Raw genomic sequence first — 461,373 nt, 5'->3', positions numbered from 1 at the left:
CGCAACGCAGGGCCTCGGCGAAGCTCGGGCTGCTCACCGGCTGCACCATGAATTCCTGGATATCGACGTTGTTGTCGGCGTGCTCGCCACCGTTGAGGATGTTCATCATCGGCAGGGGCATGGAGTACTGGCCGGCGGTGCCGTTGAGTTCAGCGATATGGGCGTAGAGCGGGATACCCTTGACCAGAGCCGCCGCCTTGGCCGCGGCCAGGGACACGGCCAGGATGGCGTTGGCGCCAAACTTGGACTTGTTCTCGGTGCCATCCAGCGCCAGCATGATGTTGTCCAGCGCGCGCTGATCGGTGACATCCTGGCCCAGCAGGGCTTCACGGATAGGGCCATTGATGGCAGCCACGGCCTTGAGCACACCCTTGCCCAGGTAGCGGGCCTTGTCGCCGTCACGCAGTTCCAGCGCTTCGCGTGACCCGGTGGAGGCGCCGGACGGTGCACAGGCGCTGCCCATCACGCCGCACGCCAGAATGACGTCAGCTTCAACCGTCGGGTTACCGCGTGAATCCAGTACTTCGCGCGCCTTGATCTGGGAAATGCTGCTCATGTCTGCCTCTGTGAGTATCGTCATGTGTTGTTGGGGCAATTCTGTCCGAGTGCATCTGCACCCGGCTCGAACGCATCTTTGCGGCGTGCGACCCCGCGCAGCCGCCTGCGTGCTGGTTCGAATCTAACCGCAATAGGGCGTCTGGTCGAGAAATTTTGGTTTGTTTACCAATATATTTGCCAAATTATATTTTTATGACAGCTATTTTTGGTTAATTAATCTTTGTTTCGTGTTCGGCCTCGTCTTGCGGTCGGGTCTTGCTGACGTTGTTTTTTGGTGCTGGTGCTGGGGCTTACTGCTTGCGGCTCTGAACCAGGCGCTTAAAAATCGTATTCGGAGCAGGTCAGGGCTGGGGTCTGGCGCGGGTGCCAGGTTTTGGCGGCTCGCACCACTTCCTGCTGTTCCGCGGCTTCTGCCCGCAGGTTGAAATCGTTGGGCCACGCCTGTGTGCGGTTTTGGGGCTCGGCATCCTGCTGTGCTGTGCTTTTCGCGGCTGTGTTATGCATGGGAGTGACCTCTGTTAGCCTGTGGGCTGCCCGACATGAACGACCTTCAGGGCTTGCTGGCGCTGCGGATCCGAACATCGTGCATTGTTCGACAAGGAATGTACGTTCTATATAATACACAATAAGAATGAATATTCTATTTGTTTCGGTGTTTCGGTGTTTCGGTGTTGCGGCACCCGAGGCCTGCCCGGTACGGTGGGGGGCAGGTGCCGGAAAGGTCGGTGCCTAGGGGTATTGTCAGGGGGAAATGAAAAATCGGCTCAGATGAGCCGATTTTGGGTGTTTCACCGCGCGACTTGGGCCGGCAGCGCCAGCCCAGGTGCTCAGCCAATCAGACGATACCGGAGCCGCTGCTGTTCTTGCTCGCCGGGCGATCCTTGCCGCACTGCGCCCGGTAGCCGCTGGCGCGGTAGGCGCTGATCGGATCTATGGCGCCGTTGCTGCGCAGGCGTGCCATCTGCAGAATGGGTTCAATATCCAGGTTATAGGCCGCCTTCAGGGTGGCCTGGGCCATAAGGGCATCGTTGCCGTCCTGGTAGCCTTCCAGGGTGCTGCGATCAATCAGCAGCGCCTTGACGTAGGCCCGCTGCACTTCAGCCGCGCTGTAGATCAGGCTTTCGATCGGGTCTGTGACATTATGTGACTGATCCAGCATGTAGAAGGGCGCAAAGTTTGGCTGGCGCTGTGTGATATCCACCAGTTCATTGAACACCAGGAACAGCTGGTAGGGGTTGATCGAACCGCTGTCCAGATCGTCGTCGCCGTACTTGCTGTCGTTGAAGTGGAAGCCGCCGAGCTTGCCGAACTGGGCCAGGCGGGACACGATCATTTCGATATTGACGTTGGGTGCGTGGTGGCCAAGATCCACCAGGCACTTGCAGCGCTCGCCGATCTGGGTGGCGGCCAGGTAGCTGCTGCCCCAGTCCTGAATCACGGTGGAGTAGAACGCCGGCTCGAACATCTTGTGTTCCAGCTGCATGCTCCAGTCATCCGGCAGCGCGTTGTAAATGGCGCTGGTGCTGTCGAGATAGCGCGAGAAGGCACGGTTGAAATTCTGCTGACCCGGGAAGTTGGAGCCATCGCCCACCCAGACGGTGAGGGCGTTGGAGCCAAGTTTGCGGCCCAGTTCGATAACCTCGATATTGTGCTCTACCGCCTGGTCCCGCACGGCTTTGGAGCTGTGGCTCAGGCTGCCGTACTTGTAGGATTCTGGCTGAGCTTTCTGATCCTGGAAGGTGTTGGAGTTCATCGCATCGAAATGCAGGCCGCGATCGTTGGCAATTTGCAGCAGCTCAGACGGATCCGAGGGGGTATCCCAGGGGATATGCAGCGATACGGCGGGTGTGGCCTGGCCGAGCTGATGCACCACGGCACAGTCATCTATTTTCTCAAAGATGTTGCGCGGCTCACCCATGCCGGGGAAGCGTGCAAAGCGGGTGCCGCCGGTGCCAAGGCCCCAGGAGGGCAGGGCGACGGCGAACTGGCGTGCCTGTTCGGTCAGGGTCTCGATATCGCCGCCGGCACGGGCCAGGCGTTCACCGAGTGCGGCGTAATCGCTGTCCAGGGCGCTCTGCTGGCGGGCATTCTGTTCGGCAATGAGCTGGGTGTCGATCATGAATTTTGTGGTCATTGTTTTTGTTGTCATGGTGTAAACCTCGGGCAGTTCGGGCCCCGCAGGGCCCCATGGCTTAGCGGGTAAAGGAGGGTGCGTGGCCGGCATCAACATTGAGCACGTTGCCGGTCGACTTGGACGACAGGTCGGCCACGAAGAAGTACACGCCTTCGGCAATATCTTCCGGGAAGACGTTGCGCTTGAGCAGGCTGCGCTGGCGGTAGTGCTCCTCCAGCTCATCGGTGTTCATCTGGTAGGCGCTGGCACGTTCTTCCTTCCATTTTCCGGTCCAGATCTTGGAGCCGCGCAGTACCGCATCCGGGTTGACCACATTGGCACGGATGCCGTGGGGGGCGCCTTCGAGGGCAACGCAGCGCGCCAGCTGAATTTCAGCCGCCTTGGCGGTGCAGTAGGCCGCGGCGTTGGCCGAGGCTACCAGACCATTCTTGCTGGCGACAAATACAATGGAGCCGCCCATTTTCTGTCGCTTCATCAGTGCAAAGGCTTCGCGGGAGACCAGGAAGTAACCGGTAGAAAGAATATTCTGATTGAAGTTCCAGTTCTCCAGGGTGGTTTCATCCAGCGGCGACGACGAGGCGATACCGGCGTTGGACACCAGGATATCAACGCCGCCAAAGCGCAGACAGCTGCTGCTGAAGGCCTGCTGTACCTGCTGCTCGTCGGTGACATCCATGCGCACGGCGTCAACCTGGTCGGCGCCGTATTGCTGCTGAAAGGCTTCCAGGGTTTCGTTCAGGCTGTTCTGATCAATATCGGTCAGCATCACGCAGGCGCCTTCATTCAGCATGCGCTGTGCCGTGGCCCGGCCTATGCCACCGGCGCCGCCGGTGATCAGGGCAACGCGCCCGGCCAGAGCCTTGGGCTTGGGCATGCGCTGCAGCTTGGCTTCTTCGAGCAGCCAGTATTCTATATCGAAGGCGTCCTGTTCCGGCAGCCCCATGTACTGGCTGACGCCGGATGCGCCGCGCATCACATTGATGGCATTGACGTAAAACTCGCCGGCGATGCGGGCGGTGGCCTTGTCCTTGGCGAAGGTCAGCATGCCGACACCGGGAATCAGGTAGACCACCGGGTTGGCGTCGCGCAGCGCCGGGCTGTTGTCGTGCTTGCAGCGCTCATAATAGGCGGCATAGTCGGCACGGTAATCGGCGAGCTGGTTATCCAGGCCTTCGATGACGGCGTCCAGATTGTCCTGTGCCGGATTATAGGCCAGTACCAGCGGCTTGATCTTGGTGCGCAGAAAGTGATCCGGGCAGGAGGTTCCCAGCTCTGCCAGGGGTTCAAGCTGGGCGCTGTTGACGAACTCCAGCACCTCGGCACTGTCGTTGAAGTGGCCGATCTGGCGCTGCTTTTCGCTGCTTTTGCCGCGAATGATCGGCATCAGCTGGCTGGCGATACGCTGGCGCTCAATCTCGCTCAGAGACGGGTGGCTGGCACCGCCGAAGGAGGCGCGACCCTGCAGGCGGTCATCCAGCCAGGACTGGGCGCGGTTGATCATCTCCAGTGATACTTCATAGCATTCCCTGGCGCTGTCGGCCCAGGTAAAGAGGCCGTGGGCTTCCAGTACCACGCCCTTGAGGTGCGGGTTTTCACGGGCGATCTTTTCCAGTTCCAGTCCCAGCTGAAAGCCGGGCCGGCGCCAGCTGAGCCAGCCGATATCGGCGCCATAAATGGTTTCGGTCAGTTCGCGGCTGTTCTTGCTGGCGGCGATGGCAATCACGGCATCGGGGTGCAGGTGATCGACGTGCTTGTAAGGTACATAGGCATGCAGCGGCGTGTCGATGCTGGCGGCACGGCTGTTGAGGTTGAAGGTGCAGTGTGCCAGATAGGCCACCATGTCATCTTCGTGCTGCTCGCCCTGGTAGAGATTCTTCAGGGCCTGCAGTTTGTCCATATAAAGGGTCGCAAAGCCCGCCAGATCCATGCTGCCGATATCGCCGCCCGAGCCTTTGACCCAGAGAACCTCAGTGGCCTGGCCGCTGAGTGGGTCGGTGCACGCTATCTTGGCCGAGGTATTGCCCCCGCCGTAATTGGTCACGCGCATGTCGGACCCCAGCAGATTGGAGCGGTATTGCAGCAGCTCCGGTTCCGTCAGGCTGGCGGCTTTCTGATCATCCCACTGATTGGGGATCTGGCGAAGGGGGCTTTCAAGTGCGGGCATGGCGGACAACCTCTTTTCTATTAATTATTAGCTGAAGCAAGCAAAACTTGTCACAATCGTGACGGGTTTTGCGTTATTGGAGTTATTTGATTGATATTGACGGTTTTGAATTTATACCAGTACACATTTCTAGTCAATAGCGATCATTATCAATCATAATTTGCTTGCAATAGCCTTTTTGATACGCCATATTGATCGACAAGGACTGATTATGCACGAACGTGAACGACATAGAATCATCCTGGCCGAGGTTGCAGAGAAGCCGGTGGCAACGGTCAGCCACCTGGTGGAGCTGCTCGGTGCTTCGGAGGCGACCATCCGGCGGGATATAAGCTTTTTGCACAAGGTCGGCAAGTTGAAGAAGGTGCGCGGCGGGGCTGAGTCTTTGCACCCGCCCACCACCACCAGCCTGGCGGGAAGGCCCTTCGCCATCAGCCAGACGATCAACGCCAAGGCCAAGCGCCTGGTGGCCAGGGAGGCCGCGGCACTCTGTGAAGAGGGGGAGTCGATCATTATCGGTGGTGGTTCCACCGCGTACATGATGGCCGAGTACCTCAAGAACCGGCAGCTGCATGTGATGACCAATTCGTTTGTCATCGCCGACTACCTGCTCAAGCACAGCAAGTGCAGCGTGACCTTGCCGGGCGGCAAGGTGTATCGGGAGCAGAATCTGATTCTGAGTCCGTTTCCGGAAGATGGCTCGGCCAGTTTTTATGCCGCCAAGATGTTTTTCGGTGCCCAGGGCGTGGGTGCCCTGGGGGTAATGGAAACAGACCCGCAGATAGTGCAGGGCACCACACGTCTGCTGCGCCAGGCCGAACAACGGGTTCTGCTGGTAGATAGCAGCAAGTTTGCCCAGCGCAGCAGTCTGATTGTATGCCCGCTGACACAGCTGGATATCGTCATTACGGATGCAGGAGTGGATGCCAAAACACAGAAGCTGATTGAGGATACCGGTTGCCGGCTCGTGATAGCCCGGGCCGATGCAGCCAGCGGATAAGAATCGCCCCACGGGCGACTGTCGTGATAACAACAACAAGCGAGACGGAGACCTGATATGCCTTTTAAAAAATTAGTGGCCAGCGCCCTGGTGGCAGCAGCAATGGCAAGCAGTGGCCTGGTACAGGCTGATTCGGTGCGCATTGGCCTGGTGGTCAAAGCGCTGGGGATCGGCTTTTTCGAGGCCGCCAACGAGGGGGCTCAGGAGGCCGCCAAGGAATTGGGCGATGTGGAAGTCATCTATACAGGCCCCACCTCCACCACCGCGGAAGGCCAGATCGAGGTGATCAATTCCTTGATCGCGCAGAAGGTGGATGCCATTGCCGTATCCGCCAATGATACCGATGCCCTGGTACCTATTCTGAAAAAGGCGCAGCAGCGGGGTATCAAGGTGGTGTCCTGGGATTCGGGTGTCGCGCCAGACGGTCGTCAGGTGCATCTTAATCCTTCCAGCAATGCACTCATCGGCGAAATGAACGTCAAACTGGCGGCTGAAGCTGTGCTCGCCTCGGGTGCCGAGCAGGGCGATATCGCCATCCTCAGTGCCACGCCGACCTCGACCAATCAGAATATCTGGATCGACGAAATGAAGAAGGTGCTGCCGCAGTACCCGAACCTGAATCTGGTCACCACCGTCTATGGCGATGACCTGGCGGACAAGAGTTACCGCGAAACCGTGGGTTTGCTCAAATCCTACCCCAACCTGAAAGCCATAGTATCACCGACGTCGGTGGGCATCGTGGCCGCTGCGCAGGCAGTGCATGACCAGGGCCGGGCCGGAGAGGTCTTTGTTACCGGTCTGGGTCTGCCCTCTGAGCTGGCCGGGCATGTGGATTCCGGTGTAGTGAAAAGCTTTGCCATCTGGAACCCCATCGATCTGGGCTACGCCGCCACCATGATTTCCTACAATCTGGTCAAGGGTTCCGCGACCGATTCCAGCGTTGGCATGGGCCGAATTGGTACTGCGAGCCTTGATGCAGACGGCAGTGCCGCCATGGCCGAGCCCTTCATTTACAACGCCTCCAACGTGCATGCGTTCGCGGATATTTTTTAAGTCCTGGCGTGCAGCAGGGCCCTCAGGGGGCCTGCTGCACCCTGCACGTTTCTTGTCCCGTGTTACCTATAAGAAGAAATCACCATGTCTGATTCCAACCCCTTGTTTTCCTTGCGGGGCGTCAGCAAGTCCTTTCCGGGTGTCAAGGCGCTCGATCAGGTACAGCTGGACCTCTATCCCGGCCAGGTAACGGCGCTTATCGGCGAGAACGGTGCCGGCAAGTCCACCCTGGTCAAGACCATGACCGGTATCTATCAGCCCGACGCCGGCGAGTTGCGCTTTCGCGGCGAAGCCATATGCCTGGATACGCCGGACGCGGCGCGCCAGCTCGGCATTACCGCCATTCATCAGGAAACGGTGCTGTTTGACGAGCTCAGCGTCACCGAAAATATCTTCGCCGGCCACTACCTCACCAAGGGGCGCTTCAAGCAGCTCGACTGGGACGCCATGCATGCACGTGCGGGCCAGATACTGCAGGATATTGAAGCTCCTGTAGACCCTCAAACCCGCCTCAAATACCTCAGTATTGGTCAGCGCCACATGGTGGCCATTGCCCGGGCGCTGTCCTTTGATGCTCAGGTTGTGATTCTGGACGAGCCCACCGCGGCCCTGTCCCATCATGAAATCGAAGAGCTTTACGCCATTGTGCGGCGGCTGAAGCAGGCCGGTTGCGCCATCATGTTTATCAGCCACAAGTTTGACGAAATTTTTGCCATCGCCGATCGCTACACCGTCTTTCGCGATGGCTGCTACGTGGGGGATGGCCGCATTGACGAGATCGATGAAGCAGGTCTGGTAACCCTGATGGTGGGGCGCACCGTGGAGCAGGTCTATCCCAAGGCCAGCGCCGAGATCGGTGACACAGTGCTGCAGGTCAAGCAGCTGAGTCACCCGACCGAATTTGACGATATCAGCTTCGAACTCAGGCAGGGCGAAATTCTGGGCTTCTATGGCCTGGTGGGGGCCGGGCGCACCGAGCTGATGCAGGCGCTCTTTGGGGTTTCCAAGGGGGTGCAGGGCAGGGTTGAAGTCGGCCAGCAGAGGGTGGATATTCGCTCGCCGGCGGATGCCATCAAGGCCGGTATTGTCTATGTGCCCGAAGAGCGCCAGGCCCAGGGTACGGTGCAGGAAATGTCTATTTTCCAGAACATCAGTTTGCCGCAGCTGAGCCAGATCAACCGCTCGGGCTGGCTAAACGAGGAGGCTGAATACGCTCTGGCCGACACCTACGCCAGCCGCCTGCAGGTGAAAGCGCCGGACTGGCGCGAGAAGGTCGGCAACCTGTCCGGCGGCAATCAGCAAAAGGTGGTGATCGGCAAGTGGCTGGCGACCCAGCCCCGGGTGATCATTCTGGACGAGCCGACCAAGGGGATCGATATCGGCTCCAAGGCGGCGGTGCACGCCTTTATGTCCGAGCTGGTACAGGAGGGGCTGGCGGTGATCATGGTGTCGAGCGAATTGCCCGAGGTGATGGGCATGGCCGACCGGATTATCATCATGCACGAAGGTCAGGCGGTGAGCGAAGTGGCGCGCCATGAATTCAGTGCCGAGCGCATCGTTAGCGCGGCGAGCGGCGGCTGAGGGGAATACAGATGAAAAAAATGCTGCAAAATCGAGAGATCCTGCTGGCCGTACTGATCCTGGCCATGATCCTGCTGGTGGGCATGATTACACCGGACTTCCTGCTGCCATCCAATCTGCTGGCGGTTTACAACGACACCTCCATTCTGATTATCCTGGCGCTGGGCCAGATGCTGGTGATCCTGACCCGCTGTATCGATCTGTCGGTGGCGGCCAATCTGGCCCTGACCGGCATGGTGGTGGCGATGCTCAACAGTGCCTATCCGGCACTGCCGGTGCCGCTGCTGATGGCTGCTGGCGCATTGCTGGGACTGCTGCTGGGCATAGTGAACGGTGCCCTGGTGTGGAAGCTGGGAATCCCCGCCATAGTGGTGACGCTGGGGACCATGAGCATCTATCGCGGCCTGGTGTTTCTGCTCAGTGATGGCGCCTGGGTGAATGCCCATGAAATGAGTGCCAGCTTTGTCAGTATTCCCCGCGCCACTGTGCTGGGTCTGCCGGTGCTGGCCTGGGTTTCGGTGCTGGTGATCGTGATCATGGTGCATTTCACGCGCCAGCGCAGGCTGGGGCGCGAGATCTATGCCGCGGGCAATAATCCCACGGCGGCCTTTTATACCGGTATTCAGGTGGGGCGGTTGCAGTTTGTTGCCTTCAGCATATCCGGGCTGCTGGCGGGCCTGTGCGGTTACCTTTGGGTGTCGCGCTATGCCGTGGCCTATGTCGATGTTGCGGCGGGCTTTGAGCTGCAGGTGATCGCGGCCTGCGTGATCGGCGGTGTCAGCATCATGGGCGGTATAGGTACGGTGCAGGGATGCGTACTCGGGGCTCTGTTCCTGGGTGTTATCAACAATGCGCTGCCGGTGCTGGGTGTGTCGCCGTTCTGGCAAATGGCTATTTCCGGTGCGGTAATCGTTATCGCCGTTATTGCCAACTCCCGCGCCGAGCGCAAGGTCGGACGTATCATCCTGAAAAAAGCGGCGCTGCACGCCGGCTAATCTGACAATGACAGGTGCGCCCCATGGAAAAAATAATGCATAAACCTATGGCTACCACAGGCTTGCCCGCGATTGGCTGGTCGCGTCGGCTGCTGTCCTGGGAATTCTTTCTGCTGCTGATGACGGCGGTGGTTTTTGGCCTTAACAGTCTGGCATCGCCGTACTTTCTGGATCCCTGGAACTTGTCGGATGCCACCTTCAACTTTGTCGAGAAAGCGGTGGTGGCCCTGCCGCTGGCGATGCTGATTATCTGCCGCGAAATCGACCTGTCGGTGGCCTCGATTATCGCCCTGGCCTCGGCCGCCATGGGGTTTGCGGCCCAGGCGGGCGCCGGTACCGAGCTGATCGTGCTGGCGGGCCTCGGCGTGGGGCTGCTGTGCGGGCTGGTGAACGGCCTGCTGGTAACGCGTTTTGAGATTCCATCCATCGTCGTCACCATCGGCACCATGAGCCTGTTCCGCGGGCTGACCTATATTCTGCTGGGCGATACGGTGCTCAAAGACTATCCAGAGAGCTTTGCCTACCTGGGCCAGGGCTACGTGTACTGGGTGTTCAGCTTCGAGTTTGTGCTCTTTGGCGTGCTGGCGCTGCTGTTCTATGGCCTGCTGCACCGAACCAATTTCGGCCGGCGCACCTATGCCATTGGCAACAATCCCACCGCGGCCTTCTATTCGGGCATTAACGTGGCGCGCCACCGGCTGATTCTGTTTGTGCTGGTCGGGCTGGTATCGGGTCTGGCCTCGGTGCTGCTGACCTCCCGCCTGGGCAGTACCAGACCCACCATTGCGCTGGGCTGGGAGCTGAGCATTATCACCATGGTGGTGCTGGGCGGCGTCAGCATCATGGGGGGCGCAGGCACCATCCTGGGGGTGGTGATCGCGGTCTTCCTGATGGGGCTGGTGACCTTCGGTCTGGGACTGCTCAATGTGCCGGGCATAGTGATGTCCATTATTATCGGCGCCATGCTGATTGGCGTGATTGCCACACCGGTGTTGCTGAAAAAATTCAAAGGCAGGAAATCCGCCCCATGAAACAGGCCTTTGTCATGCAACTCAAGCCCGGCTGCGAGGCGCAGTATCGCCAGCGCCACGATGAAATCTGGCCCGACCTGGTGGTGCTGCTCAAAGACTACGGCATCGCCGATTACCATATCTACCTGCAGCCGCAGACGCTGCAGCTGTTCGCCCATTGCTCTGTGCCAGATAACTTTGATGGCGCCGCGCTTAAGCAGGAAGCGGTGATGCAGCGCTGGTGGCACAGCATGAGCCCGCTGATGGCCACCCTGCCGGGCAGCCATGAGCCTCTGTCCATCCCGCTACAGCCTATGTTCTGCCTGGAGTGAAGATGCAGTCGATTATTCTGGTACTGGATATTGGCAAGACCAATGTCAAACTTTGCGCCCTGGATGCCGTGAGCGGAGCTCTGCTTGAGTCGCTCAAGCGCAGCAATGAGGTGATCCTGGCCGAGCCCTATCCGCAGGCGGATATCGAGGGCATCTGGCACTGGTATTGCCAGGGTGTTGCCACCCTGGCTCGGCGTTACGCGATTCGCTTTCTGAGCTTTACCACCCACGGTGCCACGGCGGTTTGCCTGGCCGGCGATACAGCGGCGCTGCCGGTACTGGATTATGAATCGGATCTGTGTGAACAGACGAATAACGAGTATGACCAGGTGCGCCCGGACTACGCACAGACCCTGAGCCCGGCACTGGGCTGCGGGCTCAATCTGGGTCGACAGCTGTTCTGGCTGGCGCATGCCAGGCCCGATGATTTTGCCCGCGTCGACTGTATTCTGATGTACCCGCAGTACTGGGGCTGGCGCCTGAGCGGTGTTGCGGCCAGCGAGCTGACATCCCTGGGGTGTCATACCGATTTGTGGCAGCCGCAACAGCAGTGCTACTCGTCGCTGGTCGAACGCATGGGCTGGCAGGGGCTGTTTCCCGCGCTGCGAAAGGCCGGTGCCGTGCTGGGCCCGGTTTTGCCGCAGCTGGCCGGCGAACTCGGATTGCCAGCGGATTGTCAGGTGATCAACGGCATCCACGACAGTAATGCATCCCTGGTGCCCTATCTGCGCCAGCTCGACCTGCCCTTTACGGTCATTTCCACCGGCACCTGGACCCTTATGGCGGGGATTGGCGCGCCCCTGACCGGCATTAGTGAGCAGGACGATATGCTCGCCAATGTCAGTGCCTTTGGTGATCCGGTGCCCTGTATCCGCTTTATGGGCGGGCGGGAGTGGGAGCTGCTGCGCGATGCCGACGACTGTGAGCTGACGGATCTGCAGCGGGTACTGGAGGCGGGGGTCTTTGCGCTGCCGTCCTTTTCCAGTCAGGGTGGCCCGTTCCGGCATCGCCAGGGCGGGGTGATCGGCCCGAGCGACAGTCTCAGTGCCCGGCAGCGCACGGCACTGGCCGCGCTCTACTGCGCCCTGATGACGGATTACTGCCTGAGCCGGCTGCAAAGCGGCGGTGATATTTTTGTCGAGGGCAGCTTTGCCCGCAATGCCGTCTACCTGAGTGTGCTGCAGGCGCTGCGCCCAGAGCAGAGGGTGCGTGCCAGTAACGACAGTACCGGCACTACTCAGGGTGCCGCCCAGTTGATAGCGGGCTCTGACTGGCCGTGCGCTGCAGTGCCTGCCGCTGTAGAGCGTCCAGTGAACCTGGCTGGGCTGGCTGAATATCGCGCTCGCTGGCTGGAGTTCATTGAAGGGGAAAGTTCTGTCCCCCCGGAGCGAGCAGAAGAATGAAACAGAGGATAAAAAAGAGGCGATAGCTTTAGGTTATACCGTTGTAATCTGGGGCTCTGGTGTGGTGCAGAAGGAGAGCATGGTTTTTATCCTGTGGCTGAATCCGTATCGCGAACATCCCTGATCATAAAATTTATAAATTCGTTCACCGCGGGCAGGCTGCGCGCAGCCGGTGCATACCAGATACCGCTGGAGAATCCCCATATTTTCTGCACGAAGGCTATTTGTACCAGGTCGTTATCCGTTGCCTGATGCAAAAGCTGCTTTGGCATACTCATGAGGTAGTCACCCTGGTGCAGCATTGCCTGGGCTGTGGTCCAGTAATCGGACTGCAGGCAGACGTCCAGTGACGGCAACCCATGCTGACGCAAAAAGTGATTGTACTGGCCGATTTGATCCTGCGACTGCATAAAGAGTACCCAGCGATATCGGCACAGCTCTTCTGCGCTAACCGTTGCTTGGTGTGCCAGCGGGTGGTTACTCCTGGCAACCACAATCAAATCCACATCAAGCATGTGGATGTATTCGAGCTCGTCGGTCAGTCGTTCGTCGATATCCTGTGTTCCCAGTGCCAGATCCAGTTCCCCGGCAATCAATTTGGGCATCAATACCGACATGGAGCCGGATTCCAGCCTGACCGAGAGGCTGGGAAAGCGCTGGTACATCTGCGTCAAAATATCTGGCAGGTAGTTCAGTGCCCATACCGGGCCTGATCCGATATTCAGACTTGCGGTGGCACCGCTCTGCAGCGCTGAAAGCTCCTCATGAGCGTAGCGATACTCCATTTCCATCCGTTTGACCCGGTGCAGCAGCGCCTCGCCAAAAGGTGTCAGAAGCATGCCTCTGGGGAGTCGCTCGAACAGGGGTACACCGAACTCTTCCTCCACTTTCTTGATGTTCTTGGTCAAAGCCGGCTGGCTCAGGTGCAGCAGCTGGCTGGCTGCGGTCAGGTTCTTTTGCTCCGCGACGACCCGGAATTGATGCAGAAATTTGTTCACGGCATAACCTGATGGAATCGATTCTGGCTAAATAGATATTATATTCTATGTCTCATTGCGTCTAGCATCAGTCTCAAGGCTACGTTGAACCATCTATTCGACATGAGTAAATCCTATGAAAGTCGTATTTGTTCTATTTGATTCGCTGGTGCGCAAGGCGCTTGGATGTTATGGCAGTCACGGCATTAAGACGCCGAATTTTGACCGCTTTTCTAAAAAGGGTGTGACCTTTGATACGCATTATGTCGGCAGTCTCCCCTGTATGCCTGCACGGCGAGATATCCACTCAGGGCGCCTCAACTTCATGCATCGCAGCTGGGGGCCGCTGGAACCTTTCGATAACTCTTTTGTACAGATGTTGAAAGACAAGGGTATTTACAGCCACCTGGTTACCGACCATCAGCATTACTTTGAAGAAGGCGGCTGGCGTTATCCGCAGGCTTTCGACACCTGGGACTTTATTCGTGGGCAGGAAAACGACCCCTGGAAAGCAATGGTGCAACCGCCGCTGGAGCGCTTCAAGGAAACCTACGATACCCGCCATTACCCACCGACATCAAAGAAACGTATGCAGCATGCCATTAACCGCGAATGGATGAAAGAGGAGAGCGATTTTCCAACGGCCCGCTGCTTTGCCTCCGCGTTTGAGTTCCTCGATACCAACCGCGAAGCAGATGACTGGCTGCTCTGGCTCGAGTGCTTCGACCCCCACGAACCCTTCCATGCGCCGGAGCGTTTTCGCCAGCAATACAGCACGGGCTATCAGGGCAAGGTGTTGAACTGGCCGATTTACGAAAAGGTAAACAACACACCGCAAGAAATCGCTGAAATTCAGTCAAACTATGCCGCACTGGTGAGTATGTGCGACGAGTATTTCGGCCGTTTGCTGGATTACTTCGATGAGCACAACCTGTGGGAAGACACCATGCTGGTGATGTCGACCGACCACGGATTCCTGCTGTCTGAGCATGACTGGTGGGGCAAGAACAGGCAGCCTTACTACGAGGAAATCGCTCATATTCCAATGATTATCGCCCATCCGCAGTTTCGTGAGCAGGCAGGCACGAGGCGCCAAGGCTTGACCCAGACGCCGGATCTGATGCCGACCCTGCTGGATGCATTCGGTATTGAGCCGCCGCCGGAAACGCGGGCCAAATCTGTTCTACCGCTACTGAAAAAAGACCAGCAGCTGCGGGATGCCATTATCCTGGGCATGTTCGGTGGCCCTATTTGTGTCACGGATGGTCGCTACACCTATTATCGCTATCCGGACAATATCGCCACCAGCGAGAACCTGTTCGAATACACGCTGATGCCGACCCATATGAACAGCCCCTTCACACTGGAAGAGCTAGACGACATGGAGCTGGTGGCGCCCTTTGATTTCACCAAGGATGTACGCTTGCTCAAGATTCGCGCCCGCAGCAACGCCGCGCGTCCACCGGATCCGGACGTCACAGCCTTTGGCGACTTGGGTACGCGCCTCTACGACGTACGGGAGGACCCTCAGCAATTGAATCCCGATTACGGCGACAACGCCATTACCCAGCGGCTGACACGCAGCCTGGTGAAAATTCTTGCCGAACATGATGCTCCGGCTGAACTTTACCGCCGCTTTGATCTGACAGCCCCCGGGGGCGCCAAAATAACCTAACAAGACGGGGCCGGGCATTGCACCGAGGCTGCTCTGGCCCAGATCGACCGAAGTGACGGCATTGAGCTCAGCCTCGACAGAAACAGGAACCAAGGCTCAGTGCTCGCAAGATCACGGAGCTGGCGGGGTCGCTGGACCCTACAGCTAGGTAAATCCACCGATTCACCCGTAAAGCAAAATCGATAAAAACAACAGGAGTAGACCCGATGTTCACATCACTGAAAAAAGCGACGGCCGTGGCACTCATCACGCTTTGTCCGCTGGTGGCCAAAGCCGAGTACCCAGAGCGGACGATCGAACTGGTATATCCCTGGAGTTCAGGGGCTGCCATGTCCATCAGCCAGATACTGGCAGAGGCCATGTCCGACGAACTGGGTGTCGCGATGCCGGTCATCTCAACCCCGGGTGCCGCCGGCACCAAGGCATTCCTGACCGCGATGAACCGCCCGGCCGACGGCTACACAATGATTGATGGTTATGTGGCGCCACTGGTGCTGCAGCCGCTGCTGGGCAACGCGGACTGGACCTTCAAGGATTTCACGCCTTTGCACTCGGCATTTTCAAACGCCTTTTCCATCGCCATCCGCAAGGACAACGACCGCTGGGCCAACTTCGAGGAGATGATGGCCTATGCCAAGGAGCATCCCGGCGATCTGCGTTACTCATCCGGTTCGCGCAACAATTTGCCCCATATGGTAATTGCCAAGACACTGCAGGGCTTTGGCGCTGTCGCGCAGAATATTCCGTATAACACCGACACCGACGCCCTGTCTGATTTGCGCGCAGGCGTGCTGGATTTCGCATTCCTCGGTGTCGGCGAATACCATAAGATGCCGGACGCCTACAAGGTTATTCTCGTCCTGTCAGACCTCGAAGGGGCCAAGCAAAGCTTTGATGGTGCGCCGAGCATAGCGGATCTGGGCATCGACCTGGGCTTGAGCGGCTTGGCGCCCATGGGCTGGAACTGGTGGCTGGTGCATTCGGATACGCCGCCGGAGCGGGTGGAAGTGTTGCGCAAGGCCATGGCCACGGCAATGGCACGTGACGACGTGCAGCAGGGGATCAAGCGGCTGGGCTTTGTGCCGCTGCAGTGGGACTGGGATCAGTACGACGAAATCGTTTCTAAGGTGCATGACCAGCTCGGCGAGATGGGCAATGCCCTGAAGTGGGAAGAGGAACAGCTTTCCAAACTTAAGTAATCCGATGGTTAGCGAAGGACAATAAAGATGGCCATTCGACCGACTGCAAGACTTGCACAGTGGTGCAACGTCGCTCTGTTCGTGGGTTTGATTCTGCTGGTATTCCAGCAGATCGCGACAAACATGACCGCCCAGGGGATCGCCTCGGGCGGCCCTTATAATAATGGAGCTGCCTATCCGCAAGGGGTCGCTATCGTACTGGGCGTTCTGGTGTTGATACAGATGGCACTTCTTGTTGCCGGCCGCAAGGCTGCAAGTGAGGCGACAAGCTGGGCAGCGCTAGTTCGCCCCGCAGCTCTTATCGCACTCTTTGCGCTCTATCTCGGACTGCTTGGCTGGCTTGGCTATCACATTGCGACACCCTTGATGCTGGCGGGGGTGATGTTGCTCTGTGGTCTGCGGCGGCCGGTCGCGATCATTCTGCCGACCCTGGGCGTTTCTTTTGGCCTGGCCTGGATCTTCGAGGCCTGGCTCAAAATCGTGCTGCCGGGCGGCATCTTTCATCTGAATATTGCGTGGTAATACCATGATTCAAGCTCTGATGTCTGGCCTCGACCTCATGTTGACGCCGCTTACGCTAGGCCTGACGGTGTTGGGCGTTGTATTTGGTCTCATCGTCGGCGCCTTGCCGGGCCTGGGCCCCCTGATGGGGATAGTGCTGATGTTACCGGTTGCCATTACCTTGCCGCCGGTGGCGGCCATGGGTTTTCTGATTGCCATCGCTGTCGGTGGCTCCTGTGGCGGTTCGATCTCGGCTATCCTGCTGCGTATTCCCGGCACACCGCTAGCCGCGGCAACCCTGCTGGACGGCTACCCGATGGCGCAAAATGGCCGTGCTGCCGATGCAACCGGAATAGCGATATCGGCATCAGCCCTGGGTGGGCTCTTTGGCGGCGTAGTGCTGATTTTTTTCTCACCACTGCTGGCGTCTTTCGCCTCGCGATTTGCGCCGCCGGAGTACACGATGCTCGCGCTGACCGGGCTGATAGCCATAGCGGTGGTGTCTGAAGGCTCACTGCTCAAGGGGCTGATTGTCGGCGCCATGGGGCTGCTGATCGCGACCATTGGTACCGATGAATTCTCGACGGGCTACCGCTTCACCTTCGGTTCCTACGATATGCTCAATGGCTTTCATATAGTGGCGATTGTCGTGGGTGTCTTTGCAATATCGGAAATGGCCTTTCAGGTGGCAGCCGGGGGACTCAATGATCGTCCGACTGTGGGGGCGGTGCGCCCGAGCTTTCGCACCTTTTTCCTCACACTAAAACACTGGGTTAACCTGATCCGCTCGTCGGCGATTGGTGGCTTCTTCGGCGCCTTGCCGGGGGCCGGTGGTACCATCTCGTCCTTCGCAGCCTATGCCGCCGCATCGGCGATGGCCAAACCTGAAGAGGGCTATGGCAAGGGAGCCGAGGGCGGGGTGGTGGCGACCGAGAGTGCCAATAACGCCACTGTGGGGGGCTCGCTGGTGCCCTCGCTCGCGCTGGGTGTGCCAGGCGACGCCTGCTCAGCGGTGCTGATCGGCGCCCTGTTGATTCTCGGCTTTTATCCGGGGCCGCAAATGTTTGAGCAACAGCCCGAAATAGTCGGCGGTGTTTTCCTGGTTTATCTGTTCTCAAATGTCGCCTTGCTGTTCGTCGGGATTCTGGCGACCCCTGTTTTCGTCTGGGTGCTGCGGCTGAAGAAAAGCTACCTTATCCCGGTCGTGTTGTTGCTCTGCGCCATAGGTACCTTTGCGCTGCAGGCGTCGGTGTTTGACCTGTGGGTCATGCTTGGATTCGGCATGCTTGGCATCCTGCTGCGCCTGGGCAACTATCCGCTGGCGCCACTGGTAATCGGTGCCATCCTCGGGCCGCTGCTGGAGAATAGCCTGCGCCGGTCGCTGCTTATATCGCGCGAAGGGTTCTGGATATTCCTTGACCGTCCGGTGGCAGCGACCCTGGTGGTCGTCAATGTCCTGCTGATCCTGGGTGCTATCTGGATGGGATATCGCCGGCGCCAGCTCAAGAAAAGAATGCAGGAACTCGATAATACAGTAGCCCGAGGGGCCTGAGCGTCGCGCTCTTGATTGCTGCGACCCGGGGCCCCGGCTGGAGCGGCGGTATACCAGAGGCAGGTCGTTTTCGGGGGGGCATCGCGTCCAGGTTTAAGGAGGTGCAGGTGATTGCGCCTCCCATGTATTGCCTCGTACAATGGCACGCTGTTCCGATTTAATTAAAACAGCGTGAGGTTGTTGATGGCTACTCTGGACAAAACTCCGGATTCGGTTTCGTCGGTGCTTAAGGTGTTCGGCATTTTGCAGGTGCTGGGCGAGGAGCAGGCGATCGGTGTGACCGAGCTGTCGCAACGGGTGCTGATGTCCAAAAGTACCGTCTACCGCTTTTTGCAAACAATGAAGACCCTTGGCTACGTCAAGCAGGAGGGTGAGAACGACAAGTATGCACTCACCATGAAGCTGTTTGAGCTGGGGTCCAAGGCGTTGCAGCATGTCGACCTGATCCGTATTGCTGACGTGCAGATGCGGGAGTTGTCGACGCTGACGCGTGAGACGCTGCACCTGGGCGCCTTCGAAGAAGACAGCATCATTTATATCCACAAGATCGATTCGCCCTATAGCCTGCGAATGCATTCGCGTATAGGGCGCCGCAATCCCTTGTACAGCACCGCCATTGGCAAGGTGTTGCTGGCCTGGCTGGACGAGCGCGAGGTGCGGGATATTCTGGCCGCTGTCGACTTCAGGAAATTCACCGCCAATACGCTGGAGTCCGTCGATCAGCTGATACCGGTGCTGGCGCAGGTGCGCGAACGGGGCTATGCCGAGGACGGCCAGGAAATGGAAGAGGGGCTGCTTTGCATCGCGGTGCCTGTGTTCGATCATTTTGGCACTGTGGTCGCGGGGCTGAGTATTTCGTGGCCGATGATGCGTTATGACGAATCGAAGCAGGCTGAATATGTTGCCATGTTGCACAGTGCTGCCCGGGTTATTTCGCAGCAGCTGGGATACGCCGATTATCCCTTTTGAGAGCAATTGCGGGGCAAGGAATAGAATAGCGGAAGACAGTGGCACTTCCGCATATCTGTAAAAGGTGGCGCGCTCTTTAGCGCGCCAGCCAGCCACCGTCCACGGCAAGGGTATGGCCGTTAACATAATTGGACGCGTTTGAGGCCAGAAATACCACAGGCCCCATCATGTCCTCGGGCTGTCCCCAGCGCGCTGCCGGTATGCGCTCGAGTATTTCCTGATTGCGCTGATCATCGGCGCGCAGCGCTTCGGTGTTATTGGTCTCCATGTAGCCAGGGGCTATGGCATTCACGTTAATTCCTTCCTGCGCCCACTCATTGGCCATCAACCGGGTGATGCCCAGTACGCCGCTCTTTGAGGCGGTATAGGAGGGCACCCGGATTCCGCCCTGGTAGGACAGCATGGAGGCGATATTGATAATCTTGCCGCCGCTGCTTTGGGCAATAAACTGGCGCGCGACCGCCTGTGACATAAAGAAGGTGGTGCGCAGATTCACATTCATGACGTCATCCCAGTCCTTGGGGGAAAAGTCGATGGCGTCGTTGCGTCGGATAATGCCGGCGTTATTCACCAGTACATCGATTTTTCCAAACGCCTTGAGCGTCTGTTCGATGAGTCTGGGGATCTCGTCTATGTTGTCAAGATCCGCCTGCAGGCTCAGAAAGCGTCGGTCCAGGGATTCCACCTTGCTGCAGGTTTCACTTGCGTCGCTGCGATTGATACCGACTATATGGCAGCCCGCCTGGGCCAGGCCGACGGCCATGCCCTGGCCGAGGCCGGTATTACAACCGGTGACAATGGCAACCTTATCCTGCAGGTCGAAAGCATATAGCATCATCTTGAAGTCTCCGGTTGGCGGCAAGGGTGTTTGTTAGCGGGTGACCTGGCCCATATCGTTGCAAGCCTGGTGTTCGCCGACCGACCCGCTGGGCGAGATAATCGCCTGCTCGAAGTGCACCAGCAGATGACGGTTTTGCTGGGGTCTATTTTCGGTCGCAGTGCCTACATAGTATCTTTAGATGGAACGATAAATCAATAAAATCAAAACTATGTTTCATAAAATTTAATGTTTGTTGGTATTACCGCGCTAACGCATGTCGGCATATCGCCAGCGAGTCAGCTGAATGCCGTTGCTGCGCGGCCCACTTTTGTGCTGATGGCCGGGAGTATTGCAATGCGTATGGCGTCTTGCCGCGGATTATGTGGGTGTTACTCAGGAGGCGGCAGCTTTTGGTTTTCCGCCATCGATTTATTCATGGGATTTTTCTGGCGGGAGGATGTTAAAAGACAAAAATTAACATGATATTTTTGTTATCAGTCCCCTGTTGTCTCTTTATAATGGAGTGACTATTTTTCGATAAGATTATTAGGGATTATTATGAATAACGATAATAAACGGATATTCAATGTCGGTGTGCTGGGTATCGGTGATATCAGCGATGTTTATATTAATAATCTGAAAAAGTATGGCGATATTCTGCATGTGCTGGGCTGTGCCGGGCGCAGCCTGGAAAAGGCGCAGGCCAAGGCGGCGCAGCATGGTATTCCCAGAGCCTATGCCGACAGCGATGCGCTGCTGGCGGATGCGGATATCGACATAGTGCTGAATCTCACAGTGCCAGGCGTCCATGCGCCGCTGAATCTGGCGGCGCTGCACGCCGGCAAGCATGTCTATACCGAAAAGCCGCTGGCGGGCACCTTTGCCGACAGTCAGTTGATCATGGATCTGGCCAAACAAAAGGGGCTCTATGTCGGCAGTGCACCCGATACCTTTATGGGTGGCCGGCTGCAAAGCTGCCGCCGGGTCATGGATGAAGGTCTGATCGGCGATATCGTTGGCGCCAGTGCCTTTGTGGTGAGTCATGGTCAGGAGTGGTTTCACCCCAATCCGGACTTTATTTACAAGGACGGTGCCGGGCCGCTGCTGGATATAGGCCCTTACTACATGGTGGCGCTGCTGGCGTTGCTCGGCCCGGTGCAGCATTGCAGCGCCATGTCGAGCCGTGCCTTCGAGACCCGAGCGGTGGAGGGCGGGCCGCTGCGCGGGGATACGATTGAGGTGGATGTAGACACCCATATTACCGGAACTATGGAGTTTGCCAGCGGCGCCATCGGCACCTTCATTACCAGCTTCGATGTGTGGGATTCGGAGCTGCCACGCATGGAAATTTACGGCACCAAAGGCACCCTCTGCATGAGCGATATAGACCCGCTGGATGGGCCTAATCTGTTTGGTGGCAAGCTGTTGTTTAGAACGCGGGATAACTATCGCTGGAAGGGCATGCCCCGTGACCCGGCGGCCAGGGCGAGCGAGTGGATCGAGCTGCCCTGCGAGCATCCGTTCAACTCCACCAGTCATGCCGAAAACAGCCGGGGCATCGGGCTGGTGGACATGGCCCATGCGATTCGTCAGCAGCGGCAAGAGCGGGCCAGCGGTGCCATGGCGCTGCATTCGCTGGAGCTGATGGAAGGGCTGCTCTGGTCGGCCAGGGCGCGTCAGTTCTGTGAACTGAAAACGACGTTCGAGCGCCCGGCGCCATTGCCGGTGGACTTTCCGGCCAGCGAGTAGCGGCTGAGGGTCGGCGCGGCCTGTATTATGTAAAAAGGCCAGCGCCAAACCATGAAATTGAACCCCATGGGCTTTATAATGGCGACTGATGTTAATTAGGGCAGGGTAGGCTTTATGAGAGAAACGGATCTGGTTTTTTTTCAGCCGCTGTGGCGCCGTATCGCTGTAACGGTATTCTGTGTTTTGTGGTCCGTTTTTGAATGGGTGACCGGGAGCCCTTTCTGGGGCATGGTGTCACTGGGTTTTATTTTTTATTGCTACTGGATGTTCTTTCATACCTTTGAAGAAACAAAGCCAGACGATAAGGCACAGGATCAGAACAAGAGCTAACGATTTATCATTATATGTTGTTATGAAAAAGCCGGTTTTTTGACCGGCTTTTTTGTGTCCGAAAACTGTACTCAACTTATTTCACGGGAAGTTTGTCATAAAAAAAGAGGCCCTGGTTAAGGGGCCCCTTGTTGTTACTGCCTGGGTCTCAGCGCATCAGAGCGTCAGGTTTTCTTGCTGCGCTTGTTCTGGCGGTGCATGTCCACCACTACGGCGACGATAATAATCGCGCCCTTGATGATGTCCTGGTAGTAGGCATCGACCCGCAGGAAGGTGAAGCCCGACAGCATTACGCCAAGGATCAGGGCGCCAATGACGGTGCCGGTGATGCGGCCGCGACCACCGGACAGGGATACACCACCGATAACGGCCGCGGCAATGGCATCCAGCTCGTACATCATGCCCATGCCCGCCTGGGCGGTCTTGATGCGGGCGATGGCGACCATGGCGGCCAGGCCTGCCAGCAGGCCTGCAATCATGTAGACCTTGATCAGGTGGGATTCGATGTTGATACCCGACACGCGCGCCGCCTGGGGGTTGGCACCTATGGCGTAGGTGAATTTGCCAAAGCGGGTGTAGCGCATAACGATATGGAAGACGGCGGCCACGACCAGGAAGATCACCACCGGGGCCCAGCGGCCCATGCCGTTACCCAGCATGGCGAAGCTTTCGGTGAAACCGGACACCGGGCTGCCATCGGTGTACCAGCGGGCGATACCGCGGGCCGAGACCATCATGCCCAGGGTGGCAATAAAGGGCGGGATTTTGGTTTTGGTGATCAGCCAGCCGTTGACAAAACCGGCGGCAGCACCGACGGCCAGGCCGACGGTCAGCGGGATGAACCAGGGCAGATCCACCAGTGCCGGGTGAATGATTTTCGGCCAGTTGGCGTCCTGGGCGAAGGTTGCCGCCACCATGGCGCTCATGGCGACGACGGAGCCGGACGACAGATCGATACCGCCGGTGATGATAACCTGGGTCACGCCCACGGCGATGATACCGATCACGGAGACCTGCAGAATGATAATCTGCAGACGGCTCATGTTGCCCAGAAAGCTCTGGCCGACGAGGAACCAGCCGAGGACTTCAAAGAAGGCGGCGATGCCAAACAGCACCAGCAGAATGCTGACTTCCTGGGGCAGACGTTTCTTGGAGGGCGCTGCCAGAGTGGCATTAGGCGCTGTTGCAGTTCGGGTTGTCATAATCGACCTCTCATATTCCTGATGCGGTAATTCGTTCTTATTGTGAAGCCAGATCCATGACGGCGACCTGGTCAGCATCTGCGCGATCCAGAATGCCGGTGCAGTGGCCTTCGTGCATGACCACAACGCGGTCACTCATGCCCAGTACCTCGGGCATCTCGGATGAAATCATGATCACTGCCACACCGTTATGGGCCAGCTGGGTGATCAGACTGTGAATCTCAGCCTTGGCGCCGACATCGATGCCGCGGGTGGGTTCATCCAGGATCAGAATCTTGGGGTTGGTCAGCAGCCAGCGCCCAATCAGCACTTTCTGCTGGTTACCGCCGGACAGGTTTTCGATGCATTCATGCATGTTCGGTGTTTTTACACGCAATTTCTGGCTGATTTCCAGGCAGACCTTTTCGAGTTTGGCTTCCTGCACGAAACCATATTTCACAAAGTCATCGTGGATAACGGCCATCTGGGCGTTTTCCTGGATATCCAGCGGCAGGAAGCAGCCGGTTTCCTTGCGGTCCTCGGTGAGGAAGGCCATGCCCAGCTTGATGGCATCATGGGAGGTCTTGATCGACACTGCCTTGCCATTGATCTCGATGCTGCCGGAGGTGGCCGGTGTCACCCCGAAGAGGGTTTCCGCCACGTTGGAACGGCCCGAGCCCACCAGGCCTGCAAAGCCGAGGATTTCGCCGGCGCGCACATCGAAGGAGACATCGTGGAACACCCCTTCGAGGGTCAGGTTCTTCACCGACAGCACCACATCGCCCAGTTCCACTTCTTCCTTGGGGAACATCTGGGTGATCTCGCGGCCGACCATCATCTGGATGATGTCGTCGCGGGTCACATCAGCGGAGGGGTGGGTGGCGATGTAATGGCCGTCGCGAAACACCGAAAACTCGTCGGCAATCTCAAACAGCTCATTCATCTTGTGGGTGATATAAACGATGCCGATGCCCTGTTCGCGCAGGCCACGGATGATCTCGAACAGGTGCGCCACTTCCTTCTCGGTAATGGCCGAGGTGGGCTCGTCCATGATCAGCACGTCTGAGTTGAAGGATACCGCCTTGGCAATTTCCACCATCTGGCGGTTGGCCACCGAGAGTTCGCTCACCTCGGCGTCCGGATCCAGGGTAATGTTGAGCCGGTCAAACAGCTCGGTCGTCATCTGGCGCATCTGGGCGTGATTCACCAGCCCGAAGGCATTGCGCGGTTCGCGGCGAATCCAGATGTTCTCCGCCACCGTCATGGAATTCATCAGCAACAGCTCCTGATGAATCATGGCGATACCGGCTTCCTGGGCCGCCAGCGGCGTGGCCAGGTGTACGGCTTCACCGCGCAGCCGGATTTCGCCGGCGTCGGGGTGGTAGATACCGGCAATGATCTTCATCAGTGTCGATTTGCCGGCACCGTTTTCGCCCATCAGAGCGTGTACAGTGCCCGGACGTACGCGCAGAGAGACGTTATCCAGCGCGACTACACCCGGGAATTCCTTGCGCGCGTTAACGACTTCAAGCACGTACTCATAGGGTTTTGCGTGCGGTATTACGCTCTTGGGTGATACCGCGTCCAGCTGTGATGGGCTAACCATAACCTAACCTCTCCCTTGTGCCAGATATGTGAAACGATTGTTGTTATTTAAGGTAGTTGCTCAGGTTTTCCGGCGTAACCAGTTCAAAGGGTACCCATATTTTCTTCTCGATTTTTTCGCCCTTGGCCAGACTGATGGCGGTGCTCACAGCGCCGGCACCCTGGCCGGTGGCGCTCTGGTAAACAGTCACATCCAGGTCGCCGGCTTTCATGGCGGCCAGTGCATCGGCGGTGGCGTCTATGCCGGCGACGATGACGGTATCCATGGCGCGGCCCGAGGCTTTGAGTGCCTGAATGGCACCAATGGCCATTTCATCGTTGTTGGCGATGACGGCGTCAAACTCGGTGCCGGCAGCGATCCAGTTGGTCATCAGGTTGTTGCCTTTGGTGCGATCCCATTCGGCGGTCTGTTCAGCGACCACTTCCAGGCCTGAGCATTCCGGCGTGGCGATCACATCGTGAATGTCCTTGGTGCGCTGAATCGCGGCCTGGTTGGACAGTTCACCCATCATGACCAGTACCTTGCCCTTGCCGTTCATCAGGCGGCAGACTTCCTGGGTCTGGTAGGTGCCGGATTCCACTTCGTTGGATGCTACAAAGGCCTGGTTCTCGGGCAGCATGTCGATATTGATGGGCTGGCGGTTGACGTAAATCAGCGGAATGCCGGCGGCAACGGCGTCGTCACTCATGGACACGGTGGCATCGGTATCCACCGGGTTGACGATGATGGCGTCTACGCCTGAGGCGATGAAGTTCTGAATCTGGTTGAGCTGGGTACCGACTTCGTTCTTGGCATCTTCGATCTGAACATCGACACCTTCTTCGGCTGATTTTTTCTCGATGCCGTTACGCAGCGTGGTGAGGAAGTTGTCGTCAAACAGTGCCATGGATACGCCGATCTTAAGGCTGTCTGCCATGGCTGTTGGGGCGGCGATGATGGCGGTGAGGGCGGCGCAGAGCAGAGCTTTTTTGGTACTGATCATGACTTTCTCCTGATTGGACTTCAGTCTGGATCGAATTGGAACATTCGTTCCAGCCAGCTATTTATATTTTTTATCGGTCAAAGCCGTATCACCCTGTCTGCGTTGCCGGCCAAGCCTGGGTCACGAGCCTGCGGTGTGCTCATGCCCGGTGCTTTACTGATGCAGCAGCGCAGTGTCCTTGGGTGTACATCGCTTCAAACACACCCTGATTCTATGAAATTTATATTCCGAATGGTAGTGATAATAGAATAAATATTCTGTATTTGTTGATTTAAGTGTTCCATTTATGTGCCCTGTGCCGCTGCAGGCCCCGTAATACGGGCATTCTGACGCCTCTTCGGGGGTTGCAGGCATCAGCAATTTTCTGCGTGGTACAGAATAAAGGGCAAGGCCGGCGTTGTGATGGGCGCGGGCAGGGCGCTTTCATCCCTGTGCTCCAAGGTCGCCAGCATCTGGCTGAGGGTGTCGCCGGCGAGCTGGCGCAGCGGGGTGGCCAGTACCAGGGTGATAACGCCATCTATCAGGGCCTGGCGTGATTCTGCGGTGAGCTCCTGCACTATAACGCACAGGGGTTGTGCGGGCGGGCTGTCACGCAGTGCCCGTATAACCCCCTCCATGCCTCCGCCGGCTATATAGAGAGCACAGAGGTCGCTGTGGTCGTCCAGCAGCTGGCGGGTATTGCGGTAGGCCACCTCAGGATCATCCAGGCTGATCATGGGTTCCAGCACCGTCAGTTGCGGCGCCTGCTCGCGGCAGTAGGAACGAAAGCCCATGTCGCGCAGCTCGTGGCCGACAAAGCGATGATGGCCGATCATGATGCCCACCTTGCCGCTGTTGTGGCCCAGTTGTGCGACGGCCCAGCCGACGCTGCGGCCGACGCGGCGGTTATCCAGCCCTATATAGGGACGCCTGGGCTCGGTGCCCAGCGGTGACAGCAGGGCAATGATCAGTACGCCGCGGGCTTCGGCGTTCTCGATGGCCTGGATAATGCCGGGGTGCTCGTAGCAGGCCAGCGCCAGGGCGTCGCACTGGCTTGCCAGGCGGTCGATCTGGCGGGTGATAACGCTGGCGCTGGTGTCATCGATGAAAGCGAACACCGGGCTCTCGAGCCTGCCGGGGGTGAGCCGGCTGCGGCTGCGCACTGTCTGTTCGAGTTCCTGCTGCAGCTCTTTATAGAATGGCTGTTCTGCGCTTTGCAGCAGAAAGCCGAGCCGGTATGCCGCTGTGGCCTGGGTCTCTGTGGGGGCACTGTCGCTGTCGATGGGGTAGCCCGTGGCCCTGGCGGCTTGCAGCACGCGCTCGGCGGTTTGGCTTTTGACCGGCGCGCGATTGTTCAGCACACGGTCTACAGTAGAGACACTTAAGCCCGCAGCCCGGGCCACTGCGGTGATGGTGATGCGGTTGGGCATGGCGGTTTGACCGTGTTTATTTTAATTTGACAGGCCATGATGAAACAAATGAAAGATTATGTCAAAGCGACTAATGCCGCATAATACGGCAGTTTTTCGATATTGTTGCTGTCCTGATGTGGTTTTTTGGCGAGATGAAACTGTCATTAAATGAAAGCCTTTCATTGCGCTGGGTCAAATGAGGACATTTTTTCACTCCACCATGATTGAAATATTTATTCTAAATAGTATAGTCGTCGGTATGTTTGTTCTGTTTGGCGCGATCCAGGTTACCCAGGCGCAGGATGTTCGGGTTTCAGGTCGGGTCATAAAGCTGAAGGTAAAATAATATGAAAATCGCCCTTGATCCTTACATGCACCGTCACCTGTCGTTGCCCGACATCTGCCGCCTTACGGCAGAGCTGGGTTACGAGCACATCGAACTGTCGCCGCGGGCGGATTTTCTGCAATGGTGGACACGCCCGCGTGTGTACCCAGAGCGCATCCAGGCTTTCAAGAAGGCCATGAAGGATCACAGTGTGGGCCTGGCGACCCTGCAGCCCATGTATCGCTGGTCCAGCCCCTACCAGGACGAGTGGGAAATGGCGATGGACAACTGGAAGCGCACCATCGAAATCGCCGTCGAGATGGACGCTCCCTTGCTGATTTCCGAGTTCGGCCGTGGCGCCTCGCCGGAGCGTTCAGCCGCTGACCGGGAAGGGCGGCATAGCGCTGAAGCCTGCGAGAATGCCTTCTGGCGCTCCATGGATGTACTGGTGCCGATCCTGGAGCGTGAAGGGCTTACGCTCAGCGTTGAACCGCACCCGGAAGACTGGATCGAGACCATGGATCCCGCCGTGGAGATCGTCAAGACCATCAATTCCAAGGCGCTGAAGTGCTCCTATATAGCGCCGCACTCTTTTTATTACGGTGATGACCTGGCCGAAACGATCCGCGCCACCCAGGGCAATCTGGTGCATGCCCGCGTCGCCGATACCTTCAATCACAAGGCCTCGTCGAATCTGCGCTACATCGTCAATCCGCCGGGCTCCCAGGCACGGGTGCATCAGCATCTGGACATGGGAGAGGGCGAGATCGACTGGGATGTCTTCTTCAGCACCCTGAGCGAGATCGGCTTCGATGGCGTGCTGTCGAGCTGCGTGTTCGCCTGGGAAGAACGGGCCGAAGCCTCATCGCGCTACATGCGTGATGAAATGCAGCGCTACGTCGACAAGTATTTCAAGTAACAGATCCACCATGCATCCGTTCCATATGGGCGCCCTAAAGGGTGCCCGCACGCTTAAAAAAATACCAATAATCCAACAGTGACGAGTCCGCTATGACAATTAACATCGGTGTAATAGGTACAGGCGCAATTGGCGAGGATCATGCTCGTCGTATTACCGAGACGCTGGCAGGTGGCCAGATCGTAGCGGTGACGGATGTAAACATGGAACAGGCGCGCAGCGTGGTCGAGCGCCTGGGCCTGCAGGCTGAAGTCTATGCCAACGGCCTTGAGCTGATCGCGGCGCCGAACGTGGATGCCGTGCTGGTGTGCTCCTGGGGCCCGACCCACGAAGAGTTCGTGCTGGCGGCCATTGCCGCCGGCAAGTACGTTTTCTGTGAAAAGCCGCTGGCGGTGACCGCCGAGGGCTGCCTGAATATCGTCAAGGCGGAAGTGGCCGCCGGCAAGCGCCTGGTGCAGGTCGGCTTTATGCGCCGCTACGACAAGGGTTATCAGCAGCTTAAACAGAGCATCGACAACAACGACATAGGCGCGCCGCTGATGCTGCACTGCGCGCACCGCAACCCCACAGTGCCGGATCGCTACGTCACCAGCATGGCGATTGTCGATACCGCCATCCATGAACTGGATGCGCTGCGCTGGTTGCTGGATGACGACTACAAAACCATGCAGGTGGTCTACCCAAGGCGCACCAAGAATGCCTTCGAGCACCTGGCCGACCCGCAGATTCTGCTGATCGAAACCCTCAAGGGTGTGCGTATCGATCTGGAAATCTTCGTTAACTGCCAGTACGGCTACGATATCCAGTGCTCGGTGGTGGGCGAGGAGGGCATTGCCAACCTGCCGGAACCCCAGAGCCTGCTGATGCGCAAGGGTGCCAAGCTTTACAACGACGTGCTGATGGACTGGAAAGACCGCTTTATCGAGTCCTACGACATCGAACTGCAGGACTTCATCCGTGGCTGCGAGAAAGACGCCATTGGCGGCCCAAGCTCCTGGGACGGTTATGCCGCCGCCGTTGCCGCCGATGCTGCCGTAACGGCGCAGGAAAGCGGCCAGGTAGAGCCGGTGGTCATGGTCGATCGCCCGGCCTTTTATAACTGAGCCGCGGGCTTTCCCTTACATTCATCTGTGTTATCCGGCGCTGAGCCTCGCACTTAAGAGGGCGCCGGATACATTTGCCCAGGATAAAATCCATGCAGCCACTGAAATTCTCCCTTAACCATATGGTCGCACCGTCCATGACGGCGTTCGAGTTGCTCGACGCCGCCAAGGCGCTGGGTCTCAAGGCGGTTGAACTGCGCAACGATGTGCAGCACAACAGCGTCACTGAGCTGGAAAACGCCCGCGCCATCGGTGCCAGGGCAGAAGAACTCGATATCGAGATTCTCAGCATCAATGCGCTCTATCCGTTCAATATCTGGAACGAGGAACGGGCAGAAGCGGCCGAAAACCTGGCTCAGCTGGCCAGCGCCTGCGGCGCCAAGGGTCTGGTAATGTGCCCGTTGAACGATGGCGCCTATAAGGCCACAGACGCGCAGAAAGCGGCCGGTCTGCTGGAAGCACTGACAGCGATCAAACCGATCCTGGAAAAATACAACCTCAAGGGCTTTGTTGAGCCGCTGGGCTTTCCAATCTCCTCACTGCGCCTGAAACAGGATGCCGTGGCGGCGATCAAGGCACTGGATGCCGAAGACCGCTTTGGTCTGGTGCATGATACCTTCCACCACCAGGGCGCGGCTGAAACCGAATTCTTCCCGCAGCATACCGGGCTGGTACATATCTCCGGTGTGGAGGATGTCGCCATTTCCTTCAATGACATGCTGGATGGCCACCGTGTTCTGGTGGGGCCCAAAGATCGCCTGGGCAATGTTGGCCAGATCCGGGCGCTGCTCGCGGGCGGCTACAGCGGTTATATTTCGTTTGAGCCCTTCTCAAGCGAAGTCACCGGTCTGGCGGAGCCTTTGGTCGCGCTGGAGCAGAGCATTCGTTATATCAGCCAGCGGCTGGATGCGGCCTGATTTAATAGTGAGGCTGTGATGCGCTTGCCGTTAAGGGGGTGAGAGCGGGCTAGGCCGGTAAATAATATTCCGGTAAATAGAAAGGGCGATGAGTACACTCATCGCCCTTTTTTTGGTGGGGTTTTATGGTTTTTATTGACTGCGTTGGTGGCTGTGGTTTGTTGTCGGCACGGAGCGGACATAGATGAACTGGTAAATAGGTATGCTGCCCCCGTTATTCTTCGGGCGCTGCCCGAACCGTAGGAGCCCGGCCCCCGGGCGAACGCTGTTCCTTGCGACGATTCATTGCGCGCCTTATGAAGCGATGGCGCTGTCAAACGCTTGCATCAGGCTAGAATCGCAGCCGGGTAGGTTGCGTGAAGCTCCGAAGGAGCGTAACCCAACAGAGGGGTTGCACTGGGCTATTCTAAAAATGCCAGATTCATGAAGTGTTATTGTTGTCGGATAATCCTTATTTCGCCTTTCGGCGACTCACTTTTCTTTGCTCGTGCAAATAAAAGTAAGCAAAAGAAAGCACGCCCGAAGAAGCCGTGACACTGCGCGCTGGAATTATTTTCCGGGCACCGCTGACGGCACTTCCCTGTGCCGCATCGGCGGCTCGGCATCCATGCCTCGCCCCTGCCGGGCCTGATCGGAAAATACTCCCAGTGCTCGTCGGCTTCTAACGGGAGAGGGGTGGTAGCGTAAACGCTCTGGAAGTGATTGGCGATATTTTCTGTAACTCTTTCCTTGCGAGTTACGGCTGAAAAATAGGAATTTTAATAGTGGCTTAAGCCAAAAAAAACTGTAGGTTGGGATGAGGAACGAATCCCAACATGCTTGACGCCCTTGACAATTTTGTCACTAGAAAAATCGATAAATTGGATTAATAATGTCATCTATATTAAACGGATGTCGCTGCTTATCAATGCGTAACGCCGAACAGAGACTTCGATATGTGTATCCTACAGGTCCTGCTTTCGTTCAGCGATATTGACGGTGAAAAATAAGTTCCCCAGCATGCAGTGAGCGCCGATAGTTCGTACTACCTCCATATGATACGCGGTCACCTCGGCTTTTTATTTAATGTTGGGATTCGTTCCTCATCCCAACCTACGTGCTGCACTGCGAGTTAATAGGGTCAAATCGTGCTTTTGCCCCTTCGGTATGATACCAGCCCTTACCCCAGGTACCGCTGCGTAGAGGATAGCAACATGCGTTTGTTAGGTATTGTTTGGTCCAAACATATCTCCTTGACCATCTGACATTTTTTTGGCTTGGCTATATTTTTTTCCTTGAGCAGTTTTACCAGATACGCCTGAGTGTATATTTTCCAAAACAACCTCTACAGAATATCCAGATGTTACAATTTCACCGAGCTCATCTACCTTTTTATGTACCAGCAATACACAAATGATTCCATCACCGTTTTTAAAAGACAATAGCTTTGAAACTACAGCGCGCTTAAATTCATGGTCATTCATAGAAAAATTTATAGACTGGTCATCATATATGCCTTTCCATTTTGCCTTTCCATCGGTTAGGACGGGAGCCACTATTTCAATATAGGCTGAGCTGTCTTTACGCGGTTTTAAATCTTGTGATGTAAGTATAAACTTTTGGAAATCAACTCTATTAACAACCCTTTCATCTGAAAGACGCCTTCCATCTGAGCTCAATTCACTATAACCTACTTGGGTTACCTTCTCATAGTTGGAGAGTATTTTGTAAAAATTGGATTTCCTAGTAACCACCTTATAGCTTCTAGATGCAACTCTTACAGCAGTTTCAATGGTCTCCGATGTGATTTTTTTGTTTTCTATGTCTTCTTTTATTTTTCCTAATGCTTGTTTTCGTTGTTCGATGGAAAGTCGTAAATCTTCCTTTTGCAAATCAATCAATTCTTGATCTGTGTGTGGAATAACTGACAAAATTAAAGCTAGCGCAGATATTAATAACGCTATTTGAACGCTATTATCTCCAAGGGCCTTCCATACTTCACGAATGCCACCTTCTTGAAGAGCTTCACAGTCTAACTCTAAATTAATTCCAAGAATTTCTGCTACTTCAATAGCAACAGCGATGAATTCGGCTTCGCACTTATTTCTAACTAAAGCATTCATTGAATGACTCATGTCAGAAAAATAATAATGAAGCTCAATTTTTCTTGGAGATTCCATCTTCTATGTGATCCTTTTTTATGCATATCGTCCGCTTAAACGATCTGTTGGGCGCCTAGGCTCCCAAGCCTTTCAGCGTTTGCCCTTGTGCGTTTTTCCATGCAATAAGGCCATTGGCACCGCCACCGTGAACCACAGCGGCGGCGGAGCTTGGGCTTGTAAATTCGGTGTCTTTGGTAAATAAGTAGCTGCTGCCATCTTCGACTAGCACGCCTTCCGCAACCAACTTTTGACGAAGTGTTACAACAAAAGGGTGCTGAATTGCAGCCGATGGGCGATCCGCCAGCACTGCCCGAGAGCCTTTGAAGATGACGAAACCACTAGATGTCTGTTCCCCGTGCGCTTCGATACCCTTGATGGCGCAGACAAGTTGTTCGTGATTTTCAGACGGTTCAGCTGTGCGATTTACAACCGGCGTTAATAATTCCGACCCCAGCACTGGCAGAAGCTGCTGAATCTTGCTGAGAAAAATCTCCATATCTTCACGATCCGACTCTGGCAACCGAGAACCACTGGCCTGGCCGTTGTCTAGGTCGTAACGCGCGGCTGACTTCGCCTCTTCAATAAGCCGCCCCTCGAGGTAGCGGATGTGAGATTTGGTGAGGTTTTCATCTTTGCTGATAAATACGGTGGCCTGCACCCAAAATTCTTTGCTCTTGTGGGCCTTTAACCGATCCTTCAAAACCTCAGCTTCACCGATATATGCAAGTGGAGCGCCGGATGCGGGGTTATAGCCAGTAAGGATATAGACGCCTGATTGGAGCAGTTCTTCGCGGGCCAACAATTCGTCCAATTCTGTGCGCGGGGCACCAACCGCTTTTCCACTCCAGTTCGATAATTCAGCGGTACGCAGCCGCTTTGAATCGCCGTAGATTAAGAACAGTTTTATCGTAGCTGACGGCATTTATATACGTTCCGTTTTTGGTGCCCAATATTTTAATACTGCGCATGCGCGTTTACGCGCAGATCAGGGTAGTGCGAAGAAAGGCTAAGTAACTGAATATAATATATATTTTAGAATTCACAGCCATCTTCCTCCGTTGAAAATGATCTTGCGCTTTTTCGAGTTTTGCAGCGGTAGTATCCGCCAGCCTGTAATCCCTAGTGAGCTGATATTGCCCCATTTGAGTCAGTCGTGCCAGCAGGAATTGACTTGTGGGCACCTCGATTAACCGATGATTTTCGGTAAATTTAGTAACGACCCTACGGTGACGACAAAAGCAGGGTCAATTTCTCGACGAGGTGAAAGTTTAGTTACTCAGTTTGATGCCTACTCTTAGGTCGAATCAGGCCTACTGGGCGCGATTCGACCTACGGTGGCCATCAGAAGGCTTCGATTCCGGCTCTGCGTAAATACACCAACCGCTTCAGGTTGTAGCAGGTCGCCATCAGCGTCATCTTAACGTTCGCCCGGGCCTGGCCGATGGTTCGAATCAGCATACCTCCCATCTGGTCGATTGCCCCGAACACATGTTCTACCCGGGCGCGGATCTTGGCGATGCGATGGTTGCGTCGTTTCTGGCAGTCGGACAGTGGGCGGTTACGCGCCCCTTTGCGTTGAATTTCAGGGCGATTGCCACGCTGCCTGAGATCCGCTTCCCGCGCCTGGCTGGCATAGCCACGATCGGCGTAGACATTCTGGCTGGTGTTATAGGGGTCAAGTACCTGCTCGAAGTGGCGGCTGTCATGCACCGAGGCGGTGCTGGTCTCAATAGCGCGGATCACCTTATAGCGCTTGTCGACATTGATCGACAGCTTGTAACCGAAGTGACTCTTGCCATGCTTCTTGGTCCAGGTGGCATCCACATCCTTCTGGCGGCGCTGGGCCGGCTTCCAGTCGGCGGGCGTAGCCTGTTGCTCAATGATGTCTTTTTCATGACTGCGAATACGCTGTTTGGGCGCAGGGACCAGGGTCGCATCGATAATTTGACCGCCGCGCGCAATATAGCCCCGGCGCATCAGTTGATCCGCTACACCGTCAAACAGGGCTCTGGCGCCGGCTTCACCGATCCGGTTCTCAAATGTCCAGATCGTGGTGCGGTCCGGAATATTACTGATCTGCGTGAGTCCGCAAAAGCGCTGGTAACTCATGCGGTCCAGCAGTTGGTATTCCATCTGCTCGTCGGACAGGTTGTATAGCCGTTTGAGTACCAGAATTCGCACCATCGTCTCCGTCGGGAAGGGAGGCCTGCCACCCTGCGAGCTGACCGGACGCGGCGCAACTTGATCAACGGCCGCCGCCAGGGCAGAAAAGTCGATGTGCAGATTGATCTCCGCCAGCGGATCGCCCAGGCGGTCGATCTTCTCCCGGTGCTGATCGGCGGCAAACAAATCGGTCTTGAGGGCGCTGCGTGGCTTCTTCATCGGTATCAGTCCATGGCTGTATCAGACGCTGTGAATTTTACCCAAGGGTACCGCTGGTCGGCGAGGTTTTTCGAGGTGCCCTTGTATGCAGGGCATTAGCTTCTACCCTAATCACGGCTTACGGCTTACGGCTTACGGCTTACGGCTTACGGCTTACGGCTTACGGCTTACGGCTTACGGCTTACGGCTTACGGCTTACGGCTTACGGCTTACGGCTTACGGCTTACGGCTTACGGCTCCAAATCCCCAACCGATGCGCGCTATACTCAAGGCAGGCTGAATTTCGGGCTGCGCAGTGCGCGCCCGCAGACATCTGGCGACGCCACAATACGGACGTACAGGTCGCGCTAACCCGGCTACCGGGCCCCAGGGCCAGGAGACTTCATGGTTGCCAAGGCCGTGCATACGGCAGGTTCCACTATTCCCAAGATCGAACTGACACCGGCTGCGCTGCGGCTGCAGAACGAGGTTTTTCGCGGCAGCGGCGGGGTCAGCGATGAAAACCGCAGTCTGGGGTTCAGTCCGGCGTTTTACGATATGGAAACCGGCGCGGTACACCCGTCCTGTTTCGCCAACGGGCAGCCCGCTCCCATGCATTTGCTGGATGGACTGCCGCCTGAGCTGGTGCTGGCGAGGCTCGACAGTGGTCGAGTCACGGCGGTCAAATCCGGCATAGTGGCGGGCTTTATGCGCCAGGGACAGTTTTTTACCCGTGCCCAGGCCGCCCAGGCCAGCAAGGATCTGCGCTGCGCCTCCCGTAAACTGAGTAACCCGCTGCATCATCATCGCCTGCTGGATCTGTGGGAGCGCTTCATGCTGGGCCAGGATTATGCCGATGAAGCCATTCGGCCGGTGGTGGAGGACTCCTGGCTCCGTTGCCATGCATCCTGCATTGATCCGCAGCTGGGCCATGCCCCCCTTGGTGCCGACCCTGATCAGATGGAGTACCGCCGTTATCGCCAGGCGGATCTGCGCGATGCCGCCTACCCAGTGTTGCAGCGGGCGCAGGAGCTTCTTAACAGCACAAAGAGTGTGATTCTGCTGACGGATGAAAATGGCCTGATCCTGGATGTAGCCGGTGAACAGCGTAGCCGGCATGTAGCCCAGGATGTGAATCTGGTGCCCGGCGGGCTCTGGAGCGAGGAGGCCGTGGGCACCAATGCCATAGGCACGGCGCTGGCGGCAGGGGAGGCGGTTCAGCTCTATGGCGCAGAGCATTTCTGTAGCGGGATCAAGCGCTTCACCTGTTCTGCTGATGTGATTCATGATCCTCATGACGGCCGTATTATAGGCGCGGTAGACCTGTCGGGTCTGACGGAAACCTATCAGCGTAATGCGCTGGAGTTTGCCATGAATGCCGCAAGGCTGATTGAGGCAAACCTTGCCGCGGCCTATTTCAGCTCCCGGGAGCAGGTGCTGCAGAGCAGCCGGACACTCTTTGGGCGCTGGAGGGAACAGGGTCTGCTGGCGTTCGACAGGCGCGGGCGTCTGGTGCGGGCCAATGGCCTGGCGCACCCGCTGCTCAAGGCGCTGGATAGCGCGTTCGAGCTCAGCCCCCAGACGCGCCTTGGGGCGCTGGATCTGGATGACGACAGCCAAAGTGCTGGCGTCCCTCCACCCTGGCTGGCATCCCAGTTGAGGCAAGCCATAGTGCAGCGGGGTCGTCGCATCGGCACGCTGCTGGTGCTGGATGGGGCCTGTAGTTAATCCCCCGATATTTGCCTGTCATCGGCAGCTGGCATGATCTGCATCAGTACGCCGGCTTGGGTTCTGCGGCATCCTGCCTGTATTTAACCTTCTGACATTCCTTCAGGCTGCATTCCTCAAATCCTCTATCGAGCTGAGGCGCGCGGGTGATGGCAGGGTATAACGGCAAAGCACCAAGGGACAAAGCATGAGTCTTTCGATCGATCTGAGTGGCAAGAAGGGCGTTGTTCTGGGGGTGGCGAACGCTCAGAGCATCGCATTTGGCTGTGCCATGGCGCTGGGCCAGGCGGGCGCGCAGCTGTGTATCAGTTATCAGAATGAAAAAGCGCGGCCCCATGTTGCGCCCCTGGCAGAGAAGCTGGAGGCCAAAATATTTCAGGCCTGTGATGTTGCCAAAGCCGACGAGCTGGAGGCGCTGTTCAGGGCCGCCGGGGAGCGCTGGGGCAGCATCGATTTTGTAGTGCACTCCATTGCCTGGTCGCCGCTGGATGAGCTGCACGGCAGGCTGCTGGATTCATCCGCCGGCGGCTTTGCCCGGGCCATGGATATTTCCTGTCATTCGTTTATTCGTGCCGCCCGCCTGGCCGAAGCGCTGATGCCGGCGGGTGGCACCCTGCTGAGCATGAGTTATTACGGCGCTGAAAAGGTGGTCGATCACTACAACATGATGGGGCCTATCAAGGCCGCACTGGAAAGCTCGGTGCGTTACCTGGCGGCGGAGCTTGGCGGCAAAAATATCCGCGTGCATGCGCTCTCGCCGGGCCCCATGCCCACCCGGGCGGGGTCTGGTATTGCGCACTTCGACCAGCTGATGGACAGCAGTATCGCCCGTGCGCCGCTGCACCGGCTCGGCACACCGGCGGATGTCGGCGCCATGGCGGCGTTTCTGGCCAGCGATCTGGCGGCGAATATCACCGGCGGCACGCACTATGTGGATGCCGGTGATCACATCATGCTGTAGCGCCGCTAAAGGTTGTACGCTGTGACGATGTTAATGCGCGAGTGGGTCTCGCGACTGCCCACCGGTACCACGCCATGCTGTTGCAGCAGATACACAAAGGCGCGGTGGGCGTCCTGCGCAAGATCATGATCGATGATGGCATCGATGCGCCGTTCCAGCAGCAGGGCACGGTTGTCCCTATCCAGGTCGTGGCCGATAAACAGGCGGATGTCCCGTTGCTCGGCGGCGAAGGCATCAATAATGGCACGATTGGCGCCGCCGGCACTGTACACGGCACTGATGCTGGCGTCCTGTTGCAGGCACTGGCGGGTGCGGGCATAGGTGGTGCCATGAATGCCGAGGCCGCCAACAATGTCAGCAATCCGCATGTTCGGCGCCTGCTCGCGCAGTAGCTGCCGAAATCCCATCTCGCGTTCTTCCTCACCGCGAAAGCGCTGATTGCTGACATTCACGGCGATGGTGCTGTGCTGATCCTGCAGCCACTGCTGCATCAGATGGGCGGCGGTGCGCCCGGCGGCGCGGTCGTCCATGCCGATATAGGCGCAGCGTCCGCTGTGGGGCAGGTCCGACACCAGGGTGACGACCGGGATGTCGGCCTCGGTCAATTGTTGTACTGCCTGGTTGACCGCAGGCTCATCCGGACCTTTCAGGATCAGCCCCTGGGAGCCGCGCCGGGCACAGCCCTGGATCATGCTGACCAGAGGCTGCACGTCCAGGTCTTCGTGCAGATGAAAGCGTGGCCGGATGCGCAGCGGTTGCAGCAGCGGCAGGGCACGGTGGATAGCCTGCTGCACGGCACTGGTGAAGCGCTCGGGTGCCTGAATAATCACGTCTATATAGAAACTTCTGCCCCTGAAGCCCAGCAGCCCCGCCTGCTGCTCCAGTTCCTGCAATGCCTGCTGCACCCGCTGCGTGGTTTGCAGACGCACGCCGGGGCGCTGGTTGATCACCCGGTCAACGGTGGCCAGGCTGACCCCGGCCTGGGCGGCGATCTGCTTGAGGGCAAAGGCGGGTTTCATCGGCGTATCGGATTCCCCTGTTTCGTTGCTTGAGGTGTTTTTGAGGTGTTTATGAGCTATTTGGCCCAAGCCTCAATGCTAGCATTCCGGTCAGTAAGCAACACCCATCCAATGATAAAAACAGGAGCAGGCTATGTTCAATGAAGAGATGCGTTTTGAGTCACCCATTCGCTGGGCCATGGTCGGTGGCGGGCGTGGCAGCGAGATCGGTCATGCCCATCGGGCCGGTGCGCAGCGTGATGGCCTGTTTCAGCTGGTGGCAGGGGCCTTCGACATAGATCCCGCACGGTGCCGCGATTTTGGTACAAAACTGGGGCTGGATCCGACGCGCGCTTATGCCGATTATCTGTCCATGTTTCGCCTTGAGGCGGCCCGCCTCGATGGCATTCAGGCGGTGTCCATCGCCACGCCCAACGCCACGCACTACGCCATCAGCAAGGCGGCACTGGAGGCCGGGCTGCATGTGATCTGTGAAAAACCGGTGACCTTTAGCGCCGACGAGGCGCGGGATCTGCAGCGACGGGCGCAGGCGGCAAAAAGGGTCTTTGGCGTGATGTATGGCTATGCGGGTTTTCCGATGCTGCACCAGGCCAGGGAAATGATCAGGCGTGGCGACCTGGGGGACATTCGCGTGATCAACATGCAGTTCGCCCACGGGTTTCACAGTGACGAGATTGAAAAGCACAGCCCCGGAGCCCAGTGGCGCATGAACCCGGCGGTGTCTGGCCCCAGCTTCGTACTGGGGGATCTGGGCACCCACACCTGGTTTCTGGCCGGCATGCTGACCGGCTGTGAAGTGGAGCGGCTGTGCTGCATGCGCCAGAGCTTCGTGCACAGTCGCGCGCCACTGGAAGATAACGCCCATGTCATGCTGCAGTTCAAAAACGGCGCTGTCGGCACACTCTGGGCCAGCGCCGTTAATGCCGGGTCCATGCATCAGCAGAAGATCCGCGTGGTGGGTGAAAAAGCCAGTATCGAATGGTGGGATGAACACCCCAACCAGCTGCGCTACGAGGTTCAGGGGCAGCCCGCGCAACTGCTGGATCGGGGTATGGGCTATCTGTACAACGAGGTGCCGGGCATCGCCACCAACCGTATCGGTGGTGGTCATGCCGAGGGCTTCTTCGAGTCCTGGGCCAACCTGTACCATCGCTTCGGGCTGGCCATGGCGGCGGCGGATTGCGACGATCAGGCGACGCTGGAATCCCTCTGGTATCCCGATATCGCGGCCGGCGTTGAGGGTGTTCGGCTGCTGGAGTGTTGCGTGGAGTCGGCCGATAACGGCGCCCGCTGGGTGAATTTCTGAGCCAGCCTGGCTGCGTGCTGCCAGGCTGCCGATGATCCTTTAGCGCAGCAAAAATACCAGCGTCATCACCAGGCCCACGCCTATGACGATGCCCCGTACCACCCGCACCGGCAGGGCGCGGGCTATACCGGCACCGCTGTACCCGCCCAGGGTCGCCGCCAGCATCATGATCAGCGCTTGCGGCCATTCCACGATGCCGGCAACGGCGAAGGCGACCACCGAGATGGACGACAGTACGAAGGACAGCAGGTTCTTCAGGCCGTTCATCAGGTTGAGCTCCTGCATGCCGGCGGCGGCGAACTGTGCCAGCAGCATGATGCCAAGACCGCCGTTAAAGTAGCCGCCATAAATGGCCACCACCAGCAGTCCCGGTGCCATGGGCAGCGGCCTGCCTGAACGGCGCAGCAGGGACATCAGACGATTACCGAAGGCAAACAGCAAGGTGGCACCGAGCAGCAAAAAGGGTACGGCTATATCAAACACCGCCGCCGGGGTGATCAGCAGCAGCAGGGCGCCGCTGATGCCGCCTGCCAGGCCGATCAGGCTGAGACGTATCAGCAGGGCCCGATCCAGGGTTTTGAGTTCGCGCCTGAAACCCAGGGTGCCGCCCAGATAGCCCGGCAATACGGCCACAGCGCTGGTGGCATTGGCGGCAATGGGCGGGATGCCGGCGTACACCAGGGCCGGAAAGGTGAGAAAACTGCCGCCACCGGCGATGGTGTTGAGCACGCCGGCAAAGTAGCCGGCCAGAATCAGCAGCAGATAATCGAGGGGCGTCATGACCAGGGCATCCTGTGCGGCAGCAGTGGGGCGGTCGATAGCCTAACCGTCGCGCCATGGCAGCGCAATTGTGCTGCCGCTTAAAAATGGAAATGATTTCCATAAATAAAGCTGCAGGCATAAAAAAGCCAGAGTCCCTTTCGGGCTCTGGCTCTGGCTCTGGCTCTGGTTGAAGCATACTCTAATCCAGGGGCGCCGCTATCAGGCGCTCTGGGCTTCGTTCTTCATGACCTCGAACAGGATGCGGGCGCCGCTGGCGATCTGCTCCGGGGTCGAGTATTCGCTCTCGTTGTGGCTGATGCCGCCCACTGAGGGGACGAAAATCATCGAGGTGGGTGCCACTGTGCTGATATTGACGGCATCGTGGCCGGCGCCGCTGGTCATGCGGCGGTAGCGGCAGCCACTGTCGGCGACCGCGTGCTCCACCGCATTGATGCAGTCGGCATCAAACACCGTAGGCGGCGAGTCCCAGATGCACTCAAGGGTGACTTCCACCTGAGCCTGGGTGGCGATGCTGTCAATCAGGCGGCGGGCCTGCTGCTCCATGGCCTCCAGGCCCTCGAGGCTGGCATTACGCAGATCCAGAGTAAAGTTCAGGTCCCCTGGGATCACGTTGCGTGAGCCTTTGGGAATGCTGAGCTCGCCGATGGTGCAGCGGCCGTCTTCCTCGACCCGCTCGGCCGCCATATCGATCAGTGCACTGATCATTTTCGCCGTCGCACCCAGGGCATCGCGGCGGTAGCTCATGGGGGTGGGGCCGGCGTGGGCCGAAACACCCTTGACGCTGACATCGTACCAGCGCATGCCGAGCACGCCTGTGACCACGCCGATTTGATCGTTTTCCCGTTCCAGCACAGGCCCCTGTTCGATGTGCAGCTCGAAGAATTTGGCGAACCTGCGTGCGCCCACCTCCAGCTCGCCGTCGTAGCCGATGGCCTTGAGGGCATCCCCCAGGCGAATGCCCTGGGCGTCGGTCTGGTTGAGGGCGTAGTCGAGGCTGAACTTTCCGCTGTAGACGCCCGAGGCCACCATGGCCGGGGCGAAGCGCGAGCCTTCCTCGTTGGTCCAGATCACCACTTCCACCGGGCGGCGGGTCTGAATGTTGTGATCGTTCAGGCTGCGGATGACCTCGAGCCCGGCCAGGCAACCGTAGATGCCATCGAACTTGCCGCCGGTGGGCTGGGTGTCCAGGTGGCTGCCGGTGCTGATGGGCAGGGCTTCGGGGTCGGTACCGGGACGCCGTGCATAGATGTTGCCGATGCGATCGACATGAATGTCGCAGCCGGCTTCCCTGCACCAGTGCACGAACAGATCGCGGCCCTGGCGGTCGAGTTCAGTGAGGGCAAGGCGGCAGCAGCCGCCGGCGTCGGTGGCACCGATCTCGCCCATTTGCATCAGGCTTTCCCAGAGTCGCTGGGCATTAATTGTAGGTTCGGGCATCGACGGCCTCCTGAGTTGTTGTTGCGGGATGGATGCATGACGCTAACGCCTGGTTGCTGGTCTGCAATGTAATGAACAAGGGGGCGGCGTCGATATACCCACTGGGGGATAGCCGCGACCGCAGGCCGACATCCTGGCCCAATCACCAATCACCAATCACCAATCACCAATCACCAATCACGAAGCACCGCGCGCCGAACTCAGAGTCAATACGGCATAAAAAAATGACCGCCAAATGGCGGCCAGAAGCTTACAAGGAATGCTACAAACAGGGTAATGAGCACAGCTGACACGCGGATGAGCCAAGGGTCCGTCAGTCTCAGGCGTGCAGCCAGAATCTGTCGAGCCCTGTCGTTGTCAGATGTGGACACAGTATCTCCGTCGTGCAGGAAGGGCGCCATACCCCTGTGGGGGTAGGGCGCTCCAGGGCCTGGGTCAGTGCAGCGGGATATACCCCCCATGGGATATTCAGCCGTGGCGGTGTCCCGCGTAGACTGGACGCAATACTAGCCAGAACAGCGACGGATAAGACAATGGCGAACAAGAGCTATGACGACTGGAAGGCGCAGGCCGCGGATCTCGCGTTCTGCAATCAGGCCTGGATCGACGGACGTTTTGTCCCGGCCATCAGCGGTGAGACTTTCGCCACTGTTAATCCTGCCACTGAGCAGATTCTGGCCGAGGTTGCCGCCTGTGACAGCGCCGATGTCGATGTGGCGGTGCACAGTGCCCGTGCCGCCTTTGCCCGCGGCGACTGGTCCGAGCGCTCGCCGGAGCAGCGCAAGCAGGTGCTGCTCAAGCTCGCCGATCTGATTGAGCAGCATCAGGATGAACTGGCGTTGCTCGATACCCTGGATATGGGCAAGTCGATCGCTGAATCCACGGGTCTGGATCTGCCCTCCAGCATCGGTTGCTGGCGCTGGACCGCAGAGGCCGTCGACAAGATTTATGGCGAAATTGCGCCCACCGGCAATGATGCCCTGGCGCTGATGAGCCGCGAGCCCATCGGTGTCGTCGGTGCCATAGTGCCCTGGAACTATCCGCTGATGATGGCGACCTGGAAGCTGGCGCCGGCACTGGCGGCGGGCAATTCGGTGGTACTCAAGCCGTCGGAGAAATCCCCCCTGAGCGTACTGCGTCTGGCCCAGCTGGCCCAGGACGCGGGCCTGCCCGATGGCGTGCTTAACGTACTGCCGGGCTACGGCCATACCGCTGGCAAGGCGCTGGCGTTGCATATGGATGTGGATGTGCTGGTGTTCACCGGTTCCACCCGGGTGGCGGGCATGCTGATGGAGTACGCCGGTCAGTCCAACCTCAAGCGCGTCTGGCTGGAGGCCGGTGGCAAGTCGCCCAATATCATCTTCGATGACTGCGACGACATAGCAGAAGCCGCCGCCAATGCCGCGGCGGCCATTTATTCCAACCAGGGCGAGGTCTGTATCGCAGCATCACGTCTTTATGTTCAAAAAGGCATCCGGGACGAATTCCTGGCAGCCCTGCAGGGGGCCGCCAAGGCCTACCGGCCGGGTGACCCGCTGGACCCGGCAACCACCATGGGACCGCTGGTGGATGCCGCCCAGCTGGAGAGCGTAAACCGTTATATCGCCTCGGGGCTGGACGAGGGTGGCACCCTGGTGCTGGGCGGCGTACGCGAGCACCGCGCCGGCGAGGGCTTTTATGCCCAGCCCACGCTGATCAGCGATGCGCACAATGGCATGACCTTTGTGCGCGAGGAGATCTTTGGCCCGGTACTGGCACTGTGCGAGTTTGACACCGAGGAGGAGGCCGTGCGCCTGGCCAACGACAGCGTTTATGGTCTGGGTGCCTGTGTCTGGACCTCGAACCTGAAGCGCGCCCACCGCGTCAGCCGCAAAATTCAGAGCGGCATGGTGTGGGTCAATGGCTGGGGCGATGGTGATCAGAGCGTGGCCTTTGGCGGCGTCAAGGGCTCGGGTAATGGCCGCGACAAGTCGCTGCATGCGCTGGAGAAATACACCGAGCTTAAAACCATCTGGATCCGGCTTTAGTCGTCAGGGAGAAAGGGGCGAAGAGCAGGGCAGGGGGCAAGTGGAAAGGAGAAAGGGCAAGATAAAGACGATCCGGGACGCTGTTTGTCCGTCAGATTAATAATGCTTCAAACCCCTTATGCGAAAGGGCGTTTCCATCCGGAGGCGCCCTTTTTTGTGCTCTGGCGGCGAAAAGATATCGCCGTTAGCAGGCTTTGTCGCCGCCCGGCAGCAGGCGTTTTCGCAGCAATAATGATGTATTTCTACATATTACAGGTTGTTTTTCCTATTATAGGAAATATTGTTAAAAATCGAAAAAATGCCTTTGACGCTGCTCTGCGTCAGAGGGAAGATCCCGTTCAGAGGACGACAACCATGAACAGTAAAGACACCTATCAGCTCAAGACACTGGGCCGCGGACTGGAAGTTCTGGCCTTGCTCAAGGCCGCGGCTGCCCCTGTGACCTTGTCGGCCTTGTCGCGCCAGCTCGGCGAGCCGACCACGGTGATTTTCCGCATACTGAAAACCCTGGAAGCCTGCGGTCAGATCCGCCAGGACGGCGCCGGCAAGGCCTATGGGGCTGTTATGCAGTCACAGGATGAAGGGGCGACTGTGCTTAGGGCCATCACCACAGTACGTGCCCTGGGGGATGTCTATCCGGCGAATCTGTCGGTCACTGAGCTGGCAAGGCTGCTTGCCTGCGAGGCCGCGGATCTGGCCGGTCAGCTGCGGGCGTTACGCAGCGAGGGGGTCATAGAGGAAGTGCGCGAGGGGTACTGGCGCCTGGCCCATGGCTGTCTGGCGTTGGCATCACCGCTGATCGGGCAGGATGATCTGGTCGCGGACCTGCAACCGATGATGGAAACCCTGAGGCGCGAGACCCGCGAGACGGTGCTGCTTTATCGCATCAGTGGCGAGCGTCAGACGGTAGTGGTGTCTCTGCCCAGCCCGCAGCCGATTCGTTACGTGTTGGGCGTTGGCAGTTCTTTCCCGTTATACCTGGGTGCCGGCGGCAAGGTTGCGCTGGCCTATATGCCGGCGACCGATGCCCGCCGTTATCTGGATCAGGCCGAGCTGGTGCCCAATACCGACTATGTGCCTGAGGCGGACGATATCCAGCGGAGGCTCAGTCGAATTCGTCACGATGGTTACGCCATCAGTCTGGGAGAGCGCGTCGAGGGCGCGGCGGGTATAGCCGTACCCGTTTGTGGCGCCCAGGGGCAGTTGCGGGCCGTTATGAGTATCGTACTGCCGGCGTTTCGTACCAGCCGTGCACAGCTTGAAACCATGGCAACGCAGTTGCGTGGCAGCCTGGCCGAGGCCGGCTACCGGATTGATGCCGGCAGTTAGCAATACAACAAGAGCAAGAGGAGAAGAGCATGATTCGTGATGAGCAGCGTCAGCAGCAGTTGCTGGCAGAAGTCCGCGACTGGGTGCGCACTGTGGCGATTCCCAATGAGGATCGGGTGGCCCGCACGGCGGAGGTGCCTGGGGCGCTGGTGGATGATATGCGCCGGCGCGGCTTTTTTGGCTGGAGCATTCCGACGGCCTATGGCGGTCGCGGGCTGACCACCGAAGAGCTGATTCAGGCGGCGCTGGAGCTGTCACAGTGTTCAGTTGCCTTTCGGGCACGGGTCGGCACCAATACCGGCATCGGCTCCGAGGCGCTGGTGGCCGATGGTACCGAAGAACAGAAGCGTGCCTATCTGCCGAAACTGGCATCGGGCGAATGGACCGGCTGTTTTGCGCTGACCGAAAAGGAAGCCGGGTCCGATGCCACGGCACTGCAGACCTCTGCTGTGCGCGATGGCGACAGTTATGTGCTCAACGGCGCCAAGTGCTTTATTACCAATGCCCCCATAGCGGATCTGTTTACGGTGCTGGTGCGTACCGATCCGGATGACCTGAGCTACCGAGGCATCAGTGCCTTCCTGGTAGAGCGCGGCACTCCCGGGCTGAGTGCGGGCGAGCCCTACCAGATGATGGGGCAGGCCGGTTCGCCGGTCTCAGAGGTCTATTTTGAAAACTGCCGGGTGCCGGCGGCCAACCTGATCGGCGGCGTCGAAGGCCAGGGCTTTCGTACCGCCATGAAGGTGCTTAACAAGCAGCGATTGCACCTGGCGGCACTGTGCACAGGGCCTGCCATCCGCATGCTGGATGAGGCGATCACGCACGCCACGCAAAGGCGCCAGTTCGGTGAGCGCCTGGCAGACTTTCAGCTGGTGCAGGCCATGATCGCCGACAGCGAAACGGAAATTCAGGCGGCGCGGGCGCTGATCCTGGAAACGGCGCGCAAGCGTGACTGCGGCGAGGATGTAACCAAGGAAGCATCGATCTGCAAATATTTTGCCTCGGAAATGTGCGGGCGCGTGGCGGATAGGGCGGTGCAGGTGTTTGGCGGCTCCGGTTATGTCGCCAACTACAGTTGCATTGAGCGGCTGTACCGTGATGTGCGGCTGTTTCGTCTCTACGAGGGCACCAGCCAGATGCATCAGATCAATATTGCCAAGCAAGTCTTGCGCAGCGCCGAGGCGAGCAAGGTTGGCTGAGTATCCTGGACCCCGGCGCTTGCAGGGGTCCTGCAATACCGCTAGCCGTCAGGCTATCGGTTGTGACAAGCAATCCTATAACAACAATATCGGAGTGATCCCATGATCAATACAACCTTCAAACGGACCCTAGGCACGCTGATCGCCGGATGGGTGCTGGGTGCCACCGCGACCCTGGTGCAGGCCGAGACCTATCCTTCCAGACCGATGACCATGGTCATCCCCTTTCCGGCGGGCGGTGTGACCGACACCCTGGGCCGGGCCACCGCCTTGCAGCTGGGCGAGGCGCTGGGGACCAATGTAGTGGTGACCAACAAGCAGGGCGGTGCCGGCACCATAGGGATGGCGCAGATTGCCAAGTCCAGGCCCGATGGCTACACCGTTGCGGTGGTACCGGCGGCGCCGCTGGTGAATCAGCCGAACCTGCGCCGGTTACCCTATGATGCGGATTCGTTTGACTACATCTGCCAGTTGTTCAGCAGCCCTATGGTGCTGGCAACCAAGCCGGATTCACCGTTCAAAACCTTGGGCGAAGTGGTCGATTATGCCCGTGAGAATCCAGGTGCGCTGTCCTATGGTTCACCCGGACCTGGCACTTTGCCGCATCTGGCGATGGAGCAGTTACTGGATGTGCTCGATCTGCAGCTGCGCCATGTGCCCTTTACCGGCGACGGTCCGGGCGTGACGGCGCTGATGGGCGGGCATGTCGATCTCTACATGGCGACCGGCACCGTGGTGTCGGACAAGGAGCTGCCCGCGGTGGCCGCCTTTGCCGATAGCCGTATCGATCGGCTGCCGGCACTTGCGACCGCCACCGAGCAGGGCTATGCGCTCAATGCCGCTCTCTGGGGTGGCCTGATTGCACCCAAGGGGCTGGCGGACGAACACAAGGCGCGTCTGGCAGAGGCCTGTCATACAGTGGCCGGCAGCGACGCCTACCGGGTGCAGCTCAAATCGCTGGGAACCGATGTCGCCTACCGTGACGCTGAGGCCTTTCAAGCCTACGTGAGCAAAGTGTCGGCAACCAACGCCAAGCTGATCGATAAGCTGGGTCTGGCTCAGTAGGGGCGGGTCCATGAAGAAATTAACGGATCTCTGGATAGGCGCAGGGGTGCTTCCAATAGCGGCACTGCTCTACGTCACGGGCTTGCCGAAAACGGATGCCATGGAGACCTCCATCGCCATGAATCCGGCCTGGTACCCCTGGTTACTGCTGGTGCTGGCGATGCTCTGCGGGTTGGGGCTGATGCTTTCGGCCCTGTTGCGGCGCGCAGGCCCGTCTGAGGGCGCGGCCGGCATATCAGCTGGAGTCCGGCCGGGGCGCATGGTCGCAGGCCTGCTGGCGATCTGTCTCTATGTGGCCGGTTTCTGGTTCGTCGGCTACTGGGTGGCAACGCTGCTGTTTATCCCGGCGCTGAGTTGGGGCCTGGGCCATCGCAAGCCCGCTGAAGTGGCCCTGGTGACGCTGATTGTCACATCGCTGGTCTGGCTGGTGTTCACCCAGCTGCTGCTCATTCCGCTGCGGGACTGGCCTTTTTAAGGCTGGCACCTATCAGCTTGATTACCTGTGGGAGTACCTATGGATAGCTTAATGACCGCGCTTATGATGCTGGCAGCGCCGGCGGCGCTGATGGCGGTTATGGGGGGCACCCTGTTCGGAATCCTGGTCGGGGCCTTGCCTGGTCTGGGTTCGGTACTGGGCATCACCGTCATCCTGCCCTTTACTTACATGCTGGATCAGACCACCAGTATCGCCCTGCTGCTGGGCACTTATTGCGGTTCTGTTTACGGTGGCAGCATTTCCGCCATCCTGATCAATACACCGGGAACACCGCAGTCCGCGGCAACGGTGCTGGATGGCTATCCCATGGCCCGTAGCGGCCGCCCAGCCCTGGCGTTGGGCTGGGCGACGGTGTCCTCGACCTTCGGTGGCCTGCTGGCCTGTGGTGTCCTGATTGTTGCGGCGCCTGCGCTGGCGCGTTTTGGCCTGCGGTTTGGCCCGATCGAGTATTTTGCCCTGGGCCTCTTTGCGCTGAGCTGTATCGTTTCGGTGGCGCGGGAAAGCCTGCTCAAAGGCGTGCTGGCCGGCTTGTTCGGACTTTTTCTGGCGACCGTGGGGCAGGATCCCGTGACAGGCGCCATGCGCTTTGATTACGGATTTTTCGAGCTGAGTGCAGGTGTATCCCTGGTGCCCTTGCTGGTGGGACTCTTCGCAGTGTCGGAGGTGCTCTGGCGCATTGCCGGGCCTGCTGAGCCGGGTGGCGCCAGCATCATGAAGGCCGGTTTTGAGTTGCCGAGCCTTGCAGAACTGCGGCTGCGATTCTGGCTCATGGTCAAGTCCGCCCTGATCGGCACCGGCATCGGCACCCTGCCGGGTATTGGTGCCACGGCGGCCTCTCTGGTCAGCTATGCCGATGCCAAGCGTACCTCGCCGCGGCGCGACAACTTTGGTCGCGGCGAGCCCGACGGCATAGTGGCGTCAGAATCGGCCAACAATGCGGTCACGGCCGGCGCTCTGGTGCCAACGCTGTCCCTGGGCGTGCCTGGCGACCCGGTGACGGCGGTGATGCTGGGGGCCCTGACGATCCAGAACATTACCCCGGGTCCACGCCTGTTCAGTGAGAATGGCGACCTGGTGACCTACCTGTTCCTGGCACTGATTGCCGTCAACCTGGCGATGTTCGTGCTGGGGGCCTTGCTGGCACCGGCCTTTAGTCGCCTGCTCAAGCTGCCCGAACCGCTACTGATGGCATCGGTGGTGGTGCTGGTGACCGTGGGCACCTATTCGGTTAACAGCAGTGCCTTTGATCTGGGCATAGTGCTGCTGGCAGGGCTGGTTGGATTCGTGCTGCGCTGGCTGGCCTTCCCGCTGGCACCGGTCGTTATCGGCTTCGTGCTGAGCCCGATGATAGAGGGCAGCCTGCGCCAGGGCATGATCCTGACCGGAGATAACATCTGGGCCTTTGGCGCCAGTCCTATTGCGGCTGTGCTGTTTGTGCTTACGGGTCTGTTTCTGCTCTGGCCTTTGTATGGCTGGTGGCGTGGTCGCCAGCGCAGTGGCACCGGTGTCCACCCGGTCTCGGGCGACTAACGACGGTCACAAGCACTGGCCGACAAGGCCAGTGACCGAAAAATCCTGAATTAACCCTGTACGAGGCGGCCTGCGATGGCGGCTGCCTGCGTGCCTGGGGTATAGCAACGTTGCAAGAGGTGAGTCATGCAGACAACAGACGATAACAGGCCGCTGGCCGGTGTTAAGGTGGTGGAGTTCGGCCAGTTTATCGCCGGCCCCGGGGCGACCCAGATCCTTGCTGACCTGGGTGCCGATGTCATCAAGATCGAAAGCCCCAATGGCGACAACGGTCGTCGTTTCGGGGTGAATGCCGCCAGCAAGGGACGCAGCGGCATGTTTATCGCCTATAACCGTGGCAAGCGCTCTATCGCGCTGGATCTGCGGTGCGCCCAGGGTGTTGCGGTTGCGCGCAAACTCGCGCTGGGGGCGGACGTGGTGGTGCAGAATACCCGTGTCGGTGTGATGGCATCCATCGGGCTGGATGCTGCAACCCTGCGACAGGAAAAGCCGGCACTGATCTACGCCTCCATCTCGGGTTTTGGCACTGCCGGGCCTTCGCGCCAGCGGCCGGGGCTGGATATTGCCGCCCAGGCGGAAAGCGGCATGATGTCACTCACTGGCGAGGCCGGCGGCGCGCCCCTCAAGACCGGTTTTGCCGTGGTGGATGCCGCGACTGCGACGGCAACGGCCAATGCGATTCTGGCGGCGCTCTTTCGCCATGCGCGTACGGGGCAGGGGGAGACGATTGAAACCTCGCTGCTGACGGTTGCCATCGCGCTGCAGGCGCAAATCTGGGCGGAATATGGTTGCTCCAATCAGCTGCCGCAGCGGGCGGGCAACGCCCAGCCACTGGTGGCGCCCGCCGCCGACCTGATCGAAGTCAAAGACGGTTATATTGTGCTGTCCGCCTATATGGAGGATCACTGGAAACGCCTCTGTGAGGCCATTGGTCAGCCAGAACTGGCGACCGATGCGCGCTTTGCCAGCAGCAACCAGCGGGTACAGCACCGTCCGGCGCTGATGACCATCCTGCATGACGCCTTCGGGAGCCTTGCCGGTGAAGCGGTGCGGGCAAAGCTGGAAGCCTTCGGTGTGGTGGTCGGCGTGGTGCGCGACTATGCCCAGGTGCAGGCCAGCGAGGATGTTCGTGCCTGCGGTATCTTCCAGTCGGTTGCTGATGGTCTGGGCGGCGAGGTGCAGGTGCCCGGGCTTCCGTTCAGTCTCGCCGATACGATACCGGGCGCGCAAATGGCACGGGTGCCGGGGCTGGGTGAACAGGGTGACGAGATACTGCGCCAGGCCGGCTATGATGATGCGCAGCTGCAGGTACTGATCGATGCCGGTGTGGTTGTGCGGCCGGCGTCACCTCGGCAAACGAGTGCTGCTCGCGAGCCTGCCAAGCCCACTGCGGCCCAGGTGTGAAGGTATTCGCTGTCGATGCCGCGAACCTCTGTTAACACGGGCAGCCTTGGCGCCAAGGCTGTGGATTCTGCTGGTTTTTGTCTGCGGCGCCCCGGGAGCCGATACAGGGGCAAAGGGTAGCAAGGGGGCTGTCGTCGGGCAGCCCCCTTTTTCATCGTACGGCCAGACGTTTTGCTGATATTCAGTTCGACGCCAGGCTGGACAGATGGCCAAGAAACATGGAGAAGAGTTCGGACTGGGTGCCGGTATTGAGCCTGGCGTGGATGTTCTTGCGGTGCACTTTCACGGTGCCGGCGCTGATCTCCAGCAGCTCGGCGATGGCCTTGGATGAATGGCCCTTGAGTATCAGTCCGGTGATTTCCTGCTCGCGCCGGGTCAGCACGCCGCTGCCGAAGGTCGAGAGGGCGTATTCCATCGCATCGCGGGACTCCTCGTTGTGCACATAGTCCGATGACTGGGCCAGCCAGAACTGGTGCACCAGGGCGCTGATGACCGGGAAAATCTGACTCAGGGTGTTGCGTTCGGCCCGGGTAATGGAGCCCAGGCTGGACTTGCGCCCGAGTGAGAGCGTAAAGCTGACGTCATTTTCCAGTGGTATCACCAGAATAATTTCATCCACCAGATCGAACTCGTGATAGCAGTTGCGGTAGTAGTCGCTGCTCTCGAAGCAATCAGGCGCGATTTCCTGCAACCGGTAGACCCCCCCCGCAAGGCCCTGCTGCATGGCGTTGAACAGCGGGTCCAGCAGGTAGAGCTGATCGACGTATCGATGCAGTGCAGGCCCCATGCGCTGCGGGTGATTGCTCAGCACCACTATGGGCTTGAAGGTGTGCTTGTAGGTGGCGATCAGCAGGGTATCGAAGCTGACCAGGCTCTGCAGGCAGTCGTTCAGCACCTCGGGAAAATTGCGCATGCGAATATGATCGATCAGCCGTGCCAGGTCTTTGTGCCAGCTTTGTGAGGGTGGAACGCCAAGGCCGATTTTATTCATAGCGCTGTGCATATCTCTTCGGGGGTATAGATGGAGTTTTTACTCCGGTAGTACCTTAGGGTCTGTTGGTTAACTTTATAACGCAGAACACCGCGAGGCAATTCGCATGGCACATGATATTAACAAATTGTGGGAACAGGATAAGGCGCACTTTATCCATCCCTTTACTGATTTCTCGGTTTTCGAAAAAGAAGGCTGCGATATTATTACCGAAAGCCGCGGCGAATATGTTTTCGATGGCAAGGGTAATAAATACCTCGACGGCATCGCCGGGCTCTGGTGCGTCAATATTGGCCATGGACGCCGGGAAATGGGCCAGGCCATGGCCGAGCAGGCCGAGCGCATGGCGTATTATTCGCCGTTTAATAATCTGTCCAACGTGCCGGCGATTGAATTGTCCGCCAAACTGGCGGAGCTGGCGCCATCCAATCTGAATCATGTGTTTTACAGCTGCGGCGGTTCGGTGGCCAATGATACAACCGTCCGTATCGTGCATTACTATTTCAATCAGCTGGGTCAGAAAGACAAGAAAATCATTATTTCGCGCAAAAACGGATACCACGGTACTACTTATGTGTCTTCGAGCCTGACCGGTATCGAAAGCAATAACTGGGGCTTTGATACCGCCGATCAGTTCGTGCACCACGTGGCCGAGGCCAACTGCTATCGCCGCCCCGACGGCATGACAGAGGCGCAGTACTGCGATTATCTGGTGGAGGATTTCGAGAGCAGCATCCGTCAGCTTGGCGGTGCCGACAAGGTGGCGGCCTTTATCGCCGAGCCGATTATGGGGGCCGGTGGCGTGCTGGTGGCGCCTGAGGGGTATCACAGGCGCATGTATGACGTCTGCAAGAAGCACGGCATGCTCTACATCGCCGATGAGGTGGTAACGGCCTTTGGGCGTCTGGGCCACTTCTTCGCCTCTGAAGCCGTGTTTGGCATTCAGCCGGACGTTATCAACTGCGCCAAGGGTCTGACCTCCGGCTATATTCCCCTGGGGGCGACCCTGCTGAGCGATGAAATCTACGCTGTGATCAGCAAGCCGCAGCGTGAAGGCGCGGTGTTCAGCACCGGCTTTACCTATTCCGGGCACCCGGTGGCCTGCGCTGCGGCGCTGAAAAACATCGAGATCATGGAGCGCGAGAATATCTGCGGCAATGTGCGCGATGTCGGCCCCTACCTGGAGCAGCAGCTGAAAACCCTGCTGGACCTGCCTATCGTCGGCGATGTGCGTGGCAGTCATTTCATGATGTGCATTGAAAGTGTGGCCGACAAGGCGACCAAGGCGCTGTTGCCGATGGAAGCCAATGTTGGCAAGCGCATCGCCGAGCAATGTCAGAAGCGCGGCCTGATCGTAAGGCCCATCGCGCACTTGAACGTGCTGTCGCCGCCGCTGATCTGGAGCCGCGAGACGGTAGACCTGGTGGTGGGCATTTTGCGTCAGAGCATTCTGGCCACGGTCGAGTCCCTGATCGAAGACGGCCACTACCAGGCCTGAGAGCCTGGTCCTTTGCCGGCTGGGCGCGTGTTCGCCCGGCTTGCCGGAGCCTGTCGGGCTTAGCCGATCGTAGATCAGTGTTAAGTCCGAAAGGCTCCTACATCTATAGTTAAAGAAAACAGGTTGCCTTCCATGAGTGACGCTAATAATAACCCCAGCCCCAAAGCCCTGGGTTTCCGGATGCCGGGCGAGTTTGAACCCCATGATGCCTGCTGGATGCTCTGGCCCCAGCGCGGTGATGTCTGGCGTCTGGGCGCCAAGCCCGCCCAGCGCGCTTTTGCTGCCGTGGCCGAGGCCATTTCCCGCAGCGAAACGGTGTTTGTGGGCGTAAACGATGGCCAGTACGAAAATGCCCGTGCCATGCTGGCGCCGCACATCCGTGTGGTCGAGATCAGCTCCAACGATGCCTGGATGCGGGACATGGGCCCGAGCTTTGTGATCAACGCTGCCGGCGAGCGCGCCGGTGTCGACTGGCATTTTAATGCCTGGGGCGGCCTCAATGGCGGCCTTTACTTTCCCTGGGATCTGGATGATCGCGTCGCCCGCAAGGTATGCGAGATCAACGGCGACCGACGTTTTCGGGCGCCCTTTGTGCTGGAAGGCGGCGCCATCCATGTGGATGGCGAGGGCACGCTGCTGACCACCGAAGAATGCCTGCTCAATGCCAACCGCAATCCGCATCTGAGCCGTGGCCAGATCGAAGCGCAGCTGGATGAATACCTGAATATCTCAAAGGTCATCTGGCTGGATAGTGGCACCTTCAATGACGAGACCAACGGTCATGTCGACAACATCGCCTGCTTCGTGCGCCCGGGTGTGGTGGCGCTGCACTGGTGCGATGATCCGGCCGATCCGCAGTACGCCATCTCCCGTGCGGCTCTGGACGTATTGAGCCAGGCCACCGATGCCAGGGGGCGCAAGCTTGAAGTACACAAGTTGCCCCAGCCTGGCCCCCTGTACATGAGCGCCGACGAAGCCGTGGGCGTGGATCTGTGCGAGGGCAGTCACCCGCGTACTGAAGGTGAGCGCATGGCCGGCTCCTACATCAATTTCTATATCGGCAATTCAGTGGTGGTGTTTCCGCTGCTGGACAAGGCCCTGGATGGCCAGGCCCGTGAAATCCTGCAGGGGCTTTTCCCCGAACGCGAGATCATTGGCGTCGACGCGCGGGAAATTCTGCTCGGCGGCGGCAATATTCACTGCATTACCCAGCAGCAGCCCAGCACCTAACGCTTCTGATCAACGTTGCAATAAGTCGACGCCAGTCTCCCGGGGAGGCTGATGTCGCGTTCCCGTTGCGGCGAAATACAAGTATAACGAGGGATACCCATGAGTACTTCCACTGACACGAGCATGAATCTTGAACCTGCGCGACCCAGTCAGACCATAGCCGTTGGTGCCATCGCGCTGGCCGTGATCGCCTTTGCGCTCTACTGCTATCACACCTATGGTGCCGACGGCGGCTTTGGCATGCTCAGTCTGTTGCCGACGGTCGTGGTGGTTGTCACGGCGCTCTATACCAAACGCACCATCGAATCGCTGTTCATTGGTGTGCTGGTGGGCCTGGTGATGACCAATTCGGTGGCGGACTTCATTCCGGCGCTGGGGACCACCTTTCTTGATGTCTTCATGAACGAGACGGTGGCCTGGATCTTTATCGCCTGTGGCCTGATGGGCAGCATGATTGCCCTGGTGACCATGGGGGGCGGCGCCGAAGCCTTCGGCCGCTGGCTGATCACCAAGGTGCATACCAAAAAGGGCACGCTGTTTTCTACCATGGCACTGGGCCTGGTGATCTTTATCGATGATTACCTCAATGCGCTCACTATTGGCGCCTCCATGCGCAAGGCCACGGATAGGGTCAAAACCTCGCGCGAGTTCCTCGCCTATGTGGTCGACTCCACGGCAGCGCCGGTGTGCATTATCCTGCCGTTCTCGACCTGGGCGGTGTTCTTTTCCGGCCTGCTGGAAGAAAACAATGTCGCAGCCGAAGGTCAGGGTATTGATCTGTTCATCAACTCCATTCCCTACATGCTCTATGCCTGGGTTTGTCTTGCGGTGGTGATACTGGCCATCAGCGGCAAGCTGCCGTTGCTGGGTCGGATGAAGGCTGCAGAGCTGCGTGCCGAAAGCAGCGGTGAAGTGCTGAGCGAGGAGGATAAGCCCCATAACGTTGAGCTGGTCGGCGGTGTGGAAAAATCCAATACGCTGAATTTCTTCGTCCCCATCGCCTCGCTGATTTTCTTCACCTGGTACTTTGATATCGACATCATGTCCGGTGCCATGGCATCGATCTTTGTTACCCTGGCCTTTTTTGGCGTGCAGCGCCTGCTGAGCATGGGGCAGATGTTTGATGGCATTCTGAAGGGCTTTGTCGGCATGATCATGCCGCTGGGAACCCTGTTCTGCGGCTTTATGCTGGCCGAGATCAACGATACCCTGGGCACCACTGAATACGTGATCAATGCCACCACGGCCTTCATGACGTCGCAGATGCTGCCCATGGTGGCCTTCGTGGTCATGGCGGCGCTGGCCTTTGCCACGGCGTCCTTCTGGGGCATCTTCGTGGTCGGCATGCCAATCATCCTGCCGCTGGCACTGGCGGTGAATGCTGATATTCCGCTGGTGGTGGGCGCCATGATTTCGGCCTCGGCCTTTGGCTCCCATGCCTGCTTTTATGGCGACTCAACGGTACTCTCGGCCAAGGCCTGTGGCATCAGTCCCATGAGTCACGCCATTACCCAGCTGCCCTATGCGATGCTCGGCGGTGTGATTTCAGCGTTCGGTTTCCTGGTGCTGGGCTTTATGCTCTGAGCCGAGGCTGAATGGGGTTAGAAGAACAACGCCCGGGCAGCAATGCCCGGGCGTTTTGCGTCCTGCTGGCGCAATTAGTGCGCTATTAGTCGTTTGTCACGCTGGCGCCCCACAGCTTAACGGGCCAAGATACCGGTGCACCAAAGGGGTGCCGTATCTTTTAATGCAGACCAGGGATGATTGATTAATGGGGCCTATTCGTCAGCTGACCGCACTGCTGGCCAGCTATGGGTTGCTGTTGCTGGCCAACGGTATGTTTACCACTCTGCTCAGCCTGCGTACCCGGCTGGAGGGTTTCCCCACCGAGCTGATCGGCCTTGTCATGGGCAGTTATTTTATCGGCCTGTTTCTGGGTGCCCGCTATGCGGCCGGCGTGGTCAACAAAGTGGGTCATATCCGCGCCTTTGGGGTCTTTGCGTCGCTGATCTCCATTACGCCGCTGCTGCACATGCTGGTGGTGTCGCCCACGCTCTGGTTTGTACTGCGTCTGATCGCGGGCTTCAGCATGGCAGGACTTATAGTGGTGACCGAGAGCTGGCTCAATGCCAGGGCCGAGGATCACAACCGCGGCGCCGTACTGTCGATCTACATGATTATCAACTATCTGGGGGCGGGCTCGGCGCAGCTGCTGCTGATGCTGGATGACCCGGGGGGCTACCGGCTCTTTTTGCTGGCGTCCATTACCTTCTCGGTATCGCTGATTCCGGTGCTGCTGACCCGCACCACGGCGCCCTTGCCGGAACCGCCCGGGCCACTGCGTATTTCACCGGTGCTCAAGGCATCCCCGGTGGGGTTTTTCGGCGCCATGGCCGCCGGCCTGATCAATGCGTCCTTCTATACCATGGGGCCACTGTCGGCCCAGGATGCGGGGCTCTCGGCCGATGAAATCGCACTCTTTCTGGCCTGTGGCATTCTGGGTGGCCTGGTGCTGCAGATACCGCTGGGGCGCCTGTCGGATCGTATCGAGCGGCGCAAGGTGATTGCCCTGGCATCCGTGGGCACTACGCTGTGCTGTGGGGCACTGGCCTGGCTGGTGATGCAGCAAGTGGAGGTCAAGTGGCTGTTGCTCGGCAGTTTCAGCTACGGCTGTCTGGCCTTTACGCTCTACTCCCTGGCCGGCGCCCATGCCAATGACTGGGGTGACCCTGGGCGGCGCATGCAAACCGCCGGGGCCTTGCTGGCAGGCTTTGGTATTGGCGCTATCGTTGGACCTTTTCTCAGTGGTACCGCCATGTCGGCCCTGGGGCCTTCGGGGCTCTTTGTGTTTAACGGCGCGGTGGCCTTGATGCTGGCACTGTTCAGTCTGTACCAGAGTGCGCGGCGCGGTATGGCGCTGAGCAAACCTCGCTTTGTGCCACAGCCAGGCTCGCAGTACAGCTCGGATGAGTTGTATCGGGCGGTGCAGGAGGAAGGAGGGCAGGGCAAGGAGGAAAGCCGACAGCCCTGAGGGCTACCGGCTTTTCAGGCGGTGAGCAGTGAACTTGAGCGTTAGCCTATGCGTTGCTTGATGTACGCATCGTAGTCCGGCACCCGGTATTCGTGGCTCTGGTTCATCAGTGCTGAGCCGATCACAAAGTCCGCGGTGCTGCGGTTGCAGGCCACAGGCACATTCCAGACAGCGGCAATGCGCAGCAGCGCCTTGACGTCCGGGTCATGGGGCATGGGCTCGAACGGGTCCCAGAAGAAGATCACCATGTCGATCTGCTGGTCAACCAGCATGGCGCCGATCTGCTGATCACCGCCCAGGGGGCCACTGATCAGTTTGTTGATCTGCAGCTGCAATTCCTGTTCCAGCATATGGCCGGTGGTGCCGGTGGCAAACAGCTGGTGCTGGCTCAGTTGCTGCAGATTCTGGCGTGACCAGTCAATCAACTCGTGTTTCATATTGTCGTGGGCAATCAGCGCAATGCGCTTGCGGGCCGGCATCTGAATCACTTTCTGCTGCATCGGATCTCCTTCGGGGTTGAGGGCTGCCTTAGCGTCCTGCTGCTTCGGCCGTCTTGCGACGCTGTTCGTTGAAGTACTCGATCAGGTGCCGGGTCGAACTGTCATGTTTGTCCGATACGGAACCGCCGGTCAGCTCCGGCAGTATCTGCTTGGCCAGGGTCTTGCCAAGCTCGACGCCCCACTGGTCAAAGGAACAGATATCCCAGATCACGCCCTGCACAAAAATCTTGTGTTCGTACAGCGCAATAAGCGCGCCCAGGGTGCGCGGATCAAGGCGTTCCAGCAGCAGGGTGTTGGTCGGACGATCGCCGGCGTGCACCTTGTGGGGAATCAGCGCATTGATGGCGTCGGGCTTCATGCCCTTGGCTTCCAGGTCGCGGCGCACTTCGCCTTCGTCGATGCCGTTCATCAGGGCTTCGGTCTGGGCGAAAAAATTGGCCATGAGGTTTTCATGGTGGCCTCGCACTGGCGTGCTGCTTTCAATCGAGCCGATGAAGTCGGCCGGCACCACGGTCTTGCTCTGGTGCAGATACTGATAGAAGGCGTGCTGACCGTCGATGCCCAGGGAGCCCCAGATGATGGAACCGGTGCTGTAGGGAACCTGGTTGCCTTCATGGTCGACCGATTTGCCGTTACTTTCCATATCGGCCTGCTGCAGGTAGGCGGCGAAGCGCGCCAGAGGCCAGTCGTAGGGCAGAATCGCCTGGGACTGACGGCCCAGGAAGGTGCTGTTCCACAGGCCAACCAGTGCCAGCAGGACCGGTGCGTTTTTCTCCATGGGCGCATCCCGGAAATGGATGTCCATTTCGTGCGCGCCGGTCAACAGTTGTTCGAACTGTTTGAAGCCCAGACACAGGGCGATGGGCAGGCCGATCACGGACCACAGTGAATAACGACCGCCGACCCAGTCCCACATCTGGAAGGTGTTCTCACGCTTGATACCAAAGGCTTTCACCGCCTCGTGGTTAGTGGATACGGCCACGAAGTGGCTGCCCACCGCACGCTCGTCAAAGGCGGAGGACATCAGCCAGTTACGTGCGGTCTGGGCGTTGGTCATGGTTTCGCTGGTGGTGAAGGTCTTGGAGGCCACCACAAACATGACGCGCTCGGGGTTGAGCGGGCGCAGCACGTTGGCAATTTCAACGCCGTCGACGTTGGAGACGAAATGTACCTTGATGCGGTCATCGGCATAGCGCCGCAGCGCCTGGGTCACCATGCGCGGACCCAGATCCGAACCGCCGACACCGATGTTGACCACGTCGGTGATGCGCTTGCCGGAATAGCCACGCCACTCGCCCTTGCGAACCGAATCGACAAAGACTTTCATGCGGCCGAGTTCGTGGTTGACCACCTCCATGACATTTTCGCCATCGAGGTATACCGGTGTATTGGTGCGGTTGCGCAGGGCTGTATGCAGTACGGCGCGGTTTTCGGTGGAGTTGATACGGTCGCCGTGGAACATGCGCTCGCGCCAGTTTTCAACGCCGGCGGCTTTGGCCAGATCCAGCAGGCCTTTCATGGTTTCGTCCGTGACCGGATTTTTGGAGTAATCCAGCAGGATATTCTGCACTCGAATCGAATATTTTTCGTAACGGTTCGGATCCTGTTCGAACAGATCGCGCAGGTGAACGTCGCCAATGTCGCCGGCGTGCTGTTGCAGAAATTTCCAGGCGTCAGAATCTGAGATGTTGGCCATCTCGGGCTCCTCTTATTAGGGTTACCGATCAACGGTCGTAGACCAGGATGAATCTTAGTTGTGTTAATTTACGTAAATTTAATTAAATAACAAGTATCTGGTGGGTGTTTGTTACGTTTTTTTGTTAATTTTTATGTTTTGTTCGTAAATTATTGCCCGGATCTGTCGGTTTCACATCCGGGCAGGGATTCGCCGGGGCAAGGATGCTACTGCATCAGTATGGCCGCGATACCAAGGCCTGCAAATAGCACGCAGGCGCCGCGCCGGGCCCAGACCAGCGGCAGGCGCTGCATCAGCCAGGCGCCGGCGTACACCACAGGTACATTGGCCAGCATCATGCCCAGGGTCGTGCCGATGATGACCCAGAGGGTGGCATCGTCAAAACGTGCCGCCAGTATGACGGTGGCTATCTGGGTCTTGTCGCCAATTTCGGCAATAAAGAACAGCACGCAGGTGGCGATAAAGGCGCCGAAGCGCAGCACGCCGGCATTTTCGTCGTCTTCCTTGTCAGGGATCAGTACCCAGAGGCCGACGGCGATAAAACTCAGCCCAATGATCCAGGGCAGCCAGGTGGCGGGAATCCAGTGGGCAACCCAGACGCCGAGCCAGGCGGAGAGGGCGTGATTGAGCAGGGTCGCGAGCAAAATACCGGCAATGATGGCGTTGCGCTGAACAAAGCGCGAGGCGAGAAAAAGCGACAGGAGCTGGGTTTTGTCACCGATCTCGGCGATGGCAACGGCAGAGGCAGAGGCTAGCAGGGCTTCCATGGGCATGTTCCTGGGCGGGCTTGAATTGAAAATACCAAGACACAGCAAGCCGGCCCGCCAGGAGCAGCTTGTCGTGTCTCAGGTCTCATCAATCCCGCAGGACGTGACTGCCATGGGCATGGGGCCCAAGTATGTTGACAGCCACTCTGGTCGGCGCGGCCGACCGGAAGATTACTCCCCCAAGAGCGGGGTGGATATTAAGGCAAGCGCTTGAGCGGTGCAACGCCGGATGTCATTTTGTTGCCAATTCCCTGGCCGTTGTCGCTTGAATGGCCGCGTCTGTGTCCTGCACTGGCTACACTAGGTATATCGGCAGGCAAGGGGATGGCAATGGCGAAGATTACCTACATCGAACCGGGTGGACAGCGTCAGGAGCTGGTTGTACCCGATGGCTGGAGCGTGATGGAGGGTGCGATAGACAAGGGCATCGAAGGCATAGTTGCCCAGTGCGGCGGAGGATGCAGCTGCGCAACCTGCCATGTCTATGTGGTGTCCGGTGCGGTGGATGAGCCTGACGAGGCGGAACTCGAAATGCTCGAACTCGTGGCCGCGGAGCGCAAGCCCAACAGCCGCCTAAGTTGTCAACTCGAAGTAGGGCCGCGGCTGGATGGGCTGGTGGTGCAGATACCGGATACGCAGTATTGATCCTGGGGATTGAAATGAGTTGGTGGTTGAAGTGAAAGGCGCCGTGGTTCTTAGTTGTCGCTGCGGCTCTTATAACTGAAGGACGAAAGGAGACATGAATCATGCTGCCTGATATCAAGCAAATTCTGTATGCGTCGGACCTGGGCGAAAACTCGGTGCCGGCACTGCGCATGGCGGTGAAGCTGGCCATTGAGCATGGTGCCACTATCACTTTTTTACATGTGGTGGAGGTGCTGAGCCCGTCAACCGAGGCGCTGATCGACACCCACTTTGAGCCCGAGGTGCTGGCGCAGTTGCGCAAAACCGGCATTGAAGATCTCAGAAACAAGATGACCGAGCGGGTGGAGCGCTTCTGGGTTGATGAGTTGCCCGCGGGTAAGGCCGAGGTGCTCAGCAAACCCCTGGTGCTGATCGAAAAGGGCAATGTCGAAGAGAAAATTCTCGCAACGGCCCGGCAGATGGATGTCGACATGATTGTCATGGGCACGCGCACCCATTCGGCGCTGGCGAAGATGTTTATGGGGTCCAGCGCCCAGCGCGTGATGCAGCACAGTGATCGCCCGGTACTGATTGTGCCCCTGCCGGCAGACTAGGCCGTTTTACAGTGGAATCCCCCGGGGGGACGGCGTATGCTGGCGCCCCCCGTCTTTTAACGCCTCCGGAACGCCGATGCTCAGCTATCGTCACGCTTATCATGCCGGCAATTATGCCGATGTCCTGAAACACCTGGTGCTTGCCCGCACACTTGAATACATGACCTCCAAGGACACGCCGCTGCTGTATCTGGATACCCACGCCGGTGCCGGTAGTTATCACCTGGGCGCTGCCATGGCCAAAAAGACCGCGGAGTTTAAAGAGGGTATAGGGCGTCTTTGGGGGCAGCCTTTGCCCGATGCCCTGACGCCGCTGATGGCGGTGCTGCGCCAGATCAACCCCAAGGGAGATCTGGAGCATTATCCCGGCTCGCCTCAGGTGGCGGCGAAGTTGCTGCGCAAGCAGGACGCGTTACGTCTGTTTGAACTGCACCCCAGCGACTATCGCCTGCTGAGCGAGCGTTTTGCAACGGATCGCCGGGTACGGGTCGAGCGCAGCGATGGCTTTGTCAGCCTCAAGGCGCTGTTGCCACCGCCCTCCAAGCGCGCGCTGGTATTGATAGATCCGCCCTACGAGAACAAGGGGGATTACCGGCAGGTGCTTAAGGTCGTGCTCGAAGGCTACAAGCGCTTCCCGATCGGCACTTACCTGATCTGGTATCCGGTGGTGGTGCGGGCGCGCATCGACGACATGGTACGGGGCTTCAAAAGCGCCGGTGTGCGTAATTTGTGGCAGGCGGAGCTGGGTCTGGGGCCTGATACCGAGGATTTCGGCATGACATCCAGCGGCCTCTTTATGATCAACCCGCCCTGGACATTGCCGGGCGAGCTCAAGGATGCGCTGCCGCTGTTGCAGAGCCTGATTGCGCCCGAACAGGGTCGCTGGGAGTTGAAGCAGCTGGTGGGCGAATAGCCCACCGTGCTGCGGTGTTGCTTCAGCTGTTGGTTTTGGTGACGAACGGCTGGGGCAGTTGGAATTCGGTGGGCTGGCGGCGCATCGGGCAGATAAAGTTGAGCCGGTGCGCGACCAGTAGCAGACCCTCGCGGTTCTTGTTGCCCTCGCCGTAACGCGGATCCCCCATCACCGGGTGGCCGATATGGGCCAGGTGGCGGCGAATCTGGTGGGTACGGCCATGTTCGATGCGAATCTCCAGTACGCTGGTGTTGCGCTCGGCGTCATATTCCAGCCGGGTGAAGTGGGTGATGGCGGCCTTGTCGTCCAGCGCCAGATCCACAGTTCCCTCCAGCGGTGCTTCTCCCAGCACAACGGCCTGGTAACCCTTCTCTACAGCGCCATCCTGAAACAGTTTCGACAGTATGGCCGCCATCTTTTTATTGTGGGCCAGCAATATCAGGCCGCGGGTTTCGCGATCCAGCCGGTGTACCGTGTAAATCTCCCGCTTGTAGCCATAGGCCAGCTCCGCCATGCGCGGCAGCGCCATATGATCGCCATAGCGCGTACCCTGTGACATCACGCCGGCGGTCTTGTACCAGAGGGTATAGCCCATGCGGTCTTCGATGGGGCTAAGCTGGGGGGGCTTGAGATCCAGCAGGGCTTCGTCGTAATAGAGTTCGATCCGGTCGCCGGCCTTGAGTGGGTTATTGGCGCGGCGCAGGCGACGCTCGTGGGTGCCGCGTATCAGCCAGACGGCGCCCTTGTTCATGGCATCCTTTAAGCGCTTCTTCGGCAGGCCGGTAGCCTCTGTCAGGTATTCCAGTGCGTTGTCGACGGCCGTCGGCAGGGTGCGTTTCAGTTCCATGGGATCTGTCTCTGTAATGATTGGGGCAAGTATACAGATCTTGCGCCACCGGTGCCTGACTCAGAGCCTTCCGGTCTGTACTGCGATCAGCAGGAACTCGTGATTACCGTCGCCACCGGTAATGGGGCTGGGCATATAGTGCTGCACGCCAAGGCCCAGGGCTTCGCACAGTGCTCGAATGTCCGCTTCGACCTTGGCGTAAAGGCGTTGATCACGCACTATGCCGCCCTTGCCTATGCCGCCGGGACCCACTTCAAACTGCGGCTTTACCAAACTGATCAGACGGCCAGCGTCGCGGATCAGCGGTGCCAGGGCCGGCAGTATCTTGGTCTGGGAAATAAAGGACACATCCATCACCGCCAGATCAAAGCCTGCGCCATCACGGCTCAGCGGCAGCAGTTGTTCTGCGTTCAGCGCTCTGGCGTTAATGCCCTCCAGGCAGGTGACGCGGGGGTCGGCCCGCAGGCGTGCATCAAGCTGATCGTGCCCGACTTCGATACCCACCACGGCTGCGGCGCCATGCTGCAGCAGGCAGTCGGTAAAGCCGCCGGTCGACTGGCCGACATCGATGGCGACCAGTCCGGTCGGGTCCAGCTGCAGTTGCTCCAGCGCGCCCAGCAGCTTGAGAGCGCCACGGGAGACGAAGCGATCCTGCGGGTCGGGGCTGACGCGCAGCTCTATGTCGGCGCCGAGCTTCAGGCCCGGCTTGGTCACCGCTTGCCACTCATGGTTGAGCTGAACCTGCACCCGGCCGTCCCTGATCAGGCGCTGGGCGTGGGTGCGAGAACTGGCCTGCGCCCGTGCCACCAGAATCATGTCGATACGCTGCATGGATGTGGGGTGCTCCGCCATTTTTAAGAAGGGCGCCATTATAGGCAGTGGGCGGGATTGCGAAAAGCCAGCAGGTGCTGGCGGCGGCGGTTTTTTACCTGTCGGGCGCGCAATGTGGGGCGGTGGCGATGCCTTGAAGCCCGATTGCGGCTGAAAATTCCCGGGCTCTTAGGCTACACTGCTGAAAACCTTCAGGAATATGATCGATGAAAGGATTGCTACCGTTTCTGTTGCTGGCGGGTGCCTGGGGGCTGTCGTCACAGACGTTGGCGGCCAGTGAGCAGGCCATCCGCGATTGTCAGGCCAGCAGCATGAATCCGCTGGTCGTCAGTGCCTGCATCAAGAAGCTGACGTCCAAGGCGGGACGACTTAAGGATATTCAGTGCCGCAAGGATCTTGAGTGCTGGGGCAAGCAAAACGAAGCCCGTGCCCAGCGCAACTGTGCGCCGGGTTTCAGTCGTGCCGCGCAGTGGGATGCCAACTGGTGGAAGCTGTGGGATGAGCAGGAGATGACCCATGTACGCTGGCGTTCGCGCGGTGAAGGCACGCTGGAGTATTACGTCGACAGCGGTGGCATGCGGCTTATTTGTGGCTTCGATCCCGAGTTGCCGCAACGGGTTCAGGTGCAATATGGCCCTGCGGTGGGTAATCAGGGGTTGAAGCTTTAGCAGCCAATAGGGCTTAACGCTGATCTACTGCGGAAAAGCCGATTGTGGTCATTTTTCGCGCTCTTTTTCGTTAAATAGAACCACTATTCGCCTCAAAAGAGCTCAAAAACTGCCTCAAAACGGACATTCCCTCGCTACGATCGGTCAAGTCCGACAGGCTGCTGGGCAGTCTGTTAGCCTGAGCAGGCAGCGGATCTGGACGCGGATATAACAGTGTATAACTAAAAAAGGACCGGCAATTGCCGGTCCTTTTTTGTGTCTTGCTGCTTCAGTCGCGTGTTTTTACGCCGGATCAGAGATCCTTGTTTTCGGCGAAAAACTCGCGAGTCACCTGGAATACCACCGGGCTCAACAGCAGCAGGGCAATCAGGTTGGGGATCGCCATAAAGGCGTTGAGGGTATCGGCCAGCAGCCAGATGAAATCCAGGTGCAGTACCGCACCGGCAGGCACCGCCAGAATCCACAGCACCCGGTAGGGGGCGATGGACTTGACGCCAAAGATATATTCAACGCAGCGCTCGCCGTAGAAAGACCAGCCAATGATGGTGGTAAAGGCAAAGATCGCCAGTGCAACCGCCACCAGGTAGTTGCCAAGCCCCGGCAGTGCCTGGGCAAAGGCCATGGAGGTGAGGGCAGCACCGGACTCGCCGCTGGTCCATACCCCGGAGGTAATGATAACCAGGCCTGTGATCGAGCAGATCAGGATGGTATCAATAAAGGTACCCAGCATGGCGACCAGACCCTGGCGTACCGGGCTCTTGTTCTGCGCAGCGGCGTGGGCGATAGGGGCTGAACCCAGGCCCGCTTCGTTGGAGAAGATACCGCGAGCAACACCAAAGCGGATAGCCGCCCAGACAGCCGCGCCGGCAAAGCCACCTTCAGCGGCAACCGGTGAGAAGGCATGGGTGAAGATCAGATCAAACGCGTGGGGGATCTGCTCGGCATTGATAAACAGTACCACCAGGCCCGCCACTATGTAGGACACCGCCATCACGGGTACCAGGGCGCCTGCGACATGGCCGATACGACGAATACCGCCGATCAGCACCGCACCGACCAGTACCATCACGATCAGGCCGGTCACCCAGGTGGGGGTGCCGAAGTTGGATTCCATAACACTGGCAATCGAGTTGGACTGCACGGTGTTGCCGATACCAAAGCCTGCGATAGCACCGAAGATGGCGAAGGCCATGCCCAGCCAGGCCCATTTGCTGCCAAGACCGTTCTTGATGTAGTACATGGGGCCACCGACGTGGTTGCCTTCTTCGTCTACTTCACGGTATTTGACGGCCAGTACGGCTTCTGCGTACTTGGTGGCCATGCCGACCAGGGCGGTGATCCACATCCAGAACAGGGCGCCTGGGCCGCCGAGAAAGACGGCGGTGGCGACACCGGCGATATTACCGGTACCCACGGTTGCCGACAGTGCGGTCATCAGGGCCTGGAAGGGAGAAATTTCGCCGGAATTTTCGTCGCCGCTGGCAGCCTTGCGGCCCCGCCACAACAGTTTGAAGCCGGTTCCCAGCTTCAGTATCGGCATCAGACGCAGTCCCAGGGACAGGAACAGACCGACACCCAGTATCAGAACCAGCATCAGCGGGCCCCATACAATACTGTTAATCTCTCCGATGATGGACGTGAGCATTTCCATTAGAGGTAAGCCTCCTCGTTGTTATTGTTATCACCCGCCCCCGGATAGAGGTGCGGCATGATGTGAAGTCACCCGGCGATCAGCGTGAGGGTGACTGCAGTACGGTTCGACGCGACGCGTGCGGAGCACTGTGTGTTGCCGGCTGTTTGTTTCGTGTAGGAAACAGATTCTATTTTAATCAGTTAATGTTTCATTAGAAGCTATTTTTCCTCTTTCGAGGAATTTTTTATATTCTTCGTCGGGCACCAGGCGCCCACCGGTGGTCCAGATCAGCTGTGTTGCTTGCGCAAGGCGAGATTCCAGACCGCGGGCGCCAAGGTAGTCGGCGCCTTGGCTCAGCAGTCTGGCGGGCCCCTGAATGCCGGCGGCGGCAGAGGGCTCTATGGCAATCTGCTCGGTGCTCTGCAGTCGGTACAGGTCTTGATAGAGGCTCTCGTCCGTCACGGTGTAGACGCCGGCCAGCAAAGTGCGAATGCGCGTACAGACCCATTCGGAGGCAAGGCCCACCGCCAGGCCATCGGCGTCGGTCTGGCAGCTCAGGCCTATATCATAGACCGATGGAATGCTTGGGTCCTGCACGCCCAGCAACACGCAGGGTGCCTCGGCGGGTTCGGCAAAGAAGCAATGTACCGCGTTACCGAAGACCTGTTTCAGACCAAAGCAGATGCCGCCGGGTGCGCCACCCACGCCGCAGGGAATATAGGCCATGAGCGGGTGCTCTGCATCGACGGGGATGCCGGCTCTGGCCAGCTGGTCCCGCAGGCGCAGTGCCGCCACGGCATAGCCGTAGAAGAGCCTGGGTGAGTTTTCATCATCGACAAAGTAGCCACGGGGGTTGGCTTCGGTGTCGGCGCGCCCTGCGGCCACGGCTGCGCTGTAGTCGCTGCTGTGCTCGATGACGCGCACGCCAAAGTTGCGCAGGCGCTGTTTCTTCCACTCCTTGGCATCGCTGGACATGTGCACACAGGTATCAAAACCCAGGGCTGCGCCTATGACGCCGATACTGAGCCCCAGGTTGCCGGTACTGGCCACGCCCAGCAGATGCTGCGCAAAGAGCGCCCGGGCTTCGGGGCTTGCCAGTTTGAGGTAGTCATCGTCGATGCTGTGCAGAATACCGGCGTCAAGCGCCAGGGACTCGGCATGGCAGAGTACTTCATGGAAGCCGCCTCTGGCCTTTACGGAGCCTGCCACCGGCAGATCATGGTCGGCCTTGAGCAGCAGCCTGCCCGGTAGCGCAAGCGCCTGTTGCAGCGCGGGTACCGCCAGCAGGGGGGATTCGATCAGGCCATTATCCGCCGCAAGTTCCGGGAACAGCTGCGCCAGCAGCGGGGCGCAGCGTTGCAGGCGCGCAGCGGCGGCTTCTATTTCCTCCAGCTCAGGGTGTGGGGCGTCGTGCGCACAGGCCGGGTTTAGCCAGAATAATGGTTTGCCAAGGGAGAGCCTGTGGGCGATGGAGCTAGCGTCTTGTATTGGCACCATTATTCCTTTGTCACTGGCTGTATCGAGGCGCGCATTCTGGCGTCAGCCTATAGCAACCGCAAGCAATGAATATTCAATGCGCTTATAGGCAAACTAAAGCAAGTTTAGCGTCAATCTGCCGTTTTGGGGCTACGCAAAGCCGCCGGGCTCTGCTTTACTGTTGTCCTGACTGACGCTGGTGCCGGAGACAACGATGATTAATGCCCAGATACTCGCTGCGCTTCGAACCTTCGAGGTGGCGTCCCGCACCCTCAGTTTTACCCGTGCCGCCGAGCAGCTGCATGTCACCACCGGGGCCGTCAGTCAGCAGATCAAGCATCTTGAGGCGCAGCTTGGGTTCAAGCTGTTCGAGCGTTTGCCGCGGGGGCTGAATCTTACCGGCGAAGGCAAGCAGCTGTTTGTGGTGGTGCATAAAAGTCTGCAGGATCTGGATGGCTGTGTGCAGCGTTTGCAACGCCAGATGCTGGAAGGGCAGATACGCTTTCGGTCAACACCCTCCTTGCTGTTCAAGTGGCTGGTGCCGCGGCTGCACCTGTTTCAGGCCGGCTATCCCGATATTCGGGTTGAAACCTTCGCTGAGGAATCCCTGCTGCGCACCGAGCCGAGGGATTTCGATCTGGCTATTGACTACAGCTTCGGCGAGTATCGAGAGCTGGTGGCGACACCGCTGCTGGCGGAAACCCTGTTTCCGGTGGCCAGCCCTGACTATGTCGCCGCGCGTGACTGGAAGGACCCTGCCAGCTGGCGGGATCTGACCCTGCTGCACGATTCCATGGCCTGGCATGAGGCGCGCCGTGACGCGGAGTGGCGTTATTATCTCGACAAGGCGGGACTGGAGGCGGTCGACAGTGACCGTGGGCATTACTTTAACCGCGCGGATCTCGCCATGGAGGCCGCCGCCGCAGGTCTTGGGGTGGCACTGGCTCGCGGCCGGCTGATTGATCAGGATCTGAATCGCGGCCGGCTGGTATCGCTGTTGCCGGCGTTGCCGTCCTGTTGTTCCTATTACCTGATTCACAGACCCGGGGCGCTGGACAATGCCCGCATCCGGGTGTTCTTTGACTGGTTGCGCCAGTTGCCGGACGTGAGTATCTGATAGCTAACCTAAGGTAGCTATTCTCCACAGCTTCGCTGCGGAAGTCGGAATTCGCTACGCTCATTACTAATCTACGGGGTGTTGTTTGTAGCCTTAAGTGAGCGAAGCGAATGCCGGGAGATGAGCCCTGGACGAATTTCGAGGTGGCTTCTGTCTTGTGTTTTCTTGTCCCTTGTCCCTTGCCCCCAGGCCCGAACCCTTGGGGTCGCTGCGGTGCTGATGCGTCTGAGCCTGTCGATGAATAGACCCTTTCTCATTAATAGGTGCGGGGCTTGTTGATATCTATGGGCAGCGCCAGGGATTCCTTGACCTCTTCCATCACTATATAGCTCTTCGAGTTCTTCACCCCCGGCAGTGTCAGCAGCATCTCGCCGAGCAGTTCGCGGTATTCGGTCATGTCGCGGATGCGCGCCTTGAGCAGATAATCCGAGTCGCCGGAGACCAGATGGCATTCCATGATATAGGGCAGCTGGGCCACGGCCTTGTTGAAGCTGTCGAATGCATCCGGAGACTGGTAGGACAGGGCGATCTCGACGAATACGAGCATGCTGTAGCCCAGTGCCGCCGGATTGACCCGCGCGTAGTACCCCTCGATATAGCCGTCTTTCTCCAGCCGCTTTACCCGCTCCATGCAGGGGGTGGTGGAGAGTCCGACCCGGTCCGCCAGCTCGGTATAGGAAATGCGACCTTCGAACTGCAGGGTGCGCAGAATATTCATGTCTATGCGGTCAAGTTTGCGCTTTTTTTGACCACCGCTGAAGGTTTCCATAATTATTTCCGGTGTTTGTATTTATAGGCAGATTATTATCCGTAAAAATCGCAAAAACGCAAAAAAATTCTGAGAGTGATCCCCTATACTGCAATACATATTCTTGCAGTAGATCAAAAAATAACCAGAGGGTAGCCAAATGCACGTAGTCGTTCTCGGTAGTGGTGTTGTCGGCGTTACCAGCGCCTGGTATCTCGCCAATGCAGGTCATGAAGTGACGGTGATTGACCGCCAGTCCGCGGCGGCCATGGAAACCAGCTTTGGCAACGCAGGCCAGGTATCACCGGGTTATTCGTCACCCTGGGCGGCCCCTGGCGTACCCTTCAAGGCCGTCAAGTGGCTGATGCAGGATCTGTCGCCCTTGATGATCAAGCCGACGCTGGACTACCAGTTTTACGAGTGGATGAGCAAGATGCTCGCCAACTGCACCGAAGGCAAATATCAGGTCAACAAGGGGCGCATGGTGCGCATCGCCGAGTATAGCCGCGACTGCCTCAAGACCCTGCGCGAGACTATCGATATCGACTACGAACACCGTACCGGCGGTACGCTGCAGGTCTTCCGTACCCAGAAACAGGTGGACGGTGCCAGCAAGGACATAGACGTGCTGCGCGAGCTGGGTGTGCCCTTCGCTGTGCTGGACCGTCAGGGGTGCGTCAGCAAGGAGCCCGCGCTGCAGTACGTGCAGGACAAAATTGTTGGCGGCCTGCAGCTGCCCGGCGATGAAACCGGTGACTGCTTCAAGTTCACCCAGGCGCTGGCGGCACGCTGCGAAGCCATGGGCGTGAAGTTCCTGTACAACACCCAGATCGATGGCCTGATCATGGAGAAGGGCGACGTTGCGGGTGTGAAAACCGGTGCTGGCGTGATCAAGGCTGATCGCTATCTGGTCTGCATGGGCAGCTACAGCCCCATGCTGCTCAAGCAAATCGATATGCGCGCGCCTATCTATCCGGTGAAGGGCTACTCCCTGACGCTGCCGATCATTGATGAAAGCCGCGCACCTGTGTCCACGGTAATGGATGAAACCTACAAGGTGGCGGTAACGCGCTTCAACGACCGTATCCGTGTTGGTGGCAGTGCCGAGCTGGCCGGTTACGACCTGACGATGCCGGAGAAACGCCGCGCCAACGTCAACTTCGTGGTGTCCGATCTGTTCGGCGGTGGCGGCGATATGGAGCGGGCTGAATTCTGGACCGGCCTGCGGCCGATGACGCCGGATGGCACGCCGATTCTGGGTGCGACCCGCTACCCGAGCCTGTACCTCAATACCGGTCACGGCACCCTGGGCTGGACCATGTCGCTCGGCTCGGCCAAGTTTGTTTCTGACCTGATGAGCGGTAACAAGACCGATATCGATCCTGTGGGCCTGGGTATCGATCGTTACCCCTTCGCCTACGCCGGCTGATCCTGCTGTGCGACGTTGCAGCCCTGGCTGCAACGTCGCCGCAGTTCCTTTTGACGTGCACGGCAGCGCTGACTTTTGCTGTCGAATGAAGGACACTTAGGCCTGCAGTTTCGGACTCCTCCGCCACGACTGCAATCCTAAGTGGCCCGCTGATGCTCTGCGTATCAGTGCCACTGAGTAATAGCGTTTACACATCAGTACCTCTAATCAGTACCTAAGGAAGCGACATGGCTAACCGTAGCATTATCAACACCGAGAAAGCCCCTGCAGCAATCGGCACTTACTCCCAGGCTGTCAAGGTGGGTAACACCGTGTACATCTCCGGCCAGATTCCGCTGGACCCTGCCACCATGGAAGTGGTGAACGACTCTTTTGAAGCCCAGGCCGTACGCGTATTTGAAAACCTGAAGGCTATCGCCGAAGAAGCCGGTGGATCCCTGGATCATTGCGTCAAGCTCACCATCCTGCTGTCTGATCTGGCCAACTTTGCCCAGGTGAACGAAGTGATGTCCCGCTATTTCTCCGAGCCGTACCCAGCCCGCGCTGCTTATGCAGTCAAGCAGCTGCCCAAGGCTGTGGATATTGAAGTTGAAGCCATCATGGTAACCGGCGAGTAAATCCCGCTCCCCGTCCGGGCTCGGCTGCTGGCTGGCCCGGATTGTTCGCAGCTTAATCGGCATTCGGAGGAATGAGTATGAGTCGTGCAGCCAAGGCCAGTATCGATCTGGCCGCCATCCGTCACAATTATCGCCTGGCCCGTTCACTGGCTCCCAATGCCCGTGCGGCGGCTATCATCAAGGCCAATGCCTATGGTCATGGCGCTGTAAGGGTAGCCAGGGCGCTGGCCGCCGAGGCGGATGCTTTCGGTGTGGCCTGTATTGAAGAGGCGGTGGAGCTGCGTGACGCCGGTATCGAACAGCCGATCATACTGCTTGAGGGTTTCTTCGAAGCCAGTGAACTGGATTATATTGCGCGCAACGGTCTCTGGATTGCAGTGCACAGTGAACATCAGATCGATGCGCTGGAAGCCGCCGAGCTGCCAGCGCCGGTGAATGTCTGGCTGAAGATGGATTCGGGCATGCATCGTCTGGGTATCCCGCCGCGTGACTTTCACGCCGCCTACACCCGCTTGCGTGCCTTGCCGCAGGTGGCGGAAATCACCCTGATGAGTCATTTCGCCTGCGCCGATGATCTGACCCAGGACACTACTGAGCGTCAGATTGCGGTTTTTGATCAGGCAGTGGAGGGCATTGATGCGCCCCACAGTCTGGCCAACTCGCCGGCCACCCTGGCCTGGCCCCAGGCGCGCCGCGACTGGCTGCGCCCGGGGCTGATGCTCTGGGGGGCGACGCCCTTTGAGGTGGCGCAGGAAGAGGCCGCCAAGCTGCAACCGGCCATGACCCTGAGCACCGAGATTATCGCCATTCATGATCTGGAAGTGGGTGATGCGGTGGGATATGGTGCCAGCTTTATCTGTCAGCGGCCGAGCCGTATTGCCACTATTGCCATGGGGTACGGTGATGGTTATCCGCGTCATGCCATCAGTGGTACGCCAGTGGTGGTTAAGGGGCAGCGCACCGTGACCGCCGGGCGAGTGTCCATGGATATGATGACCATCGATATTACCGACATTGCCGATGCCAAAATTGGCGATAGGGTGGAACTCTGGGGGCCGCAGCTGCCGGTATCGGAAGTGGCGCAGTTCTGCAACACCATCCCTTATACCTTGCTGACCTGTCTGACCCGCCGAGTGACGCTGGAATATCACAACGCCTGACAGGCGGTGGGTGTCGGGCAGGGCCTTAAGCGCTGCCCATGAAAAAGCCCGCGACCGGGTTGCCGGTCGCGGGCTTTTTTGTGTGGCTTTGGCATTTGCTTTAGAAGTTGTTGCCTCTGACGCTAACGCTGCTGCCTGAGCTCGCGTGATGCGCGCTGTCTCTTGGAGCTTGGATCTCGTCAGCCGCTTATCTGCACCCCGGCAACCGCTACAGTGCTGAGCGGCTGCCGGGGCCCAGGAGTGTTACTTCTGCGGCGGACGGCGGTTCGGAGCAGCGCCTTCGCGAGGCTTGCTGCTACGGCTGCGGTTGGGAGCACCCTTGTTAGGGCCGCCTGGGCGACGTGCGCCGCGTGAGGGAGCGCCACGATCAGCAGCGTCTGGCGTTTCGCCGGCCGCATGAATGTTCAGGCGCTGTCCACACACGAAGGCTTTCTTCAGAACCTGCATAACCTTGGCGGGCATGCCGGCCGGAAGGTCAACGGTGCTGTAGTCGTCGAACAGATCGATCTGGCCGATCAGGTTGGCAGCCATGTTGGCTTCGTTGGCGATGGCGCCAACGATGTTTTTCGGCATAACGCCGTGGCTGCGGCCAACCATGACCACAAAGCGCTGCATTTCGATCTCGGGATGATCCTTCAGCGGGCGGGCTGTCGGATTAACATTGATCGGTCCACGGCGCTCGCGCGGCTGCTCGTCCTTGTATTCACGTGGCTGCGGGATTTCACGCTCGTCCAGCAGCAGGGGTGTTTCACCCTGGGCCATCAGGGCGAGGGCAGCGGCGATCTGCAGCGGATCGGTGTCGTGCTCTTTCTGGTAGTCGGTCAGCAGGTCCAGATAAGTGGACATTTCACCGTTATCCAGGGTGTCACTGATGCGCTGCATGAAACGCTCAACACGTTTTTCGTTGATCACGCCAACGCTCGGCAGTTCGATACGTTCCAGCGGCTGGCGGGTGGCCTTTTCGATGGCGTAGAGCATGCGAGTTTCACGCGGTGCCACGAACAGGATCGCTTCGCCCTTGCGTCCGGCACGGCCGGTGCGGCCGATACGGTGCACATAGGATTCGGTATCGTAGGGGATGTCGTAGTTCAGCACGTGGCTGATACGTTCAACGTCCAAGCCGCGGGCAACAACGTCGGTACCCACGAGGATATCGATCTTGCCGCCTTTGAGGCGTTCGACAATGCGCTCGCGCTGCTGCTGTGAAATATCGCCATTAAGGGCTTCAGCAGCATGGCCGCGGGCGGACAGTTTGCTGGCCAGCTCTTCGGTGGCCGACTTGGTGCGCACAAAGATCAGCATGGCCTCGAAAGATTCGATTTCGAGGATGCGGGTCAGGGCTTCCATCTTGTGATGGCTGCTGACGCGCAGGTATTTCTGCGTGATGGTCGGTGCGGTCGACGTCTTGCTGACAATCCGGACTTCTTCAGGATTGTTCAGGTATTTCTGTGCAACGCGCTTGATCTGCGGCGGCATGGTAGCCGAGAACAGAGCAATCTGGCGGGTCTTGGGCGTGTGCTCAAGGATCCATTCGACATCGTCGATGAAACCCATGCGCAGCATTTCGTCGGCCTCATCCAGCACCATGGCGCTGAGTGTGTCGAGTTTGAGTGAGCCGCGACGCAAATGGTCCATAACACGGCCCGGTGTGCCAACGATCACCTGAGCGCCACGCTTGAGCTGGCGCAGCTGGGTATCATAGGCCTGGCCGCCGTAGATCGGCAGGACATGGAAATCCGGGATGTGCTTGGCGTACGTCTGGCAAGCTTCAGCAACCTGGATTGCGAGCTCGCGCGTAGGCGCCAGCACCAGCATTTGGGGTTCGCGACGTGTAGTGTCCAAACGGGACAGAAGCGGCAGTGCGAAGGCAGCGGTTTTACCAGTGCCAGTCTGTGCCATGCCCAGCAGATCTCTGCCGGCGAGCAAGAACGGAATACTAGCCGCCTGAATCGGAGATGGAGTTTCGTAACCGACATCGGTCAGTGCTTTGAGCACCGGTTCGGACAGACCGAGAGAGGTAAAGGAGAGCTGTTCACCAGCATCTGACATGGATTGAAGTACCTGTGAAACTGAGACCCGGTGCGCGGGGCACAGAATCTGGATGGGGGAAAAGGTCGCGTATTATACAAAAAATCGTATTACAAGTCTATCGTTGTGCTCGCGGCGCCCGCAAATACAGGACGCTGCGGTTGTGGGTGCGTATAATACCGCGCTGGGTTGCACCGTCGGGCCGGTTTCAGGTCCGATAACAGGAGAAACAGATGGCCAATAGTACCAAGCAGAACCCGCAGCAGGGTACAGGCGAGAGCACAGGGTCCGGCTTGTCGGAGTCCATCAGCCCCGGGGAGCCCGGTGGCGATCTGTTGCTGCGTACCCTGGCCATGCCCGCCGACACCAACACCAATGGCGATATCTTTGGCGGCTGGATCATGTCCCAGATGGATATTGCCGGCGGTATTCTGGCACAGCAGATTGCAGCGGGCCCCGTTGTCACAGTAGCGGTGGATTCGATGAAGTTTATCCGTCCGGTGCAGGTGGGGGATGTGGTCTGTTGTTACGGTGCCGTGAAGCAGCAGGGCAACACCTCGGTTGCACTGCATCTGGAGGTCTGGGTGCGCCCGCGTCTGAGTCGCGAGAAGGGCAGTCGACCACACTTCAGGGTAACGGAAGCTGTCTTTACCTATGTGGCGATCGACGAGGGCGGTGTCAAACGCCCTATCCCCCGCGACTGATCGTGCGGGTACTGCTGTTATCGGCCTACGATGCGGCCAGTCATCAGCACTGGTATCGCCAGTTGATAGGCGGTATGCCGCACTGGGACTGGACCTTGCTGACGCTTGCGCCACGCTACTTTTCCTGGCGCATTCGTGGCAACAGTCTGAGCTGGGCCTTTAACGAGCGTGAAACGCTGCAGCGCCCCTATGATCTGGTGCTGGCCACCTCCATGACCGATCTGTCGGCACTGCGCGGCCTGGTGCCGGCCCTGAGCCGGGTGCCGACCCTGGTGTATTTTCACGAAAACCAGTTTGCCTATCCCGAGTCCGAGCGCGCCTTCAAGGCGGTTGAGCCCAAGATTCTCAATATCTACACGGCGCTGGCGGCTGAGCGGGTGCTGTTCAATTCCGCCTATAACCGTGACACCTTTCTGGCCGGCGCAGCTGCCTTGCTGAAAAAACTGCCGGATCAGGTGCCGCCCGGCATAGTGTCGTTGCTGCGTGAGCGCTCGGCGGTGCTGCCGGTTCCACTGGCGGACAGCTGTTTTGAGCCCAGAGGCGCGGGTGAGGGTTTCGATGTGCGCTGGAGCGCGTCTGTTGCAGGTGGTGGTCCTGATGCAGGGGGCGCTTTGCCGCGGCCGGTGCGTCTGCTGTGGTCGGCACGCTGGGAATACGACAAGGGGCCGCGCCGTCTGCTGGCCATTTTGCAGGCACTGGAAGCGCGACAGCTCGACTACCGGCTCTGTCTGCTGGGGCAGAGCTTTCGCCATACGCCGGCGGAATTTGCCGAGATCGGTGCCCGCTTTGGGCATCGGCTGGTGCAGTTCGGCTTTGCCGAGACGCGGGCCGAGTATCAGGCCTGGTTGCGCTCGGCGGATCTGGTGCTGTCCACGGCCGAGCACGAGTTCCAGGGGCTGGCGGTGCTTGAGGCTCTGGCGGCGGGTTGCCTGCCGGTATTGCCAGATCGGCTGGTGTATCCCGAACTCGTGCCCCCGTCCGGTCTTTATGCCAGTGTTGCTGATGATCTGGCCGCTGAGGCGGGCCATGCGGTCGACCTGATCGAACGTCAGGCCCGCATAGCTGCGAGTGCTGCTGGGAGTGCAGCCGCCAGTATGCGGATGAGTCCAGTGGTTGCTCCATTGCAGTTGTCGCTGCAACGCTTTGGCTGGCGTCAGCTGCAGCCGGCCTATGAAGCCGAAATGCTCGCACTGGCGCATACTGGCGTCTGAGCCGCCTCCCGGCGGCTTTTGTCATTCTTGCGCGCAGAGCGCAGAGCGCAGAGAGAGGAGAGAGCTTTCTCTGTGATCCTTGTTGTCGGAGTCTGGTGCGGCCCCGCCCATGGCCTATGCTGATAGGCATCCTTCAATCACTGCGGTTTTGGTTCCGAGGGTCTTTTGGCCTGGCGTCGAAGGGAAGCTGAACTATCATGCCCAACGGTTATTTACTGTCGTTCTTTCCTGCTCTTGTCTGCGTGCGCGCTTGTGTCCGTTCAGCGCAGTCTTTTCCTGTCCTGCTTAAAGCGTTGCTGCATCTGTTGCTGCTGCTGTTGGTATTCTGCGCGACGATGCCGTCGGCGCGGGCTGGCAATCCGGTGCTGCTGCTGGATGCCGCCAGCGGTGAAATTCTGCGCCAGGAGGGGCTCGATCAGCAGTGGTATCCGGCATCGCTGGCCAAACTCATGACACTCTATCTGACATTCGAGGCACTCGATGCGGGTCGGCTGACGCTGGATGCTGCCTTGCCGGTGTCCCGGCAGGCGGCGGCGCAGCCCGCCGTGCGGCTCGGGCTGCGTGCGGGAGCCACAATCACAGTGGCGCAGGCGATAGAAGCGCTGGCTACAGTGTCGTCCAATGATGTCGCTGTGGTGCTGGCCGAGGCGCTGGGCGGGAGCGAAGCGCGCTTTGCCGAGCAGATGACGGCGCGTGCGCAGACGCTTGGCATGGCGGATACCCACTATCGCAATGCCAGCGGCCTGCCCGATGCGCAGCAGGTAACCACGGCGCGGGACCAGGCCATTCTGGCCTGGCGTCTGTTGCAGGACTTTCCCCAGCGCTACGGGCTTTTTGCTACTCGCTCGACCCGCTACAAGGGTCGCACCCTGCACACCCATAACGGCATGCTCGGGCGCTATCCGGGTGTGGATGGTCTGAAGACCGGTTTCACCTGCGCGGCGGGCTACAACATTGCGGTCTCGGCACGGCGTGATAACCGGCGCCTGCTTGCGGTGGTGCTGGGGGCGAATAGCCGGGCGGCGCGGGACAAGCAGGTGAAGCTGTTGCTGGATGAAGGCTTTGCCGCCTCGGTTACAGCATCCGACTCTATGGCTGAGAGTCCGCCGTTTATGCAGCGGCCCGAGCTGCAGTCCGTGGCGATGCAAGGCCCGATCGGGCGCAGCGGCTGTGAGCGGGGCCCCGCGAGGGGAGAGCAGCAGGCGATCTGGCCGATTGAAAGCTGGGGTCTGCTGCTGGGGATCTATCCTGACCGGGCTCAGGCGCGGCGCGCCATCGCAACGGTTAAGGCGCAGCTGGGTGGGGCTTTGGAAGGCGGGCGTCCGTTGCTGCTGGAGCGGGATATGGAAAACGGCACGTCCTGGAAGGCGTTGCTGATCGGTTACAAGCGCGACAATGTCGGTGTCGTTTGCCTGCGGATGCGGGCCAAAAATCTAGACTGTGTCGCCCAGCCGCCTTTCATGCTTAATTTGCCGGGCTACGCCAAGCGCTGAGACTCTGGGTGGGAACTGAAAAGTGGCAAGTCGACAGTTGAAAGTAAAAGGTCGAAAGTCGAAAGCGGAAACGGAGCACGGCAAGTCCGGGTCGGTTTATTGCGGGAGAATCTGGTTGAAGGTGCGAATGCTAAAAGGATATCTGAGAGTGTTGCTGCAGTGTGCGGTGACGCTGTTGCTATTCTGTGCGCCGCCGCTCTGGGCGCAAAGTCCGGTGTGGCGTATTGCAGATGGTTCCAGTGTGCTCTATCTGGGGGCGACGGTGCATATGCTCAGGCCCGGGGACTTGCCGTTGCCAGGCGTGTTCGATGAGGTCTATGCGCAGTCTGATGTGTTGCTGTTTGAGGCGGATCTCGGCGCTTTGGCGCAACCGGATGTACAGGGTCTGATCGCACAGGGAATGGTCTATGCCGATGGTGGCAGTTTGTCGGAGCATGTGTCGGAGTCAACCTGGCAGCGGCTGGAGCGCTACGCCGTCAGTCACGGACTGGCGCCGCAGATGCTGCAGCCGCTGCGGCCATCCGGTGTATTTCTGACGTTGCTGGGCATTGAAATGATGCGCCTTGGGGCAACAGAGGAAGGTGTCGACATGCGCCTGTATCGCCAGGCGCTGGATGATGGCAAGCCGGTGATTGGGCTCGAGACCATTGAGCAGCATCTGGAATATCTGTTTTCGATGGGGGAGGAGGATCCCGACCTCTTCATGACCCAGGTGCTCGATGAGCTGGAAGTCGACAGCGCCATGCTCGATACCCTGATTGATGCCTGGCGCCGGGGTGATGAGGCGGTGCTGTACGATGAGCTGGTGCTGCAGTTGAAGCTCGAGTACGAACCGCTTTATCGCACCCTGGTGCTGGAGCGTAACCGACTCTGGTGGTCGCAGATAGAGGCCTTGCTGCATAGCCCGCAAACCGAGCTGGTACTGGTGGGCGCGGCCCATCTGGTGGGGCCGGATGGGTTGCTGTCCCGCGCGCGCGGGCTTGGCTTTACGGTCGAGGCAATGCAGTAGCCGCTGTGGAATAACAACGGCACTGCGGTGACTGTGGCTCAGTGACCGCGGTGCATCTGCAGCCAAAGGCGGGTACGCTCGCTATCAATGCCTGGCAGCTCTGTCTGGAGTGCCAGTTCGAAGAGCGCGTCCAGGCTGCAGTGGGTCTGGGCGCGTTCCAGTTTTTGCCAGATCCGCGCGCCCTTGTCGGTGCAGTATTCGATATACAGAAACCAGTGCTCGCGAACCTTGCCGCTGGCGTCCTTGCGCTTGCCGGGGGCGGCCCAGGCGTGCAGTGGGCATGCGTGACGCAGGCTTTGGAGGCGCCGGGTGAGGCCCTGTTCTGTACTTTTTTGTGTATGTGGCAATGTATTTATCTGTGTATCGGCGTGCTGCTGCGCCTGCAAATCGTGCCTGGGCTGGGCCCGGCAGGGCGCTGCCGCTTCAGATACTGTGTGGAAATGTGCTTCGAACATGCCGTGCTCCCATGTTTTAACGAAAGACTTGGCCGCTGTGGCATGTCTTTCAAGACTCATTCATGAGAGCTGACGTATAAAGTGCGGATACCTGATTGGTTGTCGGTATAGACCGCATCGCCGCTTGGCGGCAACCACCTTGCCCAGGTTGGCAGGTTGGCGAGGACGTCAGCCCTTCTCGTGATGCAAAACTGTGTAACGCCGAGCAAATTTAACTGCTCAAAAGAAATAACGCAAGGGTGAAATTGTGCCCGTTTGCCTTTGGGGCTAGCAGGTCTTCGCGCCCCGCTGCAGCGGCTGCCCCAGGTACTCGGCCAGACAGCGGGCATTGGCCTGGCGCATCAGTAGCTGGCAGCGCTCGCCGGGCTCTAGCCAGAATGCCATGCCCTGGTTTCCGTGGCTGTCGTGCGCCTGGGCAGAGCCCGGCTGCGCGCCGGGGATCACTGTATGGAAGTGCAGTTTGAGCAGGCCCAGCATCGGCAAGGGGTTGTCCTTGCCGGTGACGACCAGCCAGTTGCCGCTGTCCAGCGTCAGTACGCTGAAGCGACTGCCATCGGGCAGTGCACACAACTGCAGATCGGTCACGGCCAGGGGACGCTCCAGCCCCAGCAGATTACCAAGGGCCACCACCAGAGCGCCGTCGGCATCGCACTCCAGCGCCAGTTCATCAACCAGGGGTGGCTGTGCCAGCGCCAGAGACAGGTCCCTGGCATCGAGCGCACAGTGCAGCTCAAGCTGAGTAAGCGGGTTGGGTATTTCGACGGCGGCATTCATGCGGGCGATCTCGACTGGATGCGGATTGGTCACGGACTTTAAGCAGAGGGGTTAACCGCGGATCATTTATCCGCGGCCTTTAGCCTCAGCTCTATTAGCCTCTAAAGTAACGCTGCTCGACAAAGGGCATCTTGCTGATGCGCATTGGCAGTTTTTTGCCGCGGACTTCGGCGTAGATGGTGCTGTCCATCACGGCGGCGGCGCTGCTGACGTAGCCCATGGCGATGGAGGCGCCGGCGCTGGGGCCGAAGGTGCCGGAGGTCACAACGCCGATACGGTTGTCGTCGGCATCAAACAGTTCGGTGCCTTCGCGTACCGGAGCGCGGCCTTCGCCAATCATGCCCACGCGCTTGCGGCTGTTGTCCTTGCTGGCGATCTGACCAAGGATGATGTCGGCACCGGGGAAGCCGCCGGCACGCTCGCCATCGGCGCGGCGGCACTTGGAAATGGCCCACAGCAGGCTGGCTTCCACCGGCGTGGTGTGGGTGTCCAGGTCGTGACCGTACAGGCACAGGCCGGATTCCAGGCGCAGTGAGTCGCGGGCACCCAGGCCAATGAAATCGACTTCAGGCTGAGCCAGCAGCAAGCGGCTCAGGCGGTCGGCGTCGCCGGCGGGGATGGAGATTTCATAGCCATCCTCGCCGGTGTAGCCTGAGCGGCTGATAAAGCAGTCGGCGCCATCAATGCTGATACGGCCGCTGTCCATGAACACCATCTCGGCCACCTGGGGTGCCAGCCGGCTCAGTGCTGTCACTGCGGCTGGGCCCTGCAGCGCGATCAGGGCGCGATCATCCAGCTCTTCCAGGGTTACGCCTTCAGGCAGGTGCGCGCGCATGTGGGCGATATCCTGTTCCTTGCAGGCTGCGTTGACCACGACATAGAGGCTGTCACCCCAGTTGGCGACCATCAGGTCGTCCAGAATGCCGCCCTGATCGTTGGTGAAGATGGCATAGCGCTGCTTGCCCACCGGCAGGTCGATGATGTCCACCGGCACCAGGGCTTCCAGCATGGCGGCAGCCCCTGCGCCTGTCAGCATGACCTGGCCCATGTGGGATACGTCGAACAGGCCTGCCTGCTCGCGGGTCTGCAGGTGCTCCTTCTTTACACCCAGCGGATACTGCACCGGCATCTCGTAGCCTGCAAAGGGCACCATTTTGGCGCCAAGCTCCAGGTGCAGGTCGTACAGTGGGGTCTTTTTCAGGGCGCTGTTGGTTTGTTCTGCCATGATGTGCTCCGTATCAAGGATGTGTTGGTTGTCCGGGTGCCGGGCGGAATAGTCTCGCCCATGCAACTTCGGATAAACTAAGTTTCCAATAGGAAACGAAATTAGCGGATCATTAGGACGATTGCAATAGATAAATAGCCTTGGGCTGTCGCAATGGCGCAGCAAGGTGTCGTCTCTGTGTGCCTGCAATTGATGTAAAACGTCGGTGTAAAAAAAAAGGCCGCCATTCCAGGGGAGAGGAAGGACGGCCCTATCAGGACGAGGGGAGCAGTATAGCAGTGCCGCCGGAGATGTGGTGGCACGCCTCGGCGGCGGCTGTACTCAGGCCGTAACCCAGAGGATCACGGCGTCTGCTTCGCTGGTGGATATCAGGGTATGGCCCATCTCGCAGTCATAGTAGGCGCTGTCACCTTCGGCCAGATCAATGGGTTCGTAGAATTCGGTATAGAAGCGGATGCTGCCGCTGAGTACGTACAGCAGTTCTTCGCCATCGTGGCGTACCCAGTCGGCGTATTCATCAAAGCTGCGAGCTCGCACTGTGGTCTTGTACGGGATCATTTTCTTGTTGGTCAGCTGGGATGCCAGCATCTCGTGTTCGTAGGTCGGGGTGGCGCGCGGCTTGCCTTCACCGCAGCGCGTAATATCGCGCCGGCCACCGCTGCTGCGGGTCTTGCTGGGCTGGGAGAACAGTTGCGGGATATCGATGCCCAGGCCCTTTACCAGTTTGTTGACGGCGGTAAAGGTCGGGGAGATTTGCTCGTTTTCGATCTTGGACAGGGTGGAGCGGGCCAGTCCCGTGCGCTTGCTGGCTTCTTCCAGGGTGAGGTTCTGGCTGAGGCGGATTTCGCGCACGCGCTTGCCCAGCTGCAGAGGTTCGACGATGGCTTCGTGGCTGGCGGCGCTGACCTGGAGTTCGGGTGGCGACTGGGGCTGGTCGGACATGAGCATTCACTCCTGAGTGCCGGGTCTGCGCACCGGCGGCGTGCCTGGGCGCGCATGCTAGGCGGCGTGGGGCGAGCGACAGGGCGGCAGAAGGATTGAGAACCGGCATCTAATTTTATATTTCCCTGATATTACACAAGCTGCCAGATGTTGGAAAGAAAGCCCGTTGTTGGTGATTGATTCCGACTAAAGGGAATTAAGTTTCCAATAGGAAATATTTCTTTGATTTTTGGAAACTCTGTTGCTAGTCTAACTGTTCTCTGGGGTTAAGCCTGTACCGGGCACAGAGATTGACGGGTTTCGCCTTCTGGCTGTTTGCCAATCATACTGTTAGCTGTGCTACGGCATTAACGTAATGGTTTAACCCCCAAGAGCAGCAGGAAAAGTATTGATGAACATAGACGCGTTCATGGACAGGTTTGAACAGATGTTGTCAGCGTCGCTGGCGTGGCTGAGCAGCCCGACCTTTTACTCCCAGATCGGCCTGATTTCGATCGCGCTATTGGTGGGTTATTCCATCGCGGCCTACCTGAAGAGTCATTCGCCGCTGCTGAGAAAGCGGCCGCTGGAAGGGCCTCTGCTGCGTCTGCGACTGCAGATCTATGCATCGCGCAACCTGCTGTTGCCGTTGATGCTGATTTTGATGCTGTCGATTGCCGCCGACCTGAGTCAGACACTGCTGGGCCAGAACTGGCTGGTGCGTCTGGGTTTGAGCTTCGCTGTAGTGTTCATGCTCTACTCGCTCATCAAGCGCTTTGTGGAGAAGAAGTTTTTTCGCACCCTGGCATCCTGGGTCTTTCTGCCCATCGCCCTGTTGCATATTTTTGGCTGGCTCGACGGCCTGATCGCCTACCTCGAAAGTATTTCGGTGGAGGTCGGCAATATTCAGGTGTCTGCCTATGGTGTGGTGCGGGTACTGATTTTCGGATCGGTGCTGTTCTGGCTCGGACGGCTGTCGAATACCGCCGGTCAGCAGATCATCCGTAGCCAGCAGGATCTGGATGCGGGCACGCGGGAAGTCTTTGCCAAGCTGTTTCAGATTGCGCTCTTCTTTGTTGTCTTCATTCTGCTGCTGCAGATCATGGGCATCAATCTGACAGCACTGGCGGTCTTCGGGGGCGCCCTGGGTGTGGGGCTTGGTTTTGGCCTGCAGTCCATCGCCTCGAACTTTATCTCCGGCATTATCCTGCTGCTGGAGCGCTCGCTCAGCGTGGGTGACTACGTCGAGATGGAGGATGGCCGCAAGGGCATGATTCGCGAGCTGAACATGAGATCCACCACGCTGGAAACCTTTGATGGCAAAGACATCATGGTGCCTAACGAGCAGTTTATCAGCGGCAGTTTTACCAACTGGACGCACAAAAACGTCAAGCAGCGTTACGCACTGGAATTTCAGGTGTCCTACAAGACAGACCTGCATTTCCTGTTCGATCTGCTGCGTACCGTAGTGGCGAGTCACCCGCGGGTGATCAGCGGCGAGCAGGTGCCCATTGAAGAACGGCCGGATGCCGAGATCAGCGGTTTTGGTGATTCGGGTGTGGATATCCTGGTGGAGTTCTGGATGGAAGGGGTCGATGACGGCGAGAACCGCGTAGGCGGGGATCTGCTGCTGATGATCTGGGATGCATTCAAGGAACACGATATCGAGATTCCGTTCCCGCAGCGCGAAGTCAGGGTACTGAATCCGGCGGGGTCCGGGGTGTCCTGAACAGGGCACTCGGGACTTAGTTTTACTCACATTAGATGTAGCAGGCGACGCGATGGCACTGAGCATATTTGATCTGTTCAAAATTGGGGTTGGACCCTCGTCGTCCCATACGGTGGGGCCCATGGTTGCGGCCAACCGCTTTGTGGCGGAACTCACCGAGGGCAAGCTGATGCCCAGGGTCGCGGCGGTGAAGGTGAGCCTGTACGGCTCACTGGCCATGACCGGCAAGGGGCATGCCACCGATACCGCTGTGATGCTGGGCCTTTTGGGCGAGCAACCCGATTTGGTGGATCCGGCCGCTATCGACGATCTCATTGCGCAGATCCGCAGCAGCGGCAACCTGTTGCTGGGCGGAACCCTGCCGGTGGCGTTTCGCGAAGCCGATCATCTGCGCTTTCATTTTGGCGAGTCCCTGCCCAAGCACCCCAACGGCATGCGCATCGAAGTGCTGGATGCCGCCGGGCTGATTTTCTACAGCAATGTGTATTACTCGGTGGGTGGCGGTTTCGTGCTCAGTGATATAGAGGCCAATGATCAGGGTCGCGGCGTTGAGGATGAATCCATCGAAGTGCCGTACCCGTTCAACAATGCCGTTGAATTGCTGGCCTACGGCGATGAAGCCGGCCTGAGCATTGCCGAGCTGGTGATGGAGAACGAGCGCACTCGTTACGGGGATGCGGAAATCAGCCAGCGTCTGCTGAAAATCTGGCAGGTGATGGATGACTGCATCCGTGAAGGCTGCAAGCACACCGGCGAGCTGCCGGGCGGGCTGCACATCAAGCGCCGTGCCCACGACATGTGGCAGGAACTGGTGAATCATCCGGAACGCAGCATCAAGGATCACCTTACGGTGCTCGACTGGGTCAATCTCTATGCCATCGCCGTGAACGAGGAAAATGCCGCCAGTGGGCGTGTTGTGACCGCGCCCACCAATGGCGCCGCGGGCGTGATTCCGGCGGTACTGGCCTATTACGATCGCTTCGTGCCGGGCAGCAGCGTTGAGGGTATCAAGACCTTTCTGGTGACCGCCGCCGCCATCGGCATGCTGTACAAGAAAAACGCTTCTATCTCTGCCGCGGAAGTCGGCTGTCAGGGCGAGATAGGCGTGGCCTGTTCCATGGCCGCCGGTGCTTTGTGCGCCGTGCTCGGGGGCAGTAATCGCCAGATCGAAAACGCCGCCGAGATCGGCATGGAACACAATCTGGGTCTGACCTGTGATCCCATCGGTGGTCTGGTGCAGGTACCCTGCATCGAGCGCAACACCATGGGAGCGGTCAAGGCCATCAATGCGGCGCGTCTGGCGCTGCGCGGTACCGGTGAGCACCATGTATCGCTGGATAGCGTGATCGAGACCATGCGCCAGACCGGTCTCGACATGCAGGACAAGTACAAGGAAACGTCCACCGGCGGCCTGGCCGTCAACGTGGTGGCCTGTTAATCAACCTTCAGTCAGCTGGGAACAATAAGACCATGAGCACACAGGATCTCTACGCCAACGCTGAACGCGCCGCGTTTTTCACCCAGGACCTCGGCGCCGCCGACCCTGTATTGCAGCGTGCGGTGGATGCGGAATTCCGCCGCCAGGACAGCCAGATTGAGCTGATCGCCTCGGAAAACATTGTCTCCAAGGCGGTAATGCAGGCCCAGGGCACGGTGTTGACCAACAAGTACGCCGAAGGCTATCCGGGTCGCCGTTACTACGGTGGCTGCGAGTTTGTTGACGAAGCCGAAGCCCTGGCGATTTCCCGCGCCAAAGAGCTGTTCAACTGCGAATTCGTCAATGTGCAGCCCCATTCCGGTGCCCAGGCCAACGGCGCTGTGATGCTGGCGCTGCTGCAGCCAGGTGATACTGTGCTGGGCATGTCGCTGGATGCCGGTGGCCACCTGACCCACGGTGCGCGTCCTGCGCTGTCGGGCAAATGGTTCAATGCTGTGCAGTACGGCGTCTCCCCGGAGACTCAGCGTATCGACTACGATGCCGTGGAAGCCCTGGCGGTTGAATGCCAGCCCAAGCTGATTATCGCCGGCGGTTCGGCCATTCCCCGTGAAATCGACTTTGCGCGTTTTCGTGCCATTGCCGACAAGGTGGGCGCACTGCTGATGGTCGACATGGCCCATATCGCAGGTCTGGTTGCCACAGGTGCGCACCCGAGCCCGCTGCCCCACGCCCATGTGGTGACCACCACCACCCACAAGACCCTGCGTGGCCCCCGTGGCGGCATGATACTGTGCAACGACCTGGATCTGGGCAAAAAGATCAATTCCGCGGTGTTCCCGGGTCTGCAGGGTGGCCCGCTGATGCATGTCATCGCCGCCAAGGCCGTGGCCTTCGGTGAAGCGCTGCAGCCGGGCTTCAAGACCTATATCGATCAGGTGCGCGAAAACGCCCGCATTCTGGCGGCCGTCATGGTCGAGCGCGGTTGTGATGTCGTTACCGGTGGCACCGATACGCACCTGATGCTGGTGGACCTGCGGCCCAAGGGCCTGAAGGGCAACCAGGTGGAAGAGGCGCTGGAGCGTGCCGGCATCACCTGCAACAAGAATGGCATCCCGTTTGACCCGGAAAAGCCCATGGTCACCTCCGGTATCCGTCTGGGTACCCCGGCCGGCACCACCCGTGGTTTTGGCGCCGCCGAATTTAGCCAGATCGGGCATCTGATCAACGATGTGCTGGATGGTCTGGTGGCAAGCCCTGAAGGCAACGCGGCAGTGGAAGCCAAGGTACTGGCCGAGGTCGAAGCCCTCTGCGCCCGTTTCCCGCTGTATCGCTAACTGTATCGTTAAAAGCGGCTCTGGCGGGCACAAGCCCGTCGGGCCAAAGACTACGAATTGAACTGAAAATAGTGCTTTAGAAGGATTTCTCGATGAACAATGTGCCCAATACTCTGAAATATACTGCATCTCACGAGTGGATTCTCGATAATGGCGACGGCACCGTAACCGTCGGTATTACTGACCACGCCCAGGAGCTGCTCGGCGATGTGGTTTTCGTTGAACTGCCTGAAGTCGGCCGTGATGTCGCCAAGGGTGAAGACTTCTCCCTGGTGGAGTCCGTCAAGGCGGCATCCGATATCTACGCACCCCTGTCTGGCGAAGTAATTGAAGTGAACGAGGCTCTGGTCGATGCCCCCGAGACCCTGAACGAAGATGCCTATCAGGCAGGCTGGATCGCGAAACTGAAACTGAGCGACGCCACCGAGCTGGAAGCACTGCTCGATGCCAGCGCCTATCAGGCGACGGTTGCGGAATAAGTTGGGCCCATAGCCGAACCTGCGCCAGCAGGGCGGTTACCGATGCAAAACGCGAAGAGCCGTGCGCTCTTCGCTTTTTTAGAACCCGTTGCCGGTTTCGGTAGATCCGAAGCCGGCACAGAGCACGCAGGTAGTGTTATGGCTGTTAAACCCCGTACCTTGATTGAACTTGAGCAGCGCACGGATTTCACCCGTCGCCATATTGGCCCCGATGCGGCCGAACAGCAGTCCATGCTGCAGACCCTGAATGCCGAGTCGCTAGACGACCTGATGCGCCAGACAGTGCCGTCCAGCATTCTGCTCGACGATGCCCTGGCCATGAACGACGGCGAGACCGAAGTCCAGGCGCTGAACTATCTGCAGGGCCTGGCGCGGCAGAACAAGGTCAACAAGTCTTATATCGGTATGGGTTACCACAACACCCGCGTGCCCAACATCATCCTGCGCAACGTGCTGGAAAATCCGGGCTGGTACACCGCCTACACGCCCTACCAGCCAGAAATTGCCCAGGGCCGCCTGGAATCCCTGCTCAACTATCAGCAGCTGGTAATGGATCTCACCGGCATGGATCTGGCCAACGCCTCCCTGCTGGACGAAGCCACGGCTGCGGCCGAGGCCATGACGCTGTGCAAGCGCTCCAACCGCAAGAAGAGCAACACCTATTTTGTCGCCGATGATGTGCATCCGCAGACCATCGACGTTATCCGTACCCGCGCCGAGTACTTCGGTTACGAGGTTGTAGTAGCGCCGGCGTCAGAGCTGGATCAGCACGATGTGTTCGGCGCGCAGCTGCAGTATCCCGGTACCTGCGGCAACATCACCGATATCAAGAGCCTGATCGCCAGTGCCAAGGGCCAGCAGGCCATGGTGGCGGTGGCGGCCGACCCAATGGCGCTGGTACTGCTGAAATCCCCGGGCGAGCTGGGGGCCGACGTAGTACTGGGGTCTATGCAGCGCTTTGGCGTGCCCATGGGCTTTGGTGGCCCCCATGCGGCCTTCTTTGCCGCCAGCGACAAGCTCAAGCGTTCGGTGCCGGGCCGCATTATCGGCGTCTCCGTCGATACCCGTGGCAACCCGGCGCTGCGCATGGCGATGCAGACCCGCGAGCAGCACATCCGTCGCGAGAAGGCGACCTCCAACATCTGTACTGCCCAGGCGCTGCTGGCCAACATGGCGAGCTTCTATGCCGTGTACCACGGCCCGGATGGTCTTAAAGCTATCGCCGAGCGTACGCACCGTCTTACCGCCATTCTGGCCATTGGCCTGAAAGACAAGGGCTTTGCGGTTAACGACAGCTACTTCGATACCCTGACCCTGACCCTGGGTGACCAGCAGCAGGCGGTGTACCAGCGCGCCCTGGCCCAGGGTTGCAACCTGCGCCTCAACGGCACTGACCGTCTGGGTATCAGCCTGGATGAAACCACCAGTGCCGCCGATGTCGCCGAGCTGTTCGACGTCATTCTGGGTGCTGGTCACGGCCTGGATGTGGCCGCTATCGATGCGCGGATTATGGCAGGCGAGGCCACCGGCATTGCCGCTGAACACCGCCGTGAAGATGCCATCCTGACCCATCCTGTGTTCAACACCCACCACAGCGAAACCGAAATGCTGCGTTACATGAAGCAGCTCGAGAACAAGGATTACTCCCTGGTTCACGGCATGATTCCGCTGGGTTCCTGCACCATGAAGCTCAACGCCACCGCCGAAATGATTCCGGTGACCTGGCCCGAGTTCGCCAATATCCATCCCTTCGCACCGGTAGACCAGATTCAGGGTTACCACCGCATGCTTGAAGAGCTGGAAGCCATGCTGGTGGAAATTACCGGGTACGACAACGTCTCGCTGCAGCCCAACTCCGGTGCCCAGGGCGAGTACGCCGGCTTGCTGGCGATCCGCAAGTACCAGGAATCCATCGGCGAAGGTCACCGCGATATCTGCCTGATTCCGTCTTCCGCCCACGGTACCAACCCTGCGTCCGCGGCCATGATGGGCATGAAGGTCGTGATCGTTGAGTGCGACGCCAAAGGTAACGTCGATGTGGCAGACATGCGTGCCAAGGCCGAGCAGCACAGCGAAAATCTGAGCTGCCTGATGATTACCTACCCGTCCACCCACGGTGTGTTCGAGCAGGAAATTGTCGAGATCTGCGCTCTGGTGCACAAGCACGGCGGCCAGGTGTATATGGATGGCGCCAACATGAATGCTCAGGTCGGTATCTCCAAGCCCGGCCTGATTGGTTCCGACGTATCGCACCTTAACCTGCACAAGACCTTCGCCATTCCCCACGGCGGCGGCGGCCCGGGCATGGGTCCTATCGGTGTGAAGAGCCATCTGGCCCCTTTCCTGCCAGGCCATCAGGTGAGTGCTGTACCGGGTCTGGACAACCAGAACGGCGCAGTCTCTGCAGCGCCTTTCGGTTCAGGCGCCATCTTGCCGATCAGCTACATGTACATCCGCATGCTGGGCAAGTCCGGCCTCAAGGACTCCACCCGTGTGGCGATTCTGGGTGCCAACTACCTGGCCGAGAAGCTCGGCGAGCACTACCCGATTTTGTACCGTGGCGGCAACGGTCGTGTTGCCCACGAATGCATCGTCGATATACGCCCGCTGAAAGAAGCCTGCGGCGTGAGCGAGGAAGATATCGCCAAGCGCCTGATGGACTACGGTTTCCACGCGCCCACCATGTCTTTCCCGGTGGCCGGCACCCTGATGATCGAGCCGACCGAGTCTGAATCCAAGGCGGAGCTGGATCGCTTCATCGAAGCCATGGTGAAGATTCGCGGCGAAATCAGCCGCGTTGAGTCCGGTGAATGGACCGCGGAAAACAACCCGCTGCACCATGCACCGCACACCATGGCGGACCTGGTGGGTGACTGGGATCGTCCCTACGGGCGTGACGAAGCGGTCTTCCCGACCGAATCGACCCGTCGCAACAAGTTCTGGCCGGCGGCCAACCGTATCGACAACGTATTCGGCGATCGCAATTTCATTTGCTCCTGCCCGTCGATTGATAACTATCGGGAAGACTGAGGTTAGGAGGCTGTCCGACAGTATTTAACCTACTGCGAACTATCTGAGTTTGGCTGATTTTTTGTGGTGTTTTGCGTTAAATAGAACCAGTATTTGCCGTGAAACACCGCGAAAACCAGCTCAAATCAGCCGGCTCTCGCTACGGTCAGGATACTCGGACATGCTCCTGGCGATTAGGGCTCTCGAGTTCGGGAGCTGTAATCTGAAACTTTGAAAACGGTTGTTCGGTTTGAAACGCAAAAGGCCCTGCAGAAATGCAGGGCCTTTTGCGTTTTGTATTGGGTGTTGAGTTGAACAAGCGGGTCTGTGGGACGTTCGATACTTCTCTTGAAAACGCCCGGCATGGCCGCGCTCCTGCGCTTACCTGTATAGCTGAAGGAGCCGGGGCAGCGCGGTGTTATTCGCCAGTGCTGCGGGCTCCTGCACAGGTGTTTCATCGGCGAACGGGATGCAGTAGAGAGCAATGACATGGGTAACACTTTGCTGGGTATGTATACGTATGGACTCTTGAATCTTCAGTGCTGCTGGATTATTTGATGGTTTGTACTGCGTCTTGCTGGCGCGATATTTTTTTGCTCGTGCAAATAAGGTATCCAAGATTTTTAGCATTGAAGAATGCGTCATCCATCAGCCGGCCTTCGGCTGTACTGTTGGACGTGAGTACTCCCGACCGACCATTAACCGTGCACGAAGGTACGCAAGGCGAAGTCGCAGGCTGAGTGAGCCCGTGTCAACGTTGCCAGCGGCATCGCAGGGCACAGCGATGCCGCGTCCCCGGTTATATAGCGACGTAAAACGTAGCAGGTAGGAGTCTGTAGTTTTAGCTGTGCTGGGAGGTTGCAAGGTCATGATTTTTCTCTTCTCACGCTAACCTGTGACTGAGGGAGTCACATCCGCCTCGGCGTCTGTGCAACCCGGCCTGCAGGCGTCGGACGTTTCAATCGAACCCAGCGCAGGCGTCATTCGTTGGACGCCGCGCGAATATGCGATCCGTCAAACAATGGAACCAGTAAACACTATTTTCAGCGTCTGCACTGTGCGCTTGCGTACACATAATCAGAACCGGGAAAAAGCCAAGGATGATATGGGTAACAGTTTACTGGGCGTGGTGCTTCCCGTGCCTCGGATTTTGAGCGTTGCAAGAGTTCTAGCATGCTGCCGGCGGAGAATTGATACGGCTTCCGGGAGTCTGTATTTCGCCGCTTTGCCTTGAAGAATGCGCCACCCGTCAGCCGGCCTTCGGCGGCTCTGCGCACCGGAATAATGCCTCAATCTGCAGTTCGGCAGTCCCTGTATTCGCTCCGCGGCTCTGGTCGCTGGCAACAAGTGTTCAGGCGTCGAAATCGAGGCGGTACGCCAGTTTGATCTTGCCAGCATTATCGTCAACGGTACCCCCGGAAGCAGTGAGGGACTCATAGCCCAGGTAGAGGCTGATATTATGCATATGGGTTTCGATATCCATGACAAACCCGGTCTGCAGCCGGCGTTCTATATTAGTGTCGGTGACGGTTTGCAACGACACTTCAGGTCCGAATGACGCCCAGTGTGATCCCAGGCGAAGGTCTTGTTCGCCTGATACGCGATAGTGGCTCTTGGTCCGTTGCTCTTGCGTGAAGGGCAGGCTCTTTTGCGAGACCTCTGCAACCAGGTTGATGTCCCACCCCGTCCAGGCCTTCTCAGACAGGGTCAATGCCCAGCTGTCGATGTCACCGGTATAAGAGGCCGCAGCGCAATCGAGTGCGCGCTGCGCGGATGTTTCGAATTTGGCGCTCAGGTAAATGAAAACGATACTGGAGAACGACAGGCCGGTGCGGTATTCATCGCATGGCGTGTCGCCATTCCAATCGCGGAAAATATAATCCGTGCTGGCTGTGATTTTCGTGTCGGCCCAGGGTGTGAAACCCAGCTTGGCGGCGGCACGGCGTTCACCCGCACTCACGACACTGCCGTATGGGTGGAAGCCCTCGCTGAATTGGCTCAGGGCCAGGCCATAACTGAAGCCATTAACGGGCTTCCTGGCAAGTTGAAAGCGGATACCGGAGCCTCCTGCGGTGCGTTGCGAGGAGCCGCTTTGCGCTGCAAGGGCAAGCTCCCCCGTGAAGTCGAAATCTTTAGCCAGAGCGGCTGGGGTAAATTCTCCCTGCAGGCTGGCCAGCCACAGGCCGTCGAGTCCGTCGCCGACTGTCTGCTGTCGGAACAGGCTCAGTTTTACATCGTTGTGACCCTTCTTGCTGGCCCAGCCCATACCCGCCCGGTAGCGGTCATCACCTGAGCGGCCTATAACGATATCGGTGTGGAGTATGTCGCCTAGAGGCTGAAAGGGAAGTGTCTGTACGGTGTCCAGGTGTTGGTCGATGAAGCCGCTGCTTGGAATAACTACTGAAGGCGCTGTGCTGCTGCCAAAAGTCGCTAGCTTGGCGTCTACGCCGGGGAGCCCTGCACCGTCGGATTGGCCGGTCATATTAGCTCTAACAAAGGGACGAACATCATGCAGCGGTGCTGAAGAGCAGCCAGACATTACGGCTGCGAGGACCGCGAGGAGGGTGGCATATAGGGGCTGAAGTTTAAGGGCTTGCAGCTTCGACTCCCGGTTAGGTTTGTCACTGCAACAGGGGTGAATACCTGCACAGACTATGGCGGGATTCGGCCGGAATAACGCTTCAACAGCCATCTCTGCTGGCACTAAAGAGCCAGCGCCCATAGGCAAACCAATTTATTATTTTGGAAATAACCTACAGAATACAAGGGAAAGCTTCAAGGTTTTCTTAACAAAATCTGAATGGGTGCGGTTCAAGTACATAGGTAACAGTTCAGTTCAATAACACTTTGCTGGGCACTAATAGTTCCTGGTTCTCGAGACTGCCGTGGTTTCGGACGCTGCGAGGCGGTTGGATGGTTTGTATTGCGCCTTGCTGGCGCGTTACTTTCTTTGCACGCGCAAAGAAAGTAACCAAAGAAAGGCGCCCCCGCAGAAGCCTCTCTACTGCGCGCTGGGACGATTTTCCGGGCGCCGCTGACGTCACATCCCTGTGCCGCATCGGCGGCTCGGCATCCATGCCTCGCCCCTGTCGGGCCTGATCGAAAAACCGCCCCAGTGCTCGCCGGCATATGGCCATGGATGGCCGGTAGCCAGAAAATGCAGGAGCAATTTTCTGCTCAGAAGGGGGTATGTAAGCCGTTTTGATGTATTGGTGGTTATGGGGTGGCAGGGAACGGGCTTTTGTAGGGTGTCAATGAGCCTGCGAATTACACCATGTGGTGGTGCCATTGGGTATGACCGCGACTTATGTAGAAGAGAAGTCATTTCTGGGTGGCTCGTGCCGGCAGAACCTCTGCGGAGTTTTTTGAGTCTGTATTTCGCCTCTCGGCGACCCACTTTCCTTGTAGAAAGTCCTTGTTACGCGACAAGGACTTTTTACAAGGGGAGGTGGGTAAGGCTCTTTACCTTGAAGAATGCACCACCCATCAGCCGGCCTTCGGCTACACTGCGCGCCGGAATGATGCTCTGGGCGCCCTGCCTTCAAGGTGAAGAGCGGGACATTCATTTCCCCTATCGGCAGTCCCAGCCTCGCCCCTTTGGGTCTGATCGGAACATAATCCCGGTGCTCGTCGGCTGCTGAGGGGGATGGAAGCCGTTCTGTTAGCCCGCCGGTGCGAATTGCACCGTGCGGCGGTGTGCCGCCAAGGTTAATCACGAATCTCGAATCACGGTTACTGTGAAGTCCAACCACATCGGTAACAGTTCTGCTCAATGATATGGGTCACATTTCCATCCGAAGCTGATGGTTTCTGATTCTTGAAACCGCTGTGCTGGCGGGCGTTGCGAGGTAGTTTGATGGTTTGTATTGTGCCTTGCTGGCGCGTTACTTTCTTTGCACGCGCAAATAAAGTAACCAAAGAAAGGCGCCCCCGAAGAAGCCTTTGCGCTGCGCTCTGATGCCATTGTGCGGGCGCCGCTAACGCACATCCATGTGCTAATCGGCGTCGATACAGTCCCTGTATCGACCTTGCAGGCCTGATCGCACAATGACGTCAGTGCTCGCCGGCTTCAAATGGGGGAATGTAAGCCGTTTTGATGTATTGGTGGTTATGGGGTGGCAGGGAACGGGCTTGGGTAGGGTGTCAATGAGCCTGCGAATTGCACCATGTGGTGGTGCCATTGGGTATGGCCGCGACTTATGCAGAAGATTAGCCATTTCTGGATGGCCCCCTTGCTGGCAAAACCTCTGCGGAGTTTTTTGAGTCCGTATTTCGCCTCTCGGCGACCCAATTCCCTTGTAGACAGTCCTTGTTACGCGACAAGGACTTTTTACAAGGGGAGGTGGGCAAAGGCTCTTTACCTTGAAGAATGCACCGCCCATCAGCCGGCCTGCTGCTGCGCTGCGCGCCGGAATGATGCTCTGGGCGCCCCGCCTTCAAGGTGAAGAGCGGGACATTCATTTCCCCTATCGGCAGTCCCTGCCTCGCCCCTTTGGGTCTGATCGGAACATAATCCCGGTGCTCGTCGGCTGCTGAGGGGGATGTAAGCCGTTCTGATGTATTGGTGGTTTGCGATTTGGTATGCACTTGTAGGGTAAAGCGGAGCGTACCCATCGGAAACTGGCTTTGGTCGAGTGTTAATGAGCCTGCGAATTGCACAGTGCGGCGGTACGCCGCTATGCCGGTTGGCATAAGTAAAAAAAGCTGGAGTCCAGTTTGTTCTGGATCGCGCTTATAGGCGGAAGCTCTGCCGATTTTTTCGAATCCGCATTTCGCCTTTCGGTGACCCACCTCCCTTGTAGACAGTCCTTGTTACGCGACAAGGGCTTTCTACAAGGAGAGGTGGGCAAGGTTTTTACCTTGAAGAATGCGCCCCGATGAAGCCTTTTCGCTGCGCTCTGACGCCATTGTGCGGGTGCAGGCCTTCAAGGTTGAGAGTCGGAACATCCTGTTCCTAATCTGCAGCTCGACAGTTCCTGTCTCGCCCTGCGGGCCTGATCGCACAATAACGCCAGTGCTCGCCGGCATAGGGCCATGGATGGCCGGTAGCCAGAAAATGCAGGAGCAATTTTCTGCTCAGAAGGGGGAATGCATGCCGTTCTGATGTCCCGGTGGTCTGGTACGCCGCGATGATGAATCACGAATCACTGCTGTTGCTTTTTAACCTCGCACCTCGCACCTCGCACCTCGCGCCTCGTCCCTAGCCCCTGTTCCTACTCATTTTTCCTTCCATCTTGCCCCTGCTTTCGGCATCATGCCCTTCAGGCACTGAAGGATTACCGGTGCCAGATTTTTGATCGGTAATAGAACAAATCGTCAGCTGAGCATCGGAAGCCAGGCTGGGTGAATCCTATCTCCACTCGCAATTCCTTTGTTTTACTGGCTATGACTGCGTGCATCCTTGGCGGTATTCCGTCGCGAGGAGGGCGGTAGCGTGGTTTTCAGGCTTTTTCAGTTGATTATTCCGGATAAGAGGCCTTGCAGGCCAGTATCCTGGCGTGTGGCTAAAAATGTGCTGATACTTATTTGAAATCATGAAGTTACAAGGCGTAGTCGAAAAGTGGATATGAGGCTTGGTGATCGTTTTGTCGGATTCAATGCGATTGAGCAGATGACCTGAGCCGCTCATGCTACCTGGCTTTGCGCCCGTTTTTGACGAAAATTTATCAGGAGATACTGGCCTCAGGCAAATCGGCCTCCGAGGCTACGATACAAATGTTGGGCCACATAGGCAGCATACTGTGCATCTTGTAAGACCTTTTGAAGACATATCTCGCTACCGTAACGAATTGGCCTTTCGAATTCGGCTGTTCAATCCGCGAGGCCAATATCCCCGGGGCATCTGTGCGAATGGAAGTTCACTTTATGTTGCGGATGACGAGATTGCATTTTCGGCTGTTTTAGCAAAACCTTACGATCAGCTAACTTCGAATTTTCCGTATTCGGAGATGGACTGGGCCACCCCGCAGGAAGTTCGTTTTTGGGCCTCCATTCTGCTCTGTGAGGATGCTGATGGGCCAAAGATCCTGCTGTATCCCGAGCATACAACTTTCGCTTTGCTGGATTCGCAGTCTGTCGATCTCAGAGATGGTGACACTCAGCTTGAGCTGCGCCGTTTGGTCATTGATGGAGTTGCATCTAACGGGGAAGCATTAGCTCCCATTCATCTGTTCGAAAATGAAGTTAACCTAGATCGCCAAGCCGAGCTTTTAAGTCAAATCGGGGAGACTGATCATGTGCTCCTGAGGGGAGTCACGTGCTTGATCAAGTGTGACATGCTTTCTCGATATTACGAATTTACAGAGGAAGCGACTATTGTGGCCTTCATTGCGCTTGAGGCCTCTTTCTCACTGGTCGTGAATGCGTTAAAGGTGAACGGTATAGCAAATCCATCAGCCACAGATGCCGGAAGATGGTTGGATGACACGTTTAATCGGCCTTTGGGGATCGATCCCGGCGAGCGGAAATATTTCGAAGAATTGTACGAACAGCGAGTGATTACCATGCACCCTAGTAGTCGGTATGGTGACTGCCCTTATGCACCGCTTGCAGTTGACGACTTGTTTGACCTTCGTCGAGATTTGAGAGAAGTCTTCGCCTATTTAGTTTCGGGTGGGCACGGGCCAGAATTCGGCCGACGATTGAAAGAACGGGGAATGGCGTAGATGCGGCCCAACAAATCATTGCAGCGGACATTTGACCCGCCACCCATTTTTGCTGCCGCAAAAACAGGTGTCTCCTCAAATGCCGCTGAATTCAGGCGTTAGCTCTCAAGGATTTTCATAAAATATGATTTCAGTTTTTATTTTGGGCTTTATGTGTCCAACATTGTATTTGGCTACTTTTCTAAAGGAAGGCTCAAACAAAAATAAAGTTATTAGAAGCCTTAATTGGTTATACTTTGGGATATCAGTAGCCTCTTTTTTGATTCTATTGATATCTATGAACATCAGCGACGAGGAAGAAGTTAGAAAGGTAAGTTCTATGGATTCTTTCTTTATCTGGTTATGGATGGTTTTTCTGCTATCAAGGTGCTTCGAGATATTTTATGCCTTTTTAAGAGATGCTCTTGATAAAATTTCAGACAAAAAATCCAACGATCGAGTGAATTTTCCGATTACTGCCAAGGTTTATAGATTTTTGGTAAACAAAGTGTTGGATGAGGGGAAAGCAGAAAAGCTAGATTCTGCACTCCGATACCCATTAGAAGTAAAAGTGAAACTTTTGAGCTGCATGCCATTCAAAGAGAAAGTAAATGGGGGGGAGCTTCTGAATCATGACCGATTAATTCTTTCATTTCGAAGTTACTTTGAACTCATCTTGAATTTCTCCATTATTTACAGTTTGTTGCCAGCTGCACATTGGAGTACTGACAGCATTCTAAATATCATTCAAACCACATACTTTAGTGGGGTTACTATCACGACTTTAGGGTATGGTGACATATATCCAAAGTTATGGTTCTCACAATTTTTATCAGTTTTTGAGGTGCTTTGTGGGTTCACCTTGATAGTTGTATGTTTGGCGATATATCTGAAAGACGATTGAAAAAGAGCTAACAATCAGCTGAAGCGGGACTGGTTTTCCGCTACGCTCCAAACCTGCCCCTTAGCTGGGCGTTAAGGGGTTTCATTTGAGCCAATTACTAAACTCCGTCCTAGAATCATGGCTACCATCCAAGTGGCTAAGTATCCTATTAGCGGCGACAATATCGGCAGCAGCAATTGCATGTACCAACGATACGGCTCTAACATTTCTGCAAGGATTATTTGAGACTCAATCCAAGCTACTAACCCAAATAGCGGTGGCCACCTCAATACTCTGCCTCGGATTGCTAGTTGTGTTGCATTTAAGCCTTCGTCATTACAAGGCATTACTCACTCCCCCTAGCCCAATAAAGCTAGACGACTTTCTTTTTAGCGTAGTAGCCCTAATTGCCAAATACCACTCACAAGAAATTCCAGCTACAGCTAAAAAAATAGCCGAAAATCTCAACATAAACCCAGATACTCTTCTGGCACATATGTGGCAGTACCACAATGAGCAATATGTAACCTTCCGCTCCGGAGGCGCAAAACCTAACATAAATACACCCTTTTTTCTGTGTGATAAATCAGGTGAATGGGGTCAGGTCTTTCCTTTTGCTATAGTTTTATCTGAGGGCAATAGGCAAGACCCCGTGGCCCTTCGCTGGACGACGCGTTGTTGCTTTAAATTGAGGTCCTAAAGCAAAGATGAAGGAATGAAAAAGTATTTACTCTGACCCGAAAAAGCCTCCAAAAATAAGGACCCCAAAAATATTTAAGCCAGGCTGGTTGAATTAATGCTAGGATGTCTTGAGTTGGCAGCTGCCCGACAGTGCTCATCAGGAGTATTGGTAGATTAAGCTCTGATGTGAGGCGTTATATTCCTTTCGTTAGTCTTTATAAGAAAATTCAATGCAAAGGTTCCAGCACGCAGTTTCAGTCCTGACGACTATGGCAGCGATCTGAACTATCAGAGAATTGGAATTGATATGGAATCAGCATCTCCGCCCGCAAAACATCGCACGCCGGTTGGTCTCTCGGATCGATTGGCCCTCGGGTTCACTAAGTTTCTCCGCTTTTTTGCAGATATATTCTTCGCGAAGCGCTACGGACATCGCGCTGTCGTATTGGAAACGATTGCGGGAGTTCCAGGCATGGTGGCAGGAACCCTTCGACATTTGCGCGCCCTTCGCACCATGGAGAACGATGACGGATGGATCCAGACCTTACTGAATGAGGCGGAGAACGAGAGGATGCACCTAATGACGTTCGTTCACATTGCGAAACCGTCAAAATTCGAACGCTTTCTCATCCTAATGGCGCAAGGAATTTTCTATAATTTTTTCTTTATGGTCTACCTTTGCTCTCCGAGAATCGCGCACCGTATCGTCGGATACTTCGAGGAAGAAGCCGTATACAGTTATACTGAATACCTCGCAGATATTGATAATGGCGTTAGCGAGAACGTCGTTGCCCCGCAAATCGCGATTGACTACTGGAACTTGGCGCCTGATGCCCGTTTGAGAGACGTGGTTCTAGCGGTGCGGAATGATGAAGCACATCATCGAGACGTCAATCATCAATTCTCTGATGACCTATCTTGACCCGGAATATTAGGCGTATATCAAATATAACAAGGTAGCGCGCAGCCGCCACCTTATCCCAGTCTTGAACAAGCCCGCGCAGGTTGCATTAGATAGAGTCAATGGCGGATTATGGAATTGATCCGCTGCGGCGGGCGAAAGGACAGGGGTCTTGTCTTTTGCACTTTTGATCGAATTCTGGGGTAATAACAGCCGCGCCTTTGGTGCGGCACCGGCTTATGGCTAGATAAGTCTCTGTAATATCGTTTTCCACAAGAATGCTGAGCGCAAGGGCGCATTAACCCGCTAGGGTAATTGGGCTCGGGTAATTGGGGTCAGAGTAAAAATAGATCTACTGTATATCGATAAAGGATAAGTTCTTAAACTGCAAAAGTACCCGGTCATCAAGGATGATATATGGCACGATCACCTCGGTTATGTTTGTCCGGTATTCCTCTGCACATTATTCAGCGAGGCACTAACCGGTAGGCGTGTTTTGCTTCAGAGGAAGCTTATCGCGCCTTATTTGCGCAACACATTGATGCAGATGTCCAGACGGACATCAGAGCGACAGTGCAGAAAGGCTTGGCCTTGGGTAACGACAGATTCAAGCAACAAATCGAGGCGCTCGCTGGACGACGCGTGATTGCTTTAGAACGAGGTCCTAAGGCAAAGGTGAAGGAATGAAAAAGTATTTACTCTGACCCTAAAAATACTCTACCCCAAAAATTATAAGCCAAGACCTGAACCCGCTTTAGTGCTCTTGCGTAAATTCAGAGTACTCGCTCTCGATTAACATCCCGCACCCGTTGAGCCACTTGATGTGCAATTGCTTGCACCTGTCCAGCCTCAAGTATTCCTGCATGCAGCCGGGGTAGCTGTTTTGTTAGCTCAGCCCCATTCATGACATATGGGTCAACGGAGCGCTGCTTCCTTTCGATATACCAGCCCGGAAGCACGAGTACGCCGGCAACCGGCACTTCGAAGCCAGTAGAGTCACAGAGCCATTTGCGGACGGATTGCACGTTTCTTCGAGTTTGCTCCAATGGAGCACGTTCTACGTGGTTTGGAAAATGAAGAGCGCCCCCTTCAAGTCGGACTTTGAACTGCTTGTTTGTACCGTTGATCGGTTTGGAACGCCCCTTCGTCTCAATCACGAAGACACCGGATGGGGTAATGATCAGATGGTCTATGTTGAAGTTCTCGAACGGGATGTCATGAAAGACCCGGTAGGGCCGCTCTTCTGGCCGAATGATCTGCTCCAGTTCCTGCCCTACGGCCAATTCGCAAGCGAAACCGAGTCGTAAATGTCCCAGCCGCTTTACGATGCCCAGTGCTTTCCATACATAGTAACCGACCGCAATGGCGGCGAGACAAGACAGCGTGACCCACGTGGCCAAGTTTGCCTTCTTATCGAAGAACTCCCCCTGCATTAATAGCATTAACGGCGTGAGTGTGGTCATAACCGGTATCGTTATAAAACACAGCATCAGGTCAGCTTGCAGCGCGTCGATCTGCTTTTGCAGGGTAAAACCGGCGGGCCTGAGCAGGTCTGCCGTGAGCGGCGTTGTCCGACTGCGTGCCTGAAGCTTTTTCAGATATAGAGCAATGCCTAACAGTAGCATCAGCGGACCAAGGCATAGTGTGAGAACAATGCCGACAGCGTAGAACGATGACTGCCATTCCATATGACCTGCTCCATCCATGCCTAGTGAGCAAGCATCATAGGCTGTTCTAATGAAAGCGCCAAATAACGCCGCTGGAACCAGGTTTCAAGATCTCCAACGGGCTTGGCTATTGCAGTGATTCTAATGTGTTTCGACTCAATCCGATGGTAGGAAGGCGGCCAGTTCTTGCTTTTTCCGGCCTCTGCGGTTGATCGTTCAATACCTTCGTTTGACACAGGTCCCCGACGAAAGCTCTACAAGAAGCCAGACTCCCATGCCGGTGCTTCCGGCGTAGAGTTCGCAGGTAGCCACACCTCGCCCGAGCCCAAACCAGTCGCGACTTTGTTCCAGTCACTCGAGACGAGGGGGGGTAAAAGCTGGATAATGGCGGCAATCTAGGCCTATAGGCCGTCTAAATTCTGCAACCCTGGTACCCTCGGAATGGAAATCAAAGTCAATTTTCTCGACAATCTCAGACTTGAAGCCAAGTTTGATGATTTCACCGTCATCACAGACCAGCCCATACGCTACAAGGGTGATGGCTCGGCGCCGAGCCCGTTCGACTACTTTTTGGCGTCTTCGGCGCTCTGTGCGGCCTACTTCGTGCGGGTTTACTGCCTGGCGCGTGACATTCCGACCAACAATATCCGTCTGTCGCAGAACAATATTGTTGATCCTGAAGATCGCTATAACCAGATTTTCAAAATTCAGGTAGAGCTGCCGGAAGACCTGTCCGAGAAGGACCGTGCCGGTATCCTGCGCTCGATCGAGCGCTGTACCGTAAAGAAGGTAGTGCAGACGGGCCCCACGTTTGAGATTGAGACGGTTGAGAGTCTGGATCAGGATGCGCAAGCGCTGCTGATGGCCAAGCCCGAGGGCGATTCCAGTACCTTTATCCTGGGCAAGGACCTGCCGCTGGAGCAGACCATCGCCAATATGACGGCGATCCTGGCGGATCTGGGGATGAAGATCGAGATCGGCTCCTGGCGCAATATAGTGCCCCATGTGTGGTCGCTGCACATCCGTGATGCCGCCTCGCCAATGTGCTTTACCAATGGCAAGGGCGCGACCAAGGAAAGTGCGCTCTGTTCGGCGCTGGGCGAGTTTATCGAGCGCCTGAGCTGCAACTTCTTCTACAACGATCAGTTCTTTGGCAGTGAAATCGCCAATGGCGACTTCGTGCACTACCCGAACGAGAAGTGGTTCAAGCCGGGGCCGCAGGACGAGCTGCCCAAGGGTATTCTGGATGACTACTGCCTGCCTATTTACAACCCGGACGGGGAGCTCGGTGGCTCCAATCTGATCGATACCAACTCCGGCAACAGTGAGCGCGGCATTTGCTCGCTGCCCTTTGTGCGCCAGTCCGACGGCGAGGTAGTGTACTTTCCCTCGAACCTGATCGAGAACCTGTACCTGAGTAATGGCATGAGTGCGGGCAATACATTGTACGAAGCCCAGGTGCAGTGCCTGTCGGAGATCTTTGAACGGGCGGTAAAGAAGCAGATTATCGAAGGCGAAATTGCGTTGCCCGATGTGCCCGCCCAGGTGCTGGCAAAGTATCCCGATGTGCTTGAGGGCATCAAGGCGCTGGAAGAGCAGGGCTTTCCGGTGCTGGTCAAGGATGCCTCCCTCGGTGGTCAGTTCCCGGTGGCCTGTGTCACGCTGATGAATCCCAGAACAGGCGGTGTCTTTGCCTCCTTCGGCGCACACCCAAGCCTGGAAGTTGCACTGGAGCGCAGTCTTACCGAACTGCTGCAGGGGCGCAGCTTCGAAGGTCTGAACGATGTACCGCCGCCGACCTTTAACGGTATGGCCGTCTGCGAACCCAATAACTTCGTTGAGCACTTTATTGATTCGACCGGGGTTATTTCCTGGCACTTCTTCAGTGCCAAGCAGGATTTTGAATTCTGCGAATGGGATTTTTCCGGCACCAACGAGGAAGAAGCCGCCTGCCTGTTCGGCATCCTCAAGGAGATGGGCAAAGAGGTTTACATGGCGGTGCATGAAGACCTGGGTGCGCCAGCCTGCCGTATCCTGGTGCCCGGTTATTCCGAAGTCTACTCGGTGGAGGACCTGATCTGGGACAACACCAATGTGGCGCTGAACTACCGCGAAGACATCCTCAATCTTCATTCTCTGAATGATGAGCAGTTGGCCGAACTGGCGGAGCGCCTGGAAGAAAGCCAGCTCGATAACTACATGGATATCATCACCCTGATCGGCATCGTCTTTGACGAAAACACCGTCTGGGGACAGTTGACGATTCTTGAGCTGAAGCTGCTGATCTATCTGGCGCTGCAACAGCATGAAGAAGCGCTGGAGCTGGTCGAAAGTTTCCTGCAGTACAACAACAACACCGTCGAGCGCGGGCTCTTCTACCGTGCGGTCAATGCGGTGCTGGAAATCACCCTGGATGATGAGCTTGAGCTCGATGACTACCTCACCAACCTCAAGCGCATGTTTGGCGACGACGTCATGAGCGCTGTCGTCGGCTCGGTGAATGGCACTGTGCGTTTCTACGGCCTGACCCCCACCAACATGCAGCTGGAGGGCCTAGACAAGCATCTGCGCCTGATCGAAAGCTACAAAAAGCTACACGCACTGCGGGCTGGAAAATCAGCGAGCTAAACGATTACTGAGCAGTTATAACTGCACCGGGCGGCGTTCCGTCGCTCGGCGCAATTCGCTTGAGACCCCTTGGTACCCTACGGCTGGCTGATAGGCTGCAGGTAAATAACAGAGTCTGACCCCAAGTGCTTTACTTGGCCGGACGTTTGTATTTCTTGGGTCTTGGAATTTGGCTACCAGCGGATACTTAGCGGGCTTTTTGATAATCAGTATGTCGCCCTTTGGCGACATACTTTCTTTGCTCGTGCAAAGAAAGTATGCAAAGAAAGCACGCCCCGATGAAGCCTTCTTGCTGTGCTCTGAAGTCATTGTGCGGGCGGCGCTAACGGAACATCCTGTTCCTAATCGCCGGCTCGACAGTCCCTGTCTCGCCCCTGCGGGCCTGATCGCACACTGACCTCAGTGCTCGCCGGCTTCATAAGGGGTAACAAGATCCGCTCTGGCAGATTGGTGCGAATGAGTAGGCCGTGCATGAGCTTTCGCAGGATACCAATGAGCCTCCAAAGAATGGACCCCAAGTGCCGCCTGCGTCCGTTTTTATGTCCTGACGGATATATAGAGAGTAAACCTATTTGTCCGTCAGGTTAATCTGCAGTTTTATCTAAGCGGGTTTAAATACCGACTTACGCAGGATCACATACAGGGTTACGCTCACCACCAGGCTGGTAAAGAACTCGACCGGAATCAGGCTATTCAGCACATAGTGCGCCAGTATCGAGGCCACCAGGGTACTGATGATACCGGCCCAGTTTACGGCTTCGTCGTGTACCCGTTTGTCACGGCCGTTTTTGCGAATAATAAAGTAGTCGGCCAGCATGATACTGGCGAACGCCGTGGTCAGAACACCCAGGATATTCACCCAGGACTGCACCAGGCCAAGAATATTCATGGTGATCATCGCCAGCGCAATCAGGTTGGCGGCCACAACCAGCATCCAGCGGGGCATGCGCAGGTTGGCGGCATCAAACAGGTTGGATAACGACAGCGAACCGCTGTAGGTGTTGAGTACCTGGGCCTTGCCCTGGGCCATGATCATCAGGATAAAGCCGATAATGCCGCCAAAGACGATAAAGGCTGCGGCCACGCCATCGGGGGACAGCGCCATGCTCTGCGCGACATCGGCAGGAATACCCTTGGCCATGTAGGAGTCGATGAGCCTGCTGCTGCCAGCGAACATGACCACACCGCCAATCGCCACCATAACGATATCCAGGAAAATATTACCCAGGAGCGCGGCAATGCCGATGTCTTTTGAGCTTTTGGCATAGCGACCTATATCCGCATCCACCAGTGCCAGGGCGCCGGCCGAGCCGATAAAGAGGTTAACGCAGAAGATGAACTTGCCCATGTCGGTGCTGGCGCCCATGCCTGCGAGTACATCGGCTGGGAGTATGGAACCAAAGGAGGTGGCGGCGGCGAAGCTCTGGTTGGTGGTGACCAGCACCGAGTAGGTCATGTAGATCAGAATGACCAGGAACAGAACCAGGCTGATGGACGAGACCCTGGAGACCAGTTTAAAACCATAGAGGGTGAGGAATATCCAGGCGGCGGATAGGGCGCCATAAATAATGACCTGGTTCATAACAGTGTCAGGCATGTTAAAGAAGAACAGAAACCCCTGGTAGAGCAGGGCATTCTCCAGTGCCAGGAAGCCAATAATCATAAAGGCAAAGATGGCGGAACCCAGGATAGAGCCTTTTACGCCAAAGCCGTATTGGCGTGCCATGACAGTGCTGGATAATCCGGATTTAAAGGCGACATGGCCGCAAAGCCACCCCAGCAGTGAACCTATAATAGTCACGGTGATGCCCGCGATCATGGCTATCTTGAAGCCGGCAACAAAGGTCGCCAGGGCGCCGAAAAACAGCTGTATCAGGGTGGTTACGATGCCTGCGGTATTCCAGGAGAGTTTTAACCAGCCCTCCCGTGCATTGTCCGGCACACTTTCCAGTGCATGGTCTTCCATGACTGTTTGCAGAACCTCGGTGTTTTCCATTTGCCTTACCTGTAATGTGAATAAAAAATCCTGTGCCCGGGGCGGCCTGTTCCCTTTCTGCATTACAGGCGGCCGGCACCGGTTGTTTTGGGGCTTTTAGGAGTGCATATGAGGGAGCAGGGAGAGCCTCAGGGTTTATCCTGCACCAGTGCAAGCACTCTCAGCGGGCTGCCCGAGCCGTCCTTTATCTTCAAGGGGGCTGCCATAATGATGGCGCCCTGGGGTGGTAGCTGGTCCAGATTCATTAGGCATTGCAAACCGTACCTGTTTGCCCCGTGCATGAGCGTGTGGCAGGGATAGGCAACCGGCCAGGCATAGGATTGCCCGGCATCGGTATTGATGGTTTCTACGCCGAAACCGCGTACATCGCGCTCCGTGATCAGCCACTCAACGGCGGCCTGGCTGGGGCCTGGCGTGTGGGCGCCGTCTTCATGCATGTTCACAAAGGCGGCGGGGTCGCAGATGCGTTTGCTCCAGTCGGTACGCAGCAGCAGCCAGGCGCCCGTGGGGATAGGCCCATGCTGCGCTTCCCAGCTCATCAGATAGTCGACGTCGAGTATCCAGTCATCGTTACAGGCGACTTCCTGGCTGGCATCAATTACGCAGGCGGGGCCAATAAACTGGCGGGCATCAATGGTATCAACACTGTTGTTGGGGCAGTCTCTGCCGCTGATCCAGTGCACGGGGGCGTCAAAATGGGTGCCGGTGTGTTCACCGCAGGAGAAATTGTTCCAGTACCAGCCTGGGCCATTTTCATCGTACTTTGAAATGCGTTCCTGTTTGAAAGCCCATACCTGGGCGAATTGTGGCGGCAGCTCCAGGGCGGGGAATTCGGAAGACAGGGTTTGGGTTAAATCCACAATGCGGATGCTGTTGTCCGATAGACCCCGAGCCAGATTTTCAAGCGTTGATATCATGCGTGTCTCCTTTGTTATTTTATAGCGGGTAATGGAAAAACGTTCTGCAAAGGGATAGATTTATAGCCTGAATAAATAAAATTTTACCGCTTCCATATGTATATAACTTTATCTTTGGCTGAGATAAGTTGGCTATCCGAATATTATGCTTTTTATATCCGATTTTTGTTGTTGATCGGTTTTACAGTTTTTAATAGCTGATAAGCGGTTTTGGCGCGTCCTAAATAACCTGGCTTATACTGCCTGACCTGGTTACAGCTGGGGCGTTAAGGGCCTTGGTGAATGTGCCGATCCTTGACGGCCTGTCACGCTGCAGCCAACCCGGCGGGATAATATTTTGGAGGAAAGAGTCAGTGGTGTGACCGCATCCTGACATCCATGCGTGTGCGGCATGGCCGGCAGGGATGGGAGTATTGACGTTTTATGCAAGCATCATAAAACGTGTCTCCTGTATGTTAAGTAAAAATAGGCAGAGTGCCTATTTTTCAGATAGTTCGATACGTTTAAAATGACTCCTTTTCTGTGCGTTTTATGGTTTCAAGGATAGGGCTCATTATGGATATAAGCACACAAATAATACTATCACTCACCCTGTACAAGATTGTATCGCTGCTGGTGGGGACTGTCTTTGCCTACATGGGGTATCGCCTGTTCATGTCCGGTATCTGGGGGCATGCGGGTGAGCTTGAAACCGGGTTTGGGGATAATAAGCTGGCACTTAAAAAGGCCGCGCCTGGAACATTTTTCGTGCTCTTTGGTGCGATCGTTATCTCTATAACCCTGTATAAGGGGTTGGAGTTCAAGAATAATCAGAATGATTCTGTCACTGATTCCTACGTTGAAATTATTGAGGCGGACGATAATGAAATGCCAGAAAAACCTCCTTTCTAGTCTTGTGATGCTATCAATTTGGCTTTGTCTGTCCTCCGCTCCCGTACATGCGGGGCAGCGAGATGACTTGTATGCAAAGGGGATAGATGCGTATGGATCAAAAAACTATGTAGTGGCGTTAAAGAATCTGTATGCATTCTATGTGCTAAATGAGGCCGAAATAGATGCCCGGCCTGACTTCAAGAAACAGATCAATGAGAGAATCGTGAATTCAGAAGCCATTTTGAAACTGTCATTTGCCGCCAATCCGTCGATTCAGGCATCGAGTGGGGTGACGCGAATAATTACCCGCAACCTGGGTGGTTCTTTTATAGGCACCGGCATGGAGGTCGAAGACCTTCTCAAGAGCAAAACAATAGATCTAAAATCTATCCAGGACTTCAACCACAAGTCTCTGGCCCAGCCTGTGGGGCTGCGCTAGAGAGGCTCTGGGTGACAGAGTTTAGGATTCAGGGGGCCGGCGGTCAATGGGCTCTGGTGGGCTGATACGGCGGCGCTCAGCCTTGCGGGAGCATAGTTATTGGACACTACAATTCGTTATGAAATACCGGGGGATATCGCCGGCATTCACAGCCTCATTGAGCTGGCGTTTCGCAATGCGCCCCATACGGATCATACCGAGCAGTACATAGTGCAAGCGCTACGGGCGGCGGGTGTCCTGTGGGCTTCGCTGGTGGCCGAGTCGGGCGGGAAGCTTGTCGGTCATCTGGCGCTGTCGCCGGTACAGATATCTGATGGTAGCTCCGGCTGGTATGGGTTGGGGCCGATCGCGGTGCACCCGGACTATCAGGGGAAAGCGGTAGGCTCCAGGCTGATGCAGCGGGCTCTGGCCGAGCTGGAGGCCCGGGGCGCGGCAGGCTGCGTCGTACTGGGGGACCCGGGTTATTATGGCCGCTTTGGCTTTAAGGCGCAGAGCCGGCTGGTGTTGCCGGGCGTGCCTCCAGAGTACTTTCAGGCACGGTCATTTAGGGGGGCCTGCCCACGGGGCTCGGTGCAATACCAGCTGGCGTTCAATGCCCGGGGCTAGTACAGGGGCGGCCTGTTGCTATCTGTGTAGCTGTGATGGAATGCTCGACAGGAACGTTGTTGACAAAAGAGTCCGGCGCGTTCGCGTACCTGTGCCTCTTTATTACGGTAAATGGGCTCTAAAGTCGCTGCGACAGGCGTCTGCCCTTTACCTCTGAATGTCAGCATTGACTCCATTACCGCAGTGGCCACCCAAGCAGCAAAACCCCTATTGTCAGCGCGCCTGTGATCAGATTCATCGGTATACCCACGCGCAGAAAGTCGGCAAAGTGGTAGTTACCGGGCCCGTATACCATCAGGTTGGTCTGGTAGCCCAGGGGTGTCGCAAAGCTGGCGGAGGCCGCCATCATTATCGCGAACACAAAGGGCTCGCTGTTCAGGCCGCTCATCTGGGTGATCTGCAGCACAATCGGCAGCATCAGTATGGCGGCGGCATTGTTGGTGATGACCTCGGTAAGCAGGGACACTGTTACGTAGGTCAGTATCAGCAGCAGCCAGTCGCTATCCCGGCTCAAATGAATAATATGCTCGGCCAGAAAGGTCGCCACGCCGGTTTTTTCCAGCGCCGTGCCCAGGGCAAAAGACGCGGCTATGGTGATGATGACATTCAGATCCAGGCTCTTTTCCGCCTGACTCACGGAACAGCAGCCACTGGCAAGCATCAGGCCGGCGCCCAGCAGGGCCGCATTGAGCATGCTGATCAGGCCAACGCTGGCAGCACCAATCGCTGCGATCAGAATGACCCAGGCAATTGTGGCCTGGCCGTGGCGCGGTGTTTCGGCACCCATGTCGCTGATCAGCAGGAAATCCCGGTTGTAGCGCTGGCGGGTGACAAAGGCGGGCCTGGCCTCCAGCAGCAGGGTGTCGCCGGCTTGCAGCATAATGGTGCTGAGGTTGCCGCGAATACGCTCGCCGTGGCGGGCTACCGCCAGTACCACGGCGCCGTAGCGTTCACGAAAGCGGGCATCCCGAATGGCCAGGCCAATAGCAGCACAGTGCGGCGATACCACGGCTTCCACCAGGCAACGTTCGGGGCGCTGTTGCAGCAAAACTTGGGCGGCGGCGTTGTCCGCTGAGGGCACAATGCCCTTGATGCGCAGCAGATCGGTGATGGCCTCGGTATCGCCGGCGAAAACCAGTCGGTCGCCGCCCTGTAATGGCTCCTGGGAGGACACCGCCGTCACCACGGCGCCATCGCGTTCGATCTCCACCAGATAGACGCGCTTTAGATGGCGCAGGCCGGCCTGCTCCACGCTGCGACCCACCAGGGGACCGTGCGGGTCTATGGCGACCTCCAGGGTGAATTCCCGCAGATTGGCAAAGGCGCTGTCGGGCTCACGGCTCGGCAGCCAGTGGGGGAAAAACAGCCACATAAAGGCCAGCCCCCCCAGCGCCACCGGCAGGCCTACGGCGGTGATGGCGAACAGCGAAAAGCCGGGGTTCCCGGTCAGTGTCTGGTACTGGGCATTGACGATCAGGTTGGTACTGGTGCCGATCAGCGTCAGGGTGCCACCCAGAATGGCGCAGTAACTGAGTGGAATCATCAGTTTGGATGGTGCTATGCCGATGCGCCGTGACCAGCTGTGTACCGCCGGAATCAGAGTGGCAACCACAGGGGTGTTGTTCAAAAAGGCACTGAGCACCACCACCGGGGTGAACAGGCGCGCAAGCGCACCGCGCTCGGTGGCGGGGTTGCCCAGTACCCGGTCTATCAGCAGGTCGGCGGCCCCTGAGGCGTGCATGCCCGCCGCCACCACGAACATCGCCGCCACGGTAATGAGCCCGCTGTTAGCAAAGCCCGCCAGGGCATCGGCGGGGTTCAGTATGCCGGCAATGCTCAGCAGGCTGAGAGCGGCCATCATGACCAGGTGCGGCCGAATCCGGCTGCTAACAAGCGTTATCAAAACGCTGGCGGTGAGCGCCAGGGAAAACCAGCCTTGCCATTGCATCGTTGCAGCTTCCGGTGACCTTATGGATCAGAGTTATCGAGTGTTGATAGGCATTTATGGCGCTTTTATGGTGTGCTTGCGGTGCGCTTTCGCTGTGTTCGAGACGAGCCTTGATATCGCCGGGAGAGCGACTGGGCGGAGTATAAGGCGGCGCCTAAATAACAAATAAGAATATGTTTTGATATTGATAGATTAAAAGAGAATATAGACATTGCCGTACTGAGGCACCGCTGGCGACCAGGGGTGTTCCGATGAACACTCAGGGTGCAGAATGGTGGCTCACCACAGAGGTTTAGCAAACAGGGAAGGGGGAGCACTCCAGTGACACTGCAACAGCGACTGGGTATCGAATTGCCCATCATTCAGGCGCCCATGGCCGGAGCTCAGGGCCATGCACTTGCCGCCGCCGTGTGCAATGCCGGTGGCCTGGGTTCCTTGCCCTGCGCCATGCTGACAGCCGAAGGTCTGCAGGCCGAACTTGCCGCGCTCACGAGCGCCACGCAGCGGCCCTTTAACGTCAATTTTTTCTGCCATAAGTCACCAGAGCCTGATGCTGCGCGAGAGGCGGGCTGGCGCCAGGCGCTGGCGCCGTTTTACCGCGAGTTCGGTGTGGATGCGCAGGCCATTCCGCCGGGCGCCGGGCGGGCGCCCTTTAGTGATGCAATGGCGGATGTGCTGGAGCCCTTCAGGCCGGCGGTGGTCAGCTTTCATTTCGGCCTGCCATCGGATGCGCTGCTGGCGCGGGTGAAGAGCTGGGGGTCAAAGGTGATGTGCTCGGCCACGACTGTGGAGGAAGCACTCTGGCTCGAAGCGAGGGGCGTGGATATCCTGATTGCCCAGGGGCTTGAGGCCGGTGGTCACCGGGGCCATTTTCTGTCGATGGATCTGACGCGCCAGAGCGGCACCTTTGCGCTGCTGCCACAGATGGTGCAGGCGGTGTCGATCCCTGTGGTGGCGGCGGGCGGTATCGCCGATGCACAGGGAATCCGCGCAGCCATGACTCTGGGCGCCCTGGGGGCGCAGCTGGGTACCGCCTATCTTTTATGCCCGGAAAGCCTGATCAGCGACTTGCACCGGGCTGCTCTGCACCGCGCCGCATCGCAAGGCCCGGAGGCCAGCCACACCGCGTTAACCAACCTGTTTACCGGGCGGCCTGCGCGGGGCATTGTCAACCGTGTGATGCGGGAGCTGGGCCCATTGAACGATGCGGTGCCTGCATTTCCGCTGGCAACGACGGCCATTGGGCCGCTGCGTGCGGCAGTCGAAAAACAGGGCAGCGGCGATTTCACGCCACTTTGGTGTGGCCAGAACCCCAGCGGCTGCAGGGCGATACCCGCGGGTGAGCTGACGCACCAGCTCGGTGCTGATCTCAACGCCTGATCTTTGCCTTCGACGGTGCTAGGCGTTAGCAGGTCTTCGTTATGTGTGAGTCGTGGTGTCTGTAGCAACCACGACTCACTATTTACCAATCACCAATCACCAATCACCAACCACCAACCACCAACCACCAACCACCAACCACCAACCACCCACCACCCACCAACCAACCAACCAACCAACCAACCAACCAACCAACCAACCAACCAACCAACCAACCAACAATCACCAATCACGAATCACGAATCACGAATCACGAATCACGAATCACGAATCACCCCTCGTTCTTTTTCCGGTTCAGCCATTCGATATACCGCAACACCAATGCCTTATAGCCAAACGGTTGTTTTAATTGTTGGCCGGCAGCTCCAAAGCGACCTAGATTTTCCTTGGTAGCCTTGTCGATACAGAGGTTGTGTCTCAAGGGGAAAATTTCAAAAGGGAGTTTGGCATGAATTTTCAAAGCAAGGGCCGGCCGTTAAGCGATAGCGGTCTTGAGCAGATATGCGATACTCTGGGCGTTGGCGGCGCCGAGATCTGGGCCGTACTCAGCGTGGAAACCCGGGGCTTTGGCTTTCTGGATAATCGAAAACCCCGCATCCTGTTTGAACGCCACATCTTTCACCGTCGCACCGACGGCGCCTTCGATCAGCTGAATCCGAATATCAGCAGCAGCGCGCCCGGCGCCTATGCCGGCGGCCCCGCCGAGTACGCTCGGCTGGAGGCGGCCATGAAACTCAATGCCCAGGCTGCGCTTGAAAGTGCTTCCTGGGGTATCGGCCAGGTGATGGGTTTTAACTATGCAGTGGCGGGCTACGCCAGCGTCGATGAGATGATCAGCGCGATGGTGGCGGATGAAGACAGCCAGATTATGGCCATGGCGCACTTTATCAAGGGCAATAATCTGGCCGCTGCCATGCAGCGCAAAAACTGGGAGGCATTCGCCCGGGGCTACAATGGCCCGGCGTTTCGCAAAAACGATTACGATACCCGTCTGGCCGCCGCCCATGCGCGTTTTCGCGTGGCGCTGCCTAATCTGGGGCTGCGTACCGCCCAGGCGGCACTGTTGTTTCTGGGGTTTGATCCAGGCCCCGTCGATGGGGTGCGTGGGCGCCGAACCCGCTCCGGGCTGATTCAGTTCCAGGAGCGCCTGGGCTTGCCCCAAAGTGGCGAGCTGGATCAGGACACCGAGCGCGCCCTTGCCCAGGCGGCCTTTGGCGGCTAACGCCGATTCTTCCCCCCGGTGGCCTTGGGCGCGTCACTATCGCCCTTCACTGCCAAGCGTCCTGACAAGCGCGTCGAAGAGGCGCTCTTTCGGCGCGACTTTCTCTGGCCTACCTGAACAGCGGCTGCTTCGAAAACCTCATTTTCAGCCCTTATCTTCTAAGGATAGTGAGACTATTCCCGCTGTGGTAACGTCTATCCCAATAAGCCGGGAAGCTCAGGGCCGCCACGGCACGCCGGCGTCTCCGGCAAGCGCTCCAGCAGGATTGAGTTTTTTTGCTGTGATGGTCTAAGCTGTTATAAGTCATGACTTTTTTTGACGTGGAAGTTCGGCGTCCAGCTTACGGGTAGCGCGATCATAATCCTTTGGTTGAGCTGTTTTTCCTTGGCATTATGAAGTTACACTTCTGGTATATTGCAAGAGTCGACACTGACCTGTTTTTCATTCAATGACATGGATGTTGCGAACGATAATGGAACTGATTGACACGGATCTTGATGCCCTGCTGAGTGCCATTTATAGCCGTTATGGCTATGACTTTCGCGGCTACTCCAGAGCCCACATAAAGCGCAGGGTGCTGCAGAGACTTCGGCTTTCCGAACTCGATAATATAGCGTTGCTCCAGAAAAAGGTCTTGTCAGATACCCATTTTGCGGCCTGCCTGTTACGGGATCTGAGTATCAATGTTACCGAAATGTTTCGGGATCCTGGCTTTTACAGGGCCGTACGCGAAAAAGTGATACCTCTGCTCCGAACCTGGTCTCACATCAAGATTTGGCATGCCGGTTGCAGCACCGGTGAGGAAGTCTACTCGATGGCCATATTGCTTAAAGAAGAGGGGCTCTATGATCGGGTTCGGATTTACGCCACTGACTTTAATCAGGTTGTGCTTGAGCAGGCAAGGGCGGGAATTTATCCGGCGGAACGTATGAAGAACTATGCCTGGAATTATCAGCGTTCGGGTGCCAAAGCTGCGTTCTCCGATTATTATCATGCGCAGTATGATTCAGCCATTATGGATCCTTCGCTGAAGAAAAATATTGTCTGGGCAAATCACAATTTGGTGACCGACAGTGACTTTGCCGAGACTCATATGGTGGTTTGTAGAAACGTTCTTATCTATTTCAATACTGAGTTACAGAACAAGGTCTACGGGCTCTTTAATGGGTCCTTGGTCAAGGGCGGAGTGCTGTGTCTCGGACGAAAGGAATCATTACGCTTTTCGAACTATAGCGATCGTTACTCGGATATGGATAAAGATCAGAAAATCTACCGGAAGAATTATCGCTATGAATAGCACGCGAAAATTCGACATGGTAGTGATAGGTTCGTCCGCGGGCGGGATGCAGGCGCTTAAGCGGCTATTGGCGGAGCTGCCGTGGAATTTTTCGTTTCCGATACTCATTGTCCAGCATATATCGCCGCGATCTGATGGAAGCTGGGTCTCAATCCTGAATGGGCAGTGCGCACTCGAGGTAAAAGAAGCCGACGAAAAAGAGGCCATAGTGCCTGGAAGAGTGTATCTGGCACCGGCTAATTATCACTTGCTGGTTGAGGAGGATCGCAGCTGTACCCTGACGCTGGACGAACCCGTTAACTATGCCAGGCCCTCGATCGATGTGTTGTTCGAAACTGCGGCGCAAAGCTGCGGAGCAGGCCTGATCGGTATCGTTATGACAGGCGCCAATTCAGATGGCGCCAGAGGGCTGCAATTTATCAAAAACAACGCTGGCTTGACGATTGTACAGGAGCCGGAAACGGCGGAATCAAGCGCTATGCCCCTGGCCGCCATTCGACTGGCAGAGCCGGATCATGTGCTGTCAATCGATGGGATTCGTGAACTGCTCATCAGCTTGAATTCGATGCAACGGAGCCGAGGATTAGCATGAAAATAAGAACGCTGGCCCAGAAAATAGGTTTGGGCTATACGTTGATGGCAATGATACTGGCCGTCGCCGTTGTGCTCACCATTTGGCAGATCGGCGAACTGCGTCAGATCGCCAGTCGCCTCATCGAAGTGCGCGAGCCGACGACCAAAGCCGGTTTGGAAATCAAGCAGGGCACCAGTTCTTCGCTCTCTGCGTTACAGGGGTGGCTTATCGTAGGGGAGGATCATTTCAGGGAGGAGCGGCGACAGGCATGGGAAGATAAAATTCGAGCTCCGCTGCAGCGCTTTGATGCCCTTTCACGAGACTGGACAAATTCTGACAATATCACTCGGCTGGACAGACTTAACCCCCTGCTGAATGAGCTGGAAGTTTACGAACGTCAGGTGGATGCGCTCGCGCTTACCGACAGGCAGCAGGCACTTGATATTTTGAGTAGCAAAGTCATACCGATTGGAGCACAGGTTAGTAATATCCTGAGTGACATGGTCGATGATCAGCGGGTCTTGTTACAGACCGATTTCAACCTTATGTCCAGTCAAATTACCTTCCTGAGTAACTTTGAGCGAGCCCTGCTCGGGATTGGGTTATTAATCGGCGTTCTACTGTCCATCGTCATTATTCGTTCCATTACCCGCCCTGTGGCCCAGGCCGTCGCTGTGGCGGAGCATATCGGCAATGGCAAACTGGATGTTGAAGTGAACGTCAGTGGGTCGCGAGAGCTGGAAATACTCGGATCTGCGCTTGTCAATATGCGCGACTCACTCAAAGCCAAAACGCAGGAGTCTGAACGGTTTAACTGGTTGACCAGCGGGCAAAACGAGCTCAATAACGCGATGCGTGGTGACAAGAACGTTGAGCAGCTGGCGTCGAGTATTGTGGCATTTATGGCGACCTATACCGGCGCCAGCATTGGCTCCCTGTATTTGGCGGATGAAGCCCAGAATCAGTTATCGCTGTTCGGCAGTTATGCCTTTGGCGGCCGTGATATGGAAACGTGTTTCAGAATGGGCGAAGGCCTTATCGGGCAGGTCGCCGCAGGGAAAGAGCCAATGTCACTCTCTGAAATGCGCGAAGACAGCATTCGAGTAAGGTCGTCGTTAATTGATACCCCGCCGCCTAACCTGTTTCTGTGTCCGTTTTCCTTTGAGGACAGTACTCTGGGGGTTCTGGAGCTGGGCAAGTTCGAGGCTTTCAGCGAAGTGGAGCAGGCATTTATTCAATCCAGTATGAAAACGATTGGCATATCGCTCCACTCCGCCGCCGCACACCGGAAAATCAGACTGTTGCTCGAAGAAACCCAGCAGCAGAGCGAGGAGCTGCAGCAACAGCAGGAAGAACTTGAGCAAACCAATGAAGAGCTGGAAGAGCAAACCCAGCAACTTGGCGAGCAGCGCGAAGAGCTGCAGACGGCCAACGAAGAGCTTGAAGAACAAACTCAGCTCATCATGCAAAAGAACAGGGATCTGGAAACGGCCAGCGAAAACATACAGCTTAAGGCCAGGCAACTGGAGATCAGCAGTAAATACAAGAGCGAGTTCCTGGCAAACATGAGTCATGAGCTGCGAACTCCGCTGAACAGCCTGCTGATTTTGGCGAATGATCTTGCCGGCAACACCCAGGGCAACCTGGACGATGAACAGGTAGAAAGTGCACAGGTGATCAGCAAGAGTGGGCACGACCTGTTACACCTTATTAACGATATTCTTGACCTCTCCAAGGTCGAGGCGGGGCGACTTGAGGTCAACGTCACCAGTCTCGGCCTTGCGGGTTTTGCCGCTGACCTGAAACGCAATTTCCGCCGCCTGGCGCAGGAGAAGAAGCTAAAACTGGAGGTGTCGGTCGATCCATTGCTGCCGGAGTCCATTCGCACTGATCGGCACCGACTGGAACAGATTCTCAACAACCTCATCTCAAATGCCCTGAAATTTTCCGATGATGGCGGTGTTGATATCAGCTTTAAGCGTCATTCGAATGACCAGCTTTGCATTGCTGTGACTGATACCGGCATTGGTGTTGCCGAGGGCAAGCAGGATGCCATTTTTGAAGCCTTTGTTCAGGCAGAGGGAGGCACCGCGAGGAAATATGGGGGGACTGGGCTGGGGCTGTCCATCTGCCGTGAATTGGCCAAGTTGCTGGGTGGCAGTGTTACGATGAAAAGCGCACTGGGGGCAGGGTCAACCTTTGCGCTGGTCTTGCCGCTGGAAATTGCCGCTGCGCCGGCCGCTGAACCGCCGCTACAGCCCGAGCGCACTCGGCAGAAGCTTGTGTCTGATCCGGACCAAAACCGGTTTCTGAATTATCCCTGTATTACTGATCAGCGTGACGATATTCGGGACAAGGACCCGGTTGTATTAATCATCGAAGATGATGCTGATTTCGCTCGCATACTGGCCGCCCAGGCGATACAAAAGGGTTTCAAACACATCAATGCGGCAACCGGTGAAGACGGCCTTCGACTTGCGGCTGAATATCTGCCGCAGGCGATTATTCTGGATCTGGAGCTGCCAGGCATCAACGGACACGTGGTGCTCAAGGAATTGAAGGGCGATCCGGCTGTGCGGCATATCCCCGTTCATGTTGTGTCAGCGAATGAAAAAACGCTGGACCCGATAAGGTTCGGTGCTGTTGATTACCTCACCAAACCAGTCACCAAGGTACAACTCGACGGCGTATTCGAGCGCATCGAAGGCTTTATTAATCGAAAAATGAAGAGTTTGCTGATCGTTGAAGACAATGAAGCCATGCGCAAGGCCATCGTGAAGCTTATCGGTAATGGCGACGTGCAGTGTATTGGCGCCGGTACCGCCCAGGAAGCCTTGGCGGTGTATGACGAGCGCACCATTGATTGCATCGTGCTTGATGTTGGCCTGCCGGATATAAGCGGTTTTGAATTCATTCAGGCGCTGAAAAAGAAAAGCGGCGATAACATGCCCCCGATCATTGTGTATACCGGCAAGGAGCTGACGCAGCAGGAAAATGACGAGCTGCAACAATACACCGAGACCATTATTGTGAAAGGGGTAAAAAGCGAGGAACGGCTGCTCGATGAAACGGCGCTTTTCCTTCACCGAACCGTCAAGGATTTACCGGCGTCAAAAAAAGACATGATCACGCGCTTGTATGACAAGGAAGGGCTTCTGCAGGGTAAGCAGATTCTGCTTGTCGACGATGATATGCGTAATATTTTTGCGCTTGGCAAGGTTCTGAAGGAAAAAGGCATGGCAATACACAAGGCGGAGAATGGCTGTACAGCGCTGAAAATTCTGGATGCGTATCCGCAGATGGATTTTGTGCTGATGGACATCATGATGCCCGAGATGGATGGCTATGAGTGTATGCAGCGCATTCGACAGCGCAGGGAATTCCGGGATCTGCCCATTCTTGCCCTGACCGCCAAGGCGATGAAGGAAGACCGTCAGAAGTGTATCGAGGCGGGAGCGAATGACTATATATCGAAACCGGTCGATGTCGAACGCCTGATGTCTCTTATGCGAATATGGGTGAGAAAGTGATGCATGACACTAGGGTTCTGTTGACAAAGCCGAAGATTCTGATGGTGGATGACAAGCCCGAGAACCTTCTGGTGCTGGAACGTCTGTTGAGGCATTTGCCGGTCGAGTTGTATCGCGCGGCCAGTGGCAACGAAGCCTTGATGCTTACATTACATCACGATTTTGCGCTGGCGCTGCTGGACATACAGATGCCCGAAATGGACGGATACGAACTGGCTGAACTGCTGCGCCAGGAAGAAAAAACGGCCAAGATGCCCTTTATCTTTGTATCGGCCATTTATACCGAACACATCAATATTTTCCATGGTTACGAGAAGGGCGCTTTCAGTTATATCGTCAAGCCATTCAAGCCGGAAGTGCTGCTCAACAAGGTAAAACTTTTTATCGACATGTACGAGCATGAGCAGGAGCTGCACCGTCGTACCGAGGAGCTGGAGGCGGCCAACAAGGAGCTCGAAGCCTTCAGCTATTCGGTGTCACATGATCTTCGCGCACCGCTGCGCGCGATCGATGGATTCAGCCAGGCTCTGATGGAGGACTACAATGACAAGTTGGGCGAGGTGGGCTGTGACTACCTGACACGAGTGCGTGCAGCTGCCCAGCGAATGGGCACCCTTATCGATGCGCTGCTCAAGTTGTCGCGCATCAGTCGAGCGGGCCTAAACCGCAGTGCGTTCGATATCAGTGCTCTGGCGGAGTCTGTGCTGGCGGATATACGGGAGAGCGACCCCCGCCGGGAGATCGACGTCGAGATCGGTGCCAGTGCCATGGTGCAGGCAGACCCGCATTTAATACGTGCTGTGCTGGAAAACCTGCTGAACAATGCCTGGAAGTATTCCGGCAAGTGCGAGGTGACAAAGATCGAGTTCGGCCTGTGCGTGCATAATAACGAGACCTGCTATTTTGTACGGGATAAGGGTGCCGGATTCGATATGGCGTATGCGGACAAACTCTTTGGTGCTTTCCAGCGCCTGCACAAGGAACAGGAGTATCCGGGGACTGGTATTGGGCTGGCAACAGTGCAGCGCATTGTTCATCGTCACGGGGGGCGCATCTGGGCCCAGGCCGCCGTTGGCGAGGGGGCAACGTTTTACTTTACACTGCCGAATGGGGAGGGACAGGGGGCATGAATCAGAATCCGATACTGCTGGTTGAGGATAATCCTGACGATGAGGCACTGGCGCTGCGGGCGTTTAAAAAGAGTGATATTCGCAACGAGGTTGTTGTTGTGCGCGACGGTGTCGAGGCGCTTGAATACCTCTTCCCCTCCGACCAGCCGCAGGGGCGCACCGCGGACTCATTGCCCGCAGTCGTGCTGCTGGATCTGAAACTGCCCAGGATCGATGGCCTGGAGGTGCTGCGCAGAATTCGTCGCCATGATACGACCAAACTCATGCCGGTGGTGATTCTCACGTCGTCCAGAGAGGAGCAGGATATGATCAGTGCCTACCAGCTGGGGGCTAACAGTTACGTGCGCAAACCGGTGGATTTCAATGAGTTTGCCCAGGCGGTTAGTCATCTCGGTACCTATTGGTTGCGGCTGAATGAGCTACCCTAGAAGGGTATTTGATGTGGAAGAGGCGACTACACTCCTGGCCGGCGTCGTATAACATGGATGATAAGACGATGAGCATTGAAACGTTACGGGCGCTGATAGTCGAGGATGAGCTGAACGACACCCTCCTGCTGGTGAATGAACTCAAGCGCGGTGGCTACAATCCGAGTTTTGTCTGTGTCGATACCCGCGAGGCACTGGAAAGTGCGCTGCAGCAGGAGTCCTGGGATATCGTTTTCTCCGATTTCACCATGCCGGCCTTTAACGGCAGCGATGCTCTGGATATAGTGCGACGGCACAACCCGGATATACCCTTCATCTTCGTTTCCGGCACTATAGGTGAAGAAAGGGCTGTCGCCGCGATCAAGCAGGGGGCCCAGGACTACTTGATAAAAGGTCACCTTAAGCGCCTGGCTCCGGCGGTTGAGCGTGAATTGCGTGACGCTGTTACGCGCCGTGAAAACCGAGAAGCACAGAAGCGACTTCATTTTCTGGCTAACTATGATGCGCTCACAGGGTTGCCGAACCGGGTGCTGTTCATTGACCGCCTCAGCCACAGTCTGCGCATGGCGCAGCGGTCTTCAGGTCTGGTCGGGGTGCTCTATCTGGACTTGGACAACTTCAAGGATGTGAACGACAGTCTCGGACACAATGCCGGTGATACCCTGCTCAGGACGGTCGCGGATCGCCTGACCCAGGCCGTGCGCACCAGTGATACGGTGGCGCGCCTTGCTGGCGATGAGTTTACCCTGATTCTGACGAATCTGGAGCATCGTGACGACGCGGCTGTGGCGGCCAGAAAAATTCTCGAGCAGTTGTCGCAGCCGCTGGAAGTCGCGGAGCAGGCGCTGCAGATCCGGGCGAGCGTAGGTATTAGCGTCTTTCCGGTCGATGGTACCGACAGTGAAGAATTGCTGCGCAACGCCGATATGTCAATGTACCTCGCGAAACAGACCGGTGGCAGTCATTACGAGTTCTATCGCTCGGAAATAGGTGAGAAAAAGGCTGAACGGCTGGAGCTGTTGAAGGCGCTGCGCCGGGCACTCGAACAGCGGGAGTTCGTGCTGCACTATCAGCCACAGGTCGAGCTGGCGACGGGCCATATAGTGGGTGTTGAGGCATTGCTGCGCTGGCAGTGTCCTGAGCGGGGCTTGGTAAGCCCGGAACAGTTTATCCCGTTGGCGGAAGAATCCGGCCTGGTGGTGCCCTTGGGCGAGTGGGTGCTGCGCAAGGCCTGTGCTCAGGCAAGGATCTGGCGTGATACGGGTTATCCGCCACTGCGGGTCGCGGTGAACTTTTCCGCCTGCCAGTTCCGACAGAAAAACCTGGTGGATCTTGTCAAGACGGTGCTTGATGAAAACGAACTGCCGCCCGAGTGCCTGGAAGTGGAGATTACAGAGAGTACCCTGATGCAGGATACGACAGCGTCCCTGAAGACGCTGCAGGAGTTGCGGGCCTGTGGTATCTCAATCTCCCTCGATGACTTTGGTACCGGCTATTCCAGCCTGAGCTATCTCAAGCGCTTTCCGGTCGATGCACTCAAGATTGATCGTTCCTTTGTGCGTGATATACCGCAGGATACGGATGATGTCGCCATTAACAGTGCGATCATTGCGATGGCGGCAAAACTCAATATTCGTGTGATCGCTGAGGGCGTAGAAACGCTGGAACAGTTGAACTTCCTGCGCACTGAGGGCTGTGCAATGGTGCAGGGCTATTACCTGCAGCGCCCGGCATCGGCGCAGGACCTGGCCTTAATACTGAAAAATGGCCGCCGCGGTGACTCCTCTTATTAACCGGGCTGACAAATAGCTTCCTTCTGCAGTGGGGCAATAATCGAACTGTCCGGCTACTCACGCACACTCCCTGCTCCCTCCCGAATGGCTTTTGCTGCGGCACTTTCGCCCCGGCTGTCACCAAAAGCCGCTGGCAAGCAACTGGCAGATAAGGCACTATCTCGGCCCTGTATTTTGTGGCGTGCAGCAGGATACGCCATTTACGAATCCTTAAGGTCCTTATCTGTGGCAGTTAAACCTACCATCTACAAAGCGCGGATTTCACTGTCCGATCTGAACCGCGACTATTACGACACCCTTAACCTCACCATTGCGCAGCATCCGTCCGAGACCCTCGAGCGCATGATGGTGCGGGTGCTGGCGTACTGTCTGAATGCCCGGGAGCATCTGGTCTTTACCAAGGGCATCAGTGCGGCGGAAGAGCCTGACCTCTGGGCGCGCACCCTGGATGATCAGATTGCGCTCTGGGTTGATGTGGGCGAGCCTGCGATGGATAGGGTCAAGAAGGCCACACACCAGGCACGGGAAGTGCGGGTGTACAGCTTCAATACCAAGTCCGATGTCTGGTGGGAGCAGGGCCGCAACAAGTTTTCGGCGCTGAAGGCGTCTGTTTTTCGCTTTGAATGGGCGGAAATTGAAGCCCTGGCCGCGCTGGTGGAGCGCACCATGGATCTGTCCGTGACTATCACCGGGGATTCGGCCTATGTAGCCGCGGCCGGAGGGGAATGCGAAGTCTCCTGGACGGTGCTGCAGCAGGTCTGAGGGTACTGAAAAAAAGGGGCAGGCGCCCACCACCAGAGCGGGGTGGGCGTCGATCCTGTATCCAAACCTAGCTTTCGTGTTCGGCTTCGCGCAAACGTTCCTGGCGGGCCTGTTCCTCGGCAAACACCGATTTGATCTCGTCCAGAACCGCATCCACATCGGCACTTTCGGTGCTTTCGGCGAACTCGCCGGTCAGCTCGATGTCTTCGTGCAGCTTGCCGTCTTCGTACAGCGCCCAGATTTCCTTGGCATAACGGCTGCCCAGCAGTTGGGGGGCGAACTGGCTGTAGTAGTGGGTCATGTTGTCGACGTCCCGTGCCAGCATCGATTGGGCGTGGTTGTTAGCCGCCGCATCCACCGCCTGGGGCAGGTCGATGATCACCGGACCGTATTCATCCACCAGCACATTGAATTCCGACAGGTCGCCGTGCACGACGCCGGCGCAGAGCATGCGCATGACGTAGTTCATCAGCAGGGCGTGATCTTCCAGTGCCTGCTCGGCAGACATGGATACATCACTCAGGCGCGGCGCGACATCGCCGGCTTCGTCTGTGATCAGTTCCATCAGTAGCACGCCATCCGTGCAGCCATAGGGCTGCGGCACGCGCACACCGGCCGCTGCCAGCCGATAGAGAGCATCGACCTCGGCGTTCTGCCAGGTTTCTTCCTGCTGCTTGCGGCCGAATTTCGAACCCTTTTCCATGGCCCGGGCGCGGCGGCTGTTCTTGACCTTGCGGCCTTCCTGATAATTAACCGCCTGCTTGAAGCTGCGCTTGGTGGCTTCCTTGTAGACCTTGGCGCAGCGTATCTCGGTGCCGCAGCGCACCACATAGACGTCGGCTTCCTTGCCGCTCATCAGCCGGCTGATCACTTCATCCACCAGGCCATCTTCGACCAGGGGCAGTATGCGTTTGGGAGTTTTCATGGCGCCCTGTTACCTGAACCAGGGGCTGGATGGAACAGCACCGCCTGTACAGGCCAGCGGGGAGGGGTGGAACAGCGGCATCCAGTAGACTCCTTGACAAAATGGGACCTGACTGCAGGACGGGCCCGCAGCAGGGAGTCTGAGTTTAACACCGCAGTGCAGCAGGCTTCGACCGCCGGATGCCGAAACCGACGGTTTTTTCGGTATTTAATGTCCCCGCAGGTCAAACCGTCAGTCTGCGGCGGCGGCTGTGCCAAAGATGAAGGCCGATTGCACGCTGCCCATGACCCTGTCTTCAAACACTTTCTGGCCCGGATCTGCGCCCGCGGCACCGGCGATAACATGCAACGGCAGCAGGTGTTCCTCCGCCGGGTGGGATGCACGCCCACCCGGCGCCTGGGCCCAGTTGCCAAGACGCTGCTCGCGCTCGGCCCGGGGGAGAGCGACGGTTTCGGCCAGCCAGTGGTCAAAGCGTATCGAGTCCGGGTCGGTCTGGGCACCGCCCTGGCGCAGGCGCTGCATGTTGTGAAAGCTCATGCCGCTGCCAATAATCAGTACGCCTTCATCACGCAGCGGTGCCAGCGCCTTGCCGAGCGCAAGATGTTCGGCGGGATCGAGTCCTGCACGCAGCGACAGCTGCACCACAGGGATATCGGCGTCGGGGGTGGCGAGTTTGAGCGGAATGAATACGCCGTGGTCCAGCCCACGCTTGTGCTCCGGGGTACAGGGGATACCGGCGTCGGCGAGCAGTGTCTGAATGCGGCCCGCCAGTTCAGGGTTGCCGGGCGCGGGCCATTGGAGTTGGTAGGTGTGGGCCGGAAAGCCGTAATAGTCGTACAGCAGACTCGGTGCGGCCTGGGCATTAACGCTGAACTCAGGCGCCTCCCAGTGGGCGGAAATAACCAGCAGAGCCCTGGGGCGGCTGTCCAGCTGGCTTATGACGTTGCTCAGCCAGGCTTCCATGTGATCCCAGGTGCCGGCCGGAGGCCAGTCCATGAAAAAGCACGGGCCGGCGCCGTGAGGGATAAAGATACTGGGCAAGCGTGCTGGGCTCATGAAATTGTCCTCGAATGACGGCGGTGAAATGCCGCCGCCAGGCATTAGCTGGCGGCGGGGTAAACAGGCAAAGTGCAGTTTAGAACTTCAATCCCAAGCGGCTATCCAGAGAGAAACGCTCGCCGCCGCGCAGGAAAACCGCAAGGGCGATCAGGCCCCACATCAGCGGATATTCCACTCCGCCGTTGGTCCAGAAGAAACCGTTGGCTGCGTGTACCGTCAGGGCTACGCCCATCAGGGTCGCGATGGCCAGTGCCGCCGGGCGGGTCAGCAGGCCCAGTACCAGCGCCAGACCGCCGAAGAACTCCACCAGGCCCGCCAGCAGGGCGAACAGAAAACCGGGCTCCATGCCAAGGCTGGTGGCGAAGAACTGGCCGGTGGCATCCAGGCCATAGCCGCCAAACCAGCCAAAGAGTTTCTGGGCACCATGGGGCATCAGCAGCAGGCCCGCGGTGATGCGAATCAGTGGGTAGCCCAGCGGTGACAGGCGATCGAACAGGGTGCTGCTAAGGGTTTGAGTGGTCATGGCGTATCTCCAGAAGCGTATGAGTGGGGTGTCAGGCGGTGCGCTGAAACTGAAGACCATGGTATGTTGGTTTCCATTTTTTGAATAGAATGCAAAACAGTAACCTAAGGTTTCTATAATGGAAACTATATCTATTGTCCGGTAGTCATTATCAGAGAATCCCATGACCTCACATATTAGCGGCGGATCCAACAGCTTTGGCGGCATGCTTGGGGGCTCGCTGGAAGACATCAAGGCATTCTGTGCCGTGATCGAGTTTGGTTCCGTGTCGCGGGCGGCCATTGAAATGGGTGAGACCAAGGGCAGTATCAGCCGGCGGGTTTCACGGCTGGAGGCCCGGCTCGGCGCTGCGCTGCTGGCACGCACGCCCAGGGCCGTGAGCGCGACTGAGGAGGGAATCGCTTTCTACACCAAGGCGCGGGATGCGCTCTCCTTGCTGGCCGATGCCACCCAGGGCGCGCGCCAGTCCCGCACCGTGCCCCATGGCAATCTGCGGGTGACGGCACCGATGGATATCGGCCTCGATGTGTTACCGCCGCTGCTGGTGCGATTTCGCGTGCTGCATCCACAGATTACGGTGGAGCTGCTGCTGACGGACGCATCGCTGGATCTGGCGGCCAATCGAATCGATCTGGCACTGCGGGCGACCTCAGGTAATCTGCCGGACATGGGTTACCGTGCCTCAGTGCTGACGGCATTTCGCATGGGCCTTTACGCAGCACCCAGCTATCTGGCAGCGCGGGGGATACCCGAAACGCCGCAGGATCTGCAAACCCAGGATCTGGTGACCTTTCGTGAACTGGCGGGGGCTGCGAGTCTCCCACTGGTGAATGCCAGGGGGCGTCGGGTGGAGGTCACGGCAAGACCGGTGGCCCGCACCACGGACTACGCCAGCGTGCACCGCATTATCCAGGCCGGTGGCGGTATCGGTGTATTGCCGGACCTTATTGCAGGCGCGAGCCTTGCCGCCGGTCTGATTGTGCCGGTCTTGCCCGACTGGTTCCTGAGTGACGGCAAACTCTACGCCATTAGCCTCAGTGGCGACCAGGCACCAGCGCGGGTGAGCGTTTTTCGGGACTTTATTCGCGCCGAGCTGAACGCTGTACCGCCTGATGCCTGACTTACTGCCTGCCGCTTCTTGTAATTTGTAATTCGTAATTCGTTAATAGGCCCACCCATCACCCATCACCCATCACCCATCACTAATCACCAATCACCAATCACCAATCACGAGTCGCTCTGCTGAAGAGCCTGCGCTGCCGTTTGCATACGCAGGTAGCGCTCGGCGGTACTGGGGTGGGTGAGGCCGCGACTGTGGCGAATGGCGGTCGGAAAATCGGTGCCCAGACGGCGCCAGAACTCGACGCCCGGTTCTAGTGGCACGCCGGCCCGGTGCAGCACCACCAGTGCCTGCAGGTCGGCTTCCAGTTCCCAGTTCAGCGCCTGATGGTGGATTCCCAGAGTCGCGGCTATGCCGGGGCTCGGGTAGCCCTGAGTCAGGGCCAGCAGATCAAGTAACGCTCCAAGCAGCAGGTTGCGCAGCTGCTTGTCGATATGCTGCAGGCCGTTGTGAGCCAGCTCATGGGCAATCACCAGGGCGAGTTCGTTATCGTCCCGGGCATAGCTGAGCATTCCCTGGTTGACGCGAATTTCGCGGCCATCGGCATGGGCATTGATGGCGCTGCTGCGATTGAGCCGCACGGGCCAGTCGCACAGTGTTTCGGGCATCAGGGTGAAGCTCATCAGGCTGTTGCCGCGTTCTATCTGCAGGCTGAGCGGCCCCGCCATCGCGCGCAGCTGTGCATCGACGCTGTTATAGGTTTCGCTTGTAACAGTGCGGCCCTGCAGGCGCACTAGGCGATCACCGGCGTGAAGGCCGGCCTGGGCGGCGGGGCTATCGGGCAGCGGCGGGCGCAGTGTCGGTCGTTGATCAAGCCCGTAGACTGTGTGGGCGGCGGGGCGCAGCGTGCGGGTATAGCTGTCTATGCTGTGCAGACGCAGGCCGTAGTCGCTGCGTTGCGTTGCCGGGCACAGTTCAAGTGCTGCGATCAGCAGGGGGCGTGCCACCCGGGCGAGGCGGTCCTCGCGGGCGTGCCGCAGTATCAGCGCCTCGGTACGCTGGTGTTCGGCCTCTGTGGCAATGGCTGCATCTGCAGGCGGGGCCGGCAGGCTGCCTGGGCCGGCGCAGGCAGCGAGCAGCAGTGAAAGCGCAAGGCAGGATACGAATATGGAATGGCGGCGGATGCTGTGCATCAGTAGCGGAGCAGAGCCTGGGCGAGAGTGTGATGCTCTTGTGCGCTCAGCGGTTTTACTGCTGCTATATGGGAGGCTCTGTGCATGCGCTGATCACCTTTTGATCGCCTTGTTTTACCCGCTATTTACCGTAGCCCTCATGCCTTTGTAGCGGTTTGATCGCCGCTTTTGTGGCCAGGTTGGGGTGAAGCCGAGGTGAAGGTAGTGTAGCAGCCAAAAAGCGGCCAAAAGGGGGCGAAAACCGGCGTTTTCGGCCCCGGCCCGACTTGATCCGCCGGCCTCATTCGTCCATGCTGCACGGCATTCGCCGATGCACCGGCGAGCCCATATTCAAAGGCAGGGCCGAACCATGACGTACAAACTGACAGAGCAGCAGCGAGGCAAGGTTATTGCCCGCGACGCGCAGGAGCGATTCGATCACTTTCTGCAAAAAGTGGCAGACTGGGAAGAGATATGGAGCCTGAGCGACGCTGAAGGCTGTGTCATGCTGAACACCGATGATGGCGAGAGCTGCCTGCCGGTATGGCCCCACCCAGACTACGCGCTGGACTGGGCCACTGACGGCTGGGAAGGTTGCGAAGCATTGAAAATCGACCTGCAGGCCTGGTTCGAGCGCTGGTCTCCGGGGCTGGACGAAGACGGCATTCTGGTGGCGGTATTCCCGCGTGCTGATGAAGAAGGCGTGCTGCTGTCGGCCGGCGATCTGACGGAGTCGATCGAAGCGCTGTTGGGAGCCGGTGGTGACTGACCACAACTCTGGCTCGGCCGCGGACCTTGCGCTGCACCCTTTCGAGGCTCTGACACCGGAATTCATCATGGATGCGGTGGAGGAACTTGGCTATCTGTGTGATGGCGTTATTTTCCCCCTCAACAGCTATGAAAACCGCGTCTATCAGGTTGGCATCGAGGAACAGCCTCCGCTGATCGCCAAGTTTTACCGGCCCCATCGCTGGAGCGAAGCTCAGATTCTGGAAGAGCATGCGCTCTGCTACGAGATGGAAGAGTATGAACTGCCGGTGGTGGCGCCCTGGCGCGACGAAAGCGGGCGCAGCCTGTTCCAGCGCGGGGACTTCTGGTTTGCGCTCTATCCGCGTCGTGGCGGCCGCGCACCGGAATTTGATGATCTGGATAATCTGCTCATTCTGGGCCGGTTTCTGGGGCGCATGCACGCCATAGGGGCGAAAATGCCGTTCGTGCACCGTCCGGTGCTCAACAGCCAAACCTACGGTCATGCCAGCGTGGCGTTGCTGCGCGAGGACTTTATCCCGCGGGATCTGCGTCCGGCCTATGAAACCCTGAGTCGCGATGTGCTCAAGCTGGTGGATGAGGCCATGGCGGAATCCACAACCCTGATCCGGGTACACGGCGACTGTCATGCCGGCAACGTACTCTGGCGCGACAATACCCCCAACTTTGTCGATTTCGACGATGCTCGCATGGCGCCTGCGGTACAGGATATCTGGATGCTGCTGTCGGGTGATCGCGACAGCCAGCAGCGGCAGCTGTGCGAAGTGGTGGAAGGCTATAACGAGTTTTATGACTTTCACCCGCGCGAGCTGCGCCAGATAGAGGCGCTGCGTACGTTGCGCATCATGCATTATTCCGCCTGGCTGGCGCGGCGCTGGGCTGATCCTGCTTTCCCCCGTGCCTTCCCCTGGTTCAACACCGAGCGTTACTGGAGCGAACATATCCTCGAGTTGCGCGAGCAGTTTGCCGCTCTGCAGGAACCCTCGCTGCGGCTGCTCTAGTCGTACCCGGCGCCCGGATGCCTGGAACTATACTGGTATGAATATAAGGATGCAGGCATGACGCCACTGCATGGCCCTGACGGTTTGATTTACGCAATGCTGCTCGATCGCAAGGGCGCTGCCCGCGAGCTGAGCTGGGACGAGGTCGGGCACTGGGATCCGTCCCAGGGCTTGCTGTGGCTGCACTTCGACTATACCCATGCAGACAGCCGCAGCTGGTTGACGGATCATAGCGGTCTGCCGTCCCTGGCGGTGGACTCCCTGCTGACCGAGGAAACGCGACCCCGTGCCGCCCTGCTGGGCGCCGGATTGTTGCTGGCCCTGCGTGGCGTCAACCTCAACCCGGAAGCGAATCCCGAAGACATGGTGTCTATCCGGCTGTATCTCACCCAGGATCTGATCGTCAGCACGCGCAAGCGCCAGTTGCTGTCGGTGTCCGATCTGGTGGCCGAGATGCGCAGTGGTGTGGGCCCAACGGACAGCGGCGATTTCCTCGTGCGCCTGGCCGACGGCCTGGTGATGCGCATGAGTGATACGGTGGATGAATTCGAAGACCGGGTCGCGGACCTTGAAGAACAGGTGCTGTACAGTGGCAATGGCGAGCTGCGCCAGCCCCTGGCCCAGCTGCGTCGCCAGACCATTGGCCTGCGGCGTTACCTGGCACCGCAGCGCGAGGCACTGGCACGGGTGGTGAGCGAGCCGCTTGGCTGGATGGATGATCAGGCACGCATGCGCATGCGCGAGGTGTCCGACCGGCTGGTGCGGCATATCGAAGATCTGGATGCGGTACGCGAACGGGCGGCCGTTACCCAGGAAGAGCTGATGAGCCGCATGTCCGATCAGCTCAACAGCCGGCTCTATGTCTTGTCGCTGGTGGCGGCGATTTTTCTGCCGCTGGGCTTTCTGACCGGGCTGCTGGGGATTAACGTCGGGGGGGTGCCGGGGGCGGAAAACCCCTCGGCCTTTACGGAGTTTTCGCTGTTTCTGATCGTGCTGGTCGCGGTTCAAATCTGGCTTTTCCGCCGCAAGCGCTGGCTTTGATGGCGCTCAACTGCAGGGATTAACGTCATGCTGGAAACAATAGGTTGGCGCGAGTGGCTGTCGCTGCCGGAGCTGGGGATTGATCGTATCAAGGCCAAGGTCGATACCGGTGCCCGCACATCCTGCTTGCATGCATTCAAGCTTGAGCCCTTCTACGAGCGCGGCGCGCTCTGGGTCGCAGCCGATGTGCATCCCGTACAGAACAACCAGGAGACGGTGCTGCATTTTGTGGCGCCGGTACTGGACGAGCGGCAGGTCTCCGATTCCGGCGGCCATCGCGAAAAGCGTATCGTCATTCAGACCCTGGCGCGTATGGGCGAGCATGAATGGCCCATCGAAATGACGCTGACCAACCGCGACAGCATGCGCTTTCGCATGTTGCTGGGGCGCACTGCCATGCTGAACCGTTTTGCCGTCGATCCGGCGGCCTCATTTTTGTTAGGAGCACAGCCATGAAGTTGGCAATTCTTTCCCGCAATGCGCAGCTGTACTCGACCCGCCGCATGGTTGAAGCTGCCAAGGCACGTGGTCATGATGTACAGGTTGTCGATGTGCTCAAGTGCTACATGAACATCAATATGCAGCATCCCGAGATCCACGTAAAAGGTGAGGTTCTGAGTGATTTTGATGCGGTTATTCCCCGTATCGGCGCCTCTGTTACCTTTTACGGCACGGCGGTGTTGCGTCAGTTCGAAATGATGGGTACCTATCCGCTGAACGAATCGGTGGCCATTTCCCGCTCCCGTGACAAGCTGCGTTCCATGCAGTTGCTGTCACGCAAGGGCATAGGCCTGCCGATTACCGGCTTTGCCAACAAGCCGTCCGATATCCCGGACCTGGTGAAAATGGTCGGCGGCGCGCCCCTGGTGATCAAGTTGCTCGAAGGCACCCAGGGTATCGGTGTGGTACTGGCCGAAACCCGCCAGGCGGCGGAAAGCGTGCTCGAAGCTTTCATGGGGCTCAAGGCCTCGGTCATGGTGCAGGAATACATCAAGGAAGCCGGCGGTGCCGATATTCGCTGCTTCGTGATCGGCGACAAGGTCATTGCGGCCATGAAACGCCAGGCCAAGGCGGGAGAGTTTCGCTCCAACCTGCACCGTGGCGGTGCCGCCAGCCTGGTGCGCCTGACCCCCGAAGAGCGCAGCACCGCCGTGCGCGCCGCCCGCACCATGGGTCTGAACGTGGCAGGAGTGGATATTCTGCGCTCCAACCACGGTCCGCTGGTGATGGAAGTCAACTCTTCACCGGGCCTGGAAGGCATCGAAGCTGCCACGGGGCTCGATGTCGCGGACCGTATCATCCAGTTCATTGAAAAGAATGCCAGCAGCCACAAGACCCGCACCCGCGGCAAGGGCTGATCAAAAGCGGGGAGGTGCAAGGGCCGAGGGTAAAGCGGCAAGCGGAAACGCGAACACAAGGCCTGATGCCGTGGTGGTATTTAGTGTGCTGAGTTCAGGCGCGCAATGCCCGGGGGGGCTTCAGTCAGCCTGGCATGACGTTGGGTCAGCCAGGCTGGGGGCGTGGAGTCATGGGGTTTATGCCCGGCGTTTTGCTGTGCCTTCGCTCACTCCGTTGCCTAAACCAAGGCGTTCGTATTGCTGCAGGGCCATCAGATCGGTCGCCTTGAGGCGATGCTGCCCCGCGGGAACCTCGGCTGCATTCTCTATAACCGGTCGGCTCCCATCTTCAACCTCGGCGATCCACGCCAATAGTCTCTCTTTCAACTGGTCCGCAAGCTCGCGGAAAGGGGCCATGCCGATTAGATTGACCAGCTCGTAGGGGTCAGTATCGAGGTCGTAGAGATAGCTCTCACGGTAAATCTCGGCACCGGCATGATGTCGGTCATAGTCCGACGTGACGCCATATTTCCATCGATGGGTTCTTAGCGCACGGCCGGTCTCGGTTTCACTGATCTGAAAGAACAGGTCCTGGCGCCAGGGCGCACGCGCATCCCGAACCAGGGGCAGTACGGATTTGCCGACCATGCTGTTGGGCACTTCAAGGCCCGCAGCATCAATAAGGGTCGGGGCAACATCAACGGTGCCGAAAAGCCCCCTGACCTGGCCGCCGGCGTTAAACCCCGGGCCGGTAATCAGCGTTGGAATGCGCACTGCGCTCTCGTGGCAAGCACGCTTGTATTCATCATTGCGGGTCTTGAAGTGGCACCCATGGTCCGTAGTGAACAGCACAATGGTGTTGTCGAGCATGTCCAGGCTCTTCAGGGCGTCCATCAAGCGACCAAATGCCTCGTCAATCCGTTTCACCATCCCGTAGTAACCACTAAGCTGCCACGGGCTCGTGCCCTTGTAAGTCATCAAGTCGGGCGGTGTCCACAGGTTTGCCGCACAGGCTTCACGGTAGCCATCGGGAGCCGGGTAGTCGTCTATATGGTTTTGATGATGGGGTTCCAGGAGGGATACGAACAGCATGAAGGGGTCGTCCTGATGGGTATTGCAATACCGTATCGCGGCATCAGTGACCGCATCAACACGGTATCCAGGCAGTTTTTTCGGGTTGCCATCCTCGTCGAACAGGATGGCGTCATAGGCGTCAGAGATATGTTCCACCAGGTTCGCGCCGAGCCAGCTCTGGTAGCCTCCGCGCATGTTTTTAGGCACGGGGTCAGCTCCCCCGAGGTGCCATTTACCGATGTAGCCGGTTGAGTAGCCATTGCGGTTAAACACCTTGGCCATCGTCTCGGCATCTTCACTCAGCGTGATACCGTTGCGAAAGACGCCGGTTTGCGTGGAGAATTGCCCGGTTTGCATCGTGGCACGGGCCGGACCGCACAGAGGCTGGGTTGAGAATGAATGATAAAGGTGTGTGCCGGACCTGGCTATCCGGTCGAAGTTGGGTGTGAGCCCCATCGGGTTACCATGTACACCGGTGGTGTCGTGCCGCTGCTGATCGGTAAAGAATACAATAATGTTGGGCTTGGACATGTTGTTCCTCCGCGGGTTCGCGTCTTCGTTTCCAGCAAGGTAGCAACGATGTTTCATAGCGTATAATCAAATGTTTTGTCCGTATCGATAACTAAAACGAATAATACGACTCACTTCGTTCCTGTCTTGCCCTGCGCTGACAGGTAACACAACACACATAATGCCGGGGGCTTATCGGATAACCCTATGGCGGTCAGCTGAGCAGGGTCGGGATCAATGCCAGTATCCGCTGAACGATCCTGTACGACTCCGACGACTCACGGAACAGGGCCCCGGAACTGAATTGCCATATCGGCGGCAGCTGCTTTAGCCGGACCAGGTCATATTTTGCCGCGTCCCGTTCCAGCACTTGCGGCAGCAGGGTCAGGTGTTGCGATCGGCTTGCCACATTACAAACACCGCTGATTGCATCGATCTCGATGCTGATATTGGGCGGCGGCAGCGAATGACTGGCATAAAAATCCTGCAATCTCATGTTCAGCTCTGGCGTACGACTTGGGATTATCCACTGGCAGTCAACCAAATCAGCGATTGCAATTGTTTCGGCGTTGGCGAGCGGATGGTTGCGGGAGCAATATGCACATTCTTCAATTTTCATCAGCCATAAGCTCTTTATCCCCTCTGGAGCGCCGCCAATAAGGGCCCCCAGAAAGAGGTCTACCTCGCCGTCCAGCAACTTTGGAAGCGCGGAGTTCGGGCCTTCAAAGCTCAATCTGAGCTTTGTCATCGGGAACTCCTGGGCGAGGCGCTCGATGAGCTGCAACGCAACGTCCGAATGATAGACAACGCCGGCTGCGATACTGAATTTCGAAACCTCACCATCCCGGACGGCCCTGGTCTTCTCGTGGGCGAGTCGGTATTGCAGCTCTATGTTTTCGGCGTGTTTGAGCAGGGCTTCCCCCACTGCCGTCAGCTTCATGCCGCGCCTGGAGCGCTCAAACAGCTGACCTCCGAATTCATGCTCCAGCATTCGAATGGTCTTTGTCAGGGCCGGCTGTGAAAGGGCAATGCTTTCAGCCGCCTGGGTTAGATTCCCGGACCGGGCAACCGCGAGAAACGCATGAATTCTGCGGTCCATATCATCACCTTAAGTTATGGTTAGAATGACTTAATATCATTATCATGCAGAAATTGAAACGCATAGGATGATTGAAGACACTGAGTTTGGTGGGTTTTGTGAGCCGTCAGCAGCCGACGTTAACAGCCCGAGCCGGAGCCCTCGGATTGGCAAAGCCGATCGACGCTATAAATACAACAAGAGTAACCAAGGGTGGTATCCATGGAAAAATTTCGTCTTTCATCCGCACTCGGTCTCGCTGCCGGCGCACTCATGCTGGTAAGCGGCACCGTATATGCGACAGACAGCTACGTTGATGTTGGAAAACAAGAACCCATCACGATCCTGATAAATTCATCCCCCTGGTACCGGGGATTCGAGGCTGTGGTGGAGCTCTACGAAGAGCAGACAGGGAACAGGGTCAGTCTGGAAGTGACGCCTTTTAACGGCATGCTTGAGAAAGCCCGTGCCGCTGTGCGCAGCCCCGGAACGAGCCCTCTTGACCTTGTGAATATCGACAGCCCATGGACGATTGAATTCTACGAAGGTGGCTTTCTCACGCCCCTGACGGATATCGATCCTGCCTTTGAAGTGCCGGACGAAGTCTACGCCTACGATGACAGTGGTTGCTGGGACCAAGGTAAAAGGTTTCGGACCTGTGACTCGGGCACGTTGATGGGGTACTCACCTAACGGAAATATTCAACTGCAATTCTACCGAGGGGATGTATTCAAGGAAAAAGGCCTGTCGCCTGCCAGGACGTTTGATGAGGTATTGAAAAATTGCGAGGCCCTGCATAATCCGTCCGATACATACGGCTATTTGCAGGTTGGGCAGCGTGGTGGAGGTGTCACTTATTCCTTCATGCCTTACCTACTTAGTTATGGCGGCAATCTCGTGGCAGATCCACTGAATGGTGATTACAGTGTGATCTTGAACTCACCGGCCGCACAGCAGGCGCTGGACAAATTTATTGAAGTCAGCCAGAAGTGTGGCCCGGAGAATTACGGCATCATTGGTCAGGGTGACTTGATCCAGCTACTGCAAACCGGCAAAGGTTTGCAGGCCCATGCTGTTGTTGCTGCATTTCCAAACTTCGATGATCCACGCAAGTCTGCGGTCGTGGACAAGATCGAGTCCAGTGTATTGCCGAGCGCCTCGATGGACGCAAGTCCCGGTGTGGGAATCGCGAACTGGGTGTTTGGCATCCCCCATAACGCATCCGATAGTGGCAAGAAAGGAGCCTTAGCTTTCTCAAAGTGGTTTCTGACCTATGAAGCGCAGTACGCCTATGCTGAAGCCGGTGCGATACCTGTCCGGCGGGACGTGTACGCAAGCGATCTGAAACTGCAGCGGGAGTTTCGCTGGATGGATACCTACCAGGACGCGATTGAGCACGGCAAGCAGATATACGGTTATGCCGAAGGCGCGGCTGTCGTCGATGTGCTCGAGCTCAAGCTAAATCAAGCGCTTATTGGAGAGCTTTCGTCCGCTGCCGCTTTGAATGCCGCTGCCGAAGAAATGCATAAGCTTTTTGTCAGAAGTGGCCGTAAAACCGGTACGTTAACCCCTCTATCTGAATAGGTAAGGGGCCCGCAGGCCTGGTCTTTCTTGGTCAGCGGGCTCTGCCAGGTACCAGCGGCTAGTCGTACTTAAAGCAGCCATATTCAGCGTGGAGATAAAAATAACATGGCAAGAATACTCCGTTTACAAAAGAGCGATGCGCGTATAGAAGGTAAGCCTCGGTCATTGATTGATTTCATCGACAAGCATTTAAATTGGTTCACACTGGGCCCGGCGCTTGTCATGATGCTGATGCTAACGGCCTATCCTTTTATTAATCTAATCTGGATGGCAGTTTCAACGATTACATTTGAGCAGGCCAGTGAAGTTTGGACGTTTACGCCTGTCAGAAACTTTCAGGATCTTTTAAGCGATGAAATATTTCGGATCGCACTCTGGAATACAATAGTCTTTTCTGTTGTATCGGTCAGTGTTGAAATAGTACTTGGTCTTGGCTTGGCAATACTGGTGTCATCAATTACCAGGTTCAAGGGCGTGGTACGTACGGCGCTTATCATTCCAATCCTGATGCCGCCTATCGCCATCGGTTCCATGTGGAGTCTGATGTACGGCTTTGACTTTGGTGTCATTAATCAAATGCTAGGTTATATCGGAATAGCTCCGTTGAACTGGCTTGGTTCTACTTCGCTTGCGCTGATGTCGGTGATTATTGTTGATGTTTGGCACTGGACCCCATTTGTATTTCTGATATTGTTCGCATCGGTCGAAGGGTTGCCCCGGGACGTGATTGAGGCGGCGCGCGTTGACGGAGCAGGGAATAGGGCGATTCTTTTTAAAATCATTATTCCTTTGCTCAAGCCCGCTATCTTTGTCGCCTTACTGTTTCGCAGCATTCTGGCCTTTAAAGTTTTTGATGAAGTTTTTTTGTTAACCTCAGGTGGTCCCGGGACGTCAACGGAGGTCGTTAGTCTTCACCTTTATAAGGTTTTCTTTGTACAGAATGAGATGGGCTACGGTGCACTTCTTTCCATTGCAATAATCTGCGCCACGGTTGCTTTCCTTTGGGTTGGAAAGTGTGCGGGCTCAGCCCTTAAGGAGAACTGATAATGCTTGCACTGCGTGGATACTCTCGCCTTATTGGTTATGCTCTGCTTGGACTGGGCGTTGCGATTATAATAGCCCCTTTTCTATGGATTTCTCTCCAGTCATTTAAATTCGAGATTGATATTCTTCAGGGGTCCTGGATATTTAATCCTACACTGACGAACTATACAGACGTGCTTTACTCTCGCCGCTCTGATTTTCCGGTTAATATATGGAACAGTCTGGTAGTGGCTACAGTTTCGACGATCTTCGTTTTGATCATAGGGACGCTCGCCGCTTACTCACTTAGCCGGCTAAAGTGGAACAAATATATCGCCGGCGGTTTTCTCGGGTGGACGCTGCTCTTTAACATGATTTCACCACTTACATTAATTGGTCCCTGGTACCTGATCTTCCGCGAAGTGGGCCTTTCCGAAAGTCTAACTGCACTTGTTCTTATCCACATCACGTTACATATGCCCATGACCATATGGTTGATGATGTCATATTTCAATGAAGTTCCTAAAGATATTGAAGACGCCGCGATGATGGATGGCTGCCGCAGGATTGATGTTTTCTGGAAAATTGCACTACCATTGGTGAAACCTGGTCTTATAGCCGCCGGTGTGCTGTCTTTTGTTTTTTCATGGAACGAATTTGCAGCCGCACTTAATCTTACCAGCATGGATACGGCAACGGTCCCGGTCGCCATTGCACGCTTTGCTCAGCAGTATGAAATTCAATATGGTCAAATGGCTTCAGCATCTGTTTTATCCACCATTCCCGCTCTGTTTCTTATGTTTTTTGGCCAGCGTTTTGTCGTTCAGGGCCTGACTATGGGCGCCGTTAAATAATTTATTGGAGTACGAGAAATGGCTGAAGTTAGAATTGAAAACCTCAAAAAGGACTTTTCCGGTATCGATGTTATTCGTGGAATTGACCTGCATATCAAGGACAAGGAATTTATAGTCCTGGTTGGGCCATCCGGCTGCGGGAAATCAACGCTTTTACGCATGATCGCTGGCCTGGAAGACATTACCGGCGGGGAACTTCGAATCGGCGGGGAGACAGTGAACGACCTGGAGCCCAGAGAACGTGGTATTGCGATGGTTTTTCAAAGCTACGCGCTGTACCCGCACATGACCGTTGAAAAGAACATGAGCTTTTCTATGACGCTGGAAAAGCAGGATAGCGAGCGGATCAACAAGGCAGTAACACAGGCGGCCGAATCCCTGAAGTTGACACCCTATCTGGATCGTTTGCCCCGCGCCCTGTCCGGGGGGCAGAGGCAGCGTGTTGCCATGGGGCGCGCTATTGTTCGTGATCCCAAGCTGTTTCTCTTCGATGAGCCCCTGTCAAACCTGGACGCGCAGCTGCGTGTTCAAATGCGCACCGAGGTGCGCAAGCTGCATCAACGCCTGAACGCCACCTCCATCTATGTAACCCATGACCAGGTTGAAGCCATGACGATGGCAGACCGCATCGTCGTGCTGGACCAGGGAACCATTTCCCAGGTCGGAACCCCCCTGGAGCTGTATGACCGCCCGGCAAACAAGTTTGTCGCCGAGTTTATCGGTTCTCCGTCGATTAATATCCTGCCGGCAAAGCTGGAAGGAAATGGCCTGCGTATGGGTGAAAATGGCAGCCTGGTCAGGCTGGAGGCTACTCCTCAAACGGATAGCAAACACGTTGAAGTCGGTATTCGCCCGGAGCACCTTTTTCCAGCTGAGGCGGGAAGCATTGAGGGGGAAGTGCAGGTTATCGAGCACTTGGGCGCTGAGACCTATGTTTTCCTTACGGCCAATGATACAGATATCTGCTGGCGTATTGCAGGGCGATACGATGCCGCGATTGGCGACAAGATACGCCTTGGTTTTGACAGTAACAACCTGCATATCTTTGAGGCTGACTCTGGACGACGGATCCCTGGACCTGAGTAACGCGTGACGATTCAACGGGATATACTTCAAACGTTCTGATTATGTACCTGGCTAACAAATAGGTTCCCTACCTGTTTGTTAGCCATTAACAGGCAGTGCAGTGCCTTAACTTGTGCTCCTGAAAAGTAAGGATTCCCGCTATCCTTGGCGGTCTTTACAGGGGGAACTTACACTCGCAACATAGCCGCGACAGCAAGGTAGACAGAACCTCTTTAGATACCGCTTACATTAACCTGTTTCGGCTATTGCTGTCAGCGCCGACGCCGGCTGAGGGCCAGGGTGCTTTTCAGGCGCGAACGGCCAAAGGCGGCCATCGCCAGAAACTCATTCACTTCCACCGGTACGTCTATGTAATCGGTCTGGCTTTGCCATTCGTCGCGGTCGTGATCCGGGTCGGTCAGATACACGAAGCGCTCGTCGGCGGCGGTAATGATGATCCAGTGGGGCGCCTTGTTGCGGTTTAGCCGCCAGGTGCTGATCAGGCTGATAAGCACGTCACCGTTTTGAATATGCTGCTGCAACTGCGCCAGGGTCATTTCCCGTCCGTGGATCTCGACCCCGGTTTCGGTCAGCTGTTCAGTAAAGTCTTCATGGGCCAGGGCGATGACCTGTTTCTTCTCCGGATTGCGCACGCTGTCGATAAAGGGCACCTGAGTCGTGTTGCAATACAACCGTACGTCGAAGCCGCGGCGCCAGGCGCTCAGCGCCAGTCCCTGGGGTGAGCAGCCACCATGGCCTGCGGTCATGAAGATGGTGGTGGATTCGCGCCAGATTTGCAGTTCTTCCCGACGGCCCATGGTGTATTCGGGAATCAGGGCGTGCATGCCCATCATCAGGCTGGCGGGGCCGCAGGTAAAGGGCGTGGTCTGCTCGTAGAAGGCGGTGCGGATCTGGCCACCGGCCGGTGCGCGGCGGCGGATCGGCTTTTCCATCTTCAGGGCGCTGGCACCGTCTTCGTAATAGTCCTCGATGGTGCCTATGGGATGGTAGCCGCTCTGCCGGTACAGGGCGATGGCGCCCGGGTTGCCGACATTGACTTCCAGGCGCATGAAAATGCACAGCTGCTCGCGGGCGCTTTTCTCGGCGTCCTGCAGTAGTTGCCGGGCAATGCCGCGGCCACGCATCTGCGGCAGTACCGCCAGCGAATAAAGGCGCGCCAGATGGGTGCCCTTGCGATAGAGCACCAGTGTGTAGCCGGCTATTTCGTTGTCACTGAAGGCCATCAGCAGGCTGGCATGGCCGTGCTTGATCAGGCGCAGGAAGCTGCGGCGCGACAGCTTGTCGGCGCTGAAGCACTGCTGTTCGATGTCGAGCAGGGTGTCGATGTCGGCGGGGGTCGCCGGGCGCGTGCTCAGGGTGTTCAAGCTGTTTTTGTCCGTACAGACCAGTGGTATAGGGCGATATTACCACCGGGATCCGGCACAGGTATCAGTGCTGTACTAAATTTATCGGCGTGCGCGTCAAACCCTTGTACCGGCGGGCACTGGGCGCGCATAATCGCGAAAATTCACCCCTGCCGGAACTGCAAGATCGATGCCTTCCTCTTTTTACGTTGTGGTCGATGACCTGGGTGACTGGGCGCCCTATTACCCCAGTAAAGACGTCATATCCTTTGATCAGTACCTGGCGCTGGCAGACGCTCAGCGGGCCGGGCGCGTGCGTATCCTTAACTGCTGTCGCAACAGCCGGGCGCTGGGGCGGGGGTACTACTGTTCGCTGCTGGCGGAGGCGCGTGATCACCACGTGATTCCCTCCGTGCGGGTGATCAACGACCTGCGTCGCAAGTCACTATACAGCCTGCAGCTGGATGGCCTGGGCAGCACTCTGGACAGCCTGGCGGGCCGAATTTCCGGTGATCAGTCCAATATTGAGCTGCGCATCTTCTTTGGCGAAGTGCTGATGAGCGAGCTGTCGCCCATCGCCAAGCAGCTGTTCGAGCGCTTCCCGTGCCCGGTACTGGAGGTGCGCCTGAAGCGGGGCAAGGTCTGGCAGGTAGATAATATTCGTCAGCTCTCGGTGCGTGATATCAAGCTGGAGAGCGAGCAGGAGCTGTTTGCCGCGGCACTGGAGCGGTTCAGCAACCGCATGTGGCGCAAGCCCCGCGCGCGCAAACGCTACCGCTTTGATCTGGCCATGCTGGTGGATCCGGACGAAGCGCTGCCGCCCAGCGACAAGGATGCCATCAAGCACTTTATCGACAGTGGTCGCCAGCTGGGCATCAACGTGGAGCTGATCGGCAAGCGGGATCTGATGCGTCTGCCGGAATACGACGGACTCTTTATTCGCGAAACGACCGCCATTGATCATCATACCTACCGTTTTGCCAAGAAAGCCGAGGCCGAAGGCCTGGTGGTGCTGGATGATCCGACCTCGATACTGCGCTGTACCAACAAGGTCTACCTGGCGGAGTTGCTGCGTATCAACAAAATCGCCACCCCCGGTACGCGCATTGTCAGCAACACCGACAAGGAAACGCTGGATGAGATGATCGAGGCGCTGGGCTTCCCGATCGTGCTGAAGATTCCTGATGGTGCTTTTTCCCGTGGCATGTGCAAGGCGCAAACGCGCCAGGAGCTGGTGGCGGGCCTGAAGGAGCTGCTGCAGAGCTCGTCGCTGGTGCTGGCTCAGGAGTTCCTGTACACCGATTACGACTGGCGCATTGGTGTGCTGAACAACAAGCCGCTGTTCGCCTGTCGCTACTATATGGTGAAGAATCACTGGCAGATCTACCGTCACGGCAGCAGCGGCGATGTGGACTCCGGCGGCTTCGACACGCTGCCGACCTACGAGGTACCACCGGCGGTACTGGCAGCAGCGCTGAAGGCGACACGTCTGATCGGTGATGGTCTCTATGGCGTGGATCTTAAGCAGAGTGGCGATCGGGTGGTGGTGATCGAGGTCAACGACAACCCTAATGTCGACGAAGGTGTGGAAGACCTTTTCCTGGGTGCTGCGCTCTACCATGAAATCATGGCCGAGTTTTTGCGCCGCATGGAGTTGAATCGCCGCTAATCCGGTGCTGTGGTCATTAGCGGGTGTTGCCTTGCTGCAGGACAAGCAGCGGGGCGGTGCCCGTTTTTGTATCACAAGGGCGGGGTCTGTGCTCGAAAATCAGACACAAAAAAACCGGCGCCTGTGAAGGAACGCCGGTTTTTTGCGTGTCAGAAACGTCTTAGATGACGCTGACGTTCTCTGCCTGAGGACCTTTCTGGCCCTGAGTCACGTCGAACTGTACTTTCTGGCCTTCGGTCAGGGTACGGAAGCCGTCACCAGTGATAGCGCGGAAATGAACGAATACGTCCGGGCCGCTATCCTGAGCAATGAAACCGTAACCTTTTTCTTCGTTGAACCATTTAACAGTGCCGGTAGTGGACATTGTTGAACTCCATAAGGATTTTGTTTTACGTAAAGCCTGGCAGTATCGAAAAACGACAGCCACCAAGGCGGGTCTAGCTGAGAAATGCAGGAATTCCGTTATGAAGATCAGAACGAGGTACTACTAACAGGAGCATCGTGCGTTGACATCAAACTGGAGCTGTATTTCAAGCTTGATAGGAGGATAGCGAATTCTAGGGGGAAGTCAACTGCATTTGGGGGCCTGGCGAGGATATTTTCGGATGCTGCAAATATGATTTGTTCAGGACCATTTCACTGTTGCAATACGAGCAGAAATCACCATAGCGGCAGGCTTGGGTGGCTGCAGGATGGTGGAGGGGGCTGCGCCATAAAGCCTCTGTTCGCAGTGCAGCTCTGATGTGCTGCAAGGTAGGCAGCTTTAACGGGCTCGACGAGACCCGGCAGATAGAGGGCAATCTACCCCCTGGGAGGAGTTGTCTTGGTATGGTCATTGCAGCAGAATAACCTGTGCAGAGTGGCAGGTATCTTCTGTCGCATTCTGCAGTAGCACGGCAGGCCGGAGCCTGTCGTTTGAGAGCGAGTCTATGTATACACACCCCTTGCGTGACCAGATTATTGCCGAGGTACATGCCCGGCCGTTTCAGCAGATCAGTGCGCCCCTGGCGCTGTTGCAGATCGCCATCCTGCACGATGGCGAGCCGCAGGATGGCGTCGAGCGCAGGGTGCGTGAGCTCGCAGCAAGGGGCGGTTTTGAACTTGAAACGGGTGGTAGCGGATTCTTCTTTTGTCGCCAGGGGCAGCGTGCCCTGCGCTACGAGCCACATAGCGAGTTTTACAGCCTGACGTTCTACCGCTTTGGCGACACCGAGGCACCGGAGCTGCCAGACGACTGGAGCGAGCAGTTGCCCGGTGCCTTTCTGTGTGGCGTGGAAGTGCTGTTTCGCAGCAAAGTGGCTGATTTTGATGGCTGGGCTGAGGCGCATTTCAACGCGGGCGCCCCCGGTGCTTCACAGATCAATGGCTCCGATGTGATGGGGCATGCGGCAGCGCTGCGCACCAATTTTCGGGTGCGCAGTGACAATGGCTACAATCGCGTGCTGGTGCAGGACAAGGGCGGCATGACGCTGTTCCAGGCTGGACGCTTGCTGCAGCGTATCTGTGAAATTGAGACCTACCGTCATATGGCACTGCTGGCGTTGCCCCTGGCGCTGGAGACCATGCCCATGGTGTCGATGCTTGACCAGCAACTGGCGGATGTTGTTGAGCGCATCGCCGAGCCCGACAGCGATGCAGCCCTGCTGTTGCAAGAACTGATGGCGCTGGCGGCCCAGGTGGAGGGGTTGTCGGCCCATACTGCCAATCGTTTTTCGGCCACAGAGGCGTATTTTGCCCTGGTGGACAGGCGCATCGCGGAGTTGCGTGAATCGCGTATCGAGGGCCTGCAGACGGTGGAACAGTTCATGGAGCGGCGGCTGGATCCGGCCCACCGTACCTGTCGCTCAACGGGCGAGCGTATTGAGCGACTGTCACAGCGTATCGGTCGTTCTACCGATCTCATCCGCTCCCAGGTCGACCTGTCGATCGAAAATCAGAATCGCGATCTGCTGCGCGGAATCAATCACCGTGCCCGTAACCAGCTGCGGCTGCAGGCCAAGCTCGAAAGCTTCACCGTGATAGTGGTGACCTACTATGCTTTCGACCTGATCGACCGCACGCTGCGCAATGTGGTGGTGGACGAGGCGCTGGAAACCCGTGCCAGCTTTCTGCTCAGTGCGTCGGTGCCATTGATCGCGCTCGGCCTGTTCTGGTATGTACGCAAGATGCTCAAGGGCTACGACAAGGACGAGGAATAGTGCCTGGTGTGAGTTCTTGGAGGCCTGTTGAAAGGAGCTTTCAGGTGTGTGCTGGGTGCTTCCCGGATGTGTTTTAGGGGCGTTGCTGATAGCCAATAGCCGGGTGCCCCGACAAGGGCCCCGGCTTGTTTTTGCGAGTGGCTCAGGCGTTGTTCAGTGCCTTGGCATGAAAGCGCAGGTGGTCTTCGATAAAGCTCGAGATAAAGAAGTAGCTGTGGTCATAGCCCCGTTGCATACGCAGTTCCAATGCATGGCCGCTGGCATCGCAGGCGGCTTGCAGCGCCTCGGGTTTGAGCTGCTCGGTGAGGAAATTGTCGGCATCGCCCTGGTCGACCAAAAGCGGCAGTCGCTCTGTCAGCTCGCTGCGAATCAGGGCGCAGGCATCATAGGCCGCCCAGGTGCTGCGATCGTTGCCCAGGTAGCCGCCCAGGGCTTTCTCGCCCCAGGGGCACTGGCTTGGATTGCTGATGGGGGCAAAGGCGGATACTGAGCAGTAAACCCCAGGGTTTTTCAGGGCACTGATCAGGGCGCCGTGGCCGCCCATGGAGTGACCGCTGATGCTGCGCTTGCCGGTGACCGGGAACTGCGCTTCGATCAGCGCCGGCAGTTCGACATTGACGTAGTCGTACATGCGGTAATGGCTGGCCCAGGGCTGCTCGGTGGCGTTGACGTAGAAACCTGCGCCGCTGCCAAAATCGTAGCTGTCGTGCTCGCCCGGCATGTCGAAGCCGCGCGGGCTGGTGTCCGGGCACACCAGTGCCAGGCCCAGTTCTGCGGCGACGCGCAGGGCGCCGGCCTTCTGGGTGAAGTTTTCATCGGTGCAGGTCAGGCCCGATAGCCAGTAGAGGCTGTGACAGGGCGCACTGAGGGTCTGATCGGGCAGGTAGATGGCGAAAACCATGTCGCAATCAAGGCTGGTGGATCTGTGGCTATAGCGTTCGAGCCAGCCGTCGAAAGCACGATTACGGGAAAGGCGTTCCAGACTCATGGTGACGTATCCGATAGTAGAGAGTAGAAGGGCAGAGTGTTCGCGATACAGCAAAAAGGGCCCTCAGGCCCTTTGCGCGTGCGCGGCTTGTTCAGTCAGGATCAGAACAGCACAACCGAGCGGATGCTTTTGCCTTCATGCATCAGGTCGAAGGCCTTGTTGATGTCTTCCAGCCCCATGGTGTGGGTCACGAAGTCATCCAGCTTGATATCGCCGCTCATGTACTGATCGACGTAGCCCGGCAGCTGGCTGCGGCCCTTGACGCCACCAAAGGCGGTGCCGCGCCAGACGCGCCCGGTAACCAGCTGGAAAGGCCGGGTGGAGATTTCCTGGCCGGCGCCCGCCACACCCACGATGACCGATTCGCCCCAGCCCTTGTGACAGCATTCCAGGGCTGCGCGCATCAGGTTGACGTTGCCGATGCACTCGAAGGAGTAGTCGACGCCGCCATCGGTCAGATCCACGATCACGTCCTGAATCGGTGCGTCGTATTTCTTGGGGTTGATAAAGTCGGTGGCGCCCAGCAGGCGAGCCATCTCGAACTTGTCTTCGTTAATATCAACGGCGATGATACGGCCGGCCTTGGCCATGACCGCACCCTGGATCGCGCTCAGACCAATACCACCGAGGCCAAAGATGGCCACGGTCGCACCCGGCTCAACCTTGGCGGTGTTCAGTACAGCACCTATGCCGGTAGTCACGCCGCAGCCGAGCAGGCACACCTTGTCCAGTGGCGCGGCCTTGTTGATCTTGGCCACGGCAATTTCCGGCACCACTGTGTATTCGGAAAAAGTGGAGGTGCCCATGTAATGGAAAATGGTCTTGCCGTTGAGCGAGAAGCGGCTGGTGCCGTCCGGCATCAGGCCCTTGCCCTGAGTGGCACGAATGGCCTGGCACAGGTTGGTTTTGCCAGACTTGCAGAACTTGCACTGGCCGCATTCCGGTGTGTAAAGCGGAATAACGTGATCGCCGGGCTTGAGCGTGGTGACGCCCGGGCCAATTTCTTCCACCACGGCGCCGCCTTCGTGTCCCAGGATGGACGGGAAAATGCCTTCCGGGTCGTCGCCGGACAGGGTGAATGCATCGGTGTGGCATACGCCGGTGGCGACCATGCGTAACAGGACTTCACCCTGTTTCGGGCCTGCGACATCAACTTCTTCGATTTGGAGAGGCTTGCCTGCCTCCCAGGCAACAGCGGCGCGGGACTTCATGGGAGTATCCTTGATGTTTGATTAGAGGGTCTGGGGTTCTGTACCTGAACCTGGGCGTGAGACTTTGCCAAAGTTATGCTGCACCTGAGTAGCAGGTGGCGCCGGGTGTGCACCGGGCGGCGGTAGCAGTATAGCGATGGCTCAGTTTATCGACTGCTACGGCCAAGGTTAAGCCTTCTTCTTACACAACATTCTTGCTCAGCTGCAATAATGCCATTTTGATTGGTGCCTAGTCGGCCCGCGGCGACCGCAGGCAGAGGGCGGGAGTCCGGCAGGCGTCAGGCGCGCAATGTCAGCGGGCGTGCGCGGGCGAGAAATCCCAGAATATCCCGTCGGCTGATTACGCCGCTGAGCTGATCCCGGCTGTCGATTACTGCCAGGGCATTGATATCCCGCTCCAGCATCAGCAGTGCAGTCTGGCGAATGTCCTCGGTTTCACTGACGACGATCATGGGTTGCTGCATCAGCGCGCTGATGGGGCTGCCGCTGACAAAGCTGACCTGGCCGTTGCGCACCATCAGGCACTTGAGTACTTCGGTGCGTGTCAGCATGCCCACCAGTTGCAGAGGCGGGGTGATGACGACTAATTGAGCGATATCATGCTGTTGCATTAGCTGCCAGGCATCACCCAGGTTTTGCAGGGTGCTAATGCTGATGGCCTTGCGCGACATCAGGCTGGCGACCGTGCTGAGCGCCTGATCCTCAGTGGCTTGCTGCGGCTGAGCGCCGAGTGCCGGGTCCCGGTAGAACCGGGTCGGATCAAACTTTGCTGTGGCCCGCGCGTTTTGCGCAGACGTGCCGGGTTGTGCTGTGGAACGGGGCGTGCCCAGGTGTTGCCTGAGCTGGTCCGAGTTCCCTTCGAATACAGGCCCCGTCGACGAGAAGAGTTTAAACACACTTCACCTCCGACAGATGTTGCCCTGCTGGCAACCTGTAACTCCTTAAGACTAGACCATGCATGCCTGGGGTCTGGCCAGGGAGGCTGGCAAGCGAAAAGCCTGCAAAGGAGGCCACCTGGCTCTGCGGAGGCTGGAATCGATCCGCTGCAGTATTCCTTGGGGTGGTGAATGGCTACACTGCGGCTTGGGTTTGATCCAGACGCAATCGCGCGTCTATCCGGGTTTTAGCAACAGGAGTATGCAGATGATCAGAACAGGTGACAGTATTCCGGCCGTTAACATTACCGCGCTGACGGCGGGTGAGCAGGAAACGCTGCCGGCCAGCGAGTTGTTTGCCGGCAAGAAAGTTGTGCTCTTTGCATTGCCGGGGGCATTCACGCCCACCTGCTCAAACACCCATTTGCCGGGCTATGTGGTCAAGGCGGATGAGTTTCGTGCCAAGGGCGTGGACATGATCGCCTGCCTGTCGGTCAACGATTCTTTCGTGATGCGGGCCTGGGGGCAAAGCCAGAATGCCGAAGCCCTGACGTTACTGGCCGATGGCGGTGGCGCGCTCACGCAGGCGCTGGGCCTGGGTGTGGATACAGCGGATTTTGGCGGGCTGCGGTCGCGTCGATATGCCATGATCATCGAGGATGGTGTGGTCACGGCACTGAACGTTGAAGAGCCGAAAAAATTTGAAGTCAGCGATGCCGATAGCCTGCTGGCACTGCTGTAAGCTTTCGTTTTGTAACGCGATGGTCCCAGTGTTGATGTAGATCAAGTCTCGCTGCATTGGTCGGGTTCTGGGGCTGTCAGGCCTCGAGAACTTTGAGCTGCGTCAATATCTGCGCCTGCAGATACCGATAACCTCTGTGTTAATTCCAATGCAACACAGAGGTGGCGCAAATGTTCGGTCTGGATGTGTACAGCGTAGAAGTACTGGTGCCAAGCGTCGTGGGCGTGCTGGCAATGGCATCGGTGATGATCTGGGGCTTTGTGCGGGTCTGCAATCTGATTAACCAGGAACCGCCGCAGGACTAAACAAACGGACAAACAGTGTCCCTGCATAATTGGTTTCCATCGGCATAGCACTTTTGCTGTGGGCTATTAAAGTGCGCGGCCTGTTACATCTGAATTATTTATTCGTAACAGGCCCGGGGCCTCGGCTGCAGCGCCTATACTTTGGGCAGGTTCAGCTGTAAAGCTGCTGTTACACTTGAGCGGTTTGGGCCAGAGAGTAGTTTGGCCTTGTCGCCCCGGAATGGGCTGGAACATGCGCAAGTTGTCTGGGCAGGGGTTAATGGAAGACCTCGGATTGCCCTATTTCAGGACGATTTCGACCTTTGGTGCACTCACCGATACTACAGTGGTGCATTTGATCCGAAGCGGCGAGGTGCTGGCGCTGGATCCCGGCGAGGTACTGTTCGAAGCCGGCGAACCCTCTGATGGCTTCTATGTCATTCTCAAAGGCCAGATGGCCTTTCACAAATATCACCAGGGCCATTACGGCTTTATCCGCAACTACCATTTTGGCGAGAATATTGGCTTCGTCGGCATGATCGCGCTGCACCGGCGTATCGGCCGTGCACGGGCGGTGGAAGATGTCATAGTGGTGAAAATATCCACCCGTCTGTTTAACGATCTGTATGAATCCAATACCCAGGAATTCGCGACGCTGCTGATGAATTTGTCCAGGGATATGGCGCGCGGCCTGCGTGCCGTGGACAACCTTGTGGTTGAACACAGCTATGCGGCTGAGGTCGCAGCTGGCGCTAGTGCTAATGCCGGGGCTGATGAAAGTGCCAGGGCTGAAGCTGTGGAGATAGCAGAGTCCGGAGCCTTTGTGGAGGTGCGCCGCCCGGCCGGGCTGCATTAGCAGCCAGCCTCCTGGCCCGGCGGGTGTTTACCACATCAGATCGTCGGGTATCTGGTAGTCGGCGTAGGGATCATCTTCATCGGGCTTGGCTTCAGGCTTGATGCGAATCACGCGCTGTGGCGCCTTTTCTTCTATCCGGGCGGCGATATCATCGGCCATGAGGCCGTAGCCCGGCTGCAGGATGACGATGGCGAGCTGGCCACGGCTGAGCTGGTTGTGTGTTGCGCGGTCCAGATGCAGTGTCTTGATGACCCGGTCATGCACAAAGTTGTACGCCATGCTGCCATCTTTAGGCGCTTTGGTGCTGTGCTGCTGGATCAGTTGCAGGGCTTCGGCCAGGCCTGCTTTGCGGGCTCTGTCTTCCTCGCGCTGCTGGTTCAGCAGGCGGTCGCGTTCCTGCTTTTCCTGGCGCAGACGTTCGATGTCGGACTGGACATTGGTGTCCGGGTCCTCTGTCTTGATGCCGGACTTGCGCAGCTTGGTTTGCTTGCGCTTGGTGTCCTTGGCTTTCTTTGCCTGGCTCTTGTTGGCCATGCCCATGTTCAGCAGCTGATCCTGCAGTGTGCGCGCCATTATCGTAACTACCCGTGACTGGAAATCAGCCGCACTATAGCATAATCCCTGCATTGATTAAGAGCCGCGCCACGGTGCCGATGTTTGCTGCGCTGGTGTATTATGGCGGCTGCCTGGGGCCGCTAGGCGTACTGAAAAATCCATGGCGTCTTGTGTCATTATCCTTGAATGGGAGTCCTGCGCGTGTCTGATCTGGTCGAACTGTTACCTGCCATAGTGGCATTGACGCTGTTGTCGGTATCCCCAGGGCTGGATACGCTGCTTACGGTGCGCAATGCGGCGCGTGGCGGGGTGGCCGATGGTGTGGTGACCAGCTTTGGTATCTGTAGCGGGCTCTTTGTGCATGCGGTGCTGTCGGCACTGGGCATATCGGTATTGCTGATGCAGTCTGCCGTGCTCTTCGGTGCGCTCAAGATGGCGGGCGCAGCCTACCTGACCTGGCTGGGGTGGGGCAGCCTGCGCCAGGCACTGCGTGGCCGTGGGCAGCAGGCCGCAGCAGACTCGGTGCAGGCGGTAACGCAACAGCAGGTCTCCTTCTGGCGCTGCGGGCGCGAGGGCCTGTTATCGAATTTGCTCAACCCCAAAACCATCATCTTTTATATGGCGTTTTTGCCCCAGTTTATTGATCCGGCCGGTGCTGTGCTGCCCCAGGCCTTGTTGCTGGCGGCGATACACTTTGTTATTGCCATGAGCTGGCAATCGCTGCTGGCGCTGCTGACCTGCCGTGTGCGGGGCTGGGTGCGTTTGCCCATGTTGCGCAGGCTTTGTCATGGCGTTACAGGTCTGGTGATGGTGGCGCTGGGCGTGCGGCTGGCGTTGGCCAAAATTTAACAACGTGCTGCCGGAGTCATGGGTAGCGCGCGGAAAATGATTACCGAGGTGAAGGATGCGAATAGCGGTATTTTGTGGCTCGGCGGATGGGCGTCCCGGCAGTCGGTACAAGGATGCGGCCTTTGAGCTGGGTCAGGTATTGGCGAGGCGCGGTATTGAGGTGGTGTATGGCGGTGCCCGGGTGGGTCTTATGGGCGCGGTCGCCAGCGGTGCCCTGAGTGAGGGCGGCAAGGTGATAGGCGTATTGCCCAAGGGGCTGGCGGATCGGGAATTGGCGCACCCGGAACTGACGGAATTGCGGCTGGTGGAAACCATGCACCAGCGCAAGGCGCTGATGTCGGATCTGGCCGACGCCTTTATTGCGTTGCCCGGCGGTGTGGGTACCTTTGAGGAAATTTTTGAAATTTGGTGCTGGGCGCAGTTGGGGATTCACCATAAGCCCTTTGGCCTGCTGAGTATCGACGGCTATTACGACAAGCTGGTGGAGTTTATTCACCAGAGCAGTGATGAGGGTTTTGTACGGCCCGAGTATGTGGACATGCTGATGGTAGAGCGAGAGGCCGAGCAGCTGCTGACGGCTTTTGAGTTCTATCAGCCGCCGGCGGACAAATGGGGCTGAGGGTTAACTCATGCAGAGAAGGCGCCCGGCGAACGATGGTCGGGGCGCCTTAGGGGCATGTAATGATGTTAATGGCGAGCGATGCTTACTTGCGTACGCCCTCTATATTCAGATCCAGGTAAATAGTTTCGGCGGCGGGGCCCAGGTTGTAGTTGATGCCGAATTCTTTTAGCTTCAGCTCGGCGGTGCCCTGAAAGCCTGCGCGATAACCGCCCCAGGGATCATCGCCTTCGCCGACGCGGGTGACATTGATGGTGACGGGCTTGGTGACGCCGTGCAGGCTCAGGTCACCCTTGAGTACGCCGCTGCCGTCGCCGTTGGTCTTGTAGGACGTGCTTACAAAGGTGATTTCCGGGTAGGTTGCTGCGTCCAGAAATTCGTCGCTGCGCAGGTGCTTGTCACGCTCGGCCTGGTTGGTGTTGACGCTGGCGGCCTCGATGGTGATGGAGACGCTGGCGCTGTTCGGGTCTGCGGCATCGTAGTTAAAGCTGCCATCGAACTTTTCCAGCCGGCCTGTGACCCAGCTGAAGCCCAGGTGGTTGGCGCGAAAGTTGACGGATGCGTGGGCGCCTTCGGTATCGATGGCGTATTCAGCGGCATACAGCGGCCCTGCGGCCAGTAGTCCGCCCAGTGCCAGGCTTTTGATCAGGTTCGTTTTCATGGGTTCTCCCGGGTAATTCCTAGAATGCGTGTCAGGGTTGAGTCTTTGTCGACAAAGTGATGTTTCAGCGCCGCCAGGGCATGCACGCTAGAAAGTGCAATCAGGGCAGTGGAGCTCCAGTAGTGGATAATGCCGGCCTTGTCGGCCTGATGATGCAGCTCGATCGGTAGCGGCGGCACCGAAAACCAGTTGAATACAGCGATTTCATGGCCTCCTGCGGTTGACATGACATAGCCGGAGATCAGCGCTGTGATCATCAGCAGATAGAGCAGGGAATGGGCGCTTTTGGTCAGCAGGCGAGTGGCCTTTCCGTGGCCGGGCAGGGCGCTGGGCGCGCGATCCACGCAGCGACAGAGCACACGCAGCCCCAGCGCGAGCAGCAGCAACATGCCCAGGCTGCGGTGCCAGTGGGGCAGTGTCTTGTAGTTGGGGTCGTAGTAGCCCAGGTCGATAATATAGAGGCCAAGGAAGTAAAGCCCGAACACCGCGACAGCCATGAGCCAGTGCAGACTGATGAGCGGCCAGCCATAGGTTTCATCGTCATTTTTGAGTTTGAACTTCACTGCCATGATTGCCCTTTGGTGTTCCTGCCCCTCGTATCGGGTAGATTAGTCCGTTGCGTGCAGTATAGGTTCCGCAGCCAGCATGCGTGGCGCACCTGCTAATCCTGCCCGGCGTTCTATGGTCGTGCGCGTCGCGGATTTTCAGGCGACGCAGGACGCTCTTTGAATTAAACGTTATTTCAACATTCATTTACACCGAAAAAGGATGCTTTGCCCCATGACATGGATGAGCTGGTTGTCACTCTGTGCGATTTGCCTGGCGGGTGCCGTATCCCCGGGCCCGAGCCTTGCGGTCGTGCTGAGTCATACCCTGGGTGGTGGCGGTCGCCACGGCATGATGACGGGCGTCTGTCACGCGCTCGGTGTTGCGCTCTGGGCGCTGGTGACGGTCGCCGGCCTGTCTGTGCTGATTCTTGAATCCCAGGCGTTATATAGAGTCATTACGCTGGCGGGCGCGGGTTATCTTGTTTGGCTTGGGGTCAAGGCGCTGCGCAGTGCCGGTGGCGGGGCGCTACAGGCCGAGGCGGGCAAGCCTGCAAGCCTAATGCGCGCCGGCATCGATGGCTTCATGATCTCGGTGCTCAACCCCAAGCTGGCTGTGTTCTTCCTGGCACTGTTCTCCCAGTTTGTCTCCCCTGGGATGTCGTTGGCAGGCCAGGCGCTGATGATCGGTACGGCGGCGGTCATCGATGGCCTCTGGTATTGCCTGGTGGCGCTGTTTCTGTCCCGTACCGGGGTGCTCGCCTGGCTGGCCCAGCGCAGCCGCGCCATCGATCGAACCATCGGGGTTATTCTGCTATTGCTGGCGCTGCGCGTGCTGCAGTTGCAGGCGTAGCGCAGCGATTTTTCTTTTGTAATCAATCCTTTTGCATTCTTCGTCGAGGCTGGTATACTGCCCGCCTGTCTCGTTTAGAGGCTGGTCAGACGACCATGTTATGGTAGCTCTGCTGGTCCTCCCGCAACGATAAACCGTGAACCTGGTCAGGCCTGGAAGGGAGCAGCCACAGCGGTCGACTCGTGTGCCGGGATGTGGCTGGTGGAGCTGCCCCCATTTGACGTTAACACGTTGAAAATTAAGGCTTTCTTGTGGTTAAACCCTGTGACGTGCCCTAGTGGAACACATGGCCCGGCCTTCAGCATACCTTCAGACCTCAAAACACTCCGTTTTTTACTTCCGTATTCGTGTCCCCGACACTGTCCGTCAGCTAATTCCCCAAACCTATCTCCGTCGTTCCCTGCAGACTAAATGCCGACGTCAGGCTATCGTCCGAAGCGCTCTGATATTAGATCAGGTGCAGTCTCTGTTCTCTCAAGCCGAGGGCGGGAAGGGTGTCGATGTGTCGGTACTGTCGTGGAAACGCTCTGAGCGGCCCTTAAATCAGTCTCAGACTCCGGTGCAGGCCGCGCCAGCTGTGCCCGAGAAGTCTAGCCCCAAGCTCTCTACAGTCCTGCAGCAGTACCTCAAGGCCCAACGTTTGGACGGCGTTGGTGAGAAGACGCTGGGTGATAAGAAGTCCATCGTCGAGTTGCTGATACGGATCGTCGGTGATTTGCCTATTCATCGATACCAGCGCCAGCAGGCTCAGAAGTTCAAGGAAACGGCATTGCAGTTGCCGCCCAGAGTGAACCAGAAGGGCAAGGTGCCACTGGAGCAGCTAATTGCCGACGCCGAGACGACTATTAGTACTACGACCTTCAACAACTATGTGAAGTACCTGACCGCTTTCTTCGGCTATGCGGTGCAGGAGGAGTACTGCGAGAAGAACCCGTTCGACGGCATGAAGGTCAAGCAGCGTGTGAAGGCGAGCGAAGGGCGCTGTCGTTTTACTGAGGATGACCTGAAGCGGCTGTTTGCGGCTGATGTCTATGCCCGGCGTGACGGTGACAAGCCGTATCAGTACTGGCTCCCGCTGCTGGGACTCTATACCGGTGCGAGGATGAATGAACTGTGCCAGCTGTACCTTGATGATGTGGTCACTATCAATGGTATCGACTGCATTTACTTCAGGGAGGGCAGGGATGACCAGAAGCTCAAGACGCCGACATCAGAGCGAGTGGTGCCGATTCATTCCAAGCTCAAGGAAGCCGGGTTCCTTCAGTACGTTGAGCAGCGCCGGGAGCTGGGAGAAGACGGTATGCTGTTTGATCTGGTCAGGCACAAACGGCACGGCTATGCCGCTACGCCTTCGAAGTGGTTTGCGCGGTATCGGGACAAGCTGGGCTTCAAGGGCGGCGACGAGAAGAAGGACTTCCACAGCTTCCGGCATACGGTTGCGGATCACCTGAAGCAGCTTGGCGTGGCTGAGAGCTTGATCGGTGGGATACTCGGACACCAGACTGGAGGCATTACCTTCAGCCGCTACGGGAAGGACTTCAAGCCGGAGGTGCTGGTGTCGGTTGTCGAGTTGATTACCTTTTAGGTCGGGCCTGTGTTTGGATACGGCGTTTGTCTTCGGCTGGAATCAATGGTTGCCTGCATTCGACACCATCATGGAGCTGGAAGAGCGGATGGTTGAGCTGATCGACAGGGCGCTGATAGACGAGGAAATCGCCGCCAACGAGGAACTAAACGCCTATCTCCAACAAGTTGGAGTTCAGATCAAGCTAGAGAAGCGCGACGGCAAGATGGGGCTTGCCTGTGGACAGTACTGGGGACGGCTGGCAGGACGTGACAGCTTTGCCGTCTATGAGGACGCCGAAGTCGAGGAGATCGGACGTTTCGTCAAGTCGGACGAAGGGAGTGAAGACGTTGGAATTGGGTATGTCTGGAGATGGCGGCTAAGCTGATGCTAGGCCAAGGAGGCCATACATACGGTCTATACATCCAAAGGCTTGTTGCCGAGACTTCCGTTGCTCAATGAGTATGAGGTATGGGCCTCGGAGTTAAGGCAACAATCCGCTGTTATTAGAACGGACTTGCCAACAGCTTGACTATCAAGCATCATTATATGCAGGTCCGTCCTTGACTTTTCAGGTGTCGCCTGTCAGGCTTCGTGTGAAACACGAAGCCTGACAGGCGACACCTTAGAGTTGCTTGTAAGTTGTTGTTTTTTAAGGGAAATCAGAGGTCATCATGGTTAGTAAGCTACACGGCTCTGAAGTCCATTTCTTTGAGCTTCGAGCTCAAGAGAAAGAGCAGCAACGCCAGGAACTGCACAGAAATGCGGCAGAACTCGGCGCACAGCGATTGGCGAAAGCCAAAGCGTCTTCTCGTCGGAAGGTTATTCTTAAGGCCTTCGGTTAATATCATTCATCTCGGAAACGCCCCTACCTGCATATGACAGATGATCAGGACGATCAGACCGATACCCTTGGGGACATTCTCGCCCGTCTTTCGCCAGAAGCAGCCGCCGAGGTCACCATCATCGGCGGGCAAGCCCTCTGTGTATGGGGCGACCACTACCTATTGGATCAGCTTACGGGTGAAGAATACACACACCTTGCGAGTGACGACCTAGACCTGCTCGGGAAGCGGCACGCCATAGAGCTATGCGCTGAAGCTTGGGGCGGCCAAGCAAAGTTTCCTGCCTTTGGTGATCAAACTCCCAACTCAGGAGTGGTAATGATCAAAGGGGCTACAGGGGAAAACTTGTCAATCGAGTTCCTCATCGCCGTTTATGGATTGACCGACCGAGAAGTGATCAAGTTTGCAGATGCCCTGCCAGTTGGCGACCTACAAATACCCATCTTGTCGCCTCCCTTATGCTTAAAATCACGAATCAACAACCTTGTCGGACTTAGGTACGCGGAGAGAAAGCAGGCTCGGGAAGTCGTACGAGTTAAACTCGCCGCATTGGCCACAAGAATGTACATCGTCGACCATCTCGAGCAGGGAAACGTCAAGGGAGCGCTCAGGATAGCCAAGTACCTAATCCGCAGCGTATTCCTGACCAATGAGGCCCGCGTCGCATATCGCAGATATGGTGCGGAGTTCTTACACGCGCTGCCAGATAATCACGGTATGTGGCCAACAGAGGCTAAGGAACTGGAGTTCCCCAAGAGATTACTTCAAGTGCGCGACTACCTGGGTATCAAGAGCGAGTGAAATTACCGTAAAAATTTATCGGCGTTTCTCTATCCTTGTCTTCGTCAGCTCCCCTCCCCACCCCCATCCCGCTAACGCACCGAGCTCTGGCTGTTCGACCGTCTAGGATCAGCCGCCGCCAGATCAATCAACTCTTACAAGACCTCCTGGCTATCGGAGTCCAATGAACATTGGCTATCCCAGCCAGACCTGCTCCCAAAGTACTGGTTAATGAGCTGATCGGGGTGAGCGTCGAGCCGTTGGTGGTCGAACACTGCTAAAGCGAAACCCGAGCCGGTCCGAAAAAAGGCTTCGAAGTTAGAATGAAGAGGCTTTGGCTGAAGCCGAGGCCTTGATGTGCCCCAGAATTAGTGGACACATTTTCAAGCGGCTGCACGAAACGCTGATGCGTAGTCCACAGGACTCATGTCGTCATTGCTGGAGTGCAGCCGCACCCGGTTATAAAGCACCTCGACAGAACCGAAAATGGCTTGATTCGCGTCATCCCCTATATTGACGTGCTAGTGCTAGTGTACTGCTTCGCTCTTAGAGGCGCTTTTAGCGAGTCGCCAGGAGGCTGGCCGCACGGCGCATTTTCGAAGGCATAGTGGGCCTATGTCGAGGAAATGCAACACCGCGGACGGCCTTCTGGCGGTTCGCCCGAAGGGAGCGCGCCAATTCGCGCCCAACTGCGTTGCCGCTCTTGGCAAGAGCCCCACTATTACCGGCGAACGGCGCCTTGCCGGACACAAATTGGCGGGCTCTATAAGCACCCATTAGGGCGAAGCAGTACACTAGGTCAGTGAAGCCACAAAACCTGAAATCACCTCATCGGCTGACGGGCTACGCGGCGCCTTATCCTGCAGGGCGGGAAGTGAGTGCTCGGCCAGGGTCTTGTGCTTTGCATCAATCGGCGCCGCTCTATAGAATGAGGCTACTCTTCGCTGCCATCGAACACGCCAATTTTATGAGCAATTCCAGTCATTTAGCCGAGCTTGTCCAGCAGTTCTGCACCCAGCGCCCGATTCGGGCAGGGTCACTGATCATCACCATCTTTGGTGATGCCATAGTGCCGCGCGGCGGTACTGTCTGGTTGGGCAGCTTGATCAAGGTGCTGGAATCCTTTGGCTTGAATCAGCGGCTGGTGCGTACCTCGGTGTTTCGCCTTAGCAAGGAAGAGCCCTGGCTGTCGGCACAGCAGCTGGGGCGGCGCAGCTATTACAGTCTCACGGCCCAGGGGCGGCGGCGTTTCGACAAGGCTTTCAAGCGTATCTATCTGCCGGTGCTGCCGGAGTGGGATGGGTCCTGGTGCCTGGCGGTATTGTCCCAGGTGCCCGTGGACATTCGCCAGCAGGTGCGCGATGAGCTGAGCTGGATGGGTTTTGGCTCCTTCTCGCCGATTCTTATGGCCATGCCCCACTGCGACATGCAGGAAGTACGCAACACCCTGCAGGAGCTGGGGGCGCTGGATGACTGCATTCTGTTTGAAACCCGTGAAGGCGACGCCTTTTCGTCCCAGGCGCTGCGTGAACAGTCCCGCGAGTGCTGGAACCTGGATCAGGTGTCGGACAGCTATAAGCACTTTCTGGAACGCTTTCGCCCGGTGTGGCAGGAGATGAAGGCGCAGGACAGTCTCGATCCTGGTGAATGCTTCCTTGCCCGCACCCTGCTGATTCATGAGTACCGCAAGGTCCTGCTGCGCGACCCGCAACTGCCGGCTGAGCTCTTGCCCCAAGACTGGAGCGGCGTGGCGGCCCGCCAGCTGTGCCGCAACCTCTATAGTCTGGTGTGCGCCGCGTCCGAGGAGTATATCGCCAAGATGTTCGAAACCGCCGATGGCCCACTGCCTGAACCCATGCCTGCGTTTTACAAGCGTTTCGGTGGCGTAAAAGCCTGAGCCCTGCTCGGGTTACGTCCACCTTTAAAAGGCTGGCGTTATTCGTTATTCGTTATTCGTAATGCTCATACTCTCACCAATAACCAATAACCAATAACCAATAACCAATAACCAATCACCAATCTAGTCCCCTTGGTGCTTCCAGCGCGTCATGGGCATGCAGCTGATGGGGCCTGCGAAACCGGATCTGAAAGTGCTGCAGATCGCCCACGTCGACGAAAAGGTTTCCCGCCTGAGGGCACAGACGCCAACCCGGTCTGACCTCCGTTCTTGGCGACAGGCACGGCGCCCGTCGTCTAACAAGAAAAACGACGCTCATCATCGCTCTACAGCGATTCCAACTTCCGCACAAATTGCTAAACTTCAGCCTGCACCTCAGGTGAATGAGACGCGTTATTGAACTCGCAGCGCCTCACTACTCTGTAATTCAAGGGAAAGATGAATGGCACAAAATATTTACGACAGAAGCGAATTTTTTGACGGTTATAGCCAGCTACCTCGGTCTGTACATGGGCTTGATGGTGCGCCGGAATGGGCCGCCATTCGCGCAATGCTGCCAGGTCTGGACGGCAAGCGAGTTGTGGATCTTGGCTGTGGCTTTGGCTGGTTTGCGCGATGGGCCCGAGAGCAGGGGGCTGTCCATGTGCTCGGTTTGGACCTTTCCGAAAAAATGCTAGAGCGTGCCAAGTCCGCGACGAATGATGAAAATATTGACTACAAGATCTCCGATCTGGAGCAGCTTGCTCTTCCAGAGGGGGCATTTGACTTTGCGTACAGCTCACTCGCGTTCCACTATATCGACGACTTCGGCAAACTGGTGGCAACGATCTATCGTGCTCTGACTCCCGGGGCACGGTTTGTTTTTACTATCGAGCACCCAATCTATATGGCGCCCGTAATGCCGGCGTGGTCCAGGGACGGCGACGGTAGAAGAATCTGGCCCCTGGAAAGCTATTCGGTGGAGGGGCCGCGGAAAACGGACTGGTTCGCCAAAGGGGTTATCAAGCATCACCGAACTATCGGGACGACGCTCAATACATTGATCAACCTCGGCTTCAGCATCCGCCATGTACAGGAATGGGCGCCTACCGGGGAACAGGTAACTGAAAATCCAGGCCTGTTGGAAGAACTGGATCGGCCGATGATGTTGCTGATCTCGGTGCAAAAATGAAAGTCCAACTTCAGGAGTTGTCCCCATTCATGCCTGGAGTTGCTCTATCGCCAAAACATCTGTTCCGATCCAGCCTGGTGGCTCCTGGTACTCCACAGCGCAGCCCCGTCGTTTGAGTAGCGCAAGCAATTAACCCCGAGGATGATGATAAGGGCGCTCCTGGTTGGCTGGCAGCAAGGCTAGGGCAGTGCCGCGATGCTGCGCTCGTACAGCTGGCGCAGGGCCTGTTGAGCGGCGCTATCGCAGGGCGGGCCGCTGCGCTCAAGTTCGCGGCAGCGGGCGGCGGCGGCGACAAGGCCGAAGTTGGCGCAGGTGCCGGCCAGCTTGTGCAACAGGGCGGGCTGATCGGCATCCGTTTCGGCCAGCTCAGTGAGCAGGCTGTCGCACTGGGCCTGCATGCGCAACAACAGGCCGTCAAAGTGTTCCTCACCCAGCATGCTGCGGTGCTGGGCCAGCAGGCTGCTGTCTAGCAAGTCGGCATCGGTCGAAGTGTTGTCAGCACCTGGCCCATCTGCCAGCGGTGCGGTTGGTACTGAGTCACTAGCCTGGGTATTTTCAGGGCGGGTGCTGGCCGGAGGAACCGCATCGCCAGCACTGGCCTGTTCATCGTACAGCAGGCGTTCGAGTTCGCTGAACTGTAGCGGTTTTCCCACCACGGCATCCATGCCGGCGTCCAGGTACTGCTGAATCTCCGGCCCGGTGACGGAGGCGGTGAGGGCAATGATGCGTACCGCAGCCCGGCTGCTGTCGGGGTGCTGGCGCATGCGCCGGGCGGTTTCCACGCCGTCCATGTCGGGCAGGTGGATATCCATCAGCACCAGATCGTAGGCATGATCGTTGTGCATCGACAGCGCCGTGTAGCCATCGTCGGCGATACTGACGCTGTGGCCTTCGCTTTCAAGCAGGCCGCAGCTGACCTGCTGATTGATCTCGGTATCCTCGACCAGCAGTATATCCAGTGCCCGCGCAGGGACTGTGGGTCGCCAGGGCTGGGCCGTATCGGCGGCAGGTGGCTGCGCCTGGGTCTGGACATAGTCGAGCTCGAACCAGAACAGGCTGCCGCGGCCTTCGGTGCTGTCAAAGTCGATCTGCCCCTGCTGCAGCTCAACCAGGCGGCGACAGATGGACAGGCCCAGTCCGGTGCCACCAAAGCGTCGCGTGATGGTACTGTCGGCCTGGCTGAAATGGGCGAAGATGCGCTCGCGGGCGCTTTGCGGTATGCCGATGCCGGAGTCCTCCACCTCAAAGCGCAGGCGGATCTCACTGTCGCTGCGCCGCAGGCAGCGCACGCGCAGGGCGACATAGCCCTCCTGGGTGAACTTGAGGGCGTTGGCGCCGAGGTTCAGCAGCACCTGGCTCAGGGCGCGCCTGTCGCCGCACACCCTCTCAGGCAGGGCGTTGTCCAGCCGTACAATCAGCTGCAAGGCCTTTTCCCGCGCCAGTGATTCCAGCAGCGGGCGTATCTCATCCACCACCTGGCGCACCGAGAAGGGGTGCTGTTCCAGTGTCAGTTGCCCGGCTTCGATCTTGGTGAAATCCAGTACATCATTGAGGATCGACAGCAGGGTGCGGCCCGACTGGTAGATAGCCTTGACCTGGGTCTGTTGTTCGGCCGACAGGGGCGCCCGCATCAGCAACTGCGCCATGCCCAGAATGCCGTTCATCGGGGTGCGGATTTCATGGCTCATGGTGGCCAGAAACTGACTCTTGGCTTCGCTGGCGGCTTCCGCCTTTTCCCGCGCCAGTTCCGCCTGCTCCTTGGCCTTGCGCTCACTGATGTCGCTCAGGGAGCCTTCGTAATAGAGCAGATCACCCTGTTCGCCCAGGATCCGGCGCGCCGACACCGACACGAACAGGGTGCTGCCATCGCGGCGGTACCAGGGCGTCTCGAAATTCACCGCTCTGTCCTGGCGATTCAGAATGGCCAGAAAACGCTGCAGTGCCCCCGGGCTGGCAAAGCCCTGGCGGTTGATGTCCGGCACCTCGTCGAGAAAGCCCGCCGGGCTGTCGTAGCCCAGCAGCCGCGCCAGAGCCGGGTTGGCGGAGATAAAGCGCCCGCCGGTGTCGATACGAAAAATGCCCTCGATGGCGTTTTCGAACAGCGAACGGTATTCCCCCTCAGACTGCTGCAGGCTGGAGTAGAGCTTGGCGTTCTCGATCGAGATGGCGGCCTGGGCGGTGAGAATCTGCAGCGTCTTGAGGCGATCCTGGTCGAAGATATCCCGGCTTTCACTGTGTTCCAGGTACAGCACGGCGGTGAGTTCGCCGTGGTACAGAATCGGGCTGCACAGCAGGGAGCGCGGCTGCTGCTGGCGGATATAGCTGTCCTGCTGAAACAGCGGGTGTTCCACCGCATTGCCCAGTACCAGGATCTCCTTGGTACGGGCCACATAGTGAATGATGCTCAGCGGCAGCTCATCGCCGGCATCTTCCAGCGGGCGGGCGCTGAACAACTGTGGCTCGGTATCCAGCCGTGCCTGGGCTTCAACAAACCACTGCTGCTGGCGGCGCAGAATCAGGCTGGCGCGCTGGGCACCGGCGGTCTGCAGCGCCAGGCTCATAAGGCGCCCGAGGAGCCGTTCCAGCACGATTTCATCGGAGATGGCCTGGGAGGCGCTGATGACCGAGGAAATATCGAAGGCCTGATTGTCGATGGCGCTGGCCGGCTCCAGTGCGCCTGCACCGCTGTGTGCGGGCAGGTCGCGGGGGCGGGTTTCCAGTTCCTGGGGATACTGCTGGCGCATCTGGGCAAGCTTGGCCCGGGCGCCCCAGTCCCGGTAGCGTGCGTAGGCATCCTGCAGGTAGGTGCGGGCCATGCCGCGCTTTTTCCAGTCCAGGCACAATCTTCCCGCCAGCTCGCAGGCCAGCGCCTCTTCCAGCATGAAGCCCTGCTCGCGGGCCTGCTCGATGGCCTGTTCGTACATATCCAGCGCTTTGGCATAGTGCTGGCGGCTGCGCAGCCACTCGGCCCGTAGCAGGCAGTAGTGGTGCAGGTGATTTTCGGGGCAGGCCCGGGCCAGCTTTCGCAGCTGATGCAGTGTCTGGCGCACGCGTCTAAGACGGGTGCGGCGCGCCAGCAAGGGTGTGTCTGTGAGATTCGCCAGTATGCACAGTGCATCTAGCAGTCGTAGCCAGGGCTCGGTAAAGGTGCCGCTGATAGAGTCGGTGAGCATCGCACCGGCTTGGCTGTGGCGCAGGGCGTCTGCCGGTGTGCCCAGCAGGTAGCACAGCAGGGCGCTGTAGAAGTGATGCAGGCAGATGGCGGTGCGGTGGTTTTCGCGCTCAAGCTCCGCAAGGCTTGCGTCCTGCTGGTAAAAGCGCCCGTCCAGACGGGGGGCATCGCTGCTGTGACCGCGCAGGTTATCCATGGTCTGCAGCGTCAGCAGGGAGTATTGCAGTGACTGCTGCTGGCCCGACTGATCCAGAAAACGGGTGTAGTCTTCGAGCTGGGGTTGCAACGCGTCCAGGTTGCGGCAGAGCGTAAAGGCGTACTGGATATAGGCCGCCAGGGCGTAGGCACCCCATTCGATATCGCCGCAGTCGAGCCCCAGTCGATAGGCCTGCAGCAGGTCATCGCGACAGAGCGCCAGCGGCTCGCGGTAGTGGCGCACATAGGAGTTGAACAGCGACAGGGTGCGGTGATGGGTCTGGCAGGCCGGCATCTGGCGGTCGAGCTGCAGGGCCAGCTGGCCGAGCCGATAGCCCTGATCAATGGCATTGAAGTGGCCGCAGAGTACGCCGCCGTAGCCGGCAAAGGCCAGCGCGGAGGCGGGGTTGAGGCCATGACGAATACTCAGCTCCACTTCCCGCGCCATCACCAGCGGGCGCAGCTCGGAGCTGGAAAATTTGATAACGCCAAACATGCTGGCCATCAGGGGCATCGCCGCCAGAAGCTCGGGGGAGGTCATGGCCTTGCTGGCGAGGATATCCTGCTCGGATGTGCGTTGCAGCAGCCAGCGGGTGCGCAGAATGGCGCGCCAGTATTGCAGCGCACTGGGTTTGGCTGGAATCACCACGCCCAGCTGGGACAGCAGATCCAGCGCCAGGTGCAGGGCGCGGTCGAAGTGGTTGCTGGCGACCTGGGACTGAATGCGGATCTCGTAGATGCGCACTCGGTCGGGCAGCGAGCGGGCATGTTGTTCCACCGCGTCGGTCAGCTGCTGCATAAACGCGGTGTCGGCGCGGATATGGGCGATTTCGGCGGCGGCTGTATGCAGTTTCAGGGCCAGGCTGTAGGCGCTGTGCCAGGCATCGTCTGGCAGCAATTCGAGGCCGCACTGCAGGTAGTTCAGCGCCGAGTCAAAGGCGGCGGCTTCCCGCGCCCGCAGTCCGGCAGCCAGGTTCAGCTGCGCCAGCGCCAGGTGCTCGTCCGGCGCATCGATCAGGCGTCGGGCCTGGTTCAGGTGATTGCTGATCTCGAAGATGCGGCTGTGCTGCTCGTCCTCCGTCAGGCTGTGTTGCAGTTGGCGGCCAATCTGCAGATGCAGGGCTTCCTGGCGCGACTCGGCGATCAGCGAGTAGGCCGCCTGCTGCACCCGGTCATGCACGAAGCGGTAGCGCGAGCGGCTGGGATCCTGGTGTTGGAACAGGCGGTAGTTATCATCCAGCGGTACCACAAGGCCTTCGGTCAGCGCCGGCCAGAGGCCGCTGGCGGTGACGACGGCGCTCTGACCGCTGACCAGGGCCAGGCTGTGCAGGTTGAAGGTGCTGCCGATACAGGCTGCCAGCGGCAGTACCTGCTGGGTGCTGGCGGGCAGGCGCTGAATCTTGCTGACCATCAGGGCGATGACGTTGTCAGTCATTTCCTGGGCTTGAATGGCCGCCTCGTCCCATTGCCAGTGCTGGTCGCGAAAGCGGATCAGGCCGTCGTCGTGCAGTGTATGGAGAAACTGGCCGAGGAAGAACGGGTTGCCCTGGGTCTTGCTCATGCAGGCCGTGGCCAGGGCCTGGCACTGCTGCAGCGGGCAGCGCAGGGTATCGGCGATCAGGCGATTGACCTGGGGCTGATCCAGGGGTGCCAGGCGCAGTTCGCTCAAGTGGCAGGGCGGGTGGCGAAAGCGTTCCAGGTAAGCCTGCAGAGGATGATCGCCATCGACCTCTTCATCGCGATAGCTGCCGATCAGCAGCAGGTGGGGCAGTTCGCGCGTGTTGACCAGGGTTTCGAGCAGGTGCAGGGAGGCCAGATCCGCCCAGTGCAGGTCGTCCAGAAAGAGTACCAACGGCCGCTCGGGGCTGGCGAAGACGCGCAGCATCTGCACGAACATGCGCGAGAAGCGGTTCTGCTCCTCCGCCGGGGTTAATGACGGCGCCTCTGGCTGCGGGCCTATGATCAGTTCCAGCTCCGGAATCAGCTTGATCAGCACCTGAGCCTGGCTGCCCAGGGCCGTCTGCAGCGCATCGCGCCAGGGGGCGATGCGCTTCTCGGGTTCGGTGAGCAGCTGGCGCACCAGCCGCTGCAGTGCCTGAAATACCGCAAAGTAGGGGCGGTTACGGCGGAACTGATCGAACTTGCCGCTGCTGAAGCTGCCCTCGCGACTATTAACGTACTGGCGCAGCTCATGCACCAGGCTGGATTTGCCGACGCCGGCATAGCCGCTGATCATCACCAGGCCAGGCTGGCCCGCGGTGCAGCGGTCGTAGCCATTGCACAGTTGCTGCAGTTCGGCCTCGCGGCCATAGAGCTGCTGCGGAATCTGAAAACGCGCCGACAGATCCTGCAGCCCCAGGGCTTCGCTGCTGGCGGGAGCACCCGGGAGACAGCGCCTGAGGTCGTGCACCAGGCCGACGCTGGACTGGTAGCGCTGGGCGGCATCCTTGGCCAGCAGCTTGAGAATGATGCTGGAGAGCAGAGGCGGCAGCTGCGGGTTGATGCTGTGGGGCGCCGTTGGCTGCTTGGCGATATGGCTGTGCACCAGTTCCATGCCCTGGCGGGTACCGAAGGGCGGCTGGCCGGTCATAAGCTCGTACAGGGTCGCGCCCAGGCTGTAGTAGTCGGTGCGGTAATCGATGGCGCGGCTGGTGCGCCCGGTCTGCTCCGGGGCTATATAGGCCAGGCCCGCAAAGCTCAGCTCGGGCGTATGCCAGTTGGCCTGCTCGCGGTGCAGCGGGGTACTGAGGGAAAAATCGATCAGCTCAGGCGCGCCTGTGTCCCTGTTGAGCAGCAGATGATCGGGGCTGATCTGTTTGTGGATGATATGGGCTTCGTGCAGGCGCCCGAGCAGTTCGCTGATGGCGATGGCCACCGGCAGCCACTGCTGCCAGTTCGGCCACTGCTGCCAGTTCGGCCGCTGCTCGCTGATCAGCTGGCGCAGCGGCACCGAATTGGTGTCGGCAAAGAGGGTGGCGGGGCCTGTGTCCAGGCGCAGCTGTGCCAGCGGGCGGCTGATGCCGGCGATGTGCAGCGGCTGCAGTACCTCGAATTCATGCTGAAAGCGGCTGACCTGTTCGCTGCTGGCCTGGGCGCGATTGAGCTGCTTTAAGATGACGGTGTCGCCGCCGGACAGGTGCTGGGCTCGGCTTACGCTGCAGCAGCGGCCCTGATGCAGGCGCTGCACAATGCGGTAGTCATCCAGTGTCGCCATCCGTTAGCTCAGCTCGCCGGCAAACATGTAACCGGCGCCGTGGGCGGTGAGTATCAGCTGCGGATTGGACGGGCTGTCGCCGAGCTTGCGGCGCAAGCGGCCAATGAGGACATCCACCGAACGGTCATTGGGGGTCCATTCGCGGTCGTGGATGGCATCCATCAATTGGTCCCGCGACAGTACCTGACCGGGGTTGGATACCAGCGCCTGCAGCAGCTTGAATTCCCCCTCCGGCAGGCGCTCCAGTACGCCATTGGGGCCGGTGAGCTGGCGCTTGTGTGGATCCAGGCTCCAGCCCTCGAACTGCCAGGCACTGCTGTTGCGCCCGGTGGTGTTGTTCTGGCGCGCATCCAGTACGCGCCAGAGCAGGTTCTTGACCCGCACCAGCAGCTCGCGGGGGTTGAACGGTTTGGTGACATAGTCGTCGGCACCGAGCTCCAGCCCGACGATACGGTCGATCTCGTCGCCCTTGCTGGTGACCAGAATAATGCCCACGCGGGAGGCGGCTCGCAGCTCCCGCGTCAGGGTCAGGCCGTCCTTGCCGGGGAGGTTGATATCCAGCAACACCAGGTCGATGCTTTCACGCTGCACTTGCTGCAGCAGATCGTCGGCCCGTTCGGTTTCGCTGACACGGTAACCTTCCTTTTCGAAGTAGCTCACCAGCAGCGAGCGGGAGGCAAAGTCATCCTCGACAATCAGGATATGGGCCGGGCCCGGGGTGTCGTGGGGCATATCTGGGGTGCTCAGGTGTGTGGGTAGGCAGAGTCTACCAATGGCCTGCCGCCTGGGAAAGCATCTGCCATGCCAACGGGAAAATGAATAAATTGTTTTTAAAACAATAGATTAGAATCTTTAACTAAGCTTCTGTTACAGCCTGTTACATCCGTGTACAACTTAGCACAAAAGCGGCTAATTTCATTTACAGCACCGGTGTAGTTTAACTACCCATTGACCCTACACATCATTATCCAGGGAGTGATGGCTTTGACGACTCAAAACAAAAATCGTGCGTGGGGCGGGGCGGCTGTGCTGGCGCTGGCCACCCTGTTGTCGATCCCGGCCCAGGCGACGCCCGGTGCCGGCGAAGACATTATCCGCAACAACTGTCTGGCCTGTCACAGTGAAACCGGTGACAGCGCAGCGCCGTTTTCCCGTATCAGCGAGCAGCGCAAGACACCGGAAGGCTGGCAGATGACCATCAACCGCATGCAGCTGTTGCGCGGTGCCCAGATTTCCGCCGAGGACAAAGCGGCGCTGATACAGTACCTGGCGGACACCCAGGGGCTGGCGCCGTCGGAAGCCGAGCCCTATCGCTATCTGCTTGAGCAGGACACCAATATCGTCGAGGCTGACCTCGATGAGGGTCTGGGGCAAATGTGTGCCCGCTGTCATTCCGGTGCGCGTTTTTCACTGCAGCGTCGCAGCGAAGCCGAATGGCAGAACCTGGTGGATTTCCACATGGGACAGTTCCCCACCATCGAATTCCACTCCCTGGCCCGAGACCGGGCCTGGTACGACATCGCCAGGAACGAAACCGCGGTCGAACTTGGCAAGCAGTTCCCGCTGCTGTCACCCCAGTGGGATAGCTGGAAAGCCGCGCCCAAGGCGGACATGGCCGGACGCTGGCGGGTGCTGGGCTTTGTACCGGGCCAGGGCGAGTTCGAGGCGCAGATGAGCGCCGAGCCGTCCGATAGCGGTTACAGCCTGAGCCTTGAAGGTCACTATGCCGATGGCAGCGCGCTGTCGGGCAGCGGCACGGCACGGCTGTATACCGGTTTCGAGTGGCGAGCTTCCCTCAGCATCGATGGCGTCAAGATGCGCCAGGTGATGGCGGCGGACGCCGAGGGGGGGCGGATGAATGGCCGCATGTTCTCGGCGGCCGCGCGGGAAATCGGCGGCGAGTTGAGCGCCGTGCGGGATCAGGGCAAACCCCGGGTGGTGGCGCTGATGCCGGCCTACCTGCGCCAGGGGCAGAGCACCGAAGTCACCATTGTCGGCCAGCACCTGGACGGTGATATTTCCCTCGGCGAGGGTGTCACCATTGAGAAGGTCCTGCAGCGCGACGCGGACCGCATCCGCGTACTGGCCGTCGCCAATGGCGATGAGGGCCTGCGCCGCGTGACCGTCGGTGCTGCCAGTCATGACGGTGCCCTGGCGGTGTACCAGTCCCTGGCCCGCGTCGAGGTGTTGCCCGCCCATGCCGTGAGCCGCATCGGCGGCGCCGGTGGCAAGCTCGAGAAGGTGCGCGCCAGTTACCGCGCGGTCGGCTTCAGCGCCGGTGCCGATGGCAAAGCGGGAACCGAGGATGACCTGCGTCTGGGCTACATGCCGGCAAGCTGGTCCATCGCGCCCGCCGATGAGGTGGCGGCCCATGACAAGGACCATGAATATGCCGGCAGCATCAATGCCGATGGCATCTTCATCCCCGGTGATACCGGCCCCAACCCTGCCCGCAAGATGTCCGCCAACAATGTCGGGCGCCTGACGGTGATCGCCAGTGTGACGGATGGCGATGCCCAGGTGCGCGGTGAGGGCAGCATGCTGGTGTCCGTGCCGGACTATGTCCGTCGCGTGCTGGATTGAGCATGCGTGCATGCCTGGCCACTGAACAGAACAACAAGAGGTGATTATGGGCACTATGTCTTTGGTAAAACCCAATCTGCATCGTATCGATGTGGACGCACGGCAGATGCTGTTCCACGTTCCCAGCAGCAGTATTTTCGAGCTGGATGAACTGAGTCGGGAAATGCTGGGCGTGTTCGACCAGCACGACGCGGTGACCGATGAACTGCTGGCGCCCCTTGTCAGCCGCTTTGGTCGCGAGGGTCTCGACGAGGCCCTGGCGGAATTCAAGGCGCTGGAGATGATCGTCGATGAGGGGGTGGTGGCGCGGATCAACGCCAAGCCGCAGAAAGTCACCAAGTTCCCGCTCACCACAGTGGTGCTGAACGTCAACACCGGGTGCAACCTCAGCTGCACTTATTGTTACAAGGAAGACCTCACCATCCCCTCCAAGGGAGAGCTGATGGGGTATGACACGGCGATTCAGTCCATCGAAATGCTGCTGCGCGAATCCCCGGACCAGCCGCGTTACAACGTGGTGTTTTTCGGTGGCGAACCGCTGAGCAACATGCCGCTGATCCGCGGCGTGGTGGCCTACTGCGAAGAGCGTTTCGCGGCGCTCGACGCCACAGTCGACTTTACCCTCACCACCAATGCCACCCTGCTGAACGAAAAGCTGATCGACTGGTTCAACGAACACCGCTTTGGCCTGACCATCTCGATGGACGGTCCCAAGGCGATGCACGACAAGAACCGCATCACCGTGGGGGGGCAGGGCACCTACGACGTGGTCAAGCGCAAGGTGGAGCTGCTGTTGTCACGCTACACCGCCCGCCCGGTGGGTTGCCGCGTAACCCTTACCCGGGGTGTGACCGACGTGGAACGTATTTTCGATCACCTATACCACGAGCTGGGTTTCGCCGAAGTCGGCTTCGGCCCCGTGACCTCGGGTGACATCGAGGAATACAACCTCACCGCCGACGAGCAGGTTGAAGTCTTTGCCGGCATGAAACGCCTGGGGTTGAAGTACCTGGAAGCGGCTTCCCGGGGGGAGAACTTCGGCTTTGGCAACATGCACCAGATGCTCACCGACATGTACGAGGGCAACAAGAAGCTGCTGCCCTGTGGTGCCGGTGTCGGCCTGCTGGCGGTGGACAAGGACGGCGGGCTTAATCTCTGCCACCGTTTCACCGGATCCGACATGCCGCTGTTCGGCAATGTTAAGACGGGTATCGACAAGCCGCGTCTGGCGGAGTTTGTTGAACAACGTCTGGATCGCAGCAATACCGGCTGTGAAACCTGCCGTATCCGCAACCTCTGCTCGGGGGGCTGCTACCACGAAAGTTATGCCAAATATGGGGATCCGTCTCGACCGGCCTACCACTACTGCGATCTGCTGCGCGACTGGATCGATTACGGTGTGGAGGTCTATTCGCGGATCATGCTCAGGAACCCGGGGTTCTTCGAGGCCTACGTCTCTCCGAGGAGGAGTGCCTGATAATGAAACATCTTAAGTCACTGAATAAAAAAGCCAATCTCATCAACCAGGCGGTGAGCCCGGAAGAGGTTGAGGATGTTGTTGCGATGCAGACCGTGGTGGGCTGTACCGCCACCACTGATCCGGGCTGGGAGCTGGACCCCTTCGGCGGCCTGGGGTCGCTGTGTCAGCCGATGGAATCCGACCTTTACGGTTGCGCCGATGCCTGCTGGTGGCCGGCACAGGTGCCGGACACCATGAACACTTATCCCGAATGGGGTGAGGGGGTGGCCAAGGCAGACAAGGACTGGCGCAAGCTGGACGGTATCTTTGAGGACGGCGAGTAACGGAGAGCGGCCCAGATGAAATTGAATACCCTCGTAAAATCCAGCCTGCTCGCCCCCATGGGCCTGGCGGCGCTGGTGTCGGCGGCCCCCGCCAGTGCCGACCAGGAATACCTGCTGACGATCACGCGTCCCGGTCAGCTGCATGTGATCGACATGGCGACCAACGCGGTGGCGCGCAGCTGTGATATACCCGGCGCCTTCGGTACGGGCTCCATCGCCCTGGCGCCCAATGGCAGAACCGCCTATGTGCTGAGCAACATGACCGAGGATGTCTACGGTATCTCCATCGAGAGCTGCGACATTAACTTCCATGCGGCGCAGTCCCAGGGCAATGTCCGGGTAAAGTCGGTGCAGTCGATTACGGTCAGCACCGATGGCACTGAGCTCTATACCGTGCAGAACCCGGTGCGACAGCTGCCGGACCGGTTTGAAATTCTCGAGCCCAAACTGGCGGTGTACCGTATTGCCGATGGCATGGGTGCAAAGCCGGTACGGTCTTTCCCGGTGGAGCGGCGCATCACCAAGATCGCGGCGACCGAGACCGGTGAAGTCATCCTTGGTGGGGCCGATGTGACGGCCATCAACCCCCGGACCGGTGCGGTACGCATGGTCACGGCGCTGCAGAGCTGGGATCGCGGGCCGCTCTGGGCACCGCCCGATGCCTTCGCCATGCACTCCCAGGGGGAACAATCCAACGAGTACATCATGCCGTACGCCACCGCCAGGTTCGAAGACGAATCCATGAACATGGAGACGGCGCAGTGGTGGTGGGGCATGAGCCGGGTCAACCTGAAGACCGGTGAGGCCGAGCGCATGGAAACGGTGCCGTTCGAGTTTATCGTTTTCAACTTCGTCACCGATCCGCGGGATTCCAATATCCTCTACGGCAGTTTCAACACCCTGTCCAAGCATGACTTGAGCAAGCACGAAACCGTGGCGGTACGGGATATGGAGCACACCTACTACAACCTGAACATTTCAGCGGATGGCAAAACCCTCTACGTGGGCGGCACCAGCAGTGATATCTCCATTCACGATTCCGACACGCTGGAAAAAACCGGCTCCATCCAGCTCAGCGGCGACATGACCACCTCGGACCTGCGTATCGCCACCATCCGGGACTGACATTTCCATACGCTTGGGTATAGTAGACGGGAGGCTGCGCACTGCGTGGCCTCCCGTTTTTTTTGTTGTGACGGCGGACATTTGCGGCTGCTGGCTTTTTCAACCTATAAAAATCAGGACTGCCCATGCTGAACTGGCTGGTAAGCGCCATTCACGCCGACAACAAGGACGCTCTGCGCCGTGGCTTTGAGTGGCTGTACGGCTTTGTACAACCGCACCGCCGCGCCATCGGTGGCCTGCTGCTGCTGTCCTTCGTGGCAACCCTGCTGGTGTTGCTGCAGCCCTGGCTGACCAAGCTGCTGATCGATGATGGCCTGCTGGCCGGCGACTACCCGGCGCTGGTGAAAATTGCCCTGGGCATGATTCTGGTGGGGGTCTTCAGTACCGCCCTCGGCGGCCTCAACCGCTATCTGCACACAAGGCTCTCTGGGCGTATTCTGTTCGCGCTGCGCTCGGATCTCTATGCCCATTTGCAGAAACTGTCGCCGTCCTTTTTTGGCCGCCGGCGCATCGGTGATCTGCTGTCGCGTATCGATGGCGATGTGGCGGAAATTCAGCGCTTCGCTGTCGACAGCCTGTTTTCCGCCGTCAGCAGCGTCATCGGTCTCATCGGCGCGCTGATCCTGTTGCTGACGCTGTCCTGGGAGCTCTCCTTGCTGGTGCTGGTGCTGATTCCGCTGGAAACCCTCTGGCTGCGCTGGATGCGGCGCAAGGTGGAGCAGCGGGTGCGGGCATTGCGCGAACGCTCGGCGGACTTGTCGAGCTTTCTGGTGGAAACCCTGCCGGCGATGAAATTTATTCAGTCCGTGGGGCAGGAGGGGCCGGAGCGGGCGCGCCTGCAGCAGCACAGCGACAACTATCTGGCGGGGCTGCTGAAGCTGCAGGTCACCGAATTCTTCACCCATGCCATTCCCGGCACCCTGACGTCCCTGACCCGCGCCGCCGCCTTTCTGATCGGCGGCTGGTGGGTGATCAATGGCCAGTGGCAGCTGGGGTCGCTGATTGCGTTCTCGACTTACCTCGGCATGGCAACGGGGCCGGTCAACAGCCTGCTGGGGCTCTATGTCGCGGTGCAGCGCATGAGCGTGAGCCTGGGGCGGGTGAACGAACTGCGCCAGGCACCGGTGGATGTGGCCGCCAGCCAGACGCCAATGCCGCTGCCGCCAAACCTGCAGGGCGAGTTGCGTTTTAGCGATGTGACCTTTGCCTATCCCGGGCGCGAGCAGCCGGTGCTGAACGGGGTCAGCTGTCATATTAGGCCTGGGCAGAAGGTGGCCCTCAGTGGCGCCTCGGGCGTGGGCAAGTCGACCCTGATCGACCTGCTGCAGCGCCATTTTGATCCGCAGTCCGGCCAGCTGACACTCGATGGCCTGGACCTCAAACAGCTGAGTCTGGTGGATCTGCGCCGCGCCATTGCCGTGGTCAGTCAGGACATTACGCTGTTCCGCGGCACCCTCGCCGACAATGTGCGCTATGCCTGCCCCGAGGCCAGCGATCAGGCGGTGCTGGATGCCGCGCTTGAGGCGCAACTGGGTGACCTGATCGATTCCCTGCCCCAGGGCATCCATAGCCTGATGGGCGAGCGCGGTCAGCAACTGTCGGGCGGTCAGCGGCAGCGCATTGCCATCGCCCGGGCACTGTTGCAACAGCCCGCGGTGCTGGTGCTGGATGAGGCCACCTCTGCGGTCGACGAGGCCACCGAGGCCCAGGTGATTGCTGCGGTGGACCGGCTGTTTGCTGATCGTACCCGCATTCTGATCAGCCACAGACGCAGCACCCTGGCCGGTGCTGACCTTACCCTGGTGATGGCGGACGGCCAGCTGCGAGCAGCCGCTGAGGTTGCAACCGAGGCACCCGGCCATGAATAGACCGGTGCGGGTTGGCATTGTCGACAGCGGCGCCCGGGAGGCCTTGTTGGGGCCGGTGGAGGCGGCGGCCGGTTTTGTAATCCAGGAGCAGCAGCTCTGGCAGATCGAGGGTGTGGACGACCGGCTGGGGCATGGCTCCATGGTGCTGGAAATCATTCAGGCCCTGGCGCCGGACAGCCATTTCGTACTGGCCCAGGTGTTCCATGAGCGCTTCTCGACCACCGCCTCCCAGGTGGCGGCGGCCATCGACTGGCTGGTGGCGCAGCAGGTTGAGGTGATCAACCTGAGTCTTGGGCTGCGGCAGGATCGTCCGGCGCTGCGTGCGGCCTGCGAGCGGGCACTGAGCGCAGGTGTCCTGCTCTGTGCATCGAGCCCTGCGCGGGGCGAACCTGTGTTTCCCGCCGCCTACCCGGGCGTGTTTCGCATGACCGGCGATGCCCGCTGTGCCCGCACCGAGGTGAGTCATCTGGCCACCGAATTCGCCGACTTTGGCGGCCATGTGCGCCCGCTGAACGACAGTCTCGGGGCTTCCGGCGCCAGCATGGGCTGCGCCCACCTGTGCGGCCATCTGGCGCGCTACCTGGGTGAGCTGCCCCCCTCTAACACCGAGCTGCCGAGGGCCCACGCCCGCCTGCTGGCGGCCAGGGACTGGCTGATCGGGCAGTCGAGCTACCAGGGGCCGGAACAGCGCCGCTGATCTGCTTTTTCGTTCGGCTCGGCGTTTTCTGGCGTTACATCCTGTTACAGATCCCTACAAAACTGCCACAAAAGCGCACAGGGTGCACAAACCTGGTTTACGCCGCTGCAGTAGTCTGGAAACCCTCTGGTCCGCCCGCCACACGGCATGGCGGCCGCTTTTCAACTGAAGGGGTGAATCCAGCGCCATGCATAACAAAAACAAGTCCCGTATCCGTTTCCTGCTGCCGGGTGTGGTCGCCACGCTGCTGTCTGCCCAGGCCGGTGCCTACAGCCTGATCGACCAGGAGACCCACAGCCTGGACCTGAATGTAGAGGCTGTGTTCGGTGTCTTCAACAGTCACGAAAACTACCTGTTCGATGGCGATACCGGCGGCGCCCACTGGCAGGAGGGCTATATCAAGTACGGCCTCTCGGGCAGTCATGCCCTGGGGGCAGATGCTGCGCTGTTCGGCGCTGTCAGCCTGCTGTCGTCCGGCACCTGGGGGGACGGCGATGCCGGCGGTTTTACCTCCGGTAGCGAGCGTGAAACCGCGCTGGAAGACGCCTACCTGGGCTGGCGTTCAGGCAGCCTATTGCCGGCCCTGGGGCAGGATGGCCTGGAGCTGTCGTTCGGGCGGCAGAATTTCGCCATTGGTGACGGTTTCCTGATCAATGGTGATTCTCTTAACTTTGGTGATGCGCTTAATGGCGGCGGACTGGATTTTGACCGCGGCGGCGCTTACTGGCTGGCGGCGCGCAAGGCGTTTGATCGGTCTGCGGTGGCCCGAATCGGCGGCAATGAAGGATTGCGCGCAGACCTCTTCTGGCTGGAGTCCGATAACCGCGCCCAGGCCAGCATGGAGCTCGGTGGCGCCAATATCGAATACCAGATGCCAGAAGGGACCCTGGGGCTGACCTATATCGAAGGGCTGGGCGTTGATGATGTTTACGCTTCCGCCCTGGGACTGACCCACCGTGACGGACAGCAGACCCTGAGCCTGCGCTACCAGGGCAATGCCGGTATTGAAAGCCTGTTTCTGTCGGGCGAATACGTCACCCAGGATCAGGGTGACAGCAGCCGTGCCGACGGTGACGGCTGGTACGCCGAAGCCGGCTGGACCTTCGCCGCTGCGCCCTGGTCACCGAGCCTGAATTACCGCTACGCCCGTTTCGATGAGGGCTTCGATCCGCTGTTCTTCGGCTTCAGCCGGGGCTACGGCACCTGGTTCCAGGGCGAGGTTGCGGCCAACTATGCCGGCCCCTTCAACAGTGACGCCCGGGTGCATCACCTGAGTCTGAAACTGCAGCCCAGTGAAACCCTCAGCCTCGGTGTGCTGGCGTTCGATTTCGGTGATACCGCCGCCGGCACAGGCACCCTGGATGGACAGGAACTGGATATCTACGCCGAGTGGGTGGTCAATGACCATCTGATCCTGAGCCCGCTGCTGGGCGTCTACAAACCGGATCACAGCAGCGCCACCGGCGGCACCCAGATCGGCAACGACGACACCAACGTCTATGCCCAGTTCATTGCGATTATGCCGTTCTGACGGCCAGGTCTGAATTGTGTTGCCCGGGCTGCCCAGGCCGTCCGGGCTTAAAAAGCGAGGATATGTACATGAAAACCGACTTTTCCCTCATTATTAATGGCCAGGCCGTCGCCGGTGAGCGTGGTACTTTCGCCGTGCTGAACCCGGCCACCGAGGAGGCCGTGGCGCAGTGCCCCTTCGCCTCGCCCGACCAGGTCGATCAGGCGGTCAAGGCGGCCGGTGCGGCATTCCAGAGCTGGCAGTACAGCTCCCGGGAAACCCGGGTGGCGGCGCTCAATGCCATCGCCGACAGGTTTGAAGCCCATGCCGCGGAGCTGGCTGAAATCATTACCCTGGAGCAGGGCAAACCGCTGGCGCTGGCGCAGTTTGAAGTGGGCGGTGCCATTGCCTGGACCCGCCACGCCGCAACCCTGGACATTCCCGTGGAGGTGATCGAGGACAGCGAGGTGCGCCGGGCCGAGCTGCACCGCAAGCCACTGGGGGTGGTCGGTTCCATCACACCCTGGAACTGGCCCCTGCTGATCGCTGTCTGGCATCTGATGCCGGCGATCCGCACCGGCAACACCGTCGTTGTGAAACCCTCGTCCATGACACCGTTCAACACCCTCCGCATGGTCGAGCTGATGAATGAATGCCTGCCGGCGGGTGTGGTGAACGTGGTGACCGGCGAGGGCGGTATCGGCAGCAGCATGGTGAAGCACGAGGGTATCCGCAAGATCGTCTTTACCGGTTCCACGCCCACCGGCCAGACCATCATGCGCAATGCCGCCGATAACCTGAAACGCCTGACCCTGGAGCTGGGTGGAAACGACGCCGGCATAGTGTTGCCGGACGCCGATCTCGATGCCCTGGCGCCGAAGATTTTCCAGACCGCCTTTTTCAACATGGGCCAGACCTGCGCGGCACTCAAGCGCCTCTATGTGCATGAGTCCCAGTACGATGCGCTGGTCGAGAAGCTGGCGGACATCGCCCGGGCGCAAAAAGTCGGCCCCGGCATGGACGAGGGCGTGACCTTCGGGCCGGTGCAGAACCGGGACCAGTTCGAGCTGGTCAGCGCGCTGGTGGAAGATGCCCGCAGCAAGGGGGCGCGCATTGTTACCGGTGGCGAGCGTGTGGGGGACAAAGGGTACTTTTACGCCCCGACCATCGTTGCTGACATCACCGACGGCACCCGCCTGGTGGATGAAGAACAGTTCGGCCCGGTACTGCCGGTCATCCGCTACAGCGATGTGGACGATGCCCTGCGCCGCGCCAACGACAATCCCAATGGCTTGGGCGGGTCGGTCTGGAGCAGCGATATCGACAAGGCCCGGGCCGTCGCCTCGCGGCTCGAATGCGGCACCGCCTGGATCAACAACCATGCCGAAGTCCTGCCCCATTGTCCTTTTGGCGGCAGCAAGATGTCCGGCCTTGGGGTCGAGTTCGGCCAGGATGGCCTGCTGGAGTACACCCAGTCCCAGCTGCTCAACATCAGCAAGGGCTAAGACCCCGTTCAATGTTCAACCGTGCAATGAGGGATGCCGTCACCGCAGTACAGGGGTGGCGGCTCTGTTTTGGGGCCTTCGGGCCCCTTTTTTCGTGTGCGGCTCAGGGCCCGGGGGAGGCGACGCAGAGCCTGTCCGCGTGGCAAGCTCGATGCCAAACGGCATATCGACCGGTGGCCGCCGTTTTCGATACGGATGTGGGGGCGGACGAAACCGGAAAATCCAAACTGGCCGCCGGGGGAACTAGCCACGGGCGAGACCGGAGCAGGTGCGCTCCCTGCGGGCGACTCGCTAGAAGCGCCGCTAAGAGCGAAGCAGTACACTCGTCACTCCAGCGGTTTCAGCGCACTGTGCAGACGCCGGGTCAGATGCTGGGGTTCAACCCTTGTCAGCGACACCGAGTCGCACTGCTGAAAGTGGCAGAACGGCGTAATGGCGTCTGCAAAGGCCGCTATAACGGCGTCGTCATCAAAATTGTGCGGCTCAAAGTGCAGGGATTTAATCTCCAGCTGGCGGTTTTTCCGATGGGCCTTGCAATCCATCCGTCCGATAAAGGCATCCCGGTACAGTAGCGGCAGGCAAAAATAGCCATATTGGCGTTTGTGTGCGGGTGTATAGCATTCAATCTGGTAATCGAACTGAAACAGGGCCTTGAGCCGCTCGCGCTGGATAACGGTGTTGTCGAACGGCGAGATAATCCGCAGGCGGTGGCCGAGGCGGGGAAGGGGACGATCGAGGGCACCGGCTTCCAGCACGAATATTTCGCCACTGCCCAGCTGTGCCCGTTCCAGGGTACGGTCGGCCAGCCGCGCGTTTACCAGCTCTTTTACCGCCCTGCGCAGTGCCGTGTTTCGGCGCAGGTACGTGAGGCCCTTAAGCGAGGCCAACCCATGGCAGCGCAGCTGCTGCTCCAGCAGGTGCACCGCAAAGGCTTCCATGCTGGGCATCGTTGAATCGACTTGGGAGGGCAGAACCCGCTCGGTCAGGTCGTATGTTTTTTGAAACCCCTCGCGGTCGCTGACCATGAGGTCGCCCTGCATATACAGTTGCTCGAGGGCTTTTTTTGCCGGTTTCCAGTCCCACCAGCCCGCCCGGCGGCGGCTGCCCGTTTCCAGGTCCCGGGATCGCAGCGGGCCTTCTGCAGTGATGCGTGCCAGCAGCTCGGCCATGAGCTTCCTGTCGGGGTTTTTATACCAGTGGACCTGACCGCTCCGGATGGCGTGCTTGTACGGCAGGGAATAACGAAAGTCGGCAATGGGCAGAAAAGCGGCCGCATGAGACCAGTATTCAAAAATGTCCCTGTCGAGCAACAGCTGATGGATCATGGCGGGCCTGAACGTCGGCACCCTGCTGTGGAGGACGTGATGGTGCGCGCGCTCCACCACCGCAATGGTATCGATCTGTACATAGCCCAGGTGGTTTATCGCCCTGCGTGCCCCGGCCAGGCCCGAGCCAAAGGGCTGCGCCTGCAGCAGGCCCTGTGCCGCCAGGGCCAGGCGGCGCAAGGCTGCCATATCCCGGGGGTGGTGGATTGCAATCATGTTCATGCCTGCCTGTCAGTAATTCGGCGGTATCGGGTACCTGGTGCGTTGAGATTGTACTACTTCAGGCCTTGAGGCCAACCGCAGGCACCTGTTGCTGCGGTGGATGGCCGTGTTTGGCACAGAGCAGACGTTGATGAGCTGGGAGACAGGTATGATGCCCTCGGAATTCTCAAAGCAGCCACCAATGTAGGTCGGGTTAGCCCGCAGGGCGTAACCCGACATGACGGGCTATTGAAAGTATGTCCGCTTTGGGCACAAAGCGGGCACAACAGGGGGCGTGGAGACAGTAGCGGAAATTGGGCCCCGCTGTGCGCAACCGTAATCTGCAAGTGGAGGCTGGTACCGGGTTCGCCGGGGCTTCCGTGATGGAATAGAAACGGGAATGCAACAGGGACTAGCAGACCGGCGTCGAGCGCATCCTTATCCGTGGTGACAGCGCCAGCTTTTATCAAGGGTGGCGAGCCTGTACAGGCAGTCTATGGGCGTGGGCGCTATGAAGTTCTGACCTATGAGTCGGGCAACCGCGGCGTACGTTATTTCTTCGAGAAAGCGCAGGGGGAAGCGGCCGCGCCAGCGTTCATGCTATTCAGTGATCACCGCATCAGCCCCGGCAGCGCTGTTGCGGCAGATATCCAGCTGGCCGACCTATTAGCCCGCTTCATTGAGCGGCGTCGAGATCGAAAGCGAGAGAATGGCGGACTGGTGCGGGCAGGCGGGCTGTTGCTAGGCCGCCCGTTGCTGTTTCAAACCCGGGTAGATGACAACCCTTGCACGGGCATCAGGATGTGGTGGCGTCTGGCTGTTTATCGCTCTGGGTGCTGGGCGTTGCGGGTTGCGCTTCCACTCGGTTGCGCCCCTTGTCCTTGGCGCGGTAGAGGGCGTCATCGGCACGGCGCAGCAGATCTTCGAAACAGTCACCGTGCTGGAACAGGCTGACACCAAAGCTCGCAGTGAAGCTGAGGCCGGGCTCGATCTCGTGTTGTTGAATCAGTGTGCGCAGCTTCTCACAGGCCAGCAGGGCATTTTCCAGTGTCATGTTGGGGAAGATCAGGGTGAACTCCTCACCGCCCCAGCGGGCAAAACCATCCACGCTGCGGATATTGCAGCGCACCAGCTCGGCGGTGCTTTTCAGTACCTGATCGCCCGTTCCATGACCGTGGGTATCGTTGATGTCCTTGAACAGGTCCAGATCGAATATGGCCAGGGTCAAGGGGTGCTTGTAGCGCCTGGCGCGGCCAATTTCCTGCTGTATTTCTTCTTCGAAGCGCTTGCGGTTGGCGATTTCAGTCAGCTGATCGGTATTCGAGATATATTCTACTTCGCGTATTTTTGCTTCTAGTTCCCGGTTTTTTTCTTCCAGTTCACGGGCTTTCTGCTGCAGGGTATTCTCTAGCGTGATGCTGCCATCGCGCAGGTGTCTGTTCTGTTCCATCAGTTCAACCTGAATGGTTTTGTACTGATGGATGTTCTCGTGGGCACCGATGATGCGGGAGGCGCTGCCATCGGGGTGGCGGCTGATAATATGGGCGCGATCCCGTATCCAGAGGTAAGTGTTGTCGGCTTTTTTGCAGCGATATTCGATGCAGTAGTCTTCCCGGGCACCGCTGATGAAGCTTTCGATATAATCAACGACGCGGGCATAATCATCCGGGTGAATGATGTTTTCCCAGCTAAAGACATCCTGTTTCAGCTCGCCTGTTGCATAGCCCAGCATGCGGTACCAGCCGGGGTTGCGTGCGACATGGCCTGTGTCGGCGCGCCAGTCCCAGGTGCCCTCGACAAGGACATTCAGCAGCTGATTAAGGGTTTTGTCGGCCTCGGCGAGGGAGTCGTGCTGGTAGGTTTTATACATCAGTCAGGGACCCGAGTTGCCAGGGAATACAGCACTAGCGCGGGGCAAAGATAGAACAGGGAGGTTGCGTACTCGTGGAAGCAGCGCCGTGGGCAGTCGGTGACAAGCTCAGGCGGGCAGCTGCTCGCAGCTTGCCGGGCTTGGCCGCACGACTGCATGGATGCAGGCGGTAGGGCGAAGCAGGATGCCCGAGTCGAGTAGGTCAGTGTTAAGTCCGACAGGCTGCTAGGTCTTATCATTATTGGATCCCGTACAGGCATGCTGAATGCGAGGGGTCTGGGATTAACCGGCCCGTACGCCCAGGGGCGACCCCGGCGCGGTAACGCTAATCCTAGCAGCACTTTGGCCGTAAAACCTGTTTGTGACAGGGCGCGACATCGGCTCGCCCGTGGCAGGCCGAGCCAGCTGTGCAGGGCCTATATCAGGTATCCTGGCGGCATGTTTCTAAGTGCGAATCGCAGCTATTCCGGTCTGCCCTCAGGCCGGCTCATCGGCGGCGTCGGAATAGACACAGACATTCCAGGCCTCTGCCAAACCATCGGGTGCTTCGCAGTAACGGCTGAAAAACGCGCTGATCTCGCGGCGCTGGCAGTGTTGCTCGAAGGCGTTCATGTCCTGCCATATCTCATGGAAGACGATGGGGTAGCTCTCGCCGTCGGCGAAGGGGCTACTGACCTGGCGGGTGACGCGGTACTGCACACAGCCGTCTTCGCGCAGCGTATTGGGTTCGAGGGTCTGCAATGTGGCAAAGAGTTCGGCGTCCTTGCCAGGGCGCGGCTTGAACTGGGCGGTACAGTAAACAAGGGATGACATTGGCGGGTTCCAGGTGGCGTTTATAGACCAAACCGGGAGTATACGTAGCCGGACGCTGTCTGTCCTATGGAGCTGATGCCCAGAGCGCCGCTGTTGATCTGGTTGTCCTCAGCCATGCCCATGAAGATCACTTTGATCAGGCGGCCGAGCAACAGTTGCCCAGGAACATGCCGCTGGTAGCACCGTCCCATGATGCACAGAAAATGCAGGAAAAGGGGTTTTCTGCGCTGACGTCACGGGCCTGGAATGAGAGCGTCAGTTATCAGGCGGGTGCTGGAACAGTGACATTTACGGCGGTACTGGCTCACCATTCAGGCGATGCAAGTATCGACCCTCTTTTAGGGCTGGGTAATGGCTACTGGATCGACGTTACCCAGGGGGACTGGAAAAAAACGCTCTACTGGACGGGCGATACCCTGGCTGCCGAGGATGTTATCCAGGCGGTGAGGGCGCGGGGCCCGCTGGATATTCTGATGCCCCACCTGGGCAGGGTCGGCACCCCGGGGCCGCTTGGAAAAATAAGCATGGGGGCAGACGCTGCAGTGCAGCTGGCAAGAGCGCTGTCGCCGACCAAGGTGGTCCCCATTCATCACAGCAGTTATGTGCTCTATCTTGAGCCCATTGATCGTCTGGTGACCCAGAGCCAGGGCGCCCACTATGGGCTGGATCTGATTTCCGAAGGCTCCAGGCTGCTTTATCGTTAGCAGCCTGTCTGGCGGTGCGCCCTCAAAGACGCTGCACTGGGGGCTCCGTAGACAGAGCGACACCGGCAGGGGACGCTCTGTTAATGACAGGCATGGGGGCTGTTTAGAGCCCACTGATGGACGGGTTCAGGTTGAGCACGATCTTGCCGACCGCACGGCCACTCTCGCTGCGCTGCATGGCCTGGTGTGCATGCTCCAGTGGGTAGACCGAATCGATGGGGACGCGGATTCGGTGTTGGTCGATCAGCTCGGCGATCAGGCTAAGGCTCTTACTGTCGGGTTTCACCCACATGCGTGTGAACTCCACCTGGCATTCCAGTGCATGGGCCTGTGGCATGTCGTCGAAGGTGGATACCAGCCGGCCGCCCGGCTTGATCACCTGCAGTGAGCGCGGCAGTATGTCATTGCCTCCTGTGGCGGCAAAGACCAGATCCACTGCGTCGACCTGATCCTCGAAGGGCGCCTGCTGATAGTCGATGTATTCATCGGCGCCGAGCGCCAGCACATAGTCCCGGTTGCGGGCCGATGCGCAGGCCATCACCCGGGCGCCGACATGCCTGGCGATCTGTACCGCGAAACTGCCCACGCCCCCGGCGGCATTATGTATCAGTAGCCGCTGGCCGGCCTTGAGCTGGCCGTCGTGCAGCAGTCCCTGCCAGGCGGTTAGGGCCGCCAGCGGCACCGCGGCGCTTTGTACAAAGCTCAGGCTGTCGGGCTTGGGGGCGACGAACTGTGCATCCACCGCCAGGTAGTCGGCATAGGCACCCTGCTGGCCGATAGGGGAGTGTACGAAGACGGCATCACCGACTTTGAGGTGGCTTACCTGTGCTCCCACTGCGGCGACAAGGCCGGCGGCATCCCAGCCGGGTACCAGCGGCAGGCTGTGCATGCCGGAATCCCGGAACATGCCGTTTCTGACATGAAAGTCCACCGGGTTTACACCCGCCGCGATAACACTGATCAGCACCTGGTCGGGTGCGATTTCGGGCTTGGGCAGGGTGCCGACAATCAGCTGCTCGACGTTGCCGTATGCGTTGATATAGGCCGCTTTCATTCAGTGTCTCCAGGGTCGTCTGCTTGGGTGAAGGCAGTGTCCGGCTTTTTATTCCCGCTTTCTAATTGATATTGAGTGGTATATTCATTGATTTAAATGATGAGTTGTTGCCATGGCCAGGCCTGATCTGAATCTGTTCGCCATCTTTGATGTCATCATGCAGGAGCAGTCCGTGACCGCTGCGGCCGAGCGCCTGGCGATGACGCAGCCCTCGGTATCCAACGCCGTTGCGCGCATGCGCCATCACTGGAGGGACCCGCTGTTCGTCAAGCAGGGGCGGGGATTGCGGCCAACGCCCTTTGCGATTGAGCTGTGGCGCAGCATTGCCGGCCCGCTTGAGCAGATTGCCCAGGCCGTGACGCCAGCGCACTTTGTGCCGAGCCAGGCCCGGGCGCGGTTTCGCATCGCCCTGACCGATGGCATGACGGCCTTGCTCTGGTTGCCATTGCGCCAGATTATCGAGCAGCAGGCGCCGGGTATTGATATCCATGCGGTGCCCTACAAGGCCGATGGCGAAGCCCTGTTGCTTAATGCCGAGGTCGACCTGGTGCTGGATTACTATCCCGGCAGCAGTGCGCAGATCCGCACCAGGCCCATGTTCAATAATCATTTTGCCTGCGTAATGAGTGCCAGTCATGGGTTGGCGGGCGAGGCGATGACACTGGAACGCTTTCTGGCTGCGGAGCATCTGCTGGTGTCTCTGTCCGGTGATGCCCAGGGCATAGTGGACAGCTGCCTGAGGCAGCAGGGCCGTGCACGGCGTATCGCCATGACGGTGAACAGTTTTGCCGGTGCGCTACACCTGATACGCGATACTCGCCTGATCACGGTATTACCCTATCCCATCGTGGCCCAGGCGCACCTGGCCGGTGATCTGGTGGTAAAGCCGGTGCCCTTAGCAGTGCCGCCGGCGGCCATAACCCTGGCCTGGCATTGTCGTGATGATCACTCCCCGGGCCTTGTCTGGTTACGCGACACCCTGGCGGGAATCATCGAGGCGCGCCGGGCGCTGCTGGAAACCCGGATCTGAAGCCCTGGTGTTAAAGCTGGGTCTCGCCGGGCGGCACCGCATGGCAGTACACTCGAAAAGGAGGCGACTCTGAGGGCCGCCTTGGCCTGACCACAGAGCAGGTTCTGTATGCCGGGTGGCCCCGGGGGCCATAAAGGTGATACGGGGTTTCACTTGTGTTGGCGTGACAGCGTATAATCAGGCGCCATTTGTCAGCGCTAACATGCCCTTGTTGGTGCCGGCATTGTTCCAGCGGATGCTATTCACACAAGGACTTGAAGAAATGTTGAAACGACGTACATTGCTCGCAGCAGCGACCCTGGGGATGTTGCTGGGGCCTTTCGCCAGCGCCGATTACAAAGCTGAATATACCGTATCCACGGTTCTGCCAGCGGCATTCCCCTGGGGCCAGGCGGCTGAAAAGTGGGTCGAACTGGTAACGGAGCGTTCCCAGGGCCGTATCAATATGAAGATCTACAGCAACTCCCAGCTGGTCTCCGGCGACCAGACCAAGGAGTTTTCCGCCATGCGTTCGGGTCTGATCGATATGGCGGTGGGGTCCACCATCAACTGGTCGCCCCAGGTGCCGGAACTGAACTTGTTTTCGCTGCCGTTTCTGATGCCGGACGAACAGGCCATCGATGCGATCACCCAGGGGGAGGCCGGCGAGGCGGTATTCAAGGCGATCGAGAAACGTGGCGTGACGCCGCTGGCCTGGGGCGAGAACGGCTTTCGTGAACTGTCCAACTCCAAGCGCGCCATCGTTACACCCGACGACCTGAAAGGGCTCAAGATCCGCGTCGTTGGCTCGCCGCTGTTCCAGGATACCTTTAGCGCGCTCGGTGCCAACCCGACCCAGATGAGCTGGGCCGATGCCAAGCCCGCGCTGACCACCGGTGCCGTTGATGGCCAGGAAAACCCGCTGTCGGTGTTCGATGTCGCCCGTATCGATCAGGTCGGCCAGCTCTACCTGACCCAGTGGCACTACATGGCGGACCCGCTGGTGTTTGCTGTCAGCAACCGTGTCTGGAAAACCTTCTCTGTTGAAGATCAGGCGCTGCTCAAGCAGGCGGCCATCGATGCCGGGCAGTGGGAAATCAAGAAATCCCGTGCCGAACTGGCTGATACCCTGGCCACGATCAAGCAACGTGGCGTGAACGTCACCGACCTGACGCCGGAACAGCAGGCGGCTTTCGTGCAGGCGACTCAGTCTGTGTATGACAGCTGGACGCCGCGCATCGGGGCGGATCTTGTGAAGCAGGCGCAGGACGCCGTCGCTAACCGCACGCAATAAACCGCACCATAAACCGCGCAATCCCGCGCCCGCAGCCTGTGCTGTGGGCGTGCTTTCATTTCGGAGTCAACATGTCCCCCAGATCGCCCAAAGCCGGCCCCGAAGCCTGGCTGGCTTCGCTGGCGCTGGCTGCCATCTGCCTGATCAGTCTTGGCAACGTGGTCGTCCGCTATGCCACTGACGCCTCCTTTGCCTTCACCGAGGAGTACTCGGTGTTTCTGCTGGTGGTGATGACCTTCGCCGGTGCCGCAGTGGCGGCCCGCTCCAACCAGCATATCCGTATCGAACTGATCGAGCACCGTTTGCCGGCGAGCTGGCTGCCGCTGCTCTATGTACTGCAGTGGGCCGCGAGCCTGCTGGTGCTGGCTATTGCCGTCTGGTATGGCGCTATCTTCGCGCTTGAAGAGTATCAGTGGGAATCGCTGTCTCCGGGCCTGGGCCTGCCCAACTGGATCTATGTGATCTGGCTGCCAGTGCTCTGCGGCGCCATGATGATCCGGCTTACCCAGAATTTGATCGACCGGCTGCGCGGGCGCGACCACGCACAGGCTGAGGAAGAGCACTATGAGTCCTGATGTACTGATGATCGGCAGCTTCCTGCTGGCGCTGTTGCTGGGTGTGCCCGTGGCCTTTGCCCTGGGGCTGGGTGGTGTGGTCGGTATCCTGAGTGGCTTGTCCCCCGATATGCTGGCGACCCTGGGAACCAATACCTACAACAGCGTGGCGAAGTATCCGCTGATCGCCATACCGCTGTTTATCCTCACCGGTCTTATCTTTGAGCGCGCAGGTGTGGCCGCAAGCCTGGTGCGCTTTGCCCAGGCGCTGATTGGGCCCCGGCATGGCGGCCTGGCTGTGGTCGCCATACTGGTGTGCCTGATCATGGGGGGCATGAGTGGTTCGGGTCCTGCGGATGCTGCCGCCGTGGCCATGGTGATGCTGCCGAGCATGCGCAAGGCGGGCTATCCGCCGCCGTTTTCCGCCGCCCTGATTGCGGCCTCATCTTCAACCGCAATATTGATACCGCCATCCATCGCGCTGATTCTGTATTCCATCGTGGTGCCCGGTGTCGATCTGCGGGCGCTCTTTGCCGCCGGCCTCTTCCCCGGCATCCTGGCCGGCATGTCATTGTTGGTGCCGGCCTGGCTGCTGTCGCGGCATTACGGCTGGGAGTCGCCGGAGGCGTCCGAGCGGCCGCCGCTGCTGCAGAGTTTTCGCGAGGCGCTACCGGCACTCTTTGCACCTGTGCTGATTCTTGGCGGCCTGCGTTCGGGGCTGTTCACGCCCACGGAAGCTGCTGTGGTGGCTGTTACCTATGGCGTGATCGTGGGTGTGGTGGTGTACCGCAAGCTTGGCTGGCGCGATATCGCCAGTCTGCTGAATGATGCGGCTGTGACCTCCGGCATCGTCATGCTGATCATCGCCCTGGCGGGCATCTTTGCCTGGGCCGGCACTACGCTGGGCACCTTCCGTCATCTGGCCGACGCACTGCTGTCGCTGTCGGACAATGGCTGGGTGTTGCTGGGGCTGGTAATGGTGCTGGTGCTGATCGCCGGCATGCTGCTGGATGCGATCTCGATCTATCTGATCCTGATCCCCATACTGTTGCCACTGATGCAGTATTTTGAGTGGAACCCGGTGTGGTTCGGTATTCTGCTGGCGATGAATATCGCTATCGGGCAGTTTACGCCGCCGGTGGCGGTCAACCTGATGGTGACCACGCGCATCGCCAATATACGGCTGGAGCAGACCCTGGGCTGGGCGCTGGTGTTTATCGCTGCCATGTCGGTCAGTTTGTTACTGGTAATGCTGGTGCCGGGAATCGCGCTCTGGCTGCCGGACAAACTCGGTTACGTGGTGGGCGACTGGTAGCAAGGGGAGCATTTTCATCTTACATCGACCCATTACGATGGTTGAGGTGAGATTAAGGTGACTGTGTTGGAGCCTGTGCAGGCTGAGGTATCCGAGCGGTTTGATGGCTCATGTTGCGCCTTGCTGGCGCGTTACTTTCTTTGCTCGTGCAAATAAAGTAACCAAAGAAAGCACGCCGGTACGGTTAACCCACATAGGTAACAGTTCAGTTCAATAACATGGGTAACACTTCTCTAGGCTTTAAGCGTCGACGAGGAGGTGCCTATGCCGTGGCTGGAGATGTGTCCTATGGATCAGAAAGTGCTTTTTATGGCGGATTATCTGCGTGGTGGCATCACCATGACGGCGCTCTGTGCGCGCTACGGTATCAGCCGAAAGACCGGGTATAAGTGGACTTCTCGCTACCGAGAACAGGGCCTGGGGGGCCTGGAGAGCCAAAGCCGGGCACCGTTACAAATAAGCGGCAAAACGCCCTATGCTATCCGCGAGGCGATCATCAGCCTGCGCCGGAAGTTCCGCGTACGACTCGGCCCCAAGAAGCTGCTTAAGTTGCTGGAAGAGCAGTTCCCACCCGAGGAGTTGCCCTCAACAACCACCGTTTACAATATTCTGCGCAAGGCCGGGCTCATCAAACCCAAACGGCGGCGTCAGCGAGTACCTGCCTCACGGCATCCTTTCGCCGATGTCCAGGACCCCAACGAGGTGTGGAGCGTCGACTTCAAAGGGCAGTTCAAAATGCAGGACGGGCGCTGGTGTTATCCCTTGACAGTGATGGACCATAGCAGCCGATATTTGCTGGGGTGCCAGGGACTTGTAAGCACGCGCTTTGCGCTGAGCAAGCCTGTTTTTGTCCGTCTTTTCAAAGAGTTTGGTTTGCCGTCACGCATCCGCTCTGATAATGGCGTCCCTTTCGCGACGGTCGCCAGAGGCGGGTTATCCAAGCTGTCGATTTGGTGGCTTCACCTGGGTATCCTGCCCGAGCGCATTGAGCCCGGGAAGCCGCAACAGAATGGCCAGCATGAGCGCATGCACAGAACCCTGAAAGAATGGGTACTGCCGGCACCGGCGGCAAACATGGTCGACCAGCAACAGGACTTGGACCGATTCAGGCACTTCTATAATTGCGAGCGCCCGCATGAAGCGCTGCAGCAAACAATGCCTGATTGCGTCTATACACCCTCGCCGCGACCCTATCCCAGTCGCCTGCCACCGCTGCATTATCCGAGTTACTTCGACGTGAAAAAGGTGCAGCCGAGTGGGGTTGTCTACTGGCGTGGCTGTCAGGTCTATGTGGCGTATTTACTGGCGGGCGAGCAGGTCGGGCTTGAGGAAGTGGCCGATGGTATCTGGGATCTGTACTTCGGGCCTATCCGGCTGGGAGGGTTTGATATTCGCACGATGAAGGAAAAATCGGCTCGGTATTTAACGATAAAAGTGTAACCTATGTGGGTTATATTCTTTGTAACCTATGTGGTTGATACGTACAGCCCCCATCAGCCGGCCTTCGGCTGCACTGCGCGCCAGAATCATGCTCCGGACGCCGCTAAGGGGGGCATCCATGCCCCCAATCGGCGGCTCGACCGTCCCTGTCTTGCCCCTTCGGGTCTGATCGGAACATAATCCCGGTGCTCTTCGGCTGCTGAGGGGAACAAGAGCCGCTCTGATGTTTCGTGAAAATGCTCTAACGCTGTGTAAGTTGGCCATGTTGTCGATTTATCACCTCAAAAGCTGCCTCAGAACGGACTTTCCCTCGCTACAATCGGCTATGTAGCCATTGGCCGTCGGCGTGCGGCCAATGGCTGTCATCAGGATTATCACTACACTTGAAAGTGCCCATGGCCACAGCGTCATGGCGGGCGTGCCGATGGAAACAGCGGGTGCGCTCCCCCTGTTTTGATAACCAGACGGAGGTTTGTATGTTCAATTCCGAGCTGAAATACCTGAAGCCGTTCTGTCTAACCGCCTTTTTGCTGGCGGGCTCTCCGGGGGCCCTGGCCCAGGACGAGACGGCATCGAGGCCGCTGTTTGACCGTTTGGGAGGGCTTATGCCCATATCGGTGGTGGTGGATGACTTTTTCGATGCGGTGGTCTCGGATGACCAGATCAAGGCAAACCCGGCGGTTGACGCCAGCCGCAAGGTGGTTCCCGCACCCTATCTCAAGTACCAGGTTACGGCGATGGTGTGTGAGGTGACCGGCGGGCCCTGCAGTTACCACGGGCGGGATATGAAAGCGGCCCATGCACATCTCAATATCACCGAGGCGCAATGGGACCGAATGATCGTTCTGTTCAAAGAGGTACTGGCCAAGCATGAAGTCCCCGAGACCGAAACCGCTGAACTGCTGGATATCGTCGGCTCGACCCGGGCGGATATCGTCACGGCGCCCTGAGCGGAACCGGCTGCGCCTGGCGCAGGCCCTTGGCAGTTAATGGCAGGCGTAGCCGGGCTCAGTCAGCATTTCGGAGCCATAATCCCGGCGTTATTTCTTCCTCAGGTGCCGGGTCAGCGGGTAGAGCAGTTGTCCTATATAGCTTCTGGGCAGGCGTACCGTGGTGCCGTAGTCCGCCGGCCAGTGCTTGACGGGCATATGGTAGGTACCAAACAGGCGGTCGAACAGCACCGTATGGGCCGAGTAGTTGGTGTCGATGGCGGGTTTTTCCGAGCTGTGGTGCCAGTGGTGAAACTGCGGCGTGACCAGAATGCACTTCAGCGGACCGAAGGAAATGCCCAGATTGCAGTGAATCAGAATGGCCTGGAGTGCTGCAAAGGCGACGTAGATATCCAGCGCCGCCTGATCTGCACCCAGCAGATAGAGCGGCACCATCACCATGGCCCTTTCCGAGAATACCTGGATAAAATGCCCGCGAGAGCCCGCCAGCCAGTCGAGGTGTTCAATGGAATGGTGCACGGCATGGATCGGCCAGAGCAGCTGTACCTCATGGTAGAGGCGATGCTCCCAATAGAGCACGAAATCGGCGCACAGAATGATGACCATTACCTGCAGCAACAGCGGCACCGAACGGATGGCCTGCTGCACGCTTTCGCTCAGGGCCCAGTCGAAGTGACTGGCGTGGTAGTTGCCGTAAATCAGAATGGCGGAAATGGCCAGGTGATTGAAGCAGAAGTAGAGCAGATCCAGCCCCCATTCGGGCCGCAGTACTACCTGGTTGCGGTATTTGGGAAAGAGCTTTTCCAGCGTAATGAAAATGATGGTCGAGCCCAGAAAGGCAAGTATCAGCCAGTCCACCCCCAGCGACAGCCGGCGCGGCTCCACCGGCCCGACAGGCAGGGTGTAACCGCCCAGGGCAAAGGCGATCAGGGTCAGCACTATGCCCGCCGCCCCCAGGCGCTTGTAGCCGTTCAGAACGAAGCTGAGAATGCCGAAGAAGAGCGAAAAATACATGCCGTACTTGAGAAACTGCTGCAAAAAGGCAGCGTCGTAGGCCTGTCGCAGTTCGATGGTCGTGAGGTACGCAGGGTAGAGATAGGCCAGCACCGCAAGCAGGCTGAGCGTGCCCAGTGCCACCGAGCAGTAGCCGCTGATCTTGCCATCACCCAGGCGAAACTGGCGTGCGGCATCCAGCTCCTGTTGCCGTTCCCTGTAGGAGTAATCGTGTTTCATCCGTTGCCTATTTAATACCAAAGCCTGTGTGATTCACGGTGACGTTCAACGCTGCGCCTTGTCTATGCTGTCGTCGTGAAATCGGCCCGTGACTCTGGCGATAATAATGGACTCTGCAGGCGGGTGCGAGGGGTGGTGCAAGGGCGGGCTTACAGACTTAGGGGCTAGAGAGCTAGAGGCTAGATAGGGTGAGGCCGGCAAACGCTGTTGCGTCTGCCGGCCCTGCGTTGCAGGGGTACTGAATGCTTAAGCCTTGAGGTGCTGATCGAAAAACTCAATGGTGCGGCTCCAGGCGAGTTCTGCCGCCGCTTCGTCGTAGCGCTCGGTGGAGTCGTTATGAAAGCCGTGATTAACACCGGCGTACATATGCATACTGTAGTTTTTGTCTGCCGCTTTTAAGTCCGCTTCATACTCGGGCCAGGTGGCATTGACGCGCTTGTCGAGCTCCGCCAGGTGAATCAGCAGCGGTGCCTTGATGTTTGCACGGATCTCTTTCACCGGCGGTGTGCCGTAGAAGGGCGCCGACGCATTCACGACATCCGGCAGACTCGCCGCCAGCATATTGGCAACGTAACCACCGAAACAGAAACCCACCACGCCGAGCTTGCCATTGCTCTGGGGGTGCGCTTTCAGGAAACGGGCCGCCGCCTTGAAGTCTTCTTCTACCTTGGCCTTGTCCAGTGAACTCTGCATCTCGCGACCCTGGTCATCATTGCCCGGGTAGCCCCCCAGTGAGTGCAGAATATCGGGGGCAAAGGCGATAAAACCGGCCTTGGCGGCCCGACGCGCCACATCCTCGATGTAGGGATTCAAGCCGCGGTTTTCATGCACAACCAGCACCACAGGCGCTGAGGCGGTTACGGATGTGGGAATGACCAGGTAGCCCCGACCTTCGCCAAAGCCTTCGGGCGAGGGGAAGGTGACATATTCGGCCTTGATATCGGCGTCATTGAAAGACACCTGTTCGGCCAGCGCGTAATTGGGCAGCAGGGCCGCTGACAGCACGCTCATGCTGAAACCCAGCACTGTAAGCGATGACAGGCGGGTCAGAAATTCCCGTCGGCTGATATCGCCGTGGGCGTATTCGTCGTACCAGTCGAAGGCCTCTTGGGGGATCTGCTGTGGCTCGCCGTTTTCCTTCATAGCTTGCATAGAGTCGCGCCTCAATAGTTGGTAAGGGAAAGGGGTATTAACCTAGGTTAATACATGAAGCAGGGATGCTTCATCATTGGCCGCAGGCCAATGCGAACGCCACCTCTTCGCCCCCAAGAAGGCCAGCAAGTCCACGCACCTGCGCCCATTCTTTTGGCTAAAGAGTTATGGCGTGACCGCTCATACGCGTCCATGCGTGTGCGGTATTCCGTACTTCCTGTACATAACGGACAATATTTGTCCGTCAGGTTAATAGGCAGGTTAGCAGACGGTGGCAAAAAGCTGGCGCGAAGTCGCGCAGCTTTACATTCCTTTACAGTTGGGATGGTGCAACTTCGTCTGTGTGGGTTTAACGCGTAGCCATAAGAACAAAGTTGACCAGTTGTTCAAAATCAATTTGAACGACTGTTCAAATCTGGTTAGGATACGGGCATTGGATGGCGCTATGCGCGAATTGTGAGGCGAGGACTGATATGGCGAACAAGATTCAGATCGACATCATCTCGGATGTCGTGTGCCCCTGGTGCATCATTGGTTACAAGTACCTGGAAAAGGCGATCACTGAGCTGGGGTTGGAGGACAGGGTTGCAATCGAATGGAAGCCGTTCGAGTTGAATCCTGACATGCCGGCCGAGGGGGAAAATCTGCGGGCTCACATCGCCAGAAAATATGGCAGCTCGCCTGAAGAGAGCGCCAAGTCGCGTGCCAGTATGACCAAAATAGCGGGAGAGCTGGGTTTCACGTTCGACTTTCATGACGCTATGAAAATCGTCAACACCCGCAATGCCCATATATTGCTGGCCTATGCCAGAGAACAGGGCAAACAGCATGAGCTTCAAATGCGCCTGTTCGAAGCTGTCTTCAGCAATCGGCAGGATGTGTCAGACAAGCAGGTTCTGGCTGAAATCCTGGAATCCGTGAGCCTGAATGCGGCAGAGGCATTGGCGGAGCTGGATAATCCGGTTGCCCGCGAGAAGATTACCGGAGAAGAAGAATATTGGCGCAGCATGGGTGTCTCATCGGTGCCGACCATCGTATTTAATCGCAAGGGTGCAGTGACGGGGGCTCATCCAACGGAGGTGTTCAAGCAGGTTTTAACGGAGATTGTTGAGCAGGGATAAATGGGGGTAAATTGAAAATGTGATGCGTTTATTCCAATCTGTGCCGCCTGGCGTTTTGTGGTGGTCTGAGGCTTCGTGTTACGCCTTTTTGGCGTGTCACTTTCTTTGCTCGCGCGAAAGAAAGTAACCAAAGAAAGCGCGCCCCAATGAAGCCTTTTCGCTGCGCTCCGACGCCATTGTACGGGCGCCGCTAACGCACATCCATGTGCTAATCGGCGTCGATACAGTCCCTGTATCAACCCTACGGGCCTGATCGTACAATGACCTCAGTGCTCGCTGGCTTCATAAGGGGGAAAGGGGCCGCTCTGATGTTTTGGATTCAATTATATAAAACTGACTTCATCTCATCACTTATCTGGATTTAATGCTGATTCATAACGCCTGCGATTATCGCTAAAAGCTACCACGCTTCTTTGAATCTGGTATGTCGACTAATTATGCATTCTCTGATGGCTCAATGTCTTCACCGAACATGATTCGGTGGCCTTCCGGGGTGATAACGCCAAATTCCCGTAAACCCCAGGGCTTGTCGGATATGGCCTGGCAGATCTCGGCGCCGCGCTGCTGGTAATCACGGTAGAGATCGTCAATGCCGTCGCAATTTATATAGGCGAAGTACGAGTGGTTATGCGTTTCGCGGGCTGGCACTTCGTCGGGGCAGTGCCCCAGCATCACATGGAAGCTGCCCAGGCTAAGGAAGGACCAGCCACCCACCCGGAACCGGACCGCAAATCCAAGCTTGTCGAGAAAATAGCTTTCGCTCTTCTCAAGATCCTTGACCGCCAAAACGTGCTGGGTTGCTTTTACTTTGAACATAAATTAAGTCCTTTGCGGGTGTTGCCCTTGGAAGTTACTTGATTGATGCGGGGTTATCGCAGGTCTGATTGACTTTATAGGCCGCCTAAATGCGAAATACAGCACGGGAAATACCATGGACGCTCTGGTCGTGAATACGCGCTAGAAGACGTGAAACCTGGCTGATTTTTCGTTTGCTTGTATCCCGGCCATACGGGATGGCGGCGTGGCACCGCACGACGGCGTACTGCTCACCGAAGCCGCAGGTCTTACCGCTGGTTACTGGTATACATCGTTTTCTTGCCGTCATAGCGCTTGAATAGTGCTTCGTGGGCTGATCTTGAGAAAGTGTCAGTGCGTTCCGGGTACTGGGATATCCAGTCGATCAGCATGTCGAGGTTAGCATCCTGGGCTTCCCTTGACCCGTACTTGTGTGGCTCCCAGGGGCGGTTCAGGCTTCGACCGGTAAATTCAGGAAGATGATTTCACTGGCAGCAGGCAGGGCGAGTTCCAGCAAGTCCGAATAGCAGCCCTCTATCACCCATGCAGCGTTTGCACTGATAAAAGCATCAATCTCTTGCTTCGATTCCGCTATCGGTTTTCTCTGTGGCGGCGAGGTCGGTTGCCAGGCAATCAGGTCCAGATCAAGATGAGACAGGTGTTCCCCTTTGCAAAGGGCTTTCGCGAGCGTTGATTTACCCGATCCGGAATTTCCGAAAATGATGATCCGCTTCACGTATGTCTCCTTTTGAAGGCATGGCGTTATATCTTATAGCCTCAGATCCCGGTTTCCTGAAGCCAAATCCTGCCAAAGCCGGTGCCCGGTGGGCACAGTAAACGGTGCGACTCGCCCGGAGACCGGGCTCCCACAAATTCCCGTCTGGCAACGCATTCGCATCTAGTCCCCTCATTTACACCAGCCAAAGCCGATGAAGTATCAGAACGGCTCCGATCCCCTTATGAAGCCGGCGAGCACTGAGGTCATTCGACGAGTTGGCCCGAAGGGGAGCAACAGGGACTGTTGCGCCTCCGATGAGGTACATGGATGTACCGTCAGCGGAGCCCGTTGAATGATTTCAGAGCGCAGCGGGAAGGCTTCTTCGGGGCGTGCTTTCTTTGCATACTTTCTTTGCACGAGTAAAGTGTCACCCATGTTACTGAACAGCTCTGTTACCCATGTGCCCGAACTATTCAGCTTGAACTCCCCATCAACTGACAGCTCATTTTAATGATGCCCATCCCACCCGAACCACCCACAACAACAGGTATAATACCCGCCCACCACCCCGACCAGCAGAGCCAGACAACGCCATGGGATTTTCCACCACCGGTCTTAATCAGTCACTGATTGATACCGTTACCGAACAGGGCTACACCGAACCCACGCCGATCCAGGTGGCCACCATCCCGGCCATTCTTGCAGGACAAGACCTGATGGCCGGGGCCCAGACCGGCACCGGCAAAACCGCCGCCTTTGCGCTGCCGATTCTGCAACTGCTGAGTGAGGCGCCCGTATCCGCGTCGCCCAAACGCGCCATTCGGGCGCTGGTGCTGACGCCGACACGGGAGTTGGCTCAGCAGGTGTACAAGAGCTTTGTGACCTACGGCAGTCAGAGTGCGCTGCAGACGGCGCTGGTGTACGGCGGTGCCAGTGTTAACACCCAGATGGCGGCACTCGCCAGTGGCGTGGATATTCTGGTGGCAACGCCCGGGCGTCTGCTGGATCTGATTGGTCGCGGGGCGGCGGATCTGAGTCAGGTGCGCCATCTTGTGTTCGATGAGGCGGATCGCATGCTGGATATGGGCTTTATCGACGAAGTGCGCCGTATTATCAAACCCATCCCGGCTGCGCGGCAGACGCTGCTGTTCTCCGCCACCTTTGGGCCTGAGATTTTTGCACTCAGCAAAAGCCTGCTGAAGGATCCCACCCTGATTGAGGTGGATGCCCGCAATACCGTCGCCCGCAGGGTTGAGCAGATGGTGTACGCGGTGGATGCGGATCGCAAGCGCGAGCTGATCTCTTACCTGATCGGCAGCAAGAACTGGCATCAGGTGTTGGTATTTACCCGCACCAAACAGGGCGCGGATGAGCTCGCCAGCGAGATGTGCAAGGACGGTCTAAAAACCCAGTCGATCCACGGCGACAAGTCCCAGGGTGCGCGGGAGCGGGCGCTGGAGGCCTTCAGGGCGGGGGATACCCGGGTATTGGTGGCCACTGACGTGGCGGCACGCGGGCTGGACATTGATCAGCTGCAGTATGTGATCAACCATGAGTTGCCCTACAACGCCGAGGACTATATCCACCGTATCGGGCGTACCGGCCGTGCGGGCGGTTCCGGCATGGCGATCTCGCTGCTGAGCCCGGCGGAAAACTACCTGCTGGAGCAGATCGAGGTCGTCCTCGACGAGCGTCTGATGCAGCAATGGTTGCCAGGCTATGAGCCGGACCCGACGAAAGAGGTGCGCAATACCCGCAGCGTCAGCAAGGGCACCCAGAATAAACGTGCGCGGGAGCGGGCGCTGGGCAAGAAGCCGGATCGCCGTCGCCGCTGATAGCCAGTAGCTGATAGCTGATAGCTAGATTGGATTGAGCAGGACAACCTAGAGCATTTTCACGAAACACTTATCTGTCGATCGGGGCTGCTTTGAGTGCTTCCTTACTTCGAGGTGGTCGGATATGGGGGGGAAGCAAGAGGAAAGTGCTCTAGTTGCCTACTGCCACCGAAACATCAGGGCGGCTCTTGCTTCCCCCTTATGAAGCCGGCGAGCACTGAGGTCATTCAGCGATCAGGCCCGAAGGGGCGCAACAGGGACTGATGCGCCTGTGATGAGGTACATGGATGTACCGTCAGCGCAGCCCGCAGAATGATCTCAGAGCGCAGCGAATAGGCTTCATCGGGGCGCATTCTTCAAGGTAAAGAGCTTTGGTTGCTTTCTTTGCCAGTAACGCGCCAGCAAGGCGCAACACGCGCCATCAAACCACTCCGATACCCCAACCTGCACAGGCTCCAACAGGGTCACCTTAATCTCATCTCAACGATCGCAGTGGATCGATGTAAGATCAAAGTGCTCTGGCGTACACGACGGGCCCCTTACAGGCCCGGGCGCTTTGGTCTTATTGAGTTGGTGTGGGCGCGTTCAGCGCCAGGTAGTTTTCGATCCCCTCTATCCGATCCTCCGGATGGTGGTTCACGTAGATCACCGCAGTCTCGGTGCCGGCGCAGATCTTCTCGATCAGTGCCAGCACCAGCTGGCGGTTCATGTCATCCAGCCCCAGACAGGGCTCATCCAGAATCAGCAGTGGCGGGTGCTTCACCATGGCGCGGGCGATCAGCAGCAGGCGCTGATCACCGTAGGAAAGCTTGTTGAACGGCTGATCGGCGCGATGGCTCATGCCCAGCAATGCCAGCCACTGATCGGCAATCTGGCGCTGACGGTCGCTGTACTTGCTGTACAGGCCTATGCTGTCGTAAAAGCCGGAGATGATGACATTGCGCAGGCTGGTGCCCACCCGGTATTCCCACTGCAGCGCACTGGAGACATAGCCGATAAACTGCTTGATCTGCCAGATGCTCTCGCCGCTACCGCGCTTGAAGCCGAACACAAAGATATCGTTGACGTAGCACTGCGGATGGTCGCCGGTAATCAGCGACAGCAGCCCGGTTTTGCCGCTGCCGTTGGGGCCGCTCAGCTGCCAGTGCTGGTTGGGGTTGATGGTCCAGTCCAGGTCGCTGAACAGCGCCTTGTCATCGTACTTGATGCTCACGCCATTGAGGTGCACCAGCGGCTGAGCTGGGTCCAGCGCCGGGATGGCGGTTTCAGGGTCTGCGGGCGGCACCGCCAGCTGGGTGGTCTTGAGGTGCAGCAGCTGATAGAGCTCGGCATAGGCCCTGGGATCATCGCGCTTCACCTGCAGTTGCAGCTCGCCCTGGTTGACATAGGCGATGTCGGTGATGAAATCGGGGAATTCATCAAAGCGGTTCAGTACCAGCACCATGGGCACGGTTTCGATCAGCGTGGCCAGATACCCTTGCAGCATCAACAGGGTGTCAGCATCCAGGCCATCGAAGGGTTCGTCCAGCACCAGCAGTTCGGGATTGCTGGACAGTGCCCGAATCAGCATGACCTTGCGCGATTCTCCGGTGGAGAGCTTTCTGAAGGCGCGATCCAGCAGGTACTCCAGCTTGAAACGGGCCACCAGGTCGCGGGCAGTCGCGGGGTCGGCACAGTCCTTGAACAGCATTTCATGCACCGGGGTGCCTTCGGAGATGACATCGAGGATATCGGCGTCATCCTTTTTGCGTTCGGCCTCGATCAGCTCGGCCTGGGCCTCGAAAGACACCACGCCGACCCGCGCCGGCAGGCCGCTGAGGTTACCGGAGACCCGCTCGCCGGCGCCCGCCAGTACGGCAGCCAGGGCGGACTTGCCGGCGCCATTGGTGCCGGTGATGACCCAGTGCTGTTCGGGCTCAATCTGCCAGTTGATATTGTTTAGCTGAAAACGCTCATCAAACTGAATCGTAAGCGCTTCCAGGTGAATAGGGCGGCGAGTAGTCATGGGAGGGAATCCAGCCAGGGGTGTTTGTCAGGCGCCTTTAAAAGGCATTTTGGAAAAAACGCGTTCAAAAAAAAGCCGGGACACAGGTCCCGGCTTTTTTAGTGTGCGGCGGCTACAGAGTACCGCAGGCGCCGCTCACTCAAGAAGACTTATACAATCTTCTTCATGTCAGCCATGTGGCCGCGCAGTACAGCACCGATAGCTTCAACCGGGTGGCTGCGCAGGGCGGTGTTGACTTCGATCAGACGGGCGTTGTCGACACCGTTGTCGTCAACCGGTAGACCGCGACCGATAACGTCGGACTTGATGCCCTTCATGAAATCGGCCAGCAGCGGCAGGCAGGCGTGGTTGTACAGGTAGCAACCGTACTCGGCGGTATCGGAGATCGTTGCGTTCATCTCGTACAATTTCTTGCGCGCGATGGTGTTGGCGATCAGCGGTGTTTCATGCAGCGACTCGTAGTAGGCGGAGTCGGCAACGATGCCGGCAGCAGTCATGGTTTCGAAGGCCAGCTCAACGCCCGCCTTGACCATGGCAACCATCAGGATGCCGTGGTCGAAGTATTCCTGCTCGGAGATTTCAACATCGCCGGCCGGCGTCTTTTCAAATGCCGTTTCGGCGGTTTCAGCGCGCCATCCCAGCAGGTTTTTGTCGTCGTTCGCCCAGTCAGCCATCATGGTGCGGGAGAAGGTGCCGTCGATGATGTCGTCCTGGTGCTTGTTGTACAGCGGACGCATGATGACTTTCAGCTCTTCGGACAGATCAAATGCCTTGATCTTGGCCGGGTTGGACAGGCGGTCCAGCATGTTGGTCACGCCGCCGTATTTCAGGGCTTCGGTCACTGTTTCCCAGCCGAACTGGATCAGCTTGGAGGCGTAACCTGCATCGATGCCTTCTTCGATCATCTTGTCGAAGCACAGCAGGGAGCCGGTCTGCAGCATGCCGCAGAGGATGGTCTGCTCGCCCATCAGGTCGGATTTAACTTCGGCGATGAAGGAGGACATCAGCACGCCGGCCTTGTGGCCACCGGTGCCAACGGCGTATGCCTTGGCCAGAGCCAGACCTTCACCCTTGGGATCGTTGTCTTCGTGAACGGCGATCAGCGTCGGTACACCGAAGCCGCGCACGTATTCAGCGCGAACTTCAGAACCCGGGCACTTGGGTGCAACCATGATGACGGTCAGGTCTTCACGTACCTTCATGCCTTCCTCAACGATGTTGAAACCGTGGGAGTAGGACAGGCAGGCGCCCTGTTTCATCAGCGGCATAACAGCGGTCACGACAGAAGTGTGCTGCTTGTCAGGTGTCAGGTTAAGAACGATATCAGCGGTAGGAACCAGCTCTTCGTAAGTACCCACGGTGAAGCCGTTCTCGGACGCGTTTTTCCAGGACTGGCGCTTCTCGGTGATGGCTGCCTGACGCAGGGCGTAGGAAACATCCAGGCCGCTGTCGCGCAGGTTCAGACCCTGGTTCAGGCCCTGAGCGCCACAACCGATGATGACCATTTTCTTGCCTTTCAGAGCGGAAACGCCGTCTGAAAACTCGGAAATGTCCATGAAACGGCACTTGGCCAGTTGCTCGAGCTGCTCACGCAGGGGCAGGGTGTTGAAATAATTGTTTGGCATTTTGAAATTCCCGTTTATGTAAGCAGCTGCCAGAGCAGCACAATCCACACGTTAAACCAGGCTTGCGCAAGGCAAACGCTGTGCAGTGCATCGAATCAAGCGGGGTATTATACGCCCAAGTTCGACATGAAGCTCTGCATCGCCTGAAAATCTAGTGGGCCTACTGTAGCGAAGATGCCTTCTTCCGTAAATCGATATAAACGCAACACCATGTGCCATATTTTGCAATAACGGTTAAGCTAGCCCCATGGACATACGCACCCTGAAACACTTTCTCGCCCTGGCAGACAGCCTCCACTTTGGCCGTGCCAGCGCCGCCTGCCATATCAGCCTGTCGGCGCTGTCGCGCAATATCCGCCAGCTGGAAGACGAACTCGGCGTCATGCTGTTCAGGCGCGATAACCGCAGCGTGTCCCTCACCGACGAGGGGCAGACATTCCAGCAATACGCCCGCGAGGCGATTTCGCAGTGGAACCTGATTCGCAACGCACTGGCGGGCGGGGCCGATCAGTTGCACGGTGAAATCAGCCTGTACTGCTCGGTGACCGCCGTTTACAGCATCCTGTTCGACCTGCTCAATCGCTTTCGTCACGACTTCCCGGATATAGAACTCAAGCTGCACACCGGCGACCCGGAACACGCCATCGCCAGGGTCGTCGCCGGTGAAGAGGATATCAGCATCGCCGCCCAGCCCCGCTCTCTGCCAAGGGGGGTGGTATGCAAGCCCATCACCGTCTCGCCGCTGCGCTTTATCGCCCCCCTGAAACAGAGCGACCCGGATGTGCCCCTGACTCCGCCTGCCTCAGCAGCGCACTGGGCCCAGGTGCCCATGATACTGTCCGAGGGCGGCATCGCCCGCAAACGCATCGACGCCTGGTTCCACAAGATGGACGTCAACCCACGCATCTACGCCCAGGTGGCAGGCAACGAGGCCATCGTCAGCATGGTCAGCCTTGGGCTCGGCATAGGCGTGGTGCCCGAAATCGTACTCAAAAACAGCCCCATGGCGGATCGCATCCGCATCCTCGACGTGCAGCCAGAACTCGAGCCCTACGATATAGGCCTGTTCGCACTGAAGAAAAACCTCAACAACCCCCTGGTCAACGCCTTCTGGTCGCTGATTCCAGAGCAATGATTTTGAGGTGAACGGTTCGAGGGGCGAAGTTTCGAGGTGCAAGGAAAAGCGGCGCTGACAGGGCTTTATGGAGTCATCACGCAAAGTTGATTTTATTACCATACATCAGAACGGCCAACCCCCTTATGAAGCTGGCGAGCACTGGGGTTATTCGGCGAACTGGCCCGAAGGGGCGTAACAGGGACTGTTACGCCTGCGATGAGGTACATGGATGTACCTTCAGCGCAGCCCGCCGAATGATCTCAGAGCGCAGCGAATAGGCTTCTTTGGGGGCGCCTTTCTTTGGTTACTTTCTTTGCGCGTGCAAAGAAAGTAACACGACCAAGAGGTCGTAACAGGGAACATCAGAAGGTCACCGTATCTGATTGTAATGCCGGACTTTTCGAAGGATCTATCTCTACCTTAAGCACCTGAAAATCCAGCAAAGTGTCACCCATGTCATTGCACTCAACTGTTACCCATGTGGTTGAACTGTGGTTGAACCGTACCGGTAAAGGGTGCGATTCGCTGTGGTGAACGGTGCGATTCGCTGCGCTCATCAGCACCCTACGGGCCCCCTGCGCAGCCTTGCGGAGCATTGCCGTGCATGGCGGAAGATTGCCGTACCCTATCCCCATCTCACCCCCTCTTGCGGTAACTGCTCGGTGACACCCCCGTCCAGTGCCGAAAGGCCCGGGTAAACGCCGAGGGTTCCGAAAACCCCAGTTCCCTGGCAATGCTGGACACCGGCAGACTCGGCTGACTCAGCAGGTGGATGGCGGTATCGCGGCGCAGGCCGTCTTTAATATCCTGAAAGTTGGTGCCCTCGTCGGTGAGCTTGCGCCTCAGGGTACGGCTGGTCATGTGCAGTGCGGTGGCGGTGTCCTGCATGCTGGTGCTGGCCAGGCTGTCGGCGCGTTCAAGATGATCCAGCACGCGGCGGGTATAGATGGGATAGAAGGCCTGGCGGCTGAACCAGTCCAGCGGGGCGCGTTTCATGTAGCTGCGCAGGTTGGCCACCGTCTGCACTATGGGGGCATCGAGCTGATCGCGGCTGAACTCAAAGCCGTTGAAGGCTTGCTCGTAGGCCACAGGCGCCGGGAACATCAGGCGGTATTCGGCGGCGTGGCGCGGGCGGGCGTGGGTAAAGCACATGCGACTCAGTTCCACCCGCCGGCCAATCATCCAGCCGGGGAAGCGGTGCCAGATTAGCAGCAGGAATTCACACAGGCTGTGTTCGGTATCCAGCGTCGGGTCACTCAGGCGCAGGCTGAGGCGGGCGCGGTCATCCCACTCTTCGAAGCCAAACTCCACCGCCTCGGACACCAGATTGTAAAAGTGGCAGCTGCGTCGTAGCACCGAGCGCAAGGTCGTACCGTACAGCGCCTGGCGGGCCATAAGCGGGAAGATGCCAAAGCGGCAGGGGCGGGTGCCCAGGCACAGAAATTCATCGTCCGCGGTCTGCCAGAGTTGCTGCACCAGGGCGCTGAGCTGATGGGGCGTGATGCGTACCTGGGGATTGTCGAGCAGGTCGCGGTGCAGGCCCGCCCGCTGCAGAATCTCGTCGCAGTTGTGACCCCGGCGTTCCAGCCCTGCAATAAAGGTACGGGCATAGTGGACCGAGATGGAATGACGCGGTGAGCTCATGGGCCTGTCCGTATTGGCTATGCTGATCACGGATTATGCCGCAATGGGGCAGGTCTGGGTAAGGAGGCTGTCCGGATATGTTAATTATACGGCTGGGTTTGTCATTGTGACGCACCCTTGGCTGATCCAGACTGACGGGCAGCTGAATGTGCTGCTGCGGCTTTGCCCCGGCGCTCGACTAACGGCAACGACTGACTTTAAGGATGCGATCATGATGTATGAAGGACAGGCCATCAGCCTGCAGGTTGTAGAGCCCGGCATCGCCGAGCTGGTATTCGATGTGCAGGGCGCATCGGTGAATTCCCTCACCAGTGCCGTATTCGATGAGCTGCAGGCGGCGGTGCAGCAGTTGCGCTCAGCCCAGGGTATTGATGGCCTGCTGCTGCGCAGCGCCAAGCCCAACTTTATCGTCGGTGCCGATATACCAGAGCTGGCCCATCGCTCCAAGCAGGGCGCGGAGGCACTGGCGCCCTGGATGGCCGGGGTGCACGATCTGCTGTGCGAGATCGAGAGCCTGCCGCTGGTATCGGTCGCGGCTGTGAACGGTCTGGCGCTGGGGGGCGGTTTCGAAATGGCCCTGGCGGCGGACTTCCGCGTGCTGGCCAGTGATGGCAAGGTCGGTCTGCCGGAAGTCAGCCTTGGGCTCTTCCCGGGCTGGGGCGGTACGGTGCGCCTGAGCCGGCTGATCGGGGTTGAAGCCTCGCTGAACTGGATGCTGGGTGGCCGGGCGCAGAATGCCGGCGCAGCACTGGAGCAGGGCGCGGTGGATGCGGTGGCCGAGCCCGATGCACTGCACGGGAGTGCGCTTGAACTGCTGCGCGACAAGATCAAGGCGGGCTCTGACCTGCACCGGGTGCGGCAGCGCAAGCAGGCGCCGATGCTGGCCAGCGATGCGCTGCACCGCGAGCTGGCGGCGCTGGACAGGAAACTCGGCGCAAAGCTCGACCCCAAGTATCCGGCGGGGCCCAGGGTGCTGGCGCTGGTACTGCGTCATATCACGCTGGACTTCCAGGCGGCGCTGCAGGCCGAGCAGCAGGGTTTTATTGAGCTGCTCAAGAGTGATTCGGCCCAGGCCCTGGTGGGGCTCTTTCTCAACGATCAGCTGCTCAAGCGCAAGGCCAAAAATGCGCTCAAGCAGGGTGCTGGGGTGAAACAGGCCGCGGTGATCGGCGCTGGCATCATGGGGGGCGGTGTCGCCTTTCAGTCCGCCAGCAGTGGTACCCCGGTGCTGATGAAGGATATTCAGCCCCAGGCGCTGGAGCTGGGCACGGCTACGGCTTCGAAGCTGCTGGATCGGCAGATCCAGAAAGGCCGGCTGGATGAGGCGGGCAAGACCCGGGTGCTGCAGGCCATCACCCCGACGCTTGAATACCAGGGCTTCGATCAGGTGGATCTGGTGGTGGAAGCGGTGGTGGAAAATGCCGCCATCAAGGCCAGTGTGCTGGCCGATGTGGAGTCCAGGCTGCGCGAGGATGCCGTGCTCACATCCAACACCTCGACCATTTCCATCAGCTCACTGGCCGAATCACTGCAGCGCCCGGCGCAGTTCTGCGGCATGCACTTTTTCAACCCCGTGCACCTTATGCCGCTGGTGGAAGTGATCCGCGGTCGTGATACCAGCCCCCAGACCCTGGCCACCACCCTGGCGTACGCGGTCGCCATGGGCAAGAGCCCGATTGTGGTCAATGATTGCCCGGGCTTTCTGGTGAACCGCATTCTGTTTCCCTATTTCAACGGCTTTAACCGCCTGCTGCTGGACGGGGTGGATTTCGAGCGCATAGACCGGGTGATGGAGGCCTTCGGCTGGCCCATGGGTCCGGCTTACCTGATGGACGTGATTGGTCTGGATACCTGTGTGCACGCGGACAAGGTGATGATCGAAGGCTTCCCCGAGCGTATGGGCCACGACGGTGTCTGCATCGTCGAGCAGCTGCTGGAGGCTGATTGCCTGGGGCAGAAGAATGGTCGGGGCTTCTATGAATACGGCGTGGATGACAGCGGCCGGCGCACCCGGGTGGCGGCACCCAGGGCCCAGCAGCTGATTGATGCCGCCAAGGGGCCTGCACTGGAACTGAGTGACCAGGACATTCTGGATCGCATGATGATTCCGCTGTGCATGGAGGCGGTGCGCTGCCTGGAAGATGGTATCGCCGATTCTGCCGCCGAGGTGGACATGGGGCTGATCCTGGGACTGGGTTTTCCGCGTTTTCGCGGTGGCGCGCTGCGCTATATCGACAGCCTGGGGGCGGCGGACTTCTGCCAGCGGGTCGAACGTCATGCAGCCTGCGGCGCGCTTTACCAGCTGACCGAGGGCCTGCGTCAGCGGGCGGCCCGCAGTCAGTCTTTCTTCTAGAGCACATTCATCTGACTTGCGCAGGCTGGGGTATCGGAGCGGTTTGATGGCGCATGTTGCGCCTTGCTGGCGCGTTACTTTCTTTGCTCGTGCAAAGAAAGTAACCAAAGAAAGCACGCCCCGATGAAGCCTATTCGCTGCGCTCTGAGATCATTCTGCGGGCTGCGCTGACGGTACATCCATGTACCTCATCGCAGGCGCATCAGTCCCTGTTGCGCCCCTTCGGGCCTGATCGCCGAATGCCCTCAGTGCTCGCCGGCTTCATAAGGGGGTACAAGAGCCACTCTGATGTTTCGTTGGCAACTAGAGCCCTTTCATCTTGCCTCGACCCATATCCGGCCACCTCGAAGTAAGGAAGCACTCAAAGTAACCTCGATCGACAGATAAGTGTTTCGTTAAAATGCTGTAGCTTCTAGCTTCTAGCTTCCAGCCACTAGCCACTTGAAAGTGGCAAGGGGCATTTGTAATTATCCGGGTAGCTCCCTACAATGCGGCCTGCTTCTGGTACCCAAGGGTTTTGCGCTTGGGTTTAATCGGGAAGCCGGTGCGCCTGAGGTTGGGGTTTCCCCTTCGCGGCAATGCCGGCACTGCCCCCGCAACGGTAAACGACGTACACCCTTTTTGGCGCCCTGGTGCCTCAAGGCTGTGCGCAACAGCGACACGCCACTGTGTTCATACACGGGAAGGCGCTGTTTCAGGATGCAACTGCGTTCTGTCGTGAGTCCGGAGACCGGCCAAAAGCACTTGTCGGCATCGCGGAGGGCTTTGCAGCGGCACGTAGGCGCCCGGCCTTTGCCGCGCGCCGCGTCCTCGTTTTTATCCTTCCGTGTTACCTCTCTCTTTGTTGATTGCCGTGCGGGTGAGCACGGGAAGGATCTGTGTTAAATGAAGTCTTATGCTTTCCCGGCAGCCCTGCTGCTGAGTTCCTCCGTGGTACTGGCCGACCAGGCCAGCACCCTGAATCCGGTTGTTGTGACCGCGACCCGTACCGCCGAAACCGCCGATGAGACCCTGGCCTCGGTCACCGTGATCAGCCGCGAGGATATCGAGCGCAGCCAGGCGCAGATGCTGCCGGAAATCCTGCGCACTGTGCCGGGGGTGTCGGTGGTCAACAATGGCGGTCTTGGCCAGTCATCCTCCGTGTTTCTGCGCGGCACCAATTCCGACCATGTGCTGGTACTGATTGATGGCATCAAGGTGGGGTCGGCAACGCTGGGCACCTATTCCTTCCAGGATCTGCCGCTGTCCCAGGTCGAGCGCATCGAGATCGTGCGTGGGCCTCGTTCCAGCCTGTACGGCTCCGAAGCCATTGGCGGCGTCATTCAGATCTTTACCCGCAAGGGCAGCGGTGAAATCAAGCCGCGTTTCAGTGTCACCGCCGGTAGCCACAATACGTTGCGCAGCAATGCGAGCCTGTCGGGCGGTGACGCCGATGGCTGGTTTAACTTGGGAATCAGCGCCCTGAGCACCGATGGCTTTGACGTCAAGCAGGACGGTGAAACCGATAGCGACGGTTACGATAACCGCGCAGTAACGCTGCGGGCTGGGCGTGAGTTTGGTGAAAGCTCCGAGGTGGAGCTGCATTGGCTGCGCGCCGACGGCGAAGCCGATTTCGATGGCAGTTTTCAGAACTCCGGTGAATCCAGCCAGCAGGTACTGGGTCTGCGCCTGTCCACGGCCCTGACCGACAGCTGGCAGTCCAGCCTGCAGCTGGGTCGCAGCTGGGATGATACCGACAGCTTCCTGAACGGTGTTTTCAGCAGTCGCTTTGACACGGTGCGCGACAACGTCTCCTGGCAGAACGATATTGCTCTGGGCGTGTCGGATCTGCTGACTCTGGGTCTGGATTACCAGAAAGATGACGTCAGCAGTACCGAAGCCTTCAGTGTCACCGAACGGGACAACAAAGGCGCCTTTGCCCAGTATCAGACCGCGATGGGTCAGCATGACCTGATCGCCAGCCTGCGCAGTGACGACAACGAGCAGTTTGGCCGCTACAACACCGGCAGCCTGGCTTGGGGTTATGCGCTGGCCAACGACCTGCGCCTGAGTGCCAGTTACGGTACGGCCTTCAAGGCGCCGAGCTTTAACGAGCTGTACTACCCGGGCTATGGCAATGCGAACCTGGGGCCGGAAGAATCCCGCTCGCTGGAAGTCGGCCTGTCTGGCCCGGTGGGTAACGGTCGCTGGTCCCTGAATGTCTACGAGACGCGCATAGACGACCTGATCGCCTATGATTCCTCGATCTTTGGCCCGGCCAATATTCAAAACGCCCGCATCCGCGGTATTGAAACCGTGCTGAGCCAAAGCCTGGGCGACTGGCGGTTCAATGCCAATCTGACCCTGCTGCAGCCCGAAGATACCGATTCGGGCAATGATCTGCCGCGTCGCCCCCGCGAGGCGCTGCAGCTGGATCTGGATCGTCAGTTCGGGGCCCTGGGGCTGGGGGCGAGCCTGCATACGGAAGGCTCGCGCTACGACAATCTGTCGAACAGCACAAAAATGGACGGTTTCACCACCCTGGACCTGCGTGCCCGCTATGCAGTTGCCAAAGACTGGTCTGTGCAGGCCCGTGTCGCCAACCTGTTTGACGACCAGTACGAAACTGCGGCGTCCTACAACGAGGAAGGCCGCACAGTGTTCGTTACCCTGGCGTACCAGCCCTGATCAGGAGCGCGTAAATGCTGAATCTCAGCTCCCGTGCCCAGCTTGTGCTGGGCCTGGGGCTGGCACTGCTGATGGCCGCCTCCCGCGGTCATCATTTTGCCAGCCTGGATAATCTTCCCAGCGCCTCCTGGGCGCTGTTTTTTATCGCCGGCTTTTACCTGCGTTCCCGCTGGGCCTTCGCCGGCCTGATGGCCGAGGCGGTAGCCCTTGACCTGTCGGTGGTCGGGCTCTCCGGGGCTGCGGACCTCTGTATCACGGCATCCTACCCGATGCTGCTGCCGGCCTACGGTGCGCTCTGGCTCGGGGGCCAGTGGCTGGCGAAACGCTACCGGGCACAGTGGTCGATGCTCGTGCCGCTGATCCTGTCCGTGCTGCTGGCCTCCACCCTGTGCCAGCTGATTTCCAGCGGCAGCTACTATTACTTCTCGGGGCGTTTCGCCGACCCGACTCTGGCAGAGTTTGCCCAGCGCATGCTGCGTTACGGGCCTTTGAGCCTGCAATCCATGGCGTTTTATATCGGCCTCACGACCCTGCTGCATGGCGCCTGGTTGTCGGCCGCAAAACTGCGTCATAGTCATCAGACGGAGATTTTATGAGCGATTCAACATCCACAGGGCCGGAAAACGTGGCTGGACAGACCGCTGAGTCTTCTGAACAGGCCGCGAAGGAACAGCGTCATCAAGAGCGCATGCAGCGCAAAAAGGGTGTGGTGGACGCCGCCATCGCCCGGGCCGATACGGTGCGCGGCATAGTGGTGGTACTGACCGGCAATGGCAAGGGCAAGAGCAGTTCGGCTTTTGGCATGGTGGCACGGGCCCTGGGGCACGGTCAGCGTGTGGGTGTGGTGCAGTTTATCAAGGGCGCCTTCAGCACCGGCGAAGAAGCGTTCTTTCGCAAGCTTGAAGGCGTGAGCTACCACGTGATGGGCGAGGGCTTTACCTGGGAAACTCAGGATCGGGAGCGGGATGTCGCGGCGGCCATGGCGGCCTTTGATATCGCCCGCAGCCTGATGTCCGATCCGGACATTCATATGGTGGTGCTGGATGAACTCAATATTGCCCTCAAGTATGGCTATGTGCCCTTGGCGGCGGTGATCGAGGCGGCCCAGGCACGGCCTGCACACCAGAACCTGATCATCACCGGGCGGGGTGCGCCGGCCGAGCTGATTGAAATCGCCGATACGGTCACCGAGATGGGCGATGTCAAGCACGCCTTTAGAGCCGGCATCAAAGCCCAGCACGGTATCGAACTTTAATATAGCCATGACCCGCCCCGATCAACGCTTCAGCGACGCCGAGCGCGATGCGGTTTATCGCGCCATTCGCGAGCGGCGTGACATGCGGCATTTTGTACCCGGTGCTGTGGCAGCCGAGGTGCTGGCGCGCCTATTGGAGGCGGCGCACTGCGCGCCCAGTGTGGGCCTGATGCAGCCCTGGCGCTTTATCCGTATCTGCGATGCCACGCTGCGCACGGCTATTGCTGGGCTGGTGGAGCAGGAGCGCTGCAATACCGCCCGGGCGCTGGGGGAGCGGGAAGAGGAATTCATGCGCCTCAAGGTGGAAGGCGTGCGCGAATGCGGCGAGCTGCTGGTGGTGGCACTGGCGGATCAGCGCGAAGCCCATGTATTCGGCCGCCGTACCCTGCCGGAAATGGATCTGGCCTCGGTATCCTGTGCCATCCAGAACCTCTGGCTGGCTGCCCGCGCCGAAGGCCTTGGCATGGGCTGGGTGTCGCTGTTCGATCCTGTTGCCCTGGCCGATTTGCTTGGCATGCCTGCGGGCAGTCAGCCCGTCGCCGTGCTCTGTCTGGGGCAGGTTGATGCCTTTTATCCCAGGCCAATGTTGCAGGACAGCGGCTGGGCTGAACCCCGACCGCTGTGCGATCTGCTGTCCACCGATGGCTGGGGCAGGGACTAATGCAGAGCCAAATGCAGGGCCTGTTTACGGGCGATGGCTGGCATTCGGGCGATCTGCTCACGACGGCCTTGATCATGCTGGCGGCGGTTGTGCTGGACTGGGTTCTGGGCGAGCCGCCGCTGCGCTGGCATCCGCTGGTGGCCTTCGGGCGCCTTGCTGCCCGGCTTGAGCAGGTATTTCAGGGTCGCTGGGGGCAGGGCAGCAGGGCCCAGATTTGCAGTGGTGCTGCGGCCTGGTTGCTGTTGCTGGTGCCCTGGATTGTGCTGGCCTGGTGGCTGTCCGGCGTACCGCTGCTGGCGGAGCTGACCGCAGTGCTGGGACTGTACTGGGCGCTGGGACATCGCAGTTTGCACGATCATGCACAACCGGTGTTCAGAGCCTTGCAACAGGGCGAAGAAGCGACAGCCCGGGACTATGCAGCACAAATAGTCAGTCGAGACGCCGCAACACTGGATATTGAAAAATCAACTATTGAGTCAATTCTGGAAAATGGCAACGATGCCGTATTCGGTGCCCTGTTCTGGTTTGCCCTGGCGGGCCTGCCCGGTGTGGTGCTGTTTCGCCTGGCCAATACGCTGGATGCCAGCTGGGGTTACCGGTCGCCGCGCTACCTGTATTTTGGCCGGGCCAGTGCCCGTATCGACGATGTCCTGAACTGGCTGCCGGCCCGCCTGACGGCGCTGAGTTATGCGCTGTTGGGCCAGACCGGCATTGCGTTGCGCTGCTGGCGCACCCAGGCGGGGGCTTGTGATAGCCCCAACGGCGGCCCGGTAATGGCCGCAGGTGCCGGCGCTTTGGGCATTCGTCTTGGCGGGCCGGCACGCTACCGTGGCCAGTGGCTGCAAAAGCCCTGGCTCGGGCAGGGGGCAGAGCCCGTGCCTGAAGACATCCCCCGGGCCTTGCGGCTGGTGCGCCACAGTGTCGGGCTCTGGCTTCTGGTGCTGCTGGCCTTAGGACTGTTGATTGAAACCTGATAATGGAGCTTAAAGATGCTGCAACACGGTGGACGGCTGCGCCGGGCGGCGGTACAGCAGGGGATCGCGCTGCAGCGCTGGCTGGATCTGTCGACGGGCCTGAACCCCCATGCCTGGCCTGTGCCGGCACTGGATCCGCACTGCTGGGCGCGTCTGCCGGAAGATGATGATGGCCTGGAAGCGGCCGCGGCTGCCTATTATGGCTGCGATAGTCTGTTACCGGTGGCCGGTTCCCAGGCGGCCATTCAGGCGCTGCCGAGGTTGCGCGCCCCCTGTCGGGTGCAGGTGATGTCGCCGGGCTACCAGGAGCATCAGCAGGCCTGGTGTCTGGCGGGCCATGAGGTGCAGCCGGTATCCGCCCGCGAGCTGCGAGAGAGTCCGCCGGCGTCTGATGTGCTGGTGCTGATTCATCCGGGCAATCCCTGTGGCGAGCGCTTCAGTGCCGATGAGCTTTTTGGCTGGCAGCAGCAACTGGCGGCCCGTGGCGGCTGGCTGGTGCTGGACGAAGCCTTTATCGATGCCACACCCGAGACGAGCCTGGCAACCTATGTGGGGCTGCCGGGGCTTATAGTGCTGCGCTCGGTGGGCAAGTTTTTTGGCCTGGCGGGTATTCGCGTCGGCTTTGTACTGGCACAGCCCGAGATTCTGCAGCCGTTGCGCGAACTGCTCGGACCCTGGGCGCTGTCGGGCCCGGCTCGGGCGGTGGCCACCCAGGCCCTGGGTGATCGTGTCTGGCAGGAGACGATGCGCCTGCAGCTCGCGCAGCAGAGCAATCGCCTGGCCGCGCTGTTGCAGCGCCATCATCTGACGCCCGCTGGCGGCTGCGCCCTGTTTCAGTGGGTTCCTGCCGCCGATGCTGCGCATCTGCATGCGGAGCTGGCGCAGCGGGCCATTTTGACACGGGAATTTGATGTGCCCGCGAGCCTGCGTTTTGGGCTGCCGCCGGACGAAACGGGCTGGGCCAGGCTGGATGCAGCCCTGAAGGAGATACATGCATGAGCCTCACAACAGCTATGATTAGCAACACCCTGATGATCCAGGGGACTACCTCCGATGCGGGCAAGAGCACTTTGGTCGCGGGCCTGTGCCGTGTACTGGCGCGTCGGGGTATCGCCGTGGCGCCGTTCAAGCCCCAGAACATGGCGCTTAACAGTGCCGTAACGGTGGATGGTGGCGAGATTGGACGGGCCCAGGCGGTACAGGCCCAGGCCTGTTACCTGGCACCCCATACCGACATGAACCCGGTGCTGCTCAAACCCAATTCCGATACCGGGGCCCAGGTGATTATCCACGGCCACGCCATCGCCAACATGGAAGCCGGTATCTACCACGACTACAAGACGGTGGCGATGCAGGCGGTGCTCGATTCCCACGACCGCCTGTGTGAGCAGTATCGCGCGGTGGTGGTGGAGGGGGCGGGATCCCCCGCCGAGATCAATCTGCGTGACCGGGATATCGCCAACATGGGTTTTGCCGAGGCGGTGGATTGCCCGGTGATCCTGATCGCGGATATCGATCGTGGCGGCGTCTTTGCCCACCTGGTGGGTACCCTGGAACTGCTGAGTGAAACCGAGCAGGCGCGGGTGGCGGGCTTTGTGATCAATCGCTTTCGCGGTGATATAGCGCTGTTGCAGTCGGGGCTCGACTGGCTGGAAGCGCGCACCGGCAAGCCGGTGCTGGGGGTTTTGCCCTATCTGCATGGCCTGCACCTGGAAGCCGAAGATGCACTGCCGCGGGATCATTACGCCAGGCCCGAGGGGGCCTGTCTGCGGGTGCAGGTACCGGTGCTGCCCCATATCAGCAACCACACCGACTTTGATGCGCTGCGCCTGCACCCGCAGGTCGATTTCGAGTTTGTCGGCCCCGGCGAAACCCCGGGCCCCGCCGACCTGATTATCCTGCCCGGTTCCAAGTCCGTGCGCAGCGACCTGCACTGGTTGCGCGCCCAGGGCTGGGAGGCACGGATTCAGCGTCATCTGCGCTACGGCGGCAAGCTGATCGGCATCTGTGGTGGCTACCAGATGCTGGGCCGGCAGGTGCATGACCCGCTGGGGATCGAAGGCGCGCCCGGCAGCAGCGCAGGCCTGGGCTTGCTGGAACTGGAAACAACACTTGAGGCCCACAAACAGCTGCGTAACGTCACCGGCACCCTGGCGCTCAACGGTGCTGTCGTTTCGGGATACGAGATCCACCTGGGCGTTACTTGGGGGCCGGGCCTGCAGCGCCCGGCGCTGCAGATCGAGGGCCGGGATGAAGGCGCTTTGAGTCTGGATAATCAGATTCTTGGCACCTACCTGCATGGTCTGTTTGACCAGGCCGGTGCCACCGATGCGCTGCTGGCCTGGGCGGGCTTTAGCGAGGCGGCAAGCCCCGACTATCAGGCACTGCGCGAGGCCGGCATCGACCGCCTGGCGGACTGCCTGGAAGCGCATCTGGATCTGAACGCGGTAGATCGGTTGCTGGGGCTCTAGCTCGATCTATAAAGTTGCTGCTTGGACGTCAGGGCTTGAGCATCACAAAACCCGCAAACAGCACCCAGGACAGCACCAGCAGTATCCAGGGCAGCAGCGCGGGGCGCCCGGGGGATTCGGTCTCTTGCGGTTGTTCCTCGGCGTCTGCTGTCTGGCCCTGGGCCTTTACCTGCTTGACCCGCTTGTTCAGTTCCCGCGATTTGGCCTTGTGCTGCTTCTTGTACTCATCGATACCGCGCTGAATGCCCTTGGCGATCAGCCTCGTCTGTTCTTTGGTCTGCCCCGGTTGCTGGGTGGCGCGGGCAATCTTCTGGGCTTCGTCCTGGGTTTCGGGGGAGGGCGCCTTCTGTTTGGAATATCTGACCATCGGTGATCTCTGTGTTTTCGGTGCGGTTCCGTTTATTCAGTGGCCTACGGTGACTGTGAACCCCGGCGGGGTCAATGATGAAATGCTATTCCGGGCCGCTGATCCGGATTGAGCTAGTCTGCGTAAAGGCCATCGTCAAAAAGTAATAAATTGCAGCCGAGCAGGGATAGGGCAATGCAGGCACCGGCACAGGTCGGAGCCTTGTCAGAAAAACACAGGAGATGTTGTCGTATGCGCAGTTTTTTACCGGAAGTAACCGCACTTTTGTTTAGCTCCTCACTGCTGGCGGGGGAATGCAGCACTGTGCTCGACTATGATCTGCGTCTGTTGGCGGGCGAGAGCGAACTGAATCTGTGTGAAGCCTACCCCGACAAAGTGCTGCTGGTGGTGAATACCGCCAGCAAGTGCGCCTTTACCGGCCAGTATGAGGGCCTTGAGGCGCTCTATGACGAATACCGTGAGCGGGGGCTGGTGGTGCTGGGGTTCCCATCCAATGATTTTGGTGCTCAGGAGCCGGGCTCCGAGCAGGAGATACAGAACTTCTGCCGCTCGACCTACAGCGTGGGCTTTCCGATGTTTGCCAAAACCTCGGTGCGGGGCGAGACGGCCGCGCCCTTCTGGAAAAACCTCGCCACTGTGAGCGGTACCGTACCCAAATGGAATTTTCATAAATACCTGATCGATCGCAACGGCGACTTTGTGGCGGAATTCTCCAGCCTCACCCAGCCGCAAAGCGTGCGCCTGCGTGAACAGATAGAAGCGCTGCTGCAGGATTGAAGGCTTAAGGCTTAAGCCTTAAGCCTTAAGCCTGCAGCGCAGACCTGGTCGTGTTGCTCAAACCAAAAAAAGGAGCCACGAGGGCTCCAAAGTGGGTCTCAGGCTGCAAAGTGCCAGAGATTTTCACGCCAGGCCCCGCCGAGGCGGGACCTTTCCGGGGTCTTACTTCATCGTCGGCATCGAGAACTCGGCGCCGGCGCGCAGGCCTGTGGGCCAGCGTGCAGTGATGGTTTTCATCTTGGTGTAGAAGCGCACACCGTCCGGGCCGTGCATGTGCAGCGGGCCAAACAGGGAGCGCTTCCAGCCGCCAAAGCTGTGGAAGGCCATGGGTACCGGGATGGGGACGTTGACACCGACCATGCCCACCTGGATTTCCTCACAGAACTGACGGGCGCTGTCGCCATCGCGGGTAAAGATGGCGGTGCCGTTGCCGTACTCGTGATCATTGATCAGCTTAACTGCGTCGCTATAAGTGTCGACGCGTACCACGGACAGCACGGGTCCGAAGATCTCTTCGTCATAGATGCGCATGCCGGGGCGGACCTTGTCGAACAGGGTCGGGCCTACGAAGTAACCGTTCTCATGGCCTTCGGCGACAAATTCGCGCCCATCGATCACCAGGGTGGCACCGTCTTCAACGCCCGAGTCAATGTAACCCTTGACCTTGGCGGCGTGCTCTTTGGTGATCAGTGGGCCCATATGGGCTTCTTCCGGCAGGCCGACACCGGGGCCTACGCGCATGGTGGCGATTTCTTCGCCCAGGCGATGAATCAGGTTATCCGCGACTTCATCACCCACGCATACCGCTACCGAGATGGCCATGCAGCGCTCGCCGGCAGAACCGTAGGCGGCGCCCATGAGGGAGTGAACCACCTGCTCGGGATCGGCGTCCGGCATTATTACCATATGGTTCTTGGCACCGCCCAGTGCCTGTACGCGCTTGCCGTGTTCGCTGGCGGTCTGGTAGATGTATTCGGCGATGGGGGTGGAGCCCACAAAGCTGACGGCGCCTACGCGCGGGTCAGTCAGCAGTACATCAACGGCTTCCTTGTCGCCGTTAACGATGTTGAATACACCCTTGGGCAGACCCGCTTCAGCCAGCAGTTCTGCCAGGCGGTAGGTAGTGCTGGGGTCCTTCTCGGACGGCTTCATCACGAAGGTGTTGCCGCAGGCGATGGCGACCGGGAACATCCACATGGGCACCATGGCGGGGAAGTTGAACGGGCTTATGCCCGCGCAAACGCCCACCGGCTGCATCTTGGAGTAGCTGTCCACGCCACGGCCGACGTTCAGGCTGTGCTCGCCCTTGAGCAGGTGCGGAATACCGCAGGCAAATTCCACCACTTCCAGACCGCGGGTCAGCTCGCCCTTGGCATCGGAGAACACCTTGCCGTGCTCGGCGGTGATCATGGCGGCAATTTCGTCGGCGTGTTCTTCGATCAGTGCCTTGAACTTGAACATGACGCGGGCGCGGTTCAGCGGAGATACCTTGCTCCAGCCCTGCAGCGCCTCTTCCGCCGAGGCGATGGCGGCGCGGGTTTCGTCGGCACTGGAAAGCGCGACCTGCATGCTTGGCTCGCCGGTGGCCGGGTTATAGACGGTCGCGGTGCGGCCGCTCTGGCTGGCGACATGTTCGCAGTTGATGTAGTTGCCCAGAGTTTTCATGTTGTTTCCTTTTAATCGTGTCAGTGAGTGCCCGCAGGCGCGTATTAGCTGCGGATTTCGAGTCCGGCGTTGTCACAAAAGCGCTGCAGGTGATTGCGGCCCAGGGTCGCGTAGGTCAGCGGGTGCGCCACGCTCGGGTCCTGTTCGGCCTCAACCACCAGCCAGCCTTCGTAGCCGCTGGCCTTGAGGGCCTTGAACAGGGTTTCGTAGTCAATAAAGCCATCGCCCGGCACGGTGAAAACACCGTTGAGCATGGCGCTGAGGAAGCTCAGGTCACGGTTTTTGGCATCGCGCATGATCTCGGGACGGATATCCTTGCAATGCACATGGCAGATACGGGCCGCGTGGCGCTGCTGTACGGCCAGCGGGTCACCGCCGGCGTAGGTCAGGTGGCCGGTGTCGAGCAGCAAGCCCAGAGCATCGGAGGTGCCGGCCATCAGGCGGTCGACTTCGGCTTCGGTTTCGATCACGGTGCCCATATGGTGGTGGTACGCCAGGCGTACGCCCTGGGCGAGGCAGTATTCGGCCACGGTATCCAGGCGTTCAAGGAACAAGGTCCACTGGGCATCGTTCATCACCGGGCGCTGGGTGACCGGGGTTTCGATCTGGCCGTGCACGCAGCCGGTGACTTCGCAGAACACCATGACCTTGGCGCCGAGGGACTTGAGCAGTGTCAGGTGACCCTGCAGCGCAGCGATTTCATCTTCGGCGCTGCGGTTCAGCAGTTCGCTGCTGTACCAGCCGGAGACCAGGCTCAGACCGTGGCTGTCCAGAATTGGGCCCAGGGCTTCGGGGGTGCGGGGGAATTTCTGGCCCAGCTCAAAGCCTGCGTAACCGGCCTGTTTGCCTTCGGTGAGGCAGGTGTCCAGCGAAGTGTCGGCGCCCAGCGCCGGCATGTCATCGTTGGTCCAGGTCAGCGGGTTGATACCAATGCGTACACTCATTCTGTTCTCCAAAATCGCAGCAATTAGATTGTTTGTTATCGAGTGCTATATGTTCTGCAACTGACGGGCCTTGAAGGCCTCGTAGCGCCGGCGCGCTTCCATTACCTGTTCGCGCGGCGATACCTCGGGCACAGCGACATCCCACCAGGAACCGCCTTCCTCGACGGCATTGACGACATCGGTATCCAGGGTGATCAGGTAGCTGATCGGCGAGGCCTTGGCGCGCTCAAGGGCCGCTTCCAGTTCCTGAATATTGCCGACCTTTTCAGCCTTGGCACCGAGTGCCCGGGCGTGGGCGGCGAAATCGGTTTTGGGTGCGCCACCTTCAACGCTGAGGCAGTCTTGCAGCATATTGTTAAAGCCGGGGCCGCCACAGAACTGCTGCAGACGGTGGATACAGCCAAAGCCGCGGTTATCCAGCACCACCATGACGATCTTGTGGCCCAGCATCACCGAGGTGGCGATTTCGGAGTTGAGCATCAGGTAGGAGCCATCCCCCACCATGACGAAGATCTCGGAATCGGGCTTGGCCATCTTGGCGCCCAGACCTCCCGCCAGCTCGTACCCCATGCAGGAATAGCCGTATTCCATGTGGTAGCCGCGATCAAAGCGGGTACGCCACAGCTTTTGCAGCTCGCCCGGCAGGCCGCCGGCGGCGCAGACTACTATGTCCTTTTCGCCGGCGGCGCGGTTTACCGCACCCACCACTTCGGCATCGGTGGGCAGGTTGGTGCCTCTATCCGTGGTGGCCACGTCCACTGAGTGATTCCACTGCAGGCGAAGCGCGGCCGCTTTCTCGATCCAGTTACCTTCTGGCTGCCAGCCATTCAGGCCCGCTTCCAGCAGGGGCAGCGCCAGTTTGGCATCGCCGACCAGCGGCAGCGCCCTGTGTTTGATGGCATCAAAGGAGGCGACGTTAAGGCACAGCAGTTTGGCGTTCGGGTTGATCAGGGCGCGCGAACCCGTGGCGAAATCGCCCAGGCGGGTACCCACGGCAATGATCAGGTCGGCTTCGGCCGCCAGTGCATTGGTGGAGGCAGCACCTGTGACACCCACGGTGCCCATATTACGTTCATGGTCCCAGGGCAGGGCGCCCTTGCCGGCCTGGGTTTCCCCCACCGGAAGGTTGAAGCGGGTGACCAGTGCATCCAGTTCTGCCAGGGCGCCCGAGTAGTGCACGCCGCCGCCTGCGATCAGCAGCGGCTTTTTGGCCTGGCGAATCAGGGCGATGGCGTCTTCCAGTTCCCGTGTATCCGGCGCCTGACGGCGCAGCTGGTGCAGTTTCTCGTCAAAGAAATGCTCCGGATAGTCATAGGCCATGGTCTGCACGTCCTGCGGCAGCGCCAGGGTCACAGGCCCGCATTCGATCGGATCTGTCAGCACACGCATGGCCTGGGGCAGGGAGGTCAGCAGCTGCTCAGGGCGGGTGATGCGATCGAAAAAGCGGCTCACCGGCTTGAAACAGTCGTTGGACGTCAGCGTATGGTCGTGAAAGTTCTCGACCTGCTGCAGTACCGGGTCAGGCAGACGGGTGGCGAAGGTATCTCCCGGCAGGAAGAGCACCGGCAGGCGGTTGACGTGGGCCACGGCGGCGGCGGTTACCATATTGACGGCACCGGGGCCTGCGGAGGCGGTGCAGGCCATCATCTGCCGGCGGTTCAGCGTCTTGGCATAGGCGATGGCGGCGTGGGCCATGCCTTGCTCGTTGTGGGCGCGGTAGGTGGGCAGCTGATCCTGCACCTGGTAGAGCGCTTCGCCAAGGCCCGCCACATTGCCGTGGCCGAAGATGGCCCAGCAACCGGCGAACATGGGCTTGAGTTCACCGTCGATCAGCACTTTCTGTGCCGTCAGATAGCGAATGACGGCCTGCGCCATGGTGAGTCTGATTGTTTTCATGGGTTCTTTCTCCGCCTTAATTGGCTGTGCGCTCGCGCCAGTACTGAATCAGTTGCAGGTAGTTGTTGCTGACGCCCTTGATCAGGCCTTCATCATCGATTTCGCCGGCCAGCCACTGGCGGCTTTCCTTCGCCCAGAGGGTGCGGCCAATGGTGAAGCCCTTGCAGATATCAAAGCCTGCAGTGTTATTAAAACCCTGGCGGATCTCGTCGATCGGTGCATCCAGACCCAGCAGTACCACGCCACGGCAATGGGGCGCACGGGTTTTGATCAGGTCGCTGATCTGTGCCCAGGCGCTGCGACTCGGCGAGGGCAGCTTCCACCAGTCCGGGCGGATACCCAGGTTGTAGAAACGGGCGATGGAGCGTGCCAGGGTGCTGTCATCCTGGGGCATGTCCCTGGGCGGAATCAGTTCCAGCAGCAGTTCGTGGCCGGAGGCGCAGCAGGCCTTGTACAGCTCCATGGCCTGGCGTTCCTGGGCCAGACGGGTCTCGATGGCGTGATCCGGATGGTAGAAAATCAGGCACTTCACCACGTGTTCACGGGGCCATTCGTGCAGGCGTGAGCCAATGGAGCGACCGCCTTCGAGTTCGATCGGGAGGGACGAGGGCAGCTCCACCGGGCGACCGATCCACCAGCCCTGGCCGGTGACATCGTTGAGGGCATCCTGGCCGTAAGTATCGTCGATCAGTACGCCGACATTACCATTAAGGCCTGCGGTGTCAGCGCCGCGACGGGCTGCCTGCACCAGCAAACGCTTGAGGGATTTGATGCGCGCAGGGTCCGTACCTACAGCCTTGGCCATATCGAACAGCTGCTTGCGGTGATCAAACGCCAGGCCGCAAATTTCGCTCCAGTCGCCATTGCTGCGGGTCGTCACGCGGTGCAGGTAGTTGAGCTCCGTATCCTGATCCGGGCGCGGGATTTCATGGGCGTGCTGCAGGTAGTAGTCCAGTTCCTCGCCACTGGGGATGGCCGGTGCGCAGCCGTGGCGTGATACGACCAGAGCGCCACAGGCATTGGCGTAGGCGCAGCAACGCTCGGGGCTTTCATCACGCAGGTAACCGCGCAGGTAGCCCGACATAAAGGCATCGCCAGCACCCAGCACATTGAGTACAGCGACCCGTACGCCGGTGAAGACATCGAAGCTGTCCATGCTGTCGGGGATAGCGCCTTCCAGTACGGTGCAGCCCAGGGCGCCGAGCTTGAGCACGATGGTGGCATCGCTCAGCTCGCGGATTTTCTTCAGCGCGCTGATGGTGTCGGTGCTGCCACCGGCGATATGCACTTCTTCCTCGGTACCCACGATCAGGTTGCAGTAGGGCAGCACGGTTTGCAGGTGGGCGCTGACGCTGTCATCGGAGACGAAGCGGTTTTCGCCTTCTCCTATACCGGTGAGGCCCCAGAGCACCGGGCGGTAATCGATATCCAGAATGACGCGGGTACCGGCGGCACGGGCGTGTTCCATGGCCATCTTGCTGGCGGCGTAGGTCTGCTCGGTGGAAAAGTGGGTGCCGGTAATCAGCAGGGCACGGCTGGAGGCAATGAACTCGGGCGAGAAGTCATCCTGGCTTATCGCCATGTCGGCGCAATCACGACGGTAAAAGATCAGCGGGAAGGTTTCCTGATCCTTGATACCCAGAATCACCAGGCCGGTATGACGTTCGGGGTCTGTCTTTACATGGCTGACATCAACACCGGCGCGGGCCAGCTCTTCGCGTACAAAGCGCCCCATATGTTCATCGCCCACCCGCGTCAGCATGGCGGATTTGAGACCCAGGCGTGCAGTACCAAAGGCGATGTTGGCCGATGAGCCGCCCAGGTATTTGGCAAAGCCGGACATGTCTTCCAGACGGCTGCCAATCTGTTCGCCGTACAGATCCACGGCGGCTCTGCCAAGGCAGATGACATCCAGTGGCCGGTCTGCGCTGCTGGCGCTGAAATTGCTCATAGGGTGATGCTCCTGGGCCGTGCGTCCCACGGCGGCTGTGCTTATTGTCGTAATTTGAAACCAAGTATTCCAAATCTGTTGCCGGCAGCTCGCTATTCAGTATGACCGACTATAGGGCTCTAGTGGCGGTCATGGGCAAGCTGTGCGGTACTCCCACGGGCTCTGTGAGCTTTCAGTAGTGAGTGTCTGGATCGAGAATAGAATAAAAATTCTATAACAGCAACAGAATGGAAAATATTTTTTATTTTGGCCTGTAAAATGACGTCAGCGGCACAGCGCCGAGGGCGCGTGGTCGGCCAGGCAGCGGTATCTGGCTATATAAGGGGAGCCTGTGGGTGTAAACGAGCGTACAGTGGAGCCTGATATGGAATAAATATTCTGTAAATATTGAAATAGGAACATAAATTCCTTATGGTTTGGTTATCGCACGGGCCTGAACACCGCGACCATCGGGGTGAAAAGGGCAACGCTACTTCATTTTTGGAAAATTTATTCCAATTCAGTGGCGCGGGGGTTATAAGAAACCCTGAACACTGGAGGGACGCCAAACCATGAATGCAGTACCCCAAACACTGGCCGATCTGAAGTCAGCCATCGCCGATCAGCACTCGGTGCTGAGCAAGCGCCTGCGTCAGGTGGCGCAGTACGTGATGGACAACCCCAACGCCATTGCCTTTGGTACTGTTGCGGTGATTGCCAAGGATGCCAGTGTGCATCCCTCGACTCTGGTGCGCTTTGCCAACGCTTTTGGCTATAGCGGCTTTAGCGAAATGCAGCGTCTGTTCCAGCAAAAGCTGATTCAGGAATCCCCCAGCTATACCGAGCGCATCCGCATCGCGCGTGAAGAGCTGGGGGATGACAGCCGTGATACGCCGCTGCAGTTGCTGTCGCAGTTTGCCGGCGCCAGCGCGGTGGCGCTGGATCAGCTGTGCGAGAGCATCAGTGAGGAAGATCTGGAGCGGGCGGTGGATATTCTGGCCGCCGCTGAAGCTACCCATGTGGTGGGGGTGCGCCGGGCCTTCGTGGTGGCGACCTATTTCGCCTATGCATTACGCCATATCGACCGTCGCGCCTACCTGATTGACGGCGTGGGGGGCATGTATGCCGAACAGGGCGGCGCCATTGGCAAGCGCGATGCGATCATCGCCACCAGTTTCCACCCCTATGCACCGGAAACCCAGGACGTCGCCAAGGCTGCGGTCGAGCGCGGTGTGCCGCTGATTTTGATTACCGACAGCCAACTCAGCCCGCTGGCGGCGCTGGCCTCGGTCTGCTTTGTGGTGCGCGATGCCGAGGTGCACGGCTTTCGTGCCCTGGGCTCAACCCTGTGTCTGGCCCAGGCACTGTCTATCAGCCTGGCCTACCGGGTCGACAAGCAGACGGTGGCCGGCTAAATGCCGGGCGGGGCTGCTGGGTACCCACTGAACTCATAACCCTAAAGAAGGTGAAATTCATGTCCAAGCTCCTGTCCCGTCCGACAACGCCCGATGACCAGGGCTGTATCCAGCGCATTAGTCCCGCCTCCGCCGGCTGGGACTATGTCGGATTTGAGGTTTACCAGTTGCAGCCGGGCCAGGTGCTGGAGCAGGCCACCGGCGATCAGGAAGTCTGCCTGGTGCTGGTCAGTGGTCTAGCGGATGTCGCCACCGAGCAGGAAAGCTGGACGGGGCTTGGCGAGCGCATGAGCGTATTCGAACAGAAGGCGCCCTACAGCGTGTATGTGCCGCCCTCGGATCGTTTTCGCGTTACGGCCACGACAGTACTGGAGCTGGCGGTGTGCAAGGCTCCCGCCAGGGGTGAGTTTGGCGCCCGTCTGATTACCCCGGCCGATACCCGCTACGAAATGCGGGGCGAGGGTACCAACCAGCGCCATGTGTGCAATATTCTGTTCGGCAATATGGCCGCAGAACACCTGCTGGTGTGTGAAGTCTTCACCCCGGGCGGCAACTGGTCGAGCTATCCGCCGCACAAGCATGATCGCGACGCGGCACCGGCGGAAACCCGGCTGGAGGAAACCTACTATCACCGCATCAATCCGCCCCAGGGCTTTGCCTTTCAGCGCGTCTATACCGATGATCGCAGTCTGGATGAAACCATGGCGGTGGAAGACCGCAACGTGGTGATGGTGCCTGAGGGTTATCATCCGGTGGGTGCGGCCCATGGCTACGATCTCTATTACCTCAATGTAATGGCCGGCCCTGAGCGCACCTGGATCTTCCACAATGATCCCGATCACGAATGGATGATAAAGAAGGACTGATCGGACGCGTTGTTTGGTTAGTCAATGCGGCCCGCCGGTTGTGGCTCTGTCCACCCGCCTGGCCGCTATTTCCCCCTTTATCCTTGCCCCTTGCCCCTTGCCCCTTGCCCCTTTCTCCTTTGCCCTCGCACCTTTCCCCTTTTATCTTCGCCCCTGATCTATAGTTATTCGACGAATCAATCCTGACCTGCGCCTGTGGCGCGCAGTCGTCATCTCTTTGGAATTATTCAGCGGAGGCTATCTATGCGCGCACTACTGGGAGCTGTCAGTCTGAGCCTGGCATCCATGATGGTTATGGCCGACGGCAAGCCGGTGACCTATACGGTCAATGGTCAGGCTTATGAGGGTTACTATGTGAGCCCGTCGCCGGACGCACCCCTGGTGCTGTTGATTCATGACTGGGATGGTCTGACCGACTACGAGATCAAACGCGCCGAAATGCTGTCCGATATGGGCTACGGCGTCTTTGCCGCCGACCTGTTTGGCGCCGGCGTGCGCCCGACGGAACTGGAGGACAAGCGCCAGCATACCGGTGAGCTCTACAAGGACAGGGAGAAAATGCGCGCGCTGATGAATGGCGCCCTCGATGCTGCCCGCGCCCAGGGCGCCCAGACCGATAACGTGGTGGCGGCCGGCTACTGCTTTGGGGGCGCTGCTGTGCTGGAGCTGGCCCGCTCGGGCGCACCCATGGCGGGGTTTGCAACCTTCCACGGCGGGCTCGGTACGCCGGAGGGGCAAAACTACAGCGCCGCCACGGGCAAGCTGCTGATCATGCACGGCTCTGCCGATGCGGCCATCAGCCTGAATGATTTTGCAGCCCTTGGGGTCGAGCTGGAAAGCGCCGGTGTGGCCCACGAGATGATCACTTACAGTGGCGCGCCCCATGCCTTTACGGTGTTTGGCGCCGACAGTTATCGCGAAGAGGCGGACAAGCAATCCTGGAAGCGCTTTGCTGCCTTCCTGGATGAACAGTTGGGCTATTAGGCGTTACAGGCGAGGTAAAGGGAGCACTAAGCCGGGAGGGTCAAGGCGCGGCAGGCCGGGGGGCCGGGGGGCCTGTTCCATCCGTTAATCGTTTTTGAGCGGCCTAAGCATGCCAGCCGGTCGGGCCTGCTGTCGGGGGGCGTGCCAGCTTGGTCTTGCCGTCAGTTAACCGTCTTTGAGCTACGAAAGCACTCCAGCCGGTCAAGGGTGTTTTTTTGGGGGGGCTGTGCCGGCTTGGTTTTGCTGTCAGTTAATCGTCTTTGAACTTCGAAAGCATTCCAGCAGGTCAAGGGTGTTTTTGGGGACTGTGCCGGCTTGGTCTTGCTGTCAGTTAATCGTCTTTGAACTTCGAAAGCATTCCAGCAGGTCAAGGATCGCGGGGTCTGTACCTGTGTCATCGCGCCAGCACATACCCACGAATCCCTCCACCGTATCGATCTTTATATCCAGCGGCACCACCAGACCGCGGCCGGTAAAATGCCGCGCCACCCGTTCGGAGCCTATCGCCAGCATGTCGCTGTACTGCAGCAGCCAGAGGTTACCCACCTGGGACGAGGACTCGACCCGGTAGGGCGGTGGCTTGAGGCCTGCGCGGGTGAGTGCGACTTCCAGCTTGCTGCGGATCGGTGTGCCCTGGGGCCAGACAATCCAGTCATAGGCATAGACATCATCCCAGCCCAGATTCCTGCGCCGGGCCAGGGGGTGGTCGGGGCGGGCCATGATGCGCAGAGGCTCGTCGTAGAGCCGCTCACTGTTCAGGGTCGGCTGCGGCTGGTAGTTGTCCAGCCGGCCCACCACCAGATCCAGTTTGCCCAATTTCAGCTTTTCCAGCAGGTCGTTCATGGTGCTTTCCTGCAGCTCCATGCGCGCCTTGGGGTAGCGTTCCAGGAATTTCATAATGGCCGCCGGCACAAAACTCGGCGCCGAGGCCGGCGAGGTGCCCACGGCAAAGGTGCGTGAACTGCCTTCAATGAGGGCTTCGAGATTGTGCTGGGCGCGGGACATTTCCGTCACCATGCGTCTGGCATGGCTGATTAGCAGTAATCCCATCGGGGTGGCGGTGAGCCCCCGCGCATGTCGCTCGAACAGCTGGCCGCCGACATCCTCCTCCAGATCCTTGAGCCATTTTGACAGCCCGGGCTGGGTGCTGTGGGCGGCTCTTGCTGCATCACTCAGGCTACCGGTTTCGTGCAGCGTGATCAGCAGCTGCAGGTGACTGAGCTTTAGCCGGCGGGTCCAGTCCATTTAGATATACCTCTAATAGTATGGATGTATCGGAACATATCATTATTAGGCATGAGCTGTCTGGGGAATAATGTTTTCACACCGGGTCATCACGACGCCATTGCACACCGCAGGCCGGTGGGCGGGGCAGTCTGAGGTCAGACACCGTCACTGCCTGCGGGTTGAAAACAAGAGGTTGGTTCGATGCAGCTATACAGTTTTTTCAACAGTTCAACGTCCTACAGAGTGCGCATCGCACTGGCACTGAAGGACCTTCACTACACTTATCATGGCGTCAATATTCGCGTGGGCGAGCAGTGTTTCGCTGACTACGCCGCGCTGAATCCGTCCAAAGGTGTGCCCTTGCTGGTGGACGATGATGGCACCGCGCTGAGCCAGTCCATGGCCATCATGCAGTATTTGGATGACCAGTATCCGCAGGCCGGGCTGATCCCCGAAGAGCCGCAGCTCAAGGCCCGGGTGCTGGAAGTCGCCAACGCCATCGCCTGCGATATGCATCCGGTAAATAACCTGCGGGTACTGGGATACCTGAAAAGCGAACTGGGTATCACCGATGCCCAGAAAGATGCCTGGTATGCCCACTGGGCGCGTGAAGGCTTCAATGCACTGGAAACCCTGCTCGGGCGCCACGGCGGCGCACCCTATTGTTTTGGCCAGGCGCCGACCCTCGCCGATGTATGCCTGGTACCCCAGGTGGCTAACGTGCTGCGTATGGGCCTGGACATGGCTGCCTACCCCCGGGTGATGGCGGTATACGAACATTGCCAGGGCCAGAGCGCTTTCCAGCAGGCGGCTCCGAGTGCGCAGCCTGATTTTCAGGGCTGATAGCCGTTGCAGTCATGTGTTAAACGAATTTACGGAGTCTTTATGAATAACAACAAGCCACAGCAGAAAGTTATCGTCGTTGGTGGAGGCATCGGAGGTCTGGCTGCGGCCCTGGCACTGACCCGTCAGGGCATCAGTGTTCAGTTGCTGGAACAGGCCGATAAAATCGGTGAAATCGGTGCGGGCATTCAGCTGGGTCCCAATGCCTATGCGGCACTTGATGCTCTGGGTGTGGGCGAGGCGGCCCGCAGCCGTTCGGTGTTTACCGATCATCTGATCATGATGGATGCCATTGATGCCTCCGAAGTGGGCCGTGTCGATGTAGGCGCGCCCTTCCGGGCGCGTTTTGGCAACCCGTACGGCGTTATTCACCGCGCCGATATTCATCTGTCGATTCTGGAAGCGGTGGAGAAAAATCCGCTGATCAGTTTTCACACCTCCACCAAGATCGAGAGCATGGAGATCAAGGGCGACGGCGTGGTTGTGATCGATACCAGGGGTAACCGCTTTGAAGGCGACGCCTTGCTGGGGTGCGACGGCGTCAAGTCCGTGGTGCGTGAGCAGCTGGTGGGCGATGAGGCCAAGGTGACCGGCCATGTGGTGTATCGCGCCGTGGTGGACGTTGAAAACATGCCGGAAGATCTGCGTGTGAATGCGCCCATGTTGTGGGCCGGCCCGCGCTGCCACCTGGTGCATTACCCGCTGCGCGGCGGCCAGCAGTACAACCTGGTGGTGACCTTCCACAGTAACGAACAGGAAGAATGGGGTGTGCGCGAAGGCAGCAAGGAAGAAGTGCTGTCCTACTTCGAGGGTATCCATGCCCGCCCGCACCAGATGCTCGACAAACCGAGGTCCTGGACGCGCTGGGCCACCGCTGACCGTGATCCGGTGGACAGCTGGGGCCAGGGTCGCGCCACCATTCTGGGCGATGCCGCCCACCCCATGACCCAGTATCTGGCACAGGGCGCCTGCATGGCGCTGGAAGATGCGGTCACCCTGGGTGAAGCGCTGCGCGTCTGCGACAACGACATTGAACAGGCGTTTCGCAAATACGAAAGCATCCGTATTCCCCGTACTGCCCGGGTGCTCTGGTCCGCCCGTGAAATGGGCCGGCTCTATCACGCCAAGGGCGTTGAGCGTCTGGTGCGTAACCAGCTGTGGGCGGGTCGCTCCCAGGAGCGCTTCTACGATTCAGTCGAGTGGCTGTACAGCTGGAACGTCGCCAACTGTCTGAAACAGCCGGGCGAGCAGTAAACGCGTCTAATCATTACGAGGATCAATCGATGCAAGCTCTTGGAACTTTGGAAGATCTGCCGCAAAGCTATCGTGATGAACTGAGTGCGCTGAATCTGGTGCCGCTTTGGCCCAACATGCGCGCCGTTCTGCCGCCCCATGTACCGAGCCGCAAAACCCGGACGCTGTGCTGGGACTACGCCAGCGTGCGTCCGCTGCTGCTGCAGGCCGGTGAACTGACGCCGATGGAAAAGGCCGAGCGCCGTGTGCTGGTGCTGGCCAATCCGGGCCACGGCCTGACCAACATGCAGGCCACGCCCAGTATCTATATGGGTATCCAGCTGATACTGCCGGGTGAGTCGGCACCGAATCATCGCCACACCCCCAACGCAGTGCGCATTATTATCGAAGGCGAGGGCGCCTCGACTACGGTGAACGGTGAAGTCTGCCGGATGGAGCGGGGCGACCTGATCCTGACGCCCTCGGGCAAATGGCATGAACACCAGCACGAGGGCGATGGCCCCATCATGTGGCTGGACGTGCTGGATCTGCCTCTGATATACCAGCTCGAAGGCTCCTGGGCTATCGAGGGCACACCGCAGCAGGATAACCGCGGGCAGGACAAATCCTTTGCCGAGTACAGCGCCGCAGGTGTCGTGCCCCATATCAACTTTGAGCGTGCCGAGCAGGACTCGCCGCAGCTGCGCTATCCCTGGGACAAGACCCGTGCCTGCCTGGTGGAAATGGCCGCGCATTACCCGGACCGCCTGCTGCGTATCAGCTACGTGAATCCCGAGACCGGCGCCAGCCTGTTCCCAAGCATTGGCTTTGGGGCCCTGATGCTGCGCCCCGGCGAGACTGCCCGCCTGCCCAAACGCACCACCGCCTGCGTATTTCATGCGGTGGAAGGCGAGGGCAGCCTCAGCGTTGACGGTGGCGATGCGCTCAACTGGGTGGAAAAAGACACCCTGTCGGCGCCCGGTTACACCGATATCACCCTGAGCAACCGCTCCGCCGACAAGCCGGCGTTCATGATCACGGCCGATGAAGGCCCGCTGCATCATTACCTCGGTATTTATTGAATAGCACTATCCATTGATGACCCCTTTCAGGAGAAACCCCCATGTCTGAACAACTGTTATTCCCGCCCAAAAAACAGCCCCTGGCCACAGTCGCGGGTACCGATGCACTCTTTCCGGTACACCGCATCTTCTGCGTGGGCCGCAACTACCACGCCCATGCCGCTGAAATGGGCGTGAGTGTCGACAAGACGCAGCAGGAGCCTTTCTACTTCACCAAGCACCCCAGCAGCCTGCTGCCCTCTGGCAGTGAAATCGCTTACCCGCCGCAGACCGACAACTACCATTTTGAAATGGAACTGGTGGTAGCGATTGGCAAGGAAGGCTTTGAAGTCAGCGAAGCGGATGCCAACGACATCATCTTCGGCTACGCCAGCGGTCTGGACATGACCCGCCGTGACCTGCAGCTCAAGGCGCGTAGCACCAACCGGCCCTGGGACCTGGGCAAGGACTTTGAAGAGTCCGCCATCATGACTGCCATAGTGCCCAAGGAGGTCACCGGCATTATCGAATCCGGCACGATCGAGCTGGCGGTGAATGGCGAGGTGAAGCAGCAGTCCGACGTCGACAAACTGATCTGGAACGTGCCCGAAATCATCGCCCACCTGTCGAAGTTCTATCATCTGCAGCCGGGTGACCTGATTTTCACCGGCACGCCCGATGGCGTTGGCGCTGTAGTGGCTGGCGACAAGATCACCGGTTCCGTGGCAAAGGTCGGTGAAATCGAGCTGACCATCAAGCAGTAAATCGGGCGCTGATTTAACGCCACCCCCTGAAGTCTCTTTACACCTAATGGCGCCCATCGTCTGGGCGGCCAACGGGCAGGGTTTGCCTGCGCCGGTACCTTGCCGGCGCAGGCATGCAATAACTATAAAAGTGGAGTTCATCCCCATGATTAATTTCAACAAGCTTGTCAGCTGTATTGCTATCCCTGCGGTTGCCACTGCAGCTCTGACCCTGAGCATGTCGGCCAGCGCCGAGCGCATGCGCCTGGGGCATGTGACGCCGCCAAGCCATATCTGGCATAAGGTGGCCGAACGCTTTAGTGACAACCTTAAAGCCGACACCGGCGGCAAGGACTCCCTGATGATTTTCCCGCTGTCGAAACTTGGCGGCGATGATCAGATGATTGACCTGCTGCAAAGTGGCGGCATGCAGCTGGCTATTCTTACGGCGGGCAGTCTGTCCAATCGCGCCGATGAATTCAATGCCTGGTTCCTGCCCTATGCCTTCGAGGATGTGGCCGATACCGCCAGGGCCACCCAGACACCCGCGGCACAGCAGATGCTGGCGGATCTGAAACAGCACAAGCTGGTGGGTCTGGGCTATACCCTGGCCGGCATGCGCCATGTTATTTCATCCAAGCCGATTGCCAGCGCGGATGATTTTGCCAACAAGAAGGTACGCGCCTTTCCCAACAAACTGTTCAACGACTGGTGGAGTCAACTCGGTGCCGCACCGACGGCGCTCGCCATCAGCGATGTGTCGCCGGCTCTGAGCACCAATTTGCTCGATGCCGTGGATGTGGATCTGGATATAGTCGTCGGCCTGAAGATGTACCAGCAGGCGCCCTACCTGAACCTGACCAACCTTATGGCCTTCCCGGGCGTGGTGGTGGCATCCGAAGTCTGGTGGAACACGCTGGGTGAGGAAAAACAGGCGCAGGTACTCAAGGCATTCCATGAAGCCGAAGCCTGGGGATTTGAAGAGCAGGCTAAAGCCGAGGTTGCCAATCTGGCGCGCCTGAAAGAAGAAGGCGTGACCGTTACCGAGATAGACCGGGCACAGCTGCAGGCGGTTGCCGATAGCATCGTCGAGAGTTACACCGCCGGTAACCCCGCGATCAAAAGCTTTTATGAGCAAACCCGGTAACACTTAAGCAGGGCAGGGCAAGCCTCTGCCAAGCGAGGTTTTTATGTCTGGTTTAATAACAACACTGGATCGGCTGGTCGGGAAAATCGAATACACGCTCTTGATCGGCCTGACCGCCAGCCTGACGATGATTCTTGCAGCCCAGGTGGTACTGCGTTACTTCTTCAACAGCCCGCTGTTCTGGGCCGAGGAAGTGGCGGTGCAAATCCTGATTTCGGCCACCTTTATTGGCGTCAGCTACCTGCTGCACACACATCAGCTGGTCCGGGTGGACCTGCTGCTGGTCGCCCTCAGAGGCGCCGCCGCAGTCTGGGTGGGGCGCCTGCTGAATCTGGTGGTACTGGCAACCCTGCTGGTGCTCTGCTATTACGCCACGGACTGGATTCTGCGCCCTGAAATCAAGGCGGATGTCTCGCCCACTACCGGCCTGCCGCGCTGGTACAACTATGGTGTGCTGGTGGGGTCTTTCTACTGCATGTGCTGGCATCAGCTGATTCAGCTGCTGTGTCCGCCTGCCAAGCCCGTATTCGTAGAGGAGGCTACGGCATGATGACGTCCGCTGTATTTTTTATCAGCTTGCTGGCCGGCCTGCCGATCTTTATCACCCTGCTGCTGGGTACCCTGGTGTTCCTGCTGCAGGCCGATCTTGCGGTACTCATGACCTCGCTGCCGATCCAGCTCTATGGCTCGCTGAACCAGAACGGCCTGTTGGCCATTCCCCTGTTCATGCTGGTGGGCGAGCTGATGAACCGGGGCGGTCTGACCACCCGGCTGATGAACGCTGCCGATGTGTTTGTCGGTGGATTTCGCGGCGGCCTGGCGTACGTCAATCTGCTGACCAATGCCATGGCAGCCTCCATCCTGGGGTCGGCCACGGCGCAGATCGCCGTGATGAGCCGGCTGATGATTCCGGCCATGGTGGAGAAGGGCTATAACAAGGAGTTTTCCGCCGCCGTGACCATGGCCGGTGGTCTGCTGGGGCCCATTATTCCGCCCTCCATGCTGATGATCATTTACGGCGTGGTGGCTTACCAGCCCATTGCGGCGCTCTTTATCGCCGGCATCCTGCCGGGGCTGCTGATCGTGGCGGGGTTTGCCCTGGTGATCTTTATCACCGGCCTAGTGTCTGGCTTGCCCAGCGGTGAGCGTCATGCCGATAGCAGTGTGCGCACGGATCTGCTGGCCGGTCTGCTGCCGGCGACCATACCGCTGGTGGTCATCGTCTGCATCATTGCCGGCGTTATGACTCCGACCGAAGCCGGTGCCGTGGCCTCCATCATGGCGTTTGTGATCGGTGCCGGTGTCTACAAGGCGATTCATATCAAGGACCTGGGCGCCATGTTCGCCTCGGTGGCGCTGAATACCGCCACCATCACCGGGCTGATTGCCACCGCCTCGGTGTTCGGCTGGGCGCTGTCGTTTGAAGCCGTGCCGGACATGCTGGTGGAATGGATCAGCGGCATTACCAGCTCGCCGATTATCTTCCTGATGCTGGTCTATGTGCTGGTGATCCTGCTGGGCATGTTCCTGGAGAGCATCAGCGTCATGATCGTGATCGTGCCCATTATCCTGCCGGCGGCGCTGTCCTTTGGTATAGATCCGATCCACTTCGGCGTCATGATCAGCCTGGCGACCCTGGTGGGGCTGGTGACACCGCCGGTCGGGCCTGGCCTCTATATCGCCATGACCGCGGCCAACCTGCCGATGGGGGCGCTGTTCCGCGCCATGCTGCCTTTCCTGCTGTCGATGTTTATCTGCATGCTGATCATCGCGCTGGTGCCGGGGATTTCCCTCTGGCTGCCGAGCCTGATGGGCTGAGCCTTCACTTTCATATCCTTCCAGCCCCGCCGGCAGTCATTGCCTGCGGGGCTTTTTTGTCTTGCGACGGGCTATTCCGATGCCCGGCACTGCGGCCGAATTCTTAGCTGCTAAGCTTTTCAATCCTGGCTGCGGCGGCTGTTTCACGCCGCAGCGCCCAGATAAAAGCAGCCTGACAAAGGCATCGATAATGGCAAGGGAGATTGATATGAGCATCAAGATCGTGACCATCTGTGGCAGCGTGCGACCCGGCAACTACACCGCCATGGCGCTGGAACTGGCCATCGACGAGCTGAAGAAAACGCCCGGGGTCGAGGTAACGCCGATTCGGCTTGAATCCCTGGACCTGCCACTGCCGGGCCTGGAGGCGAAAAATCCCGCCGCCATCGAGCAATTTCAGCAAACGGTAGCCTCCGCCACCGGTGTACTGCTGGCATCTCCTGAATACCATGGCGGCATCAGCAGCCCGATGAAGCTGGCGATCGACAATCTCGGCTTCCCCAGCGTACTCGGTGACAAGCCGGTGTCCATCCTGGGTGTGGCGGCCGGTGTAATCGGCGCCATCAAGTCCACCGAGCAGCTGCGCGCCATCTGCGCCCATGTCGGTGCCATGCCACTGCCGCTGGCGGTCTCCATTGCCAGGGTTCAGCAGGTATTCGATGCCGAAGGGCATTGTCTGGATGCGGCCACCGAGAAATACATTCGGCGCTCAGCCAGCAACCTGATTGATTACATCAATCATGCGGTTTGCCCGAAGATCAGTCTGGAGGCGATCTTGCGGGAGAGGGAGGCGGGGTAAGAGGGCGTTGGGTTGGTCAGGCGGGGATTTCGTGGTGATATGCCCTCGAGCCCCGTAGGAGAAGCCGCGCCTCGCGGCGAAGCTCTGAAAGTGGAGGCCGTGCTCGGCATCGGGTGGCGTACTCACAAATCACGAATCACGAATTACCGCGCTCTGTGCAGGTATGAAGCAAGCTGGGGTCATAAGCCTGGCGTGGTTTTTCAGCTCCTAGGGCGAGCCGGACAAAGGCTTTTCTGTGCTGGGTGTTATTGAGGCAAGGATCTGAACGGCTCACGCTGCCTGGCTTTGTGCCGGTTTTTGACGGATATTCATCAGGCAGTACTGGCCTCTGGAAAAATGGTCTCTGAGGCTAGGATAAAAATGTTATGCGGCAACAATGAACGAGATAAAAAATGTATGGAAGTAAAAGTAAGCCTTTAGCATCTGGAAAAGAATTTGGTAAACGAATGATTTTCCATGTGCTCGCGGCATTTATTTTAGTTGTTGTCGCATTGGCGATAGGTGTCGCAGGGCTTGCACATTTTTAATGTGCAGCGGGCGCTTAGTGCGCATGCGTCCAGTCGATGGCGTGGATCTTGTCGCCCAAGATCTCTACGGTGTACTCGATATCGTCGTGGATGTAGACCCAGCGTTGCAGTCTAGCGTAAGTGGTGCAGTTGCGATTGAGGCAACCGGAGCGGTAGCTCTTTGTGAGTGGCTGGCCCAGTTCTCTGATCAGCTTGGCGACGCTGTCGCCATCCCGGATGGCGTTGCCGTTAATGACCATCTGGTCTGCGCTGACGGACAATGACAGAGTGATGAGGGCAAGGGTTGCGAAGGTCCATTTCATGGGGAGGTCCTCAATTTATTTTCGAATCCGTTCGAGTCCCTGGACAGTATAGCTATTTCCGCGATCCGATCTAATGCCCTAGTACTACGATAGAACCCATCGTTGGACGAGGAGGTTGGAGGCGGTCAGGGTGACTCTAGGTTAGGTACCCATCACTTACCAGCAGAACGATTGCGGTATTTTTTGAGTCTGTATTTCGCCTCTCGGCGACCGACTTTCCTTGTTGCGCGACAAGGAAAGTAGGCAAAGGAAACGCGCCACCCATCAGCCGGATGCACTGCGCGCCGGAATGATGTTCCGGACGCCGCTAAGGGGGCATCCATGCCCCCAATCGGCGGCTCGGCAGTCCCTGCCTCACCCCTTCGGGTCTGATCGGAACATAATTCCGGTGCTCGTCGGCTGCTGAGGGGGATAGAAGCCGTTCTGATGTCTCGGTGGGTGGGAACTAGGGGCTGTTCTCAATTAGGCCAGCCATATAACGGCTGAGACGAGACTCAACATCGACTGTTAGTTTCTCGCCAGTCGTTCGTATCGCGTCGCTATCCGGCGAAATTGTTTTAACTTCTGGAAAAACCGCTCCACTAAGTTGCGATCTTTGTACAAATGTCGGTCCAGCGGTCTCGGGTGTTGACGGTTCTTCCTTGACGGGATCACCGCTTCCGCGCCAGTCCTCTGGATAGCCGCAATAAAGGCATCTGAATCATATCTCTTGTCTGCCAGCACCTGGCCGGGCGTAAAGCCATCCAATAGCGCCTCGGCTTGCCCGTATTCTGATGCTTGCCCTGGCGTCAGCAGTAGTCGTACTGGGTCGCCCAAGGCATCTACGGCCGCATGAATTTTAGTGCTCAGTCCGCCTCGGGACTTTCCCATGGCTTCGGCGTCTTGCTCCGTTTTTTTGCGGCTCCGTGTTGATGGACTCGCACAATGCTGCCATCGACCATCAGCTGTTCAACATCAGCGTCCTCTGACAGCGACCCCATGATTTTTAGCCAGACACCCTTGTGAGACTAGCGATTGTAACGGACGTAAACACGGTGCCAATGTCCATAAAAATCGGGAAAATCCCGCCAGGGCGACCCCGTGCGTGCAATCCACAGAACCGCCTCAACAAACAGCCGGTTATCACGTGCAGTCACGCCCCTGTCGCTGGTCTTGCCGGGTAGCAAATGCTTAATACGCTCCACTGATCGTCACGTAGTCAGTAGTACCTCACCAGTCGTTACCTCAAATGTAACAAGGTTACCTAATGAGGCCGGTTGCTTAAAATGAGAACGGGCCCTGGCCATGTATTCGCTTTTGCGACCGCCTTTACACCATTCAAAACAGCTGAAATATCAGAGTGGCCCCGATTCCCCTTTATGAGCAGAAAATTGCTCCTGCATTTTCTGGCTACCGGCCATCCGTGGCCGTATGCCGGTGAGCACTGGGGTTATTCGGCGAATTGGCCCACAGGGGCGTAACAGGGACTGTTGCGCCTGCGATGAGGTACATGTAAGTACCTTCAGCGGAGCCCGCCGAATGATCACAGAGCACAGCAATAAGGCTTCATTGGGGCGTGCTTTCTTTGGATACTTTATTTGCGCGAGCAAAGAAAGTATCGCGCCAGCAAGGCGCAATATGAGCTATAAGACCACGTCGATGCGCCCGAATGCACAAAACTGCTAAATACCCTTCTTGTTGCATAACAAGAAATGAAGCGGGTCGCCTCAGCCTGGCGATTATATCGCTCAGGCTGATCGCATCATCAGCGCCACATTCTCTTTTCAATCCCCAGAACACTTATTCAACAGCTCAATCACCGAGCCCTGGCTTAGTGCGTTATAGGCCTGGGTGATGTTCTGCTGGAAGCGGGCATCGGACGCCAGTTGTTGCGGGAAGATATCCTGCTGGGCGAGGAAAGCTGACAAGAGTGCAGCGGGCTGGTCTCTGTGCTCGGCGACCAGGTCTAACAGGCGCTGCGCCAGGGGGTCATTGAGTTCGCTACTGCGGGTGCCGGCCTGTTGCACGTAGATGATCCAGGCGGCGATGCCGAGGGCGGTGCACTCCATGGGCAGAGCTTCATCCAGCAGGGTCTGACTGCCGTTGAGCCAGCGTTGTGGCAGTTTCTGGGAGCCATCCATCGCAATTTGTTGCAGCTGGTGTTCGAGGCTGTCGTTGGCGAAACGGGCCAGCAGACGTTCGGCATAGGCCAGCATCTCGGCTTGCTCGACACCTTGCAGGGTGGGCATGGCTTCGTGTTGCATGTAACGACGCAGGAAGCTCACCATGGCCGGTTGCTGCATGGCCTCGGCCACGGTTTTAAAGCCCGCGAGCTGGCCCAGGTAGGCCAGCAGGGAGTGACTGCCGTTGAGCATGCGCAGCTTCATGGTTTCAAAGGGTGTGACATCATCCACCATCTGTACGCCAACCTGCTCCCAGTCCGGCCGGCCAAGGCTGAAACTGTCCTCCACAACCCACTGGCTGAATGACTCACAGATCACCGCGGCCTTGTCGTCGCAGTTCAGATCCTGGTTCAGGCGGCTGAAATCAGCCTCGGTCATGGCAGGCACGATACGATCCACCATGGAACTCGGAAAGCAGACATGTGTGGCGATCCAGTCATGCAGTTCTGCATTCTGGCGGGACGCGAGCGCCAGTACGGCTGCCCGGGTACGCTGGCCGTTATGGGGCATGTTGTCGCACGAGAGCACGGTAAAGGGCGCTGTGCCGGCCTGATAACGTCTGTTCAGCGCTTCGACCAGCAGACCGGGGGCTGTTCTGGGGCTGTGCGGCTGGGCCAGATCATGCTGGATGGCAGGGTCATCGAATCGAAGCTTGCCTGTGCTGGGTTCCAGGCAATAGCCCTTTTCGGTAATGGTCAGCGTAACGATACGGGTTGCCGGTGCTGACATGCGTGCCAGCAGAACGTCGCGGCCCGCGTCTGAGCCTGCAAACAGGGCTTCGCGAATGGCCCTGATCTCACGCAGTACCACCTGCTGGCGGCTGCTGTATTCGGCCACATGGTAGCGACAGTCGGCGGCGGTCAGTTGATCTGCCAGCGCCTGGTTGGCGCGAATGTTCGCACTGCACAGGCCCCAGTCGCCGCCCTGGGCTTGCAGGTAGCGCTCCAGATAGACGGCCTGGTGGGCACGGTGAAAGGCGCCCAGGCCCAGGTGGACGATGCCGGTGGCTACGTCGTTTGCAGCGTAGGTGCTCGGAATGGATTCAATCTGCCGGGTTTGAGGCATGGGCTCTTCATCCTGTTGGTCGAATGGCGGCACTCGAGTCTGATCATTCAGCATTGTTTTGGTATGCCACTTTGTTCGAGGGTCACGGGTGCTGCCAGGCATACTGAACCACTTGTAAGTCTGAATCAATACTTTCAGGTTAATTGGTATGCCAATTTGAGGTTTCTAGTGATTTGTCGGCCCTTTATGGCTAAGATTGGCTCCGGCCTGGGCTTTTGGTACTCCAATGTGACCGGTGCTCGGTGGCTTGCCTGAGCGAATGACTCTCAATGGGCTAATGGCTATCAGCTTGGCAGCGCTGGCTGCTCGACTCTGCCGTGCTATTGAAGCCTTTGGATTGCGCGGTCTTGCCGCCGTTCGCCAGTGCTGTGGAGTGGGTATTTTCGAGTCGCTGTGTAGAGATCCCTGTTTGTCGCAGCAGTCTGTTTATTAGTTAGCGAGTTGAATGTGATGGAAAATAGCGCAAATAAAACCGGGCATGGCTTGCCAGAAAGTAGCGATATCAATTTCAAGAGCAGAGACTTTCTGCTGCAGCATATACGCCATACACTGTCCTTTTATGAAGGTCGATCGGTTGATCCGGCCGGAGGTTTTTTTCATTGCTACATGAATGACGGCACTGTATTCGATTCGGGCCTTAGAACACTGGTGGCCTCCTGCCGGTTTATATTCAATTATGCAAAAGCCTATGGTCAATTTGGCGACGAAAAATACAAGTCACGTGTTGTCCATGGACTTAAATTTTTAAGAGAGTCACATCGAAATCCGGCAACCGGTGGCTATGCCTGGGTTCTACAGGATGGGAATGTTCTGGATGACCATAATCACTGTTATGGGCTGGCCTTCGTGCTGCTGGCCTACGCCTGTGCTGTGGATGCAGGCGTACCTGAGGCCAAGGCCTGGCTGTATGAAACATTCGATCTGCTGGAAGATAAATTCTGGGACAGGGAGCACGAGCTCTATGCCAGCGAGGCCAGCGTGGATTGGACGCTGGATCCCTATCGTGGCCAGAACGACAATATGCATAGCTGCGAGGCACTGATCGCAGCCTACGAAGCCACCCAGGACGACGTTTTTCTTGACCGCGCCTGCCTGTTGGCCAGCCATATGACACTCAGACAGTCACAGGAGACCGACGCCCATGTATGGGAACATTACACTCAGGATTGGCGGCCGGATCTGGACTATAACCGCAATGACAAAACCAACAGTATCAGGCCCTGGGGTGTGCAGACGGGCCACCAGACGGAATGGACAAAGCTTTTGCTGATTCTGGACAGGCACAGGCCCGAAGCCTGGCGCCTGGAGCGGGCCAAGGAACTGTTTGATAGCGCCATGGCGCACGGTTGGGACAGCGAGAACCAGGGGCTTATCTATGGGTATGACCTCGGGGGGCAGGCCTATGATCAGGACAAGTATTTCTGGGTTCAAGCCGAAAGCCTGGCTGCTGCCGCCTTGCTGGCAGATCGAACCGGCGATACGACCTATTGGGCCTGGTACGACAAAATATGGGACTACAGTTTCAAGTATTTTGTCGATCATGAATATGGCGCCTGGTATCGAATCCTGACAGCAGATAATGCCAAGTATGATGACAGGAAGTCTTACAAGAACAAGACGGATTATCATACGATGGGCGCCTGCTATGAAGTGCTGAATGTGCTAACCCAATAGCAAGTATCGTAGAAAATATGTCTTGGGCCAGGGATGGTTCAAGCGCTACGCGTGGCGCTCGCAGCGGTTATGATGGACGTTTTTGCTTGAAGTAATGCTTCCTCAAGCGTATTTTCGCCGCACATCAATATGCAATTTTAAATCTAAAGGCCTGGAGAATTGATGGACGTTCGAATAGTGGACTTCCCGGCCACTAAAGTCGCCGTTGTTGAGCATCGCGGCTCACCCGCGCTGGAACATGTGTCAATCAGGCGCCTGGTCGCCTGGTCGCCTGGCGCATAGAGAACAAGCTACCGCTTCTGCCTGATTATCGTTCCAATGGTGTGCACTACAACGATCTACGCAAAGTAGCTGCCAGCGAGTACCGGGTAGACCTGTGTGTTTCGGTAGAGCAGGACGTGGATGCGAATCCGCAGGGTGTCATCAGCAAGGTTATACCGGCGTGTCGCTGTGCTGTGGCCCGACATTATGGATCGCATGATTATGTTAGTGCTGCGCACTATATGTATGAGGAATGGCTGCCCAATAGCGCAGAGAAGCTTGGCGAGTTTCCCATATTCTTTCATTACGTTAATGTTGGGCCAGATCTTAAAGACGATGAAATGATTACGGATGTATATCTTCCACCAATGTAGACTGCCACATTATCGAATGCGTCGGCCATCCTGCAGGCGACACCCTTAATCACCATGATAGGTGCAGCGATTTTCTTTGGTGAAAAGGTGGGGGTAAAGCGATGGCTTGCGCTTCTGGTGGGCTTTATTGGGGTGCTGTTGATTATTCGGCCAGGCCTCGATGGCTTTGAAGTCGCGTCTTTACTCGCAGTGGTCGCCACCTTTGGTTTTGCCGGGCGTGAGCTTGCGCCTCGGGTATTGTCTAATATGCAACTGGGCATCTATGGTTTTTTGTGTTGTCGCATTACAATGCGCTAACGATTGCCATGCGAACAGGTGACGTCTCGGTTGTATCGCCTTTTCGCTATACCCGTTTATTATTTGCACTTGTTCTGGCGATATTTGTCTTTGATGAAAGTCCAGATGTATTAACCTTGTGTGGAGGCCTGCTCATTGTCGTGAGTGGCGGTTATACACTGATGCAAAGCCGCAAGAATATGACCGTTAAGGTAAGTGGGAATGTTGCTTGAGCCCCCTTAGGGAATGTATGAATAAGTCTGGAAGGCGAAAGATGAGGGGAAATCATTCGTTAAAATAGCGTTTTCTGTATCCACATCCACATCCACATCCAGTATTAACTCTCTGCCGCCGCGCTAACCGTCACGGCCTGGTAGGCCTGGATAATAGGCTGAACATCAACAGCATTACCCCGTTGTATGCGTTGATAATGCCGGATGGTTTTTTCCAGGTAGCCAAATGCGGTTTTTGTCTGGGCGCCGCCGGATGATTGCCATATTTGCTCGCCAACGGCACTGATGTTCGTGCAGTCCTGGGTCCTGACTGCATGGGTGCAGACCAGCAGGACTTCATAAAAACGCTGCTTCTCTTCCACCAGGGCTTCTGTCCTGAGGCCAAAATTCAGCTGGATCAGTTGCTCTCTGAGTGCAAACTGATGCTGTACCGGGCACAGCAGGAAGTCGATATCCGCTGCGGGATGCTTCTTATGAATCGTGGCGACAAGTTGCATCATCAGATCACCCCCGACACCCGCGATAATCACCAGGTGTTTTCCGGGGTGTTGCTGCAGCGGCAGGGCGGCAACATCGATACAGTGCACTTGCCAGTGTGGCAGGGGTTGCTGTGAAGGTGGGCTCGGTTCTGGTCCTGATTGTGACCCCGGTTGTGGCAATTCCAGCGGATAGAAATGCTGCAGCTTCGCCTCCAGCGCGTGCATAAGCGCGGGCACTCGGTCGACAAAGTGGATACAGCTTGCGGCGTGGCGTGACAACAGCTTCGCCCCCAGCAAGCCGTGGTCGCAGCAACAATCCCAGATATGGGCATAGTCGGCTGTGACCATGGCGTCGATCTGTGCAAGCCGCTTTCCGAGTGTGATGCCCAATGCCTGTCCTGTGGTGCGCTGTCTGTTGGGTGAAAGGTGCCGAAAAGCGGGCATTGTAGTGGGTTTCGACAGCAGGGAGAAGCAGCGGCCCTAGTAGTCCCGCAACCCGGTGGCTGATACCTGCACTTTCAAAGTCCGCATGCGCCATGCTGGCCTGGTTCAGGGCAGGGGGCGCCCGGAAATGACCACGGGTGAGTATTTCCCTGGCTGCTGTTGCTTGTGCTGCCTGTTGCCCTGGGAGCTGATGCTTTTGTACAGCGCAACCATTTAATGAGCGAGTGCGGCAGGCTATTTACATAAATTCTTCTATCAGGTTTGCGTAGAGTGTCTCATTGTTATAGATACTGGCGATTTCCTTCGCGCCCAGTACTCTGGACAGGCTGGTATTATCCCGTTGTGACAGATATGAAAGGTAGCTTGCGACCAGTGATGCTTCAAAAGACTGATGCCCGGAAAGATAGAGTCTTACTCTATTTTCATTAAGCTCTGCAGGGGACATTAGGTCTTCGTTGTTGTGGTTTATTAACATCAGGGGCAGGTCTGTCGATGAGGATACGCGCTTCAGGAGGTTAATATCCTCAACCTGGGTCAGACAAATCGCGTCTACACCGGTTGAAGCATATAATGAGATTCGATCAAGAACGCTTTCGATAGATTCATTCTTTAATACTGATGTTCTCGCTATGATCCCAAAGGATAGCGACTTTCGGGCCTGAACAGCTGACTTTAGTTTTACAGCATGTTGCGCGGGGTCTACCAGCGGTCCTGTACATTTTTTTTGCGGAACTGGAAATACCGTATCCTCAAGCGTAACCGCGTGGGCGCCGGCCTGTTCAAGGTCTGCGACTAGCCGCATGGCATTGAGTGGGTTGCCGTAGCCTCCATCGCCATCCACGATTATTGCAAGGCTGGTCGATTGGGTAATTCTTCTTACAAAATCAACCAGTTCAGTGGATGAAATCAGGCTGATATCGGGGACCCCCAGTAGTGCCATGGCGGCAATGGATCCACCCACAATGCCATATTCAAACCCGACATCTCGGGCCATTCTCGCCGTCAAGGGGCTATAGACTGAGCCCAATCGCTCCAGGCCTGATGCTTCGAGAATGCCTCGGAAACGCTCGTCTCTCATACTGGTGAACCTTAATTATGTTACTAATACCGGGTTTTACGGATAAACAGTTCGCGCAACTCCTGTTTTAAAGTGGTTTGTTTTTGTGAAGTTGCGCGAGCTTTAACTGAGCTTATGTAAACTTGATTATTTTATGAATTTTAGCTGGTTTGACATTTTTTCGAGAATTGGTCCCTTTCTCTCATTGAATCGGGCCTTGTTAGTTTCGAAAATGTTATTTCCCTGCGTGTCTATGGAAATGATGAGAGGGCCAAACTCTCTGACACGATTTATCCAAAGGGTTTCCGGCATTCCAAGGTCTTTCCATTCAGCGCCTTCTATCGCTTCCACCTTGGTTGCGGCCACAACCGCGCAGCCACCAGGGAAAACGGCGTGTACGGCTTTGTTTTCACGGCAGCCGGCGGCGGTTTCCGGCCCCATGCCGCCTTTACCGATGATGAGTTTTACGCCTGTTTCTTCGATAAAGTGACGTTCAAATTTTTCCATTCGCATGCTAGTAGTGGGGCCGATTGAAATCATTTCATGGCTGCCATCCTCGTTTTCACGGACTATGGGGCCGGCATGAAAAATGGCACCGCCAACGATATCCACCGGCAGCTCTCTTCCCAGTTCAACAAGACGCCTGTGAGCGACATCACGGCAAGTTACCAGTTGCCCCGTCAGGTAAACGATATCGCCGACTTTCAGCTCTGCAAGGTCTTCGTCTTTAATGGGTGTTGTCAGGATTTTTTTCACAGTACTACTCCGTCGTGGGACATGATTTCATAGGAAAGGTCCGAATTAATACAAATCTTGCCTCTGCGGTGAGACCAGCATCCTGTCGATACAGCGACCCCAATGGTTGAGGGGTGCCGAGCCGATGACTCGATATTCACACCCATGACACTGTTATTGCCGGTCAGTCCCTGGGGACCAATGCCCAATTCGTTGAGCCCCTCTTCCAGCAGTTCTTCCATTTTGGCGGCATTATCATTCTGGTGGCGCGAGTCGACAGGGCGGAGAATCGCTTTTTTAGACAGGCGTGCAGCTGTTTCGGCTGAGGTGGAAACGCCCACGCCGACCAGCAGAGGTGGGCAGGCGTTAATGCCCCGAGACGTTATTACGTCCAGAACAAATTCTGCTACACCTTCATATCCTTGCCCTGGCATCAGGACCTTGGATGCGCCTGGTAGGGTACAACCGCCACCCGCCATATAGACATCGATGGTTGCACTGTCTTCGCCGGGGACGATTTCCCAATCCAGCCAGGGGATTTTCGAGCCGGTGTTTGTACCGGTGTTTTTCTCATCAAATGTTTCTACGGCATTGTGGCGCAGCGGTCCTAACCTGGTCGCTCCCAGGGTTGCATTTTCAAGAATGCCCTCCAGCTCACCAAGCAATGGGAAGTTCGAGCCGGCGGCAATAAAATACTGTATTACTCCGGTGTCCTGACAGCTGGGGCGGTCCAGCTTGTCTGCGGCGTCCTGATTTTCGGCCATGACGTCGTAGATTTCTATCGCCAGGGGGTTGGTTTCCAGCTTGCGCAGTTCAGCTTGTTTCTTTATAACATCTCTGGGTAAACGCTTGCCGATATAGCTGGTAAATTTCGCCATAGTATCGGTCAGTCTCAGGATCGCTTCTTCTTTATTCAAGGCTCTATTCCTTACTTATGTATGATTAGGTATTTGGGGTTAAAATTTAAATTGGTATTTAATATTTTCAATTTAAAATTATTTATATTTTTTGAGTGTTCAAAAGGTTGTCTATAGTGCCGATTTGGTTTTGCTATTCTATACCCTGCGAATAATGTATGATTGAAATCTGCTCAAATCAGTATTTCCTGAAGGTTCATTATGAGTAATATTTCGGAGCTGTATTTCTTCGTTACCTTGTCCAGGAATCAATCCCTTGCGGCGGCGGCGCGGGATCTCGATATAACGCCGTCGGCGGTGACAAAACGTTTGGCGTTGATGGAAAAACGGCTGGGTGTTCGGCTTGTTAACCGTACGACCAGGAAGATAAGCCTGACGACAGAGGGCGAAATTTATCTGTCTCGCGCGGTCTTGATTCTGTCCGATATTGATGAAATGGAACTTCTGGTTTCAAACCGAAAGGAAACCCCCGGAGGTTTGCTGCGAGTCAATGCGCCACTTGGGTTTGGTCGTCGCTATCTTTCGCCCGTTGTTTCGGAGTTCATCAAGCTTTATCCCGAAGTGGAGGTTCAACTTACGCTAACCGATGCCCCGGTGAACCTGCCTGACAAATCAATAGACGTAGTCATACGTTTTGGCGATATACCCGATTCGCGTCTGGTTGCTCGAAAGGTGGCTGATAACAGACGATTACTGTGTGCCGCACCTTCATACCTGGCACAGCATGGCCGACCGAATTCGGCCGCAGAGTTGTCAGGGCATAACTGCATTGTATTACGTCAGAATAATCAGTCTTCAAGTTTGTGGCGCCTGACCCGTGGCGACAGGACGGAGTCGATCAAGGTCCATACCAGACTGAGTACCAACGACGGCGAGGTGGCGCTGAAGTGGGCCTTGGATGGCCACGGCATATTGATGAGAGCAGAGTGGGATTTGGCCAAGTACGTACGCAGTGGCCGATTGGAGCTCCTGCTTGAGGATTACTCGACGCCGCCGGCGGATATTTATGCTGTTTATCTTGAGAAGGCGAATCTTTCTGCCAAGGTCGCCGTTTTTGTGGATTATCTCAGAGAGTCATTTCTGATAGAAAATGCAGGAAAGATAAAAAGGGCACTGTGGTAAACAGCGCCCCTAAATGCTGGCCCGCGACTGGTTATACCACTCGCGGGCACTCAATCTATAGACTTGTTCAATTAAATGGCGGATGCAACCGCCTTGCCGACATCTTCGGTTGTTGCATGACCATCCATATCCGGTGTGCGGGGGCCTTCTGCCAGTACCGTTTCGATGGCCGTCATAATTGAATTGGCTGCATCAAAGTAACCAAGGTGATCAAGCATCATGGCGCCGCTCCAGATCTGACCAATCGGGTTGGCGATTCCCTTGCCATAGATATCCGGCGCAGAGCCATGTACCGGTTCAAACAGTGACGGGAATAGGTTTTCCGGATTCAGGTTGGCGGATGGGGCGATTCCGATAGTGCCGGTGCAGGCGGGGCCGAGATCCGAAAGAATGTCCCCGAACAGATTGGATGCGACCACCACGTCAAACCAGTCGGGGTTGCGAACAAAGTGTGCCGTCAATATGTCGATATGATATTTGTCAGCCCGGACATCCGGGTACTGTTCCGCCATGGCGGAGAAACGCTCGTCCCAGAAGGGCATTGAAATGGAAATGCCGTTCGACTTGGTTGCCGAGGTAACATGGCTGTTGCGCCTGCGGGCAAGTTCAAACGCATATTTCATGATCCGGTCTGTGCCGCGGCGCGTGAAGACACTCTCCTGCAGTACGGTTTCCTGGTCTGTGCCGTCGAAGATTCGGCCGCCCATACTGGAGTATTCGCCTTCGCTGTTTTCCCTCACGACATAAAAATCAATATCGCCCACTTTTCGATTGGCAAGCGGCGAGGGAACGCCCGGCATCAGTTTTACCGGGCGCAGGCATACATACTGATCAAACTGGCGACGGAACTGAATAAGCGAGCCCCAGAGGGAAATGTGGTCCGGTACTTTGTCGGGCCAGCCCACGGCGCCAAAGAAAATGGCGTCATGAGTACCGATCTGTGTCTTCCAGTCGTCCGGCATCATTTTGTTGTGCTGCAGGTAATAATCGCAGGATGCAAATTCAAAGTGTTCAAACTCAAGATCGATATTGAACTTGTTTTTGACTGCATCCAGTACACGTAGCCCCTCGGGTACCACTTCGTGACCGATGCCGTCACCGGGAATAACCGCAATCCTGTGCTTCTTGATAGTGCTGTTCATTCTGTGTTCCTTCCATGCGCTGGCATCCTGGCGCCTTCTTCACACCGCTTTCGCAACGGATACGGCGCCAGGATATCGGTGGTTTTTAGAAGAAGAGGCCGTCCGGCATTCTGATCAGCAGAACCCTGGACATCAGAAGGTAAAATCCGCCAACGATAGCGACTGAGCTGATCAGGTTGACGATGATTTCCTTTTTGTCTGGCCATTCGAAGGTAGTCGCCGCCGTCAGCGCCACGAACGCCAGCCAGCTCGAGACAAAGAAGCCAAGCACCGGTAGCAGCAGCGCCCACGCACCCAGTACGATGACCGTAACGAGGCGGCGGATATTGGACGCACCGGGAGCCTCAGATGCAGTGGTGCCCGCTATCAGGGTTTGCCGGCGCGGCCGGCGCAACTGCTGCACCGCGAGGATTGCCGACAGCACGACCAGCAGGGTGGCGATGGTTCCCGGGAATACCGCACCCATGGCCGACATGTCCTGGGTCTCGACATAGGCGCCAACGCCTGTGGCGATAAAGAGTGCCGCGAAGCCGATAACGGCAGAAGAGCGGCAGGTCGTAAGGGGCTGAGCCGCTGCTGCGGTAATATCCCGTTCCACGCCAGCCTTGCTGTCTTTGCGGCGCTTCAGGTGCTCGCCAATCAGAGGGTAGAGCAGGGTCAGGGCCGCGCAGATAATGATGGCCAGGCTGATCGGGCGACCGAAGAACATTTCGACGATTGCACCCTGGGCGTTGCCGATCAGGTACGTCTGCACGAAGCCCTGTTCTGCAATCTGTCCCAGTACCAGTCCCAGCACGATCGGAGACGGTGCAAAACCATAACGATTAAGTACCCATGCCAGCACGCCGAGAATGCACATCGTCAGTGTATCGTGGCTGTTGCTGTGAATGGCAAAACTGCCTATCACGGTCAGGAACGCAATCGTGGGTACCAGTAGTGTCTTGGGCGTGCGTGAAATGGACTTGAAAGCATAGCGTCCCAGCAGCAGGCCCGCCGGCAGCATCAGCAGTGTGGCAATCAGCAGGCCGTAAATGAACGTATAGACGATGTCACCCTGGGTGGTGAAAAGCGTCGGTCCGATCTTGATGCCCTGCACCAGCAGGGCGCCGAGAATGATCGCATCGGGCGGCGTACCGGGAATCCCGAGCACGAGTGTCGGGATGAAGCCACCGCCAACGGTTGCGTTATTGGCCGACTCAGTGGCAATCAGCCCATCGGGTTCGCCCTTGCCAAAGCGTTCGGGATGACGGGATGCACGTCGGGCTTCCGTATAGGACACCAGGCCTGCGATAGACCCGCCTGCACCTGGCAGAATGCCCACAATGGTGCCGATGACGGAGCTGCGCAGCATATTGAATTTTCCGCGCAGCGCAATCCGTACTGCCTCAGTTAAATAAGAACGGTGTTTCACCGGCTGTGGCGCGATATGCGGATCCCGCGTTGCGACCAGGTCAATCAGTACCGGGATGCAGTAAAGACCTATAATCGCCGAGGTGATATCGATACCACCGAGCAGCGCCTGACTGTTGAAGGTGTAGCGGATATCGCCGCCGACAACCGCAACCCCGACGACGGATAGCAGCAGTCCGCTACAGGCACCGATCAGCCCCTTGGTGGTGTTGCCCACCGACAGAGCCGATATGAGTGTCAGGCCGAACACCGCCAGCCAGAAGTACTCCGCCGGTCCGAACGCCAGCGCCACCTCCGCCAGTGGCGGAGCCAGCAGCAGCAGGCTGATGCCGCCGACCAGGCCACCAACCACCGAGGCGATGGTCGCAAGGGTGATGGCAAGCGCTCCATCCCCCCGCTTGGCCATCGGAAATCCGTCAAAGGTGGTGGCGATGGCGGACGGCGTACCAGGCGTATTCACCAAGATGGCGGAGAAGGCACCGCCATAGATGGCACCCGTATAGATGGCACCCAGCATGATCAAACCGGATGCCGGAGACATCGTGTAGGTGAACGGCACCAGAACCGCCACCGCCATGGTTGCAGAGAGGCCCGGCATGGAGCCAATTACCGTGCCGGCAACGACCCCGGCAAGCGCCAGAAGCAGGTTGAGAGGTGTAAGCGCCTCAAATAGATACGTCAGCATTTCCATACTCGGGTCGCTCCCTTAGCGCTTGGCAGTGATGCCGAGTTTTTCTGCTACAGCAGTGTATTCCTTGGTCTTGGCTGCTATGAAATTGTCCATCTTGTCATAGGTGATATCGGTCAGCACAAAACCCCCGTCTTCCATTTTCTGCTTGAAGTCAGGATCGGCGTTAATGGCCGAAACGATATCCGACACCTTCTGTTTGACGTTTTCAGGGGTGGACGAGGGTACTGCGACGCCACGATAGGCACCGCCGACCAGGTCGAGATTCAGCTCACGGAAGGTGGGTACATCAGGGAATGCGGGCAGACGTTCCTCCGCCGCTACCGCCAGCATGCGCAGCTTGTCACCGTAGTTCGAGCCGGAGGTGGCATAGTTGAAACCGGCCATGACCTGACTGCCCAAGACCGCCGTCACGGCCGGGCCGGTGCCGCTGAACGGGATATAGGTAGTGGTTACGCCGGCCAGTTCATCGAAACGCACCTGGGCGATGTTATTGGAGGAGTTGGAGCCCGAGCCGCTGAAAGTGACCATGGCCGGATTCTTACTGGCATAGTCCATCAGATCGGACAGGGTCTTGAACGGGCTATCGGTCGGGACGAAAATGGCATCCGGTGTGTAATGGAAGTAATGAACCGGTGTCAGGTCATCCGTTTGATAGCCGACTTCTTTTTGTAGCGGTTGCAGAATGGTATGGGGAATATTGATGCCCATGATGGTATAGCCATCCCCGGGCATGCTATTCAGCTGTGACCAGGCGGAGGCACCGCCGGCGCCCGCCATATACTGAATGACTGTGGGAGCTCCGGCGACCTTCTCGAAAGATGCCTGCTGGAAGCGGGCTGACAGGTCCGATTCGCCACCGGCATTGAACGGAATGATGTAGTTCACCGGCTTGCTGGGATAACTGTCTGCCGATGCCGTGGTCATAAAGGGGGCCACGGCAAGCGCGGTGGTGGCGGCTACGGATATGAGCATTGTTTTTAGGTTATTCGAATTCACTGCGGTCACCTTTGGGGGTTGTAGTTGTTATCGCGGTTACATTTGTACACCACAATACTGATTAGTCTGTTGAATCTGGTTCACTACAGTATTGATATGGTTTCACGGTGACTGCCCGGCAGTGGCGTCACCCACTGCAGATCAGTGCTATTAACTTGGCTGACCAATAGTCAGGCGGGCTCCTGCAGGTGCTGGACCACCTTCGGCGCATGATTCCGGGCTGATGTGCCCCTACAAAAGTGGACTTGCACTTTTCACCTTTATCCTTGCCCCTTGCTTCACCCTGAAGCCCTTACCGCGCCAGCAGGAATCCGTTATTATCCGGGCCTGATTTCATCATCCATTTTTCAGGGTTTCTCTGTGGATATTCAACGTATCAATCCCTGTCCGCGCTGGTCGGACGCCACTGTTTACAACGGTATCGCGCACTTTGTTGAAGTCGCCGAAGGTGATACCAGCACGGACATCGTCGGGCAGGCGCAGCAGATTTTCGAGCAGGCCGAGGCATCGCTGGCATCCGTGGGCAGTGACAAGTCGCGCATTCTGTCCGTGACCATTTATGTTACCGATTTCGCCAACTTCGCAGGCTTCAACGCCGCCTGGGAGGCCTGGCTGCCGGCAGGTTGCGCGCCCAGTCGCGCCTGCGTAAAAGCGGAACTGGCACGGCCGGAACTGTTGGTGGAAATCGCTTTTGTCGCGGCGGCGGGTCAGTAAGATTGAGGCGGCCATGAAAGCACCGGCATGCAAGCGAGCGGTCGCGCCAGCATGACGGGCATCCGCCTTTTGCGCCGCCGTTAGCGTTTTTTGCCCGCACAGGGGCTATTCATCTGCCAGGTTAATAGTTCACGCAGGGGAGACAGGCCCCCTGACTTAAACAGCAGGCTCAAGGATGTGTGCAATGGAATCCAGGGAAACCCCGAGGTTGGTCACTGTGGCGCTGGCATCTGTGGACGAATTTCAGCAGCAGTGCCTGGCGGCACTGCATGCATTGGCAGATCCACCGTTGCGTCTGGCCTTGGAGGCCGATTTCGTCATGCCGCTGGCTGTGGGTCTGGAGTCCCGTGTCCCGATACTGTTGGCGCCCCCCATGCTGCTTGAGGACGTTAACGCCGTGGAATCCGCGCTGGACGCCTGGAGGCAGGCAATGGCGGACTGGGTACAGCAGAATGCCGTAAATACACCCGGACAGCTGTCCGTCAACCTCAGGGTCTTGACCCTTGATGAGGCTATAGAATCTGGTGCCTGCAATTTCAGTATTGCAATCAACCGCTAGTGTACTGCTTCGCTCTTAGAGGCGCTTTTAGCGAGTCACCAGGAGGTTGGCCGCACGGCGCATTTTCGAAGCCATAGCGGGCCTGTTTCAAGGAAATGCAACACCGCGGACGACCTTCAGGCGGCTCGCCCGCAGGGAGCGCGCCCATTCGCGCCCTGCTGCGTTACCCCTCTTGGCAAGAGCCCCACTATTACCGGCGAACGGCGCCTTGCCGGACACGCATTGGCGGGCTCTATAAGCACCTATTAGAGCGAAGCAGTACACTAGTGCTCGCTTTCAGGCCCCGGTTATAATGCGGCCGCCGCACGATAATCATTCCAACACAGAGCACCGCCGGAGCAGCCATGCAGGACATCCTGGACGAGATTACCGCAACCCTTTCCACCCGGGAGGACAGGGGCGAGGTAGCGCAGTATATTCCGGAGCTTGCCATCGTTGATCCGCAGCAGTTTGGCATCAGTGTGGCGCTGGCGGATGGACGCACCTTCAGTGCGGGCAACGCCAGCGATCTGTTTTCTATCCAGAGTATTTCCAAGGTGTTTACCCTCACCATTGCCCTGGGCAAGCTCGGTGACGCGGTCTGGTCGCGGGTCGGGCGGGAACCCTCGGGGGATCCGTTCAATTCCATCGTGCAGCTGGAGCATGAGAGCGGCAAGCCGCGCAATCCCTTTATCAATGCCGGCGCCATCGCCATTGTGGATGCCATCATGATGGGGCATAAGCCCCGGGAAACCCTGGCGGAGATTCTGCAGTTCGTGCGCTTTATCGCTAATGATGCCAGCATCGGTATTGACGAAAAGGTGGCGCGCTCGGAGCTGAAAACCGGTGATCGCAATGCCTCACTGGCGCACTTTATGGCCTCGTTCGGCCGTATCAAGCATCCGGTGGAGCAAGTGCTGGGCACCTACTTTCACCACTGCTCCATTTCGATGACCTGCCAGCAACTGGCCCAGGCCGGCCAGTTTCTGGTGTCCGATGGCGTTAACGCCAACACCGGTGTGCGGGTGGTATCGGCCCAGCGGGCGCGGCGTATCAACTCGATGATGCTGATGTGTGGCCACTACGATGGCTCGGGCGAATTTGCCTACCGGGTTGGCCTGCCGGGCAAGAGTGGCGTCGGCGGCGGTATTCTCGCCATTGCGCCGGGCAAGGGCTCGATAGCGGTCTGGTCACCGGGGCTCGACAAAATTGGCAACAGCAAGCTGGGCACCGAAGCGCTGGAAATGCTGGTGCAGAAAACCGGCTGGTCGGTGTTTGGACATTGATTTTCTTTTCCGTTGCTGAGGGCGCTGCTCAGCGGCGTGTTCAGCATCAAGCGATGCCGTCAGCAGGCTCTTAGCCTATCTCCCGCCACAGGGCTGCCAACAGCCTTGATGCTCTGTTGCTCTGTCGTTCTGTGCTCACGTCTTATAGCGCTGCATCTTGCACCGCTGCATCTTAGCGCTGTGCCTCTTCCAGAAACTCCCCAATCAGTTCCCGGCAATGGCTCACCAGCGGCGAGCTGTCGCTGGTGCGCAGACTGAGGATGATGGGGGAGGTGGCGTCCTGTTCCTGCAGTGGGATGTAGTGTACGTCCTGGCGGTGTTGTTGCTGTACCGAGGAAGGTACCAGGGTCACGCCTATGCCGGCGGCGACCAGGCCGATGGCGGTTTGCATTTCATTGGTCCACTGCACTACGTCCAGCCGCAGGCTGTGGCGGGCAAACAGCTGCAGCACATGATCGGCGTAGCTGGGGCGCGGATTGCCGGGGTAGAGCACGAAGGGTTCGCGGGCAAGATCCGCAAGACAGATTGTCTTGCCCTGCAGCGGGTGGTTGGCGGGCAGGGCCGCGACCAGTGGATCTTCGGTCAGCACTATCTGGAGGACGCTGGGGTCGGCAATATGGATGCGGCCAAAGCCGATATCGATGCGCCCGGCCTTGAGCGCCTCAATCTGCTGTACGGTGGTGAGCTCGCTCAGGCCCAGTTCAATACCCTCATCGCTGCGCAGGCGGCTGATCAGCTGCGGCAGTACGCCATAGAGGGTGGAGGGTGCAAAGCCGATCCCCATCCAGCGTTTGCGGCCCTGGCCAATGCGCTGGGTATTGTCGCAGACCTTGGTCAATTGCTCGAGCAGGGCGCTGGAGTGCTCATGGAAGAAGCGCCCGGCCTCGGTCAGGCGCAGCGGCCGGCTGCGCTCAATGAGGGTCACACCCAGTTCTTCTTCGAGCTGCTGTATCTGCCGGCTCAGCGGCGGCTGGGCGATATGCAGCAATTCGGCGGCGCGGGTGAAGTTGAGTGTCTGGGCCAGTACCTGAAAGTAACGCAAGTGACGCAGTTCCATTGAGCCTCCAAAGCGGCGAGTGACTTTTCATACCTGCTGAGTATAGTACCAGACAAATTCAATATTGGAGTCCGGCGTTTTTTCAGGTCAGTATCGGTTCAAGCAAGTTTAGAACCGAGTGGGTATTGAAATGATTTCTAGTGCGATAGAGTCGGTTGAAACCATCATCGTTGATCTGCCAACCATAAGACCGCATCAGCTGGCCATGCACACCATGCAGCACCAGACCATGGTGATAGTGCGCATCCGCTGCGCCGACGGTGTTGAAGGTATAGGCGAGGCCACTACCATTGGCGGCCTGGCCTACGGCAACGAAAGCCCGGACAGCATGAAGACCAATATTGACCGTTTCTTCGCACCTTTGCTGGTCGGGCAGGATGCCAGTAACGTCAATGCCGCCATGCAGCGTCTGGATCGCACCATCAAGGGCAATACCTTTGCCAAGTCCGGTATTGAAACCGCCTTGCTGGATGCCCAGGGTAAGCGCCTTGGCATGGCGGTGAGCGAGCTGCTGGGCGGGCGCGTGCGCGACTCTCTGGAGGTCGCCTGGACCCTGGCCAGTGGCGATACCGACAAGGATATCGCCGAGGCCGAGCACATGCTGGATATCCGCAGGCACCGTGTCTTCAAGCTCAAGATTGGCGCCAACGAAGTCAGCCGCGATCTCAAGCATGTGATCGCCATCAAGAAGGCTCTGGGGGACCGCGGCTCGGTGCGTGTCGACGTCAATCAGGCCTGGGATGAGGCGGTGGCTATCCGCGCCTGCCAGGAGCTGGGTGACAACGGTATCGACCTGATCGAACAGCCCATTTCACGCAACAATCGCAGCGGTCAGGTGCGCCTGAACCAGCGCAGCCCGGCGCCGATTATGGCGGACGAGTCGATCGAATGCGTGGAGGATGCCTTTAATCTGGCGGCCGAAGGCGCGGCCTCGGTCTTTGCCCTCAAGATTGCCAAGAACGGCGGCCCGCGGGCCGTGCTGCGCACCGCCGCCATCGCCGAGGCCGCCGGCATAGGCCTTTACGGCGCGACTATGCTGGAGGGCAGCGTCGGCTCGCTGGCGGCCGCCCATGCCTTCCTGACGCTGAAAAAGCTGACCTGGCACACAGAACTGTTTGGTCCGCTGCTGCTGACCGAAGACATCGTCACAGAGCCGCCGGTATACCGTGATTTTCAGCTGGAAGTGCCCCGTACGCCGGGCATCGGTCTGACCCTCGATGAAGAGCGCCTGGCGTTCTTCAGCCGCAAATAACCTTTTCCCAGGAGATACTTTAAATGCTGTTTCACGTAAAAATGACCGTTAATATCCCCCTGGACATAGATCCGGCCAAGATCGAGCTGATCAAGGCTGAAGAGAAGGCGCTGGCGCAGCGCCTGCAGCACGAGGGCAAGTGGCGCCACCTGTGGCGTATCGCCGGCCAGTACGCCAACTACAGCCTGTTTGATGTCGACAGTACCCAGGAACTGCATGACATCCTGATGCAGCTGCCGCTGTTTCCCTATATGGATATCGAAGTCGAGGCGCTCTGCCGCCACGCGTCGTCCATCCATGCCGATGATCGTTGATTAGCCGTACTTTTTCCGTACTAGCCTACATAAATAAGAAGTGAGGAATGCATCATGACCATTAAATTGGCTCACACCGACCAGGTACAGGATCTGTTCAACAAGGCCGCAGGCCTGGACAATGAACAGGGTAACCCACGGATGAAGCAGCTGATCCTGCGCATTATCAACGATGCCGCCAAGATCATTGAAGACCTTGAAGTCACTCAGGATGAGTTCTGGAAAGGCGTTGACTACCTCAACCGCATGGGTGCCGGCAGCGAAGCTGGCCTGCTGATACCGGGTCTGGGGCTGGAGCATTACTTCGATCTGCTGCTGGATGCCCAGGATGCTGCAGAGGGCCACACCGGCGGTACGCCGCGCACCATCGAAGGCCCGCTCTACGTGGCTGGCGCACCTATGTCCGAAGGCGAAGCACGCATGGACGACGGCACAGACGCCGGTACTGTGATGTTCCTGCAGGGGCGTATTCTGGATACCGATGGCACGCCTGTGGCCGGCGCCGTGGTCGATATCTGGCATGCCAACACCAATGGCACCTATTCCTACTTCGACTCCACCCAGTCCGAGTTCAACCTGCGTCGTCGCATCGTCACCGACGCTGAAGGTCGCTACCGCGTGCGCAGCATAGTGCCCTCAGGTTACGGTTGCCCGCCGGAAGGCACCACCCAGGAAGTGCTGACCCAGCTCGGCCGTCACGGTCAGCGCCCGGCGCACGTGCACTTCTTCGTGTCGGCACCGGGTCACCGTCACCTGACCACCCAGATCAACCTGGCCGGCGACAAGTTCCTGTGGGACGACTTCGCCTACGCTACCCGCGATGGTCTGGTCGGTGATATCCGCTTTATCGACGATGCCGCCGCTGCCAAGGACCGTGGTATCGAAGGTCCCTTCGCCGAGCTGGATTTCGACTTCCAGCTGCAGAAAGCGGCAGCCCCGGATGCCGAGCAGCGCAGCAACCGCCCACGCGTACTGCAGGACTAAGTCCAGCCGGCCGGTACCCAAGTACCGGCCAGACAGTCTTTATGCGCCATCGAAAACGGCCGCGCCCACCAGCGCGGCCGTTTTTATGTACAGGGACGTACGTCCCTGAAAATTGCTCCTGCATTTTCAAAATTTCCGTTATCCCTGGGGTTCCCTGAGAACATTATGTGGCTTTATGCGCTTTTGTTTACAGAGCTGTGGGATCTTTTCTGCATCCAGGCTCGGAGGAAGGGCCAGAGTGAAAAGAGCAGGGTGATGGCAATGAAAACCAGCGAAATGGGGCGGGTAAACATCGGCTCAATACTGCCGTCATACAGCATCAGGCCGCTGCGCAGTTCCTTTTCGGCCAGGGGCGCGAGTATGTACCCCAGTACAAAGGGGCCGATCGGATAACCGCCCTTGCGGAAGATAAAGCCAATGGCACCAAAGCCCAGCATGACCCAGATATCGAAGAAGCTGTTGCCAAGGGAGTAGGTGCCAATGACGCAGCACACCAGGATGGCCGGGTACAGATAGGCTTTGTCGACCGATGCGATGGAGGCGATCTGGCGTACGCCGAGGAACATCAGTACCACCATCACAATGTTGGCCACGAATGCGGCGGCAATGACGCCATAGGCAATGTCCGGGCTGTTTTGAAACAGCAGTGGCCCGGGCTGAAGATCATGAATGACCAGTGCGCCTATCAGTATCGCATCGATGACGCTGCCGGGAATCCCGAGGGTAATCAGGGGAATCAGGGCACCGTTGACAGAGGCATTGTTGGATGACTCGGCAGCGACAACGCCGGCCTCCTCGCCGGTGCCAAAGCGCTCCGGATGTTTGGAGAAATTTTTACTCAGGGTATAGGCGACGATTGCGGCAACCGCGCTGCCGACCCCGGGCAGAACGCCGATCCAGGTGCCGATCAGGGATGAGCGAGCGGCATTGGGGCCATGTTTCACCAGGTCTTGTTTGCTCGGCAGCAGGTCCTTGAGGGGGACTCTCTGCTGGGTTACTTTTTGATCGGGCTTGAGCAGGTCTTCGATGATCTGGCTGATAACGAATACGCCCAGCAGTACGGGCAGCAACCGAAAGCCGGCACCCAGATCATCAATGCCAAAGTCATAGCGTACATAGCCGGATGACTTGTCGGTACCCACCATGGCAACGGCCATGCCGAACAGGGCGATCAGCAGCCCCTTGACCATGGATCCTTCAGAAATGGTGGCAATCAGTACCAGCGCCATCATCACCAGGCTGAACAGCTCGTAGGGGCCGAACTGCAGGGCAAAGCGGGACAGTGGCGGTGACAGCAACGCCAGGAAAATCCAGGAAATCAGGCCGCCCACAAAAGACGCCATAATCCCCAGGCTAAGCGCGCGCCCGGCCTTGCCGCTGGCCGCCATTGGATGGCCATCCAGGGTGGTCATCAGGGCGGAGGGGGTGCCGGGCATATTCAGCATCACGGCGGTAATCAGGCCGCCGCTGACTGAGCCCACGTAAATGGATACCAGCAGCATCAGTGCCAGCAGGCTGTCCATGTAAAAGGTCAGGGGCAGCAGCAGTGCAATCAGCATGGCGCCCCCAAGGCCGGGTATGGCGCCGACAACGATCCCCAGGAAAACCCCCAGGGTGATAAAGAACAGGGGGGCGGGCTGCGCCAGGGCTACGAATGCAGAGACTAATTGGTCCATGGTAGCTACCTCAACCCGGTAAGATGATGTTCAGAACATCGGCGAACAGATAGCTCAGCCCGACGCCAACCACCGCGGCGATGAGTATCACCAGTGGCAGTTTCCTGATTGAAAAATTCGTCATGCAGTAGCCGAGCAGCGCCAGATAGGCGACGGTGACCAGCGCGAAGGGCAGGCCTCCAATGGATATCACCAGCAGATAGATGATGGTCAGGGTTGCGCTGCCCAGGGTGCGCTTGAGCTGCGGTTTGGGTGCTGGTCCGCTGTTGTTTTGTGCCGGCGCACAATGCCGGGGGCGAAGAATGGACACCAGGCGAGCTGCCAGAAGCACCAGCACGGCGATGCCAACAAGCCGTGGCAGGCCCGCGGGCCCCAGTGGGTCGTACTCCGGCCCTGGCAGCGAGGCGGCACCGGAGACCAGCAGGATGCCTGCGCCTGCCAGGAGTGTCAGGCTGGCCAGTTCCGCTGCAAGATCTTTTTTAATGTTGTTCATGAATAGGTTTCCCAGGATTCATATAGGGTCATGGTTTAGCAGCGAGCCTTTCCTGCCCGGTGCCTGTTCAGGCGCGATAGCTGGGCAGCGGCGAGCGATCCTGCATGGCGATACTTTCGCGCATCATGTCTTCAATGAGTTGCGCCCTTGTGGTCTGGTAATCGGGATTATCCCAGAGGTTGCACAGCTCATGGGGGTCATTTTCCAGATCGTAGAGTTCGCTCCAGCTCTCACCGTGGCGCAGTGACAGGCGCCAGCGTTGTGTCAGGTAGGTACGCACGCGCTGTGGCTTGTCGAAGCCGACCATGACGCGCTGGCTGTCTTCCTCGATCAGCAGGCCATCGCGCTCAGGCTGAGTCGTGCTCAGAATATCCATGCCCTGAATGCCGTTGAACGGCTGGATGCCGCTGCGACGCAAAATGGACGGTGCTATATCAATGCTGCTGCACAGGCGCGCATCCGTCATCGGCGGCTGGTTTTGGGTGGGATCATGCCAGATAAACGGGACCCGAATCAGCCCCTGATAGTGCATCAGCAACTTGAGCATCAGGCCGTGATCGCCCATGTAGTCACCGTGATCCGAGGTAAAGCAGACAATAGTATTGTCGGCCAGGCCTGAGGCTTTCAGCGTTTCCATCACACGCCCTATGGCATCATCAATCATGCTGATGCTGCCATAGGTCAGGGCGGTGATTTCCCGGGCTTCACGTTCTGTCACCATAAAGGGATCCTGGCTGTTACGGTGGTTTTTGCCTTCTTGCAGTGCCTGACGCAGGGACTCCAGTGGCGGAATATCACCCTTGCCAAAGGATTCCGGCAGCGGGATTTGATCCGGGTCGTACAGGTCCCAGTATTTTCCCGGCGGCGTAAAAGGGTGATGCGGGTCGGGAAAGGACATGGTCAGGAAGAAAGGCGCTGTTTCACCGCTCTGGGCGTGCTCCTCGATATATTCCTGAGTTTTCAGGGCGATGTAGCTCGTGGGATAGAGCTCCTCCGGTACGCGGGTGCGCCATGCCTGGGGAGCGTTGTAGCGCTCATCCGGCAAGGCGTTCTCGGGGCCGCGCAGGCTGTCCGCTTCGGGGCACTGTTGCTGCAGCCAGACTTCATAGTCACCGGTCACGCGATCGGCATGATCATTGGCAATCAGCACCTCGTCAAAGCCATAAAAGGGCGCATTGACACGGTGCTGCGGATCTTCCCGCCAGCGCTTGCTCAGTTCCTGGTCATAGGCATCGCCCTTGCGCAGGCGCTTGCTGGCTTCTTGCAGGCTTTTAGAGGGCTCAGACATGCCCTCATCCGCGCTGTAACCAATGGAGGCGGGCAGTCCGGTCATGTTCTGAATATGGGATTTTCCAATCAGGGCCGTTTTGTAGCCGGCATCCCTGAGTAGATCGACAAAGGTGGTGGCATCGGTGGACAGCGGAATACCGTTGTGGCGCACACCGTGCAGTGATGGCATGCGCCCGGTCAGGATGCTGGCGCGGTTGCACATGCAGATCGGATTGGCGACATAGAAGCGGTCGAAGCGAGTGCCGCCCGCAGCCAGCGCATCGATATTGGGGGTTTTTACAATCGTATTGCCGTAACAGCCCAGGTGATCTGCACGATGCTGGTCGGTAATGATAAACAGGTAGTTGGGTTGATCAGCCATCTTGTGTTACCTGATTCTGGATGTGTAAACGCCTCCGCGTATACGGGGTATACAACGGGAGGGGTTTTGGGAAAGAGGTTCAGGCTTCGCCACCAGCGCCAGGTGCGCTGGTGGCGAGCCGTGTTGGTCGTGACGGCAGAGGTTAGATATCGCCCGCCACGGACTTCAGGCGTGCATATATATCGGCCAGGCGCGCATCCAGGGCATCGCCGATAACCAGTTTGGCGGTATCGCCTTTTTGCTCAATTGCTGCGATCAGTTCGGGGTCTTCAAGGGCGCTTGCCAGAGCATTTTGCAGTACAGATACGACGTCGGCGGGGGTGCCGCCGGGGGCCCACCAGACATTGTTCAGGCAGGATATCACGTCATATCCCAGCTCTTTGGCCGTGGGTGTTTCCGGCAGCTGCGGATTGCGTTCTTCCCCATAGTAGATCAGACCCTTGAGGCCCGGATTGCGCGTTATTGGTGCGGCGACCAGCACGGCGGTCTGGGTGTGGTTGCCCAGCAGCGATGCGATGCGCTCAGAGCCGCCGCCGACATTGACCAGGCCAACCTGCATATCGGCGGCCTTGCTGATCATGGCGGTGGTGAAGTGGGCAGCACTGCCTAGCAAGGTCGCATCCTTGAGCTTTTTAGGGTCGGCCTGGGCCTTGGCAATCCAGCTTTCGGCGCTGTCGATGCCTGATTCGGTGCCTGTCACAGTGGCCAGACAGGTGTTATTGGTCTCGGCGATCGGGGTAAAGGCGTGGTAATCGAACTTGAGCTTGCCGAGCAGTTCGGTGGTCATCAGTGTCTGGTGCAGATACAGCAGGGTATAGCCGTCGGCGTCGGCTTGGTGGGCCTGGCGAACGCCGATAGTGCCGCCACCGCCGGGTACATTGATCACGGCAATGGGCTGGGAAATCAGTTGCTTTTCTTCGATGGTCTTGATGATCAGGCGTGCCATGACATCACCCTGGCCGCCGGCTGCGAAGGGGACTATGACCTTGATGGGCTTGGCTGGAAAGCTCTCGGCCCAGGAGGATATCGGTGTCAATGCCGATAAGCCAAGGGTGATGCAGGCAAGCGCCCGGGACAGTTGTTTCATTATTGTGGACCTCAGAGTGTTGTTATTAGAGCGGGACCTGTTCGCCCGAGTGCTGACGTGGAGTTACTGTACAATCTGCGCCTGCATAATTAAAATGATAAAACTATTAGCCACTATATCAATTTGATATGACTCTGGATCCGCGGCACCTGTTACAGCTTTCGGTCATTATCGAACTGGGTTCATTCAGTCTGGCGGCGGAACAGCTGCACCTGACGCAGCCGGCACTCAGCCGAAATATGAAAATTCTGGAAGATCGGGTCGGTGCCCTGTTGATCGATCGAAGCAACAAGAAGGTGCAGGCAACGGAAGTCGGCAGGGCCCTGGCGGCACAGGGGCACAGCATTCGCATGGCGACGAACCAGGCCTCAGAGCATGCCAGGGATGTGAGTGAGGGTAAGGCGGGGCTGTTGCGCATCGGAGTACCGCCGATGATCTCGGAATACCTGCTGAGCGCGCTGATAACAGACTTTCTGAAAGATAATCCCAATGTGACCTGTGTTGTCACCAGCACCCTGATGCTCGACCTTATCGACAAGCTCGAGCTTGGGCAGCTGGATGTGGTGATTGGCCCGCTGGTGCTGATTGATGAGTCCAGGGGGCTGCAGGCGCAGCAGCTGTGGAGTGACAGCGTCAATATATTCTGTCGCAAGGGTCATCCATTGACGCAATATGCCCAGGTGAGCACGCAGCAGCTGCGCGGGGAAAAATGGATCATTCACCCCAAGCGCAGTTTTCTGCGTGCGCAAATGGACAGTTACCTTATTTCAGCTGGCCTGACCGAGATTGGCGTTGCCATTGAGGTGGATTCGCCGATCTCGATTATCGCACTGGTGCAGAGTTCGAATTATCTGACCATGCTGCCGTCTCTGCCTGTTCAATCGCTGGTGGACGCAGGCCAGCTCTGCGTTGTGCCTTTCCTGCAGTCGGACATGCCCACCCGCCATGCCGGCCTTATCACGCGTACAACGGATATGCGCACCTTGCTGCTCGACCGCTTTGTCAGCTATCTGATGCAGACCTGTCCAGGCCGGATGGGGAGCGGCTTGAAGCCGGGCGCTTAGGCGTGACACCAGCTGGCTTCCAGGGTTGCCCATAAAGCTTTGCCCGGGCCTGTAAAAACCAGCAAAACTCGCCGATCACATCAATCTGCGCCAGACTTTGCCATGTTTACGGTCATGGGTGACCCGATGATGCAGCGGCAATGCAGCAGAGGATGAAGGTATGGAAGCGCAAGCAGTGATTGAGGCGGTGGCGCTGAGTCCCGAGTACATCGCGGGGCTGGCGGTGCTGGCAACGGTGGGGCTGGTGGTCATGTGGGGGCTCTTCTGGCGCGCAGTGGCCAATTCCAGGGAAAACATCATGGATATACTGCGCAGCCCGTCGTTTTTTAAAACCGTGACTGTGATGGGTGTGATTGCGGCCACGGTGGTGCTGAGTCTGGCGGGGCGGCTGGAGGGAAACATCACAGGCGCCATTCTGAGCGGTATCGCAGGCTATGTGCTGGGGCAACTGTCGAACAAGAGCGATGCGGACAAGTGATGTTTCTTGCGGGTTAGGTTGATACCGCTAGCGGGCTGTTGGCGTCTATGGGGCGTTGAGTCTGTTGGACCTGAGTGTCGTGCGGTAGTGGCTCTAAACCCATTGTTTGCATCAGTTGCATTAGGGCGCTGTAGAGAAAATTGGCGTTCGATCAGTGGTGTGGCGTGGGGCGAGTTACAAAAGTATTTCCTCTACCAGTTGACATGATCATGTCTTGCCTGTAAGTTTTGAATATGAATTTCAACCGGTTTAATTTTTTTGACGCAGAATCGAATAAAAGCTCATGTTGGAATGACGGCATCAAGGAGTCCTTTTTTAATATTCTAAACTTAAACCGGTTTAAATTTAGAATATTACTGGTTTTGTAATGTAAATACCCGGCATAGGGCTTTGCCGGGTATTAATTTGGCGGATTAGTAGATGAAAATTGATTCAGTTATTTTTTAGGTTTAATTAAAGGAGTATCTCAGTCTATAGATGGTTTTTAGCATTTTAATAGCTAATAGATATTGTCTTATGTGACGTAATTTTGGGGTCCGGGAGGGACTGTTTACGTTTTTAAACAGAGGTCGATAAATTTAAAAATAGCTCTTTATAACAACAACACTGGAGATATAACAATGATAAATAAAATTATTACGTTGACCGCAACAGCAGCGCTTTTCTCGAGCATGGTTAGTGCGGGCCTGCCTGTACTGGAGCAAAAGGAACGCTACAAAGTCGGTTTCGCCCAATCTGAAAGTAATAACCCTTGGCGTATCGCCGAAACAAAAAGTTTTAAAGAGGCTGCACTGAGCTGCAACTGGGACCTGGTCTATACGGATGCCGCAGGCTCTGCTGCCAAACAGGTTTCGGACGTGGATTCCATGATTGCCCAGCAAGTGGATGTAATCTTTTTGCCGCCGCGTGAAGAAAGACCGCTGCTGCCGGCCGTCATGCGGGCTAAATCCCAGGGTATTCCCGTCTTTTTGGTTGACCGGAGTGTTGATGCCAAGGTCGCGCAAGCGGGCCGTGACTATGTGTCATTTTTGGGTTCAAACTTTATCGAGCAGGGGCAGTTGGCTGCCCAGTGGCTGATTGAAAACACCGGCGGGCAGGCGAAGATTATTGAGCTGGAGGGAACCACTGGATCATCGCCTGCGAATGATCGCAGAAAAGGCTTCGATGATGAAATTGCCAAACACGCGGGTATGACGATCCTGGCTTCTCAGTCCGGAGATTTTGCGCGTGACAAGGGACGCAAGGTAACGGAAACACTGCTGCAGTCCCATCCGGATGTTAATGTCATTTATGCCCACAATGACGAAATGGCGATTGGTGCAATTCAGGCACTGGAAGCGTCCGGTCGCAAGGCGGGCACTGATGTTCTCATTGTCTCCATCGACGGTACCCGCGATGCGCTGCAGGCAATTATCGACGGGAAAATGGCGTTGACGGTTGAATCCAGCCCGTTCTTTGGCCCCCTGGCCTGTGCCACCTTAAAACGCTACGTTGGCGGTGAAACCATTGAGCCCTGGGTGCGTGTTTCGGATCGAATATTCACTATCGATAACGCTGCCAAGCATATAGACGAAGCCTATTAATCAGCATGATGCCCGCCGCCCAGAGCGGCTAGTGAGTGGGAGGGCGCCTGGCGTCTTCCCATATACATCCATCGTTTAGGGATACTCCCAGGAGTTTACCGTGATTAATCATGACTTATCCCCGGCCGCGGCCATTGCGGGACAAGCGGCGCTGCAGGGCGCAGTTTCCGATCAGGAAGCTGTTTTGTGTATGCGGGGTATTCATAAATCTTTCGGCGGCATAGCCGCGCTCACCGATGCCGAGCTAATCATCCAGCCGGGTGAAGTCCATGCCATCATTGGCCAGAACGGTGCCGGAAAATCGACCTTGATCAAGGTTCTCAATGGTGCCTACAAACATGACGCTGGCGAAATTTTTTTCATGGGTGAAAAGGTCTCCTACGGGTCACCCCATGAGGCTCAGTGCGCAGGGATCAGTACCATATTTCAGGAAGTTAACCTTATCGGCTACCGTTCGATAACGGAAAATATCTGCCTTGGGCACGAGCCCAAGCGGTTTGGCATGGTGGACTGGAAGCGGGCGCACAGTCATGCCAGGTCGACGTTACGGCGCTTTGGGCTGGATCTCGATGTCCGCAAACCGCTAAACGAATTCAATATTGCAACTCAGCAATTGGTGGCGATTGCGCGGGCAGTGGCTCTGGATGCACGAATTGTGATTATGGATGAGCCGACCTCTTCACTGGACGACCACGAAACGAGTGTGTTGTTCGGGGTTATTCGTGAGCTAAAGGCATCCGGTGTTGCCATCCTTTATGTCAGTCATCATCTTGATGAGTTGTTTGAAATCTGTGATGAAATCACAGTGATGCGCGATGGTCGAACGGTGGACCGCAAGCACATTTCCCAAATGACAAAGCTGGATATGGTTGCCGGCATGCTCGGGCGCAGTATCGACGATGTTGAAGCGGGGGGCACGACCGGGTTTTCGGCTAAATCAACGCCGATCGGTGAAGTGATGTTGGCGGTCAAGGGTCTCGGGGGCGCGAGTCCTGTCAAAAATGTATCTTTTAAGGTGCACAAAGCAGAAGTGCTGGGTTTGGCCGGGTTGCTGGGTGCGGGGCGGTCTGAGGTTGCACGGGCCATTTTTGGACTGGACCGGGATCAGAAACGCGGCCAGGTCTTTATTGACGGTTGTGAAGTTGAGTTTGAGCGGCCCACCGATGCCATTAATGCTCAGTTGGGGTTTTGCTCTGAAGATCGCAAGCAGGACGGTATTATCCCGCAGTTGTCGGTTCGGGAGAATCTAACCCTGGCGCTGTTACCCCGGCTCGCCCGGCGGGGCTTGATCCCTGAAGCTGAAGAACGAGAAATAGTAGCGCGCTACATGGATCGCCTTGGTATAAAAGCCAGTTCAATGGAACAGCCTATCTCGCAGCTTTCCGGTGGTAATCAGCAGAAGGTTTTATTAGCACGCTGGATGGCGACTAATCCTAAATTATTGATTCTTGATGAGCCTACGCGGGGCATCGACGTCGGGGCGAAGCGGGAAATTCAATTGCTAATTCGTGAATTGGCGGATAACGGCTTGGCGGTGCTGATGATCTCCTCCGAGTTTGAAGAACTGGTTGAGGGTGCCGACCGCGTTATTGTGATTCAGGAAGGGCAAAGTGTGGATGAACTGACCGGTGAAAGTCTCAGGGTAAATGCAATCATTAAATCGGTTTCCCATATTTCGCATGCAAAACAATAATACTCTTGGTTCTCCTGCTACAGATAGTTGTAGCTCAGGCTATAGTGGGGCGTTGATATGACGGATACAACGATTACCTTCGGACACTCTCCGAAGCCGCTGATGTTTAAAGTAAAAAATATACTTACACGAAACGGTACCTTGTCTGCGTTTTTTTTGCTGATTTTGGTTAACCTTGCTATTACGCCAAATTTCCTGGAAATTCAGACGCTCTATGTCAACCTCACCCAGATGGCAACGATTGCGATTGTTGCTATTGGGATGACCCTGGTTATTGGTTCCGGCGGAATTGACTTGTCTGTAGGGGCTCTGATGGCACTGGCAGGTACGGTCGCGCCATTGATCATGTTATCCGACTTTGGCATGAGTAACCCTTCTATCGGTCTGATGGTAGCCATACCCGTAGCCCTGTTGGCGGCCTCTGCGGGCGGGTTGTTCAATGGCGTTCTTGTGAGCCGATATAATATACAACCGATCATTGCAACATTAGTTCTGTTTATTTCCGGTCGAGGTATCGCTCAGGTACTGACCAATGGTGAGTTGCAGTCTTTCGATATTCCGGCGTTTGAGTTTCTGGGTACTGGTCGGCTGCTGGGTATTCCATTTCAGGCCGTCATTACTGTGGTTTTGGCGCTAGTCTGTGCCTGGACATTACGCCGTTCGATCTTTGGTCGTTATCTTCTTGCCGTGGGTGGCAATGAAAAGGCTGCGCAACTGGCCGGTGTGCCGGTCAAAAAAGTAAAACTTGTCACCTATACAGTCTGTGGCTTGTTGGCAGGCATCGCCGGCTTGATTACAACCGCGATTAACGCGGCATCCGATGCCAACCAGACCGGGCAGCTGATGGAGCTGGATGCGATTGCTGCCGCGGTTGTGGGTGGTGCCTTGTTAACCGGAGGCAAGGCGCCGGTTATAGGTGCAGTGCTGGGTGCTGCCATTATCCAGTTGATGGGTTACACCCTGCTGGCAAATGGTGTGCATGATGCTGTGGCCATGGTGGCGAAAGCCTTCATCATTATTGTCGCGGTGTATCTGCAACAGATGCGGGGGGGATCGAAATGAATAGTCCGTCCAGCGCGCGCACTAATCTTTCTCAGCTGCTATCCAGGTGTAGCGCCCAGTTGCGTTCGGAGGGAGTCTGGATCGCTCTGGTTCTTATGATCATGTTTGGGGGCTTACGTTACGACAGTTTCCTCACTGAATATAACATCATGACGTTTTTGTCCTACAACTCCATGTTTATCCTTATCGCGCTGGGCATGACGTTTGTCATCATGAGCGGGGGTATCGACCTGTCCGTTGGCTCGGTGGTGGCGTTATCCAGCGTTGTTGTCGCTGCTGTCAGCCCCTACGGCATTGAAGTTGCGTTACCGGTTGGCGTTTTGGTGGGTGTGGCTACAGGAGCAATTAACGCCTTTGTGATCACCCGGCTCAAAGTGGTTCCTTTTATCGCGACGCTGGCTATGATGCTGGGCGCCCGGGGCATGGCGTTGGTGGTTTCCGATAATCAGTCGGTACCTGTGTCCTGGGACAGTAATTTTACTCACTTTGGTCTCGGCAAGGCCTTTGATTATCTTCCCTGGCCGGTTGTGACGACCCTTATTGTATTTATCGGCTGCTGGGTATTGCTGGAAAAACTTCCCTTTGGTCGTCACCTGCTGTCGATCGGCGGAAGTGAAGAGTCTTCCAGGCTGATGGGTTTGCAGGTCGAGCGGACACTGTGGGGCGTCTATGTATTGAGTGGGGCTCTTGCGGGCTTGGCGGGTGTGATGCTGGCTTCCGGATTTGGCGCGGGGCAGCCGCTGGAGGGCATGGGTTGGGAGTTGTCCGCAATCGCATCGGTGGTCGTGGGAGGAACGCTTCTGACCGGAGGCCTTGGATCCATCAGTGCCACTCTGGCGGGCGCCATTCTGCTGGGCCTGATCTTCAATATCCTCAATTTTGAAAACGGCAGTGGGACTATCACCTTTAGTGCTTATTGGCAGTCCGTTATTCGTGGCGGCTTTCTGCTGGTGGTAGTGATCATCCAGGCCAAAATCATCAACAAGGCACGCGCTCGTTAAACGTTGCCGAGCATTGACTGTGATGCAGTGAATGCGGCGGGCGAGCCCGGTGCGCCAGCAGTCTGCTGGGTGATTTTCAATATAGGTTTCAGCTTGTGATGTGAGGGGCGCTATGGAAACGCAGTATGACTATATCGTGATTGGAGGAGGGTCTGCCGGATGTGTCGCGGCGGCCCGTCTGGCCAGGGATAGTGGGGGTTCGGTGTTACTGCTCGAAGCCGGTCACTCCCACAGGCACCTGCTGCTGGATATGCCACCGGGTATATTCAAGATGATCAATGGTAGCAAGTTCATGCGCTACCACCAGACCGTGCCGCAGGAACAGCTGGGGGGCCGTGTACTGGATATCCCCCAGGGCAACGTTCTGGGCGGTGGCTCATCAGTCAATGCGCAGGTCTATATGCGTGGTCGCCCGTCCGATTATGACGACTGGGATCGGGTGCTGGGTACAGATGCCGGCTGGGCCTGGAAGGACGTACTGCCTTATTTTCGCCGCATGGAGGGCAATAACCGCCTGAGCAATGACCTTCATGGCATCGAGGGACCCCTGCTGGTGTCAGACCCCAAGCATGTGGACGATGTATCCCGCTGGTTTGTCCAAAGCGTACAGGCGCTGGGAGAGCCTTACAACGATGACTTTAACGGACCTGCCCAGCGAGGCTGTGGCTTTTATCAGTTTACTAACCGTAATGGCAAGCGCAGCAGTTCAGCCTATGCCTATCTTGGCCCGCTTGCCGATTGTTCGGCGCTGACGGTACGAGTCGGCGCGAAGGTTCAGAAAATTGAACTGTCCGACGGTGTCGCAATTGCCGTGCAGTATCGTGATGCCGCAGGCGAGCTGCACCGAATCAGAGTAGGGCGTGAGGTTGTTGTGGCCGCAGGCGCTCTGGTCAGTCCACAGCTGCTTATGTTGTCTGGTATTGGGCCTGGGAAGCATTTGCGCGAGATGGGGATTGACTGTCATGTGAATCTTGCTGGGGTTGGGGAAAACCTGATTGACCATCCCGAAGTCCCGATTATTGCGACAGCCAATGGCCCCTATGGATACTTCAAGCAAGGTGTTGGTTGGCGGATGCTGCGCAACGGGCTGCAATTCAAGCTGTTTGGTTCGGGGCCTGTAACTTCAGCAGGCGTTGAGGCGGGTGCTTTCGTTAATCCGCTTGAGCGCGAGGCCTCGCCAACAATTCAGGCATTCTGTGTCCCCATTGTGTACCTGGATCGGGACCTGAAAAACTCGGTGGAGGATACCTATGGGATGACCGTGACTACGGTTGTGGTCAAACCCAAATCCCGCGGATACGTACGCCTGCGTTCGGCGAATCCGGATGATATGCCGCAGGTGTGCCCGAATATGCTCGGGGATGATGAGGATATGCAGGCGATGGTGGCGGGTCAGCGCTTCTTTTTGAAGGCGTTTCAGACCGGGCCCCTGGCCGCGCGTGTTAAGCGGATTATCGCTCCCGCGCCGGACGACTTGAGTGACGACGCGCTTGTCGCGCACTGCAAGCGCTTTGTAAAAACCAACTATCATCCTGCGGGTACCTGTCGAATGGGTCGGGAAGATGACCCTCTGGCAGTGCTGGACAATAAAATGCGGGTGCTGGGCGTCAGAAACCTAAGGGTCTGTGACATGTCTGCCGTGCCGGATATCAATGCGGGTAATACAAACGCACCGGCGATGATGCTCGGGGACCGTTGTGCCGATTTTATGCTGGATGAGTCAGACCACTCAGAGTGCAGGGCTTTCAATCCCCTGCAAGAAGCACGAGTGGCTTTATAGCTGGCTATTGATTTCAATATTCTATTTAGATGTATAGCGATATGCATACCGGGTAGTCAATAAGTTGGGCGCGGTTCTTTATATCCGTGGTGTGACCGTCTGGCAGCCCATTATAAAAGTGCTGTGCATATCCGAATTTACGACTATTCCGTCTAGCGTTGTACGAGGGGTTTGTATGAAGAATTATCAGCTGTTTATAAACGGGGAATGGCGTGAATCAGTGAGCGGGGAAACGGCAGCGGTTATTTCTCCGTCCAGTGAAGTCGTTGTCGGCACTGTTCAAAAAGGTACAGAGGCGGATGCCCTGGCAGCACTTAAGGCGGCTGAGGCTGCGCAAAAGCTATGGCGAATGGTTCCAGCGCGTAAACGTGCAGATATTATGCGAAATTTTGCGGTGCAAATTCGCACTAACAAATCACGCCTGGCTGAACTGCTGGTGCAAGAGCAGGGCAAGCTGCTGCGAGTCGCAGAAATCGAGGTCGAAGCAACCGCATCCTTTATTGAATACGCTTGTGATTGGGCGCGCCAAATAGAAGGCGATATTCTTCCCTCGGATAATCCTGATGAGCAGATCTGGATTCAAAAAGTACCCCGTGGCGTTGTTGTAGCCATCACTGCATGGAACTTCCCACTGGCGCTGGCGGGCCGAAAAATTGGCCCCGCTCTGGTGGCGGGTAATGCTATCGTTGTGAAGCCCACAGCAGAAACGCCCCTGGCGACTTTGGAGCTCGGCGACCTGGCGAATAAGGCGGGCATCCCTGCAGGGGTCTTGAATATAGTGACAGGCCCAGGTCGTGTCATGGGCAATGCGCTGGTGAAAAGTCCGATTACGAAGATGGTCACCATGACGGGAAGCACGCCTGCGGGGCAATCGATTTTCCGGGCGGCGTCTGAAAACCTGGCCCATGTGCAGCTGGAACTCGGTGGCAAGGCGCCGTTCATTGTGTTTGCGGATGCGAATCTGGATGCAGCCGTGGATGCGGCTGTGCATTCGCGTTTCGACAACTGTGGCCAGGTGTGCACCTGCAACGAGCGCATGTATCTGCATGAAAGTATTTACGATGAGTTCATGGATAAATTTTTAGGTAAGGTACGCCGCTTAAAGGTGGGCGATCCGATGTTGGCCAGCACAGATATTGGGCCCAAGGTAAATCGATCCGAATTGGAGCACATGGAGTATCTGGTCGCAAAAAGCCTGGAAGAGGGCGCAAGGATAGCCACCGGCGGCAAGCGCATGACGGGTGCAGGCTTTGATAAGGGATTCTGGTTTGAGCCCACCGTACTGGTCGATGTGACCCAGGACATGACAATTATCCATGAAGAGGCTTTTGGCCCGATTTTGCCGGTGGTGAAATTTAGCAGCTTCGACGAAGTCATCGGATATGCGAATGACTGTGAATTCGGTCTGGCCGCCATGGTATGCACCAGCGACATGAAAACCATTATGCGTTGTAATACTGAGCTTGAATTCGGCGAGATCTATATCAACCGGGGTCATGGCGAGCAGCATCAGGGTTTTCATAACGGCTACAAAATGAGCGGTTCCGGTGGTGAAGATGGAAAATACGGATTCGAGCAGTATCTGGAAAAGAAAACCTTTTACGTTAACTTTGCGTAGCTGATGGCTGCGATGAAATCGGATCTTTGATCGGGTGCAAGCTTGTACGCTCAATCGCGGGGCTGGCACCCGGCGCCTGAAATGAACGAACTGGAGCGCAGAGTGTTCAGGGCCGCAGTTAGGCTGGACTAAAAATGCTTGATCACTCGTTTCAACTAAAGGGCTCGCCGACTGGCGGGCCCTTTTTCGATTCAGTTTTATTCCACCAGGGTGTCCTTGCGGTAGCGGAACGGGTGCGCCGGGTAGGTGCCCATGATGCGCACATCCTTGGCGAAGAAATCCAGTTCCTGCAGCGCATACTGCATGGAGCGCTGATCCGGGTGGCCTTCCACATCCAGGTGGAAACTGGTGGCCTGCATGGTGTCGGAGGCCATATAACTTTCGAGCTTGATGGCGTTGACGCCGTTGGTGGCAAAGCCGCCGAGGGCCTTGTAGAGCGCCGCCGGCATGTTGCGCACGGCAAACATGATGGAGGTCATGAAGGTGACCGCAGGATCAAACACCGGCATCTGGCTGGTTTTGGACAGAATCAGAAAGCGGGTGGTGTTGCCGGTCTTGTCCTGGAAGTTTTCCCGCAGTATATCCAGCCCATAGAGCTCGGCGGCCAGGCTTGAGGCGATGGCGGCCTGATGCTTGTTGGGGACCGCGGCAAGTTCCGCGGCGGCACCTGCGGTGTCGAGACTCGCGACAGGTGCAATGCCCAGGGATTTGAGGTGAGTGTCGCACTGGGCCAGCGCCTGGGGGTGGGAGGCCGCTTCGGTGATGTCTTCGATGCGGCTGCCGGGCATGCCCAGCAGGCAGTGGTTTACCGGCTCAAAGTGTTCACCGATGATGTGCAGTTCGGTTTTGGGCATCAGGCGGTAGATTTCCTCCACCCGGCCCGCGGTGGAGTTTTCCAGCGGAATCATGGCCAGATCCGCTTCCCCCCGTTCCACCATAAACATCGCGTCGCTAAAGGTCTCGCAGGCAAAGGCGTCCATTTCCGGATGTACACGGACACAGGACAGGTGCGAATAGGCACCCTTGTAACCCTGAAATGCGATGATCTTGTTGCTCACGTTAACCGACCTTGAAATCAGATTGCTGGAATGGGCAGCCATTATTGCATAGCCGCACAGGGCTGGAAAAATATTCTGCGCAGGGGACGAAAATGCCCTCAGGAATCCGTCGTGACGGGCCGCTCGATTCTGCGGGCGGTCCAATAATGGCGTTTCCAGTAGGGGTTTTTCATGTCTGAAATCATCACACCCTTGCTGGTGGATGCGTGCAGAAAACGGCCGTTTTCAATATAAATACCGGCGTGACGGCCGTAGCTGCCGGTTCTGAAAAACACCAGGTCTCCGGCGCGCAGTTCATCGGCGGCGATGGTATCGCCCACCGTCAGCAGGCCTTCGGTGGTGCGCGGCAGTTCCTGGTTGAAGTGCTGGCGAAAGCCATTCTGGATCAGGGCCGAGCAGTCGATGCCATTGCGGCTGCTGCCGCCATATCGATAGGGCGTGCCGCGCCACTGGCGGTGCAGTTCGTACAGCTGGCTGACGGTCTGCTGTTCGGTGCCCGTGTGCGGCTGCACAGAGATTACGGCGGGGGGCTCGGTGACGCCATTGCCGGCGCAGCCCTGCAGCAGGGCGATACACAGGGCAGCAAGCAGCCAGGTGTGGCTTCTGCTGCGGCTGTACATTCTGCGGTGGCGGCGCCAGGCGCTGATGTGAGCTGAAAATGTCATGGCCGTATAGGCGCTCCCTGCGAATATGTCCTGGCAGATCTGACGGCGTTAGATGTGCTTTACTGCAAACACAAAGGCACAGATTAGAAGCTGCCGGGCTTTTAATCCATTCGATTGTGCACTTGTGTCTGCCTGTTCATGGTGATGTTAGCCGCGGCTCTTGTTGTCCCGCCCGCCGCCGGAGCGGTTACCCTGCTGGGTGCGGCCACCGGAACTGCGCGGGCCGCCGCCGCTTGGCTTACGGTTGTCGCCGCGGCTGCTGTCACGGCTGCTATTGCTGCCAGCACCGCCAGTGCGACCTGTACGTGCCTTGTCGGACGAAGAGCCGGACGAAGAACCTGACGACGGACGCGCACCGCTACCCGCACTGCGGGGCTTGGCGCTGCTGCTGCGCTGCTCGCCGGCTTCGTCCGACTGGCGCGGTGTAGCGGGGCGCGGGCCCTTGGTCTTCTTGTGGGACTTGCCAGATTTGACGCCGGGCTTGATGTCGGATTTCTTCTTCGCTTTGGCCTTGGCCTTGGCCTTGCTTTTCTTGGCCTGCTTGTTGGCCTGAGGCTCGGGCTTGCTCGGTTCCAGACCTTCTATCTTGCGGCGCTTGAGCGGCTGCTGCAGGTAGCGTTCGATACGGCCAACACGGGGCCAGTCGAGGGAATCGACGATGGACACCGCGATGCCCTGGGAACCGTCACGGCCGGCGCGTCCGGCACGGTGAATATAGGAGTCGGCCTTGAGGGGCAGGTTCAGGTTGATGACATGGCTGATATGGGCCAGGTCGAGGCCGCGGGAGGCAACGTCGGTTGCCACCAGAACCTTGAGCCGGCCCCGGCGCAGCTGCTTCATGTGCAGCGTGCGGTCGCCCTGGTCCATCTCACCGTGCAGACCGTCGCACATGATGCCCATGGCCCGCACAATAGCGACCCACTGCTCGACCTGCTTGCGGCTGTTAACGAACACCAGCGCCTGATCGATGCTTTCATCGCTGATCAGGGACTTGAACAGGGCCAGTTTGTGTTCGTCATTATCCGCGCGCAGGATGCTGTGTTCGATATTGCCGGCCATGGAGCGGGCGTTGCTCACCGCAACCTGGGCCGCTTCGGGCTTGAGCAGCTTGCCGGCCAGTATCTGGATGGGGGCAGATTCCAGGGTGGCGGAGAACATCAGCGTCTGGTGCTCGACCGGCACCAGGCTGGCAATCTCGTTCAGCGGTTCCTGGAAACCCAGATCCAGCATGCGGTCGGCTTCGTCGATGATCAGCAGGTTGACGTCGCTGAGATCAACCCAGCCTTTCTCGTCCAGTTCCAGCAGGCGGCCGGGGGTGGAGATCAGCAGATCCATACCGGCTTCCATGATCTGTTTCTGGTTGCCGTAGGGCATGCCGCCCACGATCAGACCACATTGCATCGACAGCTCGGCGGCAAAGGATTCCACCACCCGCAGAATCTGGCTGGCCAGCTCGCGGGTCGGGCTCAGAATCAGTACCCGCGGTGACAGCCCGGTGCGCGGCGGCTGGTCCAGCAGGTGCTGCAAGGCTGGCAGCAGGAAGGCCAGCGTTTTGCCGCTGCCGGTGGGTGCCGTGGCAAGGATGTCCTGGCCATCGATGGTCAGCGGAATGGATTGCTGCTGGATCGGCGTCGGGCTTGAAAAGCCGGATTCGATCAGGTGCTGTTGCAGTTCGAGATCTAAATCGAGGTCGAGAAAGGACATCGTTCGGGGGTTCGCCAGCTAAACTGTTTGAATGGCTGCATAGAATACCGCAAAAGCGCCGTCACGGGCGCCTATTAATTTTGCAGCTTTGGTCAGGTTGTGCCGGCGCCTGCAGCTTGCCGTTAACAGGGCAGACGGGGGGCGCAGGATGATTGGGGTGCGGCTGTCTGGGTATTGCAGGTCGCGCTGGCGGTATCAAGGCGCGTTGCGACTTGTCCACAGAGCCCCCAGCCCCTATTATGCGCAGCCTAAAACATTCAGCAGTGAAGCGAGTAAAGTACATTGTCAAGGCCGCAGTTTTCCCCCGGTCAGCGCTGGATCAGCAACACGGAGTCGGAGCTTGGGCTCGGTGTTGTTGTCGAGCAGACGGGGCGTAGCGTCACCCTCAATTTCCCGGCAGTCGAAGAACAGCGTACCTATGCGGTGACCAATGCGCCGCTGAGCCGTGTCGAATACCCGGTGGGCGACAAGGTTCGTACCACCTCCGGCATCGAGCTGCAGATCACCGAACGCCAGGAGCTGAATGGCTGTCTTTTTTACCACGGTACCGATCAGCACGGCGAAAGCCTGACGCTGGCCGAGCTTGAGCTCGACAGCCGCGTACGTTTCAGCAAACCCCAGGATCGTCTGTTCGCGGGTCAGGTCGACAAAAACAACGCCTTCCTGCTGCGCGTCGATACCCAGGAACATCTGCAGCGCCATCGTCAGTCCGAGGCCTATGGTCTGCTCGGCGGGCGCGTACAGCTGCTGCCGCACCAGTATTTTATTGCCAGCCAGGTCGCGCGCCGCCCGGTGCAGCGCGTGTTGCTGGCCGATGAGGTCGGGCTTGGCAAAACCGTGGAAGCCGGTCTGATCATGCATCAGCTGCTGTTCAGTGGCCGTGCCCAGCGCGTGCTGATAGTGGTACCCGATAGTCTGGTACATCAGTGGCTGGTGGAAATGCTGCGTCGCTTCAACCTGCGTTTCAGCATTCTGGATCCGCTGCGCTGTGTGGCGCTGGAAGCGGCCGGCGAGGGCAACCCGTTCGAAAGCGCCCAGCTGGTGCTCTGCAGTCTGTCTTTCCTGACCGGCGATGACGAGCGTCACCGTGCTGCCATGGACGCGGGCTGGGATCTGCTGGTGGTCGATGAGGCCCATCATCTGGGCTGGAGCGAGGAAGCCGCCAGCCACAGCTATAACGCCATCGAATCCCTGGCCAAGGCGACGCCCGGGCTCTTGCTGCTGACTGCCACCCCGGAACAGCTGGGTCAGGACGGCCACTTTGCGCGTCTGCGTCTGCTGGATCCTGATCGCTACCACGACCTGCAGGCGTTCCGTGACGAAGAGTCCGAGTACCGCACCATCAGTAACCTGGTGCAGCGCCTGCAGGCTGAAGACGTGCGTGACCAGCTGCGTGATGCACCTGAGCTGCTGGCCTCGCTGGAACACTATCTGGGCGAAACGGCACTGGCGCCGCTGCGCGCAGAGCTGGAAGACGGCGATATCGTGCATCTGGTCGCCGATGCCATCGCCAGTCTGCTGGATCGCCACGGCACCGGTCGAGTACTGTTTCGCAATACCCGCGAGGGCGTCCAGGGTTTCCCCAAGCGCGAGCTCTACCGCTATCCGCTGGTGCAGCCGGAGGCCTATGCCGACGTGCTTGTGGACACCAATCTTGATGCCGTATTGCATCCCGAAGCCGGCTTTGACGACGACTGGCTCGACTGGGATCCGCGTGTCGAGTGGCTCTGTGAGTGGCTGCGCGAGCACCGTGCAGACAAGACGCTGGTGATCTGTGCGCGCAAGAACACGGCCCGGGCGCTGGAAAAACAGCTGCGCCTGTTCGAGGGTGTCAAGGCGGCGGTCTTCCACGAAGGCATGAGCCTGCTGGAGCGTGACCGCGCCGCCGCGTACTTTGCCGATGAGGACGACAGTGCCCAGGTGCTGATCTGTTCCGAAATTGGCAGTGAAGGGCGCAACTTCCAGTTTGCCCATCACCTGGTGCTGTTTGATCTGCCGCTTAACCCTGATTTGCTGGAGCAGCGCATCGGCCGTCTGGACCGTATCGGTCAGCGCAATGATGTGCAGATTCACGTGCCCTATTTCGAGCAGAGCCCGCAGGCGGTACTGCTGAACTGGTTTGACCTGGGCATCAATGCGTTCAAGCGCAACAATCCGGCTGGCCAGGCGCTGTTCCAGCAGTTCGCCCCGGCCCTGCGCGAGCTGCTGCTGTGCTACGACGACGCGCAGCTGCAGCAGTTGCTGGACGACACGCGCCACCGCGCCGACGAGTTGCTGGAGCAGCTGCAGGCCGGACGCGACCGTCTGCTGGAACTCAATTCCTGCCAGCCCGAGCCCGCCGCACGCATGATCGAACATGTGGCCGAGGCCTCTCGTTCACTGGAACTGGCCAGCTACATGGAACGGGTGTTCGACCTGTTCGGCGTCGAACAGCAGACCCATGGCCCCGATAGCATGGTGCTGCACCCGGGCAATCACATGCCGGTGTCGAGTCTGCCGGGTCTGCCGGAGGATGGCATTACCGCCACCTTCCAGCGCACTCTGGCGCTGTCCCGCGAGGACATGCAGTTCCTTACCTGGGAGCATCCGCTGGTGAGTGGCTCCATGGAGCTGGTCAGTGAGGGCGAATTTGGCAACACCGCGCTATGCAGCCTCAAGCTGCCACCGCTGCCGCCGGGTACTCTGTTGCTCGAAGCTTTTTTCACCCTGCGTTGCACAGCGCCGCGCGCGCTGCAGATGCAGCGTTACCTGGGGCAGCATTCGGTACGCCTGGTGTTCGATAACAACGGCAATAACCTCAGTGGCATCATCGCCCACGGCCATATCAACAAGCTGGCCGAGCGCGTCGGGCGCCGCACGGCCCAGTCGCTGGTGAGTCATGCCAGGCCGCAGATTGCCGAGATGGTGGAGCGGGCCGAAACCCTGGCCGCTACCCAGGATGAGCAGGTGCGTGAACAGGCTCGCGCCCGGGCTGACGAATTGCTGGGTGCCGAGATTGTCCGCATGCGCGCACTGGCCCAGGTAAACCCGAACATTCGTGATGAGGAAATCGCCTTGCTGGAGCAGCAGCTGGAGCAGGTTCGGGCACAGATTGATCTGGTTCATCTTGAGCTTGATGCCCTGCGCATCGCGGTGGTTGAGTGATCACGTCAAGCAGCCTGTCGAACTTACCGCTGACCTACTGCGGAAAAGCCCGGCAGGCTGCAAGGCCCCGCGCATATTCCGGGTCGGCACTGTTGCCGGCCATTACCCCTGATTGGAGTTAAACCTTGCTATTCACCGATCTGCCCCTGGATAAACGTCTGCTCAAGCTGCTTGAACAGCTGAATTTCAGCCAGGCAACTGAAATTCAGCAGCAGTCGATTCCGTTTGCGCTCAACGATCGTGACCTGATTGCGTCCTCCAAGACGGGGTCTGGCAAGACGCTGGCCTACCTGATACCGGCCCTGCAGCGGGTCACCAAGCGCAAGTCCCTCACCAAGCGGGACCCGCGTGTGCTCATTCTGGTGCCCACACGGGAGCTGGCAGGCCAGGTGTATGGTCAGCTGCGCTCCCTGCTGGCGGGCAGTCAGCTCAAGGGGGTGCTTATTCAGGGCGGCGAGAACTTCAATGACCAGGAGAAGATGCTCAGGCGCGATCCGGACTTCGTTGTCGCCACTCCTGGGCGTCTGGCGAACCATCTGGACGCCCGTACCCTGGTGCTGGCGGGGCTTGAGATGCTGGTGCTGGATGAAGCCGACCGCATGCTGGATCTGGGCTTTGCCGAACAGCTGCGCCAGATCAATGCGGCGGCCAATCACCGCCTGCGCCAGACGCTGCTGTTCTCGGCCACGCTGGATCATGCCGAAGTTGAAACCCTGGCCAGTGATTTGCTGAAAAATCCCAAACGTGTCGCCATCGATGCCATTACCCGGCCCCATGACGATATCCGCCAGCGCTTTTTCCTATGCGATCATCTGGATCACAAGCAGGCACTGCTGGCGCATCTGCTGAAGGATGAAAAATTTCTGCAGGTCATTATTTTCACCGCCACGCGCGGTGATACCGAACGTCTGGCTCAGTGGCTTGGCGAACGCGGCCTCAAAACCGCAGCACTGAGCGGTGAGCTGGCCCAGAGCGAGCGTAATCGCATCATGGATGGTTTCAGTCGCGGCCAGCAGCAGGTGCTGGTGACAACCGATTTGGCATCGCGCGGGCTCGATCTGCTCAATGTGTCTCTGGTGATCAACTTTGATCTGCCGCGGCACAGCGAAGAGTATGTGCACCGTATCGGCCGAACCGGCCGCGCCGGTGCCAAGGGTGATGCCATCTCTCTGGTGGGGCCCAAGGACTGGGATAGCCTGACGCGTATCCGTCGCATGCTGCAGCAGGATATCGAGTATTCCACCATTGCGGGCATGGTCGGCAAGTTTAAGGGGCTGGTGCCTGAACCGGTCAAGCCGCCGCGTGTGCCGGTACAGGCAGCAGCGGCTCCCATGGGGCGCAAGGCGCGCAACAAGCTCAAGAATGCTGTCGAGCGGCCAAGGCCTGGGCGGGCCAAGAGCAAGGTGGTGTCGGACGATGGTTTCGCCCCCATGCTGCGGTCCAAAAAGCCGCCGGTGCCGGATACCGACGACGACTGATTGATCACAGGGATGGCGCTTTTGCAAACGCCGCCGTCGGGGCTTGCCCGTCGGCGGCGTTTGCACGATACTGGCGCGCTTTGAAAACTGGTGGGAGTGACTCGATGGAGATCACCAAAGATTGCGTGGTGCAGTTCCATTACAACCTGCACGATGCCGACGGTAACGAACTGGAAAACAGCCGCAAGGGCGACCCTATGGCGTACCTGCACGGGCATCAGAACATGATGGCCGGGCTGGAAAAGGCGCTGGAAGGGCACAGTGCCGGCGACGTATTCAGTGTGACCCTGGCACCGGAAGATGCCTATGGTTCGCGTACTGAAGACTCCGAGCAGCGCATTCCGCTCAAGCATCTGCAGGGTTCGAAAAAGTGGCGCCCAGGCATGGTTGCCACGGTGCAGACAGATCAGGGCGGGCGCCAGGTACAGATCCTGAAAGTCGGCAAGTTCATGGTGACCGTGGATACCAACCACCCGCTGGCGGGCAAGACGATCACCTTTGATGTTGAAGTTACCGATGTACGCGCCGCCAGCGCCGAAGAAGTCTCCCACGGCCATGCCCACGGTGTGGGCGGTCACCACCATTAATTGATTTCCAAAGGTTGTCAGCAACGCCCTGATCGGCGAAGCTGACGGGCCTGACAAACGCAACAGAGCGAGTGGAGCGAATATGGCAACTGCAAGTGCACGTCACATCCTGGTTAAAAGCGAAGCCAAATGTCTGGAACTGAAGGCCAGCATTGAAGCCGGTGGCGATTTCGCCGCAGCGGCACGCGAATTCTCCGACTGCCCGTCCGGCGCCCGTGGTGGTGATCTGGGCAACTTTGGCCGCGGCCAGATGGTGCCTGAGTTCGACCAGGTTGTATTCAGCGCGCCGCTGAACACGGTTCAGGGTCCGGTCAAGACCCAGTTCGGTTACCACCTGCTGGAAGTGACCGCGCGCAAGGATTGATCCTGCGTACCGGGCGTCGCCATGGCGCCCGGCTGTTGAGTGCTCGATCCGTTTATGCCCGCCCCGCGTTATATCTTCGTTATTCGTTATTCGTTATTCGTTATGCTTTCGCCTTTCGCCTTTCGCCTATCTTGTTGCTTGTCCCTGACTTTGTACAGGCTTGCGCCCGCGCGTCTTAAAACGGCATTATATTGCCCATAATCATCAGCGCAGGAACGCAGCATGAGCAAATCAATCAAGGTGGTCGTAACACGCAAGAAGGACAATGAGGCGCCTGATCCGGCGCGTCAGCTTCGCATTGACGAGGCCATGGGGTTTGTCCGTGGCTTGCGCAAGAAGGGCGATAATCTCAAGGTCATGGTCGACAAGCTCAACGAGCACGGCCACCTCTGCCCCGATGGTTCAGCCTGGACCTACGACAGCCTCAATAGCTTCATTCACGACCATCAGCTGTAAGTCGCTATCCCTTGATGGCGCAAGTTCAGTAGAATGACCGGCTTTAGGGCCGGCGCAGTGCCGCAGCAGAAGGACCAGGTGCATGAATCAACTTAGCTTCCAGTTAAAAGGAAGTGTTGTAACCGCGATCGTACTCGAACTGTACCGCTATTCCCGTGCCGACTTCAGTGCAGAGCTCAGTGCCAAGGTGCGTCAGGCGCCGATGTTTTTCCATCAGACACCCGTGGTTATCAGCCTTGAAAAACTTGAGGCGGATGTACCGCCCATCGATTTTCCGGAATTGATCGCCCTGTGTCGTGACTTCGGCCTGCGCCCCATGGCATTCAAGGGTGCACCGGCGGCGCTGGGAGATGTACTGGAGGCCACCGGGCTGGTGCTGATTCCAGCCGGGCAGGGCGGACGTGCCCCTGTGCCGGAACCGGCGCCGCCACAAGTCGCGGCGACAGCTGAGCCTGAGGTGGTGGTGCGAACCGTGGTGGAGGAAAAGCTGGTACATCGCCCCAGCAAGATTATTACCCGCCCGATCCGCTCCGGTCAGCAAGTGTACGCCGAGGGCAGCGACCTGATTGTTATGGCCGCCGTGAGTGAAGGTGCCGAAATCCTGGCCGATGGCCACATTCATGTATATGGTCCCCTGCGCGGCCGCGCCCTGGCGGGTGTGCGCGGCGATGTACAGGCGCGCATTTTCTGCCAGAGCCTGGAAGCGGAGCTGGTGTCCGTGGCCGGCAATTTCAAACTGAGCGACAGTTTGCGCGAGCTAACCTGGAAGGCGCCGTCACAGGTGTATCTGCAAGACGACACGTTGCATGTGGATGCGCTTTGATGAATACTCCCGAACCGGGTGAAGCAGGCAGAATTGAGGAGAGGGTGTTGGCTAAAATTATCGTGGTGACCTCTGGCAAGGGGGGCGTGGGCAAAACGACCAGTAGCGCCGCCATCGGCACAGGTCTTGCTTTACGGGGTTTTAAAACCGCTATTATCGATTTTGACGTTGGCCTGCGTAACCTTGATCTGATCATGGGCTGTGAGCGGCGCGTGGTGTATGACTTCGTTAATGTCATCAACAAGGAAGCAACTCTCAATCAGGCCCTGATCAAGGACAAGCGCACGCCGAACCTGTTCATCCTGCCGGCCTCTCAAACCCGCGACAAGGATGCCCTGAGTCAGGAAGGCGTGCAGGCGGTGCTGAACGAGCTGTCCCGTGATTTCGATTACATTGTCTGTGACTCCCCGGCCGGGATCGAAAAGGGCGCCCAGATGGCGCTTTACTACGCCGATATCGCCGTGGTTGTTACCAACCCGGAAGTGTCCTCGGTACGTGACTCTGATCGCATTCTGGGCATTCTGCAGAGCAAGACCCGCCGCGTGGAAGCCGGAGAAGAGCCGGTGCAGGAACATCTGCTGCTGACCCGCTATAACCCGGCCCGCGTGCAAGCCGGTGAAATGCTCAGCGTGCAGGACGTCGAAGACATTCTGGCGATTCCGCTGATCGGTGTTATTCCCGAGTCTGAAGCCGTACTCAAGGCCTCAAACCAGGGGATGCCGGTGATACTGGATCAGGAAACAGAGGCCGGTCAGGCCTACAGCGACGCCGTGGCGCGTTTGCTGGGTGAGGAAGTTGAACACCGCTTCCTTGAAGTGCAGAAAAAAGGATTCTTCAAACGCCTGCTGGGAGGTAAGTAGTGAGCATTTTTGATTACTTTCGCAGCAAAACAAAGAACTCGTCTGCGTCAGTTGCCAAGGAGCGGCTGCAAATTATCGTTGCGCACGAACGCGGACAGCGTCAGCAACCGGACTACTTGCCGCAGATGCAGCAGGAAATCCTCGATGTGATTCGCAAGTACGTGGCTATTGACCAGGAAAGCGTCAACATCCAGCTGGAAAACAACGATCACTGCTCGATTCTCGAGCTGAACGTAACCCTGCCGGATCGCTAAGCTGGTCGATAATAGCTATTAAGGGTAGTGTGAGCCTTGTATTTCGGGGTTCGGACTGCCCTTTCTGCGTTTTGGTCGATAGATGTATGCAGATGCAGCAGGAAATCCTCGATGTGATCCGGCTCTTTATACGAGCAGGGCGTCGCTATTGACCAGGAAAGCGTAAACATCCAGCTGGAAAACAACGATCACTGCTCGATTCTCGAGCTGAACCTAACCCTGCCGGATCGTTAATCCCCGCCTGTCGTTCCGTGCCCGAACGGAACCTGACCTTGTGAGGGCGTTGCTAGCTCCCGGCTGCAAAGGCAAGCAAAGACGGAACTCTATGATTCGGGGCTCCGTCTTTGCTTTTCTGTCCGCCGCAGAAGCAGCAGGAGATTCTAGATGTGATTCGGCCTCCTATACATGCAGAGGCGATCGTCCACCGCTTGCGCTTCAGTTTTATACCGTTATCTTGTTTTCACCTTTCACCTTTCACCTTTCACCTTTCACCTTTCACCTTTCACCTTTCACCTTTCACCTTTCACCTTTCACCTTTCAAGCCGGCTGCGAACCTGTTCCACCGTGCGGTTGGGGAACTGGCGGTAATCGGGGTAGGGCGTGAGCAGTATATTCCCGCGTATCAGAACCCGGCCTTCATCGTCGAGCGGGCTGAAAGTGCCCGGATCAAACCCCAGGCGCTGCCAGCTGGCTTTGCCCGCCACCAGGTGCCATTGCGCAGTGGGCAGCAGGCCGTCGGCAAAGCAGATCACCTCGTGGCGGTGCAGTAGCTCAAGATCCCGATAATCCTGCCAGCGACAATCCGCTGGTGTGCCGAGCTTGGCCAGGATGCTGAAAATCTTGCGCCAGTGGTTGCCATTGTGCCGAATCAGGTCGGGTATGTCGGGGTGCAGTTTGCCGTGCTCGCTGGCCAAAATCAGTGGTGGGTTGGGCAGGTAGAGCGCAAGGCGTGCACCGGGAGCGCCGAGGAGCGCAGGTTCGTCCGTGGGTTGAGGAGATGTCTGCGGAGCTGTCATCTTGCTGTTCGTCTTGTTGCCGATAGGGGTGTTTCGTGCGCTGTCGGGTGTGCGATTTTCATCAGGCGGAACCATTACTTTCGGCGCTTTATGCCCGTGCCAGGCGTGGCGGCCATGGGGTCGTCCGGCCAGTGGTGCTTGGGATAGCGTCCCTTCATATCCTTCTGTACGTCGCGGTAACTGTTGTTCCAGAAACTCACCAGATCCTGAGTCACCTGCAGCGGGCGCTGTGCCGGTGAGAGCAGGTGCAATTTCAGAGCGACCCGGCCGATGCGCGGTGTCTGTGAGCAGCCGAACAGTTCCTGCAGTTTGACCGCCAGCACCGGGGGATCCTGTTCGTAGTCGATGCGCGCGCGATTGCCGGAGGGCAATTGATAGTGCTCAGGCGCCAGCGCGTCCAGTTGCTGCGGCAGAGGCCAGGGCAGACGGTTGTGCAGGATGGCACTTAGATCCAGGGCGGCGAAATGATTGATATGGCTGACCCGGTCGAGCCAGGGCAGCAGCCAGGTCTCAAGCGTATCGAGCAGGGCCTGATCGGACAGGTCGGGCCAATCGGTTTCTGGAGTGGTGTCTGAGACGGCATCGCTGCCTGCATTGGCATTCTGCAGCAGTGCCTGGCGCCGTACAAAGGTCACGCGGGTGCGCCAGCGCTGCAGGTTCTGGGTCCAGGGCAGCAGGCCGAGGCCGCGCTTGCGGATCAGGGCGCAGAGTGCGCCCGCCCGGGCCTCGGGTTCGATGCGATTGAGGGCTTCACGGGCCAGAACCAGATTGCCGATCTTCTGCTGGCGTTCGGCAATGAGGCGGTTTTCACTGTCCTGCCAGTGAATCTGGTCGCGGGTCTGTACGAGGGCGGCCAGGGGACCATCAAACAGCGCAGGATCCAGCGCAGCGGCAAGCTGGATGCGATCCACGCTGTCACCACTGCGCCCGCTCAGCTGTGCTGTTGCCAGCCAGGGCGCATTGCGCAGCGGGTCGTCCGGGTTCATGCGGGCGCTGCGTCCGTTGCTGAGCTGGTAGTCCAGCCCCTGGGGTTGGCGGCGCACGGCAATGCGGTCGGGATAGGCGCAGGCGATCAGTACGGCGATGGCATTGTCCCGGGATAGCTTGCTCGCACTCTGTGGTACGTCGAGCTTGCGGCACAGGGTACGGAACTGCTCGACCTGCTGGCGCAGGCGCTGCCACTGGGCGCGTTCCTGGGGTTGGCGCTTGATGTCACCGTGCAGCCAGGCAAGCCGCAGGGCTATGTCGGCCTGGGCACGCCCCAGGGGGTCGCGGTCGGACAGCAGCGCGGCCAGATCGCAGGCCAGCTCCAGCAGGCCGAGTCGGCACCCCTCCAGCAGCATATGGGCCAGGCGCGGATGGGCTGGCAGCTGCGCCATGCGTTCGCCGTGGGGTGTCAGGCTCCAGCGCGGGCCTTCGTGCCGCGCGCCACCCAGGTGGTGCAACAAATCCAGCGCCTGCTGGTAAGGCCCCGGAGCCGGTGCATCGAGCCAGGCCAGTTCGTTCGGGTCGGTAATGCCCCATTGCAGCAGTTGCAGCGCCAGCGGCGCCAGATCCGCCTGGCGTATTTCAGGTTCGCTGTGGGGGCTGAGAGCCTGTTGCTGGCTTTCGGACCAGAGGCGGTAGCACAGGCCGGGCTCGGTACGCCCGGCGCGTCCGGCGCGCTGCACGCTGGAGGCCCGTGACAGGCGACGGGTCTGCAGGCGTGACATGCCGGTGGCGGCGTCAAATACGGCCTGACGGCTCAGGCCGCTGTCGACCACCACCCGCACGCCCTCAATGGTCAGGCTGGTTTCGGCGATAGCGGTCGCCAGTACCACTTTGCGCTGGCCGGGTGCTGCCGGGGCAATGGCGCTGCGCTGGGCGTCCAGGCTGAGGTCGCCGTACAGCGGGCTGAGCAGGATGCTATCACTGCCTGCGTTGAATGAATGCAGCTGGTCGCGCAGCAGGCGATGGGTCTCGCGAATTTCCCGTTGCCCGGGCAGAAACACCAGCACGCTGCCGCTCTCTTCGTACAGCGCTTCCATCACTGTGGCGGCAACGCGCGGCTCGATACGCTCGCCCGGCTGGGCGCCTGCGCCGTAGTGGATGTCGACCGGCCAGCTGCGGCCTTGGCTGCGAATCAGTGGCGCGCCGCCCAGCAGGCGGGCGCTGGCATCGCCATTGAGGGTGGCAGACATCAGCAGGAGGCGCAGCGGGTTGTCGTCGCGCAGCAGTGCCCGGCCCTGCAGCGTCAGGGCAAGACCGAGGTCCGCATCCAGGCTGCGTTCATGAAACTCGTCGAAAATCACCAGGCCGACGCCCTCAAGTGAGGGGTCGGACTGCAGCATGCGGGTCAGAATGCCTTCGGTGACCACTTCAATGCGCGTCTCAGGTCCGACCCGGGTATCAAAACGGATGCGGTAGCCTACGCGCTGGCCAACCTTTTCTTGGAGGCTTTGCGCCATGCGTTCGGCGGCGGCCCGGGCGGCCAGGCGCCTGGGTTCGAGCATGAGGATTTTCTGGCCTGCCAGCCAGGGTTCATGCAGCAGCGCCAGGGGTACGCGCGTGGTTTTGCCGGCGCCGGGCGGTGCTTCCAGCACCGCTTCGGTATGCAGGGTCAGTGCCTGTTTCAGGGCGGGTAATATCTCGTCGATGGGTAATGCAGTCATGGAGTAGGGCGTGCCAGGTGATGCAGCCATGCCTCAGTCATTGTCGGGCTGGAGACGGCTGATGCGTGCAGTAATAAAAAGGGTGAGCAGTATGGCGGCGCAAAAGGCATAGAGGCCGTAATGAATCTGCACCTGGGCGATGGCGCCGAGCTTTACCGTCACCACCAGTACCGCGACCACGAAGACATCAAGCATCGACCAGCGCCCGTAATCGTGCATCAGCTTCAGGTAGCGCGGCAGGCGACTGTCGTGCTCTATCGCAGCACCGGTCAGGCGATACAGCACCAGCAGCTTGAGCGTCGGCAACACAATACTGAAACCTGCGATGAGCAGGAACAGCAAATACTGCCCCTGCAGCAGCAGCTGCCAGGTGCCGGACAGTACCGAAAAGCTGCTTTGGATAAACAGGAACTGTTCGATGGTCAGCATGGGCGCGCTGAGGCCGACCAGCAGCAAGGCGGCGGTAAGCACCAGTAGCAGCCGCAGCTGTGAGGCCCTGCGAGGCGTAAGGGCGGGGCCAGTTGAGGGTGGCATAGACACATCCATTCCTGTCGCTGTTGGATCTGGGCATGATACCGGAACGGGCCAGACGCTGCCCCCGGATTTGTCCGGTGACATGAGAGTCTTCTGTGACCTTTTTTGCCGTCTTGTATCCAGGTGCAGACAGAATCTAAATGAGAATTATTAATAGGCGCAGAAACAGGCTAGGCGCTGATACGGTTATCTGGCACACTGCGTGCAATTAAGTGAATTAACGTATTTTTTATGATGCTGAACAAGCTTCCGAAGCGCCTGATGCGCCCGCTGGTAACGGTGCTGCTGGCCATGCCCCTGGTCTTCCTGTCCGGCACCAATGCCAGCTGGGCTACCGAAAAGCTTGCCGATAAAACGGCAGCTCAGGCTAAAAACAGCGGCAAGATCCGCACGCTGGCGCTCGATTCGCTGCAAGGTGGGGGCGCTGCGGATTCGAAGGTCAAGCTCAAGGTGACTGCTACCGCGTACAATTCACTGCCAGACCAGACTCAGGGCAAGGCCAATATTGGCGCCTGGGGTCACCGCCTCAAGCCTGGCCTCAAGGCCATTGCCGTCTCCCGCGATCTGCTGGGCATGGGTCTTGAACCCGGCACCGAAGTCGAAATCGAAGGTCTCCCGGGGCGCTATCAGGTGCTCGATAAAATGCACCGCCGCTGGGCCCGCAAGATCGATATCTATATGGGTGTGGATGAGGATGCTGCGCTCGCCTGGGGCAAAAGGCCCGTTGTCATTCGCTGGGAAAATCAGGACTCCTGATCCGCAGCGCCTGTTTCGTTACCTCCTGTTATTTCAGTATCTCCGCCATCCCTGGCGGGCATGGATGCGGTCACGGCATAACTCTTTAGCCTAAAAGTGTGGGCGCAGGTGCGTGGACCTGCTGGGCTTCGTCGGGTAGAGGCGCCGTTTGCATTGGGCCCTGGTTCCAGATCAGGCCAATGATGCAACATCTCTGCTGCAAGCATTAACCCAGGTTAATAACGTACGTTTTCGCAAAGAAAACCCAGCCTTTGACAATCTTTTTACTTCGATAACGCCTAGAGTTGAGAGAATCTGAATTCCATCAGGTTGGCCGTGGATGCTCACACTCGCGTTCTGTGCGCTGCGGTTGATTTCGGCACTGTCTGAGCAACAAGGGGTTAAAGGATTCGATGTCCGAGCAACGAAGCGATAATAAGAAGCGGCTGCTGGCGCAGCTGGGTGAACTATTCGAAAGCCGGTTGGCATCTGACACCGTTGCCCAGGTGGGCGCCTTCGCCGCGGCCTACTATCGGGTCTCACCCTATGAGGAGCTGGCCGAGCGGCGGCTCGACAATCTCTATGGTGCGACCTTGTCCTGCTTTCAGTTTCTTCACGAAAGCGACGCTCACGAACCACGGCTGCGGGTGTTCAACCCCGACCTGGAACAGCATGGCTGGCACTGCAATCACACCGTCATTCAGATCCTTCACCCTAATATGCCCTTTCTGGTGGACTCCCTGCGAATGGAGATGAACCGCCGTGAAATGGCGATTCATGTGGTGCACAGCTCGGTGCTGGATCTGTCCCGCGACAGCAGCGGCAGCGTGCTCGGGCTGGTAGACAAAGGCACCGAAGGCGCTCTGCGCGAGGCACTGATCTATCTGGAAGTCGATCGTCACAGTGCGGCGGACGAACTCAAGGCACTGCAGGCTCAGTTGAGCGAAGTGCTGGGCGAAGTGCGGGCCTCGGTGGCGGATTTCCCGGCCATGCGCGGGCGCCTTGAAAGCCTGCGCGATGAGCTTCGTGTCCAGAAAGCAGGTACTTCTGCTGATTCTGTAACGGAAGCGGCGGCCTTTTGCGACTGGATGCTGAACGACCGTTTTACCTTTTTGGGGTACGACGAGCTGGCCTTCAGCGGTGCCGGAGACGCCTTTGGCGTGAAGCGAGTTGCCGGCAGCGAGCTGGGTACCCTGAAACTGCACGCCCAGAGCGGGCGCAGCCGCAGCGGCAGTGAGTTACGCGCCGAAGAACGGGATTTCATGCTCTGCTCCGATCCCCTGACTTTTGCCAAGGATGCCGTGCGCTCCCGGGTACATCGTCCGGCGCATCAGGATCTGGTGGTGATCAAGCGCTTTGATGCAGCAGGTGATGTCTGCGGCGAACATCGTTTCTACGGCCTTTGGACTTCGCCAGTGTACGTCGAGCCGCCATTGCAGGTGCCGCTGCTGCGCCGCCGCGCGCAAAAGGCCCTGGCGCGGGCCGGCTTCGACCCCCATGGTCACAGCGGCAAGGCGCTGATGCAGATCATCGCCGAACTGCCGCGTGATGAGCTGTTTCTGGCCAATGACGATGAGCTGTTCGACATGGCCATGGGTATTTTCAATCTGCAGGAGCGCCGCAAGGTCAAACTGCTGATTCGCCGTGACAGCTGCTCCAAGTTTGTCAGTTGCCTTTATTTTGTGCCGCGGGATCTGTACACCACAGCGCTGCGCCTGCAGGTGCAGCAGCGCCTGATTGAACACTTCGGCGCCCGTGACTGCGAGTTCACCACCCGCTTTAGCGAATCGCTGCTGGCACGGGTGCATTTTGTGCTGCAGGTGGACCCGGATAGGACGCTGGAATTTAACGCCCAGGCCATCGAAGCCGAGGTCATCGAGATATCCAAGGCCTGGAGCGAAGATCTGCACGCCGCCCTGATCGAGAGCGCCGGTGAAGAGCTTGGCAATCAGCTGATTAATCACTATCGCCACGCCTTTCCGACCGCCTATCGAGAGGATTTCAGTCCCAGCAGCGCGGTCTACGATATCCAGCGCATTGAACAGCTGGATGCAAGTCGCACCATCAACCTGAGCTTTTACCGTGTGCTGGAGCAGAGCCGCGAAGTGTTGCGCTTCAAGCTGTTCCATCCGCAGCAGCCGCTGATCCTGTCCGATGTTATTCCTGTGCTCGAAAAACTCGGCATGCGCGTGGTGGGCGAACACCCCTACAAGGTCAAGCGCCGCGACGGCGCCCGTTTCTGGATTCACGATTTCACCCTGCGCTACGACAGCGTGGAGCCGGTGGTGCTGGAGGACGTGAAGCAGAACTTCCAGGATGCCTTTTCCAGTGTCTGGGCCGGGCGGGCCGAAAGCGACGAGTTTAACCGTCTGGTGATAGGCGCCAACCTGTCCTGGCGCGAAGTCGCCATGCTGCGGGCCTATGCCCGTTACAATCAGCAGATCCGCTTTGGCTTCAGTCAGCCCTATATCGCCGAGGCGCTGGGACGTCATCTGTACCTGACCCGTCTGCTGGTGGCGCTGTTCAAGGCGCGCTTTGAGCCGGGCCGTCAGAGCAGCCGCAAGGTGCAGGCCCTGACCGAGCGTATTGCCGCCAGCATCATCGAGGGCCTCGACAAGGTCGATAACCTCAACGATGACAAGATTCTGCGGCGCTTTCTGGAGCTGATTCAGGCCACGCTGCGGACCAACTACTATCAGCCCGATGCCAAGGGCGAGCTGAAGGATTATTTTGCCTTCAAGCTCAACCCCCACGGCATCGCCGATATTCCGTTGCCCAGGCCCATGTTCGAGGTGTTCGTGTACTCGGCCCGGGTTGAGGGTGTACACCTGCGCGGCGGCAAGGTCGCCCGTGGTGGCCTGCGCTGGTCGGACAGGCGCGAGGATTACCGTACCGAAGTGCTGGGCCTGGTGAAGGCGCAGCAGGTCAAGAATGCCGTCATCGTGCCGGTGGGCGCCAAGGGCGGCTTTGTGCCCAAGGCGCTGCCGGTGAATGGCAACCGCGACGAGATTCAGGCCGAGGGTATTGCCTGTTACCAGATATTTATTCGCGCACTGCTGGATGTGACTGACAACCTGGTGGGGGCCGATTTGGTACCGCCCAAAGGGCTGGTGCGTCACGACGAGGATGATCCCTATCTGGTGGTGGCGGCGGACAAGGGCACCGCGACCTTCTCCGACATTGCCAATGAAATCGCCGAGGAATACGGCTTCTGGCTCGGCGACGCCTTTGCATCCGGCGGCAGCCAGGGGTACGACCACAAGAAAATGGGCATCACGGCGCGGGGCGCCTGGGAGTCGGTCAAACTGCATTTCCGTGAGCTGGGGCTCGACACCCAGACGCAGGAATTCACCGTGGTGGCCATCGGCGATATGGCAGGCGATGTGTTTGGCAACGGCATGCTGATGTCGCGCCATACGCGTCTGGTGGCGGCCTTTAACCATCTGCATATTTTCATCGACCCACAACCCGATCCTGCCAGCAGCTACGTTGAGCGCGAGCGCCTCTTTGTGCTGCCCCGCTCGAGCTGGGATGACTATGACCGCAGCCTGATTTCCACCGGTGGCGGCATCTTCCTGCGCAGCGCCAAGTGGATCGAGATCAGCCCCGAAATGAAACAGCGCTTTGGCATTACGGCCGACCGTCTGGCACCGACAGAACTGTTGTCGGCGCTGTTGCGTGCCCAGGTCGATCTGATCTGGAACGGCGGTATCGGCACCTACGTCAAGGCCAGTCACGAGAGCCACGCCGATGTCGGCGACAAGGCCAACGACTCCCTGCGTATTGACGGCAAGCAGCTGCGTTGCCGGGTGCTGGGCGAGGGCGGCAACCTGGGCTTCACCCAGCACGGGCGCATCGAATACTGCCTGCACGGCGGCGCATCCAACACCGACTTTATCGATAATGCCGGTGGCGTGGATTGTTCCGACCATGAGGTCAATATCAAGATCCTGCTCAACGAAGTTGTGGCCAACGGCGACATGACGGTCAAGCAGCGCAACGCCATGCTGCGCGAGATGACCGAGGAAATCGCCCGCCTGGTGTTGAAGAACAACTACAGTCAGACGCTGGCCATCAGTATCGCGAAAACGCATTCGCGCAGTTCGCTGGATGACTACATCCGCCTGATTCACCGGTTGGAGGCGTCGGGCCGGCTGGTGCGTTCGCTGGAGTTCATTCCCTCCGACGAGGTATTGCAGGAGCGCAAGGCCCAGCAGCTGGGGCTGACCCGGCCGGAGCTGTCGGTACTGATTTCCTATACCAAGGCCGAGCTGAAGGAAAAACTGACCGGCTCATGGATCACCCAAGACCCGTTTCTGTCCCGGGCCATCGCCACGGCCTTCCCGGATCAGCTGGTGCAGCGTTTCCCCGAGCAGGTACAGAACCACCGCCTGCGCTCGGAAATCATCGCCACCCAGATTGCCAATGCGCTGGTGAACCACATGGGTATCACCTTCATGCAGCATCTGCAGCAGGCCAGCGGGCGCGACCAGGCGGCCATTGCCGCAGCCTACGTGATTGCCCGCGAGCTGTATGATATCGAGCCGTTGTGGCGCGAGATCGAAGCCCTGGACAACCAGGTGCCGGCGCAGTTGCAGCAGGACATGATGCTGGACCTGATGCGCCTGGTGCGCCGGGCCAGCTACTGGTTCCTGCTCAAGCAGCGCGGGACCCTGGAAGTGGCGGCTACGGTCGAGCGCTACCAGCCGGGTATCCGCACGATCAGCCCGACCATCGCGCAGCGTCTGCAGGGCGAGCCGCTGAACGATTGGCAGCAGCGCAGCAGCGCCCTGGTGGACGCTGGTGTACCTGAATCCCTCGCGGCCAGGGTGGCCTCAGCGGACAGCCTCTATGCGCTGCTGGGTGTTATCGAGGCGGCGGCGCAAACCGGCCAGGCGCTGGAGCGGGTGGCTGCGGTCTACTTCGATCTGGCCCAGCGACTTGAGCTGCACTGGTTTGATCAGCAGGTACGGGCCATTGAGGTCGGTAACCACTGGCAGTCCATGGCTCGCGACGGTCTGCGCGAAGACCTCAACACCCAGATGCGGGTACTGACGGTCAACGTGCTGGAAGAAGGGGCCGAAAGCGCCGATCCGACAGCGCTGGTGGAAGACTGGCTCGAGCGCCAGGCATCCTTGCTGGGGCGCTGGCAGCAGATGCTCAGCGAGCTGCGTGCCAGCAGTGGCAACGACAGTGCAATCTTTACCGTCGCCATGCGCGAGCTGTTCGACCTGGCTCAGGCCGGCGGTTAAGTACGTACCAGGCCGGTGGGCGTTCTGCCCACCGGCCTTTTCCACCACTGGGTACTCTTTTTTACGCACTCTGCTGTCGCGCAACCCTCGTCCTGCCTTTTCCCCGCCGATCCGATCTCGGCAATCTTTTCCCGTGAATCAGTTTGCATGAATCTGCCTGCATGCATCGACCTTGCCTGAGTCCCTGTGCACAATAGGGCCCTCTATACGACTGCTGCGGATTTGCTGTGCCTGTGATCAAACGTTATCTGCTGCGCCCGCTGCTCAAGGCGACCCTCTGGCTCATCGCCGGCTGGGTCGGTTTCAGTGTGCTGCTGGTGTTGCTGCTCAAGGTGGTGAACCCGCCTGTCTGGTCCTGGCTGATTCAGCGTGAACTCTTTCCCCCCGCCGGTTACCCGGATGAGTACGCCCATCGCTGGATGTCCACTGAGCGCATCTCGCCGGCCATGCGCCTGGCGGTTATTGCTGCCGAGGATCAGCGCTTTGCCGATCACAGCGGCTTTGATTTCAAGGCCATCAAGCGGGCGCTGGATCACAATCTCGATGGCGGCAGCGTACGCGGCGCCAGTACCCTGACCCAGCAGACGGCCAAGAATCTGTTTTTGTGGTCGGGCCGCAGCTGGGTGCGCAAGGGGCTGGAGGCCTGGTTTGCATTGCTGCTGGAGCTGCTCTGGGACAAGAGCCGCATTCTGGAGGTGTACCTGAATATCGTCGAGTTTGGCCCGGGTATCTATGGCGTCGAGGCGGCGGGGCGCTACTACTACGGCACGCCTGCGCGTGCGCTCAGCAATCTGCAGGCCGCGCGCCTGGCGGCGGTGCTGCCCAACCCCTATCGCTACCGGGCCCAGCCGCCCAGCCCCTATGTGCAGCAGCGCAGCCAGTGGATCCTGCGGCAGATGCGCCAGCTCGGCACCGTCACGCTCAAGGCCCTCGACGATTGATGACAACTGCCAGATAGCCCCGGCGGCTAGCGCGGGGCACTTTAGGATTAACATGGGCGGCTTTGAGTGCCGCTGCGCTAGTGTACTGTTGCATTCTTGGTGGTGCTTTAGAACGCGCTCATTTTTCGCCAGCCAAGGCGTGAGGCACAGTCTTGGTGGGGCTATGGCGACAACGAACAACGCAGGATGGCGGAAAAAGGGGCCGTTATAAGCTTCATATAGCGTGCAACAGTACACTAGGATCAGGATTATCAATGCGAATACTTCACAGCTCGGACTGGCATCTCGGGCAGCATTTCATGGGCAAGAGCCGCGAAGCCGAACACCGGGCCTTTCTGACCTGGCTGATCGAACAGGTGCAGGCACATCAGGTGGATGCGCTCATTGTTGCCGGCGATCTGTTTGATACAGGTACACCGCCGAGCTATGCCCGCAAGCTCTACAACCAGTTTATTGCCGACCTGCGCCTTACCGGCTGCCAGCTGGTGATCCTGGGCGGCAACCATGACTCTGTCTCGACCCTGCATGAGTCCCGCGAGCTGCTGGCCTGCCTGGGTACGACGGTAGTGGGCGGAGTCACGGCGGACCCCGCCGATCAGGTCATAGTGCTGCAGCGTCGCGATGGCTCGCCTGGGGCTGTGCTCTGTGCCATCCCTTACCTGCGCCCGCGGGATCTCATTGAAAGCCATGCCGGCGAGAGCACGCAGCACAAGCGCCAGGCCCTGAGCGATGCTATTGGTCGTCATTATACCGTTATCTATGACGCGGCCTGTGGTGTCAGGGAGGCGTTGCAGTTGCAAGTGCAAGAGGCACAGGAAGGGCAGCAGGCGGGCGATCCCTGTGCGTTGCCGATTATTGCCACCGGGCATCTGACCTGCGTCGGCGGTCAGCTGTCCGAGTCCGTGCGTGAGCTTTACATAGGTACGCTTGAGGCCTATCCGGCGGGTGCATTTCCGCCAGCCGACTACATCGCTCTGGGGCATCTGCACCGTGCCCAGGCCGTGGGGGGCGCGTCCCATATTCGTTACAGCGGCTCGCCCATTGCCCTGAGCTTTGATGAAAGCCGCGGCAGCAAGCAGGTGCTGCGGGTGGATTTCGACGACGGTGCCCTGGCGGAGGTCACGCCGCTGCCGGTGCCCGGCTGGCAGCCCATGCATAGTTTCAGCGGTACTCTTAAAGAACTCGAAACCCAGCTGCAACAGGCGTTCGGGCAGGTCTGCGATGACAACCAGCCCCCAAGTGGCCCCGCTGCCTGGCTCGAGATTGAAGTGCGCGGTGACGATTACCTCAGCGACCTGCAACCGCGGGTGCAGCAGCTGGTAGAGGGCTTGCCGGTCGAGGTGCTGCGTATCCGGCGCCAGCGCAGTGCCAGCAGCATTGCGCTGACGCGGGACAGTCGCGAAACCCTGCAGGAGTTGTCTGTGCGTGAGGTGTTTGAGCGTCGCTTAAGTATTGAGGAAAGCCTGGATGACGGCTCCCGGGCGCGCCTGGGCGAGGCCTTTGATTCGCTGCTGACACAGCTGCAGGACGGGGAGTCAGCCACATGCGAATCCTGAGTCTGAGGCTGAAAAACATCAATTCCCTCAAGGGCGAATGGAAACTGGATTTTCGTGCGTCCGAATTTCGGGATAACGGTCTCTTTGCGATTACCGGCCCGACGGGTGCTGGCAAAACCACCTTGCTGGATGCCATCTGTCTGGCGCTCTACCACGCTACGCCGCGGCTGAATGTGTCGGCGGGCAGTAATGAGCTGATGACGCGCCATACCGCCGACTGCCTGGCGGAGGTGGAATTCGAGGTGCGCGGCGAGGAATACCGGGCCTTCTGGTCCCAGCGTCGCGCCCGTAATCAGCCGGATGGCAAGCTGCAGGCGCCCCAGGTGGAACTGGCCCGAGCAGACGGTGAGCTACTGAGTACCCGTATCGGTGAAAAGCTCAACCTGGTAAGTGAACTTACAGGCCTCGATTTTGCCCGCTTTACCAAGTCGATGATGCTGGCCCAGGGCGGCTTTGCCGCCTTTCTGAATGCCAGCCCCAACGAAAGGGCTGAGCTGCTGGAAGAGCTGACCGGTACCGAAATTTACGGTGAAATATCGCGCCTTGCGTTTGAGCGCAAGCGCAGTGAGGAAGAGGCCCTGCGGGTGTTGCAGGCCCGCGCCGGCGCCGTTGAGCTGCTGGATCAGGCAAGCCTGGCGGCACTGGATGTCGAGCAGACTGAACTAAGCGCGCAGCACCGTCAGTTGCAGGCCGATGACATTCGGTTACAGCAGGAAATACAGGGGCTTGAAGCACTGGGCCAGGCACGCAGTGCCCAGCTGCAGGCCGAGGCCGAGCAGACGAGGGCACAGCAGGCCCTCGAGCGCGAGGCGGTGCAGCTGGCGCGGCTGGACGCTTGCCTGCCAGCGCTGGATCTGCGACCGCTGCACCAGCAGTGGCAGGCGGATCTTACTCAGGCGCGCGAGCTTTTAGCGGCCCGCAGGCAGGATGAGCAGCTGCTGCTGCAGGCGCAGCAGCAGCTGGATGCTCAGCAGGCCGTGCAGCAGCAGGCCCGCCAACAGCTTGATGGCGTGCGGCAGGAGCGCGAAGCTACCGAAATCCGCCTGCTGGAAGAGGTTATGCCGCTGGATAACCGCATGGCGCAGCTGGCCGAACGTCAGCGCGAGCTGGCGACCACGCTGGGGGCTCAGTCCCAAAGCTTTACCGAGTTGGGGGATCAGCACGAGGGTCTGGCGGAGAACCTCAAGCAGGCGCAGCTTGAGCGCGATCAGGCACAGGATTACCTGCAAAAGAATCAGGCCGCTGCGCGCCTGGGCGAACAGCTGCCACTGTGGCAGGAGCGCTTCGCCCAGCGCGGGCGTCTGTTACAGCAGCTGAATGATATGAGGCAGCGTCAGCAGGGTCTGGCTAGGGGCCAGGCAAGGCTTGCGCGGGAGTTGCCGGCATTGCAGGCGGGGCAGCTTCAGAACCGCGAACGCATGCAGCAGCTGCAGCAGCAAGCGCAGGCGTTAGGCGGGCAGAGGGAAACGCTGTTGGCCTCCCGCATCCCGGCGCAGCTGGAGCAGTCGCGCAAATCATTACAGGGCGCAGCACGAACCCTGGATCGGCTCGACGGTCTGGGGCGGCGTTTCCAGGCTTTGGAAACGGCGCTGAAATCGCGCACTGCGCTGCTCGGCCAGCGCCGTGCCGAGCTTGAAACGCAGCAGGCCGTGCTCGTGGCTGCACGGCAGCAATACAGCGATTGCAAACAGCACCGCGATGATCTGGAACAGCTGCTGGCGCAGGAACAGCGCATCAGCGATCTGAGTGCCTATCGCGACGCTCTGCAGCCTGACGAAGCCTGCCCACTCTGTGGCTCGCAGCAGCATCCCTATATTTCCGATTACCGCCAGCCGCAGCTGTCCGAGACGCGCCAGCGTTACGAGGCCAAGAAACTGCAGTTGGAGCAGCTGCAGCTGGATGGCCAGAAGATGGCCGCCGCCACCGCGACACTGCAGGCCGGTCTCAATGAGCTGCAGCAGCAAAGCATTCAGGACGGCGCCGAGCAATCCAGCCTGCACAACGAGGCGCAGCCGTTGATCGAGAGTCTGTTCGATGCCTTTAGCGCCAGTGCGCAGCAGGGGGCCGAGATCCGGCTGCAACTGACCGATAGCGCCGGTATTACCCAGTGCGTACAGCGCCTTGGCGCCCAGTTGGCCGAATGTGAGATGACTCTGTCGCAGCTGCGTGAACTGGATCAGGCGCTGCAACGCCTGCGCGACGAAAGGGTGCAGACCGACAGCCTGCTGGCCAGCCAGAGTCATCAGTTGGACATGCAGACCCACGAGCTGCAAACACTGCAGCAACAGCAGGAACAGACGGCTGCTGAAGTGCAGGCGCAGCAGGATGCGCTGACAGCGCTGGAGCAGTCGCTGCACAGCGCGCTGCAAGAGACTCTTGGCGAAAGTGCGTTGCCCGCAGCGGACATGCAGGCAACCTGGCTGGAACAGAAGGCGCAGTACTGGGCCGATTATCAGCGGATGCACAGCCGCAGCGCCGATAATACGCGCAACTGCGAACAGCTTGAGGCCCGGCTTGAGGTGCTGGGGCGTGATCTTGCATTGCTGCAGCAACAGCAGGCGGCGAATCTCGCGCAGCAGCGCGACTGGACGCAGCAGGGCGAGGCGCTTGCTGCGCAGCGCTCGATGCTGTTTGAAGGCCGCGCGGTCGCACAGATTCGCACGCAGCAGCAGCAGCGGCTGCAACAGGCCGATACGTGCTGGCAGCAGGCGGCTACCGCGCTGGCGGCAGCACAAAAAAGCGTGGACGGGCTGCGCGGCAGTCTTGAAGCCCTGCAGCAGCGCGAGATCCAGCAGAGGGCACAGCTTGAGCGCTCCGCGCCTGCCTGGCTAGAGGCGCTTGAGGCCAGTCCTTTCGCCGATGAGGCCGGTTATATTGAGGCCTTGCTGGAGCCGCACGCGCGGCGTGAGTTGCAGGCGCTGCGCCAGACGCTGGACGGTGACCTGTCCCGGGCGCAGACCCTGCTGCTGCAGGCGTGCACGCGCCTGGCAGAGCTCGAACAGCAGCCATTTGCGGTGCTGGATCAGGCTGCCGTGCAAAGGGCACGGGCGGCGGTGACTGAACAACTGCAGACGCTGGTGCAGCGCCGGGGCGCCCTGATGCAGCAGTTGGAGCAGGATGCGCGCCTGCGTCAGGCACAGCGGGCGCTGTTGCAGGGGATCGAGGCGCAGCAGGCGAATTATGATACCTGGGCGCAGCTTTCGAGCCTGATCGGCTCGCAGAAGGGTGACCGCTTTCGCCGCTTTGCCCAGGGACTGACGCTGGATCATCTGATCTACCTGGCCAACCGTCAGCTCGGGCGTCTTGATGGCCGTTACCGCCTGCAGCGCAAGAGCGGCGATGAGCTGGAGCTGGAAGTGATCGATAGCTGGCAGGCCGATGCACTGCGCGATACGCGCACCCTGTCCGGTGGCGAAAGCTTTCTGGTGAGTCTGGCACTGGCACTGGCGTTGTCGGACCTGGTGAGCCACCGTACCAGTATCGATTCGCTGTTTCTGGATGAGGGCTTTGGCACCCTGGATGCGGATACGCTGGATACGGCGCTCAATGCACTGGACAGCCTGAATGCCAGCGGCAAGATGATAGGCGTGATTTCCCATGTGGAGGCGCTCAAAGAGCGCATTCCGGTGCAGGTCAGGGTGCGCAAGGGCAATGGTCTGGGGTGCAGCCGACTGGACGCGCGCTTTGCGTTTGCGCCGGCCTAGTCACCGCTTTGCCGTGCCTCAGGGGTAGGAATTTAGGGTCTCAGCCTGGAGGAGGCTGACCGCGTTTGGGACTATCAGGGCGCGCTGGGCAGATGGCTGTTCCAGCGCTGCTGTAAACAAATGCAGGTCAGTGTGGTCCAGCGTCGTCTGTATCCGGCTGCCCCTAATCCATCGAGCCTCATTTACCCTGATTGTTATTGCTCCAGTTCCTCTTTGAGGAGTAGTAAGTTGCTGCGCACCCAGCTGCGCCTGATAGGGCCCCAATCCATGACCCGGTAGAGACCGCAGTTATTGCGCTCGCCATTGCTCTGTTCAAAGATGCAGCGAATGCCGATATCTTCGAGGTCCTTGAGGCTGTCCTGCAGGGTGCGTCTTGGCATGCCGGTTTTTTCCTGCAGGGTGCGCAGGTTGTGTCGGCCATTATCTATCAGCCATGCCAGATAGATTTTGCGGAAGAACGCGCGTTGAGATCTGCGGGTCATGTGCCGGTTCCTCTCGTACGTAACTGCAATCAGCCTAGTCCAACGCACGCAGTCTGACCATTTTCAGGCGCGGCAAGGCTTTCAGGCTGATGCGTGGCACATCATCCACGGTGTTGAATAGTACTCGCACCCGGGGGGGCTTTACGGTAAGCTGCGCCGCTTAGCTGTATCCTGGGCCGGTGCCGTATGAACAACACGTCAGGGCCTGCCGACCGATTCCACATTACGGACATTCATGACTGCTTTTTCCTCTCTCGGACTTTCCGACGCACTGCTGCGTGCTGTGCAAGAGCAGGGGTACGATACCCCATCCCCAATTCAGGCCCAGGCAATTCCGGTTGTACTGGAAGGCCGCGACTTGCTGGCTGCCGCCCAGACCGGTACCGGTAAAACCGCCGGTTTTACCCTGCCAATGCTGCAACTGTTATCCGAACACCGTCCACCGGACGGCCACCAGCTGCGTGCGCTGGTACTGACCCCCACCCGCGAACTTGCCGCCCAGGTAGGTGAGAGCGTCAGCACCTACGGTCGTCATCTGCCGTTGCGCTCGGCCATCGTCTTCGGTGGTGTCAGCATCAATCCGCAGAAAGATCTGCTGCGCCGCGGCGTCGATATTCTGGTGGCGACACCGGGCCGCCTGCTGGATCTGCAGGGGCAGGGGTGCGTTGATCTGTCCCACGTCCAGATACTGGTGCTCGACGAAGCCGACCGCATGCTGGACATGGGCTTTATCCATGACATCAAGCGCATCCTGAAACTGTTGCCCAAGAAACGTCAGAACCTGATGTTCTCGGCGACTTTTTCGCCGGAAATTCGTCGCCTGACCAGCGATATACTGCACAACCCCACCAGCATCGAAGTGTCGCGCAATGTTACGGCGCACAAGATCGAACAGCGTTTTCATGCAGTGGAAAAAACCGAGAAGATGACGGTGCTGGCGCACATGATTCTGGCTGGCAACTGGTCCCAGGTACTGGTGTTCTCCCGTACCAAGCACGGTGCCAATCGTCTGAGTCAGCAGCTTGAACGCAACGGTATCAGTGCCGTGGCCATTCATGGCAACAAGAGTCAGAATGCCCGTACTCGTGCGCTGTCCGACTTCAAGGGCGGTCTGGTGCGGGTGCTCGTGGCCACTGATATCGCGGCCCGTGGTCTGGATATCGACCATCTGCCCCATGTGGTGAACTACGAGCTGCCGAACGTTCCGGCGGACTACGTGCACCGTATTGGCCGTACCGGTCGTGCCGGTGCCAGTGGCGAGGCTGTGTCTCTGATCAGCCGTGACGAAGAAAAGGAATTCCGCGCCATTGAGCGTCTGTTGCGCCAGAAGTTCGATGTCCAGCCCGCGCCTGCGGTGGATCTGGACATGCTGCAGGCCAGCGCCGCCAACTATGTGCCCCAGCCTGAAGCACCGGCTGCTGCACCAAGAGCCGCCAAAAGTGGCAATGGTCAGCGTCGTGGCGGCGGTCAGGGTCGCGCCAAACCTGCGGGCGGCGATCAGCCTCGCCGTGCCAGCGGTAATGAAGCGGCACCGTCGCGTCGCCGTCGTCCCCGTCGCAGCACGCCGGCCTAACCGACACGCGCTGTAGCGGCACCCTCGGGTGCCATCCCGCTGCCGGCCCCCTGTGATCCTTGCCCTGTGCATTGATCATGGCGGGTCGGCAGTGTCGTTTCCGAGGCAGTTGTCCCGAGTGCTCTCTTGCAGGACCTGGCCTGGCTCTCGGTATCCTCAGGATCTTGTCAGGGCTTGACCAGGCGCTGGCCCGACACCGCCGGGTGATAGATCGGCTGCACGGTGTTGCCGGCGGGGTCCTGGCAATAGAAGCTGCGCACCCCGGGGTCATTGCTGTGGTTGTGGGGGCGGGCGAGGATCTCAACACCCTGTTGTGCCAGGTAGTCCGCCCAGGCGTCCACATCGTCGGGCTGGTCACAGATAAAGCCGAAATGATCCAGCCGTTGCGGCCCGCTTGCACGTTCACTTGCGCTGCCACGACTCAGTGACAGATTGTCGTTGCCCAGCGTCAGATAGACCAGATTCTGGTGCGGACGGTGCAGTACCTGCATGCCCAGCAGTTCAACGTAAAAGCGCTCCACTTCTTCCAGGTTTTCCACCGTAAAGGCGATATGGCGCATGCCGTTGAGGGCGTTTGGCCGGCTGCTCATTGGGGCTCTCCTTGTTTTGAGTAGGGTTTGTAATTAAAGTATTTGTAAATTGTGTACATAACATAATAATTATTGCGAACACTTACAATCGGAGATCCCCATGTACTGTATTTTTATCAGTGTCGACCTCAAGCCCGGTGCCAAGGCCCGCTACCTGGAGCTGATCGCTGAGAACGCCCGGGCGTCGGTGGAACGGGAGCCAGGCTGCCATACCTTTGATGTGCTGCTGGATCGGGAGCAGGACAACCGGGTGTATCTGTACGAGGTATACGAGAGCCCGCAGGCCCTGCAGGCCCACAAGGAAACGCCGCACTACCTGCGTGACCGCGAACAGATCAATGCCCTGATCGAGCGTCAGCAGGTACTGCGGGCCGATGTGGCGGGCTTCTTTCCACCGCGGGGCTAGATCAGTGTGACTTCAACAGGGTTTGGCAGCGTTTTCTGTGTGCCGGCGTGAAGGTTTCCGATGGGCCGCCTTTGCCGAGTGATTGGCGGGCACGCTTGCTGTTGTAAGATAGGGAGCTGTGGTAAAAGTTATTCGACTTTGTTGAGCCGGGCTCTATTTATGAAAAGCACCGAATATTCAGCGTGGAATCCCGGTCTTGAAGCAGATCTTCCGGTTGAATACCGACCCCTTGAAACCCTCCATCGGCCGGAGAATGTCTTCACTCGACTTGCCGATGTGGCAGAAATTGCACAGCAGGTTGGGCTCGCACAGGACGAATTAGTCGCCTTCAGGCCTGAGCGCCTGGTGGTGCATGAGCTACTGGTGCGAGTCACTGCTGATATAGTGGCGTTGGAGGGGGAGGACGAAGTCGGTCTGGGCATACACTTTCGCGAGATTGCCGAGAAGATTTATATCGGTTATATCCATCCTAATCTGGAATCGATTACGCAGGCGCACGCCGAATTACGCCAGCAAGTCGAAGCCCGGGTACACCAGGAGCTGACAGCTTCACTCTTTGCGCCGGCCCCGGCCAAAGAGCCCAGAAAACGCTTCGCTGTGCTTCATTTTTTTCTAAAGCCCAAGCCCAGGCCCGGCGCCCTGATCCAGGAATCCACCCAGGAAAAACAGTATCGCATCATCGCCGGCTTCAAGCAGAAGGGCCTCGTCGAGCAGGATCCCCTTGCCAGGGCTGTCTACAGAAGTCTTTATCGCGTTCTCGGCTCTATCGCGGGTACCAGCGGTTTTGTCGGCTCGGATATGGAGTATCTGGTACGGCTGGTCACAAACCATGTGTGCAACCGCTATGGCAGCCTGGTTCTTGGCCACCAGATAGCGCCTATGATTGAGCGGGCGATTGAGCAACTCGGGCTGACGCCAACCACCCCGGCAGAAAAACCGGTGCTGATCAGCCTGAAAGGGGCATCCGCTGCGGGCAAAAGCTCCCTGCGCGCCAGGCTGCAGAAAATCATGGGCGAGCATGGCATTCAACCGGGTGGCTATGCCACCATCAGTCCCGATATCTGGCGGCGCTTCCTGCTGGACTACGACGCGCTGGGGGAGGCGTACAAGTATGCCGGGCGGCTGACCAGCAAGGAGGTGGCGATCATCGATCGCAAACTCGACTACTATATCCGCGACAAGGCGAAACGGGATGCTTCCATCCCCCACCTGCTGGTCGACCGCTTTCGCTTCGATAGCTTTTCAACGGAAAGCATATCGCGAATACTGCACAGCACCTATGCCAGTTATGTCGATACGATGCTCATGTTTTTCGTCATAACGCCGCCGGAAGAAACTGTTGCCAGGGGCTGGGAGAGGGGTTTAAAAGTCGGGCGCTACAAAGCCGTGGAGGACTTTCTCGGTCACAGCGCCGAAGCCTATGTCGGTATGCCGAAACTGTTCTTCAAATGGCTGGCGTGCCGCAAACCGGTTTTCAAATACGAGTTCCTGGATAACAGTGTGTCCAAGGGAACCTATCCCAAGACCATTGCCTTCGGTAATCAACAGGAAATGACCATTTTCAATGCCCTGGCATTTATCGATATTGAGCGCTATCAGAAAATCAATATAAAGGCCAAGTCATCCGAAGACGTTTATCCTGACAACGGGGCATTGTCCGTCAATAACAACATGGGGTTTTTAATGAAATGCATCAGTAACATCCCTGTGATCAATTTTATTGACGAGACAACCAACGGCACTTATCTGCGAGTAACGTCAGGGGAGTTTGAGGTTGTCAGTCCCCGACTAATGATAGAAAAATTGTCCGACCCCGAGATACATGAAATTTTTCTTTCGATGGCGCCGACAGTGATTGAGAGTCTGGGGCTGGACGTTTCAGGTGCTGGCTCGGCCCTGGCACAAAACGACGCCTGACCCCGCAGCCGGACACTGCCGGCTGCATCTCAGGTCTTACTGGTCTTCACCCGCACGCAGCGGTGCAAAGCTGGGGGTGAAAATGTCCTCAACCGGTGGATGCAGGTGCGTGCGTTCCGGGTAGCTGGCGCGCAGGCGGTCGTACTGGTCCTGGGCGCGCCGGTGCCAGTCGGCGTAGGGCACTCCTTCGATGCGGTAATCCTCCACCCGGATGCGGCCATCGACGATCACGGTTTTGAAGTCGCTGCCGCTGCCGTTCATGACCATGGTCTGGATGGGGTCGACACGCTGGCCAAGGTGAAAACCCGACAGGTCGAATACAGTGATATCGGCCTTGGCGCCGGGTGCCAGGCGGCCAAGGTCCTCACGCCCCAGGGCGCGGGCGCCATCGAGGGTGGCGGCGTTATAGAAGTCGGCGGCGCTCACCGCCTGGGCGTTATCCTCCTGCACCCTGTTCAGCATCACGCCTGCGTGCATGTTGCGGATCAGGTCCGCCGGGAAGGTATCGGTGCCCAGGCCAATATTGATGCCGCGCTGGCGCAGGCGGCTGAAGCTGTTCAGCGCCTTGCCACTGCGCCCGAAGACGATGGGGCAGTGCACCAGGGTGCTGCCGGAGTCCCGCAGGCTGTCCAGTTCCTGTTCGATGTTCTCGCGTCGCGCCTGGGCGCCCCCCAGAAAGAGGCCGTGGGGCAGCAGGGTGCGCGGGCCCAGGAAGCCAATCTCCTGCAGCAGCGCCAGCGACGAGGTGCCAAAACGCTGCTCCATGGTATCCACTTCCAGCTGTGACTGGCAGCAGTGCAGCCGTACCGGGCATTGCAGCGCAGCGCTCGCGTCGCGGGTGCGCTCCAGTAATTCCTGGGTGCAGCCTTCGATACGATCGGGGGCTAGCATGGCGCGTACCAGGCCCTTGTGGCTGTTGTCGTAGTCCTGCGCAAAGCGGATGGCATCGTCGAGCCCCTGCAGACCGCGAGCTTCATCCCAGTGCATGTCAAAGCGCCCGTCCGGGCGGATCATTGACAGACCGGTGCGGTAGGCCGGCCCCAGATAGACGCGCAGGCCCATCTCGGCGGCGATGTCGCTGGCGCGGGCAAATTCGTCGTGGGTTTCGGCCCATTCGCGGTACAGCAGGGAGGTGATAGGCAAGGCTGTAGTGATGCCGTTGTGCAGTAACTGGGCATAGGCATAGCGCTTCATGAAATCTTCGTCGTTGCGGTCATACACTTCCCGCGGGCCCTGCTCGACGTAGCTGCTGGCCCAGACGCGGCCACAGCGCCAGGCCGGGCCGTTGTCAAATGCCAGCACGGTGGAGTCCAGGTCCGCCAGCGCATCCAGATCGATAAAGCCGGGGCCGACGATGGCGTTGCCGGCGTCGATCTCGTGATCGACCTGGCCGCCATAGCCGAAACCGCAGAAGATAATGCGGTCATCCTGATAGACCACTTCGCCGTTTTCCAGCAGGCGGTGGCCGGTGCCATCGAAGCCGATAACGTAGCGGCCGGTAATGCGGGTGGTACTCATGGCAGGGCTCCTCGTTCAGACCAGGCATTCGCCGTTGCGGGCAACAATGCGGCCGGCCTTGCAGACCAGGCTGCGCGGCGGGCGGCTGACGATGGCGTGGGTGGGGGTTTGGGCGTCCACCAGCACGAAGTCGGCGCTGCAGCCGGTGTCCAGGCCGTAGTTTTTCTCACCCATCACCCGGGCGCCACCAAAGCTGCAGATATCCAGGATCATTTCCAGCTCGTCATCCTGGCGGTAATTGCTGCGAAAGCCCATCAGCATGGCACGCTCCAGCATGTCCGCATTGCCGTAGGGGCCCCAGGCATCACGGATGCCGTCCGAACCCGCGCAGATTTTTACGCCGGCCTCGTACAACCGCTTGATCGGCGGGAAGGCGATATGGCCAGGGCCATGGGTCATGATGGTGATATCCAGCGCCTGGAACTGGGTGATCAGCTCGCCCAGCTGGGCGTCGGGCAGCATGCCCAGGCAAAAGGCGTGGCTGATGGTGACCTTGCCCTGCATGCCCAGCGCCCGGGTGCGCTCCAGGATCAGCTCGATGGAGGTTGCCCCCAGCTGGTCGGCTTCGTGCAGGTGAATATCGATACCCACCTGCTTGCGCTCGGCGATATCAAAGATGCAGTCCAGGTGACCGGCGGGGTCACGGTCAATGGCGCCGGGGTCGATGCCGCCCACAAGGTCCGCGCCGGCGTCTATGGCCGCTTCCAGCAGCTCTCTTGTGCCGGGGCGAATCATCAGGCCGCTCTGGGGAAAGGCCACCAGCTGCAGGGTCATGCTGTCGCCAAAGGTTTCCTTGCTGGCCAGTACCGCTTCGATACTCGACAGGCCTATCTCGGTGTCCACATCCACGTGGGTACGGATATGGGTGGTGCCCATGCGGATGGCCTGGCGGATCTGGTTGGCGGACTGTACCTCGGCGCTGAGGTTGAGCTCGCGGCGCAGGCGGCGTTCGTTCTCGATCTTGTCGATAAGGCGCGGGCCCGCCTGGTGGCGCTGCCAGGGTTGTCCCCAGAAGGTTTTGTCGATATGGGTGTGGGCGTCGACCAGGCCCGGTAGCAGCAGTTGGCCGGCGCCATTGATAACCTCTGTCTCGGCAGCATCAAGGCCTGTTCCCTGGGCGGCTATTTTGCCGTTGCGTATCAGCAGGTCGGTGGCGTTTCTGCCCAACGGGCGTACATTTCGGATCAGCAGGCTGTTGTTATGCATTGTTGTATTAGCTCCCATCACGAAAAAAAGGCAAAGGCAGCCCGGGACCGTGCAAGGCAGGGTCTGGCGGGGTTGTATCGGTCAGATGGCAGCGGCTATTGCCGCTGCTGCCGGGGTCAGGCGAATACTTTTCTCAGGTCGACGTGCTGTTCCAGGGGTGGGTCCAGGTCGAGCTGGTTTTCGAGTTCCTGCAGGTGTTGCTCCATAACGGCAACCGCCTGTTCGACGCGGTGCGCGGCGATGGCATCGATCAGGTCATGATGCTCGGAGCAGGCCCGGTCACCGGCGCTGCGGCCATTGGCCGAGTGGGAGCGCTGGTACAGCGCGACTATAAGCGAGGCGCGGGAAATGATTTCGTGCAAAAACTGATACAGCACCGGGCGCTCGGCGAGGGCGCCTATCAGCAGGTGGAATTCCCCCGACAACCGGATGCGCAGGCTCTTGTCGCCGCTGCTGTGGGCTTCATGTTCGCGATGGACGTGTTTCTCCAGCATCTGCCGGTCCTGGGCGCTGCACTTGCGTGCCAGTTCGCGCACCATCTCTAACTCCACCAGGCGGCGGGTCTTGAACACTTCCAGTGCCTCTTCGCGACTGGGTCTCGCCACGAAGGCGCCGCTGTTGGGTATCAGCGTGACCAGGTGATGATGGGCCAGTTGCTGCAACAGCTTGCGAACATTACCCCGGCTGATATCGAAGGTGTCGCAGAGGTCGTCTTCCTTGAGCCTGGTTCCGGGTAGCAGCTTGTGGGAAACAATGGCCCCCCAAACGCGCTGGTAAGCCGCATCAAGCTGATTGTTTACGGACGTCTTGTCGGTGCCCATGGCAGGTTTCTCATTCTGTAAAAATGATCATCAGTACAGCACAGAGGATGCTTTCTGTGCAGTCCCGTCAGGCGTGCAGCTATGGGCCTGCGTCGGGACACTGAAAACTAGGCTAGCGCGCTTGTGCTAACGATGCAATAGATAATCGTTAACGAAAAATCGGACTTGTGTCCCGACTACCCCGCTGGGGCGCCTAATCCTGCCTGAGTGAAATTATATCAAGCGCAGCCAGAGAATCTGCGGGGCTTCCAAGTAGCTGAATTGCGGAGATATGCGCCCGTAAGCTGACTGGCGAGTCAAGCAAGGTTAAATATTTTTACTTGACAGTCACCACGGGGTGGTATGTATTGAATGCAGGATCGTTAACGAAAAAATATTTGATCGTTAACCTCTGGTGCCGGATTTGTCGCAGAGTCAAAGGTGACAATTCCGGTGGAACCTTGACGGTAAGAGCAGCAGCTACGAGAGAATAATAATGCGAAGAAAACTGCTTTGTGTAGCAATGACCGTAACTCTGGGTCTAGGCGCGGCGATGGCGTCGCAGGCGAACACCCTGCGCATGGCCGAAGCCTCGGATATAGCGTCGCTGGATCCCTATTCGGTGACCGAAAGTAATACCCTGGGTTTTCTGCACCATATTTACGAGCCGCTGGTGCGTTACAGCGCCGACCTCCAGCTGGAGCCGGCCCTGGCCACGAGTTGGAAGCTGGTTGAGCCCAACGTCTGGCGCTTTGAGCTGCGCGAGGGGGTCAGCTTCCATAATGGCAATAGCTTGAGCGCCGATGATGTGGTGGCCTCGATCAAGCGAGCCATAGATCCCAATGCGCCGATCCGCGTCAATGTGCCGACGGTGGTGGATGCCCGCAAGGTGGGCGAGCTGAGCGTCGAGATAGTGTTGAGCACGGCCGATCCGCTGCTGCTGAACTATCTGACCACGGTGTATATCTTCGACAAGGAATGGATGACCGAGAACAATGCGCTCCAGGCCATTGATCTGCGCAAGGGTGAGGAGAGCTACGCCACCACCCATGCCAACGGTACCGGCCCCTTCACCCTTGAAAGTCGCCAGCCCGATGCCAAAACCGTGCTGGCGGTCAATCCCAAGTGGTGGGATACGCCGCAGCATAACCTGACCCGTATCGAGTTCACCCCCATCTCCTCCGATGCGACCCGCGTGGCCGCCCTGCTGTCCGGCGAGATTGATCTGATGTACCCGGCGCCGCTGCAGGATGTCAATCGCATCAATGCCACCGCAGGCGTCAAGGTGCTGCAGGCGCCCTCGCTGCGTACCATTATGTTTGGCATGAATCAGCGTGACGACCAGCTGCACGATTCCGATATCAAAGGCAAGAATCCGCTCAAGGATGTGCGGGTGCGCAAGGCGCTCTATCAGGCCATCAATATGGAGCTGATCCAGAAAAAGGTGATGCGCGGCAATTCCCGCAATTCAGCCCTGGTGGTGGCGCCGGAAGTGCCGGGCTACGACGCCGCGCTTAATCAGCGCTTCCCGTTCGACCCAGAAGCGGCCAAGGCGCTGCTGGCGGATGCCGGCTATCCGAATGGTTTCAGGGTTGGGCTCGACTGCACCAATGATCGTTATGTAAATGACGAGGAAATCTGTCAGGCGGTGGTGTCCATGTGGGCCCGCGTTGGCATCAAGGCCAACCTGACTGCCCAGAGCAAGGGCAACCACTTCCAGAAAATGCTTGGCGGCGGCTCGGACATCTATATGTTTGGCTGGGCGACCCTGCCGATGCTGGATACTTTCAGTGCCCTGGCAGGTTTCCTGGCGACACCGGCCGACAAACTGGGCACCTGGAACCCGGGTGGCTATTCCAATGCCCGTATCGACAGCCTGATCGATCAGATTTCCGGCGAACTCGATGAGCCCAAGCGTCGTGCCATGCTGGCGGAAACGCTGGAAATAGCACGCGATGAGGTGGCGGTGATCCCGTTGCATCAGCAGCCGTTGTCCTGGGGCATCCGTGAAGGTATCACGCTGCCGCAGACGCCGGATGACACACCACGCCTGTGGTATACAAAGGTTAACTGATAGTCGCGGCCGGCCCTCGGGGTCGGCCGTCTGCTCACTCTTATCCGTTATCCGCAGGAGTCATTCCCATGCTTAGTTTTTTAATCCGTCGGCTGGGGCAATCGTTGCTGGTGATGCTGGCCGTGGCCTTGCTGGCCTTCAGTATGTTCCGTTTCGTTGGTGATCCGGTCACCAACATGATCTCCCAGGACGCCTCAGTCGAGGAGCGCGAACAGCTGCGCGACAGTCTTGGGCTGAGCGAACCGCTCTATGTGCAGTTTTCCACCTTTGTGGTGCAGGCCGCCCAGGGTGATTTCGGTATTTCTTACCGCAACCAGCGTCCGGTGTCGGATCTGATTGCCGAGCGCATGCCCGCTACGCTGGAACTGGTGGCGGTGGCTTTTGTCATCTCGCTGCTGGTGGGCGTGCCTATGGGCGTCTATTCGGCGCTAAAGCCCCATAGCTGGCTCAGTCATGTGTTCCAGACGCTCTCGCTGATCGGCATATCCTTGCCCACTTTTGTGACCGGCATCCTGCTGATCCTGACCTTCTCTGTGACCCTTAACTGGCTACCCTCCTTTGGGCGTGGCGAGGTGGTGAACATCGGCTGGTGGAGTACCGGTCTGCTGACAATCAGCGGCCTGAAATCGCTGATTCTGCCGGGCATCATGCTGGGGCTGTTCCAGGTCACGCTGATCATGCGACTGGTGCGGGCCGAGATGATGGAGGTGCTGCGCACCGACTACATCCGTTTTGCGCGGGCTCGGGGCTTGAGCAACCGTGCCGTCAACTTTGGCCATGCGCTGAAAAATACCCTGATGCCGGTGATCACCATTATCGGTCTGCAGCTCGGTGCCATGATTGCTTTCGCCATCATTACCGAAACCGTATTCCAGTGGCCCGGCATGGGCTTCCTGTTTATTCAGGCGGTGAGCTTCGTGGATATCCCGGTGATGTCCGCCTATCTGCTGCTGGTGTCGCTGATCTTTGTTGTGATCAACATGATCGTCGACATGCTGTATTTCATGCTGGATCCGCGCCTGTGCGCCGATCGCGGCACCGCCAATTCACACTAGGAACCTCGCCATGACAAGTACCCATCGCCTTGTTTCAACGCGTGGAGGGCAAGCACCATGCAACGTTTAATGACTATGCGCGACGACTGGCACCGCTTTCTGGACAGCGATCTGTTCTACAGCTTCAAGGGCTCGCGCATTACCGTGATCGCCACCCTGGTGACGGTAGTGATGATACTGGCGGCGCTGTTTGCGCCCTGGATCGCACCGCACAATCCGTTTGATGTCGCCACCCTGGACCTGATGGACAGCGAACTGCCGCCGATGTGGCTGGAGGGCGGTGATGCCCGCTTCCTGCTGGGGACCGACAGCCAGGGCCGCGATGTGCTCTCGTCCATGCTCTACGGCCTGAGGGTGTCCCTGGTGGTGGGGTTTGCCGGGGTCTTCGTGGCCATGATCATTGGCGTGAGCCTGGGGCTTTTGAGCGGTTTTCTCGGTGGCGTGGTGGATGCCTTCATCATGCGTGTGGCCGACATGATCCTGAGCTTCCCGGCCATCCTGGTGGCGCTGCTGATCAACGGTATCGCCCTGAGCTTTCTGCCCCAGGAGGTGATGCACGAGTCGGCCCTCTATGTGCTGGTGCTGGCCATCGCCCTGACCAGCTGGGTGCAGTACGCCCGCACCGTGCGTGGCTCCACCATGGTGGAGAAATCCAAGGAATATGTGCAGGCGGCCAAGGTGATCGGGCTGCATCCGCTGCTGATCATGATCCGCCATGTGCTGCCCAATGTGCTGGGGCCGGTGCTGGTTATCGCCACCATCAACCTGGGCCTGGCGATTCTGACCGAGGCCATGCTGTCGTTCCTGGGCGTGGGCATGCCGCCGACCGAGCCGTCGCTGGGCACCCTGATCCGTATCGGCAACGAGTTCCTGTTCTCCGGTATCTGGTGGGTGGTGATCTTCCCGTCGCTGACGCTGGCGCTGCTGGTACTGGCGGTCAACCTGCTGGGTGACTGGCTGCGCGATGCGCTGAACCCGAAATTGCGCTGAGAGGAGAGCTGAACATGAATAACAACAAGAGCACTAACGGCGCCCTGCTTGAAGTCAAAGGCCTGCGTATCGAGTTTCCGACCAGGCGCGGCACTCTCACGGCCATCGACGGTATATCCCTGAGCCTCAACGCCGGTGAAATTCTGGGTGTGGTGGGGGAGTCCGGTGCGGGTAAATCCCTCACCGGTACCGCCATTACCGGCTTGCTGGAGCGCCCGGGGCGTATTGCCGGTGGCGAGATTCACTTTAACGGCCAGCGCATTGATAACCTGCCGAGCGAGGCCATGCGCAAGCTGCGCGGCAAGCAGATAGGCTCCATTTTTCAGGATCCGCTCACCAGTCTCAATCCGCTGTACAGCGTCGGCCGCCAGCTGATCGAGACCATTCGCACCCACACGGATCTCACGCCGCGCCAGGCCCGGGCGCGGGCCATCGAGATGCTGACCCAGGTGGGGATACCGGCGCCGGAGCAGCGCATCGATCAGTACCCGCATCAGTTTTCCGGTGGCATGCGCCAGCGGGTGGTGATCGCGCTGGCGCTCTGCGTCGATCCCAAGCTCGTGATTGCCGATGAGCCGACCACGGCGCTGGATGTGTCGGTGCAGGCCCAGATCATCGATCTGCTCAAGACCCTGTGCCGCGAGCATGGGTCTGCGGTGATGCTGGTGACCCACGATATGGGGGTTATCGCTGAAACCTGCGATCGGGTGGCGGTCATGTACGCCGGCCGGCTGGTGGAAGTCGGCCCGGTGCAGGAGGTGATCAAGCATGCGCGCCACCCCTATACCCGCGGCCTGATGGGATCCATTCCAAAGCTGGGGGAGGAGGTGGAGCACCTGGTGCAGATCGACGGCGCCATGCCGCGTCTGAGCCATATTCCCAAAGGCTGCGCCTTTAACCCGCGTTGCCCCTATGCCACGGCGCGCTGCCGTGAGGAAAAGCCCGAGTTTGCTCATGCCGGACAGGGTGAGGTGGCCTGCTGGCTGTGGGATGGCGTGGATCCCGCCACCGATCCCGATCAGCTGTTTGCGGAGGTGGCGCTGGCGCAGCGCGCCAGACATCAGGCGGATGGAAGCCGCTCTGCGGTAAAGAAGTCCGTACAGGCCTGCGGGCAGGAGGTGGAATGATGAACGCACATGTAGCGCAAGACCCCGTGACAATGGCCACCGACAAAGCGGCGGCGGAGCCGATCCTGCGGGTGCGTAACCTCAAGCGGCACTTCGATGTGTCGCCGCCCTGGCTCAACCGGGTGCTGGAGCGCAGGCCACGGCAGTTCCTGCGGGCGGTGGATGGCATCGATTTCGAAATCCACAAGGGCGAAACCTTTGGCCTGGTGGGCGAGTCGGGTTGTGGCAAGTCGACGGCGGCGCGCCTGGCGGTTGGGCTCTATGCGCCCAGCAGCGGCAGCATCGAATTCGAGGGTGTGGATATAGGCCCGCTGAGTCGCAAGCAGATGGCACCGCTGCGCAGCCGCATGCAGATGATTTTTCAGGACCCCTACGCCAGCTTCAACCCGCGCTGGCGGGTCAAAAAAATCATCGCCGAGCCGATCCGGGTGTTCGGTTTGATGAAAACCGCGGCCGAGGTGGACGCGCGAGTAGCCGAACTGCTGACCCAGGTGGGCCTGATGCCGGCGGACGGCGACAAGTACCCCCATGAGTTCAGCGGCGGGCAGCGCCAGCGCATCTCCATTGCCCGCGCCCTGGCGAGTAATCCGGACTTTATCGTCTGCGATGAGCCGACCTCGGCGCTGGATGTGTCGGTGCAGGCGCAGATTCTCAATCTGATGCGCGACCTGCAGCGCCAGTATCGCCTGACCTATATGTTTATCAGCCACGACCTGGCGGTGGTCTTTCATATCTCCGATCGCGTCGGGGTCATGTATCTGGGCGCCATGGTGGAGCAGGCACCTTCCGCCGAGCTGCTGCGTAACCCGCGTCACCCCTATACACGCATGCTGCTGGATGCCATTCCGGATCTGGACATGAGCGGGCGGGCGCGTACGCCGGTGAGTGGCGAAGTGCCCAGCCCGATTTCACCGCCCAGTGGCTGCACCTTTCACCCGCGCTGCCCCCACGCCAATGCGCGCTGCACCTCAGAGCGCCCGGCCACCATCGCCACAGACGGTGGTGGTCAGGTGGCCTGCCACGCAGTAGAGGAAGGGCGCATCTGACGCCACACCCCTTACCAGGTTGTACCTCCGGTGCCGCGTTGGCCCGCCGGCTCCTTAGCGCTGGCGGGTCCTTGTTCGCGCCGGGATTGACAATGCAGCACGCGGGCACAGGGCCCGTCTGGAGATTCATGATGGAATTTGATTTTACGCGCCTGAGCAAGCAGGAAAAATACAAGCTGCTGGTGAGCTTTGTTGTACCGCGCCCCATCGCGCTGGTGACCAGCCGTTGTCCCGACGGGGTCAACAATGCCGCCCCCATCAGCTTTTTCAATGTGTTCAGTGACGAGCCGCCGCTGCTGATTCTGGGCATTCAGCACAAGCCCGGCGGTAGCCCCAAGGATACGACGCGCAATATTCATGCAACCGGCGAATTTGTCGTCAATATGGTAGACGAGAGCATTGCTCGCCAGATGATTGTCTCGTCGATTGATTTTCCGCCGGAGGTGGACGAACTGGAGGCCTCGCAGCTGACCTGCGCCGACAGCAGTCAGGTGATGCCGGGGCGTATTCTCGAGGCGCCGGTGGCATTTGAGTGCCGCCTGGAGCGCAGTGTGGAATACCCCAACCGCTCGATTATCTTTGGTGAAGTGGTGAACATGCACGTGCAGGATCAGTATATCGATGCTGAGCGGCTGCATGTGCGCTCACCGGCCTACTGCCCGATCTCCCGCATGCACGCCGATACCTACACCTCGACGCGGGATCAGTTCCAGTTACCGAGAGTCAGCTATGAAGAGTGGCTCAACAGTTGCGAGCGACGGATCAATCAGGCCTGATGGCGCCCGTCATGAGGGTATGGGCTCTGTGCCCGGTGCTCCTGAGCGCACAGTGCCGCTGGGCGGCGGGCATTGGCACAGCGGACCAGCCGTGGGGGCTGCCCTAACCCCGTCGGGCATGCTACATTCAATTCCATGTCCCAATCCCGATCTGCCATTGATACCAAACCTTATGCCCGCGCCGGACAGGCGGATCGTAGCAAGATCTTGCTGCGCTGCCTGCACCTGACCGTCGGTTTGCTGGGCCTGCTGGCGTTCCTGCTGACCGGGCTTTATCTCTACCTGGAGTTGCCAGACCGTGGCGATACGCTTCAGGTGTACAGCATGTTGTATCGCGCCAATCATATCTATCTGCTCTGTGCGGCCCTGCTCAATGTGCAGCTGGGCTGTTACCTCAGTGTGCTGAATCTTCCCCTGGCTCGTGGGCTGCAATGGACCGGATCGCTGCTGCTGTTGCTGGCGCCTGCGCTGCTGTTGCTGGCCATCTTTGATGAGCCGGTGAATAGCGGGCCTGAGCTGCCCTATACCTTGCCGGCGGTGATCGCGCTCTTCGCGGGTGTGACCCTGCATGCGGCGGCTCGTGTGCTGGCGCGTCGGCAGAGTCGCTGAGGCGATATGAACTATCTGGCCCACTTTCACCTCGCCACCCTGGCGGGCAGCTCGCTGACCGGCAATTATCTCGGTGATGCAGTCAAGGGGGCAGCGCTGGATGCCTGGCCCCAGGCGATCGCCGAGGGGATTCGGCTGCACCGCAGCGTCGATGCCTTTACCGACCAGCACCCTGATGTACTGCGTACCCTGGCGCTGATCGAGACGCCGCGGCGCCGATTTGCCGGCATTATCGTGGATATGGCGTTCGATCACTTCCTGGCGCGCCACTGGGCGTCATTTCACGCTGACCCCCTGGCTGACTTTAGCCGCGCCGTTTACGCAACCATGGCACCCGAAGCGCACATGATGCCGGCCCTTGCACGGGCGCGTTTCGAGCGCATGCGGGAATACGACTGGTTGCTGAGTTACCAGCGGCTGGAGGTGATCGATCGGGCGCTGGATTCCATCGCCGGGCGCCTGAGTCGGCGTACCGCGCTCTATGGTGCAGCAGAAGAGGTTGAGCGCCACTATGGGGCGCTCGAAGCGGCGTTTCTGTGTTTTTATCCGCAGCTGCTGCACTGGGTGCAGCAGCCTGAACGAGCCGGAAAGGTCGAGGGCTAAAGGCCCGGCTTTCAGGCCTGGGGCAGAGCCGAGGTCTGTGCCAGCAGACGCGGCAGGCTGGCAATGATGGCGATAATCGCGGCGATGCCCAGCAGCCAGCAATAATAGATGCTGCCAATCAGCTCGAGCGGCGACAGCGCAGCTATGGAGCCTGCCAGCAGGACCTGGGCGCCGTAGGGCAGCAGGCCCTGGACCACGCAGGAGAATATATCCATCAGGCTGGCGCTGCGCCTTGGGTCCACCCCGTGGCGCTGGGCAATGTCCCGTGCCAGTGAGCCGCTGAGAATGATCGCTACGGTATTGTTGGCGGTCGCGAGATTGGCCAGTACCACGCTGGCGGCGATGCTGATTTCACCGCTGCGACGCTGACTGCCCCGGGCCAGCCGATCGATCAGGCGAGCAAGGAATTCCAGTCCGCCCTGGTGTTTCATCAGGGCACCCAGGCCACCAATCAGCAGTGACAGAATCAGGATCTCCTGCATGCTGCCATAACCCGCGTAGATGTCGGCCGAGAGCCTGGCCAGGCTGTAGTCGGCAATTTGGATCAGGCCGACCAGGCCCGCCAGCACTATGCCGCTGAGCAGCACCAGCATGACGTTCAGCCCCATGACCGCCAGTACCAGCACCGCCACATAGGGCAGCACCTTGATCAGGTCATAGTCTTGCGGGGCATTGATGCTGCCGCCGCTACCCTGCAGGTAAAGTACCACCAGGGTTACGAGGGCCGCCGGAACCGCAATCATGAAGTTGAGGCGAAACTTGTCACGCATCTCGCAGCCCTGGGAGCGGGTGGCGGCGATGGTGGTGTCGGAGATGATTGACAGGTTGTCACCAAACATGGCGCCACCAATCACGGTACCCACGGTGAGCGTCAGCGGTAGGTCGGTGGCCTCGGACAGACCCACGGCCACAGGTGCGATGGCGGCGATGGTGCCCATGGAAGTCCCCATGGAGGTGGCGACAAAGGCGGTAATCACAAAGAGTCCCGGCAGCACCAGGGATTCAGGCACCACGCTGAGACCGAAATTCACGGTGGCATCCACACCGCCCACGGCCTTGGCGACGCTGGCAAAGGCACCGGCCAGCAGGTAAATAATGCACATGGTGATGATGGTGCTGTCGCCCACGCCCTTGATAAAGGTCTCGATGCGGCTATTGAGCGCACCGCGCCCGAGCAGCAGGGCCAGCACTATGGCGGGCAGGATCGCCACCGGTGCTGAAATCTGGTAGAAGGCAAAGTCGGTGTCCTGTGCCTGGTAGTACAGACCGCTGCCAATAAAGAGTGTCAGGAACAGCAGCAGGGGTAGCAGGGCGATCGCTCTGGGTTGCATCGCAGTCTCCAAGGGTGTGCCGCCGGGTAGGCGACGGATAAATAACAGGGCGCTGGGGTAAAACGCCTTAGTGGTCAGGTTCACTGCAGTGCGACTGCGCGGATGATTCTGACGGCAAGCGCGGCATTATACGGATAGCACTGCGCGCGACTAAAGATTGTCTGGTTATATTCTAATAAGTTCTTACTGATTGCTTTTATATAACTACAGTCCCTTGTATGACACTGGCGCCGGGCAGGGCTTGCGGCTAATATGACTGTCTATTTATACAGTTATCGACGCCATGATTCTTTATATCGCAGAAAAACCCAGCCTCGGCCGCGCCATTGCCGATGTATTGCCCAGGCCGCATCAAAAAGGCGACGGTTATATTCGCGCCGGTAATGGCGATACCGTCAGCTGGTGTATCGGCCATCTGCTGGAGCAGGCCGAGCCCGATGCCTATGATCCGGCGTTCAAGCAGTGGCGCCTCGAGCATTTGCCCATACTGCCGCAGCAGTGGCAGTTGACGCCCAAGCCCAAGACCCGCAAGCAACTGACAGTACTGCGCAAGCTCGTCAAGGAGGCGGATCAGCTGATACACGCCGGTGACCCGGACCGCGAAGGCCAGTTGCTGGTGGATGAGGTTATCGAGTACCTGGGCGTCAAGGATGCCAAGCGTGCGGCGGTGCAGCGCTGTCTGATCAGCGACCTGAATCCTGACGCCGTGCGGCGGGCACTGCAGCGTCTGAGACCCAACCGGGAATTTGTACCGCTGTCCACCTCGGCTCTGGCCCGCTCCCGGGCAGACTGGCTCTACGGGCTCAATATGACCCGTGCCTACACCATTCAGGGGCGCAAGGTGGGGTACGACGGCGTGCTGTCGGTCGGCCGGGTACAGACACCGTTGCTGGGGCTGGTGGTGCGCCGGGATCAGGCGATTGCCGCCTTTGTACCCAAGCCGTTTTATGAGGTACGCGCGCATCTGCTGACGGCTGCGCAGGAAGCCTTCCATGCCAAGTGGCAGCCCAGCGAGGCCTGTGCACCCTATCAGGACGAAGACGGGCGGGTGCTGTCCAGGCCGTTGGCCGAAAATGTGGTTCAACGCATCAGCGGGCAGCCCGGCACCGTGCTTGAGGTCGAGCAGAAACGTCGTCGCCAGGCGGCGCCCTTGCCCTATAGCCTTTCCAGCCTGCAGATTGATGCCGCCAAACGCTTTGGTTTCAGTGCCAAGGAAACCCTGGATATCTGCCAGAGCCTGTACGAAAAGCACAAGCTGATTACCTATCCCCGCTCTGACAGCCGCCATCTGCCGCTGGAACATCTGGCGCGCGCGCCTCAGGTGCTGGGTGCCATTGGTCACAATAGTGAAGCGCTGAAAGATGCACTGGCGGCCACGGACAGCCGGCGCAAGAGCCAGGCCTGGAATGACAGCAAGGTAGATGCGCACCATGCCATCATACCGACCGAGAAGAAGCAGGCTGCAAGCGGGTTGCAGGGGCGGGAGAAACAGCTGTACGAACTGATCGCGCGCCAGTATGTGGGGCAGTTTCTGCCTGACTTCGAGTATTTTGAAACCCGGGTGGAAATCGATATCGCCGGCGGGCGCTTTCGCACCCAGGCCCGAGAAGTCATAGTGCCGGGCTGGAAACCGTTCTTTGGGCGTCAGGAGCCCGCCGGTGATGAGGCGACGCAACTGCTGCCCGCGCTCAGTGTGGGTCAGGTCTTGCAATGTGAGCGTGGGGAGCTGGTGGAAAAGATGACCCAGCCACCCAAACACTTTACCGATGCGACCCTGCTGGCCGCCATGACCGGTATCGCCCGTTTCGTGGAAGACCGCTCAATCCGCCAGATTCTGAAGGATACCGACGGTCTGGGTACAGAAGCGACTCGCGCCGGTATTATCGAGCTACTGTTCAGGCGCGGATTTCTGGAACGTCGTGGCAAGGCGATTCACGCCACGGCCGCAGGTTGTGGCCTGATCGACAGCCTGCCGCGGCAAACCACACTGCCGGACATGACGGCGCAGTGGGAGGCGCGCCTGGAGGCCATCTGCCAGCGTGAGGGTAGTTACGGCGACTTCATGGGGGCGCTGGTGACTGCACTGGGTGAACTCATTCAGACGGCCAGCAATACGTTACCCCAGGGGCTGCAGGGCGTTCGCAGCGCCACCCCCGGGCGTGGTCGACGCAAGACGAGTACGGCGAGCGGTGCCGCTCGTAAAGCGCCCCGCAAGAGCGCGTCTGCAACGTCCGCCCGCAAGGCTCCGGCCAAGCGGCGCAGCCCCGCAAAATCAGCCAGCAAGACTAGCTAAGCCTGTCTGCCAGAGTTCACTCCTGTTTTTGCTACAAGCGGGCACCAGACAGTTGTGTGGGGCCTGGGGCAGGCGTAGAGTTCAGCGCGCCGCGCCAAAGCCCATTGCAAAGGCAGGGTTGCTGGTGCGGGACCTGGCCCATCCGTTCGAGATGGTTTCTGAGCGATTTTGCGAGAGAAATACTACATGGATCTGGTTTTGTCACCGGAGTTGCTGGCGGCGCTGTTTGGTGTTGCGCTGCTGGCGGGGTTTATCGACACCATTGCAGGCGGCGGTGGCCTGCTGACGCTGCCGGCCCTGTTGCTGGCCCAGGTGCCGCCGGTGGCGGCATTGGCCACCAACAAGCTGCAAAGCTCCTTTGGTAGCCTGACGGCGGCACTGACCATGTTGCGCCGGGGAATCGTCAGGTTCGAGGATGTGCGTGGCATGGTGGTCGGGAGTCTGCTGGGCTCGGTACTCGGGACCCTGCTGGTGCAGTTTATTAATCCCGGCATTCTGATGTTTCTGATTCCGCTGGTACTGGTGGTGATCGCGCTCTATTTCCTGCTGGTGCCCACCGCAGGGCTGGAGGAAACGCCGGCGCGCATGAGCCGGCGCCTGTACAGCATGACGCTTGCGCCGCTGGTGGGGTTTTACGACGGCTTTCTGGGGCCAGGCACAGGGTCCTTTTTCGCCTTCAGCAAGATCTGGTTTCGCGGGCGTAACCTGCTGGGCGCTACCGGAGCGGCCAAGGTGATGAACTGCGCCAGCAATGTGGCTTCACTGGTGGTCTTTATCGCAGGTGGCAAGGTGGTCTGGAGTCTGGGTGTGGCGATGATCGCGGGGCAGATTCTGGGCGCGCTGATTGGCAGCCACACCATGATTCGCCATGGCAGCCGGATTATTCGCCCGCTCGTGGTTGGCATGTGCCTGTTGATGGCAGTCAGCTATATCTGGAAAGAAGTTCTGTAGCGCAGCTCAATGCCGGCCGTAGAAGGGATGTCTTTAAGCGGGGGGAGCAAGGGATGCTGTGAATGTTTTGGGCGTTTTGGGCGTTTTGGCGTTTGGCTTTAGGGCGTGGGCAGAGTCGTCAGAGGGGAAAGGCGGCTGGCATTGACGCCTGTGCCGCTTGCAGCTCAGCCTGTGGCCAGGGTGAGCTGCAAGCGGGCGTTGGCACTGCATGCTCAGCGTCCGAGCAGGGCGTGCAGGCTGGGGGTACGGCTGAAGTGGAACTTGCTCAGCAGGTTCAGCAGCGAGGCTTTGATTTTCAGCATGCGTGCAGCGCGCAGTTCGGCTTTTTTCTCAGCTTCGGCTTCGCGGGCAATACGGAAAATATACTCGATTTCGCTTTCGCGACGACCGCCAGGGTAGCTCAGTGCTGAGTTCATGTGCGCATTATAGTGCGGGTACAAAGTGTTCATAGATATCTCCGTCACTGGGTTTTCAGGACCGCCCCGGCTGTCACTCTGTGCGATGGCCTGTGGTTTTGATCCGAGCGTTTTAGCGCTAACCAGTGGCGCCAGATTAACGCCGTTACGCATGTGCAGCAAATGATCCTTTCTGGTCAATAAAGTTAGATATTTTCATGTATTAAGCCGCGCTGCTCCTGTCATGGTCAGAACATGTGGCCGCCGGGCAGTGGGCAGTTGGATAAAAGTGTCTGATGGCCGCACAGCCCGGTTTTATGGGCTGTGAACTGATTCGCGGCTAACTGGCGGATTGATGCAGGGGGTGAGCGTAGAGCCATGCCGGCGCTGAATTAAGCACGAAGGCTTCTCATCATTACTTAACGCTCATGGTCACGGCAACCGGAGCAGGGCGAGGGCTAGCCGCTATAACGGCTCGCGTTTGAGGCTGGCCGTGATCTCCTTGCTGATTGCACCGTCCAGGATACGGGTATAGGCCAGATCCATATCGCCGTCGTCACGCAGTGTACGGTCGTAGATCTGCATGTCGTAGGCGCCCTGATTGGTAATCATCATGGCGTAAACGGTGAGCGTCTTGTCATGAATACGGGCCCAGACAAAGGGGTCTCCGGCCAGGGGGTCCATGGGGATATGCTTGCCGAAGACATTCATGCGCATGGCGGACGCATAGATGGCACCACGGCGCGTCTTGCGGAACAGAATGCGGTAGAAGTGTTCTTTCTGCGTGAGATCAGCTCGCTTGACCTGGGTTCCCCAGGCCACTTCGAAGTTATCGTCTTTGGGTTCAATGCGCACCGACAGCTGCCGGCGCTCGGCTTCGCCGGCGACCTGGGCATCCGCAATGCCAGTGAAATGACCGTAAAACGCCTCGATTTCCAGATCCTGGGCATAGAGTGGGCTTGCCAGGAACAGCAGTGACAGGGTCAGCAGAGAGATCAGTTGGCGCATGCGGTGTTCCATTCAGGTTGTCGACTCTAGTTATTTGGGGCAAGGACAGGGTCTTTCCGCCGGCCTTTGCCCCTGTATCCCGTTGCAGTTGCGGCCTTGGCGGCTGCGATCAGGCTAGTATAGCGTTCTGTAGCAAAATTACAGATTACTGCTGGCAAGGCTGGGTAATGGATCGGTTTCGAGGCTATGCAACTCGTCGGCGGTAATTTCGTACTGGGCGTCGAACAGCTCGCCCGGCGGAATTTCCTGGTCCAGATAGATGAGGGTCAGTTCTGGCAGGCGGGCCCGGATCCGCCGCAACACGGTGGCCCGCTCTTCCAGGCTCATGGCGGTGAGTGCTTCATGCATGACCAGCACCCTGGGGTGCTTGACGATGGCACGCAGCAGCTGGATGCGCTGGCGCGCAATCAACGGCAGGCTGCCACCTCGAATGCCGACCTGGGTGAAACCCGCCAACACCATGACCATGGATTCGGCATCTTCATCGCGCATGGCGGTATCGATGAGCTGCTGCAGCTGGCGCAATTCGGCGGGCTCGGTGCCGATCACCTTGCCGTAAAGAACATTCTCCCGCACGCTCAGGCCGGCACTGATCTGATCCTCGCTGAAATGATCGAAGCTGCTGCACAGCGGACAATCGGTGCGGGCCATAACCACCTGTCGGGCCGCGAGCAACTGCTCGGCAACTGCGCTGTCCAGCAGGTCGTCGCCGTGCTGCAGCGGCACTATCCGCAGAAACAGCTCTAGCAACAGGGTTCGGTCCTCGTTGCTGCGCGCGGGATCCCGACGCTCCAGTTCGCTGACCTGGCGACGAAATTCCGGTGTGTCGAAGTCGCTGAAATTATCGGGCAAGGGGTCCAGGGGGCCGGCATCAAGCGCCAGCTCACTCAGGCGTGCGGCCATGCGCCGGCCACAGCTCAGGGCATGATCGGTGAGGTCGAACTGTTCGAGCAACGCGCTCATCTGTGGATGTGCCGCCATGGAGGCCGGCGTACTGACCGGCGGGCAAGGGATACCAAAGCCCAGGTTTTGTGCCACCGAGAGGCCACAGTTGTAGCGCTGCGGGTCGAACCGCTCGACAAGGTGTTCAAGGCCGGATTCCGGCACGCGTTGCAACAGTTGCAGGCGCACCCTGAGCAGTCCGTCGGACAGTTCCTGTGGGCGCTCAGCCGGGTTGTACTTCTCGTTCATGCCCACGTTATAGATGAGTTCATCGGCCCCCACGACCTTCAGACCCTCATACAGCCAGTGGCGCATGTCTTCCCAGTTCTCGGCGTGGGCGAGGGCAAAATCGGTCCAGATACCGTCGAAGCGGTCGGTGCTGTTGCCGGAGGCTTCGGCTTCGCGAATTTCCCACAGGCGCTGGCTGTCGATCTGTTCCGGTGTTTCGCTGGGCGGCTTGAGCCGCATGCTGTAATTGATGTTCTGCAGCATATTGCCGGAAAACAGGAAGGCATCGGGGCCGACATAGGTCAGCTCCCGGGCGAGCAGGTCCGATGGCAGATCCTTAAGGTCGTCATCGCCAAACAGCAGGTGGCCGCTCAGGGGCGGGTTGATTCGAATGAGGGTGCGCGCCAGTGCGCGCAAACGCGCCGGATCCTTGCAGCGTATGGCCACGCCACTGCCAGGCGGCAGCTTGAGGTTAATGTTGCGCACCAGGCGGCTGCCGATCTCGCTGCCTACCGAGAGCTTGTCGAGGCTAATGCCGTTGTTCAGCTGGGCCGGGCTGGTGTCGCTGGCGGTGACAATGGGCATCAGGTCCTGGGACTGGAACTGCTCCAGTATCTGTTCGTACTTGATCATGGAATCCTGATACTGCTGGTAGTAATCGAGCAGCTCCTTCCAGGGTGCGGCCAGATCCTTGTGCGCAGCGACGGCTGCGACCAGTGCTCCTATAGTCAGGTCCCCGCGAATGGCCAGTACACCGCCAATGGAATAAAACATCAGCGGTGTCAGCTGGTTAATGAGGTTATTGAGAAACTTCATGAAGAATTTTTTCTTGTAGATATCGAGTCGTATGCGGAACAGCTCCCCCAGGATCTTGGAAAATTCGGCCAGGTGATAGGGGCGGGTGCCGTGCAGGCGGATTTCCATCATGCCATCGACACTCTCGCCGATGCGCTGGGAGAAGTGGCGCACCGTTTTGACCCTTTCCTTTTTCAGCAGATTGATTTTGCGCTGCAGTCTTGGAATGACCAGGATCTGCAGCGGAATCAGCGCAATGGAGGCGATGCCCAGTATCGGATCCTGCATGAACATGAACAGCAGTATGGTGAGCATGGTGCCGCCCTGGAATGCAGGCAGCGCGATACTGTCGCCGATGAACCCCGCCAGGGGTTCGGTTTCGGCGGTGATGGTGGAAATCAGCTCACCCTGGCTGACTATCTGAAAACGCCTGGGCTGAAAGCGCAGGATCAGCTCGACCAGTTGATAACGCAGGCGCCGCACCAGGCGCTCGCCGACGATGCCCTTGTAGGTGTTGATGTACATCTTGACCATGCCGTTGATCAGAATCATTGTCAGCAGCAGACCGCAGAGCGCCAGCAGGTAATACATCGGCTCAAGGGTGGTGCCAAGGACCTGCTTGAGACTGGCTGCATCACCGATGGCATCGTTGATGATGATCTTGGGCAGTTCCAGCGACACGTACAGCAGCGGGAAGGAACAGAACGTCATCAAGAGCAGGCGAATCTGCTGGGGTGTGCTGTATCGCAAGATAAATCGGACAATGGACTTGTCCATAGGTCGGTCTCCGATCCTGACAGCCAGGCCTTGAAGGACGCATCGCTCAAGGGCCAAAACAGGCTGCACGCAGCAGTAAAAGGTGAATTTTGCTGCTATGCAACAAACTTATCTTAATAGTGTAGTCGGGCGCAGGGGAAGTTTTTTGTGTCTGGCCTGAGCATTTTTCCACTCAGGTTACGTTGGCGCCGGGCAGCTGGATCAGTGCATCGCTGGCCCAGGGGTGCTGGCGCAGCTCGGCATGCAGGTGATCAAGGAACAGGCGAGTTTTGGGATTGAGGTGCTGGCGGCTCGGGTAAAGGGCATGGAGCGCGATACTGAGGATCGGGTATTGCGGCAGTACCGCTTCAAGTTCTCCGCTCTCCACCAGGGGCTGGGCAAAGAAACAGGGCAGCCGGGCTATACCAAAACCGCGTCTTGCCATGTAACGCATAAAGTTCAGGCTGTTGGTACGCAGCGGTGTCTCCATCTGCAGGCTGTGGCTCTGGTCCCAGTTGTCGAAATGCAGCGGGTCCGAGCGCATCAGCAGGCCAAGATAGCGATGCTGCTGCAGGTCATGGGGGCTTTGCAATGGCGGGCGCTGCTGCAGATATTCAGGTGCTGCATAGAGGCCGCGGGCCACCTTGGCGACCGGCTGCGCTATCAGGCTGGAGTCTTCCAGTACGCCGACCCGAATGGCGACGTCTATGCCTTCTTCCACCATGTCGATGACCCTTGATGTCAGCTCGACCTCCATCTGGATTCTCGGATACTGCTGCATAAAGCTCGCCATGACGTTATCGAGCATGGCCAGTGCCAGTTCCGTCGGCATGGTGAGTCTCAGCCGTCCCTGGGGCTCCGGTTGATTGACACTCAAGCGGTGGCGGGCATCTTCGAGCTGGCAAATCAGCGGCCGGCAACGCTCGAACAGTTCCTCGCCATCCGGGGTCAGGTGCAGCTTGCGGGTCGTTCGCTGCAGCAGGCGAATACCCAGTTCATCCTCGAGCTGCGAGATGCGCCGGCTCAGGGTGGATTTTTGCGTGCCCAGACGTTCGGCGGCGGCGGTGAAGCTGTTGGCTTCAACCACGCGCACAAAATAGCGCAGGTTATCGAGATTCATACGGAGGTCCGGGCAACGATTGATCCCGTATTATCACGCTATTTGCAACAATGGCAAAGCGTCTATGTTGAATGTACTATCAGATTTATTGGCAGGGTGACGCCCGTTGAATTCCGCAGAGGGTTTCGCCGTGATTATGGGCGGGCGTGTACCTTGGTGAAGGGCTGTCGAAGGTGCTGCCGGAGTGGGGGTGTTGGCCCCGTGAAGTCCAACCGGATCTGAGGCGCGGTTATGTGGCAAATGCTGGAGTTCATGGGTCACCGGCTGTCGGTGTACCTGTCCCACCCTCGCGATGGGCTGGCGCCCAAGGCGACGAGCTCCGCCGACAAGCTGCACCGCTGCCTGCAGCCCGGCGATGTGCTGCTCATCGAAGGCACCAGTCGCATCAGTACGGCCATCAAGTACCTGACGCAATCGACTTGGTCCCACGCGGCTTTCTGTATCGGCCATGCACTGGATGGGCCCGAGCTGGGTGCCCAGGCGCGCATTCTGATCGAGGCCGATGTCTCGGCTGGCGTGCGGGCGCTCTCATTGCAGCGTTATGAGTCCTACCATACCCGCATTTGCCGTCCTGTCGGTTTGGAGGCGGCCGAAGTGAAGGTCATGACCGACTATCTGATGGCGCGCCTGGGGCAGCAGTATGACCACAAGAATATTTTTGATCTGGCGCGCTTTCTGTTTCCCACGCCCCCGATTCCGTCGCACTGGCGCCGCCATATGCTGCACCTTGGCAGTGGTGACCCGACCCGGGCGATCTGCTCATCGCTGATTGCCGAAGCCTTTCAGACCATTGCCTATCCGATTCTGCCCGAGGTAGTGCACAGCGATAATGCAGGTTTTCCGGTGCGCCTGTTCCGGCGCCATCCGAGCCTGTTTACGCCGCGAGACTTTGATGTGTCACCCTATTTCAAGGTTATCAAACCGATGCTGGAAACAGGCTATGCGTACAGGGATATTATCTGTCTGGGTGATCCGGAACCCGCTACCGCGGAGCCGGATCTAACCGCCGCTGCGCAGGGCAGCGTTATAACGGCGCCCAGCACCCAGAGCGACTAGCCGCGCGCATCACTGTTCCTGGTGCGGGCGTGCTGATAGATCGCATCGACAATGGCCTTCAGGCCATTGCCTCTGGAGGGGCTCAGGTGTTGCATGAGCTGGAGTCGCTTGAAAAGCCCCTGCAGGTCGAAGTCCAGAATCTCCTGTGGACGCTTGCCGTTGAAGAGCGCCAGCAGCAGGGCGATCAGGCCGCGAATAACGCGGGCATCGGAGTCCATCTGCAGCCATAGCTTGCCGCCGCGATAGTCGACAATCAGCCAGACATGACTCTCGCAGCCGTGCAGACGGTTGCTGTCACTGCGCTGTGCGACATCCAGGGCGGGCAGGTTCTTGCCCAGCAGCATGATCTCCCGATAGCGCGCCTGCCAGCCGCGGCTGGCGTCGAGGCGTTGCAGCAACGCCGCTGCCGCTAATTCCGGCGCTTCCTGCTGGGGACTCTGCTGGCTCTGTGGCCCCGGTTTGGGAGGCGCATTATCCCGTGGGGCAGGGGCCTGGTGCTCCAGCACAATCTGTTTGAGCACGGCGGCAAAGTGCTCGACCTCCGCCAGAGTATTGTAAAACGCGAAGGAGGCGCGCAGGGTTCCGGGCAGGCCAAGTCGCTGCATCAAGGGCATGGCGCAGTGGTGGCCGGCACGCACGGCGATACCCTGCTGATCCAGCAGCAGAGCCAGATCCTGCTGGTGCATTCCATCAATGCAAAACGACATCAGGCTGACGCGCCGGGGGGCAGTGCCGACGGAGCTAAAGCCTGGAATCGCGCTGCACAGCTCCAGTGCCCGGGTCAGCAGCTGCATTTCGTGGGCTTCCAGTGCACTGCGATCGAACTGCTGCAGATAGCCGATGGCAGCATCCAGACCGATGACGCCGGCGATATTGGGCGTACCGGCTTCAAACTTGAACGGCAGTCCCGCAAAGCGGGTGCCTTTGAAGCTCACATGTTCGATCATTTCGCCGCCGGCCTGCCAGGGCGGCATGGCGTCCAGCAAGGATTCCCGTGCCCAGAGTGCGCCTATGCCGGTGGGTCCGAACACTTTATGGCCGGAAAACACAAAGAAGTCACAGCCCAGTGCCTGTACATCAATGGTCAGATGCGGGGTCGACTGGGCGCCATCAATCAGTACCCTGGCACCGGCGGCCTGGGCCGCCCGGGTCATCTGCGCCACCGGGTTCAGGGTGCCCAACGCGTTTGAGGCATGGGTCAGCGCCACCAGACGAGGCCCCTGCTGCAACAGCAGCAGGTAGGCGGCCTGATCCAGGCTGCCATCGTCCAGCAGCGGGATGGCTTCAATGCGCGCCCCCATCTGCTGCGCCAGCAGCTGCCAGGGGACTATGTTGGCGTGATGCTCCAGCGTTGACACCAGTATCAGGTCACCGGCGTGCAGCTGCGAGCGACCGTAGCTGTGCGCCACCAGGTTGATGGCCTCGGTAGCGCCGCGGGTCCAGATGATTTCCCGCGGGCTGGCGGCGCCAATAAAGCGCGCCACGTTTTCCCGCGCCCGCTCGAAAGCCTCGGTGGCCCGGCTGCTGAGGCAGTGGGAGGCGCGGTGCACATTGGCGTTGCTGTGGCGGTAATACTCGGATTGCGCCTCGATCACCACCCGGGGTTTCTGGGTGGTGGCGGCGTTATCGAAGTAGATCAGTGGCAGGCCCTGTACCTGCTCCCCCAGAATGGGGAAGTCGGCGCGCAGGCGGTCGATATCGGGCATCGGAGCGTCCGGCATCAGTGTTGCTGGGTGCTGCGCAACAGCTGGCTCTTCCAGCGGGCGTAATACATGGCGGCGCCAAAGAGCACGCTGACCAGAATGGCATAGCTCAGGCCCAGGCCAAAGGTGGCCGGGTGGGTGGCCGCCAGTACCGCTTCAATGAAGAACAGCAACAGCATGAAACAGAGCCAGGCGTGGGCGCGGGGCTTGCCCAGTATGACCGAGGGCGCAAAGCCCAGCAGCGGCAGCAGATGCCACAGCCACACTACCCAGGGGCGATCGCCGGGCGCCGGCGCCAGCCACAGATACCAGACGCTGAGCAGGCCCAGCAGTGCCCCGTAGCTGCCAAGGGTCAGCAGGCGTGCGATGCGTACCTTGGCATCGAGGTTTTTGTCGAGGGTGGTTTTCATTGCGGGCTCCGGGGTATGAGTTTCAGCGCCAGTTCACCCAGGCGCCTGCCCTGGGCCTGGCATAGCTTGAGTTCGGTGGCATCGACGCTGCGTCCGGCCTTGGGGCCGGCCACATGGGTGGGGCCGTAGGGCGTGCCGCCGGTCTGGGTGGTCAGCAGCTCCTGCTCGCTGTAAGGCAGGCCGGTGATCAGCATGCCGTGGTGCAGCAGGGGCAGCATCATGCTTAGCAGGGTGCTTTCCTGGCCGCCGTGCAGGCTGGATGAAGCACTGAAAACCGCCGCCGGTTTGCCGATCAGGGCGCCGGAGAGCCAGAGCGCGCTGGTGCTGTCGATAAAGTACTTAAGCGCGGCGGCCATGTTGCCAAAACGTGTGGGGCTGCCAAGGGCCAGGCCCGCGCAGCCGGCCAGGTCCTGCTCGCAGCAGTAGAGGTCGCCCTCGGCCGGGATGGCGTCCGCCGTGGCTTCACAGACGCTGGAAATCTCCGGTACCGTGCGCAGGCGCGCCTCGATACCGGACTGTTCGATGCCGCGGGCGATCTGTTGCGCCATGGTGCGGGTGGCGCCGTGGCGACTGTAATAGAGCACCAGTACGTAGGGGCTATCCTGGCCGGGACGGGTCACCTCAGAGAATCTCCAGCACGGACTCGGGCGGGCGGCCGATGCGGGCCTTGCCATCGCGGATGGCGATGGGGCGCTCGATCAGCTTGGGGCATTGCACCATGGCGGCAATAATCTGATCATCGCTGAGGCTCGTATCAGCAAGCCCCAGTTCCTTGTATTCCGCTTCCTTGGTGCGCAACAGCTCGCGGGCGCTGATACCCAGGGCGCTCAGTACGTCGCGCAGTTCGTCGGCGCTGGGGACATCTTTCAGGTATTCGCGCACCAGGGGTTCGATGCCGTTGTCCCGCAGCAGCTGACAGGTTTCTCGGGACTTGGAGCAGCGTGGGTTATGATAGAGGGTAACTTGACTCATGGCGCTTCCGTATCGAATTTTGGGCGGCGCCTATTGTAACTGCCAATGCTTTTACGCAAAAGGACTTCACCATGAGTGCTGTTTTCCTGCGCAGGTGTCACCTGCTACCCGACTCCCGCGCCCATTTTCTCAGAGCCTGTCTGTTGCAGGGGAGGGTTGCTGCATGAAAGCCCTGTTAGAAATGCGTTTCCTGCGCTATCTGCTGAACCAGTTCGTATCCAACCAGGGCGTGCTCAATGCCGCTGCTCTGACCTACACAACCCTGTTTGCCGTGGTGCCGCTGATGACGGTGACCTACTCGATGCTGGCGGCGATACCGTCGTTTCATGGCGTGGGTGAAAGCGTGCAGGGTTGGGTGTTTGAAAACTTCGTGCCGGCCACCGGCGAGGTGGTGCAGGATTATCTGGGTAACTTTACCAACCAGGCGCGTAACCTTACGGCCATAGGTGTGGCCTTTCTGGCCGTGACCTCGATCATGATGATGAAAAGCATCGAGGCGGCCTTCAACCGTATCTGGCGGGTGTCTCGCCCCAGGCGCGGCATGTCGAGTTTTTTGCTGTACTGGGCCATTCTGAGTCTGGGTCCGGTGCTTATCGGCCTGGGGCTGGTACTCAGCTCCTATCTCGCAAGCCTGTCGATTGTGAATGATGCCGCGGCCGTGGTCGGGCGCGGGCGCCTGCTGAGCCTGCTGCCGATGGTGCTGTCTGCGGCGGCCTTCACGCTGCTTTATGCCGCCGTACCCAATTGCCGGGTACCGCTGCGCAGTGCCTTTATCGGTGCTCTGGTGGTGGCGGTGCTGTTTGAAACCGCCAAACGGGGATTTACCTTCTTTGTCACCCAGTCGCCGTCCTATCAGCTGATTTATGGTGCCTTTGCCGCGGTGCCGCTGTTTCTGCTGTGGATCTATATCTCCTGGGTGATCATTTTGCTTGGTGCCGAGCTTACCCGGGCGCTGAGCGTGTACCAGCCGGTACGCCGCCAGGTGGCAACGTCTCATCTGCAAACCGTGGTGGCGGTGCTCTATCGCCTGTGGCAGGCACAGCAGGACGGTACTGCGTTGTCGGATCGGGTGTTGCTGCAGGAGGTGGCGGGGCTGGATCAGGGGCGCTGGGATGAATACCAGGTGCTGCTGATGGATGCCGGCATAGTGCAGCGCAATGAGCAGGGCGGTTATCTGCTGTGTCGTGACCTGTCCCACTATAGGTTGCAGGAGCTGACAGAGGTATTGCCTTGGCCTATGCCGGAGCCCTTTGCCCACGAGTCCATCAGCCCGTGGCAGCGCCGTCTGGATCTGCGTCTGCAGGCGCTGGCCCATCAGCGCAACAAGCAGCTGGATGTCCCCCTGTTGGAGCTGTTTGAGTCCGATCAGATCGGTGTGGACGGTGGCGTGCGCAAGGAAGAAGCCTGATGCAAGGGGCTGTCTTGATTGAAGCCCGGCGCATACGGGTGACCGGGCGGGTGCAGGGTGTGGGCTTTCGCTACTTTAGTTGCGAGCAGGCGCGCCGCCAAGGTCTGCTGGGCTGGGTGCAGAATGAGCCGGATGGCGCCGTTACCGGCTGGCTGCAGGGAAATACCGAGGCTGTGCAGCGGATGTTGCTCTGGTTGGAGCAGGGGCCGGACGCTGCGCGCGTGCTGCTACTTGAGGTCGAGACCTGTGAGCTGGACCCCGGCTTGCAGGGCTTTGACATACGCCGCTGAGCGGTACGCCTTACAGATAGTGTTCAATATTAATCCAGTCGCGTTGTGCGGTGGTCAGATACTGGCGGGCGTAGTCTTCACAGACGCCACTTTGCAAAAACAGCCGGAACAGCTGCGGGTCTATATGGCCCCGGTCGCGCATCTGCCCCATGATGCGCAGCACCTCGCTGAGACGCTTGGGCTTCTTGTAGGGCCTGTCCGTGGCTGTGAGGGCTTCGAAGATGTCCGCGATGGCCATCATGCGCGCCGGCAGTGACATCTGATCGCCGGTCAGTCCGCGGGGGTAGCCGCGTCCGTCCATGCGCTCGTGATGGCCACCGGCAATTTCCGGTATGCCGCGCAGATGGCGTGGGTACGGCAGTTTTTCCAGCATGATGATGGTCTGCACTATATGGTCGTTGATCTTGTCGCGCTCTTCGGGCGTCAGGGTGCCGGCCCTGATTAGCAGATTGTAGAGTTCGCCCTGGTTGTAGAGATGTTCCGGCTGGCTGAGCTTAAAGCCCCAGGGGTTGTCGGCCGCAATGCGGTCGGCCTCGCTGCGCGGATGTATATGAAAATCCTTGTCGGCCAGCAGCTTTTCCCGCACCGGAAGGGCATCCGGGGTGCCACTGCGGCGTTGGCGTTCTTCCCATGAAATGCCAAGGCGATCATCCAGGGTGCGGTGCCAGCCGCGCTCGGCGATCTTTCGCAGGCGCTGCTGATCCGCCGTCGCCATCTGTTCACGGCCGAGGTTACACTGGGCGACAAAGGCAAAGTCGTCATCCAGCTGCGCAAGCTCCGTCGTGAGTTTTGCCTTTAGTTGCGTTTCCAGTATTTCCCGATCGGGTGCGGTATCACGGGCTGCGTGCAACTGTTGCCAGAAGCGCAGCTGAGCATCGCGCTTGAGCACTTCGAAGCGGGTGCGAATTTCGTGGATACGATCGTAAAAGGTTTCCAGCTTGGTGGCTTTCTCGACCACATATTCAGGCGTCGTGACCTTGCCACAGTCGTGCAGCCAGCTGGCGATATGCAGTTCCTCCCATTGATCGCTACTGAGGCTGAAGTCTGCAAAGGCGGGCTCTGTACTGTCGCAGGCGGCTCGGGCCAGCATCTCGGTGAGTGCCGGCACGCGGGCGCAGTGTCCGCCGGTGTGGGGTGACTTGGCATCGATGGCACCGGCAATCAGTTCGATAAAGGCTTCCAGCAGGGCCTTTTCCATGCCGATCAGCTGACGGTTTTCCAGTGTCAGCGAGGCAAAGCCGGACAGGGTTTCGATAAACGCCAGCAGATCACCTTCACAGTGTGCATGATCGTTGCCATAGAGCAGGCAGAGCACGCCGACGGACTCGCGCTTGCGATTTTTCAGCGGTATGGCAATGACCATGAGATGGTTGGTCCCCAGGGCCTGCAGCAGCGCGAACATTGGATGGCTTGCAGTGTCGGCGTTAAGGGTTTGCGAGAGGCTCGACTCCTGTAGCAGGCAGTCAGCCAGCTGGTGGTCGCCGTGCACGGAACAGGGGGCCAGTAGCGGTACCGTCTGGCTGGGCTCTGCCAGTTTCAGGCTGGCGGGCTCCAGGCGGCTGTCGTCGTCACTGACCAGGTAGATCGCAGCCCCTGCCGCCTGGCTGACGCCCATGGTCTGGGTGGTAATGAGTTCAATCAGGGGTACAAAGGCGGTTTCTGCCGACATGGACCCCAGCATGCCGAGAAACTGGTTCAGGGTGTCCTTCATCACGGTCATGCTGTGGCCCAGGTCGTCGATTTCGCGAATACGTGAGCGGGTGCTGATGGACTGGTCGAGCTGAAAGCGCCGGATCATGCTGGCTTCCAGCGCCAGCTGGCGCAGCGGGCGGGATATCTGGTGTGCCAGCAGCCAGGTGAGTGGCAGTGCCAGCAGCAGCATGATGCCGGTGATCAGGTTGGACTGGCGACGGATACTCAGGGCCTCGCTGAGCAGTTCGGCTTCGGGCACCAGGGTCAACAGATCAAAGTGGATGCCGTCGGCAGGCTCCAGTGCATAGAGCTCGCCACGCCAGGCCTGGCCGTCGAACTCGAGTCGAAAACGCCGTTGGCCGGCGGCGACGGGTTTGCTCGCCGCATCCAGTACCTGGGAACCGAGGCTGTCGAGGCGGGCAATATCGATGATCTTGTCCTGGTACAGCAGCACCAGCTTGCCGGGATCACGGTAGGCCAGTGCATTGAGGTTCTGATCCAGCAGCACGATTTCGCTGTGGGGGGTGATATGCAGCTCGGAAATGGACTCCGACAGCCGGTCCAGCGCCACATCGGCGGCGATCACTGTGCCCTGCAGCGGGTCGCGGCTGGACAGCGTAATGCCGACCTTGCGGATGGCAGTAAAGAAGTAGGGCTCGGTGACGACGTGTTGATCGCTGCTCAGGGCGAGCTGATACCAGTTTTGCTGGCGCGGATCATAGTTCGAGGCTGCGGCGTCACGCTGCTCGACAAGGTGCAGATTGGCGTCGAAAAAGTACTCTTCGTGCAGCCTGTGTTCCTCGCTATCGATACTGATGCTTTGGGCGATGAGTGTGCTGCCGGGGGGCGGGTTGAAGCGGGTGCTGAGCTGGTCTTCGTTGATGGGGCGCACGACGAGATAGTCGCCATTGGCGTAGCCGATCTGCAGCGCCGTAATCTGAGGGCGCTGTTCCAGGGCCCTGGCCAGCAAGGTGAGTCGGGCCAGTCGCTCCGTCGGTGTCTGGGCCTTGACGATGGAATCCAGCGTCAGCATGTTGATCAGCTGCACTATGGGCTGATAGGTGCGCAGAAACTCCAGCCGCAGGCGTTCACCATATTGCTCAAACAGCTGGGTGGAGGCGGTGAGGATCAGGTCGCTGGACTTGCGGTAGTTGTACCAGGTCAGGCTGCCGCCAAGCAGCAGAATCAGCAGCATGAAAAGTGCTGTAATCTGCAGATGCAGCGGGTAATGTCGCGGCTTGACGCTGAACATGGGATCGGGGCCCGGACAAGGTTTCGGCCCGTGAACTATAGCGTATCGTGCTCTGGCTGAAGGGTTTCGAGCTGTGGAGAGAACTGTAAAAATCGATGGCAAATGCACCCCAGGCTGGCGAGCCGCGGGCAGAATCCGGTTCAGGAATGCGGGAGGGGTGCTGGCGAGAGGAGGGAAAAACGCCACCCCCGCAGAATTGCGGGGGTGGCGGGATACAGCCGTTAGATGCTGAGCTTGTCGGCCAGGGTGGCCAGCAGCTGGTCGATGACGATGTCCTGATTTTCACTGTCGCGACGGCCCTTGTACTCCAGGGTACCGGCAGCGATGCCGCGATCGGAGATCACCACGCGATGGGGGATACCAATCAGTTCCATGTCGGCGAACTTGACGCCCGGGCGCTCCTTGCGATCATCCAGCAGTACGTCGTAACCGGCCTGCTGCAGGTCCTGATACAGACGATCCGCCAGTGCTTTAACATCGTCGGACTTGTCGTAGTTCAGCGGTACCAGGGCCACGTGGAAGGGGGCTATGGCGTCGGGCCAGATAATGCCCTTTGCGTCGTGGTTCTGCTCAATGGCGGAGGCCACCACGCGGGACACGCCTATGCCGTAGCAGCCCATGTCCATAAGCTTGGCCTTGCCGTTTTCGTCCAGCACGGTGGCGCCCAGCGCCTGGGAGTATTTCTGCCCCAGCTGGAAGATATGGCCCACTTCAATGCCGCGGCGAATGGACAGCGTGCCCTGACCATCCGGGCTCGGATCACCTTCAACCACGTTGCGCAGATCGGCCACTTCGGGCAGCTCAAGGTCGCGGCCCCAGTTGATGCCGAAGTAGTGCTTGCCATCGATGTTGGCGCCGGCGCCAAAGTCGGATGCCATGGCTACGGCGCGGTCGACAATGCAGGGTATCGGCAGATTGACCGGCCCCAGCGAGCCGGCGCCGGCGCCGATGACAGGGCGGAATTCGTCTTCGGTCGCCATGGTGAGGGGAACTGCGACAAGCGCCAGCTTCTCGGCCTTGAGTTCATTCAGCTCATGATCACCGCGCACCAGCAGGGCGACGAAATCGGCTTCGCATTCCTCAGACGCCCGTACGATCAGGGTCTTGATGGTCTTTTCGATCGGCATCCCGTGCAGCTTGACCAGGTCCGCGATGGTTTTGGCATCCGGGGTATCGACCAGGTGCATCTCTATCGTTGCAGCTGCCCGCTCGCCGGCCGGCGCCAGGGCTTCGGCCAGTTCGACGTTGGCGGCATAGTCGCTGCTGTCGGAGAAAGCGATATCGTCTTCGCCGGAGGACGCCAGTACATGGAATTCGTGGGAGGAGTTACCGCCGATCGAACCGGTATCGGCCAGTACCGGACGGAAATCAAGGCCGACGCGGTTAAAGATGTTGTTGTACGTCTGGTACATCAGATCGTAGGTGGTCTGCAGCGACTCGGTGCCCAGATGGAAGGAGTAGGCGTCCTTCATGATGAATTCGCGCGAGCGCATGATGCCGAAGCGCGGACGGATTTCGTCGCGAAACTTGGTCTGGATCTGGTAGAAGTTGGCCGGCAGCTGCTTGTAGCTTTTCACTTCGCGGCGGATCATGTCGGTGATCACTTCTTCGTGGGTCGGACCGACGCAAAATTCACGGTCATTGCGATCGCGCAGGCGCAGCAGTTCCGGGCCGTACTGTTCCCAGCGGCCGGATTCCTGCCACAGTTCGGCGGGCTGAATGGCGGGCATCAGCACTTCCTGGGCGCCGGAGCGGTCCATTTCCTCGCGCACGATGCGCTCGACCTTGCGCAGCGTGCGCAGACCCATGGGCAGCCAGTTGTAGAGGCCGGAGGCGACTTTGCGGATCAGACCCGCGCGCAGCATCAGCTGGTGGCTGATAACTTCCGCGTCGGACGGAGTTTCCTTGAGTGTGGCAATCAGATATTGGCTAGCGCGCATAGATCCTAAACCCAGAAATCGGAAAATGTTGCGGAAAATCGCACCATTGTAGGGACGCGGGCGACGCCTAACAAGCCTGTTGCACACTTGCAGGCTCTGCGCCGCTGTTTGTGCTGCGATTTGATCCCGCTGTACTCAGGCTGCGCTCTGATCCTGCATGGCCATAAAGGCAAACAGCTCGCTGAGCCGGGTTTCGTCAAACACCGCGATACCGTGGCGCATGAGCTCGGCGGCGGCGATGCCGCTACCCTGCACCAGTATCTGGCGAAACTGGCCGTCGTATGTCTGATCGCGGCCACAGGCGGGGCTGAGTGACTGTAGCAGGGCGCAGCAGCAGTTTTCCCGCTGTGCAACCTCCAGTGCGAGCTCTGCACCCTGCAGGTACGCGGGTGTCAGGTCAGCGCCATCGCGATCGGTGACCAGTATGGGAAAGCGCTGGCGTATTTCAGCAGGACGTCTGGGAGTGGGCAGGCCGCCGGCGACTTCGGGGCAGAAGGGCACCAGCCGCCCCTCGCGCTGCCACTGCTCCAGCACAGGATGGGAAAGCCGCCTGTGCTGTGCATCGTAACGAACATTTTCGCCCAGCAGGCAGGCGCTGATGAGTATTTTTCCCATGACGATAGTCTTCTTTGTTGTGCGATCGGATGAGGACGACGCGAAGACTATCAGGGCATTGTTAAAGGGGTGTTAAATCGCCGGGGTGCTTTCGTCGGCGCATTGCACCTGGTTACGTCCCTGGGACTTGGCTAGGTAGAGCGCGCTGTCGGCACGGCCAACAAAGTCGTCGGCACTTTCGCGGGATCGGTACTGGGTGACGCCAAAGGAGGCGGTGATGGAGCTGATGACCTCGCCGGACTTTTTAAGCTTGATGCGAATGGCCTGAATCTTGTCGCGCAGGCTTTCGGCCAGGCGCGCACCATCCTCAAGCGTGCTGCCGGGCAGCAAAATGGCGAACTCTTCACCGCCAAAGCGCACCGAAAGTATGGGTTCTGCGCTGTTTTCTTTCAGCAGCTTGCCAACGTACTGCAAGACCTTGTCACCCATGAGGTGGCCGTACTGGTCGTTGAAGTTTTTGAAGAAATCGATATCCAGTAACACGATAGTGGTGTTGACGCTGTCGGGGCTGCTGATCAGCTGTTGCAGTTCGCTGTCGAAGACGCGACGGTTGAACAGGCCGGTCAGCGGGTCGACGCGGGCATCCTGGCGGGTGCGCTGCAGTTCGGCCTTGAGTGTGGCGATTTCAGCCTGGGCTTCGTCGATGCGCGTCTGGAACTGGCGCGTGGTCGCGCTGATGGCTTCGGTATTGAGTGCCAGGTTCTGGATAATGGACTCGAGCGGCAGCTCACTGTACTCCCCGTCGGAGAGGGCGCTGAGGCTATCCTGCAGTACCTCGCTGTAGTCGCAGGTACGCTTGGCGGTTTCGTGGGCGTGATCATGCAGATCATTCATTAGCGATATCAGGTTGCTCTGAATATCCTTGGCTGATTCGAGTTCATCCTTGATCATGTGTTCGCGGAACAGCTGTTCGCTCACCATGACCGGGCAGGTGCCGTAGGTGTTTACCGTCTTGTCCAGTACGCTGTTGAGTTCGGGCATACGATCGGAAACGTAGGTATACCAGAGCGCGTAGTTCAGCGGATTGGGCGGGATGTTGTATCTGACCATCAAGGGGATGGCCCGTCGCAGGTAATCTGCCGCCTGGTTGGAATTCTCCGCGAATTTCATAGTCGTCCCTTTAATGGCTCGCCGGATTATATGGGGAACTCTGTACTTTGGCTCTGCCCAGCGCCGATATTTCAGGCGTTGCACCGGTACTATAAAAGACTTTCAGTGCCGAGTGCCAGTCATCGAGTTGTTACACATTGCTAACGTACCAAAAAATGCGGCATAAAGGGCGTCGCGTGGCGGTATGGATGGCGGGCGGTGCGGATTTTTTTAGCTGTGCTTTAACACCCGATCGGGTGTTTTCCCACAGCTTGATCGGGACTATCCTTATAGGCAGGTCTTGGAGGTGCAGGTGAGACGATTAACGCGTGTTTCTGCTGTGCTGCGCACTGTTGTTCTGCGTAGCTTTGTTTTGGGTGTTGCTGTTCCAGGCGCTGCCGCTCTGGGTAGCGCAGTTCTGGGGGCTGTGGTATTCGCTGGGCTGATCAATGCGGCTGTTGCTGCGCAACCTGTCGCATTAGGCGGGCCTGCGGGTGAGTCACAAAGCCCGGCTGCGCAGCAGACCCAGAGCATGGTGCCGGGGCTGGGGCGATTCGAGTCCATTGATCGTGCCATGGCGCGTTACCGCGATCTGACACTTGAATACCGCTGGCCGCCGATTGTATCCACCGGGACCTTGCGGCTCGGCGACAGCGACCCAGTGGTGGCCGATATTCGCAATCGGCTGATGCTGCTGGGTGATCAGCAGACCGGTACGGCGCCCGCAGAGCCCTGGCGTTTTGACGAGGCGCTGCAGGCGGCGCTGGTGCGCTTTCAGCGTCGCCACGGGTTGGAGGCGGATGGCCTCTGGGGACGGCGTTCCCGTGCAGCGCTCGAGGTGTCGCCAGGGCTGCGTTATCGGCAACTGCAGCTAAACCGCGAACGTCTGGATCAGTTCGAAGCGCAGCGCGGGACTAAAAGCACCTACGTGGTGGTGAATATTCCTGCCTTCGAAATGCGCTATTTCGAAGCTGGCAAGCCGGTGCTGCAAATGCGCGCCATTGTCGGCAAGCTCAAGGCACGCACTCCGCTGTTGGTCAGTCAGATTGATTCGCTGGAGCTGAATCCGGACTGGAACGTGCCCAGCGGCATTGCCTACCGGGACATAGTGCCCGACATGGAGCAGTCGCCGGATGCGCTGTACAGCAAGGGCCTTGAGCTGGTGGTCGGGCATGGCGCCGGCATGCGTTCGTTGCCCCTGAGCGAGCTGGACTTTGAGCACCTGTATCGTGGTCCGCCGCCGCAGCAGCGCTTCTGGCAGGCGCCGGGGCCCAAGAATCCGCTGGGTCAACTGAAGTTCAACTTCCCCAATCCCTATCTGGTATATATGCACGGCACTCCGAGCGCAGGGCTGTTTAACAAGCCGGTGCGGGACTTCAGCTCCGGCTGCATTCGTATCGAGTACCCGGATCAGCTGGCCAGGCGCCTGTTTGGCCTTGCCGGTGGCGACCAGGTGTCGCGACTCGAGCGGGAGATCGCCAAGGGCAAGAATCGCGTGCTGTCACTGCCAGCCCCGGTGCCGGTCTATACCACTTACTGGACCGCCTGGCTGGATGATGAGGGTCAGGTGCAGTTCCGGGATGATCTCTATGGTCATGACGCCGATACTGAAAAGGAAGTTTCTGTGACGCAGCAGGCCCGCGTTGCCGGGCCCTGAATTCGTGTCTTGTCTTCTTTCTTCTTTCTTCTTTCACCTTTCACCTTGCGACTCCCTTACTCCTTCGCTGTTAGTCGATTGGCTTAGCCGGCTTTAGCGTCGCAAGACTGACGGTCGGCAGGGGCGCCAGGCGCAGCTCGAGCTCCTGCGCCTGGCTGAGGTCAAGCTCCAGCAGTATCTGCAGCTGATCATGCCATTGCCGATCAAGTACCGTTAAATTTAGCTGCTGTATCAGATGCTCTAGAGTGCCTGTCAGGGCGTGGGGCGCGAGCAGCTCATAGGACTGCGTAAAGACACGGGTTTCGGTGGGCAGGCTTGCCAAGCACTCCTGCACCGCCTGGCTGTAGGCCCTGACCAGCCCGCCGGCACCGAGTTTCACACCCCCAAAATAGCGCGTTACGACCAGGGTTATCTCCCCCAGCCCCGAGTGTGTCAGCACGTTGAGCATGGGTTTGCCGGCGGTGCCGCGGGGCTCGCCGTCATCGCTGCAGTTCCACAGGTTGTAGTCCCCGGGCGCGCCTGCGACGTAGCACCAGCAGTGGTGATTGGCATCGGGGTAGCGACTGCGCACCGCACTGATGAAGTCATTGGCGGCGTTGGCACCGGCGGTCGGTGCCGCCTGGCAGATAAACAGGCTGCGCTTGATTTCAATGCTGACCGCGTGCTGCTCACTCGGGCGCAGGTAGGTCTCAGGCATCGCTGGGTGTGAGCCACAGGGTCAGACTGGCATACCAGTAATACTGCTGCAGGTTGTCACGCAGCGCCTGCTGTACCGCGCTGCCTGAGAGTCCGCAGCGGGCGAGCTCGGCGCTGTTGAGACTCAGTTCCAGCTCGATGCGGGCCTTGATGTAGTAGAGTACGAGTTTTTCCCATTTCAGCTCTGGATGCAGTTCGCTCAGGGTGGCTCTGAGGGCGTCCTCGACTTCTGCGCGCAGTGGCAGGGTGTCGCAGTACAGGCGCTGGTCATCGTTGTAGGTGTCGATATGGAAGATGACATCGCCGATGTCGTCAAAGCGGGTCTTCAGAATGCGCACCGCGGTGTCGCCGATATAGTGGCCTTCAGAAGCGCTCAGGTGACTTTCAACCTGGATATGCATTTCCAGCAGACTCTGGCCACCCATCAGGCGGGTTTTCAGGCTGTGGACGCTGATCACGCCGTCGACATTCTGCACGGCCTGTTCCAGTTCGCGCACCTGGGACTCCGGCAAGGCGGTATCGACCAGTTCCTTGATGCTCTTCCAGGTCAGATCCCAGCCGATTTTGGCGATCAGCAGTGCCACCAGCACGGCGGTAAGGGCATCGAGCCAGGCCCAGCCGAGCATGGCGCCGGCAATACCGATCAGTACCACTATGGATGAAAAGGCATCGCTGCGGCTGTGCCAGGCGTTGGCGATGATCAGATCCGACTTGAGCCGCTTGCCTGCGGCCAGGGTGTAGCGGTAGATCCATTCCTTGCTGACGATAGACAGCCCTGCCACCACCAGCGCGGGCCACTCGGGAATCAGCAGGGATTCGCCGCTGAAAATAAGCCCGACGCTGTTGTACGCCATGGCGCCGGCGATGGCAATCAGCAGGCCACCGAGCATAACAGTACCGGCGGTCTCGAAGCGGGCGTGGCCCCAGGGGTGATCTTCGTCCGGTTCCTGGTGTGATACCCGCAGAATGAGGATGACCATGAAGTCGGTGGCCAGATCCGACAGCGAGTGAACGCCGTCGGCAATCAGGGCATGGGAATGTGAAAACATGCCGACAAGAATTTTGGCGACACCGAGAACGGCGTCGAGCAGGCTGCCGACCAGGGTGACTTTCTGCGCTTCTTGCTGGCGTTGCTTGGCTGTGTACATTGCGAATCCATTGAGTAATGAGCGCTAATAGTAACGGTTGCGACGGAATACCGGCCAGTGCCGCACACTGGAAATTGCGCCGGGCCCTGAAGCTAAGCCCGCAGTGCCACTGTTTCAGAAACTTTACATAACGAAATCGCCACCCAATAGGCCAAACATCACCAGTTTCTTGAAAATTTCGTTGCAACTCATTGATTTTGTTCTGCAACGACTAATGTTTAAAAAATGAACAATCTGTGTGAGGCAACGCTATCATGGGCTGGGTGGCGGTTATTTTCGTGCTCACCCACACCCTTATCCACAGCAGATGTGGGTATAACGTCGCAGACCTGTAACCGCGGGCCTGTGGACGCTTTTGCTGCGGGGTGATATTCACAACGGCGCTCAGTCGATGCCCAGAATTTTGTGAGTTTGCAGGCTGAGCTTCCACTGCGGGTGATCCAGGCAGTACTGCACACAAAGGCGCAGATGGGCGGCGGCATCGGGCCCATCCAGTGGCTGCAGGTAGAAATGCTCGAAGGCCAGTGAGGTAAAACGCTCGGGCGGTGCCAGCAGTTGCGGGTAGACCAGCTTGAGCTCCTGTCCGGCGCTCAACACCAGGTCGGTATTGGCTTTGGGGCTCAGGCAGATCCAGTCGATACCCTCGGGCAGGGGTTTGGTGCCGTTGGTTTCAACGGCAATTTCAAAGCCCACGGCCTTGAAGGCTTCGATCAGGGCTGTATCGAGCTGCAGTGCAGGTTCACCCCCGGTGCAGACCAGGTAGGGGGTGCCCTGGGCAGGATCCGGCCAGAGTGCCAGGGTGGCCTCTGCCAGGGCTTGTGCGGTTGCAAACTTGCCGCCGTTTTGGCCGTCGGTACCGACAAAGTCGGTGTCGCAGAAGTCACAGATGGCACTGCTGCGATCCTGCTCCCGGCCTGACCAGAGATTGCAGCCGGCAAAACGGCAGAACACCGCCGGGCGTCCGGCCTGGGCACCTTCGCCCTGCAGGGTGTAGAACATTTCCTTGACGCTGTACATGGGGTCTCCGGGGCCTTGCAGGGCTGTTGTAACGGGCGGCTGGGTTTCAGTGTGCACTCAACTGAATCGTCTCACCGCCGCCTGTGGCGGTGTCACACTTTTGGTGCGGGTTCCAGGGATGCGCCTGCAACTTCGCCACCAAAGGCGTTGAGCAGATCCGGAATCAGGCGTGTCAGTTCGAGCCCCAGCTGCGCCACATCGGCATCAAAGCGGGCCAGTTCGTCGTCGGCCACATCCTGCTGGCGTTCCTTGAACTGATCGGTTTGCTTGATGCGATGCACGCTGAGATCTTCGTGCAGCAGGAAGCGCAGGTTCTCGTCCCACTCCAGCGCCAGCTTGGAAACGCGTTTGTCGGCTTCGAGGTGCGCCACGATCTCGCTGCTGGTGAGCTCCTGACCCTTGATGCGGATCACGCCACCTTCGACCAGGTTGTCCTTCAGTTCCGCCTCGTCGAGCAGCTGCAGAGAGGTTGGCAGTGGTTCCTGCTGTTCCAGCCAGTGACTCATGACCGCCGCCGGAGACTGCTTGACGTCTGGCAGTATGATCGGCAGTGAGCCCAGGCTGGTGCGCAACTGGCTGAGCAGGTCTTCGGCGTTCTTGTGGCTGGAGGCATCGACCAGAATCAGCCCGGCCTGGGGCGCAATCAGTGCATAGGTCTGGTTGCGCTTGCTGAAGGCACGGGGCAGCAGGTCAAGAATGATTTCGTCCTTGAGCTGGGTATGCTCGCGACGATACACCTTGCGTGCCTCTTCCTTTTCGATCTTCTGTACCCGTTCTTCCAGGGACTGGCGAATGACCCCCGAGGGCAGGATTTTTTCTTCTTTCTGGGTGCAAATCAGGTGATAGCCGGCACAGCTGTAGACCAGGCTGTCCGGCAAGGCCTTGCAGGGGGCTATCCAGCCGGAGCGGCTCAGTTCCTGGCTGCCGCAGGGCTGAAAGGGTGTCGCTGCCAGCGCGTTTTCCAGTGTCTCGGTGTCTTTGTCGAAGGCGGCGCTAAAGCGATAAAAGATCAGATTTTTGAACCACATGGTATATCGTTGCCTGCTGAGTAGGGGCGCTATTCTAGCGGCTCATGGCGTAATTGCCATGGCGAATGAAGCAAGTCACCGAGGCGCGCAAAATCTGTGCCTCGGTGGCAGGCCGATCAGAGGCCTTCGTAGGCCAGCAGCGTGTGTACCGGAATGCCGGCATCCTGAATGCGGGTGGAGCCTTCGAGGTCCGGCAGGTCAATCAGCGCAGCGGCTTCATAGACGCTGGCGCCAAGTTCCTTGATCAGGGTGCTGGCGGCCAGGATGGTGCCGCCGGTGGCAATAAGGTCATCAAAAATCAGTACCCGATCACCGGGGCCCACGGCGTCGATCTGCATTTCAACGGTGGCGGTGCCATATTCCAGCGCGTAGTCAGCCTGTATGGTCTTGCCCGGCAGTTTGCCTTTCTTGCGCACCAGCACCAGGGGCAGATTGAGGTGGTAGGCCATGATCGAGCTGATCAGAAAGCCGCGGGCGTCAATGCTGGCAATATGGGTAATGTCGGTGCCGATATAGCGCTGAATAAAATCATCCGTGACCATGCGCAGGGCTTTGGGATCTTTGAAAATAGGTGTGATATCGCGAAACATGACGCCTTTTTCGGGCCAGTCCGCAACCGTGCGGATAACCGATTTTACGTAGCACTCATCGTAGGGCATGCAAGAACTCCTTGGGCGCAGCGCGGCTGCGGTTGTGATGGGGTCGGTGTAATTAGTGTCAATGGATTCAGGTTGTCTGCTGCAGGCTTGGGCACTCGCCGGACTGCAGGTAGAGCTGGGATATATCGGTAATGTCGATTTCCTTGCCTTCCACCTGTATCAGGCCGCTTTTCTGAAAGCGGGTAAAGAGCCGGCTGACTGTTTCGATCGCCAGTCCCAGGTAGTTGGCGATTTCGTTGCGTGACATCGACAGACGAAAGCGCGTTCTGGAATAGCCGCGGATGCGAAAGCGTTCCGACAGCCGGATCAGGAAGGTGGCCAGGCGCTGCTCGGCGGTTTTTTTCGACAGTAACAGCAGCATCTGCTGATCGTCACGAATCTCACGGCTCATGGTACGCATGATCTGGCGCCGCAGCTCCGGCAGTTCACCGGCCAGATCATCCAGGCGGGCGAAGGGAATATTGCATACGGTGGTGGTTTCAAGTACCCGCGCAGCGTTGGGGTACTGGCCCGAGTCCATGCCGCTGAGGCCAATCAGTTCACCGGGAAAGTAGAAGCCGGTGATCTGTTCGTCGCCCTCCGGTGTGACCGAATAGGTCTTAACGCTGCCGGCCCGCACGGCAAAGATGGAGCCAAACGCCTGGCCCTGATCGAACAGCAGCTCGCCTTTTTTCAGCGGCTGGCTTTTGCTGATGATGGTGTCCAGGCGATCTATATCCGTCAGCTCCAGTGAGACCGGCAGGCAGAGTGTGCTCAGGCTGCAGCTGTTGCAGTGCGACTGCTGGGCAGGACGTGGCGTCCCCGGTTTGCGTGGCTCATCCATAGGTACTTCCTGTTTCCTGGATTGATAGGGCGCTCGGATTGAGGTGCATGGCGGCTGACGGCGCCTAAACGACTTAAGCGTGCAATTATCCATCATTTGGCGCGCCGGTTGAAGTCATGGGCACAAGCGATGGATCAGGGCGCCAGTATCGCTATCAGGCTAAAGAGACCAAACAGGATAATCAGGCTGCCTGCCAGTTGCTGGGTCAGGCGCCGTGCCAGCAGCTGACGCAGCTGGGCGGCCATCAGTCCGGTGGCGAGCATGGCGGGCAGGGTGCCCAGACCGAAGCTGGCCATCAGCAGGGCGCTGCTCTGCCAGTCGCCGGCGGCGGAAGCCCAGATCAGGGTGCTGTACACCAGTCCGCAGGGTAGCCAGCCCCATAACAGGCCCAGTGCCAGTGCTTGCAGCGGCGTACGGGCCGGCAGAAAGCGCGCGGCAACTGGGCGCAGGTAGCGCCACAGGCCGCTGCCGGCACGCTCCAATAGCAGCAGGCCTTTCCACCACTGGCCTATGTAGAGCCCCATGGCCACCAGCATCAATCCTGCCAGGGTGCGCAGTACCAGGGTCGCCGTGCCGCCGGCCACCAGAACACCAAGGCCGCCCAGAAGGGCGCCGGCCAGGGCGTAGCTGAGCAGACGTCCGCCGTTGTAGCCCAGCAGCAGGATGATAGCGGGCGTGCGGCTGTCGGGACGGGTCATGCCGACCGTCGCCGCTATGCCACCGCACATGCCGATGCAATGGGCGCCGCCCAGCAGGCCAAGGACAATTGCGGTGCCAATCGACAGGCCTTCAGTCATCCGTATCGGCCCTGGACTGCTTGAGCGCGGCGGTTTGGGCTGGCGTTTGGGCAGGCCTGACCGGGCGGAGGCGATCCTGTTTGGCGTCGTCGGGGATCAGGTTGTCGTCATCATCAAACAGGATGCTGTGGGCGGGGGACTCCATATCATCGTACTGGCCGCTGTTGACGCTCCAGAAAAAGGCCCAGAGGGCGCAGCCGACAAAGATGATGGCAATGGGAATAAGCAGATACAGAATGTCCATGGATCAGCCTTTGGTGTCTGTTTCAAATCGGGCCTGGAATGGGCTCATATTAACGTCTGACCTTCCTGATACTTTCAGCTTTCAGCTTTCAGCTTTCAGCTTTCAGCTTGGTGTTTGGTCTGCGTACGCGCCTTGAAAGTCGCAGGGCATTGCCTACCACCACCAGTGAACTGGCGGACATGCCGATGGCGGCCATATAGGGTGCGACTAAGCCGCTGGCGGCGAGTGGCAGCGCCAGCAGATTGTACAGCAGGGCCCAGCCGAGATTCTGGCGAATAATACTGCGGGTCTTGCGTGCCAGCAAAATGCCATCCACCAGGCGGTTGAGGTCGCCGGACATCAGTACCGCATCGGCGCAGGTCTTGGCCAGGTCAGTGGCGGAGCCCATGGCAATGGATGTCTGGGCGCCGGCCAGTACCGGAATATCGTTGATACCATCGCCGACCATGACCACCTGGGCGCCATCGCGCTGCAGGGCGTTTATGTGGGCTAGCTTGTTTTCCGGCGACATGCCGCCATGAACGCGGTCGATGCCAAGACTCTGGCTGACGTGCTGCACCGCAGGCGAGCTGTCGCCGGAGAGCATCTCAACTTGCAGGCCCAGTGCCTGTAGCGAGCGGATGCATTCAAGCGCCTGGGGTCTGAGCTGGTCATCGAGCCCAAACCAGGCCAGGGGACCTTCGGTGCTGCACAGCAGCAGCCATTGGCTCTGGTTGTCGGGCAGCGTGGGCCTGGGTGCGTGCGGGCAGAGCGCCGCGGCAAAATCCGCCGTGCCGATGCGATAAGGCGTGCCATCGACCCTGCCCTCGAGCCCCAGCCCAAGGTGGGACTCCAGCGTCTCGGCGGGCTTGTCGATAAAGGGGTGGAAGGCCTTGGCAATGGGGTGTTCGGAGTGGGCTTCCAGGGCTGCGGCCAGGCGCAGGGCTTGATCGCGCCTGGCACCCAGGCAAGTGACACTGTGCAGGCTCAGGTTGCCCTGGGTCAGAGTGCCGGTCTTGTCGAATACGATATGGCTGGCGCGGGCGAGGTTTTCGAGTACATGGCCCCTGGTGATCAGCAGACCGTGCTGACGCAGTGTGCCGGTGGCGGTGGTCAGGGCCGTGGGAGTGGCGAGAGACAGGGCGCAGGGGCAGGTGACGACCAGTACCGCCAGTGTGATCCAGAAGGCATTGGCAGGGTCGAGTTGCCACCAGATCAGCCCGACCAGGCTGGCGGTGAGCAGTACCGCAGCAACAAAGTAGCTGGAGATGCGATCGGCGAGGCGAGCGCTGGCAGGCTTTTCGCTCTGGGCACGGTCCAGCAGACGGACGATGGCGGAGAGCTGGGTATCGCCCCCCACCTGGCTGATTTCCAGCTCGATGGGGTTCTCGACATTGAGGGTGCCGCCGACCACGGCGTCGCCCTCGCCGTGGCGAATGGGCAGGTACTCGCCGGTCAGGGCCGATTCGTCGATGGAGGAATGGCCGCGCCGGATAATACCGTCCGCCGGCAGACTCTGACCGGGTTTTACCAGCACCCGGTCGCCGACCCTGAGTTCGCTGGCCGGCACCAGCAGCTCTTCACCGTCGACGAGGCGAAGGGCGCTGTTGGGCAGCAGGTTAAGCAGGGCATTGCCGGCGCGCCCGGTGCGGTGACGCGCCTGCATTTCGAGGTAGCGGCCGATAAGCAGGAAAAAGGTGAACATGGTGACCGAGTCGAAATAGACCTCGCCACTGCGGGTCAGGGTGGCCCAGACACTGGCGCAGTAAGCGCCCAGCACGGCGATGGAGACAGGCACGTCCATGCTCAGGTGGCGGCTGCGCAGGTCACGCAGCGCCGCCTGATAGAACGGCAGGGCGGCGTAAAGGGCGACGGGGCTGGCCACGATCAGGCTGGCCCAGCGGATAAAGCTGACAAACTGCGGTTCCATGTCCTGCAGGGCGCCGGCGTAGAGGGCGATGGCGTACATCATCACTTGCATCATGCCGACCCCGGCGACCCCGAGGCGTCTGATGGCGCGCTTCTTTTCCCGTTCGAGCAGCTGCTCTTCTTTGTCGGGATGGTACGGGTGGCCCTGGTAACCGATGCGGTAAATCTGCCCCAGCAGCAGGCTCAGGCTGGTGCTTGCCGTATCCCAGCACAGGCGCATGCGGTGATTGCTCAGATTGACGCTGACCCGCTGTACGCCGGGCTGGCGTTGCAGGTGATGTTCCAGCAACCAGGTACAGGCGGCGCAGGTAATGCCTTCGATGACCAGGCTGGCTTCACGGCTGCCGTCGTCCAGGGTTGAGACGAAGGCTTGCTGCATGCTGGGCAGGTCATAGAGCGCCAGTTCCTGGGTCAGGACGTCGGGCAGGGCGCGACCAGCAATATCAGCGCCGCCAGGGGTGCCGCTGCGATGGCGATAGTAGCCGTCCAGGCCGCTGTCGATGATGGTCTGCGCTACGGCCAGGCAGCCGGGGCAGCAAAGCTCGCGCGCCTGGCCGTCGATCTGCAGGGCGTAGTCTGAGCCTGGGGGCACATCGAGGCCACAGTGAAAGCAGCTGCTGACCTGCTCTATAGCGTCTGGTGGCGTGTCACGCCTCAGTGCACTGTCGGAGGTGGAACTGTCGCTGGCGGAGCTCAAGGGGGTTGCCATGATGCCTGGAGTCAGTGTGCCGGAGACAGCTTAATGCGCAGCGGATCATAGGGTGGCAGGGCCTCGGCCCGCAGGCTCCAGCTGTTGTCGCGGGGCAGCAGTACCAAATAGCGCTTGCCGGTGCTCAGGGCGGCCTGCAGGCTGCCGGTAAAACGGGTGCTGCCGGGTATGCGTCGCAGCTGTGCATTCTGATCGTACTTCTGGTGAATCGGGTGGATGATTTCCAGCGTCAGGCTGTTCAGGTCGTCGGCCACCTTGCCGTGCAGGGTCAGGCCTATATCCCCGGTGACATCATCGATCAGCAGGTCGGCGTCAAGCCCCAGGGCTGCGGCGTTGTTCGAGAGGGTGCTGTCGATCTCCAGTCCCTTGGCGACCTGATAGTAGTCGTCCTTGACGATGCCGTCGGCGGTGACGATCGACAGGACCAGAAAGGTTGTGCCGGAGAAAATGGAGGCAATGACCGGGGCCAGGATAAACCAGAGCCAAGGCTGTTTGTACCAGGGTGCGATGGCGATGTTGTCTTGCTGCATGATGATCCTTAAAGCGCGCTAAGGTGGTAGCGGGCAAACAACTGCCCGTGCGCGGCGCTATTCTAACCGAAAATCCCGGGGCCTGCTGCTGCGACAAATTGCCCCGGGGCTGTTGAGAGTGCTGTGATGCTGTTTAGTTCAGCGTCTGGGTGCGGGGCCGAGAAAGCGGCTCTCGGCATCCAGGTTGATCGAGGGGTCATCCAGCGACCGCACATGGAAAACAATGGTGTAGTTGGCGCGCTGCAGTGCAGCAGGATCCGCCTGCAGACGCAGAGCGACATCGGTCAGCTCGCCGGCGGCGATGTTGAGCTGCGACTCGGTTACCAGCGTCAGTCCGTCGAAGCCGCTGACGCTGATTTCAAAGCGGTGATCCTGCTGCGCCTTGTTGGCGAGCTTGAGCGTATAGCTGTTTTCCAGCTTGCCATCGGAGGTGTGGGTGAACAGGGAGCCGCGATCGCGCAGGACATCGACTTCCAGCGGTATGCGGGTGGCGATAGTGTAGGCGAAGGCCGCCAGCATGCCTCCCAGTAGCAGGGCGTAGACTATGAGGCGCGGGCGCAGCAGTTTGGTGGGCTTGCCCTCCAGTGCGTGCTCGGTGGTGTAGCGCACCAGCCCGCGTGCGTAGCCCATGCGATCCATCACATCGTCGCAGGCGTCGATACAGGCGCCGCAGGCCACGCACTCGTGCTGCAGGCCGTCGCGAATGTCGATACCCACAGGGCAGACGTGCACGCAGTTGCCGCAATCGATGCAGTCACCCAGGCCTTCGGCCTTGTAGTCGAGTCCTTTTTTGCGTTTGCCGCGGTGTTCGCCGCGTTTCTCGTCGTAGGAGATGACCAGGGTGTCGGGGTCAAACATCACGCTCTGAAAGCGGGCGTAGGGGCACATGTAGATACACACCTGTTCGCGCAGCCAGCCGGCGTTGCCGTAGGTCGCCAGGGCGAAAAAGCCCAGCCACCAGGTTTCCCAGGGGCCGAGGTTCCAGCTCAGAAGGCTCGGCACCAGCTCGCGAATGGGGCTGAAATAGCCGACAAAGGCAATCGCCGTGGCGCCGGCGATCAGCAGCCAGAGAAGGTGCTTGAGGGTTTTGCGGGCAGCTTTGTCCGCCGTCCAGGGCGCCTTGTCGCGTTTCATGCGCTGGTTGCGATCACCTTCGGTGATGCGCTCGGCCCAGATGAAAAACCAGGTCCAGACAAACTGCGGGCAGGCATAGCCGCACCAGAGGCGCCCGGCCACCGCGGTGACGAGAAAGAGCACGAAGGAGAGTATGATCAGCAAAAAGGACAGCAGCATGAAGTCCTGCGGCCAGAAGGTCATGCCAAAGACGTGGAACTGGCGGTTAGGCAGGTCAAACAGCACCGCCTGGTGGCCATCCCATTGCAGCCAGGAAAAGCCAAAGTAGGCGGCCAGCATGATGCAGCCCGAGATCATGCGCAGGTTGCGGAACAGGCCCTTGTAGAACTTGACGTAAATATGCTCGCGCTTGGCGTAGAGGTCGTAGGTTTCGACCGTCGTCTTGGACGGGCTGCTTTTGGGAGTGATGTCTTTGACCGGAATCTGATTCATGCCATTACTCTTCGTGTGACCGGTTGCGGCGCAGGGCAAATCCGCGAGTTGTGGAACGCTGTATCGAGAGTCTGTCCGCTGCAGCCGGGCGGCGTGGAAACCAGGCGGCTACAGCGGACAGAGTCCAGTATAAAGGGCCCATAAAAAAGACGATATGACCTGCATCATATCGTCTTGATCACAGGCCTGCAGTCTGTCAGTCGTTTGACAGGCTGAAGACGTAGGCGGCAATCAGGTGAATCTTGTCATCGCTGAGAAGATTCTTGTGTGCCGGCATCATGCCTGCGCGACCGTTGCGAATGGAGTGTGTCACCGCTTCGAAACTGCCGCCATAGAGCCATACGTCGTCGGTCAGGTTGGGTGCGCCCAGTGCCAGGGTGCCCTTGGCGTCCTGGCCGTGGCAGGCGGTGCACAGGGCCTGGAACTGGGTTTCGCCACGCTGTGCGGCGTCCGGATCCACTTCATGACCGCCGAGGCCCAGCACATAGCTGGCCACATCACGTACACCTTCTTCACCAAGAACCGGGCCCCAGGGCGGCATGCCACCGTTGCGACCGTTGGTGATGGTCTGCTTGATAGTGGCAGGCTCGCCGCCGTACAGCCAGTCATTGTCAGTCAGATTGGGGAAGCCGTAGGCGCCGGTCCCCGCTGAGCCATGGCAGACGCTGCAGTTGTTGGCGAACATGCGCTGGCCCATCTGCAGACCGGACTTGTTGTCCTCGGTCTGCAGGTCTTCGATCGACAGGGCGGCATACTTGGCGAACACCGGCTTGTAGACTTCTTCGGCGTGCTGCATCTCTTCTTCCCACTGACCCGTGGATGTCCAGCCGAGCAGGCCTTTGAAGTTACCCAGTCCCGGGTACAGGGCCAGGTACACCAGTCCGAAGATCACAGTGGCGACGAAAAGCTGAAACCACCAGCGTGGCAGCGGGTTGTCGTACTCTTCGATGCCGTCGTATACGTGACCGACAGTCGTGTCCGTGGATTCCTTGTAGGTCTCGCTCTTGCGAGTCTGGAACAGCAACCATGTGCAGCCAAAAATGACCGCCAAGGTAATCACCGTTACCCATGCGCTCCAAAAAGCACTCATTTTTCCGTTCTCCCGTTATCGGCCTTAGCATCCGAAGGTTTCTCTTCGTCTTCGAAGGGAAGGTTAGCGGCATCATCAAATCCCTTCTTGTTCTTCGGGAGCATTACCCAGACGAACAGGAGAAGGAAGGTGATGAGCATGATCACCGGTATATATGGGCCATATACTTCGTAACTCACGTTAGCTACCGCTTGTTGCTATATTCGGAGTGCGTTTTGCCGAGTGCCTGCAAGTAGGCGACCAGCGCGTCTATCTCGTACTTGCCGCTCACAGCCTCTTGGGCGTCTTCAATCTGCTCGTCAGTGTAGGGCACGCCCAGCTTGCGCATGACCTTCAGCTTGGCTTCAGTGTCGGAGCCGCTGACGCGGTTCTCAAACAGCCAGGGGTAGGACGGCATCTTCGACTGGGGCACAACGTCACGCGGATTGTACAGGTGCGCGCGGTGCCAGTCGTCGGAGTAGCGTCCGCCAACACGGTCCAGATCCGGTCCGGTACGCTTGGAGCCCCACAGGAAGGGGTGCTCCCACACGTCTTCGTTGGCGGTGGAGTAGTGACCGTAACGCTCGGTTTCCGCCCGGAAGGGCCGAATCATCTGTGTATGACAGACGTGGCAACCCTCGCGGATGTAGATGTCGCGGCCTTCGTTCTCCAGCGCCGAATAAGGGCGCATGCCCTCGATCGGCTGGGTGGTCGAAGAGTGAAAAAACAGCGGAACGATTTCCGCCAGGCCACCACCGCTGATCACGATAATGATTAGCAGTACCATCAGGCCGATGTTTTTTTCTATTGTTTCATGTTTGATCATCGAGAAAAGCTCCTATCGGCCTCAGGCTGTCTGTGGGGCCGAATCGACCAGCGGTGCGCGGCTGCCTTTGCGTACCGTTTGCCAGGTGTTGAAAGCCATCAGCAGCATGCCGGTCAGGAAGAAGGCGCCGCCGAGCCAGCGTACAAAGTAGCCCGGGTGACTTGCAGCCAGGGCTTCCACGAAGCTGTAGGTCAGGGTGCCGTCTTCGTTGACTGCGCGCCACATCAGGCCCTGCAGGATGCCGTTAACCCACATCGCGCAGATGTAGAGTACGGTGCCGATGGTCGCGAGCCAGAAGTGGGCGTTGATCAGGCGCACGGAGTACATCTGAGCCTTGCCCCACAGGCGCGGGATCATGTGGTAGGTGGAACCGATGGAGATCATCGCAACCCAGCCCAGCGCGCCGGCGTGTACATGGCCGATGGTCCAGTCCGTATTGTGGGACAGGGCGTTAACGGTCTTGATCGCCATCATCGGGCCTTCGAAGGTGGACATGCCGTAGAACGACAGCGAAACCACCAGGAAGCGCAGTACCGGGTCGGTACGCAGTTTGTGCCAGGCACCGGACAGGGTCATCATGCCGTTGATCATGCCGCCCCAGGAGGGTGCCAGCAGGATCAGGGACATCACCATGGCCACGGACTGAGTCCAGTCAGGCAGGGCGGAGTAGTGCAGGTGGTGACCGCCGGCCCAGATGTAGGTCGCAATCAGTGCCCAGAAGTGCACGATCGACAAACGGTAGGAGTAGATCGGACGCTCGGCCTGCTTGGGAACGAAGTAGTACATCATGCCCAGGAAGCCCGCGGTCAGGAAGAAACCCACCGCATTGTGGCCGTACCACCACTGCACCATGGCATCCACGGCGCCAGGGTAGACAGAGTAGGACTTGAACAGCGAAACCGGGATCACCAGGCTGTTGACGATGTGCAACACCGCCACGGTGATGATGAAAGCCATAAAGAACCAGTTACCCACATAAATGTGGGAGGTCTTGCGGTTCTTTACCGTACCCAGGAAGACGATCGCGTAGCTGATCCAGACCAGCCCCATCAGGATATCGATCGGCCATTCAAGCTCGGCGTATTCCTTGGTGGAGGTGATGCCCATGGGCAGGGTGATAAAGGCGGCGACAATCACGGCCTGCCAGCCCCAGAAGGTAAACTTCGCCAGTCCATCGGAGAACAGGCGAACCTGGCTGGTACGCTGCACTATGTAGTAAGACGTGGCAAACAGGGCAGAACCACCAAACGCGAAAATCACGGTATTGGTGTGAAGGGGACGAATACGTCCGAAAGACAGCCAGGGCGTATCGAAATTTAGTGCAGGCCAGACCAGCTGGGCTGCAATCAGAACCCCAACGGCCATACCGACGATACCCCATACCACCGTCATGATGGCAAACTGTCGTACCACCTTGTAGTTGTATGTTGGGTGTTCAGTTGCTGTGCTCATGTCAGGCTCTCATCAACAAGCTAGTGAAAAGGAAAACGTTCCGGCGGCAATTATCTGGGAACGCATCTTTGTTTACAATGCGAAGCCTTGGCTGGATGCGGTACATTGTCGCACCCAAACTCCGCGGCCGGATTGTACTCGATTTCGTTGCTTTGCGAACCGTAAATATTTAACGCGTTGAAAGATATTGAGAATTTTTTCGTCAAAAAGTCGTAACTAAGACGATAAATGACTCGAATTGAGGCTTTTTGGTCTGACTGTACCCCTGTGTATCAGGCCTAAAGTCGTATAAATCGGTGCTTTGTTTGATCTGAATCAAGATGTTCCAGGCGGGCGATTAATGGGAGATTCAATGTTTATAATGGATGGGCAGCCCCGCAAGGGTCGCATTTTATTTGCCCATGGTGCCGGTGCGCCCATGGATTCCGATTTTATGCAGGCGGCGGCGCAGGGGCTTGCTGACGCGGGCTATCAGGTGCTGCGGTTTGAGTTCCCCTATATGCAGGCCAGGCGTGAAGATGGTCGGCGCCGGCCGCCCAATCGCATGCCGCAGCTGCTTGAGTATTTTCGCGCCCGCATTGATGAACTGAATGATGGCGTGCCGCTGTGGCTGGCGGGCAAGTCGATGGGCGGGCGGGTCGCTACCATGCTGCTTGATAATGCGCCTGACTATGTGCGTGGCGCGCTGGTATTTGGCTATCCGTTTTACGCGGTCAAAAAACCGCAGCAGCCGCGCATCGAACATCTAACCGAGCTGCCTTTGCCGGTGCATGTTTTTCAGGGTACGCGGGATGCACTGGGCAATCGGGAGGCGGTGGAATCCTATGGGTTGTCGGCGCAGCTGCAGTTGCACTGGCTCGAAGACGGGGATCATGACCTGAAGCCCAGAAGGGCGTCTGGCTTTACCCAGGAGCAGCACCTGGCCTGCGTCTTTGCGACGGTGGCCGGGCTCTGATCCTTTTTTGCAGGCTAATGGCAGAGTGACGTGGTGCGTGCACTATCGCTCAATGCTCGAGTATGGTGATTTTTTCCTCGCGGATCAGCATCGGGTTTATGACCGCCATGGCTTCCTGACGTTCCGCTGAGCGTGCCCAGCGCTGCCAGTCCTGAATGGAGCGGTAAGTGGCCAGCACCACGCGATGGTTAGGATCCTGGCTGTTGTGCAGGGCCTCGCCGGAGATGAATCCGTGGGCCTGCATGGCCTCGGTCAGTGTCGCCCGGGCGGCTTGTTCGTAGTGATCGGCAAGGTCGTCGGCGATATGCCGCTCAATAAGGACGCGAATCATGATACTGCTCCTGTTTGGCAGTGATGTGCGGAGTCTGTTTTAAGCGTAATGAATTTGCGGCCAATCGCAATGCCTCTGTGGCTTTCTCTGTGCTGCCATATTTGCGACAATGGCCGCGTTCGAGATTAACTGGTGAATAAATGGGCAATATAAAACCTGATCAGGTGATGGATGCCTGCGGACTCTTCTGTCCGGAACCGGTCATGCTGTTGCATAACCGGGTACGCGAGCTGCAGGTGGGGCAGGTGCTTGAAATTGTCGCCACGGACCCGTCCACGCAGCGCGATATCCCCAAATTCTGTACCTTTCTGGGGCACGAGCTGCTGGCTCAGAAGGTGGAAAATGAGCAGTACCGATACCTGATACGCAAGGGAGCCGGCTGAGCCCGATGAAAGATAATGTAAATGCCGTAATTGAGCAGACCGAGCAGTTGCTTGGCGAGCTGGATCAAATGCTCGAACAGCGCGAACAGGTTCGCGTCGATACCCTGAAGCAACAGTCCGAGAGCCTAACCGTGAACGACGTGGCAAGCACCGAAAATACTGCAAATACCGAGAATACCAAGTCTCGTTCCAAGAACCGGGTGGCAAACCAGGCGGCGCTCAAGCTGCTGATGGAAACCTACCCCAAGGCGTTCAGCCGTACAGAGGTGCGTCCGCTCAAGATTGGTATTCAGGAAGATCTGCTGGCGGATGAGAAGATCGCCAAGAACAAGATCAAGCGCGCGCTGGCTTCCTACGTGCGTACGCTGTCCTACTATCGCAGCCTGCAGGCGGGCAATGCCCGTATCGATTTGGCGGGCGAAGCCTCCGGTGAAGTCTCCGCGCAGGAAGCCGAACACGCCAAAGGCAAGCTGAAGGAAATCAGCCGTCAGCGTCGCGAGCGCGAACAGGAGCAGCGCAAGGTGCAGGCCGAGAAGGAAAAATCCGACCGTCTGAGCAACAAGCTCGAGCAGCTGGTCAACCTCAAGGGCCGCTAGGAGGCTGTCCGACAATACTCAACCTACTGCGAGCCACCTGAGCTGGCTGTTTTTTGTGCTGTTTTGCGTTAAATAGAACCACTATTCGCCTTAAAACACCGCAAAAACCCGCTCAAATCAGTCGGCTCTCGCTACGGCCAGCATTCTCGGACAGCCTCCTAGGCACTTGTTGATCGCAAGTTTGATGTCGGGGATGGCTGGCTTTCAGCGTGCGGTTGAAATTTCGGTGCATGACCCAACGCGTTGTTAACTGTCTATCCGGGTTATGTGCCGTGTCTGATTCGTTGAACATCTGTTGTCCCCACTGTTTCGTGACCAACCGTCTGCCAGAGCAGCGCTTGGCTGAAAAGCCGCGCTGCGGTCGCTGCAAGGTGGCGCTCTTTGCCGGAGCCCCGGTTGACATTGATTCTGTGGCCTCTTTTGACAAGCTGGTCGGTCAGTCCGATATTCCGGTTGTCGTCGATTTCTGGGCATCCTGGTGCGGGCCCTGCAAAATGATGGCGCCGGTGTTTGCTGCCACGGCTTCGCGGCTGGAGCCGCAGTATCGCTTTATCAAGGTTGATACCGAGAAATTGCAGGCTCTGGGGCAGCGTTATGCTGTTCGCAGTATTCCGACATTGCTGGTGCTCAAGGGTGGGCGGGAGCTGGGACGCCAGGCGGGTGCCATGGATGCCACCGGATTTGAGCGTTGGTTGCGCAGATTCAGCTAAGGGGTGACAGCCGCAAGCTTTGGCTTGTTATAAAAAAGGCGCTGCAATTGCAGCGCCTTTTTTATGCTTGTCACCAGTCACCAGTCACCAGTCACCAGTCACCCTTTTCACTTTCACTTTCACTTTCACCTTTAGTCCGGTTCCTTATTCCAGCGCCTTGGGTGTGCCATGCAGGAAGCCCTGGGTGGCATCTATCTTCAGGCGTAGCAGCTGAGTCAGCTGGCTGCTGCGCTCGACGCGCTCGGCGTAGGCGGCAATATCCAGGCTGTGGGCCACGCTAACCAGGCTGCTGACGAAGAACTGATCCTGGGCATCGTTGTCGATATCGTGCAGCAGAGAGCCATCGATTTTGATGTAGTCCGGCTGCAGTTTGTAGAGATAGCCAAAGCCGCTGGGGTGTACGCCGAAGTTATCGACCCCAAAGCGGCATCCCAGGGTGCGCAGCGCATTGCGCAGACCTTCGATGCCTTCCAGGTTGTTGAGTACCGAGGATTCATTCAGCTCGATGCACAGGCGTGCACGCTCATTCAGTGTGCTCAGGCGCTCCAGCAGCCACTGGCGAAAGCCTGGGTTGGAAACGGATTCGTTGGACAGGTTGATGGCCAGGGCGGTGCCCGACGGCCTTTGCTGCAGGTACTGCAGGGCGTGATTGACCACGGCGCGGTCCATGTCGGTCATCAGGCCCAGCTCGCGCACCACGCTAATAAAGTCACCGGCGCTGCAGGGGCTGTTGTCGCGATTGAGGATGCGGGCGAAGACTTCCTGGTGCAGCTGCTGCTCATCGGTGCTAATGACCGGCTGTGCCTGCAGGAATATCTGCTCGTTTTCGATGGCGGCGGAGACGTGTGCATGCCAGCTTTCGTCAACGGGTTGCGGATCACCTGGAGCTTGGAACTGATGTACGCGTCTGCTTTCCTGTAGTGCTTTTTCGATGGCCAGGCGGGCATTGGACTGCAGCTGGGCGGCGCCTGTCTGGTCGTTGCCAAGGGCGATGCCGATACATACAGGCGCGGCTGTCGGAGCCTCGGATTGACGCAGCTGCTGGTAGTCCTGATCAATGCTGCTCAAAAGGCCGTTGACGATACGCTGCAGCTGATCCGGCGCCGGCAATTTCAGCAACAGGGTAAAGTCGGCACCGCTGAGGCGGCCCATGACGTGATCGCCTGCGCCGGTGCAGATGTCGCTGAGCTGTTTGCTCAGCAGGCGGATGAGATTGTCGGTTTTCTCGGCCCCCAGGGCCTGGTTGAGCGCTTGCAGGTTATCGATGTGCACATAGAGCAGGGCGCAGGGGCCGAAGTCCTGGCGGTAGTCCAGGCGTTCGCCCAGTTGGGCCCGGGTGGCGCGGGGATTGGGCAGGCCGGTGAGATCATCGCGGTACGCCTGGCGGCGCAGTTCTTCGATATTCTGGCTCTGTTCTTCGAACATCTGATGCACCTGGCGCACCATCTGGTTCATGGCTTCGACGACGCGGCGCAGTTCCCGGGTTTTCGGGATGCGCGGCTGTTCTATGTACTGTTTGCGTGTGAGGGCAATGGCCTGATCTTCCACGCCCTTGAGGGGGCGCAGAATAATCCGCAGCACCAGGCTGATGGCCAGGGTCGAAAGCAGGGCGAGGAACAGGAACAGGACCAGGGTCTCCTGTGCCACGCGCCAATAAGCCTGGTAGGCGTAACCAGGGTGGCCCTGCACGAATATGGTGCCGGTCTTGGCCCAGTTGTAGGTGACTTCGCGGGTCATGGCCGGTGGTGTGAGGGGAACCAGGTCGACGAACCACTGGGGCACGGTGTTGCCAATCACGGGCGCGGTTGATTTGCTGAACAGCATGTCACCCTCAGCCGTGACTACATCGATGCGCTGATAAAAGCCGCTGTCGAAGATGGCATTGATGGTGGTTTCCACCGTGGCTGCATCCTTGTTGGCGATATAGGGCGCCAGGTATAGCCCCAGGTGTGTTGCGGTGTCCAGGGCGTGGGATTCCAGCTGGTTGGTCAGCATTCGCTTGGAGCTGTCCGAGGCGATATAGATCGTGCCGCCGGCAAGTCCCATCATTGCCACCAGGGTGGCGGCTATCAACTGGTTTACGAGTGACATGCTATCTTCCTGTGTCTACTTGTCATGCTGTTCATTGATTCTCGACTGCAGTTGAACCCAGGGCTTGAGTCGATCCGAGGCGCCCACGAGATCCGCCCGCCGGCCTTTCTTGGTCAGCCAGAGGTTGTCACCATTAAAGCTGTATACGTGCAGCAGGTCCGGACGCTGATTGGCGGGCTTGATGTCGGGTATCAGGTTGTCCAGTACCAGAGGGATGTCGCTGGGCTGCGGATAGTAGGTTAGCACCATGTGGGCCTGGTTCAGTTCCAGTGCCTTGACGTAGGCGATGCTCATTTTTTCGATCGGTACGCCCAGTTCACGCAGGGTGTAGTACTTGGCGATGGAGAAGTCTTCGCAGTCGCCGCCGTTACTCACCAGAAACTCCACCGGGGTGGCCCAGTAGTCGGTTTTCTTCCAGTGGACTATATCGTCGAGAAAACGCACCTGGTTGAAGAAGCGGTTCACTTCGCGCAGTTTGGTGGTTTCATCGGCGTCGGCAAGGTCTGTGAGTAGCTGCTGCCAGGCGGCAAGGCGGCGTCGGGCGGGTTCGCCGTAGGTCTGGCCGAGCTGGTTGATACTGGCCTGGCTGAGTCGAACGCCGGTGTTGTCGTCGGCCGCAAGCATAATGCTGGCCGCGATGGCCAGGGCTAATAACAACGGCAGCAGCGTGCGAAGCGCGGGTCTGGAACTCGCAATATCCTGCTGTGAGTGTCGCTGCGTTAGCACCTGGCACGTCCTGTTCCCTGGGGAGGTCATCATGGATCATCCCGCAGTTTCGCTCAAGTGCTCAGCGCAGGCTTTATGCGGATGTGGCGGGAAAGTGTGCGCGGTTGTGGGGCTGTGTCAGCTCAAGGGCAGGCCCGCGTGGCACTATGCCGGTGGGGTTGATGCTGCTGTGGCTGCGGTAGTAGTGGTGCTTGATCTGGCCCATGTCGACGGTATCGCTGACGCCCGGCCACTGATACAGCTCGCGCAGGTAGCCTGACAGGTTGGGGTACTGGCTGATGCTGCGCAGGTTGGTTTTGAAATGGCCGAAATAGACAGCATCAAAGCGTACCAGGGTGGTAAACAGGCGCCAGTCGGCTTCGGTAATGCGGGTGCCGAGCAGGTAACGCTGCTGGCCCAGGCGCTGATCAAGTGTATCCAGAGCGCCAAACAGGCTTTCGAAAGCGTCGTTGTAGGCGCTCTGGGAAGTCGCAAAGCCGCAGCGGTAGACACCGTTATTGATTGTCTCGTACACGAACTGGTTCATCTTGTCGATTTCAGTGCGCAGGGGTGCCGGGTACAGGTCCGGGCCCTGGTTGACGAGATGGGAAAAGGCGCTGTTGAACATGCGCAGAATATCGGCTGATTCATTGCTGACAATGGTGTGCTGCTGTTTGTCCCAGAGCAGCGGGACTGTGACGCGGCCACTGTAATCAATCTGGGCGCGGGTATAGAGCTCGTGATGGTAGCGACTGTTGTAGAGCGGGTCGCCAGCAGGGAAATTGGGGTGATCAAAGGCGGGGTCGGTCTTGTACTCCCAGCCGTTTGCGGCCATTAGCGGATGGACACTGCTGACGCTGATTATGTCCTGCAGGCCCTTGATGCTGCGTGCGATCAGGGTGCGATGCGCCCAGGGGCAGGCGAGGGATACGTACAGGTGGTAGCGCCCGGCCTCGGCCTTGAAGCTGCCTTCGCCTATCCAGTTGCGAAAACGGGATTCATCCCGCACGAAGGCGCCTTTTTGACTTTTGGTGTCGTACCCCTGGTCGTGCCATTGTCCGTTGACCAGTAGTCCCATGGGTTCACCTCTGTGGTTGCGTCAGTAAAAGGGGTCAGGCCGGTTACCCGGCGCAGGCCCCTTGGCGTTGCGGCGCGCGGTTGCCGTTACAGCTGTTCGATGGCGCTGATGGTCTGGTTCAGCGACTCTTCTTTCATGGTGGGCATGCTCATGCCTTCGGCGGCGAAGGTTTTGACCGCGTTGATACCCAAAAAGCCCAGGAAGGTGGTCACGAAGGGGGCAACGAAATCACGCGGCGTGCCGGCGTGGATGCCACCGGTGGCGGTCACTATATAGGCCTGTTTGCCCTGTACCAGGCCCACGGGGCCGGTTTCGGTGTACTTGAAGGTGACACCGGCGCGGGCGATATGGTCAAAATAGGCCTTCAGGGTCGAGGGCACGCCAAAGTTGTACATGGGGGCGGCGATGATCACGACATCGGTGTCCATGAGTTCTGCCACCAGGGCATCGGACAGGGCGATGATCTCAGTCTGCTCGGGGCTGCGCTGGTCGGCCGGGGTGAAAAAGGCCCCCAGCGTCTGGTCGGTGATGTGGGGCAGTTGATCCTGCGCCAGGTCGCGGCTGGTGACAGTAATGTCTGCGTCACGCCCCAGACGCGCCAGCAGCTTGGCGGTAAGCAGGCGAGTGTTGGAGGTTTCGTTCAGGGCGCTGGATTGAACTACGAGTACTTTGGTCATGTTTCTGTCTCCGCAACAGTAGGTTGATGGAGCCATTATCTATGTCTGCCCGGGATTAAATAGCGGAATAACTTCAGTACAGCGTTCAGTTTGTCTGAACGATTGATCGAAGCGTCGGCAGCCTGTTGTGAGCGTCAGGTATCAGTGCCCGGGCATCAGATTGCAGTTGCGCAGTGTGGCCTGCCAGCTGCGGCTATGGTGGTCGCGGGCCTGGATGTAGCTTTGCCACAGACTGTCCGGGTTGGTGTCGGCAAAGATGCGCCACTGGTAGTCGCGCATTGCCGGCGTGGCGGGCAGGGTGCTGAGCAGTTGCTGGTGCAGTGCTTTCCAGCGCTGGCCGCTGCGATCAACCCGTGCCATATAGGGCTGCACTTCGCCGGCGTAATATTTGCTGAATACATTCAGCAGTATGCGGGCTTTGGGAGTAGGTCTTTGCTGTGGGCAGATGCTGGCCCGCTGCTCTCGGCGATCCAGCGCCTGAGCCGTGAGCTCCAGGGTTTGGCTGAGTAACCAGACGGATTTGAGCCACTGGCTGCCAAAGCGGTTGGCCTCAAGGGTCTGGTAGTGCAGCTCAAGCTGGTCCAGCCCGGTGGGTAGCTGCCAGTTGGGGGTGGCGATCAGTGTTTGCAGGTCTGCCAGCGTCTGCAAGCTCAGCAGTGCAGCCTCGCTGCCATCGCTTTGGTTGTCATCCAGGCGCAGCGGCAGCGGGGGGGGCGCCAATGGAAAAGTTGCTTTCCATCTCGCGGGAGGCGTAGATCGCATTCCAGAGTACGGCGGGCAGTTCCTGCGCCTTCAGGCGGTAGATGCTGTCGAGCTGCTGTATGAGTTTGGCATCGGTATCCGTGCGAGCATTGAGGCGTTGTGCCAGCTGCGCACGGCAGTCCCGCACCTGGCTCAGCAGGCGCATTTCGTACACCAGTTGTTTGGAGGGCAGCATCACCTTGCCCAGCGAACTGTTGCGCTGGGCGATCAGCCCCAGCAGGTTGCAGTGGCGCAGTGGCAGTACTTCGATCAGCCCCTGGCGCAGGTCTGTCAGGGGTAAAAGTCGCTGGCGGCGTGGCGGCAGCGGTGCAATGGCGGGGGCTGCGTCGAGACGGCTGTCGATGGACTCTTGCAGCACCCGGGCGACCCGGTCACTGTAGTTGTCGAGCATGGCTTCGGGGCTGGATTGCCCGCAGGCGCTCAGCAGTACACCCAGGCACAGCAGCAGGGCGCAGTGTCGCAGTGCCCCGTGCATCGCGCCTAAGCCTGCGCCTGGCGGGTGATATGACGCCGGGTCATCCAGGCAAGGCGTGTGCCGAGCAGCAGGGCGCCGAGGCTCAGCCCCAGAACCAGGCCGTACCAGAAGCCCTTGGCGCCCATGGCCGGGCCTGCGAGGTCGGTGAGGCCCAGAATAAAGCCTGCCGGCATGCCGACCAGCCAGTAGGCTACGAACACCAGTAACAGCGGCATGCTTGTATCCTTGAAGCCGCGCAGTGCGCCGGCGGCGGCCACCTGGATACTGTCGGAAAACTGAAAAAATGCAGCGATTCCTAGCAGCTGGACCGCCAGTGCGATAACGACCGGGTTGGGCGTGTAGAGTCTGGCAATACTGTGGGCGAAGAGCAGCATGGCGCTGCAGGACACGAGCGCGCAACCGAGCGCCAGCGCCACGCCGGTAAAGGCGCTGCGTCGTGCGCCCTGGTAGTCAGCCGCCCCCGCGAGGTGGCCGGTGCGGATGGTGATGGCCAGGGCAATGCTCAGGGGCAGCATAAAGGTGAGGCCGGTAAAGCTCATGGTGATCTGGTGCGCCGCCACGGTAACGTCGCCCAGTGGGGCGAGCAGCAGGGCGATCAGGGAGAACATGCTGACCTCGATCAGCAGCGACAGGCCGATGGGAAGGCCCAGCTGCATGAATTGCCGGGTTGCCGCAAGGCTGGGGCGTTGCCACCGGCTCAGGGGGGCTGTTTCGCTAAAGGCCTGGCTGCGCCACAGGTAGAGGGCGCCCGCCAGTAACATGGCAAACATGACGATACTGGTGGCCCAGCCGCAACCAACGCCGCCCATGGCGGGCAGGCCGAGCTTGCCGTAAATAAAGATGTAATTGAGCGGTATATTGAGCAGCAGCCCCAGCACGCCTATCTTCATGACCACGCGGGTCAGACCAAAGCCTTCGCAGTAGCTGCGTATGAGCTGGTACAGCAAAATCGCCGGCAGGCCCCAGGAGATGGCCCGCAGGTAGTCCTGGGTCAGTGCCGCCAGCTCGGGTGCGACGTTCAGCTGCTCCAGCAGCCAGGCGCAGTTGCGCACGCTGACAAAGGCCACAAGGCCTGCGCAGAGCGCGATCCAGAATCCCTGCTGAAATATGGCTCCCGCAGCGCGCGTGCGGTTGGCCCCCAGGTGCTGCGCCACCATCGGTGTGGTGGCCATGAGCACGCCGGACAAGGCCAGAAACACCGGTAGCCAGATACCATTGCCCAGCGCCACGGCGGCCAGATCCCGGGGGCTGACACGGCCGGCCATCAGGGTGTCGACAAAGCCCATGGCGGTTTGCGACAGCTGCGCCACCATGATGGGGCCGCCGAGTTTGAGCAGGACGCGGGCCTCGTGCAGGCAGATGCGGGGGGCGCGGGTGCGCTGAGCGTTGTCGTTCGCAAGATTCAAGGCATCGACTCAGTGGCTGGGATTGATGAACGGGCGAACCGGGGCGTTTTTCGCAGACACTGCAGGCATTCGGGCCAGGCGCTGCGCCTATGACGCCAGTCGATGTTGTGCATTCCATTGCTCCGGGCTTGAGGCTTGAGGAGGCACAGGATAGAGCGGTGGCTGCAGAGGGGCAAGACGTGGGCCACAAACAAAAACGGCGGCGGGCCCGAAGGTCCGCCGCCGTTGTTTCAAGGTTGTAAGGCTTAGTCGATGCGGGCGCTGACGTAGCGCCCTGGCGCCGGCTCAATGGCCTTGAAGGTCGCGTTGCCAAAGTCGGCCGGTGCGTCCTGTTTTTTGCCGGCGCGGCGTTTCAGCCACTCGCCCCAGTGTGTCCACCAGGAGCCTTCCTGCTGGGTCGCGGTATCGAACCAGTGGTCGGCGCTCTTGCCCTGTTCGCCGCCGGTCCAGTAGTGACGACGGTTCTTGGACGCAGGGTTGATCACGCCGGCTACGTGGCCACTGGCGCCCAGCACGAATTCAACATTGCCCTTGAAGTTGGCAGCGCCCTTGAAGGTGCCTTTCCACGGGGCTATATGGTCTTCGATGGTGGACAGGAAGTAGCAGGGGATCTTGATCTTGCGCAGGTCCACCGGTTCGCCGCAGATGGTCAGTGCGTTAGGCTCGACCAGCTTGTTTTCCAGGTACATCTTGTTGATGTAGAAGGTGTACATGTTGGCGGGCAGGTTGGTGGAGTCGCTGTTCCAGTAGAGGATGTCGAACGGCGGCGGCGTCTGGCCCTTGAGGTAGTTGTTGACGACATAAGACCAGATCAGGTCGTTGGAGCGCAGCATGTTGAACGAAGTTGCAAGCTCGCGGCCATTGAGAACGCCGGCGTTGTTGACCTTGTCTTCCAGGCGCTTGACCTGCTGTTCGTCGATGAAGACGCACAGATCACCCGGATCGCTGAAGTCGGTCAGGGTGGTGAGGAAGGTCGCGGACGCTACGCGGTTGTCCTTGCGCGCCGCCATCACGGCCAGTGCCGATGCCAGCAGAGTGCCGCCGACACACCAGGCCAGGGCATTGATCTTGTCATCGCCGCCGATGTCGTGAGCCACGTCTATGGCCTTGATGACACCCTTGCCGACGTAGTCATCCCAGCTGATGTCGCCCTGCTCGATGGAGGGGTTCAGCCAGGACACCAGGAAGACGGTCTGGCCCTGCTCAACGCAGTAACGCACAAAGGAGTTGTGCTCCTGCAGGTCGAGGATATAGAACTTGTTAATGCACGGCGGCACGATCAGCAGCGGACGTTCCGTAACCTGCTCGGTCAGCGGCTTGTACTGCAGCAGCTGGAACATGTCGTTCTCGAACACCACGGCGCCTTCGCTCAGGGCAAGGTTTTCGCCCAGCACGAATGCGGATTCGTCTGTCATGGAGATGCGACCCTTGTCGATGTCGCCGAGCAGGTTCTTCAGGCCGTCGATCAGGCTCTGTCCCTTGGTCTCCAGCGCCTGCTGCAGCACTTCGGGGTTGGTGGCGGCAAAGTTGGTTGGCGACAGGGCGTCGATATACTGCTGGGTGTAAAACTCCAGCTTGCGCTGTTCGGAATCCGACAGGTTGGCGTTGGAGGCCATTTCATTCAGCATCTTGGAGGTCAGCAGGTATGACTGCTTGATGTAGCTGAATACCGGGTTGGCGGACCATTCTTCAGCCTGAAAGCGGCGATCCCCGCGGGACGGCTCCACGTTGGCTGCAGCGCTGCCGGTAAACAGGCTCTGCCACAGGTTCAGCTGGGCGGTCTGGTAGTCGGTGATGGCGCGAATCCAGACGGTCGGATCTTCAAAAGAGCGAGTGGTGAGTTCAGTCCAGGATTGAGTGAACTGGGTAAAGATATCATCACCGCCAGTGGCGGTGAACATTTCCAGGACTTTCTTCGTTTCCGTGTTCAGGTAGTCAACAAACTCCTGCGGATTTGAAAGTGGGTTGCTGTTTTTATCCATGAATACCGTTTTCTCCGGCTGGATCGACATCCGCAATGCTCGCCTTGCTGGGTGTGCCCGACAGCTTGGCAGGGGCCGATGTTGTGCATTTGCTAAACAAATGAGAATCGCAAGCATAGCCTTGAGACAAAGGCCCTGACAACCCCTAGGGTGGGATGAGGGTCGAATTTTGGAAGAATTATATTGCAGGTGCGCAATGGAAATGAGCGAGCATGGGTCGAGTATTCTGTGGGCGAATTGTAACTGTTACACCGCCATTACAGTGAAATGATCTGGGCTGCATGTGCGAGGCGTTTTTGCCGCCCGGCGATGGGCTCGCTAGAATGCGGGGCGCCGTTGCTGTTGACGGCGGGGAACTGGATTGCAAGGAATCACAATGCGGCATTTTCTATTGATGAGTACCAGCGGTTGTCACCTGTGCGATGAGGCGATTGAACTCATTGTGACCTCACTGGATCCCGCGCAGCATAGCGTTGATGAAGTGGATATTGCCGAGGAAGACGCTCTGGTGGAGCGCTATGGTGTGCGCATTCCGGTGTTGCTGGACGAGGCCAGTGGCGCGGAGCTTGGCTGGCCGTTTGATCGTGCCGGTTTGCTGGCCTTTATCGAGGGGCTGAAGTAGCGCGTTTGGGAGAAGAGGGCCAGAGATAGAGGGCCTGGAAAAAGCCTACAGATTGCTTATTGGTGGTCGTTAGCGGCCGCCCAGGTTGAAAAAGGTCTGGCTGTTGGCATGCAGTCGTGCCCGCAGGGTCTCGATCGGCTCGCCGGTGGCGAGCGCCACGCGCTCGGCAATGTGGGGCAGATGGCAAGGTTCGTTGCGCCCGGACTTCGGCTTGGGGCGTATGTCCCGCGGCAGCAAATAGGGTGCGTCTGTTTCCAGCAGCAGGCGGTCCGCCGGGATATCCCGGATAAGCGGCAGCAGATGGCTGCCACGGCGTTCATCGCAGATCCAGCCGGTCAGGCCTATGTACAGGTCCAGTTCAAGGTAGCCCTGCAGCTCCGCCTCGCTGCCGGTAAAGCAGTGGGCGACCGCGCGGCTGATTGAGTCGCGGTGGCGTTTGAGTATGGCGAGCTGCTGCGGATGAGCGTCGCGCTCGTGCAGAAACAGCGGCAGGCCGGTTTCAATGGCCAGCTCGACTTGCTGCTCGAAGGCGGCCATCTGTTCGTCCTGGCTGGAAAAGTTGCGATTGAAATCCAGCCCCGTTTCGCCGATGGCGACACAGGCGTGGTGGCGTGCGAGCAGGCGCAGTTGTTGGTGGGCAGCATGGCTGTAGTCTCTGGCATGGTGTGGATGCACGCCGGCGGTGAAGTACAGCTGCCCTGGTCGGCTCTGGCACAGGGCGCGGGCGGCATCAGTGCCCGTGACGCTGGTGCCTGTCACGATCAGGGTGCTGACGCCCGCCTCAGTGGCGCGTGCCAGCACGGCGTCCAGATCCTCGGCAAAGCTTCTGTCAGTGAGGTTGACGCCAATGTCGGTCATGGGTGTAAGCACAGTATTATTCCTGCTGTGGGCGGGGTTCTGAACGCTGGGCGTTATTGGTACTGCGGTGTGGGCCGTTTCCGGTCTGGTGTGCCACCGGCTCCGATCAGGATGCCGGTGGTCTTGTCACAACAGATGGGGCCTGCGTCAGAGCTTTTTGGCGCTGCCGGACTGGTACAGTGCCAGCAGGGCGGACTCGGCCGGGCTCAGCATGCGCGTGGGTTGTTGGTCGCGGACATCATAGATAACGCCGAATGCCAGTACGTTCTGCACGTAGTTGCGGGTTTCATCAAACGGAATGGTCTCGATCCAGATATCCAGCGGCAGGTTGCCGCGTTCTTCCAGCCAGCGCGATACCCGGTGCGGGCCTGCGTTGTAGGCGGCCGTCGCAAATACCCGGTTGCCATTGAAGCGCTCCAGCATCTGCGAGAGATAGGCGGTGCCCAGCGAAATGTTGGTTGCGGGGGTATTCAGGTCGGCACTGTTGCGATAAGGCACGGTGTAGCGCTTGGCCACCTGGGCGGCGGTATTGGGCATCAGCTGCATCAGGCCACGGGCGCCGGCGCTGGACTGCACCGATGCCTGGAAAGCACTTTCCTGGCGGGCAATGGACAGTGCCCAGGTGCGGTTGATGCCACGCTCAGCCGCATATTGCTTGAACAGCGCCTTGTAGGGATGCGGGAAGCGGATGGACAGGTCGTTCCAGCGATTCGAACTGATGGCCCCCCGAATGGACTGGTCATGCCAGCCCCAGCGGCTGGCGACATGGGCGGCGGCGTGGCGGTCGGCGTCACTGAGCCGGGTTTGAGCATGGTTCCACTCCGAGCGCGCCTGGTAGGTCTCATCAAGGTAAAGCAGTTCGCGCATGCGCTTGAAGGCAGGGCTCTGTTCCAGGCGGTCGAGCTGCGCGCTGTCAAAGCCCGCGGGTTCGTCCTCAAGGTTGTAGGGGCGGTCATGCATTTCGGCGGCGAGAAAACTGTAGAAATTGCGCGAGCCGATCAGCCGAGACAGGCTGTCCGGGCTGTTGTTGCCCTTGCCGGTACGGTCGATCGCCACGCTGTTCCAGTACAGCCAGCGCTCGTTCGCTTGCAGTTCCGCCGGCAGGCGCTTGATCAGCTGCTGTACCCTGTTCCAGTCAAGCCGGGTGAGGGCGTTGCGAATGCGCCATTCGGTAACCTCCTGGTGCTGGAAGTCGGGATCCAGGCGCCCCATCAGTGTCTCGTAGTCGGGCAGGAAGTTTTTGCCCATGCGCACGCCGAAGTAACTATCCAGGGTCGCTCGACGTTGCGGGTCCACCTTGAGGCGGTCACGGTCGCGCAGCCAGAGCGCGAAGGATTGTTCCAGATCCTTGCGCGCGAGTTGGCGGATGCCGTAAGCGGCGATGCGGCCGTGCAGGGGGTTGGCAGAATTTAGCAGGCTGCGGTCTTTCAGAATTGCAGGATCTGCGCTGACCTTCAGGAACAGATCGCTGACCGACTTGTGCTCAGGCTGGGTGAGGTAACGCTGTACGTATTTGGCCAGTGATGTATTGCCAGCTTCAATCGCCTTGGATAAACGGCTCAGGGCTATATCGGAATTGAGGTTGCCGGCCTTGATCCAGCTATCGAACAGGGGGTCGCAGCTATTGGGCTGGGAGCTGCCCACATCCCAGAGCTCGGCGGCGCTGGCATAGGCTGTCGCCGTGTCGCCGGTGTTGAGTCGGGCTATGAGTTCCAGGCACTGGTATTTGGTGCCGCTGATTGGGTTTTGCGCCATGGCGCGCAGAAGGCCGTGCCAGGCCTGCTGGCGCGCCAGCTGGTTGATCCAGCTGCGCTGCAGGCGCGACGCCAGCGGCGTATCGGCGTGGCTGGCGGCAAACTGATCGACCTGGCTTTGGCTGGCGCTGGCCAGGCGCCGTTCCATTTGGTCGTATTCAATGTAGGGGTAAAGCGGATAGTTCCTGAGGCTGGGTGAGATGCTGTTAAAGGTGTTCCAGTCTCCTGTTGCGATCGCCTGTTTTGCCTGCAGATAACTAGCCCGCTCGCGGGCGTAGGTGTCGGCCGTGGTACTGGCCGCCAGTAACGGCAGTGAAAAAGTGCAGCCCAGCGTTAGCGCCGCGCATATTCTGGAGAGTGGTTTCATAGTCCGTTTACAGCCCTGTTTAGCCGAATTTTACTCCAGTCTACTGGAGTCATCTGTAGAAAATACAGGGGTTGAACAGTTTTCATATTTACGGTGGATTTCCTGTAGAATGTGCGTCCCCTCAAATGAGCCGAATAGATACATTATGCCGCTGATACGACTTGACAATATTTCCATCGCCTTTGGTACCAGGGCATTGCTGGACCAAGTCTGTTTTCAGATTGACCCTGGTGAGCGCGTGGCGCTGGTGGGGCTCAATGGCGCAGGTAAATCGACCTTGCTGAAGCTTATCGGCGGTCAGTTGCAGGCCGATGGTGGCGAATTCTGGGTTGATCCGAGCTGTCGTGTTGCCGAGCTGCCCCAGGCACTGCCGGCGGCGGATGAACGCGGTGTACGGGACGTGGTGATGAGCGGTCTGGGTGAGGTTGTGGAAATGCGCCAGCGTTACGAAGAGCTGGTCATGGAGCATGACGAGCGCACCATGGCCAAGCTTGATGTGCTGCAGCAGCAGATCGAAGCCGTGGATGGCTGGCACCTGGAGCAGAAGGTGCAGCGCGTTATGGAGCGCCTGGGTTTGCCGGAAGATCGCCTGATGTCAGAGTTGTCCGGTGGTTGGCGCCGGCGTGCGGCGCTCGGTGCCGCCCTGGTGCAGGAACCTGACCTGCTGTTGCTCGACGAGCCTACCAACCATCTGGATATCGAGACCATCGAGTGGATCGAACAGCAGATGAAAGACTTCCGCGGCGGCCTGCTGTTTATTTCCCATGACCGGTCGCTGGTTGAGTCTCTGGCAACGCGCATTGTCGAAATTGATCGCGGCAAGCTGGTGTCCTTCCCTGGTAGCTACAGCCAGTACAAGGTGCGCAAGGAGCAGATGCTGAACGAAGAGGCCCGTCACAATGCCGAGTTTGACAAGAAGCTGGCCCAGGAAGAAGTCTGGATTCGCCAGGGGGTCAAGGCACGTCGTACCCGTAACGAGGGTCGCGTCCGGGCGCTGGAAGCGCTGCGCAGCGAAAGGTCCGAGCGGCGCAATCGCCAGGGCTCGGCCAAGTTTGGTCTGGAAACCGCACAGCGCTCCGGCAAGCTGGTGGCGGAACTGAAGGACGTATCCCTGGGCTACGACGGTCGTACCCTGGTGGACAAGCTGTCGCTGACCATCAATCGCGGTGATCGCATTGGCCTGATAGGGCCCAACGGTATTGGCAAGAGCAGCCTGCTTAAGCTGGTGCTCGGTCAGCAGGCACCTGATAGCGGTGTAGTGAATCAGGGTACCAAGGTTGAAGTGGCCTATTTCGATCAGCTGCGTGGCCAGCTGGATATGGAAAAAACGGTTATCGACAACATTTCCCAGGGCCGTGAAAGCATCAGCATCAATGGCAAGGACCGTCATATCATCAGCTACCTGAGCGACTTTCTGTTCGCGCCTGAGCGTGCTCGCACGCCGGTCAAGGCGCTGTCCGGCGGTGAGTGTAACCGCGTGCTGCTGGCCAAATTGTTCAGCCAGCCAGCCAACGTGCTGGTGCTCGATGAGCCGACCAACGATCTGGATGTGGAGACTCTGGAGCTGCTGGAGGAAATTCTGCTGGAGTTCACCGGTACCGTGCTGCTGGTCAGCCATGACCGTGCCTTCCTCGACAACGTCGTGACCAGCACTCTGGTATTTGAAGGCCAGGGCAGGATCAACGAATACGTGGGTGGTTATCACGACTGGATTCGCCAAAGGCCACAGCCGGTCGTGGCCCAGACGTCCAAAGGTCGGGTTGAAAAGCCGGTGCTGGGCAAGGAAGGAGCGCCCAAGGCGGCGCGCAAACTGAGCTATAAAGTGCAGCGTGAGCTGGACGGGCTGCCGGCGCAGCTGGAAGCCGCCGAGGCCAAGCTGGCCGAACTCCAGGCCGCCATGTCGGACAGCCGTTTCTATGAGCAGGGTCAGGACAAGGTGCAGGCCGGGCTCGATGCCTTTGCGCAGCAGGAGAAAATGGTGGAAGTGCTGATGGAGCGCTGGGTCGAACTGGAAGCGATGCAGGACTAAGGTGCTGCAGCGGCTGTTGTGCAGGCGCTGCTTAATTCTTTGGTTTGAGTGAGCCCGGAGCGGTGCTGGCCGGCCCCGGGCAGAACCTTATTTGATCGGTTGCACGCGAATGGCGAGCACGTCGCAGTGGGCGCCATGCAGTACGCCATTGGCGGTTGAGCCGAGCAGCAGTGACAGGCCGTGGCGGCCATGGCTGCCCACGATCACCAGATCAATGGAATGCTCGTCGCAATGGCGGTGGATTTCAGATTCGGTATGGCCGCTGACAATGAACTTGTGGGTCACCGGGTGGCTGAGGCGGGCGGCAAAGCTGTCGAGCTTAACGCGGGCATGATCGTCGAGTTGCTCCTGAATGGTGGTCAGGTCCATCGGGACATCACCGCCGTAGGCAAAGCTCAGAGGCTCGATCACGTGAATGAGGCTCAGCTCTGCGTTGTTGCGCTCGGCGATCTCACAGGTTTTGTCGATTAGCTGATCTGATTCTTCAGACAGGTCAACCGCCAGCAAGATTCGTTTATAAGCACTCATGATCAAAGGTTTCCGTCTGGTTGCGTTAACTTGAGATTAGCATAGTGGCCCGGTAATCGGGCATTCAAACCTTCAGTAAGGCGTGCAACTTTATGTGGACCTGGGGAATAATTGTACTGATCATGCTGTCGCTCATAGGCTCCATGATGTGGGCCATGCCAACGCCGCGGGAAAAGGCGCAGGCTTTGGTGCGCAGCAAGGCCCGCACCCTGGGGTTGCAGGTGCAGATGGTCAGGTTGGCGGCGCCGCGAGCAACGGGCGAGGCCGAGGCCGAGGAGTATGAGCGTGCCGCGTACCGACATCTGCGTCATGGGCTCAGTGCGGCGCAGCGTGATCGTCTGCAGCCCTGGCAGCTGTTTCGTCTCGAGTCGCTGGCCAATGAAGGTTTGCCTGCAGGCTGGAGCTGGAAGCAGGGCGAGCGAATGCTGTCCCGAGAACAGCTGGATATGTTGGCAGAGGCGTTGTCGGGGCTGCCGGAGGATGTGGTTGCGCTGGAGTCGACGTCGCTCTACGTCACTGCATTCTGGGGTGAGCGTGGTGGTGTTGAGGGTGTCGAGAAGATTCAGGCCGTTCTGCGAAAAATCGCAGACCAGGGTTTTTGACAGGAGGTAAATGTGAGCAATCTGCAACAGCCGCAGCCGGGGCTCTATCGGCATTACAAGGGCAGTGAGTACGAAGTGGTGGGCTGTGCCCGTCATTCGGAAACCGAAGAGTGGCTGGTGGTGTATAGACCCTGTTACGGCGAGCGCGAACTCTGGGTGCGGCCGCTGTCAATGTTTATCGAAACTGTATCAGGTCCTGCCGGTGAGCCGGTCGCACGCTTTGCCCGTATCGACAAGGCGTGAAAGCGCTTATCTGATGCTGTGGGCTTAATGGTGCTTTTCAGACGTCGCTTGTGTGGCGGTCCTTAAAGGTTCAGTGATCCTTGAAATAGGCATCCAGATTGTCCGCCAAGACACCGTCTGAACGTTGCGGGCGCGGCTCCAGGCTGTCCAGCAGGGTCTGGATCTGGGTCAGACGCTCCTGCTTGAACTGCTGCGGTACCATGGCGCGGGTCAGTACCGCCTTGGCGTGCTTGAGGTGCGACAGGGCGGCGGGTTTGTCCTGCAGACCAAGGCTTTTCTGACCCTGAGTCAGGTGTGCCGTGGCGATAATCGATACATTCAGCCAGTGCAGCTCCTTGGCATAGCTTTTGGCAAGTGCCGGTGGCAGGCTTTTGTTCTGCGCCATCTCGGTTAACAGCTCGCGGGCGTAATTAATGAAGATGGATGCCCGCTTGATGGCGCGATCGCTGTTCAGCGCCGCGGCAGCTGCCGTGGCGCGATCCGCACTCTGTTTCTGGCTGTTGAGTGTGCTCAGTAGCGGATTGTCCGGCGTCAGGGTCGCCATTTCACTGATCAGCCCTGCAACATGGCTTTCAATCCGTTCAATGATCTCTGGCTTGCAGCTGCAGGCACGCAAAATTCCCAGGGCATTGATGCCGTGTTCCGCCTGTTGACCGAGCCACTTTACCCGCGCAGCTTGGCTGCGGGCATGCTGTTCGCGCTGGCTGATAATGTGGCTTCCAATCAGGGCCAGGAGTCCGACAACGGCGATCGTGATGAGTATGATGATGTTGTCGTGCAGCATGAGTGCCATGGGGGTTGGTTATTAACTCTCTGAATTATAAAGTGTAACAGAAGCATTTTTCATCTGATGCAGCGTTCTGACCCTATCGCGGCCTAAAAAGCAGCTTTTTCTTCGCTTTGCTTGACCCCCGCAATGTCAGCACTTATATATGCACGCTGATTCAGTTAGCCGATTCCGCGCCAAGGAACATTATTCTATGGGAAAGTCACTCGTTATCGTCGAGTCTCCGGCAAAGGCCAAGACGATAAACAAATACCTCGGCAGCCAGTATGTCGTTAAGTCGAGCGTAGGCCATATTCGCGATCTTCCGACCAGCGGAACCGCAACCAAAAGTGATCCGAAGGAACGGGCACGCCAGGCGGCGCTGACACGCAAGATGTCGCCCGAGGACAAGGCGGTGTACAAGGAGCGCAAGTCCAGGGAGCAGTTGATCGGACGCATGGGCGTCGATCCTGACAATGGCTGGGCGGCCCACTACGAGATTCTTCCCGGTAAGGAAAAGGTCGTTGAAGAACTGAAGCGTCTGGCGGAGAACGCCGACGAAATCTATCTCGCGACCGATTTGGACCGCGAGGGGGAAGCCATTGCCTGGCATCTGCGTGAGGCCATCGGCGGCGATGATTCCCGCTACCGCCGCGTGGTGTTCAACGAAATCACCAAGAAGGCCATTAAAGCGGCGTTCGAGAAGCCCTCCGAGCTTGACCTGGCGCGGGTCAATGCGCAGCAGGCGCGACGTTTCCTCGATCGTGTTGTGGGCTATATGCTGTCGCCGCTGCTATGGGAAAAGGTTGCGCGCGGTCTGTCCGCCGGGCGCGTGCAGTCGGTCGCGACCCGCCTGGTGGTGGAGCGTGAGCGGGAAATTCGTGCCTTTGTGCCCGAAGAGTACTGGGAGCTGCACGCCGATACCCTGACCGCAGACAAGGCTGCCGTGCGACTGCAGGTGACCCGTTACAAGGATCAGGCATTCCGGCCGGTCAGCGAGCAGGAAACCGGCACTTCACTGAAGCTGCTTGAAGGTGCGACCTATCAGGTCGTCAAGCGTGAAGACAAGCCGACCAGTACCAAGCCGGGTGCGCCCTACATTACCTCGACGCTGCAGCAGGCCGCCAGTACGCGCCTTGGCTACGGCGTCAAGAAGACCATGATGATGGCGCAACGGCTGTATGAGGCCGGCTACATCACCTATATGCGTACCGATTCCACCAACCTCAGCGTTGACGCGGTGGCGCAGTGTCGCGAATATATCGGCGATATGTTTGGCAGCAAATACCTGCCTGACGCGCCTGTGGTGTACAGCAGCAAGGAAGGCGCGCAGGAAGCACACGAGGCGATTCGACCGTCCGATGTCAGTATCGAGGCGACGGCGCTGACCAATATGGAGCGCGACGCCGAGCGGCTGTACGACCTGATCCGTCGGCAATTCCTGGCCTGTCAGATGAACCCAGCGGAATATCTCAGTACGCGGGTGCAGGTCAGTGCCGGCGACTTTGAGCTGCGTACGCGCGGTCGAATTCTCAAGTTTGATGGCTTTACCCGGGTGTTTCCGACCAAGGGCAAGAACGACGAAGATGTTATTCTGCCGGACCTCAAGGCCGGTCAGACGCTGGCACTCGAAGTGCTTGATCCCAAGCAGCACTTCACCAAGTCTGCGCCGCGTTACACCGAGGCGAGCCTGGTCAAGGAGCTTGAAAAGCGCGGTATTGGCCGTCCCTCCACCTATGCGGCGATCATCTCCACGATTCAGGACCGCGGTTATGTCGAGGTACAGAATCGGCGCTTTTATGCCCAGAAGATGGGCGATATCGTGACCGAGCGCCTGACGGAAAACTTTACCGATCTGATGGACTTCAGTTTTACCGCGCGCATGGAAGAGGCGCTGGATGATGTGGCCAGTGGTTCCAAGAACTGGAAGCAGGTGCTCGATGGCTTCTACGCAGGTTTCGTCCAGAAGCTGGCAGAGTCGCGCAGCGAAGAGGGCGGCATGCGCCCCAATACGCCGACGGAAACCGATATTCCCTGTCCGGTGTGCAGCCGAGTGATGATGATTCGAACTGCCAGTACCGGTGTCTTTTTGGGCTGTTCCGGCTATGCGCTGCCGCCCAAGGAGCGCTGCAAGGAGACCATCAACCTGGTGTCCGGCGACGAGGTGGTGAGTGAAGATGCCGACGATGAGGCTGAATCACGTTTGCTGCGCAAGAAGCACCGCTGTGTTAAATGCAGTGCCGCGATGGACTCTTACCTGATTGACCAGACCCGCAAACTGCATGTCTGTGGCAATAATCCGGATTGCGACGGTTTTGAAGTGGAGTTTGGCAGTTACCGCATCAAGGGCTATGAAGGTCCGACCATCGAGTGCGACAAGTGCAGCGCCCAGATGGAACTTAAAACGGGTCGTTTCGGCAAGTACTTCGGCTGTTCCAACAGCGAATGCAAGAATACCCGCAAGCTGCTGAAAAGCGGCGAGGCCGCGCCGCCGAAGATGGATCCGGTGCCGATGCCTGAGTTGCAGTGCGAAAAGGTTGACGATACCTATATTCTGCGTGACGGTGCCAGTGGCCTGTTCCTGGCGGCGAGTCAGTTTCCGAAAAATCGTGAAACCCGGCCGCCCAAGGTTGGGGAGTTACTGCCTCACAAGGATGCAATCGACCCCAAGTACAGCTTCCTGTTTGATGCGCCCGTTGCGGATGCTGATGGCAATCCCACGCTGATACGCTTCAGTCGCAAGACGAAGGAGCAGTATGTGATGACGGAGGTTGACGGCAAGGCGACCGGGTGGCGCGCCTACTTTGATGGCGGTCGCTGGGTGGTGGAAGAAAAGGCCAAAAAAGCCAAATAGCCGGTGGCGGAGTAGATTGCATGAGCGTATTTGTGACCCGCACCAGCCAGAAGCTGAACTTTGTTCAACTGCAGCTGGAGCAGCTGGCCCAGGCGCAGGTTTCCACCGGCTGGAGTCGTCAGGCTCAGGTTGAGTGTTGCCAGGAGTCGGTGCTGTTCCATCTGGCGTCGGCCTATGGTGCCTTTCTGTGTGAAATCGGTGATCACTACCGTCTGGAGGTGGCACAGCTGCAGAGTTTTGCCGACCTTGATGCGCTCTTTGAGCAGGCGGCGGTGCAGTCGCCCGAGCGTACCGAACTGGCCTCGCTGGAGCAGGATGCCGCCAGTTGGCTGCGGCGCTTGCGCGCGGCCTATGAAGCCTGCTGGCAGCCAGGCGCCAAGGCCCAGGCGCTCAATGCGGTTGAGAGTCAGTCCGAGATTCGATTGATGCCGCTCAGTGCCGATACGGTAACGCAAGTCACGCCTCAGCAGTGTCAGCTATGGCAGCGCGAGCTGGCCCAGCTTGTCGAGCGCTTGCGTGCCGGCATGCAGGAATGGTGAGGTTGCAGTAGCCGTTTTACCCTGAGTGTCGCTGGCGGTCACTCAGGTATAGAGCGGATCTATGCATGCTGATAAAGGTGCGGGTAGCAGGTTTCAAGGCGGCACCGGGCGCCGAAGCAGAAGGCGAAAGGATTAAATGAAAGACGCATTGCTTGAAATTGTCATGCTGGAGACGGGTGAAATTGTTGTTCGTCGTTCCAGTGAGCAGGATGAGCCGCTACTGACGCTAAGCTTTTCCGATGAGTTGTCCAGCAAGCTGGGTGACGAGCGTATCAATATCGCCAAGATTATGCTGTCCGCCGGTGTTCAGCTGGTGGCTGAGGCGGGTGCGCGCCAGCGTGAAGCCGAGGCCGATGTGCTCAGGCCGCCTGTTATTCACTAACGGCTTTTCCCTAACCTCTCTTCAAAAATTGCTATTTACGAACTGCAGTCCGGACCTTCATGGGTGTTCGCTCATGGGCTGGGCTGGGCTGGGCTACGGCTGTGGTTATCGACTGGATGCGCTGCAGCTCACGCGCCTCTTGCCCTGAGTGTCACTCAATATGAGGCTTGGGCAGGCAGGCAGGCAGGCAGGCAGGCCTGGCAGGCAGGCAGGCCTGGCAGGCAGGCAGGCAGGCAGGCCTGGCGGCTTCAGGCGTGCTCCCGACCCCGAATCAGAATACCCTGGCTGTCGCCACAGGCCGCTGCCTGTTCGAGTGCCTTGAGTTCAAACTCCGACAAGTAGCCCGGCCATGAAATTACCGCATGGCAGGTGCCGGCACTCAGGGCGCGGCGGGCGAGATCAAACACGCTGTGGCCGCTGTCGGGTTGCAGCAGAATGACCTTGCCAAGATCGATCCCGGCATCGGTCAACAGTGTTTTTGGCAGCAGTGCAGGCGGTGCGACCCAGGCAAACCAGCGATCATCCCGGCTCAGTTGTGCCAGTAGTGGCATCAGCAGGGGCATGCTGGAGAGGTTGCTGTCATGGGTAATGATTTCGGTCAGTTTACCGGCGCCTTTGCCGCTGAGGGCAGGGGTTTTGCTGGCGGCATTTAGGCTCTTGCCCTGACAAAGGGTGCGACGGTATTTGGGGGTCGGTGCCAGGTTCATAGTGGTTCTCCTCCGCGGCGGATAACGCCGACACCCAGGCCTTCAATGGATATGTCCTGCTCCCTGAGATCGACCTCGATGGGGGCAAAGTCTTCGTTCTCGGCTAATAGGTAAACGCGATTATTCTCGCGCTTGAAGCGTTTCACTGTAACTTCGTCGCCGATGCGCGCGACCACTATCTGGCCGTTGCGGGCTTCCTGGCACTGATGTACCGCCAGCAGGTCGCCGTCCATGATGCCGATATTACGCATGCTCTGGCCTTTTACTCGCAGCAGGTAGTGCGCCGGCGGATGGAAAAAATCCGCCGAAATGGTGCAGTGATCCTCTATATGCTGCTGGGCCAGTATGGGTGAGCCTGCCGCTACCTGGCCGACAATGGGCAGGCTTTCATTGGCGGCATCGAGCCCGAGGTCCGGCAGGCGTATGCCGCGGGAGGTGCCGGGAATGATTTCAATCGCGCCCTTGCGCGCCAGCGCCTTGAGGTGTTCTTCAGCGGCATTGGCTGATTTGAAGCCAAGATCACGCGCAATGTCGGCCCGCGTGGGCGGGTAGCCGGAGGTTTCGATATGCTTTTTGATGCACTCGAGCACATCCGTTTGTCGGCGAGTCAGCTTCATGGTTTTAACCTGTTGTTTTATACAGTAGGTGTAAGTATATACAGTAGCTTAATCCCGTAAAGCAAATTCTGTTGATATATCCAGTGTTTTGCTAGAATCGCGGCTCCTGTCTCAGCTGATCCGGATGCCGCGTTGCTAACCGAGGACCTCAAACAACAGATTCAGCAGGCCTATAGAGCGTTTCTGGACGCCAAGGGTCTCAAGTCGCGCTATGGGCAACGCCAGATGGTGGGTGCCGTTGCGCGTGTTATTGGTGGTGTCCAGGCCGATGCCTCGGGTGTGCGCCAGTCCGAGGGTCATGTCGTGCTGGTAGAAGCCGGCACCGGTACGGGCAAGACGCTGGCCTATCTGCTGGGCACCATCCCGATAGCTAAGGCCGCCAACAAGAAACTGGTGCTCTCGACGGCAACCGTGGCGCTGCAGGAACAGCTGCTGTACAAGGATCTGCCGGATATTGCGCTGCACGCCCAGTTGCCGGTCAAGGTGAGCTTGGCCAAGGGGCGCGGGCGCTATCTGTGTATCAGCAAGGCCGAGCGTATTCTCGACAGTCAGGGCGCGATGGGGCAGATGGCGCTGTACGAAGATGAACAGGTCCACAAGCTCGATGAGGCGGACCTGGGGCTTTATCGCGAACTGCTGAACGAGTTTGCCTCCGGCCGCTGGGACGGTGACCGCGATAACCTCAAGCGCGAACTGGAAGATCAGCTGTGGCATCCGCTCACCAGCGATCACTTGCAGTGCACCAACAGGCGCTGCCACAATTTCAGTGCCTGTCCGTTTTACCGTGCGCGGGAATCCCTGGATCAGGCTGAGGTGGTGATTGCCAATCATGATCTGGTGATGGCGGACCTGGCCCTGGGGGGCGGCGCCATTCTGCCGGATCCCGCCGACAGCATTTATGTGTTTGACGAAGGCCACCATCTGGCGGCCAAGGCGATCGGTCACTTCTCCTACAGCATGAGAGTCGCGGGTAGCATTCGCTGGCTTTCGGCGGCCACCCGCCAGCTGGAGAAAATGCGCGTCGACTGTGGCGAACATCAGGTGCTCAGCACCTATATAACACAGCTGGCCCAGCCTTTTACCGACCTGAATCAGTGTCTGGAGAGCTTTCAGCGCACCCTGCGCGCTTTGCTCACCGAATCCAGCGGTAGCCCCAAGTCGGATCGTTTCCGCTTCCCCAACGGCCAGTTACCCGAGGCGCTACGCATCGAGGCGGGAGATGTGGCCAAGGTTGCAGACAAGGCGGTGGTCAAGTTCGAGCAAATCGTGGATTTGCTTAAAGAAGCCATCGATGGCGGTATTCCTGAGATCGAAAAGGATGCAGCGGAGCGCTGGTATCCGCAAACTGGGTTATTGCTCTCGCGGATGCAATCGATCCACTCGCTGGCACGTTCTTATCGCAATCCGGATCCCGAGGGCAGCTCGCCAACGGCGCGCTGGATCAATGTGATTGAATCTCCCGACGGGGTGGATTTCGAGTGCCGCAGCAGCCCGGTGTCGGCGGCGGCAACGCTTAGCGAGCATCTGTGGCAGCACTGTTACGGCGCTGTTGTCACTTCGGCAACGCTGACGGCCCTGGGGCACTTTGACCGTGTGCTGGTGGATCTGGGCTTGCCCGCGGACAGCCCCTGCGAACGGCTGCAAAGCCCGTTCGACCATCAGCGCTGTGCCGAGCTCTGGGTGCCCCCCATGCAGGCGGATCCCTCGAACCCCGAGGCCCATACTGCAGAGGTTGCTGATTTTCTTGCCAAGCGGCTGCCCCAGGCCAGTGCTACCCTGGTTTTGTTCAGTTCATGGCGCCAGATGCGCACTGTGCTTGAACACTTGGGTGATTCCATTAAGAATACGATTCTGTCCCAGGGCCAGTTTTCGAAGAATGAAATACTGCAGCAGCATCGGGCGGCGATCGACAAGGGCACGCAGAGCATTATTTTTGGTCTGGCGTCCTTCGCCGAAGGTGTCGACCTGCCCGGTGACTACCTGACTGAAGTCATTATTACCAAGCTGCCATTCAGCGTGCCGGATGATCCGGTGGACGCAACCATGGCGGAGTGGATTGAGCGCCAGGGCGGCAATGCCTTTATTGACTGGAGCGTGCCCGTGGCCTCCATGCGCCTCACCCAGGCGGTAGGGCGCTTGCTCAGAACAGAACAGGATAGCGGCAACATTATTTTGCTGGATCGCCGGGTGGTCACGAAACGCTATGGCAGACAGCTGCTGGATGCGTTGCCACCTTTCAGGCGCAAACTGAACTAACAGGGTTTAAGGTTTCACATTGACTAACGACGATAAGAGCAACAAGCGCAGACGTCCATCCCGCGGATCCTCACGCAAGCGTGGCGGCTCGCGCCCGCGCAGCGCCCCCAAGGTGCAGAAGTGGTCACCGGCGGATTTTGTAGTGCCAGTAGAAGAAGGCAAGTCGCGTTTTCATGACTTCAATCTGCCGGATGCCATGCTGCGCGCCATCCAGGACCTGGGGTATCAGTACTGTACGCCGATTCAGGCGGCCACCCTCGAGTCTGCGCTTGCGGGCAAGGATATTATTGGCAAGGCCCAGACGGGTACCGGCAAGACGGCGGCCTTTCTGACCGGCATCATCACCGATCTGATCGACTTTCCGCTGGGTGAAGAGCGTCGCATGGGCGAGCCCCGCGTGCTGATCGTGGCGCCGACCCGTGAGCTGGCGCTGCAGATCGCATCCGATGCGGTGGATCTGGGCAAATATGCCGATATCAGTGCCGTTGCGCTGGTCGGTGGCATGGATTACGAAAAACAGCGCTCGGAGCTGCGCGAACGCCCGGTGGATATTCTGGTGGCGACGCCTGGGCGACTGATTGATTTCGTGCGTTCCAAGGAAGTGGATCTGTACAACGTCGAAGTGCTGGTGCTGGATGAAGCCGATCGCATGCTGAGCATGGGCTTTATTCCCGATGTGCGCACCATCATTCGCCAGACGCCGCGCAAGGGCGAAGACCGTCAGACCTTGCTTTACAGTGCCACCTTCTCCGACGATATCATGAGCCTGGCGCAGCAATGGACCGTGGATCCGGTGCGGGTTGAGATCGAACCGGATCGCAAGACCACCGACAATATCAGTCAGACCGTCTTCCTGGTGTCCAGCAGTCAGAAGTATCGTCTGCTGCGCAATTACATCCGTGTCAATGGCATCGAGAAGGTCATTGTATTTGGCAACCGCCGCCATGAAACCCGTGCTCTGGCCGAGCGGCTCGAGAAAGACGGTCTGCGCGCGGCGCTGATGTCCGGCGAGATTCCGCAGAACAAGCGCTTGCGTACGCTGGAAGATTTCCGCAGCGGCAAGATCCAGGTGTTGGTGGCGACTGATGTGGCCGGGCGCGGCATTCATATCGACGGCGTGACCCACGTTATCAACTACCAGTTGCCGGAAGACCCGGAAGATTACGTGCACCGTATTGGCCGTACCGGTCGTGCCGGCGCAACCGGTGCTTCGGTGTGTTTCGCCTGTGAAAATGACTCTTTCCTGATTCCGGAAATTGAAGTTGAAACCGGTGTGAAAATGAACTGCCTGCACCCCGATCCCGAGCTGTTGCTCGATATCATGCCGGTGGCCGCTCCTGTGGCAGAAGAAACAGAGGTGGCGGTTGCCACTGATGCCGATGATGCCCCGGTGCAAGCGTCGTCTGAAGGGGCGTCTGAAGACTTGTCTGCTGACGCTCAGCCCCACGCCCCCGTTGATGACCTGGCCGCAGTGCCGGTCGTGCAGGCCTCTGATGAGCCAGAGCAGGCTGCAGAAGCTGACCAAATTGAAGAAACTGCTGAAGCCGGGCAGGCGGCTGATGCTGACAAGGTGGCTGAGACCCAGGCGGCGCAAGATGCTCTGAAGGCTGCCAGGTTGCAGCAGGCCGACGCGGCTGTTGAAGCTGCTGAGGTCGCAGTCGATGCCGCCGACGAGTCCGGCTCCGCGCCCAAGGTCTGATCTGCAGGGTGCCGGCTGCCCGCTGGCACCCTGCACGGCATCACTGCATTGGCAGTGTGTCCAGCCACAGTCTAATTTCAGGGAGTTTTGATCGATGAAGGGTGCGATGCAGGTGACCGTGTTGGGTGGTGGCAGCTTTGGTACTGTGCTGGCCAACATCATGGCGGAAAAAGGCATCCAGGTACGGCTCTGGATGCGCGACGCACAGCAGGTCGAGAACGTCCGTCAGAATCGTGAAAACAGCAAGTATCTGCCGGGCTATCCGCTGGCGGCTGCGCTTGAAGCGCACGCCAGTCTCGAAGATGCGCTGAGTGGGGCTGAACTGGTGTTCGTGGCCATTCCCAGCGGTGGTTTTCGTGCCCTGGTGCATGAAGCCAGAGCCTATATGACGCCCGGTCAAATGGTCGTCAGCACCACCAAGGGTATCGAGGCGGGTACCTTCAGTCTGATGAGTGAGATCCTCGCCGACGAGCTGCCGGACGCCCGCATCGGTGTTCTGAGTGGGCCCAACCTTGCCAAGGAAGTGGCTGCGCGGCAGCTCACGGCGACGGTTATTGCCAGCGAAAGCGAGGCGCTGCGCGAGCTGGTGCAGAAAACGCTGCATACCGCCTATTTTCGGGTCTATGCCAGTACCGACATGTATGGTGTTGAACTTGGCGGTGCGCTGAAGAATATTTATGCCATTGCTGCGGGCATGAGCAATGCGCTGGGTATGGGAGAAAATACCCGCAGCATGCTGATGACCCGCAGCCTGGCGGAAATGAGCCGCTTTGCTGTCAGCATGGGGGCCAATCCGCTGACTTTTCTGGGGCTTGCGGGAGTGGGGGATCTTATCGTCACCTGCATGTCGCCGTTGTCGCGCAATTACCGGGTCGGCTTTGCTTTGGGTGAAGGCAAGGCACTGGAGCAGGCGGTCGCGGCGCTGGGTGAGGTCGCAGAAGGGGTCAACACCCTGCACCGCGTCAAGGAAAAGGCAGATCAGCTGGGGATTTACATGCCCCTGGTGGACGGTCTTTATGAGGTGGTGTTCAATCATGCCCCGGCCGCAGCGGTGGCCAAAATGCTGATGCTCAACGAGCAGAGCAGTGATGTCGAGTTTGTCCTGCCGCGCAGCTAAAAGGTGGGTATCCGGCAAGCGCGAGGGTGTTAAACGCCGGCGCCAGCGGTAGTGCCCTAGGCGTCAGACTTCACATGAAAGCAGAGGTGGGTCATGCAGCTTTTTATCATGCGCCACGGCGAGGCGGGCTGGGATGCCGCCTGCGACGCTGATCGCAGCTTGACGTCGGCCGGCACGGCGGCGGTGCGGGTGATGCTGACGAAGCATAAAGATCAGCTCAAAGGCGTCTCGGCCATTGTTTCAAGCCCGTATCTGCGGGCGCGCCAGACTGCAGCGCTGGCGGCAGAGATATTGTCCGTGCCGACACAGTTGCTGGATGCGGCCTTCGTGCCTGAGTCGTCTGTCGGTGATGCACTGGTACAGCTGGAACAGCTGCCCTGGCAGGGTCTGCTGCTGGTGGCGCATCAACCCCTGCTGGGCAACCTGATCGCGGCTCTGGTGGCGGGGGATGTCCGCTATGCAGAACCCATGGAGCCTGGCACCCTGGCAATACTCGAGCTCGACTGGCCGGCTGCAGGCCTTGCGCGTTTGGTCAAAAAATTGAGCGTCTGAGCTTTCGCTGGCAGGTGTTACCTTTTTGGTTTTTCCCGTTATTCCCGCTTTCTCAGATTTCCCGCTTGTTTTGCTCTGAGCACTGTCCCTGGTGCTCTGCCTCTGTGCATCTAGTGTACTGCTTCGCCCTAATGGGTGCTTATAGAGCCCGCCAATGCGTGTCCGGCAAGGCGCCGTTCGCCGGTAATAATGGGGCTCTTGCCAAGAGCGGCAACGCAGCAGGGCGCGAATGGGCGCGCTCCCTGCGGGCGAGCCGCCAGAAGGCCGTCCGCGGTGTTGCATTTCCTTGAAACAGGCCCACTATGCCTTCGAAAATGCGCCGTGCGGCCCACCTCCTGGCGACTCGCTAAAAGCGCCTCTAAGAGCGAAGCAGTACACTAGCGTCTGCTGATGCTACTGGGGCTGCACAGTCCCCGTGAGGCTTTCCTGGTCGCTGTTCTTCAGAGCAGGGCTGCTCAGCTGGGCGCTGCGGGCCGCCTGTTTGGCCGCCAAATCCCTCAGGTAGCTATCTATATCCCCGGCCTTCAATGCCAGCAATGCCTGTTCCAGACGTCCGTTATGGCGGTATATGTAGAGCCCGCGTTCCAGGGCTTGCTGTGCCCGCTGATGATCGCCGATATGCACATAGGCGCCGGCGAGATCGTAGAACAGTTGAATATCGGGGGTGCGCTGCAGGTATTCATTGGCCCAGGCAATAAAGCCCGCACTGCGTTGCTTGTCATCCAGGCTGTAGCCGATGAGAAGTGACTCCTTCATCAGTAGGTAGGTGGCCTGGCCGGAGAAGTAGAGGTTATTGATGGCGGGCTGGAGGAAGGCAGAATGCTGTCCGCGGCTCTTCATGTAATTGACGATACCGGCGTTGGCCACCAGGGTGTGCAGCAAAAAGGTCGAGCCTGCCACCGGAATGATTAGCAGCAGGCCGGTACAGAGTCCGCGTGCCGCCTGGGACAGTTTGAGGCCAAGGCGTGCCGGGCGCAGACTGAAGCTAAGGTAGAGCAGGAACAGCAGCAGGAACCAGTGGGGTGACGAGATATAAAACGGCAGCTCGACCTGAGTATGCAGCACTATGGGCAGCAGCATGCCGGCCAGCAGCAGGCCGCGCTGCGAGCCCAGCCGTACCAGGCGCCAGGCCACGGCACCGGCGCAGATCAGGATGCCGGCCACGGCCACAAGGCCGCCTTCTACCAGCCAGAACAGCAGCTCGTTGTGGGGGTGGGAATAACGCGGGCCTATATCAAGATCGGGGTGGCGATCCTGAAACCGGCCGCGTTCGTCCTGCCACACGGCCTGAAAGCTTCCCAGTCCGTGTCCGAACAGTGGCGCATTGGCGATGGTATCCAGGGATATTTCGTAGACTGAAAAGCGTACATCAGCCTGACCACCCTGTTGCAGTCGCTCTATCTTGTCGAGCACTGCCGACGACCCCTTTTCGACTTTGTCCGACAGCAGAAAGCTTGAGCCCAGTAATAACGATACACCCAGCGCCAGGGCGATGCCCTTGTGCTGGCGCAGGAAATGACGTCGTCCGGCGAATGTCATCAGCAGGCCCAGGGTACCGCCCAAAAGGCCCATGCGGGAGCCGGTCGACAGCAGCACGCCGCTGCACAGTACCAGGCTGCAGTAGGGCAGGATGCGTATCAACCAGGGCGCGCGCAGGGCGCCCGGCCGGGTCGCCAGGTAGACGGCTACCGGCAGACCGGTGGCCAGAAAGCTCGCTGTAAGGTTGACCTGCTGAAAAATGGCGATGGGCTGACTGCTACTGGCGATCGGCACCAGGGCGCTGAAAAACGGCAGCTGCTGCAACTGAACCCAGCCGATCAGGGCCTGCAGCATAATGCCGCATAAAATCAGCGTCAGGGCCAGTTCGTCGTGCTTGCGCTGCAGGCGAAACTGGAACAGGGCAATAAAGAATCCGAAGCCCCCCAGCACGTAGCCCAGGCGGATCAGCCATTCGGACGGATTGCCGACGCCGGTAACAAAACCGCTGATCAGCAAACCTGCGGGCAGGGCAAAGAGGGCGAGTGCATAACGCGGCATTACCAGCTGTAGCCTGCGCAGTGCAAACAGAAGCCCCGCGGCGGTGACGAAGAGTGCCGCTACCCAGGTGGATGCGTTGTAGGGCAGGTACAGGCCTTCGCCGCCCAGGTTTTGCTGGTAGTACAGCGGCGCGGCCAGGGTTAGCAGGCTGAACAGAACAAAAAACAGCGTTTGCGGACGCTGCAGCGAGGGGTCCCGTTCGAGCCTGAAAGTAAAGGATGGGGTGCGCGTGGCGCTGCTGTTAAGCGACATGGGGCTTTCCTTGCTGAATGGCTAGGTGATGGTAACGCATTTCGCTATGCTGGGCGCACTCTGCACGGACAAAGGATGAAGCAAAGCGGATGTATAGTTGCTGGAACTTTGAGCTTCATGGGCGCCGCCTGGCGGTCATGGAATGGGGTGACCCATCGGCGACGCCTGTGATCGCGTTGCACGGCTGGCTCGATAACGCTGCAACCTTCAGGCAGTTGGCGCCGCTGTTATCGGGTGTGCGCCTTATTGCCATCGATATGGCGGGCCATGGCGAGTCCGGGCATCGCCCGTCGGGGTCGCCCTATTATATCTGGGATAATGTTGCGGACGTGCTGGCCGTCGCCGATCAGCTTGGCGTTGAGCGCTTCAGTGTACTCGGGCACTCGATGGGGGCGGGTGTGGCAATGATGCTGGCCGCCTGTGTGCCTGATCGGGTGGCGCAGCTGTTTCTGATCGAGGGGCTGGCGCCGCTGGTGTATGAGGCCGAGAGTCTGCCGCGCTTGATGGCCGAGGCGTTAAGCAAGCACCGGCGACTGGAGCGCCGGACGCTGCGGCCCTATGACAGTGTTGAGCAGGCGGTCCAGGCGCGCATCAACGGCCGCTGGCCGGTGAGCCGACAGGCGGCGCAGTGGCTGGTAGAACGGGGGCTCGAGCGCTGTCCCACCGGCTGGCGCTGGCGCAGCGATCCTGCGCTGCTACTGCCCTCGGTGGTGCGGCTGAGTGACGCTCAGGTTGAGGCCTTTCTGGTCGCTGTCAGGGCGCCGGTGGCATTGGTGCTGGGGGATAAGGGTATTGATCCTGAGCGCATGCGGCGCCAGTTACCGCTGCTGGCGGATGCACGGCTGCACGTGCTGGCGGGCAATCATCATCTGCATCTGGAGGCGGGTGCCGCCGCAGAGATTGCTACACTGATTATCAATAGCTTGCGTGGATCCAGCGCGGATTGAATCGGTGCGCAGATCTGTTTTAAGGTAAGGGCTCGTATAGGTGTGAGCGTTCGTGGCGAGCTTTTGGGTGATTTTTGAACGGTCGTCGGGTGCTAATCTTGCTGTGACGACCAGGCCCTTGCCAGCGGCAGTAGCTTTTCCTGCTTTAATGCCGCAGGGTGTGGGGTAACAGGGTGCTGCGACCGCCGCCGCAACCGGTCTGTATGTTGAATTGAATGGAGTCTGACCGTGCTGAGAAAAACCTGTTTGATGTTGGCTGGCCTGCTGTTCTCCTGTGCCGCGCTGGCGCAGCCGGATGTCGAGGGGGCGTCCGATTATGGGCAGCTCAAGCGCTTCCCGCTGTCCTGGATCGAAGGCTATCGGCAGGGGCCGACACCGGAATATCTGCTGATGCTGTCTGAGTTGAAGAAGGCCAACAATATAGTGGTAGCCGACAAGCGCAAGGCGCTTGAGGGTGAGCTGACCCGCATTACCTACCGTATTCCCGATTCTCATCAGCCCGGCGATGCCTTCGAGCACTTTCGTGCCCAGCTGATGACCCGGGGCGCCGAGGTGCTGTTCCAGTGCACGGGCAGGGAATGTGGCAGCAGTCATTACTGGGCCAATGATTTCTTTGGTATCGCCCAGCTGTATGGGCTGGATCGCACTCAGGTCTATATGGCGGCCCGTCTTGGGACTGACTACCTGGCGCTCTATGCCGTGCAGCGAGGTAACAGACGCGTGTACCTGCAGCTTGACGTGGTGTCCGTTACCGGTGGCAGCGAGCTGGTGCAGCAGCTGAAAGCAGCGGGCTTTGCGACCCTGCCGATTGATCCGGCGGCGCCGCTGGATGTTGTCGATCCGCTGGTGCAGTTGCTGGCGGAGTTTGAACCGGGTGAGGCCTTCTGGCTGGTGTTGCATCAGCAGGGGAGCGATGTGCAGGAGGCACTGGCTCAGTCAGGGGATATGGCAAAGCAGATCGAGACGGCTGTGCGCAGCGCAGGTGTTGAAAATGTACTGGGCTTTGGTGTAGGTCCGCTGGTGCCCACGGTGCTGGCGGGCAGGAAAGGGGCGCTGGTCGTGATCCGATCCGCGGCGCAGTAATGGAGCGCAAGGTCAGTGTATCCCTGGCGCTGGGCAGCGGAGGCGCCCGCGGTTATGCCCATATAGGGGTCATCGAGGAGTTGGTGCGCCGGGGTTATCACATCAAGGCGATCGCCGGCAGTTCGATGGGTGCATTGGTGGGCGGTATGTATGCCGCCGGCGCGCTGGAGCCCTATCGGGACTGGGTGTCAGGTCTCAAGCGCATCGATATTTTGCGCCTGATGGATGTCACCTTCAGCCGCGGTGCCATTCGTGGTGATCGGGTGTTTGCCAAGCTGCTCGAGCTGGCGGGGGACCCTGATATTGAAAGTCTGCCGCTGAGCTTTACCGCCGTGGCGACGGATCTGTCGCACCAGAAGGAAGTCTGGTTTCAGAAAGGCTCGCTGATGAGTGCCATTCGTGCATCCGCAGCGGTGCCCGGCTTTTTCACCCCTGTAGTGACCGATAACCGCGTGCTGGTGGATGGCGGGGTGCTTAATCCGTTGCCGATTATCCCGACCGTCGCGGCCCATGCCGACATCATAGTGGCGGTGGGCCTGAATACCAGCCGCTACCGCTTGCCGGTGGTGGATATGCCGCAGAATGCCTTTCTTGATCGCAGTGGTTACAGTGACGATGGCGAGGTCCATGCGGAGGGTTTAGCCGCCGTGAATGGTGCTGCGGCTAACGGTGCTGGCGAAAAGGAGCGCTTTGGCGGTCGGCTCGATATTCTGCTGAGCTCCGTTGAGGTGATGCAGAGTTCGCTTAGTGAATACAAGATTGCCGGTTATCCGCCCGATCTGAACATCACTATCCCCAAGGAAGTGTGCAGTTTCTATGAGTTTCACCGTGCCGCAGAGATGATCGAGATTGGCCGGCAGATCGCGCGGGAGCGGCTCGCGGCCATGGAGCAGGGCAGGCTGGCGCTGTCCCATGGCTGATAGCTGATAGCTGATAGCTGATAGCTGATAGCTGATAGCTGATAGCTTAGAGCTAGGCTGTAACTCTCTAGCTGCGAATGAGCGACATGAATTCGTTGCGGGTGGCCGGGCTGTCACGAAACGAGCCCAGCATCATTGAGGTTTTCATGCTGGCGTTCTGCTTCTCAACACCGCGCATCATCATGCACATATGCTGGGCCTCAATCACCACGCCAACGCCTGCGGCATTGGTCACCTGCATGATGGCCTCGGCGATCTGCTTGGTCATGTTTTCCTGAATCTGCAACCTGCGGGCGAACATGTCGACGATGCGGGCAATCTTGGAGAGCCCGACCACGCGGCCCTGGGGTATGTAAGCGACATGGGCCTTGCCGATAAAGGGCAACAGGTGGTGTTCGCACATGGAGTAGAGCTCGATGTCTTTGACCAGCACCATTTCGCTGTTGTCCGACGGAAACAGAGCGCCGTTAACCACGTCGTCCAGGGATTGCTCGTAGCCGCGGGTGAGGAATTTCATGGCTTTGGCCGCCCGCGCCGGTGTGTCTTTCAGGCCTTCGCGGTTGATGTCTTCTCCCAGTGCCTCGATGATCCTTGCGTATTCATTTTCCATGCTGTGCCCCCGGGGTCGGTATGATCTGTCGCTGCATCAGCTATCAGGGTAAACCACTTTTCCCGCTCTTGCGTTTTAACAGCACATAGAGGGCGCCGGTGCCGCCGTCCCTGGGTTGGGCCGAGCAAAACGCCATGACGCCGTGTAGCTGGCGCAGCCAGTCGTTGACCAGCGATTTGAGGATGGGGTGGGCGCCGGCCTGGGAATAGGCCTTGCCATGCACCACCAGTAGCACGCGGGCCTGTTGGCGCAGGCCGTCGTGAATAAAACGACACAGTTCCTCGCGTGCCTGCTCCACGGTCATGCCGTGCAGATCGAGCCCCTGCTCCCAGGGGATATGTCCCTTGCGCAGCCGCTTCATCAGACCGATCTGGATGCCGGGGGCGGCGAACAGCAGTTCATCGCTGGACTCGACGATCTCGGCGGCTTCGCTGGAAAGGCCGTCGATCACCTGCCGGGTTTCGCGGGTGGCAGCGGCGCGCTTGTAGTCAAGGCTCTGCTGATCTGAGGCGGCACGGCCGATATCGGCGCGGTCGTGCTGGTGACGATTCACGTCCTGCATCAGGTTTTCGAATGAAATCACTGAATCATCAGCGGGAAGCTTGTGGTCTGACATGGCGTCACTTCAATATTTTCATTAACATAGGCGCCTTTGGAGCACCGCTTTGGATATTGGGTCTGAGCGCTGTGGTCGCTATGGTGCGGCACAAACTCCCCTCTATTATCGGTTTTGGAATGAGCATCGATCAAGAACAGGTTGTAAATGAGCTGTATACGATACGTGATTTTGTCCGCTGGAGTCTGAGTCAGTTCAGTCGCGAGCAGGTATTTTTCGGTCACGGTACGGACAATGCGTGGGATGAAGCTGTGCAGCTGGTGCTGGGCGCCATCGATCTGCCCTGGGATACCAATCCTGCGGTGATGGATGCACGCCTGACGTACGGCGAGCGCAAACGCGTGGTTGAATTCCTGCGTCAGCGTGTGGAAGAGCGCAAGCCTTTGCCTTACGTGATCGGTGAGGCCTGGTATCTGGGCATGCCATTTTATGTCAACGAAAACGTGCTGATACCGCGTTCCCCCATTGCCGAGCTGATACAGGCACGCTTTTCACCCTGGCTGCGGCCTGGGCCCGTGGAGCGCATTCTGGATCTGTGCGCCGGCAGTGGCTGCATCGGTATCGGCTGTGCCGACGTGTTCGAGGAGGCCGAAGTTGACCTGGTGGATGTCTCGGTCGAGGCGCTGGAGGTGGCGGCACGCAATGTCACCCGCCATGGTCTGGAAGAGCGCGTCAATGTGATCCAGAGCGATCTGTTCAGTTCGTTGCAAGGACGCAGCTACGATCTGATCGTCAGCAACCCGCCCTATGTGGATGCGGCCGACTATGCGTGCATGCCGGCCGAGTTTGGCCACGAGCCCGAACTGGCGCTGACCTCAGGCGAAGACGGGCTGGACATTACCCGCAATATTCTGCGCCAGGCCTGTGAATTTCTGCGCGAGGATGGCCTGCTGGTGGTGGAAGTCGGCAACAGTGAAGTACATCTGATGGCGGAGTTCCCCCAGGTGCCGCTGATCTGGGTTGAGCTTGAGCACGGCAACGGTGTCTTTGCGATCACGGCTAAGGATCTGCGGCAGTATCGCGATTTGTTCTGAGGCTTTGGCTGCTGCGCCTGGCAGCCTGTCGGACAGGCTGCCAACAGGCCAGCAGTTACAGAGTACGTTTAATTTATCACCAGGTGCGGCCAGGGTTGCCGGTTTCGAATCGGCAGCGGGCGCGGTGTCCGGGTTTGCTGTGACAGGAACGCATATGTCTGGAAATAGTTTCGGTAAGCTGTTTACGGTGTCCACCTTTGGCGAAAGTCACGGTCCGGCGCTGGGGTGCGTGGTGGATGGTTGCCCGCCGGGAATCGAGTTGTGTGAAGCCGACCTGCAGGGCGACCTTGATAGGCGCAAGCCTGGCACCTCGCGCCACACGACGCAGCGGCGTGAGCCCGATCAGGTGCGCATTCTGTCCGGCGTGTTCGAGGGGCGCACCACAGGTACGCCCATCGGGCTGCTGATTGAGAATACCGATCAGCGCTCCAAGGATTACTCCAATATCGCGGATACCTTCCGCCCGGCCCATGCCGACTATGTCTACAGCCACAAGTATGGCTTTCGGGATTACCGCGGCGGTGGCCGCTCATCGGCCCGAGAAACCGCCATGCGGGTGGCGGCCGGTGGCATCGCACGCAAGTTCCTGGCCAGCAAGGGCATCGAGGTTGCAGGCTACCTGAGTCAGCTCGGTCCCATTCGTATCGATGAGGCGCGTTTTGACTGGGCCGAGGTTGCGCGCAACCCGTTTTTCAGCCCCGATGCCGAGGCGGCGGCGCGCATGGAAGTCTATATGGATGAGCTGCGCAAGGAGGGCAATTCCATAGGTGCGCGCATTTCCGTGGTTGCACGCAACGTGCCGGTGGGGCTGGGCGAACCAATCTTCGACCGGCTGGATGCGGATCTGGCCCATGCGCTGATGAGCATCAATGCGGTGAAGGGCGTCGAGATCGGGGATGGCTTTGCCGTAGTCGAGCAGAAGGGCACCGAGCATCGTGATGAGATGACGCCCGAAGGGTTTCTGTCCAACCATGCCGGCGGCGTGCTGGGCGGGATTTCCACCGGGCAGGACATTATTGCCCATATCGCCCTCAAGCCCACCTCCAGCCTGCGTCTGCCCGGGCGCAGCATCAATGCCCAGGGTGAGCCGATCGAAGTGGTCACCAAGGGCCGGCACGATCCCTGTGTCGGTATCCGGGCCACCCCCATCGCCGAGGCCATGATGGCCATAGTACTGATGGATCATTACCTGCGTAACCGGGGACAGAACGCGGATGTCACATCCAGCGTGCCGGTGTTGCGTTAAGGTGAACCACGCCGGCGTGGAGCTGGCGTTTTTGTAGAGTAAGCGGCCGCCGCTGGCGGTCACAGCAATCGTATTCAAGGGTTTTACAACGAGATGACTTCGAACTACGCCGAAAAACTGTATGACGGCTATGGCCAGAGCTTTGAGATTGACGAAGTACTGTTTGAACAGCAGACCGACTCCTGGCACCTGATCATCTTCCGCAACAAGAAATTCGGAACAGTGATGGCGCTGGACGGCATCATTCAGACCACCGAGAAAGATGAGTTTGTCTACCACGAGATGCTGACCCATGTGCCGCTGTTTGCCCACGGCGCGGCCAAGCGCGTGCTGATCATCGGCGGCGGTGACGGCGGCATCCTGCGCGAAGTGCTGAAGCACCAGGAAGTTGAGCACGTCACCCAGGTCGAGATCGACCAGGCCGTGATCGACATGTGCAAGACTTACCTGCCGAATCACTCTCAGGGTGCCTTCGACGATGCCCGCGCCAATATCGTTATCGCCGACGGCATCGAGTTCGTGCAGCAGACCGACGAGAAATTCGATGTCATTATTTCTGATTGCACCGATCCTGTGGGTCCCGGTGAAGTGCTGTTCTCCAGCGCCTTTTACGAAGGCTGCAAACGCTGCCTGAACGCGGGTGGTGTCTTCGTGGCACAGAACGGTGTGGCCTACATGCAGGTTGAAGAAGTGCTGACCACGCGCCGTCGCCTGAGCCCGTACTTCAAGGATCAGACCTTCTACTGTGCTGCGGTACCGACCTATATCGGCGGCAACATGACCCTGGCCTGGGGTTCAGATAACGCCAGCCTGCCATCGCAGTCGCTGGATCTGATTGAGCAGCGTTTTGCGGCATCGGGTATCAAGACCCGCTATTACAACCCGGCCATGCATTGCGGCAGCTTTGCATTGCCACAGTTTGTGGTTGATGCCCTCAAGGACGCCTGATAGCGTCCCTGGCTGTGAGCCCTGCGGTTGGCGGGGCTCATGGCCGGTTTTAACCTTCCAGTCCTGATGGGCCGCTCAGGCCACGTCATGAAGGTCCGGCACTGATGTCCGAACCCATTCCCTACCGGCGCCTGTCCGGCTTCTACTTTTTCTACTTTGCGCTGCTCGGCACCATAGTGCCGTACTGGCCGCTGTACCTGAAAAGCCTGGAGTTCGATGCTCGTACCATCGGCATGCTGATGGCCATCGTACAGGCCTCGCGCATCCTGGCGCCCAATATCTGGGGCTGGGCGGCGGATCGCACCGGCCGGCGTATCGAAATTGTGCGCTTTGGCAGTGGCATGACCGCGCTGGTGTTTCTGGCGATTTTCTGGCAGGACAGCGCTGCGGGTATTGCCTGGGTCATGCTGGCCTTCTCGTTTTTCTGGAATGCGGTGCTGCCGCAGTTCGAGGTCATTACGCTCTGTCATCTCGGGGCCCAGCGTGTCCGCTACAGTCTGCTGCGGCTCTGGGGTTCGGTAGGCTTCGTGCTGACCGTGGTGGTGCTGGGCTGGGCACTGGATGTGATTGGCGTCGCTTGGCTGCCCTGGATCATGCTGGGCCTGATGCTGCTGATCTGGTGCACGAGTCTGCTGGTAAACGCGCCTAGACTGAGTGCGGGGCCATCCGGGGGCGGTGAGGGTTTTCTGCGTACGCTGCGCAGCCCTCAGGTGATGGCATTCTACGGCATCGTGTTTCTGGTGCAGTTCGGCCACGGGCCCTATTAAACCTTCTATAGCCTGTTGCTGGAGAGTCTGGGGTACAGTCGTGGCCAGATCGGGCTGCTCTGGGCGCTGGGGGTGATCGCCGAGATTCTGGTGTTCGCCGTCATGCATCGGCTGATCGGCCGTTTTGGCATCCGGACTCTGATGTTGGTCAGTCTCTGGCTCTGTGTGTTGCGCTGGCTGCTGATTGCCTGGATGCCTGACTGGTTGCCGTTGATGTTACTGGCCCAGGTGCTGCATGCCGCGACCTTTGGCTGTCTGCACGCACTGGGTATCAGTCTGGTGCAGCATTATTTTTCCGAGCGCGCCCAGGGGCAGGGGCAGGCACTGTTTTCGAGCCTTGGCTTTGGAGCCGGCGGTGCCGCAGGTGCTCTGACGGCCGGTTTACTCTGGGATGCTCAGGGTTCTGTGGTCGCCTTCATGGCCGCAGCTGCAGCAAGTGCGGTGGCGATTATGTTGGCAATAATCTGGATTCGTCCGGAAAAACTGCAGCAAAATGAGCGTTAGATTTGTATTGCAGTGCAGTTATACTATAGATTCAGTTTGGTCGATCGATCTCGGGGATAGTATGAATTTCAAGATTGATGTGGATATGACGCCGGATGAAATGCGCCGGGTGCTGGGTCTGCCGGACATCGCAGGCTTTCAGCAGGAAATGCTGGACCAGATACGCGAGCGTATGGCGGCAGGGGCGGATGGGTATGATCCCTTGACCCTGTTCAAGCCGTACATGACCGGTGGTCTAGGTTCGATGGAGGCGCTGCAGCAGATGATGCTGAAGATGATGACTAACTATAAAGGTGCGTCTAAGGAAGCCGGGAAAGCTTCTGACTGATGTTGAGGTCGGATCGCGAATGAGTGGAAGCAACGAGAGAACGGGTGCCTTGCGAATATTAAGAAAGTACACCAACCGTCGACTTTACGATACGTCCAAGAGTTGTTACGTGACGCTGGAAGACGTCAAACTGCTGGTGCTCAGCGGTGAGGCATTTCAGGTACAGGACTCCAAAACCGGCAATGATCTTACGCGCAATATTTTGTTGCAGATCATATCGGAGCAGGAAGCTGAAGGTCACGGTACTTTGCTGACCAATCAGGTACTGCAGCAGCTGATCCGTTTTTACGGTGACAGCATGCAGGGCATGATGAGTCAGTATATTGAACAGAGTGTCGGAGCCTTTCTCGAGCATCAGGATCGCATTCGTGAGCAGATGCAGAACATGATGGGCGTGGCCAATCCCCTGACGGTGATGAACCGGCTGGCGGATCAGAATATGGCGATGTGGAACATGTTCAAGCCGGGCGGTCGTACCGCTGAAGACGCCGATGGTGATGCCCCTGTAGACGCAGAGAAGCCGCAGCCGGAAACGGCCAGCAAGCCCGGCAAATAGCCGTCTGCTGATTTCCCCCGCTACTTCCGATGGCAAGTCTTGATGAAAAAAAACCGCCGCTTGAATGCGGCGGTTTCGTATCCGGACATATGCTTTGGCGTTTAACTGTCGCGCTGCAGCAGCCACTGTGCGATATGGGGTGCCAGCAGGGTCTGGGCGCGCTTGCCCACGAAGATGCCGATATGACCTGCGGCCATCGGCAGGGCTTCGTAGTCGCTGGAGGATGTGAGCTCGGCGAGCACGGTGGAGGCGGATGGCGGCACCAGATGGTCCTGCTCGCCATAGATGTTGAGTAGCGGCTGGTGGATGTTGCGCAGATCGACGGCCTTGTCACCGATCATGACCCTTCCCTGTACCAGTTTGTTCTGTTGAAAAAAATCCTGAATGAATTGCCTGAAGGCTTCACCTGCCTGGTCCGGGCTGTCCTGTATCCATTTTTCCATGCGCAGAAAATTGAGTGCCTTGTCCCGGCTTTGCAGCTGATCGGGCATGTGCAGTTGTTTCTGTATGCCAAGGCGCATGGGCATCAGTGACTGGTAGGCGTCATTGAGCATGCTGCCGGGTATGTTGCCGTAGGTTTCCACCGCAAGGTCGGCATCGACTTTCTGCGCCAGGTGGCTGAGCAGGTTGTCCGGGGTGTGAAAATCCACTGGGGTCACCAGTGTGATCAGATTCTTGATTTTGTGCGGATAGATAGCGCTGTAGCACAGACTGAAGGTGCCGCCCTGGCAGATGCCCAGCAAATTGATGCGATCATGCTTGCTGTGCTGGCGTACCTGGTCAACGCAGCTGTCTAGGTAGTCGTTGATGTAGTCATCCAGATCCAGGTGGCTGTCGCCGGCGTCCGGATAGCCCCAGTCGAGCAGGTAGAGGTCGATCCCCAGGGCAAGGAGTTTCTGGACCAGTGAGCGGCGGGCATCAAGATCTACCACGTAAGGTCTGTTGACCAGGGCATAGCAGATCAGTAACGGCGTCTGGCAGCGTTTCGGCGCTTCGCTCACATAGTGCAGCAATCGCAGCTTGTCCTGGCGGTAGCTGACCTCGAAGGCCGAGGGGCCGACGTCAACGGTGCGGATCTCGGCCAGGGTTTGGCAGCTGTCGATAAGCTTGCGGTGATGGGCCTGTACTTCTTCGCAGACCTTGTCGGGGTCCAGGTCGATTCCCTTCATGCTTTGCGTTTCCTGCCGCTTGCTGGCCGCGGGGCCGGTTGCCTGATTTCGTTGCGCAGCGCCTCAAGCTCTGCCCGCAGTGCCTGCATGGCGGCGGTGTTGTCCGGTGCTGTGGCAGTCGCCTCACTACCTTGCTGTTGCAAGCGGCGTACCTGCTTGCGCAGCAGATGGGCTTCGCGGCGCAGTTGCTGCAATTCCTGTTGGGTGGCCAGGCCCGCGGCCTTGAGGCGGGCGTCTCTTACTTGCTGGGCAAATCGTAGCAGGCGCATATGGGCATTGGACAGGCGGCCGTGGGCGGCCTGAAAGGCGCTGCCGAAGGCGTGCTGGCGGTAGGCTTGTTCGTAGTGATCGACCCAGAGGTCGTGCAGGGCACCCAGAGAGGTGACAGCGGTATCGGCCCGGGATAGCTGGGTGCTGAGGGCGGTGGCGGCCTGGTGGCTGATTTCGCCTATCTGGCCCAGGTACAGCTGCAGTGCCTGCTGGTACTCCAGTAGCAGCTGTAGCGCCTCCAGCGCCTTGGCTCTTGATTCTGCGGCGGTTACACCAGGTGTAACAAAAAGCCGGCTGAGCGCATCCAGGGCGGCTCCGTCGAGCAGTTGGTCTGCATTCACGCCGGCTGTGTGCAGCAGGCTGGTGAGGCTGTCCGGCAGTGTCCAGCCCTGGGTGGCATCGCTGCCCGCCTGCTGCTGCAGTGCATGCAGCCAGTGCTCGATGATATCCGTCAGTGTCGCGTCGGATGAAGGGCTCTGCAGGGCCTTGAAAAAGGGCGCTGTATACTGGTTCAGTACAATAATCTGGCCGGCGAGCTGGGCCAGAATGCGCTGTTGCGGCTCGTTGCTCTGGCTGCTGTTGTCTTTGACGTTGCTGTCCTTGAGGACGTCGGCCCAGACCCCGTGCGCTGATGAATCACTGGCGGACAGCTGGGCCCAGTAGGCCTGCTGCTGCTCGAGCCACTTTTCCATCAGGGTACGAAAATCGTCGGTCAAAAGGTGTCTCCGGACGCCGTGCTGCGGATGCCCATATTAATACAGCCCCTTGGCGGTTATGAAGCAATGATGTCGCCAGAATACAGTACTGGCGATCAGCTGACCTCTTCAGTTGTGTTTTCGCCCAGTTCGCGCAGCATTTCCACAAAGCGGAGGGCGGCATTCGACAGTGTTCGATCGCGGTGATAGATGTAGCCCAGCTGGCGCACTATGGGGGCCGATCCCAGATCCAGCACCTTGAGGTCGTCATCAATCAGTGACTGCGGCAGCAGGCTCCAGCCCAGACCAATGCTGACCATCATGCGAATGGTGTCCAGATAGTTGGTGGACATGCCCACGTGCAGCGCCAGATTGTGCTGTTCAAACTGCTGGGTCACCAGTTGGCGGGTAAAGGTGCTGCTGCCGGGCAGTATGGCACTGTAGTGTGTCAGTTCCTGTAGCGACAGCGCTGTTCTGGTGGCCAGCGGGTGCTCTTTGGCAACGACGTAGTGCAGTGGGTCTTGCCAGATGGTCTCAGAGCAGATGCTGGTGTGTGGGTTGGGGGAGAGGGTAATCAGCGCGAGCTCCAGATCACCCTTCAGAATGCCTTCAAAAGCCCGTTCGGACTCATCGAACTTGAGCTCCAGCGTTACCGCGGGGTAGCGCTGGCGATAGGCCTTCAGGATCGGGGGCAGGCGATGCAGGCTGATGTGATGGCTGGCGGCCAGGCTCAGGGGGCCTTGCACCTCCCCGGATAGATTGCCGATCATGCGTCTGGCATCGTCCAGTTCCAGCAGGACCCGGTTGGCGCGGGGCAGCAGCGCGCGCCCGGTTTCGGTCAGGCTGATATGGCGGCCGATGCGATCGAACAGGCGGGTGTCAAGCTGCGCTTCCAGCAGTGAAATACGTTTGCTGATCGCTGACTGAGTCAGAAACAGCTGGCTTGCGGCCTGGGAAAACGAGCCGGTTTGGGCGACGCAGACGAAGGCCTGCAGGGTGTGTGTATCCATGGATCCTGCTCGTAATAGACTGCTTGTCAGTTTATGTATTCCTATTTGGAATTCAAACTATAAAAATAATGAATTTGTTTTGTGTGAATCCCTGGCATAGGATGCGTAAATGTCGCTGCGGGTGAGTCCTGCAGGGAGTTGTCAGCCGATTTGGGAGGAGCGATAAATGGCCGGTAAAACGCTGTATGACAAATTGTGGCAAGACCACCTTGTACGCCAGAACGATGATGGCAGTGCGCTGATTTATATTGATCGCCACCTGTTGCACGAAGTGACATCGCCCCAGGCGTTTGAAGGTCTGCGCATCGCCAACCGCAAACCCTGGCGTATTGATGCCAACCTGGCGACACCTGACCACAACGTGCCGACCACGGAGCGCTCCAGTGGCGTCCAGGGCATCGCTGATCCTGTGTCGCGCATTCAGGTGCAGACGCTGGACGACAATTGCGAGGCTTTCGGCATCACCGAATTCAAGATGAATGATCTGCGCCAGGGCATTGTGCACGTCGTTGGCCCGGAGCAGGGCGCAACCCTGCCGGGCATGACCGTGGTCTGTGGCGACTCCCATACGTCGACTCACGGCGCCTTCGCTACACTGGCGCACGGTATTGGTACCTCCGAGGTTGAGCATGTGCTGGCAACCCAGTGCCTGATCACCAAGAAAATGGACAACATGCTGGTGCGTATTGATGGCCAGCTGGGCACCGGCGTGACCGCCAAGGATGTGATCCTGCATGTCATCGGTGTCATCGGCACCGCGGGCGGTACGGGCTATGCCATTGAGTTTGGCGGTTCGGCCATGGCTGGCATTTCGATGGAAGGGCGCATGACGATCTGCAACATGGCGATCGAGGCCGGTGCGCGTGTGGGTCTGGTGGCCTGCGACCAGGTTACGATCGATTACGTCAAGGGACGGCCCTATTCGCCCAAGGGGAAAAACTGGGATCTGGCGGTTGAGGCCTGGAAGGACCTGGTATCCGATGCCGATGCGCAGTTCGATGCGGTGGTTCAGGTTGATGCGGCCGATATAGAGCCGCAGGTTACCTGGGGTACATCGCCGGAAATGGTCACCGGTGTCAGTGGCAAGGTGCCCAATCCTGAGGCCCAAACCGATGTCACCAAGCGTGAAGGCTACAGCCGCGCGCTGCAATACATGGGGCTGCAGGCGGATCAGGACATCACCACGATTCAGCTGGATCGGGTATTTATCGGTTCCTGCACCAACTCGCGCATTGAAGATCTGCGAGAGGCAGCTGCCGTTGTTAAAGGCCGCAAGGTCGCTGCCACCCTGAAGCAGGCGCTGGTGGTGCCGGGTTCCGGTCTGGTCAAGGCGCAGGCCGAGGCTGAAGGTCTGGACAAGGTATTTATCGATGCGGGTATCGAATGGCGTGAGCCGGGCTGTTCCATGTGTCTGGCCATGAACCCCGACAAGCTGGGCGCGGGCGAGCATTGTGCATCGACCTCGAACCGTAACTTCGAAGGGCGTCAGGGCTTTGGGGGTCGGACCCATCTGGTCAGCCCGGCCATGGCGGCAGCAGCAGCCATTGCCGGTCATTTTGTGGACGTGCGCGAGCTCGTCAAACACTAAGCGCGAAGGAGACCCACTATGAACAAGTTTAATTTGCATCAGGGCATCGTCGCACCGATGGACCGTGCCAATGTCGATACCGACCTGATTATTCCCAAGCAGTTTCTGAAGTCGATCAAGCGCAGCGGCTTTGGCCCCAATCTGTTTGACGAACTGCGTTACCTCGATGAAGGTCAGCCGGATCAGGATGTGAGCCAGCGCCCGATCAACCCCGACTTTGTGCTTAATCAGTCCCGTTACAAAGGTGCCAGCGTTTTGCTGGCCCGCAAGAACTTTGGTTGCGGTTCAAGCCGTGAGCACGCGCCCTGGGCGCTGGAAGATTTCGGTTTTCGCGCCATTATTGCGCCGAGTTTTGCCGACATCTTCTACAACAACTGCTTTAAGAACGGCCTGCTGCCGATCGTGCTGGATGAGTCCGTGGTGGATGAGCTGTTTGTCGAAGCTCAGGCAACCGAAGGCTATGAGCTTGCCATCGACCTGGAGCGCCAGGTGGTCCGCAAACCTGACGGCAGTGAAATCGAATTTAACATTGATGGCTTTCGCCGGCACTGCCTGCTGAACGGGCTGGACGATATTGGCCTGACGCTGCAGTATGCCGATGATATTCACGCCTATGAAGCGCGCCGCGGTGCGGCAGCGCCCTGGCTGTTTGATACTACGAAATAGGAAGTTCGCATGAGCAAGAAAGTTCTGATTCTGCCCGGTGACGGTATTGGCCCGGAAATCGTGCGCGAAGCGCGCAAGGTGCTCAGCTGCGTAAACAGCCAGTTTGACCTGGGGCTCGAAATCGACGAACAACTGGTCGGCGGTGCCGCCATTGATGCCACGGGCAAGCCTCTGCCGGATGAAACTCTGGCGGCGGCCAGGGCGGCGGATGCGATTCTGCTAGGCGCCGTCGGTGGGCCCAAATGGGACAGCATCCCGGACTTTGCCATTCGCCCGGAAAAAGGTCTGCTGGGCATTCGTTCTGCACTGGGTCTGTTCGGCAACCTGCGTCCGGCCATTCTCTATCCGCAGCTGGCCCATGCCTCCAGTCTCAAGCCTGAGGTGGTTGCAGGGCTCGATATCCTCATCGTGCGCGAGCTGACCGGCGGTATCTATTTTGGCCAGCCCCGCGGTGTACGCATCAAGGAAGGCGGTGTGCGTGAGGGCTTTAACACTTACGTCTACGACGAGAATGAGATCCGTCGCATCGGCCGTGTGGCGTTTGAGGCGGCGCGGGCGCGTAACAAGCGTCTGTGCTCCGTCGACAAGGCCAACGTGCTGGAAGTCACGGTGCTGTGGCGTGAGGTCATGATCGAGCTGTCGGCCGAATACCCGGACGTTGAACTGTCGCACATGTATGTGGATAACGCCGCCATGCAGCTGGTGCGTGCGCCCAAGCAGTTTGATGTTATGGTGACGGGCAACATGTTCGGTGACATTCTGTCGGATGCGGCGGCCATGCTGACCGGCTCCATTGGCATGCTGCCCTCGGCCTCGCTGGACGTAAACGGCAAGGGCATGTACGAGCCTTGCCATGGTTCTGCGCCGGATATTGCCGGTCAGGGTATCGCCAACCCGTTGGCAACCATCCTCTCAGTCGCTATGATGTTACGTTACTCTCTGGCGGCGCCGGAAGCTGCGGATAAAATCGAGGCGGCGGTGAGTCAGGTGCTGGATCAGAATCTGCGTACTGCAGACATCATGTCTGCCGGCATGCAGGCGGCCAGCACCTCAGAAATGGGTGATGCTGTGTTGCGTGCGCTGAACGCCTGACCGGCGTCCCTTTTCAGGGCAGCCAAAAGCCAGCCTGACACAGGCTGGCTTTTGTCGTTGGTTATCTTTCCAATCAGTGGGGAAAAGAATGAAACGTGTAGGTTTTGTAGGTTGGCGCGGAATGGTTGGTTCTGTGCTGATGCAACGCATGAGGGACGAGCGGGATTTCGATCAGATCGATGAGCCTGTGTTCTTCACCACTTCTCAGGTCGGCGAAGCCGGCCCGGATATTGGCAAGTCGATTCCGGCTCTGAAAGATGCTCAGGACATTAATGAGCTCAAGCAGATGGATGCGATTATTTCCTGCCAGGGTGGCGACTACACCAAGGATGTTTTCCCCCGGTTGCGTGCGGCGGGCTGGAAAGGCTACTGGATCGATGCGGCATCGTCCCTGCGCATGGATGCCGACAGTCTGATCGTGCTGGACCCGGTCAATCTGAATGTTGTCCAGGATGGCCTCAGCCGTGGCGTGAAGAATTTCATCGGTGGCAACTGCACCGTATCGCTGATGCTGATGGGGCTTGGTGGCTTGTTCAAGGCGGGTCAGATCGAATGGCTGACCTCCATGACCTACCAGGCTGCATCCGGCGGCGGCGCGCGTCACATGCGTGAACTGATCAGCCAGATGGGCATCATTCACGGCTCTGTGGCCGATCAGCTGCACCCCTCCAGCGCCATTCTGGACGTGGATCGCAAGGTGGCGGAAACGCTGCGCAGCGGTCAGATGCCCACCGATAACTTCGGTGTTCCGCTGGCCGGTGGTCTGATCCCATGGATCGACAGCCCGCTGGACAATGGCCAGACCCGCGAAGAGTGGAAGGGTTTTGCCGAAACCAACAAAATCCTGGGACTGTCGGATCGGCCGATCCCCATCGATGGTACCTGTGTGCGCATTGGCGCCATGCGCTGCCACAGCCAGGCGTTTACCATCAAGCTGAAGCAGGATATCCCGCTGGATGAAATCGAGGGCATGATTGCTGATGCCAACGATTGGGTGAAGCTGGTGCCCAACGATCGCGAACTGACCATGAGCGAGCTGACGCCCGCCAAGGTCACAGGTACGCTGTCGGTGCCGGTGGGGCGCGTGCGCAAGATGAACCTTGGTGGTGAATACCTCAATGCCTTCAGTGTTGGCGATCAGCTGCTCTGGGGCGCGGCCGAGCCGCTGCGCCGCATGCTGCGGATTTTGATGGCCGACTGATCACTGCCTTTACGCAGTGACACAATTTGAACCTGGCGCAGCGCAGCTGTCGCCGGGTTTTTCGCCAGCCCGACATGTTCGGGCTGGCCTGCTTTTGGAGATGTGATGAGTCAGACCTATAACGTCGCAGTAGTTGGCGCGACCGGCCTTGTTGGCGAGGCCATGATCGAGCTGCTGGAATCCCGGGGTTTCCCGATCGAAAACCTGTACCCGCTGGGCAGTGATAACTCTGCCGGCGGCGTGGTGTACTTTAACGGCAAGTCTCGTCGGGTAAAAAACGTTGCCGATTTTGATTTCTCCCAGGTGCAGATAGCGCTCTTCGCGGCAGGTGCTGATGTCGCGGCCCAGTACGCCCCTGTGGCGGTCGAGGCGGGTGCGGTGGTCATCGACAACAGTTCCTGCTTTCGTGATGAACCCGAAGTGCCACTGATCGTGCCTGAAGTAAACCCGGAGCGTATTCACGACCACTGTGGCATTATCGCCAATCCCAACTGCTCAACGATCCAGATGCTGGTGGCGGTCGCGCCTATCTACCGCAGCGCCGGTATTCGTCGTATCAATGTGGCAACCTATCAGTCGGTGTCTGGCGGTGGTCGCAAGGCAGTCGAAGAGCTGGCGCGCCAGACGGCGCTGCTGCTCAATGGGCAGGATATCGATGTGCAGGTTTTCCCCAAACAAATGGCTTTCAACGTGCTGCCGCAAATCGACGGTTTTGACGATAACGGTTATACGCACGAAGAAATGAAAATGGTCAATGAGACGCGCAAGATCCTCGAAGATGACGACATCGGCGTGAATCCGACCTGTGTGCGTGTGCCGGTGTTCTTTGGTCACAGCGAAGCGGTGCATATCGAAACTCGCGAGCAGATCAGTGCGCTTGAAGTGCGCGAAATGCTGCAGATGGCGCCCGGTGTTGAGGTGATTGACGAAGCGGTTGACGGTGGTTGGGCTACGCCGGTGACCGAGGCGACGGGCAAGGATGCGGTCTTCGTGAGCCGTATTCGTGAAGATATTTCCAGCGAAAATGGCATTGATATGTGGGTTGTATCGGACAACCTGCGCAAGGGGGCGGCCCTGAACGCAGTGCAGATTGCCGAGTTGCTGGTCCAGGCGGGACTGTAAAATCGGATTGAAAAGGGCTGCGGCCCTTTTTTAATGCTATTTTTTCCTGAAGGAAGTGGCCTGCAGGCTAATAAAGCGCTTCTGTCCGGTGCTTTCCTTGACCGTTTCCTACTTTATAAATAATACTCTGTTCGATATTCGGAATCGCAACTGTCTGATTTGATGGCGTAATCAGACAGTGGACAAAAGGAACAAGCAGATGTTGCGCAAACTTGCTTTAAGTCTAGCTGTAGCGGGAGTTCTGGGGGCCAGTCAGGCACATGCCTTGGGTCTGGGCCAAATCCGAATCAAGTCAGCCTTGAATGAGCCGCTCGATGCGGAAATTCAGTTGCTGCAGGTACGCGATCTGGATCCATTGCAGGTGGTGCCAAAGATGGCGGACCTGGATCAGTTTGCGATGGCGGGTATCGATCGCTCCCGGCTGCTTTCCGATGTTCAATTTTCGGTCAATATCAATCAGAACGGTACCGGCAGCATTCGGCTGACATCAAGCCGTCCTGTGCGTGAGCCCTTTCTGAATCTGCTGGTGGAGGTCAACTGGCCTAATGGCCGGCTCGTACGCGAGTATACGGTGCTGCTGGACCCGCCGGCCTTCCAGGCTGCACCCGTTGGCGGCAGTGCCACGCCTGTGCCTGCACAGGCAAGCCGGAGTAGCGTACCTGCTCCGCAGCCGGTGTTTGCGGCACCCTCGCGCGCCCGTCCGCCGGCCAATAATATCCGCAGCAACATGAATGCTCAGACCGAGGTCTTCGTTGAAACCAACGATACGCTAGGGGGGCTGGCCAAGCGTCATTCGCCCGGCGCTGGCACCAGTATCAATCAGATGATGCTGGCGTTGCAGCGCAAGAATCCACAGGCATTTCCCAGTTCCAATATCAATTTCCTCAAAGCCGGCGTAGTGCTCGAACTGCCGAGTCTGAATGAAGTGCAGGCGCTCAGTGCCCGGGAAGCCACCAATGAAGTGGCGCGTCAGATGCAGCGCTGGAAAGCAGGATCGGCGGCACCCGCGCCGAGCGCTCCGCAGGAAGATGGCTCAAAAAAAAAGCCGCTAGCCCCGGCTGATTCTCAGCCGACATCGGCTGTGGCCGATGCGGGGCAGCTGAAAATTTTAAGTGCGCCTGACCAGGGGCAGGTCGCGCCGGTGCAGGACGAAGCAGGTGCCAGCAAGGTGGTCGAAGCGCCCGTCGCTGATCCTGAAAAAGCCGAGCTGCTGCGACGCAATGAGGAGCTCGAGAATCGCCTCGCAGTGACCCAGGAGTCGGTCGACAAGATCGAACGTGACAATACTGAACTTAATGACAAACTCACCGCCATTTCGCAGCAGATGGAAACCCTGCAGCGCCTGTTGGAACTCAAGGACCAGCAGCTGGCTGCGTTGCAGGATCAGCTGCAGCAGGTTCAGCCCGTCGCGGCAGTGCCTGCAGCGCCCGCCAAGGCGACCCCTGAGAGCCCCTCTGGTCTGGTTGAAACTATATTGCAAACGCCGGCCTACATGGCGGGTCTGGGGGCGGTCATCGGCGGCTTGCTGGTGGGGCTGCTGGCCCTTGGGCGCAAGCGGCGTGAAGATGATGAGGTGATTGAAGACGCTGCTGAAGAGGCACCTGAGGCGCCGGCGTCCAAGGCCGGCGATGCGCCAGACAGCGCGCTGGCAGGTGGCGCTGTTGCTGCAGCAGCGGGTGCAGCAGCGGGCGCAACGGCTGTCTGGATTGCTGACGAGGAGCTGGATCAGGACGCCCGTGATGCCAAGGCGGAATTCGAGGCTTCCCATGCCAGCGTAGCGGATGATACGGACGATTTTGATCTGGACCTGGATCTGGAACTTGCCGACGAGATGCAGACGGCACCGGCCGCCGCAGTCACCGCAGTTTCGTCCGATCGGCCGTTGTTCGACGACGACGAGTTCGACCTGAGCCTGGATACGGACTTCGAGGAAGACATGCCGGTTCAGGATCAGATCGCCGGGGTTGATGACGACTTCGATGAAAGTCTGGATGATTTGCTCGGGCCTGCCAACGGCGATGAGGCCGATGCCGAACGGGCTGATCTGCGCTCGGGCATGGGGCAGCTGGGAGGCGAGGTTGAAGTCTTTGATGAGCCTGAAGACACGCTGGAAAGCCTGGGGCTCGATTCGGTGATTGCGGGCAGCAATGTCCCCAAGTCGGCGGAAGAGGAAGTCTCTGACTACCGTCCGGGTGACAAGGTCGACGCCAGCGACAGCGATACAGAAACAGAGAGTGACGAGCTGGATTATCGCCTTAACCAGGTCGCACCGCTGGATTTGTCGCAGGATGATGACTTGATGGATCTGACAGCGGGGTCGGGCGATGCGCACGCAGCCAGGGCTGAAGAGGGCGCCGAGTCTGTTTCCGAGGTCGAGTTCTCCAGCGCTACTGCACAGGGGCAGGACGCTGAAGGTTTTGCTGCTAAAAGCGTTGAAGCTGCAGAGCTCGAGGCGGCCATTGATACTGCCCCAAACAGTGACGCCGCTGCACCTGCAGAGGATGCGCTTGAGTTCGAACTGGACGATGAACTGGTGTTCAATCCGCCAGAGGCGAGCGATGCAGAGCAGGCTGAGCTGGCCGAAGAGGCTGTTGCAGGCGAGCCGCTGGATGAGCTAGATGCCCTGCTGGCGGAAAATCTGGATGCCGATGATCAGGATGATACCGATGCCATAGTGCTGGCTGAAAATGCTGACGATGATCTGGATGCCATGCTGGCCGCGCTGGAGTCTGAATCCGGCAGTGATGCGGACGCGGATGAGATGGATGTCACCATCGACGACGAGATGGATCTGGATACCGAGTTGGAAGCGTTGCTGGGCTCAGTGGATGACGATATCGCGCTTGACGACAGCGGCGCCGATGACGAAGATCGCGGCTTCGATGACATGGGCTTCCTGGAGGGTACCGACGAGGTCGAAACCAAGCTTGACCTGGCCCGCGCCTATATCGATATGGAAGACCGCGACGGTGCCAAGGATATACTGAGTGAAATACTGAGCGACGGCAGTGACGTCCAGCAACAGGAAGCTCGCAAACTGATGGAGTCTATAGCGTAAGTTCATGAAGTCTGAAATAGAAACTACTACGGGGGCGATTTCGATCGCCCCCGTCCGTTATGCGCTCTGTGTCGAATATGCCGGCTTCGCCTACCGGGGCTGGCAGACACAGAAAACCAACAATGTGCCCAGTGTTCAGGAAACGGTGGAGAAGGCGCTTAGCCGGGTCGCCAACGAGCCGGTTAATGTCGTCTGCGCCGGGCGTACCGATGCCGGCGTCAGTGGCAGCTACCAGATCATTCATTTCGATACGACGGCCAAGCGTGATGAACGCGCCTGGGTGCTGGGGACCAATACTAATCTGCCGGATGATATCGCCATCCAGTGGGCACGCCAGATGGATGATAGTTTTCATGCCCGCTTCAGCGCCCGGGAGCGACGTTACCGCTATCTGATTCGCTCGGCTCCAGTGAAACCTGCGCTGCTGGCCCGCGGCGTGACCTGGACCCACAAAAGGCTTGATCTTGCGCGCATGAATGCGGCGGCAACATACCTGGTTGGCGAACACGATTTCACTTCCTATCGCGCCATTGGCTGTCAGGCCAAGAGTCCTGTGCGGGAAGTGCGTGTGCTGCAGGTTTACCGTGCCGGTGAGCTGATTGTCATCGATGTGCAGGCCAATGCGTTCTTGCATCACATGGTGCGCAATATTGCCGGTGTGCTCATGACCGTGGGTGCCGGCGAGGCTGAGCCCGAATGGGCGCAGGACGTGTTGCAGGCGCGGGACAGGCGCAAGGGCGGCATTACGGCGCCGCCCCATGGGCTCTATTTCGTCGATGTGCGCTATCCGGAACATTTCAAGCTGCCGCCATCGCCGCTGGGGCCCTATTTCCTGGGCGGGGCGGACTGACTTTAGCCCGGTCCTTCTGGTATTATCGTGCGTTTTCAGGAAGCCACGGTCGTGACTACACGCGTCAAGATTTGCGGTATTACTCGTCTGGATGATGCGCAGGCGGCGGTTCGGCTCGGCGCCCATGCGCTGGGATTTGTGTTTTATGCCAAAAGCCCGCGCCATGTGACACCCGAGGTAGCAGCCCGCATTATTGCGGACCTGCCCGCCTTCGTGACGACGACGGCATTGTTTGTCGATGCAAGCCCGGAATACGTGGAGCAGGTTGTGGCGACGACCGGCATAGACCTGCTGCAGTTTCACGGCAATGAGTCGGCGGATTTTTGTGCAGGCTTTGGGCGGCCCTATATCAAGGCGCTGCGCATGAAGCCAGGCCTTGATATCGTTGCTGTCATGCAGGACTATGCCGGCGCCCGGGGTATTCTGCTGGATGCCTATAGGGCCGGCGTGCCAGGAGGCACCGGCGAGGCGTTTGACTGGGCGCGCATTCCAGTCTCGGTGCGGCCGCAGATCATACTGGCGGGCGGGCTGAATCCGGACAATATTCGATCTGCCATAGCGCAGGTCAACCCTTTTGCCGTGGACGTCAGTGGAGGCGTTGAAGCGGCGAAGGGGATCAAAGATCACAATAAGCTGAAACAGTTTATCGAAGAGGTGGCACGTGCCGACAAAAGCTGAACTGGCTGCACTGATGCAGTTACCGGACGACCGCGGACATTTTGGTCCCTACGGCGGTCGTTTCGTTTCCGAAACGCTGATTGGTGCCCTCCAGGATCTGGAAAGTACCTACGAATCCCTGCGTCAGGACCCGGAGTTTCAGGCAGAGTTCGACAAGGATCTGGCGCACTATGTGGGCCGTCCGTCGCCGCTCTATCATGCCGAACGCCTGTCACGGGAAAATGGCGGCGCACAGATTTATCTCAAGCGTGAAGACCTGAACCACACCGGCGCCCACAAGGTGAACAACACTATCGGCCAGGCTCTGATCGCCAAGAAAATGGGCAAGCCGCGTATCATCGCCGAAACCGGTGCCGGTCAGCACGGTGTGGCTTCTGCCACAGTGGCGGCGCGCCTGGGTCTTGAGTGTGTGGTGTACATGGGTATCGAAGACGTGCGCCGCCAGGCGCTGAACGTCTATCGCATGAAGCTGCTGGGCGCGACGGTAGTGCCGGTGGAGTCCGGTACCCGCACGCTCAAAGACGCCATGAACGAAGCCATGCGCGACTGGGTCACCAACGTCGATACCACTTACTACATCATTGGTACTGCCGCAGGTCCGCATCCTTACCCCAAGCTGGTGCGTGATTTTCAGTGCATTATCGGTCGTGAAGCCCGCCAGCAGAGCCTGGATCAGGTGGGTCGTCTGCCGGATGCGCTGGTGGCCTGCGTCGGTGGTGGCTCCAATGCCATAGGTCTGTTCCATCCCTTTATCGAAGATGGTGATGTGCGCATGTACGGTGTGGAAGCGGGCGGCTACGGCATTGCCTCGGGTCAGCATGCGGCGCCGCTGTCGGCGGGTCGTCCTGGCGTACTGCACGGCAATCGCACCTATCTGATGGAAGATGACGCCGGTCAGATTCTGGGTACCCATTCAGTTTCCGCGGGCCTTGATTACCCCGGCGTCGGACCTGAGCATGCCTGGCTGAAAGATACCGGTCGCGCTGAATACGTTGATGCCACCGATGATGAAGCCCTGGCGGCCTTCCGTACCCTGACCAGGGTTGAGGGCATCATGCCGGCACTGGAGTCCAGTCACGCCGTGGCCTACGCGCTCAAGCTTGCCCGCACCATGCGCGAAGACCAGTTTATCGTCGTCAACCTGTCCGGACGCGGCGACAAGGATATTCACACCGTGGCCAGCCTCGATGGTATCGACGTCTGAGCGCACTGCTGGAGTACAGATTGACATGAGTCGTATTAAAGACTGTTTCGCCCGTCTTGAGACCGCCGGGCGCAAGGCGCTGATTCCCTATGTGACCGCAGGCGACCCGTCGCCCGCGGTGACAGTGCCGCTGCTGCACGCCATGGTTGAAGCCGGTGCCGATATTCTGGAGCTGGGTGTTCCTTTTTCCGACCCCATGGCGGATGGCCCGGTGATTCAGCTGGCCTGTGAGCGCGCGCTGTCCCACGGTACCCGTCTGCTGGACGTACTCGACATGGTGGCGCAGTTCCGTACAACCGACAGCCAGACACCGATCGTGCTGATGGGCTACCTCAATACTGTTGAAGTGCTGGGGTATGAGAGTTTCGCGACCCGCGCCAAGGCGGCCGGTGTTGATGGCATTCTGACGGTCGACTTGCCGCCGGAAGAGTCCGATGACTTTATCGAGGTTATGCGTGCCGCCGAGATCGACGTGATTTATCTGCTGGCGCCGACCACCGATGAGTCCCGCATCAAGTCGGTGTGTGAAAAGGGCAGTGGTTATATCTACTATGTGTCCCTCAAGGGCGTGACCGGTTCCGCGGCGCTGGATGTGGCGGCGGTGGAAGAAAAACTGAAACAGGTGCGTCGTCACACCGATATGCCGCTGGGCGTAGGTTTCGGTATCCGTGACGATGCCTCGGCCCGCGCCGTGTCCCAGATCGCCGATGGTGTGATCGTCGGCAGCGTGCTGGTCAATCGCATTGCTGAACTGGCGACACAGCCGCAGCAGATTCCCGAGCAGGTATCCCGTATTATTGCCGGCATGCGTGCCGCCATGGATGCCTGAAGATCGTTGAACAGTTTTCCCGCACAGGGGATGGAGCAAAATGAGTAACTGGCTGGAAAAAATTGTCCCTTCACTGGCTCGCAACGCCGAGAGCCGCCGGTCCAACGTGCCGGAAGGCCTGTGGAAAAAGTGTCCCAAATGCGAAGCGGTGCTGTATCGCCCGGAGCTGGACAAGAATCTGAATGTCTGCCCCAAGTGCAATCACCACATGCGTGTGGGGGCTCGCAAGCGTCTGGAAATGTTCCTCGATGCCGACAACCTGCGAGAAATTGGCGCCGAAGTGGAACCGGTCGATCGCCTGAAATTCCGCGACTCCAAGAAGTACAAGGATCGCTTGTCGGCAGCGCAGAAAGAAACCGGCGAGAAGGATGCGCTGGTGGCCATGCGGGGTGAGCTCGATGGCATGCCGGTGGTGGCGGTGGCGTTCGAGTTCCGTTTTATGGGCGGTTCCATGGGCGCCGTGGTCGGCGAGCGTTTCGTGCGCGCGGCCAATGTCTGCATGGAAGAGGGTATTCCGCTGATCTGCTTTGCGGCCTCCGGTGGTGCCCGTATGCAGGAGGCGCTGACGTCCTTGATGCAAATGGCCAAAACCAGCGCGGCGCTGGAAAAAATGCGCCAGGCCGGCATTCCGTATTTCTCGGTCCTCACGGATCCTGTCTACGGCGGTGTTTCTGCTAGCCTGGCCATGCTGGGCGATCTGAATATCGCCGAGCCCAAGGCGCTGATTGGTTTCGCCGGTCCGCGCGTTATCGAGCAAACGGTGCGAGAGAAACTGCCAGAAGGTTTCCAGCGCAGCGAGTTCCTGCTCGAACACGGTCAGGTGGATATGATTATCCATCGCAAGGAACTGCGTGAGCGTATCAGTGGGCTGTTGCGCAAGCTTACGCATTACAGCGAAGCCTGATTCAGCGTTTTTGAATCCGGGGTCGCCGGGCCGCTGATCATTGATCGGGCGGTGCGGCTGACCCCGGTTTAGCTTTTAGCGGGTAGAGACTGATGTTATCGGGTACTCCTGAGACTCTGAACGAATGGCTTGAGCATATCGAAGCCTGTCATCCCAGTGACATCGAGCTGGGGCTGGATCGTGTGCGCGACGTTGCCGCCAGGCTTGAGCTGGATTTTTCCCGCAGCAAGGTCGTGACCATTGCCGGTACCAATGGCAAGGGTTCGACCCAGACATTTCTCGACTGCATGCTGCGCGAGGCCGGTTACAGCACGGGCTGCTATAGCTCGCCGCATTTCCTGCGCTATAACGAGCGTGTGCGCATCAATGGTGCCGAAGCGTCCGACGCGGCACTCTGTGATGCCTTTGCGGCGGTTGAGATTGCGCGTGGCGAGATTCCGCTGACCTATTTCGAGTACGGCACTCTGGCGGCATTAAAAATCTTCTCGCAGCAGGCACCGCAGGTGGTGCTGCTCGAAGTGGGCCTTGGCGGGCGCCTGGATGCGGTGAATATCGTCGATCCCCAGGTGGCAGTGGTTACCAGTATCGCGCTGGATCACACTGACTGGCTGGGGGATACCCGCGAGCTGATTGGTCGCGAGAAGGCGGGTATCTTCCGTGCTGATACGCCGGCGGTGTGCGGTGATCCCGAACCTCCGGTAACGGTAGCGCAGGCGGCGGATCAGCTCGGTGCCAGGCTGTATCAGGTGGGTGACAGTTTTACCTACCTGGAGCAGGCGCAAGGCTGGCACTGGCAGGGTCGCAATCTGCAGGGCGAGTCCGTTGAGTTTCATTATCTGCCATTGCCCGGGCTGCCGTTGCCCAATGCCGCCACGGCGCTGCAGGTGCTGCATCTGCTGCTCGATGCGCCTGCGCGCAGCAGCATAGAATCTGCGCTGCGCAACGCCGCCATGACCGGGCGCATGCAGCGGCTGATGCTTGGCGACACTGAATGTATTCTGGATGTGGCCCACAACCCCCAGGCGGCGCAGTATATCGCCGGGCGTCTGGCGAAATCGCCGCCGATCGGGCGCCTGCATGTTCTGCTTGGCATGCTGAATGACAAGGATGTGAACGGTGTGCTTAAGGCATTGCAGCCGGTGGTACAGTGTTGGCACTTTGCCGGTCTTGGCGGGCCCCGCGGTCAGAGCGCTGCGGCACTGGCGCTGCGCCTGCGCGTGCTGGATCCGCAGGCACACTGCTTGACCTACAGCGACGTGGCCGAGGCTCTGGCCGGGGTGCGGCAGCAGGTGGCCGCCGGGGATAGGGTGCTGATCGCAGGCTCTTTCTTTACGGTGAGTGAAGCGCTGGCGCAGCTTGAACTGCAGGGCTGATTCGATGGGAATAGGGAGTGTGTTTGAATGAAAGGGCGCAGGCATGAATGACGGACTCCGACAGCGGTTGGTCGGCGCAGCGGCGGTGCTTGTCGCCGCAGTAGTGTTTATTCCGCTGGTGTTTGACGGTGACGGCTACCGGGAGCGGCATTTGCCGAGCAATATTCCCGCAGGGCCTGAGCCGGTGGAAATTGTGACCATAGAGCCGCAGATCGCGGCATTGCCGGATACGCAGGATGTTGCCCCGGCGCTTGAACCCAGGGAAATTGAACCCATGCCCGAGGCGGTGCTGCCGGTGCAGGGCGCGCAGCAGGCAACCCCGGACCTGGGACTCGGTGCTGATACGCCGGTGCTGGATCAGCAGAATGTGCCGGTCGCCTGGACGCTGCAGCTGGCGAGCTTCAAGGACGAAGCCAATGCCAAGTCGCTGCGCAAGAAGCTGGTGGGGTCCGGTCACAAGGTGTATACCAGACGCATCGGCGATCTTGTAAAGGTCTACGTCGGGCCGGACATCCAGCGGACCAAGCTTGAAGCCCTGCAGACAGAGCTCAAGAAGGATTTCGACCTCAACGGCATTATCGTGCGTTTTACCACTCAGTGAGCATTGGGTTGTGTCAGACCCTCTGTTAGAATGCGCGCTGTTTAAAGGATCCGATCGGGAACATGAACTGGGCTGACTGGACCATCATCGCTATCATCGCCATTTCAGGGCTTTTCAGCCTGAAACGGGGCTTCGTCAAGGAAGCTCTGTCCCTGGCAAGCTGGGTAGCGGCCTTCATAGTCGCGCGACTCTTTACGGCTCCTCTGAGCCTGGTGTTGCAGGACTATATCGAAATGCCCTCGGCGCGCGTTGCCGTGGCGTTTGCTATTCTTTTTCTGGCTACTCTGATCGTGGGTGCCTTGATCAGCGCACTCATTGTTGCGCTGGTGCAGGCCACCGGCTTGAGTAGTACTGACCGTATACTCGGAATAGGTTTCGGACTGGCCCGTGGGGCTTTACTGATCGTGGTGTTGGTAGCGCTCCTGGGCATTACCCCCGCGATTCAGGACCCCTGGTGGCACGATTCGCGTCTTATCCCTCATTTTATTCAAATGGAATCCTGGACTCGTGATCTGGCGCAAGACGTCGTGCGTGCAATTTGGAATGTTGGACTTTAGTTGAACATCCGTCACGGCAGGATTCATCAAGGCTTTTCTGAACTGTTTTGAGGTGCGTTACATGTGCGGTATTGTCGGCGTTGTTGCCAAATCCTACGTTAATCAGACGATTTTCGACGCTCTAACGGTGCTGCAGCACCGGGGCCAGGATGCGGCCGGCATGGTGACCGGTGAGGGTAACCGGTTTTTTCTGCGTAAGGATAACGGCCTTGTAAGTGAGGTTTTTCGCACCCGCCACATGAAGCGCCTTGCCGGTAATGCCGGTATTGGTCATGTGCGCTACCCCACGGCCGGCAGCTCCAGCTCCGCCGAAGCGCAGCCGTTTTACGTCAACTCGCCCTACGGTATTGCGCTGGCCCACAACGGCAACCTGACCAACGCCGAAGCGCTGGCCGACGAAATGTTCCGCGCCGATCTGCGCCATATCAACACCACTTCCGATTCCGAAGTGCTGCTCAATGTGTTTGCCCATGAGCTGCAGGGGCAGGGCAAATTACAGCCCAATGCCGATGACATGTTCAGCGCCGTAAAGCGTGTGCATGAGCGCTGCACTGGTGGCTATGCGGTGGTCGTCATGATTACCGGCTACGGCATTCTGGCGTTCCGTGATCCCAACGGCATTCGTCCGCTGTGTTACGGCAAGCGTGAAACCGAAACCGGCGAAGAATACATGGTGTCTTCCGAAAGTGTGGCGCTGGATGTATGCGGCTTTACCCACGTGCGAGACATCGAACCCGGCGAAGCCATTTACATCGATATGGACGGCAACGTGAATACCCAGCAGTGTGCCCGCAACAGCCGTTACGCACCCTGCCTGTTTGAGTTTGTCTACCTGGCGCGCCCGGACTCCATTATTGACGGCGTCAACGTGCATATGTCTCGCATGCTGATGGGCGAAAAGCTTGCCGCCAAGGTGCTGCGCGAGCGTCCGGATCACGATATCGATGTCATCATCCCCATTCCGGATACGAGCCGCACCGCGGCGCTGGAAATGGCCAAGTCCCTCAAGGTCGATTTTCGTGAAGGCTTTATCAAGAACCGTTATATAGGCCGGACCTTCATCATGCCGGGGCAGGGCGAGCGCAAGAAATCGGTGCGCCGCAAGCTGAACCCCATCGAGATGGAGTTCCGTGGCAAGGTGGTGATGCTGGTGGACGACTCCATCGTGCGCGGCACCACGTCCAAGCAGATCGTGCAGATGGCCCGGGACATGGGTGCCAAAAAGGTCTACTTTGCCTCGGCCTCGCCTGCGGTACGCTTCCCCAACGTCTATGGCATCGACATGCCGGCGGCCACCGAACTGATCGCCCATGGCCGTACCGAAGAGGAAGTGGGTGAATATATTGGTACCGACTGGATGCTGTTTCAGGAGCTGGCTGATCTGAAGGAATGTGTCAGCCTTTGTAATCCAGAGATTCGCGAATTCGATACCTGTGTGTTTGATGGCAAGTATGTGACCGGCGATGTGGACGGCGACTACCTGGCGCGGCTTGAGGTCAAGCGCAATGATGCGGCCATGGCCGATGACGATACGGATGCCGAGAGCAACGAATCGGCCGACGACCTGCACTCCAGAATCGACTAACAGAGGACATCGCGCAACATGAAAAAATTCGAGCGCGAAGAACGCATTCAGTTTGATGCGACAGGCTATGAGTTCGCCACCCTGGCGGTGCGATCGGGCCAGCAGCGCACCGATGAAGGCGAGCATGGCGATCCGATTTTCACGACCTCCAGCTTTGTCTATTCCAGCGCCCGCGAGGCTGCGGCCAAGTTTGCCGGCGATGAAGAGGGCAATATCTATTCCCGCTTCACCAACCCCACAGTACAGGCGTTTGAGCGTCGCATAGCGGCGCTTGAAGGCGCAGAGCGTGCAGTGGCAACCGCATCGGGCATGGCGGCCATTCTGAGTACGGTGCTGTCGCTGCTCAAGGCCGGCGATCATGTGGTGTGCTCGCGCAGTGTCTTTGGATCCATTGTCTCGCTGTTCGACAAGTACCTGAGCCGCGCAGGCATCGAAACCAGCTACGTGGATCCGACCGACAACGATGACTGGCGCGGGGCCATCCGGCCGCAAACGCGGCTGTTTTTCCTCGAGTCGCCGTCCAATCCGCTGGCGCAGCTGGCGGATATTACTGCCGTCGCGGCCATTGCCCACGAGCAGGATATCCTGCTGGCGGTGGACAACTGCTTCTGTACGCCTGCGCTGCAGCAGCCGCTGGCACTGGGTGCCGATATCGTAATTCATTCGGCCACCAAGTTTCTTGATGGTCAGGGACGCTGTGTCGGTGGCGCGGTCGCAGGGCCTGATCACCTGATGGAAGAGGTGTTTGGCTTTATCCGCACCGGCGGCGCCTGCATGAGCCCGTTCAATGCCTGGGTGTTCATGAAGGGTCTTGAAACCCTCAAGCTGCGCATGGAGGCACACTGTGCCAGCGCGCTGGCGCTGGCACAGTGGCTGGATGCGCAGCCGGGTATCGACAAGGTGTATTACGCCGGCTTGCCGGAGCACCCGCAGCACGCGCTGGCCAAGCGGCAGCAGACTGGTTTCGGGGCCGTGGTGTCGTTTGAGGTCAAGGGTGCTCGTGAAGCGGCCTGGCGCTTTATCGATGCCACTCGCATGCTGTCGATCACCGGCAATCTCGGCGATACCAAGAGCACCATCACTCACCCGGGTACCACCACCCATGGTCGCATGACGGCCGATGATCGTGCCCGCGCCGGTATTCGGGATAACCTGATCCGCGTTTCGGTGGGTCTGGAAGATCTTGCGGATATCCGCGGTGATCTGCAGCTCGGTCTGGCGGCACTCTAAACTATTAACCTGGCGGATAAATAGGTTCCCTCCCTATTTGTCCGTCACGCCATAAAAACAGGCGCAGGTGCGCGGACATGCTAGTTTTTATGGCGTTCGCATTGGCCTGCGGCCAATGATGAAGCATCCCTGCTTCATGTATTAACCCTCCGGGTTAATAGGCAGCGGCTGATCATCGCTGACAGGCGATTCAGGCGTTGGTGCAGAGAAATTCAGCCTCGATATGGTGCAGCGCTCCGGTGGGGCGCAGCAGGCTGCTTTTAAGGCTGAAGGCATCACACGCAAAGCAGAATGCCTGGCCGTAGAAACGTGCGGCGACGTGCTCCAGCACGCGGTCCAGGCGATTGCCGGGGCATCGGCCCAGGGTGATATGGGGAATGAAACGGCGTTGCTGCAGCGCAATGCCGGCGGCGCGCAGCTGAGTACCTATCTGTTGTTGCAACTGCTCCAGGGCCGGGTGCTGATCGACGCCCAGCCAGATGACCCCGGATGAAAACTGCCCTACACCCTCGCAGCGCAGGTCCAGTGGCGCGAACTCGATGTCCTCCAGAGCGCTGTAAATGGTCTCCAGACGGTGGCCGGGTTGCTCGCCCAGAAACTGCAGTGTGATATGCAGCCGCTCCGGTGCAGTCCAGTGCAGGTGACGTACCGGTTGCTGCAGGCGGGCGATGGCGTCCTGCAGCGGGTCGGGCAGGTCGATGGCCACGAAAAGACGCATAGAATTCCTCCCTTTATTCCGATCACCGTATAATATGCGGTTTTCCGCTGTTTCGATGAACACACTTTAGATGATCAAAACGTGAAAATCATACTGGCACCGATGGAAGGCGTGGTCGATTACCTGATGCGTGATGTACTGACGCGCATCGGCGGCATCGATCTGTGCGTGACTGAATTTGTCCGTGTTAGTCAGAATCTGTTGCCCGACACTGTCTTCCATCGCCTGGCGCCGGAGCTGCTGCGCGGCGGCACCACGCCCAGCGGTGTGCCGGTTATAGTGCAGTTGCTCGGCAGTGATCCAGAACTCATGGCCGCCAATGCCGAGCGTGCCGCGGCACTGGGCGCCCCCGGTATTGACCTCAACTTTGGCTGCCCGGCCAAGACCGTCAATCGCAATCGCGGCGGGGCCGTGTTGCTGGATACACCGCAGGATGTACACGCCATAGTGGCGGCGGTGCGTGGGGCTGTGCCGGCGCATATTCCGGTGACGGCCAAGATGCGCCTGGGCTACAGCGACAAGGCGCTGGCGCTGGACAATGCCCAGGCTATTTTCGAGGCCGGCGCCGATGGCCTGGCGGTGCATGCCCGCACCAAGGTCGAGGGCTATCGCCCGCCGGCCTACTGGGAGTACATTGCCCAGATTCGCGAGGCCATTCCCATTCCGGTCACCGCCAATGGCGAGGTCTGGAGCTGGGATGACTATCAGCGTTGCCGTGACGTCAGTGGTTGTCGCGATATCATGATCGGTCGCGGCCTGATCTCAAGGCCGGATCTGGCCCGTTCCATCAAGCGGCGCTTGCAGGGCGAAGCCGAAGCGGGTATCGACTGGTTCGAAATGCAGGGCGTACTGCTCGACTATTTTGAGCAGATTGTGGCCGACAAGGTACGCGGCTATGTGCATGGCCGTCTCAAGCAGTGGCTGCATCAGCTGAAAAAACACTATCCCGAGGCGGAACAGCTGTTCAGTCAGGTCAAGACACTGCGCGATATTGAGCCCATTCGTCAGCTGCTGATCGAGCAGCGCGCCGCCTGATCGGGTTCCTGAATCCGGATGGCGCTTTAGAGCTCGAGGCTTTGAATGCGCACCGGCATGCGCTTTGCGCCCCAGTCGCCAGGCGCTGCCTCGAAATGCCCGGGTATTCGGGTGCCGCAGTGACTGCAGCATCCCCTCGCATCCAGCTGCCATTCCCCAAGTTCGTACCAGTCCCGCTCGATCAGCCGTTGCCCACAACCCGGGCACCAGGTCGAGCTGCCCGCAGGGTCGTGCACGTTGCCCGTATAGACATACCTTAACCCCTGTTCCATCGCGATTCGCCGTGCCCGGCTGAGGGTTGCCTGGGGTGTGCGTGCCTTGTCGAGCATTTTCCAGTCGGGGTGGAAGGCGCTGAAGTGCAGCGGCCTGTCGGGCCCCAGATGCTCGAAGATCCAGCGGCTCATGGCTTCTATTTCAGTGTTGCTGTCGTTTTCATCGGGAATCAGCAGATTGGTAATTTCGAACCACACCTGGGTGTCGTGCAAATAGAGCAGGGTGTCGAGCACCGGCGCCAGGGCGCCGCCACAGATCTTGCTGTAGAAGCGCTCGGTGAAAGCCTTCAGATCGACATTGGCGGCATCTATATGGCGATAGAATTCGGCCCGCGGCGCCGGGCATATATAGCCTGCGGTCACCGCCACGGCGCGAATGTTCTGTTCGTGGCAGGCATCGGCCACATCCATGGCGTATTCCATGAAAATCACCGGATCGTTGTAGGTGAAAGCGATGGAGCGGCACGCCAGTCGCTTGCAGGTCGCGGCGAGGTCCTCAGGGCTGGCACTGTCGGCCAGGGTATCCATGTCACGGGATTTGCTCATGTCCCAGTTCTGGCAGAATTTGCAGGCCAGATTGCAGCCGGCGGTGCCGAAGGACAGCACAGCTGTGCCCGGCAGAAAGTGGTTCAGTGGTTTTTTCTCGATCGGGTCGACACAAAAACCACTGGAGCGGCCGTAGCTGTAGAGCATGATCTGGTCGTTTTCGCGGCCGCGCACGTAGCAGAGTCCGCGCTGGCCCTCGCTGAGTTTGCACAGTCGGGGGCAGACATCGCACTGTATCTTGCCGCGCTCGACGGCGTGCCAGTAGCGCGTCGGTACTGCTGTTGTGGGGGGCGCTGTTACAGGGTGCGCTGCTATAGGGGACCTTGGCATGGCGTTGCCTCGCACTGTGATGTGGCTGAGCCTGTTTAAAGCTTAGTCAATCTGCGGCTGCCTCAGGTTGCGAGTATCGGCGGCTATAATTTGCACAGTGCAAGATTGCGGGGCTCGCGCTTGAATTCTGTAGCGAGCTCGCTCTATCTGCGCGGGAGGTGGGTGATGAATGTACGGCAGGCGGCGGTGAGCGGCACTTTCTATCCAGCCGATAAAGCCGAGCTCGGTACCCTGGTGCAGCGCTTGCTGGATAACGCTGTCGGTGAGCAAAACCCCGGCAAAGTGCCTCGGGCATTGATTGTGCCCCATGCGGGATTGATCTATTCCGGTGCCGTGGCTGCTAGCGCCTTTTGCTTGCTGCGAGACGCTGGTCAGTCTTTTAGACGCGTACTACTGCTGGGGCCCAATCACCGTGTACCGCTGCGCGCCATGGCGGTGCCAGCCGTAAGTGGCTTTGCGTGCCCGCTGGGTGTGATGACGCTGGACGCGGCCGCTCTGCGGGGCTGGGTCGATAATGGCTGGGTTGAGTATAACGATGAGGCGCACCGGCTTGAGCATTGCCTTGAGGTACAGCTGCCGTTTTTGCTGCGTCTCAATCCAGACTGGCAGTTATTGCCGGTGATCGTGGGGCAGGTTGTACCCGAAGCCATTGCTGCGCTTGTGGGGGTTGGGCTCGATAACCCGGATACCCTGGTTATCGTCAGCAGTGATCTGAGTCATTACCACAGTTACGCCGTGGCGCAGCGCCTCGACCAAGCCACCACTCATCACATAGAACAGCTGGATCCGGCGCTGCATTCTGATCAGGCCTGTGGCTGCGTGGCGGTCAACGGCCTCTTGCGTGCAGCAGCCCTGCGGGGTCTTGGTGCGCGCTGTATTGATCTGCGTAATTCAGGCGACACTGCGGGGTCCCGGGATAGCGTTGTGGGGTACGGTGCTTATGTCATCGCCTGATGAGAACACGCAAAATAACTCTGGGTTGCCGGCTGCCTTGGGCGTTATTGGATCAAGCCCTAAGTTGCGCCGGAGTTTGCTTAGCGTTGCCTGGAAAGCCATCGAGCGGGGTGTTGCGACTGGCGAGTTGTGGCTGCCAGACCTTGAACAGGCGCCCGCGCAATTGCAGGTGCCGGGTGCCAGCTTTGTCACGCTCTACACTCCAGCAAGCCAGATGACCGGCAGAAACGACAGGCGGGCGCTGCGCGGCTGTATGGGGTCGCTTCAGAGCGACAGGGCGCTGCTGCAGGATGTGGCCCACAATGCCTTTCACAGTGCACTGCGCGACAGGCGCTTTGCACCGGTGCAGCAGCGCGAGCTTGGCGGCATTGAGCTGGAGCTGTCGCTCTTGTCGCCGCTGGTGCCGTTACAGTTTCGCGATGAGGCTGACTTGTTGGGCCAGGTTATCGCCGGTGTTGATGGCCTGGCGTTTGAATCTGAGGGCTATCAGGCAACCTTCCTGCCTTCGGTGTGGGAGCAATTGCCGGACGTCGACGCGTTTTGGTGTCAGCTCAAGTGCAAGGCGGGGCTGGCGGCGGACTCCTGGAGTCCGCAGCTGCGCTGCTGGCGCTATCGGGTACTGAAGATAACCGAGACTGACTCCCCGTCAGGTTAAATATGTAATGCCTGATCGCATAACAGGGCGCCACGCTAACTGCCTGTGCCGCAGCTTTTCGGCGGCTATTTGAAGATCGCGAGGTGGTTATAAAGTGCTTGTAGAGGGGGGCTGATGAAGTCTGTCAAAGTGGTTAATTTGCTGCAGGGTCTTGCGCCGACGGGGGCTGAGGAAGTGTTCGAGAGCCTGGTGCAGCGGCCAGGTTTTCGGCTGGAACGTATTCTGTCCTGGGGCCAGGTGACCCCCGAGGGTGAATGGTACGATCAGGCCGAGGATGAGTGGGTGCTGTTGCTCGTCGGCGGTGCACGACTGCTGATCGAGGGGCAGGGTGAGCTGACGTTGGTGCCTGGCGATACGCTGTTGCTGCCGACCCATTGTCGTCACCGCGTGAGCTGGACCGATCCTGCGCAGGTTACCGTCTGGCTGGCGCTGCATTTTGCGCCAGAGGGCATAGATAGCAAAACGGAGGGGCGAGATGGATTCGCGGATTGAGGTGGTTGAGGCGGATATTACCCGCCTGAAAGTGGATGTGCTGGTGAACGCCGCCAATGAATCCCTGCTCGGAGGCGGTGGTGTCGACGGTGCCATCCATAGCGCCGCAGGGCCTGGGTTGCTGGCGCATTGTCGCACTCTGGGCGGTTGTAAAACGGGCCAGGCAAAGCTGACGCCGGGCTTTAATCTGTCTGCCGGCTGGATCGTGCATACGGTGGGACCTGTTTGGCGCGGCGGCAACCAGGGCGAGGCGCAGTTGCTGCAAAGCTGCTACCGCACTGTGTTTGAGTGCGTGCGGGGGCTGGAGGTCGAGTCGATTGCGTTTCCGGCCATTAGCTGTGGTGTCTATGGTTATCCTGCGCAGCAGGCGGTGCAGATTGCGGTACGGGCAGTGCGAGCCGAGTTGGTAGTGCGGGCGCAGCCACTGCGGGTACTTTTCTGCTGTTTCGATGCGCCCATGGCGGGGCTCTATCGCCAGGCTCTGAAGGCGTAAGGAGAAAGTAGCAAGGGGCAAGGCCAAAGTAGCAAGAGCAGGGTATACAAGCAAAACCGGGCACTCAGGGTGCCCGGCCGTTATCAGATCCTGCAGTGAATGCCAGGATTACGCCATGCTTTCGATCTCGATCAGGCGCGGCTTCATGGCTTCGGGTACTTCGTGTACCAGATCCACGTGCAGTAGCCCCTTGTCCATGCTGGCCTTCACGACCCGAACATGGTCGGCGAGCTGGAAGCGGCGCTCAAAATTGCGCGCGGCTATGCCCTGGTAAAGGTATTTGCGCGTGTCGGTGGCATCCTGCTGTTTCTGGCCCAGGATGATCAATATGTCCTGCTCGCTCTTGATGCTGAGCTCAGCGTTGTCGAACCCGGCCACCGCCATGGTGATACGGTAGTGGTTCTCGTCCAGCAGTTCGATGTTGTAGGGCGGATAGGCAGGTTGGCTCTGTTCATTGCGGCTGGCGTTATCCAGCAGCGATGCCAGGCGATCAAAGCCGATGGCGGAACGGTACAGGGGGGACAGGTCAAAATCTCTCATGGTCATATCCTCGTTGAGCAATATGTTAGGTTCCCGCAGTCTGCGGGCTTGCAAAACGCGAACCTTCATCGAAGCGATCGCGTCTGCTTACCTATATGAGGATGACCAGAAGTATTTCAAGCGCGCCAAATGCAGAATTTTCTAAAGGCGCTGGGCGGGGAATGCTCTGCCATCAGTCGTATGGCAGGCAGAGCAGAGGCTGTGGCTTCAGCTATTGAACTGTTCCGGGTCGTTGGTGATGGTGACATCAACGCTGGGGCTTGGGATGCGGAAATCATGGATTCGCTCCCAGTCGCAACCGGGTTGGCGTTCCCACACGGTGCCGGCATTGAAGGCCAGCTTTTCCTCGAGGCTGTCATCCATGCTGTAGAGCTTCTCCAGCGGTACAGGCGTCAGGTTGGCGACTTCGTCCTGCAGGTAGGCTTCGTCTTCATAACCACTGAACAGGCGCCAGCCAGTGTCGTTGAGGTGCTCCGGAACGCTCTTGTACATAAAGCGTACGGGCAGCTTCTCCTCAAAAATCATACGGGACACCAGCGCCAGAAAGCCGCTCTTGGTCTGGCCGGTTTCAGTGCTGTCGGTGCTGCTGTCGAGAGTTGTTGCGTCGCTCATGGGGGCCTCCGGTAAAAATGCAGGCGCATTATACAGCGAATACGGACTTGAATGCAGGCAAGTGGCCGGGTCGTCGTGGCAAGGGTGTCGTTTTTGAGGGGACGATTGCATCGGTCTGTCTCTGCCTGCCCGGTATCAGTGCAGGATTGGCTGTCACCACCGCACATGGTACTTAAAGAGGGCGCAACCCTGTCGTTACGATGAGAAGCTGCACGGGCGTGGGAGTGTATCGCTAGGGGGCTGAATGTCCGAGAGCCTGCCGAGAGCCGCAAACAGTCAATTGTCGTTTTCGACCCAAAGCAGACATCGGGCTATGCCTGTACTCCCTGTCCTCGTGCGCGAATCGCCGCAAAATAGCGCTCTTTTACTATTGGTATGGAGACCTGAAATGGTCCAATATCACGTCATTATGGATTGGAGGGCTGTGGGATTTTGCGGGCGAAACAACACATAAAAGTGGATGCACGTTTTCAACGGAGAAAAATGACTTTGAATTATAAATATCTATTAAATTCAATTCTTTAACCTTTCTCTCGCTATCCCGGTATGTGCGTAAATGAACATGCGCAGTGTTGAAATGTTAGGCCTCCAATTGTGTGCTTCTTTATGTTTTCAGATTTTGTACCTGGAGCTCCTCAACCATGTTGAATTTTCTGCTGTTACTTCTGGGTGTGGCCTTGCTTACTGCTGGCGGTGAAGCATTGATTCGAGGCTCGTTGGCCGCCGCCAGACGCCTCGGCGTATCGCCATTGCTTAGCGGTCTCGTTATCGTAGGTTTCGGTACATCAGCACCGGAATTGGTGGTCTCTATTGATGCAGCAGTAAATGGTCGCCCCGATATCGCTATCGGCAACGTCGTTGGCAGCAATATCGGTAATATCTTTCTGATTCTTGGAGTATGTGCATTGATCACGCCTCTGGCGGTCAAGCCATTGGCACTGCACAGGGACGCTGTAACGGTAGTAGCGGCAAGTATACTGTTTCTGGTCTTGGTTGGTGGAAGCGCCTTGCAGCGGACGGATGCAGCAATTCTATTGTTGGCTTTGCTAGCTTACCTGTCGTGGGCTTACTTGACCGAACGCTCCAGCGTTACGCTCTCAGCAGAACTTCACATTGCTGAAGCGGAAGAGCTTTCCATGGTGCCGAAGTCGTTGTTATGGATTGTAGCCGCTGTTTTTTTCGGGTTACTGCTATTGATCGGCGGATCTCAAGTGCTGCTAACCGGTGCAGTGGGAATTGCAGAGCACTTTGGGGTTTCCGAGGCTGTTATTGGCTTGACGTTAGTGGCGGTAGGCACGTCACTTCCAGAGCTTTCGATATCGGTGATTGCTGCAATACGGCGACATGCGGATGTGGCGGTCGGCAACATTCTTGGTAGCAATATATTCAACTTGTTGGGAATTCTTGGTGTCTCCGCGCTACTCCAGCCACTGCCCGTCCACGCTAGAATCCTACAATTTGACCAATGGGTAATGCTCGGAGCGGCTCTACTCCTGATACTGTTCTTGTATACGGGGCGTCGCCTGAGCCGGTTGGAGGGTGGCCTATTATTGATCGGCTACGGTATTTATCTGGGGCTGAGCTTCACTGTATTTGGCGACTGACGTCGGTTGGATGTGCTCTTGCAATCAAAGAGAAGCAGCCTGCCTAATAATGCGCAGCATCGGACGACCACCACGCTCCAAGCCGCTGGTGAGTTTCGGCGTTCATGTCCATTCCGTGCCGTTAGTAGCCTTCACGATTGCTTCGACTGGCAGTTAGCCTCCGGAGCAATTCCAGATGCTTATAGTAACCACCCGGGTCCCGTCAGGACAGGCAATTGCTCCGGCAGTGCCTGCATACAGGACATCCATGTCCCTAACCCGACGAGCACTGGGACTATTTTTCGATTAGACCCGGCAGGGGTGAGGCATGGATGCCGAACTGCCGCTGCGGTACAGGGACGTAACGTCAGCGGCACCCGGAAAACCGTTCCAGCGCGCAGTGGAAAGGCTTCTGCGGGTGGCCTTCTTTTGCTTACTTTACTTCGGCCGTTCGAAGAAAAGTGAGTCGCCCAATAGGGCGAAACCGGGATTATCCGACAACGGTAACACTGCAAAGATTCGACGACTTTGAAAGAAGGCATCCGCTGCTGGGTTTCGATCCTTCGGATCTTCACCCATATACCTGCAATAAATGCATCGGTGGTGACAGGCATTCCACCGATCTCGCAATGTTTGTTCCGTGCCGGCAGTGATCTAAACGCGCTCTGCCAGGAGGACAAAGGCGTTGCGCCAGGCATCGCAGCGCTGCGTATCGCGCATGTCGTAGAGGCGCATGACGGCTTCGAGATCCAGGCTGAATTCATCCTCGTTATCTTCTGCGAGCGCTGTAGTCGCATAGTACAGGCCGTGACACCACCAGGAGGGGAGGTGGCGAATGTTGGAAACTGCGGGTCGCCACCGGCAAGCTTTAACCAATCGCTGGCAAGGTGCGGATAGGGCTCAGGCTTACCATGTCGACAGCGCACTCTCAATGGCGTCAATGGCGTGCTGGCGCGTCTTGAAGCCACCGGTTGTCATGATGAGAATGGCGGTCACCTTTTTTGCACGGCGTGCAAAATCAAGGAAGTCGCGATGATCCACAGCCTTCCGCCTACAATGATCATGAGCTACAGCAAGGAATGACGGGCACAGGCGAGTATGGACTTGCCGATTTTCCTGATCGATCGACAAGCAAACAACCAGAGCTTCATGGCCCGAGGACAAGATGGCAGTGAGCGAGTACAACGACTTACCGACATCTGAGCAGACACGCGCCTGTGTGGTGTGCGGGCAGCGTTTCCCGCGCGCCGAGCTCCGTCCCTGGATTTCGGTACGCCCGCAGGTGTCGGCGCTGATTGCGGTGGACCTGCCAGCCTGGAGTGACGGTGACGACATTTGCGTGGGTGACCTCGCGATCTACCGTCGACGCCATGTTGAGGCACTGCTTGCGGCAGAGCGGGGTGAGCTCAGCTCGCTCGATCATGAGGTGCTGCAGAGTCTCGAGGCTGGCGCGCTTATCACCCTGAGCCCGGATGCCGTGGACGAGGGCATGACATTCGGCGAGCGGATGTCTGATCGCGTGGCGAGCTTCGGTGGCTCCTGGACGTTCATTCTCTCCTTCCTTGCTGTGCTGATCATCTGGATGGCGCTGAATGTGAGCGCCTTGTTGTTCAGGTCGTTCGATCCCTATCCGTTCATCCTGCTTAACCTCGTTCTCTCCTGCGTTGCGGCCCTTCAGGCGCCGATCATAATGATGAGCCAGCGGCGACAGGAATCGAAGGATCGGCTGCGCGCAGAGAACGATTACCGAGTGAACCTCAAGGCCGAGCTCGAGATCCGGCTTCTACACGACAAGATCGATCACCAGCTTTCGCACCAGTGGCAGCGACTCGCCGAGCTGCACGAGATCCAGATTGAGCTCCTGGAGGAGCGCGGCCGTCGATGATATTGCAAGCTGGAACGCTTGCAAGGTGACAGCGCAGCAACTGCCCATAGTACCGAGGCTTAACGACGGTTGATTGACAGGGATGACGATAATCCAGGGCACCGGCAAGCGTATTGCTTCGGCTACCGGACGAATCCTGAGGCTCTTGGCCTAGTGCAATCAGCTGTATCGCTGTGACTGGGCTCGATCATCGAAGAAAAACCTTATAGCCCCCGCATCCCTGTTTACCCTGCTTTGGACGCGTCAGCTGCTGGCGGGGGCTCGGTAAGTCGGTGGTTGGAGGTTGTAGCGCTTGCCTGTGTACTTTTGAATAGCGCACCCCCCAGGCCACCGCTCACCAGCGCATTGACATCGGCGGCAACCAGCACGGGATCAACGCCACCCCAGGTGGCCAGATAGTGGGGTCGCCACTGGGGCGAGAACTTTTCCTTGAACGCCCGCAGCCCTTCAAAGTTGTAGAAGTGCCCGCCGAAGCGGGCGATGGCAAGGCCCAGATGATCCCACAAGCGCTTGTTGCGCGAGCTGGCCAGGCCGATCAGCGGCGCCAAGCCGAGCGAAAATTCCTGGTAGCCCTGGGCTTTGAGTTCCAGCATCAAGGACAGAAACAAAAATTCCATGGTTCCCGGCGGCGAGTCGTTTCTATGCCGCATCAAGTCAATGGTTGCACGGACGCGGGTGGCCGTCTGGAACAGGTTCGCAAAGGCCAGGATGCGGTCTTCGTGAGTGACAGTCGCGATCGGGAATCGTTGCAGGTATTCGCGGTCGAAGCGTCCCAGGGAGAACGACTTTTCACGAGCGTTGCGCGTTGATAACCACTCAGCGGAGATCACCGCGAGCGCGTCTAGTACCTCAGTGGAATGCGGTGGGAGCCTGATCTCGAACGTCAGCCCATCGCGTGTTGCACGGCTGAAAGTCTGTCGCAATCGCTTGCGCGGGGCGCCCTCGAGCGAGAGCGTCTCCAGCGGCACGACGGCCTCTTCGCCAAGCTTGCTCAATGAAAAGCCGAGATCGATGTAGCGCGTGAGCATATCCGGGCCTACCTGATAGAAACACGGCCGGTAATTATGCAAATCACCCAGGTCGATGAATTGATTGATCAGACCCTGGAATGCGGCGGCGTTGCCAATGGGATCGCCCAGTGCAATGAGGCTGCGACCGCGTGGCGCGTACATGATGAACGCATCCTCGTTCTCCGACATCAAGACATATTTGTCTCCCGTGAAGACGAAGCAGGCGTCTGCATCGTCCTGTTGGTCAATAATCTTTGCCACCTGGGCGCGGTCGAAGGGAGCGGTTCTGACGGGCGCGCTGCGGGCGGGGCGAAGTGCCAGCACCAGTAGCACGAAGAGGGCGGTGAACAAGCCGGTACCGTACAGCCGCAGAGAGCGTGAGAGTTGCTGGTCGGCGGCAAACTGCCACCAGCGCTCATGGTTGTAGGCGGTGTCATCGTGCGCGAAGTGAATCAACAGGAAGGCACTGAGCACGAGACCGCCAACCAGCAGCAACCACTCAGCCGAGAGTATGTTGGTCGTCAGTTTCGACGAACGATAGAATTCGGAACGCGAAAGCCACAGCAGGGTCACGGCAAATACCATGAATACCAGCAGGTCGATGTCTACGCGCTGGTAGGCAAGTGTCGATATGCCGAACAGCATCATGCCAAACACTATCCAGAACGCCCCCCGGATGCGACGTCGGAGTCCATTGGACAGGACAATCAAAGCGCCACCGACCACGCCCATGATCACGTTCGATACTTCGAATAAATTCGTGTTGATCAGTGGCAGAATTTCCTCCATGACATCGGCAGGAATTGGCAAAATCCCATTCAGTAGCAGCGCAGCACCGGTCAGAAATACCAGCGCCGAGAGTCCGAGCAACAGTGCAGGTTTCATGTCATCGAACAATGACAGCAGGGGTAAGAGCCGCGCCGAGCGGCGTGCAGTGTCGCTGTGTCGAAGCAGGGGCCCGGACAGGCTCAGGATCACCAGAGCCACTACAAAGGGCAGCAGGTAATAGATGGCACGATAGGCGAGCACTGCCGCCGCGACGCCTGGAACCTGGTCGGTACTTTGGGCAACACCTGCGATGATCACACTGTCGAACACGCCTATACCACCGGGCACATGACTGATAACACCCGCCACCGCTGCGGCGGAAAATACAGCGATGAAGGTCGAATAGGGGAGGCTTGAATCTGCTGGCAACAGCACATAGAGCGCAAGTCCGGCCAGGGCAATGTCGCCGACGGAAAACCCAAGTTGCGCGAGCAGCTCGGCAGGGCGTGGCAATCGGATCCGATAGCGGCCGGTGGCGCGTCCACGGACCGAACCCCAGGCCAGTATCGCGACCAGTGCAATGAGTAACAGGACGCTGAGCGTGCGCACCACCGCGGGTGACAGGTTGATCACGGCGCTCAGCGCAGCCGGGTGATAAGCAAGCGCGGCAAGACCGACAAGGGTGACGCCGGTGCCGAATGAGATAGCGCAGATTGTCGAGACGACAGCGATGTCCCTGGCATCCAATCCGAGGCCCTGATAGAAACGATGACGCACCGCACCACCGGACAGCACGGCAAGCCCAACCGTATTGCCGAGGGCGTAGGCGGTGAAGGAGCCAAAGCCCAGTACGATCGGTGGAGCACTCTTGCCAATGTAGCGCAGCGCCGACCAGTCATAGCCGACGAGGACGGTGTAGCTCAGAAAGGTTGCGCCCATCGCGACGATCAGTGTGGCGCGGGGGATGGCCGACAGTTGATTGAGCACGGCGTGGATATCAACATCGCGCAGCAGTGCACGAACCGCGACAACACCCAGCGCGAAGACGACGAAAGCGAGGAGGCTGCCACTGTGTGTCTTGAGAATATGCTTGATAGGTTTCATTGCGACCCTGCGATGGGAGCCTCGTCGTCGACGCCCAAGGCTTGCGTGTTCTGGCACTGTCCGCTGATAGCGGGATTAGTCACTGTATCGACTGTATCAGCTGAGTTTCCTAGAGCAAAGAGGTACCTGATGACCCATAAAACTCAGTCATTTTTAGCCGCCGGCAGAGTATTGGCGGCCAAGCTTGGGCAATAGGGCGTGCAGCTCAAATCGGTTATTGAATTGGCAGCAGAATTTGACAGTGGCGCTGGTTGGCAATGTTGTCGCCAAGATTCTGGCCATAAAAAAACCCTGCCGAGGCAGGGTTTTTATCAGCTATAACCCTATCAGGTTAGTCGCTGGCTATGCTGATCAGGCTTCTACGGTCGGGATCACTGTGGAGGCGGACTTAACGTACTTGTCCATCTCATGGAAGTTCAGGTAGCGGTAGATATCGCCGGACATGCTGTTGATACGCTGCGCGTACTCCATGTACTCATCAACGCTTGGCAGCTTGCCCATAACCGCGGCGATGGACGCCAGCTCTGCCGATGCCAGGTAGACATTGGCGCCGTTGCCCAGGCGGTTGGGGAAGTTACGCGTCGAGGTAGATACCACTGTGGAGGCGTCTGCCACACGTGCCTGGTTACCCATGCACAGGGAGCAGCCCGGAGTCTCGATGCGGGCGCCCGCGCGGCCGAAGATGTTGTAGTAACCTTCTTCGGTCAGCTGGGCAGCATCCATCTTGGTCGGCGGTGCAATCCACATGCGGGTCGGCAGGGACTGACCGGCGCTTTCCAGCAGCTTGCCGGCGGCGCGGAAGTGACCAATGTTGGTCATGCAGGAGCCAACGAAGACTTCGTCGATCTTCTGGCCGGCCACTTCAGACAGCAGGCGGGCATCGTCCGGATCGTTAGGCGCACAGAGGATGGGCTCCTTGATCTCGGCCAGGTCGATTTCGATGATTTCCGCGTATTCAGCGTCGGCATCGGCACGCATCTGACTTGGGTTGGCGAGCCATTCTTCCATCGCCTTGATGCGGCGGGAGATGGTGCGCACGTCACCGTAGCCTTCGGAGATCATCCACTTGAGCATGACAACGTTGGACTGCAGGTACTGGGCAACAGACGCATCAGACAGGGTGATGGTGCAGCCGGCAGCAGAGCGTTCTGCAGAGGCGTCGGACAGCTCGAAGGCCTGCTCGACGGTCAGATCTTCCAGACCTTCGATTTCCAGTACACGACCGGAGAAGGCGTTGATCTTGCCAGCCTTGGCAACGGTCAGCAGACCCTGCTTGATGCCGTAGTAAGGGATGGCGTGAACCAGATCGCGCAGGGTGATGCCCGGCTGCATTTCGCCTTTGAAACGCACCAGAATCGATTCCGGCATGTCCAGCGGCATAACGCCGGTGGCAGCAGCAAAGGCCACCAGGCCGGAGCCCGCCGGGAAGGAAATGCCCATCGGGAAACGGGTGTGGGAGTCACCACCGGTGCCGACGGTATCCGGCAGCAGCATGCGGTTCAGCCAGGAGTGGATAACACCGTCGCCCGGGCGCAGGGACACGCCGCCGCGGTTCATGATGAAGTCCGGCAGGGTGTGGTGGGTGTTGACGTCAACCGGTTTCGGGTAGGCCGAGGTGTGACAGAACGACTGCATGGTCAGATCGGCGGAGAAGCCCAGGCATGCCAGGTCTTTCAGCTCGTCACGCGTCATGGGGCCAGTGGTGTCCTGGGAGCCGACGGTGGTCATCTTCGGTTCGCAGTACATGCCAGGGCGCACGCCGTCGAGGTTGCAGGCCTTGCCGACCATCTTCTGCGCCAGGGTGTAACCCTTGTCGCTGTCAGCAGGCTGTTCCGGTGTGCGGAACAGGTTGGCCGGCGCCAAACCCAGTGCCTGGCGGGCACGGTCAGTCAGACCGCGACCGATGATCAGCGGAATACGTCCGCCGGCACGGACTTCGTCCAGCAGGACCTGGGTCTTGAGGCCGAAACGGCACAGTTCTTCACCGGTCTCGTGATTCTTGGCGACGCCTTCATAGGGATAAACGTCGATGACATCGCCCATGTTCAGCTTGTCGACCGGCATTTCGATCGGCAGGGCGCCGGCATCTTCCATGGTGTTGTAGAAGATCGGAGCGATCTTGTTGCCGAAGCAGTAGCCGCCGGCGCGCTTGTTCGGCACGTGGGGAATGTCGTCACCGAAGAACCAGAGTACGGAGTTGGTGGCGGACTTGCGTGAAGAGCCGGTACCGACCACATCGCCCACATAGGCGACAGGGAAGCCCTTGGCCTTGACAGCGTCGATCTGGGGCAGCGGGCCGGTTTCGCCCTGCTTGACAGGTTCGATGCCTTCGCGGGCCATCTTCAGCATGGCATTGGCATGCAGCGGGATGTCCGGGCGCGACCAGGCATCCGGTGCCGGAGACAGGTCATCGGTGTTGGTTTCGCCGGTTACCTTGAAAACGGCAACGGTGATTTTTTCTGCAACTTCAGGCTTGCTGGTGAACCATTCGCCGTCAGCCCAGGACTGCAGTACCTGCTTGGCAAAGACGTTGCCAGCTTCGGCTTTTTCCTGCACATCGTGGAATGCATCAAACATCAGCAGGGTGTGGGACAGTGCCTTGGCGGCGGTTGCGCCCAGGGCTTCGTTGTCCAGGCAGGCGATCAGCGGCTGGATGTTGTAGCCACCGAGCATGGTGCCGAGCAGTTCGGTCGCCTTAACGGCGTCGATCAGCGGAGAAGAGGCTTCTCCGGTGGTGATGGCGGCCAGGAAGCCGGCTTTTACATAAGCGGCCTGGTCAACACCGGCGGGAACACGGTCGCTGAGCAATGCCAGCAGTGTTTCTTCTTCACCGGCAGGCGGTGCTTTAAGCAGTTCAATCAGGGCTGCGGTCTGTTCCGGATCCAGGGGCTTCGGCGGAATGCCTTCCTGGGCGCGTTCTTCTACATGTTTGCGATATGCTTCAAGCACGATATAGCCCTCATCAGTTGTCGCTTCTGCCAAGACCATTAATTAGTACATCTGGTAATGCGGCCTTGGCGGTGTGTCGACTCGCTTTCGATTGTTCATTGGCGGGCGCTATTTTAACGCAATGCGCATCTCAAGTTAAGATGTGTCGACAATCCGGGGCCTGCGACCAAGGCCGCATAAGCGTGCTTAAAACGGACTGTTTTTCTTATAAATCAGTTATTTATAATAGACTATTAACAATTTATGTTAAACATTTAGCCTGCCTATAGTGGGTCCCGCCTGAGATCATATCAATGACTTAGCGCTGACTGTGCTGAGCTATCAGGGCACCGATCGAGTCTATATGGCGGCTTGCGGGGCCGGTTTGGCGCTTGTGACGGGAGGGTGGCTGGGGGTGAAACTGGGTTTAATGGCGCTGATTGTGTTCCGGAGTGCCCACATTTATGTGAGTGGGCAGCTCCGGGGTGCACCAAAGGCCGTTACAGCACCTTGTTCAGTGCCTGTTCCAGGCTGGCCACGGTACCTTCCGGGTTGTGCAGTTTGTCCAACCCAAAGAGGCCGAGGCGGAAGGTCTGAAAGCCTTCTGGCTCATCACACATCAGCGGTACGCCGGCGGCGATTTGCAGACCCTCTGCGAGGAATTTGCTGCCGGTCTGAATGCCATTGTCCCGGGTATAGCTGACGACAACGCCGGGTGCCTGAAAGCCCGGAGCTGCGACACTGGCAAAGCCCTTGCGTTCCAGCAGGGCGCGTACCCGCAAACCCAGCTCGATCTGTTCCTCGCGCACATCGGCAAAGCCGTAGTCGCGGGTTTCCTGCATCACATCCCGCAGGCGGGTCAGGGCGTCTGTCGGCATGGTGGCGTGATAGGCATGGGCGCCGCCTTCGTAGGCTTCCATGATTTGCAGCCATTTGCGCAGATCGCAGGCAAAGCTGGTGCTGCTGGTGGTGTCGATATGCTCACGGGCTTTGGCGCTGAGCATGACCATGGCACAGCAGGGGGAGCCGCTCCAGCCTTTCTGGGGGGCACTGACCAGCACGTCCACACCGGTTGCCTGCATGTCGAGCCAGAGGGTGCCGGAGGCGATGCAGTCGATCACCAGCAGGCCGCCAACCTCGTGTACGGCATCGGCCAGGGCGCGGATATAGTCATCGGGCAGCAGCATGCCGGAGGAGGTCTCGACATGGGGCGCAAACACCAGTGCCGGCTTCTGGTCGTGGATGGCGGCCACGACCTCGTCGATGGGCGCCGGTGCGAAGGCTGACTGCGGCGCCGTGCCGGTGGGCCGGGCCTTGAATACCAGTGACTCCGAGGGGATGTCACCCATCTCGAAGATCTGGGTCCAGCGATAGCTGAACCAGCCATTGCGCACCACCAGGCATTTCTGGCCAGTGGCGAACTGTCGTGCCACTGCTTCCATGCCAAAGGTGCCACTGCCCGGCACGATGATGGCCGAATGGGCGTTGTACACCTCTTTTAACGTGCCTGATATGTCTTTCATCACGCCCTGGAAGGCGCGGGACATATGGTTCAGTGAACGGTCGGTGTAGACCACCGAGTACTCGAGCAAGCCTTCTGGATCAACATCGGGTAAAAGACCTGGCATGGTTTTCCTCCTTAAAAAGTAACGGCATCACAGACTCGGTTGTGCTGAGCGAGATCTCGGCTGGCGCAGATCAAACCCGCAAGCACGCTTCGGTACAAAAGGGCGCTGATCCCTGCAGCCTAGCAGATAGCCCCGTGCCGAGTTTAGTACCAGTTTGCGCAGGATGCGGGGACGACTGGCCACAATTGTTTAGCCCCTGTAACGCTGCGCACCGGCGGCGCCCGGTTGACAGTATACCAACCGGTATGTTTAGATTCATACGCATACCGATCGGTATGCGCAGAGTCGGATTTACCGCACTCGCAGTACCGTTGCAATGCCAGTTGCGCTGAGCGCCAGACCCGCAGAGCTGTGCAACTGACCAAACCTTGATAGGGCTTACCATGAATTTGTCGAAATTCTTTATCGACCGACCGGTGTTTGCCGGCGTACTGTCGGTGCTGATTTTTCTTGCGGGCCTGTTGGCCGTGTTTCAGCTGCCGGTCTCGGAATACCCGGAGGTTACGCCGCCGTCTATCGTGGTGAGTGCCAGTTTCCCAGGTGCCAACCCCAAGGTGATTGCCGAAACCGTGGCAACGCCGCTGGAGGAGCAGATCAATGGTGTGGAAAACATGCTGTATCTGTACTCCCAGTCCACCACCGACGGGCGCATGACCCTGACAGTGACCTTTGAGATTGGCACTGATCCGGATCTGGCCCAGCAACTGGTGCAGAACCGTGTCTCCCAGGCGCTGCCACGCCTGCCCGAGGTCACACGCCAGCTCGGCGTGACAACGATCAAGAGCAACCCGGACCTCACCATGGTGGTGCATCTGACCTCGCCGAATGACCGCTACGACATGCTGTACCTGCGCAACTACGCGGTGCTGAACGTCAAGGATGAGCTGGCGCGCATTAAAGGGGTGGGGCAGGTACGGTTGTTTGGTTCCGGTGACTACGCCATGCGCCTGTGGCTGAATCCCGAAAAAATCGCCGAGCGCAATCTGACGGCGGCGGATGTGATCAACGCTGTGCGTGAGCAAAATGTGCAGGTGGCCGCCGGCATGATCGGTGGCGCACCCTATGCTGATGTCGCTCAGCTGCAGTTGCCGGTGAATGCCAAAGGCCGGCTCGAAAGCCCTGAAGCCTTTAACGACATTATCATTCGTACCAGCGCACAGGGGCAGGTGACACGGCTGCGTGATGTTGCCCGCGTTGAACTCGGGGCGTCGGAGTATGCGCTGCGCTCCTTGCTGAACAACAAGGATGCGGTGGCGGTTCCTATTTTTGCCGCCCCCGGTGCCAATGCGCTGAACATCTCCCGCGATGTGCGCGCCACCATGACCGAGCTGAAGAAAAACTTCCCCGATGGCGTGGATTTCGACGTGGTGTACGACCCCACGGTCTTTGTGCAGGGCTCGATCAATGCGGTTATCAAGACCCTGCTTGAAGCCGTGGCGCTGGTGGTGCTGGTGGTGGTGGTGTTTCTGCAGTCCTGGCGAGCATCGGTGATTCCGTTGCTGGCGGTACCTGTGTCGATCGTCGGTACCTTTGCGCTGATGCACCTGTTCGGCTTTTCCATCAATGTGCTGACACTGTTCGGGCTTATTCTGGCCATCGGCATAGTGGTGGACGATGCCATCATTGTGGTCGAGAACGTGGAGCGCAATATATCCGACGGCCTGGCGCCGCGGGATGCCACCATCAAGGCCATGAGTGAGGTGACAGGCCCTATAGTAGCGACGACGCTGGTGCTGCTCGCGGTGTTCGTGCCCATTGCCATGATCAGCGGTCTGACCGGCCAGTTCTACCGCCAGTTCGCCCTGACCATTGCGATTTCAACGGTGATTTCGGCGCTCAATTCCCTGACGCTCAGCCCTGCGCTGGCGCGGCTGCTGCTCAAGCCTGCCGCCCAGGACAATGACTGGCTGACGCGACTGATGAACCGCCTGTTCGGGGGCTTTTTCCGCCTGTTCAACCGTTTCTTCCGCCGTTCTTCCGATGGCTACGCCAGGGGCGTCGGCGGGGTCGTGCGACGCAAGGGGCTGGGCATGTTCGCCTATGTTCTGCTGCTGGGTGCCACCTATGGCCTGTTCCAGGCGGTGCCTGCAGGCTTTGTGCCGACCCAGGACAAACAGTATCTGGTGAGCTTTACCCAGTTGCCGGACGGCGCCACCCTGGATCGCACCGAGAAGGTGATTCGCGAGATGAGCGATATCGCCCTCAAGACACCGGGCGTTGCCGGTGCTGTGGCCTTCCCGGGCCTGTCGATTAACGGTTTCACCAACAGCCCGAGCGCCGGTATTGTCTTCGTCACCCTGGATGATTTTGACCAGCGCACCGATCCTGCGCTGTCGGCGTTTGCCATCAGTCAGCAGCTGCAGCAACAGTACAACGGTATTGAAGAGGGCTTTATCGCCATCTTCCCGCCGCCGCCGGTGCCGGGGCTCGGAACCATTGGTGGCTTCAAGCTGCAGATTGAAGACCGTACCGACCAGGGCTACGAGGCGCTGCAAAAGGTGCTGGATGAGGTGCAGGCCAAGGCGCGCTCAGCGCCGGAGCTGGCCGGTGTCTTTTCGAGCTACAAGATCAATGTGCCGCAGCTGTATGTGGATCTGGATCGCACCCGCGCCAAACAGCTTGGCCTGAACATCAGTGAAGTCTTCGACAGCATGCAGACCTATCTTGGGTCTATCTATGTGAACGATTTCAATCAGTTCGGGCGTACTTATCAGGTTATAGCTCAAGCTGACAAGGCGTTCCGGGATTCGCCCGATGACATACTGCGCCTCAAGGTGCGCAACAACGAGGGCGAGATGGTGCCCCTGGGTGCGGTGATTCGCATCAGCGAAACCTTCGGTCCGGAAGCGGCCCAGCGCCACAACGCCTTTCGGGCGGCGGACTTGAACGGCAGTGCGGCGCCAGGGTATTCATCCGGTCAGGCCCAGGAAGCCATTACCCGCATTCTGGAAGACACCCTGCCGGCAGGAATGCAGTTCGAGTGGACGGAACTGACCTACCAGCAGATCCTGGCGGGGGACACTACGGCCCTGGTGATTCCGCTGGTCATACTGCTGGTGTTTCTGGTGCTGGCGGCGCAGTACGAAAGCCTGCTGCTGCCGCTGTCCATCGTGCTGATCATCCCCATGAGCATGCTGTCGGCGCTGGTGGGCGTATGGCTCAGTGATGGCGATAACAACATCTTTACCCAGATCAGTCTGTTCGTGCTGATGGGGCTGGCCACCAAGAACGCGATACTGATTGTCGAGTTTGCCCGCGAGCTGGAGCATCAGGGGCGCAGCGTTGTCGAGGCGGCCATCGAGGCCAGCCGGTTGCGCCTGCGGCCGATCCTGATGACGTCCTTCGCCTTTATCATGGGCGTGCTGCCGATGGCGGTCTCCACCGGTGCGGGGGCCGAGATGCGCAACGCCATGGGGATCGCGGTCTTTGCCGGCATGCTGGGGGTCACCCTGTTTGGCCTGATTCTCACGCCGGTGTTCTACGTGTTGCTGCGTAACCTGCGGCTACGCCGCAAGGTTGATGTCAGCATTTAGCCGGTTGCTGGCAGGACGCCTGACTTCGCCGGCCGGCAGCGGCTTGCGCTGTCGGTCTTAAAACCCTTCATGGCTTGTGGACATACCGATTGGTTTGTTATAGTGCAGGCTCATAATAAGGAGTCGGGAGGCACGTATTGTTATGCGCAAGCAAACAGATACCCGCGAAAAGCTGCTTTGTACCGCGATGAGCCTTATCTGGCAAAGTAATTACACCAGTGTGGGTGTGAACGAAATCTGCAAGCAGGCAGGGGTCACCAAGGGTAGTTTCTACCATTACTTTGAGACCAAGGCTGATCTGTACTATGCGGCTGTGCTGCACGCCTGGGAGAATACCAAGCTGGAACTCGAGGCGCTTTTCACCTCCGGCCTGACGCCGCTTGAACGGCTCGAAACCCTGATTGACATGATTCTTGGCCATGCTCAGGTGAAGGAGGGCGACTGTAGTGCGGCCTCGAACCAGAAAGTCGTGGGGTGCCCTGTCTTTACCTCCGGTGGCCAGTGCGGTTGCGATGAAGACAAGGTCCGCCTGGTGGCGCAGGAGATGACGGAGCACAAGATTGCCTACGACATCCGCCTGATTCAGGGCCTCAAGGACGCCGGTTTGCTCAATGGCGACCCGGATGTATCGCAGCTGGCTCGCCTGATGTACCAGTACGTGCAGGGGCTGCTGATCTATGGCCGCATCTACAATGATCTCGACAGGGTGAAGGCGGATTTGCGCGATGGTATCTATCGCCTTATCGACCTCAAGCAGGAGTACCGAAAGTCGGCCGCTCCTGTACGTGCCGAAGTCGCCTGATCTGGCACCCCGCCTATCAAGGGTCTCATTCTGAGGCCCTTTTTTAATTGTGCGCTGATGGGTTTTATCTGTGCTTCCCGGGCGGGTTGCATGCCTTGACAGCGAATATCAATTTTATACCGTTATCTTGCCCCTTGCCCCTTGCCCCTTGCCCCTTGCCCCTTGCCCCTTGCCCCTTGCCCCTTGCCCCTTTACTCTGACCGGTTGATCCGCAGCGGCTGTTGCTGCGTAATCAACACAGATGGGCACCTCGGAAAACCTCGCCGACCAGCGGTACCCTTGGGTAAAATTCACAGCGTCTGATACAGCCATGGACTGATACCGATGAAGAAGCCACGCAGCGCCCTCAAGACCGATTTGTTTGCCGCCGATCAGCACCGGGAGAAGATCGACCGCCTGGGCGATCCGCTGGCGGAGATCAATCTGCACATCGACTTTTCTGCCCTGGCGGCGGCCGTTGATCAAGTTGCGCCGCGTCCGGTCAGCTCGCAGGGTGGCAGGCCTCCCTTCCCGACGGAGACGATGGTGCGAATTCTGGTACTCAAACGGCTATACAACCTGTCCGACGAGCAGATGGAATACCAACTGCTGGACCGCATGAGTTACCAGCGCTTTTGCGGACTCACGCAGGTCAGCAACATTCCGGATCGCACCACGATCTGGACATTTGAGAACCGGATCGGTGAAGCCGGCGCCAGAGCCCTGTTTGACGGTGTAGCGGATCAACTGATGCGCCGGGGCTATATTGCGCGCGGCGGTCAAATTATCGATGCGACCCTGGTCCCTGCGCCCAAACAGCGTATTCGCAGTCATGAAAAAGGCATCATTGAGCAACAGGCTACGCCCGCCGACTGGAAGCCGGCCCAGCGCCGCCAGAAGGATGTGGATGCCACCTGGACCAAGAAGCATGGCAAGAGTCACTTCGGTTACAAGCTGTCGATCAATGTCGACAAGCGCTATAAGGTGATCCGCGCTATTGAGACCAGCACCGCCTCGGTGCATGACAGCCGCCACTTCGAGCAGGTACTTGACCCCTATAACACCAGCCAGAATGTCTACGCCGATCGTGGCTATGCCAGCCAGGCGCGGGAAGCGGATCTTAGGCAGCGTGGCAATCGCCCTGAAATTCAACGCAAAGGGGCGCGTAACCGCCCACTGTCCGACTGCCAGAAACGACGCAACCATCGCATCGCCAAGATCCGCGCCCGGGTAGAACATGTGTTCGGGGCAATCGACCAGATGGGAGGTATGCTGATTCGAACCATCGGCCAGGCCCGGGCGAACGTTAAGATGACGCTGATGGCGACCTGCTACAACCTGAAGCGGTTGGTGTATTTACGCAGAGCCGGAATCGAAGCCTTCTGATGGCCACCGTAGGTCGAATCGCGCCCAGTAGGCCTGATTCGACCTAAGAGTAGGCATCAAACTGAGTAACTAAACTTTCACCTCGTCGAGAAATTGACCCTGCTTTTGTCGTCACCGTAGGGTCGTTACTCAATTTACCGAAAATCATCGGTTAATCGAGGTGCCCAGATGTGTAGCAGCTTGAGGTTTCCCCCATTTCCTACCGCCGGAATTCAGTGATGATCGGATTGCTTGCCATTGTCTGCGTCTTTGTTCTGCTGGCCTTGGTGACGCTCTGGGGTAAAAGCCGTACCCAGGCGCAGTTTCCACCCCAGGGATCCTTTCTGGAGGTCGATGGCCTGCGTCTGCACTACCGTGACGCCGGCTCTGGAGCGGGCCCGGTGCTGGTGCTGATTCATGGCGCCAGCAGTAACCTGCGTGATTTCAGCGCCAGTATTTTCGACCCCCTGAGTGAAAATCACCGGGTGATTGCAATTGATCGCCCGGGGCACGGCTACAGTGAGCGCCCTGACGGTGCCTGGCCGGACCCTGGGCGCCAGGCCGCGCTGGTTCACGGCCTGCTGCAGCAGCTGGAGATAAAGGATCCGATTCTGGTCGGCCATTCCTGGAGCGGGTCCTTGGTGCTGGCCTATCTGCTGGCGTTTCCAGCGGATGCGGCGGGTGCTGTGCTGCTCGCGGGTGCGACCCATCCCTGGGCCGGGGGTGTCGCCTGGTACAACGATCTGGCGGGGGTTCCGCTGCTCGGAGAGCTCTTCGCCCGTACCCTGGTCTATCCGCTGGGATCCCAAACGCTGGAGTCTGCCGTGGCCAGTGTATTTGCGCCCAATCCTGTTCCAGCGCATTACAGCCAGAGTACCGGGGTAGGGCTGTCGCTGCGCCCAGGGGTATTTCTGGCCAACGCAGAGGATGCCCGTGGCCTGAGTCAGTTTCTTGCCAGGCAGAGCCGGCACTATGGCGACATCAGGCGGCCGTTGCTGCTGCTCACCGGTGAGGACGACGCCATTGTGCCGGCCTGGAATCACAGCGCCAGGCTGGCCCGCCAGGCACCCAATACGGAACAGGTGACATTTGCCGCCACGGGACATGCGCTGCATCATGCCCATGGCGCCCGGGTGGTTGCCCTGATCGAAGACTTCTCCAGGCGCCAACGCGAGCGTCCGCGTCTGGCCGATAGCAAGGCTGCGGACAACGCAGCTACCCTAATCGCAGCGCCCAAGGCTACACTGGGCGCCGATTGAGGGTCACAATGGCGCTGGATAGTCCCATGAGACAGACAGGATTTTTGGCCTGATGGTGTTTTACAGCCTTGCCGCGCTGACGGCGCTTTTGCTGGTGGCAACGCTGCTGCCGTTGTCCCGCGCCACCCACTGGTGGGTGCGGGGATTTGATTTTCCGCGCATGCAGTTCTGTGTCATGGCCGCCAGTCTTGCGCTGCTGCAGGCCGCGGTGCTGGACTTGAGTGTGCCGGCGAGCTGGCTGCTGCTGGGCCTGACCCTGGGCTGCCTGGGCGTTCAGGCATGGTGGATACTGCCTTTTACGCGGCTTTATCCGGTTGAGGTCCGTTGCGCTGAGAGGGTGGATGCTGCCAGCAGCATCGCCATCATGACCGCCAATGTGCTGACCCCCAATCGCAATGCAGCCACGTTGCTGGCGCTGGTGCGCCGTTATGAGCCCGATATTCTGGTGACGCTGGAATCCGATGACTGGTGGCAGTCACAGCTTGACTGCCTGGATGTCGACTACCCCCATAGCCTTAAATGTCCGCTGGATAACCTCTATGGCATGCACCTGTACTCCCGGCTGCCGTTATCCAGCAGCCATATCGAGTACCTGGTGGAATCCGGCGTACCCTCAATGCATACCCTGGTGGAGCTGCGCAGCGGTCAGCAGGTACGGGCCCATTTTCTGCATCCGGCACCGCCGAGCCCAACGGAGAACGAACATTCCTCCCAGCGCGATGCCGAGTTGATTGTGGTGGCCAGAAGCGTCGCCGGCGCCGAGCTTCCGGTTATTGTCACCGGTGATCTGAATGACGTGGCCTGGTCCGAAACCACCCGGCTGTTTCGCAAGATCAGCGGTCTGCTGGATCCCCGTGTCGGCCGCGGTCTGTACAACACCTTTCATGCCGGCTACTGGTTCATGCGCTGGCCGCTGGATCACCTGTTTCATAGCGCGGACTTTCGGGTACTGGACCTGCGACGCCTGCCGGACTTTGGCTCCGATCACTTTGCGCTCTTCAGCCGGTTGCAGTACCAGGGCGGCGCCGTGCCGGGCCAGAATGGCCTTGATGCAGCGCCGGGCGATGCCGCCTGGGCGGATGAAAAGCTGCAGCAGCATGATGTGAGCCTGAAGGATGTGCCCGGGGCCGGGCTTTGACTGGCGGGGCCTGCTACTCTGGCAACCATGGCTAAACGGATGTGACAGGGATTTTCAGTGAGCGGCAATCAGCACATTACAGCAGGCAGGCGATTTCGATTTATCCCGTACCGTAAAAACGACCACGGCTGCTGAACCGGCGTTGGGATGACTATTTTGCAGCCGGCGTTTCGGCCTGAGATGATCGGCGCCCGGCGCTACAAAATATACCTTGCCGGTCGCTGGCGGTGCCTGCTTTCCTGAGCCACGCTTTAATGAAAGTCAGCGCCAGGGTAGCTCCATGGAGGTATCTGCGGTTCAGTCAGGGTTGACGCGGCGCGCTCCAGGCCACGGACGTCGATATAAACAAGCCGATTGGGCAGGGCGAAGGATACACAGATCATGAATATCATTGCAGATCAGGGCTGGGGCGTATTTTTGATTTCCCTGTTAGTCACCATCTTTGTCTCGGTTGTTCAGTACTGACCTTTAGAGGCGCTAGTGCACTGCTTCGCCCTAATGGGTGCTTATAGAGCCCGCCAATGCGTGTCCGGCAAGGCGCCGTTCGCCGGTAATAGTGGGGCTCTTGCCAAGAGCGGTAACGCAGCAGGGCGCGAATTGGCGCGCTCCCTGTGGGCGATCCGCCAGAAGGCCGTCCGCAGTGTTGCATTTCCTCGACATAGGCCCACTATACCTTCGAAAATGCGCCGTGCGGCCAGCCTCCTGGCGACTCGCTAAAAGCGCCTCTAAGAGCGAAGCAGTACACTAGCTCCTCTGTCGGGGGAAGGCTATTGGGTCATTGGTAATTAGTGATTAGTGACTGCCCATGCGTCATGCGTGGCGGGTGATTCGTCATTGCCAGATTCGAAAAACGCACCGGGCAGGGCGTCGCGGGCTTTTAGCCGCTAAACGATGGCTGCGGATCGCCCCCGGGGTTGAGCCTGAGAACGCCTATTGCAATCGCCACCGCAATAAAAACAGCCCCTCTCATTATTTAAGCGTCAGGTGGTTCGCAGTAGGTTGAGTGCTGTCGGACAGCTGCCTAGTGAGCGGTACCCGAACCGACCGCGCTGCCTTCTTTGCGTCGTACGGCAACCTCATCCGGGCTTATCTGCCCGCCCTTGTTATCCCAGCTATTCAATACAAATGTCAGCACGTTGGCGACGTCCTCATCGTCAAGCCGCAAGCTTGGCATCTGACTGGTGTATGGGATGCCATTCACCACAATTGTGCCGTTTACGCCATGCAATACGGCATCAATGGCCCGGTTATGATTCGCATTTAGATAGTCGGAGTTGGCCAGGGGCGGAAATGCGGCAGGAATACCGCTGCCGTCAGCCTGATGGCAGGCCTGGCAGTTGCTGGCATAGACTCGCTGACCAAAGCGCATTTGTTCGTCCCTGCTGCTTGCCTTGACCGGTGCGGGTGCCTCAGCTGATACGTCTTGTATAGTGCTGCCCTCGGGCTGATAGATCCCTTCGGTCTGTTTGCCTGAATAGATAGACGTGTTTTCGGGGCCCGTCACCGCCAGCACGCCCAGGGCTCCCTTGTTAAAGGCACGAAATATGGAGTGATCGACCAGGATGAAGTCACCCGGTACATCAACGCCAAACTCCACTATCGCGGCACTGCCTGCGGGTATCAGCGTGGTCTGTACATGTTTATTGATCGCAGTGCCGCCCTCGATATTTACCCGGTCGAATATCTCACCAATCACATGAAAAGAGGACACCAGGTTTGGGCCTCCGTTGCCGACATAGAGCCGTACCGTTTCACCCACCTCTGCCTTCAGCGCGTGCTCGCCTGTCAGGGCGCCGACGGAGCCATTGAAAACCACATAGTCGGCCTGTTCGCTAATGGCTTTCTCCATATCAAAGGGTTGTAAGCCGGGTTCGCCGTGGGAACCCTTGGTGTAGAAATCGCCCTGCATGACATAGTATTCCCGATCGACAGGCGTCATACCTTCTTCCGGCTCCACCAGAATCAGGCCATACATGCCATTGGCGACATGCATGCCGACCGGTGCCGTAGCACAGTGATACACGTAAAGGCCTGGATTGAGGGCGGTAAAGCTGAATGTTGAACTGTGACCCGGTGCAGTGAAGGACGAAGCGGCGCCCCCTCCGGGGCCGGTGACGGCATGCAGGTCAATATTGTGCGGCATGCTGGAGTCCGGATGATTGGAGAGTTGAAACTCAACTTCGTCACCCTGGCGTACGCGGATGAACGTGCCCGGTACCGTGCCGCCGAAGGTCCAGAAAGTGTAATAGACACCGTCCGTCATGCGCATGACCTTTTCCACAGTTTCAAACTGGACCACCACATGGGCGGAGTAGTCCCGGGTAATCGCTGGCGGTACCAGGGGCGGGCTGGTCAGTGCTGCCTGTTCAATGGGCAGGCTTGCTGCGAGGACGGGAAAGGCAGCGGCAGACAGCAGGATGCCGAGCAGGACCGAGTACAGCTGAGCTGGCCAGGGCGGTGTCAATGTGAGCTGCGCTGAGCAGCCAGGGTTAAAGCGGATCTTTGAGCTTCGACGTTTCATGACGGGATTCCCACTGAGGGATTAGGTACTTTTCACTATACGCCAATGGGCGCAAGGCGCGATTGATCTGGATCAAGCTCGCGGCTCGGGTCTGCGGGGTGTTATGCAGGCTGTCTGAAGGTTGTTAACGGGAGCGCGAAATTGCCGGTTGCAGGGCCAGTTGCAGGGCAGGGAGAGCGTCCGCTGTGTGCAAGGCGGTTACCCCAAGGGTTGACAGACACTTATGTTTTGAATTAATAATTACGTAATTATAAATACTAAGTGACCCGTGCAACCCAAACTCCGTCAGCACCTTCCCATGCAGCAGCGGGCCGTCGTTGGCAGCAGTCTGTTCGATATGGGGGGGCCGCTGCGGGCTACCGAGGCCGTTGAATGAAACTTGTGACATTTTTAAATCCCGTGGGCGTGCAGCGTATTGGTGCTCTCTTTGTGGATGCCGCAGGCGAAAAGGTGGTGGACCTGAACTACGCCTATGCCGCCTTTGCGCTTGAGGCTAACGCGGATCCGCGGCCCCAGGCCATGGCGGATGCGCTGGTGCCATCGGACATGCGTGAGCTGTTCGCGGGGGATGACCGCAGCCTGGATGCTGCCCGTCAGGCCGAGACCTACGTCATCGAGAAGAACGACCCGGCGTTGCGCGGCGTGAACGGCGAAATGCTCCTGTTCAGGCGTGAAGACGTCAGGCTGCTGGCGCCCATTCAGCCGGCAAAGCTGTGGCACACGGCGGGTAATTTCCTCGAGCATATCGACGAAATGGGGGAGGCGGGCTTCAAGTACGAGGTCGAGAAGCCCTGGATCGGTTTCTATCAGAACACCACCGCCTGCATAGGCCCGGATGCGGCCATCGTCTATCCACAGCACCTGACGGGCGAGGTCGATTACGAGCTGGAAATCTGTGCGGTCATCAAGGGCGTCAAGCACAGGGATCTGACGCCAGAAGAGGCGGAAAACGCCATTGGCGGCTATCTGATCTTTAACGATGTCACGGCGCGGGATATTCAGGCGACCGAGTTCCCCAACCGCAGCTATGGCTACAGCAAGGCGCTGGATAGCTTCTGCCCGATAGGTCCCTGCATAGTGACGCTGGATGAAATCGGCGATGTGCAGCAGCTGGAGATGACCCTCAGGGTCAATGGCGAAATACGCCAGCAGTCATCGACCGCTCGCATGTGCCGCAGCATGGCGCAGATCGTGAGCTACTACTCAGGCCAGGGCTTTGTCGGTGGCGACCTGATCAGTTCTGGCACACCCGCCGGTTGCGCTGTCTTCCACACGGACCCCCAGGCCTGGTACCTCAAGCCCGGCGACGTGGTGGAGTGTGAGGTCGAGAAACTCGGCCTGCTGCGCAACACTGTGGTCGCGGGCTCAAAGCCATAGACAGAGGTTAATAGCATGCAAAAGGGGAAGCCTCGGGGCTTCCCCTTTTTGTATTCAACGCGCCTGTCCTGCGGCCTCTGGCGGGGTCTGGCGGCGAATAATACCCCTGCATCACGGGGTTGCGGCGCCGCCGCATGGGCGTCATCTACTACCTATTCAGGCGGCTTTTAGTTCCAAAGTACCATTCTGTCCGCAGGCCAGGCTTCCTATCATCGACAGGTAGCGGATTTGTCTTGGTGTAGAGTTCGCTCGCCAGCAACTGCTTTGCAACAACCTGCTCCAAAACAAAAAGAGGAAAATACCATGTGGACTAAACCGGCATACACCGACCTGCGCATTGGCTTTGAAGTCACCATGTACTTCGCAAACCGCTAAGCGCTTTGGGTATGGGCCTCGCTGTGCGGGGCCTTTTCTTTGGCGGGCAGGGAGTGTTTTCCCGTCACCCTCGAGCAAGGTCTCGAGTAACGGTCAGAGAGCGGACATTATAATAATGAAAATTCAGATACTGGGCTCGGCAGCCGGCGGCGGCTTTCCACAGTGGAACTGCAATTGTCAGAATTGCAGCGGCCTGCGCAACGGTACTCTCAATGCCAAAGCCCGCACCCAGTCTTCCATCGCGGTCAGTGTCAATGGCACCGACTGGATCCTGTTCAACACCTCACCCGATATCCGGGCCCAGCTTGAAGCCTTTGCCCCCATGCAGCCGGCACGCGCCCTGCGTGACACCGGCATTGCCGCCATTGTCTTTATGGACAGCCAGATCGACCACACCACCGGCCTGCTGATGCTGCGCGAAGGCTGCCCGCACCAGGTCTGGTGTACCGATCGGGTGCAGGATGACCTCAGCGACAGTTTTCCGCTGTTCAATATGCTCAAGCACTGGAACGGCGGTATCGACTGGCAGCGCATCGGTGTCGAGCCTGGCAGCAGCAGCTTTGTGATCGATCGGGTGCCGGAACTCACGCTTACCGCCGTGCCCCTGACCAGCAGCGCACCGCCCTATTCGCCGCACAAGGGCGATCCGCATCCCGGCGACAATATAGGCGTGCTGATTACCGACAGTCGCAGTGGCAAGTCGGTGTTCTATGCCCCGGGCCTGGGTGTGATAGAACCGCAGCTGCTGCCCTTCATGCAGGAGGCCGACTGTCTGCTGGTGGATGGCACCCTGTGGAACGACGACGAAATGATTCGCGCCGGTGTGGGCACCAAGCTTGGCCGCGATATGGGGCACCTGGCGCTGTCGGGCGAGAACGGCATGATCGAATTTCTTGATACCTTAAAAAAGCCGCGCAAAATACTGATTCATATAAACAATACAAATCCTATTCTGGATGAGGACTCCGCCGAACGGGCCGAACTGGGTCGCCACGGCATCGAGGTTTCAGAAGATGGCATGTCCATCGAACTATAAAAACGCAGAGGCGACGCGATGAACAGCTCCGTACAGCAGTCAGCCGAGCAAAGCCTGCAGACCCCGCTGACGCCACAGGCCTTCGAGGCGGCGTTGCGGGCCAAGGGCGACTATTACCATATTCACCACCCCTTCCACCGTGCCATGTACGAGGGCGAGTGCACGCCCGAACAGATTCGTGGCTGGGTGGCGAACCGTTTCTATTACCAGATCAGCATTCCGATGAAGGATGCCGCCATCATGGCCAACTGCCCTGATCGTGATACACGCCGGCTCTGGGTGCAGCGCCTGCTGGATCACGACGGTTACGACGGTGGCGAGGGTGGTATCGAAGCCTGGCTGCGCCTGGGTGAAGCCGTGGGCCTGAGCCGCGAAGAGATTCTGTCCCAGGAACATGTGCTGCCTGGCGTACGCTTTGCCGTGGATGCCTATGTGAACTTCGCCCGTCGCGCGACCTGGCAGGAAGCCGCCAGCTCGTCGCTCACCGAGCTCTTTGCACCCAGCATTCACCAAGCGCGCCTGGCCAGCTGGCCCGAGCACTATCCCTGGATCGATGCCAGTGGTTATCAGTATTTTCGCTCGCGCCTGACCGAAGCCCGCCGCGACGTGGAGCATGGTCTGGCAATTACGCTGCAGCACTACCAGACCCGGGCCGGACAGGAACGCATGCTGGAGATATTGCAGTTCAAGCTCGACGTGCTCTGGAGCATGCTTGATGCCATGACAATGGCCTATCAGCTCGACCGGGCGCCTTACCATACGGTTACGGCTAAGCCTGTCTATCACCGGGGGCTTTTCTGATGAACGATTTACTGACCCATGAACTGGGCTTGAACACGCTTCTGGTTGATGCTCAGCGCGTCCCGGCGTTTAACCCCATGTTTCGGTTGCAGTGGGAAAAGGCGCAGGACAGCTATGTGCTGCTCTATCCCGAGGGCATGATCAAGCTTAACCCCAGTGCCGGCGAGATTCTGGCCCGGGTGGATGGCAGGCAGAGCGAGGCTGATATAACCGATGCCCTGCAGCAGGCCTTCCCCGAGGCGGGTTCCCTGGCCGGCGATGTGCACGAATTTATGGAGGTGGCCTGTGAACAGAACTGGATTCGATTCATCTAGCCTGACACCGGCCTGTGAGCCTGATGTGGCACCCAGGTCCGCCGGACAACCCCTCTGGTTGCTGGCGGAACTGACCTACAAGTGTCCGCTGCAGTGCCCCTACTGTTCCAACCCGCTGGATTTTTCCGCCAGCGGCCAGGAACTGAGCACCGAGCAGTGGGTGAAGGTGCTGCGCGAGGCACGGGAGATGGGCGCGGCCCAGCTGGGTTTTTCCGGCGGTGAACCCCTGTCGCGGCCGGACCTCAACGAGCTGATTCAGGAAGCGCGCCAGCTGGGGTATTACAGCAACCTGATCACCTCGGGAATCGGGCTTAATGATCAGAAACTGGAGCAGTTTCGTGCCTCCGGACTTGATCATATCCAGGTAAGTTTTCAGGCCAGCGATGAGGAGGTCAACAATATGCTGGCCGGCTCCGCCAAGGCCTTCAAGCAGAAGCTGAAGATGGCGCGGGCGGTCAAGGCCAATGGTTACCCCATGGTGCTGAACTTCGTCACCCACAGGCACAATATCGATCGTATCGACCGCATTATCGAACTCTGTATCGAGCTTGGGGCCGACTATGTCGAGCTGGCCACCTGTCAGTACTACGGCTGGGCGCTGGAGAACCGCGAACAGCTGATGCCAAGCCGCGCCCAGTTGGAGCGCGCTGAGCGCATCACCAACGAATACCGCGCCCGATTAGAGGCCGCCGGTAATCCGATGAAGCTGATCTTCGTGACGCCGGATTACTACGAGGAGCGCCCCAAGGGCTGCATGAACGGCTGGGGCCAGATTTTTCTCACCGTGACCCCCGATGGTACGGCCTTGCCCTGTCACAGTGCGCGCCAGCTGCCGGTACAGTTTCCCAATGTGAAAGATCGCAGCCTGGAGGACATCTGGTATCGCTCCTTTGGCTTTAACAAATACCGTGGCAATGACTGGATGAAGGAGCCCTGCCGCTCCTGTGACGAGAAGGACAAGGACTTTGGCGGCTGTCGCTGCCAAGCCTATATGCTCACCGGCGATGCCGCCAACGCCGATCCTGTGTGCAGCAAGTCACAACATCACGGCAAGATCCTGCAGGCTCGGGCAGAGGCCGAAGCGCCCCGTGATACCCCCATGACCTTTCGCAATGAGCGCAACAGCCGTGTTTTCTGTCGCAGCGAATGAGCCAGCTGACGCCTGGGCGCCAACCGCTGCCATAAGCGCCCGCGAGGCCTGTGCGGCGCAGTACGACTACGCAGGCCTGGTGGCCTGTCGCTATGGCCTGATCTGGGTGGAGTATCAGCCGGAGGATGGCTGTAATCGCCTGGTGCGCCTTTACCGGGGCCAGCGCCAGCGGCTGACGCCGCCAGGCTTTAGCGTGCGCAGCCGGGTGCATGAATACGGCGGCGGCGCCTTCTGCGTGGCGGGTGACCGCATTCTGTTCGTCAACGATAGCGACCAGCAGATCTGGCTGCAGCCCCTGGGCGATATCGATAGCACCCCGATCCCCGCGCACTGCCTGCGCCTGACCCATAGTCTTGATACCCGCTACGGCGACCTGTTGTACGACGGCCTGCGCCGGCGTGTGATTGCCGTGGCCGAGCAGCATCCTGATCCGACCAAATCAACAGGGCCTGAAGCCCATTGCCGTGAAGCCACAGCCGACACAAAAAACACACCAAAAGTCGAAAACACGCTGGTGGCGGTATCGCTGCAAAGTGCCCGGCAGCATCTGTTGGCGGCGGGGAATGACTTTTACAGCTCGCCCTGTCTGAGCCCGGATGGCTGTGAGCTGGCCTGGCTGGCCTGGGACCACCCCCACCAGCCCTGGACGCGCAGCCGGCTGTTCCGCGCCCGCCTGGGTGCTGAAGGGCAGCCGCTGCAACCGCAGGCGCTTTCGGTTGGGGGCGGTCCGCAATCTTTGTTTCAGCCAGGCTTTGATGCCAGCGGTGCCCTGCATGTGGTGAGTGACTGCAGCGGCTGGTGGAATCTGTACCGGCAGGATAGGGCAGGGCACTGGCATAATATCCATCCTATGGCGGCCGAGTTTGGCGCGGCCCAGTGGCAGCTGGGGCTCAGGACCTGGGCGCGGGCGGACAATGGCGACTATTACTCTGCGCTGGTGGACCAGGGGCGTGGGCGCCTGGTGCAGATTCGCCCAGGCGAGCCTGTGAAGGATCTGGCGCCGGACTATGGTCTGATCCGTTCTGTCGCTGTCTGCCAGGGGCGCATCTACTGCATCGGGCAGGCAGGCGGCTCTGCTGTGGCCGTGCTGGAACTGGATCATGTGGGCGCCGTACCCCGGGTGCTGGCCGGTGGTGCTGCGGCGGATCATCCGGTATCGGCGCCGCAGCCGTTCAGCTGTGCTGTGGCGCAGGATGAACAGGTGCATGGTTTTTTCTACGCGGCTTATCCCGTCACTCCAGCCATTCAAGCGTCTCCAGTAACAAAACCGCCGTTGCTGATCCTGACCCACGGTGGCCCCACGGCCACCAGTTATCCGGTGTACCGTGCCGCTGTACAGTACTGGTGCAGTCATGGCTTTGCAGTGCTGGACCTTAATTACCGGGGCAGCGCAGGCTATGGCCGTGCCTATCGGCATCGTCTTTGCGGCAGCTGGGGCCACACCGATGTTGAGGATGTGGCCGCCGCCATTGCAGCGCTCAGCGCCCGTGGCTGCATAGACCCGCAGCGTGTCTTTATCCGTGGCAACAGCGCCGGCGGCTATACCACCCTTAGCGCCCTGGCCGGCATCGACGGCCTGAGGGCCGGTGCCAGCCTCTACGGCGTCAGTGATCCGCTCTCCCTGGGTAAGGTCACCCACAAGTTTGAATCCTGCTATCTTGACTGGCTGATTGGTGACCCCAGGAAGGTGCCGGAGCTATACCGGGCGCGCTCACCGCTGGCGAACGCCGATCGCATCAATGCGCCTGTGATCTTCTTTCAGGGCCTGCAGGACAAGGTGGTATTGCCGGATCAAACGCTGCGCATGAGTGCCGCGCTGCGTGCCCGCGGCATTGATACCGAGGTACAGCTGTTCGAGGACGAGGGGCACGGCTTTCGCCAGCTCGACAACCAGATACAGGTGCTGGAGCAGGAACTGGCGTTTTACCGGCGCTATCTTTGAAATCTGTGTGGTTTGCTTTTTCCCTTTCCCTTTCCCCTCGCTGCACGCCTAAAAAACTACTACCAACGAACTAAGTCTTGGCGGCCAAAGTAGAGTTCTGGCGCGCCATGGGCGGGCTCTATCATGGTTACAGGAATGCGCACCGGGTCTCGTTTCCCTGTGATCGCAGTTCAAAAGTTCATTGGTAAACAGTTCAGTCATAAAAATCAGAAGGGTAGTAGCCATGACAATTAACAAGAAACTGCTCGGCGCCGCCGGTACCGGAATGCTTGCACTGATGCTTTCCAGCCAGTTACTGGCCCACGGTGATGTGACTCCCCAGTCGGTAGATACCGCAGGTCTTGCGGCCCTGGGAGAGGAATGGCTGGATGCCAACCCCTATGGAACGGATCACGCCGACCATGAAAAAGCGGTCGAGGTTGGTGCCTCCGCCTATAACCAGAACTGCGCCCGCTGCCACGGCCTGGAGGGCATATCCGGTGGCATAGCGCCGGATCTGCGCATGCTGGAGCCGGGTATTGACGGCGATGAGTGGTACCAGTACCGCGTCGTCAATGGTGCGGTGCGTGACGGCCGGGTCTATATGCCCAAGATGGCCGACTACCTGAGCCAGGAAGCACTCTGGGCGATCCGCGCCTGGCTGGAGACCAAGTATGTGGAGCAATAGGCTCAACGCCTTTGTGCTCGGCTGCGTCTGCTTGCTGGCGCTGCCAGCCCAGGCGCGTGAATACGATGACGTTATCGCCAGCGGCTATGTACGCATCGGTCTGTACCGGAATTTTTCTCCCTATTCGTATCTTGACAAGGGCGTCCCGGCGGGAGTCGATGTCGAGATCGGCAAGCGTATTGCCAAAGGTCTGGGGGTGCGTTTTGAGCCCCACTGGATTGTCCCGGACGAAAACCTTGAAGATGATCTGCGCAACAACGTCTGGAAAGGGCATTACCTGGACAAGAACGACGATCAGCCGCTGGCGCTAAAGCGCCTGGCGGATGTGATGATGCGGGTGCCCTACGATCGTGAATATTCCTATATGCGCGACTCCACCGGCGTCGTCGTCAATGAGCAGGTGGTGATGTTCGGTCCCTACCAGAGCGAGCGCTGGCAGCTGGCCTACGACAGCGAAAAGATCTCGCGCGTCAGCACCATGGCGGTGTTCCAGTACCACAGCATCGGTGTGGAGCTGGACAGCCTGCCGTCCTTCTATCTGACCTCGGGCTTTCAGGGCCGCATGCGTGAGCACACGCACCACTTTCCGTCTCTGCCGCTGGCGTTCGCCGCCATGCAGCGCGGTGAGGTGGATGCCGTGATGGGCATGCGCGCAGAAATCGACCAGCAGCTCAGTCTCGCCGGTTCCGATCGCTACCGCCTGGGGGAAAACGGTTTTCCCGGTATGGGCAAGCAGAGCTGGGATTTGGGCATGGCGATCAAGCACAGCAATCGCCAGCTTGGCTACGCCGTGGAGGAGGTCGTGGACGGCCTGATCCGCAGCGGCGAAATGGCCGGGATCTACTCAGGCTTGGGCCTGCAGTACGAACTGCCGGCGTTCTACCGGGATACCGCAAACTGACCGCTGGCGCATAACTGGCGCAGGCAATCGCGGCTGCTGATTGCAGGCGGGCAACGGCGGGCAGGGCCCCGCACAGGAGTGGAGCATGAGGTTAACTGCAAATCGGCCCGCTTTTTGCGCGGCACGGGTCTGGCGCGATGCCTGGCCTGGCATTTTGCTGGGGCTGCTGGTAACCCTGTCGGTGATGGCGCTGGCGGCTGAGCCCGAGGGCGAAAATGCCGTCAGGCCCGCATCAGGGCAGCAGGACCCGCTCGAGTCCCCACTGTGGGACTATCTGCGCCAGCGCTTTATGGGTGATGCGCCCTATCGTTTCGATGCCCTGATCAAGGTGCGGGTGCCGCCCTTTGCCGAAGACCCGTTCCAGGTGCCGATCAGTATTGATGCCAGCGCCCTGGCAGGCCAGATCGAGCGCATAGTCGTCTGGGCCGACTTCAATCCCATTCAGCATATAGTCACCGCCTGGCCGCAAAGCGATCAGGTGCAGCCACAGCTGTCGTTGCGCATCAAGGTGGAGCAGGGCACACCGGTACGTGCGGCGGTTCTGACCACCGATGGCGTCTGGCATGTCGGCGGCAGCTATCTGGATGCATCCGGCGGTGGCTGTACTGCGCCAAACATGGCGGCCAGCGATCCGTACTGGGAAAGCCATCTGGGCGAAATTCAGGCGCGCCTGTTTGCCGCGGTGGATACGCCGTCGGCGGCGGCCGGCCTCGGCCAGCGTTACAAGTTTCGCGTTATTCACCCCATGGATACGGGACTGGTGAGCGGCATCCCTGAGTTTTACATCGAACAGGCGCAGCTGCGAGACGGAGACGGTGCGCCCCTGATGCGCCTTGAACTGTCGCCGCCGGTGAGCGAGAACCCGGTGCTGACCTTTGATACCGGCACGCGCAATGTGCGGCTCTGGATGCGGGACAACAACGGCAACGAGTTCGAAACGGCCGTTGCAGAGCAGGCCACAGGAGCTTGATATGCGTACTTTCGTCTCCCTGATTCTACTGGCGCTGCTGAGTGCCGCATCGCCCAGTCATGGGGCAGAGCGTTTTGACTACCAGCTCAAGCCGCGCCAGATCGCGCCCGATACCTGGTTTGTGGAGGGGCGGCGGGAATCCTTTTCAAAGACCAATGGCGGCAATATCGTCAATGTGGCTTTTATCGTGACTGACGAAGGCGTCGTGCTGTTCGATACCGGGCCCTCGCGGCGTTTTGGCGAACAGCTGCGCCTTGCCATTGCGAGCGTGACCGACAAGCCCCTGGTGCGGGTGTTCAACAGCCACGCTCACCCTGACCATTTTCTCGGCAACCAGGCTTTTGCCGATGTACCTCTGAGTGCACTGGCCGGCACCGCCGCACAGATCCGCCAGAACGGTGATAGCTTTGCCACCAGCCTCTACGATCTCACCGGTGACTGGATGCGTGGCACCGAAGTGGCGCCGCCCGGCGAAGTTCAGCGTGCCGAGCGGGAAACCATCGGCGGGCACCGGCTGCGCTTTCTCGCCTTCGAAGGCCATACAGGTGCGGATCTGGTGATGCTGGATGAAACCACCGGTGTGCTCTTTGCCGGTGATCTGGTGTTTTACCAGCGCGCCCTCACTACACCCCAGACGCCGGGCCTGGGCCACTGGCGCGACGAGCTTGAGCAACTGGCACAGCTGGACTATCGCCTGCTGCTGCCGGGTCATGGCCCGCTCGACAGCGAGCGTGCGGCCATTGGTCAGATGCTGGATTACCTGGCCTGGATCGATGCCACCCTGTCACGGGCGGCGACACTGGGCCTGACCATGACCGAGGTCATGGCGCTGCCAATAGATCCGCGCTTTGCTGCCATCAGCCTGACCCGCTACGAATTTGGCCGCAGCGTGGCGCACCTGTATCCCGGTTATGAAGAAGCGGCGTTCTGATCCCGGTGCCGCACCACAACATCCATCTTTCAAGGGGCTCTGCCACGGAGGCGCCTATGTCAGCCAATCGCATCGCACCCGACAACATGACACAGGCTCAGGCGGCCGTCAGCAGCCCGCGCACTGTGCCGAGCCTGGCCGCCGGTACGCGGCTCTACTTTGACAGCCAGCACCAGCGCTGGGTGATCAAGGCGCCGCATCAGGTGGTGTTCCTCGATCCGGTGTCGCTGGACGTGCTGCGCGCCTGTGATGGCGAACGCAATCTGGCGCGCATTGCCCTGTGCATGGATGCGCTCAATCACCGCCCGGGGCGTGCCTGGCTGGACGTAGTGAAGGATGTGGTACGGCATTTCGAGGCCCGCGGCGTGCTGCGCTGCCGGCTGGACGCGGGCGCCCTGGTGCAGGACCAGGCACAAAGGCCGTTGCAAAGCCTGGCCGAGCGCATGCTTGAGGGCAGGAGTAGTACCAAGTGAGTAGAAATCCGCTACCGCGGTGCAATTGTCCGTTGGGGCCTCAAATTCAAGAATTCATGTCAGGTTCGGGAGTTTGTCCCGTAGCTCTAATAAGAACGAATCCGTGAGGAGACTGTGATGAAGAGATTTAGCTGCATCCAAGGCTTTGCCGTTACCACCCTGGTAGCCGCAATGTCGATGACCGGGGTGACCCATGCCGGGGTTACCGATCAGGATATTCTGAATGACCAGGCGACCACCGAAGATGTTGTGAGTTACGGCATGGGGCTGCGGGGTCAGCGTTACAGCCCGCTCACCAAACTGAATGTCGACACCGTCAAGGAACTGCGTCCGGTATGGGCCTTCTCCTTTGGCGGCGAAAAACAGCGCGGGCAGGAATCCCAGCCCATGGTAAAGGATGGCGTCATGTACGTGACGGCGTCCTACTCCCGCGTTTTTGCCATCGATGTGGCCACGGGTGACGAGCTCTGGCAGTACGATGCGCGCCTGCCGGATGGCATCATGCCGTGCTGCGACGTGATCAACCGTGGTGTTGCCCTCTACGGCGACCTGGTGATCTTCGGCACCCTCGATGCCAAGCTCGTTGCCCTGGACAAGGACAGCGGCAAGGTTGTGTGGAAGAAAACCGTGGAAGACTACAAGGCCGGCTACTCCCTGACCGCCGCCCCCATGATTGTTAACGGCAAGGTCATTACAGGCGTGTCCGGTGGCGAGTTCGGTGTGGTGGGCAAGGTTGAAGCCTATGACGCCACAACCGGCGATATTCTCTGGACGCGCCCGACGGTGGAAGGCCACATGGGCTACGTGTGGGAGAACGGCAAGAAGGTTGAAGCCGGTATTTCCGGTGGCGAAGCCGGCAGAACCTGGCCCGGCGACATGTGGAAAAGCGGCGGCGCGGCCACCTGGCTCGGCGGCACCTATGATGCCGATACCAATCTGATGTTCTTCGGCACCGGTAACCCGGCCCCCTGGAACTCCCATATGCGCCCCGGCGACAACCTCTTCTCCTCGTCTCGGCTGGCGATTAACCCCGAAAACGGCAAGATCGTCTGGCATTTCCAGACCACGCCCCATGATGGTTGGGATTTTGACGGCGTTAACGAGCTGATCTCGTTTGACTATCAGGATGGCGGCAAGACCGTGAAAGCAGCGGCCACCGCCGACCGTAACGGTTTCTTCTATGTGTTGAACCGTGAAAACGGTGACTTTATTCGTGGTTTCCCCTTCGTCGACAAAATGACCTGGGCCACCGGGCTGGATGACAAGGGCCGCCCGATCCTGCATCCGGAAGGTCGCCCCGGCAACCCGAGCGACACTGAAGGCGAGAAGGGCAAGTCTGTCGTGTCTATACCGTCTTTCTTGGGGGGCAAGAACTGGATGCCCATGGCCTATAGCCAGGATACAGAGCTCTTCTATGTGCCTTCCAACGAGTGGGGCATGGATATCTGGAACGAAGCCACCGCCTACAAGAAGGGCGCGGCCTATCTGGGTGCTGGCTTTACCATCAATGCGCTGAATGACGATTACATCGGTGTGCTGCGGGCGATGGATCCGAAAACCGGCAAGGAAGTGTGGCGCTACAAGAACTTCGCACCGCTGTGGGGCGGCGTTCTGACCACCAAGGGTGGGCTGGTGTTCATGGGTAACCCCGAGGGCTACCTGCTGGCATTCGATGCCAAGACCGGCGAAGAGAAATACAAGTTCAACACCGGTTCCGGCATCGTCGGTTCGCCGATCACCTGGGAACAGGATGGCGAACAGTATGTCTCAGTCGTGTCCGGCTGGGGCGGCGCCGTACCCCTGTGGGGCGGTGAAGTGGCCAAGCGCGTGAAGCACCTGAATCAGGGTGGCACCGTCTGGACCTTTAAACTGCCGAAGTCTGCAGAAATGGCGGCGCGTTAAGCGCTGTTATTAATCCGTCAGGTTAGAAGCAGGGTCAGGCCCTGCAGCAAGATGATCGATCAGAGAGAGCCGCACAGTGTGCGGCTCTTTTTTTGGGTTTTTGGGTAGCTTGTTTGAAGAATGCGCCCCGATGAAGTCTTTTCGCTGCGCTCTGAGATCCTTCGGCGGGCTGCGGCTCTCAAGGAGAGGAGTTGGTACATCCATGTACCCCATCGCAGACGCATCAGTCCCTGTTGCGCCCCTTCGAACCTGATAAAAGGCGATCTTCAAATAGCGACTATGGCAGTCTGAAGGGCTCAATTCGGGTTTTGCTGGGGGGGCTGCTGTTCTCTGAGCTGTCTTCCACGTTGCCGTTCGTCCGGCCATTGCCGACGATGATCACCGGCTTTTGCAGCAGCAGATTGTTGGGGTAGGCGATGGTTTCGCCGTTTTCGCCCCGTAGCAGGACCTGGAAGAAGGTGATTTCAACGATCTCGCCGATGATGGTTTCCTCGTCATCCAGGATGCGGATGCGGTGGCCGATGCGGGCGGGAAAGGCGAAGAAGATAATGATGCTGGAGGTGACATTGCTCAGGATTGACCACTGCGCAAACAGGGCTACGCCGACGATGGCGAAGATCGACGAGGCGAACAGCATCAGGTTGCTGTAGTCGATGCTCCAGATCAGCGAAATCATAACTACAGCGGTAAAGATGCACAGGCCGTTGAAATACTTGTTGATGTAAATCACGCGCTGGGCTGGAACCCTTTTGGTCTGACCGAGGGTGCGGATGAGTTTACGCACGAGCCCGAAGACGACGAAGTAACCTGTGATCACGCCCAGGGTGGCAAGCAGTTGTGTATACACGCGGTCCTCGCGATGCTGAGTGTCGGCCTCTGTGAAGGCGTGACGGGGTGAAGATGACGCTGCGCCTGGGTACTGACTCTCAGCGCCCTTGGGCGCGGAAGCCGTTGAGGGGCGTCAGTTGCGGCGTCATTCGTCTTTAACGGGGGCCTTTGTAGCATTTACTGGCGCCGAACACGAGGATCATGCGCTATGGCCCAGATCCGCGCCCGCGTCCTGGGCTATGGGCCAAACCCTGGGCTGGCGCTGTGCGGTGACAGCCTCTTATAATCGCGCCATGAGTTCAGCTCCCTTTGTTCTAGATCTGCGCAGTTACGACCGTGAAACCCGGCGGCACCGGCACGACTATCATCAGCTGGTGTTGCCCCTGGCCGGTGAGCTGGAGATGCAGATCGGGATGCGGGAGGGACGGGTACACAGCCGCCAGGCCGCGATTATCGGTGCCGGGGAAGACCATGCTTTTGCCGGTGCTGCGGCTAATCGTTTTATCGTCGCTGATATTCCGGTGGCGCTGGCGCCGCTGCTGCAGCGACTGCCGGCCTTTATCGATCTTGATGACGGCCTGGGGCGCTATATAGGTTTTCTGCAGACGGAGCTGGAGCAGGGCGGCAATCGGGTGGTGCGCCGCCAGATGCTGTTGTTACTGCTGGAGTTGCTGAACGCCCGTCATTATGGCGCGCCTGCGCTGGATCGGCGGGTGCGTACGGCACAGGCCTGGATCGATGCACACCTGGATGCGCCCCTGACTGAAGCACAGCTGGCCGCCGTGGCCCATATAAGCCCGCGCCAGCTCAGGGCGCTGTTTCGCGAGAGTCTGGCCATGACGCCGCAGCAGTATCTGCTGGAGCGACGCATGCAGGCCGCCTGGGCGCTGCTGGAGTCCGGCGAGCTGAGCATTCAGCGCATTGCCGAGCGCGTGGGGTACAGCAGTCTTGCGGCCTTCAGTGATCGCTTCAGGCGCCACTTTGGCAAATCGCCGCGTCATTTTCGCAGCCGCGCCCTTCAAGGCTAAGAGCGCCGCGCCTTCTTCCGCCGACCCATAGACAAGCACGCCCCTGTCCAGAAGCGAACGCAGCGTCCCCTATGCAGTCTGCCGTTTCGGCAAACAGTTTCGCCGTTGCGGCAAAGTCGGCATGACACAGGCCGGCTATGCTGGCGGTTCATCATCATCATCATCTTCAGCCGCAGGCCTGCTCCACGGCTTGCAAGGATTCAACACAGACCATGACGCAGACGTTAACAACGCAGCGCCGGGCCACCCTGATAGGCGCCATTTCGGTATTTCTGTGGGGCCTGCTGGCACTCTTTACCCAGCTTAGCGGCAACCAGATACCGCCGTTTCAGATGCTGACCATGACCTTTGGCATCGCCTGGCTGCTGATGATGCT

392 protein-coding genes, 1 other RNA gene, 3 pseudogenes and 2 riboswitches (2 of these 398 running past the window's edge) are annotated in these 461,373 nt (G+C 58.7%); of the genes and pseudogenes, 243 read left to right on the top strand and 153 right to left on the bottom strand.

Features of this window, described 5'->3' with window-relative positions; all coding sequences use genetic code 11:
• The 4 genes from eno to A8C75_RS14575 form a co-directional block, all read right to left on the bottom strand.
• Window positions 1-556, bottom strand: partial view of a phosphopyruvate hydratase gene (gene eno / locus A8C75_RS14590; protein ID WP_067383853.1) — the 5' portion only. It extends 740 nt beyond the left edge of the window; only the first 556 of its 1,296 coding nucleotides appear in the window; the start codon lies at window positions 554-556; its stop codon lies off the left edge, out of view.
• A 320-nt stretch (window positions 557-876) separates the two neighbouring features.
• Window positions 877-1,062, bottom strand: coding sequence for a hypothetical protein (locus tag A8C75_RS14585; protein ID WP_067383850.1), 186 nt, complete (start codon window positions 1,060-1,062; stop codon window positions 877-879).
• 331 nt (window positions 1,063-1,393) lie between these two features.
• The gene (rhaI, locus tag A8C75_RS14580; protein ID WP_227819935.1) at window positions 1,394-2,707 is read right to left on the bottom strand and encodes an L-rhamnose catabolism isomerase; all 1,314 of its coding nucleotides are present in this window, start codon (window positions 2,705-2,707) and stop codon (window positions 1,394-1,396) included.
• Between the two features lie 43 nt (window positions 2,708-2,750).
• Complete coding sequence (locus tag A8C75_RS14575) at window positions 2,751-4,856, bottom strand: bifunctional rhamnulose-1-phosphate aldolase/short-chain dehydrogenase (RefSeq protein WP_067383844.1); 2,106 nt, start codon at window positions 4,854-4,856, stop codon at window positions 2,751-2,753.
• A gap of 211 nt (window positions 4,857-5,067) precedes the next feature.
• Here A8C75_RS14575 and A8C75_RS14570 point away from each other — a divergent pair, with 211 nt between their 5' ends.
• From A8C75_RS14570 to A8C75_RS14540, 7 genes are all read left to right on the top strand, one after another.
• A complete protein-coding gene (locus A8C75_RS14570) occupies window positions 5,068-5,856 on the top strand; it encodes a DeoR/GlpR family DNA-binding transcription regulator (protein ID WP_067383841.1) in 789 nt (262 codons plus the stop codon).
• A 57-nt stretch (window positions 5,857-5,913) separates the two neighbouring features.
• Entirely contained in the window at window positions 5,914-6,909 is a 996-nt protein-coding gene (gene rhaS / locus A8C75_RS14565) for a rhamnose ABC transporter substrate-binding protein (protein WP_067383838.1), read from the top strand.
• An 84-nt stretch (window positions 6,910-6,993) separates the two neighbouring features.
• The gene (locus tag A8C75_RS14560) at window positions 6,994-8,490 is read left to right on the top strand and encodes a sugar ABC transporter ATP-binding protein (RefSeq protein WP_067383835.1); all 1,497 of its coding nucleotides are present in this window, start codon (window positions 6,994-6,996) and stop codon (window positions 8,488-8,490) included.
• Between the two features lie 11 nt (window positions 8,491-8,501).
• Window positions 8,502-9,485 (top strand): ABC transporter permease, encoded by a 984-nt coding sequence (locus A8C75_RS14555; protein WP_067383832.1) that lies wholly within the window; start codon window positions 8,502-8,504, stop codon window positions 9,483-9,485.
• 35 nt (window positions 9,486-9,520) lie between these two features.
• Complete coding sequence (locus A8C75_RS14550) at window positions 9,521-10,516, top strand: ABC transporter permease (RefSeq protein WP_227819934.1); 996 nt, start codon at window positions 9,521-9,523, stop codon at window positions 10,514-10,516.
• Window positions 10,513-10,827, top strand: a complete 315-nt coding sequence (locus A8C75_RS14545) for an L-rhamnose mutarotase (RefSeq protein ID WP_067383827.1) — start codon at window positions 10,513-10,515, stop codon at window positions 10,825-10,827. Before A8C75_RS14550 ends, A8C75_RS14545 begins: the two co-directional genes overlap by 4 nt.
• Before the next feature lie 2 nt (window positions 10,828-10,829).
• A complete protein-coding gene (locus A8C75_RS14540; protein WP_067383824.1) occupies window positions 10,830-12,230 on the top strand; it encodes an FGGY-family carbohydrate kinase in 1,401 nt (466 codons plus the stop codon).
• Window positions 12,231-12,316: 86 nt separating this feature from the next.
• Here A8C75_RS14540 and A8C75_RS14535 read toward each other — a convergent pair whose 3' ends face one another.
• Window positions 12,317-13,228 (bottom strand): LysR family transcriptional regulator, encoded by a 912-nt coding sequence (locus tag A8C75_RS14535; RefSeq protein ID WP_067383822.1) that lies wholly within the window; start codon window positions 13,226-13,228, stop codon window positions 12,317-12,319.
• A gap of 115 nt (window positions 13,229-13,343) precedes the next feature.
• On the opposite strand from A8C75_RS14535, the gene A8C75_RS14530 reads away from it, so the two are divergent.
• The 5 genes from A8C75_RS14530 to kdgR all read left to right on the top strand — a co-directional run bounded on the left by A8C75_RS14530 (window position 13,344) and on the right by kdgR (window position 19,103).
• Window positions 13,344-14,882: a sulfatase gene (locus tag A8C75_RS14530; RefSeq protein ID WP_067383819.1), complete on the top strand. Its 1,539-nt coding sequence runs from the start codon at window positions 13,344-13,346 to the stop codon at window positions 14,880-14,882.
• A 206-nt stretch (window positions 14,883-15,088) separates the two neighbouring features.
• A complete protein-coding gene (locus A8C75_RS14525; protein ID WP_067383816.1) occupies window positions 15,089-16,081 on the top strand; it encodes a Bug family tripartite tricarboxylate transporter substrate binding protein in 993 nt (330 codons plus the stop codon).
• 27 nt (window positions 16,082-16,108) lie between these two features.
• The gene (locus A8C75_RS14520) at window positions 16,109-16,603 is read left to right on the top strand and encodes a tripartite tricarboxylate transporter TctB family protein (RefSeq protein WP_067383813.1); all 495 of its coding nucleotides are present in this window, start codon (window positions 16,109-16,111) and stop codon (window positions 16,601-16,603) included.
• 4 nt (window positions 16,604-16,607) lie between these two features.
• Window positions 16,608-18,134, top strand: a complete 1,527-nt coding sequence (locus A8C75_RS14515; protein ID WP_067383811.1) for a tripartite tricarboxylate transporter permease — start codon at window positions 16,608-16,610, stop codon at window positions 18,132-18,134.
• 183 nt (window positions 18,135-18,317) lie between these two features.
• Complete coding sequence (kdgR, locus tag A8C75_RS14510) at window positions 18,318-19,103, top strand: DNA-binding transcriptional regulator KdgR (RefSeq protein ID WP_227819933.1); 786 nt, start codon at window positions 18,318-18,320, stop codon at window positions 19,101-19,103.
• 76 nt (window positions 19,104-19,179) lie between these two features.
• On the opposite strand, the gene kduD is transcribed toward kdgR, so the two are convergent.
• Complete coding sequence (gene kduD, locus A8C75_RS14505) at window positions 19,180-19,938, bottom strand: 2-dehydro-3-deoxy-D-gluconate 5-dehydrogenase KduD (RefSeq protein ID WP_249762071.1); 759 nt, start codon at window positions 19,936-19,938, stop codon at window positions 19,180-19,182.
• A gap of 543 nt (window positions 19,939-20,481) precedes the next feature.
• Here kduD and A8C75_RS14500 point away from each other — a divergent pair.
• Both A8C75_RS14500 and A8C75_RS14495 read left to right on the top strand, forming a co-directional pair.
• Window positions 20,482-21,672: a Gfo/Idh/MocA family protein gene (locus A8C75_RS14500; protein WP_067383804.1), complete on the top strand. Its 1,191-nt coding sequence runs from the start codon at window positions 20,482-20,484 to the stop codon at window positions 21,670-21,672.
• 114 nt (window positions 21,673-21,786) lie between these two features.
• Window positions 21,787-22,002 (top strand): hypothetical protein, encoded by a 216-nt coding sequence (locus tag A8C75_RS14495; RefSeq protein WP_067383801.1) that lies wholly within the window; start codon window positions 21,787-21,789, stop codon window positions 22,000-22,002.
• A 164-nt stretch (window positions 22,003-22,166) separates the two neighbouring features.
• On the opposite strand, the gene A8C75_RS14490 is transcribed toward A8C75_RS14495, so the two are convergent.
• The 4 genes from A8C75_RS14490 to A8C75_RS14475 all read right to left on the bottom strand — a co-directional run bounded on the left by A8C75_RS14490 (window position 22,167) and on the right by A8C75_RS14475 (window position 27,180).
• Window positions 22,167-23,204: an ABC transporter permease gene (locus tag A8C75_RS14490; protein ID WP_067383798.1), complete on the bottom strand. Its 1,038-nt coding sequence runs from the start codon at window positions 23,202-23,204 to the stop codon at window positions 22,167-22,169.
• 37 nt (window positions 23,205-23,241) lie between these two features.
• Complete coding sequence (locus A8C75_RS14485) at window positions 23,242-24,789, bottom strand: sugar ABC transporter ATP-binding protein (RefSeq protein WP_067383796.1); 1,548 nt, start codon at window positions 24,787-24,789, stop codon at window positions 23,242-23,244.
• A gap of 43 nt (window positions 24,790-24,832) precedes the next feature.
• On the bottom strand, window positions 24,833-25,771 hold the full coding sequence (locus A8C75_RS14480; protein ID WP_067383793.1) for a sugar ABC transporter substrate-binding protein: 939 nt from the start codon (window positions 25,769-25,771) through the stop codon (window positions 24,833-24,835).
• Window positions 25,772-26,124: 353 nt separating this feature from the next.
• Window positions 26,125-27,180 carry a LacI family DNA-binding transcriptional regulator gene (locus tag A8C75_RS14475; RefSeq protein ID WP_067383790.1) on the bottom strand — a complete coding sequence of 352 codons (1,056 nt, stop codon included), beginning with the start codon at window positions 27,178-27,180 and terminating at the stop codon, window positions 26,125-26,127.
• A 329-nt stretch (window positions 27,181-27,509) separates the two neighbouring features.
• On the opposite strand from A8C75_RS14475, the gene A8C75_RS14470 reads away from it, so the two are divergent.
• From A8C75_RS14470 to A8C75_RS14460, 3 genes are all read left to right on the top strand, one after another.
• Window positions 27,510-28,406: a sugar phosphate isomerase/epimerase family protein gene (locus tag A8C75_RS14470; protein WP_067383787.1), complete on the top strand. Its 897-nt coding sequence runs from the start codon at window positions 27,510-27,512 to the stop codon at window positions 28,404-28,406.
• 92 nt (window positions 28,407-28,498) lie between these two features.
• Window positions 28,499-29,509, top strand: a complete 1,011-nt coding sequence (iolG, locus tag A8C75_RS14465; protein ID WP_067383784.1) for a bifunctional inositol 2-dehydrogenase/D-chiro-inositol 1-dehydrogenase — start codon at window positions 28,499-28,501, stop codon at window positions 29,507-29,509.
• A 92-nt stretch (window positions 29,510-29,601) separates the two neighbouring features.
• Window positions 29,602-30,426, top strand: a complete 825-nt coding sequence (locus A8C75_RS14460) for a TIM barrel protein (RefSeq protein WP_067383781.1) — start codon at window positions 29,602-29,604, stop codon at window positions 30,424-30,426.
• Window positions 30,427-31,628: 1,202 nt separating this feature from the next.
• On the opposite strand, the gene A8C75_RS14455 is transcribed toward A8C75_RS14460, so the two are convergent.
• The 3 genes from A8C75_RS14455 to A8C75_RS14445 form a co-directional block, all read right to left on the bottom strand.
• A complete protein-coding gene (locus tag A8C75_RS14455) occupies window positions 31,629-32,585 on the bottom strand; it encodes a hypothetical protein (protein WP_067383778.1) in 957 nt (318 codons plus the stop codon).
• A 55-nt stretch (window positions 32,586-32,640) separates the two neighbouring features.
• Window positions 32,641-33,489 (bottom strand): GIY-YIG nuclease family protein, encoded by an 849-nt coding sequence (locus A8C75_RS14450; RefSeq protein WP_067383771.1) that lies wholly within the window; start codon window positions 33,487-33,489, stop codon window positions 32,641-32,643.
• 419 nt (window positions 33,490-33,908) lie between these two features.
• A complete protein-coding gene (locus A8C75_RS14445) occupies window positions 33,909-34,949 on the bottom strand; it encodes an IS5 family transposase (RefSeq protein WP_067382021.1) in 1,041 nt (346 codons plus the stop codon).
• A 384-nt stretch (window positions 34,950-35,333) separates the two neighbouring features.
• On the opposite strand from A8C75_RS14445, the gene A8C75_RS14440 reads away from it, so the two are divergent.
• Entirely contained in the window at window positions 35,334-36,656 is a 1,323-nt protein-coding gene (locus tag A8C75_RS14440; RefSeq protein ID WP_067383768.1) for a GAF domain-containing protein, read from the top strand.
• A gap of 187 nt (window positions 36,657-36,843) precedes the next feature.
• Entirely contained in the window at window positions 36,844-37,617 is a 774-nt protein-coding gene (fabI, locus tag A8C75_RS14435; RefSeq protein WP_193788198.1) for an enoyl-ACP reductase FabI, read from the top strand.
• 5 nt (window positions 37,618-37,622) lie between these two features.
• Here fabI and A8C75_RS14430 read toward each other — a convergent pair whose 3' ends face one another.
• Window positions 37,623-38,636 (bottom strand): LacI family DNA-binding transcriptional regulator, encoded by a 1,014-nt coding sequence (locus A8C75_RS14430; RefSeq protein ID WP_067383765.1) that lies wholly within the window; start codon window positions 38,634-38,636, stop codon window positions 37,623-37,625.
• Window positions 38,637-38,769: 133 nt separating this feature from the next.
• Here A8C75_RS14430 and A8C75_RS14425 point away from each other — a divergent pair, with 133 nt between their 5' ends.
• Window positions 38,770-39,942: a Gfo/Idh/MocA family protein gene (locus tag A8C75_RS14425; RefSeq protein ID WP_067383759.1), complete on the top strand. Its 1,173-nt coding sequence runs from the start codon at window positions 38,770-38,772 to the stop codon at window positions 39,940-39,942.
• Window positions 39,943-39,981: 39 nt separating this feature from the next.
• Here A8C75_RS14425 and A8C75_RS14420 read toward each other — a convergent pair whose 3' ends face one another.
• Together A8C75_RS14420 and A8C75_RS14415 are read right to left on the bottom strand one after the other, a co-directional pair.
• The gene (locus A8C75_RS14420; RefSeq protein ID WP_067383758.1) at window positions 39,982-40,722 is read right to left on the bottom strand and encodes a sulfite exporter TauE/SafE family protein; all 741 of its coding nucleotides are present in this window, start codon (window positions 40,720-40,722) and stop codon (window positions 39,982-39,984) included.
• A 201-nt stretch (window positions 40,723-40,923) separates the two neighbouring features.
• Window positions 40,924-42,162 carry a Zn-dependent hydrolase gene (locus A8C75_RS14415; protein ID WP_067383755.1) on the bottom strand — a complete coding sequence of 413 codons (1,239 nt, stop codon included), beginning with the start codon at window positions 42,160-42,162 and terminating at the stop codon, window positions 40,924-40,926.
• 533 nt (window positions 42,163-42,695) lie between these two features.
• Here A8C75_RS14415 and A8C75_RS14410 point away from each other — a divergent pair.
• The 7 genes from A8C75_RS14410 (at window position 42,696) to A8C75_RS14380 (ending at window position 51,212) form a co-directional block, all read left to right on the top strand.
• Window positions 42,696-44,189, top strand: coding sequence for an aldehyde dehydrogenase (locus A8C75_RS14410; RefSeq protein WP_067383752.1), 1,494 nt, complete (start codon window positions 42,696-42,698; stop codon window positions 44,187-44,189).
• Between the two features lie 354 nt (window positions 44,190-44,543).
• On the top strand, window positions 44,544-45,518 hold the full coding sequence (locus A8C75_RS14405; RefSeq protein WP_067383749.1) for an IclR family transcriptional regulator: 975 nt from the start codon (window positions 44,544-44,546) through the stop codon (window positions 45,516-45,518).
• A gap of 29 nt (window positions 45,519-45,547) precedes the next feature.
• Window positions 45,548-46,717, top strand: coding sequence for an acyl-CoA dehydrogenase family protein (locus A8C75_RS14400; RefSeq protein WP_067383746.1), 1,170 nt, complete (start codon window positions 45,548-45,550; stop codon window positions 46,715-46,717).
• Between the two features lie 102 nt (window positions 46,718-46,819).
• Window positions 46,820-47,782 (top strand): Bug family tripartite tricarboxylate transporter substrate binding protein, encoded by a 963-nt coding sequence (locus A8C75_RS14395; RefSeq protein ID WP_067383743.1) that lies wholly within the window; start codon window positions 46,820-46,822, stop codon window positions 47,780-47,782.
• 10 nt (window positions 47,783-47,792) lie between these two features.
• Entirely contained in the window at window positions 47,793-48,257 is a 465-nt protein-coding gene (locus A8C75_RS23135) for a tripartite tricarboxylate transporter TctB family protein (protein ID WP_084784083.1), read from the top strand.
• Between the two features lie 51 nt (window positions 48,258-48,308).
• A complete protein-coding gene (locus tag A8C75_RS14385) occupies window positions 48,309-49,808 on the top strand; it encodes a tripartite tricarboxylate transporter permease (protein WP_227819932.1) in 1,500 nt (499 codons plus the stop codon).
• 126 nt (window positions 49,809-49,934) lie between these two features.
• Window positions 49,935-51,212 carry a CaiB/BaiF CoA transferase family protein gene (locus A8C75_RS14380; protein WP_067383734.1) on the top strand — a complete coding sequence of 426 codons (1,278 nt, stop codon included), beginning with the start codon at window positions 49,935-49,937 and terminating at the stop codon, window positions 51,210-51,212.
• A gap of 181 nt (window positions 51,213-51,393) precedes the next feature.
• Here A8C75_RS14380 and A8C75_RS14375 read toward each other — a convergent pair whose 3' ends face one another.
• Window positions 51,394-52,203 carry a helix-turn-helix transcriptional regulator gene (locus A8C75_RS14375; RefSeq protein WP_067387344.1) on the bottom strand — a complete coding sequence of 270 codons (810 nt, stop codon included), beginning with the start codon at window positions 52,201-52,203 and terminating at the stop codon, window positions 51,394-51,396.
• Window positions 52,204-52,309: 106 nt separating this feature from the next.
• On the opposite strand from A8C75_RS14375, the gene A8C75_RS14370 reads away from it, so the two are divergent.
• The 4 genes from A8C75_RS14370 to A8C75_RS14355 all read left to right on the top strand — a co-directional run bounded on the left by A8C75_RS14370 (window position 52,310) and on the right by A8C75_RS14355 (window position 57,962).
• Complete coding sequence (locus A8C75_RS14370) at window positions 52,310-53,701, top strand: aminotransferase (RefSeq protein WP_067383732.1); 1,392 nt, start codon at window positions 52,310-52,312, stop codon at window positions 53,699-53,701.
• A gap of 132 nt (window positions 53,702-53,833) precedes the next feature.
• Window positions 53,834-54,931: an agmatine deiminase gene (gene aguA / locus A8C75_RS14365; protein ID WP_067383728.1), complete on the top strand. Its 1,098-nt coding sequence runs from the start codon at window positions 53,834-53,836 to the stop codon at window positions 54,929-54,931.
• A gap of 99 nt (window positions 54,932-55,030) precedes the next feature.
• Entirely contained in the window at window positions 55,031-56,515 is a 1,485-nt protein-coding gene (locus A8C75_RS14360) for a Na+/H+ antiporter NhaC family protein (protein ID WP_227819931.1), read from the top strand.
• Window positions 56,516-56,702: 187 nt separating this feature from the next.
• A complete protein-coding gene (locus A8C75_RS14355) occupies window positions 56,703-57,962 on the top strand; it encodes an MFS transporter (protein ID WP_067383723.1) in 1,260 nt (419 codons plus the stop codon).
• Window positions 57,963-58,003: 41 nt separating this feature from the next.
• Here the strand turns inward: A8C75_RS14355 and A8C75_RS14350 are convergent, their stop codons facing one another.
• The 3 genes from A8C75_RS14350 to A8C75_RS14340 form a co-directional block, all read right to left on the bottom strand.
• Window positions 58,004-58,462, bottom strand: a complete 459-nt coding sequence (locus A8C75_RS14350; RefSeq protein WP_067383721.1) for a methylglyoxal synthase — start codon at window positions 58,460-58,462, stop codon at window positions 58,004-58,006.
• A 28-nt stretch (window positions 58,463-58,490) separates the two neighbouring features.
• Window positions 58,491-60,158 carry a glucose-6-phosphate isomerase gene (gene pgi / locus A8C75_RS14345; RefSeq protein ID WP_067383718.1) on the bottom strand — a complete coding sequence of 556 codons (1,668 nt, stop codon included), beginning with the start codon at window positions 60,156-60,158 and terminating at the stop codon, window positions 58,491-58,493.
• Window positions 60,159-60,364: 206 nt separating this feature from the next.
• A complete protein-coding gene (locus A8C75_RS14340; RefSeq protein ID WP_067383715.1) occupies window positions 60,365-60,925 on the bottom strand; it encodes a TMEM165/GDT1 family protein in 561 nt (186 codons plus the stop codon).
• Window positions 60,926-61,255: 330 nt separating this feature from the next.
• Between A8C75_RS14340 and A8C75_RS14330 the strand changes: the two genes are divergently transcribed.
• From A8C75_RS14330 to A8C75_RS14320, 3 genes are all read left to right on the top strand, one after another.
• Window positions 61,256-61,570: a 2Fe-2S iron-sulfur cluster-binding protein gene (locus tag A8C75_RS14330; RefSeq protein ID WP_067387342.1), complete on the top strand. Its 315-nt coding sequence runs from the start codon at window positions 61,256-61,258 to the stop codon at window positions 61,568-61,570.
• A gap of 101 nt (window positions 61,571-61,671) precedes the next feature.
• Window positions 61,672-62,163, top strand: a complete 492-nt coding sequence (locus A8C75_RS14325; RefSeq protein ID WP_067383712.1) for a universal stress protein — start codon at window positions 61,672-61,674, stop codon at window positions 62,161-62,163.
• A gap of 76 nt (window positions 62,164-62,239) precedes the next feature.
• Window positions 62,240-63,076, top strand: a complete 837-nt coding sequence (locus A8C75_RS14320; protein ID WP_067383710.1) for a 23S rRNA (adenine(2030)-N(6))-methyltransferase RlmJ — start codon at window positions 62,240-62,242, stop codon at window positions 63,074-63,076.
• 22 nt (window positions 63,077-63,098) lie between these two features.
• On the opposite strand, the gene A8C75_RS14315 is transcribed toward A8C75_RS14320, so the two are convergent.
• Together A8C75_RS14315 and A8C75_RS14310 are read right to left on the bottom strand one after the other, a co-directional pair.
• Window positions 63,099-63,923: an RluA family pseudouridine synthase gene (locus A8C75_RS14315; protein WP_067383696.1), complete on the bottom strand. Its 825-nt coding sequence runs from the start codon at window positions 63,921-63,923 to the stop codon at window positions 63,099-63,101.
• 60 nt (window positions 63,924-63,983) lie between these two features.
• Entirely contained in the window at window positions 63,984-64,754 is a 771-nt protein-coding gene (locus A8C75_RS14310) for a TlyA family RNA methyltransferase (protein WP_067383694.1), read from the bottom strand.
• Window positions 64,755-64,960: 206 nt separating this feature from the next.
• Here A8C75_RS14310 and A8C75_RS14305 point away from each other — a divergent pair, with 206 nt between their 5' ends.
• Window positions 64,961-65,422 carry a hypothetical protein gene (locus A8C75_RS14305; RefSeq protein ID WP_067383691.1) on the top strand — a complete coding sequence of 154 codons (462 nt, stop codon included), beginning with the start codon at window positions 64,961-64,963 and terminating at the stop codon, window positions 65,420-65,422.
• Between the two features lie 292 nt (window positions 65,423-65,714).
• Here A8C75_RS14305 and A8C75_RS14300 read toward each other — a convergent pair whose 3' ends face one another.
• Window positions 65,715-67,073 (bottom strand): alanine/glycine:cation symporter family protein, encoded by a 1,359-nt coding sequence (locus A8C75_RS14300; RefSeq protein ID WP_067383688.1) that lies wholly within the window; start codon window positions 67,071-67,073, stop codon window positions 65,715-65,717.
• 174 nt (window positions 67,074-67,247) lie between these two features.
• On the bottom strand, window positions 67,248-68,552 hold the full coding sequence (locus A8C75_RS14295) for a D-serine ammonia-lyase (RefSeq protein ID WP_067383684.1): 1,305 nt from the start codon (window positions 68,550-68,552) through the stop codon (window positions 67,248-67,250).
• A gap of 193 nt (window positions 68,553-68,745) precedes the next feature.
• Here A8C75_RS14295 and A8C75_RS14290 point away from each other — a divergent pair, with 193 nt between their 5' ends.
• Complete coding sequence (locus tag A8C75_RS14290; protein WP_067383681.1) at window positions 68,746-69,648, top strand: LysR substrate-binding domain-containing protein; 903 nt, start codon at window positions 68,746-68,748, stop codon at window positions 69,646-69,648.
• Between the two features lie 256 nt (window positions 69,649-69,904).
• Here A8C75_RS14290 and A8C75_RS14285 read toward each other — a convergent pair whose 3' ends face one another.
• Window positions 69,905-70,417, bottom strand: coding sequence for an Lrp/AsnC ligand binding domain-containing protein (locus tag A8C75_RS14285; protein ID WP_067383672.1), 513 nt, complete (start codon window positions 70,415-70,417; stop codon window positions 69,905-69,907).
• Between the two features lie 139 nt (window positions 70,418-70,556).
• Between A8C75_RS14285 and A8C75_RS14280 the strand changes: the two genes are divergently transcribed.
• From A8C75_RS14280 to alr, 3 genes are all read left to right on the top strand, one after another.
• Window positions 70,557-71,825, top strand: coding sequence for a D-amino acid dehydrogenase (locus tag A8C75_RS14280; protein WP_067383670.1), 1,269 nt, complete (start codon window positions 70,557-70,559; stop codon window positions 71,823-71,825).
• A 227-nt stretch (window positions 71,826-72,052) separates the two neighbouring features.
• Window positions 72,053-72,442 (top strand): RidA family protein, encoded by a 390-nt coding sequence (locus A8C75_RS14275; RefSeq protein ID WP_067296332.1) that lies wholly within the window; start codon window positions 72,053-72,055, stop codon window positions 72,440-72,442.
• A gap of 77 nt (window positions 72,443-72,519) precedes the next feature.
• Window positions 72,520-73,602 (top strand): alanine racemase, encoded by a 1,083-nt coding sequence (gene alr / locus A8C75_RS14270; protein ID WP_067383668.1) that lies wholly within the window; start codon window positions 72,520-72,522, stop codon window positions 73,600-73,602.
• A gap of 243 nt (window positions 73,603-73,845) precedes the next feature.
• Here the strand turns inward: alr and A8C75_RS14265 are convergent, their stop codons facing one another.
• Window positions 73,846-75,651, bottom strand: a complete 1,806-nt coding sequence (locus A8C75_RS14265) for a DEAD/DEAH box helicase (RefSeq protein WP_067383664.1) — start codon at window positions 75,649-75,651, stop codon at window positions 73,846-73,848.
• A 212-nt stretch (window positions 75,652-75,863) separates the two neighbouring features.
• Between A8C75_RS14265 and yciA the strand changes: the two genes are divergently transcribed.
• From yciA to A8C75_RS14245, 4 genes are all read left to right on the top strand, one after another.
• A complete protein-coding gene (gene yciA, locus A8C75_RS14260; protein ID WP_084784081.1) occupies window positions 75,864-76,334 on the top strand; it encodes an acyl-CoA thioester hydrolase YciA in 471 nt (156 codons plus the stop codon).
• A 2-nt stretch (window positions 76,335-76,336) separates the two neighbouring features.
• On the top strand, window positions 76,337-77,545 hold the full coding sequence (locus A8C75_RS14255; protein WP_067383656.1) for a tRNA-queuosine alpha-mannosyltransferase domain-containing protein: 1,209 nt from the start codon (window positions 76,337-76,339) through the stop codon (window positions 77,543-77,545).
• A 293-nt stretch (window positions 77,546-77,838) separates the two neighbouring features.
• Window positions 77,839-79,038, top strand: a complete 1,200-nt coding sequence (locus tag A8C75_RS14250) for a D-alanyl-D-alanine carboxypeptidase family protein (protein ID WP_067383653.1) — start codon at window positions 77,839-77,841, stop codon at window positions 79,036-79,038.
• A 127-nt stretch (window positions 79,039-79,165) separates the two neighbouring features.
• The gene (locus tag A8C75_RS14245; protein WP_084784079.1) at window positions 79,166-80,047 is read left to right on the top strand and encodes a TraB/GumN family protein; all 882 of its coding nucleotides are present in this window, start codon (window positions 79,166-79,168) and stop codon (window positions 80,045-80,047) included.
• A 38-nt stretch (window positions 80,048-80,085) separates the two neighbouring features.
• Here the strand turns inward: A8C75_RS14245 and A8C75_RS14240 are convergent, their stop codons facing one another.
• The 4 genes from A8C75_RS14240 to A8C75_RS14225 all read right to left on the bottom strand — a co-directional run bounded on the left by A8C75_RS14240 (window position 80,086) and on the right by A8C75_RS14225 (window position 83,443).
• Window positions 80,086-80,502 carry a hypothetical protein gene (locus A8C75_RS14240; RefSeq protein WP_067383651.1) on the bottom strand — a complete coding sequence of 139 codons (417 nt, stop codon included), beginning with the start codon at window positions 80,500-80,502 and terminating at the stop codon, window positions 80,086-80,088.
• Window positions 80,503-80,587: 85 nt separating this feature from the next.
• Window positions 80,588-80,694: riboswitch (SAM-I-IV-variant riboswitch) on the bottom strand.
• Between the two features lie 75 nt (window positions 80,695-80,769).
• Complete coding sequence (locus tag A8C75_RS14235; protein WP_067383648.1) at window positions 80,770-81,309, bottom strand: hypothetical protein; 540 nt, start codon at window positions 81,307-81,309, stop codon at window positions 80,770-80,772.
• 61 nt (window positions 81,310-81,370) lie between these two features.
• Window positions 81,371-82,501 carry a glycine cleavage system aminomethyltransferase GcvT gene (gene gcvT / locus A8C75_RS14230; RefSeq protein ID WP_067383646.1) on the bottom strand — a complete coding sequence of 377 codons (1,131 nt, stop codon included), beginning with the start codon at window positions 82,499-82,501 and terminating at the stop codon, window positions 81,371-81,373.
• A gap of 321 nt (window positions 82,502-82,822) precedes the next feature.
• Window positions 82,823-83,443, bottom strand: a complete 621-nt coding sequence (locus A8C75_RS14225) for a helix-turn-helix domain-containing protein (protein WP_067383644.1) — start codon at window positions 83,441-83,443, stop codon at window positions 82,823-82,825.
• Between the two features lie 391 nt (window positions 83,444-83,834).
• Between A8C75_RS14225 and A8C75_RS14220 the strand changes: the two genes are divergently transcribed.
• The 5 genes from A8C75_RS14220 (at window position 83,835) to gcvP (ending at window position 91,432) form a co-directional block, all read left to right on the top strand.
• Entirely contained in the window at window positions 83,835-85,151 is a 1,317-nt protein-coding gene (locus A8C75_RS14220) for a mechanosensitive ion channel family protein (protein WP_067383642.1), read from the top strand.
• Between the two features lie 52 nt (window positions 85,152-85,203).
• Entirely contained in the window at window positions 85,204-86,589 is a 1,386-nt protein-coding gene (locus tag A8C75_RS14215) for an L-serine ammonia-lyase (protein ID WP_067383640.1), read from the top strand.
• Window positions 86,590-86,621: 32 nt separating this feature from the next.
• Window positions 86,622-87,923, top strand: a complete 1,302-nt coding sequence (locus tag A8C75_RS14210; RefSeq protein ID WP_067383637.1) for a serine hydroxymethyltransferase — start codon at window positions 86,622-86,624, stop codon at window positions 87,921-87,923.
• Between the two features lie 92 nt (window positions 87,924-88,015).
• Window positions 88,016-88,402, top strand: coding sequence for a glycine cleavage system protein GcvH (gcvH, locus tag A8C75_RS14205; RefSeq protein ID WP_067383633.1), 387 nt, complete (start codon window positions 88,016-88,018; stop codon window positions 88,400-88,402).
• A gap of 138 nt (window positions 88,403-88,540) precedes the next feature.
• Window positions 88,541-91,432, top strand: a complete 2,892-nt coding sequence (gene gcvP, locus A8C75_RS14200) for an aminomethyl-transferring glycine dehydrogenase (protein ID WP_067383631.1) — start codon at window positions 88,541-88,543, stop codon at window positions 91,430-91,432.
• A gap of 1,330 nt (window positions 91,433-92,762) precedes the next feature.
• Here gcvP and A8C75_RS14190 read toward each other — a convergent pair.
• Window positions 92,763-93,893, bottom strand: coding sequence for a hypothetical protein (locus tag A8C75_RS14190; protein ID WP_067383626.1), 1,131 nt, complete (start codon window positions 93,891-93,893; stop codon window positions 92,763-92,765).
• Window positions 93,894-97,038: 3,145 nt separating this feature from the next.
• On the opposite strand from A8C75_RS14190, the gene A8C75_RS14180 reads away from it, so the two are divergent.
• From A8C75_RS14180 to A8C75_RS14170, 3 genes are all read left to right on the top strand, one after another.
• Window positions 97,039-98,076: a hypothetical protein gene (locus A8C75_RS14180; protein WP_157890299.1), complete on the top strand. Its 1,038-nt coding sequence runs from the start codon at window positions 97,039-97,041 to the stop codon at window positions 98,074-98,076.
• A 124-nt stretch (window positions 98,077-98,200) separates the two neighbouring features.
• The gene (locus A8C75_RS14175; RefSeq protein ID WP_067383617.1) at window positions 98,201-98,959 is read left to right on the top strand and encodes a potassium channel family protein; all 759 of its coding nucleotides are present in this window, start codon (window positions 98,201-98,203) and stop codon (window positions 98,957-98,959) included.
• Window positions 98,960-99,926: 967 nt separating this feature from the next.
• Window positions 99,927-100,541 carry an alternative oxidase gene (locus tag A8C75_RS14170; protein ID WP_067383615.1) on the top strand — a complete coding sequence of 205 codons (615 nt, stop codon included), beginning with the start codon at window positions 99,927-99,929 and terminating at the stop codon, window positions 100,539-100,541.
• A 752-nt stretch (window positions 100,542-101,293) separates the two neighbouring features.
• Here the strand turns inward: A8C75_RS14170 and A8C75_RS14165 are convergent.
• On the bottom strand, window positions 101,294-102,208 hold the full coding sequence (locus A8C75_RS14165) for a nuclease-related domain-containing protein (protein ID WP_067383613.1): 915 nt from the start codon (window positions 102,206-102,208) through the stop codon (window positions 101,294-101,296).
• Between the two features lie 420 nt (window positions 102,209-102,628).
• Here A8C75_RS14165 and A8C75_RS14160 point away from each other — a divergent pair, with 420 nt between their 5' ends.
• Window positions 102,629-104,815, top strand: coding sequence for an OsmC domain/YcaO domain-containing protein (locus A8C75_RS14160; RefSeq protein WP_067383610.1), 2,187 nt, complete (start codon window positions 102,629-102,631; stop codon window positions 104,813-104,815).
• A gap of 601 nt (window positions 104,816-105,416) precedes the next feature.
• On the opposite strand, the gene A8C75_RS14155 is transcribed toward A8C75_RS14160, so the two are convergent.
• Window positions 105,417-106,811, bottom strand: a complete 1,395-nt coding sequence (locus A8C75_RS14155) for a purine-cytosine permease family protein (RefSeq protein WP_084784076.1) — start codon at window positions 106,809-106,811, stop codon at window positions 105,417-105,419.
• A gap of 128 nt (window positions 106,812-106,939) precedes the next feature.
• The gene (locus tag A8C75_RS14150; protein WP_067383607.1) at window positions 106,940-107,728 is read right to left on the bottom strand and encodes a cyclase family protein; all 789 of its coding nucleotides are present in this window, start codon (window positions 107,726-107,728) and stop codon (window positions 106,940-106,942) included.
• Window positions 107,729-108,283: 555 nt separating this feature from the next.
• Between A8C75_RS14150 and A8C75_RS14145 the strand changes: the two genes are divergently transcribed.
• The 3 genes from A8C75_RS14145 (at window position 108,284) to A8C75_RS14135 (ending at window position 109,646) form a co-directional block, all read left to right on the top strand.
• Complete coding sequence (locus tag A8C75_RS14145) at window positions 108,284-108,619, top strand: hypothetical protein (protein WP_067383604.1); 336 nt, start codon at window positions 108,284-108,286, stop codon at window positions 108,617-108,619.
• Window positions 108,591-109,040, top strand: a complete 450-nt coding sequence (locus tag A8C75_RS14140; protein ID WP_157890298.1) for a hypothetical protein — start codon at window positions 108,591-108,593, stop codon at window positions 109,038-109,040. Before A8C75_RS14145 ends, A8C75_RS14140 begins: the two co-directional genes overlap by 29 nt.
• A 99-nt stretch (window positions 109,041-109,139) precedes the next feature.
• Window positions 109,140-109,646 (top strand): GNAT family N-acetyltransferase, encoded by a 507-nt coding sequence (locus A8C75_RS14135; protein WP_067383599.1) that lies wholly within the window; start codon window positions 109,140-109,142, stop codon window positions 109,644-109,646.
• Between the two features lie 175 nt (window positions 109,647-109,821).
• Here A8C75_RS14135 and A8C75_RS14130 read toward each other — a convergent pair whose 3' ends face one another.
• Window positions 109,822-111,594, bottom strand: a complete 1,773-nt coding sequence (locus A8C75_RS14130) for an SLC13 family permease (protein WP_067383596.1) — start codon at window positions 111,592-111,594, stop codon at window positions 109,822-109,824.
• 321 nt (window positions 111,595-111,915) lie between these two features.
• Here A8C75_RS14130 and A8C75_RS14125 point away from each other — a divergent pair, with 321 nt between their 5' ends.
• The 9 genes from A8C75_RS14125 to A8C75_RS14085 all read left to right on the top strand — a co-directional run bounded on the left by A8C75_RS14125 (window position 111,916) and on the right by A8C75_RS14085 (window position 123,710).
• Complete coding sequence (locus A8C75_RS14125; RefSeq protein WP_193788197.1) at window positions 111,916-112,974, top strand: NAD(P)H-dependent flavin oxidoreductase; 1,059 nt, start codon at window positions 111,916-111,918, stop codon at window positions 112,972-112,974.
• 448 nt (window positions 112,975-113,422) lie between these two features.
• Window positions 113,423-114,196: an N-acetylmuramidase domain-containing protein gene (locus A8C75_RS14120; protein ID WP_067383590.1), complete on the top strand. Its 774-nt coding sequence runs from the start codon at window positions 113,423-113,425 to the stop codon at window positions 114,194-114,196.
• A 472-nt stretch (window positions 114,197-114,668) separates the two neighbouring features.
• Window positions 114,669-115,493 (top strand): CheR family methyltransferase, encoded by an 825-nt coding sequence (locus A8C75_RS14115; protein ID WP_227819930.1) that lies wholly within the window; start codon window positions 114,669-114,671, stop codon window positions 115,491-115,493.
• On the top strand, window positions 115,486-116,085 hold the full coding sequence (locus tag A8C75_RS14110; protein ID WP_067383584.1) for a chemotaxis protein CheB: 600 nt from the start codon (window positions 115,486-115,488) through the stop codon (window positions 116,083-116,085). The genes A8C75_RS14115 and A8C75_RS14110 overlap by 8 nt, the downstream gene beginning before the upstream one ends.
• The gene (locus A8C75_RS14105) at window positions 116,082-119,597 is read left to right on the top strand and encodes a response regulator (RefSeq protein ID WP_067383581.1); all 3,516 of its coding nucleotides are present in this window, start codon (window positions 116,082-116,084) and stop codon (window positions 119,595-119,597) included. The genes A8C75_RS14110 and A8C75_RS14105 overlap by 4 nt, the downstream gene beginning before the upstream one ends.
• Before the next feature lie 20 nt (window positions 119,598-119,617).
• Window positions 119,618-120,727, top strand: a complete 1,110-nt coding sequence (locus A8C75_RS14100) for a sensor histidine kinase (protein ID WP_227819929.1) — start codon at window positions 119,618-119,620, stop codon at window positions 120,725-120,727.
• Window positions 120,724-121,155 carry a response regulator gene (locus A8C75_RS14095; RefSeq protein ID WP_067383575.1) on the top strand — a complete coding sequence of 144 codons (432 nt, stop codon included), beginning with the start codon at window positions 120,724-120,726 and terminating at the stop codon, window positions 121,153-121,155. Before A8C75_RS14100 ends, A8C75_RS14095 begins: the two co-directional genes overlap by 4 nt.
• 53 nt (window positions 121,156-121,208) lie before the next feature.
• The gene (locus tag A8C75_RS14090) at window positions 121,209-122,948 is read left to right on the top strand and encodes a putative bifunctional diguanylate cyclase/phosphodiesterase (protein WP_227819928.1); all 1,740 of its coding nucleotides are present in this window, start codon (window positions 121,209-121,211) and stop codon (window positions 122,946-122,948) included.
• A gap of 225 nt (window positions 122,949-123,173) precedes the next feature.
• Window positions 123,174-123,710: a YaeQ family protein gene (locus tag A8C75_RS14085; protein WP_067383571.1), complete on the top strand. Its 537-nt coding sequence runs from the start codon at window positions 123,174-123,176 to the stop codon at window positions 123,708-123,710.
• A gap of 67 nt (window positions 123,711-123,777) precedes the next feature.
• Here A8C75_RS14085 and A8C75_RS14080 read toward each other — a convergent pair whose 3' ends face one another.
• The 3 genes from A8C75_RS14080 to A8C75_RS14070 all read right to left on the bottom strand — a co-directional run bounded on the left by A8C75_RS14080 (window position 123,778) and on the right by A8C75_RS14070 (window position 126,217).
• Window positions 123,778-124,635 (bottom strand): PA4780 family RIO1-like protein kinase, encoded by an 858-nt coding sequence (locus A8C75_RS14080; RefSeq protein WP_067383568.1) that lies wholly within the window; start codon window positions 124,633-124,635, stop codon window positions 123,778-123,780.
• Window positions 124,636-124,866: 231 nt separating this feature from the next.
• Complete coding sequence (locus tag A8C75_RS14075; RefSeq protein WP_067387332.1) at window positions 124,867-125,691, bottom strand: DODA-type extradiol aromatic ring-opening family dioxygenase; 825 nt, start codon at window positions 125,689-125,691, stop codon at window positions 124,867-124,869.
• A 79-nt stretch (window positions 125,692-125,770) separates the two neighbouring features.
• Entirely contained in the window at window positions 125,771-126,217 is a 447-nt protein-coding gene (locus A8C75_RS14070; protein ID WP_067383565.1) for a DoxX family protein, read from the bottom strand.
• Between the two features lie 163 nt (window positions 126,218-126,380).
• Between A8C75_RS14070 and A8C75_RS14065 the strand changes: the two genes are divergently transcribed.
• Window positions 126,381-127,337 (top strand): LysR family transcriptional regulator, encoded by a 957-nt coding sequence (locus A8C75_RS14065; RefSeq protein WP_067383563.1) that lies wholly within the window; start codon window positions 126,381-126,383, stop codon window positions 127,335-127,337.
• Between the two features lie 107 nt (window positions 127,338-127,444).
• Here A8C75_RS14065 and A8C75_RS14060 read toward each other — a convergent pair whose 3' ends face one another.
• Window positions 127,445-128,470, bottom strand: a complete 1,026-nt coding sequence (locus A8C75_RS14060) for a M48 family metalloprotease (RefSeq protein WP_067383560.1) — start codon at window positions 128,468-128,470, stop codon at window positions 127,445-127,447.
• 349 nt (window positions 128,471-128,819) lie between these two features.
• Here A8C75_RS14060 and A8C75_RS14055 point away from each other — a divergent pair, with 349 nt between their 5' ends.
• From A8C75_RS14055 to rimK, 5 genes are read left to right on the top strand one after another with little or no spacing between them, the layout of a single operon-like run.
• Window positions 128,820-129,218 (top strand): DUF2750 domain-containing protein, encoded by a 399-nt coding sequence (locus A8C75_RS14055; protein WP_067383557.1) that lies wholly within the window; start codon window positions 128,820-128,822, stop codon window positions 129,216-129,218.
• The gene (locus A8C75_RS14050; RefSeq protein WP_084784253.1) at window positions 129,211-130,218 is read left to right on the top strand and encodes a serine/threonine protein kinase; all 1,008 of its coding nucleotides are present in this window, start codon (window positions 129,211-129,213) and stop codon (window positions 130,216-130,218) included. Before A8C75_RS14055 ends, A8C75_RS14050 begins: the two co-directional genes overlap by 8 nt.
• A 57-nt stretch (window positions 130,219-130,275) precedes the next feature.
• The gene (zntB, locus tag A8C75_RS14045; protein WP_084784075.1) at window positions 130,276-131,259 is read left to right on the top strand and encodes a zinc transporter ZntB; all 984 of its coding nucleotides are present in this window, start codon (window positions 130,276-130,278) and stop codon (window positions 131,257-131,259) included.
• A gap of 27 nt (window positions 131,260-131,286) precedes the next feature.
• Window positions 131,287-131,715, top strand: coding sequence for an ATP-dependent zinc protease family protein (locus A8C75_RS14040; RefSeq protein ID WP_067383554.1), 429 nt, complete (start codon window positions 131,287-131,289; stop codon window positions 131,713-131,715).
• Window positions 131,712-132,617: a 30S ribosomal protein S6--L-glutamate ligase gene (gene rimK, locus A8C75_RS14035; RefSeq protein ID WP_067383551.1), complete on the top strand. Its 906-nt coding sequence runs from the start codon at window positions 131,712-131,714 to the stop codon at window positions 132,615-132,617. The genes A8C75_RS14040 and rimK overlap by 4 nt, the downstream gene beginning before the upstream one ends.
• Window positions 132,618-132,794: 177 nt before the next feature.
• On the opposite strand, the gene A8C75_RS14030 is transcribed toward rimK, so the two are convergent.
• Complete coding sequence (locus tag A8C75_RS14030) at window positions 132,795-134,201, bottom strand: sulfatase family protein (protein ID WP_067383548.1); 1,407 nt, start codon at window positions 134,199-134,201, stop codon at window positions 132,795-132,797.
• A gap of 193 nt (window positions 134,202-134,394) precedes the next feature.
• Window positions 134,395-135,279 (bottom strand): LysR family transcriptional regulator, encoded by an 885-nt coding sequence (locus tag A8C75_RS14025; protein WP_067383545.1) that lies wholly within the window; start codon window positions 135,277-135,279, stop codon window positions 134,395-134,397.
• 201 nt (window positions 135,280-135,480) lie between these two features.
• Between A8C75_RS14025 and A8C75_RS14020 the strand changes: the two genes are divergently transcribed.
• The 4 genes from A8C75_RS14020 (at window position 135,481) to A8C75_RS14005 (ending at window position 139,805) form a co-directional block, all read left to right on the top strand.
• Complete coding sequence (locus A8C75_RS14020) at window positions 135,481-136,842, top strand: ABC transporter substrate-binding protein (protein ID WP_067383542.1); 1,362 nt, start codon at window positions 135,481-135,483, stop codon at window positions 136,840-136,842.
• Between the two features lie 105 nt (window positions 136,843-136,947).
• Window positions 136,948-137,886, top strand: coding sequence for a carbohydrate ABC transporter permease (locus A8C75_RS14015; protein WP_084784074.1), 939 nt, complete (start codon window positions 136,948-136,950; stop codon window positions 137,884-137,886).
• A gap of 2 nt (window positions 137,887-137,888) precedes the next feature.
• Entirely contained in the window at window positions 137,889-138,719 is an 831-nt protein-coding gene (locus A8C75_RS14010) for a carbohydrate ABC transporter permease (protein ID WP_067383539.1), read from the top strand.
• A gap of 18 nt (window positions 138,720-138,737) precedes the next feature.
• Complete coding sequence (locus A8C75_RS14005) at window positions 138,738-139,805, top strand: ABC transporter ATP-binding protein (protein ID WP_067383537.1); 1,068 nt, start codon at window positions 138,738-138,740, stop codon at window positions 139,803-139,805.
• Window positions 139,806-140,056: 251 nt separating this feature from the next.
• Here A8C75_RS14005 and A8C75_RS14000 read toward each other — a convergent pair whose 3' ends face one another.
• On the bottom strand, window positions 140,057-141,169 hold the full coding sequence (locus A8C75_RS14000) for a GNAT family N-acetyltransferase/peptidase C39 family protein (RefSeq protein WP_067383535.1): 1,113 nt from the start codon (window positions 141,167-141,169) through the stop codon (window positions 140,057-140,059).
• Between the two features lie 169 nt (window positions 141,170-141,338).
• Here A8C75_RS14000 and A8C75_RS13995 point away from each other — a divergent pair, with 169 nt between their 5' ends.
• Window positions 141,339-142,817 (top strand): RimK family protein, encoded by a 1,479-nt coding sequence (locus A8C75_RS13995; RefSeq protein WP_067383528.1) that lies wholly within the window; start codon window positions 141,339-141,341, stop codon window positions 142,815-142,817.
• Window positions 142,818-142,977: 160 nt separating this feature from the next.
• On the opposite strand, the gene A8C75_RS13990 is transcribed toward A8C75_RS13995, so the two are convergent.
• Window positions 142,978-143,181 (bottom strand): cold-shock protein, encoded by a 204-nt coding sequence (locus tag A8C75_RS13990; protein ID WP_067383525.1) that lies wholly within the window; start codon window positions 143,179-143,181, stop codon window positions 142,978-142,980.
• Window positions 143,182-143,746: 565 nt separating this feature from the next.
• Between A8C75_RS13990 and A8C75_RS13985 the strand changes: the two genes are divergently transcribed.
• Window positions 143,747-145,015 (top strand): DUF3422 domain-containing protein, encoded by a 1,269-nt coding sequence (locus A8C75_RS13985; protein WP_067383522.1) that lies wholly within the window; start codon window positions 143,747-143,749, stop codon window positions 145,013-145,015.
• Window positions 145,016-145,157: 142 nt separating this feature from the next.
• Here A8C75_RS13985 and fghA read toward each other — a convergent pair whose 3' ends face one another.
• The 3 genes from fghA to A8C75_RS23655 form a co-directional block, all read right to left on the bottom strand.
• Window positions 145,158-146,003 carry an S-formylglutathione hydrolase gene (gene fghA / locus A8C75_RS13980; protein WP_067383520.1) on the bottom strand — a complete coding sequence of 282 codons (846 nt, stop codon included), beginning with the start codon at window positions 146,001-146,003 and terminating at the stop codon, window positions 145,158-145,160.
• Window positions 146,004-146,104: 101 nt separating this feature from the next.
• On the bottom strand, window positions 146,105-147,214 hold the full coding sequence (locus tag A8C75_RS13975) for an S-(hydroxymethyl)glutathione dehydrogenase/class III alcohol dehydrogenase (RefSeq protein ID WP_067383518.1): 1,110 nt from the start codon (window positions 147,212-147,214) through the stop codon (window positions 146,105-146,107).
• Between the two features lie 278 nt (window positions 147,215-147,492).
• On the bottom strand, window positions 147,493-148,110 hold the full coding sequence (locus A8C75_RS23655; protein WP_157890297.1) for a CBS domain-containing protein: 618 nt from the start codon (window positions 148,108-148,110) through the stop codon (window positions 147,493-147,495).
• A 247-nt stretch (window positions 148,111-148,357) separates the two neighbouring features.
• Here A8C75_RS23655 and A8C75_RS13965 point away from each other — a divergent pair, with 247 nt between their 5' ends.
• The 3 genes from A8C75_RS13965 (at window position 148,358) to A8C75_RS13960 (ending at window position 149,971) form a co-directional block, all read left to right on the top strand.
• Window positions 148,358-148,831 carry a peroxiredoxin gene (locus tag A8C75_RS13965; protein ID WP_067383512.1) on the top strand — a complete coding sequence of 158 codons (474 nt, stop codon included), beginning with the start codon at window positions 148,358-148,360 and terminating at the stop codon, window positions 148,829-148,831.
• Window positions 148,832-149,001: 170 nt separating this feature from the next.
• Window positions 149,002-149,136: a hypothetical protein gene (locus A8C75_RS24155; protein WP_257737047.1), complete on the top strand. Its 135-nt coding sequence runs from the start codon at window positions 149,002-149,004 to the stop codon at window positions 149,134-149,136.
• A gap of 232 nt (window positions 149,137-149,368) precedes the next feature.
• A complete protein-coding gene (locus tag A8C75_RS13960) occupies window positions 149,369-149,971 on the top strand; it encodes a Crp/Fnr family transcriptional regulator (RefSeq protein WP_157890296.1) in 603 nt (200 codons plus the stop codon).
• A gap of 27 nt (window positions 149,972-149,998) precedes the next feature.
• Here the strand turns inward: A8C75_RS13960 and A8C75_RS13955 are convergent, their stop codons facing one another.
• The gene (locus tag A8C75_RS13955; RefSeq protein ID WP_067383505.1) at window positions 149,999-150,544 is read right to left on the bottom strand and encodes a DUF2058 domain-containing protein; all 546 of its coding nucleotides are present in this window, start codon (window positions 150,542-150,544) and stop codon (window positions 149,999-150,001) included.
• A gap of 183 nt (window positions 150,545-150,727) precedes the next feature.
• Between A8C75_RS13955 and A8C75_RS13950 the strand changes: the two genes are divergently transcribed.
• On the top strand, window positions 150,728-151,375 hold the full coding sequence (locus A8C75_RS13950) for a LysE family translocator (protein WP_084784249.1): 648 nt from the start codon (window positions 150,728-150,730) through the stop codon (window positions 151,373-151,375).
• 55 nt (window positions 151,376-151,430) lie between these two features.
• The gene (locus tag A8C75_RS13945) at window positions 151,431-151,994 is read left to right on the top strand and encodes an LOG family protein (RefSeq protein ID WP_067383499.1); all 564 of its coding nucleotides are present in this window, start codon (window positions 151,431-151,433) and stop codon (window positions 151,992-151,994) included.
• 85 nt (window positions 151,995-152,079) lie between these two features.
• Here the strand turns inward: A8C75_RS13945 and A8C75_RS13940 are convergent, their stop codons facing one another.
• Together A8C75_RS13940 and A8C75_RS13935 are read right to left on the bottom strand one after the other, a co-directional pair.
• On the bottom strand, window positions 152,080-152,655 hold the full coding sequence (locus tag A8C75_RS13940) for a YceI family protein (protein ID WP_067383497.1): 576 nt from the start codon (window positions 152,653-152,655) through the stop codon (window positions 152,080-152,082).
• Window positions 152,652-153,224 (bottom strand): cytochrome b, encoded by a 573-nt coding sequence (locus A8C75_RS13935; protein ID WP_067383494.1) that lies wholly within the window; start codon window positions 153,222-153,224, stop codon window positions 152,652-152,654. Before A8C75_RS13935 ends, A8C75_RS13940 begins: the two co-directional genes overlap by 4 nt.
• A gap of 211 nt (window positions 153,225-153,435) precedes the next feature.
• Here A8C75_RS13935 and A8C75_RS13930 point away from each other — a divergent pair, with 211 nt between their 5' ends.
• The 7 genes from A8C75_RS13930 (at window position 153,436) to A8C75_RS13900 (ending at window position 160,310) form a co-directional block, all read left to right on the top strand.
• Complete coding sequence (locus A8C75_RS13930) at window positions 153,436-154,053, top strand: LysE family translocator (RefSeq protein WP_067383491.1); 618 nt, start codon at window positions 153,436-153,438, stop codon at window positions 154,051-154,053.
• Between the two features lie 110 nt (window positions 154,054-154,163).
• Window positions 154,164-154,260: signal recognition particle sRNA small type (gene ffs / locus A8C75_RS13925), an RNA gene on the top strand.
• 79 nt (window positions 154,261-154,339) lie between these two features.
• Window positions 154,340-155,638, top strand: a complete 1,299-nt coding sequence (locus tag A8C75_RS13920) for a site-specific integrase (RefSeq protein ID WP_067383488.1) — start codon at window positions 154,340-154,342, stop codon at window positions 155,636-155,638.
• 13 nt (window positions 155,639-155,651) lie between these two features.
• The gene (locus tag A8C75_RS13915; RefSeq protein ID WP_157890295.1) at window positions 155,652-156,005 is read left to right on the top strand and encodes a hypothetical protein; all 354 of its coding nucleotides are present in this window, start codon (window positions 155,652-155,654) and stop codon (window positions 156,003-156,005) included.
• Between the two features lie 490 nt (window positions 156,006-156,495).
• Window positions 156,496-157,263, top strand: coding sequence for a hypothetical protein (locus A8C75_RS13910; protein WP_067383482.1), 768 nt, complete (start codon window positions 156,496-156,498; stop codon window positions 157,261-157,263).
• A gap of 946 nt (window positions 157,264-158,209) precedes the next feature.
• A complete protein-coding gene (paaX, locus tag A8C75_RS13905) occupies window positions 158,210-159,139 on the top strand; it encodes a phenylacetic acid degradation operon negative regulatory protein PaaX (RefSeq protein ID WP_067383479.1) in 930 nt (309 codons plus the stop codon).
• 442 nt (window positions 159,140-159,581) lie between these two features.
• Window positions 159,582-160,310: a class I SAM-dependent methyltransferase gene (locus A8C75_RS13900; RefSeq protein ID WP_067383476.1), complete on the top strand. Its 729-nt coding sequence runs from the start codon at window positions 159,582-159,584 to the stop codon at window positions 160,308-160,310.
• A gap of 179 nt (window positions 160,311-160,489) precedes the next feature.
• Here A8C75_RS13900 and A8C75_RS13895 read toward each other — a convergent pair whose 3' ends face one another.
• Both A8C75_RS13895 and torR read right to left on the bottom strand, forming a co-directional pair.
• Window positions 160,490-166,891, bottom strand: coding sequence for an AAA family ATPase (locus A8C75_RS13895; RefSeq protein WP_067383474.1), 6,402 nt, complete (start codon window positions 166,889-166,891; stop codon window positions 160,490-160,492).
• Window positions 166,892-166,894: 3 nt separating this feature from the next.
• On the bottom strand, window positions 166,895-167,623 hold the full coding sequence (gene torR / locus A8C75_RS13890; protein WP_067383471.1) for a two-component system response regulator TorR: 729 nt from the start codon (window positions 167,621-167,623) through the stop codon (window positions 166,895-166,897).
• A 246-nt stretch (window positions 167,624-167,869) separates the two neighbouring features.
• On the opposite strand from torR, the gene peaA reads away from it, so the two are divergent.
• From peaA to A8C75_RS13850, 8 genes are all read left to right on the top strand, one after another.
• Window positions 167,870-169,474, top strand: a complete 1,605-nt coding sequence (gene peaA, locus A8C75_RS13885) for a quinohemoprotein amine dehydrogenase subunit alpha (RefSeq protein ID WP_067383468.1) — start codon at window positions 167,870-167,872, stop codon at window positions 169,472-169,474.
• A gap of 46 nt (window positions 169,475-169,520) precedes the next feature.
• Window positions 169,521-170,951 (top strand): quinohemoprotein amine dehydrogenase maturation protein, encoded by a 1,431-nt coding sequence (peaB, locus tag A8C75_RS13880; protein WP_067383465.1) that lies wholly within the window; start codon window positions 169,521-169,523, stop codon window positions 170,949-170,951.
• Between the two features lie 2 nt (window positions 170,952-170,953).
• Window positions 170,954-171,277 carry a quinohemoprotein amine dehydrogenase subunit gamma gene (qhpC, locus tag A8C75_RS13875; protein ID WP_067383462.1) on the top strand — a complete coding sequence of 108 codons (324 nt, stop codon included), beginning with the start codon at window positions 170,954-170,956 and terminating at the stop codon, window positions 171,275-171,277.
• Between the two features lie 15 nt (window positions 171,278-171,292).
• Window positions 171,293-172,402 (top strand): quinohemoprotein amine dehydrogenase subunit beta, encoded by a 1,110-nt coding sequence (gene peaD / locus A8C75_RS13870; RefSeq protein ID WP_067383459.1) that lies wholly within the window; start codon window positions 171,293-171,295, stop codon window positions 172,400-172,402.
• Window positions 172,403-172,527: 125 nt separating this feature from the next.
• Window positions 172,528-174,270, top strand: coding sequence for an ABC transporter ATP-binding protein (locus A8C75_RS13865; protein ID WP_067383456.1), 1,743 nt, complete (start codon window positions 172,528-172,530; stop codon window positions 174,268-174,270).
• Window positions 174,263-174,967, top strand: coding sequence for a subtilisin-like serine protease QhpE (gene qhpE / locus A8C75_RS13860; protein ID WP_067383454.1), 705 nt, complete (start codon window positions 174,263-174,265; stop codon window positions 174,965-174,967). The genes A8C75_RS13865 and qhpE overlap by 8 nt, the downstream gene beginning before the upstream one ends.
• A gap of 187 nt (window positions 174,968-175,154) precedes the next feature.
• Entirely contained in the window at window positions 175,155-176,498 is a 1,344-nt protein-coding gene (locus A8C75_RS13855) for an alginate export family protein (RefSeq protein ID WP_067383451.1), read from the top strand.
• Window positions 176,499-176,566: 68 nt separating this feature from the next.
• Complete coding sequence (locus tag A8C75_RS13850; RefSeq protein ID WP_067383448.1) at window positions 176,567-177,982, top strand: aldehyde dehydrogenase family protein; 1,416 nt, start codon at window positions 176,567-176,569, stop codon at window positions 177,980-177,982.
• Between the two features lie 326 nt (window positions 177,983-178,308).
• Here the strand turns inward: A8C75_RS13850 and A8C75_RS13845 are convergent, their stop codons facing one another.
• Window positions 178,309-179,529 carry a winged helix-turn-helix domain-containing protein gene (locus A8C75_RS13845; protein WP_227819926.1) on the bottom strand — a complete coding sequence of 407 codons (1,221 nt, stop codon included), beginning with the start codon at window positions 179,527-179,529 and terminating at the stop codon, window positions 178,309-178,311.
• A 423-nt stretch (window positions 179,530-179,952) separates the two neighbouring features.
• On the opposite strand from A8C75_RS13845, the pseudogene A8C75_RS24285 reads away from it, so the two are divergent.
• Window positions 179,953-180,135, top strand: a pseudogene (locus A8C75_RS24285) (ZinT/AdcA family metal-binding protein); the annotation flags it as partial.
• A gap of 169 nt (window positions 180,136-180,304) precedes the next feature.
• On the opposite strand, the gene A8C75_RS13840 reads toward A8C75_RS24285, so the two are convergent.
• Complete coding sequence (locus tag A8C75_RS13840; RefSeq protein ID WP_067383442.1) at window positions 180,305-181,378, bottom strand: sensor domain-containing diguanylate cyclase; 1,074 nt, start codon at window positions 181,376-181,378, stop codon at window positions 180,305-180,307.
• A 477-nt stretch (window positions 181,379-181,855) separates the two neighbouring features.
• Window positions 181,856-182,191, bottom strand: coding sequence for a putative quinol monooxygenase (locus A8C75_RS13835; RefSeq protein ID WP_067383439.1), 336 nt, complete (start codon window positions 182,189-182,191; stop codon window positions 181,856-181,858).
• A 59-nt stretch (window positions 182,192-182,250) separates the two neighbouring features.
• Here A8C75_RS13835 and A8C75_RS13830 point away from each other — a divergent pair, with 59 nt between their 5' ends.
• A complete protein-coding gene (locus tag A8C75_RS13830; RefSeq protein WP_084784070.1) occupies window positions 182,251-182,895 on the top strand; it encodes an MBL fold metallo-hydrolase in 645 nt (214 codons plus the stop codon).
• 103 nt (window positions 182,896-182,998) lie between these two features.
• Here A8C75_RS13830 and A8C75_RS13825 read toward each other — a convergent pair whose 3' ends face one another.
• Window positions 182,999-183,949, bottom strand: a complete 951-nt coding sequence (locus tag A8C75_RS13825) for an NADP-dependent oxidoreductase (protein ID WP_067383433.1) — start codon at window positions 183,947-183,949, stop codon at window positions 182,999-183,001.
• Window positions 183,950-184,061: 112 nt separating this feature from the next.
• Between A8C75_RS13825 and A8C75_RS13820 the strand changes: the two genes are divergently transcribed.
• From A8C75_RS13820 to A8C75_RS13795, 6 genes are all read left to right on the top strand, one after another.
• Window positions 184,062-184,979 (top strand): LysR family transcriptional regulator, encoded by a 918-nt coding sequence (locus tag A8C75_RS13820; protein ID WP_067383430.1) that lies wholly within the window; start codon window positions 184,062-184,064, stop codon window positions 184,977-184,979.
• 262 nt (window positions 184,980-185,241) lie between these two features.
• The gene (locus A8C75_RS13815; RefSeq protein ID WP_067383427.1) at window positions 185,242-186,252 is read left to right on the top strand and encodes a DctP family TRAP transporter solute-binding subunit; all 1,011 of its coding nucleotides are present in this window, start codon (window positions 185,242-185,244) and stop codon (window positions 186,250-186,252) included.
• A 71-nt stretch (window positions 186,253-186,323) separates the two neighbouring features.
• Entirely contained in the window at window positions 186,324-186,827 is a 504-nt protein-coding gene (locus A8C75_RS13810) for a TRAP transporter small permease (protein ID WP_067383425.1), read from the top strand.
• Entirely contained in the window at window positions 186,817-188,121 is a 1,305-nt protein-coding gene (locus A8C75_RS13805; RefSeq protein ID WP_067383422.1) for a TRAP transporter large permease, read from the top strand. The genes A8C75_RS13810 and A8C75_RS13805 overlap by 11 nt, the downstream gene beginning before the upstream one ends.
• Window positions 188,122-188,409: 288 nt before the next feature.
• A complete protein-coding gene (locus tag A8C75_RS13800; RefSeq protein ID WP_227819925.1) occupies window positions 188,410-189,561 on the top strand; it encodes an integrase core domain-containing protein in 1,152 nt (383 codons plus the stop codon).
• Between the two features lie 476 nt (window positions 189,562-190,037).
• Window positions 190,038-190,511, top strand: a complete 474-nt coding sequence (locus A8C75_RS13795; RefSeq protein WP_067383419.1) for a group I truncated hemoglobin — start codon at window positions 190,038-190,040, stop codon at window positions 190,509-190,511.
• Between the two features lie 90 nt (window positions 190,512-190,601).
• Here the strand turns inward: A8C75_RS13795 and A8C75_RS13790 are convergent, their stop codons facing one another.
• Window positions 190,602-191,744: a sterol desaturase family protein gene (locus tag A8C75_RS13790; protein WP_067383417.1), complete on the bottom strand. Its 1,143-nt coding sequence runs from the start codon at window positions 191,742-191,744 to the stop codon at window positions 190,602-190,604.
• Between the two features lie 246 nt (window positions 191,745-191,990).
• Window positions 191,991-192,896, bottom strand: a complete 906-nt coding sequence (locus A8C75_RS13785) for a dienelactone hydrolase family protein (RefSeq protein ID WP_067383412.1) — start codon at window positions 192,894-192,896, stop codon at window positions 191,991-191,993.
• A gap of 473 nt (window positions 192,897-193,369) precedes the next feature.
• On the opposite strand from A8C75_RS13785, the gene A8C75_RS13780 reads away from it, so the two are divergent.
• Window positions 193,370-194,017: a DsbA family oxidoreductase gene (locus A8C75_RS13780; protein ID WP_067383409.1), complete on the top strand. Its 648-nt coding sequence runs from the start codon at window positions 193,370-193,372 to the stop codon at window positions 194,015-194,017.
• Between the two features lie 435 nt (window positions 194,018-194,452).
• Here the strand turns inward: A8C75_RS13780 and A8C75_RS13775 are convergent, their stop codons facing one another.
• Both A8C75_RS13775 and A8C75_RS24000 read right to left on the bottom strand, forming a co-directional pair.
• Entirely contained in the window at window positions 194,453-194,833 is a 381-nt protein-coding gene (locus tag A8C75_RS13775) for a VOC family protein (protein WP_067383406.1), read from the bottom strand.
• Between the two features lie 430 nt (window positions 194,834-195,263).
• A complete protein-coding gene (locus A8C75_RS24000; protein ID WP_227819924.1) occupies window positions 195,264-195,548 on the bottom strand; it encodes a P-loop NTPase family protein in 285 nt (94 codons plus the stop codon).
• 575 nt (window positions 195,549-196,123) lie between these two features.
• Between A8C75_RS24000 and A8C75_RS13765 the strand changes: the two genes are divergently transcribed.
• Entirely contained in the window at window positions 196,124-197,365 is a 1,242-nt protein-coding gene (locus tag A8C75_RS13765) for a DEAD/DEAH box helicase (protein ID WP_067383401.1), read from the top strand.
• A 562-nt stretch (window positions 197,366-197,927) separates the two neighbouring features.
• Here A8C75_RS13765 and modF read toward each other — a convergent pair.
• Both modF and ilvC read right to left on the bottom strand, forming a co-directional pair.
• Entirely contained in the window at window positions 197,928-199,370 is a 1,443-nt protein-coding gene (modF, locus tag A8C75_RS13760) for a molybdate ABC transporter ATP-binding protein ModF (RefSeq protein WP_067383398.1), read from the bottom strand.
• A 149-nt stretch (window positions 199,371-199,519) separates the two neighbouring features.
• Window positions 199,520-200,995 carry a ketol-acid reductoisomerase gene (gene ilvC / locus A8C75_RS13755; protein ID WP_067383395.1) on the bottom strand — a complete coding sequence of 492 codons (1,476 nt, stop codon included), beginning with the start codon at window positions 200,993-200,995 and terminating at the stop codon, window positions 199,520-199,522.
• Window positions 200,996-201,242: 247 nt separating this feature from the next.
• Here ilvC and ilvY point away from each other — a divergent pair, with 247 nt between their 5' ends.
• Entirely contained in the window at window positions 201,243-202,130 is an 888-nt protein-coding gene (gene ilvY / locus A8C75_RS13750; RefSeq protein WP_067383391.1) for an HTH-type transcriptional activator IlvY, read from the top strand.
• Window positions 202,131-202,748: 618 nt separating this feature from the next.
• On the opposite strand, the gene A8C75_RS13740 is transcribed toward ilvY, so the two are convergent.
• Window positions 202,749-203,756: an AraC family transcriptional regulator gene (locus A8C75_RS13740; RefSeq protein ID WP_067383383.1), complete on the bottom strand. Its 1,008-nt coding sequence runs from the start codon at window positions 203,754-203,756 to the stop codon at window positions 202,749-202,751.
• Between the two features lie 211 nt (window positions 203,757-203,967).
• Here A8C75_RS13740 and fadB point away from each other — a divergent pair, with 211 nt between their 5' ends.
• The 8 genes from fadB to A8C75_RS13700 all read left to right on the top strand — a co-directional run bounded on the left by fadB (window position 203,968) and on the right by A8C75_RS13700 (window position 214,137).
• Window positions 203,968-206,109 carry a fatty acid oxidation complex subunit alpha FadB gene (fadB, locus tag A8C75_RS13735; RefSeq protein ID WP_067383380.1) on the top strand — a complete coding sequence of 714 codons (2,142 nt, stop codon included), beginning with the start codon at window positions 203,968-203,970 and terminating at the stop codon, window positions 206,107-206,109.
• 485 nt (window positions 206,110-206,594) lie between these two features.
• A riboswitch (cobalamin riboswitch) is annotated at window positions 206,595-206,862 on the top strand.
• 132 nt (window positions 206,863-206,994) lie between these two features.
• Window positions 206,995-208,776, top strand: coding sequence for a TonB-dependent vitamin B12 receptor (gene btuB, locus A8C75_RS13730; protein ID WP_067383377.1), 1,782 nt, complete (start codon window positions 206,995-206,997; stop codon window positions 208,774-208,776).
• Between the two features lie 14 nt (window positions 208,777-208,790).
• Entirely contained in the window at window positions 208,791-209,372 is a 582-nt protein-coding gene (locus A8C75_RS13725) for a cobalamin ABC transporter (protein WP_067383374.1), read from the top strand.
• The gene (cobO, locus tag A8C75_RS13720; protein WP_067383371.1) at window positions 209,369-210,031 is read left to right on the top strand and encodes a cob(I)yrinic acid a,c-diamide adenosyltransferase; all 663 of its coding nucleotides are present in this window, start codon (window positions 209,369-209,371) and stop codon (window positions 210,029-210,031) included. Before A8C75_RS13725 ends, cobO begins: the two co-directional genes overlap by 4 nt.
• Window positions 210,032-210,038: 7 nt before the next feature.
• The gene (bluB, locus tag A8C75_RS13715) at window positions 210,039-210,692 is read left to right on the top strand and encodes a 5,6-dimethylbenzimidazole synthase (RefSeq protein ID WP_067383368.1); all 654 of its coding nucleotides are present in this window, start codon (window positions 210,039-210,041) and stop codon (window positions 210,690-210,692) included.
• Complete coding sequence (gene cbiB, locus A8C75_RS13710) at window positions 210,692-211,666, top strand: adenosylcobinamide-phosphate synthase CbiB (protein ID WP_227819923.1); 975 nt, start codon at window positions 210,692-210,694, stop codon at window positions 211,664-211,666. Before bluB ends, cbiB begins: the two co-directional genes overlap by 1 nt.
• A 15-nt stretch (window positions 211,667-211,681) precedes the next feature.
• Complete coding sequence (gene cobD / locus A8C75_RS13705; protein WP_067383366.1) at window positions 211,682-212,665, top strand: threonine-phosphate decarboxylase CobD; 984 nt, start codon at window positions 211,682-211,684, stop codon at window positions 212,663-212,665.
• A gap of 14 nt (window positions 212,666-212,679) precedes the next feature.
• Window positions 212,680-214,137 carry a cobyric acid synthase gene (locus tag A8C75_RS13700; protein WP_067383363.1) on the top strand — a complete coding sequence of 486 codons (1,458 nt, stop codon included), beginning with the start codon at window positions 212,680-212,682 and terminating at the stop codon, window positions 214,135-214,137.
• Window positions 214,138-214,165: 28 nt separating this feature from the next.
• Here the strand turns inward: A8C75_RS13700 and A8C75_RS13695 are convergent, their stop codons facing one another.
• Window positions 214,166-214,504, bottom strand: a complete 339-nt coding sequence (locus A8C75_RS13695; RefSeq protein ID WP_067383360.1) for a DUF2956 domain-containing protein — start codon at window positions 214,502-214,504, stop codon at window positions 214,166-214,168.
• Between the two features lie 231 nt (window positions 214,505-214,735).
• On the opposite strand from A8C75_RS13695, the gene A8C75_RS13690 reads away from it, so the two are divergent.
• Complete coding sequence (locus tag A8C75_RS13690; RefSeq protein WP_067383357.1) at window positions 214,736-215,281, top strand: glutathione peroxidase; 546 nt, start codon at window positions 214,736-214,738, stop codon at window positions 215,279-215,281.
• A 162-nt stretch (window positions 215,282-215,443) separates the two neighbouring features.
• Here the strand turns inward: A8C75_RS13690 and A8C75_RS13685 are convergent, their stop codons facing one another.
• The 4 genes from A8C75_RS13685 to A8C75_RS13670 are packed head-to-tail and all read right to left on the bottom strand — an operon-like array spanning window position 215,444 to window position 221,737.
• Window positions 215,444-216,946 (bottom strand): CoA-acylating methylmalonate-semialdehyde dehydrogenase, encoded by a 1,503-nt coding sequence (locus A8C75_RS13685; protein ID WP_067383354.1) that lies wholly within the window; start codon window positions 216,944-216,946, stop codon window positions 215,444-215,446.
• 44 nt (window positions 216,947-216,990) lie between these two features.
• A complete protein-coding gene (gene iolE, locus A8C75_RS13680) occupies window positions 216,991-217,890 on the bottom strand; it encodes a myo-inosose-2 dehydratase (RefSeq protein ID WP_067383350.1) in 900 nt (299 codons plus the stop codon).
• A gap of 45 nt (window positions 217,891-217,935) precedes the next feature.
• On the bottom strand, window positions 217,936-219,786 hold the full coding sequence (iolD, locus tag A8C75_RS13675) for a 3D-(3,5/4)-trihydroxycyclohexane-1,2-dione acylhydrolase (decyclizing) (RefSeq protein ID WP_067383347.1): 1,851 nt from the start codon (window positions 219,784-219,786) through the stop codon (window positions 217,936-217,938).
• A gap of 16 nt (window positions 219,787-219,802) precedes the next feature.
• Complete coding sequence (locus A8C75_RS13670) at window positions 219,803-221,737, bottom strand: bifunctional 5-dehydro-2-deoxygluconokinase/5-dehydro-2-deoxyphosphogluconate aldolase (protein ID WP_067383343.1); 1,935 nt, start codon at window positions 221,735-221,737, stop codon at window positions 219,803-219,805.
• 551 nt (window positions 221,738-222,288) lie between these two features.
• On the opposite strand from A8C75_RS13670, the gene A8C75_RS13665 reads away from it, so the two are divergent.
• The 3 genes from A8C75_RS13665 to A8C75_RS13655 all read left to right on the top strand — a co-directional run bounded on the left by A8C75_RS13665 (window position 222,289) and on the right by A8C75_RS13655 (window position 224,981).
• Window positions 222,289-223,131, top strand: coding sequence for a MurR/RpiR family transcriptional regulator (locus A8C75_RS13665; protein ID WP_067383339.1), 843 nt, complete (start codon window positions 222,289-222,291; stop codon window positions 223,129-223,131).
• 59 nt (window positions 223,132-223,190) lie between these two features.
• On the top strand, window positions 223,191-223,997 hold the full coding sequence (gene iolB, locus A8C75_RS13660; RefSeq protein ID WP_067383336.1) for a 5-deoxy-glucuronate isomerase: 807 nt from the start codon (window positions 223,191-223,193) through the stop codon (window positions 223,995-223,997).
• 243 nt (window positions 223,998-224,240) lie between these two features.
• The gene (locus A8C75_RS13655; RefSeq protein ID WP_067383333.1) at window positions 224,241-224,981 is read left to right on the top strand and encodes a dienelactone hydrolase family protein; all 741 of its coding nucleotides are present in this window, start codon (window positions 224,241-224,243) and stop codon (window positions 224,979-224,981) included.
• Between the two features lie 327 nt (window positions 224,982-225,308).
• Here A8C75_RS13655 and A8C75_RS13650 read toward each other — a convergent pair whose 3' ends face one another.
• Window positions 225,309-226,226 carry a LysR family transcriptional regulator gene (locus A8C75_RS13650; RefSeq protein ID WP_067383330.1) on the bottom strand — a complete coding sequence of 306 codons (918 nt, stop codon included), beginning with the start codon at window positions 226,224-226,226 and terminating at the stop codon, window positions 225,309-225,311.
• Window positions 226,227-226,409: 183 nt separating this feature from the next.
• On the opposite strand from A8C75_RS13650, the gene maiA reads away from it, so the two are divergent.
• The 8 genes from maiA to A8C75_RS13610 all read left to right on the top strand — a co-directional run bounded on the left by maiA (window position 226,410) and on the right by A8C75_RS13610 (window position 233,852).
• Entirely contained in the window at window positions 226,410-227,051 is a 642-nt protein-coding gene (gene maiA / locus A8C75_RS13645; RefSeq protein ID WP_067383328.1) for a maleylacetoacetate isomerase, read from the top strand.
• A gap of 42 nt (window positions 227,052-227,093) precedes the next feature.
• On the top strand, window positions 227,094-228,305 hold the full coding sequence (locus A8C75_RS13640; protein ID WP_067383326.1) for a 3-hydroxybenzoate 6-monooxygenase: 1,212 nt from the start codon (window positions 227,094-227,096) through the stop codon (window positions 228,303-228,305).
• 29 nt (window positions 228,306-228,334) lie between these two features.
• Window positions 228,335-229,366, top strand: coding sequence for a cupin domain-containing protein (locus A8C75_RS13635; RefSeq protein ID WP_067383323.1), 1,032 nt, complete (start codon window positions 228,335-228,337; stop codon window positions 229,364-229,366).
• Between the two features lie 41 nt (window positions 229,367-229,407).
• Complete coding sequence (locus A8C75_RS13630; protein WP_067383320.1) at window positions 229,408-230,109, top strand: fumarylacetoacetate hydrolase family protein; 702 nt, start codon at window positions 229,408-229,410, stop codon at window positions 230,107-230,109.
• A gap of 145 nt (window positions 230,110-230,254) precedes the next feature.
• Window positions 230,255-231,235, top strand: coding sequence for a TRAP transporter substrate-binding protein (locus A8C75_RS13625; RefSeq protein WP_067383317.1), 981 nt, complete (start codon window positions 230,255-230,257; stop codon window positions 231,233-231,235).
• Between the two features lie 43 nt (window positions 231,236-231,278).
• Window positions 231,279-231,785, top strand: coding sequence for a TRAP transporter small permease (locus A8C75_RS13620; RefSeq protein ID WP_067383314.1), 507 nt, complete (start codon window positions 231,279-231,281; stop codon window positions 231,783-231,785).
• Entirely contained in the window at window positions 231,782-233,053 is a 1,272-nt protein-coding gene (locus A8C75_RS13615) for a TRAP transporter large permease (protein ID WP_067383311.1), read from the top strand. The genes A8C75_RS13620 and A8C75_RS13615 overlap by 4 nt, the downstream gene beginning before the upstream one ends.
• 208 nt (window positions 233,054-233,261) lie before the next feature.
• Window positions 233,262-233,852, top strand: a complete 591-nt coding sequence (locus A8C75_RS13610; RefSeq protein ID WP_067387321.1) for an NADPH-dependent FMN reductase — start codon at window positions 233,262-233,264, stop codon at window positions 233,850-233,852.
• Between the two features lie 541 nt (window positions 233,853-234,393).
• Here A8C75_RS13610 and A8C75_RS13605 read toward each other — a convergent pair.
• The 3 genes and pseudogenes from A8C75_RS13605 to A8C75_RS13595 all read right to left on the bottom strand — a co-directional run bounded on the left by A8C75_RS13605 (window position 234,394) and on the right by A8C75_RS13595 (window position 237,908).
• Window positions 234,394-234,681: a DUF2845 domain-containing protein gene (locus A8C75_RS13605; protein ID WP_067383308.1), complete on the bottom strand. Its 288-nt coding sequence runs from the start codon at window positions 234,679-234,681 to the stop codon at window positions 234,394-234,396.
• A gap of 507 nt (window positions 234,682-235,188) precedes the next feature.
• Window positions 235,189-235,879, bottom strand: a pseudogene (locus A8C75_RS23120) (IS5 family transposase); the annotation flags it as partial.
• A gap of 565 nt (window positions 235,880-236,444) precedes the next feature.
• The gene (locus tag A8C75_RS13595; protein WP_067383302.1) at window positions 236,445-237,908 is read right to left on the bottom strand and encodes a mannitol dehydrogenase family protein; all 1,464 of its coding nucleotides are present in this window, start codon (window positions 237,906-237,908) and stop codon (window positions 236,445-236,447) included.
• A 450-nt stretch (window positions 237,909-238,358) separates the two neighbouring features.
• Between A8C75_RS13595 and A8C75_RS13590 the strand changes: the two genes are divergently transcribed.
• From A8C75_RS13590 to A8C75_RS23995, 3 genes are all read left to right on the top strand, one after another.
• Window positions 238,359-239,582 carry an AGE family epimerase/isomerase gene (locus A8C75_RS13590; protein ID WP_067383299.1) on the top strand — a complete coding sequence of 408 codons (1,224 nt, stop codon included), beginning with the start codon at window positions 238,359-238,361 and terminating at the stop codon, window positions 239,580-239,582.
• 263 nt (window positions 239,583-239,845) lie between these two features.
• Complete coding sequence (locus tag A8C75_RS24280) at window positions 239,846-240,217, top strand: AraC family transcriptional regulator (RefSeq protein ID WP_084784069.1); 372 nt, start codon at window positions 239,846-239,848, stop codon at window positions 240,215-240,217.
• Window positions 240,218-240,271: 54 nt separating this feature from the next.
• On the top strand, window positions 240,272-240,514 hold the full coding sequence (locus A8C75_RS23995; RefSeq protein WP_067383295.1) for a hypothetical protein: 243 nt from the start codon (window positions 240,272-240,274) through the stop codon (window positions 240,512-240,514).
• 316 nt (window positions 240,515-240,830) lie between these two features.
• Here A8C75_RS23995 and A8C75_RS13575 read toward each other — a convergent pair whose 3' ends face one another.
• The 4 genes from A8C75_RS13575 to ttdA form a co-directional block, all read right to left on the bottom strand.
• On the bottom strand, window positions 240,831-241,595 hold the full coding sequence (locus A8C75_RS13575; protein ID WP_227819921.1) for a tRNA (adenine(22)-N(1))-methyltransferase: 765 nt from the start codon (window positions 241,593-241,595) through the stop codon (window positions 240,831-240,833).
• 292 nt (window positions 241,596-241,887) lie between these two features.
• Window positions 241,888-242,727 carry an isocitrate lyase/PEP mutase family protein gene (locus tag A8C75_RS13570; protein WP_067383293.1) on the bottom strand — a complete coding sequence of 280 codons (840 nt, stop codon included), beginning with the start codon at window positions 242,725-242,727 and terminating at the stop codon, window positions 241,888-241,890.
• Window positions 242,728-242,853: 126 nt separating this feature from the next.
• Entirely contained in the window at window positions 242,854-243,462 is a 609-nt protein-coding gene (ttdB, locus tag A8C75_RS13565; RefSeq protein ID WP_067383290.1) for a L(+)-tartrate dehydratase subunit beta, read from the bottom strand.
• The gene (gene ttdA, locus A8C75_RS13560) at window positions 243,459-244,358 is read right to left on the bottom strand and encodes a L(+)-tartrate dehydratase subunit alpha (RefSeq protein ID WP_084784068.1); all 900 of its coding nucleotides are present in this window, start codon (window positions 244,356-244,358) and stop codon (window positions 243,459-243,461) included. The genes ttdB and ttdA overlap by 4 nt, the downstream gene beginning before the upstream one ends.
• 201 nt (window positions 244,359-244,559) lie before the next feature.
• On the opposite strand from ttdA, the gene A8C75_RS13555 reads away from it, so the two are divergent.
• On the top strand, window positions 244,560-245,480 hold the full coding sequence (locus tag A8C75_RS13555) for a LysR family transcriptional regulator (protein ID WP_067383287.1): 921 nt from the start codon (window positions 244,560-244,562) through the stop codon (window positions 245,478-245,480).
• 71 nt (window positions 245,481-245,551) lie between these two features.
• Here the strand turns inward: A8C75_RS13555 and A8C75_RS13550 are convergent, their stop codons facing one another.
• From A8C75_RS13550 to A8C75_RS13540, 3 genes are all read right to left on the bottom strand, one after another.
• Complete coding sequence (locus tag A8C75_RS13550) at window positions 245,552-246,622, bottom strand: tartrate dehydrogenase (RefSeq protein WP_067292095.1); 1,071 nt, start codon at window positions 246,620-246,622, stop codon at window positions 245,552-245,554.
• A gap of 85 nt (window positions 246,623-246,707) precedes the next feature.
• Window positions 246,708-248,723, bottom strand: a complete 2,016-nt coding sequence (locus A8C75_RS13545) for a tripartite tricarboxylate transporter permease (RefSeq protein ID WP_067383284.1) — start codon at window positions 248,721-248,723, stop codon at window positions 246,708-246,710.
• Between the two features lie 15 nt (window positions 248,724-248,738).
• Complete coding sequence (locus A8C75_RS13540) at window positions 248,739-249,695, bottom strand: tripartite tricarboxylate transporter substrate binding protein (RefSeq protein ID WP_067383281.1); 957 nt, start codon at window positions 249,693-249,695, stop codon at window positions 248,739-248,741.
• A gap of 384 nt (window positions 249,696-250,079) precedes the next feature.
• Here A8C75_RS13540 and A8C75_RS13535 point away from each other — a divergent pair, with 384 nt between their 5' ends.
• The 3 genes from A8C75_RS13535 to A8C75_RS13525 all read left to right on the top strand — a co-directional run bounded on the left by A8C75_RS13535 (window position 250,080) and on the right by A8C75_RS13525 (window position 252,257).
• On the top strand, window positions 250,080-250,433 hold the full coding sequence (locus A8C75_RS13535; protein WP_067292086.1) for a RidA family protein: 354 nt from the start codon (window positions 250,080-250,082) through the stop codon (window positions 250,431-250,433).
• Between the two features lie 184 nt (window positions 250,434-250,617).
• Complete coding sequence (locus A8C75_RS13530; protein WP_067292083.1) at window positions 250,618-250,992, top strand: hypothetical protein; 375 nt, start codon at window positions 250,618-250,620, stop codon at window positions 250,990-250,992.
• 344 nt (window positions 250,993-251,336) lie between these two features.
• Complete coding sequence (locus A8C75_RS13525) at window positions 251,337-252,257, top strand: glutaminase (RefSeq protein ID WP_067383278.1); 921 nt, start codon at window positions 251,337-251,339, stop codon at window positions 252,255-252,257.
• Between the two features lie 172 nt (window positions 252,258-252,429).
• Here the strand turns inward: A8C75_RS13525 and A8C75_RS13520 are convergent, their stop codons facing one another.
• Entirely contained in the window at window positions 252,430-253,314 is an 885-nt protein-coding gene (locus A8C75_RS13520; protein ID WP_067383275.1) for a LysR family transcriptional regulator, read from the bottom strand.
• 130 nt (window positions 253,315-253,444) lie between these two features.
• On the opposite strand from A8C75_RS13520, the gene A8C75_RS13515 reads away from it, so the two are divergent.
• Genes A8C75_RS13515 through catA form a run of 3 tightly spaced genes read left to right on the top strand, consistent with a single transcriptional unit; the run spans window position 253,445 to window position 255,864 of the window.
• On the top strand, window positions 253,445-254,566 hold the full coding sequence (locus tag A8C75_RS13515; RefSeq protein WP_084784246.1) for a muconate cycloisomerase family protein: 1,122 nt from the start codon (window positions 253,445-253,447) through the stop codon (window positions 254,564-254,566).
• Window positions 254,567-254,589: 23 nt separating this feature from the next.
• The gene (gene catC, locus A8C75_RS13510; protein ID WP_067292071.1) at window positions 254,590-254,880 is read left to right on the top strand and encodes a muconolactone Delta-isomerase; all 291 of its coding nucleotides are present in this window, start codon (window positions 254,590-254,592) and stop codon (window positions 254,878-254,880) included.
• 54 nt (window positions 254,881-254,934) lie between these two features.
• Complete coding sequence (gene catA / locus A8C75_RS13505; RefSeq protein WP_067383272.1) at window positions 254,935-255,864, top strand: catechol 1,2-dioxygenase; 930 nt, start codon at window positions 254,935-254,937, stop codon at window positions 255,862-255,864.
• Window positions 255,865-256,037: 173 nt separating this feature from the next.
• On the opposite strand, the gene A8C75_RS13500 is transcribed toward catA, so the two are convergent.
• The 4 genes from A8C75_RS13500 to A8C75_RS13485 all read right to left on the bottom strand — a co-directional run bounded on the left by A8C75_RS13500 (window position 256,038) and on the right by A8C75_RS13485 (window position 260,771).
• On the bottom strand, window positions 256,038-257,540 hold the full coding sequence (locus tag A8C75_RS13500) for a tripartite tricarboxylate transporter permease (RefSeq protein ID WP_067383269.1): 1,503 nt from the start codon (window positions 257,538-257,540) through the stop codon (window positions 256,038-256,040).
• 10 nt (window positions 257,541-257,550) lie between these two features.
• Window positions 257,551-258,033, bottom strand: coding sequence for a tripartite tricarboxylate transporter TctB family protein (locus tag A8C75_RS13495; RefSeq protein ID WP_067383266.1), 483 nt, complete (start codon window positions 258,031-258,033; stop codon window positions 257,551-257,553).
• Between the two features lie 67 nt (window positions 258,034-258,100).
• Window positions 258,101-259,684, bottom strand: coding sequence for a sulfatase family protein (locus A8C75_RS13490; RefSeq protein WP_067383263.1), 1,584 nt, complete (start codon window positions 259,682-259,684; stop codon window positions 258,101-258,103).
• A 142-nt stretch (window positions 259,685-259,826) separates the two neighbouring features.
• Window positions 259,827-260,771, bottom strand: coding sequence for a tripartite tricarboxylate transporter substrate binding protein (locus tag A8C75_RS13485; RefSeq protein WP_084784067.1), 945 nt, complete (start codon window positions 260,769-260,771; stop codon window positions 259,827-259,829).
• 128 nt (window positions 260,772-260,899) lie between these two features.
• On the opposite strand from A8C75_RS13485, the gene A8C75_RS13475 reads away from it, so the two are divergent.
• The 8 genes from A8C75_RS13475 to aldA all read left to right on the top strand — a co-directional run bounded on the left by A8C75_RS13475 (window position 260,900) and on the right by aldA (window position 271,050).
• Window positions 260,900-261,835, top strand: a complete 936-nt coding sequence (locus A8C75_RS13475) for a LysR family transcriptional regulator (protein WP_067383255.1) — start codon at window positions 260,900-260,902, stop codon at window positions 261,833-261,835.
• A gap of 160 nt (window positions 261,836-261,995) precedes the next feature.
• A complete protein-coding gene (locus A8C75_RS13470) occupies window positions 261,996-262,313 on the top strand; it encodes a hypothetical protein (protein ID WP_067383253.1) in 318 nt (105 codons plus the stop codon).
• 620 nt (window positions 262,314-262,933) lie between these two features.
• Window positions 262,934-263,896: an ABC transporter substrate-binding protein gene (locus A8C75_RS13465; RefSeq protein WP_067383250.1), complete on the top strand. Its 963-nt coding sequence runs from the start codon at window positions 262,934-262,936 to the stop codon at window positions 263,894-263,896.
• A gap of 100 nt (window positions 263,897-263,996) precedes the next feature.
• Window positions 263,997-265,589 (top strand): sugar ABC transporter ATP-binding protein, encoded by a 1,593-nt coding sequence (locus A8C75_RS13460; RefSeq protein ID WP_227819920.1) that lies wholly within the window; start codon window positions 263,997-263,999, stop codon window positions 265,587-265,589.
• Window positions 265,590-265,646: 57 nt separating this feature from the next.
• Window positions 265,647-266,651: an ABC transporter permease gene (locus A8C75_RS13455; RefSeq protein WP_067383248.1), complete on the top strand. Its 1,005-nt coding sequence runs from the start codon at window positions 265,647-265,649 to the stop codon at window positions 266,649-266,651.
• A gap of 95 nt (window positions 266,652-266,746) precedes the next feature.
• Entirely contained in the window at window positions 266,747-267,652 is a 906-nt protein-coding gene (locus tag A8C75_RS13450) for an ABC transporter permease (RefSeq protein ID WP_227819919.1), read from the top strand.
• A 112-nt stretch (window positions 267,653-267,764) separates the two neighbouring features.
• Window positions 267,765-269,432: a GMC family oxidoreductase gene (locus A8C75_RS13445; RefSeq protein WP_067383246.1), complete on the top strand. Its 1,668-nt coding sequence runs from the start codon at window positions 267,765-267,767 to the stop codon at window positions 269,430-269,432.
• A 175-nt stretch (window positions 269,433-269,607) separates the two neighbouring features.
• Window positions 269,608-271,050: an aldehyde dehydrogenase gene (gene aldA, locus A8C75_RS13440; protein ID WP_067383243.1), complete on the top strand. Its 1,443-nt coding sequence runs from the start codon at window positions 269,608-269,610 to the stop codon at window positions 271,048-271,050.
• 197 nt (window positions 271,051-271,247) lie between these two features.
• On the opposite strand, the gene A8C75_RS13435 is transcribed toward aldA, so the two are convergent.
• The 3 genes from A8C75_RS13435 to A8C75_RS13425 all read right to left on the bottom strand — a co-directional run bounded on the left by A8C75_RS13435 (window position 271,248) and on the right by A8C75_RS13425 (window position 274,477).
• Window positions 271,248-272,108: a prephenate dehydratase gene (locus A8C75_RS13435; protein WP_227819918.1), complete on the bottom strand. Its 861-nt coding sequence runs from the start codon at window positions 272,106-272,108 to the stop codon at window positions 271,248-271,250.
• 98 nt (window positions 272,109-272,206) lie between these two features.
• Window positions 272,207-272,773, bottom strand: coding sequence for an NlpC/P60 family protein (locus tag A8C75_RS13430; protein WP_120785198.1), 567 nt, complete (start codon window positions 272,771-272,773; stop codon window positions 272,207-272,209).
• Between the two features lie 147 nt (window positions 272,774-272,920).
• Window positions 272,921-274,477 carry a DEAD/DEAH box helicase gene (locus tag A8C75_RS13425; RefSeq protein WP_084784065.1) on the bottom strand — a complete coding sequence of 519 codons (1,557 nt, stop codon included), beginning with the start codon at window positions 274,475-274,477 and terminating at the stop codon, window positions 272,921-272,923.
• 282 nt (window positions 274,478-274,759) lie between these two features.
• On the opposite strand from A8C75_RS13425, the gene rapA reads away from it, so the two are divergent.
• The 8 genes from rapA (at window position 274,760) to minE (ending at window position 282,443) form a co-directional block, all read left to right on the top strand.
• Window positions 274,760-277,621, top strand: a complete 2,862-nt coding sequence (gene rapA / locus A8C75_RS13420) for an RNA polymerase-associated protein RapA (protein WP_067383234.1) — start codon at window positions 274,760-274,762, stop codon at window positions 277,619-277,621.
• A gap of 125 nt (window positions 277,622-277,746) precedes the next feature.
• Window positions 277,747-279,099: a DEAD/DEAH box helicase gene (locus A8C75_RS13415; protein WP_067383231.1), complete on the top strand. Its 1,353-nt coding sequence runs from the start codon at window positions 277,747-277,749 to the stop codon at window positions 279,097-279,099.
• A 104-nt stretch (window positions 279,100-279,203) separates the two neighbouring features.
• Window positions 279,204-279,686, top strand: a complete 483-nt coding sequence (locus tag A8C75_RS13410; RefSeq protein WP_067383229.1) for an FKBP-type peptidyl-prolyl cis-trans isomerase — start codon at window positions 279,204-279,206, stop codon at window positions 279,684-279,686.
• An 82-nt stretch (window positions 279,687-279,768) separates the two neighbouring features.
• The gene (locus tag A8C75_RS13405; protein WP_067292033.1) at window positions 279,769-280,050 is read left to right on the top strand and encodes a peptidylprolyl isomerase; all 282 of its coding nucleotides are present in this window, start codon (window positions 279,769-279,771) and stop codon (window positions 280,048-280,050) included.
• A 222-nt stretch (window positions 280,051-280,272) separates the two neighbouring features.
• Window positions 280,273-280,506: a hypothetical protein gene (locus A8C75_RS13400; RefSeq protein ID WP_067383226.1), complete on the top strand. Its 234-nt coding sequence runs from the start codon at window positions 280,273-280,275 to the stop codon at window positions 280,504-280,506.
• 82 nt (window positions 280,507-280,588) lie between these two features.
• Complete coding sequence (minC, locus tag A8C75_RS13395; protein ID WP_067383223.1) at window positions 280,589-281,329, top strand: septum site-determining protein MinC; 741 nt, start codon at window positions 280,589-280,591, stop codon at window positions 281,327-281,329.
• A 47-nt stretch (window positions 281,330-281,376) separates the two neighbouring features.
• Window positions 281,377-282,189: a septum site-determining protein MinD gene (gene minD / locus A8C75_RS13390; protein WP_067387307.1), complete on the top strand. Its 813-nt coding sequence runs from the start codon at window positions 281,377-281,379 to the stop codon at window positions 282,187-282,189.
• Window positions 282,189-282,443 carry a cell division topological specificity factor MinE gene (minE, locus tag A8C75_RS13385; protein WP_067383220.1) on the top strand — a complete coding sequence of 85 codons (255 nt, stop codon included), beginning with the start codon at window positions 282,189-282,191 and terminating at the stop codon, window positions 282,441-282,443. The genes minD and minE overlap by 1 nt, the downstream gene beginning before the upstream one ends.
• A 530-nt stretch (window positions 282,444-282,973) precedes the next feature.
• Here the strand turns inward: minE and A8C75_RS13380 are convergent.
• From A8C75_RS13380 to A8C75_RS13370, 3 genes are all read right to left on the bottom strand, one after another.
• Window positions 282,974-283,459, bottom strand: a complete 486-nt coding sequence (locus A8C75_RS13380) for a DUF6942 family protein (protein ID WP_157890294.1) — start codon at window positions 283,457-283,459, stop codon at window positions 282,974-282,976.
• A 74-nt stretch (window positions 283,460-283,533) separates the two neighbouring features.
• Complete coding sequence (hrpB, locus tag A8C75_RS13375) at window positions 283,534-286,140, bottom strand: ATP-dependent helicase HrpB (RefSeq protein ID WP_335623508.1); 2,607 nt, start codon at window positions 286,138-286,140, stop codon at window positions 283,534-283,536.
• 3 nt (window positions 286,141-286,143) lie between these two features.
• The gene (locus A8C75_RS13370; protein ID WP_227819917.1) at window positions 286,144-286,644 is read right to left on the bottom strand and encodes a paraquat-inducible protein A; all 501 of its coding nucleotides are present in this window, start codon (window positions 286,642-286,644) and stop codon (window positions 286,144-286,146) included.
• A gap of 231 nt (window positions 286,645-286,875) precedes the next feature.
• On the opposite strand from A8C75_RS13370, the gene A8C75_RS13365 reads away from it, so the two are divergent.
• From A8C75_RS13365 to A8C75_RS13345, 5 genes are all read left to right on the top strand, one after another.
• On the top strand, window positions 286,876-287,400 hold the full coding sequence (locus A8C75_RS13365; protein ID WP_227819916.1) for a 3D domain-containing protein: 525 nt from the start codon (window positions 286,876-286,878) through the stop codon (window positions 287,398-287,400).
• A 392-nt stretch (window positions 287,401-287,792) separates the two neighbouring features.
• A complete protein-coding gene (locus tag A8C75_RS13360) occupies window positions 287,793-292,631 on the top strand; it encodes an NAD-glutamate dehydrogenase (protein ID WP_067383214.1) in 4,839 nt (1,612 codons plus the stop codon).
• A gap of 227 nt (window positions 292,632-292,858) precedes the next feature.
• Window positions 292,859-293,572, top strand: coding sequence for a monofunctional biosynthetic peptidoglycan transglycosylase (gene mtgA, locus A8C75_RS13355; protein WP_067383212.1), 714 nt, complete (start codon window positions 292,859-292,861; stop codon window positions 293,570-293,572).
• A gap of 254 nt (window positions 293,573-293,826) precedes the next feature.
• Window positions 293,827-295,128 (top strand): exonuclease subunit SbcD, encoded by a 1,302-nt coding sequence (gene sbcD, locus A8C75_RS13350; protein WP_067383209.1) that lies wholly within the window; start codon window positions 293,827-293,829, stop codon window positions 295,126-295,128.
• Window positions 295,116-298,832 carry an SbcC/MukB-like Walker B domain-containing protein gene (locus A8C75_RS13345; protein WP_067383206.1) on the top strand — a complete coding sequence of 1,239 codons (3,717 nt, stop codon included), beginning with the start codon at window positions 295,116-295,118 and terminating at the stop codon, window positions 298,830-298,832. Before sbcD ends, A8C75_RS13345 begins: the two co-directional genes overlap by 13 nt.
• A gap of 194 nt (window positions 298,833-299,026) precedes the next feature.
• Here the strand turns inward: A8C75_RS13345 and A8C75_RS13340 are convergent, their stop codons facing one another.
• A complete protein-coding gene (locus tag A8C75_RS13340; RefSeq protein WP_067292016.1) occupies window positions 299,027-299,314 on the bottom strand; it encodes a helix-turn-helix domain-containing protein in 288 nt (95 codons plus the stop codon).
• Between the two features lie 235 nt (window positions 299,315-299,549).
• On the opposite strand from A8C75_RS13340, the gene A8C75_RS13335 reads away from it, so the two are divergent.
• Entirely contained in the window at window positions 299,550-300,887 is a 1,338-nt protein-coding gene (locus A8C75_RS13335; protein WP_067383203.1) for a DEAD/DEAH box helicase, read from the top strand.
• Window positions 300,888-301,054: 167 nt separating this feature from the next.
• Here the strand turns inward: A8C75_RS13335 and A8C75_RS13330 are convergent, their stop codons facing one another.
• A complete protein-coding gene (locus tag A8C75_RS13330) occupies window positions 301,055-301,477 on the bottom strand; it encodes a VOC family protein (RefSeq protein WP_067383200.1) in 423 nt (140 codons plus the stop codon).
• A 100-nt stretch (window positions 301,478-301,577) separates the two neighbouring features.
• On the opposite strand from A8C75_RS13330, the gene A8C75_RS13325 reads away from it, so the two are divergent.
• Entirely contained in the window at window positions 301,578-301,883 is a 306-nt protein-coding gene (locus A8C75_RS13325) for a putative quinol monooxygenase (RefSeq protein ID WP_067383197.1), read from the top strand.
• A 60-nt stretch (window positions 301,884-301,943) separates the two neighbouring features.
• On the top strand, window positions 301,944-303,800 hold the full coding sequence (locus tag A8C75_RS13320; protein ID WP_227819915.1) for a zeta toxin family protein: 1,857 nt from the start codon (window positions 301,944-301,946) through the stop codon (window positions 303,798-303,800).
• 36 nt (window positions 303,801-303,836) lie between these two features.
• Here the strand turns inward: A8C75_RS13320 and A8C75_RS13315 are convergent, their stop codons facing one another.
• From A8C75_RS13315 to A8C75_RS13305, 3 genes are all read right to left on the bottom strand, one after another.
• Window positions 303,837-305,318, bottom strand: coding sequence for an amidohydrolase family protein (locus A8C75_RS13315; protein ID WP_067383192.1), 1,482 nt, complete (start codon window positions 305,316-305,318; stop codon window positions 303,837-303,839).
• Between the two features lie 15 nt (window positions 305,319-305,333).
• The gene (locus A8C75_RS13310; RefSeq protein ID WP_067383189.1) at window positions 305,334-306,524 is read right to left on the bottom strand and encodes an amidohydrolase family protein; all 1,191 of its coding nucleotides are present in this window, start codon (window positions 306,522-306,524) and stop codon (window positions 305,334-305,336) included.
• A 116-nt stretch (window positions 306,525-306,640) separates the two neighbouring features.
• A complete protein-coding gene (locus A8C75_RS13305) occupies window positions 306,641-307,345 on the bottom strand; it encodes a GntR family transcriptional regulator (RefSeq protein ID WP_067383186.1) in 705 nt (234 codons plus the stop codon).
• 502 nt (window positions 307,346-307,847) lie between these two features.
• Between A8C75_RS13305 and A8C75_RS13300 the strand changes: the two genes are divergently transcribed.
• The 8 genes from A8C75_RS13300 (at window position 307,848) to A8C75_RS13265 (ending at window position 315,604) form a co-directional block, all read left to right on the top strand.
• Window positions 307,848-309,398 (top strand): ABC transporter substrate-binding protein, encoded by a 1,551-nt coding sequence (locus A8C75_RS13300; protein WP_084784063.1) that lies wholly within the window; start codon window positions 307,848-307,850, stop codon window positions 309,396-309,398.
• Window positions 309,399-309,466: 68 nt separating this feature from the next.
• A complete protein-coding gene (locus tag A8C75_RS13295) occupies window positions 309,467-310,453 on the top strand; it encodes an ABC transporter permease (protein WP_067383180.1) in 987 nt (328 codons plus the stop codon).
• 57 nt (window positions 310,454-310,510) lie between these two features.
• Complete coding sequence (locus A8C75_RS13290) at window positions 310,511-311,443, top strand: ABC transporter permease (protein WP_227819914.1); 933 nt, start codon at window positions 310,511-310,513, stop codon at window positions 311,441-311,443.
• Window positions 311,444-311,457: 14 nt separating this feature from the next.
• Window positions 311,458-312,570, top strand: coding sequence for an ABC transporter ATP-binding protein (locus tag A8C75_RS13285; protein ID WP_067383175.1), 1,113 nt, complete (start codon window positions 311,458-311,460; stop codon window positions 312,568-312,570).
• Window positions 312,567-313,616: an ABC transporter ATP-binding protein gene (locus A8C75_RS13280; RefSeq protein ID WP_227819913.1), complete on the top strand. Its 1,050-nt coding sequence runs from the start codon at window positions 312,567-312,569 to the stop codon at window positions 313,614-313,616. Before A8C75_RS13285 ends, A8C75_RS13280 begins: the two co-directional genes overlap by 4 nt.
• A gap of 131 nt (window positions 313,617-313,747) precedes the next feature.
• Window positions 313,748-314,392 (top strand): flavin reductase family protein, encoded by a 645-nt coding sequence (locus tag A8C75_RS13275; protein WP_067383172.1) that lies wholly within the window; start codon window positions 313,748-313,750, stop codon window positions 314,390-314,392.
• Window positions 314,393-314,527: 135 nt separating this feature from the next.
• Window positions 314,528-315,001, top strand: a complete 474-nt coding sequence (locus A8C75_RS13270) for a hypothetical protein (protein ID WP_067383169.1) — start codon at window positions 314,528-314,530, stop codon at window positions 314,999-315,001.
• Window positions 315,002-315,007: 6 nt separating this feature from the next.
• Window positions 315,008-315,604 (top strand): acyl carrier protein phosphodiesterase, encoded by a 597-nt coding sequence (locus A8C75_RS13265; protein WP_067383166.1) that lies wholly within the window; start codon window positions 315,008-315,010, stop codon window positions 315,602-315,604.
• Window positions 315,605-315,615: 11 nt separating this feature from the next.
• Here the strand turns inward: A8C75_RS13265 and A8C75_RS13260 are convergent, their stop codons facing one another.
• Window positions 315,616-316,935: a Na+/H+ antiporter NhaC family protein gene (locus A8C75_RS13260; RefSeq protein WP_067383163.1), complete on the bottom strand. Its 1,320-nt coding sequence runs from the start codon at window positions 316,933-316,935 to the stop codon at window positions 315,616-315,618.
• Between the two features lie 283 nt (window positions 316,936-317,218).
• Between A8C75_RS13260 and A8C75_RS13255 the strand changes: the two genes are divergently transcribed.
• A complete protein-coding gene (locus A8C75_RS13255) occupies window positions 317,219-319,228 on the top strand; it encodes a DNA topoisomerase III (protein ID WP_067383160.1) in 2,010 nt (669 codons plus the stop codon).
• 186 nt (window positions 319,229-319,414) lie between these two features.
• Complete coding sequence (locus A8C75_RS13250) at window positions 319,415-320,179, top strand: TSUP family transporter (protein WP_067383158.1); 765 nt, start codon at window positions 319,415-319,417, stop codon at window positions 320,177-320,179.
• Between the two features lie 212 nt (window positions 320,180-320,391).
• Here the strand turns inward: A8C75_RS13250 and A8C75_RS13245 are convergent, their stop codons facing one another.
• The 4 genes from A8C75_RS13245 to A8C75_RS13230 form a co-directional block, all read right to left on the bottom strand.
• Window positions 320,392-320,628, bottom strand: a complete 237-nt coding sequence (locus A8C75_RS13245; protein ID WP_067383155.1) for a hypothetical protein — start codon at window positions 320,626-320,628, stop codon at window positions 320,392-320,394.
• A 411-nt stretch (window positions 320,629-321,039) separates the two neighbouring features.
• A complete protein-coding gene (locus tag A8C75_RS13240; RefSeq protein ID WP_084784062.1) occupies window positions 321,040-321,582 on the bottom strand; it encodes a hypothetical protein in 543 nt (180 codons plus the stop codon).
• 138 nt (window positions 321,583-321,720) lie between these two features.
• Complete coding sequence (locus A8C75_RS13235) at window positions 321,721-324,324, bottom strand: ABC transporter transmembrane domain-containing protein (RefSeq protein ID WP_067383149.1); 2,604 nt, start codon at window positions 324,322-324,324, stop codon at window positions 321,721-321,723.
• A 172-nt stretch (window positions 324,325-324,496) separates the two neighbouring features.
• Window positions 324,497-325,423, bottom strand: a complete 927-nt coding sequence (locus tag A8C75_RS13230; RefSeq protein WP_067383146.1) for a LysR family transcriptional regulator — start codon at window positions 325,421-325,423, stop codon at window positions 324,497-324,499.
• A gap of 231 nt (window positions 325,424-325,654) precedes the next feature.
• Between A8C75_RS13230 and A8C75_RS13225 the strand changes: the two genes are divergently transcribed.
• Window positions 325,655-326,479, top strand: coding sequence for a C40 family peptidase (locus A8C75_RS13225; protein ID WP_067383143.1), 825 nt, complete (start codon window positions 325,655-325,657; stop codon window positions 326,477-326,479).
• Here the strand turns inward: A8C75_RS13225 and A8C75_RS13220 are convergent.
• From A8C75_RS13220 to arsC, 4 genes are read right to left on the bottom strand one after another with little or no spacing between them, the layout of a single operon-like run.
• On the bottom strand, window positions 326,476-328,185 hold the full coding sequence (locus A8C75_RS13220) for a SufS family cysteine desulfurase (RefSeq protein WP_067387297.1): 1,710 nt from the start codon (window positions 328,183-328,185) through the stop codon (window positions 326,476-326,478). The two genes, A8C75_RS13225 and A8C75_RS13220, sit on opposite strands and share 4 nt — an antisense overlap.
• 14 nt (window positions 328,186-328,199) lie before the next feature.
• Window positions 328,200-328,592, bottom strand: a complete 393-nt coding sequence (locus tag A8C75_RS13215) for a DUF2069 domain-containing protein (RefSeq protein ID WP_067383137.1) — start codon at window positions 328,590-328,592, stop codon at window positions 328,200-328,202.
• The gene (gene wrbA, locus A8C75_RS13210) at window positions 328,589-329,212 is read right to left on the bottom strand and encodes an NAD(P)H:quinone oxidoreductase (protein ID WP_084784061.1); all 624 of its coding nucleotides are present in this window, start codon (window positions 329,210-329,212) and stop codon (window positions 328,589-328,591) included. Before wrbA ends, A8C75_RS13215 begins: the two co-directional genes overlap by 4 nt.
• 1 nt (window position 329,213) lies before the next feature.
• Window positions 329,214-329,564 (bottom strand): arsenate reductase (glutaredoxin), encoded by a 351-nt coding sequence (gene arsC, locus A8C75_RS13205; RefSeq protein WP_067383134.1) that lies wholly within the window; start codon window positions 329,562-329,564, stop codon window positions 329,214-329,216.
• Between the two features lie 163 nt (window positions 329,565-329,727).
• Here arsC and A8C75_RS13200 point away from each other — a divergent pair, with 163 nt between their 5' ends.
• Together A8C75_RS13200 and A8C75_RS13195 are read left to right on the top strand one after the other, a co-directional pair.
• Complete coding sequence (locus tag A8C75_RS13200) at window positions 329,728-330,972, top strand: virulence factor BrkB family protein (protein ID WP_067383131.1); 1,245 nt, start codon at window positions 329,728-329,730, stop codon at window positions 330,970-330,972.
• Window positions 330,972-331,262, top strand: a complete 291-nt coding sequence (locus A8C75_RS13195) for an acylphosphatase (protein ID WP_067383128.1) — start codon at window positions 330,972-330,974, stop codon at window positions 331,260-331,262. Before A8C75_RS13200 ends, A8C75_RS13195 begins: the two co-directional genes overlap by 1 nt.
• A gap of 10 nt (window positions 331,263-331,272) precedes the next feature.
• Here the strand turns inward: A8C75_RS13195 and A8C75_RS13190 are convergent, their stop codons facing one another.
• The 4 genes from A8C75_RS13190 to A8C75_RS13175 form a co-directional block, all read right to left on the bottom strand.
• Window positions 331,273-334,206 carry an HD domain-containing phosphohydrolase gene (locus tag A8C75_RS13190; protein WP_067383125.1) on the bottom strand — a complete coding sequence of 978 codons (2,934 nt, stop codon included), beginning with the start codon at window positions 334,204-334,206 and terminating at the stop codon, window positions 331,273-331,275.
• A gap of 221 nt (window positions 334,207-334,427) precedes the next feature.
• Complete coding sequence (locus A8C75_RS13185; RefSeq protein WP_067383122.1) at window positions 334,428-336,146, bottom strand: proline--tRNA ligase; 1,719 nt, start codon at window positions 336,144-336,146, stop codon at window positions 334,428-334,430.
• A 135-nt stretch (window positions 336,147-336,281) separates the two neighbouring features.
• Window positions 336,282-336,761 carry a 2-thiouracil desulfurase family protein gene (locus A8C75_RS13180; RefSeq protein ID WP_067383119.1) on the bottom strand — a complete coding sequence of 160 codons (480 nt, stop codon included), beginning with the start codon at window positions 336,759-336,761 and terminating at the stop codon, window positions 336,282-336,284.
• Window positions 336,762-336,833: 72 nt separating this feature from the next.
• Window positions 336,834-337,871 carry a GGDEF domain-containing protein gene (locus A8C75_RS13175; RefSeq protein ID WP_067383116.1) on the bottom strand — a complete coding sequence of 346 codons (1,038 nt, stop codon included), beginning with the start codon at window positions 337,869-337,871 and terminating at the stop codon, window positions 336,834-336,836.
• Window positions 337,872-338,163: 292 nt separating this feature from the next.
• Between A8C75_RS13175 and A8C75_RS13170 the strand changes: the two genes are divergently transcribed.
• Window positions 338,164-339,507: a L,D-transpeptidase family protein gene (locus A8C75_RS13170; protein WP_157890293.1), complete on the top strand. Its 1,344-nt coding sequence runs from the start codon at window positions 338,164-338,166 to the stop codon at window positions 339,505-339,507.
• 70 nt (window positions 339,508-339,577) lie between these two features.
• Here A8C75_RS13170 and A8C75_RS13165 read toward each other — a convergent pair whose 3' ends face one another.
• From A8C75_RS13165 to ccoN, 15 genes are all read right to left on the bottom strand, one after another.
• Window positions 339,578-340,204, bottom strand: coding sequence for a YigZ family protein (locus tag A8C75_RS13165; protein ID WP_067383110.1), 627 nt, complete (start codon window positions 340,202-340,204; stop codon window positions 339,578-339,580).
• Window positions 340,197-341,351 (bottom strand): cation diffusion facilitator family transporter, encoded by a 1,155-nt coding sequence (locus A8C75_RS13160; protein ID WP_067383107.1) that lies wholly within the window; start codon window positions 341,349-341,351, stop codon window positions 340,197-340,199. The genes A8C75_RS13165 and A8C75_RS13160 overlap by 8 nt, the downstream gene beginning before the upstream one ends.
• Window positions 341,352-341,735: 384 nt before the next feature.
• Complete coding sequence (queE, locus tag A8C75_RS13155; RefSeq protein ID WP_067383104.1) at window positions 341,736-342,368, bottom strand: 7-carboxy-7-deazaguanine synthase; 633 nt, start codon at window positions 342,366-342,368, stop codon at window positions 341,736-341,738.
• 92 nt (window positions 342,369-342,460) lie between these two features.
• Window positions 342,461-343,396, bottom strand: coding sequence for a recombination-associated protein RdgC (gene rdgC / locus A8C75_RS13150; protein ID WP_067383101.1), 936 nt, complete (start codon window positions 343,394-343,396; stop codon window positions 342,461-342,463).
• Window positions 343,397-343,512: 116 nt separating this feature from the next.
• Window positions 343,513-344,055 (bottom strand): adenine phosphoribosyltransferase, encoded by a 543-nt coding sequence (locus tag A8C75_RS13145; RefSeq protein WP_067383099.1) that lies wholly within the window; start codon window positions 344,053-344,055, stop codon window positions 343,513-343,515.
• Window positions 344,056-344,122: 67 nt separating this feature from the next.
• On the bottom strand, window positions 344,123-344,878 hold the full coding sequence (fnr, locus tag A8C75_RS13140) for a fumarate/nitrate reduction transcriptional regulator Fnr (protein WP_067383096.1): 756 nt from the start codon (window positions 344,876-344,878) through the stop codon (window positions 344,123-344,125).
• A 134-nt stretch (window positions 344,879-345,012) separates the two neighbouring features.
• Window positions 345,013-345,675: a sulfite exporter TauE/SafE family protein gene (locus tag A8C75_RS13135; RefSeq protein ID WP_067383093.1), complete on the bottom strand. Its 663-nt coding sequence runs from the start codon at window positions 345,673-345,675 to the stop codon at window positions 345,013-345,015.
• A complete protein-coding gene (ccoS, locus tag A8C75_RS23985; protein WP_067383090.1) occupies window positions 345,668-345,919 on the bottom strand; it encodes a cbb3-type cytochrome oxidase assembly protein CcoS in 252 nt (83 codons plus the stop codon). The genes A8C75_RS13135 and ccoS overlap by 8 nt, the downstream gene beginning before the upstream one ends.
• 88 nt (window positions 345,920-346,007) lie before the next feature.
• Window positions 346,008-348,536 carry a heavy metal translocating P-type ATPase gene (locus A8C75_RS13125; RefSeq protein ID WP_084784060.1) on the bottom strand — a complete coding sequence of 843 codons (2,529 nt, stop codon included), beginning with the start codon at window positions 348,534-348,536 and terminating at the stop codon, window positions 346,008-346,010.
• A gap of 11 nt (window positions 348,537-348,547) precedes the next feature.
• Entirely contained in the window at window positions 348,548-349,066 is a 519-nt protein-coding gene (locus tag A8C75_RS13120) for a FixH family protein (RefSeq protein ID WP_067383087.1), read from the bottom strand.
• Window positions 349,067-349,204: 138 nt separating this feature from the next.
• Window positions 349,205-350,632, bottom strand: a complete 1,428-nt coding sequence (gene ccoG, locus A8C75_RS13115) for a cytochrome c oxidase accessory protein CcoG (protein ID WP_067383084.1) — start codon at window positions 350,630-350,632, stop codon at window positions 349,205-349,207.
• A gap of 196 nt (window positions 350,633-350,828) precedes the next feature.
• Entirely contained in the window at window positions 350,829-351,722 is an 894-nt protein-coding gene (gene ccoP / locus A8C75_RS13110) for a cytochrome-c oxidase, cbb3-type subunit III (RefSeq protein WP_067383082.1), read from the bottom strand.
• On the bottom strand, window positions 351,719-351,901 hold the full coding sequence (locus tag A8C75_RS13105; protein WP_067383079.1) for a cbb3-type cytochrome oxidase subunit 3: 183 nt from the start codon (window positions 351,899-351,901) through the stop codon (window positions 351,719-351,721). The genes ccoP and A8C75_RS13105 overlap by 4 nt, the downstream gene beginning before the upstream one ends.
• A 5-nt stretch (window positions 351,902-351,906) precedes the next feature.
• Window positions 351,907-352,527, bottom strand: a complete 621-nt coding sequence (ccoO, locus tag A8C75_RS13100) for a cytochrome-c oxidase, cbb3-type subunit II (RefSeq protein ID WP_120785197.1) — start codon at window positions 352,525-352,527, stop codon at window positions 351,907-351,909.
• Between the two features lie 21 nt (window positions 352,528-352,548).
• On the bottom strand, window positions 352,549-353,979 hold the full coding sequence (ccoN, locus tag A8C75_RS13095; RefSeq protein ID WP_067383076.1) for a cytochrome-c oxidase, cbb3-type subunit I: 1,431 nt from the start codon (window positions 353,977-353,979) through the stop codon (window positions 352,549-352,551).
• Between the two features lie 352 nt (window positions 353,980-354,331).
• Here ccoN and A8C75_RS13090 point away from each other — a divergent pair, with 352 nt between their 5' ends.
• A complete protein-coding gene (locus A8C75_RS13090; RefSeq protein ID WP_084784059.1) occupies window positions 354,332-354,934 on the top strand; it encodes an alpha/beta fold hydrolase in 603 nt (200 codons plus the stop codon).
• A gap of 49 nt (window positions 354,935-354,983) precedes the next feature.
• On the opposite strand, the gene A8C75_RS13085 is transcribed toward A8C75_RS13090, so the two are convergent.
• Window positions 354,984-355,265, bottom strand: a complete 282-nt coding sequence (locus A8C75_RS13085) for an antibiotic biosynthesis monooxygenase family protein (protein ID WP_067383073.1) — start codon at window positions 355,263-355,265, stop codon at window positions 354,984-354,986.
• Window positions 355,266-355,405: 140 nt separating this feature from the next.
• Here A8C75_RS13085 and tusA point away from each other — a divergent pair, with 140 nt between their 5' ends.
• The 3 genes from tusA to trxC all read left to right on the top strand — a co-directional run bounded on the left by tusA (window position 355,406) and on the right by trxC (window position 356,954).
• On the top strand, window positions 355,406-355,648 hold the full coding sequence (tusA, locus tag A8C75_RS13080) for a sulfurtransferase TusA (RefSeq protein ID WP_067383071.1): 243 nt from the start codon (window positions 355,406-355,408) through the stop codon (window positions 355,646-355,648).
• Between the two features lie 5 nt (window positions 355,649-355,653).
• Window positions 355,654-356,244 carry a ProQ/FINO family protein gene (locus A8C75_RS13075; protein ID WP_084784058.1) on the top strand — a complete coding sequence of 197 codons (591 nt, stop codon included), beginning with the start codon at window positions 355,654-355,656 and terminating at the stop codon, window positions 356,242-356,244.
• Between the two features lie 272 nt (window positions 356,245-356,516).
• Window positions 356,517-356,954: a thioredoxin TrxC gene (gene trxC / locus A8C75_RS13070; RefSeq protein WP_067383068.1), complete on the top strand. Its 438-nt coding sequence runs from the start codon at window positions 356,517-356,519 to the stop codon at window positions 356,952-356,954.
• Window positions 356,955-357,098: 144 nt separating this feature from the next.
• Here the strand turns inward: trxC and A8C75_RS13065 are convergent, their stop codons facing one another.
• The 8 genes from A8C75_RS13065 to A8C75_RS13030 form a co-directional block, all read right to left on the bottom strand.
• A complete protein-coding gene (locus tag A8C75_RS13065; protein WP_067383065.1) occupies window positions 357,099-359,045 on the bottom strand; it encodes a bifunctional diguanylate cyclase/phosphodiesterase in 1,947 nt (648 codons plus the stop codon).
• A 15-nt stretch (window positions 359,046-359,060) separates the two neighbouring features.
• Window positions 359,061-359,669 (bottom strand): transglutaminase-like cysteine peptidase, encoded by a 609-nt coding sequence (locus A8C75_RS13060; RefSeq protein WP_067387286.1) that lies wholly within the window; start codon window positions 359,667-359,669, stop codon window positions 359,061-359,063.
• 175 nt (window positions 359,670-359,844) lie between these two features.
• Window positions 359,845-360,828, bottom strand: coding sequence for a glutathione S-transferase family protein (locus A8C75_RS13055; RefSeq protein ID WP_067383062.1), 984 nt, complete (start codon window positions 360,826-360,828; stop codon window positions 359,845-359,847).
• A gap of 86 nt (window positions 360,829-360,914) precedes the next feature.
• Window positions 360,915-361,505 (bottom strand): FMN-dependent NADH-azoreductase, encoded by a 591-nt coding sequence (locus A8C75_RS13050; protein ID WP_067383059.1) that lies wholly within the window; start codon window positions 361,503-361,505, stop codon window positions 360,915-360,917.
• 141 nt (window positions 361,506-361,646) lie between these two features.
• Entirely contained in the window at window positions 361,647-362,225 is a 579-nt protein-coding gene (locus A8C75_RS24115) for a DUF3080 family protein (RefSeq protein ID WP_067383056.1), read from the bottom strand.
• Window positions 362,191-362,742 (bottom strand): DUF3080 family protein, encoded by a 552-nt coding sequence (locus tag A8C75_RS24110; RefSeq protein ID WP_067383053.1) that lies wholly within the window; start codon window positions 362,740-362,742, stop codon window positions 362,191-362,193. Before A8C75_RS24110 ends, A8C75_RS24115 begins: the two co-directional genes overlap by 35 nt.
• A 5-nt stretch (window positions 362,743-362,747) precedes the next feature.
• Window positions 362,748-364,148, bottom strand: a complete 1,401-nt coding sequence (locus A8C75_RS13035) for an MATE family efflux transporter (protein WP_067383050.1) — start codon at window positions 364,146-364,148, stop codon at window positions 362,748-362,750.
• 245 nt (window positions 364,149-364,393) lie between these two features.
• The gene (locus A8C75_RS13030) at window positions 364,394-366,130 is read right to left on the bottom strand and encodes a PHA/PHB synthase family protein (RefSeq protein ID WP_067387284.1); all 1,737 of its coding nucleotides are present in this window, start codon (window positions 366,128-366,130) and stop codon (window positions 364,394-364,396) included.
• Window positions 366,131-366,506: 376 nt separating this feature from the next.
• Here A8C75_RS13030 and A8C75_RS13025 point away from each other — a divergent pair, with 376 nt between their 5' ends.
• A complete protein-coding gene (locus A8C75_RS13025) occupies window positions 366,507-366,752 on the top strand; it encodes a glutaredoxin family protein (protein WP_067383046.1) in 246 nt (81 codons plus the stop codon).
• Window positions 366,753-366,821: 69 nt separating this feature from the next.
• Here A8C75_RS13025 and A8C75_RS13020 read toward each other — a convergent pair whose 3' ends face one another.
• Window positions 366,822-367,622, bottom strand: coding sequence for a TatD family hydrolase (locus A8C75_RS13020; protein WP_227819911.1), 801 nt, complete (start codon window positions 367,620-367,622; stop codon window positions 366,822-366,824).
• Window positions 367,623-367,757: 135 nt separating this feature from the next.
• Window positions 367,758-369,731 (bottom strand): transglycosylase SLT domain-containing protein, encoded by a 1,974-nt coding sequence (locus A8C75_RS13015; protein ID WP_084784054.1) that lies wholly within the window; start codon window positions 369,729-369,731, stop codon window positions 367,758-367,760.
• Between the two features lie 145 nt (window positions 369,732-369,876).
• On the opposite strand from A8C75_RS13015, the gene A8C75_RS13010 reads away from it, so the two are divergent.
• Window positions 369,877-371,760 (top strand): ATP-binding cassette domain-containing protein, encoded by a 1,884-nt coding sequence (locus A8C75_RS13010; RefSeq protein ID WP_067383040.1) that lies wholly within the window; start codon window positions 369,877-369,879, stop codon window positions 371,758-371,760.
• Between the two features lie 87 nt (window positions 371,761-371,847).
• On the opposite strand, the gene A8C75_RS13005 is transcribed toward A8C75_RS13010, so the two are convergent.
• On the bottom strand, window positions 371,848-372,288 hold the full coding sequence (locus tag A8C75_RS13005) for a universal stress protein (RefSeq protein WP_067383037.1): 441 nt from the start codon (window positions 372,286-372,288) through the stop codon (window positions 371,848-371,850).
• 92 nt (window positions 372,289-372,380) lie between these two features.
• Between A8C75_RS13005 and A8C75_RS13000 the strand changes: the two genes are divergently transcribed.
• Together A8C75_RS13000 and A8C75_RS12995 are read left to right on the top strand one after the other, a co-directional pair.
• On the top strand, window positions 372,381-372,890 hold the full coding sequence (locus A8C75_RS13000) for a hypothetical protein (RefSeq protein ID WP_067383034.1): 510 nt from the start codon (window positions 372,381-372,383) through the stop codon (window positions 372,888-372,890).
• Between the two features lie 12 nt (window positions 372,891-372,902).
• Window positions 372,903-373,133, top strand: coding sequence for a DUF1653 domain-containing protein (locus tag A8C75_RS12995; protein ID WP_067383031.1), 231 nt, complete (start codon window positions 372,903-372,905; stop codon window positions 373,131-373,133).
• Between the two features lie 70 nt (window positions 373,134-373,203).
• Here the strand turns inward: A8C75_RS12995 and A8C75_RS12990 are convergent, their stop codons facing one another.
• Entirely contained in the window at window positions 373,204-373,926 is a 723-nt protein-coding gene (locus A8C75_RS12990; protein WP_157890292.1) for a DNA topoisomerase I, read from the bottom strand.
• A 187-nt stretch (window positions 373,927-374,113) separates the two neighbouring features.
• Between A8C75_RS12990 and topA the strand changes: the two genes are divergently transcribed.
• From topA to A8C75_RS12975, 3 genes are all read left to right on the top strand, one after another.
• Entirely contained in the window at window positions 374,114-376,753 is a 2,640-nt protein-coding gene (topA, locus tag A8C75_RS12985) for a type I DNA topoisomerase (protein WP_067383025.1), read from the top strand.
• Window positions 376,754-376,773: 20 nt separating this feature from the next.
• A complete protein-coding gene (locus tag A8C75_RS12980) occupies window positions 376,774-377,292 on the top strand; it encodes a DUF6586 family protein (protein WP_067383022.1) in 519 nt (172 codons plus the stop codon).
• A gap of 136 nt (window positions 377,293-377,428) precedes the next feature.
• Window positions 377,429-377,674 (top strand): hypothetical protein, encoded by a 246-nt coding sequence (locus A8C75_RS12975; RefSeq protein WP_067383019.1) that lies wholly within the window; start codon window positions 377,429-377,431, stop codon window positions 377,672-377,674.
• A 248-nt stretch (window positions 377,675-377,922) separates the two neighbouring features.
• Here A8C75_RS12975 and A8C75_RS12970 read toward each other — a convergent pair whose 3' ends face one another.
• Window positions 377,923-378,381, bottom strand: a complete 459-nt coding sequence (locus tag A8C75_RS12970) for a cell division inhibitor SulA (protein WP_067383016.1) — start codon at window positions 378,379-378,381, stop codon at window positions 377,923-377,925.
• Window positions 378,378-378,998 (bottom strand): transcriptional repressor LexA, encoded by a 621-nt coding sequence (gene lexA / locus A8C75_RS12965; RefSeq protein WP_067383013.1) that lies wholly within the window; start codon window positions 378,996-378,998, stop codon window positions 378,378-378,380. The genes A8C75_RS12970 and lexA overlap by 4 nt, the downstream gene beginning before the upstream one ends.
• 132 nt (window positions 378,999-379,130) lie before the next feature.
• Here lexA and dinG point away from each other — a divergent pair, with 132 nt between their 5' ends.
• The 4 genes from dinG (at window position 379,131) to sixA (ending at window position 384,622) form a co-directional block, all read left to right on the top strand.
• A complete protein-coding gene (gene dinG / locus A8C75_RS12960) occupies window positions 379,131-381,254 on the top strand; it encodes an ATP-dependent DNA helicase DinG (protein WP_067383010.1) in 2,124 nt (707 codons plus the stop codon).
• A 19-nt stretch (window positions 381,255-381,273) separates the two neighbouring features.
• Window positions 381,274-382,953 (top strand): ATP-dependent RNA helicase RhlB, encoded by a 1,680-nt coding sequence (rhlB, locus tag A8C75_RS12955; RefSeq protein WP_084784053.1) that lies wholly within the window; start codon window positions 381,274-381,276, stop codon window positions 382,951-382,953.
• Window positions 382,954-383,047: 94 nt separating this feature from the next.
• Complete coding sequence (locus A8C75_RS12950; protein WP_067383007.1) at window positions 383,048-384,070, top strand: NAD(P)H-dependent glycerol-3-phosphate dehydrogenase; 1,023 nt, start codon at window positions 383,048-383,050, stop codon at window positions 384,068-384,070.
• Window positions 384,071-384,163: 93 nt separating this feature from the next.
• The gene (gene sixA, locus A8C75_RS12945; protein ID WP_067383004.1) at window positions 384,164-384,622 is read left to right on the top strand and encodes a phosphohistidine phosphatase SixA; all 459 of its coding nucleotides are present in this window, start codon (window positions 384,164-384,166) and stop codon (window positions 384,620-384,622) included.
• A gap of 393 nt (window positions 384,623-385,015) precedes the next feature.
• Here the strand turns inward: sixA and A8C75_RS12940 are convergent, their stop codons facing one another.
• A complete protein-coding gene (locus A8C75_RS12940) occupies window positions 385,016-386,911 on the bottom strand; it encodes a Wzy polymerase domain-containing protein (RefSeq protein WP_067383001.1) in 1,896 nt (631 codons plus the stop codon).
• An 89-nt stretch (window positions 386,912-387,000) separates the two neighbouring features.
• Between A8C75_RS12940 and A8C75_RS12935 the strand changes: the two genes are divergently transcribed.
• The 3 genes from A8C75_RS12935 (at window position 387,001) to A8C75_RS12925 (ending at window position 389,861) form a co-directional block, all read left to right on the top strand.
• Window positions 387,001-387,858, top strand: coding sequence for an alpha/beta fold hydrolase (locus tag A8C75_RS12935; RefSeq protein WP_067382998.1), 858 nt, complete (start codon window positions 387,001-387,003; stop codon window positions 387,856-387,858).
• Between the two features lie 228 nt (window positions 387,859-388,086).
• The gene (locus A8C75_RS12930; RefSeq protein WP_157890291.1) at window positions 388,087-388,941 is read left to right on the top strand and encodes a DUF4892 domain-containing protein; all 855 of its coding nucleotides are present in this window, start codon (window positions 388,087-388,089) and stop codon (window positions 388,939-388,941) included.
• Window positions 388,941-389,861, top strand: a complete 921-nt coding sequence (locus A8C75_RS12925) for a patatin-like phospholipase family protein (RefSeq protein WP_067382992.1) — start codon at window positions 388,941-388,943, stop codon at window positions 389,859-389,861. The genes A8C75_RS12930 and A8C75_RS12925 overlap by 1 nt, the downstream gene beginning before the upstream one ends.
• A 67-nt stretch (window positions 389,862-389,928) precedes the next feature.
• On the opposite strand, the gene folE is transcribed toward A8C75_RS12925, so the two are convergent.
• Entirely contained in the window at window positions 389,929-390,471 is a 543-nt protein-coding gene (gene folE / locus A8C75_RS12920) for a GTP cyclohydrolase I FolE (protein WP_067382988.1), read from the bottom strand.
• 43 nt (window positions 390,472-390,514) lie between these two features.
• Window positions 390,515-391,087, bottom strand: coding sequence for a Smr/MutS family protein (locus A8C75_RS12915; protein WP_067382985.1), 573 nt, complete (start codon window positions 391,085-391,087; stop codon window positions 390,515-390,517).
• Window positions 391,088-391,206: 119 nt separating this feature from the next.
• On the opposite strand from A8C75_RS12915, the gene prmB reads away from it, so the two are divergent.
• The 6 genes and pseudogenes from prmB (at window position 391,207) to phaR (ending at window position 396,470) form a co-directional block, all read left to right on the top strand.
• The gene (gene prmB / locus A8C75_RS12910; RefSeq protein ID WP_067382980.1) at window positions 391,207-392,121 is read left to right on the top strand and encodes a 50S ribosomal protein L3 N(5)-glutamine methyltransferase; all 915 of its coding nucleotides are present in this window, start codon (window positions 391,207-391,209) and stop codon (window positions 392,119-392,121) included.
• 154 nt (window positions 392,122-392,275) lie between these two features.
• Window positions 392,276-393,367 carry a chorismate synthase gene (aroC, locus tag A8C75_RS12905; RefSeq protein ID WP_067382978.1) on the top strand — a complete coding sequence of 364 codons (1,092 nt, stop codon included), beginning with the start codon at window positions 392,276-392,278 and terminating at the stop codon, window positions 393,365-393,367.
• Between the two features lie 93 nt (window positions 393,368-393,460).
• On the top strand, window positions 393,461-394,315 hold the full coding sequence (gene speE, locus A8C75_RS12900) for a polyamine aminopropyltransferase (protein WP_067382976.1): 855 nt from the start codon (window positions 393,461-393,463) through the stop codon (window positions 394,313-394,315).
• A gap of 104 nt (window positions 394,316-394,419) precedes the next feature.
• Window positions 394,420-395,586: pseudogene (locus tag A8C75_RS12895) on the top strand (MFS transporter).
• A 61-nt stretch (window positions 395,587-395,647) separates the two neighbouring features.
• The gene (locus A8C75_RS12890) at window positions 395,648-395,914 is read left to right on the top strand and encodes a DUF6489 family protein (RefSeq protein WP_067382973.1); all 267 of its coding nucleotides are present in this window, start codon (window positions 395,648-395,650) and stop codon (window positions 395,912-395,914) included.
• 49 nt (window positions 395,915-395,963) lie between these two features.
• A complete protein-coding gene (phaR, locus tag A8C75_RS12885) occupies window positions 395,964-396,470 on the top strand; it encodes a polyhydroxyalkanoate synthesis repressor PhaR (RefSeq protein WP_067382971.1) in 507 nt (168 codons plus the stop codon).
• A gap of 101 nt (window positions 396,471-396,571) precedes the next feature.
• Here phaR and phaC read toward each other — a convergent pair whose 3' ends face one another.
• From phaC to A8C75_RS12870, 3 genes are all read right to left on the bottom strand, one after another.
• On the bottom strand, window positions 396,572-397,639 hold the full coding sequence (phaC, locus tag A8C75_RS12880; protein ID WP_067382968.1) for a class III poly(R)-hydroxyalkanoic acid synthase subunit PhaC: 1,068 nt from the start codon (window positions 397,637-397,639) through the stop codon (window positions 396,572-396,574).
• Window positions 397,636-398,625: a poly(R)-hydroxyalkanoic acid synthase subunit PhaE gene (locus A8C75_RS12875; RefSeq protein WP_067382965.1), complete on the bottom strand. Its 990-nt coding sequence runs from the start codon at window positions 398,623-398,625 to the stop codon at window positions 397,636-397,638. The genes phaC and A8C75_RS12875 overlap by 4 nt, the downstream gene beginning before the upstream one ends.
• 95 nt (window positions 398,626-398,720) lie before the next feature.
• Window positions 398,721-399,614 carry a LysR family transcriptional regulator gene (locus A8C75_RS12870; protein WP_067382962.1) on the bottom strand — a complete coding sequence of 298 codons (894 nt, stop codon included), beginning with the start codon at window positions 399,612-399,614 and terminating at the stop codon, window positions 398,721-398,723.
• Window positions 399,615-399,780: 166 nt separating this feature from the next.
• Here A8C75_RS12870 and leuC point away from each other — a divergent pair, with 166 nt between their 5' ends.
• The 16 genes from leuC (at window position 399,781) to A8C75_RS12790 (ending at window position 418,152) form a co-directional block, all read left to right on the top strand.
• Window positions 399,781-401,202, top strand: coding sequence for a 3-isopropylmalate dehydratase large subunit (gene leuC / locus A8C75_RS12865; RefSeq protein ID WP_067382959.1), 1,422 nt, complete (start codon window positions 399,781-399,783; stop codon window positions 401,200-401,202).
• Between the two features lie 18 nt (window positions 401,203-401,220).
• Window positions 401,221-401,868, top strand: a complete 648-nt coding sequence (gene leuD / locus A8C75_RS12860) for a 3-isopropylmalate dehydratase small subunit (RefSeq protein ID WP_067382956.1) — start codon at window positions 401,221-401,223, stop codon at window positions 401,866-401,868.
• 9 nt (window positions 401,869-401,877) lie between these two features.
• Window positions 401,878-402,960 carry a 3-isopropylmalate dehydrogenase gene (gene leuB, locus A8C75_RS12855; RefSeq protein WP_067382953.1) on the top strand — a complete coding sequence of 361 codons (1,083 nt, stop codon included), beginning with the start codon at window positions 401,878-401,880 and terminating at the stop codon, window positions 402,958-402,960.
• Between the two features lie 88 nt (window positions 402,961-403,048).
• Complete coding sequence (asd, locus tag A8C75_RS12850; RefSeq protein WP_067382951.1) at window positions 403,049-404,161, top strand: aspartate-semialdehyde dehydrogenase; 1,113 nt, start codon at window positions 403,049-403,051, stop codon at window positions 404,159-404,161.
• 105 nt (window positions 404,162-404,266) lie between these two features.
• On the top strand, window positions 404,267-405,283 hold the full coding sequence (locus A8C75_RS12845; RefSeq protein ID WP_067382947.1) for an aspartate-semialdehyde dehydrogenase: 1,017 nt from the start codon (window positions 404,267-404,269) through the stop codon (window positions 405,281-405,283).
• A gap of 199 nt (window positions 405,284-405,482) precedes the next feature.
• A complete protein-coding gene (locus tag A8C75_RS12840) occupies window positions 405,483-408,341 on the top strand; it encodes a FimV/HubP family polar landmark protein (RefSeq protein ID WP_084784051.1) in 2,859 nt (952 codons plus the stop codon).
• 4 nt (window positions 408,342-408,345) lie between these two features.
• On the top strand, window positions 408,346-409,191 hold the full coding sequence (gene truA, locus A8C75_RS12835; RefSeq protein ID WP_067382942.1) for a tRNA pseudouridine(38-40) synthase TruA: 846 nt from the start codon (window positions 408,346-408,348) through the stop codon (window positions 409,189-409,191).
• 51 nt (window positions 409,192-409,242) lie between these two features.
• Window positions 409,243-409,869, top strand: coding sequence for a phosphoribosylanthranilate isomerase (locus A8C75_RS12830; protein WP_067382939.1), 627 nt, complete (start codon window positions 409,243-409,245; stop codon window positions 409,867-409,869).
• Between the two features lie 13 nt (window positions 409,870-409,882).
• On the top strand, window positions 409,883-411,073 hold the full coding sequence (gene trpB, locus A8C75_RS12825) for a tryptophan synthase subunit beta (protein ID WP_067387280.1): 1,191 nt from the start codon (window positions 409,883-409,885) through the stop codon (window positions 411,071-411,073).
• 25 nt (window positions 411,074-411,098) lie between these two features.
• A complete protein-coding gene (trpA, locus tag A8C75_RS12820) occupies window positions 411,099-411,902 on the top strand; it encodes a tryptophan synthase subunit alpha (RefSeq protein WP_067382936.1) in 804 nt (267 codons plus the stop codon).
• Window positions 411,903-411,942: 40 nt separating this feature from the next.
• A complete protein-coding gene (gene accD, locus A8C75_RS12815) occupies window positions 411,943-412,806 on the top strand; it encodes an acetyl-CoA carboxylase, carboxyltransferase subunit beta (RefSeq protein WP_067382933.1) in 864 nt (287 codons plus the stop codon).
• Window positions 412,807-412,898: 92 nt separating this feature from the next.
• A complete protein-coding gene (folC, locus tag A8C75_RS12810; RefSeq protein ID WP_067382930.1) occupies window positions 412,899-414,179 on the top strand; it encodes a bifunctional tetrahydrofolate synthase/dihydrofolate synthase in 1,281 nt (426 codons plus the stop codon).
• Between the two features lie 43 nt (window positions 414,180-414,222).
• On the top strand, window positions 414,223-414,780 hold the full coding sequence (locus A8C75_RS12805) for an SPOR domain-containing protein (RefSeq protein ID WP_067382927.1): 558 nt from the start codon (window positions 414,223-414,225) through the stop codon (window positions 414,778-414,780).
• A gap of 62 nt (window positions 414,781-414,842) precedes the next feature.
• The gene (locus tag A8C75_RS12800) at window positions 414,843-415,337 is read left to right on the top strand and encodes a CvpA family protein (protein ID WP_067382924.1); all 495 of its coding nucleotides are present in this window, start codon (window positions 414,843-414,845) and stop codon (window positions 415,335-415,337) included.
• A 61-nt stretch (window positions 415,338-415,398) separates the two neighbouring features.
• The gene (purF, locus tag A8C75_RS12795; protein WP_067382921.1) at window positions 415,399-416,922 is read left to right on the top strand and encodes an amidophosphoribosyltransferase; all 1,524 of its coding nucleotides are present in this window, start codon (window positions 415,399-415,401) and stop codon (window positions 416,920-416,922) included.
• 18 nt (window positions 416,923-416,940) lie between these two features.
• Window positions 416,941-418,152: an O-succinylhomoserine sulfhydrylase gene (locus tag A8C75_RS12790; protein WP_067382918.1), complete on the top strand. Its 1,212-nt coding sequence runs from the start codon at window positions 416,941-416,943 to the stop codon at window positions 418,150-418,152.
• A 190-nt stretch (window positions 418,153-418,342) separates the two neighbouring features.
• On the opposite strand, the gene thpR is transcribed toward A8C75_RS12790, so the two are convergent.
• Window positions 418,343-418,870 (bottom strand): RNA 2',3'-cyclic phosphodiesterase, encoded by a 528-nt coding sequence (thpR, locus tag A8C75_RS12785; RefSeq protein ID WP_067382914.1) that lies wholly within the window; start codon window positions 418,868-418,870, stop codon window positions 418,343-418,345.
• Between the two features lie 81 nt (window positions 418,871-418,951).
• Here thpR and A8C75_RS12780 point away from each other — a divergent pair, with 81 nt between their 5' ends.
• Window positions 418,952-419,905, top strand: coding sequence for a tRNA dihydrouridine synthase (locus A8C75_RS12780; protein ID WP_067382910.1), 954 nt, complete (start codon window positions 418,952-418,954; stop codon window positions 419,903-419,905).
• Between the two features lie 26 nt (window positions 419,906-419,931).
• Here A8C75_RS12780 and amrS read toward each other — a convergent pair whose 3' ends face one another.
• Window positions 419,932-421,053, bottom strand: coding sequence for an AmmeMemoRadiSam system radical SAM enzyme (gene amrS, locus A8C75_RS12775; protein WP_067382902.1), 1,122 nt, complete (start codon window positions 421,051-421,053; stop codon window positions 419,932-419,934).
• A 165-nt stretch (window positions 421,054-421,218) separates the two neighbouring features.
• Here amrS and amrB point away from each other — a divergent pair, with 165 nt between their 5' ends.
• From amrB to A8C75_RS12755, 4 genes are all read left to right on the top strand, one after another.
• Window positions 421,219-422,007 carry an AmmeMemoRadiSam system protein B gene (gene amrB, locus A8C75_RS12770; RefSeq protein ID WP_067382899.1) on the top strand — a complete coding sequence of 263 codons (789 nt, stop codon included), beginning with the start codon at window positions 421,219-421,221 and terminating at the stop codon, window positions 422,005-422,007.
• Window positions 422,008-422,071: 64 nt separating this feature from the next.
• Complete coding sequence (gene amrA / locus A8C75_RS12765; RefSeq protein WP_157890290.1) at window positions 422,072-422,662, top strand: AmmeMemoRadiSam system protein A; 591 nt, start codon at window positions 422,072-422,074, stop codon at window positions 422,660-422,662.
• Between the two features lie 114 nt (window positions 422,663-422,776).
• Window positions 422,777-423,154 carry a cupin domain-containing protein gene (locus A8C75_RS12760; protein WP_067382895.1) on the top strand — a complete coding sequence of 126 codons (378 nt, stop codon included), beginning with the start codon at window positions 422,777-422,779 and terminating at the stop codon, window positions 423,152-423,154.
• Complete coding sequence (locus A8C75_RS12755) at window positions 423,138-423,647, top strand: O-acetyl-ADP-ribose deacetylase (protein WP_067382892.1); 510 nt, start codon at window positions 423,138-423,140, stop codon at window positions 423,645-423,647. The genes A8C75_RS12760 and A8C75_RS12755 overlap by 17 nt, the downstream gene beginning before the upstream one ends.
• A gap of 108 nt (window positions 423,648-423,755) precedes the next feature.
• Here A8C75_RS12755 and A8C75_RS12750 read toward each other — a convergent pair whose 3' ends face one another.
• Both A8C75_RS12750 and A8C75_RS12745 read right to left on the bottom strand, forming a co-directional pair.
• Complete coding sequence (locus A8C75_RS12750; protein ID WP_067382889.1) at window positions 423,756-424,187, bottom strand: Hsp20 family protein; 432 nt, start codon at window positions 424,185-424,187, stop codon at window positions 423,756-423,758.
• A 207-nt stretch (window positions 424,188-424,394) separates the two neighbouring features.
• Window positions 424,395-424,799: an immunity protein Imm33 domain-containing protein gene (locus A8C75_RS12745; protein ID WP_067382887.1), complete on the bottom strand. Its 405-nt coding sequence runs from the start codon at window positions 424,797-424,799 to the stop codon at window positions 424,395-424,397.
• A 641-nt stretch (window positions 424,800-425,440) separates the two neighbouring features.
• Here A8C75_RS12745 and A8C75_RS12740 point away from each other — a divergent pair.
• Both A8C75_RS12740 and A8C75_RS23650 read left to right on the top strand, forming a co-directional pair.
• The gene (locus A8C75_RS12740; protein ID WP_067382884.1) at window positions 425,441-426,403 is read left to right on the top strand and encodes a calcium/sodium antiporter; all 963 of its coding nucleotides are present in this window, start codon (window positions 425,441-425,443) and stop codon (window positions 426,401-426,403) included.
• A 507-nt stretch (window positions 426,404-426,910) separates the two neighbouring features.
• On the top strand, window positions 426,911-427,279 hold the full coding sequence (locus A8C75_RS23650; RefSeq protein WP_157890289.1) for a hypothetical protein: 369 nt from the start codon (window positions 426,911-426,913) through the stop codon (window positions 427,277-427,279).
• Window positions 427,280-427,288: 9 nt separating this feature from the next.
• On the opposite strand, the gene A8C75_RS24150 is transcribed toward A8C75_RS23650, so the two are convergent.
• Entirely contained in the window at window positions 427,289-427,423 is a 135-nt protein-coding gene (locus A8C75_RS24150) for a hypothetical protein (protein WP_257737046.1), read from the bottom strand.
• 130 nt (window positions 427,424-427,553) lie between these two features.
• Between A8C75_RS24150 and A8C75_RS12735 the strand changes: the two genes are divergently transcribed.
• Entirely contained in the window at window positions 427,554-428,267 is a 714-nt protein-coding gene (locus A8C75_RS12735; RefSeq protein ID WP_227819910.1) for a DUF1003 domain-containing protein, read from the top strand.
• A gap of 224 nt (window positions 428,268-428,491) precedes the next feature.
• On the opposite strand, the gene mprF is transcribed toward A8C75_RS12735, so the two are convergent.
• The 3 genes from mprF to A8C75_RS12720 all read right to left on the bottom strand — a co-directional run bounded on the left by mprF (window position 428,492) and on the right by A8C75_RS12720 (window position 435,705).
• A complete protein-coding gene (gene mprF, locus A8C75_RS12730; RefSeq protein ID WP_067382878.1) occupies window positions 428,492-431,149 on the bottom strand; it encodes a bifunctional lysylphosphatidylglycerol flippase/synthetase MprF in 2,658 nt (885 codons plus the stop codon).
• 351 nt (window positions 431,150-431,500) lie between these two features.
• Window positions 431,501-434,098, bottom strand: coding sequence for a bifunctional aconitate hydratase 2/2-methylisocitrate dehydratase (gene acnB / locus A8C75_RS12725; RefSeq protein ID WP_067387276.1), 2,598 nt, complete (start codon window positions 434,096-434,098; stop codon window positions 431,501-431,503).
• A 479-nt stretch (window positions 434,099-434,577) separates the two neighbouring features.
• Entirely contained in the window at window positions 434,578-435,705 is a 1,128-nt protein-coding gene (locus A8C75_RS12720) for an aminotransferase class V-fold PLP-dependent enzyme (RefSeq protein ID WP_067382874.1), read from the bottom strand.
• Between the two features lie 383 nt (window positions 435,706-436,088).
• Here A8C75_RS12720 and A8C75_RS12715 point away from each other — a divergent pair, with 383 nt between their 5' ends.
• The 5 genes from A8C75_RS12715 to A8C75_RS12695 all read left to right on the top strand — a co-directional run bounded on the left by A8C75_RS12715 (window position 436,089) and on the right by A8C75_RS12695 (window position 443,781).
• Window positions 436,089-439,238 carry an efflux RND transporter permease subunit gene (locus A8C75_RS12715; protein WP_067382871.1) on the top strand — a complete coding sequence of 1,050 codons (3,150 nt, stop codon included), beginning with the start codon at window positions 436,089-436,091 and terminating at the stop codon, window positions 439,236-439,238.
• 142 nt (window positions 439,239-439,380) lie between these two features.
• Complete coding sequence (locus tag A8C75_RS12710) at window positions 439,381-440,040, top strand: TetR/AcrR family transcriptional regulator (protein ID WP_067382868.1); 660 nt, start codon at window positions 439,381-439,383, stop codon at window positions 440,038-440,040.
• Window positions 440,041-440,364: 324 nt separating this feature from the next.
• On the top strand, window positions 440,365-441,405 hold the full coding sequence (locus tag A8C75_RS12705) for an IS5 family transposase (protein ID WP_067382865.1): 1,041 nt from the start codon (window positions 440,365-440,367) through the stop codon (window positions 441,403-441,405).
• 218 nt (window positions 441,406-441,623) lie between these two features.
• Window positions 441,624-442,643 (top strand): alpha/beta fold hydrolase, encoded by a 1,020-nt coding sequence (locus A8C75_RS12700; protein WP_067382862.1) that lies wholly within the window; start codon window positions 441,624-441,626, stop codon window positions 442,641-442,643.
• 52 nt (window positions 442,644-442,695) lie between these two features.
• Window positions 442,696-443,781, top strand: coding sequence for an endonuclease/exonuclease/phosphatase family protein (locus tag A8C75_RS12695; protein ID WP_067382860.1), 1,086 nt, complete (start codon window positions 442,696-442,698; stop codon window positions 443,779-443,781).
• Between the two features lie 1,021 nt (window positions 443,782-444,802).
• Here A8C75_RS12695 and nirK read toward each other — a convergent pair.
• Window positions 444,803-446,302, bottom strand: a complete 1,500-nt coding sequence (nirK, locus tag A8C75_RS12690; RefSeq protein ID WP_084784048.1) for a copper-containing nitrite reductase — start codon at window positions 446,300-446,302, stop codon at window positions 444,803-444,805.
• Window positions 446,303-446,674: 372 nt separating this feature from the next.
• Between nirK and A8C75_RS12685 the strand changes: the two genes are divergently transcribed.
• The 13 genes from A8C75_RS12685 to A8C75_RS12630 all read left to right on the top strand — a co-directional run bounded on the left by A8C75_RS12685 (window position 446,675) and on the right by A8C75_RS12630 (window position 459,141).
• On the top strand, window positions 446,675-447,679 hold the full coding sequence (locus tag A8C75_RS12685) for a fumarylacetoacetate hydrolase family protein (RefSeq protein ID WP_067382857.1): 1,005 nt from the start codon (window positions 446,675-446,677) through the stop codon (window positions 447,677-447,679).
• 303 nt (window positions 447,680-447,982) lie between these two features.
• On the top strand, window positions 447,983-448,054 hold the full coding sequence (pqqA, locus tag A8C75_RS23105; RefSeq protein WP_003243383.1) for a pyrroloquinoline quinone precursor peptide PqqA: 72 nt from the start codon (window positions 447,983-447,985) through the stop codon (window positions 448,052-448,054).
• A 115-nt stretch (window positions 448,055-448,169) separates the two neighbouring features.
• Complete coding sequence (gene pqqB / locus A8C75_RS12680; protein ID WP_067382854.1) at window positions 448,170-449,090, top strand: pyrroloquinoline quinone biosynthesis protein PqqB; 921 nt, start codon at window positions 448,170-448,172, stop codon at window positions 449,088-449,090.
• 18 nt (window positions 449,091-449,108) lie between these two features.
• Entirely contained in the window at window positions 449,109-449,891 is a 783-nt protein-coding gene (pqqC, locus tag A8C75_RS12675) for a pyrroloquinoline-quinone synthase PqqC (protein ID WP_067382851.1), read from the top strand.
• Window positions 449,891-450,205 carry a pyrroloquinoline quinone biosynthesis peptide chaperone PqqD gene (pqqD, locus tag A8C75_RS12670; protein ID WP_067382848.1) on the top strand — a complete coding sequence of 105 codons (315 nt, stop codon included), beginning with the start codon at window positions 449,891-449,893 and terminating at the stop codon, window positions 450,203-450,205. The genes pqqC and pqqD overlap by 1 nt, the downstream gene beginning before the upstream one ends.
• A 1-nt stretch (window position 450,206) precedes the next feature.
• Window positions 450,207-451,355 (top strand): pyrroloquinoline quinone biosynthesis protein PqqE, encoded by a 1,149-nt coding sequence (pqqE, locus tag A8C75_RS12665; protein WP_193788215.1) that lies wholly within the window; start codon window positions 450,207-450,209, stop codon window positions 451,353-451,355.
• Window positions 451,318-453,297 (top strand): alpha/beta hydrolase family protein, encoded by a 1,980-nt coding sequence (locus A8C75_RS12660; RefSeq protein WP_084784047.1) that lies wholly within the window; start codon window positions 451,318-451,320, stop codon window positions 453,295-453,297. Before pqqE ends, A8C75_RS12660 begins: the two co-directional genes overlap by 38 nt.
• 223 nt (window positions 453,298-453,520) lie before the next feature.
• Window positions 453,521-453,964: a cytochrome c-550 PedF gene (gene pedF / locus A8C75_RS12655; protein ID WP_067382841.1), complete on the top strand. Its 444-nt coding sequence runs from the start codon at window positions 453,521-453,523 to the stop codon at window positions 453,962-453,964.
• A complete protein-coding gene (locus tag A8C75_RS12650; protein ID WP_067382838.1) occupies window positions 453,951-454,865 on the top strand; it encodes a substrate-binding periplasmic protein in 915 nt (304 codons plus the stop codon). The genes pedF and A8C75_RS12650 overlap by 14 nt, the downstream gene beginning before the upstream one ends.
• An 85-nt stretch (window positions 454,866-454,950) precedes the next feature.
• The gene (locus tag A8C75_RS12645) at window positions 454,951-455,835 is read left to right on the top strand and encodes a quinoprotein dehydrogenase-associated SoxYZ-like carrier (RefSeq protein WP_084784046.1); all 885 of its coding nucleotides are present in this window, start codon (window positions 454,951-454,953) and stop codon (window positions 455,833-455,835) included.
• A gap of 1 nt (window position 455,836) precedes the next feature.
• Entirely contained in the window at window positions 455,837-456,766 is a 930-nt protein-coding gene (locus A8C75_RS12640; protein ID WP_084784045.1) for a quinoprotein relay system zinc metallohydrolase 1, read from the top strand.
• A 56-nt stretch (window positions 456,767-456,822) separates the two neighbouring features.
• On the top strand, window positions 456,823-457,239 hold the full coding sequence (locus A8C75_RS12635) for a hypothetical protein (protein WP_067382835.1): 417 nt from the start codon (window positions 456,823-456,825) through the stop codon (window positions 457,237-457,239).
• 117 nt (window positions 457,240-457,356) lie between these two features.
• Entirely contained in the window at window positions 457,357-459,141 is a 1,785-nt protein-coding gene (locus tag A8C75_RS12630; RefSeq protein WP_067382832.1) for a PQQ-dependent methanol/ethanol family dehydrogenase, read from the top strand.
• Window positions 459,142-459,418: 277 nt separating this feature from the next.
• On the opposite strand, the gene A8C75_RS12625 is transcribed toward A8C75_RS12630, so the two are convergent.
• On the bottom strand, window positions 459,419-459,988 hold the full coding sequence (locus tag A8C75_RS12625) for a mechanosensitive ion channel domain-containing protein (protein WP_067382829.1): 570 nt from the start codon (window positions 459,986-459,988) through the stop codon (window positions 459,419-459,421).
• 274 nt (window positions 459,989-460,262) lie between these two features.
• Between A8C75_RS12625 and A8C75_RS12620 the strand changes: the two genes are divergently transcribed.
• Both A8C75_RS12620 and yddG read left to right on the top strand, forming a co-directional pair.
• Window positions 460,263-460,997, top strand: a complete 735-nt coding sequence (locus A8C75_RS12620; protein WP_067387266.1) for an AraC family transcriptional regulator — start codon at window positions 460,263-460,265, stop codon at window positions 460,995-460,997.
• A 212-nt stretch (window positions 460,998-461,209) separates the two neighbouring features.
• Window positions 461,210-461,373 carry the start of an aromatic amino acid exporter YddG gene (gene yddG / locus A8C75_RS12615; protein ID WP_067382826.1) on the top strand. It continues 766 nt past the right edge of the window, so 164 of the gene's 930 nt are visible here — the first part of the coding sequence; its start codon is at window positions 461,210-461,212; the stop codon falls past the right edge of the window.

It is taken from the genome of Marinobacterium aestuarii, from assembly GCF_001651805.1.
Taxonomy (GTDB): domain Bacteria; phylum Pseudomonadota; class Gammaproteobacteria; order Pseudomonadales; family Balneatricaceae; genus Marinobacterium_A; species Marinobacterium_A aestuarii.
This window is presented reverse-complemented; position numbering and strand designations above follow the sequence as displayed.

Excerpts from the sequence above, each read along its gene's own strand:
- A8C75_RS14585 (WP_067383850.1), bottom strand. The coding sequence starts at position 1,062 with ATGCATAACACAGCCGCGAAAAGCACAGCACAGCAGGATGCCGAGCCC.
- rhaI (WP_227819935.1), bottom strand. The coding sequence starts at position 2,707 with ATGACAACAAAAACAATGACCACAAAATTCATGATCGACACCCAGCTC.
- A8C75_RS14575 (WP_067383844.1), bottom strand. The coding sequence starts at position 4,856 with ATGCCCGCACTTGAAAGCCCCCTTCGCCAGATCCCCAATCAGTGGGAT.
- A8C75_RS14570 (WP_067383841.1), top strand. The coding sequence starts at position 5,068 with ATGCACGAACGTGAACGACATAGAATCATCCTGGCCGAGGTTGCAGAG.
- rhaS (WP_067383838.1), top strand. The coding sequence starts at position 5,914 with ATGCCTTTTAAAAAATTAGTGGCCAGCGCCCTGGTGGCAGCAGCAATG.
- A8C75_RS14560 (WP_067383835.1), top strand. The coding sequence starts at position 6,994 with ATGTCTGATTCCAACCCCTTGTTTTCCTTGCGGGGCGTCAGCAAGTCC.
- A8C75_RS14555 (WP_067383832.1), top strand. The coding sequence starts at position 8,502 with ATGAAAAAAATGCTGCAAAATCGAGAGATCCTGCTGGCCGTACTGATC.
- A8C75_RS14550 (WP_227819934.1), top strand. The coding sequence starts at position 9,521 with ATGCATAAACCTATGGCTACCACAGGCTTGCCCGCGATTGGCTGGTCG.
- A8C75_RS14545 (WP_067383827.1), top strand. The coding sequence starts at position 10,513 with ATGAAACAGGCCTTTGTCATGCAACTCAAGCCCGGCTGCGAGGCGCAG.
- A8C75_RS14540 (WP_067383824.1), top strand. The coding sequence starts at position 10,830 with ATGCAGTCGATTATTCTGGTACTGGATATTGGCAAGACCAATGTCAAA.
- A8C75_RS14530 (WP_067383819.1), top strand. The coding sequence starts at position 13,344 with ATGAAAGTCGTATTTGTTCTATTTGATTCGCTGGTGCGCAAGGCGCTT.
- A8C75_RS14525 (WP_067383816.1), top strand. The coding sequence starts at position 15,089 with ATGTTCACATCACTGAAAAAAGCGACGGCCGTGGCACTCATCACGCTT.
- A8C75_RS14520 (WP_067383813.1), top strand. The coding sequence starts at position 16,109 with ATGGCCATTCGACCGACTGCAAGACTTGCACAGTGGTGCAACGTCGCT.
- A8C75_RS14515 (WP_067383811.1), top strand. The coding sequence starts at position 16,608 with ATGATTCAAGCTCTGATGTCTGGCCTCGACCTCATGTTGACGCCGCTT.
- kdgR (WP_227819933.1), top strand. The coding sequence starts at position 18,318 with ATGGCTACTCTGGACAAAACTCCGGATTCGGTTTCGTCGGTGCTTAAG.
- kduD (WP_249762071.1), bottom strand. The coding sequence starts at position 19,938 with ATGCTATATGCTTTCGACCTGCAGGATAAGGTTGCCATTGTCACCGGT.
- A8C75_RS14500 (WP_067383804.1), top strand. The coding sequence starts at position 20,482 with ATGAATAACGATAATAAACGGATATTCAATGTCGGTGTGCTGGGTATC.
- A8C75_RS14495 (WP_067383801.1), top strand. The coding sequence starts at position 21,787 with ATGAGAGAAACGGATCTGGTTTTTTTTCAGCCGCTGTGGCGCCGTATC.
- A8C75_RS14490 (WP_067383798.1), bottom strand. The coding sequence starts at position 23,204 with ATGACAACCCGAACTGCAACAGCGCCTAATGCCACTCTGGCAGCGCCC.
- A8C75_RS14485 (WP_067383796.1), bottom strand. The coding sequence starts at position 24,789 with ATGGTTAGCCCATCACAGCTGGACGCGGTATCACCCAAGAGCGTAATA.
- A8C75_RS14480 (WP_067383793.1), bottom strand. The coding sequence starts at position 25,771 with ATGATCAGTACCAAAAAAGCTCTGCTCTGCGCCGCCCTCACCGCCATC.
- A8C75_RS14475 (WP_067383790.1), bottom strand. The coding sequence starts at position 27,180 with ATGCCCAACCGCATCACCATCACCGCAGTGGCCCGGGCTGCGGGCTTA.
- A8C75_RS14470 (WP_067383787.1), top strand. The coding sequence starts at position 27,510 with ATGAAAATCGCCCTTGATCCTTACATGCACCGTCACCTGTCGTTGCCC.
- iolG (WP_067383784.1), top strand. The coding sequence starts at position 28,499 with ATGACAATTAACATCGGTGTAATAGGTACAGGCGCAATTGGCGAGGAT.
- A8C75_RS14460 (WP_067383781.1), top strand. The coding sequence starts at position 29,602 with ATGCAGCCACTGAAATTCTCCCTTAACCATATGGTCGCACCGTCCATG.
- A8C75_RS14455 (WP_067383778.1), bottom strand. The coding sequence starts at position 32,585 with ATGGAATCTCCAAGAAAAATTGAGCTTCATTATTATTTTTCTGACATG.
- A8C75_RS14450 (WP_067383771.1), bottom strand. The coding sequence starts at position 33,489 with ATGCCGTCAGCTACGATAAAACTGTTCTTAATCTACGGCGATTCAAAG.
- A8C75_RS14445 (WP_067382021.1), bottom strand. The coding sequence starts at position 34,949 with ATGAAGAAGCCACGCAGCGCCCTCAAGACCGATTTGTTTGCCGCCGAT.
- A8C75_RS14440 (WP_067383768.1), top strand. The coding sequence starts at position 35,334 with ATGGTTGCCAAGGCCGTGCATACGGCAGGTTCCACTATTCCCAAGATC.
- fabI (WP_193788198.1), top strand. The coding sequence starts at position 36,844 with ATGAGTCTTTCGATCGATCTGAGTGGCAAGAAGGGCGTTGTTCTGGGG.
- A8C75_RS14430 (WP_067383765.1), bottom strand. The coding sequence starts at position 38,636 with ATGAAACCCGCCTTTGCCCTCAAGCAGATCGCCGCCCAGGCCGGGGTC.
- A8C75_RS14425 (WP_067383759.1), top strand. The coding sequence starts at position 38,770 with ATGTTCAATGAAGAGATGCGTTTTGAGTCACCCATTCGCTGGGCCATG.
- A8C75_RS14420 (WP_067383758.1), bottom strand. The coding sequence starts at position 40,722 with ATGACGCCCCTCGATTATCTGCTGCTGATTCTGGCCGGCTACTTTGCC.
- A8C75_RS14415 (WP_067383755.1), bottom strand. The coding sequence starts at position 42,162 with ATGCCCGAACCTACAATTAATGCCCAGCGACTCTGGGAAAGCCTGATG.
- A8C75_RS14410 (WP_067383752.1), top strand. The coding sequence starts at position 42,696 with ATGGCGAACAAGAGCTATGACGACTGGAAGGCGCAGGCCGCGGATCTC.
- A8C75_RS14405 (WP_067383749.1), top strand. The coding sequence starts at position 44,544 with ATGAACAGTAAAGACACCTATCAGCTCAAGACACTGGGCCGCGGACTG.
- A8C75_RS14400 (WP_067383746.1), top strand. The coding sequence starts at position 45,548 with ATGATTCGTGATGAGCAGCGTCAGCAGCAGTTGCTGGCAGAAGTCCGC.
- A8C75_RS14395 (WP_067383743.1), top strand. The coding sequence starts at position 46,820 with ATGATCAATACAACCTTCAAACGGACCCTAGGCACGCTGATCGCCGGA.
- A8C75_RS23135 (WP_084784083.1), top strand. The coding sequence starts at position 47,793 with ATGAAGAAATTAACGGATCTCTGGATAGGCGCAGGGGTGCTTCCAATA.
- A8C75_RS14385 (WP_227819932.1), top strand. The coding sequence starts at position 48,309 with ATGACCGCGCTTATGATGCTGGCAGCGCCGGCGGCGCTGATGGCGGTT.
- A8C75_RS14380 (WP_067383734.1), top strand. The coding sequence starts at position 49,935 with ATGCAGACAACAGACGATAACAGGCCGCTGGCCGGTGTTAAGGTGGTG.
- A8C75_RS14375 (WP_067387344.1), bottom strand. The coding sequence starts at position 52,203 with ATGAATAAAATCGGCCTTGGCGTTCCACCCTCACAAAGCTGGCACAAA.
- A8C75_RS14370 (WP_067383732.1), top strand. The coding sequence starts at position 52,310 with ATGGCACATGATATTAACAAATTGTGGGAACAGGATAAGGCGCACTTT.
- aguA (WP_067383728.1), top strand. The coding sequence starts at position 53,834 with ATGAGTGACGCTAATAATAACCCCAGCCCCAAAGCCCTGGGTTTCCGG.
- A8C75_RS14360 (WP_227819931.1), top strand. The coding sequence starts at position 55,031 with ATGAGTACTTCCACTGACACGAGCATGAATCTTGAACCTGCGCGACCC.
- A8C75_RS14355 (WP_067383723.1), top strand. The coding sequence starts at position 56,703 with ATGGGGCCTATTCGTCAGCTGACCGCACTGCTGGCCAGCTATGGGTTG.
- A8C75_RS14350 (WP_067383721.1), bottom strand. The coding sequence starts at position 58,462 with ATGCAGCAGAAAGTGATTCAGATGCCGGCCCGCAAGCGCATTGCGCTG.
- pgi (WP_067383718.1), bottom strand. The coding sequence starts at position 60,158 with ATGGCCAACATCTCAGATTCTGACGCCTGGAAATTTCTGCAACAGCAC.
- A8C75_RS14340 (WP_067383715.1), bottom strand. The coding sequence starts at position 60,925 with ATGGAAGCCCTGCTAGCCTCTGCCTCTGCCGTTGCCATCGCCGAGATC.
- A8C75_RS14330 (WP_067387342.1), top strand. The coding sequence starts at position 61,256 with ATGGCGAAGATTACCTACATCGAACCGGGTGGACAGCGTCAGGAGCTG.
- A8C75_RS14325 (WP_067383712.1), top strand. The coding sequence starts at position 61,672 with ATGCTGCCTGATATCAAGCAAATTCTGTATGCGTCGGACCTGGGCGAA.
- A8C75_RS14320 (WP_067383710.1), top strand. The coding sequence starts at position 62,240 with ATGCTCAGCTATCGTCACGCTTATCATGCCGGCAATTATGCCGATGTC.
- A8C75_RS14315 (WP_067383696.1), bottom strand. The coding sequence starts at position 63,923 with ATGGAACTGAAACGCACCCTGCCGACGGCCGTCGACAACGCACTGGAA.
- A8C75_RS14310 (WP_067383694.1), bottom strand. The coding sequence starts at position 64,754 with ATGCAGCGTATCGACATGATTCTGGTGGCACGGGCGCAGGCCAGTTCT.
- A8C75_RS14305 (WP_067383691.1), top strand. The coding sequence starts at position 64,961 with ATGAAAGGATTGCTACCGTTTCTGTTGCTGGCGGGTGCCTGGGGGCTG.
- A8C75_RS14300 (WP_067383688.1), bottom strand. The coding sequence starts at position 67,073 with ATGGAAATGCTCACGTCCATCATCGGAGAGATTAACAGTATTGTATGG.
- A8C75_RS14295 (WP_067383684.1), bottom strand. The coding sequence starts at position 68,552 with ATGGTGCCAATACAAGACGCTAGCTCCATCGCCCACAGGCTCTCCCTT.
- A8C75_RS14290 (WP_067383681.1), top strand. The coding sequence starts at position 68,746 with ATGATTAATGCCCAGATACTCGCTGCGCTTCGAACCTTCGAGGTGGCG.
- A8C75_RS14285 (WP_067383672.1), bottom strand. The coding sequence starts at position 70,417 with ATGGAAACCTTCAGCGGTGGTCAAAAAAAGCGCAAACTTGACCGCATA.
- A8C75_RS14280 (WP_067383670.1), top strand. The coding sequence starts at position 70,557 with ATGCACGTAGTCGTTCTCGGTAGTGGTGTTGTCGGCGTTACCAGCGCC.
- A8C75_RS14275 (WP_067296332.1), top strand. The coding sequence starts at position 72,053 with ATGGCTAACCGTAGCATTATCAACACCGAGAAAGCCCCTGCAGCAATC.
- alr (WP_067383668.1), top strand. The coding sequence starts at position 72,520 with ATGAGTCGTGCAGCCAAGGCCAGTATCGATCTGGCCGCCATCCGTCAC.
- A8C75_RS14265 (WP_067383664.1), bottom strand. The coding sequence starts at position 75,651 with ATGTCAGATGCTGGTGAACAGCTCTCCTTTACCTCTCTCGGTCTGTCC.
- yciA (WP_084784081.1), top strand. The coding sequence starts at position 75,864 with ATGGCCAATAGTACCAAGCAGAACCCGCAGCAGGGTACAGGCGAGAGC.
- A8C75_RS14245 (WP_084784079.1), top strand. The coding sequence starts at position 79,166 with ATGCTAAAAGGATATCTGAGAGTGTTGCTGCAGTGTGCGGTGACGCTG.
- A8C75_RS14240 (WP_067383651.1), bottom strand. The coding sequence starts at position 80,502 with ATGTTCGAAGCACATTTCCACACAGTATCTGAAGCGGCAGCGCCCTGC.
- gcvT (WP_067383646.1), bottom strand. The coding sequence starts at position 82,501 with ATGGCAGAACAAACCAACAGCGCCCTGAAAAAGACCCCACTGTACGAC.
- A8C75_RS14225 (WP_067383644.1), bottom strand. The coding sequence starts at position 83,443 with ATGTCCGACCAGCCCCAGTCGCCACCCGAACTCCAGGTCAGCGCCGCC.
- A8C75_RS14220 (WP_067383642.1), top strand. The coding sequence starts at position 83,835 with ATGAACATAGACGCGTTCATGGACAGGTTTGAACAGATGTTGTCAGCG.
- A8C75_RS14215 (WP_067383640.1), top strand. The coding sequence starts at position 85,204 with ATGGCACTGAGCATATTTGATCTGTTCAAAATTGGGGTTGGACCCTCG.
- A8C75_RS14210 (WP_067383637.1), top strand. The coding sequence starts at position 86,622 with ATGAGCACACAGGATCTCTACGCCAACGCTGAACGCGCCGCGTTTTTC.
- gcvH (WP_067383633.1), top strand. The coding sequence starts at position 88,016 with ATGAACAATGTGCCCAATACTCTGAAATATACTGCATCTCACGAGTGG.
- gcvP (WP_067383631.1), top strand. The coding sequence starts at position 88,541 with ATGGCTGTTAAACCCCGTACCTTGATTGAACTTGAGCAGCGCACGGAT.
- A8C75_RS14190 (WP_067383626.1), bottom strand. The coding sequence starts at position 93,893 with ATGACCGGCCAATCCGACGGTGCAGGGCTCCCCGGCGTAGACGCCAAG.
- A8C75_RS14180 (WP_157890299.1), top strand. The coding sequence starts at position 97,039 with ATGCTACCTGGCTTTGCGCCCGTTTTTGACGAAAATTTATCAGGAGAT.
- A8C75_RS14175 (WP_067383617.1), top strand. The coding sequence starts at position 98,201 with ATGATTTCAGTTTTTATTTTGGGCTTTATGTGTCCAACATTGTATTTG.
- A8C75_RS14170 (WP_067383615.1), top strand. The coding sequence starts at position 99,927 with ATGGAATCAGCATCTCCGCCCGCAAAACATCGCACGCCGGTTGGTCTC.
- A8C75_RS14165 (WP_067383613.1), bottom strand. The coding sequence starts at position 102,208 with ATGGAATGGCAGTCATCGTTCTACGCTGTCGGCATTGTTCTCACACTA.
- A8C75_RS14160 (WP_067383610.1), top strand. The coding sequence starts at position 102,629 with ATGGAAATCAAAGTCAATTTTCTCGACAATCTCAGACTTGAAGCCAAG.
- A8C75_RS14155 (WP_084784076.1), bottom strand. The coding sequence starts at position 106,811 with ATGGAAAACACCGAGGTTCTGCAAACAGTCATGGAAGACCATGCACTG.
- A8C75_RS14150 (WP_067383607.1), bottom strand. The coding sequence starts at position 107,728 with ATGATATCAACGCTTGAAAATCTGGCTCGGGGTCTATCGGACAACAGC.
- A8C75_RS14145 (WP_067383604.1), top strand. The coding sequence starts at position 108,284 with ATGGATATAAGCACACAAATAATACTATCACTCACCCTGTACAAGATT.
- A8C75_RS14140 (WP_157890298.1), top strand. The coding sequence starts at position 108,591 with ATGAAATGCCAGAAAAACCTCCTTTCTAGTCTTGTGATGCTATCAATT.
- A8C75_RS14130 (WP_067383596.1), bottom strand. The coding sequence starts at position 111,594 with ATGCAATGGCAAGGCTGGTTTTCCCTGGCGCTCACCGCCAGCGTTTTG.
- A8C75_RS14120 (WP_067383590.1), top strand. The coding sequence starts at position 113,423 with ATGAATTTTCAAAGCAAGGGCCGGCCGTTAAGCGATAGCGGTCTTGAG.
- A8C75_RS14115 (WP_227819930.1), top strand. The coding sequence starts at position 114,669 with ATGGAACTGATTGACACGGATCTTGATGCCCTGCTGAGTGCCATTTAT.
- A8C75_RS14110 (WP_067383584.1), top strand. The coding sequence starts at position 115,486 with ATGAATAGCACGCGAAAATTCGACATGGTAGTGATAGGTTCGTCCGCG.
- A8C75_RS14105 (WP_067383581.1), top strand. The coding sequence starts at position 116,082 with ATGAAAATAAGAACGCTGGCCCAGAAAATAGGTTTGGGCTATACGTTG.
- A8C75_RS14095 (WP_067383575.1), top strand. The coding sequence starts at position 120,724 with ATGAATCAGAATCCGATACTGCTGGTTGAGGATAATCCTGACGATGAG.
- A8C75_RS14090 (WP_227819928.1), top strand. The coding sequence starts at position 121,209 with ATGGATGATAAGACGATGAGCATTGAAACGTTACGGGCGCTGATAGTC.
- A8C75_RS14080 (WP_067383568.1), bottom strand. The coding sequence starts at position 124,635 with ATGAAAACTCCCAAACGCATACTGCCCCTGGTCGAAGATGGCCTGGTG.
- A8C75_RS14075 (WP_067387332.1), bottom strand. The coding sequence starts at position 125,691 with ATGAGCCCAGCACGCTTGCCCAGTATCTTTATCCCTCACGGCGCCGGC.
- A8C75_RS14070 (WP_067383565.1), bottom strand. The coding sequence starts at position 126,217 with ATGACCACTCAAACCCTTAGCAGCACCCTGTTCGATCGCCTGTCACCG.
- A8C75_RS14065 (WP_067383563.1), top strand. The coding sequence starts at position 126,381 with ATGACCTCACATATTAGCGGCGGATCCAACAGCTTTGGCGGCATGCTT.
- A8C75_RS14060 (WP_067383560.1), bottom strand. The coding sequence starts at position 128,470 with ATGCACAGCATCCGCCGCCATTCCATATTCGTATCCTGCCTTGCGCTT.
- A8C75_RS14055 (WP_067383557.1), top strand. The coding sequence starts at position 128,820 with ATGACGTACAAACTGACAGAGCAGCAGCGAGGCAAGGTTATTGCCCGC.
- zntB (WP_084784075.1), top strand. The coding sequence starts at position 130,276 with ATGACGCCACTGCATGGCCCTGACGGTTTGATTTACGCAATGCTGCTC.
- A8C75_RS14040 (WP_067383554.1), top strand. The coding sequence starts at position 131,287 with ATGCTGGAAACAATAGGTTGGCGCGAGTGGCTGTCGCTGCCGGAGCTG.
- rimK (WP_067383551.1), top strand. The coding sequence starts at position 131,712 with ATGAAGTTGGCAATTCTTTCCCGCAATGCGCAGCTGTACTCGACCCGC.
- A8C75_RS14030 (WP_067383548.1), bottom strand. The coding sequence starts at position 134,201 with ATGTCCAAGCCCAACATTATTGTATTCTTTACCGATCAGCAGCGGCAC.
- A8C75_RS14025 (WP_067383545.1), bottom strand. The coding sequence starts at position 135,279 with ATGGACCGCAGAATTCATGCGTTTCTCGCGGTTGCCCGGTCCGGGAAT.
- A8C75_RS14020 (WP_067383542.1), top strand. The coding sequence starts at position 135,481 with ATGGAAAAATTTCGTCTTTCATCCGCACTCGGTCTCGCTGCCGGCGCA.
- A8C75_RS14015 (WP_084784074.1), top strand. The coding sequence starts at position 136,948 with ATGGCAAGAATACTCCGTTTACAAAAGAGCGATGCGCGTATAGAAGGT.
- A8C75_RS14010 (WP_067383539.1), top strand. The coding sequence starts at position 137,889 with ATGCTTGCACTGCGTGGATACTCTCGCCTTATTGGTTATGCTCTGCTT.
- A8C75_RS14005 (WP_067383537.1), top strand. The coding sequence starts at position 138,738 with ATGGCTGAAGTTAGAATTGAAAACCTCAAAAAGGACTTTTCCGGTATC.
- A8C75_RS13995 (WP_067383528.1), top strand. The coding sequence starts at position 141,339 with ATGCCTTCCTCTTTTTACGTTGTGGTCGATGACCTGGGTGACTGGGCG.
- A8C75_RS13990 (WP_067383525.1), bottom strand. The coding sequence starts at position 143,181 with ATGTCCACTACCGGCACTGTTAAATGGTTCAACGAAGAAAAAGGTTAC.
- A8C75_RS13985 (WP_067383522.1), top strand. The coding sequence starts at position 143,747 with ATGTATACACACCCCTTGCGTGACCAGATTATTGCCGAGGTACATGCC.
- fghA (WP_067383520.1), bottom strand. The coding sequence starts at position 146,003 with ATGAGTCTGGAACGCCTTTCCCGTAATCGTGCTTTCGACGGCTGGCTC.
- A8C75_RS13975 (WP_067383518.1), bottom strand. The coding sequence starts at position 147,214 with ATGAAGTCCCGCGCCGCTGTTGCCTGGGAGGCAGGCAAGCCTCTCCAA.
- A8C75_RS13965 (WP_067383512.1), top strand. The coding sequence starts at position 148,358 with ATGATCAGAACAGGTGACAGTATTCCGGCCGTTAACATTACCGCGCTG.
- A8C75_RS24155 (WP_257737047.1), top strand. The coding sequence starts at position 149,002 with ATGTTCGGTCTGGATGTGTACAGCGTAGAAGTACTGGTGCCAAGCGTC.
- A8C75_RS13960 (WP_157890296.1), top strand. The coding sequence starts at position 149,369 with ATGCGCAAGTTGTCTGGGCAGGGGTTAATGGAAGACCTCGGATTGCCC.
- A8C75_RS13955 (WP_067383505.1), bottom strand. The coding sequence starts at position 150,544 with ATGGCGCGCACACTGCAGGATCAGCTGCTGAACATGGGCATGGCCAAC.
- A8C75_RS13945 (WP_067383499.1), top strand. The coding sequence starts at position 151,431 with ATGCGAATAGCGGTATTTTGTGGCTCGGCGGATGGGCGTCCCGGCAGT.
- A8C75_RS13940 (WP_067383497.1), bottom strand. The coding sequence starts at position 152,655 with ATGAAAACGAACCTGATCAAAAGCCTGGCACTGGGCGGACTACTGGCC.
- A8C75_RS13935 (WP_067383494.1), bottom strand. The coding sequence starts at position 153,224 with ATGGCAGTGAAGTTCAAACTCAAAAATGACGATGAAACCTATGGCTGG.
- A8C75_RS13930 (WP_067383491.1), top strand. The coding sequence starts at position 153,436 with ATGACATGGATGAGCTGGTTGTCACTCTGTGCGATTTGCCTGGCGGGT.
- A8C75_RS13920 (WP_067383488.1), top strand. The coding sequence starts at position 154,340 with ATGGCCCGGCCTTCAGCATACCTTCAGACCTCAAAACACTCCGTTTTT.
- A8C75_RS13910 (WP_067383482.1), top strand. The coding sequence starts at position 156,496 with ATGACAGATGATCAGGACGATCAGACCGATACCCTTGGGGACATTCTC.
- paaX (WP_067383479.1), top strand. The coding sequence starts at position 158,210 with ATGAGCAATTCCAGTCATTTAGCCGAGCTTGTCCAGCAGTTCTGCACC.
- A8C75_RS13900 (WP_067383476.1), top strand. The coding sequence starts at position 159,582 with ATGGCACAAAATATTTACGACAGAAGCGAATTTTTTGACGGTTATAGC.
- A8C75_RS13895 (WP_067383474.1), bottom strand. The coding sequence starts at position 166,891 with ATGGCGACACTGGATGACTACCGCATTGTGCAGCGCCTGCATCAGGGC.
- torR (WP_067383471.1), bottom strand. The coding sequence starts at position 167,623 with ATGCCCCACGACACCCCGGGCCCGGCCCATATCCTGATTGTCGAGGAT.
- peaA (WP_067383468.1), top strand. The coding sequence starts at position 167,870 with ATGGCTTTGACGACTCAAAACAAAAATCGTGCGTGGGGCGGGGCGGCT.
- peaB (WP_067383465.1), top strand. The coding sequence starts at position 169,521 with ATGGGCACTATGTCTTTGGTAAAACCCAATCTGCATCGTATCGATGTG.
- qhpC (WP_067383462.1), top strand. The coding sequence starts at position 170,954 with ATGAAACATCTTAAGTCACTGAATAAAAAAGCCAATCTCATCAACCAG.
- peaD (WP_067383459.1), top strand. The coding sequence starts at position 171,293 with ATGAAATTGAATACCCTCGTAAAATCCAGCCTGCTCGCCCCCATGGGC.
- A8C75_RS13865 (WP_067383456.1), top strand. The coding sequence starts at position 172,528 with ATGCTGAACTGGCTGGTAAGCGCCATTCACGCCGACAACAAGGACGCT.
- qhpE (WP_067383454.1), top strand. The coding sequence starts at position 174,263 with ATGAATAGACCGGTGCGGGTTGGCATTGTCGACAGCGGCGCCCGGGAG.
- A8C75_RS13855 (WP_067383451.1), top strand. The coding sequence starts at position 175,155 with ATGCATAACAAAAACAAGTCCCGTATCCGTTTCCTGCTGCCGGGTGTG.
- A8C75_RS13850 (WP_067383448.1), top strand. The coding sequence starts at position 176,567 with ATGAAAACCGACTTTTCCCTCATTATTAATGGCCAGGCCGTCGCCGGT.
- A8C75_RS13845 (WP_227819926.1), bottom strand. The coding sequence starts at position 179,529 with ATGAACATGATTGCAATCCACCACCCCCGGGATATGGCAGCCTTGCGC.
- A8C75_RS13840 (WP_067383442.1), bottom strand. The coding sequence starts at position 181,378 with ATGTATAAAACCTACCAGCACGACTCCCTCGCCGAGGCCGACAAAACC.
- A8C75_RS13835 (WP_067383439.1), bottom strand. The coding sequence starts at position 182,191 with ATGTCATCCCTTGTTTACTGTACCGCCCAGTTCAAGCCGCGCCCTGGC.
- A8C75_RS13825 (WP_067383433.1), bottom strand. The coding sequence starts at position 183,949 with ATGAAAGCGGCCTATATCAACGCATACGGCAACGTCGAGCAGCTGATT.
- A8C75_RS13820 (WP_067383430.1), top strand. The coding sequence starts at position 184,062 with ATGGCCAGGCCTGATCTGAATCTGTTCGCCATCTTTGATGTCATCATG.
- A8C75_RS13815 (WP_067383427.1), top strand. The coding sequence starts at position 185,242 with ATGTTGAAACGACGTACATTGCTCGCAGCAGCGACCCTGGGGATGTTG.
- A8C75_RS13810 (WP_067383425.1), top strand. The coding sequence starts at position 186,324 with ATGTCCCCCAGATCGCCCAAAGCCGGCCCCGAAGCCTGGCTGGCTTCG.
- A8C75_RS13805 (WP_067383422.1), top strand. The coding sequence starts at position 186,817 with ATGAGTCCTGATGTACTGATGATCGGCAGCTTCCTGCTGGCGCTGTTG.
- A8C75_RS13800 (WP_227819925.1), top strand. The coding sequence starts at position 188,410 with ATGGATCAGAAAGTGCTTTTTATGGCGGATTATCTGCGTGGTGGCATC.
- A8C75_RS13795 (WP_067383419.1), top strand. The coding sequence starts at position 190,038 with ATGTTCAATTCCGAGCTGAAATACCTGAAGCCGTTCTGTCTAACCGCC.
- A8C75_RS13790 (WP_067383417.1), bottom strand. The coding sequence starts at position 191,744 with ATGAAACACGATTACTCCTACAGGGAACGGCAACAGGAGCTGGATGCC.
- A8C75_RS13785 (WP_067383412.1), bottom strand. The coding sequence starts at position 192,896 with ATGCAAGCTATGAAGGAAAACGGCGAGCCACAGCAGATCCCCCAAGAG.
- A8C75_RS13780 (WP_067383409.1), top strand. The coding sequence starts at position 193,370 with ATGGCGAACAAGATTCAGATCGACATCATCTCGGATGTCGTGTGCCCC.
- A8C75_RS13775 (WP_067383406.1), bottom strand. The coding sequence starts at position 194,833 with ATGTTCAAAGTAAAAGCAACCCAGCACGTTTTGGCGGTCAAGGATCTT.
- A8C75_RS13765 (WP_067383401.1), top strand. The coding sequence starts at position 196,124 with ATGGGATTTTCCACCACCGGTCTTAATCAGTCACTGATTGATACCGTT.
- modF (WP_067383398.1), bottom strand. The coding sequence starts at position 199,370 with ATGACTACTCGCCGCCCTATTCACCTGGAAGCGCTTACGATTCAGTTT.
- ilvC (WP_067383395.1), bottom strand. The coding sequence starts at position 200,995 with ATGCCAAACAATTATTTCAACACCCTGCCCCTGCGTGAGCAGCTCGAG.
- ilvY (WP_067383391.1), top strand. The coding sequence starts at position 201,243 with ATGGACATACGCACCCTGAAACACTTTCTCGCCCTGGCAGACAGCCTC.
- A8C75_RS13740 (WP_067383383.1), bottom strand. The coding sequence starts at position 203,756 with ATGAGCTCACCGCGTCATTCCATCTCGGTCCACTATGCCCGTACCTTT.
- fadB (WP_067383380.1), top strand. The coding sequence starts at position 203,968 with ATGATGTATGAAGGACAGGCCATCAGCCTGCAGGTTGTAGAGCCCGGC.
- btuB (WP_067383377.1), top strand. The coding sequence starts at position 206,995 with ATGAAGTCTTATGCTTTCCCGGCAGCCCTGCTGCTGAGTTCCTCCGTG.
- A8C75_RS13725 (WP_067383374.1), top strand. The coding sequence starts at position 208,791 with ATGCTGAATCTCAGCTCCCGTGCCCAGCTTGTGCTGGGCCTGGGGCTG.
- cobO (WP_067383371.1), top strand. The coding sequence starts at position 209,369 with ATGAGCGATTCAACATCCACAGGGCCGGAAAACGTGGCTGGACAGACC.
- bluB (WP_067383368.1), top strand. The coding sequence starts at position 210,039 with ATGACCCGCCCCGATCAACGCTTCAGCGACGCCGAGCGCGATGCGGTT.
- cbiB (WP_227819923.1), top strand. The coding sequence starts at position 210,692 with ATGCAGAGCCAAATGCAGGGCCTGTTTACGGGCGATGGCTGGCATTCG.
- cobD (WP_067383366.1), top strand. The coding sequence starts at position 211,682 with ATGCTGCAACACGGTGGACGGCTGCGCCGGGCGGCGGTACAGCAGGGG.
- A8C75_RS13700 (WP_067383363.1), top strand. The coding sequence starts at position 212,680 with ATGATTAGCAACACCCTGATGATCCAGGGGACTACCTCCGATGCGGGC.
- A8C75_RS13695 (WP_067383360.1), bottom strand. The coding sequence starts at position 214,504 with ATGGTCAGATATTCCAAACAGAAGGCGCCCTCCCCCGAAACCCAGGAC.
- A8C75_RS13690 (WP_067383357.1), top strand. The coding sequence starts at position 214,736 with ATGCGCAGTTTTTTACCGGAAGTAACCGCACTTTTGTTTAGCTCCTCA.
- A8C75_RS13685 (WP_067383354.1), bottom strand. The coding sequence starts at position 216,946 with ATGAAAACTCTGGGCAACTACATCAACTGCGAACATGTCGCCAGCCAG.
- iolE (WP_067383350.1), bottom strand. The coding sequence starts at position 217,890 with ATGAGTGTACGCATTGGTATCAACCCGCTGACCTGGACCAACGATGAC.
- iolD (WP_067383347.1), bottom strand. The coding sequence starts at position 219,786 with ATGAAAACAATCAGACTCACCATGGCGCAGGCCGTCATTCGCTATCTG.
- A8C75_RS13670 (WP_067383343.1), bottom strand. The coding sequence starts at position 221,737 with ATGAGCAATTTCAGCGCCAGCAGCGCAGACCGGCCACTGGATGTCATC.
- A8C75_RS13665 (WP_067383339.1), top strand. The coding sequence starts at position 222,289 with ATGAATGCAGTACCCCAAACACTGGCCGATCTGAAGTCAGCCATCGCC.
- iolB (WP_067383336.1), top strand. The coding sequence starts at position 223,191 with ATGTCCAAGCTCCTGTCCCGTCCGACAACGCCCGATGACCAGGGCTGT.
- A8C75_RS13655 (WP_067383333.1), top strand. The coding sequence starts at position 224,241 with ATGCGCGCACTACTGGGAGCTGTCAGTCTGAGCCTGGCATCCATGATG.
- A8C75_RS13650 (WP_067383330.1), bottom strand. The coding sequence starts at position 226,226 with ATGGACTGGACCCGCCGGCTAAAGCTCAGTCACCTGCAGCTGCTGATC.
- maiA (WP_067383328.1), top strand. The coding sequence starts at position 226,410 with ATGCAGCTATACAGTTTTTTCAACAGTTCAACGTCCTACAGAGTGCGC.
- A8C75_RS13640 (WP_067383326.1), top strand. The coding sequence starts at position 227,094 with ATGAATAACAACAAGCCACAGCAGAAAGTTATCGTCGTTGGTGGAGGC.
- A8C75_RS13635 (WP_067383323.1), top strand. The coding sequence starts at position 228,335 with ATGCAAGCTCTTGGAACTTTGGAAGATCTGCCGCAAAGCTATCGTGAT.
- A8C75_RS13630 (WP_067383320.1), top strand. The coding sequence starts at position 229,408 with ATGTCTGAACAACTGTTATTCCCGCCCAAAAAACAGCCCCTGGCCACA.
- A8C75_RS13625 (WP_067383317.1), top strand. The coding sequence starts at position 230,255 with ATGATTAATTTCAACAAGCTTGTCAGCTGTATTGCTATCCCTGCGGTT.
- A8C75_RS13620 (WP_067383314.1), top strand. The coding sequence starts at position 231,279 with ATGTCTGGTTTAATAACAACACTGGATCGGCTGGTCGGGAAAATCGAA.
- A8C75_RS13615 (WP_067383311.1), top strand. The coding sequence starts at position 231,782 with ATGATGACGTCCGCTGTATTTTTTATCAGCTTGCTGGCCGGCCTGCCG.
- A8C75_RS13610 (WP_067387321.1), top strand. The coding sequence starts at position 233,262 with ATGAGCATCAAGATCGTGACCATCTGTGGCAGCGTGCGACCCGGCAAC.
- A8C75_RS13605 (WP_067383308.1), bottom strand. The coding sequence starts at position 234,681 with ATGAAATGGACCTTCGCAACCCTTGCCCTCATCACTCTGTCATTGTCC.
- A8C75_RS13595 (WP_067383302.1), bottom strand. The coding sequence starts at position 237,908 with ATGCCTCAAACCCGGCAGATTGAATCCATTCCGAGCACCTACGCTGCA.
- A8C75_RS13590 (WP_067383299.1), top strand. The coding sequence starts at position 238,359 with ATGGAAAATAGCGCAAATAAAACCGGGCATGGCTTGCCAGAAAGTAGC.
- A8C75_RS23995 (WP_067383295.1), top strand. The coding sequence starts at position 240,272 with ATGATAGGTGCAGCGATTTTCTTTGGTGAAAAGGTGGGGGTAAAGCGA.
- A8C75_RS13570 (WP_067383293.1), bottom strand. The coding sequence starts at position 242,727 with ATGAGAGACGAGCGTTTCCGAGGCATTCTCGAAGCATCAGGCCTGGAG.
- A8C75_RS13555 (WP_067383287.1), top strand. The coding sequence starts at position 244,560 with ATGAGTAATATTTCGGAGCTGTATTTCTTCGTTACCTTGTCCAGGAAT.
- A8C75_RS13550 (WP_067292095.1), bottom strand. The coding sequence starts at position 246,622 with ATGAACAGCACTATCAAGAAGCACAGGATTGCGGTTATTCCCGGTGAC.
- A8C75_RS13545 (WP_067383284.1), bottom strand. The coding sequence starts at position 248,723 with ATGGAAATGCTGACGTATCTATTTGAGGCGCTTACACCTCTCAACCTG.
- A8C75_RS13540 (WP_067383281.1), bottom strand. The coding sequence starts at position 249,695 with ATGCTCATATCCGTAGCCGCCACCACCGCGCTTGCCGTGGCCCCCTTT.
- A8C75_RS13530 (WP_067292083.1), top strand. The coding sequence starts at position 250,618 with ATGGAATCCAGGGAAACCCCGAGGTTGGTCACTGTGGCGCTGGCATCT.
- A8C75_RS13525 (WP_067383278.1), top strand. The coding sequence starts at position 251,337 with ATGCAGGACATCCTGGACGAGATTACCGCAACCCTTTCCACCCGGGAG.
- A8C75_RS13520 (WP_067383275.1), bottom strand. The coding sequence starts at position 253,314 with ATGGAACTGCGTCACTTGCGTTACTTTCAGGTACTGGCCCAGACACTC.
- A8C75_RS13515 (WP_084784246.1), top strand. The coding sequence starts at position 253,445 with ATGATTTCTAGTGCGATAGAGTCGGTTGAAACCATCATCGTTGATCTG.
- catC (WP_067292071.1), top strand. The coding sequence starts at position 254,590 with ATGCTGTTTCACGTAAAAATGACCGTTAATATCCCCCTGGACATAGAT.
- catA (WP_067383272.1), top strand. The coding sequence starts at position 254,935 with ATGACCATTAAATTGGCTCACACCGACCAGGTACAGGATCTGTTCAAC.
- A8C75_RS13500 (WP_067383269.1), bottom strand. The coding sequence starts at position 257,540 with ATGGACCAATTAGTCTCTGCATTCGTAGCCCTGGCGCAGCCCGCCCCC.
- A8C75_RS13495 (WP_067383266.1), bottom strand. The coding sequence starts at position 258,033 with ATGAACAACATTAAAAAAGATCTTGCAGCGGAACTGGCCAGCCTGACA.
- A8C75_RS13490 (WP_067383263.1), bottom strand. The coding sequence starts at position 259,684 with ATGGCTGATCAACCCAACTACCTGTTTATCATTACCGACCAGCATCGT.
- A8C75_RS13485 (WP_084784067.1), bottom strand. The coding sequence starts at position 260,771 with ATGAAACAACTGTCCCGGGCGCTTGCCTGCATCACCCTTGGCTTATCG.
- A8C75_RS13475 (WP_067383255.1), top strand. The coding sequence starts at position 260,900 with ATGACTCTGGATCCGCGGCACCTGTTACAGCTTTCGGTCATTATCGAA.
- A8C75_RS13470 (WP_067383253.1), top strand. The coding sequence starts at position 261,996 with ATGGAAGCGCAAGCAGTGATTGAGGCGGTGGCGCTGAGTCCCGAGTAC.
- A8C75_RS13465 (WP_067383250.1), top strand. The coding sequence starts at position 262,934 with ATGATAAATAAAATTATTACGTTGACCGCAACAGCAGCGCTTTTCTCG.
- A8C75_RS13455 (WP_067383248.1), top strand. The coding sequence starts at position 265,647 with ATGACGGATACAACGATTACCTTCGGACACTCTCCGAAGCCGCTGATG.
- A8C75_RS13450 (WP_227819919.1), top strand. The coding sequence starts at position 266,747 with ATGATCATGTTTGGGGGCTTACGTTACGACAGTTTCCTCACTGAATAT.
- A8C75_RS13445 (WP_067383246.1), top strand. The coding sequence starts at position 267,765 with ATGGAAACGCAGTATGACTATATCGTGATTGGAGGAGGGTCTGCCGGA.
- aldA (WP_067383243.1), top strand. The coding sequence starts at position 269,608 with ATGAAGAATTATCAGCTGTTTATAAACGGGGAATGGCGTGAATCAGTG.
- A8C75_RS13430 (WP_120785198.1), bottom strand. The coding sequence starts at position 272,773 with ATGACATTTTCAGCTCACATCAGCGCCTGGCGCCGCCACCGCAGAATG.
- A8C75_RS13425 (WP_084784065.1), bottom strand. The coding sequence starts at position 274,477 with ATGTCCTTTCTCGACCTCGATTTAGATCTCGAACTGCAACAGCACCTG.
- A8C75_RS13410 (WP_067383229.1), top strand. The coding sequence starts at position 279,204 with ATGGAGATCACCAAAGATTGCGTGGTGCAGTTCCATTACAACCTGCAC.
- A8C75_RS13405 (WP_067292033.1), top strand. The coding sequence starts at position 279,769 with ATGGCAACTGCAAGTGCACGTCACATCCTGGTTAAAAGCGAAGCCAAA.
- A8C75_RS13400 (WP_067383226.1), top strand. The coding sequence starts at position 280,273 with ATGAGCAAATCAATCAAGGTGGTCGTAACACGCAAGAAGGACAATGAG.
- minC (WP_067383223.1), top strand. The coding sequence starts at position 280,589 with ATGAATCAACTTAGCTTCCAGTTAAAAGGAAGTGTTGTAACCGCGATC.
- A8C75_RS13380 (WP_157890294.1), bottom strand. The coding sequence starts at position 283,459 with ATGACAGCTCCGCAGACATCTCCTCAACCCACGGACGAACCTGCGCTC.
- hrpB (WP_335623508.1), bottom strand. The coding sequence starts at position 286,140 with ATGGCTGCATCACCTGGCACGCCCTACTCCATGACTGCATTACCCATC.
- A8C75_RS13370 (WP_227819917.1), bottom strand. The coding sequence starts at position 286,644 with ATGCCACCCTCAACTGGCCCCGCCCTTACGCCTCGCAGGGCCTCACAG.
- A8C75_RS13365 (WP_227819916.1), top strand. The coding sequence starts at position 286,876 with ATGATGCTGAACAAGCTTCCGAAGCGCCTGATGCGCCCGCTGGTAACG.
- A8C75_RS13360 (WP_067383214.1), top strand. The coding sequence starts at position 287,793 with ATGTCCGAGCAACGAAGCGATAATAAGAAGCGGCTGCTGGCGCAGCTG.
- sbcD (WP_067383209.1), top strand. The coding sequence starts at position 293,827 with ATGCGAATACTTCACAGCTCGGACTGGCATCTCGGGCAGCATTTCATG.
- A8C75_RS13345 (WP_067383206.1), top strand. The coding sequence starts at position 295,116 with ATGCGAATCCTGAGTCTGAGGCTGAAAAACATCAATTCCCTCAAGGGC.
- A8C75_RS13340 (WP_067292016.1), bottom strand. The coding sequence starts at position 299,314 with ATGACCCGCAGATCTCAACGCGCGTTCTTCCGCAAAATCTATCTGGCA.
- A8C75_RS13335 (WP_067383203.1), top strand. The coding sequence starts at position 299,550 with ATGACTGCTTTTTCCTCTCTCGGACTTTCCGACGCACTGCTGCGTGCT.
- A8C75_RS13330 (WP_067383200.1), bottom strand. The coding sequence starts at position 301,477 with ATGAGCAGCCGGCCAAACGCCCTCAACGGCATGCGCCATATCGCCTTT.
- A8C75_RS13325 (WP_067383197.1), top strand. The coding sequence starts at position 301,578 with ATGTACTGTATTTTTATCAGTGTCGACCTCAAGCCCGGTGCCAAGGCC.
- A8C75_RS13320 (WP_227819915.1), top strand. The coding sequence starts at position 301,944 with ATGGGCCGCCTTTGCCGAGTGATTGGCGGGCACGCTTGCTGTTGTAAG.
- A8C75_RS13315 (WP_067383192.1), bottom strand. The coding sequence starts at position 305,318 with ATGAGTACCACCCGCATTACCGGCCGCTACGTTATCGGCTTCGATGGC.
- A8C75_RS13310 (WP_067383189.1), bottom strand. The coding sequence starts at position 306,524 with ATGCATAACAACAGCCTGCTGATCCGAAATGTACGCCCGTTGGGCAGA.
- A8C75_RS13305 (WP_067383186.1), bottom strand. The coding sequence starts at position 307,345 with ATGGGCACCGACAAGACGTCCGTAAACAATCAGCTTGATGCGGCTTAC.
- A8C75_RS13300 (WP_084784063.1), top strand. The coding sequence starts at position 307,848 with ATGACCGTAACTCTGGGTCTAGGCGCGGCGATGGCGTCGCAGGCGAAC.
- A8C75_RS13295 (WP_067383180.1), top strand. The coding sequence starts at position 309,467 with ATGCTTAGTTTTTTAATCCGTCGGCTGGGGCAATCGTTGCTGGTGATG.
- A8C75_RS13290 (WP_227819914.1), top strand. The coding sequence starts at position 310,511 with ATGCAACGTTTAATGACTATGCGCGACGACTGGCACCGCTTTCTGGAC.
- A8C75_RS13285 (WP_067383175.1), top strand. The coding sequence starts at position 311,458 with ATGAATAACAACAAGAGCACTAACGGCGCCCTGCTTGAAGTCAAAGGC.
- A8C75_RS13280 (WP_227819913.1), top strand. The coding sequence starts at position 312,567 with ATGATGAACGCACATGTAGCGCAAGACCCCGTGACAATGGCCACCGAC.
- A8C75_RS13275 (WP_067383172.1), top strand. The coding sequence starts at position 313,748 with ATGGAATTTGATTTTACGCGCCTGAGCAAGCAGGAAAAATACAAGCTG.
- A8C75_RS13270 (WP_067383169.1), top strand. The coding sequence starts at position 314,528 with ATGTCCCAATCCCGATCTGCCATTGATACCAAACCTTATGCCCGCGCC.
- A8C75_RS13265 (WP_067383166.1), top strand. The coding sequence starts at position 315,008 with ATGAACTATCTGGCCCACTTTCACCTCGCCACCCTGGCGGGCAGCTCG.
- A8C75_RS13260 (WP_067383163.1), bottom strand. The coding sequence starts at position 316,935 with ATGCAACCCAGAGCGATCGCCCTGCTACCCCTGCTGCTGTTCCTGACA.
- A8C75_RS13255 (WP_067383160.1), top strand. The coding sequence starts at position 317,219 with ATGATTCTTTATATCGCAGAAAAACCCAGCCTCGGCCGCGCCATTGCC.
- A8C75_RS13250 (WP_067383158.1), top strand. The coding sequence starts at position 319,415 with ATGGATCTGGTTTTGTCACCGGAGTTGCTGGCGGCGCTGTTTGGTGTT.
- A8C75_RS13245 (WP_067383155.1), bottom strand. The coding sequence starts at position 320,628 with ATGAACACTTTGTACCCGCACTATAATGCGCACATGAACTCAGCACTG.
- A8C75_RS13240 (WP_084784062.1), bottom strand. The coding sequence starts at position 321,582 with ATGCGCCAACTGATCTCTCTGCTGACCCTGTCACTGCTGTTCCTGGCA.
- A8C75_RS13235 (WP_067383149.1), bottom strand. The coding sequence starts at position 324,324 with ATGGACAAGTCCATTGTCCGATTTATCTTGCGATACAGCACACCCCAG.
- A8C75_RS13230 (WP_067383146.1), bottom strand. The coding sequence starts at position 325,423 with ATGAATCTCGATAACCTGCGCTATTTTGTGCGCGTGGTTGAAGCCAAC.
- A8C75_RS13225 (WP_067383143.1), top strand. The coding sequence starts at position 325,655 with ATGTGGCAAATGCTGGAGTTCATGGGTCACCGGCTGTCGGTGTACCTG.
- A8C75_RS13220 (WP_067387297.1), bottom strand. The coding sequence starts at position 328,185 with ATGCCCGATATCGACCGCCTGCGCGCCGACTTCCCCATTCTGGGGGAG.
- A8C75_RS13215 (WP_067383137.1), bottom strand. The coding sequence starts at position 328,592 with ATGAAAACCACCCTCGACAAAAACCTCGATGCCAAGGTACGCATCGCA.
- arsC (WP_067383134.1), bottom strand. The coding sequence starts at position 329,564 with ATGAGTCAAGTTACCCTCTATCATAACCCACGCTGCTCCAAGTCCCGA.
- A8C75_RS13200 (WP_067383131.1), top strand. The coding sequence starts at position 329,728 with ATGAAAGCCCTGTTAGAAATGCGTTTCCTGCGCTATCTGCTGAACCAG.
- A8C75_RS13195 (WP_067383128.1), top strand. The coding sequence starts at position 330,972 with ATGCAAGGGGCTGTCTTGATTGAAGCCCGGCGCATACGGGTGACCGGG.
- A8C75_RS13190 (WP_067383125.1), bottom strand. The coding sequence starts at position 334,206 with ATGTTCAGCGTCAAGCCGCGACATTACCCGCTGCATCTGCAGATTACA.
- A8C75_RS13185 (WP_067383122.1), bottom strand. The coding sequence starts at position 336,146 with ATGCGCGCTAGCCAATATCTGATTGCCACACTCAAGGAAACTCCGTCC.
- A8C75_RS13180 (WP_067383119.1), bottom strand. The coding sequence starts at position 336,761 with ATGGGAAAAATACTCATCAGCGCCTGCCTGCTGGGCGAAAATGTTCGT.
- A8C75_RS13175 (WP_067383116.1), bottom strand. The coding sequence starts at position 337,871 with ATGAAATTCGCGGAGAATTCCAACCAGGCGGCAGATTACCTGCGACGG.
- A8C75_RS13165 (WP_067383110.1), bottom strand. The coding sequence starts at position 340,204 with ATGCCTGAGACCTACCTGCGCCCGAGTGAGCAGCACGCGGTCAGCATT.
- A8C75_RS13160 (WP_067383107.1), bottom strand. The coding sequence starts at position 341,351 with ATGTACACAGCCAAGCAACGCCAGCAAGAAGCGCAGAAAGTCACCCTG.
- queE (WP_067383104.1), bottom strand. The coding sequence starts at position 342,368 with ATGTACAGCGTCAAGGAAATGTTCTACACCCTGCAGGGCGAAGGTGCC.
- rdgC (WP_067383101.1), bottom strand. The coding sequence starts at position 343,396 with ATGTGGTTCAAAAATCTGATCTTTTATCGCTTTAGCGCCGCCTTCGAC.
- A8C75_RS13145 (WP_067383099.1), bottom strand. The coding sequence starts at position 344,055 with ATGCCCTACGATGAGTGCTACGTAAAATCGGTTATCCGCACGGTTGCG.
- fnr (WP_067383096.1), bottom strand. The coding sequence starts at position 344,878 with ATGGATGAGCCACGCAAACCGGGGACGCCACGTCCTGCCCAGCAGTCG.
- A8C75_RS13135 (WP_067383093.1), bottom strand. The coding sequence starts at position 345,675 with ATGACTGAAGGCCTGTCGATTGGCACCGCAATTGTCCTTGGCCTGCTG.
- ccoS (WP_067383090.1), bottom strand. The coding sequence starts at position 345,919 with ATGGACATTCTGTATCTGCTTATTCCCATTGCCATCATCTTTGTCGGC.
- A8C75_RS13125 (WP_084784060.1), bottom strand. The coding sequence starts at position 348,536 with ATGGCAACCCCCTTGAGCTCCGCCAGCGACAGTTCCACCTCCGACAGT.
- A8C75_RS13120 (WP_067383087.1), bottom strand. The coding sequence starts at position 349,066 with ATGCAGCAAGACAACATCGCCATCGCACCCTGGTACAAACAGCCTTGG.
- ccoG (WP_067383084.1), bottom strand. The coding sequence starts at position 350,632 with ATGAATCAGATTCCGGTCAAAGACATCACTCCCAAAAGCAGCCCGTCC.
- ccoP (WP_067383082.1), bottom strand. The coding sequence starts at position 351,722 with ATGAGTGCTTTTTGGAGCGCATGGGTAACGGTGATTACCTTGGCGGTC.
- ccoO (WP_120785197.1), bottom strand. The coding sequence starts at position 352,527 with ATGATCAAACATGAAACAATAGAAAAAAACATCGGCCTGATGGTACTG.
- ccoN (WP_067383076.1), bottom strand. The coding sequence starts at position 353,979 with ATGAGCACAGCAACTGAACACCCAACATACAACTACAAGGTGGTACGA.
- A8C75_RS13090 (WP_084784059.1), top strand. The coding sequence starts at position 354,332 with ATGTTTATAATGGATGGGCAGCCCCGCAAGGGTCGCATTTTATTTGCC.
- A8C75_RS13085 (WP_067383073.1), bottom strand. The coding sequence starts at position 355,265 with ATGATTCGCGTCCTTATTGAGCGGCATATCGCCGACGACCTTGCCGAT.
- tusA (WP_067383071.1), top strand. The coding sequence starts at position 355,406 with ATGGGCAATATAAAACCTGATCAGGTGATGGATGCCTGCGGACTCTTC.
- A8C75_RS13075 (WP_084784058.1), top strand. The coding sequence starts at position 355,654 with ATGAAAGATAATGTAAATGCCGTAATTGAGCAGACCGAGCAGTTGCTT.
- A8C75_RS13065 (WP_067383065.1), bottom strand. The coding sequence starts at position 359,045 with ATGTCACTCGTAAACCAGTTGATAGCCGCCACCCTGGTGGCAATGATG.
- A8C75_RS13060 (WP_067387286.1), bottom strand. The coding sequence starts at position 359,669 with ATGCTTGCGGCCGACGACAACACCGGCGTTCGACTCAGCCAGGCCAGT.
- A8C75_RS13055 (WP_067383062.1), bottom strand. The coding sequence starts at position 360,828 with ATGGGACTACTGGTCAACGGACAATGGCACGACCAGGGGTACGACACC.
- A8C75_RS13050 (WP_067383059.1), bottom strand. The coding sequence starts at position 361,505 with ATGACCAAAGTACTCGTAGTTCAATCCAGCGCCCTGAACGAAACCTCC.
- A8C75_RS24110 (WP_067383053.1), bottom strand. The coding sequence starts at position 362,742 with ATGCACGGGGCACTGCGACACTGCGCCCTGCTGCTGTGCCTGGGTGTA.
- A8C75_RS13030 (WP_067387284.1), bottom strand. The coding sequence starts at position 366,130 with ATGGATAAAAACAGCAACCCACTTTCAAATCCGCAGGAGTTTGTTGAC.
- A8C75_RS13025 (WP_067383046.1), top strand. The coding sequence starts at position 366,507 with ATGCGGCATTTTCTATTGATGAGTACCAGCGGTTGTCACCTGTGCGAT.
- A8C75_RS13015 (WP_084784054.1), bottom strand. The coding sequence starts at position 369,731 with ATGAAACCACTCTCCAGAATATGCGCGGCGCTAACGCTGGGCTGCACT.
- A8C75_RS13010 (WP_067383040.1), top strand. The coding sequence starts at position 369,877 with ATGCCGCTGATACGACTTGACAATATTTCCATCGCCTTTGGTACCAGG.
- A8C75_RS13005 (WP_067383037.1), bottom strand. The coding sequence starts at position 372,288 with ATGAGTGCTTATAAACGAATCTTGCTGGCGGTTGACCTGTCTGAAGAA.
- A8C75_RS13000 (WP_067383034.1), top strand. The coding sequence starts at position 372,381 with ATGTGGACCTGGGGAATAATTGTACTGATCATGCTGTCGCTCATAGGC.
- A8C75_RS12990 (WP_157890292.1), bottom strand. The coding sequence starts at position 373,926 with ATGGCACTCATGCTGCACGACAACATCATCATACTCATCACGATCGCC.
- topA (WP_067383025.1), top strand. The coding sequence starts at position 374,114 with ATGGGAAAGTCACTCGTTATCGTCGAGTCTCCGGCAAAGGCCAAGACG.
- A8C75_RS12980 (WP_067383022.1), top strand. The coding sequence starts at position 376,774 with ATGAGCGTATTTGTGACCCGCACCAGCCAGAAGCTGAACTTTGTTCAA.
- A8C75_RS12975 (WP_067383019.1), top strand. The coding sequence starts at position 377,429 with ATGAAAGACGCATTGCTTGAAATTGTCATGCTGGAGACGGGTGAAATT.
- A8C75_RS12970 (WP_067383016.1), bottom strand. The coding sequence starts at position 378,381 with ATGAACCTGGCACCGACCCCCAAATACCGTCGCACCCTTTGTCAGGGC.
- lexA (WP_067383013.1), bottom strand. The coding sequence starts at position 378,998 with ATGAAGCTGACTCGCCGACAAACGGATGTGCTCGAGTGCATCAAAAAG.
- A8C75_RS12950 (WP_067383007.1), top strand. The coding sequence starts at position 383,048 with ATGAAGGGTGCGATGCAGGTGACCGTGTTGGGTGGTGGCAGCTTTGGT.
- sixA (WP_067383004.1), top strand. The coding sequence starts at position 384,164 with ATGCAGCTTTTTATCATGCGCCACGGCGAGGCGGGCTGGGATGCCGCC.
- A8C75_RS12940 (WP_067383001.1), bottom strand. The coding sequence starts at position 386,911 with ATGTCGCTTAACAGCAGCGCCACGCGCACCCCATCCTTTACTTTCAGG.
- A8C75_RS12935 (WP_067382998.1), top strand. The coding sequence starts at position 387,001 with ATGTATAGTTGCTGGAACTTTGAGCTTCATGGGCGCCGCCTGGCGGTC.
- A8C75_RS12925 (WP_067382992.1), top strand. The coding sequence starts at position 388,941 with ATGGAGCGCAAGGTCAGTGTATCCCTGGCGCTGGGCAGCGGAGGCGCC.
- folE (WP_067382988.1), bottom strand. The coding sequence starts at position 390,471 with ATGGAAAATGAATACGCAAGGATCATCGAGGCACTGGGAGAAGACATC.
- A8C75_RS12915 (WP_067382985.1), bottom strand. The coding sequence starts at position 391,087 with ATGTCAGACCACAAGCTTCCCGCTGATGATTCAGTGATTTCATTCGAA.
- prmB (WP_067382980.1), top strand. The coding sequence starts at position 391,207 with ATGAGCATCGATCAAGAACAGGTTGTAAATGAGCTGTATACGATACGT.
- aroC (WP_067382978.1), top strand. The coding sequence starts at position 392,276 with ATGTCTGGAAATAGTTTCGGTAAGCTGTTTACGGTGTCCACCTTTGGC.
- speE (WP_067382976.1), top strand. The coding sequence starts at position 393,461 with ATGACTTCGAACTACGCCGAAAAACTGTATGACGGCTATGGCCAGAGC.
- A8C75_RS12890 (WP_067382973.1), top strand. The coding sequence starts at position 395,648 with ATGAATTTCAAGATTGATGTGGATATGACGCCGGATGAAATGCGCCGG.
- phaC (WP_067382968.1), bottom strand. The coding sequence starts at position 397,639 with ATGAAGGGAATCGACCTGGACCCCGACAAGGTCTGCGAAGAAGTACAG.
- A8C75_RS12870 (WP_067382962.1), bottom strand. The coding sequence starts at position 399,614 with ATGGATACACACACCCTGCAGGCCTTCGTCTGCGTCGCCCAAACCGGC.
- leuC (WP_067382959.1), top strand. The coding sequence starts at position 399,781 with ATGGCCGGTAAAACGCTGTATGACAAATTGTGGCAAGACCACCTTGTA.
- leuD (WP_067382956.1), top strand. The coding sequence starts at position 401,221 with ATGAACAAGTTTAATTTGCATCAGGGCATCGTCGCACCGATGGACCGT.
- leuB (WP_067382953.1), top strand. The coding sequence starts at position 401,878 with ATGAGCAAGAAAGTTCTGATTCTGCCCGGTGACGGTATTGGCCCGGAA.
- asd (WP_067382951.1), top strand. The coding sequence starts at position 403,049 with ATGAAACGTGTAGGTTTTGTAGGTTGGCGCGGAATGGTTGGTTCTGTG.
- A8C75_RS12845 (WP_067382947.1), top strand. The coding sequence starts at position 404,267 with ATGAGTCAGACCTATAACGTCGCAGTAGTTGGCGCGACCGGCCTTGTT.
- A8C75_RS12840 (WP_084784051.1), top strand. The coding sequence starts at position 405,483 with ATGTTGCGCAAACTTGCTTTAAGTCTAGCTGTAGCGGGAGTTCTGGGG.
- truA (WP_067382942.1), top strand. The coding sequence starts at position 408,346 with ATGAAGTCTGAAATAGAAACTACTACGGGGGCGATTTCGATCGCCCCC.
- trpB (WP_067387280.1), top strand. The coding sequence starts at position 409,883 with ATGCAGTTACCGGACGACCGCGGACATTTTGGTCCCTACGGCGGTCGT.
- trpA (WP_067382936.1), top strand. The coding sequence starts at position 411,099 with ATGAGTCGTATTAAAGACTGTTTCGCCCGTCTTGAGACCGCCGGGCGC.
- accD (WP_067382933.1), top strand. The coding sequence starts at position 411,943 with ATGAGTAACTGGCTGGAAAAAATTGTCCCTTCACTGGCTCGCAACGCC.
- folC (WP_067382930.1), top strand. The coding sequence starts at position 412,899 with ATGTTATCGGGTACTCCTGAGACTCTGAACGAATGGCTTGAGCATATC.
- A8C75_RS12805 (WP_067382927.1), top strand. The coding sequence starts at position 414,223 with ATGAATGACGGACTCCGACAGCGGTTGGTCGGCGCAGCGGCGGTGCTT.
- A8C75_RS12800 (WP_067382924.1), top strand. The coding sequence starts at position 414,843 with ATGAACTGGGCTGACTGGACCATCATCGCTATCATCGCCATTTCAGGG.
- purF (WP_067382921.1), top strand. The coding sequence starts at position 415,399 with ATGTGCGGTATTGTCGGCGTTGTTGCCAAATCCTACGTTAATCAGACG.
- A8C75_RS12790 (WP_067382918.1), top strand. The coding sequence starts at position 416,941 with ATGAAAAAATTCGAGCGCGAAGAACGCATTCAGTTTGATGCGACAGGC.
- thpR (WP_067382914.1), bottom strand. The coding sequence starts at position 418,870 with ATGCGTCTTTTCGTGGCCATCGACCTGCCCGACCCGCTGCAGGACGCC.
- amrS (WP_067382902.1), bottom strand. The coding sequence starts at position 421,053 with ATGCCAAGGTCCCCTATAGCAGCGCACCCTGTAACAGCGCCCCCCACA.
- amrB (WP_067382899.1), top strand. The coding sequence starts at position 421,219 with ATGAATGTACGGCAGGCGGCGGTGAGCGGCACTTTCTATCCAGCCGAT.
- A8C75_RS12760 (WP_067382895.1), top strand. The coding sequence starts at position 422,777 with ATGAAGTCTGTCAAAGTGGTTAATTTGCTGCAGGGTCTTGCGCCGACG.
- A8C75_RS12755 (WP_067382892.1), top strand. The coding sequence starts at position 423,138 with ATGGATTCGCGGATTGAGGTGGTTGAGGCGGATATTACCCGCCTGAAA.
- A8C75_RS12750 (WP_067382889.1), bottom strand. The coding sequence starts at position 424,187 with ATGAGAGATTTTGACCTGTCCCCCCTGTACCGTTCCGCCATCGGCTTT.
- A8C75_RS12745 (WP_067382887.1), bottom strand. The coding sequence starts at position 424,799 with ATGAGCGACGCAACAACTCTCGACAGCAGCACCGACAGCACTGAAACC.
- A8C75_RS12740 (WP_067382884.1), top strand. The coding sequence starts at position 425,441 with ATGTTGAATTTTCTGCTGTTACTTCTGGGTGTGGCCTTGCTTACTGCT.
- mprF (WP_067382878.1), bottom strand. The coding sequence starts at position 431,149 with ATGAAACCTATCAAGCATATTCTCAAGACACACAGTGGCAGCCTCCTC.
- A8C75_RS12720 (WP_067382874.1), bottom strand. The coding sequence starts at position 435,705 with ATGCCAGGTCTTTTACCCGATGTTGATCCAGAAGGCTTGCTCGAGTAC.
- A8C75_RS12715 (WP_067382871.1), top strand. The coding sequence starts at position 436,089 with ATGAATTTGTCGAAATTCTTTATCGACCGACCGGTGTTTGCCGGCGTA.
- A8C75_RS12710 (WP_067382868.1), top strand. The coding sequence starts at position 439,381 with ATGCGCAAGCAAACAGATACCCGCGAAAAGCTGCTTTGTACCGCGATG.
- A8C75_RS12705 (WP_067382865.1), top strand. The coding sequence starts at position 440,365 with ATGAAGAAGCCACGCAGCGCCCTCAAGACCGATTTGTTTGCCGCCGAT.
- A8C75_RS12700 (WP_067382862.1), top strand. The coding sequence starts at position 441,624 with ATGATCGGATTGCTTGCCATTGTCTGCGTCTTTGTTCTGCTGGCCTTG.
- A8C75_RS12695 (WP_067382860.1), top strand. The coding sequence starts at position 442,696 with ATGGTGTTTTACAGCCTTGCCGCGCTGACGGCGCTTTTGCTGGTGGCA.
- nirK (WP_084784048.1), bottom strand. The coding sequence starts at position 446,302 with ATGAAACGTCGAAGCTCAAAGATCCGCTTTAACCCTGGCTGCTCAGCG.
- A8C75_RS12685 (WP_067382857.1), top strand. The coding sequence starts at position 446,675 with ATGAAACTTGTGACATTTTTAAATCCCGTGGGCGTGCAGCGTATTGGT.
- pqqB (WP_067382854.1), top strand. The coding sequence starts at position 448,170 with ATGAAAATTCAGATACTGGGCTCGGCAGCCGGCGGCGGCTTTCCACAG.
- pqqC (WP_067382851.1), top strand. The coding sequence starts at position 449,109 with ATGAACAGCTCCGTACAGCAGTCAGCCGAGCAAAGCCTGCAGACCCCG.
- pqqD (WP_067382848.1), top strand. The coding sequence starts at position 449,891 with ATGAACGATTTACTGACCCATGAACTGGGCTTGAACACGCTTCTGGTT.
- A8C75_RS12660 (WP_084784047.1), top strand. The coding sequence starts at position 451,318 with ATGAGCGCAACAGCCGTGTTTTCTGTCGCAGCGAATGAGCCAGCTGAC.
- pedF (WP_067382841.1), top strand. The coding sequence starts at position 453,521 with ATGACAATTAACAAGAAACTGCTCGGCGCCGCCGGTACCGGAATGCTT.
- A8C75_RS12650 (WP_067382838.1), top strand. The coding sequence starts at position 453,951 with ATGTGGAGCAATAGGCTCAACGCCTTTGTGCTCGGCTGCGTCTGCTTG.
- A8C75_RS12645 (WP_084784046.1), top strand. The coding sequence starts at position 454,951 with ATGAGGTTAACTGCAAATCGGCCCGCTTTTTGCGCGGCACGGGTCTGG.
- A8C75_RS12640 (WP_084784045.1), top strand. The coding sequence starts at position 455,837 with ATGCGTACTTTCGTCTCCCTGATTCTACTGGCGCTGCTGAGTGCCGCA.
- A8C75_RS12635 (WP_067382835.1), top strand. The coding sequence starts at position 456,823 with ATGTCAGCCAATCGCATCGCACCCGACAACATGACACAGGCTCAGGCG.
- A8C75_RS12630 (WP_067382832.1), top strand. The coding sequence starts at position 457,357 with ATGAAGAGATTTAGCTGCATCCAAGGCTTTGCCGTTACCACCCTGGTA.
- A8C75_RS12620 (WP_067387266.1), top strand. The coding sequence starts at position 460,263 with ATGAGTTCAGCTCCCTTTGTTCTAGATCTGCGCAGTTACGACCGTGAA.